The sequence below is a fragment of the Paenibacillus sp. AK002 genome, from assembly GCF_053903045.1.
Genome location: NZ_CP096377.1, coordinates 3934795 through 4396167, shown reverse-complemented (window position 1 = coordinate 4396167; position 461373 = coordinate 3934795). Strand labels below are relative to the sequence as shown.

Below are 461373 nucleotides of genomic sequence, written 5' to 3'. Positions count from 1 at the left end.
GGGCGAATACAGTAGTGTGAACATGAAGGAAGGTGACAATGTTGAAGCGAAGGACACCATGGATGAGCTTAACGATGCTGGTTGTCATCTTGCTGCTGGTTCTGGCAGGTTGCCAAGGCCGTTCGGAGACGGGGAATGCGGGCAATGATGGCCAAGGAACTTCGCCATCGGAGCTAGGACAGGACCAGAACCCGCCTTCTCAAGAGAATGACAACGAAACCGAGCCTCCATCAGGCAGTGCCGACAATGAAAGCGAGAGCGGCAGCCTGCCTCCGAACGAAACCGAAGATGAGATCGCTGAACTTATGAACGACCTGACCGTCGAGGAGAAGATCGGCCAGCTGGTACTGGTCGGACTCGAAGGAACGGCCATCGATGAAACTTCGCGTAAATTGGTTAAGGATCACCATGTTGGCGGGTTTATCCTCTTCAAGGACAATATAGAGAGCGTAGAGCAGTCGGTAAAGCTCCTCAATGATCTGAAGGAAGCCAATGCTGCCAATCCGGTGCCCCTGTGGCTGAGTATAGACGAGGAGGGCGGACGGGTTACGCGTTTTCCCGAGGAATATGTTAAGCTGCCGTCAAGCGGCAAAGTTGGGAGCAAGGGGGATTTAGCGCTCACGAAGCGCGTTGGCGGCCTTATTGCGCAGAAGGTTGCGGGACTCGGGCTCAATATGGTATTCGCCCCGGTGCTGGACATTCATAGCAACCCGAACAATCCGGTCATCGGCGATCGATCCTTTGGCACTACGGCGGAGACCGTTACCCAGCATGGGATTGCCTCCATGAAGGGGATACAGGAGAAGGGAGTCGTTCCCGTCGTGAAGCATTTTCCAGGGCATGGCGACACTTCGGTCGATTCCCACCTCGGTCTGCCCGTGGTGGAGCATGACTTGAAACGTCTGCATGAAATGGAGCTGGTTCCGTTTCAACAAGCGATTAATGAAGGCGCCGATGTGGTCATGGTTGCGCATCTGCTCATGAAGAGCATCGATCCGGATACCCCCTCCTCGTACTCGAAGCCCGTGATCAACGATTTGTTACGGGAAGAGTTGGGATTTAAGGGAGTTGTCATAACGGACGACATGACAATGGGTGCTATATCCGGCAGCACGGACGTAGGTGAGGCCTCCGTGAAGTCCGTTGTCGCAGGAAGCAACATGGTACTGATCGGTCATGAATATGCGCTGGAGGAAGCCGTCATCCAGGCATTGACCAAGGCTGTCCGGAGCGGCGTGATCCCGGAAGAGATGCTGAACGAACGGGTAAGGGCGACGCTTGAGCTAAAGCACAAATATGAGCTAAGCGATGATCCCGTGAAGGCTCCCGATATAAAGCCGTTAAATCAGCATACGAAAGCAGTACTAGATCAAATGAAGTAAACGTAACATATGTAATAGGAATATATAAAAACCCGATCTCAGACCTGAGATCGGGTACAACGGACTAGAATATATTAGAAGTTGATATAGTCTATAAAATATGCTAGAATGAAGGATAAATAACTATTGGTTTAATGTCATAATGATCTAATGCTAGATTAGCATGAAAATATGGGATTGTCAACAGGGGGGCATAGAATGGAGAACCGTCAGAGTGCGGATTTTGCATTGGAACGCGAGGTTACGGATACAGAGAAATCGGCTAATTCTCCAACAGAGGATTTTTCGGTTCACGACGATCTCTCGCTTCCGCCAGGCATCAAGATTAGCGATCCAGTTCGCATGTACCTGAAAGAAATCGGTCGTGTTCCCCTCCTCTCAGCCGATGAAGAAGTGGAACTGTCCAAACGTATAGAGGAGGGAGATGAGGAAGCGAAACGCCGTTTGGCCGAAGCGAATCTTCGTCTCGTTGTTAGTATAGCAAGACGCTATGCCGGTCGGGGAATGCAGTTCCTTGATCTGATCCAGGAAGGCAACATGGGCTTGATCAAAGCGGTGGAGAAATTCGACTACTCCAAGGGCTTTAAGTTCAGCACCTATGCCACTTGGTGGATTCGTCAGGCGATTACCCGCTCGATCGCCGACCAGGCCAGAACCATCCGGATTCCGGTGCATATGGTCGAAACGATCAATAAACTTGTGCGTGTCTCCAGACAGCTCCTCCAGGAGCTGGGGCGCGAACCGACGCCGGAAGAAATCGGCAAGGAGATGGACATCTCGCCGGAGAAAGTGCGCGAGATCCAGAAGGTATCCCAGGAACCCGTGTCCCTGGAAACGCCTGTCGGAGAGGAAAGCGACTCCAACCTGGGCGATTTCATCGAGGATCAGGATGCGTTGGCACCCGCAGATGCGGCGGCTTTCGAGCTGCTGAAGGAACAGCTGGAGGAAGTGCTCGATACGCTTACCGAGCGTGAAGAGAACGTGCTTCGGCTTCGCTTTGGACTCGAGGACGGACGGACCCGTACGCTGGAAGAAGTAGGGCAGGTGTTCGGCGTAACGCGTGAACGCATCCGCCAGATCGAAGCGAAGGCGCTCCGTAAATTGCGTCATCCGAGCCGCAGCAAGCGTCTCAAGGATTTCCTCGAATAAATCTTGGTAACGGATCATCTGATGATGAATGAATCCCTGGTTACGGTCTACAGGCCGTAATCCAGGGATTTTTTGCTATATGGCCAGGATTTCGCCCCAGATTGACACCACCCGAGTAGTTGGATCATAATGATGTAACATCCCCACATTTAGTAAGGATTGTTGTGCCTAATGTGAAGAATAGGGAGTGACATGTCTACGATGACTTTACATACATCTGCTATTGACCGATTGTGCAAGCGCAATGTGGAGCTGTCTGCCTTTTCGACGTACGGGATCGGCGGCTCAGCCAATTATCTGGCCATGCCTGAAACGGCAGCCGACCTGGCGGATCTTCTGCAGGATTGCAAGAAACGCGGACTGCCTTGGTACATTTTCGGAATGGGCTCCAACATCCTGTTCCCGGATGAACCCAAACGCGATCTGGTGTTTATCTCGCTCAAAAACCTGGTGGAGCTGCAGGTTTCGGGAGACAAATGGTACGTTTCATCCGGAACGCCGATGTCCCTGCTTTCCTTGATGGGGTTAGTGGGCGGAACCGATTTGCTCGACTTTACTTTTTTGCTGCCGGGCTGTGTAGGCGCCGGCATCTATATGAACGCCAAATATAATGCGCGCCAAATCTGCGATATCCTGGATACGGTATATTATATCGATACGATGGATCCGGGCCTGAAGGTGCAGTCCATTGCGGCGGGAGACTGTTTATTTGCATACAAGCAATCCATCTTCCAGCAGCATCCGTGGATCATCGTAGGCGCCGATCTCAACATACCGGTCAGCTCGGAGGAGCAGATCCATTCGACTTCGGCGCTGCTCACGGAGTGGAAGAGCCGCGGCAGCCATCCTTCCTCGCTTCCGTCCTTTTTCTCGTTCTTTCTGGGCGAGGTCCATGCTTTGGCTGGAAGGGGAATCGAGACGCCGCAGTCGATGCTCGACATCATCAAGTACCGGACGAGTAAGCGTCATTTCGACTATCCGTCCTGCGGTTCCGTATTCAAGAACAATTACGATTACGGGGTAGCCGTAGGCTCGCTCGTGGACCAGCTGAATATGAAGGGGACCGAATACGGAGGCGCCATCATATCTCCGCACCACGGCAACATGATTCTGAACCAGAAGCATGCAAAGGCAACGGACATTCTGTACTTGATGAATCTGATTTCGGAGTCGATCAACAACCATTTCGGGTTCGTTCCGGAACCGGAGATTGTATTGGTATAAACGCTGTCCGAAAATAATCTCTGTAAAGGAATTGGAATAAGTAGAATTTAACGCTATAATCAGATAGGTGATCATCTGTTTATTGGTATAAACGATGAAATTCATGTTGCGAGAGGGGCATTAAATATGGCTAAAACTTTAATTTTTGGACACAAAAATCCGGATACGGACACCATCTGCTCTGCTATTGCATATGCTGACTTGAAGAACCAGCTTGGTCTTTCGGCCGAGCCCGTGCGTCTTGGCGACGTGAACGGCGAAACGCAGTACGCGCTCGATTTCTTCAAAGTAGAGGCGCCTCGCCTCGTTGAGACGGTTGCAAACGAAGCGCAGGACGTCATTCTCGTGGACCATAACGAGCGTCAGCAAAGCGCCAGCGACATTGATCAGGTTCGCGTAATCGAGGTTATCGATCATCACCGCATCGCTAATTTTGAGACAAGCCATCCGCTGTACTACCGTGCGGAGCCTGTCGGCTGCACGGCTACCATCCTGAACAAGATTTATAAGGAGAAGGGCGTAGCCGTTCGCAAAGAAATTGCCGGCTTGATGCTGTCCGCGATCATCTCGGACTCCCTCTTGTTCAAATCTCCAACCTGCACGGACGAGGATGTGGCTGCTGCTCGCGAGCTGGCTGAAATCGCCGGCGTGGATGCCGACAGCTATGGTTTGGACATGCTCAAGGCAGGTGCCGATCTGAGCGACAAAACCATTGCTCAATTGATCTCCCTCGATGCCAAGGAATTCCAAATGGGCGGTGCCAAAGTCGAAATCGCCCAGGTCAACGCGGTGGATACGAATGATGTATTGTCCCGCCAAGCAGAACTCGAGGATGCGATTCAATCGATTATAACGGACAAAAACCTGGACTTGTTTGTCTTCGTGGTGACGGACATCCTGAACAACGATTCCATCGCGCTGGCGCTCGGTAAAGAGTCCAAAGCCGTGGAGAGAGCGTACAATGTATCTCTGTCGGAGAACAAGGCGCTTCTTAAAGGCGTGGTTTCCCGTAAATCGCAAATCGTTCCGGTTCTGACCGAAGCATTCAACCAATAATAGCTGGTTATAGGAACAAGCCAGACCATCGACTGAGGAATCAGCGTGGTCGGCTTGTTTTTGTTTTGCTGTTTTCTCGGATTCTGGATCATGCAGTCCCGCTCCAATCTATATGAAGCGCTTACGAAAATTGAAATATTGTAATGAATTTACATCGAAATGACATCCTTTTTACGGCGGCGATTCGTATAATGAAGGAAAGAATTAGGAACCACAAGTACATACGTGTTTCAAATCCCAAGAATTGGGTTAATGACCATTAATGTTTGTTGAGTCGGATTCCGTGGTAGAAAGTGATACAAATCTAATCTATCAGTAGAAGTATGGAGAGGGAGCGATGAGAAGATGAAGAAGTCGGCTTGGAAATTGGGAGCAATGATGCTGCTTGTCCTGATCATGATGACAACCGTCGGTGTAGCCTCAGGCAACAATTATGAGCCGGTTCCGAAAGCTTCAAATCAGGAAGCTGCCTACATAAACGGACTGGAAATCAAAGACGGCAAGGTCTTTCTTCTAGTAGATCCAATCGAGTGGTATGAGGGAGAGGAAGCGAATCAGGTGTTCCGCGAACGGGAGCAGGACCCTGAGATGACCGAGGCCCCGGACGGCTATTATATCGTGAACGATACGGAAGAGCATAAGGAACTTCCAGTAGCGGACGATGCAGAAGTGCTGCTCCAGCTGTACGACCATACCGGACGATATGAGGATGCCCAGATTTCCTGGAATCAGCCGGTGAGCCTGAGCAAATTCGCGGACATTTACAATAAGGATGATATCGTGGACATGAAATGGTTTCCGTTTCATATCACCGTTGAAGACGGCGTCGTCGTGAAGATCATCCAACAGTATGTACCTTAATTTATCATGAAAATAGAGAAGCGAACTGATGAAGAGCCGCTCCATTTCGGTTAATCCTACCGATGGGCGGCTCTTATGTTTGTTTCTAAGCCTAACGGCAAGCGTTAACCGGCATCTTTGCTGTAGTGCTGGTGTTTCATCGGTTTGATTTTACCGTTGACCACGTCGCTGACGAAGGGTGCTATCTTGGATTTCCGCTCCTCGTATTCTTCCTTCGTCACCTTGCCCTCGGACAACTTCCGATCCAGGCGCTTCGTGAGTGCCTGGACTTGCTGATCAATGACGGACTGGACGGGCACGCCTTGCTCCTTCGCGATCTGGGCCAGCGATTTTCCGGATTGCAGCGATGCCTTAAGTTGGTCCGGCGTTGTCTTCAGCAGCTTGGCCAGCTCGTCGCTATCCGAGATCAGCCGGCCGTGCCGCTGATGCATCCGCTGCTTGTGCCATCCGCCCTTGGCGTCAAGCAGCTTATCCGCCGCCGCGGAGTAATCGATGGATTTGCCCAGCTGCTTTGGATGCGAAGCGATTTTCTCCTTCAGCAGCTCCATGATCTTGGCTTTCATGGCTTCTCTCGATACGCCTTGCTCTTTGGCTATTTCCGCGAGGGTCGAGGTTTTGAGTTTATCCCGGAGAACCTGAGGCTCCAGCTTCAGAAACTCGGAGATGGCCTTGAACATATGGCCGGGTTTATGTTGCCCGCGTTCGTCCTTGGACGAAGGAACAGCCGGTGATTCCGATTGCTGTCCGATCGGTTCCGCCGAAACCGAGACGGGAAGATAAGCGAGGCCCATGACTACAGCGATGGCTAGCAGCACCAGCCGCTTCACTGACTTCAAGTGGGTTGTCATTGTTGTTTACCGCCTTTCATGTTGTTGGTCTTACAGTCCATCATTCTTTCCCGCTAAACTGAAATCATCCTTAAAATAACCTTAAAATAGGATGAAAATACATAAATTTCATGATGAGTGGTGAAAAGTGGCCATTCTATGAAACTATCGACTCTTCTCTGCTAATATGCTATCATGGAGTCTTGATAACGTATTAAAGTGAAAAAGCAGTTATGCATAGGACGAGGATTGATATAGATCCCAGAATATGACTGCGCTTAACGTCTACGAGGGGGATTTTTTGGTGAAAAAGATAGCATCCGTGTTAGCAGGCTTCATGCTTTTATTAACTGTCGTCGGCTGTTCGAGCTCGGCAAGCGGGGGGAATGAGCTGGTGGTCGGAATTGACGACAAGTTCGCGCCCATGGGATTCCGCGACGAGAGCAATGAGATTGTCGGCTTTGATATCGATTATGCCCGCGCAGCCGCCGAGAAAATGGGCAAGGAAGTCAAGTTCCAGCCCATTGATTGGAAAGCGAAGGAATCCGAGCTTAGCAGCGGACGCATTGACTTGATCTGGAACGGTTATACCATCACCGATGAGCGCAAGGAGAAAGTGCTGTTCACCAAGCCTTATCTGGAGAACAGTCAGGTCGTCGCGGTGCTGAACGATTCGGATATCGCAACGATCGGCGATTTGGCCGGCAAACAGGTCGGATTGCAGTCGCTATCCTCGGCAGCCGACGCGCTGAGCGCCAATGCCATTCACGAGCAAGTGAAGAACATTTCCGAATTTCCCGACAATGTGCTGGCATTGAGCGATTTGAAGAATGGACGCGTAGACGCCGTGATCATTGACGAAGTGGTCATGAAATACTACATGTCCAAGGAAGAGGGAACGTACAAGATTTTGGAGGAGTCCCTGGCACCGGAGCAGTACGGGATCGGAGTGAAGAAAGGCAATGAGGAACTGCTGGAAAGCCTGCAGAAAGCATTGGACGACATGAATGCCGACGGCACGGCCGCCAAGATTTCCGAGAAGTGGTTCGGGGAAGACAAAGTGTTGAAGTAAGCATTCCCATGAGGTTGGTCATCCAACCTCCCATAGGTATTCCAAGAAACCGGACTTTGACCAAAGGCTCCGGTTTTCTGTTCCAATCGATCGGTACAATGAAATCATCGGAGAACTTCGGCATTCCGGAAGTTTTTCCATTAGGAGTTAAGCAGATATGAGTATGGATTACATCGTTCAAATCGGCAAACCGATGCTGGAGGGCGCGCAGACCACGATCCTGTTGTTCTTGATTTCCATTCTGGCCTCCATTCCTCTTGGGTTTGTGTTCACGTTAATGGTTCGAAGCGCAATCAAGCCGCTGGCTTGGTTGGCTAATGCCTATATATATGTTTTTCGCGGTACCCCGCTGCTGCTGCAGCTGCTGTTCTTTTGCTTTGGTCTGCCGGTGCTGCCGGTGATCGGAGAATATCTCGTTTTGGATCGTTTTGTAGCCGCATGTTTGGCATTCGTGCTGAACTATGCTGCTTATTTTGCGGAAATCTTCCGCGGAGGACTCTTGGCGATTGACAAGGGGCAATATGAAGCGTCCAAGGTGCTGGGCTTGAACCGCTGGCAGACAACCACGAAAGTAATTCTGCCTCAGATGTTCCGCGTAGCCCTGCCGGCGGTATCCAACGAATCCATTACGCTGGTGAAGGATACGGCGCTGCTGTATGCCGTCGCGGTGCCGGAGCTGCTGCACTTCGCGTATACGGCGGTCAATCGGGATTTCACGATTATGCCGTTTGTTATTGCGGGCGTGATATACCTGCTGATGACGCTTGTGTTAACGCTGCTGTTTAAATTTCTGGAACGCCGATTCAAATATGAATAGAAGGACTGTCGCGCAATGGCAATTATCGAAGTAACCCATATGAAAAAATCCTTCGGCTCGCTGGACGTGCTGAAGGACGTCAGCTTTGAGATCCAGAAGAATGAAGTGATTGCCGTCATCGGGCCTTCCGGTTCGGGAAAGAGCACCATGCTCCGCAGCCTGGTGCATCTGGAGGAAATCAACGGCGGATCGATCAAGGTGCAGGATCAGTATTTGGTGAAGGACGGCGTATATTCCAGTCCGCACCAGATCAAAGCGATCACGTCCCGGATGGGCATGGTATTTCAGCACTTCAATCTGTTTCCGCATTTGACGGTACAGGAGAATCTGGGCCTTGCGCCCAAACATGTCAAGAAACAAAGCAAAGAAGAAGTAAGAACGAACGGCGCCGCGCTTTTGCAAAAGGTCGGTTTGTCCGATAAAGCGGATGTACACCCCGGAAATTTGTCGGGCGGTCAGAAGCAGCGCGTGGCCATTGCTCGAGCGCTTATGATGAATCCGGACATCATGCTGTTTGATGAACCGACATCGGCGCTGGATCCCGAGCTGACCGGCGAGGTGCTGGCCGTCATCAAGCAGCTGGCCGAGGAGCACATGACGATGGTGATCGTGACGCATGAGATGAGTTTTGCCAAGGAAGTGGCGGACCGGATCATCTTCATGGATCACGGACAAGTAGTCGAAGCCGGAACGCCGGATCAAATATTTAACCAGCCGAAGATGGAGCGGACCCGCGAGTTTTTAAATCGGGCATCGCGTTAAAGAGGACTGGCTCAAAGCTGGATCGAAAGATCGGCTTGGGCTGGTCTTTTTTTTGGCGAAAAATAAGGCTATATTGTGAAAGCGTTTAAATTATTGGTTGACGGAATCGGAATTGATCGATATCATTGTTTTAAAGATTTATAAACTGTTTCATATAAATATCTATAAAATAATAGCGAGGAGCGGAAAAAGTCATGAGTCAGGTTATTACCATTCATTCAGACGTATCCAAAGGCAAAATCAATCGCAATATTTATGGACATTTCTCCGAGCATCTGGGCCGCTGCATTTATGAAGGAATCTGGGTGGGCGAGGATTCGCCGATACCTAATACGGAAGGGATCCGCAATGACGTGCTGGATGCGTTGAGACAGCTGAATATACCTGTTCTGCGCTGGCCGGGCGGTTGTTTTGCCGACGAATACCATTGGAAAGATGGCGTCGGGCCGCGGGAGAATCGGAAACAGATGGTCAATACGCACTGGGGCGGCGTTGTGGAGAACAACCATTTCGGTACGCACGAATTCCTGCGTCTCTGCGAGCTTTTGGGCTGCGAACCCTACATATCGGGCAATGTCGGCAGCGGCACCGTTCAGGAGATGTCGGAATGGGTTGAATACATGACCTTTGACGGCGTGTCGCCGATGGCCGCATGGCGTCAGGAGAATGGCCGCGAAAAGCCGTGGAACGTGAAATATTTTGGTGTCGGGAACGAGAACTGGGGCTGCGGTGGAAATATGCGGCCGGAATATTATGCGGACTTGTATAGACGCTATCAGACTTACGTCCGCAACTATGGCGAGAACAAGATCTACAAAATTGCTTGCGGACCGAATGTGGACGATTACCGCTGGATGGAAACCGTCATGAGGGAAGCGCATCCGTACATGGATGCCATAAGCCTTCATTATTACACGATTCCGGGCGAATTCTGGACAGGCAAAGGACCTGCCACCGGATTCAGCGAGCAGGAATGGTTCACCACCATGAAGAAAGCGCTCCATATGGATGAATTGATCACGAGACACTCGGCGATTATGGATCAGTATGATCCTAATAAGCGCATCGGGCTCATCGTGGATGAGTGGGGCACCTGGTTTGATGTCGAGCCCGGCACGAACCCTGGCTTCCTGTACCAACAGAATACGATCCGTGATGCCCTGGTGGCGGGTTTGACGCTGAATATTTTCCATGAGCATAACGATCGGGTGGTGATGGCCAACATCGCGCAGATCGTCAACGTCCTGCAGTCCGTCATCTTGACGGAAGGCGAGAAGATGATCCTTACCCCGACCTATCATGTGTTTGATATGTATAAAGTGCATCAGGATGCCGAACGTTTGGCTACCCATCACAGCGGGGTCGATTATGAGATGAATGGCGAGAAGATCCCGCAAGTATCCGTGACGGCCTCGAGGGATGAAGCCGGAAAAATCCATGTAAGCCTGTGTAATGTTAGTCACGCGGAGCAGAGCGACGTGAAGATCCAGCTGCGGGGATTAAGCGGTGCGGTGAAGCAAATCGTTGGCCGGCAGCTTGCCGCCGATTCGCTGGACGCTCATAACACCTTTGAATCGCCGGAGGTTCTCAAGCCGGCTGCATTCACTGCATTTGAACAGGAAGGTGACGTACTGCGTGCGAAGCTGGCACCGATGTCCGTTACCGTTCTTGAGATCACGGCGGAATAAACGAAGGTCATGGCGGATAATCGGTGTAAAGGTTGTCATGACGATTACCGGGTCAGCGATGAGCAGATCACGCGCGTGCTGTCCTCCCCGATGTTCTCATCGGACCGGTGCGTGCCGGATGACGAGTATGATGCCCGTCTTCGTGCGTGCTTCACATGCCCTAAGCTGCAAGGGGACACCACGTGTACGCAGTGCGGATGCATCGTACAGATTGCCGCGAAGCTGAAAGACAAGCGCTGCCCGTATCCGGGGCAAGACCGTTGGTCGATCACCGTTAGTGCTTCATAGAAAATACCGTATAGTCATCGGCCTGTTCTCATGGATGGATCATGGGAGCAGGCTTTTTTAGAACGGGAATGGTTCATTATCTTTACAGAAACTTACAACCTATTAAGACAACTCAAGCCGGCTTCAGCGGCAGAAGCGGGAGGCAGCTTCTATTCATGAGATCACTAGAAAAGAGCTGTACGAGTCTCATTCCTTTCGGAACGAATCTGCGCACAGCTCTTTTTCATGGGATTGCCGCCACGACGACCCGAAGGAAGCTCTTGTTCGCGTTAGGCTTTGTTCTTCTTGCTGAACAGCGAATCAACCGAGAGCAGGCTGCTGCCGCTAAGAACAAGATGTACGGCCATGGCCAGCAGCGCGATATCCAGTTCATAACCACCCAGGAAACCCATGCCCAGCTTCGCCTGAAAAATCGCCACGACAAGCACGACCCCAAGAACCAGAGAAGCGATTCTTGTTCCCAAACCGATAATCAGCGCAATCCCTCCCACGATTTCGATGATGGCTACAACGGTAGCCATAAAGGCAGGGATTCCCAGACTTGCGAAGAATCCTTCGATATTCCCGATGCCGCTCTGGAATTTATCCAAACCGTGAGCCATAAAGATGACCCCCAGAATCACCCGAATAATGAAAGTGCCTGCCGAAGAATAATTACCCATGAGATAGACCACTCCTTGTCTTTTTGGTTTAAAATGTTATCAACTAACTTAAATATAGCTGAGAACTATAGGTTGTATCATACTCAATTTAACTATTGAATGTCAAGTAACTAACTAAAAATACTTGGATTTTACAATATCCGATCATGATGCCATATGAATTGATGAAGTTCAGCCAATACAGAAAAACAGCCATCCTCAAAGGGATGGCTATTTTTGTGGTACTCGTTATTGGAGGTTCTTTAATATGCTTATCATGGCTTAGTGCCTGGGCCGGTATTCCGTCGGCGACTGCCCGGTCCAGCGGCGGAATTGCCTGGAAAAATGGCTGGCTGAGCGAAAACCGAGTTTGTCGGCGATTGCGTTCATCGGCAGATGGGTCGTGACCAGCAGCTCTTTGGCCAGACTGAGCTTCTGGCGGCTGATATATTGTCTAGGCGAGATCCCGTACACTTGGCGGAACAACTTGGAGCATTGGCTTCGGCTTAAATTAAGCTCTTGGGACACAGCCATGACCGATATCTCTTCGGTCAATCCCGACGACAGCTTCGCTTCGATGGCATGAGCCGCATCCGCTGCAAGCAGGGAGGACGGTTTAGGGGGGCCTGTTGCCGCAAATAAAGCGCGGGGCGGCTTCAGCGCATCCTGCATCTTCAAGAGAGAGAGCACATCATGGATGATGAGCAGGGTGTAGGACTGGAGCAGAAGCCTGTCCTCAAAAGTGAGATTGTAATCGCTTGGCTGGTTCTCCGGACGGACCGAATGGGCTGCCGGCTGGCTGCGCCGGACGATTCCCTCCAGCTCTTGAACGTGGGCAGCCAGTTTGCTGCGCTCGCTTTCGTGCTGGCGAATATGTCGGAAAGGGGCAGCGGATAACGAGCTTCGAATTTCTGCATCATCCAGATCGAAATGAACATTGAAGTACCCATACTGCTTGTTGGATGCATTCGAGGTTTGATGGGGCACCCCGGATTTGATCAGAAGCCATTCCCCTTCGCGGAGCTGAATGGAATCCCGATGAATTTCCTGCAGGACTTCGCCTTCCAGACAGTATAGCAGCTCGAACAGGTGATGGTGATGCCTCGGATAACTCCAGCCTGGCGGCTGGGAATCAAAATGGCATCCGGTTACCTGCAGCGTTTGAATCATATTGGGAAAGCGAAAAGCGATATCCATGACAGCTGGCTCCTTTTGGGCATACAAAACGCCGATAATGATGCCTTATATTGTATCATAACGATGATTCGGCACAAAAGGTATAAAGAATGCCCGATTTGGAGATTGAGCAGCATGGGATTTTGATAGATGATGGCAATAGAAAGCAAATGAAACGTGTTAGGAGGAAACAAGCTATGAAAGCTCAATTGAAAGCGGTTAACCAACAATTCCTGCTGGGGGATGAGCCGATTCAGATTTTGTCTGGTGCCATCCATTATTTTCGGGTGGTTCCGGAATATTGGGAAGATCGCCTGATGAAGCTGAGAAGCTGCGGATTGAACACGGTGGAAACCTATATTCCGTGGAATTTGCATGAACCGAAGGAAGGACAATTTGTGTTTGATGGCATTGCCGACCTGGAAAGGTTCGTCCGTATCGCCGGCGATCTCGGGCTGCATGTCATCCTTCGGCCGAGCCCTTACATATGCGCAGAATGGGAATTTGGAGGACTTCCATCCTGGCTGCTGCAAAATCCGGATATTCAGCTTCGATGCATGGACCCGGTTTATCTGGAGAAGGTCGACCAATATTATGATGAGCTGATTCCGCGATTGGTTCCGTTACTGACCTCCAAGGGTGGTCCCGTGATTGCGATGCAAATCGAGAACGAGTACGGGAGTTACGGAAATGATACGGCATATCTGGAGTATCTAAAGGATGGCTTGATCAAGCGGGGCGTGGACGTGCTGCTGTTCACTTCGGATGGCCCCACGGACGGAATGCTGCAGGGCGGAGCCGTTCCCGGCGTGCTTGCCACGGTCAATTTCGGATCAAGAACGAAGGAGGCTTTTGATAAACTGCGGGAGTACCGTCCGGAAGATCCTCTGATGTGCATGGAATACTGGAACGGTTGGTTTGATCATTGGCTGAAGCCACACCATACCCGGGACGCGGAGGATGCTGCTGCCGTGTTCAAGGAAATGCTGGACTTGAATGCATCCGTGAACTTCTATATGTTTCATGGCGGAACGAATTTCGGATTCTATAACGGGGCGAATTTTCACGAAAAGTATGAGCCGACGCTAACCAGCTACGATTATGATGCGCCTCTCTCGGAGTGCGGGGACGTGACGGCCAAATTCGAAGCCATTCGAAGCGCGATCGCACAGCATCAGGGAAAAGAGCTCTCCGATTTGCCAAGCCTCCCGCAGCCTGTCAAGAAAATAAGCTATGGCTCGGTGAGCATGACGCACTATGCCGACCTGCTGGAGCATCTGCCTGCGCTTTCCGAGGAGCAGAAACGCACGGCACCCGTACCGATGGAACGGCTGGGCCAAAGCTATGGCTTCACGGTTTACGCAACGCATATATCCGGGCCGCGCCAAGGGGAGTCCCTGCATCTGCAAGAGGTGCATGACCGGGCACAGGTATTCCTGGACGGAAAGTATCAAGGGACGGTGGAACGTTGGGATGCCAAAGCCCTGCCAATCGATGTTCCGGCAGCCGGCGCCAAGCTGGAGATCGTTGTCGAGAATATGGGACGCATCAATTACGGGCCGAAGCTGAAGGATTATAAAGGTATCACGGAGGGAGTCCGAATGAACAACCAGTTCCTGTATGACTGGTGCATCTATCCCTTACCGCTTGATCATCCGAATGCGGCACCGTTTCAACCGCTGGAGGGACCTTTGGAACAGCAGGATCGACCTACCTTCTATCGCGGCGAATTCTTGGTGGATGACATTGGCGATACGTTTATCCGCTTAGACGGATGGGGAAAAGGGGTCGTCTGGGTCAATGGCTTCAATCTGGGGCGCTACTGGGAGCAAGGGCCGCAAGCAGCGCTGTATCTGCCTGGACCGCTGCTGAAGCAGGGACGGAATGAAATATTGGTATTTGAGCTGCATCATACCGAAACGGCAAGCATCGAGCTTGTCGACACACCCGACTTGGGTTAATTCGGCCGGAACAGACCGACGATGGATAAACAAAAAGGGAGCCTTCTTGTAAACTGAGAGGGCTCCCTTTCATGTTGGAATGAGTATCAGATTAATTGCTTGCGGACTTTTAAATATCGGTACAAGACGATACCGAATAGCGAGCACAGAACGGCACATAATCCAATGAAGCCATAGCCGGCCTGGAGCCCGCGCAGCAGGCCGAGCTCTGTACCGCTGCCGTACATTTGCTTGAATCCGTTCGTGATCGCGCCGATCGCGTAATTGCCGATGACGCTGCCGATCCCCATCATGGTGACGGTGAACGTAATCGCGGTGTCGCTCTCATTCGGATATCTTTTGGCAATGAGAGCCATAACCGTCGGATAGATCGGGGCAATCCCGATGCCTGCCGCCGCAAACAGGAAGGCGTAGGATTCTCCGCCGAAAATCGCGACAAACGTACATACTCCGGTCAATCCGGATAGAATGATGATGGACAGCGTGAAGCCGATCCGGTCCGTGATCGGGCCAAGCAGCAGGCGTGCCGCCGAGAAGCAGAGGAAGAACGCGGATAGCATGCCGGCTGCCGCTGCAGGTTCCCATTTGTACGATTTTTCAAGAAAGTTGACGAGCCATCCGCCAACCGCCATCTCCGATACGACGCCGAAGGATAGGATCATAACGACCAGCCACAGCGCGGGATCTTTGACCAGCAGCTTCAGCGGAGTCCGTTCCGTTTCGGATAGATTGTCCCCGGGAAACTTACTCATGAGTGCCGGGATCATGGGAAGTATGGATAACATCAGCATGGCCAGGTACATGCCCCGCCAATCCAACGTGTAATTAAACACGGTAACGGTCATGAGACCGGATGCAATCATCGGGGCCACCGTTGAGCTGATACCGTAAAAGAAATGGGACAGGTTCATCATCGTGCCCGTATTGCGCAAAAAGATCCGGGCTGACAATATTGCGAGGCCGATCTCCAGCATACCGTTCCCAATGTACATTAAGAAGTAGGATGCGGTGAACAGCGGGTAGCTGTGGGACAGGAAAATCAACACGCCCGAGATGGCCATCGATCCGAAGGCAGCCATGCTGACCCACTTGATTCCGATCTTCCGGGTCAACAGCGCGGTGAAGGAGCACGCGATCAGATACCCGAGTGCGTTCAGGGAGAGCAAGGTGCCGATCTGCATTTCATCCAATCGAAAATCGAACTGGATCCGCGGAATGGCGGGCCCCTTAATATTCTCCGATATCCCAAATATGATAAAGCCGAGAAAGATCGTTGCCAAATGCAGGGTGTAGTCTTTGCTCAATTTAGGTTTTGTTTTTGGTTGAAGGTCAGTATTCACGGTTAATCCCCAATCGTCATTGTTGAATTTTACATTGCGCTTGTATCGGATATCATCATATCCAGAGCGATCCGCTGCAAGCCGGCTAGATAGTCGTGTTCCCAATCGCGAAGCAGCATTTCGGGAAGATGCCGCTCCGGCACGTAGGCGGAAGCACGCTCTTTAATGGAGAGCAGGGCGGAGGGCGAGAGGTTATGCTCGCACCACAGAATGGCATCGGGATTGAGAATCGCGGCGAAGGCGGCACTTAGCCGGCTTAACGCATCGATTTGCTCCTGATCCGGCTCGATGAGACTGCTCAACACGGAACGATTACGTTCCAATATGTCTTGAAAATTGCTGCCCTCGCTCATCGGGACGAAGCCGATCTCGCCCGTGAAGAACGAGCGGCCGCGAACAACGTTTCCATTAATGAGCAGTCCGGCCCCCGGCCCGTTGTGACCGAGGTACACGTATATGAGGGAGGCCTCCGCCGAGCCGCTGAGATTGTGGTAACCGAGCACGGCTGCATTCATGTCATTCTCTATGATGACAGGAATGGAGAACAGATCCTCCAGGTAAGATTGGAGATTGTAATCCTGGAATGTTCCATACGACGGCACATGAAAAATAATACCGTCCCGCACCGCCGCCGGCATGCCAACGGCGATGGAGCGAATCTCTGGATAACGGCGGGTCCAGTTTGCCATTTGGGAAGCCAAGGCTTCCGGTCCATGATGAAGGATGCCGTCTTCAGCCTTCCGCTCGAGCAAGTCGCCGTTCCAATTAAAAACAGTGTATACGCTCTGCTCTTTCTCATAATAAACGGCGAGACCGAGCATGTAATCCGGATTAAAAGCATAGCGGTTCGCACGTCGGCCGCCGCTGGATTCATCCAGTCCGAGCAGGTTGACTTCACCTTCCTGCACCATGAGCTCCACAACTTTGCTCACCGTCGGAAAGCTGATGCCGAGTCTTTCGCTGAGCTCGGCTTTGGTTCCGCTCCCCAGCTCCAGAAGCGACGAACGGAGCGCGCGCCGGACGGCGAATTTCATGGATTGCGGCGTAGGCAAAGCTTCTTTGCGCGTATGAATCACCTCTTCCACTCTTTTTAAACGTATTTAATAAGTCTATGGGGATGATTATTGCACATCCGATAAGACGGTGCAAGAACAATATGTAGGTTTCAAAAAGAATAGGATGAATGATGGGAAAGCGGTTGACAACTGCCATGCTCCATGAGAAAATGTACGCGCGTACATAAATTTCAGGAGGTTTGATGATTATCGCTAGTCGTAAAGAGGTAGCACAGCTGGCCGGCGTTTCGGAAGCAACGGTATCCCGCGTCCTGAACGGGGTCGGGCCGATCAAGGAGGAGACCAAGCAGCGCGTGCTGGAAGCGGCGGATCGGCTTGGATATACCCCAAGCGCGCTAGCCCGAAGTTTTGCGCGGCGCAGGAGCGGTAATCTTGGTGTGGTTATGCCTTACCTGCCGAAAGCTCGCATATTCTCCGCCTATTATTTTTCGGAGATCCTAAGCGGTATCGGCAGTAAGGCGCTGGAGAGCAAGCATGACCTGTTGATGCTGTTCCGTGAACCCGGCGGTTCGATGGATTACTTGAACCTGTTTCGTACCCAGAAGGTGGATGCCTGCATCATTCTCGGCGCCCGGGACGATGAAGGCGAGCGCGCAGCCATCCAACAGCTGAGTGAAGCGGACCGCCCTTATTGCCTTATTAATCAATACTTTGACGGCGAGGCGTTTCATGTCATGGATGCGGATCATGTTGAAGGCAGCTATCAAGCCGTTCATCACTTGATCGGGCAGGGGTTCCGGCAGATTGCTTTTCTTAATGGCCCGCCCCAGTATTCCAACAGTCGCGACCGGCTGAAGGGGTACACCCGGGCACTGAACGAAGCGGGAATCAAGCCGGATGAATCCTTGCTGTTCGAGGGCAACTTCAGCCGCAAGAGCGGGTATGCCGCAGCCGAGCTAATCGCCGGGAAGCTGGACCGGATCGAAGCGGTGTTTGCGGCCAATGACCGCATGGCGATCGGATTGCAGCAGGGCCTGCGCGCGTTAGGTATTGCAGAAGATCGAATGCCTGCCTTTGTCGGTTATGACGACTCGGAGGCTGCAGAGCTCTGCACCCCGTCGCTTACCAGCGTAAGAGTTCCTTTCTATGAACTGGGGTGTCTTGCCGCGGAGCATGTGCTCCGCCTGCTGGACGACTCCGATTCGCCGGACGGCAGCGGATCGAACGCCGCGCTGCATCGGCAGCTGCCTACTCGCCTAGTGGTCCGCGCATCTTCGCTTCATCGAAATCAATGAACCCTTATTCAAGGAGGAATGAAAGATGAAACAATTACGTGTCGGCATGATCGGATATAAATTCATGGGCAAAGCCCACAGCAACTCATATCGAAGCCTTCCGATGTTTTTTCCGAAGGCGCTGAAGCCTGAAATGGTGGCAATCTGCGGCCGCAATGCGTCGGCCGTGCAGGAAGCGGCGGATCAGCTGGGCTGGCGTGAAAGCGTTACCGATTGGAAACAGCTCGTGAATCGGGAGGATATCGATCTGATCGATATCAATGCTCCAAGCGACGCCCATAAGGAAATTGCCATGGCCGCGGCGAAGGCCGGCAAGCATATTTTTTGTGAGAAGCCGCTTGCGCTGACCTTGGCCGACGCCAGAGAGATGCTGCAGGCTGCGGAAGATGCGGGAGTTACCCATATGGTCGGATTTAACTACAGATTTTCTCCGGCCGTAAGACTGGCCAAGAAATTGATTGACAGCGGCAGATTGGGCCAGATCTATCACTTCCGTGCCTGGTTTCTGCAGGACTGGATCATGGACCCGCAGTTCCCGCTGGTATGGCGGTTACAGAAGGAAGTGGCCGGCTCCGGCTCGCACGGGGATCTGGGCGCTCACCTGATCGACCTCGCGCATTATCTGGTCGGGGATATGCAGGAAGTAATCGGGATGAGCGAGACCTTCATCAAGGAGCGTCCCATTGCCAGCGAGATGACCGGATTAAGCGCAAAAGGAAGCGAAGGCGGCCCCATGGGCCAAGTTACGGTAGACGACGCTACGTTATTCATGACCCGCTTCCAGAATGGGGCGCTGGGCAGCTTCGAGGCCACGCGGTTTGCCGCGGGACATCGCAGCACCAATTCCTTCGAGATCAACGGCAGCTTGGGCAGCGTGAAATTTGATTTTGAACGAATGAACGAACTGGAGGTTTACTTCACGACCGACGATGAGGACGTTCAGGGCTTCCGCCGGGTACTGGCTACCGATCCCGTACACGATTATATGGAAGCATGGTGGCCGCCGGGGCATACGATCGGTTTCGAACACACCTTTACGCATGAAATCCTGGAGCTGTCGAACGCGATTTCGGAAGGACGGCAGCCCGTGCCTAATTTCGCGGACGGCGTAAAATGCCAAGCCGTCCTGGAAGCCGTGGATAAATCGATTGAAGAACGCCGCTGGGTGCAGCTGTCTGAAATGTAATCATAGTCATTCGGCCAGGGCTTGGCCGGACACATAAAAAAGGAGTGCTACGCATGAAAAAGGCTTTAATCGTATGGGGCGGCTGGGACGGACACGAGCCGGAGCAGGTTGCCGGCATTTTCGCGGAATTGCTTCGGGGCGAGCAGTATGAAGTGGAAGTATCCGACACGCTGGATGCATTTAACGATGCGGAGAAGCTGCAGGCTTTGGATCTGATCGTGCCGGTATGGACGATGGGCGAAATATCGAAGAAGCAAGTGGAGAACGTATCGCTTGCGGTGCAGAAGGGAACCGGCTTGGCCGGCTGTCATGGCGGGATGTGCGATTCTTTCCGCAATAATGTGGATTGGCAGTTCATGACGGGTGGAAACTGGGTTGCGCATCCGGGGAACGACGGAGTGGAGTACCGGGTCGAGATCAAATCCAGCTCTAGTCCGCTTGTGGAAGGGCTGCAGGATTTCACCGTGGCATCCGAGCAGTATTATCTGCATGTGGATCCGGCCGTCGAAGTGCTGGCCACCACCCGTTTTCCGGTTGCGGCAGGACCGCATCTGCTGAACAAAGCGGTTGACATGCCGGTGGCGTGGACGAAGCGCTGGGGATACGGACGGGTCTATTACAATTCGCTGGGTCATCATGCAGATATCGTCGACATGCCGCAGGTGAAGGAAATGATGCGGAGAGGACTGCTGTGGGCCGCCGAGGGCAAGTCATTGTATGCCGGCTCGGACATGAGTTTCTTTACCGAAGGTCAGGGCTACACAGGCATGGGAGACAGCCAATAAAGGCAGAAGGAGACTGGGATCATGAAGAAGGTAAAGGTAGGCATTATCGGCTGCGGTAAAATCAGCGGCATTTATATGGAAAACTGCCACAAGTTCGACATCCTGGAGCTGACGGCCTGTGCGGATATCGATCGAGCCCGTGCCGAGGAACAGGCCGTCAAATATAATATCCCGAATGTTTATACCACCGAGGAGCTGCTCGCGGACCCGGAAATTGAGCTGGTCATTAATCTGACGATTCCTGCCCTTCATGCGCAAATTATGCTGGATGCATTGGAAGCCGGCAAGCATGTGTACGTCGAGAAGCCGCTGGGCGTAACCCGGGAAGAGGGCAGAGCGGTGTTGGACATGGCAGCAGCCAAAGGGCTGCTGGTAGGATGCGCGCCCGAGACATTCCTTGGAGCCGGTATCCAAACGGCCCTGAAGCTGATTGAGGATGGACGTATCGGCAAGCCGATCGCAGCAACCGCATTCATGATGAGCCGCGGACATGAGCATTGGCATCCGGATCCGGAATTTTATTATGCCGCCGGCGGCGGGCCAATGTTTGACATGGGGCCTTACTACCTGACGGCACTGGTCCAATTGCTGGGACCGATCCGTGGCATTAGCGGAATGACCGGCGCTGCGCTCGCGGAGCGGACCATTACCAGCGAGAAGAAGCAAGGGCAGAAGATTAAGGTAGACATTCCTACGCATGTAGCCGGACTTATCGATTTTCAGAATGGAGCCATCGGCACGCTGATTACGAGTTTCGATGTTTTTGGAGGCAGCACGCTTCCTAATATTGAAATTTACGGCACCAAGGGTACGCTTCTCGTTCCGGATCCCAACACCTTCGGCGGGCCGGTAAAATACCGATTGACCGGCGAAACCGAGTGGACGGAAGAACCGCTGCTGCCTGGATACAACGAGAATACCAGAGGCATCGGTCCCGCCGATATGGCTTATGCCATTCGGAGCGGAAGAGCTCATCGGGCGAGCGGCGAGCTTGCCTATCATGTGCTTGAAGCCATGTGGGGGTTCCATGATGCTTCCGATGACGGCAAACGGTATGAGATGTCCAGCACCTGCGGCATTCCGGCACCGCTTCCGCTTGATTTGCCGAAGTATACCCTGGATCAATAATATTGCGTTACATGTTCATAGCGGCTTACCCCAAAGGTCAACTGGACCCGGGGTAAGCCGCTTTACACTGTGTCGGGAACTCTATATCGCACCTGGCTAACCTGTCTATTCCGAACTGGAATGGAGCGACAAGAGGTTATTCTTTTACGACAAGCCCGAATATTTTGGTTAGCGGGATGGCTTGATGCGGCGAAATAATGCAACCTTGAAGATCTTCCAGGGTCGCGCCGATATGATGGAAGTCCGTTCGGCTTAGATCGATTCCCGCAAGCTTCGTGCCGGAGAACTGCGATTGATCGATCTGGCAGTCCAACAACTCTACCTTGCTTAACTCGGAATGATAAAAATCCGATTTGACGAGCGATGTCGATTGGAAGGATACCTGTTTCATGTTGGCAAACCGGAACGTGGCATAGTCGCCCGTACAATGATCGAATACGACATTACGGATGGTGGCGGCCGTCAGGTCGAGCCCCAATATTTTGCAATGATTAAATTGTACCCGATACATGATGGCCTCGCTGAGATCAACATTGGACAAGTCGCAGTGGTTGAACACGAGGTCTGTCAGCTCGGCATGATGGAGCGTGACGTGTTGGAACGTTACGTTATCAAAGATCATTTGGTCGAACTGAACCTTGTTGGCCGTAACATAGACAAGCGTCTCGTCCTGACAAGCGGATTGAACGAACGAGGATTCGTCGTCAATGCCGGCATCGGACAGGATCACAGGCTCAAGCTGCTTGGGGAGCTTCGGTTTCACGATTTTGATCGGTGCCGCTGAACCGGCCGTATTGGGTGGTGCCATGATTTTTTCCTCCAAACATAGGAATAAGGATTGAAATATAACTTAACAGAACAAACCGCATAGGTTTGAATAGAAGTATAACATGTACTTATCCCATTGTCCGGTCCCTCGAATTGATGGCGGCGTCCAGGGTTCCGCCGTGCCGATTCGGGGACCATGCCAGCAGACTGACGCGGCTGTTGCCTGATAGATCAGCAAGAAAAGGCGTCGTCTGTTCTCCGGCAGCCCATGGCCCATAACATTCCTCCTGCCGCCCGAAGGCTGTTCCCGAGCTGTACAGGATGAACCATTTCCCTGAAGCAGGTTGAACGAGAACCAAATCTTCTAGCCCGTCTCCATCGACATCCCCTAACACCACGGACAGTGGCGAACCCAAGGGATCCTTGGCGGAATACCAAACGCCGGCATGCCGAAGCCGTGTACCGCTGCTTAGCCAGACCTGACATGCTCCGGAGGCGGAGTTCCACACCACCAGATCATCCAGGCCATCGCCATTTACATCTCCGATGCACGGTATCATATCATTGCTCTGTACGGAAACCTCATGTTGAATAAGGGGAGGAGAAAAGCCCTCCCCGGAACTGTAGGCGATGGCGGCTTTACCGGTGGCGTCATCCCATAGAAATAAATCATCTCTGCCGTCCCCGTCAAAATCTCCCGTTAAGGATTTCCAATTCAGGGCTCCGGGAGCGGACAGCCAAATCCCGTCAGGTGCCATACGGCTGCTGCCGGCGCCCAAGGCAACATGGCATATCCCAAGCTCTGCATGCCATACAGCCGTATCGATGAAGCCGTCCCCGTCGAAATCGCCTGTCATCGCGGTACCGCTAAGGGTTGGCGGCCAATCGGCCAATAACGGACGTATCGAATGTATGCCGTTATGGATTCGGAGGGGAGATCGGATCGCAAGATCCATGGCGTACCAAATGTTGCTGGCCTCGTCCCGAATGATCCAGCGGTTTGGGAGCTTGTTTCTTTTGGCGTGCAGAAACTTGGGACGCTTCATGCTCAACCTGTCCGACAGCCGGGTCTCCCTGAAATCCGGTATGAAGGGGAGAATGGAGGTTAAGGATACAAACGATTTACGCTCCCTCTCGAAGAACCGAAGGATCCGTCTGAGCGGCGAATCTTCGTCATAATGCACGGTACCGTCATCAAGGAATCGGATATAAGGAAATTCAAGATAAGGGTGGTAAAAGAACGAGGCCAGTTCGCGTTCACCCGTGAAATCTTTTAAAGTCCGTTCCATGCGAGCAACTTCGGCTTCGATGTTATCGCCTGAAACATAATAAAGCGGCGTGGGTACATAGATCGTTCCGTTCGTCGACGGATCGTCCGGGTTGTGCCGGAGCACGGCTGTCTTCGCATTCGGTTCGTCCGGCGGAGATTCGTACAGGACCCCGTTGCAGATCTCGATGATCTGCCGCTGAACAGGCGATGCGGCATAATGCGGCGTCTCGAACCAGGCGGCGGTAAAGCCCGCCGTTTGGAACGCTTGATGCCCCAGCTGAACCCGCCGATAGGCATAGGATTGCTGCAGCTGCAGGAGCGAAGTCACAGCCTCAGGGGGATCTTCCGGCGGACAATCGGCGGTGCATTCCGAATATGCGAATTCGAATCCGTCGCCGCTTGCCGATCCCCCGTACTGATGCGTATAGCCGTGAATGCCAAGCGAGGCGTCGAGCGCTGCCATCGTGCGGAGCAGCCGAACAAACCGAAGGGAAGCATCATCCTGCAGGTCCGTTATCGAACGGTCCGTATGTTGCGCCGGATCAACATATCGGGGAATAACGGCCAGATGAAAGGGGATTTGCAGCTGGTGCAGGAATCTTGCGATGACAAGCAGCTTCGCTTGTTGTTCTTCCGTCCCGTACCATCCGCCAGGTCCGATATCTTCAAGCCGTATCATTGCTTTATTCATGAACAAGCCCTCCTTTCACGGGCAGCCTTAGGGTCATCGCGAAATCCTGATAATTTTATTTATGCTAGTGGTGGGCTTAGCGTCATAAGGGATGAAGCAAACAATGATAAAAAGAGGATCTTCGAGCCTCTCCGCGAATACCAAGAGATCAAGAGAGGAACAGGAGGAAGTGTAAGACCATGCAGATTCGAATTGCAAATGAGCATGATGCCGAAGGCATTGCTAGCGTACATGTAAACAGCTGGAGAACGACGTACAGGGGGATCGTCGATGATGACTTTCTGCAGAAGCTTTCCATTGCGGACCGCGTAGAAGGCTGGCGCAGGAAGCTTGCCAATATGCCCGAAGACGAACAGCTACTGGTTATTTCAGACGAACATGGCGAGGTTTACGGGTTTATGTCGTACGGGACGGAGCGAGAGCAGAAGATCTCCCATGAAGGAGAACTCTACGCAATCTATCTCTTGGAAGAAATTCAAGGGCAGGGATGGGGAAAACGGCTATTTGCCAGGTTGAAGGAATTTCTGCAAACGAGAGGATATCGTTCGTTGTCGGTTTGGGTGCTGGTAGGCAATAAAGCCGAGCAATTTTATCGATATATGGGAGCTCAAGAGCTGAAGCAAAAAGAGATTGTCATTGGGGGAAAAAGACACACCGAATTGGCATTGCTTTGGAGCTCCCTTGACCAAATACGATCATCCTCCTAAAGGTCTTCGCTTGGTTTTACATTAATGAGAGAATCCACTATGATGGAGATATACCCCGGCGGGTAAATCGTTTTTGCATTTTGCCGCACTATAGGAGGTTCGCATTTGAGTATTATTCCGATAGGCCCGTTGATGATTCGAGCCGATATTGTCATATTTCTGATCTGCGCGGCGGCCGGTTTCGTCGCACTTCGCCTTCGTTTGCGTCACACGAAGCAGCGGGAATGGATCCTGGACACCTATTTATCCGTCATCATCATAGGATTTCTCTCATGGAAATTCGGGATGCTGGTATTTGATCCGATCCGCACCCTCCAGCATCCGACCTCGCTGATCTACATGACGGGGGGAGTCAGAGGCTTATGGCTCGGGGTTATTCTTGCTATCGTCTATGCTGTACTTCGTTGGAACAGGAAAAGGGAAGAACCGGGACTGCTGCTGAAATCGGCGCTGTTATCGGCCTTTGCAAGCGGAACGGCAGGGTACCTGTTTCATTGGCTATGGGCGGACGGCGCGCGAGCAACGACTTCTTTATTCTATGTTCTGCTGTTCGGCGTCTTACTGACGGTCACCTGGCTTCGCTTCAAGGCGCCGCTGTCTCAATTCCTTACGCTGGGATTAGGAAAAAACAGGGCAGTCCTTGTTGTGATGGCGGCTCTCTTCGCCTGGGTCATCTATGATTTCGCTTCGGACACGGCCAGCGAGCAGGAAGCAGCCGCACCGTCCCACCAAGAGGGGAGCCAGGAAATCGCAGTGGAAGGTTTGAAACCTGGGCTTCGCGCGCCGGATTTCACGCTGACCGATTCAGAAGGCAGGGAGATCAAGCTATCCGATTACCGCGGGCAAACCGTACTCCTTAATTTTTGGGCTTCCTGGTGTCCGCCTTGCAAGGTCGAAATGCCTTATATGCAGGATTTTTACGAGAAACATCAGGATGACGACGTTATCATACTGGCCGTCAATATGACCCATCTGGAAAAAAGCAAGAGCGAAGTACAGTCTTTTGTTGAGAAGAACGGCATCACCTTTCCCATCCTGTACGACCAGCATGGTGAGAACACCGGGCGGTACGAGGTGGTGGCTTATCCGACCACCTACGTCATTTCGCCTGGCGGCATCGTATCCGAAAGGTTTCAAGGCGCGATCGACGAAGATATCATGGCCAGAGCTTACCGCAAGGCTAGCGATTAAGTAAGGTTAATGGCGGAATTTTGGTTGCGTGGACTTCTATCTCTGCCGCCTTCTCCCCAGGAGGAATATAATACACAAACGCTTGGGAGGGGGAGAAGGATTGCAGCCAATACCAATTTCGGCAGAAGGATGCAAAGGTTACGTCGGCAAAACCGTTTGCGCTGTCATGCATGATGGAAGAGAAGTCGTGGGGACGATTCGCGGTGTACATGATCGGGGTCTTGAACTCGAATTTGCGAACCCATCCGCATATATATTGTCCGCCAAAGGGAAAAAGGGCAGAAAATCTTCGAAGTCGACCAAAGGCGGTGCACAAACGTCCGCTTTTGGACCGTACGGCTACGGCGGTTTTGGACCATATGGAGGCTACGGTTTCGCAGGCAATGTGCTTGCTTGGGAAGCCATTGCCTTGTTGTTCCTCATTCCGTTTTTATTTATCTAAACCCACATCAGGATATGGATCAATGGATCAAGGCCAGCAGTTATCGATGAGACAGTCGGGGAAGGTTCCCCATACTGTCTCTTTTTCTATGTCCAATTTATAAATTTCGCGTGGATTGGGTACGGTTGAAAGGTTCGGCGGATGCATCGGATTGACTGATCAGCCATATCACAGGCGTGAAGGCAACGAGAAAACAGCTGCCGGCCAGAATCGGGAGCAAGGACCATTCCGCCAAGGAGTAACCGAGAAGCGTCTGCCATCCAATGGCGATCAGTCCGAATAAATAGGCGAGACCGCTGATATGGATGATTATCGGTTTGACGGCAGCATTGACGGATTTTCTCATGGACAGCCAGGCCACCAAAGGAATGGCTTGCAGTGCATGAAACCCAAGTCCGTGCAGCCAAATGATATTGCCGTCGATCCCGGTGAAACGACCCGCGTTGATGGAAATCCAGATGCCTGCCGCAAAAGATACCAGCACCGAGATCATGGCATAACGGATGCCGAGACCAAGCTCCGGATGGGCCTCTATTACACGCTTGCGGAAATATTGAGCCCCCAGGATCAGGTAGAACACGATGAGCAGAAGCGCAACGGCAGGAAAAATCGTGGAGATGACATGATCGAAGGATGAACCGTTCTGAACGAACCTCGGATCAACGCCGCGGAAATGTTGTACGGTCTCGGCGAAGTAGGAGAACAACACAAGGGGAATATAACAGCAGCGGTAGATCGATTGGCTTCGCGGCCGCATGCCGGAAACCGGTAGAATGCTTGCGGTGGATAGGATGAATATTCCCAGGGCCGCGTTGAAGGAAAAGGCTTTGGAGACATCTCCGTCCGGCGAGACGGGTCCGCCATGGAGCAATACCCATACCCCGCAAATTCCGGCCAGCAAAAAGCCGAGCAGACCCGTCAGCATGAGCCATGTCTCCTGTTTATACAGCCGGTATGCCCCGCTGGCCGCTTCGCGTGCAAGTTGGTTCATAATGAATACCCTCTTTCGGAAAGATGAATTGTTTCTAATGTACAAGAGAACGGGAGCTGCTTTAACGGGCTGGGGATGTAATGGGCACCGTACCCCGGAATGATTTCATGGCTGGGCTTAAGCCGGGGATGAGATGTCTGTTCATCCGCATGGGGGATGAGGAGGCCAGTGCTTTTTTACTAGATCGGGACCTGATGAAAATGAATCCTTCGCTTGATTGTCCCTTTCCTGTATACCTACTAAAATTGAAAAATGTGGTTATTCGCTTGGTAGATCGGTTAAATAGTTTATGGAATTGAAATTTGTTGCTAGACTGCCTGAAGAAGCAGGGCGGCGAGACAGAAGGGGCGTCCGTATTTATGTCCAATCGAATATTAGTTACACCCGAGCGGCTGGAGCAGGTATCCTCGCAATTTGCCCAATCAGGGCAACTTAGCGGCGATATGGTGCAGCGGCTCCAGCGAAGCATTCACGAAATGGAAGGTCAGTGGGAAGGGATGACCCGCGAGCGGTTTTACGGGGATTATCAGCATGCCAGGACGACCATGCTCAAGTTCGTGGAGTGCTTGCAAACGATATCCGCCGAGCTGAAGCAAATATCCGTCAAATTCCGTTCCACGGATGAAATGGTGAACGGTGCTGCAGCTGGAGGAGCCTTAGCAGGCGCGGGCATTATGGCCGGGGCGGCAACCGGGGCGGGAGTCGCTGCGGCGGCAGGCGCTCCATCCAAGACTTCCGGCGTGGCCGCTAAATCCTCAAGCAACCCGCTGGACGCAGCGCTCAAAGGAGTAGAAGTGGAAGGCAGCGTAATCAAGCACGAAGAGAATGGACTTTATGCCAAAGCAATAACAGGCAGCGCAGGAGCAAGCTTATCCGAAGGAGCGCATGCCAGCGGGGCTGTTGTTGAAGCAGGCTATGCGAATGATCATGTCGAAGGATCGGTTAGCCTGGTGAAGGCCGAAGTCGAGGCGGCAGTCAAGGACGGTACGCTTAGCGTCGGAGCTGAGGCTACATTAAACAAATATGAGGGCGGCGTGAATATTCCGCTTCCTTGGACGGATAAAGAGCTGCACATCGGAGGTTCCGCTTCACTGGGCGTGCTCGGCGCATCCGCGGAGGTGGGCAAGAGCGGTTTGAAGTTCCACATCCCGTTGGGACCGGGAGCAAGCCTCGTCGGAGTCGGCGGAGCGATCACGGTAAAATAGAAGGGGGCGCACGGCCGATGAGCGACAGACAAAAACGGTTCAAATACATAATGGTGATTATTGCTATCGTCGGCGTTCTGGGCACGGTGATTCCCAATCTGCTGGACACGAGTTACGCGGCAGCGGAAAAAGCCGTCATCTGCCTATCCTTTCTCATTGGAGTACCGCTCGTAGTGTCGATTGTCTATTGGATCGGTAAAAAAATAATGAAGGGTTGATCAACATGGAACAGCATGAGCAAACGGAACAGAAGCTGCTGCCAATCGGATCTGTAGTCAAGTTCAAGGATTGGGACCAGACGCTGATGATCTATGGCCGAATGCAGAACGACTCCAAGACGCTAAAGCGTTGGGATTATGTTGCCTGCTTCTATCCTCACGGAAATCTGACCGCCGATTCCAACATCTTTTTCAACCACAAAGACATCTCGGAAATCGTATTCACGGGCTACGTCAACGAGGAGGAAATTGCATTCCGTGATGCATTGCTGGAAGGAATTGCAAAAGCAGATCAAATGGCAGCCGCGGGTTCCGGCTCTGACCATTCATAAATCATATATAGCAGCTCGGTTCGTAAAGCAGCTCTGACAAGAGCTGCTTTTTTGTTTGTACAGGATTTGCATTTAAAACCAAACAAACAAATACAATATCTTTGTTTATTTTTGAAAATATACTATTCAAAAATAAACGGGCGTGTTAATATGGGAAACAAATGAAAGCAAATTCATATGGTCAATCGGAGGGGAAGCTTCATGGTTCAGAGCTTATGGGAACAATCAAAGGCACAGCAGGCACAAAATACATTGGATGAGCTTGTCTATCGCTCGAATTTGATTGGTGCCGACCGGCGCGTATGCAACTGGGGCGGCGGCAACACATCCAGTAAAACAACGATTCAGGATTTTCGCGGCAACGACGTCGAGGTAATGTACGTGAAAGGCAGCGGATCCGATCTGGCCACCATGAAAGCGGGCAATTTCACAGGCTTGCGCATGGAGGATATCCGGCCGCTGTTCGAACGAGATTCGATGTCGGATGAGGAAATGGTGGCATACCTGGGTCATTGCATGGTAGATGCGAAGCACCCGCGAGCATCCATTGAAACGCTGCTGCACGCGTTCTTGCCGTTTCGGCATGTGGATCATACGCATCCGGATGCCATTATCAGCTTGTGCTGCGCCCATAACGGCAAAGAATTAGCCCGGGAAATTTTCGGCGATCGATTTGTGTGGGTTCCATATGTCCGCCCTGGCTTTACGCTGTCGAAGATGATCGCGGAAGGGGTGCTGGCTAATCCGAACGCCGAGCTTGTGCTCATGGAGAAGCACGGCCTTGTAACCTGGGGCGACACCTCGGAAGCTTGTTACGCACAGACGATTCGCATCATAAGTGAAGCGGAGGCGTTCATTGAAGCCCGAGTGAACAACGACAGACTGTTCGGCGGCCGGAAGCATGCGCCGCTGGCCGCGGAAATCCGCCGGAGCATCGCTGCGGAAGTGATGCCTGCCGTACGCGGAGCCGTTAGCGACGCGAAGAAAATGATCCTGTCCTTCGATGATCAAGATGATGTGCTGGACTTCGTCGGCGGCATCGATTCGCCGAAGCTGTCCCAAGTAGGCGCCGCTTGTCCGGATCATCTGGTTCATACCAAGGTTGTTCCCCTCTTCATCGATTGGACGCCGAACGCTGAAGATATCGAAGGCCTTAAGGCGAAGCTCATCGAGGGTATTGCGGCATACAAAGCGCAGTATCAAGCCTATTTTGAACGCAACCATCATGAAGGCGACGTCATGTTCGAAGCGGCTCCGCGCGTCATCCTGATTCCTGGAATCGGAATGATCAACACCGGCAAGAGCTGGGCGATGTCGCAAGTCAGCGGCGCCTTGTATCATCGGGCAATCGCGGTCATGCGCGGCGCAACGGCGCTCGGCGACTTCGTATCCCTGAGCGAGAACGAATCCTACAACGTGGAGTATTGGCCGCTGGAGCTGTATAAATTGAGCCTGGCACCGGCCGAAGCGGAGTTTTCGCGGCAGATTGCTTTTATCACCGGGGGAGCCGGGGGGATCGGCAGTGCCGCGGCGCGCAGGCTGGTAGCCGAAGGAGCCCATGTCGTGCTGGCGGACTTAAATCTCGAAGGCGCGCAGCAGGTTGCCGAGGAAATCAATGCAAAGTACGGGGAGAATCGGGCATTTGCTGTTAAAATGGACGTAACCGACGAAGAGGCCGTGCAGCGCGCCTATCGCGAAACCTCCGTAACTTATGGCGGTGTCGATATTATCGTGAACAATGCGGGCCTTGCAACGTCCAGCCCGTTTGACGAGACGTCTCTAAAGGAATGGAACCTGAACATGAACGTGCTGGGCACAGGTTATTTCCTCGTGGCCAGAGAAGCCTTCTCCTTGATGAAGGTACAGGGGATTGGCGGGAGCATGGTGTTTATCGGATCGAAGAACTCCGTTTATGCCGGTAAAAATGTGACCGCATACAGCTCCGCGAAAGCGCTCGAGGCGCATTTGGCCCGCTGCATCGCTGCTGAGGGCGGGGAATACGGCATCCGAGTGAATACGATCCTGCCTGACGCGATATTGCAAGGCTCTGCGATCTGGAACTCGAACTGGAGAAACGAGCGGGCTGCAGCCTACGGGATCGAACCGGATCAGCTGGAAGAGCACTATCGGAAACGCACGACACTGCTCGTGAACATCTACCCGCAGGACATTGCCGAAGGCATTGCTTACTTTGCTTCGTCCAAATCATCGAAGACGACCGGCTGCATGCTCACGATTGACGGTGGAGTGCCGGCAGCGTTTACTCGTTAGTCGAATGAATGAGTAATAGACCTAATGCAAGGAATCAAGATTTCTTATTAAGATGGGGCGCTGGGTTGATGCAACCCGGCTGTCCTCATTCATATGGGAGGATATGCGATGAGGCAGGATGTTGCAAGGAACTTTGAGGAAGCTAAACAGCTTTATGGGCAGCATGGCATCGATGTGGACCAAATCTTGACGGAACTTGAGCGCATCAAAATCTCCATCCATTGCTGGCAGGGAGATGATGTTCGCGGATTCCTGTTCCGTGATCAGGACCTGTCCGGCGGCATTTCCGTGACCGGGGAATATCCCGGGGCAGCCGAAACGCCGGACCAGCTGAGGGCCGACCTGGAAAAAGCGTTGTCGCTCATTCCCGGATCCCACAAAGTGAATCTCCACGCGATTTATGCGGATACCGACGAGTCCGTTGATTTGGATCAGCTGGAGCCGAGGCACTTCCAGTCCTGGGTGGATTGGGCCAAGGAGCAGGGGATCGGACTCGATTTTAATCCTACCTGCTTCTCCCATGACAAGTCGAAGGACGGGTTTACGCTGAGTCATGCCGACCCGGCGATCCGTCAATTTTGGGTTGATCATTGCAAGGCTTCGCGAAGAATCGGGGCATATTTCGGAGAACAGCTGGGTCAGACCTGCGTGACGAATATTTGGGTCCCTGATGGTTACAAGGATATGCCGGTAGACCGAATGGCACCGAGGCAGCGGCTGAAGGATTCGCTGGACGAGATTTTTGCCGAGGAGATCAATCCGCAATGGAATTTGGATGCCGTCGAGAGCAAGCTGTTCGGGCTCGGCTCCGAAGCCTACGTTGTGGGCTCGCACGAGTTCTACATGGGGTATGGCATTCGGAACAACAAGCTGATCTGCCTGGATGCGGGTCATTTTCATCCAACCGAGAGCATTGCCGGCAAACTGTCGTCGCTCGCCCTTTTCACCGATGGACTTCTCCTTCACGTCAGCCGGCCGATGCGCTGGGACAGCGACCATGTCGTCATCATGGACGATGAGCTGACCGAGATCGGACGCGAACTGGTTCGCAACAATTTGCTGGATGTCACCCATATCGGACTGGACTTCTTCGATGCCAGCATTAACCGCATCGCCGCGTGGGTTATCGGAACCCGCAATACGATCAAGGCGCTGCTGCGTGCCAAGCTTGAACCGGTCGATCGGTTGAAGCAGGCTGAGCTTGAAGGCGATTACACGACCCGCCTGGCGTTGACCGAAGAGTTTAAATCCTATCCGTTTGGAGCGGTGTGGGATTACTACTGCGAACGTTTGGGGGTGCCGGTCAGAGAAGAGTGGCTGTCCGAAGTGAAACAGTACGAACAGGACGTATTGCTGAAGCGTTCGCAGGCATGAGAAGAGATGGAATAGTCATCGGGTTCATGCCCGAACCGTTGATTATGATCTGACAAGGAGGCTGGGGAGCGTTGAGCGTTCTTGCATTTGATTTGGGAGCAAGCAGCGGCCGGGCGATGCTGGGCCAGCTGAACAGCCGCACCATCGGCGTGACGGAAATTCACCGATTCCCGAACGATCCCGTTCGAATCGGCGACCGCTTTCAATGGGATATCTTACGGATCTACCATGAGATGAAACAGGGATTGCTCAAGCTGAAGGGGAAACATCGCCTGCCGTCGAGCATCGGCATTGATACCTGGGCGGTGGATTTCGGTCTCCTGGATCGGAGCGGGGAGCTGCTCATGAATCCGTATCATTATCGGGACACGCACACGGATGGCGTGATGGAACAGGTCTTCCGGGAGCTGACGCCTGGAGAAATTTTTGATCGGACGGGAATTCAATTTCTCTCGTTCAATACGATGTACCAGCTTGCTTCGCTCCAACGGAAGAAACCCTATCTGCTTCAAGAGGCTGAGCGATTCTTAATGATCCCCGATTTGCTGCGCTATTTCTTGACGGGCGAAATGGCGAACGAATTCACGAATGCGACCACGACGCAGCTGTATAACCCGCACTCGGCCAGCTGGGATGATCATATATTAAAATCATTGAAGATCCCTCATGGGTTATTTCATCCAGTGGTTCAACCCGGTACCCATATCGGAGGGTTAAGGCCTGCCGTAACCGAGGAGCTGGGGGTTCCATCCATCCCGCTTTATGCGGTTGCGGAGCATGATACGGCTTCCGCCGTAGTTGCGGTTCCTGCTTTGGAGCGGTCGTTCGCCTATTTGAGCTGCGGCACCTGGTCGTTGATGGGGACCGAGGTCGACCAGCCGGTCATTCATGAACGGGCCCGTCAGCTGAACTTCACGAATGAAGGAGGCGCATACGGCACGTACCGGCTGCTCAAGAACATCATGGGGCTGTGGATCCTGCAGGAATGTCAGCGGACCTGGGGACGGGAAGGGATGTCGTATTCGTATCCCGAATTGGTTCATATGGCGGAATCGGCGCCGGCATTTGCTTGCTTCATCGATCCGGACGATTCCATGTTTCTCCCTGCGGGAGACATGCCGAAACGGGTAAGGGAATATGCGGCCCGAACGAACCAGGGCGTTCCGCAGAACGAGGGCGCGCTTGTGCGCTGCATTATGGAAAGCTTGGCCATGCAATACCGATATGTGCTGGAGCTGACCGAGGAATTGTCCGGACGGAAATTTCAGGGCTTGCATATGGTAGGCGGTGGCATTCATAATGAAACATTATGCCAGTGGACGGCGAACGCCATTGGGAAACCCGTCTGGGCGGGTCCTGCGGAAGGCAGTGCCATCGGCAATATGGCCGTACAGTTCATTGCGCAGGGCGAGCTGTCCGATATATGGGAAGCGCGCGCAGTCATTAGGGAATCCTTCCCGGTCAAGACCTACGAGCCGCAGGATGCTCCCTTATGGGAGGAAGCTTACGGGGTGTTCGGTCTTCGGACCGGGAAGAGATAGAATATACGAACAGTAAGGATGGGCGGTATGATGCTGGTTGCAGAACGATATGAGAAAATAGTACAGTTGGTCAACGAAAGAGGGAGCATCCGCGTCTCCGAGCTGAGTCAGCTCTGCGGCGTAACGGAGGAAACGATTCGCCGCGACCTTGACAGGCTGGAGCAAGCAGGGCGCCTGCGCCGTTCCCACGGTGGAGCGGTTAGCGTGAAGGATCAACCGGAAATTCAGCGGTCTCAGCCGGAAATACCGTATGCTGAACGGGAAATCATGCATGCGCTGGAGAAGCAGCGAATCGCGGAGGAAGCGGTCAAGCGAATCCATCCGAACGACCGCATCCTGCTGGATGCAAGCTCAACCGCATGGTACATGGCCAAGATCATACCGGACATTCCGATTACCGTGCTGACGAATTCGATTAAGGTGGCCGCTGAGCTGAGCACCAAGGAGCGCGTTCAGGTCATCTCAACGGGCGGTATTTTGGCTCATCGCTCCTTGTCCTTCGTCGGTCCGCTGGCGGAGCGTTCGCTGGAAGCTTACTACGTGGATAAAGCCTTCCTCTCCTGCAAGGGCGTCCACATGGACAGGGGCTTGAGCGAATCCAATGAGCTGCAGGCGAGAATCAAGCAAAAAATGATCGGGATGACGGATGAGACCATTCTGCTTGCCGATGCCAGCAAATTCGGCACGCAGGCTTTTGCGCAGGTCGCCGACCTCGCCGAAGTGAACCTGATCATCACCGACCGGAGATTGACGGAAGAGGAAGCGGCGCCTTATCGGGCGCTGGGTCTTCGAATCGAATCCGTATAGAGCAAGCTGCTAGATCATATCAACATGGAATCCCCCCGTTCCGGGGGGTTCTTGCTAGAGGCCGACTCATCGGCCTATCCTGACGATTAGCGGGGTGAAAAGGTTTGAAGATTTCATTGTTTGTCACTTGTCTCAGCGATGCCTTGTTCCCGCGGGTAGCTGAATCGATGGCAAGACTGCTGGCAAGGTACGGCGTGCAGCTGGAATTCCCGGAAATCCAGACCTGCTGCGGCCAACCTGCCTACAACAGCGGTTATTGGGAAGAGGCGCGCATTAGCGCCAGGACGATTTTGGACGCTTTTGACGACAGCGACTTTGTAGTGTCCCCTTCGGGGTCCTGCACGTATATGATTCATCATTACCCGGATCTGTTCAAGGACGATCCCGTTTACCTGGATAAAGCGAAAGCGCTTCAATCCAAATGCTATGAGTTTACGCAATTCCTCGTCGACGTGCTGGGCGTGGCCGATGTTGGCGCCGTCTATCCGCACAAGGTAACTTATCATCCTTCCTGCCACGGCAGCCGCCTGCTCGGGGTGAAGGACGAACCGATGAAACTGCTGAGTCACGTCAAAGGGCTGGAGCTCGTCCCCTTGCCGTTTGCCGAGGATTGCTGCGGGTTCGGGGGAACGTTTGCCGTGAAAATGGCGGATATTTCGGGCGCGATGGTAACGGAGAAAAGCGATCATGTGCTGGAAACCGAGGCGTCCGTGCTGGTCGGACTTGACATGGCCTGCCTTATGAACATTGCCGGCAATCTGCGTCACCGGGGCGAGAAGGTTCAGGTCAAGCATTTGGCCGAGCTTTTGTACGAGGGGGTGAGCGTGCATGAGCACAGCTGAGACGAAAGCGAAGACGGTGAAGGAGCGCGCAGGTTACGCTCTGAACAACGATTTTCTGCGCAATGCGGTGAAGTTTACGACAGAACGGCTGCGGCTTGGCAAAAAGCTGGCGTCGGAGGAGCATGGCAACTGGGATGCGTGGAGGGAACGGGGGCGCCAAATCCGGCTCCATACCATTGCGCATTTGGATTATTATTTGAATGAGTTTGCCGAGCAGGCCAGGGCGAACGGAGCACATGTCCATTTTGCGGAGACGGCAGAAGAAGCGGTTGCGATCTCCCTGCAGATAGCGGAGCATAAGTCGGCCAAATCCGTCGTCAAATCGAAATCGATGGTGTCCGAGGAGCTGCACCTGAACAAGGCACTGGATTCCATCGGGGTGGAGGCCGTGGAAACGGATCTCGGCGAGTACATCATTCAGCTTGCGGATGAAACGCCTTCCCATATTATTATTCCCGCCATCCATAAGAACCGTTATCAGATCGCAGAGCTGCTGTCCGCGGAGGCGGGCGAAGCGCTGCCGCCGGATACTGCGATTATGGCGGGTTTCGTCCGCATGAAGCTGCGCGAGAAATTTCTCGAAGCGGACATTGGCATGACGGGCTGTAATTTTGCTATCGCGGAGACGGGGTCGATGGTCCTGTTCGAGAATGAAGGCAATGCCCGGATGGTGACGACCGTGCCGAAGACGCAGATCACCCTAATGGGCATGGAGCGGATTATTCCCTCATGGTCTGACCTCGAGGTAATGGCAACCTTGCTGCCGCGGTCCGCGACCGGCCAGAAACTGACGGTATACATGTCCGGCATCAGCGGGCCGAAGAGAGAGCTGGATGCCGATGGACCAGACGAAATGCATATTATCATAATTGATAACGGGCGCTCTCTCCAGCTCGGCGATCCGGAATTCCAGGAGCTGCTCAATTGCATACGATGTGGCGCCTGCCTGAATGCTTGTCCGGTATATCGCCATATTGGCGGGCACGCCTATGGAGGCACGTATAGCGGCCCAATCGGTGCCGTATTAACGCCGGCCTTGAACAAGAACGTCGCGGAATGGGACGATATCGCCAACGCATCCAGCCTGTGCGGCGCCTGTTATGAAGCATGCCCGGTCAAGATCCCGCTGCATGACATGCTGGTATCCTTGCGCCGTCGGAAGATTGAAGCCGGACGCGGCGATAAGCTGGAAGCGATGGGGATGAAAGGCTTCTCGGCGGTCATGGGTAATGCCAAGCGTTACCGCAGCGTGGTATCCCTCGGAAAATGGGGCCAGAAGCTGGTCGTGCGGGGCGGCGAGATCCGAACGAGAATCGGTCCTTTGAAGGGATGGAATTCGTACAGGGTGACCCCAAGCCTCCCCAAACATTCCTTCCGTGATCGATGGCCCGAAATGGAGCAGGATATTCGCAGAACCTCGGGGACCATGGATCCTGTAATCGCCGATCGGTTGAGCGAGCGGCTTCGCCAGCAGAAATCCGGAAAGGGGGAGAACGCGCATGACTAACGAAACCGATCGCGGCTGGTTAACCCGTTTAGAAGAACAATCCCGCAGGAAGCAGGAGTTGTTCATGGATGGGATCGCCGCGAAGCTGGGTAGAGATCGTATTCGCTCCGCTCCGGAGCACCTTTTCCGCGGTGCCCCGGATTTCTGGAAAGAATTTAATTGGCCGCTCGAGGAGAAAATTACGCAGTTTACCGCGAACTTTGAAGCAGCCGGAGGCCATGTGGTCAGACTGAGCCATCGCGATGAGGTCACCCGGTTTATCAGGGATAAAGCGATGGAGATGAGCGCAGCTACGATTCTTCGTCAGCAGGAGGACGCGCTGGATCGACTGGGTCTGGAAGAGAGTCTGCCGGATGCGCTGGTTCTCTCCTGGAACGAAGCGGCTGACACCGACTGGAAGGCAGTCGCTGCCAGAGCCGACTTCGGCGTTGTCATGGCCGATTACGCTGCGGCTTACACCGGTTCGATTACGGTGAAGTCTGCCCCGCATAAGGGCCGTTCGGTCAGCCTGCTGCCGACCGTGCTGATGGCTATTATTCCAATTGACAGAATGGTTACCCGATTAGGCGAGATTCTCGTTCAGTTCGATCAGGCCGGACGTGAGCAGCTGCCAGCAGGAATCCACTTCATATCGGGTCCGAGCCGTTCCGCCGATATCGAGAACGATCTGACGATTGGCGTTCACGGACCCGGCATCGTATACGCCTTGCTGGTAGATTCCTACGAAGCATAATATTTATTCTTAAACGCAAGATGAGCCCCAAGCCGCGAGCATCCAACGGACTGCTCCCGGCTTGGGGCTCATTTAGATTATAGAAATACATACGTTTTCAGAGAAACTGAAAACTCGATTCACACCTATTCCTTCTTCCGTTTCCGTCTTCGGTGAAAGTAGATGGATAGCTGCTTTTCTTGCGTATACACTATTTGCCTTTGCGCGTCAGCTCGGCCAGCCGATCCCACTGCTCATGAGTCACTTCGGCCAGGTCGTTGAACTGTCCTGCCCCCTGCAGCCATTCGCCGCCGTCGATGGTGATCACGTCGCCATTAATATAGCCGGCATAATCGGAAATCAGATAGGCGGCGAGATTAGCCAATTCTTCTGGATCGCCAACGCGCTTGAGAGGGATGCGGTCGATCATTTTCCGTTCCAGTTCCGGCGTAGGGGATAATCTTGACCAGGCGCCTTCGGTTGGGAACGGACCCGGGGCGATGGCTACCTGGCGTATGCCGTACGGGGCCCATTCCACGGCCAAGGAACGCGTCAGCGCAAGAACGCCTGCTTTGGCAGCCGCGGACGGGACAACGTACCCTGAGCCTGTTGAAGCGTACGTGGTGACAATGTTGAGCATCGTCCCGCCTTTGCCTTGTTCAATCCAGCGTTTGCCGACCTCCAGGGTGGCATAGAAGGTGCCGTGCAGCACGATATTGAGCACGGCATCCACAGCCCGAGGAGAAAGGCGCTCCGTGGGGCTGATAAAGTTCCCGGCCGCATTGTTGACAAGCACATCAATGCCTCCGTAATGCTGCTCTGCCGCTTCAACAAGAGCCGAGATTTGCGCAGGGTCGCGAACATCGCAGCTTTTGTACCATACCTCGCAGCCCTTCTGCTTTAATTCCTTAGCGGTCTGCTGCAGCACTTCTTCCCGGCGTCCGCATATGGCGAGCTTGGCGCCCAGCAGCGCGAATTTCTCACCCATGGCACGCCCCAGGCCCGTGGCTCCTCCCGTAATCAAAACGACTTTATCGCGAAGCAAAACGTCGGTGAACGGTCCCATCGAAAGTTCCCCTTTCAGGCAGTTATGGATCATCGGATCGGATCCTTTGTCCGCGTCCTTTATAGAACAGGCTGCATACATCGTCATGCTCCTTTTATGCAACCGCTTACTTTAAGCGTAACATGGTTAGCGAATCCAGTCACCACTTTGTTTGGTGTTTATATGGTGCGTACGGGTTGGCGGAAGCTGGCAATCCAATGACTATGAATGGAATTAAATCCCGATCGAAGAGGGGTTAAAACATAAGTGTTTAAATAGGCGTCTATTTTTCGTTTTAATAGGTTTCTGGAAAAGAATGTCCCCAGGGATGATCGAACACGTTTCAAGGTGTTAGAAAGCCCTTTCTGTGGGTCTGAAAGCTATATTGACCTGAGGTTTAGGGCGGTTTATATTATCTAGGAACGCGTTCAAATAACGCCATCAATGAGGAGTCGATCGGATGCAATTTGTTTGGTATTTGGCATTAATCATCATCTGTACCAAAATCGCAGGTCACATGTCTGCAAGAATCGGACAGCCGGCTGTGCTAGGAAAACTTATGGTCGGCATTGTGTTGGGGCCAGCTGTGCTTGGATGGATTGATCATAATGAATTTGTACATTACATCTCCGAAATCGGTGTTCTGTTGTTAATGTTCATTGCCGGATTGGAAACGGATCTGGAACAGTTGAAGAATAACTGGAAGTCGGCAGTGGCTGTTGCGGTCGGGGGAATCATTCTTCCTTTTATCGGGGGGTATGGCGTAGCGGAGTTGTTTGGTTTTTCCGTTAACTATGCTTTGTTTATGGGCATATTGTTCAGCGCAACTTCCGTAAGCATCTCCGTTCAGGTGTTAAAAGATATGGATCGCCTGGGTTCAAGAGAAGGCACGACGATTCTTGGAGCAGCGGTAGTCGATGATATTTTAGTTGTCATTCTGCTCGCTTTCATGATGAGTTTCCTGGGCAGCGGCCAGGAGGTATCCTTGGGCCTTCTTATAGGAAAGAAAGTTCTATTTTTTATCGGTGTCGTTATGGCGGGCTGGTTTATCGTACCTCGCGTGATGAACAAGCTCTCCGGTCTGAAGGTAACTGAGCCTGTGATATCCATGGCTCTTGTAGTGTGTTTTGGATTTTCTTATTTCGCCGATTGGTTGGGAATGGCCGGTATAATCGGCGCGTTTGCCGCTGGGATCGCAATCTCGCAAACAGGCTTAAAGCACACGGTTGAACAGAAGGTTGAGCCCATTGCGTACTCGATTTTTGTTCCCGTTTTTTTTGCGAGCATCGGGCTTCATGTATCCTTTCAAGGAGTACCTCAACAAATCGGCTTCATCGTTGTATTGACCATAGCCGCTGTTCTGACCAAGCTGCTGGGTGGCGCTATTGGAGCAAGAATCACGGGTTTTAGCAACTTATCCTCATTCGCGGTCGGAGCTGGCATGGTGTCCAGGGGGGAGGTTGCATTAATCATAGCGTCCACAGGCTTGCAAGCAGGACTTCTGTTGCCCGAATATTTCACATCCGTGGTCATGGTGGTTATTTTGACGACATTAATCGCACCGCCATTATTGAAGATCCTTTTCCAAGGGCATGCAGTGAACTCCTCCAAAGAAATCGGACTGTAGCTGGAGACTGATGCCCGTTAGGCACGTCATCATGGCCTCAATTAGATAGGAATGAAAAGCGAGCTATCCGTCGATAGTTCGCTTTTCTATTGAAGAAACATGCGGATATCAGAGTAGAATGCAGCGAGGTGTTTATCATTAAGGAATCCGGCTTTTTCAGTTTCAGAAGGCCCTTGCTTGGTTAGGTTAATTAGAAATGCTGGTTAAAACGATACATAGTCGTAAATTCTACATCTTATACATCACGCTGCCACCTGACCCTGGGTATATGATTACATCACGAGATGAGGAACCAGACATGATTCTACAATCACTGACGGATCGGCTGATATTAAAAAAGATTACGGGCAGTACTTCCGCGGATATCACGAACCTGGAAACAGATTCAAGAGAAATCCGGCCGGGCGGCGTGTTCGTCTGCGTACCGGGATTTCACGTGGACGGCCATGATTATGCCGAACAGGCGATACGGAATGGGGCTGTTGCCATCGTGGCCGAGCGGGAGCTTTCGGGACTGCCAGGAAACGTTACGCATATAACGGTGCCGGATACAAGAAGAATCCTGCCGATTCTCGCAAACGCTTTTTTTGGCGATCCTACGAGGCAATTGAAATTGATTGGAATTACCGGGACGAACGGCAAAACAACGACGACTCATATGGTAGATCAAATACTTAACGACGCCCGCCGCAAAACAGGGATCATCGGCACCTTGTATATGAAAATCGGAAATCATGTGGAGAAGACGCTGAATACGACGCCGGATACGATCCAGCTCATGCGTTATTTTCATACGATCATCTCGCATGGGGGTGAATACGGTGTTCTGGAGGTATCTTCGCACGGATTGGATATGGGAAGGGTGCGCGGATGCGATTTTCAGACGGTCGTCTTCACGAATTTATCGCATGATCATCTGGACTTCCATCAGACTATGGAGAGCTATCGCAATACGAAGGAGCTGCTGTTCGCCCAACTAGGTAACAGTAACCGTGACATGCAGAAGAAGGCCGTCTTGAACGCAGACGATGCCGCATCCTCTTATTACGCAAAACGGACATCCGCACAAATCATAACCTATGGCATTCAGAATCAGGCGGACGTCCGGGCAACGCAAATTCATCACTCAAGGGAAGGCTGCGTCTTTCATGCAGAAACGCCTTGGGGAAGCAGCGACGTTAATCTGAAGAAGGTGCATGGAGCACATAATATATACAACGCGCTGGCCGCCATGACGACCTGTCTGCTGGAAGGGATACCGCTGGAAGAAATCCGCGGAAGTTTGGAGCAATTTGCAGGGGTTCATGGCCGGTTTCAAGAAATACAAACAGGACGCCGTTTTGGCGTGGTCGTCGATTACGCGCATAATCCGGACGGTCTTAAGGCAACCTTGCAATCCGCCAAGGCCATTACTTCAGGCAAAATGATATGCGTGATGGGCTGCCGGGGCGAGCGGGACCGGTCGAAAAGGCCGATCATGGCCGATATTGCAGCCTCGTATTCGGATTATGTATTGTTCACGGCCGACAATCCGTTCTCGGAGGATCCGGAGCAGATCATGGCCGAGATGCTGGGCGGCTTAACTTCCCGCGAATCGGGGAACTGGGAGGTTGTCTTAGACCGTAAAGAAGCGATTCAACGCGCAGTGGAAATGGCCGGTGACGAGGACAGGATCATTATAACCGGACGAGGGCACGAAACCCGTTATGTTGCGGGCAGCCGGATCGAATCCTTTAGCGATGAGGATATCGTGATGAGTTCTTTGCAGGGCATAGGGCAGGACATCCAGATGATGCACCGGAGCCCTGAATAAACCCGGGAGGTGCAGGATTTGAAACAAAAGATGTTCGGCGTGATGTTTACAGCGGCGCTGCTGTTTCTTGCTGCATGCACAAGCCAGTCGTCCCCTTCGGCTGAAGAAGGAGCGCAGGAGGAGCGGGGGGAGGCAGCTCCTGATTCTTCCTATCAGGTGCTTGCGGAGCAATTGAGAACGCCTTGGTCCATCGATTTTGACGGCGAGACGATTTATATCAGCGAGCGGGAAGGGAATATCGTTCAGATCAAGGACGGCACATTGAACAGACAATCGGTACATACCGAGAAGCCGGTTTCCCATCAAGGAGAAGGGGGGTTTTTGGGCTTCGCGTTGGCGCCTGATTTTCGGGATTCCGGAAAAGCCTTCGCCTATCACACCTATGATCAGGGTGGAACACTCTTGAACCGGCTGGTTCTGCTGGAGTTGAAGGGAAACCAATGGACGGAGTCCCAAGTCTTCCTTGAGTCCATTCCAGGCTCCAACGTGCATAATGGCGGCAGAATCGCGATCGGTCCCGATGCGATGCTCTATGTTACGACGGGAGATTCGGGCGAGGGCGAGCTTGCGCAAAATCAGGAGAACCTGGCAGGCAAAATATTGCGATTAACGTTGAACGGGAAAGTCCCGGCGGACAATCCGACGGCAGGTTCTTACGTCTATACGTTAGGGCATCGGAATTCACAGGGCTTGGCCTGGAATTCAGATGGGGACTTTTACAGCTCGGAGCACGGGCCTTCCGGCACGCCGGGCGGACACGATGAAATTAATGAAATCACGGCCGGCAGCAACTACGGCTGGCCCGAAATTTATGGCGATGATGCGTTGGAAGGCATGGAACTCCCGCTGTACCATAGCGGCGAAACGGCAATTGCTCCTTCCGGCATCGCTTTTGACGAACAGGATCGCTTGTACGTGGCGACCCTTCGGGGACAGAAGCTGTACCGGTTCCAGCGGGAGAAAGCCACGCTCGAGACCGTACTGGAAGGCGAGGGCCGATTAAGAGACGTTAAGGTCCATAACGGCAGAACCTATGTCATTACCAACAATACCGATGGCCGGGGCGTGCCGTCCGATCAGGATGATCGACTGCTTGTACTGGAATAATTCCGAGAAACATACATGTCTCGTGATGCAAGAGAATAGGATAGGACAAGTGCTATAAGAAAAAAGTCTATCGACGTACTTTCTCAGAAGACAGACCGCATATAGCGGAAGTTATTCTTGCGAGATAAGGCGGGTAAGCCTCTGAAGTTTATACCTTCTTATCTCTTAACAAAAAAAGGGCCCCTTCCCGTATGGAAGGAGCCTGAAGTGGCAATAACAGATATTATGTTTGTTTGGCTTCGGCTTGTTTACGGATCCGGTACACGCATTTCTTATCGCCTTTGGCAAGACACTCGGTACGTTCCACATCCGCTCCCAGCAAGGATTGAAACAGATCAAGCTCGCAGCGGCATGCATGCTGGTATCGGTTGGCTACCTGGGAAATCGGGCAGTTCAGTTCTTCAAGGACGTATTCTTCATCCGTGACTTTTTGGTAATCCACCATATATCCGTTGTCATTCTGAATCTGGGCAAGGGCTGCGACCCGATCTTCGAGAGTTTCGGCTTTTACCGTCGGCGTGTACTTGTTCAGCAACGTGTCTTTGCGCTTGTCGAACAGTAAAGATATCATTTCGTCCCCGGCCTCGTCCTGGAGCTCGTTAAGCAGATCGAGGGCAAGCGAATGATAGTTCTTAGGGAAAAAATCCTCTGCAGATTCAGTAAGACTGTATAGGGAGACGGGTCTTCCCATCGGCTGTTTCACGGTTCGATACGTGATGTACCCTTCATTCTTCAAGCTCTCCAGATGACGTCGGACGGCCATGCCCGTAATGCCCAGTGCCTCGGTAATGGATTTCGTGCTGAGTTCACCATTTATTTTCAACATTTGCATGATATACTCGCGGGTGCTGTATGCAACTTCTTGATCCACTATAATCACCGCCTTGTTTCTCGATGAATGCTTTCTTTTGCAACAAAAAAGGTTAAAAAGCAATATGTCTCATCTTATGTCTTTACCTTCTATAAGTCAACCGGAATGGCCGTTTTCAAGGCTGTTCTCTCGCGGTTTGTTGACAACTGGCATGATTAACCACATAATTAAGATATATTTTAGTATAAAAAGTATAGAAACCAAGCAATGAATGAGTAATCGGCTTTTTGTTATGATAGCGCATCGTAGAATTTAGAAGATTCTTATTACACTTGGGAAGGTGGAATCACGGATGTATGTTATTGGCTCAGCTTGTATCGAAGAGAAGGCGGGCGAATGCGTTGACGTTTGCCCAGTGGATTGCATCGAAGAAGGGGACGACCAGTTCTACATCGACACCGATATATGCATTTCCTGCGGTGCCTGCGAAGCGGCGTGTCCGGTTGCGGCCATTTACTATTTTGAGGACCTGCCTGAGGACGAAAAGCATTATTTCGATAAAGCGGTGGAATATTACAAAAACAAGTAGGGCGCTGGGGTTTGAGGCTATCGGGCGCTCCGGTTTGAGGCTATCGAGTGCTCCGGTTTGAGTCTATCCGCTCTGTTGTCCGCCCGTTTCCGGAATGGAAATAGGCAGGGGAGAAACGGACTCCCAAAGGATCGGCTATCGGGCGCTCCGGTTTGAGTCTATCCGCTCTGTTGTCCGTCCGTTTCCCGAATGGAATTAGACAGGGTAGAAACGGACTCCCAAAGGATCGGCTATCCTCAAACCTCCGCTGGTGGGAAAGATTAAAAGACTAAAGATAAATGATAAGAAATTCAAGTGATTAAGAGATTAAGATTAAAGATAAAAGATTTAAAAGATTATAAGATTAAGAATTGAAGTATGAGGATTACGAGCGATTAAATCTATATGTTATGTGTATCAAAACAAATCGGTTAAGATCAATAGCGTGCAAAATAGAGCGACTTGAACTGCGCTCATGCATCGATCTATACATAAGCCATCCGGGATTTCGAGGCCCCCTCGAATTAATTTCTCGGGTGGTTTAATTCGTCTTAGGCGGATCATTCAGTGAAGCACTTAACGACCTGGGACAGCACCAATAATATCATATATTTACTCCACTTATAGCCATTCGGGATGAAGAATGTTCCAATCATTCTTTTCTCGGGTGGCTTTATTATTGGGGTGAAACGACGTTGTTACCTACATTTTAGGAGGTTATACGTCATGTTCATGTCATGTTGTGCGTGATAGGCGGTCAACTGTATGTATGCAGGAGATTGAATTTCTTTCGTAAAAAAGTGAAATGCTTACATTTCCAGAATCAAAAAATTATTTATTTAAATGTGTCATATATATTGACACTTTTACAAAACACGTTTTATTATTAATATCACTGGAGAATAAAAATATTAAAACTGATAATAATCACTGTTTTTTGATGATTTCGGATCTTTTTATTTGGAAAATTGATCTAATTAATCTACTGGTGAAATTAAATAGGAGATGTCTTCATGAAAAAGCATGATCAAGACTTTATGAAGCGGCAGAACAGACTCACAGTATTTCAAATCATCAAGAATGAACAGCCGATTTCAAGAGCCGTCATTGCCAAACAGACGGGCATGAGTCCGACAACGGTCAGCCGGATCGTATCGGAGCTGACGGAGGAAGGATACGTTCACGAAACGGAAGAGCAGGCCTCGGCCGGCCGCGGAAGAAAGTCTTCCTTAATAAGGCTGCTGGATACGGCGGTCATCTCGATCGGCGTCGAGCTGGATCGGCATCAGGCGAATATCGGATTCATTGATGTTCAGGGTAACGTATTGTGCAGCGGAAGCTTTTCAAGATCATCCGATGAAACGGCAGATGTCACGGTGACCCGGATTGCGGAAACCATAGAAGAGATGATCGCCGAATGCGATATCGACCGAAGACGGGTGGTCGGCATTGGCGTTGGACTGCCGGGCATCATTGATGTCGACGCCGGCATCGTCAATTTTTCGGTACAGCTGGGATGGAAGAATGTGAGCCTCGCCGAGAGGCTCAAGGAACTAACCGGGCTTCAAGCTGTCGTGGACAATGAACTGAAGGTGAAGGCGTTGGCGGAGCAGCTCAAGGGTTCGGCCTACGGCTCCAACCGTACGGTGCTCCTGGGCTTCGGTAATGGCGTCGGATCGGCGCTCATTCTGGAGGGGGAGATTTACCGCGGGGTGACGAACAGCGCCGGGGAAATCGGTCACACGACCGTGGACCCTGAAGGCATGATGTGCGACTGCGGGAAAGCCGGATGCCTCCAAACGTATATCAATATACCGTCCTTGTTGTCGGAAGCCAGCAAAATCAAACCCGTTCGCACGATCGAGGAGCTGTTCGCGGAGAGGCGGGCCGGAACGCGCTGGGCAAGCTATTTGATCGATCGGGCCCTTGCCTATATGGCGATTACGATCAACAACGTCGTCAGCATGTACAATCCGGACAGCGTCATTTTGAGCGGCGAGTTTCTGGACAAGTTTCCCGAAGTGTACGAGGAGATCACCAACCTGTGTTACTCGCAGTATATCTGGGAACCGCTTCAAGAATCCTTTGCGATAGTTCGCTCGGAGCTTCACGAGCATGGGGTCATCATCGGGTCGGGACTTGTCGCACAGGATCGTTACTTTCAATTGAATTAATTCATCTGGAGATCGGGGGAGCATGAACATGGGATTTGTGCCATTGGTAGAGGAATATCGCGGGAACGTATTGGAGAACGTGCACTACGGCGCGATCAGCGTCGTAGATGAGAAAGGAATGGTTGTATACGCAGCGGGCGATCCGCATCACATGACCTTTTTAAGATCGGCAGCCAAGCCGTTCCAGGCAATTCCGGTAATGAAACGCCGGATTGACGAAGTGTACGGACTAACGGGGGAAGAAACGGCCTTGTTTGCCGCCTCCCATCGGGGCGAGCGATTCCACATTGATGCATTGGAATCCATTCTGAAGAAAACCGGGATTCGGGAAGAGAACCTTCACTGCTGCGCGACTTATCCATTGAACGAGGATGCTAAGGCGCAGCGCCATCGCGATCATGAGGAGAAGCGCAGAATTTTCCATAACTGCTCCGGCAAGCACAGCGGCTTGATTGCCCTATGCAAGCATATGGGCTGGGACGAAAGCACGTATTACAAACCGGAGCATCCGGTTCAGCAAGAGATCCTCGAGACGCTGGCTTATTTTGCCGAGGTTCCGGTTTCCTCGATCCCGCAAGGCATTGACGGCTGCGGACTTCCCATCTTCGCGCTTCCTCTGGATCGCATCGGGTATTCCTTCCTCAAGCTGGCATGCCCGGATTTGATCGAGGATCCAGAGACTGCAGAAGCAGCTGCCAGAATGGCGAAGTTGATGAATGAGTATCCGGATATCATTGCAGACACCAAATTTGTGTGTTCAGCTTTGCTCCGGGACCACAACCTGACAGCCAAGGGCGGCGCGAAGGGCGTGTACGGCATCGGTCTTCGGAAAGAACGCTTGGCGATTTCGCTTAAAGTATCCGACGGCTCCGAGCAGGTATGGCCATGCATCATCGCTTCCATCCTGGAGCGTCTCGGCTACAGCGATCAGTCTACGATTGACCGGTTGTATGAGCTGGTTCCGAATGCAATTTTCAACGATGGGGGCACGCTTGTCGGTGAACGGCGCGCCGTGTATGAATGGAATGCTTAAACGGTGAGGAACTCAAGGCGGCAGGCAGGCTGTTACATGCCGAAGCGGCGAGTGAATCTATAGATATTCACTACATCAAAGGGGGAGTAAAACAATGAGATTCAAAGGTAGAACATGGTCACTGCTCATGCTGCTGCTCGCATTTACGATTGTTGCGGCAGGCTGCGGAGGAAACAGCGGAAGCGGCAAAGGGGCAAGTGAAGGCGGCGGCGAGAGCAAGCCGGTGACAAAAGATAACAAAGATGTTGTCATTGCGATTAACGCCAACTTCATAACGCTTGACCCTCACAATGCCGGAGACACGCACTCCATCTCCGGTGCTCGCACGATGTATGAAGGATTGATGGGCTTCAACGAGAAAATGGAACTCGTTCCTGTGCTGGCTGAAGATTACAAGATCAGCGAAGACGGTCTGACCTACACGTTCAATCTGCGCCAGAACGTGAAGTTCCATGATGGAACGGATTTCAACGCAGAAGCTGTAAAAGCCAACCTGGATCGCATCATGGATGAAAAGAACAACCTGAGAATGCGCAAGAGCTTCTCTACAGTAGCCGATGTTCAAACTCCGGATGAACACACCGTTGTCATCACCCTTAGCCAGCCTTACAACGCTTTCTTGAACAAAACGGCCATGGCGCTGATGATCAGCCCGAAAGCACTTAAGGAAAGTGCCGACATCACGAAGAACCCTGTAGGTACGGCGGCTTACAAGTTCAAGGAATGGATTCAAGGCGACCGACTTGTCGTTGTGAAGAATGAAGATTACTGGCAAGAAGGACTTCCGAAGGTGGACAGCATTACGTTCAAACCGGTACCGGAGAACGGTTCCCGGATCGCGATGCTGAAAACGGGCGAAGCGGACTTCATCTATCCTATGCCGACAGAGCAAGTGTCCGAAGTAGAAGGCGATTCCAATATCGTCATCGATAAGACTGATTCTACGATCGTGCGTTATATCACGCTGAATACGATGAAGAAGCCTTACGACGATCTGAAGGTGCGTCAAGCGATCAACTATGCCATCGATAAAGATGCTTACATTAAAGTCGTTAAATCCGGACTGGGTTCGAAGCTGACTTCTTCCATGTCCTCGATGACCCAGCATTACTCCGAGCAATCCGGTTATGATTATGATCCGGAGAAAGCCAAGGCTCTTTTGGCTGAAGCAGGATATCCAGATGGATTCGAAGCTGAGATTTGGGGAGAGAATGATTCCGAAACGGTAAAAGGCATGCAGTTTATTCAGCAGCAGCTTGCCCTCGTCGGAATCAAAGCTGAACCGAAGTCGATGGAGGGTGCAACCCTGTCCGATCAGATTAACTCGGCTACGCCGGAAAACGCAAAAATTCAAATGTGGTACGTAAGCTGGTCTCCTTCGTCTGGCGATGCCGACGGTGCGACAAAAGGTCTGTTCAGCAGCGAGTTCTTCCCGCCAGCGGGTTCCAACACCGCTTACTACAAGAACGATAACGTTGACCAATGGATCAAAGATGCTAACGCATCCGTCAAAGCTGAAGATGCCAAAGAAATCTATGCCAACATCCAAAAACAAATCTGGGAAGATGCTCCTTGGGCATTCCTCGGAGTCGATCAGGTCATCACGGGCAAACGTGCTTACCTTGAAGGCGTGAAGGCCCTTCCGGACGGATCGATCAGCGTGATCAACGCGGAAGTCAAATAATCAGGCAGCGAAGAGCTTGCTAAACGTATACCTTGTGGTGGGCCGCCTCTTGAATCAATAAGGAAGCGGCCCATCGTATTTTAAAAGCTGGCATGTTGAAAGGAGGCACATCCTTTGGGAAGATATGCAATTCAGAGGCTGCTGGGTGTAATCCCGCTGTTGTTCGTTGTATCCATCCTTGTATTTATGTTCATTCACCTGATTCCTGGAGATCCGGCACGGCTTGTTGCAGGTAAGGATGCCACCCTTGAGGAGATCAACGGGATTCGAGAGCAGCTAGGCTTAAACTTGCCGCTATGGCAGCAGTATGTGAACTACATGAGTGATCTGTTGAAGGGTGATTTGGGTGTATCCGTTACTTCCGGTTTGCCGGTGACGGACATGTTGGAAAGCCGCTTTTTCCCGACGATTGTCCTGACCTTTACCAGCCTCGGCTGGGCATTGGTCATTGGTCTGATCATTGGTATCATATCAGCAGTCAATCGCGGCAAATGGCCGGACTATATCGGGATGCTGACGGCTATATCGGGTATTTCCCTGCCAGGTTTCTGGCTTGGTCTAGTACTGATTCAAATTTTCTCCGTTGAGCTGGGCTGGTTCCCTACAGGGGGCGTCGACAGCTGGCAATCCTATATTTTGCCTTCCTTTACGCTGGGAGCGGGGATTATGTCCATGTTGGCAAGATACTCCCGTACTTCGATGCTCGAAACGATGCGCGAGGATTATGTCCGGACCGGACGCGCGAAGGGCTTGCGGGAATTCGTCGTTGTCGGCAGGCATGCGCTGCGCAACTCCCTGATCCAGGTCGTGACCGTAGCGGGCCTTCAGTTCGGATTTTTGCTGGGCGGCTCGGTTATGGTCGAGACGGTATTCAGTATTCCCGGCATGGGGCGTCTCTTGGTAGATTCCATCGCGTTTCGGGATTACACCGTGATTCAAGCGCTTCTATTGCTGTTCGCAGCCGAATTTATCCTGATTAACCTGATTGTCGATTTATTGTACGGTGTACTGAATCCAAAAATCCGGTATGCATCGAAATAGGAGGGGGAGCTCATGAGCGACAATTCAACAGTGACGGTCCATTCCTCCGCACCGGAGGATATGCTTGCAAAGAGTCAGGCAACTGGCAAATTCAAAGCGTTTACGTCTAAATTCTTGAAACAAAAGCTTGCCGTTATATCAAGCGGTTTTATTTTGTTACTACTTGTGCTGGCGGTGATCGGTCCGCATATCGTTCCGTATCCTCCCAATGAGCCAAACTATGATGCGATGATGCAAGGCCCGTCTGCTGCTCATTGGGCAGGCACGGACGAGTACGGCCGCGACATTCTCAGCCGCTTGATCGACGGTACACGGTTGACCATGTCGGTCAGCTTAAGCGCCGTATTTATATCCGCCGTGCTGGGCACGATTCTCGGATTGATCAGCGGGTACTATGGCGGGTGGCTGGATCGCCTCATCATGCGGGGCAGTGACGTCATGTTCTCGTTCCCTGACCTGCTGCTGGCCATCGGTATCGTGGCGATACTGGGACCGGGCTTATCCAATGTAGTCATTGCGGTGGCGGTCTTCGGGACCCCGTCGTTTGCCAGAATCATTCGAAGCGTGACGCTCTCCGCAAAGGAATCTTTATATGTAGAGGCAGCACGGTCCATGGGTGCCAAGCATAACCGGATTATCTGGAAACATATTTTTCCCGAGACGGTTCCCAGCATTATCGTCAACGTATCGATGAGAATCGGCGGCGCCATTCTGGCGGCTTCTTCGTTAAGCTTTCTCGGCCTCGGGGCCAAGCCGACGGAACCGGACTGGGGCGCCATGCTCAGCATGGGTCGGGATTACTTGAGTATTGCACCCCATATCGTGTATTATCCGGGGCTTCTCATATTCCTGACCGTGCTCGCATTCAACCTGATCGGTGACGGACTGAATGATGCCCTTGATCCGAAGACGAAAAACTAATAGGGGGGATAGATCGTGACGCAAACATTGCTTGAAGTTAAAGGTCTCAAAACCGAATTCAAACGCGATGGCTCATCGGTGCTTGCCGTAGCAGGAGTGGATTTTCATATCAATAAAGGCGAAGTGCTCGGGCTCGTGGGTGAATCCGGATGCGGCAAAAGCGTGACCTCCCTGTCCATCATGAGGCTTCTTAAAGACACGCCCGGCCGAATATCCGGGGGCTCGGTAAGCTTTGAGGGCAAGGATCTCGTGCAAATGTCGGAAAAAGAAATGCGCCGCTATCGCGGAAATGAGCTGGCCATGATCTTCCAGGAGCCGATGACGTCGCTGAATCCCGTCCTTCGGATCGGAAAGCAGCTGGAGGAAGCGATTATGCTGCACTTGGGATACGGCCGCAAGAAAGCGCGGCAGCATGCCATCGATTCGCTCAAACTCGTCGGCATTCCGCGGGCGGACGAGGTCGTGGACGACTATCCGCACCAATTGTCCGGCGGCATGCGCCAGCGGGTCATGATTGCGATGGCCATGTCGTGCAATCCGAAGCTGCTGATCGCGGACGAGCCGACAACCGCCCTGGACGTTACGATTCAGGCTCAAATCCTGGATCTGATGAATCGACTCAAGACGGAACAGGAAATGGGCATGCTGCTCATTACCCATGACCTCGGCGTTGTGGCTGAAATGTGTGACCGGGTGGTTGTCATGTACGCTGGCCGAGTCGTCGAAGAGGCGACGGTCGAGGAATTGTTTGAGAACCCGCAGCATCCCTACACCAAAGGACTCATTCATTCGGTACCCAAGCTTAGACAAAAGGTGCGCCGCTTGGAATCCATTCCGGGGAATGTGCCGGATCTGCGGAACATGCCGCAAGGCTGCAAATTTGCTCCGCGGTGTCCGTTTGTCATGGAGCAGTGCCTCTCCCGGGAGCCAGAGCTTCTCCCCGTTGTAAATGAAGAACATCGCAAAAGCCGCTGCTGGCTGACACAGGAAGGTCACTCGAAGGGAGGAGAAACCGCATGAAAGAAACACCTTTATTAGAAGTAAAAAACTTGCAGAAATCATTCACGGTGAAAAAAGGGTTCTTCGGTACGTCCAAGCAGCTCCGTGCCGTGGATGGCATCTCCTTCGCAATCCATAAGGGCGAGACCTTCAGCCTGGTTGGCGAGAGCGGCTGCGGCAAATCGACGACCGGCCGGCTGGTGACCCGCCTGCTGATGCCGAATAGCGGCGAAGTGATTTTTAACGGAACCGACATTAGCGGATACAACGAAAATCAGATGCGTCCGCTGCGCAAAGACATGCAGATGGTCTTTCAGGATCCGTACGCTTCCCTTAACCCAAGAATGAAAGTCAAAGAGCTCGTAGCGGAACCCTTGCTGATTCATACCAAGCTGAGTTCCAAAGAGCGCGATAAACTGGCTTGCGAGCTGTTGGAAACGGTCGGTTTGAACAGCTTCCATGCCGAACGCTTCGCCCATGAGTTCAGCGGCGGGCAGCGCCAGCGCATCGGCATTGCCCGAGCATTGTCCGTGCGCCCCAATCTGATTGTAGCCGACGAGCCTGTATCGGCACTGGACGTATCCATTCAATCCCAGGTATTGAACCTGCTGCAGGATCTTCAGGAAGAATACGGCCTGACCTATCTGTTCATCTCCCATGATCTCAGCGTGGTTGAGCATATCAGCGACCGGATCGGCGTCATGTATCTGGGCGCGCTCGTGGAGACGGCCGATAAGGATACGCTGTATGATCGCCCGCTTCATCCTTACACTCAAGCGCTGCTGTCGTCGGTGCCGGTTCCGGATCCGAAGATGAAGAAGGAACGGATCATTCTGAAGGGGGATCTGCCGAGCCCGGTCAATCCGCCGACAGGCTGCCGATTCCATACCCGCTGTCCTTCCTGCATGGAAGTATGCAAACAGATTACGCCTGTATACCGTGAGATTGAGCCGGGACATCAGGTGGCTTGCCATTTATATGACGAAGAAATCATGAAAAAGGCGTAACAGGCATCGATTTTCTCATAAAAAGGAGGTAAGGGCTAGATATGAACATCACCATCGATGAAGTTCAGTTGGCAGATACTTCGATTTATGCGGTTTATGAGGGGGAAGAGTCTCATTACCGCGTAACGGAATCCCGGAAGCAAAGCATGACGCTGACTTGGTTCTATGGACGTTCCGAGCACGAGTCGGACGATCTCGTTGCCGGAATGGGGCCACGTTCTAACCTGACTTCGGAGCAGGTGAGAAGAACGGGCGCTTCAGCCGCGAGAGCGCTGCTCAAGGAGAATAAATCAAGCGCAGTGCTGATCCGCCCGGCATCCCGCGATGTCGGAGCAGCTTCGCGGATTTCGGCGGAGGAAGAACTCCAAGCGTGGTTGGAAGGCTGGCTGTACGGATTATATCAATTCAATAAGCATCGCGGGGTTACGGCCAATCTGCAAGCCCTGTCCCTTCATCTTCGACAAGAGGACTGGGAGGGGCTTTCCCGTGAAGATATGGAAGCCATCATCCGGACGGCGGAAATCCGGATCGAAGGAACGCAGCTCACCCGAGACTTGGTGAATGAATCACCTGAGACGTTAAATCCGGAGGCGTTTGTTGCGGTCGTTGAGGATCGTTTCAAAAAAGCGCCCGTAGACCTTCACGTATACCGCGGACAAGAGCTTCATGACCGGCAGATGAACGGACTGATCGCCGTGGGTGCCGGCAGCAAATACGAGCCAGCGATGATCGAGATTTCCTACAATGGAGCGGAATCCGGGAAGGAAAGCCCTCATATCGTGCTTATCGGCAAAGGCGTTACCTTTGATATGGGCGGCATGAACGTTAAGATCGGCCGAGACATCAGCGATGCCCGCATGGATATGGGCGGCGCAGCCGCCGTCGTGGGCGCCATGGATATTCTGGTGTCGCGGAAAGCTCCGGTACGGGTTACGGCATTGATCGCCGTAGCGGATAATTTATCGGGGCCGGATGCGATGCTTCCCTCTTCCGTCGTTCACTATCCGAACGGCCTGAGCGTTCAGGTAGCGAATACGGACGGAGAAGGAAGATTGATCATTGCGGACGCGCTGTTGCACGCAGCCCATCTTAACGCAGATAAGGTGATCGATATCGCTACTCTTACCGGCAATGTCGGTGCGGCATTAGGCTTGGAGATTGCCGGCATTTGGGGTGATCAAGAGATAACGGCCGATTTGGTCGAGATCGGGGAGCGCAACGGAGAGCGCCTATGGCCCATGCCGCTAATGGACGAGTATGAATCCGAGCTCAGAAGCGATTATGCCGACCTGAGGAATGTAGGCACGTCGACTTTGGCAGGCGCGATAACGGCTGCGTTGTTCATCCGTCATTTTGTTGCGGAGACCATGAAATGGGTGCATATCGATATGGCAGGCACGGTCCAGTATAAACGGGAATTCCCTCACTCCGCGGCAGGGGCTACCGGCTATGGAGCCAGGCTGCTGGCGGACTATGTGGAGAAGCAGTTTCGCCCTGCATAAGCGAACCAACGACAGTAAGGAGTGAAGAACATGCTGCTTGAAATTATCGCAACATGCGTGGACGATGCCATCACAGCCGAGAAGAATGGCGCGGACCGTCTGGAATTGATCACGGCGATCACCGAAGGCGGGCTCACGCCGGGCATCGGTCTCGTGGAAGAGGTCGTGAAAGCCGTTCAGATTCCGGTCCATGTGATGGTAAGGCCCCATAGCAGATCCTTTGTGTATAACTCGCTGGATATAGCAACCATGGTTGCGGAGGTGAAGGCGATCCGCAGGGCGGGTGCGGCTGGCGTGGTCCTTGGCATGCTGACTCCGGAAGGAAAGATCGACGAGGCCGCCTTGGCCCAAATGCTGGAATGGACGGGCGATATGCAAGTGACATTCCACCGGGCTTTTGATGAATTGGAGGATCAATTCGAAGGGCTGCGTACGTTGCAGAAATACTCGGCCGTCACCCGCGTCTTGACGTCGGGAGGACCGCAGCCGGCACCGCAAGCAATCCCAAGGATCCGCGAGCTTGTGGAACAAGCCGCAGGCAGCGGGCTAAAGATATTGGCCGGGAACGGCCTGAAGTGGGAAATCATACGCGATTTCATCGACCAGACCGGCGTGAGCGAGGTTCATTTCGGCTCAGCTGTCCGGTATGGCCGATCAGGGCTGAAGCCCATTGATCCGGTCGAGCTGCGATCATTGGCTGATAGCTTACATCAATAGAAGTAGCAAACCTATCGGAAACAGGTGAACAAAAATTGCAAACCGAATGGAATAAACAGCAAGAATTTGTGGTTGGCGTTGACCTTGGGGGTACGAAGATCGCGGCAGCGCTCTTTGATTCCGAAGGACAGCTGCTGAACCGGGAGCAAATGGAGACAGCCGGAGCGCGTACGGCCGAGGAAGTGGTCGCTAGAATTACGAACATGATTCGCAGCGTGTCGGGCGGCCACCCGCTTCGAGGCGTAGGCATGGCTTCGCCGGGAACGGTTAACAGCCGGGAGGGCATTGTCATTCACGGCACGAATTTGCCGGAATGGACCAACGTCCCTCTCAAAGCCTGGATGGAACGTGATCTGAATACGGAAGTACAGGTGCTGAATGATGCCAATGCAGCCGCATGGGGCGAATATGTAAGAGGTGCCGGCCGAGGGTCGACGAATATGGTTTACGTGACGCTCAGCACAGGCATCGGATCAGGCATCGTGCTGGATGGCAAGCTGTTTCTGGGCAGCAATTCCTTTGCGGGGGAGCTTGGGCATCATATCATTGATCCCAGCGGTCCGCAGTGCAATTGCGGCAGCCATGGCTGCTGGGAGGTGTTTGCTTCAGGAACGGCCATCGGCCTGGCAGCATCCCAGCGGATGCTTACCCAACCCAGCGTTATTTCCGAACTGGCCGCAGCCGATGGTGGCGTGAACGCCAGGCATGTATTCGAGGCTAAACGTCTTCATGACCCCGTCGCAATAGAGGTCATCGATCGCGCCGTCTATTACATGGCGCTTGGACTGGTTAACGTCATTCACAGCTTCAACCCCGATCGCATCGTGGTTGGCGGGGGTGTGAGCAGAGCAGGGGAGCTCCTATTCCCGCAGCTGCGGGAAATGACGGATAAGCTGGTCATGCCGTCCTATCTAGGAACGTACGAGATCGTTCCTGCGGGACTGCGGGACGATGTTGGCCTGGTGGGAGCCGCAGCCTTGTTCCAATAATATATTCATAAAGAAAAGGCAACAAAAGCCGCCCTTCAAGGGCGGCTTTCTGATTATTTCATGAAGAGAGCGGGAAACGGAGCGATCCTATTTGCGTAAGAGAAGTCCGTAACTTGTGACAGGTGATAGGCGTAAACCGTAAGCCGTCATCCGTTTTCACTGGAGTCGAGTTTTTGGTTTCCTATTAGGTTTGTTTGTATCCGACAAACAATAAGCGGTTGCCCGCACTTTCCCGCCCGCCGACGGTAACCGCCGGCTCCAAACCCGCACGCGAGGCGGCCTGCAGGCTTGGAGCCGGCGGCTTCCGCTATTCCATATATTTTGATGCGTCGAACGTAATCATGCTCGTATGGTTAGCATGTTCGATCAGTGAGGAGAGCCTGGTCACTTCGCGTTCCTTCTTGCGCGCCTGCGCCTGATAAGCTTCCGGATCGTATAAGGCCACGTTAAACAGCGTTACGGCGCCATCTCCGCTTCCCCGGCTGCTCTGGCGCTCCAGCTTCTTGCGGGAGCCGAGATGGGCAAGCTGTCCGATATCGCTGCGCATTTGTTTGGCGAGCTCGATCGCCTCCATGATGGTCATGTCGGAGCCGTTCCAACTAATGGTCTGCGTCGTGTTGGAGATTGCCATCAGCAGATCCAGCTTTCTGTAATCCCCTGCGGCGGCTTCGATCTCTTCCGTAATGGCATCCACGCTGCGTGCAGGATACTCCGCCGTTTCCCCTTTTTCAATGATCGTGCTGCTGTTGTTCAAACGTTCCGACATCAATTGATTCATAAGACGGTTGATTGCTGCCCGGACTGCCAAAGCTTCAGCCATCGTGATTTGACTCATAAGCGAAGGATCACCTCTTTGATTTCTTGTCTGAATATGTAAACGTTCCGAACTGCCAAAAAGTTGCACGCCCTTTAATAAAACGTCGCCGGAGGTTCGATGGAGAGTTACATAATTGTCATGAGTATGTGAGATGCTGTACTGAAAATACATGAAAATTTTCAGCCCATACGACATTGATTAACATATAGTGATAGATTTCTAGGATATTATTGACAGCATCCTTGCTTGTATACTATATTAAGAGAAGGTTACAAAATGTTAATGAATTTTGCCGAATTTCGTTTGTGAAAACGGGGGAACCGTCTTGGGTGAATTATTCTTGTACCATAGAGAGTATAGGGAACCTTCAACCGAACCCTTAGCTAACTCCGTAGGCATCGAAGGAGAGAACATATTTTGAAGAAGTTTGTCATCACATTGCTTGGGTCTGCAATTATTTTTTCTTCAGGTGCCGTATCAGCCTATGCTGATCAACAACCGAATTTTCAGCATCAAGTGAAGCAATTGGTAGGAACGCCTTATAAATGGGGCGGAACAACGACAAGCGGATTTGATTGCTCCGGATTTATTCTGTATATGTTTAGAAATTTCGACGTAGATCTTCCACGCACATCCCAGAGTCAGGCTAAAGCCGGGGTTCATGTGGATCGCGAGGACCTGAGAGTCGGAGATTTGGTATTCTTCAATACAAGCGGCAGCGGCATTTCCCATGCGGGCGTTTACATTGGAGATGGACAATTTGCGCATGCTTCCAGCAGCAAGGGCGTAAGAATCAGCAAGCTTAGCGACTCGTATTACGAACCGCGTTATGTTACGGCGCGCCGCGTATTGAGTCAAGAGAATTATGCCAAACTGGTAGGAAGCGCAAGCTAATTGGAACAGGTAGTTTAGAGTTCGATACATAACCGGAAAGCCTGACAAGAGATGATCTTGTCAGGCTTTCTTTTTTTAGAGAAAATTATAATTTGGGATTCTGCGAAAAGATTCACTAGATTATTCCTTTACGACAGAGGCATTCACGGCGGCTTCCATGCCATTATTATAGGAACGGAACAAGCCCAGACGCCAGAAGGCGGCACCTTTCAGATCATAGCGTTTGGCCAAGCCGAGCTTATCGTCGACGGATGTGGCGGTTTCGCTGCTTAAGCTGATGCCGAGCAGGAGCTTCTGCTTAGGAACGCCTGCCTGAAGTGCCTGCTGAATGGCTTGGTCCACCAAACTGTTGGGCTCAGGAACCTGGGCTTTGGTGCCGACCGGATTGTACTGATACGCCATGACGATAAGATCATCGGCAAGGGAGGCCAGCGTCTTGTAATCATAGCCTTTATAGGCGCTGTTCAGTGGCGGGACCGCTAAGGACAGAGCAATGTCGCCGGGCAATGCCGCTTTCAATTGCTTGACGTAATCATTCAGCAGCTTCTGCTGCTTCGCGGCATCCAGTTTAAAACCAAGCCCTTCGAAATCAAGCACCACGCCGCCGAATCCGTTATCCGCCACCGCGGTCGTGATGCCTTCAATGGACTTTTGGCGAAGGCTGCTGTCGCTGAGGACTTTGGTTAATTCGCCGTTTCCGTCCAAAGCGTAAACCATAAGGTACGGTTTAATCTCCCGATCCGCTGCATCCGCAACAATCGATTGCGGAGTCACGTCGCCGGCCGCCGCAGGCAGACGATACTCGTCGCCTTGAAGCGTAAACTGACCTTCCCGATCAATGCGGCTCCAGCCGAAGGCGACTGAATTCATGGATGGTACGAGATCCCGCTCTTGGAAAGATTGCAAAGCGTAAAAGGCTCTTAGATGCATTTCGCGCTGCGGCGACACGAGGGAAACCGTGCGAGTCGCCTGATTCCAGCCGACATTAACGCCGAATTGGCTGCTGAACGAGCTCAGCGGAATCAGAACGCGGCCTTCCCGTTGGACAGGGGGAGCGGCTAGCTTTACTTTTTTACCGTTGACGGTTGCGCTCGAGCTCCCGACTTGAAGCAGCACTTCCGTCGGTTGACCCTTCACCTTGCCAATGGCCTTCACCGTTTGCGTCTTGCTGTTCCAAGTGATTTGAATGCCCAGCGCTTCACCGACCGTCCGGAACGGCACGTAGGTGACCCCTTTGTCTATCCTGGGAGCCGCGTCGAATGTAAGCGCAACATCATCCAGCGTTACCGAAATGGCAGGCGCAGCGTGTACCTGGCCGATATGGGGCGCGGTTCCGAGCAGAGATAAGGCAAGAACGGCAGCGACGGCTGTTTTTCCTATTCGTCTATGCAGCATGCTAATGTTTCCCTCCAACCCAATAAAATAATAGAATGATATTCATAGAATATGGAATTTGCTCTAGCATACGCTAGTATAGCAAAATTTTCATAGAGTTCCAATTGCATGATGTCATAGAATCGATAAGAGTAAGCTTGTTGATTTTTTAAACTTTCCAGTATAATAATTGAAGGAATTCATACATAACCTGATGATTACATGCATAGGGGGATAAAGGCGTGTTTAAATTCTGGAAAAACAAAAAGGGCGGGAACAGCGGAGAGAATTCGTCGCTCCCGGCAGCGGAAGAGAGAATGGAAGCCGTGCCGGACCAGATCATCGAGCTTACGGGCCGCGAGGTTCAGCGCAGCGTGGCCCCTGTTCTGGGCATAACGGTGCTTGACTTGGCCGAGCGGAATGAGGTGGATTGGAACTCTTTTTGCAAAAGAGGGACGTGTGCGCGCTGCCGCTGCATGGTGGTGGAGGGAATCGAGTATCTGTCCGAACCCAATCTGGCCGAAGAACGGCGCCTGGATCCGGAAGAAATCGAAGAGGGGTACCGTCTCGGATGCCAGAGCAGGATCGAAGCGGTCGGCCCCGTCAAAATCAAGCATGCTCCATACTTTTGACGATATAGAAGGACATATAACAGTAATATAAATAAAGCAGGCAGCCGTACCATTGCGGCTGCCTGCTTTATTGAAAGGAAAACAAACTAAAATTCCTTCACTCCACGGCCATTTTGCTCTGTTCCCGGAACGAGCTTGGCGTTTGACCGGTAATTTTCTTGAATAACATCGAGAAATACTTGTCGTTGCCGTAGCCGACTTGGGAAGCAACCTCATGCACCGGCATTTCGGAATCCGCCAGCAGGCGCTTGGCCTCTTCAATCCGGCGGGATATCAAGTAATTGAAGGGGGAATCGCCGACTTCTTTTTTGAACAGATGGGATAAATAATGCTGGCTGACATACATCGTATCGGCGATGTCCTTGAGGCTGATGCTCTGGGTGTAGTTGGCGTCGATAAAGTGCTTGGTCCGCAGCGCGATTTCATTCTTGCCCTTCAGGGATTGGAATTGGTGTTTAACGTCCACGATGCGATAAATCACGGTAATCAATGACATCAGCAGGTTCGTGCTCAGCGTTTCATATCCCAGTACCTGCGAATCGCATTCGCGGAGGATCTCGGAAAGATAGCTCTCCACTTTATAAGCGTATTTCTCGCAGGATATGACCGGCTCGACATAGGCCGGCAGCAGCATCCCCTGAGGCACCCCTTCAATGTGAAGCGAATCCACGCCGCAATAGATGACCTTGAATGGCCCGTCCGTGATGGATTTCTCCTCATGGGGAATGCCAGGGTTATAGATGGCGACATCGCCTTTGTTAAGCTCATATACTTTACCTGCTATGGTGAATTCTCCGCGTCCTTCAACCACATAGATGATCTCGCAGAAATCGTGGATTTGCGGCGGGCCATAAAAGAAGTCCTCGTCGACGACCTGGCCGGCAAAGAGCAGCTGCGGATTTTTGATGAAGCGGAAGTGATCGCTTTTACTATGCGAGATTTCGATTTTTGGCACGGTCTCGTCCCTCCTGAAAGCAGCATCCTTTTCCTATTATAATGCATATTGCTCCTCGATGCCGAAATCGTTTGCAGCCCGCTTACGCATAGGTACACTGTCTTGCTGAAATTGGGGACCGATATAACAAAATAGTGGGTTATCCTTGAGCCCGAATCAACTTACAATGATGTCATAATCCTTATAGGGAGGCGTGACATACATGACAATTGAAAACGATTACAGATGGCGGGACGGATTTCCGAAAATCGGCATTCGCCCTACGATAGATGGCAGAAGGAGAGGAGTAAGGGAATCCCTTGAGGAACAAACCATGAATCTGGCCAAGGCCGTCGCCGAGATGCTGACGAAAGAGCTTAAATATCCGAATGGCGAACCGGTTGAATGCGTGATTGCGGATACTTGCATCGGCGGCGTTGCCGAAGCGACCGCAGCGGCCAAGAAGTTCAAGAATGCCGAGGTCGGCCTGACGATAACCGTTACGCCTTGCTGGTGTTACGGAACGGAAACGATGGATGCGGATCCTTCGCGTCCGAAGGCGGTATGGGGCTTCAACGGAACAGGGCGTCCGGGCGCGGTGTATTTGGCAGCCGTCTTGTCGGCCCATGCGCAGAAGGGACTTCCCGCATTCGGCATCTATGGCGAAGACGTTCAGGATGAAGGGGATACCCGCATTCCGGATGACGTTCAAGAGAAGCTCCTGCGTTTTGCGCGGAGCGGGCTGGCTGCGGCCTATATGCGCGGACAATCGTATTTGTCCATGGGCTCCGTGTCGATGGGCATCGCCGGTTCGATCGTGGACGACAGCTTCTTCCAGGAATATCTGGGCATGCGGAATGAATATGTGGATATGAGCGAGTTTACGCGCCGTTTGGAGGAAGGGATCTATGATCCTGAAGAGTATGAAAAGGCGCTTGCTTGGGTGAAGGAGAATTGTACGGAAGGACCGGATAACAATCCGGATCATCTGCAGAACAGCCGGGAGCGCAAGGATCTCGAATGGGAAACCGTCGTCAAAATGACGCTGATCACCCGTGATTTGATGATCGGCAATCCGCGATTGAAGGAGCTTGGTTTCGAAGAGGAAGCCCAAGGCCACAGCGCGATCGCTTCCGGCTTCCAGGGGCAGCGCCAATGGACGGATCACTCCCCGAACGGAGATTTTCTGGAGACCATCCTCAACTCCTCCTTCGATTGGAACGGCAGACGTTCGCCGTATATCGTGGCAACGGAGAATGACAGCCTGAACGGAGTCGGCATGCTGTTCGGATACCTGTTAACCAATACGGCACAGATTTTCGCGGATGTGCGGACGTACTGGAGTCCGGCTTCGGTAGAACGGGTTACCGGCTATAAGCTTGAGGGCAAAGCGGAAAACGGCATCCTGCATTTGATCAATTCCGGTTCGGCCGCACTGGACGGAACGGGCGAGCAGGAGCTTGACGGCAAGCCGGCCATGAAACCGTTCTGGGATATCACGGATGAAGAGGTTGACCGCACGCTCAAGGCCACGCAGTGGAGACCGGCTAACCTGGAGTATTTCCGTGGCGGCGGTTACTCGACCGACTACCTGACGCGCGGCGGCATGCCGATGACGATGTTCCGCCTTAACCTGGTGAAAGGGCTTGGTCCCGTCCTGCAAATCGCCGAAGGCTATTCCGTGGATCTGCCGTCGGAGGTGCACGATACGCTCGATAAGCGTACAGACCCGACATGGCCAACGACCTGGTTCGTACCGAACCTCACGGGAGAGGGAGCCTTCTCCAGCGTTTATGAGGTCATGAACCAGTGGGGAGCCAATCACGGCGTGATCAGTTACGGACATATCGGAGCAGATCTTATCACCCTGGCTTCGGTGCTGCGAATTCCGGTCAACATGCATAATGTGCCCGCTAATGAGGTGTTCCGTCCGCGTGCATGGGGCATGTTTGGAACGTCCGATCCGGAAAGCGCCGATTTCCGCGCTTGCCAGAACTTCGGTCCTCTATATAAATAAGGTCATTCGAGAGGAGAGCGAATCATGCTGAATGTAGAAACGAGAAACGAGCTCTGCAAGTATGCCAAAAAAATCGTCGACAACGGACTCGTTGTAGGGCCTGGAGGGAACATCAGCGCCAGGGCAGGGGACAAAATGTATTTGTCCCCGAGCGGTTTTGCGCTGGAGGAGATCGAGCCGGAGCAATGGATCGAAGTGGATATCCCGACGGGCGATATTACCGATATTGGTCTGCGGCCTTCCTCCGAAGTGCTGATGCACCTGTACGGATACCGCAGCAACCCTGACATCGGGGCCATGGTGCATACGCATCCGTCCCATTGCATTGCCTTTACGCTGGTGGAACAGGAGCTGCCGGTGATGTTCCCCGATCAGGCGGCATTGGTCGGCCGTACGGCTTATATCCCGTACATCATACCAACGACGGATTTGTTAGCAGATGCCGTAGCGGAGAAAGTGACCACGGCCAGCTCCATACTGCTGGGTAATCATGGACTGGTCACAACCGGCCGGAATCTGCGCGAAGCGTATTACCGGACCCAAGTGGTTGAAGAGAGCGCCAAAATTTATCTGAGCGCCAAGGCGGCCGGCACGCCGGTGCCGCTGACAGATCAGGAAGTAGACGATATTGCTGCTCTGGAGAGCGAGGATTATCGGATTCAGCTTCTGCAGAAAATGAAATAAATGTCGAGTTAAGGCTCGGATCTCGGATAGTTGGAATTTGAATCGGTATCGTACTAAAGGTGAGAAAGGATGCGGCGTATGAGCAATTCATCTGCGGTGCTTGCGTTTGACTTGGGGGCCAGCAGCGGCCGGGCGCTGCTGGGCGAAATCACCGCTTCTGATCATGACTCCCCCGGCATACTGAAGATCACGGAGATTCATCGTTTTGCCAATACTCCTGTTCAGATGGGAGATCATCTGCACTGGAACTTCCCGATGCTGCTCCAGGAGGTCAAGCACGGCATCCGTAAAGCGTTTCAGGACGGTTATCGACCGGTCAGCTATGGCATCGATTCGTGGGGCGTCGATTATGGACTGATTGACCGCAACGGGGAGCTCATCGGAGTGCCTTATCATTACCGGGACCTCCGGACGGAAGGGATGGTGGAGGAAACCTGCAAGCAGGTTGGCAGAGAGCGGCTGTTTCAAGAAAGCGGCCTGCAATTCATGCCGTTTAACACCATCTTCCAGTTGAATGCGATGCTTAAGGCGAAGTCGCCGATGCTGGATATCGCGGACAAGTTCCTGCTCACGCCGGATCTTCTGAACTATTTTCTTACAGGGGTTCAAGCATGCGAGTTCACCATGGCAACCACGACCCAGCTGTATCATGTTACGAAAGGCAAGTGGAATGAGCGGTTAATGGATGAGCTGGGACTTCTCTCGTCCTTGTTCCTTGAACCCGTACAGCCGGGAAGCGTGATTGGCAGGCTGCAGGATGCCGTAGCGCAAGAGCTTGGCGTTCCGGCGATCGAAGCGATTGCCGTGGCGTCGCACGATACGGAATCCGCCGTGGTGGCCGTTCCGGCGAATGCCGCCCGGTTTGCTTATCTCGTATGCGGGACCTGGTCGCTTCTCGGAACCGAGCTGCCGGAGCCGCTCGTTCACCCGGACGTGCTGGAAGAAGACTTCTCCAATGAGGGCGGGGCTTATCAGTCCTTTCAATTGCTGAAGAATATCATGGGCCTCTGGATTCTTCAGGAGTGCAAGCGGCAGTGGGAAAATCAGGGACTGAAGTATTCTTATGCAGAGCTGGTTGAGCTCGCGGAGGACGCGGAGCCTTTCCGCAGCCTCATCCATCCCGATGATCTGCGCTTCATGAATCCGGCCGATATGACGGCTGAAATTCGGGATTATTGCCGGGAGACCGGGCAGCCCGTTCCGCAAAGCGCCGGTGATTATGTCCAGTGCATACTGCAAAGCCTGGCCCTAAGATACCGGGAAGTGCTTGAACGGATGGAAGTCCTGACAGGGCAGTCGTACGATGGGCTTCATATGGTTGGCGGCGGCATTCAGAACGAGCTGTTATGCCGGTATACGGCGAATGCCATGGGCCGTACGGTGTGGGCCGGTCCGGTCGAAGCCAGCGCCATCGGGAACATGCTGGTTCAATTTGTGGCCAATGGCACGCTGCGCAGCAGGGAAGAGGGAGTCGAGCTCGTGAAGCGGTCTTTTCCGCTGGCCTGGTATCAACCCGAATCCCGTGAGGATTGGGAGGCAGCGTTCCTGCGTTACAAGTCCTTGATCGGGCAGCAGCAGGCACAGCCGTGATCATAAAAGCGTTCAGGGACTGACAGCTCCCTGGCTCAGATTCTCATCTTGCTTCAAAATCTGATAAAGAAGGATGTCGTTCCATGCTAAAAGGCATATCTCATTTGCTCTCGCCTGAGCTGCTGAAAATACTTATGGAGATGGGGCACGCGGATGAAATCGTTCTCGGCGACGCCAATTTCCCTTCAGCCAGTCACGCCCGGCGGTTGGTCCGGGCAGACGGACACGGAATCCCTGCGTTATTAAACGCCATATTGCCGTTATTTCCGCTGGATACGTACGTTGAATCCCCGGTAGCCCTGATGGCCGTCACTCCCGGAGATAGCGTGGAAACGCCGATCTGGGAGGATTACCGCCAGATTGTGAAGGAGTTTCACGCCGTTCCCGTTGAATTCGATGAGATGGAGCGTTTCTCGTTCTATGAACGCGCCAAGAATGCGTATGCCATCGTGTCGACGGGCGAACAAGCGCTGTATGCCAATGTTATCCTTAAAAAAGGCGTAGTCGTTTAGGCTGCCTGGTGCAATAGTTAGAGAAGAGATCGCTGCGGCGGTCTTTTTTTTCGGTTTCCAATGGTCTAAGTGGTTTTCATCATCTGTGTAAAAAATGAACACAACACCGCCGGATTGATCTACAATGAGCATTAGGCCAGATTGAACAAGCGGGAAAGTAAGACGCCCAGATGATTCTGGCAAATACATACCATCATAAAAATGAAGGTGAGATATTGTGAGAGGAACATACGCATCGTTATCGGTCGTATCAACGGCAACCAATTATATTATGGAGCAAGACAATGTAATGACGCGTACCTATCGTACCTATATCAAACCGAGAGAGTCCGGGCAGCTTGAGCTGAGATTCTGGCACAGCAACTCGGTAGATTCCACGTGGGATGTGGGCTCGTTGGCCAAAGGGAGTATGCCAGGGGGAGCGTGGCGGATTGAAGCGGCTTATGCTGCCGATGGCGGCACCGGCCGGAATGGGCAGGTTGTGCCTGGGACAAGCGTGCAGGTTATGTTTGACGGGAATCCGGGTAAAGCGGTAGCTCCCGGCGAGACGTTTTGGAGCGATCCGTTGCAGATCGAACTGCCCAAGGGACATGATTTGGCGTTCACTTGGACCATAACGACGCTTTCATCAGGTAAAACGGTGCCATACAATACGGAGGGGCTGCTTGTAACGGCTTATGAAGCTGAAGGGAATAAGGCGGATGACGAGTTTGGAGCAGCGTTCGTGCCGGCAGCGAGCCGCTTGGTCATGCCTGCTTTCGCCGGGTATGCCAGAACGGTCAAGCAGCGGATGATCTTCCAAGGTGACTCTATTACACAAGGCGTAAGAACTGCGAAAGACGGTTACCAATACTGGGTGTCCCGCATTGCGGATGGCCTCGGGCAGGACTACAGCGTATGGAATATCGGTTCCGGCTGGGCAAGGGCATATGATGCATCGGCAGACGGTCCGTGGCTCGCGAAGGCAGCCGAAGGAGATATTGTTGCCATAGCGCTTGGGGTAAACGATATCGATATCGGAGCGAGAAGCTCCCGGGAACTGCTGGATGATTTATCATCGATTGTAAGGCGTTTGAAACAGAGGGAGGACGGAACAAAAGCTCGGATCATTCTCTTTACAGTACCCCCGTTCAATTTTATGGAAGACAGGGAAGCAGTATGGCGTACCGTCAACGAATCGATTCGCACCCGTCCTCCGGAAGGCGTGGACGCCGTGTTCGATATCGCAGATATTCTGTCCCGTCCTGCTCCCGAGGAACATCGGATCGAGCCGAAATATATGAGTTCTTCGGATGATCCGCATCCGAACGGCCTAGCAGGAGCGGTGATTGCTGAAGCTTTCTTGAAGTGGTTTGAGGCGCAGCCGAAAAACTAAATCCGCATAGGCGGTTGAAAACGGAGATTTACTCAGAAGGAAATGGACGGGTCGGTTTCATGCCAATGGTTGGTGGAGAAAACAGCGCCAGTCAGACCGTAATCGGTCTGACTGGTCGTGGCTTCTTCAAACTGCAATAAGACGATAACTGGCTGATTGGCGTCGTTCGTCACTGTATCGGTTATACCACCACAGCTGTTCCGCTGACGGCCACCATCAGCATTCCCTCACGAATGACCTCATAGTCGATGTCCACCGCTACGATAGCGTTGGCCCCCATTCGCTCAGCCTTGTCTTTCATCTCGGCAAACGCTACATCCCTTGCTTCCTGCAGCTTGTTCTCGTAGGCACCCGAGCGCCCACCAACAAAATCGGTAATGGAGGCCATAAAGTCCCTCACTACATTAGCGCCCATAATAACTTCGCCGTTCACAATGCCGATATACCTTTTAACCGGGTAACCTTCAATGGTAGATGTTGTTGTCATAATCATATGATATTCCTTCTTTCAAATAATTTTTATATAGCGTTTACGAATAAAGACACCTTTCACCTGATGCTGATTTGGATTGCAGTACTAAGAAGCATACGATCGATTACCAGCGTGGGTGCTTTCTTTTAGTACGCCGACAGAAGAGGATTGGTTTCATGAATGGGCGGAAGAAGACAATTATACGATGGAAAATGCTCATTGAAGCTGCAAAGCAGGTGGCCAATAGGCGGTTGTTTCCTAATGTATAGTAGTCACGCAAACAAATCTTGCATTGAAACCTGTAAGCCTGGATAAAGTTTGGATTCCGCAAAAGAGCCATGGGCTTGCGAGAAGTAGTTCACATCCGCGATCTCGCCGTCGGACAAGGAAAAGAGGATGACTTGAGCTTTCATCCGATCGATGATCCAAATTTAAAAGTAGGATGATTTTTTCGAACAGTTTGCTTCTGCTGCAGGATCTAAGGCTGCATTGAAACTCACGGATTTGTGGCGGACGGTATTTCTCGCGCCTTGCAAAGTCTTACCTGCGCTTTCGGTACACTTTAGGAGATAGGCCATACACCTTCGAGAACTGTCGGGTAAAATAATTGCTGTCATTGAATCCGCTCTGATAAGAAATGTCCGAAATCGGAAGGGGTGTCGTCTTTAACAGCCTGCATGCATGCTCCAAGCGGAGCTGCAGAAGATAGGCGAAAGGCGTTGTTTGGTAATAGGATTGGAATATCCGATTCAAATGCCTGACGGATATATTGGATTTGGCCGCAATTTCTTCACGGGAAATAGGCTGCAAATAGTTATCCTCCATAAAGGAAATGGCTTTCGCCAAATGCATCAGATTAATTTGGGCTCCGTGACGCTCTTGCTTTTCATATTGCCGTGACAGCTGGACGACGAGCTCCATAAATCGCGAACGCAGGATGGTCTGGTAGCCCTGCAGCTTGTTCGCGTATTCCTCAATCATGAAGTCAACAACGGACGATATGTAATCCAGACTTGAGATCGGCAGGCTCATCTTGCTCAAGGCATGGTTGATATTGCGGTAATACGGTTCTAGAACGAAAAGCGCCTGATACCCGTTCGATCTTTTGAACTCAGGACCTGCCGATTCCAGCATCTCGGGCTTATACATGATGTTGCAAATACGAAACTCATGCGGGTCTTTATATCCATGGGAGGTTGTGCCGTTAATGACAAAGACGTCCCCCTTCTTGATAAACGATTCCTCTGTGTTGACGATATGGGTGGCATGACCATGCAAAACGATAACGAGTTCGGAGAAATCAACATGGTGATGTACGTACATGTCCTCTTCGTGTCCGCCATATTGGATAAAGAACTTAAAATGCTCATCCGTCGTAAACCAATCCAAGTGTACGCTTCTCATTCGACTACCCTCCCAAATATATTATGCAGTGTCTTGATGTCCTTATCATGCTATATTCAGGCTCTAAGATCAAGGAATAAGGACAAAACTAGAAGATATAATAGGATCTGAAAGTGAGTCGCTCTAAACCATTCATACAAAAAAGCCTTGAAAAAATGTTCTGCTGGCGACTGACAAGAAGATATTGAACAGGGGGTAATGGCATGAAACACTGGAAGGGATTATCGCCGCTCTTGGCTATGATGATGCTGGTTACGTTTATTCTGGCTGCGTGCAGCAGCGGTGACAACGGCAATTCCGCAGGCAGCGAAGGGGGAGATTTGAAACCGGTTACAATTACATATTTCAGCGCCGATTCGAACGCGAACTGGGCAAGTATGCAGGATGCTGTCGGCAAAAAGCTGACCGAGACGACCGGCGTTACGATCCAAGCCGAATTTGCGGTTGACGGTTCCAATCAGAAGCTGCCGCTGATGGTAGCGAGCGGTGAATATCCGGATCTCGTTTACGCTAAAGGCGATGCGAATCTGTTCGTTGATTCGGGCGCTTTTATCGACCTTACCGATTTGATCGAAGAACATGCACCGAACCTGAAAAAGCTCTATGGGGATTACATGAACCGTCTGAAGTGGAGCAACGAGGATGAGTCGATCTATGTTCTTCCGACGCTGAATGCGGTGGATCATCAGCAATTGGATGCTGGCGGAAACTTTCATATCCAGCATGAAGTGCTGAAAGAGCTCGGTTATCCGGAAATCAAGACCGTCAAGGATTTTGAGAAGGCGCTGAAGGATTATTATGAGAAACACCCGGCGATCGACGGTCAGCCAACGATTCCGTTGACGCTCAATGCGGATGGATGGCGATTCATGATCTCCGTAACGGATGCGGCCGTGATTGCTACCGGTTTGTCAGGGGATGGGGAGTATTATGTTGATCCGGAAACGTATGAAGCGAAATTGCACTACAGACGTCCGGAGGACAAGGAATACTTCCGCTGGTTGAATCATCTCAACGCCACGGGCATATTGGACAATGAAACGTTCGTTCAGAAGACGGACCAGTACGAAGCAAAGATCGCCTCAGGCCGCGTTCTTGGCGTCATTGACGCCGATTGGGGGTTTGGAAACCCGACGAATGCGCTGAGAACGGCCGGCAAAGAGAACCGTACCTATGCGAGATTCCCGATCCAATTGGATGAGACGACCAAGGACGCTTCGTTCCAGAATGCAGGGTATGCAGCAGGCTGGGGAGTAGGCATCACGACATCCGCGAAGGATCCGGTAAGGATCATCAAGTTCTTGGATTATCTGGCTTCCGAAGAAGGGCAAATTTTGATGAACTGGGGCATTGAAGGCGAGCATTACAATGTCAAAGACGACAAACGCGTCATTCTGGAGGACGTGCAGGACCGCAAAGTTAACGACAACGCCAGCTTCACCAAAGAGAGCGGAATTGGATTATATAACAGCTTGTTTCCTCGTTATGGCGACGGCGCGAAGGATTCGACCGGAAATTATTATACGACCAACTTCCCGGAACAAATCAAGGCCAATTATACGCCATCAGCCAAAGAAACGCTGCAAGCGTATGGTGCGGAAATGTGGAAGGATCTCTGGCCAAAGTCGGAGGAATTTCCAACGAAGCCGTGGGGTGCGGCATATCTTATTTCCCCGCCGATCGACTCCAATATTGCAATCACCTACAAGCGGGTTGAAGAGATTGTTCGCAAACGCATTCCGGAGATCATCCTTGCGGAGCCGTCCCAATTCGATGCCCTTTACGATCAGTTCATTCAAGATCTGAACGCTGCCGGGGCGGAAAAGATGGAGCAGGAATATTCGGAGCTGGTTCGTGATCGGGTTGAGCTGTGGAATAACTGAACCGTTTGATTTGAGGGGCAGGCCCAAAAGCTGCCTCTCTTTTATGCCAATCTGGTTTCACCATTGTTTCTTAGACATAAATAAGAAGTGCAGAGGAGTGTTTTGTTTCATGAAGTTTAGCAACCCCATCCTACCGGGCTTTTATCCGGATCCAAGCATTTGCCGAGTTGGCGAAGATTATTATTTGGTGACGAGCACATTTGAGTATTTCCCGGGCGTTCCCATCTTTCATAGCAAGGACTTGGTAAATTGGAAGCAAATTGGCCATTGCCTTACATCGGAAAAACAACTGTCCCTTAAGAACGCCGGGAGCTCAGGGGGAATTTATGCCCCGACCCTTCGCTATCATGAGGGCTGGTATTATATGACGACAACCAACGTCAGCGGAATCGGCAACTTTTACGTCAAAAGCACGGATCCTGCAGGTCCTTGGTCTGATCCGATCCCTGTCGCCCAGCAAGGCATAGATCCTTCGCTGCTATTTGACGACGATGGTCGCGTCTATTTTCAGACGGCTTGCTACGGCGACGAGGGAGAGGGCATTTATCAATGCGAAATCGATATTGCAAGCGGCAAGAAGCTGACGGAAAGCCGTTTAATCTGGAGAGGAACCGGGGGAGCCAGTCCGGAAGCCCCGCATTTATACAAATTGGACGGTCTGTATTATTTAATGATTGCCGAGGGCGGAACCGAGTACGGACATATGGTCACGGTCTCGCGAGGCCGACATCCTTACGGGCCGTTTGAGCCTTGTCCCCACAATCCGATTCTGTCCCATCGAAGCAGGAGAAGCCCCATTCACGCGACAGGGCACGCGGATCTGGTGCAGGCTCAGGATGGCACGTGGTGGGCCGTTTTCTTGGGGATCAGGCCGGTTTCATACCCGATGCGCCATCATCTCGGCAGAGAAACTTATCTGGCTCCGGTAACATGGACGGCGGACGGTTGGCCGAGCATCGGTTTCGAGGGAAGGGTCGAGCAGGTAATGGACAGTCCTCAGCTGCCGGAATGCAGGTGGCCCGAAAAGCCGTCCAGAGACGACTTCGATCACGCCTCCCTCGGTTTGGACTGGGTCTTTTTGCGCAACCCCTTACCAGGGAGCTGGTCGCTGCAGGAACATCCGGGATATCTCGTGCTGCGGGGCAACCCATCATCTTTGAACGACGCGGCATCCCCTGCTTTCGTCGGGCGACGATTATGCCACTTTTCTTGCAATATATCCGCTGCTCTGGACTTTGAGCCCGCAAACGAGGGGGAAGAAGCCGGATTAACCGTTTTTATGAATGAAAGGTATCATTATGATCTGGCCGTAAAGCTTATAAACGGGGAAAAAACGATCGTATTCAGACGTACCGTGGGGTCGCTTAGCGTAGAACAAACCAGCCGATGTCCGGAGGGGCCTGTCGTGTTACGAATCGAAGCAATGCCGGAGCATTTCCGATTCTCCATGGGGCAAAGCACCTCGGAGGTCCTGAGTATGGGATCAGGTGAAACCCATCTGCTTGCGACGGAAGTAGCCGGCGGATTTACAGGATTAATGATTGCTATGTATGCATTCGGCGACAACGGAACAACCCCTGCGCTGTTCGACTGGTTTGATTATGAAGTCATCGATAGCCGGGCCGAATAGTCGAAATCGAAATGATGAAAGAGATGGGACCGTTTATTTCGGTAACATGTTAAGAAGCAGAAAAAGACATCTCCCTTGCGGCAGATGTCTTTTTCGTGAACCTTGTTACCCGCCGCAGCGGGTTCTTTGCTCACCGTTCAAGCCACCACCTGAACGGTGAGATACAGCACCTCCAGCAGGATCGGCGTTCCGGCCAGAAGCACATCGCCGGGAGAATACAAGGTTAGTGCCTCCGAAGTGATGGTGTAGATACGGCCTTCCTGAATCATACCGTTGATATACACGGTCGAGGAGCTGTTCGGACCTACCATAATGCTCTGAAATGCCTGGTTACCGTCGTCATCCGTAAATTGTCCGGCAGATATGACGAAGGGATCATCCAGATTAACCTCGGACATCAATACGTAAAAATAGCGAAGCGTGGTCGGCAGCACGTTAATCTCCGGCACGATTACGCTTCCGGGGATTCCTTGAGGGCCTTGCGGCCCCGTAGGTCCCTGGATTCCAGCGGGCCCCTCCATACCTGGGTTGCCAGGAGCGCCCTGAGGGCCTTGGGGCCCCATCGGTCCGGGAATGCCCGCCGCCCCCTCCGAGCCAGGGTTGCCAGGAACACCCTGAGGGCCTTGAGGTCCCACCGGTCCGGGAATGCCCGCCGGCCCCTCCAAGCCTTGGGTGCCAGGAGTGCCCCGAGGGCCTTGGGGTCCCACCGGTCCGGGAATGCCCGCCGGCCCCTCCAAGCCAGGGTTGCCAGGAACACCCTGAGGGCCTTGGGGTCCCACCGGTCCGGGAATGCCCGCCGCCCCCTCCGAGCCAGGGCTTCCGTGAATGCCCTGGGGTCCTTGAAGCCCGGCTGGCCCCGCCAAGCCCGGGTTCCCAGGAACGCCTTGAGGGAATTGAGGTAATAGTGTCGATAAGAAGTCTTTCGGACCGCGTCCCACTTGACGTTTATGCTGGACAGCTGAGGGGGTGGTCCGATGAGTGGATCTGGGGATGCATCTCCATTTTCGTTTGCCTGCTGACACAACTCGTTTGTATTTTCGCTTCTTGCAGGTCCTGCGTTTTCGATATTCTGCAGCTTTTAGAATTCGATTTCGTTTTCGCTTGATCACGGGAGTTTTCAGTCTTATCCCCCCTCCCTCCGGATGAATGTCTGTACTTAGTTTATGTTATGGGGGAAGGACTCGAGTGGACATTTATCCTTTCTTCGGTGATATATTGGCCTGAGCATGGATTCATTCACTGTTTGTTTTTTTCAATATTGGGAGAATGTCAGAACCAAATCTCAAAATCTATCATTTAATGATAATGTGGCACAGCCATATTTTTTCTATCTAAGACAAGAAAGGAGTGAAGATGATGCCAGTTATCAAACCTATCATTACCGCGGTCGCATCGGTTCCCGTTGCTACGGGGGGCACGATCACCACGACGGTAACGCCAACCGTAACCCGTTATTTTGCGCTGGTCGACGAAGCGATGATCGGTGCAGACTCGATTACCATGCCGGCCACGAGTTTCATCGATGATGCCGAAGCACCCGTGACGGCATTTCCCGCATTGACAGGCGCTGAATATTTTAATGTGTATATTAACGGGATGCTGCAGCAGCAGGCCTTATCGACTTTAACGACCGCCAGCTTGGTGCTCGATACGACGGATGTGCCAGCGGGGATACCGGTTTTATTGGAAATTGCCAGCTTCACGAATACGGCCTCCGCCATCACGACACAACCTACCATTTCGGCGCCGGTCATTACGATCATCAGTTAAATAGGTATGCAAAGGGCTGCTCTGATTATCTACATGGGGCAGCCCTTTGGATTATGTAATTTCTTTAATAAGGGATAAAATCCTATTATTAACTATAAGATATTATCCTTGTAAGAAATGATAATTATAGTATATTGAAATTATCTTACTAGCCAGCTAGTTAGCATAAACCACGTACACCCCTCAGAAATTGAACCCGCTTACAAATGACTCGGCTTAAGAAATTGGAAGATCCCTGCAGCCAGCGTTCAACACATTCCGAAGCTTTTTGCATAGCAACACCTTTCATATAAATGAATGAACTTCATGACTTGAAAGGAGGTGAGCATTTATGTGCATTCTTCGTCATACTTCCTGTAACACTACGGAGCAATGCGGACGCGACAAATTCGGCGTTCGTCTTGAAGTATGGGACTGCGGCAACGGTTCCGAAGAGAGATATACTTGCGGCTGTTAATTTTTTTTGTAAACGCATGAACTCATCCTATAAACAGCGGAACTTCTTGTTCCGCTGTTTATATTTCACGAAGAGCATGCGGCTTCCTATTATGGTTGAAGAGTGAGGGGTCGAATATGGTTTTGGGTCCATTACATTATGATCGGGTGAACAGCGAAGAAGAACGGTCAGGTGCAGTCCAAGCAAGATATCAAAGTCATCGAATGGGGGCTTGGTCCCCCTGGTTGTCGGGAAGGAGAATGAACCGTGTCCATGAGCGCGCTTTGCCTTTTGTTTCTGACCTTGGTGTTTGTGTTTTCGGGAGTGTCGAAACTGTTATCGTTAGCGGATTTCAGGACGACGATCGAACGGTTGCAGATGCCTGCAGGCCGCATACGGATTGTACCTGTTCTCATCTGCGCCGCTGAGATTGCAGCCGGGGCGGGTTTATTGTTTTCCTGGAGCAGAGCCGCTGCGCAGATCGTGATTTTTATTTTGCTGGCAGGGTTCGGCTACGCCGTTTATCAAGCCAGGGTTGTGCGGAATCAGGAGATCAAATGCAGCTGCTTTGGCTCATGGTCTAGTGAGGCCCTCGGCATGAATACGGTCGTTAAGATTGCATGCTTAGGTTTTTTGAATGCGCTAATTTGGCTTTTGTCCGAACCCGTGAATCTCTTCCTCATGCCGGCTCAAGAGGCGGTTCTTACCTTGCTGTCCGCCGGCGGCATTGCCGTTATTTCGTTGGTGGCAGTGAATGCGTATACTCTTGATTCATTACAGGCGAAGGAGGGAACATATCCATGAATTTGATTACGACCGTGCTCGTAATTCAGTATGGCTTGATATTCAGCTTGGCTTTTTTCATGTTCAGACTGTACCGTCAGGTTCGGGAGTTGAAGTTGAAGCCGCAGACAGTCGTGACCGGGCATAAGGAGCCTGCGGTTCCGAAGGAAGGGCTCGAGCTTGGCACGCAGATTCCTCGGACAGCCTATACGAGCATGGCCGGCGATACCGTGAATTTGTACGACGGCAAGCCCAAAATTCTATTGTTCACGATGAACCATTGCAATGCCTGCAAAGAAACGTACGGGGCCATCAAAGCGTTTATGGCTTCGCATCCGGATCTTTCGGTCACGCTATTCCTGTATGCCCAGGATGCGGATGAGGCCTCAGAAATGGCGGTTTCCAATGAGTTAACCGATATGCAGGTCGTGTGGGCAGACCGGGCTATGATCGATTCGTTTAAAGTGAACCGGTTTCCGTTGGCGTTCTACCTATCCGAGGAGCAGCTCGTCATCAACAAAAGCGTCACGAATTATTTGCATCATTTAGAACAAATGATCAACCAGCTGCCTCATGCTAAACCTTCAGCCCTAAACAAATCGGCTTAGCGACGAAGGAGGCTCTAGGTTATACAACATGAAATATGCGAACCTGATGTTCGAGGTTATGAAGCAGGTGTACCGCGTCTCTCCGCGGATGTTCACCAGATCGACCATGATTTATTTAATGCAGGCCTTTTTGCCCGTTGCCCAGATTTATATTACGGCTCAAGTCATAGACGCCGTTACCGGCGTGTTGATTCGGGATCAAGCTCCATACCAAGCATTGTATTGGCTGTTACTCCAGATGGCGGTCATTCTGATTGGCCTCGTGCTGGCATCTCTTCAAAAGTATACCGAGCGAAAGATGAATGCTTATGTATCCTACTGGTTTAATCTCCAAGTGTCGGAGAAGTTAAGCAAGCTTCCGTTCGTATTCTTTGAATCTCCGGAAAGCTACGACAAGCTGCAGCGTGCTCTTCGCAATCTGAATATCTGCGGAATTAACATGGTGTTTTACATGTTCTCGATAATTCAGAACCTCATCACTCTGACGGGTTTGCTCGTGCTCTTGTTCAGCTTTCATTACATATTGCCAATCGTTATGCTGCTTCTGATCGTCCCGCTGTTGATCATCCAGAAGAAAGAGGGGACTTCCCGCTTCGTGGTCATTCATCAGCAGACGGCTTCGTCCCGAATGGCGGCGTATATGATCCAACTGCTGCAGACGAAGGAAGCGGCCAAGGAAATCCGGCTGTTTCATGCCAAAGATTATTTATTGAACAAATGGCGGGGCATCTATTTCAAAAATACGTATGAAATGCTGGGCGTCGAGCGGAAAAACATGAAGAATCGCCTGATCGTGGAAGGGGCGGTGACGATTTGTTCTTTTAGCATTTTAGCCGTGTTCGTCTGGCTCGGCTCACGCCTCAAACTAACCATCGGCAGCTATGTCGCCCTCTATCAAGCGGTCCAGGACACGCGATACTCCATCCAGAACATCAGTCAGAACATCGGGCAAATCTATCATGACGGTCTGTTTATCAACGAATTGTTCGAATTTCTGGATACGCCGGTTCCGCAGCCGGAAAAAGCTCTGCCGATGACCACGCCTTTGCGGGAAGGAATCGAAGTCGATCGCGTTACCTTTTGCTATCCGAATCAAGATAAGCCCGTGCTTGACGATTTGACGATTCGCGTCAAGCCCGGAGAAAAGGTTGCCATTGTCGGTGAGAACGGTGCGGGGAAGAGCACGCTCGTAAAAATCATGCTAGGCTTGTATGAACCGACGCATGGCGTTGTGCGCTATGGCGGCATCCCGATCCAGGATTATGATGCCGTCAGCTTCCGCAGCAAAGTAACGGCGGTGTTCCAGGATTTTTACCGATATGAATGGACCCTTGAGGCTAACATTTCGCTGCGTGAGCATGATCCGGATGACCGGCAAGCCCATCGCCGATTGAATCATGCCATGGAGAAGGCCTCGATGACATCGCTGGCGGATTCGCTGCCGGACGGAGTAGCAACCCAGTTGGGAACGCGCTTCTCCGGCGGACGCGAACTGTCTCAGGGCCAATGGCAGAAGGTCGCGATCGCCCGGGCGTTCTATCGGGATTTCGAAGTGATCTATCTGGACGAGCCGACAGCGGCCGTAGACCCGCTTACGGAATCCACGATATTCGAGAGCCTAATGTCCATGACCGAAGGCAAAACCGCCATCTTCATATCGCACCGATTGGGAAGCTGCAGACATGCGGACCGCATTCTCGTCCTCAAGGAAGGGAGAATCGTTGAAGAGGGAAGACATGAGGAATTAATCGGGCAGGGAGCCCATTATGCCGAGATGTTCAATAAGCAGGCCCAGTGGTATCGTTAACAGTGGTACCGCTTTGAAACGAATGCAAAAGTTAAGCGGAGCGGATCAAGAAGTCTTTCTTGGTCCGCTTCCTGCGTTTAGTTTACGTTAGGAGGGGCAAGCCGCCATGGGAGACGAGAGAGCCGTTAAGATGCCGACCGATTGCCTGCCAGGAGGAGTTTCGTGTCTGAATCCCGAATTGAATAGGGACTTGAAACGTCTGGAGGCTAAAATATGAAACGTTAAACCCCACACCTGCCGCAAGATCAGAAAAATAAGGGGGACCATATATGAGCTTGGATAAAAAAATATGGATTGTGGAAGCAACCATAGCCGATATGCAGCATGCCATGGAAGAAGGCTGGGTGTCTTCGGTCGAACTGGTGCAATTGTATCTGGAACGGATCGGGTTATACGATGGATGGCTTCGCTCGATTCTAGAGGTGAACCCGGATGCGCTGCAGATGGCCCAAGAGCTGGATCAGGAGCGCAGAAACTTGGGAGCGCGGGGACGGCTGCACGGGATTCCGATACTGCTCAAAGACAACATCGACACCGGGGATCGGCTGCATACGAGCGCCGGCTCCATTACGCTGGCCGATTCGTACGCCGCCAAAGATTCCTTTGTAGCCGCAAAGCTCCGGGAGGCGGGGGCCGTTATTCTGGGCAAGAGCAATATGACCGAGTGGGCGAATTTCATGTCCTCGACCATGTGGGCAGGATACTCGTCAAGACGCGGGCTTACTTTAAATCCCTACGGTCCCGGCGAAATGTTCGTCGGAGGTTCGAGCTCCGGTTCCGGAGCCGCAGTGGCGGCGAATTTGGCTGCGGCAGCCATCGGCACGGAAACTTCGGGATCGATTATCAGCCCTTCCAGCCAGAACAGTCTGGTTGGCTTGAAGCCGACGATCGGATTGGTAAGCCGGACGGGGATCATTCCCATCACGCATACGCAGGATACGGCAGGTCCAATGACCCGATCGGTGGAAGATGCGGCGATTCTGCTTGGCGCGATCGCGGGTGCGGATGACCTGGACGAGGTGACCAAGACAGCTGCTGAAGCAAGGGTAGAGGATTACACGAAGTTTCTGGACGCCGGTTATCTGAAGCGGGCACGAATCGGGATTCCCCGATACTACTATAAGCACCTGGATCGGGATAGACTAGATATCGTAGAATCTGCCATTGATGTTCTTCGCGAACAAGGCGCGACCATCATCGATCCGGTGGAACTGCCATGCCAGGGCACCCGATGGGATGCCAACGTCCTTCGCTATGAATTCAAGAAATACGTCAATGATTATTTGGCGAATGTAGATCCGTCGCTGCCGGTTCATTCATTAGCTGAGGTTATCGCTTATAATGAGGCACACGCCGACATCGCCCTGAAATATGGACAGGATACGCTGATTTGGGCCGAGGAAACAAGCGGTTCGTTAACCGAAAAAGAGTATTTGGAGAGCAAGCGGAAGAACAAGGAAAGGGCGGGTGCCATGGGGATTGACCATGTACTGCGGGAGCATCAGCTGGACGCGCTGCTGTTTCTGGGTAATGAATATGGACCCGATCTGGCTGCCCGTGCAGGGTATCCTTCGGTTACCGTTCCCGGCGGTTATGCCGAGAATGGGATCATAGCTCCGGGAGGATACAACACCAAAGGTCCTCAGGGCGTTACATTCATCGGGACGGCTTACAGCGAGCCGGTGCTGATTCAGTTAGCCTACGGCTTCGAGCAGGCCACCAAGCATCGCGTACCGCCGAAGCTTTCATCCCAGTCATCATAGTAAAGAGAGGTGAAGTTCCATCATGCCGCGCAATTTGGAGTATGTCCCATACGGCTACGAGCCCCCGAAGCCGACAACGAAAGGCACCTTGATATTCTACGATCTTTTTGAGCAGGATCAGGTGGCCCTCGAGCAGGCGACTGCCATCTTTGAGGAACGCTCCTTCGCAAAGTTGGTGTTGTATCCGCTGCACGAAGAGACGGTGAAGCGGATGTTCAAGGAGCCGGTGAGCGCTTATTACAAGCGGGAGAAACAGCTTCAGGAATGGATTCAGGAGCACGTTAGATCTTCGGTCGTGATTGAATCGTTCGAGTCGAAGCGAAAAAAATACACGCCGATCGATACGGCGCTTCGACATCTGGTCGAGAAGTACGGAAGCCCCCATTTTCTTCTCCTGACTCCGGAGGTAGCCAACGTGTTTGCTTCGTTTTCTTCCTTCGAGGAATGGATCGTGAAGCTGAGGCTGATCTTGTTGTCCGAGCCGCCGTATCTGCATCCGAGGCTGGAGAAATTCCGCCATCGATGGGATGTAGCCGGGGCGAAGCGGGAAGAACATTAGGGTACAATCAAGCCCGGCTGCAGCTCGTTTGCAGCCGGGCCTTTTCTATGGTTAAGGCAAGGTGGGAAATGAGGTGAAAATGCCAAACAGCCCTAAAAACGGTGACGCTGGTCCGTGACCCATCCATGCAATATGAAAAGGACTGTACCCCGTGGGAACAGTCCTATGTTAATCCGTGCGGAGACCGTTAAACCTCATCGGTTCAGGTCCCTACGCGGGTAAGTTTACTTATGATCTTGCGCACGCTTTCTCCAGACAGGAAGTAGGTCCGTTCCAATTCCTCAATGGACCGTCCTTTGCAGTAAGCGCGATACATTTCTTTATTGCGACTTTCGATGCGTTGTTTGGAACCGCTTAACTCTCCCCAGCCGGCTCTTTGCTCGCTCTGTTTCGGTATGTAGAGTAATTCTCCGTCTATATACTGTTGAATTTGCTGCAGCAGCTCGGGGGGAAGCACTTCTCTTCCGTTCTTGTAATGGCCCATCGATGCCCTCCTCTTTCTGTATACATATTTAAGCTATCGCTGAGTTTCAAAACAATTGCATTGATCATGCTTGCCCTCCTCCTTTCGTGAAATTGGTTTTTTTAGATTTTGGATTTATTGGAGTTGAAAATAGATATAGGGAGCCCGCGGCGGGCTCCCATTTAACGGATATTCGCTTTACGCGAATACCACCTCACGGATCTGAATCATTGCAATCAGCCTCCTTTCAGCTCATTTCGTCGGCCCGACTTCTATATTAAGCCATATGTAGGTGGAAATTTGCAAGAGATAAAACAATATTAATTGTTTTTTACCACAATTCATGGGATGAATGATCTGCACCGGCCAGGAATTCCATTCGGAATTTGGATGGTGCGTGACAGGATTATATAATATAGTTACTTCAGAATGCAAAATAAAGAAGGAGCTTGCTTGTATGTCCACTCACGACCCGCATATCCAGGAGTTAATCACGTTGAAGACGATTGCCGAAACGCTGAACGAATCCAATGAGTTAGCCCCCATGCTGGACGTTGTTATCGGCAAACTGCTGGAGCTGACCGGACTTACGACCGGTTGGCTGTTCTTGGTGGAAGAGAAGAGAACGCATGAATTCGTAGCGGGCCGGAATCTGCCGCCTGCTCTGAGACGGGAAGATAACGAACCTATGAGGTGCGGCAGCTGCTGGTGCCTGGAGCGCTACGATGACGGCCGTCTGAAAAATGCCGTGAACATTTTGAATTGCAAACGTCTGGATAACGCCGTTCGTTATCAGTGGGGCGATACGGAGGGAATTACCCATCATGCTACCGTTCCGCTGCGTTCCGGCAGCCGCAGGTTCGGCGTGCTGAATGTGGCCGCACCCGGGAAGCTTCATTTTTCCAAGGAGGAGCTGGCGCTGCTGGAATCGGTAGCCTACCAAATCGGCAGCGCCATTGAGCGCATGCGTCTGTATGCGGCTGAGCAGCGTCGGGCTGATTTGTTCTCCCGGCTAGGAGAATATAGCAGCGCGCTAGGCGTTTATGCATCCCAAGCGGTGAGCCGGGCCGAATTAACGGAGCAGGTGATGAGTTTGCTCGGCCGTTATTTTGATTGGCCGGTTGCGGCGCTGCTTGAACCGGTGGGCCAGGAAATCACGCTGCGTGCGCTTTACAGCGGTGGACAGACCACGCTGCCCCATGCCAAATTTCCGCTAGCCGACATAGCTTGGACCGGTCCTGATGCAGTGAAGCGCTCAGCAGAGCCGGTCGGCGATCCGGATGGGCAGCAACTTGCGGATCAACTGATTGAGAAAGGATGGATAGCTCCCATTCGTCGAGCCGTTGCAGTGCCGCTTACGGTTGCTTCGGACTCCTTAACCGGGTTGCTTTTGGTGGGCTATGATCAGTATGGAGATCAGCATCGGGCGGACATGGAGGTCATCGAGGCCATAGCGGAGCATATCGGCATGACGCTTCAGCGCATCCGTCTGGAGGAGAACCGGCGGGAGCTCGCAAGGATGGATGAACGAAATCGCCTGGCCCGGGACCTGCACGACTCGGTAAGCCAAACCCTGTTCTCGCTGGTGATGATGTCCAAAGGTGTAGGGGGAATGATTGCTGCTGAACCGCATGAGCAGAAAAGCTTGCTCCAGGACACGATCCACGATATCCAGTCATTATCGCAAAGCGCACTGAAGGAAATGCGGGAACTGATCATGCAGCTTCGCCCGCCCGGACTTGAGGAGGGACTGATGACAGGTCTTAAGCAATACGGCGAACGATTGAAGCTTCACGTGCGTACACATATCAGCGGGGTGCGGGAGCTTCCGCGGATTGCGGAAGAGGCACTATGGAGGATCGGGCAAGAGGCGCTGAACAATGTGAGCAAGCATGCGGATACGAAGGAAGTAACGATCGCGTTATCCTTGCAGAACGACGAAGCGGAGCTTCGGATCGAGGATCAAGGGCGCGGGATAACCAAGCAGCGATGGAACGAGCTGACGCGGCATTCCATCGGACTGTCCAGCATGCGAGAGCGGGCCGAATCGCTCGGAGGCCGGTTCCGTTTATACAGCGTGCACCGGGAGGGAACCATCATTGAGGTTACGATACCCTTGAAGGCAGTCACAACAGAGAGAAAGGGGGGATAACCGATGATCCGATTGTTAATAGCTGACGATCACGCCATGGTACGGCGGGGCCTTCAGGTTTTTCTGGCGACGCAGCCGGATATCGACATGGTGGGAGAAGCCGCGAATGGCGAAGAGACGCTGGAACAGGCCAAACTTCTGCTGCCTGATGTCGTGTTGATGGATTTGAATATGCCTGTCTTGAATGGCATCGATACCACGGCACGTTTGAAAAAAGAACTGCCTTATATCAAAGTGATCGTATTGACCTCGTTTGTTGATTACGATCATGTTCTGCCTGCGATTCGAGCGGGTGCTCGCGGCTATCTCCTGAAGGATATTGAGCCGGAGGAATTGGTAGCCGGAATCCGACGCGTGTTCCAAGGTCAGGTCGAATTGCATCCGGATGCTGCCGGCCTGCTCATGACGCATGTTACTTCCCCGGCGGGAGAGGATGAGGCCAATGGATCCAGCCATCAGGAAGCTGCGCAGCTCAATAAGCTTACCCGCCGAGAGCAGGAAGTATTACAGCTGATTGCATCGGGGATGAATAACAGGGAAATCAGCGAAGCGCTTTATATTACCGAGAAGACGGTCAAAACCCATGTCAGCCACCTGCTCGATAAGCTGGGGGTTGCCGACCGGACACAGGCAGCGATCTATGCGCTTAAGCATGGAATCGTATAGGGTTTGGGATATGCTGCTTATGCTATATAACCGTACATAATGATCATTTCTAAGACTATAGTCGTAGAAGCTCTCAGCCGAAGGCATGAGAGCTTTTGCTCGTAAAATCACTCGATATGTTGACGATTCCATGGCGTGCCTCCTCTACAATGTACTTAACAAAACATTCGAATACGAATAAGGGAGGCATTAACATGAAGATCGTAATGATTGCAGGCAGCAATCGCAAAGAAGCGACAAGTACCATTTTGGCCAAAGCCTTGGAAGCGCAAATGAACCGGTTGTTCGTGGAAGTGAAGCTGTTTAATTTGTATGAAACGCCGCTCCCGTTCTATTCCCCGGACGAAATATTCAACCGGCATGAGGGCGTGCGTGAGCTGCAGCGTTTATTAATGGAGGCGGACGGCGTCATTTTGACTACCCCGGAGTATCACGGCGGGATGAGCGGAGTGTTGAAGAATGCTCTGGATCATTTGGGGCAGATGCATTTCTCGGGTAAACCCGTCTTATCGGTAAGCTCGGCAGGCGGGGCGGTCGGCGTAAGTTCACTGCAGCAAATGCAGGCCACCATACGCAATTTGCATGGTATTAATAGTCCGGAATGGATTTCCATCGGCGGATCTCAACGGGCCATTTACGAGTCGGAAGCGGCTGAGGGCACGATCGTGCTGGATTATCGGGCGAAAGAGGCGCTTTCCATCTTTATGGAGCTGGTTAAGAAGATCAGCAATCAAGTGAAGGCTGAAATCTCATGATCACCCATTTCGCCGGATTAACATTAAAGACCGTCTCCATCGAGGGAGTGAAGCAATTCTATCACGGATTGCTTCAATTCCCGGTCGTCAGAGAAAGCGAGGCCGAAATTGCATTTCAGCCTACACCCGATTTCACGTTGGTATTTGAAGAGGTGTTTGAACCCATAGCCCCTGCCCATATCGCGTTTGAAGTGGCTTTCTCCCAATTTGATTCCACCGTCCGGAGCCTCGCGGAGCAGGTGCCGTTGTTGAAATGGCCGGACGGCAAGGTGGTCGAATCCTTCGATTCCGGCGTGAACGTATACTTCAGGGATGGAGATGGAAATTTGCTGGAGTTTATCGCCCACAAGGATCTAAAGGAAGGGGTTCTGACCCCGAGCGGTAAATATGGCGTCCTCTATTTGCGGGAAGTGGGACTGCCTGTCGAGGATCCGGTAGCTGCCCGACTGTGGATGCAGCGGACGCTCGGATTCACCATCGCCAAGGAATCGGAACAATTTGCTTTTGTCATCGGCGGAACGGCCCATGCCGTTGTGGTATCCACGAGACGCAAATGGATCCCGATCTCCATGTACGCGCTGGCACCGACGCTGGAATTAACGTATGGCGTCACCGACGAGCGATTTATAGACCGGGTCCGCTCGGCCCTGGATCGGCGGATGATCCTATCGGATAACGATGAGGGACTGCGTTTTAGAATGTACGGCTACAGCATCAGGTTGAAGATAACCAGCTTTCCCAAGGACATTGCAGCCAAACTGAATCTGCCGAGTGCCGCCGAAGGGGAGGAGGTGAACCCGGTCATTGACGACCAATATTTGATAGACGGTCTCACGGCTTTGAGCCGCGGCGGCGAAGTCGGTTGGTTTGAAGGGCATGTCGGCGGGGCGTATTTGGCAGCGTATTACATGCAGAAGGAGCATGATCTGCCCCAAGATGTGCTCCATGGATTGGCTGCCAATTGCCGTCATCTGCGCGCTCAGCATGAAGATTGGTTTGAACCGTATCCATCCGAGCCCGCACAGCCTGAATTGATGGATCAATTGCTGGAAGGGCTTTTGCCCAACCTGACAAGCTTGAGCACTTCGGGCCACGGCGTAACCCTGGGCGTACTCGGACTGAAAGCACTGCGGGACCGTCCGGACTTACTGACTCCGTCCATCGTGAGAGGTTTGCTTAAACTCATGAACGATGCAGCGAGTGAACATAAGCTTGCAAGGTATTACGGCATTGAGGATTATACGAAGCTGGATCTATCGGAAATCTCGCTCTCGGAAATACCGCCTTACCGGGATGCGTCCGATTTGGCATGCCGTGCACTTGCCGAGCTGGATCTCGTGCTGCCGGATCAGCACGTGGAAGGCCGATATTATTTTTTTGCCGGTGAACTTGAGCATGGCGTTACCCACGCCCACGCGCTGATTGAGCTGGAACGGCTCGGTTATGCCCAACTGGCCAAGCTGGGCCAAGGCAATCACCGGCTCCAAACGAAACTTAACCGTCTCAGACCTCAAACGCTTATGGCTCAGGGGATCGAGGCGCCTGACGAGGCTTCCATCACGGAATCGGCCTATTGGGGCCGGCTGTATGAAGATCCGCATGCCATCAAGGTACCTTACGCCGCCATGGCGCTGCTGCGGCATGTGCCTGTAGAAAGAAGGGCAGACCTGGAAAGAGATGTCTGTAAGCTGCTTTCCCTGATGAAGTAGGACTAAGGTATTTTGACAATGGTAAAATATGGTGATAGGCTAAAATAAGTTACCCAATAACTGAATCATGTGTGCTGGAAAGGCATAGAACTGGAGGATATCATGAACGTTGCAATCGTTGTGGGAAGCATTAGAAAAGAGTCGTACAATCGAAAACTGGCGGAATATTTGAAGCAGCGCTATTCGGATCAGATCGCCTTTGATATCGTGGATCTTCGCGATCTTCCGTTCTACGATCAAGACACGGAGTTGGACCCTCCTGCGGCCGTCAAGGAATTCAAGGAGCGGATTGCCGCTTCCGATGCCGTATTGTGGATCACGCCGGAATATAATTATTCTATACCGGGCGTGCTCAAGAATGCGCTGGATTGGTTATCGCGCGTCGATAAGGTCATGAACGGGAAGCCTTCATGGATCATGGGGGCATCGATGGGACAGCTCGGAACGGTTCGCGCCCAAGAGCATCTTCGGGACATTCTCTTCTCCGTTGGCATCACCTCGCCGCTGCTTCCTAACAATGAAGTTTATATCGGCGCCGTGCACGAGAAGATGGATGAGTCCGGCAAGCTGATCCATGAACCGACGATCGGTTTCATCGATATCGTGGTGAACAATTTCATGACGTGGATGAATGCCCGCAAATAAAACATGAAGTTCTGGAGCCCTTTGGCAGTTGCCTGCCGAAGGGCTTTTCCTGTATTATTCACCTCGTAACACGATAAACCAGAGCAAAGGGGATTTGCTTTTGAACGGGGGAGGCTTTGATTGTATACGATTCTTATTGTGGACGACGAACCGATCGTAAGGGAAGGGATCCGAAACCGGATTCAGTGGTCGGAGCATGGCTATGAATGCATCTGGGATTGCGAGAATGGCAGAGATGCGTTGGAGGCCGTAACCCGTCATCAGCCCGATGTCGTGTTAACGGACATCAACATGCCGTACATGGATGGCTTGGAATTGTCCCGTCATATTACGGAACGTTTTCCTAAGACGAAGATCATCATCCTGACCGGGTTCGACGATTTCGAATACGCCCAGCAGGCGGTGAAGCTGCAGGTGACGGATTTTATTTTGAAACCGGTTACGGCGGCGGAATTAAGGGACATGCTCGACAAGCTCAAGCTGGAAATGGATGAGGAGCGCGGTCATACCGAACACTTGAAGAGGCTCAAGAAGCAGTTGAACGAGAGCTTGGTCCTGCTTAGGGAACGTTTTCTGGAACGATTGGCGTCATCGCCGATGAAGCGCTCCGAAATGGAGAGCAGGCTGTCTTACTTCGATATTCCACTGCGCGGGCCGCTGTATATTGCCATGGCGGCGGATATGGATGAGCTTCGCTCGGATGAACAGCACGCCGATAATGAATTGCATGCTTTTGCTTTATACAACATCATGCAGGAGATCCTGGCGGGTGAGCCTGGAGCAGCCGTTTTTCGGTATAAAGAGAATAAGGTTATGACCATTCTGTCGGGCTCCGACGAGGAAATGCTGCACGCTCGGGCGCAGGAACTGGCGGAGGACATTCGCGGCTCCACCAAGCAGTTCATGAAATTCACGGTCACGGTTGGCATCGGAACGATCTGTCGCGAGCTGCAGAACATACGTTATTCCTGCAAGGCCTCGGAGGCCGCCCTGGAGTACCGGCTTCTGATCGGCCGCGATCAGGTGGTCCATATCACCGATCTTGAAAAACGCGGGAGCGGTCCTCTCTTGGATGGTATCGAAACGGAGACGGCGCTGGTTTCGGCAATCCGGGCGGGCACAGGCTCGGAGGTGAAGGCGTGCATCCGGCGGCTGATCAGCGAACTTGGAAGCGCTTCAATTTCAATCGAGCTCTGTTACGTGCGGGTCCTTCGGGTCATGCTTGCCGTGCTTCAAACTTTGATGGAAATCGGCAGCAATGGGAATGAGCTGATCGGCAAGGAGAAGAGGCTGCTCTCCGATCTGTATTCTTTTCGGTCCTTGGATGAGATTGAGCGCTGGTTAAACGAGGTATGCGAGCAGGCGTTAAGGGACGTAGCCAAGACCAGAAAGGATATTACACGCTCCCAAATGCTGGAGGCGGTCGATTTCATCCAGCGGCATTATGAGGATGCGGAGTTATCGATTAAGACCGTGTGCAGCCGGATCTTCATGAGCACGAGTTATTTCAGCGCCTTGTTCAAGTCGCATACCGGGAAGACCTTCGTCGAATACGTTACGGAAGTCCGCATGGAGAAAGCGAAGGAACTTCTGAAGCATTCCTTGTTAAAAACCTATGAAATTGCGGCGAAAACCGGCTATCAGGATCCTCAATATTTTAGCGTGCTGTTTAAGAAACATACCGGAGATACCCCGACGGAGTACCGGAACAAAATGGCGTCTGGCGGGGTACAGCCATGAAGGCTCCGCAGCGAATCAAAAGCATTCAGTCCCGCATTGCCAGTTCCTTCGTGATGCTCGTACTGTTCACGGCACTGCTGCTTATCTTCATCTCCTATCGGCTGTCCGAATCGGCTGTTCGGGAAACGGCGGAAAGTTATACCTCCGAGCTGATCAATCAAGTCAATGCGAATATCCAAACCTACATTACAGGCATGAAGGACATCTCGCTGGCCGCGATGAACAATCCGAACGTAAGAGAATACCTGGCCTCGGCCGAAGAGCTGGAGCCTGCGCAGCTGGCGGTATTAAAGGCGAAGATATCGGATTATTTTCACTCGATTCGCGTTTCGCGCAAAGACATTGCTTCGATCAACATCTTCGGGGCGGGAGGGACCTTCATTTCCGATCGGTCCAATGCGGAGTTAAATCCTTATATTGAAATATCCGATCAGCCCTGGTATCGGCAGGCGAAGGAAAACCAAGGACAGACGGTGATCTCTTCCTCGCATGTACAGCCCGTCATTAAGGGAGAGTACCGCTGGGTTGTATCGTTGAGCCGCGAGCTCAGCGGCATGGATTCGACCCAAGGGCTTGGCGTCCTGCTGATCGATCTTAACTTCAAAGTGATTAATGATATGCTCAGCAAGCTCGATCTGGGGAACCGTGGTTATGTATTCGTTATTGACCGCGAAGGTCGGATTGTTTATCACCCCCAGCAGCAGCTGCTTTACAGCAATCTGAAAACGGAGAGATTGGACCAGGTGCTGCAGGACAAACATGGAAGCTTTGTCGTGAAGGAGGACGGTGCGAGCCGGATTTACAGCATTAAGAACACGGATTTTGGCTGGAAAATCGTGGGCGTTTTTTACGAGAATGAGCTTGTGGACAATAAGAAGCAGATGCAGCTGTCTTTTGCTATAGCGGGATTGTTATGCCTCGTCGTCGGCGTGCTGTTCTCCGTCGTCCTCTCACGCAATCTGACGCGTCCCATCAAGAAGCTGCAAGAGAAGATGATGGAGGTGGAGAAGGGGAATTTCGACATCCGGGTCCCGGTGGGGCACTCCAGGGAAATCTCCGGACTTGCCCGCAGCTTCAACGTGATGGTGCTGAAGATTAAGGAATTGATGTATCAAATCGTGGTAGAGCAGGAGATTAAGAGAAAAAGCGAGCTGAATGCCCTGCAAGCCCAAATCAACCCCCATTTTCTGTACAATACGCTGGATTCCATCATATGGATGGCTGAGAGCAAGAAGCATGACGAGGTGATTTTGATGACATCGGCTTTAGCCAGGCTGTTTCGGGCTTCGCTCAGCAAGGGGAGGGAATTGATACCGATTGCGACCGAGGTGGAGCATATTACGAATTATTTGAAAATACAACAGATGCGTTATCAGGACAAAATCACTTTTGCCCTGGATATCGATCGCGGGCTTTACCCGTATCTGACGCTGAAGGTGCTGCTGCAGCCGCTGGTGGAGAATGCCATTTATCATGGCATCAAAAACAAGGAAGGACCGGGAACGATCACGATTACAGGGGGGCGTCGAGATCACCGCATCGAATTTCAAGTCACGGACGACGGCATCGGGATGGATCAGTCCACGGTGGAGACGCTGCTCACGTCCAAAGAGGGCATCCCATCGAGAAACAGCGTTGGCATTGCGAACGTTCATCAGCGGATACAGTTATATTTTGGAACGGAATATGGTCTTAGCTATGCGAGCGTGCCCGGATCGGGTACAAGCGTAACGTTGGCCATTCCGGCCGTTCATGCAGATGAATGGCAGCGTGTGGAGGGGGATGTGCCTTGAAGTCGTACCTGCGAATGCGTTATATGGTACTGCTGCTGATTCCGTTGCTTATTCTGGGTTATGCCGTTTATCAGTGGTCCAAGGATGACCCCGGCCCCAAGAAGATTATCGTCGGCGTTAAAGCGCTGGACGAGAATGAATTCTGGCGGGTGCTGATTGAAGGGGTGCACACGGCTTCACGGGAATTCGGCGTGGACGTCTCGGTGGTAGGACCGTCTCAGGAAATCGAGGTTGACTTGCAAATTCAATTGTTGGAGGAGGCCGTCGAGCGGAAGCCGGATGCGATCGTTTTGGCCGCCGGTGATTATAACCGATTGGTTCCCGTTGCAGAGTCGATTCGTAAGGCTGGCATCCCGCTCATTATGATTGATTCCGCCGTGAATGGTGACTATGCACAGAGCTTGATCGCGACCGACAACGTGAATGCGGGACAGAAGGCCGGCAAGGAGCTGTCGTCGCGCCTGCCGGAACAGGCCAAGGTTGCTATCATCAGTTTCGTGCAGGGCACCTCGACGCAGATCGAGAGGGAGCAAGGGGTTCGAAGCATTCTGGAGCAGCGCGGCGGCACGGAAATCGTAGGCACCTACTACAGTGAAGGCAAGGAGGAGAGGGCCTACGAAATCACGAAAAAGCTCCTGCTTGAGAGGCCTGACCTGAATGGAATCGTCGGACTGAATGAGCCTTCTACGGTGGGGGCCGGCAGAGCGATTCGGGAACTGGGGCTGGTTGGCAAAGTCAAGCTGGTCGGATTCGACAGCTCGGTGAAGGAAGTCAAGCTGCTCGAAGAGGGAGTCCTGCAATCCACGATCGTTCAGAAGCCCTTCAACATCGGTTATTTGGGCATCAAAACAGCCGTATCCGTTATCGAGGGCGACAAGATGCCCCGGCATATATACACCGATTCCGTTATCATCAATAAGGACAATATGTTTACCGAGGAGAACCAGAAGCTGCTCTTTCCCTTTGTGGAGGAGTAGCTTCTTCTCTTTTGGATTTTTGCGGCGGATCATAGATTATTCAACATCGATCAGAGAATATTCCATTCCTTCACGCGGAAGCAGTTTGTACAATGATTCATAAAAGGTGCCAGCTAGAGAGGTGAGGGACGTTGAGCGAATGGCTGATACAGATGGAAGGAATCATGAAGGAATTTCCGGGTGTGCTTGCATTAAATAACTGCCGATTCGACCTGCGGGCCGGTGAAGTCCATGCCCTTATGGGTGAAAACGGCGCGGGCAAGTCAACCCTGATGAAAATCCTGACCGGCGTTTATCAGAAGGATGCAGGAACGATCGAATTCAAAGGGCGGCCCGTTGAGTTATCGAACCCGAAAGTTGCTCAGGACGTTGGAATCAGCATGATTCATCAGGAGCTGAATCTGGCCCCTGACCTGACGGTCGCCCAGAATATCTTCATCGGGCGGGAGCCGCGGCGAAAGCTCCGATTGTTTCTGGACGACCGGGCTCTGCACCGGCAGGTGAAGGAGCTGTTCGAACGGATGGGCCTCGACATGGACCCCTCCATCAAGGTTTCGGAATTAACGGTTGCCAAGCAGCAGATGGTGGAGATTGCCAAGGCATTATCCTACAACGCCGATGTGCTGGTCATGGATGAGCCGACAGCGGCTTTGAGCGAAACGGAGATTGAGGATTTGTTCCGCATCATACGACAGCTTCGCGAGAACGGAGTTGGAATCGTTTACATTTCCCACCGGATGGACGAGATCAAGCAAATCACGGATCGCATTACAGTGATGCGCGACGGGCAGTACATCGATACGGTATCCACGGCTGAAGTCACGACCCAGGACATTATCTCGAAGATGGTCGGTCGGCAGATTTACGAGACCTCGAAGCCGGAGAGGATGGCTGGTGAGCGCGAGACGGTATTGGAGGTTATCGGACTGAATCAAGGCAGAACCTTGAAGGACATTAACCTGACTCTGAAAAAGGGAGAAATTCTTGGCATTGCAGGCCTCGTCGGCGCGGGACGGACCGAGCTTGCCCGGGCCATCTTCGGCGCCGACCGCATCCAATCCGGCGAGATCCGCGTGCACGGCCGCAAGGTTACGATCAAGGGCCCGCACGATGCGGTGCGGCAAGGGATCGGCTATCTATCCGAGGATCGCAAGCGCTATGGATGCGTCGTCGATCTCGACGTGAAGAGCAATGTGGCGATCGCCTCATACGGCAGCTTCCTCCGTCCCGGCGGCTGGATGAATACGGCGAGGATTCGCGAGCAGGCGGAGGATATGGTGTCGCGATTGAAGGTCAAAACGCCGCATGTCGATCAGGAGGTCAAGTTCCTCTCCGGGGGCAATCAGCAGAAGGTCGTCATTGGCAAATGGCTGACGAGGGATTGCGACATCCTGATCTTCGACGAGCCGACGCGAGGAATCGACGTTGGGGCCAAGAGCGAAATCTACCGATTGCTGAACGATCTTGCAGTACAGGGCAAGTCGATCATCATGATCTCGTCGGAGCTGCCGGAAATTCTTCGGATGAGCCACCGGATTCTCGTCATGTGCGAAGGCCGGATTACGGGCGAGCTGGATCATGAAGAGGCGACCCAAGAAAGCATTATGCATCTGGCTACAGCGAGGATGTAAGACACCGTCGCGTCATCTATACACGTCAGGAGGAACAAGCAGATGAACATTCAAATCAAATCGGGCGCGCTCCAGCAAGTGCTGGCTCTAGCCAGCTTGGTCGTTCTCGTCCTATTCTTTACGTTCTCGTCCAGCAATTTCTTTCAGTTCTCCAACATCGTGGGCATTCTTCTGTCCACAGCGGTAATCGGCGTGCTGGCTTTGGGATCCACCTTTGTCATTATTACCGGCGGCATCGACCTGTCCGTCGGGACGGTCATGACGCTGAGCGGCGTTATGACAGGGGTCTGCATCACCTTCTGGGGATTGCCGGTCCCCGTCGGCATTCTTGGCGGCATCTTGACCGGCGCCCTGTGCGGGCTTCTGTCCGGGACGGCGGTGGCGAAAATGAAGATTCCGCCTTTTATCGCAACGCTGGCAATGATGATGATCGCCAAAGGTCTCGCGCTCATCATCTCCGGGGCCAAACCGGTCTATTTCAACGACGCCGAAAGCTTTGCCGAGGTGTCCCAGGGCAGCGTGCTGGGCTGGCTGGTGCCGGGGCTCGATATTCCCAATGCGGTCGTCATTTTCTTCATTGCGGCGATCCTCGGCTATCTCGTCTTATCGAAGACCATCCTCGGGCGGTATAACTTTGCGTTGGGCAGCAACGAAGAGGCGACCCGATTGTCCGGCGTCAATGTGGGCTTCTGGAAAATCGTGATCTACACCTTAACCGGCGCATTTACCGGTTTGGCGGGCGTCATGATGGCATCGAGGCTGAACTCGGCCAATCCGGCGCTGGGTGCCGGGTATGAACTGGAAGCCATCGCGGCGGTCGTAATCGGGGGAACTTCGCTCAGCGGAGGGAAGGGTACCATTATCGGAACGGTGATCGGGGCGTTGATCATGAGCGTGCTGACGAACGGATTGCGCATTCTGTCCGTGCCCCAGGAATGGCAAACCGTTGTTGTAGGGTTCGTTATTATACTCGCGGTGTATGCGGATATTTTGCGCAGACGCAAAGCGTAAGTTCTCTTTAGGGCCTGCTGCCAGTGCTCGGTTGGCCGTAGGTTGGCTTGATCTCGATAGAAGCTTCCGTAACGGAAGATCTATAGCTGTACCAATATGTCTAAACAAGGGGAGATTGCATTATGAAAAAGCTTTCCGTATTAGCTCTGGTTCTTTTGCTGACTGCAAGCATGCTGGCGGCTTGCGGTTCATCGGGCAATAACGCTGCCGGAGGTACCGACAGTCCAGGCGAGGGCGGATCCGGTTCAGGAGCCGGTTCTGCAGCCGAAGGAGAGATCTACATCCCGATCATTTCCAAGGGCTTTCAGCACCAGTTCTGGCAGGCGGTGAAAGCCGGTGCCGAGCAAGCAGGGGATGAGCTTGGCGTGCGGATTACCTTTGAAGGCCCGGAAACGGAATCCCAGGTGGATAAGCAGATCGAAATGCTGCAGGCCGCGCTCGACAAGAAGCCAAGCGCGATCGGCTTTGCCGCATTGGATAGCCAGGCCTCCATACCTTATCTGAAAAAAGCCCAGGAAAACAACATCCCGGTCATCGCCTTCGATTCGGGCGTGGAAAGCGACATTCCGGTAACGACGGCTTCAACGGACAATATGGCTGCATCCGCGCTCGCGGCTGACAAAATGGCGGAGCTCATCGGGAATGAAGGCAAAATCGCCATGGTGGTCCATGACCAGACCAGCGTAACCGGGGTCAGCCGCCGCGACGGCTTCAAGAAGCAGATCGAAGAGAAGTATCCGAATATCGAGATCGTGGACATTCAATATGGCGGCGGGGATCACCTGAAGTCGACGGACCTGGCCAAAGCGATGATGCAGGCGCATCCGGATTTAAAAGGGATATTCGGCGCGAATGAAGGCTCCGCCGTCGGCGTCATCAATGCGGTGACGGAGATGAAGAAGGAAGGCCAGATCATCGTGGTCGGATTCGATTCCGGAAAAGCGCAGATCGACGCGATCAAGAACGGAACGATGGCGGGAGCCATCACGCAAAATCCGGTCGGCATCGGATACGAGACGGTAAAAGCTGCCGTGGCGGCCGTCAAAGGAGAGAAGGTCGAGCCGCAGATCGATACGGGATTCTACTGGTACGACAAAAACAATATCGATAGCGACGAAATCAAAGCCGTAATCTATGAATAAATGTAATGAAGGGGAGCCCTGTGCGGGGCTCCCCTTAACGCGGCATCCGCTTACGCAGATGCCACCTCCATATTCTGAATCAATTCGTTCAGCCTCCTTTCCGATCATTTGGTCCAGCCGGACATCTATATTAAACCACGGCCGGCGGCAGGACTGAAGTGAATAAACAAGCTTAATTGTTTTTTACCAGGAAGTCCGGTCGTGAAGATGCAGGGTTTAGGTTAATGGATCTTCCCCACATCCCAAATCCGTTTCCAAATCTCTTGGACGGTCTCTTCGGGAGTTAAATCGGAAGTATCCAGCCAGAGGCCGATTCTTGGCGTTTCGTCGGTTAACCGCCGGTTCAGCTCATGTATGCTCCAGACCCCGTAGCCTTTTTTGCCTCGATTCTGCTCCCGGGCAAGGATGGTATCCTCGGAAGGATTGAGCACAACAACGTACACGGGAACGTCTGTTAACATAGCGGTCATTTCTTGCAGCGCCGGGCCGAGAATGACGTCCTGCAGTACGACATGAAAACCGGCCTCGGCATAAGCTTTGGCAGCGGAGGCGGATAATCTGTAGCGCAAGGCAAGCTGCCGTTTCGCTTCGTCGGAAGCATCCGGAAGCATTTCTTCCCTGCCCCTGACCATCATTTTCCGAAACGAGTCACCCCGCAAATGGACTCCGCGATCAAATTTCTCGGCCAGCAGCTGGGCTACGGTCGACTTACCTGAAGCCATGACGCCGGTGACAACGATAACGGCAGGTTGACGTGAATAGGACATCATGTTACCTCCGGTTCTGTGGATTTCAAACGAAAGGGAGCCCTGGTTACGGGGCTCCCCTAAACGTGACACCCGCTTACGCAGATGCCACCTCCATATTCTGAATCAATTCGTTCAGCCTCCTTTCCGATCATTTTATCCGGCCTGACAACTATATTAAACCACAGCCGAAGACTTGACTAAAGTGAACAAACAGGCTTAATTGTTTTTTACCAGCATCGAGACGAAAGATTCGCAAATAAATGAAAACCTGGGAACCCTTGTCCCTCCGTATTACTTACTTCCACGTAAGTATCTCACTTATAAGTACGTACTTCCGTAAAGTAAACTGTCTACTCTACAATGATCTGTAGTTATTAACCAATACGCTCATAAGGAGAGATTGACAATATGGAACTTCAATTGGCATTGGATTTGGTGAATATTCCGGAAGCAAAAGAAGTCGTGGCAGAGGTAGCGGAGTTTATCGATATCGTGGAGATCGGCACGCCCGTTGTTATTAACGAAGGGCTTCATGCCGTCAAAGCGATTAAAGAGGCGTTCCCGCATCTGCGCGTGCTGGCCGACCTTAAAATTATGGATGCCGGCGGTTATGAAGTGATGAAAGCATCCGAAGCCGGTGCGGATATCATTACGGTGCTTGGCGTATCCGACGATTCGACGATCAAAGGCGCGGTAGCGGAAGCCCTCAAGCAAGGCAAGCAAGTGATGGTGGATATGATCAATGTAAAGGATATTGAAGGCAGGGCGCGGGAGATCGATGCTTTCGGCGTGGATTACATCTGCGTTCATTCCGGCTACGACCACCAGGCGGAAGGCAAAAACTCATTCGAGGAATTGGCAGCGATCAAACGTGTCGTGAAACAAGCCAAAACTGCCGTTGCGGGCGGAATCAAAATGGAGACGCTCCCTGAGGTGATTCAGGCAAATCCCGATCTCGTCATCGTCGGCGGCGGAATTACAAGCCAAACCGACAAGAAGGCCACAGCGGCTCAAATGAACGAGCTTGTGAAGCAGGCATAAGTCGCCATGAGTCATAACATCTTTCAACATGCATCCGTCATTGCCAAGGAGTTATCGGAATCCGTACAGCAGGTGGATGCTGGCCAGATCGAGGAATTGATTGAACGGATCGTGCAATCCGATGCCGTCTTCTTGGCAGGGGGAGGCAGATCCGGCCTGATGATCCGGGCTTTCGCCATGCGGTTAATGCAGATGGGATTTAAGGTTCATATCGTCGGAGATACGGTAACGCCGGCCATCGGAGCGAATGACCTGCTTCTTATCGGTTCAGGCTCCGGCGAAACGCAAGGATTGGTATCCATGGCTCGGAAAGCCAAAGAGATCGGGTCCGCGGTTGCGGTCGTAACCGTGAGACCGGAGTCGAGTATCGGCAAGCTTTCGGATGCGATGGTCCAGCTTCCGGGAACAACGAAGGAGCAGAATCAGGATACCCTAGTCACCGTTCAACCGATGGCTTCATTATTTGAGCAAAGCATGCTGATCATGCTCGATGCGGTTATCCTGAGATTGATGGAAAAAAGCAAGCTTCGCTCAGACCAAATGTTTAGCCTGCATGCCAATTTGGAATAAGAAGAAACGGTGATGATAAGTTTGCCGCTTTGATGATATCCCCGCAACCGTTGTATACTATAGGGAAGAAGGGGTGATGCATTATGGCAAACGAGGTCAAGCAGCGAATTAATCTGAAGGAAATAAACTGCCATAAGGAGTTAACCCTGGCGGTCATCGGCGGCAAATGGAAACTGATCATCCTCTGGCATCTCGGTTTGGAGGGCGTGAAACGCTTCGGTGAACTGAACCGAATGATTCCCCACATCACGCAAAAAATGCTGACCAATCAGCTTCGTGAATTGGAGGAGGACCAGCTGGTCCACCGCGTGGTTTACCCTGAGGTTCCCCCTCGGGTGGAATATTCGCTTACGCCCTACGGGGAAAGTTTGATGCCGATTTTGAAATTGATGTACGATTGGGGAAAGGATTACGGCGAACAAGTCATCTGGAAAGACGGCGAGTTGCCTGAGAATAAAGACGATGTACAGGCATCGGAACAAGCAGTCGCCCAAAAGCTGTAATTTTTCTCGAACCTGCATGCGAATGCAAGTAGGAAAAACCCTCCTTAAAATTTAAGGGGGGTTTTCGAGCGTAATGATGCTGCATTCTGAAGACTTAAAAAAAGGCGAACCAACAGGTTCGCCTCGGCTCGCTTGAGCTTCCTTAATCGATGTAATTATTGCTGGCTTTCAAGGTGTTCAGCGAGTTGATCAAAAGTACCGCCAAATCCTTGTTTCACCATTGGAGCCATTTCATCAAACGCTGCCAGTTCTTCCGCAGTCGCGTTTACGGGGCCTCCCTGCATGGTAAGCGTAGTTTTTCCGTCGATTTCTTCAAATGTGATGATATTCATAATTTCAAGCGGCCAGTTTGCGTTAAAAGGTGCGCGTATCGTGTTCCCTTCCTCATCTGAGAATGATTGAACGAATACCAGCTTCCCAGGTACGATAACTTCCTGATATACAAATTTACCCCACATGGCTTGACTGCCGTCCGGAGACTTCTGACAGCCTAGAAACATGCCTCCGGAACGTACATCCATTTTGATAACGTCCAAAGAAAACCCTTGAGGCCCCCACCATTTGCCGAAGTGTTCAGGGTCGGTCCAAACTTTAAAAACCAGTTCCCGGGGGGCATTGAAAACACGTGACAGAAGTAAGCCTGGTTTGCTTTGCTCGGTCATTTGAATTCCTCCTAAGAAGAAGGGTAGCGGCAGCTACCTTTTCTTTTGTATTTTTTCCAAATAATCCTCAAGTTGATCTAAGCGCTTTTCCCAAATGCTGCGGAACGAGTCCAACCATTCGTCCATTTCTTGAAGCGGTTCAGGGCGTAGTTTATAAATTCGTCGATTAGCCTCCGCTTGGACTTTTACCAGTCCAGCTTCATGCAATATTTTTAAATGTTTGGAAGTCTGAGGTTGCCGGATTTGAAGACGTTCAGCAATCTGATTGACGGTTAAAGGACCTTCTCGTAACAGTTCGACCATCTGTAATCGGTTAGGTTCGGCTAGCGCGTGCAACGTTGTCTGTTTCATGGGACCTTACCCCCGATCTGGTTATTACAACGAACTTGATGCTTGAACTAATAATTCGGATAGCTGTTCATAGTCAGGAGTATCGTCTTTTCGAATTTTGAGCCATTTCCGTTCGGGTGGACCATCGAATGTTGGAGGGACTTCTAGGTTGGTTGTGTTCATGATCATAAAGGCGATTGCATCTTTGGATGGCGAAATCACGGCTGCATAGTGTCCGTTTTTGAGAAAATGCGGTTTTTTGTACTGAATTCGTTCTTCTACCTCCGGAATGGCTTCATGGACCATGAGTCGAAGCTTTTTGCCGACTTCTGCTTGCCAAGGCAAACTCAGGTTTTCAATGAACGAAATGACTTCTTGGCTCATAACTTATCCTCCTTATTTGTAAAGATTAACCAATGCCTAAATATAATATACCATCATGAGAATATTCCTGTAAAGGAATATTATGAAATTGATTGCCGGAGATTTTTTTGCTTGAAGAAATGTTTTTAAGCGTGAAGGATTGACAATTGAATGGAGGAGATATATCATCATACCGTATAAATCGTAATTATTACGATTAAGGAATGGAGGAAGTTCATTAGATGAATAACAACAGTAGAATTCCGGTTACTGTCCTTAGCGGCTACCTCGGCTCAGGCAAAACGACGGTGCTGAATCATGTGCTTCATAATCGCGAAGGATTGAAGGTAGCGGTCATCGTGAACGACATGAGCGAAGTGAACATCGATGCGGATTTGGTGAGAGGGGAAGGAAGCCTGTCCCGAACGGATGAGAAGCTGGTCGAAATGTCCAATGGCTGCATCTGCTGCACGCTCCGGGAAGATTTGGTGCAGGAAGTTCAGAAGCTGGCTCAAGAGAAGCGTTTTGATTACATACTGATCGAATCGACGGGAATCAGCGAGCCCGTGCCCGTTGCGCAGACCTTTGTTTACCCGGATGAGGTGTCCGGCGTACAGCTGTCCGATCTCGCCCGGCTGGATTGCATGGTAACGGTGGTGGACGCGAACCGATTCTGGAAGGATTTCTCTTCGGGGCAAAGCCTGCTTGATCGGAAGGAAGCGATGGGCGAAGAGGATACGCGGGAAGTGGTGGATTTGTTAATCGACCAGATAGAGACTTGCGATGTGCTGCTGCTGAACAAATGCGATCTGGTAAGCGAGGACGAATTGGCCAAGGTAGAGGGCATACTGCGAAAACTTCAGCCAAGCGCCAAACTCATCCGCACCGTGAAGGGACAAGTGGCACCTGCGGAAATTCTGAATACCGGCTTATTCGATTTTGATAAAGCCAGTCAGTCCCCCGGCTGGATTCAGGAGCTTCAGAAGGAGGAGCATGTGCCGGAAACGGATGAATACGGCATCAGCTCTTTTGTCTATCGGAGAAGAAGACCGTTCCATCCGGAGCGGCTGGCGGCATTCATGAGTTATTGGCCGGAAGAAGTCGTACGTGCGAAAGGGATCGCTTGGCTGGCCGTGCGCGAGGATGTTGCGGCAAGTGTAAGCCAGGCCGGGCCTTCGATTCAGTTCGGGCCTGCAGGATACTGGGTCGCGGCTTTAACCGAGCAGGAGCAGCAGGAGCTGTTACGAAGTGAGCCGGATGTGCGAACGAAATGGGATAACGTCTGGGGAGATCGGATGACCGAGCTCGTCATGATCGGGATTGGGATGGAACAGGAACAAATCGAGCGGGAGCTGGACGAGTGTTTGTTGACCGACCGGGAAATGCAGCTGGACTGGTCAACGTTTCACAATCCGCTGCCATGGATGGCCATCGAAGAGCTATCGCTGTAATGCTGCTAATCTGTATGGAGTGTGGGTAATAGTATTAAAGAAGCCAACTCGTCTAGACGAGCTGGCTTCTTCATACGGATGGTAGTCTGTTTCATTATTTGTTGATCAGTTGGCCTGCATAGGCTTGCACGTTTAGCGGAGCTGTCAGGTAATTTGGGGCTTTAGCCACAAACGCCTGAAAATGGCTGCTCGCATTGTGGAGCCCCACAGCTTCCTGGTCTTTCCACTGTTCAACCATGAGATACGTGTTATCCTGCTCCGTATCTTTGAGCAGCTTATAAGATTCATTCCCTTGTTCCGCACGGGATGCTTCAATAAGCTCTTTTACGGATTTCAGAAATTCTGCCTCGCGTTCGCCGTTTACTTTCATTTCTGCATGAATAATAATCATCGCTATGCCTCACTTCCACTCTGCAATACGATCAATAGGGAGACGAGTCGTCAAACGCGCTTCTTTGGCAGCTTTACCTACCGAGATGAGCATGACCGGCACATAACGTTCCTTCTCCATACCAAATGCTTCTGCAATTCGGGATTTGTCGTATCCGCCGATAGGGTTCGTGTCATATCCACGGGCACGGGCAGCAAGCATAAGCTGCATGGAAACCAAGCCGCTATCGATAAGGATCATTTCGCGGAAAGCCTGTGCCGGAATACGTCCGAACAGATCGGTATAGTTCGCCATCAGCTGATCTTTTATCTCTTGCGGCAGATAACCGCGTTCCACAGCAGTGCCCATAATTTCATTCGCATTGTCGAATGCATTCATATCTCCAAATACCGCAATGACTGCCGAAGAAGTTGAAACTTGTGTTTTGTTCCCTGGTGCAAGCTCTTCAAGCGTCGCTTTTCCTTCCGGGCTATCAACGACAAGAAATCTCCAAGGCTGAAGATTAACGGATGACGGGGCCAAAGTCGCTTCTTCCAAAATTTCAGTCATCTCTTCACGGCTGATTTTGACCGATGGGTCGTATACCCGCACAGAGCGGCGGGAAGTAATAATTTCTTTATAATCATTGTTTAGGGTCGTTACAGACATGATATTCTCTCCTTTAATCTCTATAAGTTAATCGGTCTTACTTGGATGTTTCATCCGTTGAATCTGGCTGTTCAGCTTCTGCAAAGCATGAACAAGCGCAAGTCGTTCTGATTCCGTGAGGTCTGCCTGCAGTTCCTCCATAAATCGATCTTTCTCCGCCTTAAACGCTGCTACTTTACTTTTGCCCACATCAGTTAGCTGAACCAACGTAATCCGGTTGTCATTCTCGCATCTCGTCCGCAGAAGCAATCCTTCCGCTTCCAGCTGTTGAACATGACGGGTCACCGCAGCCGGATCGATAGACACTGCCTTCTGGAGATCCGACTGGCTAATTTCGCCGCCGGTCAGTTTGCAGAGGAGTTCCAGCCGATTGGGACTAACACCGGCACATCGTTCAAACCGAGTCGCAATGTGCTTATTCAGATGCATGAGCAAGTACAGCAGGTCTTGTGTATGGCATGTAGAGATGATAAAGACCTCCTTCAATTCATTGACTCGTCAATGGTTGATGGGTCAATCATATATGTTTATTTTCTGAAAATCAAGTCTTTTGTATAAAAAAGCGAATCGATTCCAGAGGTCCTTAAATAATCTGAATCCTGGGAGAGCCCAAGAATTCTGAATCGCATTTGATGTATAATAGGTAGTAGATTCCCAATTCATAGAATGGATGAAAGATTCGTTTTCATTGAGAATGTAATGCTGACGCATGAACAACATAAATCAGGAGGACACGATTATGGCAAAAGCAAAAGTTCCAAAGCGACCCACTAGGGATGAGTTTGTACTGGAAGAGCTCGGAAATCAGCTAACGGAAGCTTATCAGGAGGAATCGGTCATCGTACTGACGGTCTGGGGATGGGAAGAGGCGGTCCGCGGACAAATCGATCTGATGGACTCCCGCACAGGGAAGGTGCATATGAAACAGAACGGCGTCATTACGAAGGTTCCTTTTATGGATATTATGGAAGTGAATTATCCCAGGGACTAATCATAAGCGAACCGAAAAAAAGGAGATCCCTGGGGATCTCCTTTTCTTTTTTCATATCGCTGCATACATTCAACTGTCACTGCACCACGCCGCTGAGCAAGTCCTCCCACTCCTGGACAATGCGCGTTTTATCCAGGCGATGGCCGATTAACGTAAGATAGCCGCGCTGCAGCTTCAGCGTGCTGGGCTCGATGGCAAGCTGTGAACCTGCCCACTGAACCAGGGAGGGACCCGTGGAGAGCTGAATATATCCTTTGGCCCGTAGCAGGCCGGAGCCGCGTGTGGCGAGAAAGGTTTCGATGAGGCTGATCTCAAGCGGGAAAGGGGCTGGAGCCGATAGAGTCAAGGTATCCAGGCCGGTATAGGAATGGCTGCCATGCCCGGCCTCCTCTCCGTGACCATGACGATGCTCATGATGAATGAAAGCTCCTTCATGGTCGCGGCGCCCCAGCTTGCTCCGATCTTCTTCGCTGGTCGAAGCGCTGCCTTGCAGGCGATCCGCAGGACTCCTTTGCCGGTTCGAAGAATGAGATGAATGACTATGATTCTCCGTTGGCTCTAGCTGAAGGGCCGCAAACATTTCATGCTCATCCAAACGGCTGTAGTCGGTTACGGACAGGCTTGCCGTCGTATTTATTTTTCTAATGGAGGTAATGACTTTATTGATCTGTTTCTCTTCGCATTCTCCCGCCTTGTTCAGGATGATCCGGTCCGCGAAGCTGATTTGTCCCCGAAGGGTGCGGACCAGTTCGCGACTGGATGCAAAGAAGCTGTTGTACTCGAGAAATTTGCTGCAGTCGGCCAAGGCGATTTTACCCCGGATCGATATTCGATCCACCAGTGACGGATCCTGCAAATCCTCAAGAATCTGTTCAGGATTCGCCACTCCGGTCGTCTCGATGAAGACGAGATCAGGCTTCCGATCTAACAGGCTTTTCAGGGCTTGCCCCAGCTCGTCTCGTTTGGTGCAGCAGATGCAGCCGTCAAGCAGCTTCTCGATCGGAAGATCAGGCATTTCACCGGATAGGATATCGCCATCCACGTCCTGTTCGCCCATCTCATTCATCAGGACGGCGGTCCTCCATTGCCGTTTGGCGGCATACGCCAGCAGCCTGAGCAGCAGCGTGGTTTTGCCGCTCCCCAAAAAACCGCTAATCAGCACGACGGGTATCTTGTTCATTGTTGATCTCCTCCTTGGTCTCGATATCATTCGAATACAGTTCATCAAACTCTGCGACAGAGTCCGGATTCGTAAAAATGTAAGGGGATGACGGCTGTTCGATCGGCTGAATCCGTTCCGCTTGAATCTGCAGCGATTCCTTACCGTCCACGGTGGTGACCTGGATCGTGCCATCGATCTGAACCCACGCGTCATTCGCGAACGACGAAGCATTCGCGGCGCGCACCATGACCCCGAACGGGACGGCGTCTGCCGTGCAGCACATTACGAGGAAGCGGCTGACGGCGAAGGTGTCTTCGTTCATATGTCCATCGCGGAAAACAAATCCTTGGACGGTGATGGCCTTCCCTTGAAAATGCTGTTTGTAAATATCCATGGCCCCTACGGTCTCCGAGAAAATGTCCGGCTCCACTCGGATGACGGGTAAGGTATATAAGCGCTTGGCCAGCTCCGCGAACTCCACGCTGTAGATGTCTTTGGGAACAAAACGCTCGTTCAGCGCGATGTCCTCCGCTGCCGTCTGGTCATCATTCGTTCCATGCTTCTCCATGCCCGAAACGGCGGGAGCATTCCGCTCCTCGGTTTTACGGCGAACATCGGGGTTCGGATAGGTGTAGATCATGCCTTTTTTGGCCGCCATATCGCTGCCGAGGGCTTGGTCCGGCAGGAGCAGGCCGAACAGCAGCGGCACCGTGAATAACCCGTAAACCGATATGTTTTTGATCAGTCCGCTGGGCAGGGGGTGCTCGCAATCGCACACCTCGCCGGAAGCTCCCGCAAGGGCGTGCCACAGCATGCCGAAAGCTATGAACAACAGCGGCACGGGACAGAGCAGAAGCAGGGTCTGCATATGGGGAGCCAAGTAATAGTCCAGCGAATTTGATGCGTTTAGATGCATGATATAGGCGGCAAGAGCTGCGATTAGCAGCGACCGCAGTATATAGTGGCTTCGCAGGCTCAAACTGGGCTTCACGTCCCGAACACCTCCAATCTCAAGTGGATATCCGAAGGCATAACAGCCTGAAGGTAGCGTTATTCCATCCGTTTTTGTGTATTGCCACTCCAGTTTGTTTACTACGCCTAACCGCCGAATAGCGCGTCGACGGCTACAGAGCCGATAAAGACAAGGGTAATCACCAGCAGGCTTAAGCCGATCACGAATTTGGTCTTGAAGGTAGCCGACAGCATGAGCAGGCTTTTGAAATCCAGCATCGGTCCGAGGACCAGGAAGGAAACCAGCGGGCCGACGGTAAAGGTGTGCGTGAATGCCGATGCCACGAAGGCGTCCGATGTTGAGCAAAGGGACAGGATGAAGGCAAAGCCCATCATGAACAGATAGGAGGCGGCAGGACCGTTCCCCAGAGCCAGCAGCTCCTCCCTCGGAATGAAGGATTGGATGCAGGCCGTGAGGAAAGCGCCCAGGACTAAATATTTGCACATCTCGATCAGCTCGTCTCCGGCGTGGACAAACATGCTTCTCCAGGTTTTGGGATGCTCATGCAACAAACGTTCCCCCTTGCTGGAGCCCTGTTCGGCGAACTCTTGAAAGGAACGCTTCAGGGGGCTGCTTCTTGAAAAAACATAGACGAGCAAACCCGTCGTCACCGCGACTGCAAAAGCCAGTCCCATTCGTCCGATCGTCACTTCGGGATGCGAACGGAAGGCCATGATCGTTGATGCGAATACAATGGGATTCAGAATAGGACCGCTGAGGATAAAGGTGACGGCGATATAGGCGGGCATACCTTTCAGCATCAACCTGCGAACGACCGGGATCATCCCGCATTCGCAGATGGGAAACAGGATGCCGAGCATGGAAGCGCCCAGGACGCCGACCACCGGATTCTTCGGCGTGAGACGCCGCACCCATTGCTCTTGTACGAACAGCTGCAGAAGGGACGACAGCAGCACTCCAAGCAGAATAAAAGGAAGTGCCTCAAGGAAGATGCCCGTAAAGACGGTTTTAACCTGCTGTAGGTCTTGGCTGGATATGGGGTTTAAGTCCCTCTGCAGCCATATCGTCAAGACCGGAATCACGAATACAAGCGGCAGTATAAAGGGCAGCATTTTGAAGATCGCCGGATATCTCATCAAGGCCTCCTGGAGCGAATTGTTCTTAGGACATTCTATGCTTGTACCATCGGCAACATACGTGATTTCAGACAATAAATCAAAAACTTTACGATTAAAGGGCGGCCGCATAGCCGGTGGCGCGAAGTCCAAAGTCGTGATATATTAAAAAAAGTTATCCGTGTGTTACTGGCGTAGCTTGGGTTACCAAGAGGGAGCACATGGGATCATATGCCGTACGCCTGGGCAAGAGGTAAGGAGACGTTCGAGTCGCCTTGCCTCTTTATGTTTTTTAATACAATGGCGAAGGAGCGGATTAGCATGAGTAAGGAACCCGTAATTTTGGATGGAAAAAAAGTATCCGATGATATCAAGGCAAAGCTGGCGGTGAAGGTACAGGAATTGAAACAGCAAGGGGTAACCCCTTGTCTGGCAACGATTCTGGTTGGCGATGATCCTGCCTCGGCAACCTATGTGCGGATGAAGGGAAATGCGTGCGAGCGGCTTGGCATCATATCCAAGAAAGTAGTGCTGGAGACATCGACAACGACGGAGGAGCTGATCGCCGCGATTCAAGCACTGAACGAGGATCCGAACGTCCACGGTATTCTGCTTCAGCACCCGGTACCGCATCATATCGATGAGCGGGAGGCTTTTGATGCCATCGACATGAAAAAAGACGTGGATGGAGTAACCACGCTCGGGTTCTCGCAAAATGCGTTTGGTTTCGCCGATTACCCTTCATGTACGCCGGCGGCGATTATCGCGATTATGGACTATTACAGCCTGCCGATCGAAGGGAAGCATGCGGTGGTGGTCGGACGCAGTCCGATTTTGGGCAAGCCGGTATCGATGATGCTGCTCAATCGCAACGCCACGGTTACGATCTGCCATTCGAGAACGAAGAACCTTGGGGAGATTGTGTCCCAAGCGGACATTGTGGTTGCGGCCGTAGGCAAGCCTAATTTCATTCAAGGGGACTGGATCAAGCCGGGTGCCGTCGTGTTGGACGCCGGTTACAATAAAGGAAATATCGGGGACTGCGATTACGAAGCCTGCGCCAAGGCGGCATCCGCAATCACGCCGGTACCGGCGGGCGTTGGCCCCGTGACGATAGCGACATTGTTGAAGCATACCGTCGAATCGGCCGAGCGAACCGTCCAAGCCTAGGGGAATGCACTTGACCATTTATATGTGAATTAAGGGTGCGCCCGTGAATTATCCCCTTCAAATCGCTGCGTGACCATGCAAAAGTCTGTGACGTGGAAGAGATAGGCCTCTGCCTATAGGCTTGGAACCCGCATTTCACGGACCCCTGGACGTCATGGTATAGTTAGGAATAAGCGAAATACGAAGGGGAGAGATTCATGTTTATACGAATCATGGCCTGTTGTGCGGGACAACAGGGAACTGCAGAGAATGATCCGTTCGACGCAGCGCTGCTAACGGTTCCGGAGATCTTGGCATGAAGAACACGATCGCCGATATTGCCCACAAAGCCGGAGTTGCCAAAAGCACGGTCTCCCGTTTCTTGAACGGAGGATCCGTCAGTCATGCGACACGCCGCAAGATTGAACAGGTTATTCAGGAAACCGGCTATATCCCGAATTCTTTTGCGCAAAGCCTCAAAGCGAAAAAAACGAGCATGATCGGCACCATTATGCCGCGTCTGGACTCCTTCTCCGCATCGCAGACTGTCGCCGGCATGGACGAAGAATTAAGAAAACACGGATATCAGCTTCTGATCATCAACGCAAGCCAGGATTTATCCAGGGAGATCGAAGCGCTGTATGATCTCGCCAGACAAAAAATATCAGGCATTATTCTGTTCGCCACGCAGGTGACGGAAACCCATCTTGCCGCGATTCAAGAGATCGGCATTCCGGTCATTCTGCTCGGACAACAGCATAACCATGTCCACAGCATGATCTATAACGATTATGCCGCAGGCTATGACATGGGCCGGTACGTGCTGTCGATGGGACATCGTCAAATTGCCTATATCGGGGTGACGGAAAAGGACGTAGCCGTCGGAGTCAAGCGGAAGGAAGGGTTCCTCAAAGCGGTAAGCGAGTATGATGAGGCGGAAGCGGTTCTCTACGAGAGTGGATTCAAGATGTCGGATGGTGTTAAGACGGCATGCTCCCTTTTTGAGTTGAACCAAACATTGCCAACGGCCGTGGTCTGCGCCACGGACAACATAGCGCTGGGCGTGATGAAAGCGGCGCACATGAAAGGCATCTCTATTCCCGACGAACTTTCCGTTACCGGATTTGGCGGTTACGACGTAACCGAGGTGATTCATCCCGGGTTAACAACGGTGAAATATGGATATTTCCAAGCGGGCCACCTCGCGGCACAGCATATTATGAAGCTGGTCAACGACGAGCCAGTGGATTTCCTGACGGTCATGAATTGCGAGATGATTCATCGGGAAAGCGTTGACAATCTGAATTAGGTATTTTATACTTCAAATAACGGAACCGGTTCCAATCCGAGTGCTTGCTTGGTATTGGAACTGAGTTCATTATTTTTACCTATGATTGGAACCGGTTCCACCGCAGTTGAATTTATTCGCGTGCACGCGCAGCATGATCTGTTTGATTTTTCGGCAAGACCATTTATAAGGAGAAGAGATATGGACAGAGAACTGAAATACCGACGCCTGGATCAGGCTTCTCCCGAAGAGCTTTCCTCCTTAAGGAAGAAAGTGCGATTAAGCGAATGGAGGCAGAAATTTCACGTACAGCCCATCATGGGCCTGATGAATGATCCCAATGGATTTTCTTATTACAACGGAGAGTATCACTTGTTTTACCAATGGTTTCCTCTGGGCACGTTTCACGGCTTGAAATACTGGTACCATACTTCCTCGAAAGACCTGGTGTTTTGGCAGAACCAAGGCATCGCTATTGAACCCGGTCACCCGCATGATGCTTATGGCGCTTATTCGGGCAGCGGTATCGTGAAAGACGGCAAACTATGCCTAATGTATACCGGGAATGCCCGGGATGAGAAATGGAACAGGCAATCGTATCAATGCATGGCTGTGATGGACCGCGACGGATCCATCACGAAGCTCGATAAGCCGCTGATTGACCATGTGCCGGACGGATATACCGAACACTTCCGGGATCCGAAAGTATGGCAAGACAAAGACAAGTACCGGTTCGTCATCGGTGCCCAAAGGGTTAATCAGACAGGTGCGGCTGTCGTCTATGAATCCTCGGATCTGTTGGTTTGGGAATTCAAGGGGGAGATACAAACCCGTCTTGAGCATTTCGGCTATATGTGGGAATGCCCCGACTATTTTGAATTGGAAGGCCAGGGCGTGCTACTGTTTTCCCCGCAAGGGCTGCTTCCGGAGGACGATCATTTTCGAAACATTTACCAATCCGGCTATATTTCAGGCAAGCCGCTCAATAGGGATACGCTGGAGTTTGATCACGGTCCTTTTTGCGAGCTGGACAGAGGGTTTGATTTCTACGCGCCGCAGACCATGCTGGATGAGAAAGACCGGCGCATCATGGTGGGCTGGATGGGTTTGCCGGATATCGGGTATCCCACCGATTCGCATGGCTGGGCCCATTGTTTGACGCTTCCGCGTATGCTTACGTTCCGTGAAGGCAGGCTGATTCAACAGCCGGTTCCCGAGCTTCAGGCGCTCCGCGATCATGCCGCTCAGGCAGAGGATACGCTTCACAGCGAAGTGAAGACTTACGAGGGGGTTCAAGGAACCGCATTCGAAATGGTATGCGAGTTCCAAGCCATCGAGGCGGACGTCGTTGGCATTGAATTTCGGGCTGGCGAAGGGGAACGAACCGTTATTCGATATGAATCCGGCAAACGGAAGGTTACGCTGGATCGCTCTTCTTCGGGTGCAACGATTGTCAGTGATTACGGAGCGGAACGATCCTGTATGCTGCCAACCGAAAGAAATTCGATCAAATTTCATCTGTTCGTGGACATTTCTTCGGTCGAGCTGTTCATCAACGATGGCGAAGAGGTGTTTACAAGCAGAATTTTTCCGAAGTGGAACAGCCGAAACATTCGATTTTTCGTACAGAACGGCAGTGCCGGCTTGAAGGTCGAGAAATGGGATCTGACCGAAGCCGTAAAAGATAAAGAAGGGGCTGAATGAACATGGCAGCGGATAATCGGGAAATCGCAAGGCAGGTAGTGGAAGCCATTGGCGGCAGGGAGAACATCGCTTCCTTTGCCCATTGTGCCACCAGACTGAGAATCATGGTTCATGATCAGAAGAAGATTGACCAGAAGAAGGTCGAGCAGATCGACAAGGTCAAAGGAGCCTTTTTCAACTCCGGGCAATACCAGATCATTTTCGGAACAGGAACCGTCAATCAGATTTTTGAAGCGGTCGAATCCCTTGGAATGGAGAGCACAAGCAAGGAAGAACTGAAATCTCAGGCGAAAAAGTCGGGGAATCCGTTTCAGCGGGCGATTCGTACATTCGGTGACGTGTTTGTGCCGATTATCCCGGTATTGGTCGCCACTGGCTTGTTCATGGGATTACGGGGGCTGCTGACCCAGGATACCGTGCTTGCCTGGTTCGGTGCGACGCCGGATGATATCTCGGCTAATTTCCTGCTCTTCACCCAGGTACTGACGGATACGGCTTTCGCTTTCTTGCCGGCCTTGGTGGCTTGGTCCGCATTCAGGGTGTTCGGAGGCAGCCCCGTGCTGGGTATCGTCCTGGGATTGATGTTGGTTAACCCGGCTCTTCCTAACGCGTACAGCGTGGCGAACGGTTCGGCTGAGGCACTCATGATCTTTGATTTCATTCCGGTTGTCGGGTATCAGGGCTCGGTCCTGCCGGCATTCTTCATTGGACTGCTGGGCGCGAAATTCGAGAGATTTTTGCGAAAACGCATTCCTGACGCCATCGATCTGATCGTTACGCCGTTTCTAACCTTGCTCGTTATGATAACCCTCGGCCTGTTTGCGATCGGCCCCGTGTTCCACTCCCTGGAAGAGGTGGTTCTGAACGCGACGACGTTCCTACTGGAGCTGCCGTTCGGTATCGCAGGTTTGGTCATCGGTTTCTTTAACCAGATCATTGTGGTCACCGGCGTGCATCATATTTTCAACTTCCTGGAGATCCAACTGCTTGAGAAGACAGGGAGCAATCCGTTCAATGCGATCGTGACCAGCGCCATGGCAGCGCAGGGTGCAGCTTGTCTGGCTGTCGGACTCAAGACGAGAAATAAAAAGCTCAAGGCATTATCCCTGCCATCGGCATTCTCCGCCTTGCTGGGAATCTCCGAGCCGGCGATCTTCGGGGTCAACCTCCGTTACGTCAGACCGTTTGTTATCGCCTTGATCGGCGGCGGCGTGGGCGGTTTCATGGCTTCCATCTTTCAGCTTGAGGCCACAGGCATGGCCATTACCGTCATCCCGGGCACGCTGTTATACTTGAACAGCCAGCTTCCTCTTTACATTTTGTGCAACCTGACGGCGATGGCGATTACGTTCGTGCTGACTTGGATGTTCGGATTCAATGATAAGATGCTTGAAGAGGTCCGCTCGGAAGCGAAATAAAGCCATATGAGAAAGGTCTGCCCTGAACAGGCGGGCCTTTTTTGGTCCGGATGCTGGTAAATCGTCATGGCTGACCGGCTTTCTTGTTCATTAAAATGGATATCTTGAAAAGAGTGCTCCCCTGCCCGTTTTTGGCGTTAACTGGACGTGGTCCCAGTAGGCTTGGTAAAATTATCGCTTGCTCTGAAATGCTTTTCATCATTTACAATACACTTATAAGCTTGAATATACGAAAAAGAGAGGCGAGCGTTATTGATGAAGAAGATCCTATTTTTTGATATTGACGGTACGCTGCTGGATCATGAGAAGCAGGTTCCGGCGACAACGAAGGAGTCCATAGCTGAATTAAAGAAGGCCGGCCATATCGTAGCCATTGCTACGGGACGCGCCCCCTATCATTTTGAAGAGCTGCGGGAAGAGCTCGGCATCGATTCTTATGTTTGCTTGAACGGTCAATATGTGGTTTATGAAGGGAAACCGATCTACGGTCATCCTCTGGCGGAGGATGCCTTACAGGAGCTGACGGAACAAGCCGTTCTGCTGGATCATCCGATTATCTATGCCGGCAGCGAAGCGATGAAGATGAACGTAACCGAGCATGTCCATATCGATTCCAGCTGGGGGGAGCTGAAATTGACCATCCCGGAATACGATCCGGAATATTACTTGGGCCGTGATATATATCAAGCCATTGTATTCTGTACCGAGGATGAGGAGGCCGATTACGTAAAAAGATTCGAAGGGCGGTTCGATTTCGTGCGCTGGAGCCCCTATGGAATTGACGTGTTACCGGCAGGGGGCTCCAAAGCCGAAGGAATCAAACAATTGATTCAGCTGCTGCGCATCGATCTCGAGGATACCATCGCGTTTGGCGATTATCTGAATGATCTGGAGATGCTGTCGTACGTGGGACACGGCGTGGCAATGGGCAATGCGCCGGAGATCGTGAAGCAGGCGGCCAGGCATGTCACCCGCGATGTCGGCCAAGACGGAATACAATACGGACTTCGAATGCTCGGTTTGCTGGGCAAGGAGCCACAGGAGATTAAGTAACGGGTTTAACGATAAAAAGCCAGGGCAGCGTGTCAGTCTAAACGCTTTTGCGGTGCGTGAGGACTGGCATGTATTTCCGTTCCGTATGCTAACGCCCCATCGCAGGTTTGACGACGGAAACAGGGACTTGCTATTATTAATAACTGACAGTGACCCGCTATATGGTACAACGAACCTTCTGGCGGAAATATACCGGAACAGGTGGAGGCCCTATGTCAGCCGATCAAACGCGACAACTCATCACAAGTTGGCTATCCTTGACGCAGATTCATGCATTGATTTCCAACGAGCTGGAACAAAAGCTCCAGCAGAAGCACGATTTATCGCTGAATGAATTTTACGTGCTGTTATTTCTGTCCGAGGCTCCCGAGCAAAAGTTAAGGCTTCAGCAGCTGCAAACGATGGTGGGGCTAAGCCAGAGTGCGATGTCGAGACTGGTCAGCCGCTTTGAAGCCAAAGGCTGCGGCGCCATGCAAAGGGCGATATGCGAGGATGACAGAAGAGGAATCTACACGTCACTGACTCCGATTGGCGAAGAGAAACTGCAAAAAGCCAAGAACACGGTCCAAGACGTGCTGGAGCAGCAATTCGCAATGCCTAAAATGAAGCATGGTCTGGAAGATGCATTGAAGCATATCCGAGGGTAACTAGATCGTTCAACAGCCATTCTTGACGAATGGTCTTTGTTTTGCTAATTTAGATGCATGTGCATGCATTTTTTTATAGAGAGATCAATATCATGAGGATAGAGGGAGCGTGTCTCTGAATGGAACATTTATTCAGTCCATACAAATTGAAATCGTTAGATCTGAAAAATCGGGTCGTTATGCCCCCGATGTGCCAATACTCTGTAACGAACAAAGACGGCATTGCCACCGATTGGCATTATTTGCATTATACAAGCCGGGCAATCGGCGGAGCCGGACTCGTTATCGTGGAGATGACGGATGTGGAACCGGACGGCCGTATTTCCGATTATGATCTTGGGTTATGGTCGGATGAGCAGATTCCCGCATTGGCCCGCATAGTTGAAGCGCTACACCAGCATGGCGCGAAGGCGGCGATTCAGATTGCGCATGCCGGGCGCAAAGCGGAGGATGCGGAAACGCCTGTTGCCCCATCAGCTATTCCTTTCGATGAGAACTCGAAAACGCCAAGGGCACTCACAACCGAAGAAGTTAAGCAGATGGTGGAAAAATTCCGCGTGGCTGTGCGCCGTGCGGTGAAGGCCGGTTTTGACGCAATTGAATTGCATGGTGCCCACGGCTATCTGATTCATCAATTCCATTCTCCACTGACCAACCGGAGAACGGATGAGTACGGCCAGGAGCTAACCAAGTTCGGCCAAGAAGTGATTCAAGCCGCAAAAAGCGAAATGCCTGAGGACATGCCATTAATCATGCGAATCTCGGCTAGAGAATATGTAACGAATGGTTATGGCATCGAAGAGAGCATCGCATTCTCCAAGATATATCAGGCTGCAGGCGTTGACATGTTCCATGTCAGCGCTGGCGGCGAGGGACCCATCGCGGCGGAAGGAAGACCGGGCACCCACGTTGCCTACCAAGTACCGCTAGCCAGACAGATCAAAGAAGCGCTGCAGGCACCCGTCATTGCCGTGGGCCGTTTGGATGAACCCGCCTTGGCGAATGCGGTAATAGGCAACGAAGACGCTGATCTCGTTGCTGTTGGAAGAGGAATGCTACGCAATCCGTACTGGACATTAGAAGCAGCAACGGTGCTTCAGAAGGAGATCGCGATTCCAGCACAATACCAGAACGGTTTTCCCAGAAAATCGAGATAGGCAGGCGGCTGAACATATAGCTGCCAACGAACTAGTTGGCTTATCATTCCCTGCAAGTGAACATTATCAGGAACCCGGTAATGGGTGAGCGTAATTAGAGAAGGTTATCCTACGGACCGTCACGGCCGTTGGATAACCTTTTTTGCGTACAAGGAAATGCTCGAATTATGGTAGCCATCAAGCTTGGCAGCCGTTAACATAAGGCTATATAAAATATTTTTAAAAATTTATTAATTGTTTATTTACATTAGTGTGCGGCGTACAGTATAATAATTTCCAGGAGATGATGATATGCCAGAGGATCAGGATATTTTAAACAGTATGGTGCAGGAGCTTCGGCGGGGTACGATCATCCTTGGTGTTCTCAGTCAGTTGTCCGAACCGCAGTATGGATATTCATTGGTGACCATATTGCAGGAGAGGGGGATCAACGTGGAAGCGGGTACGCTCTATCCGTTGCTGCGTCGGCTGGAGAAACAAGGCTTGCTTAACAGCGAGTGGGATACGAATGAAGCCCGGCCCAGAAAATATTACATCATAAGTCAGACAGGCAAGGATATATATCGGCAGCTCTACCATGAATGGAAGGATATGATGACAAGTCTGGAGGGACTTGTGAAAGACAAGGGGGACTAAGGTGATGGATCTTATTAACAGGTATATTTATGCGGTGACCCAGAAGCTGCCGGAATCGCAGCGGGCGGATATTGAGAAGGAGCTTCAAGGACTCGTCGAAGACATGCTGGAAGACCGGGGAGTCGGCGTAGAGGCCGCAAGTCTGGAAGAGGTGGAGCAGGTGCTGCTTGAGCTCGGGCCGCCCGGGGAAATGGCAGCCAGATACAGAGGAAGGGAAAGGTATCTCATAGGTCCGGGTTTGATTAACAGCTATTGGTCCGTCCTGAAGATCGTACTGTATTCGATAGCCGTTGCTCTTGGCATCGTCTACATCATTGATTTCTTTACAAGCACGGAACACACTGCCGAGAAGCTGCTGGAATTTCTTGTTTCGCTGCTTAGCGTGGGAATCCACGGATTTGCATGGGTTACCGTTATTTTTGCCTTTATCGAATACCGCGGGGCTCGCCAAGTCCCCAATGATCCATGGAAACCCTCGGAATTGCCTGCAATTCCGGAACCAGCCGCTCGGATTAAACCGATCGAGCCGGTGCTCGGCATCCTGTTTTCCGTGCTGTTCTTCGTCCTGTTCACGTTTTCCATTAACCTGATCGGTGTTCACCGATTCGATGAAAACTCGATCGCCATTCCGGTGTTTGAACAGGCTGCCTTTGCCAAATATTTACCGCTGATATGGCTTCTTACCGCCTTCAGCATATTCAATGAAGCCAGGAAATTAATCACAAGAAAGTGGACGCCGCAGATTGCCGTCATGCACGTCATATTTAACGTTGCTTCCGTTATCGTTACGGTGATCCTGTTCTCCGATATGACGATTTGGAATCCGACATTCATGGATCAGCTCGTTCAAGCGGGTTTCGTAACACCGGGGGATGAAGCGTATGAGACCGTAAAATCAATTTGGGATCGATCCAGGGATGGCCTCATTTACATCATTGTGATCATTACCCTTATTGATACCGTATCTGTCGTAATGAAATGGTTTCGGGGAAAGGAAGGCAATACGGCGTTAACCAAATAAAGACAAAAGTGATGAAGCAAAGGGTGTCCCAACGGATCTTGGATCTGGCGGGATGCTCTTTTTTGTTGTCAGGAAACAAACCGTGTATTTATATGGTTGGTTGGACCATGAACGACACGACGCGAAATGGATAAGCATAGGATAAGGAGCGAGGCAAATATTTTTTTGACAAAAATGTGAATGATATGTGTCAAAATTATGTACAATGGTGTTATAATAAGGTAAGAGCTGAATGAAAACCCTTACAGATTGAACGGAGCTGATTAATCATGAAATATGCGATCCATTACTCTACCAGAATGAAAGACGTTATTTTGTTTTCCTTTGTCCTTAGCATTATCCTGTTTCAGGTAGCCACCTTGACCGAATATTCCTATCCTTTCTTCTTCTATATGCAGATGGCCGTGAATGTCGTTGTCGTTGCGGCACTGGCTATTGAAGGTTATGCGAGATTGGTGAAGCGGGAAGTGAATATTCAGGAGAATTCGGAGACGATTTCGATCAACGGCATCGAGATTCACGCAGAACAGATCCGCGAAATCAAGGTTTCCGGTTGCCATAAAGCCGCTTTCCAAATTAGCCTCAAGGATAAGAGCGTAAATCCGATGTACTGCTGCTTTAAATTTGAAGAGAAGAATTGTGAAGGCATTCGGAGTCTCACGCGTTGGGCCGAGCAAAATCAGGTTTCCGTGCGCAAGGTCGGACCGCAAACCCGTTCCGGCTTGGTACTCACATCTAACCATTAATAGGCTGTATGTATATTAAGAATAGAAGCATCTGAACCTTGACGAATGGGTTCGGGTGCTTCTTTGTTTTAGTTGTAGAGGAAGAGTGTTTTTCCGGGCATCTGTACCTACAGGAGCTGAAAGTTTAACCAATGTTAAGCTCCTGTTTCAATGCAGGTTCATTTCGTCAGATATACTATGAACAACATTGGATTTGAAATATGAAGGAGGTTTGAATATGGTAGATGTTTCTGGATTCCTGTTGAATGGGGAACATCGCAAGCTGTATGAGCTGTTCGGAGAGGATTTGCGTTTACTTGTAACGATCGAACAATTTGAAGCGATGGCAGTGGAATATACGGCAGGCGTAAAAACGTTCCATATCACGTTGGACGACACGCTCAACCAAATCCGATTGATAAACTGGATGGATGATAGCGGGCAAAAAGGCATTCAAGCGATGATCGATGAAACGGGTACCATTGTAGGTCTTATGTTATCGCCTATTGAGAGGTTTTCTGAATCGGATGCCAAGCAAACCGTCACGGTTTTCCGAGTTCCGTTTAAGGGAAAATGGTATGTGTTCTGGGGCGGCGAGAATGTTATGGATAATTACCATTACCCAGAGGAAAGCCAGCGGTACGCAATAGACGTCATCAAGACGGAGAACGCCATGTCCTATGAAGGAGATCCAGCCATGAATGAGAGTTACTTCGCGTTTGGAGAGGAGATTCTTGCTGGTGCCCGCGGGAAGGTGGTGGGTATCGAGAATAACATCAGGGACAATGAGCCTGTGGGTGAGACCAACGAAACAAAGCCCGTCGGTAACTATGTCATCATCGATCATGGACATTCAGAATATAGCCTATATGCACATTTAAAGCAGGGATCGGTATGCGTGAAGGAAGGCTCTGAGGTCGAAGCAGGTGATCTGATAGGTCTATGCGGAAATTCCGGCAACTCAACCGAAGCTCATTTGCATTTTCAAGTGTCGGATCATCCGGATTTGTTTTGGGTTAATACGAAGTCACTTAATATTAACTGGCTTGGCGATATCAAGGTAAGACGAGGCCAAGTTGTATATGGCGGGGTTTGAACGCTGGATAAAACAAAAAAGCATGGGCCAGAATTCTCAGGTCCATGCTTTTGTTCGATTCATTAATAAGCAAGCGCTCTTGTTAAATTTGTATTTAGCTGCTGCAGCCGCCTCCGCAGCTGCTGCAGGACGAACCGCTGCTGCAAGAGGACCCGCTGCTGCAGGAGGAGCCGCCGCCTGATGAACCATCGTTTGACGATCCGTCATGGGAATCCGAGCCGCCTGAGCCGCAAGCCGAAGCATAGGTACAGGAGGAGCTGCTGTTGTTTTTATGAAGCTCGCGCTCATCCGGGATCATATGATCAGTGAATTGATCCGGTGCGTTCCAGGCAAAATAGACGGCCGCTGCCAGGAGCATATCGCTATTCTGAAAGTTGACCCTCTTCTCTTGACGCCGCGGCTCGGTTTGAGCGGTTCTGACCCGATCCTGCAGATCCCGGATCATTGCATCAATGGCCATGCGTGCTGAAGGAATCTTCTCATAGGTCCAGGCATTAAAACGCTTCTGGCCATGATTCACGGCAAAATGGGGGGAGGTGCAAATGTCCAGCTCTTCACGCGGCAGCGGGACGCGGAAGAAAGCCCCCCATAGCTTGGCACTGTATTCATGCCAGCCGAATAATTGCACATATACGGTATCGAACCAGGCCCGTTCATTCGGAATCGGCACATGCTCGGTACCGGTATTGGGAGCATGGTGAAGCATCCGGCCAAGAAAGCGGTCCGAGAATTGTTGATATTCGTATGTATACATCAGCATTTCATGCCAGACCTCATCGACGTCCTTGCTGAACATCGGTACGCGGTCCAACACGGCGCACATGATAAAGAAACGTTTAAGCTCCTGCCATCTCCATTCATATTCCTGTTCGGACATGTCAGGATGCTCACTCATCACGCGCTGTTTCAGCATGCTCTGATAAGTATCGGGCAGCGCGGCCTCCAGTCTGCCGACAAGCTCGCTTGCCGGGCTTCCGGCCTTGACGATCGGCGGCAGCTCCGGTATTTTCCCTCGTCGAGGCTTATTTCCATCAGGGACCAGCTGGCTATTTTGTTTGCGTAACGAGCGTTTAACGAAAAAAGAAATAATCCATACATCCACCACGATGAATACAATGAGCAGTATCCAGGTTGTTGAGTTCATACATGCTCCTCCTGTCTATTTTGGTATGCGGAGGCGGACTATCATTTCTCTCCATGTGTAAATTATTGCAAATGTATCGCAGGTTGGCAATCGAAATTCTGGATTCGGCTATAGCGGCCATAACTTGAATATTAGGTGTTCTTTATGATACATTCCGTGTGTGCCGGAGAGTTTGTTGATCATGAAGGTCTACGATCATATGGGCGGCAATTATGTTTACTTATAGGAGCATACATATGTTAACAGGTTGGAAACTATCTGTATTAGGTATTATTATTGTGGGCATTACAGGCATTATAGCGTCCGTTACCGGTCTGATCGAGCCTGGCCGTGCCGCCGCACTCTTCGTGGTATTCGTGCTTTTTATCGGGGCGCTGGAGCTGCTGGAACGAATGAAGAGCCGCAGGAAGAAGAAGGGAGACCTGCGATCTTCCAAGTGAGAATATGAAGACAGCAAGGAGGGAGCTTGTGAATTGGGTAGCCGTACAGCCGTACTACAAAATCAACCGAATCGTGGACGGCATTGAACAACGAACGGAAGAGCAAGGGCGGGAGATGTTCCTGTACGAGGATCGAATCGTAACCCAATACCGGGAGTTTCCGATCCGGCAGGTGTTTGACCTGTCCTATCGGCCGATGGGAGACGGCGGAGGTTTCTTGTACCTGCATACCCAGCAAGGGGTGTATTCGTACACGGTGAAGGAGGATCCGGGGTCCTTCATTTCGGCGTTTAAAAATCTCTGAACGAACATAATCCCAAACAAACCTGGTCTCAGGTCCAGTTCATATCCTCGTCTACAGCACGTTTGCGAAGGCCGCGTTGTCGTATAAGCTGATATATATTCCAGGGACGGATTAGGGGGCCAGGGCGTGGATACGCTATTGAATTTTATTGAACAAATCGGGCATTACGCATTATTCCTTGTATTATGCCTGGGATTGGTCGGGCTTCCCGTGCCGAATGAAGTCGTGGCCATGACTGGCGGAGCGTTGGCGGCATCCGGGATATTATCGCCGGCCCCGTCTTTTATCATGACCTTTCTCGGCGTGTGCTCGGGATCGACGGTCGGTTTCATGCTTAGCCGCTTTACCGCCAGCAAGCTGTTAAACCGCGTAGGGGAAAAGTCGAAGATTCGCCAGTTTCTCGATGTATCCGAACGCTTGACCCGCCAATATGGCAATTACGCCATATGCATCAGCGCCTTTTTGCCCATCCTGCGCAATGTTACTCCGTATGCGGTCGGGATGAAGGGAATGCCGTATCGCCGGTTTGCGATCTACTCGTATACCGCGTCCTTGGTGTGGACCACCGGTTATTTTTCTTTGGGCATGTTCGTCGGCGATCAGGTCGTCGATCATATTGGCGTGCTGATTAACCGGTATGGATATTATGCAGCTGGAATCGTTGCGGCGCTGGCCGTCATCCTGATCATTTCGTGGTGGATGCGAAGAAATAAACGAAGCAAGGAGAATAATGAGATCCAATTTCATGGATAGTCCTACGGATTGGGTTCTGCGATAGCTTAAGGCTGATCCGGCAAGGTCTCGGGTGAATGGCGAATGATTTTCACGTATTCCCGAGGAGAGAACAAGAGGGATCCTCCTTGGGAATGCTGCATGTGATATACGCCGTTTGACGGGTTTTCCTGAAGGTAGGCGGACTGCGTGCGTAGATTCGTCACGATGGCCGCCGTCAATATCACGAGAAAGACGAAGGCGCAAACTGCCGCTTTTTTGATCATCATGGGAACCACTCCTTTACATACAGTAATTTCCCGAGAGCCTCCACTTCATTCCCCGACATACCCTTTGACAAAGCTTTGATCTCAAGATATACTGATTTTCAGTGTGATTCGAAAAAATACCATATGGTTTTACCTGGAGGAGCCTGCCAACAGCGGGCTCTTTTTGTGTTTTTTTGGACTTATGCCTAAATTATGGGGAAATACTACTAATGAAGGAAAAATCGGACTATAGGAGGAGTAGACTTTGTCTTTGCTGCACATCGCCGTTTTGGCACCTTTTATCGTAGCGCTTGTGGTTATGCTGACCTACAAGCTCATCGGCCGCGTCCACACCGGATGGGTGGTTTTGCCGGTCCCGGTTGTCCTGTTCGCCTATTTTTTGGGACTTATCCCAACCATTCAGGGAGGTGAACAGCTCCAAGCCGTCCTGGAATGGATCCCAAGCGCGGGAATAAACTTTACCGTTTATTTGGATGGATTAAGCTTGATTTTTGCACTATTAATATCCGGCATTGGTTCCCTCGTTGTCCTGTACTCTATCTTTTATATGGATAAAAACAAGGAAGCGGTCCACAGATTCTATGTGTACCTGCTTCTGTTCATGGGCGCCATGCTGGGTGTCGTGCTCTCCGATAATCTGATGGTGCTGTACGGCTTCTGGGAACTGACCAGTATCTCGTCCTTCCTGCTGATTGCATTCTGGCATCATCGGGACCGCTCCAGATACGGAGCCTTGAAATCCATGCTCATCACCGTATTCGGCGGACTTGCCATGTTCGCGGGGTTTATCCTGCTTTATGCCATGACAGGCACCTTTAGCGTACGGGAGATCGTCGCCGATGTAGGGAGCATTGCCGGAGATGCGATGTTTATTCCGGCCATGATTCTGATCCTGCTCGGGGCCTTCACCAAGTCCGCGCAGTTTCCGTTCCATATCTGGCTGCCGGATGCGATGGAAGCACCGACCCCGGTAAGTGCTTATCTGCACTCCGCGACCATGGTGAAGGCCGGGATCTATTTGGTGGCCAGGTTTAGTCCGGTGTTTGCCGGGCAGGCGTCCTGGTTCTGGATCGTAGCGATAACGGGCTTGACCACGCTGATTTATGCTTCGATCCGCGCGATCAAGCAGACGGATCTAAAAGCGCTGCTGGCATTCTCCACCATCAGCCAATTGGGGCTGATCATGAGCTTGCTCGGCCTGGGCTCTGCCGCCGCTTATTATGGAGACGGCGTGGACACGCTGCTCTACGCGAAAGCGACGACGGCGGCCATCTTTCATCTGATGAATCATGCCATATTCAAGGGCGCCTTGTTTATGGTCGTCGGCATCGTGGACCATGAGACGGGCACCCGGGATCTGCGGAAGCTCGGCGGGCTGATGTCGCTCATGCCGATTACGTTTACCGTGGCGGTCATAGGGGCTTTTTCCATGGCCGGGTTGCCTCCGTTCAACGGATTCTTGAGTAAAGAGATGTTCTTTACGGCGGTCCTTCAGGCCTCAGACATGAATTTCTGGAATGCAGAGACCTGGGGCATACTGATCCCGGTCGTCGCCTGGATTGCCAGCGTGTTTACGTTCCTGTACAGCATGATCCTGGTCTTCAAAACCTTCACCGGACGCTTCCAGCCTGAAAAGCTGGAGAAGAAGCCGCACGAAGCTCCGCTGGGAATGCTGATTCCCCCGGTCATTCTGGCATCGCTCGCCATCGTGTTCGGCTTGTTTCCGAACCTGTTGTCCCAAACGCTCATCGAACCGGCGATGGCCGCGATTCATCCAGGGCTGCTTGGGGCGGAGGATCGTTTTCACGTACACATCGAAATGTGGCACGGCTGGACGACGGAGATTTTCATGACCATCGGCATCATTGTTCTCGGTACCGTGCTGTATAAGCTTCACGGCAGAGCTCGAATATTGAATACATCGCTGACGAAGCGATGGACATGGAACAAGCTGTATGACGGGGGATTGCGAGTCCTCGAAAGAGGCGGCGAAACGCTGACCTCAACCTACATGACAGGCTCTCTCCGTCATTACGTGATGTATATTTTCGTTTTTTTTATAGCCGTTCTTGGCGGGGGGCTTCTGCTGGTCGACAATATCGGGTTTGATAGGACCGCTTACGCGCCGATGTCCTTCTATGAGGCCGTTGCCATACTCGGCCTGGTCATTCCGGTCATCGCGCTGCCGTTCGTCCGGACGCGACTGATGGCGATCATATTGACCGGTGCTGCCGGTTACATGGTGACTCTGTTCTTCGTCCTGTTCCGGGCGCCGGATTTGGCGCTGACCCAGATGGTCGTCGAGACGGTATCCGTGATGCTGTTCCTGCTCTGTTTCTATCATCTGCCGAAGCTGAAGCGGGAGAAGGTGCCGATGAGCTTGAAATGGAGAAATCTGCTTATTTCGGCAGGCGTCGGTGCTGTCGTGACCTTGATCGCCCTGGCGGCGAGCAGCGGCAGGACTTTCGACTCCATCGCGGATTACTTCATTCAAGAAAGCTATCGCTCCGCCGGCGGCAAAAATATCGTCAACGTCATTCTGGTGGATTTCCGCGGCTTTGATACCCTGCTTGAAATCACGGTTCTGGGCATTGCATCCCTTGGAATTTATGCCTTGATCAAAATCGATTTGGGAGAAGGGATTCTGGGAGAGCGGGATCGTTATGAAGGGGCATATCTGCCCAACAGCAATGATGTCATTCTTCGAACCGTATCCAAGGTGGTTATCTTTATCGTGGTAACCTTCTCCTGGTTCCTGTTCAACTCGGGGCACCATGAGCCGGGCGGCGGATTTATCGGAGGTCTGATGACCTCTGCGGCACTGGTTCTGTTATCCATGGCTTTCGGCATGGATATGACCCGCAAGATCGTGCCCTTCGAGTTCCGAAAGGTTACGGCGGCGGGGCTTGCCATCGCCCTGCTTACGGGGATCGGCTCCTTTGCCTTTAACGCACCGTTCTTAAGTCATTCCTTCGGTTATTTCAACCTGCCGCTTCTCGGGAAAACGGAGCTGGCTACTGCGGTTCTCTTCGACCTCGGCGTTTATTTGGCCGTAGTCGGCGTGACGATGACCATCATCAATTCGATCGGGAGGGATAACTGACCATGGAACTATATATGTCGCTTGCCATTGGAATTATTTTCGCGGTTGGGATCTACCAGATCTTATCCAAAAGCCTGCTGCGGATCATTCTCGGCACGTCGCTGTTAACCCACGGCGTCCATCTGCTGCTGCTCACCATGTCAAGGCTGAAGACCGGGGCTGCCCCGCTGCTTGGCGAGGAGGCTTCCTCTTACGTTGATCCGGTTCCGCAAGCATTGATACTGACGTCCATCGTCATCAGCTTTGGCGTCACGTCGTTCTTTTTCGTACTGGCTTATAAAGCATATCAACGCTTGGGCACGGACAACATGGAGGAGTTAAGGGGGACGGACGATGAATAACGTGATTGTGCTTCCGCTCCTGATTCCTTTGGTTACGGCCGTCATTCTTATTTTCTGTTCCAAATACGTCCGCGCGCAGCGGTGGATCAGTGCGGTTAGTATTCTAATCAACCTGCTTGGCGCCCTGTTCATCGTCAACCAAGTGAATAACGAAGGCATCCAGACGCTTCATATGGGCGGATGGCAGCCGCCGTACGGGATCGTGTTCGTGGCGGATATGCTGGCGGCACTGCTGGTGTTTACGACGCTGATCGTTGCCGCAGCCTGCCTGTTCTATGCTTTTCGGAGCATCGGGGAAGAGAGAGAGAAGCATTACTTCTATCCCTTTTTTCAATTTTTGCTGGCCGGCGTGATCGGATCGTTTCTGACGGGGGATCTGTTCAACCTGTTTGTCTGCTTTGAGGTCATGCTGATCGCTTCCTATGCGCTGATCGTTCTGGGCGGAACCAAGCGGCAGCTGAGGGAAACCTTGAAGTACATGCTGATTAACATTATTTCATCCACCTTGTTTGTTGCAGCCGTAGCTTATTTATACGGCACGGTCGGCACGCTGAACATGGCGCATCTGTCCCTGCGCGTGGGTGAAGTGCAGCAGGACGGAATATTGTCGGTCATTGGCCTTTTGTTCCTGATCGTATTCGCACTGAAGGCGGGCTTGTTCCTGTTCTTCTGGCTGCCCGGTTCCTACAGCGCACCTCCGGCGGCCGTAACGGCTCTGTTCGGCGCCCTGCTGACGAAGGTCGGGTTATATGCGATTATCCGAACCTTTACGCTGATCTTCCATCACGATACCGGCAACATTCACGCCGTCATCGGCTGGATGGCTGCGGCCACGCTCGTTCTGGGCAGCATGGGCGCGGTTGCGTATAAGGATCTCGGACGCATCCTGAATTACAACATCATCATTAGCGTGGGCTTCATCGCCTTTGGTGTAGCAGTGGCCTCCTCCGATTCCTTAAACGGAGCCGTGTTCTATTTGATGCATGATATGATCGCTAAGGCGCTGCTCTTTATTCTGGGCGGCATCATCATGGCGAGCGCGGGCGCGAGCAAGCTGAGCGATATGGGCGGCCTGATGAAGCGGCATCCCCTGGTGGGGTGGATGTTCTTCATCGTGGCGCTGGCGCTGGTCGGCATCCCGCCGCTTAGCGGATTCCTTGGCAAGGTCCTTATCGTTCGCGGCGGACTGAGCGAGGGGCATTATGCGCTGACGGGATTGGCGCTGGCATCAAGCCTGGCGGTGCTCTACTCCCTGATCAAAGTGTTTATGGGAGCATTCTGGGGCGAATCGCCAGGGCCTAACGAATCGCGGCCGGTCAGAATCCATCGGACCGCTTATGCGGGAGCGATCGGGCTTGCGATCATAGTGATTGTCCTGGGAGTCGGTTCAGAATGGGTATATACCTATACCTCCCAAGCAGGCGCCGTATTATCCGATCCGTCACTATACATTCAAGCCGTATTAAAGGAGTAGTGGATATGGGCCATCAAATCCTGTTGAATATCATCATTGCCATTGTCTGGATGTTCCTGAACAGCAACTGGTCTCCCCAGCAATTCATTGTTGGGTACCTGATCGGCATCTTGCTCATTTATATGCTGCGGCGCTTCTGGCCGAACGACTTCTATTTGCGCAAGCTGTGGTCCATCCTGATGCTGCTGCTCCTGTTTCTAAGCGAACTGTTTAAATCGAGCGTCACGGTCATCGGTCAGATCATAAGACCGAAGCTGAACGTTCGTCCCGGCATCTTCGCTTACTCCACGGAGCTGAAAACCGATTGGGAGATCACGGTGCTATCGTGCCTGATCTGCTTGACGCCAGGAACGCTTACCCTGGAAGTGTCGCGCGATGGTCAGACGCTTTACATTCATGCGATGGATATCGAGGACGTCGAAGAGCTGTCGAATCAGATTCGCGGTACCTTCGAACGGGCGATCAAGGAGGTGACCCGCACATGATCCAGAGCATGCTGATTGCTTCGCTGGTGATTTTGTCGCTTGCCATCCTGGGCTGCTTGTATCGCTTGATCAAGGGACCCTCCATGAACGACCGGATCATGTCGCTCGATACGATCGGAATCATCCTGTTGTCCATGATCGCCGTGTTATGCATGCTCTTCCGGACAACGGTCTATTTCGACATCATATTGCTGATCGGAATTCTAACGTTTATCGGAACGACCGCACTCGCCAGATATATCGAAAGGGGTGACGTCATTGAACGCACAAACGATGAGTCAGATCGGTGAGTTTCTGATTGCGCTGATGGTGCTGCTCGGAGCTTTACTCGGCGCATTGAGCGCATTCGGCCTGATTCGCCTGCCGGATGTGTACATGAGATCCCACGCAGCCACGAAGAGCGCTACCCTTGGCGTCCTCTTTATTCTTGCGGGCGCATTTCTATATTTCACCTTTTACTTGGAACATGTCAGCGCGAAGCTGCTGCTGGGGATCGTGTTCGTATTCATTACGGGTCCGGTTGCAGGCCACTTGAACGGGAGGGCGGCTTACCGGTCCGGCGTCTCCATGTGGGAGAAAAGCGTTCATGATGACCTGAAGCCTGCTCTCAAGCGCGAACGTGAACGCATGCGCGATTCCCGGAAGGCCGAACATTCCGAGAAAGGATGACCGCGAACCGTAAACAAGGTCCCGATGAATAATCGAGAAGATGAGATGGGCTTTCCAAGCATATGGGAAGCCCATTTCTGGTTTCATGCTTGGCTCACGGACATCATTTTTGTGGTAAAATTGACCAAAACGGGTTCGCGGAGTGGTTGGATATCACGCTAGGAAAGCTGATCCTGAACAAGGAGAATGTGTACAGATGGTATTGGATACAGATCAAACGAAATTAAGAGAGCTGTCTTCCTTTCTTGCCCGAATGAACGGGGATCGTCATCATCATGTCGGATATTGCGGCGAACAGGAAGGGGAGATTTATAGCACGCTGCTGGAAGATTTTTCGGAAAATGGCCGGCTGAACAGCCAGCGATTTACCGTGATCTATGATCAAGATCAGATGGTAGGCGCATTGGGATTCGATGTGGACGAAGAAGAGGGAACTGCTGAGATATGGGGACCTTTTATCGATGCACAAGGCGAGCTTTGGCATCGATTGGCGAAGGAGCTATGGGTTGAAGGAACAACGAAGCTGAATGGCGATGTAACACGCTATTTCGGATTTTATAATGCAGCTCATCTGTCCGCTGCGAGGTTTATGGAGGACAAAGGGGGAAGAAAGACAGGTGTGCATCATGTACTGAGAATCCAAAAATCCACCTTGTTAACGAATGCCGCGTCTGAATTGCAGGATATCACGCCCGAGTATTGGGATGAGTTCGCGGATCTGCATGGCAAGGCCTTCCCGAATACCTATCTCGGCTCGGAGTCTATTTTGCAGAAGCTGGATGAGGATCACCGGCTCTTCATACTTACGGAAGAAGGCCGTTTCGCCGGGTATGTGTATGTGGAGGGAAACCCTGAATTTCAGGAAGGAAATATAGAGTACATCGCGGTATCCGAACATTTTCGGCGCAAAGGCTATGGCCGGATCCTGCTTGATCAAGCGCTCCATTATTTGTTCCAGGTCCTGCAGCTGGAAGAAATCTCGCTATGCGTGGACCAGGACAATGCAGGGGCGCTCCAGCTGTATCAACGTTCGGGCTTTGAGACGGTACATAAACTGGCGTCATACGTATTGGAGTGAACATGATGATTTCCAACATAGCACGCCCATAAATAACAAGACCCGCCCATCCCAGCAATCGGGACCGGCGGGTCTTCTTGTTAAACATCTAACGCTTCTTCTTTTTACTGCTGATGACGACGCTTCCGGGCTGATCATCGTGATGGTAACGGTTTTCCATCTTTTTGCCGGCCAGCCACAACAGCCAGAGGACGACGGCCGCGATAAGAATGCGCCAAGGCTGCTGGATAAAGGCCTGCCAGTCATGTCCAATGAATGCCACCATGAAGATCATCACGGATTTGCCTGCCATAACGGCGATCGTGAACGTTGTAGCCGATACCGTGCTAATGCCGGATGCGATATTGATCAGCGAGGAAGGCGTAAAGGGAAAGCAGTACAGGATGAAGATCGGCGTAAAGCCCTTATCTTCAATCCAATGGAAGAAACGCTGGGATCCCGGCATTCTTTTTTGTATAAGCAATCCCAGTTTGCCTCCCAGCTTGCGAACGATCCAAAACACCGTGACGGATCCAAGGCAAACGCCGATCCAGGACAGCAGGAATCCCCACCATAAACCATAAGCTGCGGAGTTTCCCATCACCAGGACGATGAGGGGCAGAAAGGGGAGAAACGCCTCTATAAATGGAAGCAAAATACCCGGAATGGGACCCAGCCGCGAGTACTGCTGCAGCCATCCCTGCACTTGATCCATGTCAATTTCTTTCATATGGGTCCACACGTTCTGAAGCCATTCCAACATGATGAGTAAATCCTCTCCCTGCCTGGGGTAAAATTATGTATTTTCTCGTCGATCGCGGATGGAATATATTATAGCATAACCGGAATCAATATTATAAATTGCAAGTATTGGCCCTACCTGGTTCCAGTCGATTCGGTCATGCCCCGCAGCGATGGGTCAGGAATAGATCGAAAGGTTGATGGGGCGGGACTGTACTCCTTAGTCCGGGGAACCCGACCATGGTCTGAAAGATCCATGTGACATGGTGTGTCAACATTGACACGCCATTCCTTTTTTTAATACAATGGTTCTTCGACAGGCTTTATCGTGTGAAAAATGATACAAAAGGAGAATGGCATGGTCAAAAATCACAAAAAACTGACAGTCGGCGAAATTTTGAAACGGTTCATCTTTATCACCGTCGGTGCAATTCTGATGGCCGTGGCGCTTGAGATCTTCCTGGTGCCCAATGAAATCATCGATGGTGGAATTACCGGTATTTCCATCGTATTATCATCGATTACGCCCATCAAATTGGGGGTATTCCTGTTTATCATCAACTTACCGTTTCTGTTTATCGGCTACAAGCAGATTGGCAAAACGTTTGCGTTTTCCACGCTGTACGGGATCGTGGTGCTGTCGGTAGCGACAACCTTCCTGCATCATGTAGATCCGTTTACGAACGAGAAGATTTTGGCGGTATTATTCGGCGGATTGGTCCTGGGCCTCGGGGTCGGTCTCGTCATCCGTTACGGCGGTGCGCTTGACGGGACGGAGATCGTAGCCATCCTGCTGTCCAAGAAGCTGCGAATGCCGGTCGGTCAGATCATCATGATCATCAACGTCTTTATCTTCATTACCGCAGGGTTTGTATTCGGTGCAGATTCGGCGATGTATTCGATCTTCTCATACTACATAGCGGCAAAAGTAATGGATATTGTGGTAGAGGGCTTGGACGAGTCCAAATCCGTTACGATTATATCCAACGAATATGAGGAAATTTCGAGTGCCATCATGCAGCGTCTGGGACGCAGCACGACCATGATCTATGCCAAGGGCGGATATTCGAAAGAGGACACGCAGATGATTTATTGCGTCATCACCAGGCTGGAGATTGCGAAGCTGAAGACCGTGGTGCAGGAGATTGACAAGAACGCATTTATATCGATCCAAAATGTAGCGGACGTGCTGGGCGGAAGCATGGCAAAGTCCGATATTCATTAGGGACACGATTACGCTATCGTTTTGATATGCTTATTAACAAGCGGCGGCCCTCTGCAGATTTGGTTCTGCAGAGGGCCGCTGTTTTCGTGTTCGGCAATCCGGCGGATCACTTCCGTACTTCAAAAAACTCGCATTCGTCCCGCTTGTGATAGCCGAGCGAACTGACGCTGGATTGCGTAATGACGGTATCGTCGGTGAAACGGATGACAAGACTCCCCGAATCAATCAAATGATTATCCTTGAAGATGCGTATACGGATCTGCTGCTCCATGACTTCCTGAAAGTCCTGGTCGGTCAATAACGGTCTGACGATCGGCATGGATGACCAACTCCTAACGTAAAAAGGTGGTTTGATTGCGATAACGTCTTATGCTAAAGGGGGATTGGTATGGCATTTGCGGCAGACAGGGAAGTAGGTATCATTCCCGCCGATCAGGATCTGTTCGCCGGCATAGACGGGCTTGCCGTCGATGACGCGAAGGTTCATGATCGCTTTGCGCTCGCAGAACCAGCAGATCGTCTTCATTTCCTCGATTTTATCGGCGTAAATCAGCATCCAGCGGCTGCCTTCAAACAGCTCGTTGCGGAAGTCGTTCTTTAGTCCGAAGCCCATGACAGGCACGTTAAGCTCATCGACGATCCGAACGAGCTGGAGGATGCTGTCCTTGGACAGGAACTGGCATTCGTCAACAAGAACGCAGTAGGGCTTCGGCTGATGATCCTTCACGATCCCGTAGATATCGGTCGTATCGGATATAGGTATCGCTTCACGGCGCAGGCCGATTCGCGACGATACATAACCGACGGCATCCCGGTCATCGATAGCGGACGTAAAGAGAAGGACCGGTTTGTTCTGTTCTTCGTAGTTATGGGCGACTTTCAAAATCTCGATGGATTTGCCACTGTTCATGGAGCCATACTTGAAAAATAATTGAGCCATGCTTTCGTTCCCTTCCTATAGGTGCAATGTTGCTTTTATAAGCGTAATGGTGCCAATTTCGTTATTCTTACTATATAAGATATGACATGCAGAGTATATTGTCGCATTATTGGGCAGTATTTGTCCATTGCTGAAGGTGAATATATTCTGACAAACCTGTTAGCAGGGAACGAAAAAAAGGTTTGACAACCATTACCAGCAGTTGTAATATAACGGCATACCAAATGAATACCAAGATTATCGACCAGATAACTGGAGATATCACGCGAAGGAACAAGTACGACGGTTGAGCGTACTTTGACCAGCGTGATATCTCTTTTTTTTTCATCATTAACCAAGTAAACAGGTGTGAATAATTATAATACGGGATGGTGAGGCAAATGTCAGCAGAAACATTGATTATTCAACAGGTTAACAAAATTTTTCAAGCACCGACAGGGAGTGTTACGGCGCTGAAAGGCATTGACTTGCGGGTTCGTAAGGGGGAATTCATCACATTGATCGGACCGAGCGGCTGCGGGAAGAGCACCTTGCTCAAAATCGTTGCGGGCCTGGATACATCGTACGAGGGAAGCGTCCTGCTGAATGACAAGCCGATATCGGGCCCAAGCATCGAGAAGGGGTTCATTTTTCAAGAGCCGCGCTTGTTTCCATGGCTGACGGTGGAGAAAAATATCGCAGGCAATTTATCGCTGAAGCAGAAGGACGTCCGCAAAAAGGTGGATGAATTCATTGAGCTCGTTCGGCTGAAAGGCTTTGAGAAGGCATATCCCAGGGAGCTGTCGGGAGGGATGGCCCAGCGGGTAGCCATCGCCAGGGCGCTGCTGCGGAATCCGGACGTGCTGCTGCTGGATGAACCTTTTGGCGCGCTGGATGCGTTCACTCGCTCCCATATGCAGGAGGTGCTGCTGGACATCTGGCAAAATAACCGCACGACCATGCTCTTTGTTACCCATGATCTGGATGAGGCTGTGTTTCTTGGCGAGCGGGTCGTCATTATGAACCCGAGACCGGGCCATATTCGTTCCATCCTGCCGATCGATCTGCCGTTTCCGCGGAAACGGACCGGATCCTCCTTCCAGGAGCTGCGAACCAAAGTGCTGCGAGAGTTCGAGAAAGTGGAAGAACCGGAGTTCGATACCGGTGCAGGAATTTAATCGGTCCAGGGTTATCGAGCGTCAAACCAAATGAACGATAGAGAACAGAGGAGAGAATCTGATCATGCATACAAAGAAAAAGAACGTCGCCATTATGCTATTGCTTATCCTTTCCGTCTTCGCATCCGGCTGCGCCGGAGCAAACAGCCAGCCCGCGGCTGGAGCCGTTAAGAAGGGAGCAGACGGCAAATACACAGATTTGACCGTACGGCTCGGGGTCCAGGGAAGCGGCGGTTTGTTTGGCAAGGCGCGCGAGGAGAGATGGTTCGAGGAGGAGTTCGGCAAGCTAGGCGTCAAGGTGGAGTGGGCAGAGTTTCAGAGCGGTCCTCCCATGACCGAAGCGATGGCTTCGAATCGTCTGGACTTTGCGGGGCTTGGCAATATGCCGATTATCGCCGCCCAGGCGGCCGATATTCCGTTTAAGGTCATCTCCCAGAGCTTGCACGGCCAGAAGAATGTGGCCATCATCGTGCCGCCGGACAGCCCTGCGCAGACCCTCAGTGATCTGAAGGGAAAGAAGGTAGCGGTAACCAAAGGGAGCAATGCCTTTAACTTTTTGTACCGGGGATTGGCGGATCAAGGACTCAAGGTATCCGACATCGAAATCATTCAGCTTCAGCCCGACGAAGCCCAGCCTGCATTCGAATCGGGCGGCGTCGATGCTTGGGCAACCTGGGACCCGTACATTACCTTGAACACGCTGACAGGCAAAGGCAACGTATTGGCGGACGGCGAGCAGCTTGGCGTCCTGTCGCCTTCGTTCAATATCGTGCGGAAGGATTTTGCCGATCAATATCCGGATCTGGTCACGCTCTATCTGACCGTGCTGAACAAAACTCTCGCCTGGGAGAAAGAAAACGAAGCGGAGGCGATTAAACGTTATGCCGATGAGCGCGGCATCCCGCAGGAAGTCATTCAAGGCACGTTTGACCGTTCAAGGTCGATCAACATTCCCGTAACGGATGACATCATCGCGGAGCAGCAGAAAACCGCCGACTTCCAATTCGAGCAAAAAACGATCCGCAAAAAAATCCAGGTCAAAGACGTGTTTGATAATCAGTATATTGAGGCTGCAACCCAATAAGCGGCACATCATCTGAAATTGAAAGGAGGTAGCGCTTATGCTCCCGGAAGGGATCAGCAAAGGGGCGGTTGTCGTGACCGCCGACCCCGTCGAAACCCGTCTCCGTCATAAGCGGATTGACCGCAGGTTCCTGTTTAAACTTACCCATGCATGGATCGGCTGGCTTGTTCCGCTCTTTATCATCATCGTGTGGCAGGCGGCTGGGGCCATGGGTTGGCTCAATCCGATCCTGCTTCCGACTCCACTCGATATCTGGAAGGAATTCGTTCATTTAACAAGCTCAGGCGAGCTGATTCGGCATCTGGGCATTTCATCCTGGAGAGCGCTGCTCGGGTTTCTGCTCGGCGGCAGCCTCGGTTTGGCCGCGGGGATATGGGTTGGTTTCTCGTACAAGGCCGAGCGGCTTGTCGATCCTCCCTTGCAAATGCTGCGGACGCTTCCCCATCTGGCCATTGCGCCGCTGTTCATCCTATGGTTCGGTTTCGGGGAAACCTCGAAAATCCTGCTTATTGCCAAGGGCTCGTTCTTTCCGCTCTACGTGAACACATTCCTCGGCATTCGCTCCGTTGACAACAGGCTGTTTGACGTAGCCCGCGTCCTGCAATTCAGCCGTTGGGATATGATCCGCAGGCTGATCGTTCCCGCTTCGCTGCCCCATATTTTCCTCGGCATCCGCCTCTCGATCGGGGTGGCATGGCTTGGCCTGGTTGTGGCGGAGCTGATGGGTTCCAGTTCCGGCATCGGTTATATCATCAATGACGCGCGTTCCTTCTCCTGGACCACGGTGGTCTTCGTCGGAATTTTGGTGTTTGCGCTCGTCGGGAAGCTGTCGGATTCCCTCGTCAAAGGGCTCGAAGGCAGACTTTTGCGTTGGCAGGACAGCTATAAGGGAGGCGACCCATCATGAGAAGTCATGCAGCCACCTCAGAAACAGGGGGGCGGGACTGGCTGAAGGCCATTCCAAAGCCCCTCCATGCCTGGCTTGTGCCCGCAGCGGTCTTGGCTTTATGGCAGGCAGCCGGCGGATTTGGCTGGATTTCGGCGTCCCTGCTGCCTACGCCGCTTACGATAGCCAAGCAATTCGCGAGTTTGGGGGCCAGCGGCGAGCTGTGGGAGCATTTTCGGATCAGTCTCCTTCGAGCGCTATCGGGCTTTTTGCTGGGCGGCTTGACGGGGCTGGCTCTGGGATTGTCCACGGGGCTTGGCAAAATGGCAGAGCGTACGCTGGACCCTTCATTTCAAATGCTGCGTACCGTGCCGCTTTTATCGCTGATTCCGCTGTTTATTCTATGGTTCGGCATCGGGGAATTCTCGAAGATTCTCATGATTTCCCTCGGAGCCTTTTTCCCGATCTATGTGAATACCTTCCTTGGCATTCGCAGCGTGGATGCAAAGCTTTATGAAGTATCGAGGATCTTTCAATATTCCAAACTGCAGCTGCTGATCCGGTTGATCGTACCGGCTGCACTGCCGAACATCCTGCTTGGCATCCGCCTGTCGCTCGGCGTTTCCTGGCTTGTACTGGTCGTAGCGGAGATGATGGGGACCAGCGCGGGCATCGGATACATGATTCAAGACGCCCGAGCCTATTCCCAAACGGACATTGTGTTTGTAGGCATTATTATTTTTGCGGTCGTGGGCAAGCTGTCCGATTCCGTTGTACGCCGGCTGGAATCCAGGCTGCTGGGCTGGAGAGAGACATATAAGGGCTGATCAAGGATGGTTGGCTGACTATTTTATATGAACAGGAGTGGTACGAAGATGGGGACAACCAACCGCAGAGCTCATCAGATGCACTTGGGAGCGTTTATCTATTATGCTGGACATCATCACGCCGGGTGGCGTCATCCAACCTCGGACGTGGAGGGCATGTTTGGCATTGAGCTGTATAAGCAGCTGGCAGCCACGGCAGAGCGGGGAAAGTTCGACATGATGTTTTTTGCCGATTTGCTGTACGTGACCCAGGTCGAAAATTCCGCTTCCGGCATGCTGGACCCGTTAACGCTGTTATCCGCACTCTCCGCCGTGACGGACAAATTGGGGCTGACCGCCACGGTCTCCACAACGTACAATGAACCGTATAACGTGGCTCGGAAATTTGCTTCTCTCGATTGGATCAGCGGGGGAAGAGCGGGCTGGAACATCGTGACGTCCCAGCTGGACATCGAAGCCCACAATTACGGCAAGCCGAAGCACCCGGAGCATGGCTTGCGTTACGAAATGGCACGCGAGTTTGTTGAAGCGGTTACCCGGTTATGGGACAGCTGGGAAGACGATGCCCTTGTGCTGGATCGGGAGTCCGGGAATTTTGCCGATGGAGCGAAGGTGCGTCCCGTGGACTTTAACGGGCAATGGTATTCCACGAAAGGCCCGCTGAACGTTCCGAGGCCGCCGCAAGGCTACCCCGTCCTGATACAGGCCGGTTCTTCCGGTCCGGGACAGGACTTTGCCGCCCAATATGGCGAGGTCATCTTTACGGCACAGCAGTCCAAGAAGGCAGCGCAGGCTTTTTACGCCAGCGTGCACTCGAAGCTGTCCCATTATGGAAGAGCAAGCGGAAGCCTGAAAATCATGCCGGGCCTGTCGCCTGTCATCGGCTCAACCGAGGAGGAGGCACGGCGCAAAGCGCACGAGCTGCTGGAATTGATTCCGCCAGCTTCGGCGATCGCCGTTCTGTCCGGGTTCCTGAATTACGACCTGAGCGGTTATCCGCTGGACCAGCCGCTGCCAAGAAACATCCCGGACCCCGTGGCCGCCTCCAACGGCATGAAAAGCCGGGTCCAATTATATATGGACATGGCTTATCAGGATAATCTGTCGATCTTAGAGTTAGGGAGGAAGATACTGACCTCGAGAGGTCATATGCCATTTGTCGGGACACCCGAGCAGCTGGCCGACATGATGCAGGATTGGTTCGAAGGTTATGCCTGCGACGGATTTAATATCATGCCTCCGGTGCTGCCGGGAGATCTGGACGAGTTCGTGGATGCGGTTATCCCGGTGCTGCAAGAACGGGGCCTGTTCCGTTCCGAATACAGCGGCAATACACTGAGGGAGCATCTGGGCCTAACGCGTCCTGAACCGGGACATTTTCGCCGGGAGGCTCAACAGGCCGCCGCGGATGCCATATAAGCGTGAAAAGCCGGAAAACGTTCCAAGCGACCGAGGGTGCAGGTCAGCTTGGGACGTTTTTTTGTCGCTTCAAATGCAAAAAAAGCTATAATATTTCTCGGGTGATATTGTCAGAAATGACGATCTTCTCAAGTCATATAAGTAGTCAACGATACGAAAGAGGGTTCGAGCAATTGGAAACGACTGCAGACTTAGCGATTCAATGGGATGAGATGGAAGATGACGAGCTGGTGAAATACTCGCAGGCAGGGGAACGGGAAGCATTCGGGGAGCTTGTTCGGCGCCATCGCTCCAAGGTGTATGGCTATGCCAGAGCGATAACGCGGGAGTCTTACTTAGCAGAAGACGTGGTGCAGGATGCCCTGATCCGAGCATTCATGCATCTTGGCAAATTGGTGGATGCCCGGCGGTTCCTTCCATGGATGCACCGCATCGTCCGGAATCAGGCCTATACCCGCCTTAAAGGGAGCTCCGCGTGCAAAGAGCAGACATTCACCGAGCTAGAAGGCATGGGAAGAGTCAACGGTTCAGGGAGTCTGGAGCAATGGAACGATCTGGACAGCATTCTGGGCAGGCTCAACCATTCCGCAAGCGAAGCGGCCTCGGGTTATAACGTACCGGAGGAGCGCATCGTGCAGCAGGAAACGCTGCGTGCTTTAACCGGCATCATTCAATGCCTGAAGCCGCGCGAAAGGCTTATTTTCGAATCCCATTTTTTCGATCAGCTGTCCCCGCAGGAAATTGCCGACTTGTTTCAGCTCTCTTCGGCCAATGTGTATCAGATTATTTCGAGATCACGGAAAAAAGTGATCCAAGAAAAAATCCGCGTTACCGTTGACTCTTATATTAAGACGAGAAGGGACTTGGGAATTATGAAGAAGAACATATTGCCTTACGAAGGACCGATGAAGGAAACCAAAACCTGGACATCCGCAGCGGACGCCACGTACAAAATGCTTCAGTTTACAGACCGCAAGCTATCGCTGCCAATGGTCATGGGGCTGACTGGGCATGCATTCCGGATCAATATCATACCGAATGATGTCCATATCGCGGGCCCGACCGCCTATTTTTTCGGCGAATCTTTATCCCGCGGCCTTCATAATATCGGCTTCCATTCCAAATTCGTCGACGGCATGTCGGACGGCATCGGGACAAACGCCAATCTGCTGGATCCTGCCCTTATGGAAAAGGGAGCGATGAATAAACGCAGCATTCATCAAGAGCTGCCAAGAGCCCTTGATTTGATCCATGCCTCAGTGGATCGCGGATATCCCGTCCTGGCCTGGGATATTTTCTTTCCGGAGTTCGGAACGCTGTACGGGTACGATGACGAGACGAGAACCTTATATGCGGAGGAGTGCGGAAGAGTTGATACGCTGCCATACGAAAATCTAGGCAAGAGCGTCTTGGAAGAAATATTCGTCCTGGCGATTGAGGGTTCCGTGGATTTGACGCTTCGGCAGCAGCTGCGACTGGCACTGGAAACCGCCACCGCGTTATATGAAGGAAAGGAAAATGCGGTGCCGACGGCTGTGAAGGGAATTGCGGCCTACGATGCTTGGATAGAATCGCTGCATGGTCGTGAAATAGAGCCGAATGGTCATGCTTACAATATCGAAGTGCTGCGGGACGCACGGTACTATGCCGCCGAGTTCTTCAAGGAACTGGTGACCGCCTGGCCGAAAGCCATGGAGGACGGGCCGGATCTGACGACATCATTCGAAGATGCCGCTGCGCTGTATACGGAGATTTGCAAGAAGTTCACCGTTTTGCATGGGATGTTTCCATTTCCGAAGGGGGGCGAGCCTAATTCGGCAGAACAAGCAGCAACGGCGATATCGCTGGTAGAGGAGATCAAGGCCTTGGAGATCGAAGCTGCTGCAAAATTGAGCCAGATTTTTGCTGGATTGTCCTCCTGATTCCAGGTTGATTTAGCGGCTTAATCCTTGCCGCAATGATTGGAATGAATAAGCATAAGATAAAGACGCCTGCAACGTTTGTAGTTGCGGCGTCTTTTTGACGTTATTGCACTAAAGTTGCAGTCGCACCTCAATATCAACTACTATTTAAAGAGGGACAGAACTTCTAGAATGTTGCAACGCGTTTTGTTTTTATTTACTACTCGAGTCGTCACGGCTCTGAATCACACAATCGAAAGGAAGTATCCCATGAATTCTTTGCAAATCGAACAGCTCAAAATCATTCGGAACGAAATTACCCGATTCATGATGAAATACAAATTCGCCTTAGATGAGATCGAAACCAAAATGGAGATATTAAAAGAGGAGTTTCAGGCTCTTCATGACTATAGCCCGATCGAGCATACGAAATCCCGCCTGAAATCGCCGGAGAGCATCATGAAGAAGCTGCTTCGCAAGGGCGGAAACATATCGCTTAGTTCCATAGAAGATAACATTAAGGACATTGCGGGTTTACGAATCACCTGTTCATTCATTACCGACATTTACAAAATCAGCGACATGCTGCAGAATCAAAGCGATTTAACGGTCCTGAACGTCAAGGACTACATCAAGAATCCGAAGCCGAATGGATACCAAAGCTTGCATCTGTTAGTGGAAGTGCCCGTCTTTTTCTCTGACCGGGTGGAGAAGGTATGCGTTGAAGTCCAGATTCGAACGATTGCCATGGATTTCTGGGCGAGTCTGGAGCATAAAATCTTTTACAAATATAATAAGTCGGTTCCCCAGCACCTGCTCGAAGAGCTTAAAAAGGCGGCGGATACCGCCAACGCGCTGGACCGTCAGATGGAGCAATTGCACCGCGAAGTGCAGGCCATAAAGGATTCGGAAAGCGACGATTCGCTGCTGGAGGAATTAAAAAGCATCCAGATCAACAACCGCAAGTATGAGCTCCCGGCGGGCTTGCTCGAAGTATTGACCGAGGATAGTTAAGACGTACCCAGGCGGCGCAAAAAGGAATCCCTGACCTGTTTCATCGCCCATGCACCGGGTATATATATCCTAAGTGGGAAGTGGAAACACATCAACACCAGACGGATAACAAGACGTTAAGTCGGAATTACCGAAAGGATTTGATACCCATGTACAAGGAAACAAGGAATAAGGACGGCACAGCCTGAATTATTCCGGCGTACACCTTAAGCTAATAAAGCAATGGAATGATAGCGTCAGAAGGATATAACCGCTTCCCACGAAAAAAACTCTGCGAGTGATCTCGCGGAGTTTTTTGCTGTCGACAACCATCCCAACACCTGGATAATGAGTGCAGCACGCACAATGTATGGATTGTTCAGGGGCGATGTCCGGGAAACCGGTGGCTGTGTGAACGGTTCTGTTCACAATATTGAGGGAATGGCACCCAACGAATGAACGGTCACTATGATATACTTAGGAATTGGATACAATGGTAACGTAACATTATATATTTTTGATATAAACCTACATAATAGAGGTGTATGTACAGTGACAACTACCGTAGTCATCGGCGGCGGCATTACCGGACTTTCGACCTTATATTATCTGCAAAAAGAGATGAAACAACATCGACGGGACATGGACTTGGTGCTGATTGAGGCAAGCGAGGCGCTGGGAGGCAAAATCCGAACCGTCCAGAACGGTGAATTTATTATGGAAACCGGAGCGGATTCGATCGTATCCCGGAAAACGAATGTGGCGCCGCTTCTGGAGGAGCTTCAGTTAACGGACCAGGTTGTGTACAATGCCACGGGGACTTCTTTCATATATACAACCGACGGCCTAAAAAAAATCCCCGAGGAGAGCGTATTTGGCATACCGCTTAGCTTGAAATCCTTGGCCGAAAGCGAGCTGGTATCCGCGGAGGGGAAGGTGGAGGCGCTCAAGGACTATTATACGCCGAATGAGACGTTCACCAAGCATGATTCCCTGGGAGAATTCCTTGAGTCCTTTCTAGGGAAGGAAATCGTTCAGAACCAGATCGCACCGGTCATATCGGGCGTCTATTCCGGGGAGCTCCATGACCTGACCATCGCGTCCACATTCCCCTATTTGCTGGAGTACAAAAATACCTACGGCAGCATCATGGGTGGTTTGGCCGAGAACAAACAGAAATTCCTTGGCACCGGCAATAAGAAATTCCTTTCCTTCAAAAACGGTGTCTCGGTGTTGATTGACGCACTGGAACGGAGCGTGACAGAAGCAGGCGCGAAGATTTGCAAAGGCGTTGCCGCAGAGAAGCTGGAGAGAACGCCTAACGGCTATCGATTGATGCTGGCGAACGGCGACCAGCTGGAAGCGGATTTTGTTGTTTTAAGCACACTGGGATCAAGCGCGAAGGAGCTGCTGGAAGATCCGCGGCTTCACGAGGATTTTGACCAATTGTATACCAAGTCCCTCATCAGCGTGTATCTGGCCTATGATATTCGAGATGAAGAGCTCCCATACGACGGTACGGGGTTCATTACGGCCAAGGGGACGAAGCTGAAGTGTGACGCATGCACATGGACAAGCCGGAAATGGGAGCATACCTCCGAGAATAATCGCTTATTGATGCGATTGTTCTACAAAAGCTCCAGTCCGCATTATGACCAATTGATTCGATTGTCGGACGAAGAATTGAAGCATGTCGGGATGGAGGATATCCGTCAGAGCTTAGGTTTAGAGGCTGAGCCCGTGTCCTGCGAAGTTACCAAATGGCATGAGAATATGCCGAACTATCATCTGAAGCACAGGCAGGTCGTGGAGTCGCTGGAGCTCGCAATGGAAGACCTTTATCCTAACGTGATGCTTGCCGGCTGCTCATACTATGGCGTGGGGATCCCGGACTGCATCGCGAACGGGGAGAAGACGGCAGGCATGATTATGGAAAGGATGCTCAAATGACCATCTATATCGCTTTGCTTCGAGGAATCAATGTCGGCGGACACAATAAAATCAAAATGGCCGATTTAAGAAAGATGCTTGAAGGCATGGGCTTAGCCCGCGTGAAAACATATATTCAGAGCGGAAACGTGCTCTTCGAATCTGCGGATTCCAAGGAAACGCTGCAGGTCCAAATGGAGCAAGGAATACAAGAAGCGTTCGGCTTCCCGATAACCGTGATACTCAGAACCTCGCAGGAAATCGAGGGCATCGTCCGGCATTGTCCTTTTTCGGAAGAAACGATACGTGCTGCGGAGGCAGCATCGGAGTTTGAGAGTCTTTATGTTGCCATGCTGCCGGAAGCGCCAGCTCCCGATGACGTTGAGAAATTGAGGCTCTACGTGAACGATAAAGAAACTTTTGAAGCGATCGGAGAAGAAATCTATTTACTGTTTAAGGAAAGCGTTCGGAATTCCAAGCTGGCGGCACAAATGGCAAAGTTCGGCGTACCGATGACGATGCGGAATTGGAAAACCATGAACAAGCTGGTAGAGCTGTCCCGAACGATGCAAAATGAACAGCCGCGATAATGGTTCAAGGTGACGGAGTAGACATAGGCGGCATCCATTTCGAAGGAAATTTGGGACGGCATGTTTCACTTCCCGTGGATCGGGTAAATATAGAACAAGTGGGAAGTGGTATTGTCAATCGACGGACGGAAGAACATCATGTCATTCCGAAAGGCAGTTGATTCGCCATGAACACTCGCAAAAGGAGAAGGAGAGCGAAGTTTCTTCGATTCTTTTCAGGTAAGGCACCCTAGCAATTGGAAAATTGCTGCATAATGAATAATAAAATCGCTTCCCACTGATAAGGATCCTGCGATATCATTCGCGGGGTCTTTTTTTGTGCGGATAAAGCAATAGTTACAGTATGTAAGATACGGCGGATCGGGAATCAGTTGCTCAAAGATGAATTGAAAATAAGCCGTTCGTAGTGCTGAAGTATCGAACAATAGAGGTTGTTGGATCCCGAAATATGTACCTTGAGAAACGGGTAAGCCATATGCCATGGACAGAAAGACGCGGCGTTAAGTTGTCCTATTGTACTAGATGTTCAGCGAATATCGGGACCTTTATATCATTTATCAAATTTTACATAAAGTGGTTTAAAAAACGATCGGAATATGCAATTATTGATCTTGGGAGGTGAAGAGGAAAAGGACCCCTCAAGGGGAAAAGCCTAGTTGGAAATCGCGAGGGATTTTATGTTGAAAACGCTTTAATTATAATTTGGGGATCCCATGGAGACCTGGAGAATTGGGAAACTGAATTGATTGCTCAAAAAATCATTTCTAGGAGGTTTTCCATGTCTAAGATCGCCCTTAAACGATTTATTTCCTGTTTCTTGATTCTTTGTATCGTTATGTCTGCCTCGTTTACTGCTCTCGCGGGACAAGCTTCCGCCCAGACATCCACCGCGCTTAACCCAGTGCCCGAGCTGCTGATCACCGAGCTTGTGCCTGATTCCACGAACGTAGGAACCGCCGACGGTTACGAATTTATCGAGGTTTACAACAATACCGATCAAGCCATCGATTTCAGCAATTATAAGATACGCTACCGTTACTTGGAGAGCGACACCCTGTGGGCTCATGTACCCGACGAGGTGACTATTCCATCCGGGAGCACGCTGGTGTTCTGGATCATAAACGGTCAGAACAGCAAATCCACGATTGCTGATTTTAATCATAATTACGGCACCAACCTGAACGAAAGCACCGATGTCGTCAAAATATTCTCAGGCGGCATGTCCAATTCGCGCATGCGGGAGCTCGTGGTCGTAACGAACACCGGACGCCCGATCGTGTCCGCGTTTTACAACGACGGTGACGTTCATAACGGTCCCGATCAGGGCATCTTCTATAAATATCCCGAAGACGGCAGCCTAAAGATGCAGCGGATCTCCCAGCTGGAACATAAGGCTACGCCGGGTTCGCTCGCGCACTCGGAAGTTCCCGCGATGCCGGTACATATCGACGTGACCAAGGAGCCGTCCGTTGTCAATCGGACGACAACCACGAACGTGGAGCCGGGAGACAATCTGGAAATCGCCGCGGAAGCGCACGATGACCGTATGGTGACATCGCTCGCGTTATCTTATCGTGTCGACGGACAGAACGATTACAAGGTCGTACAGCTTCGGGAAGGACAGCAAGGCTACCATCATACGATACCTTATCTGGAGCTGCTGGGACATGCCAAGCTGGAGTATTTCTTCACGGTGTCCAACACGTTTAAGAAAGTGGAGAGCCCTAAATATGAGGTTGATCTCACGGGCAGCGGCGCAAGCGCGAGCCTGAACGTTAAAGATCAACAAACGGTTACGGGCATCACGTATATTCGGGGTGCAGCTGATGGGGCTGGGCCTTCCGATTTGGAGCTTCAAGTGGACGGAACGCCGGTTCAAGGCACTCCCGCCATGGAGCATTCTGCCTATTTTATATTTGAAGGCGACGGCATTGACGATGGAATCAACACGGTAACCATCGGCAAGGAGGTTCTTTTCGAGACGGAGGCGAACATTGACGGTTATCAAACCATCGTGGTCCCGATCGAACCGCAGTGGCTGAAAAGCGGATCGAACGAAATTACCCTTCGGGCCGGCGATAACGAGAAGACCTATTTCGAGGACGACAAGCCGACGGGCAATATGGATGATTTCAATGCACGCAACGTGCGGCTGCTCCTGGGTGACGGAACGGAAATCCGGGATCCGCAATACAGCGATCCCGCACGGATCCATGACCTTGGCGACGATGGACGTTTCCTGCCTTTCGTAGCTTTTCAATTCGACATTCCTGCCGAAAAAGTAAATGCATTGTCCTACGCATGGGATACCTCGGCCGTCTCGGACGGAACGTATTCCATTCAATTGAAGGTCAAAGGTCAGTCTGAAGCAGCTGCCGATGTTCAGGTAGATAACCACGGACCGGAAATTAGCGCAACCGTTGAAGAGGCCAAGAGTTACAAGGGCGGCATCCCGATCGATGTGACCGCCACGGATCGCGTATCGGGCGTGGACCGGGTCGAGGTTACGCTCGATGGACGCGCCATCCAGTTGCCGTACAATACTTCCTCGGCCGAGCTTGAACCAGGCGATCATAAGCTGGAAATTCGCGCAGTGGACAAGATCGGCAACCTCTCCGAACGAACCGTGACGTTTCACACGGCTCAGGAGCATCCGAATAAACCTGTATTGGTGTCGCCGGCAGATAAGGAGAGCGGCACCGGGCTGTCGCCGGAGCTGAAGGTTCAAGTCAGCGATCCATCGGATGACGAGCTCGAGGTCTCCTTCCATCAGGCTTATTCGTATCATGCTTTAAGCGGGGATCGGGTGAAATTGTCCAAGAACGCTTCGGACGAAGAACCTCCTAAGGACAGATTCCCTGCGGGCGAAACTGTGCTGACCGAAGAGGAATTGAAGCGGGTATCCGAATCCAACGATGAATATGTCACCGTAGATTCAACGTCTCAATTCCCTTACATCCGGTTCGAGGCAGAGCTGGAGCATGCCGTCGAGCCTGGCGACAGCGTCGAAGTCACTTGGGAAGGACACACGGTGTCCGGCCGCAAGGTCACGATGTATGCGTGGAACCACAAGCTGAGCAAATGGACGGAAATAACCAAGCATATTGCCCAGTCTGAAGATGATTTTACGCTTCGAGGCGAACTGACGGCAGCGGACTATGTACAGAACAATAAAGTCGATGTGATTGTACAGGATGAAATTCCTTCCCGAGGGGATTATGATTACACCTTTGTATGGGTATCCGATACGCAGTTCTTGACGGAGCTCTATCCTCATATTCAGCAAAAGCAGTTCGACTGGATCGTTGATTCCATCGATGAGATGAACATCAAATATTTGTTCCATACCGGTGATATCGTGAATGATCCAACAGCCGAATACCAATGGAAACGTGCCGATGCGTACATGAACATGCTGGAGGATGCCAAGCTGCCGCACGGCGTGCTTGCCGGGAATCATGACGTGGGCAGCTACGATTGGGATTACACGACCTACGGTCAATATTTCGGGGAAGACCGTTATAAGGATCAGCCCTATTACGGAGGCTCCTACAAGAACAACCGGGGACATTACGATCTGGTCTCCGTCGAAGGCAACGACTTCATCATGATGTATATGGGATGGGGCGTCGAAGACGAGGATATCAAGTGGATGAACGAGGTTCTGGCTGAATATCCGGATCGTATCGCATTCCTGAATTTCCATGATTACATGCTCGCGAACGGAACGCGTTCCGGCGTAGGCAACAAGTTGTACAAGGAAGTAGTCGTCCCTAATCCGAACGTGGTTGCCGTACTGAGCGGCCATTACACGGGAGCCAGCCTGCTTAAGAACGAATTGGACGATGATGGTGACGGCAATGCGGACCGAACCGTGTATCAGATGCTGGCAGACTATCAAGGACATGCGGACGGCGGCAGCGGATATTTGAGACTGCTGCATTTTGATAAGGAAAGCAATCAGATTTACGTGAATACGTACTCTCCTTATTTGGATAAGTACAATTATTATACGAATCCGGGCGTGGATGAATTTGCGATGAACCTGGATCTTGAGCCGAAACTGAAGCGGGTAGCCACCGATTCGATCCAGGTGAATCATCTGAGAGGAGAGGCCATCGGTACGCCGCAAAAGGCAGCGAGCGGCACGGAGGTTACTCAGCCGTGGGCAGGACTGTCATCCAACGGAACCTATTCCTGGTACGCCGTCGCCCAAGATGAATTCGGGGGAAGAACGGTATCGGACGTATGGACATTCGCAACGGATGAAGGGGATCTCGCGGCCCCAACCAATCTGAAAGCACTTCAGGTCACGACGTCCTCGGTTCAAATCGGCTGGGACCCTGTGAACCGTCCGGACCAGCAAGTCGTGATCTATCATGTGTATCAGGACGGACAGCAAGTGGCCACCGTTACGGACAGCGTATACGAAGCGACAGGGCTTACGCCGGATACGCCGTACGAATTCAAAGTAACCGCCTCGGATCAGCATGGAGCGGAATCGCCACCAAGCGAGATCTTAACGGTGATCACGAGTGCTGTAGACGTTCCGGGTGCGCCGGTATGGACGCCCGGGGAGTTGGAATTTTCGGAGATCTCATCGAGCCATGTAACCATGAGCTGGCCGGAGGCGGCTGCAAGCGATGGCGTGGACGGATATCGCGTATATTTGAAAGGCCGGGAGGAACCGGTGGTTACCGTAACCGGCGATGTGTATTCGCATACCGCAGCTGGGCTTACGCCGGATACGCGTTATCATTTTACCGTCAAAGCTTATAACGCTGCTGGCGAGAGCGTGGGACTCCATAACTCGGTCACGACTTCGGCTGCAGGAGTGGACAAGAGCGAGTTAATCGGGTTAATCGCCTCGGCGCAGCAAAGGCTCGACGAAACACGGGAAGGCTCATCGCCAGGGCAGTATCCGGCAGTCGCAAGGTCAGCACTCCGTGACGCGATTGCAAACGCCAGCGCCATAGCGCAGCAGGATCATGCAACTGCGAAGGATGTCAGGGACGCAATGACCGCACTGCAAGCCGCGATCCGCGCCTATAACGCTTCGGTGATCCCTTCATCCGAGAATCCTCCGTCATCGGGATCGGGATCGGAATCCCCTGGCGGTGGAGTCCCATTGTCCGGAAACAATCAATTAAAAGCGCTGGAAGTCATCATTGGCGGCGTAGCGGCTGCATTAACCCCTGCGTTCAACGAGAGCACGACGGAGTACCGGCTTGAAACGGATGCGGAATCCGTGCAGCTTCGCATTGGGACGGCGCATGGCAAGGCCGCTGTCCTTCTGGAAGGAGAGCCTCTGAAGAATGATCAGGTCATCAAGCTGAAGGAAGGGGATAACGTCCTGAAGCTGGTGGTTCGGGCCGAGAATGGTGCGACCAAAACCTATCAGTTAACCATACACCGTAAGGCGAAAGCAGGGACAGAAGAACCGAAGCCGGAACCCCAGCCGGTGCTGTTAACCGACATCGGCGGACATTGGGCTTCATCTGCAATTGAGCAGGCGGTTTCGCTCGGCATCGTTGGCGGCTATCCGGATCAGACCTTCAAACCGGACCGTCAGGTCACGCGTGCCGAATTTATGGTGATGATGGCCAAAGCACTGAAAGGTCAAGCGGGGTCTGAGAAACTGAGCTTCAAAGACAGCTCCTCCATCGGATCCTGGGCGCTTGAAGCGATTCAATGGGCCGTATCCGAAGGCATCGTGAAAGGATATCAAGACGGGACATTCAAACCGAATGAATCCGTTAACCGTGCGGAAATGGCGGTAATGATCGCACGCTATCTAGGCCTTACCCAGCCAGGTGCCGGAACGGACTTCCGCGATCAGCAGAATATTCCGGCTTGGGCAGAGAAGGAAATCGCAGCCGCGGCCGAGGCCGGCATCGTGAACGGACGTTCGGGTAACCGGTTTGCACCTCAGGAATCTGCGACCCGTGCGGAAGCGGTCATGATGATACTTCGGATGCTGGAGCATGCAGAGTAAAGTAACCATACGAATGTAGAACATAGAAAAAGGCGGACATGGAGCAATTGCTCCAGTGTCCGCCTTTTTTACAGTTGTAGGCTTAAAGGGTTGCCCCCGGTCATATGACGCCAAAAGGCACGCTGGGAGCCCATTTTACCCAAACGAACCTTAGACCCACCGTCCACCGCGGAATACGGGTTCAATCGTACCGTCCGCCAGCACGCCGTCAATGTCCAGTTCAGCGGAACCAATCATGAAATCGACATGCGTCAGACTGACATTGGCTCCGCGAGCCAGCAGTTCTTCCTTGCTCATCTTGGTGCCGCCTTCGATATTCACGGGATAGGCGCTTCCCAGCGCAAAGTGGCAGGAGGCGTTCTCATCGATGCCGGTGTTATAGAAGACGCGGTTTAGCTGCGAGATCGGCGAATCATGCGGCACGAGTGCCATCTCTCCAAGATACGAGGCGCCCTCGTCCGTTTCCAGCAGCGTCGTGAGATGCTCCCGTCCGGATTCGGCTTCATATGCGACAACCTTGCCGTCCTTGAACGTGAGCTTCATGCCTTCCACCAGGCGGCCGTTCAGATTCAGCGGAAGGGTACTGGATACGGTCCCGTTCACGCCCGTACGATGAGGCATCGTATAGATTTCTTCGGTGGGCATATTCGCTACGAAATACACCCCGGCCTCATTCTCGTCACCGCCGCCGAGCCAGAGGTAACCTTCCGGCATGTCGACGCGCAGATCCGTTCCCGGCGCACGATAGTGGAAACTCTTGTAGCGTTTGGCATTCATGTGGTTCTGGCGCAGCTTCAGTCCGGCGATATGAACCCGCCACGCGGCTACCGGATCTTCGCTGCCTACCCGATTCATCAGGAATACGGCATCCCACATCGCTTGGATGCGCTCTTCTTCGGGGAGGTCCGGGAATACTTTATTGGCCCAGGCTCGGGTAGGCGCCTTAATCAGCGACCAGCTGATCTTATTGTTGCGGACGTATACCTGATATTTTTCGTTAGCCACGGCAGCAGCCTTAACGGCTGTAGATACTTTTACCGAATCAATGCCGCGGAACAGCTCGGGATCCGGAACCTTAATGCGCAGAATGGCTCCTCCGCCTTCAGCGAGCTGCTGCATGGCGTCGGCCTGCCACTGCGGATAATATTGAAAGGAGTCTTCCGGTGCCTTCTCATAGCGAATTCGGGTGATTTTTTCGTCCTCCCAGTCGACTTGCACATATTTGGCGCCTGCATCATAAGCTTTGGCCACGATGTGGCGTGTCAACTCTACGGTCTCGATTGGAGCATTGACGATCAGCACTTGGCCCGGTTGTACGTTTACGCCAACCTTCACGACCAGCTCCGCGTATTTCTCCAGATTTTTCTCGAAATTGTCCATATGTAGATATCCTCCATTTCAGATGTACACTTCATTCTATCACGTTGCGGAGGGTTGCTGCTGACTCTTCTTTTTGCCAAGGGTCAAAGAGATTTGCCTTTCCAGCAGGTGTTTCAATTCATGGAGCGCTGCAATCTGACTGTCCACGCTGCTTAATTTGTCCTCATAAAAGGAGAGCATTTCTTCGCAATATTCATAATCGTCCGGCGAAGCGACTTCACCGCGAAACAATACGCGAATTTGATCCGTGGTCAAGCCCAGCTTTAAGTACAATTGGATCATTTTGACCCGTTCGATGGCGGACGCGTTAAAATGGCGGTAATCATTATCGAGTCTGTCGGCTTCCAGCAGGCCTTTTTGTTCATAATGCCGGATCGAGCGTGCGCTGACCTGGCTGCGCTGCGATAATTCACTGATCTTCATATCACATGACCTCCTTGGCATGAGCTAAGATAAACCGATTATACGCTACCCCGCATGCGAACATAAAGCCGTTAGGCTGCTTGAATAAGAGCGTTTGATAAAAAATAACGGAATCGGGGACAAAAGTGTGACAGTCACCTGTCATACTTTTCGAATTACAATGACTGCAGTACTAAGGAAACCTACTTAGAAGGAGTGTATGAGAACTTGAAGACACAAACAGCCAACAACAACAAACTGCCCATCGTGCTTGCCGGCCTGCTGCTCGGCATCTTGATGGCCTCCATGGACAATACGATCGTAGCAACCGCCATGGGAAACATCGTCGGGGAGCTCGGAGGACTTGATCATTTCGTATGGGTGACCTCCGCGTATATGGTTGCCGAGCTTGCGGGGATGCCGATTTTCGGCAAACTGTCCGATATGTATGGACGCAAAAAATTCTTTGTGTTCGGGATGATTGTATTCATGCTGGGCTCCGTGCTGTGCGGTACGGCAACCTCCATCACGGAACTGGCGCTGTATCGGGCCTTGCAAGGCGTAGGGGGCGGAGCCCTCATCCCGATTGCTTTCGCGATCATGTTCGACACCGTGCCGCTCGAGAAGCGCGGAAAGCTCACCGGTTTGTTCGGAGCCGTCTTTGGATTATCCAGCATTTTCGGGCCGCTCGCAGGCGCTTATATTACGGATCATATTACCTGGCAATGGATATTCTATATTAATTTGCCGATTGGCATCGTGGCCTTCCTGATGGTGACGGTATTCTATAAGGAATCGCATGAACGTTCCAAACAGCCGATTGATTGGAAGGGGGCAACCACGCTCCTTGCGGGCGTGATCTGTTTCATGTTCGCGCTTGAGCTTGGAGGGAAGCAATGGGCATGGGATTCCTGGGTCATCCTGGCTTTGTTTGGCGCTGCCGCCGTCATGCTTGTGCTCTTCGTGCTTACCGAGAGAAGGGCGGAGGAACCGATCATCTCGTTTCATTTATTCAAGAATAAACTCTATACCTCAAGCGTGATGTGCGGCTTGTTTAGCGGAGGATCCTTCATCGTGGCTTCCGTTTACATTCCGATCTTCATACAAGGCGTGCTCGGCGGAAGCGCCACGAACTCGGGGCTTGTCCTGCTGCCGATGATGGTGGGCTCGGTCGTCACGGCGACGGTCAGCGGTTTTCTGATGAGTAAAATCTCGTATCGCAGCATCATGATCCCGACGCTGATCCTGTTTACGGGAGGGATGGTACTCGCTTCGACGTTGACTGCGGAATCCAGCAGGTTCACCGTTACCCTGTACATGGTTCTGATCGGGCTTGGCATCGGCGGATCGTTCTCCGTGCTGGGAACGGCGGTCATGCATGGCTTATCCTATAAACAGCGCGGGATGGCGAGCTCGACCTTCAATTTCACGCGGTCGCTTGGAATGACCATTGGCATTACGGTGTTCGGGTTGATACAGAGCCGATCCTTCACCGGTTCCTTAACATCGGGATCGGGCGTGATGAACACCGGTGGGCTTCCTGAAGGATTCGATCTTAAGGATCCTCACATCTTATTGGCACCGGAGACGAGATCATGGATTCCGTCCGACCTGCTTAAGCCGATCTCGGACACGCTCGCTTCCTCCATCGCGGCTACGTTTGCCTGGGCTATCGTTCCTGCAGCGTTAGCGCTTCTGGCAGCAGCCTTAATGGGACGTAAGAAGCTGGATGAAACGGCAGAACTGAAACGGGAGGAGACAGCCGATTCAACAGAAGAGGCAGGGACGAAAGAAAATGAACAGCTGGTCATGGTGCCGTAGCGCGTACGTCATGGACGGGAATATAGAAAGGAGCTGCCTGCCAGGCATAACACCTGGAGGCAGCTCCTTTGCCGTTAACTCTTAATCGCGCCTGCGGCGATATCGGAAATGAATTGCTTGCTGATGAACAAGAACATGACGATCAGCGGGATGACGGCGAGCAGCGTGCCGGCAATGACCATTGAATAGTCGGTGGTATATATTCCGTTTAATGATGATAACGCAACCTGCAAGGTGAACTTGTTCTCATCATTTAGAATGATGAGCGGCCACAAATAGTCGTTCCATACCCCGATGAACGTGAAGGCGGCCAAGAACGATAAAGCGGGCCGCAGAATCGGCAGCGATATGTTCCAATAGAGGCGGAAGAAACCGCAGCCGTCGATTTTACCGGCATCGAGAAGCTCCGAAGGCACCGATTCCTGTGCATACTGCCTGATCCAGAAGATACCGAAAGCGTTGACCATTCCCGGAATGATCAGGGCCTTGTAGGTGCCCACCCATCCGAATTCTGCCATAATGACAAACGAAGGCACCAAGGATAATTGTGCGGGCGCCATCATGGTGGCAAGCAGCAGCACAAACAGCCATTTTTTGCCCGGGAACTGGAATTTGGCGAACGTGAATCCGGCCAGGGAATCGAAGAATAAGACCAGCAGCGTACAAGCGGAAGCGACGAACAGGGTATTCCAGAAGGCGCCGAAGAAGTCGATGCTGCTCAGCACCCTCGACACGTTATCAAGCAAGTGCGGACCGAACCATAGTTTCGGAGGAAAGCTATAGATATCCGAAGTGGTGCGCGTCGCCATCACAAGCAGCCAGTAGAAGGGAAAAATGGATAAGATCAGTCCGGCGATCAACCCGATGTGCAGCAGAATGGATTTCCATTTGAACATACGATTCACCCCCATTTTCAGTCATTGGAAGGACTGCCCTGCACCATTTTCCAGTTCACGATGGAAAAGAGGGCGATGAGCAGGAACATGCCCCAGCCGACGGCAGCGCCATATCCGAAATAGTTGTTCACGAAGGCTTCGCGGTACAGGTAGAGGACGATAGTCATCCCTCCGCCGCTTACGCCGCCGTCATTGCCGACCAGCACTTGCGGCTCGGTGAAAATCTGCATGCCGCCGATGGTTGACGTAATGACCGTAAAGAGAATGATGGGCCTTAGATTGGGAATGGTGATTCTGAAAAAGGATTGAATGCCGGTGGCTCCGTCGATCTTGGCTGCCTCGTACAGTACCGTCGGGATGCTCTGCAGCCCGGCAAGATAGATGATGGCGTTATATCCCGCCCATCTCCATATAACCATGACCGAAATGGCTAACTGAATGCCCCACGTCGTATTCAACCATTCGACGGAGTTGAGGCCGAGCAAGGACAACATATAGTTGAGGAGACCGTAGTTGTTCGAGAAGACCGTACCGAACACGATGGCAACCGCAACAAGCGAGGTGACGTTTGGCAGGAAATAACCGATGCGAAAGAAGGTGCGGAAACGGACGAACGATGCATTTAGCAGGAAAGCCACGACCAGCGCGATGAACAGCATCGGTATCGTGGAGTAAATCCAGATCAGCAGCGTATTGCCAACGGCTCTCCAAAATTCCGGATCGGTCAGCATGAATTGATAGTTATTGAGACCGTTATAGGTCATCTCCCCGATGCCGTCCCATTTTTGAAAGGACAGGAACATGGAAAAGGCGATCGGGAACAGCCCGAAGATGGCAAATAGAATGTAAAAAGGGGATATCGCCAAATATTCTTTGCGGTGCTTCCATATCTGTGCAGACAGTCGGTCTTGGGATTTCGGATGCTTGGGAACAGGCTTCTGTTCCACGGGCGTGCGATTCAGCATTGGATTATCCATCGTACTGTACCTCCTGTAACGGTTGGTATTTAAGTACTCCTAACAATCGGAAAGCCATACCTCACAAAACAAGAACCTTGGTCAGCGCAGCAGTTCTTTTTTGACCCTGGCCAGCGCGTCGGCCCAGGCTTTATCGGAATTTTTGCCCTGAAGGGCAACCGAGGACAGCTCTCGATTGACAATGCCGTTGACATTCGCGAACTTCCCGCCGAAATAAGCCGGCTTAACGTTTCGTGCAGATTCCGAGAACACCTCGCCGGTCGCCTGATTTCCGAAAAATTCTTCAGGTTCCTTCATGACGGGTGCATCCAGCGCGTCCTTGGCGGAAGGGAAGAGGTTGATCTTCTTAAAGGACTGAACCTGATTTTCCGGGTTCTGAATGTATTTCATGACATCAAATGCTTCCTGCGGATATTTACTTGTCTTCATAATGGCAAGGAAGGAACCGCCGTTGTTGCCGTCACCGCCAGGTGCACGGGCCACCCTCCATTTGCCGGTGGTGTCCGGCGCCGCCTGCATGAGTATTTCCTTCATCCAGACCGCACCGACAAAGGAAGCAACCCGCCCGTTGTTCATGGCGGCATTCCACTCTGAGGAAGAAGTGTTGACATTGGCGCTCAGCTTCATTAGGGAGGCCTTTACCGCCGTATCCCAGGCCGTTTTCATCGAAGATTCCGCAGACTCGCCGATGAACGTTCCATCCTCGGCAAAATAGATGCGATCGGATTGGGCATTGATTTGGGTATAAATGTTCGTGATGTTATCAAGCATTTTCACTTTTTGATCAAAATGCTCCTGCAGCTTCTGTCCGGCCTCGAAATATTGATCCCAGGTGCCGAGCTGCTCGTGGACATCTTCCGGTTCGGTCGGAAGTCCGGCTTCCTCGAACAAATCCGCTCTGTAGTATAAAGCCGTTGGCCCCGTATCGATCGGCAGGGCGATCATGGCGCCTTCCGGAGTAACGCCGAGCTTCCATTTCCAATCCAGGAAATCCGGTTCGATTTCTTTGGCGCCAAGCTCATACAGATCGTAGAAGCGATCCGAACTCGTAAACAGCTCCGCCACCCAGTCGTTAAAAGCGACGATGTCCGGCCCTCCGGAGCCGGCGGCCAGCGTTGTTTTTAATTTCGATTTGAAGTCGCCTCCGATTTTTTGCGCATCGATGCGGATACCCGGAAACTCCTTTTCAACAGACTTAATCAGCTCATCGTCCAGGCTTCGGTTCCAATACCAAAGTGTAAGCGTTTTCGTTTTTTCGGTTGAAGCATTTCCCGTACAACCGCTGATGATCAAGACAAGAATCAGTAACCCTAAGCTAACCATCCTGCGTGTATTCACTATCGTCAGCCTCCTAACGTGGTGAAGTCGGTGATGCTTAAATCTTATTCAGTTACCAAGCTTGCGTGAGTAAAAATATATGATTACCTTAATACAATAGACTAAAAATTAAAACATCCAAAATAAGGATTTGGCACGTTCCGGCGTATAATTGCCTCCTTCCAATGCACGTTATGTACTGCCGATGTAGTTGAAACACGCATCGCGTGCCCGAACGCTTCCGGACGGCAATGCATGGAACGGCATAACCTCCTTCCTTTGACTTTCTTTTAGAATAGCTTCAAACTATTTTCATTATAAGTTAATATTGTATGGAAAATGAAGTGCTGGATTGGTAAATCCAAAGACCTGATTTTGGGGCACGGCATGAATCGCTGAACTGGTTCATCCCTGGCTAAAAAGAGACATAGGATGAATATACGAAAAGCAACACCGCCATAACCATAGCAAACCGAAATAAACAAAGTTTGGAGGCCGGCTGATGGCGCAATTTGCATTAATCTCCGACATACACGGAAACATCCCTGCACTGGAGGCGGTTCTTAGGGATATCCAACGCCGCGGAATCGAAACCATCTATTGCCTGGGCGACTTGATCGGCAAGGGCCCGCACGGCGATGTGGCGGTGGATATGGTACGAACCCATTGCCAGCAGGTCATTAAGGGGAATTGGGACGACTTTATTGGCAATGAGACCGATGATCCGTCGCTGCTATGGCATCAGCATAGACTCGGAAGCGAGAGGCTCCAATATCTTGCCGGCCTCCCTTATGTCATAGAATTCATGATGAGCGGTAAATGGGTCCGGCTGTTTCATGCTTCGCCGCGAAGCGTGTACGAACGGATCCAGCCCTGGGACGACCAGGAGAAGCTGGCTACCTTGTTTCACAGTTCCCCGCTGTGCGGCAGCCCGAGAATCGCGGACGTCGCCGGTTACGGCGATATCCATAATGCCTATCACCAGCATCTGGACGGGAGAACGCTGTTTAATACCGGCAGCGTCGGCAATCCGCTTGAAATGCCCGAGGCGTCTTACGTCATTCTGGAGGGAGTTTATGGAAGCGAAGATCCCGCGCCGTTAAACATTCAATGCATCCGTGTGCCGTATCCGATCGAACAAGCCGTGCAGGATGTGTTAAAGTCCGGCATGCCCCACCCTGAATCGTATATTCTCGAGATTCGAACAGGGCGGTATCAAGCGCGAAAAGACTAACGGCATCGGAGACAAAAGGGATAAGGGAACGCCGCAGGCGATCTTTAAGTCCGCATTGCGCGTGTTCGTCTACTCCTGGGTGATAGCAAATTTCGAAGAACCGGCTAAGCCGGCTCTTTTTTATTTTAACGGCAGCATAGCATAACAATATGTTCCATTTTAGGATGAGGATGATGGATTGAATAGGAATGGGTGTTCTTAAATAGGTCTTTAGAAGGGTAGGGAGCAGGGCGAAGATTCGATATGATTAAACGTAATGGATATTATTGCTGTTTTTGAACGCAGCGATTTGATTTAGGAGGGTATGAGTTTGGTTGAGATTACAGAGACATGGATCGATTCGCAGGCACCGAATAGCGCGGCCATTAAGAACGGGCAAGGTCTAGTAAAAAAAGGACGTTTCCTCAAGCTGCATCATTCCGAGGATCAAGCCGTGTTGTTCGGCACCTGTGCCGGCAGCGGAAGTTCCGATTACCAGCCGTCCGCCGATTTTGCGGTGCCGGAGAAGCCGGTCATGCGGTGCACCTGCCCGAGCCGGCAGTTTCCGTGCAAGCATGTGCTTGGACTGCTCTATGCGTATGCAGGCGGAGCATCGTTCACCCCCGCCGAGGTGCCGGAGGATTTGGCCGCCAAGCGGGAGAAGGCGGAGAAGCGGGAAGAGCGCAAGATCAAAGAAGCAGCCGAAGGAGCAGCACCAAAACCGAAGAAGGTTAACAAATCGGCGTTAAAAAAGAAACTCCATGCACAGTTGGAAGGCTTGGATGTTCTGGAAAAGCTTATACACTCATTGATCCGGAACGGACTCGGGACATTGGACAAAAAAGAACATAAGCGGATCCAGGAGCATGTGAAGCAGATGGGCAATTATTACTTATCGGGTGCTCAGACGGAGCTCCGCCGCCTGGCGCTGGTTCTGTCATCCGAAGACCAGGAGAAAGCTTATACATATGCGGTGGGGCAGCTTGCCGTCATGAACGCAATGATCAAGAAGGGCAGACAGTACCTGACCACAAAACTTGAGGATCCGGATATGAGGCTGGACCACGAGTCGACGATAGAGGAATGGCTGGGGCATGCATGGCAGCTGACCGAGCTGCAGAGCTATGGGTTAGTGAGCGAAGGAGCAGAGCTGGTGCAGCTTTCATTTCTGAGTTATGCCGACGATGCGCGGCTGGAGCATGTGGATACCGGATACTGGATCCAGAAGGACAGCGGCGAAATTCACCGGACGATCCAGTACCGTCCTTATAAAGCCGCCAAGCTGATGCGGGAAGAAGACAGCTTCTTTGATAAAGCCCATGTCCCTGTACTGTATCGCTACCCGGGAGATATGAACCGGCGTGTTCGCTTTGAAGAAATGACCTCAAGTCCGGTAACGGAAGAGGATCTGGAGTGGATTCGCAACCATGCGGCGGGTTCTTATGCTGAAGCCGTTAAAAAGGTGAAGAACCAGCTCAAGAATCCGCTTAGCGACAGCAACCCCGTCATGCTGCTGCTTGTATCCGGGATCGGCCGGAACGCGGAAGGGCAATATGCCATTACGGATGAATCCGGACAGTCGATCGGGCTGGCCGATGTGTATATGGAACCAACCGTGCCGATGCTGCGGTATTTGCCGGAGGAGAAGCTGAGCGGCGTATCCATGCTGGTTATGTTTGAGCACAACCTTGCGACGGGCCGTCTCTGGGCCCAGCCGTTAAGCATCATTACGACGAACGAAATCATCCGGCTATTGTACTAAGCAGGGTTAACGAAGGAGGAAAGCGAACATGAGTACGGCATTACTGCAGGAGCTTAACCAAGAGGTTAGGCGTTTATATATCGCCGGCAGCGAGCTCGCGGCAGGCGATTTCCGCCTGAAGCGGCTGCTGCCGCAGTTTCAACAGCTGGGAGAACGCGCTCCCGTGTTCAAACGATTGGGCGAGGGGATCCTTGCCTTGATCGAACCGGATTCCGGGAAGGAGAACCAGTCCGCACAGCTGCTTCAGGATATAAACCAGCTGCTGAGCTCCGTGCTGCATACGCAAGGAACGACAGCACCCGAAGGAGAACTGTTTCCGGTAGACCATCATCCGGTTTCGCTGTCATCCCATCTATCATACCGCAAGCTCTCAGCAGTACAGACCGCCCTGACCACGACGGGCAGCGGCCGTTACGAGATCATAGAAGAAGCGTGGAAGGAAGAGGTGTTCCGGGATTTCCGTCTGGTATACCTTGCAATCGAAGCGTTGAATGACCCTTACGTCGAGATTGGCGAGCTCGCGGCCAATGAGATACTGCCGGCGTACGGCCCGGAAATCGTTCCGTTTCTGATGGAAAGCTTTAATCCGGCGGGCGGAAAGCCGGAATCACGCAAGCTGAAGGTGATGGCGGCAACAGGCGGGAAGGAAGCGCTGGAGCTGATCCGCCAAGCGGCCGAGATCGGCAGCGACGAGGTGCGGTGCATGGCGATTAAACTGCTTGCGCGGCACGAAGAGTTTGAAGCGGATCTGATGGAATGGAGCAGGAGCAAGAAGAAGGTCATCCGCGAAGCGGCGTACGGCGCGCTGGCCGAGAACGGTTCCGATCAAGCCGTGGGGCGGTTGTATGAAGCCGCCCAAGGAAAAGACAAAGAGCTGGTGAATCCTGCCTTAGGCAGATGCCGTTCCGCCCTGTTGACGGATTGGCTTGTACGAGACTTGTCGGCGGAGCTTCAATCGGTTTCCGAATCCCTGGGCGACAAGCAAAAGCTGGAGGAGAGCTGGATCAAGGTGAAGCGCTGTTTGTGGGCCCTGCACGACAAACAAAATCCGGAGCTCGAGGAGCTGTACCGGAACGTGCTTCAGCAGTATGCCTTATACATCAAGTCTTTGGGCTGGACCTATCTGATGAATGAAGCGGTCATCTACATGAATCGCGTGGATTCCGGGGAAGCCAGGGAACTGCTGCGCCAAAATGCGGAGCATGATATAGAGCAATATAGACACAACGGCTCTTATGTCCGCGAGGTATTCCAAAAAGCAACGCGCGTGCTCCCGCCTGAACGCGTATATGAACAATACAAGGACGTTCTGTTACAAGGCTTCGCCTCGTCCCCGCTCAGCAACGCGGCCAAAGAGCGGAAAAAGCTATTGGATACCCTATCTGATCTGGTAATCCGCAGGCAGTATAAGCCTTATGAGGAAGTAATGCCGTTTGCGGGCAAGGAGAGCTACACGTATTACGTGGAGATGCTCCCGCAAGAGCAGCTGCTGGCGTGCTGGGATGACAGATGGCTGGAGCTGTTGATCGAGCAGGATGAGCTGGCGCTGGTCAGCGCGTTCGCCCGCCGGGGACATCGGGGCGCCGAATCGTATTTGCTGGCAAAGCTGCAGAATTCGCCGGAATTCCGCAACCGGTTTGCCAATCTGATTATTATGGGTCTTGTTCGTACCGGCATAAAGGATGAAGAGCTGTATGAAGCTGTTGTGGCCGCTCTTGAGGATAAGCGCAATCAGGACTGCTACATGATCGAGCCTTTTATATTCTCGCAGCTGTGCCGGTTGCCTGCAGATTATCATGACCGCGTCCATGCGGTGCTGGGCAACTACAAGGACAACGCCGAGGATCAGCTTCGATATATCCTTCGCCAGATGAAAGAACAATAAATATTAAGGAGTGGAACCCATGGGAGCAGGTCAAGAGCAATTGGAAGATATCATGCGTCAGCCCGCGGAAATACTGTTTCGTCATGAGCTGGAAGCGCTGCGCAAGGAGGATACCGGGAAAATTCCTGCCGGATGGCAGATGTCCCCTCAATCCGTACTTAAATTCATCGTTGGCGGCAAGGCCGGCAAGACGGAAATCACGCCTAAATATATCGGAAACCAACGTCTGATCGAGATGGCGGTCGCTACCCTGGTAACCGACCGCGCCCTGTTATTGATCGGGGAACCGGGCACGGCCAAATCCTGGCTGTCCGAAAATCTGGCGGCAGCAATCTATGGAAATTCCGGATTGGTCGTACAGGGCACGGCTGGAACGAGCGAAGAACACGTTCGGTATTCCTGGAACTACGCCATGCTGCTTGCCCAAGGCCCTACCCCCGAAGCGCTGGTGCAGAGCCCGATCATGAGGGCGATGGAAGCGGGCGGGATCGCCCGGTTCGAAGAGATTTCCCGCTGCGCCTCGGAGGTACAGGATGCCCTCATCTCCATTTTGTCCGAAAAGACGATATCGGTGCCTGAACTCGGAAAAGAAATGAATGCCCGAAAAGGCTTCTCGATTATCGCTACAGCGAATACAAGAGACCGCGGGGTCAATGAGATGTCGACCGCGCTGAAGCGCCGTTTCAACATCATCGTGCTTCCGGCTCCTGCGGATCTGGAAACCGAAATCGAAATCGTGAAGAAACGGGTGTCGGAGATTGCTTCCTCTTACGATCTTCAGGCTGCTGCTCCTGCAGATGAAGCACTGCTTAAGGTAGTTACCATCTTTCGGGAGCTGCGCAGCGGCATGACCCTGGATAAAAAGGAAAAGGTGAAGTCTCCTGCCGGGGTAATCTCGACCGCTGAAGCGATTTCGCTCCTGACCAACAGCATGGCGCTGGCAGCCAGCTTTGGCAGCGGGGAGCTCACCGACGAGGATTTGGCAGCAGGACTCCAAGGCGCGATCGTGAAGGATGATGATAAGGACCGGCTCGTGTGGAAGGAATATCTCGACAACGTGATGAAAAAGCGCGGTGCCGAGTGGCGGGGCTTATATCAAGCATGTAAGGAGATAAACAAGTGAATGCCGCCGGCATCCATGTGTTTGGCGTTCGGCACTTGTCACCCGCCGGTGCGAAGCATCTATTAGACTTTCTGGATGAGATTGATCCCACCGCCGTCCTCATTGAAGGACCGTCTGATGCAAGCGGGGAAATCCGGCATCTGGCCCATGCTACGACAAAACCGCCGGTTGCCATATTGGCATTTACCGAAGAAGTGCCGGTACAAACCGTACTTTGGCCTTATGCGGTATATTCTCCGGAATATCAGGCGATGAAATGGGCGCAGAAGCATGGAGCCTATGCCGCATTTATCGATCTGCCGTCGTCCTCTGCCGTATGCCTTCAGGAGCTCCGCCGCAGCCCGGTAGGCGGTTCTGGCGGGGAGGAGTCCGAAGACGAGAAGCCGGAAAGCGTTTCAGGTGCAGCAGAGCCGTCGGATGATAGCCTGCCGGCCGGAACATCCGTATATGAGCGGATTGCCGAGCTTGCTGGCGAATACGATTACGATATGTACTGGGAGCGGAGTTATGAACATAATTTAAACGCGGGGTCTTACCGGCAATCCATAACGGCTTTTTCCGGGCAGATGCGAGAGCTTTCGGAGGAGAGAGAACGGCTTGCGGATGCAGTGGAGTACGCCTACAATGCCGTCCGGGAGTCTTACATGCGCCGTCAGATTGTTGAAGCGATTGCGGCGGGGCATGAGCCCGAACGCATTGTCGTCGTCTGCGGGGCATACCATGCCCCTGCCCTTAGCGATTTGTCAAACCCGATGAGCGACGAGGAATTAACTCAGCTGCCTTCCCGGGCAACCAAACTGACCCTGATGCCATACTCTTACTATAAACTGTCGTCTATTTCCGGCTATGGCGCCGGTAATGCGGCTCCCCATTATTTTGAAATGATGTGGGAACGGATGCTGAAGGGCGCGTTAACGGAATTGCCGCACCAGTATTTATCCTTGGTGGCAGGCTCGATGAGAAAGAAAGGGACCCACCGGTCAACGGCAGAAGTGATCGAAGCCGTCCGGCTGGCGGAGTCGCTCGCCGCGCTCCATGGGGGCGGTATTCCCACCTTGCGGGATTTGCGGGATGCGGCCCAGACGCTGTTTGGGCGCGGTGAGCTTGCCGTCGTGGCAGAGGAGCTTGCCCGAACGGATATCGGCACGGCGATCGGCGAGCTGGCCGAAGGCGTCAGCCAGACGCCGATCCAGGACGACCTGAACCGCCAGCTCAAAAGGTTGAAGCTGGAGAAATATAAATCGGTTGTGGCCAACGATGTAATTCTGGATTTGCGCGAAAACCGGAGGGTTGCTTCGAAAGAGTCCGCCTATCTGGATTTGAACCGTTCCTTCTTGTTTCACCGCTTGAAGCTGCTGGGGATTGACTTCGTCAGCGCGAGACCGAGCGGGCAGGAGCAGGCGGCGTGGGCGGAGCACTGGGTTGTGAAATGGACGCCCGAGGTTGAAATCCAGGTCGTGGAGTCCACGCTGCTGGGAGAGACGGTAGAAGTAGCTGCCGCTTATATGCTCCAACAGAAGCTGGCGGACTGCAGCTCGATTGCCGAAGCCTCTTCGCTTATCCGAATCGCCTATGAGTGCGGGATGATTCACCAGATGGAAGCAGGCAGGCAGACCCTGCAGAAGCTGGCTGTGGACAGCCGTGATGTCGTACAGATCGCGGCCGCTTCCCGGTCGTTATCCGTGATGATCCGTTATGGCGGGGTCCGGCGAATGGATACGGAGCCGTTAGTGCCGCTGCTTCAGCAGCTGTTTATGCGCGCTTGCTTGTTCCTGCTTGATGGCAGCCAGTGCAGCGATGAGGTGTCCGGCTCGATGATCACCGCTATGAATGAGCTGAACAGCGTTGCGATGGAGCATGCCGAGCAGGTAGACGAGGAGCTTTGGCTGCAAGAGCTTCGGCATTTGTCGGAAAGGGATGACCTCAATGCACGGCTGTCGGGGTATGCATGCGCGGTCTTAATGGAGCGGAACGCGATTTCCCCGCAGCAGTGCGCCGAAGAAGTTTCGCGCAGACTCTCCCCCGGCATTCCGGCCGATTTGGGGGCGGGATGGTTCGAGGGTTTATCGATGCGGAACCGTTATGCCCTGCTATCACGGTTAAGTTTGTGGGAGCAGCTGAATGAATACATCCTGTCCCTGGACGATGAGGAGTTCGCGCGCGCCCTTGTCTTTCTGCGCAGGGCGTTCAGCAGCTTCTCGCCAAAGGAAAAGACGATGATAGCCGAGCTGCTTGGCGAACTTTGGGGCGTGAACGCAGAGCAGGCTGCCGAGATTTTGACCGGTGACTTGAAGGAGGAAGAAGCAAAAATGCTGGACGAATTGAATGATTTTGATTTTGAGGATTTTTAGGCTATGAGCAGTATGCAAGAATCCAACCAAGTATCGCGATGGCGGCTCATTCTGGGCCAGTCGGCAGAGCCTCAGCTAGCGGGCTTCAGCCCCGGCGGGAGCATTCAGCTGTCGGAGGAAGAACGCATCATGGACCGCGCGCTTGCTGCAATATACGATAATACGGACGGCGGGACGGATGCAGGCGGCGCGCCCTCGGGACAGCGGGGAGCCGGACAGGGAAAGTCGGCCCCTCGGCTCGCGCAGTGGCTGGGTGACGTCCGCTCCTTTTTTCCGGAAGACGTGGTGTCCATCATCCAGAATGATGCCATGGAACGAAAAGGGTGGAAGCAGCTGCTTTTTGAGCCCGAGGTACTGGCTACGGTCAAGCCGGATATACAGCTGGTCGGCACGCTGCTGTCCCTGAAGGGGAAAATCCCCGAGAAAACGAAGGACACGGCACGCCAGTTGGTGAAGGCGGTTGTGGATGAGCTGGTTCAGCGCCTTCACGAGGATATCCGCCGGGCGGTGACCGGGGCATTGAACCGCAGGCAGCATACGCCGCTCCCTTCGCTCAGCGGGATCGACTGGAAGCGGACGATACAGCGCAATCTGAAAAACTATGATGCGGACCGCAAACAGATCGTGCCGGAGCGTTTTTACTATTTTGACAGAGCCAAACGGAGCAAAGAATGGACCGTCATCGTGGATATCGACCAAAGCGGTTCCATGGCGGAATCCGTGATCTGGGCTTCGGTTATAGGATCCATATTTGCCAGCATCCCTTCGCTGGACACCCGCGTGGTGGTGTTCGATACGGAAGTCGTTGATCTGACCGAACAGTGTGCCCATGACCCGGTGGATATGCTGTTCGGGATCCAGCTCGGCGGCGGGACGGATATTCATAAATCGGTCGCTTATTGCGAGCAGTTTATCGAGGAACCGAAAAAGACGCTGTTCATCATCATTTCAGACCTGTATGAAGGCGGCAATCAGGCCGGACTGATCCGGCGCATGCGAGAATTGCGGGAAGCGGGGGTCAAGACGATGTGTCTTCTCGCTTTATCCGACGAGGGTAAACCCTTCTATGACGAGCAGGTAGCCAAACAGCTGTCCCGGGACGGCACCCCTTGCTTCGCATGCACTCCTGCGCTTCTTCCGCAGCTGGTGGAGGGCGCCCTCAAAGGGCAGGATCTAGCGGAACTCGCGAAGCGGTTAGGCACCAAAGGGATATAAACGCTGATCCAAGGCGGCGTGGTTTAAACCACATTAAGACCATAATTCGGTTTGCTTGTTAGATGACCGACTAAAAAGACCTCACCGTGATCCCGTAAACAACGGATCATACGTGAGGTCTTCTGCATGTTATTATGATTGGTTTTCGGTGTTTTGTCCCGCATTAGGCTGCTGCTGTTCAAACACCTCGGCTGCTTCTTCGGCAGAGAACTCGGTGTCAAATTCACCTGGAACCGGCATTTTGTTCAATTTCGTAGTCTGGACTTCCGCTTTTGTCGGTTCGTTGCTGTTGCGGTTTTGTTCGCTCATTGTGGCACCTCCTTATGCTAGTACGACTTCTGTATTTTGCCAAGGATGCCTAAATTTTATGCAAAAAGGGCAGCAATAGATTCGGCGGCATGTTCGGCACGGAGCTGCCCGTTTCTCATGTTCATCGATGATTATAGAATTTCGTATTCAACGAATGCCTGTTTCTCTGCTATCATAGGGATAACCCATTCGGGATAGACGGATATCAGGCAGTACATACAGAACGGAGGATGTACGATGAGCAAGTCCTATACGCTCTACCCCCTTGGGGATTCGGCCGTCCTCATTCAATTTGCGGACTTCGTGAGCGAGAAGGTGCATCGTCAGGTCACAGACATGACGAGGCGATTGGAACGGGAGCCATTTATGGGCTGGATCGAATGTATCCCGTCGTTTACGAGCATCGCGGTTTACTACGATTTTCATAAGATCGAAAAGCCTGACGGATTCGATACGGTATATGCATATGTATGCTCGATGCTGGAACAGCGGATGGAGGCGAACACGGCGGACGAGAACCTGAGGCCTTACGAGGTTGCAGATATTCCGGTTTGTTACGGAGGCGAATATGGGCCGGATTTGGAAGAGGTGGCCCGGAAGAATCATCTGTCGCCCATGGATGTCGTCAAGATTCATTCCGGGCAGGATTACTTGATCTACGCCATCGGTTTCGCCCCCGGGTTTCCGTATGTCGGAGGAATCCCGGAGCAAATCGCAACGGAGAGGAGAAAGACGCCCAGGCTGCGAATACCGGCCGGTTCCGTTGGAATCGCCGGGACGCAAACCGGCATCTATCCCATTGAAACGCCGGGCGGCTGGCAGATTATCGGCCGGACGCCGCTCGCATTGTTCCGTCCCGGTGCCGAGCCGCCAACGCTGTTGAAGAGCGGGCAATATATCCGGTTCCGGCCGATTCAAGCCGAGGAATACGAACGGTTAAGGGAAGTGAGCCTATGAGCATGACCGTCATCAAGCCGGGTCTGCTGGCGACTCTTCAGGATACAGGGAGACGGGGTTACGGCAGATACGGTATCATCGCGGCTGGAGCCATGGACGGCTATGCCTATCGGCTTGCCAACCGACTTGTCGGCAATGAGGGTGAACACGCCGTTCTGGAGATCACATGGTCAGGATTGGCCGTTGAATTTCACGACGATCGTTGGATTGCCATTACAGGCGGGGATTTATCGCCGCTAATCGATGGCGTAAAGGTGCCCATGTGGCGCCCGGTGCTGGTCAAATCGGGCCGTGTGCTGAGCTTTCAACAGCCGGCAGCGGGGTGCCGCGCTTATATGTCCGTATCCGGCGGATTTGATGTCCCGCCGGTCATGGGCAGCCTCAGCACGTATTTAAGGGCAGGAATCGGCGGATATGAGGGAAGAGCGCTCAAGCAAGGGGATACGCTGCATGCCCATGCTTCCCAGCTTCCGGTGGATTCGTCTGAACGAAACCTTCATGTTGACGATTACGGCGGCTTTCTCACCGCGAAATGGTCCGTTTCTGCTTCAGGGTATGACTTCACCGGGCAAGATGCGGTGGTACGCGTGCTGAACGGGCGTCAATTCGATGCTTTTGACGACGACAGCAAGCAAGCGTTGTTCCGGGAACGGTTCACCGTCACTCCGCAATCGGATCGGATGGGCTACCGATTGACCGGTCCGCCGCTGACGTTAAGGCAAGCAAAGGAATACATATCCGAGCCGGTTGCTCTGGGAACGGTACAGGTTCCCTCCGATGGCCAGCCGATTATTCTGATGGCGGATCGGCAGACGCTTGGCGGCTATCCCAAAATCGCGCAAGTGGCTTCGGTCGATATTCCGCTGATTGCCCAGCTGCCGCCAGGCGGCAGCATCCGATTTGCGGAAATTTCCTTGGCGGAAGCGGAACGGCTATACGCGGCCCGCGCTCGGGAGCTTCGAATGATGGAAGCGATGATCAGGCAGAAATTAAAGGAGTGGTGATTTCGTCATGGTTCGAGTGGACCTGAACTGCGATATGGGAGAGAGCTACGGAGCTTACAAGCTGGGCAACGATAAGGAGCTGCTTCGAAGCATCACCTCGGCTAACATCGCTTGCGGGTTCCATGCAGGCGATCCGGCCGTCATGCGGGCAACGGTGCGTCTGGCGGTCGAGAGCGGCGCCGCCATCGGCGCGCATCCGGGCTTGCCCGATTTGGCCGGTTTCGGAAGAAGAAGGATGGACATTACGCCCGTTGAGGCTTATGACATGGTCACCTATCAGGTGGGGGCCTTGATGGCTTTTGCGGTACAGGAAGGGGCCGGGCTTCAGCATGTAAAGCCGCACGGAGCCCTTTATAATATGGCTGCAGCCTCCAGGTCTCTGGCAGACGCGATTGCCTCCGCCATCAAACAAATCGATCCGACCCTCATTCTGTTTGGATTGGCAGGCAGCGAGCTGATCGCGGCAGGGAAAGCAGCAGGGCTTCGAACGGCCAGTGAAGTGTTTGCGGATCGCACGTACCAGGACGACGGCTCCCTCACGCCGAGGAATCGGCCGGATGCCGTCATCACCGATCCCGAAGCTTCCGTCGCGCAGGTGGTGAGGATGGTCAAGGAAAACATGGTGGTATCCTTGACCGGCAAGCTGATCCCGATAACAGCGGACACCGTTTGCATACATGGAGACGGTGCGCACGCATCGTTATTCGCCACCACCTTGCGATCCCGGCTTGAAGGCGAGGGCGTCAAGGTACAAGCCATCCAATCGTAATGATCAGTAAAATATTTACGTATGACCCAGGCAGCTTACATAACGATTACAGGAGATATGCCATATGCTAAAAATATTAATTTCAGGCTTTGAGCCCTTTGGCGGGAGTTCCGTCAATCCTACGGAGAGACTGGTTGAAGAGATCCGGCAAGAGGTCTTTCCTGGCGCCGAGATCCGGACGCTGCTTCTTCCCGTGCATTACGACGAATGCGCGGACATTCTGCTGCAGGAGATGAAGGCATGCGAACCCGATGCGGTCATCGCTTGCGGTGTGGCGGGGGGCCGGACCGCCATTACGCCGGAACGGATCGCCATTAACATCAAGGACATACCGTCGGAATCGACGATGACGGATAACCGGGGTGCACGGCCCCAAGACGAGCCTATAGACGTTGACGGACCGGACGGATTATTCTCAACCCTTCCGATCCGTTTGATGGTCGACCGGCTGAAGGAAGCAGGGATACCGGCATCGGTATCCAATACAGCCGGAACGTATATTTGCAACGATACGATGTATGCGATTCTGAATGAAATCCGGCGCGAGCAACGGTCTGCTATTGCCGGCTTCGTGCATTTTCCGGCTTCGACGGAGATGGCCGTGGAGAAGCCGTCCCTGCCGACCCTATCGCATGAAACGATGCTGAACGGCCTGCGAATCATCGTTCAAGCAACGATCGATGAATTGAATGGACGTGCTTAAGCCTTTTTGAAAGCTCGTTCACCAAATGTTACTACGAACCAGGCCATATTCAAATAAACCATAAATCCCGCACCCCGTCTTCCATGGAAACATGGCATGAAGGGATGCGGGATTTTTTTAAGACAACGGTACGTATAGATTCGTAGAAAGGACCATGCGGATATCGTCGTTAGTCGACTTCATCTTCGATCACCGGCACGCAAGGAGAGAGGAACGCGTCGCGCTGCTCCTGTAATTGTCCGCGTGCCAGCACTTGAACCCGGAACTCGTTATCGTAGCCTTCCAAGTTCTCATCGTCCCGGGTGTACAGCAAACCGTATGAACCGGGAGCGATTTCGCCAATCAATTGGTACAACGCTACAATCTCGGCAGCTTCGGCTCCCTTGCGGTTGGTAAACCCGCCGACATGAAGATAATATGAGCCGTTGGCCGCATTTAAGGATAACAAGCCGCTGCCCCATGCGAATTCGGTAATTTTAAGCTGTATTTTCTGAATGATCATATCGAGCTGCCCGGCATCCGCTTCCGCAGGACTCTCTTGAATGGTAGCCCAGCCGTGAAATTCATACATGAATGCTCACTCCTTGTCGTTATAATGGATCGGTATCGATGTGGACTTCTATTCCATATCTTTGGCTGTATTCATGCAGTTTGTCAATAACCGATTGGGCAGGCTCCCCTTCAAAATGATAATAGACCTTTCTGCCGGTTTGCTCGGCAGCTTCGAAGGTCGCTTTCATTTGATCGCGTACCTTTTTGTTCACCTGCTGAAGGGCAGGCTTGGTCTGGGCGACGTATTCATCGCTAATCGCGTCGAATTCACGGCCGATGGGATCGGAATCAAACTTCATCCTTGATTCTCCGCCAAGGCGCTCCGCCAGCGCATCGGCGGCTGCGTCCGGCTTGTTGACCTTCTGCAGCTCACCGGAATATCTCGGTGCCTCTTGGGGGGTGTCGTTTGATTCGTCCGTCTTTTCGTTATCGGGTTTGTCACTCGGCTTATCCTCATCGGGCTTTTCGTTATCCGGTTTATCTTGATTCGGTTTGTCTTCGTCCGGCTTATTATTCTCATGGTCATCGTCAGGCTTCCGCGGATTCTCTCCCGGTTGTTCATGGGGCCGATCCGGCTCATCGCGCGTCTTCGAGCCGAATTTTTCGGTGAGCGAATCCAACCATCTTCTTGCCCGCGGGCCCAGTTTATTGGACAGCCACGAGAGGCCTTTGCCGACCGGGATCCGGCTGAGGATCACGGCTAACACGGCAGCGGCCGCATTCTGAGGAGAAAGCAGCTTCTTCGGATCGCGGATGTATCCCGCGATTTCGTGTCCCCCGGCGGCAATGCCGGCACCTGTCATGGCGATGCCGAGTGCCGGCCAGAAGCTGACAAACAGCAGGGACAGGGCAAAGGCGCCTAGTATGATTCCCGCTTGTTCCCAGCCGCTAAGCCGATCCCACCAATTCTGGAGGGAGTCGAACAGGCACGCAAAGCAGGAGGAGTCCGCAGCCGTCATGAAATCACCAACGCCGGATAGGATCCCGGCAGCTAGCATGAGGAGTCCGATGACTCCCAGAACGGCAGAATACTTTCTTACATTGTCCTGAACCTGATCACGTTGGCCCGCGGCTTCAAGATTGCCGTACAGCAGAGAGTATCCGAGCTCGCGCCGCTGGCGGTAGAAACCGAGCAAGTAGCCCAGGCGTTTCCGGTCCGTAAACAAAGCCCGCGTCATCTGCCAAAGCTCCGTTAACGGATTGATGAGGGGTTCCCCCTTAAGCACAGGCAGACGGTCGCGTATTCGATGCAGGTCCCAGTAGTCGATGAACAAGCCGAGAACAAGCAGAGTCAGGAAGAATCCTTCGGTTCGGTAGCCCTCCCCGGTCCACTCATGAAGGGTAAGTATCCAATCCGGCAGCCGATTCTGACCATTCCAGGCCGCATGATTCAGGATAGCCCAGAGCAGCAGGATCGCCGGAAAAGCATAGGCCCATCGGGTGAGGCGTTTGGAGAACCGAAAAGCGATGCCGATGCCGAGCGCGATCATGGCACTATGTACGGGATGCGTAACATTCATCATGGTAGGAATAAAGCTTTCCTCGAAGTAGCCGGGAAACCAATCGAAGAACTCCCAATGCAGCGTTTTGCCGCCAAGAAAAGAAACTCCGTAATTGCTTTGGACCAGGCGCCTAGACAGCTCCTCCATAAATTGAAAGCCAATGCCGGGAGCAGCGCCCAATAACACGTAATCGCCTAGGCTCAATGAAGTGGCTCTTCTTGAAAAAAACAAATATACTGCCAGCGGCAGCAGCTTGTAAATTTCTTCTATGATGGGGGTCATGACGGCAAATGACCATGTGTCGGTCGTACGTCCCCCGAATATCATATGCAGTCCCTGCATGGTTCCGTTGGTCAAGGGAATGACCAAGAGAACGCCCGAGAGAACAAACAAGCTGACCTGCTTCCAGGCGACCGTTTTGCTTCGGCATAACAGCCAAAATTGAAGCAGCACGTAGAAGGACCACAAATACTGAACAAGCATGGTACGCGATTCTTCGATCAGAACCAGACTTACAATGAGCACCGCCAAGGAAATCCAGGAAAACAAGTGATATACCTTGGAAAGGATAGGATATTTTCCGATCCATTCCCTCAAGACCCCGTATATCCGCTCCATGGTGTCCCTGACTCTCGTCCGAATAACCGCTATTGACGATGTAATGGAATTCACCCCCCGCTGAATCAACCACGAACTTCCCATGCTCCCTATAGACAGTTTGCTATATATTTACACAATTGGTCCTCATAGTGAAACATTTCTTTGATCAGCATATGCGGTTTGAGACGGAGGTAGTGCTGCTCATAAAATAAAACTCCTCTGGCGGCCGGCGGAAGATCCGGTTAGCCAGAGGAGAGGGGTCATTATTTATATTTTACGACGATGGCATTGCTGATCTGACGGCCCGGCGTCGTTAAGTAAGAGCCGTTATAATACAATCCGCTGGAAGCCCCGCCATCTAGATTCATCGCTTGGTAGGCACCTGCCTGCTTCATGATTTCCGCCAGTTGGGGAATGGTAGCGCCGCCTGTCGTCAACAAAATCAGCTTGTGGTCCTTCGTGATGCCAAGCGCGCTTCGCGCCCCGCCGCCCGTCAGTATCTTCGGATCCTTGAATCCTTCCTTCTTGACGTCCAGCGTCACCTTGCCATTGGTCAATAGACGCGGACCCGCTTGAAGTGCTCCTTCCATACGGCCTGTTTCATATACGGATTTGAAGTCGAGTCCCGGCATCATCGTCGCCAGATTGTTGCTGTCATAGGTGAAAATCGTTCGGTTATCTCCCGAGGCCTTGTGAAAGATATTGCCTTTGCTGACCAAATAACCGTACGGAGCTTTGTACGCTCCCGAGGTATAGGCGTCAAAGAACGTCCCGTTGATGGCAACCACGGCGTTGCTGCGCTTTGCTATGCTCCGCAAGTCTTCGACTTTGCCTGCTTTATTGCCTGCCAAAACAACGTCCAGCTCCACCTTCGGATGGAGCAGCGAAACGGTGACGACCTGTGCGCTGAAGGAACGTGCTCCCACTTTAAATGTTTTTTTGGCCGACGTCACGGCCTTGGATGAACGGGTCATCATGTTCCCCGAAAGGACGGGGAGGGTGTTTGATACGCCGCCGTCCGTAATGTTCAAGGTGGATCTGTTATTGCTCCAGGACAGCTTAAGGCCAAGATGTTGGCTGACAAATTGCAGCGGAACATATGTGGAGCCGTTCTCGGAGAACGGCGCTGCTTTTGCCTGCACTTTTTTGCCGTTAACATAAGCATTCCGACTACCCAGGTATAGCGTGAGCGCTGTATCATCTCGTGTGATGTTGAGTTTCTTCTCAGCAGCTGTATAAGCTACCTTTACACCATCATAGGTCTTGAGTACCCCGACCGAGATGAAGGACTGGCTGTTCTTGTCCACGTAGGCCAAATCTTTGGGGGCGGATGCGGCATAAAGCGGCGTTATGACCGTCAGCATGGCCAGTACAACGATTGCAATGATTCTTTTCATGTTTCCTCTCAAGCTCCTTTGTGTCTTTATCTGTATTGGGCGTAGTATTAGTGCCTATATTTTATCGGCTTACATGGACTATTTGTTTAGGACAAAAGTCTATGTTTCCGGCAAGGCATTGTAAAAATATTCCGATCACCCATTGACAAAGGAGTTCGTTTCTTATATGGTTAATTACATGAGTAACTAACCAATTATGCAATGAGGTTATAAACGAAAGTTGGTGAGGTAAATGGCATTTCAGATTGATGACAGCAGACCGATATTCATGCAAATTGCCGACAAAATTGAAGACGACATCATCGAAGCACGACTGCCTGAGGAAACGCAGGTTCCATCAACGAATCAGTTTGCAGCCTTTTACCAGATCAATCCGGCTACAGCTGCCAAAGGGGTTAATCTGCTGGTCGATCAAGGAATTTTGTACAAGAAACGGGGGATTGGCATGTTTGTAGCTTCTGGAGCTCGTGAACTGCTGATGGAGAAGCGCAAGACGGAGTTTTATGAACAGTACGTGGTCGCCATGGTTAAGGAAGCGGCCAAACTTGGGATTACCAAAGATCAATTGTCGGAAATGATTCGCAGAGGGGAGCAAGACTGATGAGCCAAACCGTGATCGAGGTTAAGAATTTGAGCAAGGCATACAAGGATGCGACGGCTGTCGATAATGTAAGCTTTACTATCGAGGCGAACAAGATCTATGGATTGCTGGGCCGGAACGGGGCGGGCAAAACGACCATCATGCAGATGATAACGGCGCAGCTGTTTCCGAGCCATGGGGAGATTCGCGTATTCGGAGAGCATCCATACGAAAATCATAAGGTGATCCGGCAGGTATGCTTCATTAAGGAAGGCCAGAAATATCCGGATATTTTTACGGTCAAGGACGTTATGGGAATTGCAGCTAACGTTTATCCGAATTGGGATGCGGCATATGCGAACAAACTGATCGAGGTATTCCGGCTGCCTATGAAACGACTCGTAAAGAGATTGTCCCGCGGCATGCTCTCATCGGTAGGCATCATCGTCGGACTTGCCAGCCGCGCGCCCGTAACGATCTTTGATGAACCTTATCTTGGGCTGGACGCCGTGGCCAGAGAGCTGTTCTATGATCATCTGATCGAGGATTACACGAATCATCCGCGCACGATTATTCTGTCCACGCATTTGATCGATGAAGTCAGCAGATTGCTGGAGCATATTATCGTCATTGATTCCGGCCGAATCTTGCTTGACGCTGCTACGGATGACTTGCGCGGACGTGCGTTTAAGATCGTCGGTCCTTCCGGAACGGTTGAATCGTTTATCCAAGGGCATGAAGTGATACATCGGGAATCGTTCGCTTCCATGTTGTCCGTCACGTTGATGGGAAGCGCGACATCGAAGCTGCAAAAAGAGGCGGAGGAATTGGGCTTGGAAACAACCCCGGTGTCCCTTCAACAATTGATCGTATATTTAACTAAGCACGAAAAGGTGGGGATCCAACCATGAACGGAATTCCTGGCGTAATCCATATTTATTCGAGACAGAAACTATCCTGGTTTTATTTGCCCTGGGCCATCACGGCATTCAGCTTTCTGGTCAACTACATTATTAGCGTATTGGTTAATGGTGAAGCGATCTATGCCGGGGGTTTGGCAACGATCTTTATCTATGTGTTTATCGCGGCTCTGGTATCGGTGCTGCAGCTGTTTCCCTTCTCCCTCGGATTCAGCATTCGAAGAACGGACTTCTATCTGGGTTCTGTTCTGATGGTGGTAGCGTACAGCGTCCTAACGTCGGTTATATTATTGGCATTAGCCGAAATAGAAAGCTTAACGAGTTCTTGGGGAGACCGGTTATCGTTTTTCAAACTGCCGTATTTGAATGACGGCACGTTATTCGAACAATTCATCATTTATTTCATATTGCTTCTTACATTTGCCTTTATCGGGATAGGAATCGGCGTGTTCTATCTTCGTCATCGCGGCATTAAGACCTTTGTCATGATGGCGGCCTATTTCATTCTATTGTCGGGGGCCAGCGTTCTGGTCACCCATTATGGCTGGTGGAGGCAAGTGATTGACTGGGTTGTCAAACATACTGCCTTTGAATTGTCCCTGTGGCTCTTTCCCATCTCGGTTATCCTCGCACTCGTCAGTTACCGCTCGATTCGTAAAAGCTCGGTGTAAAGCAAAAGACGTCCGATTACTCGGACGTCTTTTTGTTGTCCTTCCGTTTGTTTAACGCCTTCGATCCGGCAAGGGTCGTGCCCGGCGGGTACGAGAGCCGCGGGTGTTTGGAAGTGCCTATAAGCTGCGATGTGTATATGCCGGAGTGACCGGAAAAGAGGTAACTGATGACGCAGGCCATAAACATATACACCGCGCCTTCCCCGCCGAACAGCTCGATTCCCATGATAAAGCAAGCAATCGGGGTGTTTGTCGCTCCGCAGAATACCGCGATGAAGCCTAAAGCAGCCAGGAAAGGGGCATGCAATCCGATCCACCCCGACAATGCGCTGCCCAGTGTTGCCCCGATGGCAAACAACGGGGTGACTTCGCCTCCCTGGAACCCGGCTCCAAGCGTCAGCGAGGTAAAGAGAATTTTGCCCAGAAAAGCAAAAGGCGAAACTTCGCCAGCGAAGGCCGCTTCAATCAGCGGAATGCCCAGCCCCAGATAATCGCGGGTTCCGAGCAGGTAGACCAGCCCAATGATGATGACGCCTCCTGCCGCGCTTTTGAACATCGGATTGTGAAAAACATAACCGTACCATCGCTTGAGCGAATGGGTTAGCTCACTGAACAGCCGGCTTGTCAGACCGAATAACAATGAGGCCAAGACGACCTTGATGATCACCATAAAACCCATTGCCGGAATATCTCCGATCGGATAATGCAAATGGCTGACGCCCCATATAGAGGTAGCGGTCAGGTTTCCGACCATACTTGCAGCGAATGCTGGCAGGAGAGCCTGATGCGAGACCAGCCCGATGGCAAGCACTTCAAGACCGAACAGCGTGCCGGCCAGCGGCGTGCCGAAGATCGATCCGAAACCGCCGCTGATTCCGCAGATCAGCAGTATTTTTCGATCCGCCGGCGTTACGCGGATAAGCTTGCCGAACCACTCCGACAGGCTTCCCCCCATTTGAACGGCAGTGCCTTCCCGGCCTGCTGACCCCCCGAATAGATGGGTAATTAACGTGCCAATCAGCACTAACGGCGCCATTCTCAATGGAATGGTTTCGGTTCCGTCATGAATTTGTTCCAGAATGAGATTATTTCCCTTGGCACTGCTCTTGCCGAACTTGTAATAAAGGAAGCTGACTGCAGCGCCTCCCAAGGGAAGGAGGTATAACAGCCATGGATTTCCCATGCGTAGGGAGGTCACGTAGTCCAGACTGTAGAGAAAGAAGGCAGAGGCACTGCCCGTCATCAACCCCACGAAGCCTCCCAGAACGACCCATTTGACGAAGTAACCGGACAACAAGGCCAATGACCATTTCTCGGCGCCTTCAAACCACTTTTTCATCATGCAAGCTCACCCGTTTCTATAGATTCGCCGCTAATCCCTCCATACACAAACAGACTCCTACCAGGAAAGCGACCTCTGGTAGGAGTCATTAGCTATGGAAGCGGTTATGGCGAACTCCATCGCCTCATTCAATTAGAATTTATTGTAATGGACTGTCTGCTTACATGTCAACAGACATCGAAATTGAGGTCTAATGGAACAGTTAAGCCAGATGACTGCGAAATGAGGCTGGAAAAAAGTGCTTGACTTGGACATGGACTTTTTTTCAAAAAGAAATTCGAATTGTCCATGGACGAAGAAAGGGGTCTATTTTATAGTTACCAATGATAATGATAATCAATATCACAAAATTGAGGGGAAAATGATGTCATCAAACACGTCCAATCCAAGTTTTACGGATGAAAAGACCCGCGCCAATATCAAAGGACGCCCATGGGCTGCGACCCTGATTCTTACCGGGGGCGTGGCAGCATTGGTGCTTGGCATAGCTTTATCCATATCGCTCGGCGCTGCCGACATTGATCTGCGAAATGTATGGGAAGCGGTGTTCTTCTTTAATCCCGATGTGACGGAGCATCAGATTATTCAGGAGCTTCGGCTGCCGAGGGTCCTCGGCGGAGCGATGGTGGGAGCCTGCTTTGCCGTATCGGGTGCGATTATGCAGGGGATGACCCGAAATCCGCTCGCTGATTCGGGTCTGCTCGGATTAAATGCGGGAGCGGGATTTGTTATTGCGATCTGCTTTGCATTTTTTCCGGGATTGCCGTATATGTACCTGATTCTGTTCTCGTTCCTGGGGGCTGGCCTGGGTGCCGTGCTCGTGTACGGAGTCAGTTCCATGGCAAAAGGCGGTCTTACACCGGTTCGCCTCGTTCTGGCGGGTGCGGCGCTGAGCGCTCTGCTAAGTGCGCTGAGCGAAGGCATCGCATTGTATTTTCAGGTCGGACAGGACATGGCGTTCTGGTATGCCGGCGGTACGGCCGGGATTAAGTGGGTTCATTTGAAAATTATGCTGCCTTGGATAGCTGCTGCTATATTGGGCGCTATAGCATTGTCGCGTTCCATTACCATGCTCAGCCTCGGCGACGATATCGCCAAGGGACTCGGTCAGCGAACGGGACTTGTCAAGCTGGGCGGAACGGTAATCGTGCTGGTGCTGGCGGGGGCTGCCGTCTCGGTTGTCGGTGCGGTAGGCTTCGTCGGTCTGATGATTCCGCACCTTACCCGGAAGCTTGTCGGCGTCGACTACCGGCTCATCATTCCCTGCTCGGCCGTACTGGGAAGCTTGCTGGTCGTCATAGCCGACCTGGCGGCAAGAATGGTGAATCCCCCATACGAGACGCCTGTGGGCTCGATCATCGCACTGATCGGTGTGCCCTTCTTCCTTTACTTGGCACGCAAAGAAAGGAGGGAGCTGTAGATGGATGCCGTTACCAATACCATGCACGAGCGTAAAGGCAGGAAGCGCAAGATCATGACGCTGTCTATCCTGGGCGCACTAATCATACTGGTGTTCCTCATTAGCATGAACACGGGGGTCATTCGCTTATCGCCGCTTGAAGTCATAAAAACCTTGTTTGGCGGCGGGACGGACAAACAGGAGCTGGTGCTGTTCGAATTCCGCTTGCCGCGGATCGTAATTTCGCTTCTGATTGGTGCCGGGTTGGCGATATCCGGCTGCGTTATGCAGGGCATTTCCCGTAATGAGCTGGCGGACCCCGGCATTTTGGGGATCAATGCGGGAGCCGGATTAATGGTTATGCTGTTCATTTCATTTTTTCCGAGCACGGCGGCGGCTCCGGTCTTTCTGCTGCCGGTACTCGCCCTGATTGGAGCGGGCGGCACCGCAGCATTGATATGCGTACTGGCTTACAAGAAGAATCAGGGCTTTAAGCCGACGGGCCTTCTGTTGACGGGAATCGCCGTAGCGGCCGGCATCAGTGCGGCTATGATCGTGCTGACGCTGCGTTTAAGCCCGGAAAAATATCAGTTTGTTGCCACCTGGCTAGCCGGCAGCATCTGGGGCTCGAGCTGGAAGTTCGTCCTGGCATTGCTCCCATGGATGCTTGTGCTGCTGCCCTTCGTGATGTACAAAGCGCAGGTGATGAACGTTCTCAATCTTGGAGAGCCGACGGCGACCGGACTGGGAGCCTCTGTTACAAGGGAGCAATTGAAGCTGCTGGCAGCGGCGGTCGGATTGGCTGCCTCCTGCGTCGCGGTGAGCGGCGGCATCGGATTCGTCGGCCTTATAGCGCCGCATCTGGCCAGGCGCTTGGTCGGTGCGAAGCATCAAATGCTGCTTCCGGTAACGGCGCTGGTCGGTGCCTTGCTGGTCATCACTGCCGACACTTTGGGCCGCTGGATCATTCAACCGTCCGAGATTCCGACCGGGATCGTGGTTGCCGTGATTGGCGCTCCGTACTTCCTGTACCTGCTATCCAGGACAAGAGCTTAGCTGCCCAAGATCGCAGGGATCTAGCGCAAACTTGCGACGGGTAAGGGCTTGCACATTTATTACCGCCATTACGGATTTAAGGAGGTCCTTATGCTACGCCGATTTTTTTCCTATTACAAGCCTTATAAAGGGCTATTCATATTGGATTTTTGCTGCGCTATCTTTGCGGCTTTACTGGAATTGATATTCCCGGTAGCCGTCAACCGCGTGATCGACGACTTGCTGCCAAGCGGGAACTGGAAGTGGATTTTATACGCTTGTCTTGGGCTTCTCGGCATTTATGTCGTCAGTTCTTTCCTGCATTACGTAGTCACGTATTGGGGTCATAAACTCGGCATCAACATTGAAACGGATATGCGCAAAAAGCTGTTCGATCGGGTTCAGAAGCAATCCTTCCGTTTTTTTGACAACAACAAGACGGGACATCTTGTTTCGAGAATGACCAACGACCTGATGGATATCGGCGAGATTGCCCACCATGGTCCGGAAGACCTGTTCATCGCCGTCATGACGCTTGCCGGAGCGCTGGGCATCATGCTCGGGATCAACTGGCAGCTTGCCGTGATGACGTTTGTGATCGTTCCTTTGATGATCTATTTATCGCTGTATTTCAGCGGGAAAATGTCGGCGGCGTTCAAGCGCATGTTCTCCGATATTGCCGATTACAATGCACGCGTGGAGAACAACGTCAGCGGGATCCGCGTGGTTCAAGCCTTCTCGAACGAGGAGCATGAAATCGCGCGTTTCGCCGAGAACAACAACCGCTTTCGCGTGACAAAGCTGATTGCTTACCGCATCATGGCCTGGAACTCGTCGATCAGCTTTATCCTGATGAAATTCATCTCCCTGTTCGTGCTGGTATGCGGCACCTGGTTCGTGATTGAGGGCCGAATGACCAACGGGGAATTTATCGCTTTTGTCATGCTCTCTAACGTGTTCCTCGGTCCGATTAAACAAATCAATGCGGTCATTGAGATGTATCCGAAGGGAATCGCCGGCTTTAAACGGTATTTGGAGCTTTTGGAAAGCGAACCCGACGTCGCGGATATGCCGGGTGCCAAGCCGGTCGGCCATGTACGGGGTGACATTGCCTTTCACGGCGTAACCTTCGGGTACGAGAACAAAGACCACGTCCTGGAGGATGTCCATTTGTCCATTCGCGCAGGCGAAACCGTCGCGCTTGTGGGGCCGTCCGGAGCGGGCAAGACCACGCTGTGCTCATTGCTGCCCCGTTTCTATGACATGGAAGCCGGACGGATTACGATCGACGGGATCGATATTCGCGACATGTCGCTGCAATCCCTTCGTTCCCATATTGGCATCGTCCAGCAGGACGTGTTCCTGTTTGATGGCAGCATCCGCGAAAATATCGCTTATGGCAGGCTGGATGCTGACGACGGCGACATCATGAAAGCGGTGGGCCGTGCCCAGCTTGAAGAGCTGGTTGCTTCGCTTCCGGATGGGCTGGACACCTTGATTGGCGAGCGGGGCGTGAAGCTGTCCGGTGGACAGAAACAGCGACTGTCGATAGCCCGGATGTTCCTTAAGAACCCGCCGATCCTCATTCTCGACGAGGCGACGTCCGCGCTCGATGCGGAAACCGAAGCGGCGATCCAACAGGCGCTTGCCGAGCTCTCGGAAGGACGAACGACGCTGGTGATTGCCCACCGGCTCGCAACCATCAAGAATGCGGATCGCATCGTGGTCGTTGCGGACAAAGGCATCGCCGAACAAGGAGTCCATGAGGATCTGCTCGCGGCTCGCGGCATATACAGCCGTTTGCATCGAGCTCAATTCGGGGCTTGATTCAACCAACAACATACTTAGGAGGATGTAAAATATGTTCAAGTCAAAATTACGCGTCATGCTCGCCATGCTTGTCTTATGCTCGATCTTCATCTCGGCATGCGGCGCAAATGGAAATACGGCGAATCAAGCCGGTTCCGCAGGCGAAACAGCAACAGGGACGGATACTGCAAAGACTGAAGCCTCAGCCCCAACAACCAAAAAGGTGCCGACAGTTAACGGAGACATCGAAATTCCGACGGATCCTCAGCGAATTGTAGTGGATGCCTACTTGCCAACGCTGCTGCTGCTCGGAGAAAAGCCGGTAGGCGCTACAGCGACGGATCTGGAGAACGTCCATATCCAGGACCTGATCGATGGCATAGAGAACACCGGGGAAAGCTCTGCGGAGAAGATAGTGGAACTTAACCCCGACCTGATTATCAGCGCGAACTCGGACCCGGAGCTATACGAGAAACTGTCCAAAATCGCACCGACCGTCATTCTTCCTTATGAAACCTATCGAGGCGTGCACGAAGAAGTAGAGGGACTCGGCGCAATCCTTGGCAAGGAAGAAGAAGCAAAAGAATGGCTTGCCGGTTTTGATGAAAAAATCGAAGCGCTGCGCACAAAAGTGAACGGCGTGTTGGAAGAAGGGGAGACGTTCTCGATCTTCGGCGCATTCGGCAAAACCTTCTACCTGTACGGTGACGGCATTTATCGCGGGGGCTTGGCCATCTATAAGGAACTCCAGTTAACGCCTCCGGCAACGATCCAAAAGGAATTGATTGATGCCAACGTGACTTACAAGGAGGTTTCCTTGGAAGTGCTCAAAGATTATGCAGGCGATTATATTTTCTTTGATGAGTCTAACGGGGCCGAGATGGATAAGAAGGATAAGGTGTGGACTTCGATTGAAGCGGTGAAGCAGGATCGCGTGTTTTATCTGGATGCCAAGCGATTCTGGCCGTTTGATCCCATTGCGGTCCTGGCTCAGGCCGAGGAAGTGACGGACATGATCGTCAGCCAAAAAGAAAAGGAGAATGCGAAATAAACCGCGGTATCGGTGCTCCCCGGAAGAAAGGCGGGCAGGATGGAGGTGACGTCGATCCTCTCTTCATGAAGCAGCGAAATGGCAGCCCCTGATGATGAGGGTGCTGCCATTTGCATTTTCCGTGGAAATGACGAAACGCAAGCCATGCAGAAACCCATCATGCCTTGGCGTGGTGAATAAGACGGTACCTCAGATGCGTTACACCGGGAGATTCGATGACGGTTGTCCGAGCGAATTCGATATCGGAGGGGAGATGTTCGAACAATTTCTGTCCGTTGCTTAGAAGGATCGGCACCAGCGTGATCAGGAGCTCATCCAGCAGGCCTGCTCCCATATATTGTTGTATGACGTTGGCGCCTCCGGCGATTTTGACGTCTTTGCTCCCCGCCGCAGCTTTTGCTTGCTCCAATGCTCGTTCGATCCCTTCCGTGACAAAGGTATAAGTCGTACCGCCATCCTTCGTTTCTGTCTGCCGTTCTTCATGAGTCAGTATAAATACCGGCATATGAAAAGGGGGCGTATCTCCCCAAAAAGGTTGTCCATGATCAAACATCGTGCGGCCAAGAATGACAGCGCCGGTCCTGCGACCCGCGTTATGATTAAATTTCTTATCATTTGCTAAATTCATGGTGACGCAAAAAAACAGAGATGCAGGATGTAACAAGGGCAAGGTCCGCGCATGCGGTCCTTGCCCTTGGTTTATTACTGTCATGGAGAAAAGAAGATTCACTTGAAGCTGGCTCAACCACAAGATAACGCTATAATCGCGGCATGCGGTCTGGTTTTATCGAGCATCCGTCGGTTCGTCCACGGCTTTCAGCTTATCGTTCAATATGCTGTCCTCCAGCACGCTGAATTTGTCCCCGTATATTTTCGTGATATGTTTTTCGCCCCATGCACAGAGCATATCCAGAATTCCGCTTAAACTTCTGCCGTACTCGCTGAGCTCATATTCCACTTTAGGCGGCACTTGATTATGAATAATGCGATTGATCACGCCATCTTCCTCCAGCTCCCGCAGCTGCTGCGTCAGCATTTTTTGGGTGATGTGCGGCATGAGGCGCTTCAGCTCGTTGGTTCGTTTACGGCCATGGGTCAGATGGCAGAGGATCACGCATTTCCACTTGCCCCCGATCACTTCCAATGTTGCTTCGACGGCTATATTGTATTTCTTCGTTTGCATATGGAGCCTCCTATTCTTGATAGGCACCGAAAAGTGCCTAGGGTACTGCCAGGTACCTACATTACAAAAAAGTACGTTCTTCACACAATGGATGATATGAATCATAATAGCATTTGCCAGCTGGATTACACCATACGTCATATTTTTACAATATACAAGCAAGCGAATAGGATAGGGGGAAAATAGGAACATCATGATTATAGATAAAAAAAGAAGTTTGCTTGCGCTTATAGCGCTTGCCGTCAGTGCCTTCGCCATCGGAACAACGGAATTCATCAGCGTAGGGCTGCTGCCGTTGATTGCGGAGGATATGAATATCTCCGTGACGACAGCCGGATTAACCGTGTCGATGTATGCGCTGGGCGTAACCTTCGGTGCGCCGATCCTCACGTCGCTCACATCCAGGATGTCCAGGAAGACGTTGCTGCTCTGGATTATGATCATTTTTATTATCGGTAACAGCTTGGCTGCAGGCGCAGCTTCCATTGGCGTTCTGCTTGCAGCACGCGTCCTGTCGGCCTTCTCACATGGCGTGTTCATGTCGATCGGCTCGATTATTGCCGCAAGCGTGGTGCCTGAGAACCGCAGGGCATCAGCGATCTCCATTATGTTCACGGGCCTTACCGTAGCCACGGTCACCGGCGTTCCGCTCGGAACGTTTATCGGTCAGCAGCTGGGCTGGAGGCTTGCTTTTGTCGCCATTGTGGCGGTCGGCATCGTTGCGCTGATTGCGAATAGTATCCTGGTCCCTTCGGACCTGCCTAAGGGAGAGCGCACTTCATTCCGCGATCAGGCTAAATTGATGACGAACGGAAGACTGCTGCTCATGCTTCTGATTACGGCTCTCGGTTATGGCGGGACCTTTGTTGTCTTCACTTATTTATCCCCATTGCTTCAGGATATAACAGGCTTCAACGAAAATACGGTGGCCGTCATTCTGCTTGTCTATGGGATCGCCATTGCAGTCGGTAACGTGATCGGTGGAAAGGCGGCCAATCGCAACCCGCTTAAAGCCTTGTTCTATATGTTTATAGCCCAAGCGCTGGTGCTGTTCACGCTTACGTTTACCGCACCGTTTCAAGCGGCGGGACTCATCACGATTATTCTTATGGGATTCCTGGCGTTCATGAACGTGCCGGGGTTGCAGGTTTACGTCGTGATGCTGGCCGAGCGCTTTGCGCCAGGAGCCGTGAATATGGCGTCCGCGCTGAACATTGCCGCATTTAATGCCGGCATTGCCATCGGCGCTTTTCTAGGCGGCTTGATCACGAATTCCATGGGCTTGATTCATACGGCATGGATCGGAGCCCTGATGGTGGCCGGTGCGGTCGTGCTCACGGGCTGGAGCTTGAAGCTGGAACGAAAGGATTCGGGAAATCCGGATACATCGGATAAGCCGGGTATGCCAGCGGCATGAAACAACATTTTAGGATGAAGGGAGGTGATGGCCGAGCCGATCATGGGAAATACTGCACAATAGGTTCATCCACTTTTTCACAAACCAAAAAATTTCGGAGGTTTATCAACATGACTGCAAAACACTTACAAGATACAACCATTTTATATAATGGCGTCAACATGCCTTGGTTTGGACTAGGCGTATTTAAAGTTGAAGAAGGACCGGAGCTGGTGAATGCCGTTCGTACGGCCATCCAGCACGGCTATCGGAGCGTGGACACCGCCGCCATATACGGCAATGAAGAAGGTGTCGGGCAGGGCATCCGCGAGGGATTGGCAGCTGCCGGATTAAAGAGAGAGGATCTGTTCGTCACCTCCAAGGTGTGGAATGCCGATCTGGGTTATGAATCGACTTTGAAGGCTTATGAGGAAAGCTTGCGAAAGCTGGGATTGGAGTATTTGGACTTGTACCTTATACACTGGCCTGTTGAAGGGAAATATATAGAGGCGTGGAAGGCGCTCGAAGCGTTGTACAAGCAAGGACGCGTGAAAGCTATCGGCGTGAGCAATTTCCAAATCCATCATCTGGAGAGGTTAATGAAGGAAACCGAAATCAAACCCATGGTGAACCAGGTGGAATATCATCCCCGATTAACGCAAAAAGAATTGCAGGCGTACTGCCAGGCGAACGGTATTCAGCTAGAAGCGTGGTCTCCCTTAATGCAGGGTCAGCTGCTGGATCAGGAGGACCTTCAGATCATCGCGAAGAAGCATCATAAATCCATCGCGCAGATCATTCTTCGTTGGGATTTGCAGAACGGCGTGGTGACGATTCCGAAATCGACCAAAGAGCATCGGATCACCGAGAACTCCGATATATTTGATTTTGAATTGTCCTTGGAGGATATGCAGCGCATCGACAGCTTGAATCAGAATCACCGAGTGGGACCTGACCCGGACAATTTTGATTTCTAAAAAATCGGCGTTTATAGCAAGAATATAGGTGTAATGAATAGTGCGACTCTCCTGAGCTTTCTCCACCGCGGTGGGGATCGGGAGGGTCCATTCCTACATAAACGAAAAGGAGCGAGGATCATGAACTTGGATTTGCAGGGTAAAGTCGCATTGGTCACAGGCTCGACATCGGGCATCGGCAAAGCGATCGCCATGTCGCTGGCTGCCGAAGGGGCGTCCGTCATTATTAATGGAAGACATGAGGATAAGGTGAAACAGACGATCCATGACATTCGCGCCGTCCATCCGGATGCCGAGCTGCGTTATGCCGTAGCGGATCTTGGAACCGAAGAGGGATGCCATCAGGTCAGGGAAGCCGCCCCGGTCGTTGATATTCTAATCAATAATTTAGGAATCTTCGAGCCTGCCGAATTTTTCGATATATCGGATGCGGAATGGTTCAGGTTCTTCGAGACGAATATCATGAGCGGCGTCCGTTTAACCAGACACTATTTGCAGAACATGATCAGCCGCAATGAAGGCCGAATTATTTTTATCGCGAGCGAAGCCGCCGTCATGCCGTCCCAGGAGATGGCGCATTACAGCGCAACCAAGACGATGCAGCTGTCGCTTTCCCGGAGCTTGGCCGAATTGACGACAGGAACCCGCGTCACGGTGAATACCGTCATGCCCGGCTCCACCCTTACGGAAGGCGTCGAAACGATGCTGGATACGCTGTATCCCGATGAGAATCTACCCATCGAAGAAGCCGAGCAGCGGTTTATGAAGGAAAATCGCCCAACTTCCATTATTCAGCGGCTGATCCGTCCGGAGGAAATTGCCGATTTCGTTGCCTACCTTAGCAGTCCTAAATCCTCCGCGATCAACGGTTCGGCGCTCCGGATTGACGGCGGCTTGGTTCGAAGCGTATTCTGAGCAAGCCACCGGCCTAACGCATTTGATGGCATTCTATCGGGATGAACGGTATTTCAGCCTGAAGGAATTGGGTTTAAACCCGGTATAGCGAACAAAGCAGCGAATGAAATACGGAAACGAGCCGAATCCCGATTCCTCGGCTATCCGTCCGATCGGCTCGTTGGTATAGATCAGCAATCGCTTGGCTTGCTCGATCCGATGCCGCGTCAGAAACTCCAGGGGCGTGCAGCCGAACGTTTTTTTCATGCAAATGGCAATATAATTCTGGTGAAAGTGCATGGCATCGGACAATTGCTGGTAGCTGACCGGCTCTTTGTAATGTGCTCTTAAATAGTTGGCCGTTCGTTCGGCAATGGCATAATGAGGATGATGCTGCTGGATTCCTTCTTCTTCGGCTTGGAACAGCAGGAGCAGCTCATGCATCAACTGCTGCTGCTTCCAGCGTGCCGCGGAAGATAGCGACTGCTGAAGCACCTGCAGCTGTTCAATCAAACGTCCGGCCTGCTCTTTCGAGGACAGTTCTCCATGCTTGGGGATATAGAAAGAGAAATTATCGAACGGCACATGAGGGTGATCCGATTGCGATAAGGCAAAAGGGATCCGTTCCTCCGCTTCAATCCACGGTCCGACCGTCTGAAAATGCAGCCAATAAAAATGGGTTTCCTCTTCACAGGGCAGGTATGTACGGTGTGCAGCATCGGGTCTTAGAATCAGATAATACCCTGCCTTTACACTGTAAGAAGCTCCGTTCTCTTCCAGGAACAACTCCCCTCTGGTTACGAGAATCAGATCAAAGACACCAAGGTTATACCGATCCGGATGTCGGTCTCCCTCCTGATAGGTATCTTCACCGCAAATCATATAATGCGGCAATGGCGGAGCGGTAAAATGGAAGATCATCCGCGTCCGGTCCTCCTTCTCCAACTAGCTTTTCTCCATCATAATCGTTTTGTTCCTCCGTATTCAATCCATCATGATGTTGTAATCGGATAAAAAGATGTTGTTTCTGTGTATAGGGTATCGCTCGGTTGAGATGTTATATTTTTACCTAAGCAATCACCTATAAGACAGAACAAGGAGCGTGGGTATTGTATGCTGCATCAGACGGCATTCAACAGTTTGCCGCTTAGAGCGATCAAGCCGGCCGGCTGGCTTAAGAATCAGCTGGAGATTCAAGCAAGCGGGTTTACCGGACATCTGGAGGAACAGTGGAAGGACGTCGGAGCAGACAACGGATGGCTTGGCGGCCAAGGAGAAAGCTGGGAGCGGGGACCGTATTATGTCGACGGCTTGCTTCCATTAGCTTATTTGCTGGAGGACGAGTCTTTGATCACTAAAGCGAATCGCTGGGTCGAGTGGTCGCTTGCCAGCCAGCAGGAGAACGGCATGTTCGGTCCGGCGCGCATTACCTCCGTGAATCAGGATATCGATAAGGATCAGGATTGGTGGCATTATATGATCATGCTGAAAGTGATGATGCAGCATGAGGAAGCAACGGGCGACGAACGCATCATCCCGTTTCTGACCAAGTTCTTTACTTACGTCCATTCGGTCATTGAGGAGCAGCCGCTGCGAGGCTGGGCCAAAACCAGGGGAGCCGAGATGCTGCTGTGCATCGTGTGGCTGCATAAACGAACGGCGCAGCCTTTCCTGCTGCAGCTTGCCGATACCATCGCCGAACAAACCACGGACTGGAGCGGTATTTTTCATGATTTTCCGTTCTGGCGCAAGGTTGAAGAGTGGGATTGGACAACCCATGTCGTGAACGTGGCAATGGGCATCAAAACGCCGGGCGTGCTGTATGAATTAAACGGAAATCCGGTGGAGCGGGAAAGCGTGCACCGGGGCATCGATTCCTTGATGACGTACCACGGTCAAGCGCACGGCATGTTCTCGGGCGACGAATGGCTGTCCGGCACCCATCCGAGCCAGGGGGTTGAATTGTGTGCCGTCGTCGAATATATGTTTTCGATGGAGCAGCTGACGCGCATTTTCGGGGAGGGACGCTTCGGGGATATTTTGGAGAAGGTCGCGTTTAATGCGCTGCCCGCCGCCATCTCTGCGGATTGGACCTCGCATCAGTATGATCAGCAGGTAAACCAAATGATTTGCAACGTCGCTCCGCGGGCATGGAGCAACAGTCCCGATGCCAACGTATTCGGACTGGAGCCGAATTTCGGATGCTGCACGGCCAATATGCATCAGGGCTGGCCCAAGCTGGCCTCGCATCTGTGGATGAAGGACCAGGAGGACGGGCTAGTTGCCGTTTCGTATGCTCCGTGCACGGTTAGAACCACGGTTGGCCGTCAGGGCGTGTCTGCTGAGGTTGAGGTCACCGGCGAATATCCGTTCAAAGATCGCGTTCAAATCCATCTCTCGCTTGAACGGGCGGAATCATTCCCGATATCGCTGCGTATTCCGGCCTGGTGCGACCATCCCGTCATTACCTTGAACGGGCGCGAACTGCCGATTCAGGCAGAGTCCGGTTATGCCAAAATCGTGCAGACCTGGCAGAGCGGCGATCTACTGGAACTGTACCTGCCGATGGTAGTCAAGACCGAGTCGCGCAGCATGTACGCGACCAGCATTACAAGAGGACCGCTGGTGTACGTGCTGCCCGTGAAGGAGAACTGGCAGATGATCCGGCAGCGCGAGATGTTCCACGACTGGGAGCTCTATCCTGCTTCCCCATGGAAATACGGACTGGTGGCCGATACATCGTTTGAGGTGCTGGAACGGGAGGTGGCCCGTCAGCCGTTCCTGGCTGCCGATGCCCCTGTCCGGGTGAAGGTGAAGGGCCAGCTGATCCGGGATTGGAGAATGGAAGGCAACAACGCCGGAAACCCTCCGCTGCATCCGAACACGGACGGCCAGCCCATTACGGAATTGGAGCTGGTTCCGTACGGAAGCGCGAAGCTTCGGATCGGAGAATTTCCTCTGATCGGGGATCGGATCAGAATCGCTAAGAACTGAGCAGGAATATTACCACGTCCGAAAACCGCGTATACCGCGGTTTTTTTATTGTTCGGATTTATGTTCAAATCACCAAAATGAATGGGCAGAAATATCGAGATTACCTCTGAAAGATGTCGTAATCTTTGCTCCGTGGTGCATGAACAATGCGAGCAAGCGGCTAGCAGCGCAGGTATGTATTCATGAATGCGGGATATGAATCCGCTGCGGGACGGCCCTAATATTTCCTTTACCGTCAGGTCAGTGCGAAAGAACCGAATCAAGGCAGACGACAATTGTGGGCTATACTTATGCGGGCTCTTTTCTACATCGCTGTTTTCATTTTGTCACATAATCGGCCTCATTCCAGTCTTGTTTAATGACAACGCATGAAGGAGGTTTCTTCGATTGATTGCAAAATATGATGTGGCCATTGTTGGTGGAGGTATTGCCGGACTGACCGCAGCTCTTTATTTAGCAAGAGACCTGACAAACTCAAATATCTAGAGGAGGTAGTGAGATGAGAATCATCGAATTGGAACTGAGAACCGCCAGGTTAGCTGAACTGAAGGAGTTTTACACAGAAAGACTTGGATTTGCTCTAGCAGAAATCACGGAACATTCCATCACGATCGTTGTCGGTGAAACGAGGTTGACTTTCGTTCGCGAGGAGGACGAAGGGGTAATGCCGTCCTACCATTTGGCAATGAACATCCCCGAGAACCAAATTCGCGAATCGAAAAGCTGGCTCTTGGCCAAAGGCTGTCAGGTGCTTTCCGCTGCACCGCTTCCGTTCGCTGGAATCGAGGCAAACGAAGATATCGCCTATTTCGAAGGAACGGATGCACATGCCTTCTATTTCGAGGATCCTTCGAGGAATCTGGTGGAGTTCATCGCTCGGCATCGAATGGATAATGCCTTATCAGAGCCTTTCGATCATGAATCCATTCTGAATGTCAGCGAGATCGGCTTTCCGCTCCGCGGAAGCGTATCCGAGGCCGTTCAGCGCCTAGATTCTCGATTTGACGTCACGCGTTATATCGGGGACGGAAAGACGTTTCAGATGCTCGGTGACGAGTACGGAATGTTCATCCTGGGGGATATGGCCATCGGATGGTATCCTTCGATGAAGATTCCGGAAGTTCATCCTATCGGAATGACGATTCTCGATTCCAAAGAAGGGGAGTTTCAATTGGATCCGTACCCTTACACCATTCGAGCGGTTTCCGAAAGGTTAGTCTAAGGGAGGAATTAACGATGGAAGTACAAAAAATAACCGCAACCCGCTCTTCGCTGCCGGCAGCCGCTCAATATGCGCGGCTAGGTTTTAGTATATTGAACGTGCTTTTTGCGATCTGCATCGCGTTACAGGTGTTCTTGGCTGGATTCGCGCTGTTCGTGGATTCGTCTCAATGGGGGATGCATGGTAATTTCGCCATGTACTTCGCGCCTATCCCCGTATTGTTGTTTATATTGTCTTTTCCGGCCAGACTGCCCAAGGGCATTAAAGTTAAGAGTTTGGTGCTCATCGGCCTAATCCTTCTGATCTTCGCGACGGCTGTCTTTTCGGAAGAAATCGGTTTTGCGGCAGCGGCACATCCCGTCATCTCGCTGGGCTTATTCTTGAACGCGTTGTTGATTATGAGGGAGATGACGAAAGGATAGATGAGAGAGAAGGAAAGAAAGCATCTGTAAATAAATTCATTAGATTAAGCAAATTTATAGGGGACCCTTTAGAGTTAGCCTATAAATTTGCCATAAACAATGATAAAGCAAAAGCTGGAAAACGCGAAGTCACGTATATATACCTGTTTCCCCAATCGACTTTATGAATAGAGTGAAAACAAATTTATATATAATTGTATAAAAGTAAAACTATGGTATTCTGAGAGTATAAGGATGAGGTTGTTCCTCGAACGGGACCATTGTTGAGTCAAAACTTGATATCAAAAATTTAGGAGGATGAAAAATGAAGGTCAAACGAATTGTTACTAATGTTGCGACGCAGGACATTTCCAAAGCTTCGTATTTTTACGGGGAAGTACTTGGACTTGATCAACTAATGGATATGGGATTTATTGCAACATACGGTTCGCATGAGAAAATGGGCACTCAGGTTAGTTTCCTATCAGAGGGAGGCTCCGGTGCACCTGTGCCAGATCTGTCAATTGAGGTTGATGATCTTGATGAGGCGTTAACCCGGATAAAAGAAGCAGGAATTCCGATTGAGTATGGACCAACCGAGGAGCCGTGGGGGGTACGGCGTTTTTTTGTTAGGGACCCATTCGGGAAACTTATTAATATTCTTATCCATCTTTAAATCATCAATGGAGCAAATTGTTGCATGGGCAGCGATAGCCCGGCAATGGAACTCGTCCAACCAATGGGGCAGACGTATGGAGAACTTCATCGTTACGGGCTCCTTTATGAAGTATATTCATGCCGGCAACGGACAACGCTTAAGGTTAAGTAAATCTTATGTGGGAGGTCATAATTTCTTGAAATTTGAACTAGGACGTTGCTTACTGAATGAACGATTGGTGGAATCCGGGAAGTCAGCGGAATGGTTGGCAAAAGACTTGCTTATTAAACCGGAACGAGTTTGCGACTTTATGGAGAACAAAAGAGTGATGCCACTCAAAATTGCCATATCGATCGCCGATTCCATCGGTTGTGACGTTCGTGCTTTATATGAATTAATTCCGCACGATAATGAAGCAAAGGGAGCTTCGCGGAATAATGGGTAGGCTGCACTAAGACTATAAATGTGATCCATTGATCCAAGTTAACGGGAATCGATAGCTCTATCCAAATTAGAAGGCAGCTGATCATTTGTGATCGGCTGCCTTTTTTTTAAACTCTCCGCAATTCATGAACCGATTAGATAAGCATTTAGTTATATTTCACTGTACATAGTTCATTAGCTAACACGGGCAGGATTACTCAATTAAATCATAGAATACCTAATATGGGATTTGATCATAGGAGGGCGGATATGAATTTCACATTTATTCGGCACGGTCATGGAGAACATCTCAACGATTATCCAAATCGGTTGAATACGCTGCATCCTAGTCTTACAGAGTACGGCAAATTTCAAGTAACGCAGCTACGAAATGAAATTACAATGGATCCCGATGATTTAGTTCTTGTAAGTCCCACTAAACGTACAATTGAGACGGCAACGATTATAAAAAATGGCATGGACTTCATTATTTCTCCATTGGTTGGTCCGAGAATGTTTCCTCAGAACTCCGAACTTCCTTTTTTAGCTTGCGATCACATCCTTTCTAAAACGGAAATTACCGATCTGTATGGAGATACTGAAATTCTTGATTTCAATTTGGATTGCTGGAAAGAAGGGATCAATAGGATCGAACAAGATATTTTTGAAGGATACGCTGCGCGGTTATTAGAGTGGATCGGGGAAAGCTATAAAAAAATATTCATTATTTCACATGATGGTACGATAACGAATTTTCGGATATTGCTTGGAGAAAAAGGATTGACCAGAAACGATTTTCTCGGTGAGGCTGGGGTATATCGAATGAGCTTGTAACCTGTTGGTACTTTTGTCAAAGGAGATCTTCATGAAGAAAAAAATAATAGTGGTCCTATTGCTTGGTTTTGTTGTTCTGGTAAGCGGAAATGCTCAACGGGATTCAATCGTTACGCCCCTTTACGAGGGCCGAAGCCTCGTTATTGGTGTAATTGGAGATACACCGCAAGTAGGGGAGAAGGAGCATGTGGATTTTCGGGACGTTACGTTTGAGCAGCTAGAGGATCCGTACTTTTCCTCAGACCTTGACGCCATTTTCATAACGAAAGAACATTTGGCTAAAGCATCCGAGCCTAAGTATACGGAAATTTACCAAAAGGCGGACATACCCTTTTTCTTTATCGAGTCCAAGAAGTCCCACGTCCCCTTCACCGTTAAAGAATTGTCCTATAATGAGGTTCCGGATCTTTCACCGGATACGTACGTAACAGGTTTCTACGGCAAGAAGGCTCAATACTGGGATTATGGCTTACATAACGATGCAATGAATGAGACCAATATTAAGGCAGCGTATTCCAATATGTTTACGATCATCGAGTCGCTGCACAGCGAAGATTATCGCCCTGGAGGGTAAGCCTGGGGGTTACATTGGTCATGCAAATGATCTTCAATCTGTGTTAAACCATAGAGACATCCTTTGAAAGGCTGTGATGAACATCGGAAACCCATTGCGGGAAATCAACTGGGTGGAGAAAAGCAATACCCTTGAAGTTTTGCTCGAGCATGAAGGTTCATTTCATACAGTCTCCTTGGATTCGGGGCTGGAAGCAGAGGTAATCAAAATTGCCGCGCCAACGGCAGACTACGTAATGAAAGTATGGAACAAAGCGTCCAAGCCGAATGTACATGCTCAATATCAGATTTTGAATGCTTTGTTCACGCATGGAAGTTCGGTTTCTGAGCCCGTGGGCTGGGGCACGGACCGAAATGGCGATTCAACATTGCTGACCAGTTATGACGGAACGCCCGTTCAAGCGGTCGATCAGCGTAAACTAACGAAGCTGGTGAAGATTTTAGCGGATATACACAAGCTCCCGCTTGAAGATTTTATTGGTGACCGATTACCCCGATATGAGTTCATTGATTATTTTTTTCCTCGCATCGAGAACCACCCCGATATCCGAATTCTTCTGGAAGAACTACTTCAGCGTGCGGATATGAAACAATCTTGTTTGATCCATGGCGATTACCACCTGGGCAATATTCTTGAGACTAAAGACAAGCTGACGGTAATTGATTGGACGAACGCCCAATGGGGGGATCCCAGATATGATGTTGCTTGGTCGATTATTGTAATGTGGGTATTTGCAAGCGAAAAGCAATCCTCCATCTATCGTGCCGCATGTTGTGCCGAGTATCGTTACGATGAACATGACCTTGAGTTGTTTGAAGCCATAGCCTGTTTGAGAGGAATCATGCTTTTTAAGGCGAATGATTTACATATCGGTCATCGTACCAGCTCAAGGTTTAGGTCCATATTGTCGAAAAACGAATATTTAAACGATCAACTGCTCTAAAACCGACCTAGATGAATATCACGCAGAAATGTGTGGTAGTATCAGGTTATATTTAAAAGTTTTGCTAGAGAGCATTAGAAGAGGTTACGAAGGAATAGCGTACGGGGACATTCCCGTATGTCGATTTCACCGCACTTATGGATAAAGGAGAGTTGTTGCCCATTGGAAACAATCGCTTGCGTCACGGGAGCCGATCGGGGGTTGGGATTGAGCTTGGCGAAATGGCTTCTTGAAAACGGTTACACCGTGTTTGCTGGACGCTATATGGAGGATTGGGACGCCTTGGATCGATTGCTGGAGGATTATCCGGACCAGTTGGAGCTGATTCCGCTTGATATCGGCGACGATGCCAGCGTACAGCAGGCAGCCAAGCTGATCCGGGATAAGGCGCCGCATCTGGATCTGCTCATAAACAATGCCGGCATCACGAAACGGTCCGATCTGGCGAACATTCAGGGCGAACTGGATTTTGCCGATATGGCCCAAATCTACAATGTCAATACCCTTGGACCTCTTCGGGTAAGCCATGCTCTTATCGATCTGCTGCTTCAAGGAGACAACAAGCTCGTGGTATCTCATCCGAAGCCGGCAGCGTTAGCAGAAATAAACGCAAGGAGATGTACGGCTACTGCATGTCGAAATCCGCGCTCAATATGCAATCCTCGATACTGCATCAGCATCTGTTAACCGATGGAGGGCAGGTCATGGTGTTCTATCCCGGATGGCTGCAATCCTACATGAGCGGCGAACTGAATCAAGAAGCGGCCGTGCCGCCGGACGTGTCTGCCGATCGCATCATGAACCTTGTGATGGACCATAAGGCATACGTTGGCGAACAGCCGATTTTTCTGGATTATGAAGGACAAGTGTGGCCCTGGTAAAAGGGTGGGAGAGGAGACTGCAAATCAATGAAGGCCATTGCGCTGGGACAATACGAGGGAGCGAAATATCATCCGTTTACGCAGATTGACCGCGAGCTGCAAGCCATTTTCGAACCTGCGATGGACGTGGAATGCACGGATGATTACGCCGTACTGCAAAAGGATAAGCTGGAAGGATATGATCTGCTCATATCGTACGCAGAGTTTTCGGATGAGGAGATACCTGAAGAGCAGGTACAAGCGCTCATATCCTATGTGCGCAACGGCGGGGGGCTGTTAGTTATCCACAACGGCATCTCGCTGCAGCGGAGCACGGAGCTGGAAAAGTTAATCGGCGGGCGATTTACGGGACATCCGGCATATACGTCGCTGCCCGTTCGATATCAATCGGGGAGCCATCCGATCGTGGAGAGCTTAACCGATTTTGCGATCGATGAAGAACCCTATCGGTTCGAATTGAGTCCGCATGAAACAACGGTCGTCTTTGCGGAATACGAGCATGACGGCCAGCGTTGGCCTGCGGCGTGGGCACATCCATACGGCTCCGGCCGGGTGGTATATCTGATGCCAGGTCATCATTTGCCGTCTTTTCGGATAGAATCCGTTCGTCATCTGATTCGGGAGAGCGGGCTGTGGGCTGCCCGGAAGTGCGTAGACTAGAAAATCGGCACGCATCATAGGCATTCCATCACCGCCATCGAAGGCGGTGATTTTTAATTTGCGCGGAATAGTTCCTGCTGCAAAACGCATTCGTTCCGTCCGGATCTGTATTTCCGGAAAATTCTAAAAAGAGGGTTGACAGCAGCATGTCCCTTCTTGTACTCTGTGAATGTAATCGTTTACGTAATCGATTACATACTGGATCAGGATGATATTTTGAGGTGAACGATGATTGGCAAAAGCAACGATTAAACAAGTAGCAGCGGCAGCAGAAGTATCTACGGCAACCGTTTCAAGAGTGCTTAACAACAGCGATTACGTAAGTGATGAAATTAAAGAGCGGGTGATGGCGGCCGTGAACCGGTTGAATTATCGCCCGAGCGCCATTGCCCGAAGCCTGAAACAGGACCGCACGTACATGATCGGCGTGATCGTGCCCGATATATCAAATCCCTATTTCATGGGAATATCCCGAGGCATTGAGGATATTGTAGGCAAAGAAGGCTTTCAGTTAATATTTTGCAGCTCGGACGAGAACCCGGAGAAGGAGAGACGATTGCTAAAGCTTCTGCAGGAAAAGCGCGTGGATGCCGTCGTATTGGCAACGTCGGGCGGGAACGATCCGGCGATCAAGCAGATTGCGGATTCCAACATGCCGATCGTGCTCGTGGACAGGAAGCTGGACTCGCCGGAAACAGGATCGATGCTCGATCTGGTAGCCGAAGACAATACCGAGGGGGCCTCGCGTCTAACCCGGAAGCTGCTGGAGGAAGGACATACAGCTATCGGCGTAGTTAACGGGCCAACGAGATCAAGCACGGGGAGGGAACGTCTTGAAGGCGTCCGGAACGCAATGAAGGCATTTGGGCTGAACGAGGGCCCCATGGTGTATAACGGAGATTTTTCCACGGAGGACGGAATCCGAGCAGTTCAGCAATTTCTGATCGCGGAACGCAGGCCAACCGCCATCATTTCCCTGAATAACCGCATGAGCCTGGGCGTCCTGCTCGAGATTGTGCGCAGCGGCCTGAAGATTCCTGCCGACATGGCAGTAGCTTCTTTTGGCGAGGTGGAAGCCGGGCCTTTACTCAAGGAATCGGGGCTCTACTACATGGAGCAGCATCCCTACGATATGGGAATCAAGGCCGGAGAAATCCTTCTAAGCCGAATACGGGAAGAAGCCCGGCAGGATCCACCGGCTTATGAAATATACAGCAATGAAGTCAAACAGCTGAACTGATCGATCGAATGGACCAAGCTCCGGAACTTTTTGACGGACTGGAGCCGGATCCAACGGTTACAGGGCATGCGCAGCTCATGGCCCTTTATACATAGGAGGCAGACGACATGAAACAGTTATATGCCATCGGGGTTGATTTCGGTACGGAATCGGGCAGGGCCCTGCTCGTCGATATCTCGACAGGTCAAGAAATTGCAACGTATGTGACGCCGTATACGCACGGGGTTATGGACGAGGTGCTGGTTCACTCTGGCTTGAAGCTGGAACGGGATTGGGCGCTGCAGCATCCGGGGGACTACATGGAGGTTCTTGCGCAATCCATCCCCCGCGTGTTGTCGGAGGCTGAGGTTTCGCCTGAACAAATAATCGGCATTGGCATCGATTTTACGGCATGCACGATGATGCCGCTGGATGCAGGCGGCACCCCGCTCTGTTTGACGGAAGAATGGAGGGACCATCCGCACAGCTGGGTAAAGCTGTGGAAGCATCACGCAGCGCAGGATGAAGCGAATCGGATCAACGAAGCCGCGGCTTCGCGGGGGGAGAAATTTCTTGCGCGTTATGGAGGAAAGCTGTCCTCCGAGTGGATGCTTGCGAAGTCTTTGCAGATTCTGAATGAAGCTCCCGAGCTGTATGAACAGGCGGTATTGTTCATGGAAGCTGCCGATTGGGTGGTCATGCAATTGACAGGCCAGCTCGCGCGGAGCAGCTGCACCGCTGGTTACAAAGCCAATTGGCATAAACGGGAAGGTTATCCGTCCAAGGCGTTCCTGCATTCGCTTGATCCAAGGTTCGGAAATCTCGTCGAGACCAAGCTGAGAGGTCCCATCAAGCCCCTGGGTTCGAAAGCAGGCGGATTAACCGAAAGTATGGCGGCGATGACGGGGCTTCTGCCGGGAACCGCGGTAGCCGTAGCCAATATCGATGCCCATGCCATGGTACCGGCCGTCAGCGTCGTAACCCCGGGGAAGCTGGTGCTCGCCATGGGAACCTCCACTTGTCACTTGATATTAAGCGACAAGGAAGTGACGGGCGAAGGCATCTGCGGCGTCGTCGAGGATGGGATCATTCCGGGCTATTACGGGTATGAGGCAGGACAATCGGCCGTAGGCGATATATTCGCCTGGTATGTGGATGAAGCTGTTCCGGAATACGTTCGCCGCAAGGCTGCCGATGAGCGGCTTGGCATTCATGAGTGGCTGGAGAAGGAAGCGGCCCAATATGCTCCTGGCCAGAGCGGATTGCTCGCACTGGACTGGTGGAACGGAAACCGTTCCGTGCTGATGGATGCCGATCTCAGCGGCGTCATGCTTGGCTTGACCTTGCAGACCAAGCCGGCGGAAATATATCGTGCGCTGCTGGAAGCCACCGCCTTTGGAACGCGGGCGATTATCGACGCGTTTACCGATAGCGGCGTAGAAGTCCAAGAGCTTTATGCTTGCGGCGGATTGCCGCAGCGAAACCGGCTGTTGATGCAGATTTATGCCGATGTAACCGGCAAAGAAATCAAGGTTGCGGACACCGTCCAGACGGCCGCTTTCGGCGCTGCCATGTTCGGTGCGGTGGCGGCAGGCAAAGAGCAGGGAGGATATGACAACATTGTGGAGGCTTCAAAAGCGATGGCCCGCGTCCGGGAAGAAACATTCAAGCCCATCGAAGCGCATGTACGGGTGTATGACCAGTTATACAAAGAGTATAAAGAGCTTCATGATTATTTGGGTAGAGGCGAGAATGGAGTCATGAAGCGTTTGAAGTCATTAAGAAGCAGCTTATGACCTTAATGAACGATCGGCTTCCCCTCTGGTGTGTCCTTTCTTAAACAAAAAGGGTTGCGGTACGGATACGATATCACGAATTGAAGGAGCGATGACTTATGACGAACTTTAACGGACTCAATATGCACCTCGGAAATTTATCCCGGCTGTCCAATGCGCAGACGAGATCCATCAGCGCGGAGAACTTTACCGGCGAGAAAGGAAAAGGGGGCATGGCGACGGACGGCACGGGTGCAGCGGCTTCCAGGGATTTGGGCGCGGGCTGGAAAGTGTCTCCTTCCGTAGAGATTATGCCGGGAGAAACCTTTACCATGGGTGACATTCAAGGCCCAGGTGCCATTCAGCATATTTGGCTGACCTGTCATCCGTCGCTGTGGCGCAATCTGATTATCCGCATGTATTGGGACGAAGAGCAGGACCCTTCGGTTGAGGTTCCAGTGGGTGATTTGTTCTGTAACGGGTGGGGTGAACGAAGCGATGTCAATTCGATTCCGGTTGCCGTCAATCCGGCCGGCGGCATGAACAGTTACTGGCAGATGCCTTTTCGCAAGCAAGCCCGATTGACGATGGAGAATCGCGCGCCGGAAAAGGCGGTCCTTTACTACCAAATCGACTATATCCTGACGGACATCCCCGAAGACGAGGCTTATTTTCATGCACAGTGGCGGAGAACGAATCCCGTTCCTTATAAGGACGTTTACACGATCCTGGATGGCGTGAAGGGACAGGGGCACTATGTAGGGACTTACCTTGCCTGGCAGGTGAACAACAGCGGCTGGTGGGGCGAAGGGGAGATCAAGTTTTATATGGACGGGGACCAGGATTACCCGACCATCTGCGGTACGGGAACGGAGGATTATTTCGGCGGAGCGTGGAACTGGGAACAGCCGATCGGTACGTATCGAACCTACTCGACGCCTTATCTGGGGATGCACCAAGTGCTGAAGCCGGACGGATTATATCGCAGCCAGCAGCGCTTCGGCATGTATCGATGGCATGTCATGGATCCGATCCGCTTCCAAAGCGATCTTCGCGTCACGATCCAGGATCTCGGCTGGAGGTCCGGAGGCAGATACCTGCCGCAGCAGAGCGATATTGCATCGACGGCGTACTGGTATCAGGCCGAGCCGCATGCGCCTTTCCCAGAGCTCCCCGATAATGACGATCGGGAAGTTATATAGAGACGGTGTTATTGCTCAACGAATCATGATCGTAACTAGTGCGTCGAACCCGATCGCCAAAATGCAGGTCACATTCGCTCCCTATCGCTCGCATGCATCATATATCGAATTACCGCCGTCTGATGAACAATCGTATACATTAAGGGATTATAAGTTTTATGATAAGGATGGCGTGCTCCTCGAAGAATGACATGCTCTAACTAACGTAGTTCTTAGTTTATAGCTTCTCGGCTCAAACAACCTAAAGTCCCCAACCTTCACGCTTGCGTGATCGGGTTGGGGACTTTGTTGTGTGCCCAGGATTTTATAGGCCGCAATGAGTGCGGGAATATTATTTGAAGTAATTATTATTACTCTTAGAAGTAAATAATCGTTGACATATAGAGTAATTTAAAATACTTTATAAAGTAACAGAGTGAGGGGATTAAGATAAATGGGCACTCTGATCATTTGTGTGAAGGGAGAGAAACGGGTGTCAAAGATCCATAGTCTTCAACCGGATATTCACACGCTTCACGGATTTTTTAGCAAGGAGCTGGAACCGGCCTTATATATTCAGTCCGGGGATACCGTGGTGTATCGAACCTTGGATGCGGGATGGGGACTTGCAAAGCGCTCTGCTCCGGGAGCGCCGAGAACAAAGTTTACGGAGCGTGCGCCGGAGCGGGTGGAGAAGCAGTTCGGGCATGCCTTATTGGGTCCCGTGCATATCCAAGGGGCTACACCGGGGCTTACCTTGGAGATTCAGATCAACGAGGTCGTTCCCGGGCCGTGGGGTTGGACCTCTGCCGGAGGGTTTCCAAGCTATTGGAACGAGAAGCTGGACATGACCGATACCCAGGAAATGACATTGGACTTTGAATTGGATGCCAAAACAATGACTGGCAGGAGTCAATTCGAAAATTTCAAGTATAGCGTCGGACTGAAGCCATTCATGGGGATTATGGGCATGCCGCCGGAGGAAGAAGGTCAGCATACGACTTTTGTGCCGCGCCCTCATGGAGGAAATCTCGATTGCAAAGAATTAACCGCCGGGAGCACCTTGTATCTGCCGATTCCGGTAGATGGCGGGCTGTTCTCAACAGGGGATGGACATGCGGCGCAAGGCGACGGCGAAGTTAGCGGTCCCGCTTTGGAATGCCCCATGGAGAAGGTGAGCCTAACCTTTCATGTCCGTGACGACATGCCCATCAAGATGCCCAGAGCAAAGACGAGTACCGGTTGGCTTACGATGGGATTTCACGAGGACCTGGACGAAGCGATGTGGATGGCCTTGAGCGGAATGCTGGATCTCATGACAGAGCTTTACTCCATTTCGAGAACGGAGGCGTACGCATACGCCACCTTGACGGTGGATCTGAGAGTAACCCAGATCGTGAATATCCTGAAGGGCGTGCATGCATTTTTGCCTTTTGGCTCGCTGAGGTGAAAGAATGCATCAAGTGTTGGCCCAGCGACTGAAATGGGAGATATCCCGATGATTAAACTTCATAAATAAATGTCAATTTTATAGGAGGGCTCATGCATGCAGTTATACGAAACGATGGTCAATAACCATGGGGTACATATTCACGTGACGGAGGTACATCGGGAACTTAGGAATGAACAAAGCTCACTGGTTATCATCCCGGGCCTTTCCGAGTCGGCCGAGGATTATATCGACATTATGGAAAAGATGGTAACGCTGTCGCCCAGGCATATCGTTGTCATTACGCTCCGAGGCCGTGGCCAAAGTGATTCTCCTGCTTCGGGATACACGCTTGAGGATCATATCAGCGATCTGGATGCGGCCATTCGCCATCTTGAACTGGAACAGTTCGTACTCATGGGGTACTCACGAGGGGTAGCCTATCAATTAGGTTATGCCATTCGGAACCCGAAACGCATTGAAGGTCTGATCATCGGAGACTATCCGGCGATACATACCCAGCTGCCAGCGGGATGGGTGGATTTCTTTGCAACGCTTCCACCTTGGAGAGGGAAGAAGCTATTTGACCGGATGAAACCATCGGCCCTGCATGCCCTGCAGAAGGATTCCGCGAAGGTAGAATTTTGGAACGACCTGTCACGATTCACATGCCCTGTTCTCATTATACGTGGCGTAAAACCGCATCCCGGGTTATCATTAGAAGCAGTGGAACAATATAAGCTATCGCTGCCTCAGGCACGAATCGTGGAATTCGAGCAGCATGATCATAATATTTTCGAACCGGATGCGGACGAGTTTGTTCGTACCGCAGACTCTTTTCTGAAAGAGATTAAGAAGAAATCAATAAACTATCACAAAAAGGGTGTACGGACTTGGACAATCTGAAGCTGAATGTATCACTTTTACGACAAAGGGTTCCGAACCTGACCAGCGCGGCCAAATCCGTCGGATTGCGGCCCGCCACGGTTTCCAATCTATGTACGGGAAAAATACCCGTAGGCCGGGCGGAAGTTCGCACCATAGCCGCTCTGGCAGCCTTGGCGAAATGCAGCCTTGACGAACTGATCCTGCGCGGGGAAAGCGTGGAGATGATCGAAACGGGCATTAAGCCTCTTGATCTATTCGCTCCTCTGGCAAGAGGCGGTACCGTCGGGCTGGTAGCTCGTCCCGGTATGGGGCAGCTGGTGCTGCTCGGGGAGTTGTTTCATCACTTCAAGCAGGAAGGGTATATGACGATTCTGCTGAAGCCGGAAGGGGACTATCCGGAGCTGCAGGATATGCTGAATGACGTAGAGCGGGTTGCTTCTTCAATAGAAGAAATTTATTCTATCGTTGCGCATGCGAATACCGATAAAGAAATTGTGTTTGCCGCGGACCGGGAGCATGTCTTAACCGGCAAAATCTATGATCTTCAGGAACGTTTTCAACAGGAAGGCATGCAGCAGATCACGACTTTTCTTGTGGACCTTAAAGGCGCGGTCGTTGATGAAGACATGCCTTACGGACCGCTGGAGACGCTGTGGTATTTCGATGCCGATCTGGCGGCAAGACATCTGTTTCCTGCCGTGAACCCGTTATATTCCACCTCTTCCGTATTAGAAGGCGTTCATCTGGATCAGGCTCACTTAGCAATCCAACAGCGGGCTCAGAAGCTGCTTCGCCGCTATCGGGAGCTGCGTTCGCTGGTTCAAGTAAGAGGATTGGAGGCCATTCCGTCATCCGAAATGGAGGTTTATGAGCGTGGAGAACGGCTCGAAGCTTATCTAACGCAGCCTTTTTACGTTGCCGAAGCTTATACCGGGCTGCCAGGCGAGCGGGTCCCCTTGCAAGATACGCTGCATGACGTGCAAGCCATATTGAACGGCAGCATGGATCATCGTTCGGTGGAGAGCTTATCGTGGATCGGGACAATAAAATAAGAACTTAGTTAATCAAAGCTGGATTCTCATAGTTTGTTCATCGGGAATATCGGCTTTTTTACATGATTTTGCATAATTTAATCCGTACGTCCCATAGCTGATACGCAAAGGTCAGTATATAATATGTGCTAGTTTGTACCGTACAGTTGGCAAAGAAGTTGTATTGAACTACTGAAACTCGGCTGATTCCGTACGGACACGAGACTATACATAAGGGAGAAATGGACATGAAAAGAAAAGGTTGGCTTATCGCATTTGCAGCGGCATTATTGTTAACGCTTATCGTAGTACCGGTTCAGCAGTCCTTTAGCGCAGAGGGCAATCCGACGGCAACGGCCATTACGCAGAGTGCCCTGAACAATCAGTTCCACTTGGATCACGTCGTGAAGATTTACGTGCCTTCCACCGTGAAGGGGGATATTCCCATCACGGATGCGGCTCATCAGAAGTTTGTCGATCAAGCGTTGACGAAGCTGTCCGGCTGGTTTGGCGGGGCAACGGCAATACCGGGCGAAGGGGCTTGGGTGGATAACAACAAAACCTTGATCAAGGAAAAAGTAACCATCGTGTATGCTTTTGCCGAGAAACTCGACAAGGATTCGCTCAATCAAGTGGTGGACTATGCGAAGAAGCTCAAGGAGGATCTTGCGCAATCTGCCATTTCGCTTGAGGTTGACGGTAAACTGTATTTCATTGAATAACGGATTCTCGGATCCATGATGTGTTCATAGGGGAGGTCTCCCAGCTGTCTGTTGCATGGCAGAAGAGGGAGACCTCCTCTTTATTTTGTGTGGACTTGTTAGTAGAGAAACCTCCACAGATAAAAAGTGGCGTAGGATTCCCAGTCCGCCCATCCTGCGGACAGCGCCAGAATCTCCTTCTTCGTCGGTTTCGCCTCCAGACCCAGCAGATGTTTGATGGCATTATGCAGTCCCACGTCATCGATGGGAAAAGCCGCCGGCATTCGCAAACAGCGCATCAGCACATAATTGGCCGTCCACGGGCCGATGCCGCGGATGCCGACCAGTTGTTTCTCCGCTTTCTTTAAGCTGCCAGCTTCCAGCAGCAGTTCTTTCGTTAATTTTCCTTCCGTCATAAGCCGGGCTACTCCGAGGAGATACTCGCATTTTTTCACGGTCATCCGAAGTCCGCCCAGATCTTCAACACGCAGCTGCGCAATGTCCTCAGGCCATGGAAACATCCAGTAAACTTCGCCTTCACACTCGATGCGTCTGCCGAAGGCCTCGACGAAACGCCTTTTTAACGTATAAGCATAAGCCAGGTTAATCTGCTGCCCCAGAATGCCCCAGCATAAAGCCTCGAACAGATCCGGAATGCCCATGTTGCGAAGCCCGTAAAAGGACTGGACGGCTTGACTGAGCATGGGATCTGTCTCGGCCATCGAATAGAACGGCACGAGATCGGTGTTTAGATCAAACCAGTCCCGGACATAAATGGCTACGTCCGCCCGCTTGCTTGGTTCGGTTGGGGTGGTATTCCCCAAAAATCGAACAAGGATCGCTTGCTCTTGCTTCTCGGCACTGACTTCGATCACGGCAACGTCATCTTCAAGCGGGATCGCCCGATAGATGCTGTCGTTTCGGATCGTAAAGAGACATTCATTCGGCGATCTTTGCAAATAATTGAGGTTCTCCGTAAAGCTGAATTCCTTCGGCACGAATAGCTTTAGCGTATGGATATGATCCTCCCAGCTGTCCTTGGGAAGCTGTTGTTGTTGGTCCATGGTATACGGCTTGTCGCCGGGATTGTGGTCGGATTCATGCATGGTCATCGTTTCCTTTCGTTCCTGATCTACTCTATACTAGTTGTACCATAAACGCGGACCACATAATTTTGTTATCTTGCTCTTCTATTCCAAAAAGCGTACAACCGGATCTTCCTGTGGTTATAATGTTAGCGGAGGTGAGGAAACGTGGCAAACCGGATACAACCGACCGAAGCCCAGTGGAAAGCCATTATCGACAATGACAAGGACAGCGACGGCAAGTTTTTCTACGCGGTGCAGACGACGAAAATCTTCTGCAGGCCATCCTGCAAATCCAGGCCCCCGAAATTTGAAAACGTGCGCGTGTTTCAATCGGCGGATGAAGCGAGGGCCGAGCGCTTCCGGCCATGCAAAAGGTGCAAGCCGACCGGCGAGCGCCTGCCGGACCACGAATGGATCGAACTCGTTACCGAGTATATCGATGCACATTATACGGGTCATTTGACACTGGATGTCTTGGCGGATGTGAGCCACGGCAGTCCGTACCATCTGCACCGGATTTTTAAGCGGGTCAAAGGGCAGACTCCGATGGAATACATTCAGGATTACCGGATCGGCAAGGCCAAAGAGCTTCTTGCGAATACCAGCCTGGCTATTTCGGATGTCGGCCATCAAGTGGGCATAGAGAACACGGCTTATTTTATCACGCTGTTTAAGAAGAAGACGGGGATGACCCCCCTAAGTTATCGAGGGCAATATATGAACAATACGAGTGCGGAGGTGCACGATCATGAAATCTAATCATTTGTATATTAGCTGGACACGATTGCGGCATGAAGACTGGAACGTATATATCGCGGCCACGCCGCAAGGTTTATGCTACATCGGATCACCGGATAAACCGTTCAAGGAGCTGGAGGAATGGGTGCAGGCGAAATTTCCTCGCTGTGAACTCGTCCAAAATGATGCAGGCATGCAGCAATATGCCGCCGAGCTCGCGGAATATTTTCAGGGGAAACGGGAACGGTTTGAGTTCGCTATGGATTACAAGGGTACCGATTTCCAGATGGCGGTATGGAATGCACTATGCCAGATCCCGTATGGGCAAACCTTCACGTATTCGGACATTGCGCATCAGATCAGCAAGCCGGCGGCTGTGCGTGCCGTTGGTGCGGCTATCGGGGCGAACCCGCTGCTTATCACCGTACCTTGTCATCGGGTGATCGGCAAAAGCGGCGCATTGACGGGGTATCGCGGGGGACTTGAAATGAAGACAAGATTGCTGCAATTGGAGCGAATGAACGTCTCCGTGAGGGAGACGAAGGAGTATGCCTAATCCTTTGGAGCAGCGTATAAAGAATCTGGATTGGCCTGCCGTACAGGCAGCTTTGGATGAACAGGGATATGCGGTCATTCCCAAGCTGCTCTTGCCCGAGGAATGCACAGAGATCATAGGCACGTATACGGAAGAGCAGCGTTTTCGCAGCACGATCCAAATGGCCAGGCACCGGTTTGGACTGGGGGAGTACAAATATTATCGTGCGCCGCTTCCCGAAACGCTGCAGCAGCTCCGGGAAGGCTTGTACCCCGAACTTGCGCTGACGGCGAACCGCTGGTTGAACCGACTAGGGCATGAAGAGAAGTATCCGGCAAGTCTGGATGAGTTTCTGGGGATGTGCCATGCCCAAGGTCAGGAGCGGTCAACGCCGCTGATTTTGAAATATGAAGAAGGCGGATATAATTGCCTGCATCAGGACTTGTACGGTGATGAGTTCTTTCCGTTCCAAGCGGTCTTTGTGCTGAATGAGAAGGAAGTCGATTACACGGGCGGGGAGTTTCTGCTGGTGGAGCAGCGGCCGCGGGCACAGAGCCGGGGACATGCGATCGCCTTGGATCAGGGAGCAGGACTGATCTTTCCGACCAACCATCGTCCGGTGCAGGGAACACGGGGATATTACCGGACTACGCTCCGGCATGGCGTCAGCACGGTCACGTCGGGGAGAAGATACAGCCTGGGGATTATTTTTCATGACGCTAAGTAAAGGAGCTGGGTGCGCATTGCCTCATTCACTCTTTCGTTACGAGAGGAGGGAAGTCGTATAATAGAAGAAAGTATAGGAATGAGGTGTTCCAGGTGAAACATGAAGTGCTTTATAAAACGCCGAAGTCCCTGCTCAATAAAGGAACCGGCTTCCTGAATGGATACAGCCATACCTTGAATCCGTATACAGGCTGTACCTTCGCTTGCTCCTACTGCTACGTCCGGCAAATGCCGGTTTCGATATTCCGAAATCAGGAATGGGGGAGTTGGGTTGACGTTAAGCTCGAATCTGCCGCCATTCTGCGTAAAGAACTGAAGCGTGCCAAGTCCAAGGGGCCCGTCACGATCTTCATGTCATCCAGTACCGATCCCTATCAGCCGATTGAGGCCAAGGAAGAAGTGACCCGTGCCTTGCTGGAGGCCATGGTTAGCGAGCCGCCGGATTTCCTGCTGGTGCAGACGCGCAGTCCGTTGGTCCGACGGGATATCGATTTGCTGCAGCAGTTAGGAGCACGCGTGCGGGTAAGCATGACGATCGAAACCGACCGTGAGGATATTCGCAAGCATTTTACGCCTTCCGCTCCGCCGATCCAGGCCAGAATGAAAACCCTTGAGCTGCTGAGAGACGCAGGAATACCAACGCAAGCAGCGATTGCTCCCGTCCTTCCAAGCACGGAGGCATTTCCTCAGATCCTCAGACCGCTCGTCAATCGCGTGTGCATCGACGATTATTTCATGGGGGACGGCAGCGGAGGCAAACGTACGAAACGGCTGCCCGTTCAGGCGTTGTACGAGAAGCTTGGTCTGGAAGAATGGTATGATCCCGCCGCCTATCAGGTGGTCTACGATCGATTCAGCAGGGCGTTTCCGGAAGAGCAGCTATTTGTCAGTCAGAAGGGTTTTGAACCTTAAACGTTAGATACTCGTCTAGCAGTTGAGCGCTTGCTGTTTGGATGTTAAATGAAAGAGTTTAATGGCGAGGACCGGGAGGTAGCTTCCGGTCTTTTTATCATGCCCAGCAGTAGATGATTATGGTATGATAGGCGAAAATAACCAGTCAAACGTAGAGGAGCGAATGAACAATGAAGTTGGATTTGACGAATCAGATTGCATTAGTCACCGGTGCTGCGGGCCAATTGGGCCGGGTCATGGTCCGAACTTTGGCGGAATGCGGCGCCGATGTGGTTATCCATTATCGGGGAAGCCTAGCCAAGGCGGAAGAGCTTCAGCGCGAGGTGGAGTCGATGGGCAGACGCGCGTACACGGTGCAAGCCGACGTGACGGATCAAGCATCCGTGAATGCCATGCGGGATTCGGTGCTTGAACACTTTGGCATGCTGCCTCATATCATCGTTGCGAATGCCGTGGAATCCTATCAATGGACGTCTGTCTTGGAGCAGGCTCCGGAAGATTACGAGAGCCAGTTTCAATCCTGCGTCATGCAAAGCGTCTACCTGGCAAAAGCCTTCGTGCCGGCCATGATCGAGCGAAAGAGCGGCCGCTTCATCGGGATCAACACCGAGTGTTCGATCCAGAACTTCCCGAGCCAATCCGCCTACGTAGCAGGCAAGCGCGGCATGGACGGCGTATACCGCGTACTCGCCAAAGAAATCGGCGAGCATGGGATCACCGTCAATCAAGTCGCACCCGGCTGGACGATCAGCGACCGCGATCGGGAGAATGGTACCGAGCATAGCGCCTCCTACGAAGCCTCCGTGCCCCTGAAACGCCGCGGAACGGACCAGGAGATTGCCAATGCCGTGGCATTCCTGGCTTCGGATTTGTCGTCATTTATCACAGGAGCTTATATTCCGGTATGTGGCGGCAATGTGATGGTGGGGATTTAGCGGTCCGAGACATGGATTGTAAGTGGGAAACGTCCACGAACTTCGGATTCGCATTGCGATTAAGGGAAGGCGAAGTTCGTGGAGGTGTTATGCGGACAGTCCCTCGTAAACAGGAATACATAGATCTCACGAATTCAGTAAGATATAAGGAGACGAGACGATGACGGCAAAACCACAACTGGTATTGGATTTAGCTGGCGTATTGGTGAGTAATTTTTCATCTGCTTTTTGGCTTACATTAGCGGAGGGCTCCGAAATCTCGTTTCAAGATATCAGGGTACAATTTGATGAGGTTCGAAAAGACTTATGGACAGGAAAGATGAAGGAAGATGAGTTTTGGGGATGGATGAGCCTGCGAATGAAGCAGATCAACAAAGAGGAAGCCAGGGAGTTAATAACTCAATCGTTGCAACCGCTTCCTGGATTAAATCACTTGGCGCAATGGAGCGAAATCGCGGATATCCATGTACTAAGCAATCATTGCAAGGAATGGCTGGAGCCGATATTAGAAAAAGTAGAACCTTATGCTAGGAGCATTACCATTTCGAATCAAGTAGGTTTAAGGAAACCTGACCTACAAATTTATAAACATGTTGTGAAACAATTCGAACGTTCCGAACTGATGGTTGTTTATGTTGATGATCAGGAAAAGAACCTGAAACCGGCTATCGACCTTGGATGGAAAACCTTGCTGGCCGATCAAGAGCATAAATGGATACAACAAGTGGGACCTATGTTGGTGACCAACGTCTTGTAAGACGGGCGAGAACCACAGGGAAAAATGATATTGGAAATGTAGTCAATGAAAAGTGAGGAATTCTAAATGTTTGGACGAGGGAAACAACAACGTCTTACGATTTTTTGATGAGTAGCACTCTTCATGAAAGCAATCCAGAAATTTGAACGAAGCATCAAGCATGCAGGGAGGACGCCATGTAAATGATCATATTAATCAGCGGAAACAGCTGCACGGGAAAGACATATATGGCTCAACAATTACTTGAAAAGTATCACATGCCTTATCTGTCTATCGATCATTTGAAAATGGGCTTGTACAGAGCCGACATGAACTGCGGTTTCACTCCGATGGATTCAACCGAGCATATCGGTGAACAATTATGGCCGATAATCCAAGGGATCATCATGACAAACATCGAAAACAAGCAAAATTTAATCATCGAAGGCTGTTACATACTGCCTCATCATCTGCAAGATTTTGAGCCGCCCTATTCGCAACACATCATTTCCGTGTTCTTAGGATTCTCCACCACGTACATCAGGCAGAATTTCCAAACCAATATCGTTCAACACCGCAATGCTATCGAAGCGAGAATGTATCCTGAAGAGAGAACTGTTGCCGAGTATATTCATGAGCATGATGTGTTCCGTGAAAAGTGCGTGGCATCGAATGTCCCTTATTTTGAAATTCGAGAGAACTATGAAGAGGAAATCGCTAATGTATATGCCTACATAGATCGTGAGAAGAAGATACTCGATTATGAACAGCGATAATTAAAATTTGGAACAAACCATAACATAGGTTGACGAAGAAAGGACAGTCGCCATGGATTTACATCTATATCATTATTATGATGCGGCAACAGGGCCCTTTCAAAATCTATCCGCGTTGTCCATCGAAAAGGCGATGCAGGTACAGAGGAGGCTCAAACAAAATAAAAATGGGTTTGCGAGTCAACGTGCGGATGATTATATGACCATCCGTCGCGATCTGGAAGCACGCGCGAGAGCTCTATTCACGGCCAAAGGCGGTAAACCAACAAAAGAATATCCGCATTATATGACGCTTGGGCCTTGCGAATGGATTAAGGAATGGTATCCGAATGGAAAAGAAATCAGGATTCTGCTGGATGAAATGGATCCCGAAACGTTGAGTTTTACTTATGGCGACTTATTTCCTACCATGCGGTATCTAGACGACAAGCCTTATAGAGGAACGGTATATGTAAAAAACGAGATCCTTCAACTTGTAGACGAGTTTGGCTGGCCGCAAGATTGGAACAAAGATGGTCGTCATGGACCCGAGCGGTATATTGAAGTGCAGGTTTGGGACGATCGGGCACTCGGTCCTTTTATGAAATCCTAGATTGGATGAAATGATAAAAGAGGCGATGGAATCGTGCTAATTTCACAAATGCAACCGGAAGCATTAACGAGAGAACAGATCACAAGGTTGGTGTTCGGCACAGTAGAGGAAGTGGATGACGGTAGGCAGACCGGAGACTGTATCTTTGTGTTTGGTGGAAGAAACTTAGACCGGGTGTGGAAAGCGGTCGAGTTATACAACATCGGTCGTGCTCCTTACATATTATTCACGGGTGGTGACCGATTCGGCGAGTGGGAGCAAACCGAGGCGGCCATGATGCGTGATGAAGCGATGCGAATGGGGATTCCGGCGGAAGCCATCCTCATGGAAACGATGTCCAACCATACAAAGGAAAACATCATGGCTTCCCTCATCGTCCTCGACCGAGCATTGGGCTTGGAACGAATCCAGCGCATCTTGCTGGTCAGCGCATCTGGTCATATGCGCAGATGCCAATTGATGCTTAAGACCTTTATGCCGCCGTGGTATGAGTATGTGTGGTGCCCGGACGATCGTTCACATGGGAGGCGGGACAATTGGTGGATCGATCCAGAGGAAGAGAAGCGGGTGCTAGGTGAACTGAAGAAAGTGATCGGCGGGGTTAAGGACCGATATTTTGTTGATGCGGATATTGATATTTGAGAAAATGAATTTTAAGGAGTAGTTTAACGTGATGGCAGAGAAGCCAAATGGTCGCGCGATACGCTTTCCAGTCTCCAACGGAGCAGGCGGAATCATGGTGGAGAAGCGAAGCGGTCCCCTTTGTCCCCGGATTTCCACCATACAATAGGATCATAAGAAATCTGGGGGCAACAGGGATCGGAAGCATGATCCGCATGCGTAGTGCTGCATTGCTTAGAAAAGAAATATAGTGACCGTTTACCCCGCAATATCTGAGGGGGAACGGTCATTTTTTGCTGCAGACAGTGGAACAGCAATACGCCCCGGCCTAAGCCAGGGCGCATCTTCTATTCTGATTATGGGATTTTAATCCGCCATGAAATACAAACCGCGTTTCACGGCTCCCATATCACCGTTGGATACGGGAGTTGGTCATAGGCACTTGCCCAGTAGTAGGAGTCCGCCATGATTCGCCTCGGCTGGAAGGCGATCTCGCCGCGGGATACGGAGACAAGCTCGGACTGCGTTTGGAATATGCCTTCCGCACTCGTTGCGGCCGTAACGTATTTGCCTGCCATATGGGTGAATCGTCCGCTGATCTTGGCCGCAACAGGCATTCTTGTCTCCATATCGACCATCTTAAAAGTGACTTTGGCGATGCCGGCGGTGTAAGTGATGTTCATCTGGTCGATCACCATCGATTTCATCGCAGACGGCATCGTCGTTGCGGATGCAGCCAAACTGGGAGCTCCTTCATTGCCGCTGATATCGACCGCAGTGATTTTGTAATAATAGGTGGTGTCCGGCAGCAGCCCTGTATCTTTATAAGAAAGTCCTTTCGAGGTTCCGGCGTAAGTAGCGGGTCCGATCTCAAATCCGGCTTCGGTCCCACGATAGATCCGGTATGCATTTACGGCACTGTTATCCATTGCCATATCGTAGGTTACATTGATCCGTTGATAATCAAATGCGATAGCTGCCGCTCCGCTGACCGCGCTTGGCGGTTCATGGTCGGCAGGAGGCTGCCAGGCATAGCCGCCGGGTCCCCATTCGCTTGGAAAATCCAAGATCGAGGAGTAGTGGTGGAGGGCAATGCCTCCAAACGCCGGGTCATGCTGAACAGCGTCGTACACCTTGTTTAACTCCGACTCCATATAAATTCGTCCTTCTTCATGGAAGCTGATGGTTTCGGGGTCCCCGCCATCCGCGATGTCCTTTGTCTCGACACCGATCACAACCGACTTCGGCTTGCCGATCAGATTGGCGTAGGTCAGCTCATTCAGCGCTTGCGCGATAATGCCTGCACTGCCATCCGCCTGATCGCGGTAATTCATGATCGAGATGTAATCGGCGGTATCCTGAATGTGTTCAGACAGCCATTTGGTTTGCCCGTTCCACGGGATATTGCTCGCATCGGCCGAAGTGTCATACCATCTCGGGATCGCTGCGCCAACCGACAAGGTGAGTCCCGATGCTTGTTTGCGTTCCATGAGCAGCTGCAGCATATCCAGATACTGAATCTGGACGGATGGCTTTGCGGTTTTGAAGTCCGGCAGGATATACGGCTCGGTATCCACGTTCACGCCGTCGAAGCGAGCGGATTCGCCGGAAGCCAGGTTGTAATTCAGGATTTGCTCAAACTCCCGCACGGCGTGAGTTTGATATCGGCTGTAGGCTCCGAAGTAAGGCGGGACGGTGCCCCCGGCGATTAAGGCTTGAACATAAAAACCCTCGGCGTGAGCCCACTCGACGAACTGTTGGACTTCGCTTCGGTAATCCTCCAGCATTTTTGCTCCGTTATATTGCCCCACAGCCAAATAGAGCGTCGTGATGGGACGTTGATGGAAAGTCGTAACATCCTTCGCCATGGAAGAGAGGACGGCTCGGGAATTCGGATTCAGGACCAGGGGATAGGAGGCATTTTCCCAGATCCAGATCGCACGATCCTGATCCGGCAGCGGTTCCAGGCCATAAGTGCTGCTGGTCACCGTCTCAGGATTCGTCGCCGAGGGATTGTAAACATCATCCATTCCATTAGCGAGAGGTGGGTTGATATGATCATCCGCCATATAAACGGTATTCGTAACCGTTGCGAAATCCTGATCTTGCTGAGCCGACGTCTGTCCCCCGGTTCTTGCATAGACCGTTAGACTATAACCTGTATTGCCGCGTGTATCGGTTGCCCTTGCCTCGAGACTGTGAACCTGGCGAGGGAATTGACGTAAATCCAATGTATATGAATATCCGTTCTTGGCAGGGGGAACCTGCAGCCAGTCGCCACCGTCGATGCGGAACTCAACCAGCGCAATCGAATTTTTGCCTTCTGCGGATACGTTGATTTTCATTTTGTTGCGCTGCAGCGTAGACTCGGCAGGGCTGGTAATCTCCACTTCCGGTGTATGAGCTGCAGGATTATCGGTGATCAAGTGAATCCAAGGAGACCAGATGCCATAACGCGTTATCGCGTCATTGCCTTTCAGGACCATTTCGACGGGGCCGTCAAGTCGGCTTGTGTCGAGTTTATAGGACCAGTTTCCGCTGTCATCGCCGTTTGGATCCTCCATCTGAACATCCGTTACGAACTCGCCGTTCACGATGAGTTGAAGCTCATATACCCCGGAATAGGTTCCGAATAACTCCGTTACTCCCGGCTGCAGTGCTTGCCCGTCCTGATGGGAGTCAATCGTAATGAACGCTGCCGCTTTAGCCTGCGGTAATGGAACACAGAGTGTAGTATACAGAACGGCCGCCAGAAACAAAAGCCCGCACCTTCGTAAATGTGAAAACCTCATCTTAGTCACATCCTTGTCAGTTTGATGTAAACCAAATGGACTCAACGGCAGCCATCATGATCTGAAGAGCCTAAAAATACTATGTTTCGCAAAATTAAAGCGCTTACTTTTTTAATATTACGAAAATAATCGATTAGAACCGATCCTGGCATGTGTCAGGTTATTTTTGTTGTGCTCGAATGAGTGTTCATTCAATCGACACGAGCAGTTTTAAACGGGCCTCCGCCCTGAGACCGAGTAAAACTCTATACCTTAGGCGGTGTGAACCTGCGCAGATCTCCATTAAGATGTGAGTAACGATTTTTTCCTGACTAATGATTGAACGTAATATTCATCAAAAAATGGGGTGTTGGATCTGCTGCAAAAATCACTTAAAACCTTCATGCAAAGCACATGGATGATATGGGAACGTTTCTTCAGCTTTATTTCCAAATTCCGCAGCTCGCATATCTCGCGCTTTGGCATATGCACGGTCATGATCAAGAAGCATCGAGGGGAGCGCATCGTCTGCGAGGATTCCACGGTCATTCAGGAGGGGGATCTGGTAGGCGAGCTTCATTTGGATAATGAGACGATTCTGAAGCTCATTCGAGCAGAAGGGCCGGACCGCGCGGCCCTGAAGATTGCGAGGCTTGGAAGAAAATCCATGCAGCAGATTAGCCGCGCCTATGAAAGCCAATCCGAGTTCAACGAGGTTAACGCATTGGTCGGGATTACGCTGCTTCACCGGGGATTAACGCATGGGCTTGGTTTTGAGCATCAAGCAATGAAACCGGATTTGTTCCAGAAGCTGACCACGTCCTATCTGCGCATACTGTTGTCCGTGATGCACCCGGAGGGTAAGAGCCGCATCGATCGAAGAACCGAATTGCTCGTACCGATGAAGTTGATTCATACCCGATCCTCTTTAAGGAAACGATTTTCGATGGGAGATCGGAGACAGCCACATGAAGAGGGGAACGCGGTCTTGGTATCGGCTGCGGTCGAAGGTTGAGTATAAGGGCGATGTATCCATATAGTAGACCGGTATGCTGTTTAAACGGGAGAACATGAAGAAACGGGGAGAACGTACATGGAAGAATGGTATAAACTTGACCACGCGGGAAAGCTGTTCCCCGCGGTTGCGGGGAGGGAGAATTCATCTACCTACCGGCTGTCGATGATGCTGACAAGCCGGGTGAAACCAACGGTTTTGCAAGAAGCGCTCGATAGCGTAATTAAGAGATTCCCTCTATTGAATGTCGAGCTAAGAAATGGACTGTTCTGGAAATTTCTGCGGGAGAAGGAGACACGCTTGATGGTGGAGCCGGAATCCGCCTACCCCTGTGCCCCCGTCACTCTTTCGCATGAGAACGGAAGCTTGGTGAGGGTTCTGTATTACGGCAGCAAGATCAGCGTGGAGATTTTTCATGCTTTAACGGACGGGGGAGGGGCATTGGAGTTCCTCAAAACCTTGGTATTTCAGTATTTATCTCTTCTCGGCGAGGACGTGGAGGACAAGGAAGGCCTGATTCTGCCGCCTGCTTCATTTGCCCGTTATGCTGAAGCTCAAGATAGCTTTCAAGCGCATTATATTTCGGCCACACCCGATGCCAGGATGCCGGATGCACTTCAGATTCCGGGCACCCGTTTCTCGCCTTATGGACACAACGTCATACACGGGATGGTTCACGCATCGCGGCTGAATGCGGCAGCCAAGCAGAAGGGAGTAACCCTTACTGCTTACCTGACGGCAATTTTGATTATGGCGGTTTACGATACCACACTGCCTTTCAATAACGATAACCGGCCGATCGTGATCAGCATGCCGGTGAACCTGCGAAAAATCTTTCCTTCCAGCAGCCTCCGCAACTTTTTTGCGGTCATCAACATTGGCGTGCAACTAAAGGAAGGCATGACATTCGAGCAGGTGCTCGAAATCGTTCATGCACAGATGAAAGAGAAAACGACCAAGTCTTATTTAAGCCAAGCGATGGCCGGCAGCATGAAGTACGAAAAAAACCTGTTTTCCCGCTTCACGCCGCTGAAATTAAAGGATCTGGCAATCCGTTACGGCTTCGACCATTTCGGGGAAGAAGCCAAAACGCTTACGCTTACCAACCTAGGCCGAGTCGACATTCCAGCGAGCATGGCATCCCATATCGAGGCGATGGAAACCACGATGTATCCTACAGCCAAAAGTCCCATGAACTGTGCCGTCAGCTCGATCAACGATCAGCTCACCATCACGTTTGCCCGAAATATCGTCGAAAGCGATGTGATCATGCGCTTTTTTCGCCAGCTTGCCAGCCTGAGCGAATTGGACATTACGATTGTCAGCAATGATTGGGGGATGGGCGCATGAGATGCGAAAGCTGTGGCGTATCCGTAGATCCGGCGCATCAAGCGTGTCCCTTATGCCGAAGGAGTGTGCAAGGTAAAGATGATAAGCACCTCGTAAGTAATTCATGGTATCCCGTCTACGAGGCTGCCGAGGAGCAGCATGCGAGCAGCAGTCTTGTATCCAAGTGGCTTACCTTTCTTGCCGTATCCGTCATGGGGATATCCGTCCTGATTAACCTACTTGGGAATCGCGAGGTATGGTGGAGTTTAACCCTCATGCCCTGCGTGCTGTATGCGTGGTTGTCCATCAGGCACACCCTGATGTCCGGGTCGCATCTCGGCGGCAAAATTATTGTTCAGCTGCTTGGGCTGTCCGGTATGCTGCTGTGGATCAACTTGGCGTCGGGGACGTCTTACTGGTCGACCGGTTATGTCATTCCGTTCCTGATGATGGCGGCAACATTGCTCATTACCGTCATATGCTGTTCGCGAAAAATGGGCTGGCGGGAGTTCGCAGGTTACTTATTAACACTGATCCTTCTTGGTATCGTTCCCTTATTGCTGTATGCCGTTGGCATGTCGCACGTACTATGGACAGCCGTAGCTGCGGCGGTGTACGCCTTGCTGACATTCGGCGGGATGTGCCTGATTGCAGACAAGGGATTCCGCAAGGAAATGAAGCGCAGACTACATTTTTGACAGGAGGTAATCACGATGTGTTCGATCACGGTTCGAAGCATGGCCGATTACGAACGCGATGTTCGCGGCGAAGTGTCCGAGGTGTTTGTTAACGGGTATTATAAGGAGTTGTCTTATTTCACCCGAGACCGGAACATGCTGGAGAACGCCTTACGGACGCTGTTCAGCCCGGAGGTATTTTATGTGGCGGAGGTTCAGGGAATCATAATCGGAATCTTGGCTTGTTCCCATAATGGGCAGCGGGCCATGCCGGTCGCGTTAGCCCCGCTTCAGGATGCTTTTGGAGACAAGACGGGAGAGCTTGCATATAACGTCATGAAGAACGAATTCAACCCGGCATTGCCCTATGATGACGAGACCGGATATATCGAATGCGTGGCCACAACCGAAAAAGCACGCGACCGGATTTATATGGAGTGGAGAAAGCCTGTTTAGTTTCAAGTTACATGTAGATGGAGCACCATCCTCAAGCTAAATGAGCGTCTTATGGGAATAGCCTTCGATTGCAAATGGAATTGCAGTCGAAGGTTTCTTGTTTTTTGGGCTTTAGACATGATACTTTAATATGGATCGCCAGGTTTAATGCTAGAAGCGAGATGAGTACTTGACTAATGATGGATTACGGGGTGATGCCGTGTTTGAACTGCTTATTACGATGACCGAGCGGATCGGAATTATTGTGACGATTGCATTTATCGTAACCCGGCTAAGGTTCTTCCGGACGATGATAAGCCAGGACAAGCTGTCACCTGTTCAGCAGATGCAAGCCATGCTAGTTTTTGGGGTTTTGGGTATTATCGGGACATACACCGGAATTACGGTCAGCACCGACTCCCTGGAAGTCGATAAATGGATGGTGCAGGTTTCCGCAGACGAAGCGATTGCGAACTCAAGGGTTGTCGGCGTCGTCATGGCGGGGCTGTTCGGAGGCTACAGGATCGGATTGGGTGCGGGATTGATCGCAGGGCTCCACCGTTTTACGTTAGGGGGATTTACGAGTTTGGCGTGTGGGCTCGCAACCATATTAGCAGGCCTTCTGGCCAGCTTGTTTCATAGAAAAAATGAGCGCGTTCGCTTTTCCGCTGCGCTGATCATGGGCGCATTGGCTGAAACCCTTCAAATGCTGATCATACTGCTCTTGTCCAGACCATTCGAACAGGCAATATCTTTGGTCGGATATATTGGAGTTCCGATGATTGTGGCTAATGGGATCGGTTGTGCTTTGTTTCTGCTCATCATCCGATCCGTATTAAACGAAGAGGAGAAGGCAGCGGCCCAACAGGCCCAAGCTTCTCTTCGTATAGCTCGCAGGACCATTGGATACATGCGCCAGGGTATGAATGCGAAATCTGCTGAAGGGGTGTGCCAAATATTATTCGAGGAAGTCAATGCCACGGCGGTTACCATTACGAATGATCGAATGATTCTGGCCCATGTCGGAACGGGGGATGATCATCATGCGCCAGGCCGTCCGCTTCAAACCGAAGTGACGCGGCGGGTAATTGAACAAGGGGAGCAATTGATCGTGGATCGGAAGCGCATTCAGTGCCAGGAGCCGGATTGTCCGCTGGGAGCGGCCGTCATCGGACCTTTGAAACAAGGGGGGCAGACTGTAGGGACCCTTAAATTTTATTTTAAGAATTCGAGAGATATTACCCACGTGACAACAGAGCTGATGTCAGGTCTAACGATGTTGTTAAGCTACCAGCTGGAGGCGGCCCAGTTGGCGGAAACCAAGGAGCTTGCCAAGGAAGCAGAAATCAAAACGCTTCAAGCTCAAATTCACCCGCATTTTTTGTTTAATGCATTAAACACCATCCTATCCTTGACACGGATTGATGCGGTGAAGGCAAGAAATCTGTTGCGAAGTCTCTCGGATTATATTCGGCAGAATTTGTCGGCGGCTACAGCCGAGAAATCAACGCTTCAGGATGAGCTTCAACATATACGCTCTTATATGAGCATTGAACAAACCCGATTCGAGGATAAACTGCACATTCGATATGAGGTAGAGGAATCTGCGCTGAAAGCGCTAGTGCCGCCGCTGACCTTACAGCCGTTAGTGGAGAACAGCATACGACACGGTTTCAGGAACAAAACGGACAATTGCGTCATTCATATTCTCGTACAGGGTCATCCTGACTGGGGGGTGTCCGTGACCATCCGAGATAACGGCGAGGGCATAACTCCAGAACGGCTTCGGCACTTGGGCCGTCAAATGCTCGATTCGTCTTCGGGCACTGGAATGGCTGTATATAATGTGAACAGAAGATTAACCTTGATGTATGGACAGGAAGCATCATTAAACATCAATAGTAATCAAGCGGAAGGAACCGAAATCAAATTTCAGATTCCAGCTGCTGTAAAAAGGTAATACTCCATTCATGAAGGCAGGGATTTTCAAACCATGAGCGAACGAATTCGAACACTCATCGTAGACGATGAACGATATAGCCGCGAGGAGCTTAAATATTTGTTAAAGCAGCATCCTGCATTAGAGATCGTTGGCGAAGCGGACTCGGGTGAACAGGCGGTGTTAAAAACCTTACAGTTGAAACCGGAAGCCGTTTTTCTTGATGTCGAAATGCCCTTGATGAACGGCCTTGAAGCTGCGAGCGCGTTAATCGGGTTAAAGCTCTCTCCGAAAATCGTGTTTGCTACGGCATACCCTCAATTCGGAGTAGAGGCTTTCCGGTTTGAAGCACTGGACTACTTGTTAAAGCCCATAGACGAAGAACGACTGGCGGAGACGGTGAGGCGTCTTGAGCAGTCATTACGGAAGGATGAAATTACATTGCCGGTTCCGGCCAAATCTTGCGGAAAGCTCTCGCTGGAAGCGGATGGGGAAATTGCATTCATCGCCCCCGATGATATTATCTATATTTCGCGCGAGGATGCATACTCCAAGATTGTCACGGCCAATAAGGAATACCATGTAAAGACTCCACTGAAGGAGCTGGAGGCAAAGCTTCGGCAGTATCCGTTCTTTCGAATTCATAAAAGCTATGTCGTGCACCTTGATTACGTCAAAAGCCTGGTTCCATGGTTTAATGGCGCATTTCAGCTTGAATTGAAGGGATGCAGCGACAAACTCGCCGTAAGCCGAAATTATGCAAAGGCATTTCGAGAAGCTCTGGAGCTATAGTGCGGGACAAGTCATGAGGATGTTTTTTCCCGATTATGGCAAGATGAGTGGCACGCGGCATACAGAATAACCTTATTTTTTAACATCTTAATGCGCCAAATCGACGTGTCAGCTCAAAAACCCCCAGGGGCCTGCATCATTTACTATAATGAATGTAAGCGATTTCAGTTAAGGGGGCGAAGGCATGTACACCTTCATCATATCGATCATTATGCTGGTAGTTGGATATTTCACCTATGGAAAATACATCGAAAAAATGTTCGGAGTTAAAGAAGAACGGGCCACTCCCGCTTATGTCAATCAGGATGGCGTCGATTACCTTCCCATGAGCTCGAACAAAAACTCGCTTATTCAGCTCCTCAATATAGCTGGAGTAGGGCCCATCTTTGGTCCTATAATGGGAGCACTCTACGGTCCGGTTGCTTTTATTTGGATCGTGCTGGGGTGTATTTTTGCCGGTGCGGTGCATGATTATTTAACCGGAATGATCTCGATTCGCAACCGCGGCGCCCATCTGCCAGAGCTTGCGGGCAAGTTTTTGGGAAAAGTGATGAAGCACGTTGTAAACGCTTTCGCGATACTGCTGCTGATTTTGGTGGGCACGGTCTTTGTTACCTCACCAGCCAGCTTGCTCCACAATCTAATGAACGGAAAAGTCAGCTTGGTAATGATCACCTTGGTCATTTTCGCCTACTACATTCTGGCTACGCTGCTTCCGATTGATAAAATCATCGGCCGCTTTTACCCGATATTCGGAGCCCTGTTACTCATAGCATCTCTTGGTGTCGGCGGGATGTTAATCATTCAGCAGGTACCGATACCGGAATTAACCTTAGCGAACCTCCATCCGGACCAAATGCCAATCTTCCCGCTGCTGTTTCTGACGATTACTTGTGGTGCCTTGTCCGGATTCCATGCAACCCAGACACCGATTATTTCCCGTACGACGCAGACCGAGAAGCAGGGACGGAAAATCTTCTATGGAATGATGATTGCTGAGGGAATTATCGCCATGGTATGGGCCGCAGCGGCCATGAGTTTGTTCCAGGGCTCCAATGGTTTGAACGAGCTTCTTGCTACTGGCGGAACGGGTCTTGTAGTAAGCGAGGTCGCTAAGGTGACGTTAGGCGCCGTTGTGGGCACGCTGGCTGTTTTGGGAGTTATCGTGCTGCCGATTACCTCGGGAGATACGGCATTCCGAAGTGCACGGATGATTATTGCCGATTATATCAAGCTACCCCAATTTAGCATGAAACGGCGCCTCATCATTGCAGTTCCTTTATTTTTAATTTCGATTGCTTTGACGCAAATTGACTTTAATATCCTTTGGAGATATTTTTCTTGGGCGAATCAAGCCACTGCCGTCATTGCTTTGTTTGTAAGTGCAATGTATCTGTTTATCGCCCGTAAAAATTACTGGGTTGCTCTGATCCCCGGTGCGTTCATGCTTTACACTACAACGGTGTACATTCTAAACGCCGAGATCGGGTTCAGGCAGTCCATGAATGTCTCGTATATCCTGGGTGCCGTTATCAGTGCCGTATTGGTCATTGTATTTTTTAAAGCGGCGCAAAAAGCACGCGCAGCCGAAATGCCGTTGGAGGTTGACGTATCGGAGTATCATAAGGTTGCGTGATCCATACGGGAAAACGTTCAAAAGGCACGCAGGGATTCAGCCGTCCATGGAGATCATCCATGGACGGCTTCTTTTTTTCTGGATAAGATAGCCACGGGCAAACATGTCCAAGCCATCGGAGATTCGTGCAAATAATCGACAGGCTGTCGCTCATAAGATGAAGTGTTAAGGATTCATTTAACGGGATGGTGGGGAGGTGGCATGGCATGTTGACGATGCTGCTCTTTATGTTTGCGGTAGGTGCCGCAGTGGCCAGCGTGGATACCACCTGCGGACTGAACGTGCTAGGCAGCCTGGACAGCACGAAGGTCAGTAAATTCAAATATGCATTGGTCTATATCGTGACCTGTACCCTTGGCGGTACCGTAACGGGGCTTGCGGTCGGGGGCATCAATTATGTGCTGAAATTAACCCCCGCGGGCTTATATCAAAACTACGTCATCGTTGTGCTGTTGGTCGTGTTTCTGGTCTTGGAGTTGATTCAAAAAACGGGGATCCTGCCCTCCGGCAATTTCATCGTTCCCTCGGAATGGATCAAGGCTGCAGGGTATCGATCCGCGGCGTTATGGGGCCTGATTCTGGGCTTGGGTTTCATCACGCTGCAAGTGGGCGTCCTCTTTCATGCCTACTTCGTGGTTTCCTTGTTTGCGGCTCCCTGGTGGTTGAGCCTGCTGGCAGGTGCGACGTTTGGAATGGTTCGAGGCACCGTGTTCAGCCTTCCGCTGATCCGGTCCATCGTCTACCGCATGCTTAAAAGAAGAGTATACAGCTTCACGCTGCTGACCGCGGTGCGGCTGGCGGTTTCCATGCTGCTGATCATGGGAGCCATCATCTGCATCATCATCTGATGAAGCTAAAAAGGAGCATACAGGTCCATGTACGATGTTCTCGCGATATCCGTTACGCTTCCCATGCTATTGTCGGTGGCAAGTTATGTCTGGGCCCGTTCCTTCGGTGATCCGGATCCATTTCCCGGGGGCGCCCGGCTGCATTTGCTGCTCATTCTTCTGCAAATTTTGACGGTGACCTTGGTATACAGCTTTCCGTCGTTGATCAGCTTCCTAGGCATTTCCTTGCTCTATTTCATTCAAGGACTGGGCGTGGCTTATTTTATTCGTAAAAAAGGAAAGGTGGACTGCGGCTGCTTCGGGCCTCAGATCAGCTCCAGGCTGGGGCTACCGTTGATAGGGTTTAATCTGGCGATGGGCTTCGCGGGATTGGTTTGCAGCTATACCGCAAGGCTTGCGTTTCATCAGTCGTTCACAGTAACGGGTCTTCTTATGGAAGGCATGATATTACTGCTTGCGCTGTTTGTTGTTGTAGGGGTTCCGGATGCCTTACACGCGATCCGAATATACTGCGAAATTGCCGCACCGCATATTTCAAAGATAAAAAGAAGGTAGAGGAGGGAGCGATGAACACGTTCTTCTGGATCTCATATGCCATACTGTGGATTTTGGTCGTGCCTTTGGTGATTCTGAACTTGGTCCTGTTCCGGCAGCTCGGAATCATGGTGATGGGTACCGCAAGAGGAGTGAATCAGTCCGGTATCCCGGTCGGCAGCAAAATGCCTGGAGCCACAACGACAACCTTGCAAGGAGCGGCGTGGTCCACCCGCGAGCTGATTGGCACGCCATCCCTCATGCTGTTCGGATCCCCGACGTGCAGGGAATGCGCCGAGATCCTGCCGGATTTTCAGCGGATCGCCATGATGAATAACGTGAAACCGATCCTGCTGTTATTTTCGTCCGCGGATTTGGCTTCGGATTATGTCCGCAAAATAGCATATGATGATGAGGTGCTAATCGTAAGCTCGGAGTTCGCAAATCACTTGGATGTACAGGTCACGCCTTACGCCTACGCGGTGGATGCAAACGGCATCATCAGGCATAAGGGTCTGGTCAACAGCCGGGAGCAGCTTGAAGCGTATGCGAAAGCATCAAGAGTTTCCTAAGACGAGGTGAGAGCATGTGGAGGAAGCCGGAAAGCAAGGACGAAGAGACGCAGGTGCTGATCAGCCGGTTTACCCGGAAAATGAACCGCAAGACGCTCCTGAATAAATTCGCGCAAAGGACGGCCGAGGCGCTGGCCAAAGTGTTGGTCCGTCCCAACGATGACGATATCCTCAAACACGCGTTTGCCGCGGGGCCCTGCAGACCTCCGCACGGACAATATTGCACGGGCTGCGGCGCAGATGCCTCCTGCCCGTCCGATTATATCATTTGCACGCCCAAGACGGTAATCAATGATTGCAAGGGCTTATGTCCGTATCCTTCCGGGTGGTGGTATACAAGCGATCCGGTGGGACATCGGGCCAAGTGTCAGGATTGCATCTCGCAATACGTACATCCTTATGTCGGACGGGACTGGTGTTACCAGGGGGCCAGAGTCTATGGGCGGTATGTAATCTGTGCATGCCGATCAACGGAAATGTATTGATCGAAGAATGAGGCATGCATAGAATAATTGTTATGAAATGGGTGGGGATAATAGTTCAGGCAGCAGATTCAGCAGCTTTACCAGCGTATGTGCATCCCCGTAATTCCAACAATCGGCTTCCAGCACGTGAACAAGGCCGTTTTGGACAGCTTGCAGGTTGTGCCAAATCGAGGATTCCATCAAGTTTTCCGCTGCTTGCTTGGATATGGGGTTGCCGGGAAGAAGCATAAAGATACGATCGCCGGCATATGCGGGCAGAGCCTCAGCCGATATTTCCTTATAACCCATCCCGTCGCTCAGAACCGTACGGACAGGTTCCGTCGGCTGAAAACCATGGGTGTGGTACAGCCCCGTCGATAAGCCGGACATTCCCATAACGAAGAGACGGGACCCATGGTCAAAAACGAGGACGGTTGCCGTTTCGCCAGGCTTAATCGCTCGCTGAAGCTCCCTCCACATCTCTTCCGACTTGGCCCGGTACCATGCCAACCATTGCTCTGCCTCGCAGGTCCTTCCAAGCCAATCGCCAAGCGTGCGCAAGCGGTGGGCGAGAGGAGCGAATGAATTGAATGTGACGGCAGGCGCGATTCTTGAAAACCACCGATACTCTTTTTCATCGGCATGCGCCAATAAAATCAAATCCGGTTTCCATTCCAAGGTTTTAATGGAATTCTTCTGATGGCTGATTTCAGAAACATACTGCCTATCGGCCTTTGAGTTATGGGCTTTAAAGGTGGGTTTGCCCATCGGCTGCATCCCGATCGCAAGCAGATCGCCGAAAGTCTCGCCGTAATACAGAATCCGTCGGGGTACCAAGGGGTATCGACTTCATGTCCGGTCCAGTCTTTTACGCGCTTGCTGACGTCCATGTGGTCGGCGTATTGCTTCGGCGACATCCCCGTGATCTGGCGGAAACGGCGACTGAAGTAGTACTCATCCGTGTATCCCACAGCAAAGGTGTCAAACATAAGCGTTGGTGCAATCTTGGACAGCTGTTCGTAAGCCGTTTCGTCCGGATTCGCCACTATAATCAGATCCGGATTGAGGGCGAGCACCTTCTCCAAGCTGGTAGGAAAACCAATATCTTCGACATGTTGTATTTGATCTTCGAAGACCGACCCTTTCATCCGGTTCGTATCGGTACCGACAGCTTTAACGTCCAATGCCAGCAAATCACTGAAGGTTTCCCCGGAAAATATGATGCGATTCGGCGATGCGGGGATCTCAACTGTGTGCCCTTTATAATCCGTATAGGAACGTTTGGCAGCTTCCGAGCCTGCATCGGATGGAGGTGATTCGTTAGAGCCGGTGGAAGGTTGAGTGGCCGTGGCAGCCGTTTGCTGCGTTACGAAATCGGTAGCACCGGTTCCATTGCAAGCCATCAGCGTGAGGCTCATCAACGTTAGGATGCTGATGGTTACGGGTAATTTTTTTGAAGGTTTCATGATTTCTCCTCCACAATGGTATTCAATGATTCGATAATGATAATCATTCTCGATAAGAGCATCATAACGGATGCTGATTCCGGACTCAATGGACAAAAGAAAAGGTGCCCTTTCATTTTGTACAAGCCGTTTAACCCGGATAACGAATGTGACAAAATTCATTTCCATGGCTTCGAGTATCGTTCATACTTGGGTTCCGAAGACTTTGCACGTCGGGAGGGAGCACCTTGTCCAGAATAAGACGCGGAGATATGATTTTATTCGCCATCATCCTGATCCTTGGATCCTTCACGGGGCTGCAATGGTGGAAGCATTGCCACGTGGAATATCAGCAGGGTCAGCTGCAGGCGCTGATCACGGTGAATGGCAAAGAATACGAAACCGTCCCGCTGAACGGGGACGAACGCATCATCGACATTAAGACCAAGTTTGGACACAATACATTGAAAGTTTATGACTACGGGATCCAGATGATATATTCGGATGCTCCGAAGCGAATCGCGCTGGACATGGGTTTTATCTCGGAACCTTATCAACAGATTATTTGCGTGCCGACCAGGGTCGTGGTAGAGGTGCTGGTACCTGAGCATGAACGGAACGAGTCCGAACTGGATGCCGTGGTGGGCTAGGCTCAGGGAGAGTAGTAAGCATCATAGGCTTAAATGAAAGAACCGGGTTTTGAACCGGTTCTTTTTGTTGTTTAGGACAGCTGGTAGAATGCAAGGATAGCGTAACTTTGTCGCAGAAAAGACAGTTATAATTAATGATGGGATCAAGTTGCGTAACCATGTGCTTCCAGAGCATAGGATCCGTAAATCTTAGGTCGACGGGATGCCCGGTCGCAGAGTAAAGGTGGGGAGTAAACATGGATATGGTCGCACTGATACTAGTTGTGGGCTTTTTGTTCGTTGTGGTATATTTGAGGGCAATTTGGAACGTGTTGCTGGACATTCGAAACGAGTTAAGAAGAGATGGCGACAGAGGGGCGTGATACTTTTGTTGAGCGAGAAAAATGACTACTCCCATGTATACTGGATCGGAGGCTCCCCCTGCTCGGGCAAGTCGACGATTGCCGAAAAATTGGCGAAGGATTACAGCTGCACCTATTATCAATGCGATCTATTCAACGAGAAGCATGTGACCAAATGCCATCCGTCGGAGCACCCCACCATGTCCCGATTGAAGGATATGTCCTGGAATGCATTGTGGTCGCGTCCGGTGGAGCAGCAGGTTGAGGAAGAATTGGAGTTTTACCGCGAGGAATTTGGCATGATTATGGATGATGTTTCGGCCCTGCCGAACACGAGCCCCACCATCGTTGAAGGTGCGGCTCTATTACCGGAGAAAGTCGAGCACCTGGTACCCAGCCCCCATCATGCGATATGGATCGTCCCGGTTCCGGCATTCCAGAAGGAGCATTATGCCAAACGGGAATGGATCCACGAAATTTTGGAATCATGCGATGATCCCGGCGCCGCGTTTCGAAACTGGATGGACCGGGATATCGGTTTTGCGAGATACGTGGCCAAGGATGCCATGGACCGCGGATTCAAGGTGATATTCGTGGATGGGAGCCGAAGTGTTCAGGAGAACTACGAAGAGGTCAGGCGTCATTTTATGCTATGAAAACAACAGGGAATCCAATGAAGAAAATTAAAATCGCATTGTTGGTTTTGCTGGTGCTTGTGCTCCTGTCTCCCTTTGTGTATGTTCAAGCCAACAAAATGATCTATGCCAAGAAGGTGAAGACCTACCTGCTTGAAGAAGAACATTATACGCAGGATGAAATCCAGTCGGTCCAAGGCATCTGGGGCGTTAAGCTGCCTCCTTTTTATGCCGTCGTGGTATTCAAAGACGAGCCTGAAGTAGAGTATATTTATTTTGCCCATGATACGATTATGCAGTTTGAATACCGATTGACTCCTGAGGGGGAAGCCCGCGGAATTACACGATCCATGCTAAAGCATGATATCCCAAGGGACTGATATGGTGTTGCAATTTTTAGTTTAAAGCTGTTCAGGGGGGAGCTTCGCATGTCCATAACGCTACAAACTTCACGTCTGCAGTTGAAAACCGTGGATCGGGAACGGGCAGCGGATGTGTTGGATTTTATCGTCAGGAACGATCAGTTTTGGAAGATTTGGGAGCCTGCCAGGGAAGCGGAGTTTTATACCCTGGAGAAACAGGCTGAGATTCTGGCAGCGGAAAGTCGAAGCATCGCTGACGGTTCCTTGCTTAAAGTGTGGCTGCATCAAAACGATGAAATGATCGGCTCGATTGCGATCAGCAATATCGTGCGGGGTGTTTTTCAATCGGCTCATGTCGGGTATAAGCTGGCGCAATCTCATACGGGAAAAGGGTATATGACCGAAGCCCTGAGCGCCGTGGTGAGCTATTGCTTTGATACGCTGGAGCTGCACCGTTTGGAAGCCAACATCATGCCGAGAAACAAAGCTTCGATGAACGTAGTGAAACGACTGGGCTTCTATGAGGAAGGGCTGGCGATCAAATACCTGAAGATAAACGGTGTATGGGAAGACCACCTTCACATGGTGCTCCGTAACGAACGTATGGAGTAAATCTTATGGAAGAGAGTCTCTGCACTTATTCATCTCGTTTCATCATGACAATATCAAGACTGGGACTTGAGATTCCATGTAGGAAGGGTCTGAGTTTTGTGTTTTGATGAGTAAGGGATAAAGTGGAGAGATTCGTACAGAACACGGCTGCGGAGTTGAGCATATTATTGGTTCCGGAAGGGATCCATGTACAAGGAGGTTAGGCGTGTTACTGAAATACATACGACAAACGGGTTCGTGGATCTGCATCCTATGGATCGTGTTGGCATTATGCTCTTGTCAGAACGGAGGGGAGCGGGTAGAGCACATTGAAGCTTTTATCGTTGAAGATATGATGATAACTGCAGATGGACTCAACATGCCTTCAGGTTATAAAAAAGTGAATTCGATAACCAATCATGAAGATAATCAAGGAGCCACGCTGTCGCGTATACGAGCGATTGAAGACTATTACGATAGCGAAGGGAAGTTTATAAAAACCAGGGTGTATGATCAGAGTCATAAACGATGGAAGAATATACCCAACGAGGATTCCAGCAGCCAAGAAAAGGAGCTTGAAACACCTCTAACCATCCACGTACCCGACGATCATTCTTGGACACCCGTTCAGCTAACGGATCAACAAAAGGATGAAATAAAAGCCCATGTTATCAAACACACCCAAAAATGGTGAGTCTATTTGTAATTGACGATAGGAGGAGGACTCCTCATGTTTCATGTAGAGATTAGGCGGCCGAATCGTAATGATATGAAAGCGATGGAGCATTTTTTCCGGTTCGTGATTACCGATACGTTTGCCAAAGAAGGCTTGGCAGATTTATCGGAGGACATCGAGCAGGAGATTGACAGCAAAATTAGGTGCTTGAACGCGGATATTGCATCGAACGGAGAGCAGAGGTATTTTCTGATCGGACTTATAGACAACGGCGTTGTAAGCAGCATCGAGTTTGGCCCGTCCAATGCATTGATACGGAAAGGTTCCAATGGAGACCTGCATGACGTAGTTGAAATCGGAACCGTATTTGTGCATCCTGATTACCAGCAACAGGGAATCGGCAGTCTGATGCTTCATATCATGTTTCTTACGCTGCTCAATAAGGGGATAACGGAATTTTGTTTGGATAGCGGATATACGCGTGCTCAGAAAATATGGAAGAAGAAACTAGGTGAACCCGATTACGTCCTTCAAGATCATTGGGGGCGCGGAGTCGACCATATGATATGGAGAAGAAGGATGACGGACGTTCCCATTGTGTTTAGTATCGCCGATAGATCCAAGGAATTAGCAGAATCGAGTGGCGTGCAGGAGACATGAAGAAGATCATTTAGGTTGAATAATAATACAAATATATGTATATTAATTCCTATTATACGGTAGGAGTGGTATACGTGCTAAAGAGAATCGAAGAACTTGCCTTAAACGCTTGGCCGGCGCTTCAAACCTTGACACACCATGGGTGGCTGTTACGTTTTGCAGACGGTTATACGAAGAGATCCAACTCGATTAATGCCTTATACACGGATCCATCGACAGACCTTGACGCCCAAATTCATGAATGCGAGCGATTATATGTTAAGGCAGGGCTAGACGTCGTATTTAAAATCACCCCGTTCAATCCGCAGGAGCTGGACCGTATGTTGGATTCCAGAGGTTATTCCATACTCGATCCAACCAGTCTGAGGGTGTTAGATCATCTGGATCATCTGGAGCTTCCAACGCATAAGGAGGTTAAGATCGAAGAACGGCTGACGGATGAATGGCTGAGCGTGCTGACCGAGATAACTGGAATATCCGAGAAATATAAGGCTGTAAAAAGAAAGCTGTTTAACTATTCCGTGATTCAATACGGATTCTTCATCCTATATGATCGTGGTCAACCTGTGGCATGCGGGATCGGGGCAATAGAGCAAGGCGTCGTCGGCATATTTGATCTCGCTACAGCTCCGGCATGCCGAAATCGCGGGTTCGGAAAGCAGTTACTGTTGCATATTCTTCATTGGGCCAAGAAGAATGGAGCCGCAAGCAGTTATTTACAAGTGGTCCAGAACAATGTTGCTGCAAACCGATTGTACGATCGTCTTCACTACAGGGAGATCTATTCCTATTGGTATCGACATAAGCGTATCGAAGGATAAAGGCAACCACCCCTAGCGTTTGTAACAGTGAATCTACGCTTAACGGATCAGGGGTTACCCAATCGAATGAACAGTTGTATAATCATGGAAGATGCCAGCCACAGAGGACCCGGCCTTAGATGAAGCTGTCTAAGTTGGGTCTTTTACCGTAGAAGAGATGATCAGGGCATTTCGGGAAGCGGGACTGGATGTGGAGCATGATATGCAAGGCTTGATCTGAAGAGGCATGTATATTGCCCGAATAGCTTAGTAAGGAGGACATCAAGATATGTATGCGCATAGGCCGCTGAGGGACGAGGATTTGCAAGCGATTTGCAGTTTTCCTCAAACGCCGGAAGAACTGTTTTACATGAGCCCAAGATCGGAATTCCCTTTGACGCCGGATCAAATCCTGAGTTTGCTTGAGAACCGCTTTGATCCCACGGTTATCGTTGAAGAATCCACCGGGCAGGTCGTCGCCTACGCGAATTTTTATGAAGATGCGGATGGATCGTTGTGGCTTGGCAATGTCATTGTTGCTCCGTCGCACCGTGGACTCGGTGCAGCGCAGAAGCTGTTGCGTACCATGATGGACATCGCCAAAGAAAAATACGATATGGAACGTTTTTATCTAAACTGTCATAATACCAATTCCAGAGGGCTTGTTTTTTATCATAAGTTGGGGTTCGAGCCGTTCGATGTCCGCATCACAGCGTTAGATGACGATCGGAAAATGATTACTATTCAGATGAGGCTGGATTTGGTCTGAGCAAGTCGTGTTGTTCAGTCGGATTCTGAGGTGAAAGGGGAGCTTTGGGATGAACACCATACAAGCGGTGCTGTTTGATTTCGATGGTACTTTAGCAGATACGCTGCCGCTTTCGTTTAAAGCGTTCCGGGCGGTTTTCTTGAAATATGATGGCCAGCGGTTGACCGATGCCGAGATCGTTCAGACGTTTGGGCCAACGGAGGAAGAGATCATTGCCAATCATCTTTCAAATCCGGCCCATATTGATGAAGCCGTAGAATATTATTACGAAGTGTTTGAGCAGGATTTTCAAGAGCATGTGCAGGTATCGGAAGCCGTACAGGATCTAATTGTGAAGCTGTCGGATTTACGTATATCCATGGTTATTATCACGGGCAAGAGCAGAAGATGCCTGGATATATGTTTAAGAAATCTGAAGCTGGACGGGTATTTTGTAGCTACCATTACGGGAGATGAGGTCGAACGTTCCAAACCGGACCCGGAAGGGATATTCAAAGCCGTTCAGCTGTTGGGTCTGAGGACATCGGACGTGGTTTTTGTCGGGGACAGCGATGCCGACATTGCGGCTGGCAAATCAGCTCAGGTATTAACCATCGGGGCGCATTGGTTTGATACCGTTCAGAATGCACAATTTGCGGTGGAACCCGACTACATTTTTACACGGACCGATGAGTTGATAACATGGATCATGGCGAGGAATCATTGAGCGAATGAAGGCAGGGGTTATATTGAACAGCAAGACAACTATCGAATTCCAGGGTAAGCCCTTTACGATTGAATGTGAGGACATCTTCCTTCGGGAATATTTGTTGGAGGATCTGGATGCGATCTGCAAGATCACGCACGAACCGGAGATCAGACATTTCCTGCCTGGCTGGGATGTATCAAGGGAACAGCGGCGAGAGTGGTTAACCGATTATGAAATGCCGGAGAATCGGCGGTTCCTGCAAGCCGTTCAAGACGGCGGGGATGTGGGGCAGCTGCGTCTGCGGTTAGCCATCGTCTTGAAAGAAACAGGGGAATGCAGCGGCTGGTGCAATACCGGTCCTAAGGAGGAGCTGCCCCCGCCTAACCGAGAGATCATGTACGGAATCTCCAATCGGTATTACAATAAAGGATATGCCACCCAAGCCGTGCGGGCGTTAATCCGTTATTTGTTCCGGAATACAAGGGAGCGAGAACTCAACGCAATCGCCGTTGTTCATAATCATGCTTCCAATAAAGTAATCCAAAAGTGCGGGTTTGCCTATATCGGCGAGATCGAACTTGAGCAGGAGCAGTATCATCACTATAAATTATGCGATGAAAATTAGGGAGGCCCAATGAAACAGCTTGCCCTTGGAGCGGGAATCTTCATTGTGACGGAATTGCTTTTGATCACGCTCTTAGGCGTGGACGAATGGGCAATGATGGTGTTCTCAGCAGGTGTAATCATTACGATATTATTGTTAATCTTCATGCGTCTGACGGAGTTGGTGAAGAGTAACAGAGACCGTCTAGATCATCAACAAAGGCAGAGGATCCAGGAATTGAACCGACAATCCAGATTAACTTCGACACCCGACAATGGTTCGATGAATCCGGATGAATAAAATGTTATGCTGGGTAGCGAAAGGTAATGGTTGAAGTTAAGCAGCAAGAGAGGAGGCCCAGCCTTGCGATATAACGTTATTTTATTTGATGCGGACGATACGCTATACGACTATGCCCAATCGGAGGCGTTTGCGTTAGCCGGCGTATTCGGCGAGATCCATCAGGAGTGCACGAATGCGATCGTAGACAGTTACAGGCGCATAAACCAGCAGTTGTGGAACGATTTCGAGCAGGGGATCGTGACGCAGGGCGAATTGCGTACGGCCCGGTTCGAAAGACTCCTGGCAGAACATAGTATCGATTGCGCTTTGGACGCTGAAGCTTTTAGCAATATCTACATAAAGTATTTAGGACAGGGCTCCTTTCTGATGGAAGGGGCAGAGAAGCTGTGCAGTCAACTGTCCGAGCGCGGTCAACGCATGGCCATCATCACGAACGGAATCAAGGAAGTGCAGTTTAATCGTATCAGCCGCTCGGCGCTGTGCGATTCCTTTGAATGTATCGTAGTTTCGGAGGATGCAGGATCCCAAAAACCGCACGAAGGAATATTCGATTACGCCTTCGATAAGTTAAACCACCCCGACAAAAGCGAGGTGCTCATTGTTGGCGATTCGTTAACCTCCGATATACAAGGAGGCATCCGTTACGGGATTGATACCTGCTGGTATAACCCGCAGCGAAAGGCCAATCCGACGTCCATTCACCCCAAGTATGAAATACATACTTTGGAGGAGCTCCACGACATCATTTCTTCCGAATGACCGTGCTTTGGCCAGATCGATGAAGTGGGGAGTACGCGGTGCGGTTTCGTCGAGGTATTCAATCCCGATGTCCTCCGCGGACATCAATCCGGAGTGCTGGGTACGGTGCTCGATCTCATTTGGGGTTAACTAACAGAACATTCAGCAAAGGAGCATGAACATGATACAGGCATTTATTTTTGACATGGACGGGGTCATAATTGACAGCGAACCGCTGCACTTTGAAGTGGATATCCAGGTGATGAACTACTACGGATCATCGATAACCCATGAACAGTTGGAGAAGTATGTAGGCATGACCAATCCGGAGATGTGGGCAGCCATTAAACATGAGCATCAGCTTGCGCAATCCGTATCGGAGATTATCGAATACCAATTGTCCAATAAAATCGAGATGCTCACCTCACGGGAAATGGAGCCGATTGACGGCATCCGGGAGCTTCTGGCTGAACTTAAAGCACGACGTATCCCTGCCGCGATTGCATCATCCTCGCCTCCCGTATTTATTACGGCCGTCCTGCGCAAGTTTGATCTCCTGGATCAATTCGAATGCGTTGTAAGCGGTGAAGAAGTGGAAAAAGGAAAACCGGCGCCGGATGTGTACCTTAAGGCTGCCGAATTGTTAGGCGTGGAGCCCGAGCACTGCATGGTGCTGGAGGATGCACGGCATGGGGTTGCTGCAGCGAAGGCGGCCGGCATGACATGCATCGGCTTCGTGAACCCGAATTCGGGAAATCAGGATTTGTCGCAAGCCGATCATGTCGTGGATTCCATCGGGGACGTTCTGAGGATTTGCCAATTTGAATAGGATTTGGTCTTGGATCCTGGCAGTTTGGCCGCATATTGCGGCTGAGCTGTTTTTTTGTTTTTGATTCAAACGGTTATAAACCCAACTTATTGATCATAAAACTCGTTTATACTATATCTACTCTATTATATCTACTATTAGGATCTAGACCTAAGTCTAGGTTCATTATCGTCTGAAGACGGAAGGCATCCTCCTCCATTCGTGATATCCTTGCATTAACATGATACGGGAGAGGAATGTGAACCGATGATTTCAAATTCGAATGTAACCAACGATATCGCACGATACACGGCCTGCCCAAGGGTCAGCCAAGCAGAGGAGATTAGGCCTGATGGATTTTTTACGTAATTTAGGCGATATCGGATTATTCATTCATGCCATGATCGACGCGATCATTTTTCCGATTCCGGCACTGTTCTCGCAGTTGTCCTTAAGTGCCTTGAGTCCGGACCGTGCGATCTGGCTCGCCACGATCGGGTTTGTCGGGTGCTTGATCGGAACGCCCATCGGATATGGAATCGGCAAAGCTTCAGGTCATTTGGTGTTGACCAAGATCATGAAGAAAAAATGGTATGATTCCGCCACCGCTTTGTTCACCAAGCATGGCGAAGCCGCTATCCTGGTCGGTGCGTTTACGCCGATTCCCTTTAAAATTTTCACCATTCTATCCGGCTGCATGAACTATCCTTTATGGAAGCTTATCAGCTATGCAGCGCTCGGACGCGCCGTGAAGTTCTACACGGTGGGTGTGCTGTTCTACGTATATGGCCGTGCTGCCGAGAATATGGTGGACAGCGTGCTTACGATTATTTTGTTATCCGTAGGTGCTCTGATCGGGGGCATATGGCTGACGGTGCGGCTTATCAAGAAGCGCAGGAAAAAACGTTCGGAGGTCCCCGTCATCCAGGGGCCAAAAGATTCAATTGACGTAACGGCAGGTGAAGAATGAATGATAAAGCGACTGCAAAGTTTTGATCACCGGGTATTCGTCTGGTGCAACCAGACGATCAGCAACCGAGCCTTTGACCGGTTGTTCGGCGGCATCACCCATCTCGGCGGAGCCACCTTCACCATTCTGAGCGCATTGCTTATCGCCTGGGCAGCATTCGAAGCTTGGGATATAACGGCATATCAGAGTGCCATTGCGTTAACCGTTAGCCATCTGATCGTGGTCCTCATCAAGAGAATCGTCAGAAGAGATCGTCCCTTCCGGGTTTTGGAACAGGTAAAGATCGGAAATTTTCCGCTGAAGGATTACTCCTTCCCTTCCGGTCATACGACGGCGATTTTTGCAGTCATTACCCCGCTGCTGTTTCTGGTTTCGCCGCTGCCGACGATACTGCTGATCATTCTGGCTGCGCTGGTCGGTCTGTCCCGTATCTATTGGGGATATCATTACCCGACCGATTGTCTGGCGGGAAGCCTGATCGGATTCGGGTCGGGATGGCTGGTCGTTTACCTGATGCATGTCTTGGGAAACACATAACGTTAGATAAGGAGTAATATCAATGAGATCCATAAATGAGCAAAAAATCATCATATTAACCGGAAGTCTGGGAGAGGGTCATAACCAGGCATCAAAGGCCATTGTGGAATCAGCAAAAAGAAAATACCCTCATCTGCGCGTTAAAGTCATTGATTACATGGAGCTAACCCATCCGCGGCTGCATGTGGCCGGACAGTTTTTCTTTGTGCAGTGGATGAAGCATTTTCCATCCGTTTACGGTTATTTGTTCCAAAAAACGCGCGAGGAAAACACGCTCATTCAGATGCTGAAACGCTTCAGTACCTTCAGTCTTCAAAAACTGAGCGCGATGCTGGAAACCGAAAAGCCGGCTATCGTAGTCAGTACGTTTCCGCCGGCAGCGGCAGGCATGTCCCTGTTGAAAGCGATGGGTTACACGGACGTGCCCACGGCCACCGTCATGACGGATCATACGGATCACAGTTATTGGATCCATTCGCATACGGATTATTACATGGTCGGTTCCGATGTGGTTCAGGTTGCATTGGAGCGCAAAGGCGTGCCGAGCGAAAAAATCTCCGTGACCGGAATTCCCGTCAACCCGCTCTACAGTCAACCGGTGGATGAGGAACGGCTGCGCGATTATTATGGCTTGAAACCATCCGAGCAGGTCGTGCTGATCATGGGCGGCGGAGAAGGGATGATCGATAAAGAAATTATTGAGCTCTTGAAATCCAGGGCATACCCGCAGGATGTTCGGTTTATGGTCGTGTGCGGACGCAATATGAAGTTATATCAATCACTGCTGGAAGAGTTTGCGGAGCATCCGCAAATCACCGTCATGGGTTATGTGGATCGTATGCATGAATTGATGGCGATGGCCGACTTGATGGTGACGAAGCCGGGAGGTCTCACGATTTCCGAAGCATTAACGATGGAACGTCCCATGCTGTTGGTTAAACCCTTGCCGGGCCAAGAGCAGGATAATGCGGACTACCTGGTTGGCATTGGCGTGGCACGTCAAGCTATGGCGGGAGAACTGCAGCATCAATTCATGGCGCTAATGACGGATCCGTCCCTGCTGCAAGAGATGAAGCGAAAAGCGGCCATTAACACGCACAAAGATTCGGCTCTATCGGTTCTGACTCGATTGATTGAGATTCAACGGCGTTACCGCCCTTCGCGAGAATGGGCCGAAGAAAAGAACCCGGTGCCCTACGAGGTGCTGAACAGGGAAGTTTATGAGAATGAAGCCCTGCACCACTACCATGACAGTTATCGGTAAGACGAAGGAGTTTTCCCCATGAATTTGTTTGAATTGGTTGAGCGGTTGTTTGAACAATATGGTTATCTGGTGTTATTGATTGGGCTCCCTCTTGATTTTATTGCTCTTCCAATTCCTCCAGGAAACACTACCCTGACTTATACCGGGTTCCTGACCTATAAGGGGGTCATCGACATGGTTCCGGCCATGGGATCTGCTTTTATAGGAGCGGCAATGGGACTGACCATTACCTATATCCTCGGCCACCGGTTAGGGATGCCGCTGATTGAACGCTATGGAAAATGGCTGTTCATCAAGCCGTCCCTTGTGGAGAAAACACAGGCGTATTACAGCAAATATGGGAACAAGCTGCTCATTGTCTGTTTTTTCATTCCCGGAGTCAGGCAGTTTATCGGGTATTTCATCGGCATGATTCGGGTTCCCTATCGGACGGTTTGGATCTATGGATACACGGGAGTGGCTGCATGGGTATTGGCCTTCTTCAGCATAGGTTTTATATTCGGGGAGCAGTGGCAGTACATTCTGAATGTGGTGGAGCATTATTTAAAAGTCATCTTTCTCTGTCTGGCAGGTTCGTTTCTCGTTCTGCTGGTATGGAGCCGCGTGAAACGCGAGAGGGCTAAGAAACTGACCAACGTGACAAGGAATGAATAGTTTGGATACATGACCCAGCGAAGGATCATTGGTTTGCTCGGGTTTATATAAGATAGGGACGAGCTGTGACGTGATTTGTGATACGATCTACAATAAGTCAACAGCAGCACATACATAATGTATACGAATGATGAGAGGAGGGAGGGGCTGACATGAGCAAAATCATACCGTTGTTTAGGGTGTTCGACGAAACGAAGGCAAGGGAATTCTACATGCAGTATCTTGGTTTCACCTTGGACTGGGAGCACCGGTTTGACGATTCGGCGCCGCTTTACATGCAAATCTCCAAAGGTTCGTTATTGATCCATTTAACGGAGCATTACGGCGACTGCTCCCCTGGAGCAGCCATTCGCGTGGAGATCGCAGGAATTGAAGCTTTTCACGAACAGCTGTCAGGCCAGAACTATCCGTATCAGAGACCCGGAATCGAGATCGCCCCATGGAACAGCAAAGAGGTACGTGTAACGGATCCGTTCGGCAATCGAATCACTTTCTACGAGGAGATGGAACCCGAGTGATGAAGCTAAACGAGATACGCTGGGAACAAGCAAGGCAGTATATGCTGCAGCGGGCCAGAAACCTAGAACGGGCCTTGTTTCGTTATGAATTCGAGAACGGGTCGTTTACGGATGTGCTGATTGAGCTCTCCAGCTACCAGAACGAGGATGGCGGATTCGGTCATGGTCTTGAGCCCGACCTTCGCTGCAAGGAGTCATCCGCCCTGGCGACGACCAGAGCGCTGGAGATTCTTCGGTTACATCCGAATCATCCCGAGCGGAACGAACGGGTTATTTCCGCGTTACAGTATCTCGAGCATACGTATGTGCCTGAACGCTCAGGCTGGGACATTATCCCCAAAGAAGCGGAGCAGTCACCTAGAGCGATTTGGTGGCAATACGGCGCTTTTAAGGACCATTGGGGCAATCCCAATGCAGACATCATCGCTTATTTTATCGATGAACGGGAGCTGTATCCTCTGGAATCGCTGGATTTCTTGGTTCGTTATGCTCTGGACTACCTGAATCGAACCAGCGATTTAAAAGAAATGCATGAGCTGTTTTGTTACTTGCGCTTGAATGAGCGATTGCCAAAGGAACAGGCATCCGAGATCAGGGAGGCTTTGGAGGCTTTCATGGACAACTGCATTAGCCTGGACCCCGGCAGCCGGGAGGGATACGGGGCAACACCGCTGAGCATAATGGACACGCCGAACTCTCCTTATTTTCCAAAATATCGAGCGCTTCTTCCGGCGGAGCTGGACTTGCTTATAGAGATCCAGGGCGAAGATGGTGCCTGGGAGCCGAATTGGAGCTGGTTCCAATTCGAAGAGGTATGGCCGTCGGCCAAGGAAGAATGGAAGGGCGTTATGACGCTGAATGCGCTTCGGACGCTGCGTAATTTTGACCGGATTGAGGGGATATGATGGCAAGTTCCTGAGGATGAAACAGATATGGCTCGGTTCGCCGTAAAGCGAACCGAGCCATTGTTGTTTGGAGAAGGGAAGATATGCCCGGGAATCAAGATGGATCCCTGTAAGGGGAAGCAAATGAGTAAAGCCTGCTTAAGCCTTCTTCGATCTCTTCCGTCGAAAGGTTTCCATATCCCAGTACGATCCCTGTTGAACTCGGAGGACGCGATGGCGAGATTCTGTAATTAGAGGCAGGCTCGACGCGAAACCCGTATGAGACCGTATCGTTCCATGGGAGGAGAGCGTAAGCTTGAGGACCGAATATCACATGAAGATGCATCCCCGCATCATCGCCGACAATGGAAATATCCTGCCCGAACAAGTGATGGAGCCGCTCCGTTAATACATTGCGGCGTTTCTTGTACACTTTTTTCATCTTATGGATATGCCGTTCCAGATGGCCGTCCAGAATGAATTGGCTTAGCGCTTGTTGAATGACGGCTGGGGTATGTATATTCAGTTTATCTTTCATCTCGGTTATGGAATCGGTTAGATCCGGCGGCGCGATCATGAATCCGATCCGGAGGCTCGGCGTTAAGGTTTTGCTGAATGTTCCCACGTAAATGACTCTCGAAGGCGAGAGCGTCTGCAGAGGAGGCACCGGGATTCCTCGAAGCCGGAATTCGCTGTCATAATCATCTTCGATCACGAAGGAGTCGGCTTCCTCCAGCATCCGGATGACCTGATGTCTGCGCTGGATGGATAATACGCTGCCGGAAGGAAACTGATGTGACGGCGTTAATAATACCAGATGACCTGGAGCGAAACTCGTCACGGCGTCGATGCGCATGCCGCTGTGATCCACCTCAACCGGCACAAGCCGATAGTTCATCATCTGAAAAATATCGCGGGTAATATCGATCGTGGGGTCTTCGATATAGATGGAATGAAACCTGGAAGCTAACGATTTGGCAAGGAGGAGCAGCCCTTCGGAAGCGCCGGACACGATCACGATTTGATCGGATGAGCATTGAATGCCCTTGGACCGGAATACATAGTCGCAAATGGCAGAGCGCAGCATCTTATCACCTTTGATGTGACCGTAATCATGGTTTGCATTAACGGAGTCCTCAGCTGCTTGTTTCAAGTACTTGGCCCAGATGTGCCTTGGAAACATCTTCTGATCGGGAATGCCGGCGGCAAAATCGATCATGTGCGAATGTTCAGTCGATGTATCTTTATGGATCGGCTGCTCGCCGACAGATGGCTCGTTTCGTGGACGGGGAGAGGGGATAATCCCGCCCGCTACATAGGTGCCTGATCCTACGCGCCCTTCCAAATATCCCTCGGCCGTCAGCTGCTCATATACCTCGATGACTACATTGCGCGCAATGCCCCACTCTTTGGCCAGAACCCGGGTCGGAAGCAGCCGTGTTCCCGCTGCCAGCTGTCCCGATTCGATCAGCCTTCGCAGCTGCTGGCATACTTGATGGATTGCGGATCGTTTCGATTCACGGTCGATATAAATGCCGTACACCGTATCCCTCCTTTAATTGGTTCCTCCAAATTCATCATCATTGGATCTCATCACAAACCATTTTCCTAATTATAATGAAGGCGAACCAATTCGAAAAGGGAGGAACTATCATGGATAGAACGTTAGGCAGATCGCAAATCCCTGTAAGCCCGCTTGGCTTAGGCTGCTGGGCAATGGGCGGGAATTTTACATTGGACGGCTTGTCCGACGGATGGGGTGAGGTGGATGAACGTGAATCCGTTGCAGGGATTCATGCCGCCCTGGACAGGGGCGTTAACTTTTTTGATACGGCAGATGTATATGGTACCGGGCATAGCGAACGGGTGCTTGGCCGCGCATTAAAAGGAAAGCGGCACGAAGCCGTGATAGCCACCAAATTCGGATATACCTATGATGAAAGAACGAAGGAAGTTTTTACGCGTTATAATGTTACGCCGGATTATATCCGCTATGCTTGTGAGCGGTCTCTTCAGCGACTCGATACGGATTATATCGATCTCTACCAGATTCATGTAGGCGGATTACGCCCGGATGAGGTGGAAACGGTGATTGATGCCTTAAACGCTCTTCGTCAAGAAGGGCTGATCCGTACATATGGCTGGAGTACCTGGGATACGGCCAATGCCGAGTTATTTGCGGAGCGATCCGAAGCGGCAGCCATTCAGCACGTGCTGAATGTTCTCAGTGACGATAAGGAGATGCTTGCCCTTTGCGAACGTCATGGTTTGGCGAGCATCAATAATACGCCTTTGGCAATGGGGCTGTTAAGCGGGAAATTTAATAAGGACACCCGATTCAGTGATCAAGATGTGCGGGGAAGCGGTCACGATTGGGTCGCCTATTTCAAGGAGGGGAAAGCCGTACCGTCGTTCCTCGCTAAACTTGAAGCGGTGCGGGAGATTTTAACGAGTGAAGACCGTACTTTAGTGCAAGGAGCGTTAGCATGGATTTGGGGAAGAAGCCGCGCGGCGATTCCGATACCGGGTTTTAAAACGAAAAGGCAAGCGGAAGAATTAATAGGAGCCGTTGCTTCTGGACCTTTAACGGCTGGACAGATGAACGAAATCGAAGGAATACTGGGCTCCTTGTAGTCACATTCCAGTTATGTAGCAGGAGAGAAGCCCTTGGCAGATGCCGAGGGCCTTTTCGACGGGAAATAAGCAGCATCCATCAGGAGTGCAGACACTATTATTTTTCGGCGGAGATGCTAAAATCATGACATGGAATGATCTCAAACGTAATGGAAGGGAGAGAGGGAACATGGATTTGAGGTATCCGATAGGACAGTTTGACTGGGGAGGCAGCACGTCGCCAGAGCACAGGAAGGTCTGGATCCAAGAGATTAAGGGAATGCCGGAGAAGCTGAGGGCAGCGGTCCAGGGGTTAAGCCACGAACAACTGGATACGGCTTATCGCGAGGGCGGCTGGACGATCCGCCAGGTTGTTCACCATCTTGCTGACAGTCATATGAACAGCTATATCCGGTTTAAACTTGCGTTGACGGAAGAGAACCCGACGATTAAACCTTATGACGAACAGAAATGGGCTGCCCTGCACGATTCATTGACACAAGACACCGACGCTTCGCTTGCATTGATCGACGGATTACATGCCAGATGGGTCGCATTATTGGAGAATATGAAGGATGGGGACTATCTGAGAACGTTCTACCATCCCGAGAACCAGCGAACAACGAGTTTGGAATACGCCGCAGGCATGTATGCATGGCATGGGAATCACCACATTGCCCACATCACTTCTGCTAGAGAACGATTTGGGTTTTAGTCGAAATCACATCGAACTCCGTCAAACGATGGGGTTCTTTGTGTGCGGTCATGTCGTGATTTCTAACTTGATTGTCGCAATTTTACACTGTGAATCAGGCGGTACGTGTGATAGATTAATGGCATGATGTCTTAATATTAGATACTGAGGTGACTAGAATGATCAGAATCGGAAAAATTAGTTATTGGCATGTGCACGCATGGGATTATACGAAACAAGCGCAGGAGCATCCCGATGCTCAGATCGTAGCGGTATGGGATGAGAATCCGGAGCGGGGAAGAGAAGCCGCCGAGAAGCAAGGGGTACGTTTTCATGAATCGCTGGATGACATGCTGCAAAGCGACGATATTGATGCCGTGATCGTGGATGCTCCGACATCCATGCACAGAGAAGTCATGTTGAAGGCCGCAGCGGCAGGCAAACATATTTTCACGGAAAAAGTAATTGCTGCAACCCTTCAAGAGGTCAATGATATCATGAAAGCCGTGAAGGAGAATCAGGTCAAATTCACGGTATCGCTGCCGCGGCTGAATGACGGTTATACGCTGGCGATCCGTGAGGTATTGGAGCAGGGATTGCTGGGAACCGTGACGCTCGTTCGCGTTCGCTTGTCCCACAATGGCGCAACCGCCGGTTGGCTGCCTGAGCATTTCTACAGCCTGGAGGAGTGCCGCGGGGGTGCCCTGATCGATCTGGGCTGCCATCCGATGTATTTGACGCGCCTGTTCCTTGGCGAGGAAGCCATTGACGTCCAAGCGAATTTCGGATACATAACGGGCAAAGAGGTGGAAGACAACGCCGTTGCCACGCTCTCTACGGCAGCGGGTGCCGTCGGCGTCGTGGAAGCCGGATTTGTTAACAACTTCTCTCCGTTCACGATCGAGATTCATGGCACGGATGGAACCATCCTGTACGGTACGCCGGATAGCAAGCTTCTGATTCGTTCAACGAAAAAAGAAGAGTACAAGGATGCTTGGGTTGAGCTGCCGGTGCCGGCGAACCGCGCAAGTGCTTTTGAACAATGGATTTCTCATATTCAAGAAGATACCGTTGCCGAAGAAAATATCGCATATGCGGTTGAATTGACCAAATTGATGGAGGCAGCCAATCGTTCGGCCAAGGAGCATCGTGCTGTAAGATTGGATGAACTTCAAGCATAAGATACAGGGATGATGCACCGGGATGAATAACCATTTTCCATACGAAATGATGAAAGAGCGGCAGGATGCCTTGGAGCGGCTTGATCTTAGGGTCTATTGGGGACGTTACGAGATCCGGGTCCTTCGGTTTCATCTCACCACCTTCCCGCCCGGGAAGATTGTCTCCTTCCATAAGCATGCGGAGTATGAATTTCATTTCATACCCCGCGGCAAGGGGACCGTTATTATGGAGGATGAGCCGTATGCACTGCGGGAAGGGATGTTCTATTTAACGGGTCCGAACGTGCTTCATTATCAGGAAGCGGATACAGCGGAACCGATGGACGAATTATGCCTGCACGTCGACATCATTGCCCGCGATGAGATTTCCGAGCATGAGAGCCCGGCACTGCCTGTTTCGGATCCTTGGGAAATGGCGGAAGCCGATGACTGCATGGAGAAGCTGAGAGAATTGCCGAGGAAGCCGACGATGGACATCCATCGCGCGATGCCTTATTTTCTTGAGGCTTATCAGGCTTCGCAGGAGAAATATTCGGGTCTGTACACAACGATTAAGCAATGCCTTATTCAGATCTTGCTGCGCGCTGTGCGCGCATATGAATCCGAGCCATCGGAAGCGGAGCTGCCTTCGCGCGATATGAAGGCTTACCGTTATCAATTGGCGCTGGAATATATCCATGCGAATTCTTCGGGAGAGGTTGTGCTGGATGACGTCGCAGAGAAGCTGCATATCAGCTCAAGGCAGCTGCAGCGAATATTCAAGGAGCAAGCGGAAGGTCAGTCCTTCAGCGAGATCCTGGAGCATGTCCGCCTGGAAGCCGTGTGCAGGAAGCTGATCGATACCAATTGGTCGATTGACAAAATCGCCATTCATGAAGGCTTCTCCAGCGGCAGTTATCTGCATACCGTTTTCCGAAAGAGATACGGATATACGCCAACAACATACCGAGCCATGAATGTGAAATTGTAGGGGGAGTATCAGCCATGGGCAAAACCATTCGAATTGGAATTATTGGAAGCGGCGGCATTGCGGGGGAGCATGCAAAGTACTATAAACAAATTGACGATGTGCAAATTGTTGCCGTAGCTGATATTTTACCCGGCAGAGCCGATCAGTTTATTGAGCGCTGGGGATTGCAGGGAGCCATCGGATTCGATGACCACCGCAGATTGTTGGATCTTGACCTGGACGGCGTAAGCATCTGTACGCCGAACGTCGCTCATTACCGAACGACGATCGATGCGCTGTCGGCGGGCAAACACGTGATGCTCGAAAAACCGATGTCGGTCACTTTGGATGAAGCGATCGAGATGGTGCAAATTTCGAAGAAGACCGGGAATATGCTGAATGTAGGCTTTCAGCCGCGATATGACCCGAACATGGGCATCATTAAGAATTTGATCCAGAACGGCGAGCTTGGAAAAGTGTACTATGTGGAAACCGGGGGCGGCCGCCGACGGGGAATGCCAGGCGGCACGTTTGTTCGCCAGGAGATTGCAGGGGCAGGCGCTATGGCGGACATCGGATGCTATTCCCTGGACATGGCGCTGAACGCTCTCGGATATCCCAAGCCATTAACGGTATCCGCTTATACGTCGAATTATTTCGGGACGAATCCCAAATACCATGCGGAAGCCGGAGCGTTCAACGTAGAGGATTTCGGGGTAGCCATCATTCGGTTCGAAGGCGACCTTGTGCTTAACTTTAAAACATCCTGGGCAATGCATATGGATACGCTCGGGGCAACGATGTTCCTCGGGACGGATGCGGGCATGAAGATTACGCCTGCAGGCTCAGGACCTTGGAGCGGTGTATGGGACGGGAAGGTAGGATCGATTTCCTTGTTCCACGATATCCAAGGCCATCATACCGAAAGCGCAATTCCGCTGATCAGCCACGAGCTGAATGTATTCCAGGAGAAAATCAAGGATTTCGTTAGCGCTGTGCGCGAAGGCAAGCCCGCTCCGATTCCGGGTGAGCAGGTGCTTCGCAATCAAGCGATACTGGACGGCATTCTGCGATCCTCCCAAAGCAAAAAAGAAGTGGAAATCCATATTCCGGATATGGATTAAGATGATGAAAGCCGTGCAAACAGCGCGGCTTTTTAGTTGCAATTTTAATTATTTAATTCGTGAATATAGTATTGCAAATGCTTCCATTTTTTAGATGGATATGATAGTATGAATGCGAACAATTGTTCTTCGAGAGAGATGAATTGGTATCCATACATAACATATCCGGTATGAAGGATGGTGCAGACCTGATGGCTGATCGATATGCTGAAATCGATGAAGTAATCGCTTATATTCACAAGAATATTTACGAGCCTCTCCCGTTATCAACGCTTGCGGATTACATAGGGTACAGTCCATATCACTTCTCGCGTATATTCAAGGATCGAATCGGGCTGCCTCCGTTATATTATGTTTCATCGCTTCGTCTGGAGAAGGCAAAGGACTTGCTGTTACATACGCATCTAAGCATACGGGATATCGCCATGGAGATCGGCCAGCAGAGTCTGGGGACGTTTACGACGCGCTTCACGGAGAGGGTGGGGGTGACCCCTTCGCAATTCCGGAACTCGAAGGAGGAGGCCGACGAGCATCTGTTAGCCCTGCAGAAGCTGAACAGCTGGCGCGAGTCCATGCCGGTAGATAATCCCGATTTGATGGTTGAAGGCACCATCGAGGCCGCGGCTCCCTTTCAGGGCGTAATCTTGATCGGGCTGTTTGCCAAGCCGATCCCCGAAGGGTTTCCCCTATACGGTACTTTGCTTTCATCCGTCGGCTCCTTTCGTTTCACCGACGTCAGACCCGGCACTTATTATTTGATGGCTACTTCGGTCCCATGGGGCATGCAGGCGGTCGATTTCCTGCTTCCTCAGTCCACTACGCTGCGTACCCGTTCCAAGGAGCCCGTTATCGTAAAGCCGTACGCCAGGACGCCGCATCTTCATGTTACGCTCCATGTTCCCCGACTGGATGATCCGCCCATTCTGATTTCCCTGCCGATATTAATGAATCATTTCCTTAAGAGGGTTGCTCCCATGCTGAGATGAGTCATGATGGAGAGAAGCGGTTTGGTTCGTATATTGGATACGCTTTTGGCATTAAGGGCTTCCAAACACTACGGCAGCTCTTCATTGCATTTCGTTGACATTTGAGTTCTGATTCATGATACTTGAAAGAGGGCGAACGGCTTCGATTGTAAGTTTGTATGAACGAAAGATTTGAGGTGGCATCTGTGATTGTTGTAAGCTCATGTTTAGCCGGTATGAAAGTTCGCTATAACGCGACTGACAGCATGGATACGAATATTCAGCTGCTTGTTGAAGCGAAGAAAGCCGTAACCGTGTGTCCCGAACTGCTGGGTGGATTCACTATCCCTCGAGAACCTGCGGAGATCGTTGGAGGGAACGGGGATGATGTACTGGCGGGAAATGCCAGAGTGGTGGAGCTATCTGGCAGAGACGTGACCGAGATGTATATCCAAGGTGCATACGAGGCTCTTCGAATGGCACAAGAGCTTGGAGCCTTGCTGATCGTCCTGAAAGAGGGAAGTCCTTCCTGCGGAAGTGCCATGATTTATAACGGAGAATTTGACAATGTGAAACAGGCCGGTTATGGCGTGACTACGGCTCTTCTGCGCCGGGAAGGCTATACGGTTATATCTGAGCACGAGCTAAGCGTTTATGCGGCACAGCCGGAATACGCAACTCTCTTTGCCGAGAGATAATTTTGTTCATCGGTTTTGAGGGTTTTCGTCCTGCTCAATAATTATGATAGAATTATCATATCGACGCTTATGGCGTAGTGATTCTTTATATTGGAGGGAAATATGGAACTCATAAATCAAACTGAAGTACAGCAAATGATCGATAAATTGAAGGATCAGGATTTATATATCCATCTTGAGATGACGACCGGCGCCTATGCTGCCCACTATGACAGCTCCAAACACCCGGCGGCTAATTTTATTACGAACGCAACCATTCGTTACAGTCATGGTTCCATATCCGGCAACGGACCTTACCGGGTCGGATTGAAGATGGGCCAAGGCTGGGTATATACGGAAGGACTCACCCACTTCGAACAGACGGACACCGAGCGGCTCATCATGGCGGGTCATGACAGTCAGGGGAAACTGGTTGTCGCTTTGCAGCTGAGCCGGGAGCCTTTTTAATAGAGAGAGGAGACGAGGATCGATGGAGCAAAACATACTGGTCGTATTGCCGCATCCGGATGACGAGGCTTTTGGTTTGTCCGGCACGCTGGCTAAATATATCATTGAAGGCGCACATGTAACCTACGCCTGTTTAACGCTGGGAGAGATGGGGCGAAATATGGGAATTCCTCCCTTCGCGAATCGCATTACGCTTCCAACGATACGCAAAGCGGAGCTGGAAGAATCCTGCAAAGCCATTGGCATACAGGATCTGAGACTGCTTGGTTTCCATGATAAAACGATTGAGTTCGAGGATCAGGACAAACTGGACGGCGTGATTGCTTCTCTGCTTCAGGAGATCAAGCCATCGCTGGTGTTCACGTTCTACCCTGGATACAGCGTACACCCCGATCATGATGCAACAGGCGCGGCCGTCATTCGAACGATTGGTCGTATGCCTGCCGAAGAAAGACCCGTGGTCCAATGTCTGGCTTTCTCCAACAACTGTGAACAGGAACTGGGTAAACCGGATGTCTACCAAGACGTATCCATGTTTATGGTGCAAAAGCTGAACTCCATCCAAGCTCATCGTTCTCAATTCCAAGCAGCCGAGCTGCTAGGCAAGAAACAGATGAAGGCCAAGGAAGTGGAGCAGCGCTTCGGAACGGAGCGTTTCTGGACCTATACCTTTGCATAAAGTTCCATCAATCGGTTGGATCCATAAAAAGAGCCGCAGATGCTAAGTCTGCTGCTCTTTTTTTTCTAGGTTTAGTCGAATGAGTTAGGCCGGCTTAGGTTTCTCTTCATTTGCATATAGGAAGCAGAATGAACCAAGGACCAATGCTAAGGACTGCTGATGGATAAAGGATAGAGTGTGCCCTTCATGCAGAAGGAGGTTCTCCCGGTCTCTTCCGATACAACGAGAATCAAGGCATCACTGATCTCGGATAGGCCTATGGCTGCACGGTGGCGGGTTCCGAGCTTGCGATCCCCGTAGGTTTTGGCGGTTAAAGGCAGCACGTTCGCAGCCGAAATAATCATATCTTTGCGCACGAGCACAGCTCCATCGTGGAGCGGACTGCCCGGAACGAATATGGATTCAAGCAGGGGGCTCGTGATTTCTGCCGACAAGGGAATGCCGGGCGTTATTAAGGAATCCAGGCCGTCCTCCCGTTGAATAACAATTAACGCACCCAGATTTTTTTGGCTGAGATGGTATATGGATTTCGCGATTTCTTGATATTTGCTGGTGAAGGGGAAGAGAAAACAATTGAGATAATACGTTGATGAAATCGATTCGGCTTCCATGAACTTGGTCCGTATCGAATCCAGCTCGCCCAGCAGGCAGGAGCCTTCTTGATCCAAATTGACGATAACCTGCTGCAGATGGCCCGTGATATCCGAAAGCTGTTCCTTTAATTTACGTTTGAGTGGCGTAAAATTGCAGTCTTGATTGTGCATCCGATGTCTTCCTCCTTATCATTGGTATCATTACCATTCGGAGATGGCGATATTCCCAACATTCGGCTTGCTTCTATCCAGCAAACATCGGAATAACCGATTTATCAGGAAAACTGATAAATGCTATAAGAACATTGTAATTGACCGGTCCCCTAAGCTGTGATAGGTTCAGAGGAGCAATAAAATTAATTGTATCGCAATAGTAGGAATTAATAATGTGCGCTTTTGAGAGGTGGATATTGTTGGAACTTCAAGTAACGAACAGTCCTTTTAATCAGGAACAAGTGGAATTGCTGAATCGCTTACTGCCTACACTGACGGAATCCCAGCGGACGTGGCTGAGCGGCTTTATCGCTGCTTTGCAGGGAACGGCAGCCGCCGCGGCAGTTGCTGCTTCACCGCAAGCGAGTGCGGCGGCCATATCGGCACCGGTCGTGTCAGCTCCTAAAGAAGTCACCGTCCTATATGGGTCTCAGACGGGCAACGGTCATGGATTATCGAAAAAGTTATCGAAGAAGCTTGAAGAAGTCGGATTGCAGGTCACCATGTCCTCGATGAGCGATTTCAAGCCGAACAACCTGAAGAAATTACAGAATCTCCTCATTATTGTAAGTACGCACGGAGAGGGCGAACCGCCGGATAACGCGATTCCATTCTATGAGTTCCTGCATAGCAAGCGGGCACCTCAGGTGGAGAATCTTCAATATTCCGTACTGGCGCTGGGGGATACCTCGTATGAATTTTTCTGCCAAACGGGTAAAGATTTCGACAAGCGCCTCGAGGAACTGGGCGGCAAACGGCTGACGCCAAGAGTAGACTGCGACGTGGATTTTGATGAATTGGCCGCGGAATGGATGAATCAGGTCCTCCTATCGTTGAATGAGGCCGGAGCGGGATCGTCCGTTGTTGAACATGTAAGCGCGGTAGCCCTGACCGACAGTACGGAATCGGAATATTCAAGAAGTAATCCGTATCAAGCCGAGATCCTCGAAAATCTAAATTTGAACGGAAGAGGGTCTGACCGGGAAACCCGTCATATCGAAATATCGCTTGAAGGATCGAATCTGCAGTATGAGCCTGGCGACAGTTTAGGCATTTATCCGGAAAATCATCCGCAGCTGGTAGATGATCTCATCGCTGTCATGGGATGGAATGCAGACGAAGCGGTCGTTGTAAACAAAAGTGGCGAAGCGCGGACGCTGCGGGATGCCTTGCTCCGTCATTATGAAATCACGGTTCTCACGAAACCTCTTATTGAACAGGCGGCTAAGCTGCCCGGGAGCGAAGGACTTCAGAAACTGCTGGAGCCTGGACATGAGCAGGAACTTCGTGCCTATATCGAGGAACGGGATTTGCTGGATCTGGTACAGGATTATGGGCTGCAGCAAGTGGCGGCAAGCGATTTTGTATCCATTCTGCGCAAGATTCCGGCTCGTCTGTACTCGATCGCAAGCAGCTCCAAAGCGTTTCCGGATGAAGTCCATGTCACCGTTCGGACGGTCCGCTATGAAGCACACGGCCGCAACCGCTACGGGGTGTGCTCGGTACAATTGGCAGAACGACTGGAAGCTGGCGATTCATTGCCGGTATACATTCAGCATAACCCGAACTTTAAGCTCCCCGAGAATCCGGACACCCCGATTATTATGATTGGACCCGGCACGGGCGTGGCCCCTTTTCGGGCTTTCCTTGGGGAACGGGAAGAGACGGGCGCAGAAGGGAAATCGTGGCTGTTCTACGGCGATCAGCATTTCACGACGGACTTCCTCTACCAGATCGAGTGGCAGCGCTGGTTGAAGGATGGGGTGTTGACTCGCATGGATGTTGCCTTCTCACGGGATACAGACAAGAAAGTGTACGTACAGCACCGGATGCTGGAGAACAGCAAGGAGCTGTACCAGTGGCTACAAGAAGGGGCTTGCGTATATGTCTGCGGCGATGAGAAGAAGATGGCTCATGACGTACATTCCGCGCTCGGGTCCATTCTTGAACAAGAAGGCGGGATGAGTCCGGAAGAAGCTGCGGAATATCTGACGCTCATGCAGCAACAGAAACGTTATCAGCGGGATGTGTATTGAGGTCATCCCTGTGGTTTTCGAGAGGAGAAAAGGAACATGTCTGATAATAACCTGGTATCACCGAATAGTGCGCCGCATAGTGACGTCGAGGATATCAAGCGTCGAAGCAATTATCTGCGGGGCAGTCTTGTAGAAACATTAGAGGATCGCATTACGGCATCGATTCCCGAAGACGATAACCGCCTGATGAAATTCCACGGCAGCTATATGCAGGACGACCGGGACTTGCGAAACGAACGGCATAAGCAAAAGCTGGAGCCCGCTTATCAGTTCATGCTGCGCGTGCGCGCAGCGGGTGGTGTCGTGACGCCGGAGCAATGGCTGATGATGGACCGCGTAGCCCAGAAGTATGCAAACGGCACGATTCGATTGACAACGCGTCAATCCTTCCAGCTTCACGGTGTATTGAAGTGGAATATGAAGAGCACCATTAAAGAAGTCAATGAAGCCATGCTTAGCACGTTGGCCGCTTGCGGTGACGTTAACCGTAATGTCATGTGCAATCCGAACCCCGATCAATCCGAGATTCATTCGGAGGTATACGAGTGGGCACGTATGCTAAGCAGTCATCTCGATCCGCGTTCGCGTGCGTATCATGAGATTTGGCTGGACGGCGAGAAGATCGTAGACAGCCTGCAGAATGGGGAGGAACAGGAGCCGATCTATGGCCCGGTGTATCTGCCGCGGAAATTCAAGATTGGGATGGCCGTGCCGCCTTCCAACGATGTCGATGTTTATTCCCAGGACCTCGGCTTCATAGCGATCGTTGAGGACGGCAAATTAAAAGGCTTTAACGTCTCGGTAGGCGGCGGCATGGGAATGTCGCACGGTGATCCGCTAACTTATCCTCAAGTGGGGAAAGTCATTGGATTCTGCAAACCCGAGCAGATCGTGGACTTGGCCGAGAAAACGGTGACGATTCAGCGTGATTACGGAGACCGCGCAGTGCGCAAGCATGCTCGATTCAAATATACGATTGATGACCGAGGAATCGATTGGTTCCTTAGCGAACTGACCAGCCGTCTGGGATGGAAGCTGGAGGAGGCAAAGCCGTTCCATTTCGAACATAACGGCGATCGTTACGGCTGGGTAAAAGGCAGCAACGGCAAATGGCATTTCACGCTGTTCATCCAGAACGGTCGCGTGAAAGACGAGGCCGATTACCTGCTGATGACGGGTCTTCGCGAAATCGCCCAAATCCATAATGGCGATTTTCGATTGACGGCCAATCAGAATCTGATCATTGCCAATATCAGCAGCCACAAAAAGAAGAAGATTGAAGAACTCATCAAGCGTTACGGGCTGACGGACGGCCATCATTATACTGCGCTGCGCAGAAATTCCATGGCATGCGTAGCCTTGCCGACTTGTGGATTGGCCATGGCCGAATCCGAGCGATATTTGCCGACGCTATTGGATAAAATCGATCCGATCCTGGAAGAGAACGGACTGAGCGAAGAGGACATCGTCATCCGAATGACAGGATGCCCGAACGGCTGTGCCAGACCGATGCTGGCCGAAATCGCGTTTATCGGTAAGGCACCGGGCAAATACAATATGTACCTGGGCGGCGGATTCTCCGGACACCGGCTGAACAAGCTTTATAAAGAGAACATCGGGGAGGCTGAGATTCTGGACTCCCTTCGCCAGATCATGAAGCAGTATGCACAAGAACGCGAGATCGGCGAGCGCTTGGGCGATTATGTCATTCGCGCCGGTTACGTGAAGGAAGTATTGGACGGTCAACAATTTCACGCGTAATTCTACTCAGTTAGTAACAAACCGGAGCTCTCTTAATGAAAAGCTCCGGTTTGTTACGTTTATTTCACCTCTTTGTCCGTCTCGCCCATATTTCAAACCAAAGAGCCGCCTCTTGAAATGAGAGGCGGCTCTTTTTGTGCTCATTGCTCCAATACGCCGGCGGTGCTCGTTTTCTTTTTAAATAATGGGATCAGTAACGCCGATCCTGTGAGGAGCAAGAGAGCACTGACCGCATAGACGAAGAACAGGGACAGCTGGTCTTTGAGCAATCCCCCCAGCGACATGCCCACCACCATCATGCCCATAAAGATCGGGGTAAGGGCGCCGCCCACCCGACCAATATATGGCCCCTCCGCATTGTTTAGGATCAGGGTGTTGATTCCAATGTGGATGGCGGGGTAAAAGAATCCGTTGAGCACCAGAAGCAGCAACGTAAACATGATGTTTGTTGACCAGCCGATACCGAGATTACCAACAGCACTAACGGTCAGACCGAGAACCAGTAAGGTTTGAGGGGTTATTTTCTTGGCAAATGCCATGACGAAGCCTCCTCCGATCAGCATCGCCGCCCCATTGACCGTTAACAGCCATTGCAAGAATGACTTATCCTGCCCGAGGTTCTCAATCGTCACAAATATCGCGAGCGGCTGAATAAGTCCCGATGCCAAGCCAGCGGCGGCGAAGGTCGCACCTAGTGTTCGGAGCGTTTGATTACTCCATACATAACGAAGGCCTTCAATAAGTTCTTGCTGGAGATTCTGGCGCTTGGATTGTGTCTCTTCCAGCATATCGCGAGGCAGTAAAGTCAGAATCAAGCCAGAACCCAGAAATAGGGCGCCTGTGGCGATCAGCGATATTTCAATGCCGTATTTCTGGTATACAAATGCGCCTGCGATCGGACCGATGACCGTAAAGAAAGCAACCATGGATTGAAACATGGCCATTACGGACTGCAGCTGTTCAGCGGGCACATGCTGTTTGAACAGCTTCATCGCCGAGGGCTGGGAAAATTGTGACACGGTGGCAGAGAAAAACGTGAGTACCAGCAATGCCTGATACGACCCGTTATGAACGGCGATCAGCACGAGAAATGCCGATAACGCCGACAAAATATCCGAACGGACCATGGTACGTTTAGGACGCCAGCGGTCCGCGAAAGTACCGCCGATGAAGGCAAACAGGAAAATAGGGGCAAATTCGGCTACGGATATGAGAGATACGTACACAGGATTATTGCCTGTCATGTCCGTAACGTATAACAGAATGGCGAAGTTGCGGACCCAAATGCCGAGGTTCAAGAGTACGCGTGAGAACACAACGGTTCGGACATACGGGTTGTTAAGCATCATGAAAGACTCTCCTTTCGTGACCTGCATTGTGCAGGCCGGACATCGTAAAAACAAGCGAATGCGCATTTCGTTGGTTATTACATAGACATAATAATATTTCGTCTATAAATAATCAACATATATTTTGTGTTGTCTATAAATCGCTCGCCAAAAAGGCACTTCCCGCATTGGATCATGCGCTTGAAGTGCCTTCGAACCTGATGATTATTACGGGTATGTGTCTATTTTCCGGATCTACGCTCTTAACCTTGTTCAAGGGACTTAATAGAGATATAATGGACAGGGGTATTTATTGAATACCGGCTTCAGATTCAATGATGAAAGAGAGTCGAAACGTATGGGCCGTAAATGGAATAATATTAAGGAAAAGAAAGCATCCAAGGATGCTAATACAAGTCGCGTATACGCGAAATTCGGTGTGGAAATTTATGTTGCCGCCAAAAAAGGCGAGCCGGATCCTGAATCCAACCGTGCGCTGAAGGTTGTTCTAGAGCGTGCCAAAACATATAATGTGCCGAAAGCGATTATTGACCGCGCCCTGGATAAAGCCAAGGGCAGCGGGGACGAGAACTATGAAGAGCTTCGTTATGAAGGCTTCGGTCCGAACGGATCGATGATCATCGTCGATGCATTGACAAACAACGTCAATCGGACGGCGCCTGCCGTGCGCTCTGCCTTTAACAAGAACGGGGGCAATATGGGCGTCAGCGGTTCGGTGTCCTATATGTTTGATCCAACCGCCGTCATCGGAGTGGAAGGAAAGACGGCAGAGGAAGTCATGGATCTGCTGCTCGAAGCCGACCTGGATGTCCGCGATATCTTGGAAGAGGAAGAAGCCGTGATTGTCTACGCTGAACCGGATCAGTTCCATGCGGTTCAGGAAGCATTCAAAGCTGCTGGCATAACGGACTTTACCGTTGCCGAGCTGACGATGCTGGCACAGAATTTTGTGTCCCTGCCGGAAGAAGGACAGGCGCAGTTCGAGAAGCTGATCGATGCACTGGAAGACCTTGAGGATGTTCAGCAAGTTTACCACAACGTCGAGTTTGAGGAATAGTCGATAGGGATCGATATCCTATTAAAAAACCATCGTATTCAGGAGTCCTGTGTACGATGGTTTTTTGCTGCATAGCTTATTTAGTTTGGATCAACCCTTATTGGCCGGATTGAACAATGATGACTTCGGCTGAGGTGATGGCTGGAATCGACTTGGTCATGATAGGCGAGTGGTAGGCCACGACCTTCGTACCCGGTTTCAGTTCCGATTCCGTGCTGAGCCCTGCAATCACTTGCGTGTCTTCGGTAACGTTAAGAATGACGTCATTCTCCGTTGATTGGTCGGACCCTACATTGATATACAGCTGGTCTTTGGTCGTGCGGTCGGATGCTGCAACGGTGCCTTCGATTTTGGGAGCGGTCGTTTCCGAAACCACGATCTTATCAGCGTGAGTCCGGGCAGGATAAATCAGGGTCATCACTTGGCTGTAATAGGCCTCGATGCGGAGATCTGCTTTCAATGCTTCAGCCGTCAGCGGTTTACCCTTCGCATCGACGATTTCCGTGTTCTCATCTATGGTAAGGATCACGTAATTGACGCCGCCCGACTCCAGTGCCTGACCCATGAGGGTGATTTTGTTATCTGCCGTGTCGGTAATGATTCCGTTCGTGCCGGCAGGTTCTTCTTGTACAGGCTCTTCTGCTTGAGCTTGAACCCGAATGTAGTCCGTTGACGATTGAGGCGGCATGCTTAACGCCACATAAGGTCCGTAGAAAGCGCGAATGCTCATGCCGGCTTCCAGGTCACCCGCATTGAGCGTGCTTCCGTCTGCATTGATGATTTTCGCTTTTGGATCCAGATGAAGCAGAATCGTCTCTTCACCGTCGTTATACAGATTGGTACCCTCCACCAGAATGCCTTGCTTGGTCACCTCAGCGATGGTTCCATCAATTCCTGCAAAGTCTTTATCCTGAACGATGATCGTAAGCGCTGAGCCTTGAGCAGGCAGACTCTTGGTGATATTCGGGCCGTAGAAGGCTTTAATTGCTTTGTTCTTGTCCACAATCGTTTGGAGTTGGACTTTGTTTCCTTTGGCATCGATGATTTTAGTATCCTTGGATATGGAGAGCCTGATTTCTTGTTGATCGGTGGCACCGAGACCGCGGCCGGTGACCGTAATCCATTTGCCCGTTTTATCGTTTACGTATTCCGTTATGTAACCCATGCTTCCAGGAACGCTTTTCTTTGCCTGGTTCACGATGCTGCCTTGCCCCGTATGGACTGAAGCAGGAGGGACGTCCTGTGCATTAGCGGCTGCCGGCAGTGCTGCCATCGCCAGAAGTGTAGCGGTAGTTAGTACCTTGTAAATTTTGTTCATGATAGGTATCCTCCAAGTGTAGATTATCCTAAAGGCTAGGATACAGCCAAGCCATGCGAGAATTGGTAAAATGTACTTGCTGCACCTCTATAGACGGGAGATCTGTAGAAATGTTGCAGCACGGGCGAAAAAACGTGCTGAAGGATTCCGTTGTTTATCTAGTAAACGGGGGCTGCGGCGTGAATCGTTCAAGAATCGAGGGATGGATCCATGAATCTTCATGCACTCCGCATATTTAATGATGTGTCCAAAACGGGAAGCATCACGAAATCGGCCGGCAATCTAATGTTAAGCCAACCGGCCGTTACCGCCCAAATCCGCAATCTGGAGCGGGAACTCGGCTTGAAATTGATTGAGGCGAATGGGCGCAATATTCAATTGACGGAAGCCGGTGAAGCGTTGGCCGCGCATTCCCGGCGGTTATTCGCGATGGAAGCCGAGATGGAAGACATGATGCAGGCCATAAAATCTGGCCGGGAGGGAAATTTGCGGATATGTGCGACGGAGCTGCCGGAGACCGCCTTGCTTCCCGGTTGGCTGGTTGGATATAAACAACAGAATCCACGCGTGAATGTGGAGCTGCTGAAAGGGAATTCCAACACAGCCCTGCAACGATTACGGGATCATTCGGTTCATATCTCGATCGTTTGCGGCAGTTGGTCCATAGAAGACGAGGTCATTGAGTCCTTTACGATTATGGAGGACGAATTGATTTTTGCCGTACCCGCAATTCATCGCCTAGCCGGCAGAGAAGTTACTCGATTCGAGCTTATGGAGGAGTCTTTTGTGCTGAGAGAGGAAGGGAGTTACACACGAAAACAGTTCATGTCTCTGATTGAGGCCTCAGGCATCCGGGGACCTCGTTCCTCCATCACGATCGAGGGATTGAAGGAAACCATTGAGGCGGTTAAAGCGGGTTACGGGGCTGCCCTGGTCCCGGCTCTATCCATCAAGACAGAGCTGGCTTCCGGCGAACTTAGCAAGGTAAAGGTAACAGGCGTAACGATCCCGCATCCCATACGGGTGTGTACCAAAAAGCTAGAAGCGATGCCCGCACACATCCGTTCTTTTATTTCCTATATCCAGGCGGATATCCGTGAAAGACACTACGATATCCGTGGATGATGAACGGCTCGCGCCTGATTCATCCATTTTTTTTATGAAACGAAGGGTAATCGGTATTATTCCTTTTTTATCATATGAGGTACACTCGGTTAAGCGGATGCTAGATCAGATGAGAAGGAGCGAGGTACATGCGGTCATACCTTTTTGAACATTTGGAATTTGTGCGTGCACAAACTTTGAATATTGTAAGGGATATCCCGGACGATATGGCGGAATGGATTCCGAGCGGAATGAATAATCACGTGAAGTGGAATGCAGGACATATTTATTTGACGCTGGAACGGTTTGCGTTCGGCGTGAATGGCGAGACTATGCACCTCCCCGAGCATTATACCGAGCTGTTCCGGACGGGCTCCAGACCAAGGGAGATCAACGCTTCATGGCCTTCCATGAGCGAACTTATCGAACGGCTTGAAGGTCAAGTCCAGCGGATCGAACAGAGGTACACAACACATCTGCAAGATACCGTCTTGTCTCCCTACACGACATCCAAAGGTTTAAAGTTATCCAGGATAGAAGAATTCTTAAGCTTCTGCTTATATCACGAAGGCATGCATTTTGATAAAATCAAATCGATATTAAGCCAAAATATCCAGTAATTTTACAATTAGTGAAGGAATTTCATACATAAAGTCGAATAAAGTATAAACAGCCTGCAGCAAGAAAGAAGGTGACCCGGCGTTATCAGGAAAGACAAAGAAAAGGATAAACGGCGAATCGCATTTGTCCCTGTATTGAAGTGTGAGCAAAGAGGACACGGAAATACAACTTGAAGAGGAGTCGGGCAAATGTATATCGTTACCGAAAGATTAGTGATTCGCGAGTTTGTACCAGGAGATTGGCAGGATGTTCTTCAATATACATCCGATCCCTTGGTGATGTTTTACATGACGGAGCCGGTGCATACGGAAGAGACGGTAAAGGAATTTCTGGAGCAGAACAAGGGCGGGCAACCGCATCATTATGCCGTCATGCTGCAGAAGGAACAACGCGTGATCGGACACATGGTGTTTCATCCTTGCTTCGGCGAACATACTTACGAGATCGGCTGGGTCTTTCATTCGGCCTACCACGGTATGGGGTATGCTACGGAAGCAGCCAGAGCCTTGCTTCAGCATGGCTTCGAAGCATTGGGAGTACACCGGATCATCGCGACATGCCAGCCAGAGAACACCCCTTCGTATAAGGTGATGGAGAAGCTTGGCATGAGGAGAGAAGGCTGCTTTAGGCAGTGTATCCCTCGAGGCGAGGTTTGGTGGGATGAGTATTACTATGCTATGCTAGAGTCTGAATGGCGTACAATTTCATAGAACTGTTGTTATAATATGCTGTGCCCAATGTATCTCTTTATAACAATGAGATGCATTGGGCATTTGGTTTTAAATCTGTGAATAAGGGAAGTTGATAAGCAATGACTGAACAGGATGCACTTAATCGAAAGTTACTGACGGAGGGCGATTATGTAACGGATGAACCGATCGACCTGACCAATTGCGAAAAAGAACCTATTCACATTCCAGGATATATTCAGCCCCATGGCGTACTGCTTGCCATTAATCCTATCGACGATTTCAGGATCGCGCAGTGCAGCCGAAATACGGAGCAGCTGCTCGGGATCAGCGTCGAGTCCCTGTTGGGACAGAGCCTTGAGGAGCTTATCGGAAAAACGCAATTTGAGCTTATGATTCGCCGAGATCTTCAAGCAATAGCGACACCGGACTTACAATATATCAATCTTACGATTTCGGTTGCCAATGAGCCGATTGAATTTATCGGAATTCTTCACGAAAGCGAAGGGCTTATTCTGCTGGAACTGGAGCCGGTTTCGGAAGATACCGTGCCCTTTACGGATGATTTTGAATGGATCCAGACGTTTTTCAGTCGGATGAAACGAACCGAGAATCGGGTTGAAGCAAGTCAAGTGGCTTGCGAGCTCGTGAAGGACATTCTGGGTTACGACCGTGTGATGCTGTATGAATTCGATGATCAATGGAACGGAAAAGTGATTGCCGAAGCCAAAGAGCAAGGGCTGGAATCCTTCCTGGGCCATCATTATCCGGCATCGGATATTCCTCGGCAAGCTCGTGAACTGTATTTGAGAAATTGGCTGCGTACGATTGTTGACGTGGGTTATACGCCGGTCGAGATTATCCCCACCGTGCAGCCTTTGACCGGAAAGCCGCTGAACCTCAGTTTATCCGTACTGCGCAGCGTGTCGCCGCTTCATATTGAGTACCTTCATAATATGGGGGTCGGCGCGACCACCACGATCTCCCTTATCCATGACAACCAGTTATGGGGATTAATCACCTGCCATCACTACAGCCGAAAATACGTATCTCACCGCACCCGCAACTTGTGCAATTTTCTGGGATCCTTTTTCTCCAACGAACTGTATCAACGTCAGCAGCTCGACGATTACCAAACCGAGCTCAGGCTTCGAATTTTATCCGCCCGTTTTACCGAAATCTTCATCGGCAACACCGATGTCTATCAGGTGCTTGAGCAGCTTGAGACCGAAGAGCAGGGCCTGCTGGATTTAATGAGCGCTACCGGTGCCGCCGTCTATTACCAGGACAATTTGATGCTGTACGGCACGACGCCCACCTCGAAGCAAGTCATGGAGCTGGCCGGCTGGTTATCCGCCCAAGCAGAGGATTATACGTACCACAGCTCGAAACTCAGCGCAGAGTATGAGCCTGCCAAAGCATTCAAGGATGTGGCTTCCGGCGTATTGTATCTCGCCCTGTCGCCAGGTCAACAAAACTATGTCATGTGGTTTCGGCCGGAGGTTGTTGAAATCGTGGATTGGGCTGGCGATCCGGCCAAAGCCGTTATACAAGAAGAGGATAAGATACGTTTATCCCCTCGAAAATCGTTCGAAAAATGGAGGCAGGTGGTGGAGGGCACTTCATACTCATGGAAGGCTCAGGAATTAAGCGTTCTCCCCCAATTGAAATCGATTGTCCGCAAGCAAACCGATTTTCAATTAAGGCAAGCCAAAGAACAGGCCATTCAGAATGCACGCATATTCAGGGAGAACGAGGAGCGGTATTTGCAGCTTATGGGCCACTCCCCCGTAGCCTTCTTGTCACTGACAACGACGGGAACCATCGTGTATTGCAATTCGCGGGCCGAGACGCTGTTCGGCGCAACGAGGCCCGAGGAACTGCTCCAGGTTGAAATATACACTTTAGCTAGCGATGATTCCCGCATGGGTCTTAAAGAGCAGATCAAACGGATGGATCAGAATCAAGCCCAACTCGTTTCCGGCAGCGGCTGGTTCGAAACGCTGGATGGAAAGGGAATCGAACTTGAATATATGCTGGCAGCCATCCATCAGGGACGCAAATCATCCATTATGGTCATTTTGAGAGAGGGCACACCGGATGGAGGCCCCGATCGCGTATATTCCGATGTATTGAACCAGCTTCAGAGCTACGTGACAACTGATCCGTTGACCGAACTGCCCAATCCGGCAACATTCGAAAAAGAACTGGCGACGGATTGGAAGGAATGCATTCAGAATCAGGTTTCTCTGGCCTTGTTGATGGTCGATATCGATGATTTCCGGGTGTATAACACGCTTCATGGTTTATACGGCGGGGATTTATGTTTGCAATGGATTGCCGACGCACTGAAAATCATAGGTGAATACTATGGAGCCGCCGTTTCGCGTTACGGCGGCGGAACCTTTATATTGAAGATCAAAGATACCGATCCCGACCGAACCTATGAATTGGCTGAGAAGATACGTCAAGGCGTCCTGGCGCTCAGCATCCCCAAAGACCGCACGGAGGAAGACGGGTTTATGACGGTAAGCGTAGGAGCGGCTTGCCTAACGCCTACCTCCATGCTGAGTCTTACCCATTTGACCGACGAAACGGAGAAAGCCATGCATATTGCCAAGAGCAAGGGGAAGAACAGAGTCACGCTATATGGATATGAAACGGATTGATGTCCGTTGGAACCAAGAGGAAGTTGGAATAATCAAAAGCCTGCAGCTCCATAATGGAGCCGCAGGCTTCTTTGCTGTATTATATTCCTGTACATATGATGCTAAAATGAAGGCTGGAGTTGAACGAGTGGAAGTTGGAGGTGTTACATGACCCGATTGATGCAGCCGCGGAAAGCAGGAAGTAGAAGAAAGCGCGTATTGTTGAGAGTTGTGCTGGGACTGATAGCCATCATGCTGGTTTATTCCGTTAATGTGGGATACACGATTTGGAAATATGCAGGGCGAACGGTGAATATTCCCTCCGATGCAGCGATCGTGCTGGGTGCCGCAGTATGGGAGGGGAAACCTTCGCCTGTGTTTCAGGGGCGCATCGATCATGCGTTATGGCTGTATGATCAACAATACGTAGATAAGCTCATTTTTACAGGAGGACGCGGATCGGAAGATGAAGTGGCCGAATCGGAAGCTGCCAAACAATATGCCATCAAACACGGCGTTCCCAAGAGGGACATCTTGGTAGAGACGACTTCGGCGATCACCGAGCAAAATCTGTATTATGCCGACAAGATAGGTGATGCGGCAGGGCTCTCCTCGTATCTCATCGTGAGCGATCCGCTGCACATGAAGCGGGCGATGGTGATGGCTGAAGATATGGGTCTCGAAGCCAATCCTTCACCCGCGTCACGGAGCGCTTACCAAAGCGTAAGAAGCAAGCTCCCCTTTTTATGCAGAGAAGTCTTTTATTATATCGGTTATCATCTGACTAGACCCTTTCGATAAAAGATCCGATCATGCGCAGTTTGCGTGTTAGTCCAGACTTCCGAGATCGTTGGCAAGCATCTGATGGCTTTCCTTATCCGTTACCTTGTCGAGATAACTTGCCGCTTTTTGCTTGGATGCCAATGCATGCTCCTTGTTCCCCAGAACCAGATAGGCCCGCGCTTCCGCTTCGTATCCGTAACCGATGTAGAAGGGTTCGAGGTTAGCCGATGACCCGATCGTGATGCAGCGCTTGGCGTAATGCAGTGCTTGATCGCCCTGACCCGTTACCGCGTATACTCGGGAGAGCTGCCAATACCCGATGGACAGGTTGCGCTCTGTATGATCCGCCACCCGGCTCCAATGCCAAAAGGAAGCATGACACATGTGAATCATGTTCTCTTCGTCTTCCCGCGTCCGCAGCTTCTTCTCCAAGATATCCCAGACCTGATTGAAGCAGTTTATTGCAAATTGTTTATGTAAGTTTGAATCTTGAATGTCCATGCCTATGTCCTCCGATATATGTACGCATTATAAAGCAGGTAAATGGATCGTAAAGGTTGTCCCATGATCAGGAGTGCTCTCCACGTTCATCGTACCGCCGTGATTATGAATAATATTCTTGGTAATCATGAGACCGAGTCCCGTGCCGGTGTCTTTCGTTGTAAAAAAGGGCTGTCCCAGTGATTGGATCTGATCCTGTGTCATCCCAACTCCTTCATCCTGCACGATAATTTGCACCTCGGGCCCGCTGTGCACAATGTCCAAGGTGATGCTTCCGCCGTGATTCATCGCTTCCATCGCGTTTTTCAGCAGATTGATGAACACTTGCTTGAGCTGGTTGACTTCGCCCTGTACATAGATCGGAACCAGTGGATAATGGGGAATGATCTCTATATTCTTGAGAGCGGCTTGCACCTTCATCAGCGTAATGATCTGATCCAGTATGGCCGACACGTCGATGGGTCCGCTCACGTGGGCGCCCTGCGGTTTGGAGAGCACCAAGAGCTCATTGACGATGAGCTCGATGCGTTTGAGCTCCGATTCGATGATTTCAAAATAAAGCTCGTTGCTGCGTTCCGCGGATCGCAATAGCTTCACGAATCCATTAATCGATGTCAATGGATTTCGAATTTCATGAGCGATGCCGGCGGCCAATTGGCCGGCGGTCGTCAGCTTCTCGGATTGCATCACGCGGTCCTCTTCCATCCGCTGCTCCGTGATGTCCTTGAAGATGCCGACGGCCGCATTCTCGCCTTCATATTGTATGATTAACGTGAATCCCGTGACCATCTTCTCCTGCCCGTCCAGACAGCGTATCAGGTAATCGACGCTTCCGATTTCACCGCTCTCGGCATACGTTGCCCTGCGTTTCATCAATGCGTGATGATATGATGCGTCGACGATCACGTCGGTTGAAATGCCCAGCACGTCACGGGAGTGCATCGCATTGACGAGTCGGATTCCGGCAGAATTAACATAGTGAACAATGCCTTTTTTAGTTATGAGTACGGAGAGAGGGAGCTCTTCCAGCAGCTGCAGAAACGAATTTTCCTTCTCGTTCAGCTTCTGTTCCTTCTGCTCCAGCTGTTTCATGAGCTGTCTCAGCAGCGTTCGATCCTCGAATTGTACCAAGTATCCCTTGGGCTCCTGCTCCGGATCGTGATCAACGCTGCAGCGTGCACTAAGGTATAACTCGCGATCAGACGGATGACGGTAAGCATATTCAACCGGGGGGACGAATGGCTGATGGCCCTGGGCAGCCCTAGCGTTCTGAATCACTCGATTCAATAACCCACGGAGGCTGTTTTCTTCTTGCGGCGCCCCGGCAGTTAACTCCTGCGGCGAGTAACCCAACAGATCACATAGTGCCGAATTGACCTTAAGAATCGTTCCATCTAGCGATACCAAAGCCATACCGATTACAGATTGTTCAAAGGCAAAATCATGATTAGGGGTTGAATAGGGCAGCACTGCAAGTCTCCTTTCAAATTTCTGGGAGGAATTGAATGTACCCATATTATAAGTGGGGCGATTTCATTCATCAATCCTTTAAATTGATAGATCTAAGCAGAATTTCTTTTTTGTGTAAAATGTCAGTATCACCCATCCCATTCTCTGCTGATTGAAAGCATGAGCCCCCTATAGCATCGAATCATCCATTCAAGAATGGCAAGGAAGCGATGCGTTCCGCCACTCTTGAGGAGAAACCTGTTGCGTCCATGATTTAAAGTTTCTCAGCCTTTGAATGCTTGATCCAAAGATAGCTTGAGCTCATCCGTAATGGGGCCCATCGGCAGGCGCAGGGTGTCGGATGAGATAAGGCCTTGCTTGGCAAGCAGCCATTTTAGCGGAGCGGGATTGGATTCTGCGAACAACTGATGAATAACGGGAAGCAGCACTTCAAACTCCTTTTCGGAACGAGAATAATCCCCCTGGACAGCTAATTGATAGACACGAATAAAAGCCTCGGTATTCACATTGGCCGACGCCAAAATGCCCCCCGATGCACCATGACAAAGCATCTCATGAAAGCGGACATCGTCTCCGCATAGAACAGGCTTCGTATCGTATGGAGACAAGCTTCTCATAAGCTCTGTACTCGCAGTGCTGTCCTTCATTCCGATGACACCGGGGATCTCCATGATTCTTCGAATGGCATCGACCGGTAAGGAAATTCCGGTGCGCGAAGGAACTTCGTACAAAATAACCGGTATCCCCACCTCCGCGACGTTGCGGAAATGTTGTATAATGCCCTCAATCGAAGGGCGGCTGTAATACGGCGTGACCACCAATACCGCGTCTGCCCCGATATGTCCTGCCCATTCCGTCCGCTTCATGCTGGAGAACGTATCGTTGGTACCCGTACCAATAATGACCGGCAATTGCCGCCCATCCAGACCTTTTCGCGTTTCCTCCATCACCTGAACGACCTCTTCCCAAGTTACCGTCGGCGCCTCTCCGGTCGTGCCGTTGATGATCAATCCTTGAATGTCATGGGATAACAAATTCTCCAAATAACGATGATAAGACGGAACATCCAATGCGTATTCATATGAAAAGGGAGTGACCACCGGAACATAAATACCTCTCAAATCTTGCGGACTCAACATGATCTTTCCTCCATTTCATGAATTGTGGCTTTACTTTACCATGGGAATCGGGATCGGTGTTATCTATAATAATAGATAGTTATTATCAATATTATTGATGAGGAGAGAGCGATGGAACTGATCTATCTGCAAACCTTCAGGGAGGTTGCTGTTCGAAAGAGCTTTACTAAAGCTGCTGACGAATTGGGTTATGCACAATCCAGCGTTACCACCCAGATTCAGAAGCTGGAGAAGGAATACGGCGTCAAGCTGTTTGAACGGTATGGCAGAGGCCTGCGCCTGACGAAGTCAGGGGAGGAGCTGTTCAAGTATGCTATCCAAATGCTGGATCTGTTCCACCAGTCTAAGGAAAAGCTGACGAAACAAGGCGGGGGCGTCTTATCGATTGGAACGATCGATTCGCTTGCCGCATATTTTCTTCCATCCGTCCTTCATCGGCTAAGACAGGAGCATGAAGATCTTGCCATCCGCTTGCAAACGGATCGTGAAGATAGCATCGTCAGTAAGGTAAGAGAGGGTGAGTACGATCTCGGGCTTATTCTGGAGAACAAACCGGAAGACACTTCATTGAATTGGATCTCGATCCGGGAAGAGCCCCTCCATCTGATTGCCCATCCGGATCATCCGCTTCGCAGGTTGCCCGTCATCGAGCTGGAGCATCTGGCTAATTACGAATGGATTATGACCGAGGATACTTGCAATTACCGGATCATGTTGGAAAAAGTGCTGCGCGCCAGTGGAGCTCCCGTCCGTATTGGTTTGGAATTGGGCAACCCCGAGGCGATCAAAAGATATATCATGTCCGGTACCGGCATCTCACTATTGCCGAGAATGGTAGCAGAGGAGGAAATCAAGAGGGGAGAGCTGGCGATTCTTCCCTTTCAACACCCTGACATTCGACTGGACATCCAGATTGTCATTCATCCTAAGAAATGGCTGTCACACTCGCTTCAGGATATGATCGAAATGTTGAAATCTAAATCTTAAAGACGCAGGCTGATATTGCATTTAACGAAAAGATTCAGTATCATTTATGTAACAATGTATAGGTTTATGTGTGACTGGCGTAGCATGGGGAACCATGAGGGAGCACATGGATGACAACGGCCGTACGCCTGGGCAGAGGTAAGGGAGTTTATTTCCCTTACCTCTTTATTATTTTCTTGGGCTTCTATCGTCTCTGAAACTATGAAAAGGGGATAAAACAACGATGTTCAAAACGAAAAAAATATTGCTGCTGGGATCCGGAGAACTAGGGAAAGAAGTCGTAATTGAAGCACAACGATTGGGTGTCCAAACCGTAGCCGTCGATCGTTATGCCGATGCTCCTGCCATGCACGTTGCCGATCACAGCCATGTGATCGATATGCTGGACGGAGAGAAGCTGCGCGCTATTATTGAGTTGGAAAAGCCGGACCTGATCGTTCCGGAGATTGAAGCGCTGGCTACTTCGGAGCTGGTGAAGCTGGAGGATGAGGGGTATCGGGTGATTCCTACCGCCAGAGCCGCAAAGCTTACGATGGACCGTGAAGGGATCCGCCGGTTGGCATCAGAGGAGTTGGGACTGCCGACTGCGGACTATCGATTTGCCGATACCTATGAGGAATTCAAGCAGGCTGTCCTGGACATGGGTTTTCCGTGCGTGATCAAACCGCTGATGAGCTCCTCCGGCAAAGGTCAGAGCGTGTGCCGTTCTGAAGGGGATATCGAGTCCTGCTGGAACATCGCCATGGAAGGCGGCCGCGTGCAGAACGGAAGAGTGATCATTGAGGAATTCATTTCATTCCAGTCGGAAATCACGCTTCTGACCGTCCGCTCCGTAAATGGAACAAGCTTCTGTGCGCCGATCGGGCATATTCAGGAAAGCGGAGATTATATCGAATCGTGGCAGCCGCACGACATGTCTGAAGCGCAAATCGTGGAGGCTAAATTTATTGCGCGGAAGATTACCGACGAGCTTGGCGGATACGGCTTGTTCGGCGTTGAATTATTTTTGGCCGAGGATAAGGTGTACTTCAGCGAGGTATCCCCGCGTCCGCATGATACTGGGCTGGTTACGCTGGTCACGCAAAATCTATCCGAATTTGCGCTTCATGTCCGTGCCATTCTCGGGTTTCCGATACCAGAGATCGAATTGATCACGCCGGGAGCCAGCCGCCCGCTGAAAGCCGGCCGAGAGCTGGAAGACTACACGATTACAGGCGCCGAGCAAGCGCTGGCCGTTCCGAATACGCAGCTTCGCATGTTCGGCAAACCGGTAACCAAGGCCGGAAGACGAGTAGCAGTCGCGCTGTCAAGCGCCGGCGATGTCGAAGAAGCGCGGTCACGCGCGAAGCTGGCATTGGATAAGCTTGCCGTCGAAGAGGCATAAACATCGGAATTCCATAGGGATATCACATGTCATCATGTTGAAAAGGCCAACCGAAATGACCGGTTGGCCTTTTCGGTTATAGAAAAATCAAGGATCCAAATCGGGTACAAACTCTTCTGATCTCGAGTACTTGCTTTTAGTTTTGATTTCGGGAATAAATAGGGAGAAATTTATGTTCTTTCATGATAAGATACACAAGAATACAAACGACCCTCACCCATTATAATGTTTCCATTCGATGCGATAAGCGCTGCTTGGAGCATAATATTTCAAATAAACCTCTAGAGGAACGTTTATTGACGGCATAGGAGAATCTACATGAGAGACATGACGCAAGGAAGTCCGATCAAGCTGATTATCATGTTTACCATCCCGCTTTTGATCGGTAATATTTTTCAACAATTTTACAACATGGCAGACACCCTTATCGTGGGACGTACCATTGGCGTGAACGCACTTGCAGCCGTTGGCTCGACAGGCAGCATTTTGTTTTTTGTCATCGGCTTTGCCCAAGGCTTGACGGCTGGTTTGTCTATCATAACCGCACAGCGTTTTGGAGCTAAGGATATCGCAGGCGTCCGCAAAAGCGTGGGAACGAGCGTATGGATCAGTCTGGTGTTCACGGTATTCCTCACCATCGTGAGCGTTATATTTACGAGGCCCGTCCTCGTCATGATGAACACCCCTGCCGAGATTTTGGATGATGCGTATTCGTATTTGATCGTCATTAACTGGGGCGTCGGCGCTGCCGTTCTGTTCAATTTGCTGGCTAACCTGCTCCGTGCTCTCGGCGACAGCCGGACCCCGCTTCTCTTCCTGGTCGTTGCAAGCATTCTGAACATCGTGCTCGACCTCTTATTCATTCTTGCATTTAAGATGGGAGTAGCCGGAGCCGGACTTGCCACGGTTATATCGCAGCTGTTCTCTTGCCTGCTCTGTCTGATCTACATTCATAAGAAGGTCCCGCTCCTTCAATTCAAGAATGCCGACTGGTCCATCGATTGGAAATTTATACGCCAGCATATGTGGGTAGGTTTTCCGATGGGCTTCCAAGCCTCCATTATTGCAATCGGAGCCATCATTCTTCAGATCACGCTAAACGGTCTCGGGGCAACAGCCGTTGCGGCTTATACCGCGGCTCAGAAGATTGATATGCTCGCGACGCAGCCGATGAGTTCCTTCGGGATTACAATGGCGACTTTTGCTGCTCAGAACTTCGGAGCGAATCGCATAGATCGGATCAAGCTGGGGGTTAAGCAGTGTATTTGGCTCTCAGGATCATTCAGCATCGCCGTGGGCCTGCTGGTTATATTCGCGGGTCCTGCCGCCGTCAGCCTTTTTGTGGGTCAAGGCCAAGAGGAATTGCTGTCGCTCAGCAGGCTGTATTTCTTATCGAACGGCAGCACCTATCTGCTTCTGTCGCTGCTCTTCATCTACCGCTTCACGCTTCAGGGGCTTGGTCAGAGCTTAATTCCCACTGTGGCGGGCATCATGGAGCTGATCATGCGGGTACTGGCTGCTATCTTCCTGACCGCGCAGATCGGCTTCCTCGGTGCAAGCCTGGCAAATCCGCTGGCTTGGCTGGGCGCCGTCATCCCGCTCGGCATCGCTTACTATCTGAGCATCAAGAGGTTGAGCACGCCGGTAAAACCCGTCTCCGTACCCGTTCAGGCGTAAGGAATGCTGCACAATCGAATTCGGAACGAATCATGACTCCAGGAACAGGGAAACACTGTTTCGCTGGAGTCGTGCATTCGTTCTTTTTTTGTTACAAAAAACATAATGTGGAAGATTCCCAATTTGGGTGCGGCGAGGTAAGATCACTATAGATTCAGTTTGCAACCGAACAGGACAGAAACGGGAGGGGTCGCATTGTATAAAGTGCTGTTAGTGGATGATGAAGCCGATGTGAGAGAAGGCCTCGTTCAGGAAATCCAATGGGAAGCCTGCGGATTCGAGATCAAGGGGACGGCGGAGAACGGAAGAGAGGCCGTGGAGGCTGCGGAGCGGTTGGAGCCGGATGTCGTTATTACCGATATCAGTATGCCCTTTCAGGATGGACTGCAGCTGGCCTCATGGCTAAGGGAGCATCAGCCGCTGTGCAAAATCGTGATTTTGACCGGCTATGACGAATTTGATTACGCCCGCCAAGCGATTACGCTCAGCGTGGATGAGTATTTGCTCAAGCCGTTCTCTGCCGAAAGCTTCATGGAGTTATTAGGCAAGATCAAGGACAAAATCGATATGGAGGTGGCGGAGCGTGAGGACGTGCGCCAATTAAAGGAGCATTACCGGACAAGCCTGCCTTTGCTACGGGAATCGTTCCTGGTTTCGCTGTTAACCCGAAAACTGCCCCGCTCCATCATTGAGGAGAAAACTCGGAATTACGGCCTTCCGCTGAACGGCGCCTGTTATCTCGCCGCGGTGTTGGCTTTATATCCGGCGGCTGAGCATAAGGAGAGTGCTCCATCAAGCTCCCTGCGGCATTCCGGCGATATGGACTTGATGCTGCACGCTATGCTGAACATTGCGAAAGAGCTGATGGATCCCCTTTCTTTTGGAAGCGCATTCATATACCAGGATAGCATCGTGTTCTTGATTACGAATGACGGCTGCGAGGACGAGTCGTGGTTTGGCGACCTGCAGGTGGCACTGGACCGTTTGCTCAAAAGCATTCTTCACTATCTGAAGCTGCCGGTTACGATCGGCGTGGGTTCCAGGGTCCGGACTCTGTCCGATCTTAAGCACTCCTACCAGGATGCGCTGCTGGCGCTGGACTACCGGCTGATTCTCGGTGCAGAGAAAGTCATCTTCATCGATGACGTGGAGAGTCCGAGGCAGGAAGGGATCCGTCTGGACGAATTGCAGGAGCAAGCGCTGATCCGCAATCTTAAGCTCGGAACCGCGGAGGAATTAAGTGAATCGATTACGCACATATTCGATGAGCTGATCGGAGCATCCTGCACGATTCAAGAGGTTCAGATCTATCTCCTGGAAGTCGTAACGGCCATACTTCGAACGGCTAAAGAATCCGGGATCGAGCTTGAGGAGATGTTTGGAGCGGGGTATCAGCTGCATGCCGAGATCTTCAAGTTTTCCGGACTACAGGAGGCTAAAGCTTGGCTTCAGGATGTCAGTTTGGCCATCCGCAAGCAAATCTCCAACTCCAGGCAGCATGCCTATAAAGACATCGTGGAGAAAGCGCTGGAGTACACGCGGGAGCATTACGACGACCCGGATATATCGCTGCAGAAGCTGTGCATGCACCTGCATATCAGCACAGGCTATTTTAGCGGCGTATTCAAAAAAGAGCTCAAAATGACCTATGTGCAGTACTTAATGCAGCTGCGGATGGAAACGGCCAAGGAGCTTTTACGTTCCACCGACCTGAAGGCTTTCGAAATTGCGGAGCGCGTCGGGTTTGCCGATCCGAATTATTTCAGCTTCTGCTTCAAGAAGCAGGTCGGCGTTTCGCCTAAGGAATATCGGGCACAAGCGAGGGGGTAGGGCATCGGTGAAAATCACGTATACGAAGCGATACTCGATTCTACCGTTCGTACAACGATGGGTTAAGCGATTCCGAACGCACAGCATTCAATCCATCATCATGTGGTCCTTCTCGGCGTTCATTCTGCTCATTGTGATCGTGGTAGCCGTACTGCTCTTCAATAAATTCTCGCGATCGGCAGAGCAAAGCGTATTCCTGAATGCCCAGCAAATCGTGGACCAGGTTAGCTATAATCTCGAGGATTACGTGGACGGGATGGCGCAGCTGTATCGGGCGATCGAGGAAAATATGCTGGCAGACGGGCAGTGGGACGATGAGCAGGTGACAAAACAGCTCGATACGATCATGCGAAGCCGAGATGACATCGTCTCTATCGCTTTGTTTAATGATCAGGGCGACCTGCTGCGGAACCATCCGGCCATTCCGGTCAAGTCCAGCGCCAAGGTGACGGAACAGAGCTGGTTTCACTCGGCCATGAGAGTCTCCGACCATCTGAGCTTCTCGCTGCCCCATGTTCAGAATTTATATGACCACACGTTTGAATGGGTTGTCACGATGAGCAAAGGCATTACGGTCGTTCATGACGGGGAGCCGATGTACGTCATTCTGCTGGTGGATATCAACTTCAAGAAGATCGACGAGCTGAGCAGCCGCATCAGTCTAGGGAAGCGCGGGTATGCGTACATCATCGACGAAGGAGCGGGAAATATCGTGTACCATCCGCAGCAGCAATTAATCTACATGGGGCTTCGGAATGAGAGCGTTGAGCGTGCGCTGACCTCCTCGGAGAGCTACATCGATGAATCGGATGGGGTCAAGCGGCTCAATACGGTCAAATCGGTCGTCAACATTGGCTGGAAAATCGTTGGCGTATCCTATTTGGATGAGATCATGACCACAAGAGAAGAGGTCAACCGTTATTTGGTCCGGGTGGTTGCCATTGTCTTGGTGCTGGCCATTGCGGTATCCCTGATTCTTTCGGCCATGCTCACCCGGCCCATTCGCCGCATGGGCAGAACGATGAAAGCCGTGGAACGTGGCGATTTCGACGTGGAGCTCCCGTTGCAGGGGCCGCTTGAAGTAGTGCAGCTGTCCAGCCGTTTCAACCTGATGCTGAATAAGATCAGGCAGCTCATGAAACAGATTGTGAAGGAGCAGGAATCGAAGCGTAAATATGAGCTGGAAGCCTTGCAGGCCCAGATCAACCCTCATTTTTTGTACAACACCCTGAATTCGGTTGTTCGCATGGCAGGAATGAGCAAGAAGGAGGAGGTCATTACGATGATTACTTCCTTGTCGAAGCTGTTTCGTTTGAGCTTGAGCAAAGGGAAGACATCGATAAGCGTCCGGGAAGAGCTGGAGCACGCACGGCATTATTTGACCATACAACAGATGAGATATAAACAGAAATTCGATTTTGTAATCGAAGCGGACGAAGCCGCGCTATCCTGTTACACCCTCAAGCTGGTGCTTCAGCCTTTAATCGAGAATGCCATCGTGCACGGCATCGAGTATATGGTGGATCAGGGGCATATTCGCATAGGGGCAGCCGTAAAAGGCGAATTGTTGGAAATGACGGTTACGGATAACGGGGTTGGGATGACACCCCAGATGGTTGAAGGGATCTTGGACGCTAAAGAGACGCCTCATAACCCGGCTCCATTTATCAATACGGCCGGTTCAGGCGTGGCCGTTCGAAATGTTCATGACCGAATTCGTCTGTATTACGGCAAACGGTACGGGCTGGAATTCGAGAGCGAGCAGGAGGCGGGCACTACCGTTCGCATACGGATTCCGGTCATTCACGATATGGACGAGGAGGAACGCGAGCATGATTAAAACTTTTCGGCCGCTGCGGTTACCGATTGGACCTAGGGGCTGTTTCGCTGCACTTGTCGCAGTCCTGATCCTTTTAACATCGTGTTCATCCGATACGGACCCGGATGAGGAGCCCGAGCTTCAACATATTGCCCTTGTGGCCCCCGTACACGCCGAAGAGCAGGGGGATGCGATCCGTTTAGGCGCCGAGGCGGCCGCCAAGGAATACGGATTGGCGCTCGATTATGTTTTCCTGGAGCCTAGCGACGATGAGGATGAGCAGTTGCAGGCCGCTTTGAAGATGTTGGAGAAGGGTGTCTCCGCGATCTTGATCGACCCGGCATCGGAGGCAGTGCTGCAGGAATTAGGCGATAAGGCAGCTGCAGCGGGTACCCCCGTGATTGCATTGAATGATGAACGAATGACCACAGGCATCTTATCCGCGATCGCGATCAATAATGAAGCTGCCGGACGCAAGGCGGGCGAGCAGCTGGCCGACTTGCTTGAAGGTCGAGGTACAGTAGCCATCCTGCGTTCCGACAGGGAGGACCCCGACTTGATCGCCCGCGAAGAAGGAGCCAAACAGGCATGGTCAGATATCGGCGGAATTGAAATAGCGGGCGGCGCGGCTTGCGGCAAACGCGAGGATGCATGCTGGCAGGCCGCCAAACAGCTGCTGGATCAGGGCGCCGTCGACGGAATTCTGGCACTCGATATTCAGGCTTCCTTGGGAGCGGCTAAAGAAGTCGCAAGGCGGAAGGTCGAAGGGGAGATCAAGATTGTCACCTTCGGCAGCGATCTGGAACAGCTTCAGCTTCTTCAGGATGGCGTCCTTCATAAACTCGTGGTACAGAACGGCTTCAGCACGGGCTACTTGGGCGTAGAGCAGGCTGTGAAGGTAATGGACGGTTCGAGATATGATAAGCCGATCGTGCTTGAGACCAAGGTGATTGATGCCGACAATATGTTCTGGATGGATAATCAGAAGGTGCTGTTTCCATTTGTGAAGTAAGGAAGTCACGAAACAAAGGTAAAGTAATGAGAATTTTGCTAGAAATCAGGAGAATTTTGAATTCGAATATCAGAGTCATTCCGGCATAATGGCGGTAGTCAGTGAGATACGGCTTCCGAGTTCCGTAGCCAGCACTGAAATATCGAATGAATCAGGGAGGTCAACCCAAGTGAAGAAAAAATGGCTGTTTGTCCTAATGGCAGGCATGATGCTCGCCACTGCGGCATGCAACAACGGCGGGAGCAGTTCAACCGGCAGCGATAGCACGGGCGGCGACGTGGCAGGCGGCAGCACGCCTCAAGTCGGGGTGGCGATTTACAAGTTCGACGATACCTTTATGACAGGCGTTCGGAATGCGATGTCCGATGCAGCGAATGGCGTAGCCAAACTGGATATCGTGGATAGTCAAAATGCGCAGCCGACCCAGAATGAGAAAATCGATCTGTTTATCTCGAAAAAATACAGTTCCATGATTATCAACCCCGTAGATCGCACGGCAGCGGGCGTCATTATCGACAAGGCGAAAACCGCCAATACGCCGGTGGTTTTCCTGAACCGGGAGCCGATCGCGGAAGACATGAACAAATGGGATAAGGTTTATTACGTAGGGGCGAAGGCGGAGGAATCCGGCACGATCTCCGGCCAGCTGATCGTAGATTATTGGAAAGCGAATCCGAAGGCAGACAAGAACGGGGACGGCAAGCTGCAGTATGTGCTGCTGCAGGGGGAGCCGGGCCATCAGGATGCTGAGCTGCGGACCAAATTCTCCGTTCAGGCGATTCAAGACGCCGGCATTGAAGTGGAAGCGCTTGCGGTGGATACCGCCATGTGGGACCGCGTGAAAGGACAAGAGAAGATGCAAACCTTCCTCGCGTCCCATGGCGACAAGATTGAAGCGGTGCTGGCCAACAATGACGATATGGCGCTCGGAGCGATTGAGGCATTGAAAGCGGCAGGGTATTTTAGCGGCGACAAGTACATGCCGGTCGTGGGCGTCGATGCGACGGCTCCCGCCGTCCAGGCGCTGGAAGATGGCACTCTTCTCGGAACCGTGCTTAACGACGCCAAGAGCCAGGGCAAAGCTTCCGTTGCCATTGCGGCCGCGCTCTCCAAAGGGGAAACGCCGAACAAGGAGAATACCGGATTTGATATTACCGACGGTAAATACGTGTGGATCGCCTACAAAAAAATAACGAAGGACAATATCGCCGACGCGAAATAATGGCAGGGTTATAAGAAGGGGCAGCGGCTCATCGTAGCGTTGTCCCTTTATATTGGACTCTTTTGGCCCGGAAAAGCGAAGGAGGTATTCAAAGTGGCGGAATCATATGTGCTGGAGATGCGGAATGTATCGAAGGCGTTTCCAGGCGTTCAGGCATTAAGCGACGTAACGTTCAAGGTAAGACCCGGAACCGTGCATGCGCTCATGGGCGAGAATGGGGCCGGCAAATCAACGCTGATGAAATGTTTATTCGGCATCTACAAGCCTGATGAAGGCGACATTTACTTAAACGGCGACAAGGTCGCCATCAACAGCTCCAAGGATGCATTAAATCACGGAATATCCATGATTCATCAGGAGCTTCATCCCGTGCCGCACCGCAATGTGATGGAGAATATATGGCTGGGGAGATTTCCGATGACGGGCTTCTGGCCCTTGAAATTCGTGAACGAGAAACAGATGGCAGCGGACACGCTTCGGCTGTTCCGCGAGCTTGATATCGATATTGATCCTAGGGCAAGAACAGGAGCGCTTTCGGTGTCCAAGATCCAATCGCTTGAGATTGTCAAAGCGGTGTCCTATCACTCCAAAGTGATCGTAATGGACGAACCGACCTCATCCCTGACCGGGAACGAGGTGGAGCATCTGTTCAGCATTATGAACAGGCTGCGGTCGCAGGGTGTGTCCATCGTCTACATCTCGCACAAAATGGAAGAAATTCTGCGCATATCCGATGATGTCACGATCATGAGGGACGGCAAGTACGTGGGAACCTGGCAGGCAGGAGAATTGACGACCGATTTGATCATTACCCGTATGGTGGGACGGGATTTGACGGAGCGCTATCCTGAACGGACGAACATGCCGGGCGAAACCCGGATGCAGGTCCGGCAATTAAGCTCCTCTAATCCGAAATCGTTTCAGAATGTATCCTTCGAGCTGAGAAAGGGCGAGATTCTGGGCATTGGCGGCCTTGTCGGCGCTCAGCGTACGGAATTGGTTGAGGCTCTCTTCGGGCTTCGTCCGGTGGCCTCCGGAACCATATCGATTAACGGGAAACCAGTGAAGATCAAGTCGCCTTCCGATGCGAAGAAAAACAACATGGCACTGCTGACGGAGGAGCGTAGAGTCACCGGCATATTCCCGGTACTCTCGGTCTACGAGAATACGGTCATTGCCAATCTTCAAAGGTATCAGAATTGGGCGTTCCTGCTGAATGAACGCAGAGGCATCGAGGATGCGCGAACGAACGTGGAGAAGCTGAGAACCAAGACGCCGTCGGTCAATACCCAGATTCGAAATCTGTCGGGCGGGAACCAGCAGAAGGTGCTGCTGGCGAGATGGCTGCTTACGGAGCCCGAGATCCTGCTGCTGGATGAGCCGACCCGCGGGATCGATGTTGGCGCCAAGTTCGAGATTTATTCCATCATTACGCAGCTGGCGACGCAAGGGAAGAGCATCATTATGATTTCCTCCGAAATGCCCGAGCTGCTCGGAATGTCCGACCGGATCATGGTGATGAGCGAAGGGCGGATGACAGGAATTCTGGAAGGGCAGGAAGCAAGCGAAGAGGAAATCATGCGGCTGGCCGCACAGCAGCGGTCGGCCGATCCGGGAGGGGAAGTCGATGAATTCGCAAGCCATCGTTAAGGTTAAGGATTATTTGGCGCAGCGCGCCATATTCGTAGTATTGATACTGCTCGTCATCGGGATTGCCGTCGCAGATCCCAACTTTCTGGCCTTTTCCACATTGCGGGATATTCTGCAGCAATCCTCGACCAGATTGATCATCGCGCTGGGAGCGGCATTCATTCTGATCACCGGCGGGGTAGACCTTTCCGCAGGTCGCGTCGTAGGCTTAACCGCGGTCGTATCGGCTTCGATGCTGCAAACGGAGGTTTATGCGAACCGATTCTTCCCGGATTTGCCCCAGGTATCGGTTCTATTGCCGATCCTGATCGGCATCATAGCGGGGCTTATCGTCGGTCTAATCAATGGTTTCATCGTAGCCAAGCTGCATGTGCCGCCGTTCATTGCGACGCTCGGTACGATGGTCGGGATATACGGCGTCAATTCCATCTATTTTGATATGGAGCCGAACCAGTCCCAGCCGATCGGCGGCTTACGATCGGATTTTACCGTGTGGGGCAGCGGCTACATCGACTTCGGCGGCGGTTACTCACTCCCATACATCGTCATCATCGCTATCTTTGTTGCGTTCATCTGCTGGGTCATCTTCAACAAGACCCGGCTCGGCAAAAACATGTATGCCATTGGCGGCAACGTGCAAGCCGCGCATGTATCGGGGATCAATGTCGCTCGCAATCTCATCGCGATCTACGCCATTTCCGGTGCACTGTACGGCATCGCCGGCGTGCTGGAGGCTGCAAGAACCGGTGGTGCGACCAACAACTATGGCAACATGTATGAACTGGATGCGATAGCGGCATGCGTGGTCGGGGGCGTATCCACGGCTGGCGGCATCGGCACGGTGCCTGGCGTGATGGCCGGGGTTCTGATCTTCGGCGTTATCAATTACGGTTTAACCTTTATCGGCGTCAGCCCTTATTGGCAATTGATCATCAAAGGGCTTATTATCGTAGCAGCGGTAGCATTTGACATTCGCAAATACATGGCAAAAAAATAAGAGGGAATGTGGCCGCAGGAGTATATCCTGCGGCTTTTGCCATAGATTATAGAATTTATTAGTTTTCAGCGGAGCTGAACAATTCAATAATCGGAAGAAAAACTTCCTCTAACGCGGTCTGTCTTCTGAGAAGTACGTCGATCGGCGTTTTTCTTATAATCATCAACTACAGGAGGTGCTGTCATGGCCGAGAATAGAAACACATTGAATGTGGCGGTGCTGGGCTGCGGCCCCATATCGCAGTACGGACACTTCGAAGCTTGCCGGAGGGCGCGCAATGCACGCCTTTATGCGATATGCGACGTCGCGGAGGATTTGCTGAACCGCATGGCCGAAATCCATCAGCCGGTACGAACCTACAAGGATTATGACAAGATGCTGGCAGATCCCGAGGTGGAAGCTGTCATCATTGGCATCGCGGATCAATTTCACGTGAAAGCCGCACTTAAAGCCATCGAAGCAGGAAAACATGTTCTCGTGGAGAAGCCGCTTGGCGTCACCGTAGAAGAGTGTGAGGAATTACAGCGGAGAGCAAGGGATTCCGGTTGTGTTGTCCAAATCGGAAACATGAAACGCTTTGATCCCGGCATCGCTTATGCCAAACGGTTTATTGAGCAAGAGATGGGGGAGATGCTGGCTCTGAAAGCATGGTACTGCGATTCCACCTACCGGTATACGGTCACCGAAAACGTGCAGCCGCTGGTGCGGCTTAGTCCGAATGCCCTGAGGCCGGAAGGTAATCCGAAGCTCGATAAGCTGCGTTATTACATGCTGACGCATGGCAGCCATCTGGTGGATACGGCCCGCTTTTTAGGGGGGGACCTGGTGAGCGTGACGGCATGGAATACGCAGAAGTTCGGCGCATATAACTGGTTCGTCACCGTTCAGTTTGCATCGGGCGCTGTAGGGCATCTGGATCTTACGGTCGCCGTCCGGATGGACTGGCATGAAGGCTTTCAAATTTACGGTGAACACGGAAGCGTTGTTGGCAAGACCTACAATCCGTGGCTCTTCAAGTCAAGCGACGTCGAGGTGTTCTCCTCGCGCGACGGTTGTTATCACAGGCCGCTAGGCGAAGATGCGCATTTCTTCAAGCTGCAGGTGGAAGGCTTCGCGGATACGATTCTGGAGCAGGCACCCATGCGAGGAGCCGATCTGGATGACGGAGTAGCAGCCATGCGCGCGATGGCGGCGATTGCCAGATCCGTTGAGAGCGGCAGGACGGTAAAGCTGGCTGAAGTATCGGGAGGCGTATGAGTGATGAGATTGGGCATATTCTCCAAGACGTTTGAGAGGCCGACACTGGAAGAAAACTTGGACGCTGTTATCGCTGCCGGATTGGAGGTCATCCAGTTCAATCTTTCCTGCGCCGCTCTTCCGTCGCTGCCGGAAGCCGTCGACCTGGGGACCGCGGCACATATTCAAGCAGCGTGCGAGAATCGGCATCTTCAGATGGCCGCCGTATCCGGTACCTTCAATATGATCCACCCCGATCGGGGGAAACGGCAGGATGACATTCGCCGGTTTCGCCATTTGGCAGCGATGTGCCAATCAATGGGGACGACCGTCATTACCCTGTGCACAGGCACGAGAGATCCAATCGACATGTGGAGAAGGCACATGGACAACGATTCGCCGGAAGCATGGGATGATCTGCTAAGCACCATGCAGGTATTGGTGAATATAGCAGAAGAATTCGGGCTTGAGCTGGCCGTTGAACCGGAGCCGGCCAATGTGATCAGCGATGCCGTCAAAGCCAGACAGCTGCTGGACACGATGCGTACTCCACGGTTGAAGGTGGTACTGGACGCAGCGAATTTGTTCAATCCGAACGACGGAAAGGCTTTGACAGAGGTGGTAGATCAAGCGCTGTCACTGCTCGGTGAACATGTTATTATCGCTCATGCCAAGGATTATTCGACAGTAGATGGATTCCGGTACAGGGCTGCCGGAACCGGAGAACTGGACTATGAAGCATACATTCAGCTTCTGCGCGCTTATCGTTTTGACGGACCGCTGATTCTTCACGGCTTGCATGAAAGCCAGGTGACGCAAAGCGTCTCTTATCTGAAGTCTCTTATAAATGCCACGTGATGAGACGACAGGCTACCATGAAGCCCAAGAAACGCATGGGCTTCATGGACCATCTTGTTGATCCTCATGGAATCTTCACAAGTTTCAGTTACAATGGGGACTTATGTTACAGTTGACTTGAACTGATGAAGGATTCTATAAGGAGATACCAGAATGAAAACCATATTAATCGTGGATGATGAACCGAATATTCGAGAAGTTCTTGTATCTTATTTGAACAAAGAACGTTACTTGACGCTGGAAGCGGCGAACGGTGCGGAGGCATTCGATTGCCTGCGAGGACAAGCCGTGGACCTTGTCCTATTGGACCTCATGCTGCCGGATATGGACGGTGAACGGATATGCAAGGAAATTCGAACGTTTAGCTCGGTCCCCATCGTGATGTTAACGGCTAAGGTGGCTCAGAGCAGCCGGATCGGCGGATTTGCGATCGGAGCCGATGATTACATCGTGAAGCCGTTCGACCCACGGGAAGTCGTGGCAAGGGTCAAGGCTGTCTTGAGGCGGGGGGATGACAGCAAGCTGCTCGCGGACGTCATTGTGTATGATGAAGGCGCATTGGTCATCCATTCGATGAAGCATGAGGTCACCAGCCATGGACAAATCGTGAATTTGACGCCGAGCGAATATAAACTGCTGCTGCTGTTGGCCAAATACCCGCAGCGGAACTTCTCCCGCGAAGAACTGGTCGACCGGGTGTTAGGTTATGATTTTATCGGTGATATCCGCATTATTGACCAGCATATCAAGAATCTGCGGCACAAGATCGAATCCGACCCGAGGCAGCCGAAGTATATCCTTACCGTTTACGGATTCGGCTACCGCTTCGGAGGTGACGGGGCTTGAAGCATCGGCTTGACCTGAGGCTCGCCGCCATCATTATCAGCATCACGGCAGGGATCCTGATCGTGTTTACCGTGATCAACATCGTGACGAACCATTACCATATCGCGATGTACCAGCAGCAGTCCAGCGGGCACAGCGGAATGGATGAGCTGAACTATCATTTGGAGCAGGCGCAGATGCAATCGATTATCTTAACCTGCCTGTTATCGATTGCCATAGCCTCCATAATAGGAATCTATGTAGCAAGAAGGATTTCGGCTCCCCTCGTCCAGATGAAGCGGGCGGCAGAAATGATGACGCAGGGAAAATGGGATATCCGCGTGGCAGCCGGGGGGTACGATGAAATTGCTGGGCTTGGTGCTTCGCTGAATGAGCTGGCCGTGCAGCTGCAGAAACAGGAGTTGCTTCGCAGGAACATGACGCAGGATATCGCGCATGAGCTCCGAACGCCGCTAACCACGTTAAAGAGTCACACCCGTGCACTCGAGGACGGGGTATGGGAGCCGACTGCAGAACGTTTCCGCACCTGCTTGGATGAAATCGACCGTTTGATTCAGCTCGTCACGGAGCTGGAGGAGCTGCACGATATGGAATCCCCGGAGTTTCAGCTGTCCCGGTCCGAGCAGGATCTGAGCCATATTATGGAGAGAGCCGTCACGTTGGCGAAGGCGATGTATCATGAAAAAGAAGTGAGTCTGCATTATGCCAGCAGTTCGTCGATCACAGCCGAGGTGGATCCAGACCGGATGCTCCAGATTCTGATCAATGTGTTAAGCAATGCCTTGCACTACACCCCGTCCGGCGGTACGGTGCAAGCCCATCTCGTGGACGAAGGGGCCGATGCCCTGATTCGGATTCGGGATTCGGGACAGGGCATCTCCCAATCCGATCTGCCGTATATATTCGAAAGGCTGTATCGGGGGGATAAGTCGAGGAATCGGTTAAGCGGCGGAAGCGGAATGGGGCTGGCCATCGTCAAGCAGCTGGTTTCCGCTCATGGCGGCCACGTGTGGGCCGAAAGCGGAGATGAGCATGTTGGCGGCAGCTGCTTCTATATTCGGATTCCGAAAAAGATTAAATAAACACGACAAAAAAACCGGATCAGAAGATCCGGTTTTTCCATCCCATTAGCTTGGCTGCGCTCTCAACATAATAGTAATCGCCATAAATGAGCGAGACGTTTATATTTTGTCCGGCAGGCAGATGCCCGGTGGCCTCTTTCAGTATGCCTTCATAATCCGGGTCATCCCATTCGGCGTAACGGTTCGTCAAGGAGTCGATGATACGCAAGGCACTGCTGCGGTACAGAGCGCTTTCGGCTTGCGGGACGAGGTCCGCGATTTCAAGCAGCCCGGATGCGGCGCAGGATGCCGCGGATGTATCCCTTGGCTCCGGTGCCATTGGGGATGTATCCGTTCCATCATGATCGGGGTATTCCAAATCCTTGCGCTCCGCCCGAAAATCCCAAAGCGGAATGGAATCTTCCTGAAGGGAAGCCACGAAGTAATGAGCGACTCGCTTGGCAGCGTCGAGATACCGAATATCGCCGGTATACCGATAGGTGTTCGCCATCCCGTGCAAAGCCCAGGCTGCTCCCCGACTCCAGGCCGATTCCGGTCCAAAGCCTTGTCCGCCGAGCGATTCCATATATTCGCCCGTCAACGGGTCAAACCGGCAGATGTGCCGAACCGAGCCGTCGGGTCTTATGAAATGCTCGACAACCGTATTGGCCTGCTCTCTGGCAATATGAGCGAATCTCGGATCACCGCTCTCCTCGGAAGCCCAGAACAAGAGGGAGAGATTCATGGTGGAATCGATGATGGACCAGCCTTCGTTTCCGTGGTTCCACGAGGTAGGCTTCACCTGATTCCAAGCGCGAATGAATCTGCCGACGGGGTTATACCTTCCTGCGAGCAGGGTAGCCGCCAACAATCCTCTCCGCCTGGCATCCGGATCGCCGGTCAGTTTATATTTGATGACGGCCGTCGGCAGAAACTGAAAGCCTACATCGTGATGAAAGTTACTGTCCCCGATCAGCGCCTGTTCAAGCCGAACATCCCATTCCCAAGCCAACTCCTTATACTGCGGCTGCTTGGTCATATCATACATCATCCATAGCATCCCCGGCCAAAAACCGGAGGTCCACCAATCGATCCGGGTGGAATCATAGATCCCGTTCTTTGTCGTATGGGGAACTTTGCCTTGTAGCTGACCCGTCATACGCATTACTTTCTTTTCTAGTTTCCCCCATAACGACGCATAGGTCGTTTCCTCTTCCTTAACTTGACCGTTCATCGCAAAGCCTCCCATAACTGATGGCATCGAGCGGCCCGAGTTGGCTGCTGTTTGGAACCATTGTTCCACAGAACGCCTCGGAATTCTATACCAACCGCTTAAGAACTATTGAAATAACAAGCCGATCTTAAAAAAACACAAGCCGCCGATGCACCTAAAAAAAACACAAAGGAACCGATCTTCCTCCATTGCTGTCCGGTCATAAAAACTTATAGGATAAGGATATTCATCACATCCATTTCCTAAGGAGGCGATCAGCCGATGCCGCAAATTACGATTAAAATGTACGAAGGACGCACGGATGAGCAGAAGAACGAAATCGTTGATGTTTTTACAAAGGAGCTGTCGCGGATCATTGACCGGGAGCCTGAATTTATCAGCATCCGGTTTGACGAAATTCCGATAGATGACAACGCACCGGCCCATTTGAGAAACAAGAGGTGATGACAGATGGCCGAGCCAAACAAAGCAGCGGTAAGCCCGATTCTGGAGGGAAAGCTTGATAAACGGAGAAAGCTGCTCGGATTCATGTGGAAATACAGGGCGCTGTACTTCATATCGCTGCCGGGACTGCTGTTCTTCGGATTGTTCAAATATGTTCCGTTAATGGGCTCCGTGATCGCATTCCAGAACTACAATTTGTTTAAGGGCGTAACGGGAAGTCCCTGGGTGGGCCTTGAGCACTTTGGGCGAATGTTCCAGCACTATGATTTTCTGAAAATTCTGCGCAATACGCTTCTGCTGGGTACATATGACATTCTGTTTGCTTTTACGGCCCCCATCGTCCTGGCTTTATTGCTGAATGAGGTTCGCCAGGTCGTCTACAAAAAAATTGTCCAGACGATATTCTATGCGCCGCATTTTCTGTCATGGGTTATTGTAAGCGGTATCTTTGTGGGCATCCTGTCCCCGTCATCGGGGATCGTGAACGTGGTGCTCGGGTGGTTCGGCTTCGAACCGATCTATTTCCTCGGCGAAGATTCCTACATTCGAACGGTATTGGTGGGCTCCGGATTATGGAGAGATGTCGGCTGGGGAACCATCATCTATCTGGCGGCGCTCGCGGGCATCAATCCGGATCTTTACGAAGCCTCCGAAATCGACGGAGCGGGGAGATGGCGCCAGACCCTCAGCATTACGCTGCCAGCACTGCTTCCCGTGATAACAATCCTGTTCCTGCTCAAGATCGGGGATTTCATGGATTACGGGTTTGAACGCGTATTCGTGTTTCAGAACCCGCTTAACATCCAGTCCAGCGAAATTTTGGACACGTACATTTACAAAGCCGGCTTGCAGCAGCTTCAGTACAGTTATGCCACCGCCATCGGGGTGTTCAAGTCCGTTGTCGGCTTGTTCCTGATCACCATTGCAAACACCATCAGCAAGAAAGCGACCGGCGAGTCGCTGTATTAGAGGGGAGTGACCACCAACGTGAAATACGACAGTGCAGGCAGAAAAATGTTTCTTGTATTGAACTATATCATCCTTACCTTTCTTGCACTCACCATGCTGCTCCCTTTTCTCAATGTCATTGCCCAGTCGTTCAGCAGCCCTGGCGCTATCGATCGCGGAGAAGTGATGTTCTGGCCGGTGGAATTTACCTTTGCATACTACAAGCATGTATTCAACGATGTTTCCATCTGGAGGGCATTCGGGATCAGCGTCTATATTACGATATTCGGAACCTTCATCAATCTGGCAGCAACCGCTTCGCTGGCGTACCCGCTCTCCAGGCCCGAATACGTCGGCAGAAAAACCATCATGATAATCATCCTGTTGACCATGATTTTTACGGCACCGCTCATCCCCCAATTCATACTGATGCGCGAGCTGAATCTCGTCAACACGCTGTGGTCCTTGATGCTGCCATCGGCGATCAGCGCATTCAACCTGTTTGTGCTTCGCACGTTCTTCACCCAAATTCCGGGCGAACTGATCGATTCGTCCCGAATCGACGGATGCAGCGAGGTCCGTACCCTGTGGAGCATCGTGCTTCCGTTATCCAAGCCGGCGCTGGCGACGGTAGGGATATTCTATTCCGTTACGAATTGGAACAAATATATGGATGCCCTTTACTATATCAATGACCGCAGTAAGTATCCGCTCCAGGTCAAATTGAGGGAGCTTCTGGTGAACGAGGGCCTGACCGATACGGGCAACATGGCGTTCGAAGCAAGCTCCCAGTCCGTGCAGGGCATTCAGATGGCGGTTATTCTGGTAGCCACGCTGCCCATCATTCTCTTGTATCCGTTTCTGCAGCGCTTCTTCATTCACGGGATGATGATCGGGTCGATCAAAGAATAACCCTAAAAAAACGACAAACCGAGCCAAAGACATTCCTTGTTCCCGCCCAGACGGCTCTCTATACTGATATTAAGTTTGAAAGCGCTATTATAAGCGACTATATTAGCTTGAAAAGAGGGGTATTCATGAGAAAAAGCTGGACACGTGCGCTTACGTCAGGTCTTGTACTGGCCATGCTCGTCGGCTGTGCGGGCAATAATGGCGGAGGCGGAGGAGCCAACGCCGGGGGCGACGGCCAAGGCGGGAATGAAGCGGGAGCCACGAAATTTTCCATTTCGATGCGGACGCTTAACGTTTCCTACGTTGAGAAGAATCCGGATATCAACCAGGATAAGTACGTGCTGGAGCTAGAGAAAATGACGAATACGGACCTCGAAATCCGTCTCATTCCGCATAACGAATATCAGGATAAAATGGTGCAGATGTTCGCAACGAACGACATACCGGATGTGGTGCAGGGAACTGGCGGAATCAGCGGTCCCGAGCTGGCGGGTGCCGTGGAGAACGGAGTCTTTCTTCCGCTCAACGACCTGCTGCAGGAGCATGGGCAGGACCTGCTCAAGTTTATCCCCGAGGAAGCCTGGAAGCGGATGACGGATTCCAAGACGGGCAATATTTACGGGATTCCCGAAATCTTGTCCAATCCGTCCAGACGGGCGACATGGATTCGGACCGACCTGCTGGAAAAGGTAGGGAAGGAGATCCCGACGACGGTGGAAGAAACGATGGATGTTCTGCGCGCGTTCAAGGAAGCCGGGGTGGAGCAGCCTTATGCGGGACGTCAGAATTTCAAATATGCCGATACCTTCTTCGGGGCGTATGACGTGCTGGGTTATCTGAACCAATTCAAGGTGTTCCCGGACGGGCAAGTAAAGCCAACCTTCTTTGACGAAGAAAATATGAAGCAGGCAATTCAGATCTATAAGACGATGCATGAGGAAGGATTGATCAGCAAGGAATTCGCGACCATTGAAAGCGCGGATTTCAAATCCATCGTCACGAGCGGCAAAGCCGGCATGTGGTCTATGAATGCCAACGAACTTCCGATCTGGGGAACCCAGCTGAAGGAGAATGTGCCGGACGCGAAAGTGGCGCTGATTCCTTCGCCTGTAGGACCTGACGGTAAAGGGGGATATGCCCATTATAATCCGGTCACGCGTTCATTCTTCATCAACGCGAAGGCGAAGGATAAAGCGGAGGATATCGTGAAGTTCTTCAACTGGATGGTCAGTGAGGACGCGGAATTGTTCTTCAGCTTCGGCATCGAGGGCGAGGATTATCAGGTAACCGACGGAAAGCCGGTCTTCGAGGTACCGACGGACGCAGCAGGCGCGGATAAGATGCGTTATTTGAACTACTGGCTGTGGCTGGTGCAGGACACAACGTACAACAAACGCGTATCCGAATTGTCCGATTCCGGCAAAGAGCTGATTGATGCTTTTGATAACATGTTATCGAATGAGGGCCGCCGCGGAATCGAATTCGACCCGAGACTGGAGGCGATGGTGAAATATCCGGAGCTGAATCCGAAGTCGGATGAACTGCCTCCGCTGATTCTGGAGCATGTGCTTCGCATGGTATACGGCAGGGAGCCGATCGATAACTACGGCAAGGTGCTCGAGGAGTATCTGTCCAAGGGCGGTAAAGAGATTATTGAGGAAACAACGAAACGATATAACGAAAAAGAAAACGCTTTCGAATAAGCGGGGCATGTTTTAGTATAGTGTTGAAGAATGACTCCTCTGCTTGTCTAAGCAGAGGAGTATCTTGCTAAAGCTAAACTACTCTCGCTGTTTTGAAAGGGGAATGGGTGATGTACCGCATTCTGGTCGTTGATGATGAACCTATGATAAGAATGGGCTTGGCGAAACTGATCACGCAGACAGATCCGGCCATGATTCAAGCGGAAACGGCCGGAAACGGCATGGAAGCGTTGGAAGCGATCCAGACGGCACGACCGGACTTCATATTTACGGATATCAAGATGCCCAGGATGGACGGCCTGGAGTTAAGCAAGCAGTTATATGAAGCATACGGCGATATCACGGTCGTTGTCATCTCCGGATACGGCGATTTCGAATACGCCCAGAAATGTATGTCGTATGGGGTTAAGGAATACCTGCTCAAGCCCGTGACCAAATCGGTGGTACATAACACCATGAACAAATTGATGGCGGATCGAAAGTCCATGCAGGAGAAGCAGCGGTTCTATTTTCCGCTTTCCAAGCTGGAGGATTGGCTGGAGCAGCTGGAGCTGGCCGTATGGCATTTGCAAATGAACGATATCCAGATGAAGCTGCAGGAAATCGAGGATTATTGCAATGAGCGCCGGTTCGAATCGATCCAGCTTCAGGAGCTGCTGGATGAGCTGTACGCGAAGTTGATCAAGCAGTTAAACGGCAGGGACGTATATTCGTTCGAACGCATGACGGGAATATCGGGGCCTGCGCCCGGAGGGAACCATCATTATTTCGAGAGATTTCGTCTGGCCGTGAATCAGACGGTGAAGCTCATACGCGAGAAGCGAAAAGGGAATGCGAAGGAGCCTGTAGAGGAAGCGAAAGCCTATATCGAGCGCAACTTGTCCCGCGATCTCTCGCTGGATGAGGTGGCCGACATGCTTGGACTCAACCCGTCCTATTTCAGCCAGCTGTTCAAGCAGATGACGGACGAGACCTTTGTCCATTACCGGATCAAGAAACGAATGGAGAAGGCGAAGAAGCTCCTTGCCATTCCGCATTATAAAATTACGGACATTTCGTTCGAAGTGGGGTATGCGGATCATCCCCATTTTACCAAAACCTTTAAGAAGGTCACCGGTTACACCCCTTCCGAATACCGGGAGATGCTGGGGATCGAATGATGCGGAAGAGCCTGTCCCGTCAAATCTTCCTGTACTTCTTCATCGTCGTGATGTTCTCGCTTACCACGGTCGGCGTCTTCTTCTACATGAAATCATCCGAAGCGATTGACGAGCAGGTCGAGAAGTATATGACCACCGTCATCACGAACGCCGCAAGGCAAACGGATAATCAGCTGAAAATGTTCGAGCGGATCAGCAATACGATTTTGCTGCAGGATTCGGTGAAACGATTCTTGGATATGGATCCCAGCGACAGCTATGAGCATTACCGGTTCACCCATCTCATCCGAAAGGATGTTTTTCAGAAAATCTTCATTCAATACCCTACGCAGACCCATTTGATGTACATCCTGGGGTTCCATGGCCGGTCGATTTTCGATCAGAACCAGAATTTCTCCGCCATGTCGATCGATCCTTCGGACCGTCTTCGTGAATTGACGGAGAAGACGCCGGGGAACGGGGAGATCGTCATCTTGAAGACCAGCCTGCTGGAACAGGATCGCGACAACGTCATTACGGTTGCCCGCAAAATCCGGGGAATGAATTCCTACGACGTTAAAGGCGTGCTTGCGGTAGAGTTCAATGAAGATCAGCTGTCGGGTTTATGGAATGGCGTCGACCTTGGGGAGCAGGGCTTCTTTTTCATCCTGGACCGCGAAGGCGAGGTCGTTTATGCCCCAGAGCACGTGGATATGGAGGGAATCACGACCACGGACCTGCCGAAGCGCATTATCGCCAAGGGCGATCATCGCTTCATCGAACCGGTATTAGGCGAGAAAGCGATGATCATCTCGCGCCAGTCCGAATATTCGGGCTGGAGCCTCGTCATTATGATGCCGCTGGATGAGCTTCGGGCGCCGATTTCGGGCATTCGCTCCACCACCATTATCGTAGGCTTTGTCACCTTGTTCATTGCGCTCGTTCTGGCATACAGATTCGGGAAATCGATCGTGAATCCGATCCGCAATTTGAAGAACGGGATGAGGCAGACGGAGAAAGGGAACTGGACGCACATCACCGACGTGAAACCGCGCGAGGATGAAATCGGGGGATTGATCCACAGCTACAATCTCATGGTCAGCCGGTTGTCCGACATGATCGAGCAGGTATACGACACGGAGCTCCACAATCAGAAGACGCAGCTGGAGCTGCAGGACATACAGCTGGAGCGCCAGCGGGCCGAGTTTCAGGCGCTTCAATTGCAGATCAATCCGCATTTTTTGTACAACACGCTGGAAACGATCAACTGTTACGCGATCGTTCAGGATTCGGACGAAATTTCGGACATGGTGGAGGCCATGGCTTTCATGCTTCGATATTCCATTCAGACCAATCTGGAGGAAATCACGATTGCCAACGAGCTGAACCATGTGCGGCATTACATGATGATCTTGAAGCATCGGATCGGGCGCGATTTTGAGATCGAGGTGGCAACGCCGCCCGAGCTCCTGTTGGAGAAAATGGTCAGGCTCTCCCTGCAGCCGATTGTGGAGAATATTTTCCAGCATGCCTTTCCGGAAGGAATCGAGGCGTGGCATTACATTCGGATTGATACGAGAGTCGACGGAGACAATTTGCTGGTCATGGTCGAGGACAACGGGGCAGGCATTGCGGACCATAAGCTTCATAAACTGCGCAAAAGGCTCGAGGAAAACCGCTTGGTCGATGATGAAGAGGGGAAACGCGCCCGGCGCAGAGGCGGCATCGGCATCGTGAACGTCCATCGGCGAATTCAGATGGTTTACGGCGAAACGTACGGGATAACGGTTCATAGTTCGCCGAGTCAAGGCACAAGCATCGTCATGACGATGCCGCGAATGGAAAGAATGCGTGAGCAAGAAAACAGGCTGAAACAGCTGCAAACCTAATCAGGAGGGATCAACATGCAAATAAATCTATCGGGTAACGTCGCTTTAGTCACAGGATCTAGCGGAGGAATCGGTCGGGCGGTTGCCATCATGCTGGCCAGAAGCGGAGCCAAGGTAGCGCTGAATTATTTGAACAGCAAGGAGGCTGCCGAAGAGGCCGTTGCCGAGATCAGAGATTTTGGGGGCGAAGCCCACGCTTTTCGCGCAGACGTTGCGCAAGCCGAACAGGCGGAGGCGCTTGTGGCGGAAGTGGAAAAGGCATTTGGCGGGCCGGTAACGATTCTGGTTAACAATGCGGGGCATTTGGTCCAGCGGCTGGCAAATGCGGAAATGACCGAGGAGCTCTACGCCAAGATCATGGACGTCAATATGAAAAGCACGGTATTCGTGAGCAAAGCGGTCATTTCGGGGATGAAAGCGGCCGGTCAAGGGCGCATCGTGAACATGACCTCCGTTGCGGCGCACAACGGCGGCGGACCGGGCGCTAGCATATATGCGGCGAGCAAGGCTGCCGTCCTGAGCTTTACCAAAGGCTTGGCGAAGGAGCTTGCTTCAAGCGGAATCCATGTGAATGCCGTGTCCCCCGGCTTTATCGGGCAAACGGCGTTTCACGCGACCTTTACCCCGGATGATGCGCGCAAAGCCACCATTCAGGGCATTCCGCTAGGGCGAGAGGGCACGCCGGACGATGTCGCCGGCTCCGTGCTGTTCCTAGTCTCGGAGCTGTCTTCTTATATAACGGGTGAGACGATCGAAATCAACGGCGGCATGTTCATGCGATGAGGGATTGGATGAAGGTGAAGTCGAAGCTGAACTCGTACGCGTGGAGCGTGCAAACGATCGATATCCTGAAGGCCGAGCTGGACCAAGTGATCGACCGGAAGCTGGATGTTCCCCTCGAGCCCGGCGGCTGGTGGCACCAATTCGTTTGTCCCGAACATCACACGGAGCTGGTGTTTGATCCTCTGGAAGCCGACGGCAGCACGTTTCGCTGTCCGCATGGGTGCGAATGGGAAGGAGAACCGTATCGGGGAGCATGGCTGGTATTCAAGCATCAGGCCATGGCACGATATGCTCTGCAATCCGCAGCAGTCTATGCCGGCACGGGGGAGGAGATTTACGCCGATCTTGGAAAAAGGCTGATCGTTCGGTATGCGGAGCAATTTCCGCTGTATCCTGTCCACCCGGATGCGCAGCCATGGATGCTGAAAGGGAGAGCATTCCATCAGGCTTTAACCGAAGCCATCTGGGCAACGACGCTTCTTCGTGGATATCTGCTTCTGCGGGATGAGGGCGTATGGTTTGATGAGGTGGCCCTTCGGAAGATTGACCGGTTCCTGCACATGCTGGAGAGCAGCATGACGGAATATCATCATATTTTGTCCCGGGAACGCGGAAATCCTGAGAACAATTATACCGCTTGGCTGATCGCCGCTTTGTTCTGCATCTATGCGGTGCAAGGCGAAACGAAAAAGCTGAAGCAGCTGGTTGAGCAGGAAGGCGGGCTCCGCCATCATCTCACCCTTGCCGTCAAGCCCGATCAGCTTGAATTTGAAGGCAGCATTTACTATCACGTATTCGTGCTCCGTGCTTACCTGATTGCTGCGGAAATGGGGAGCAGGGTTGGTGAAGAGCTTTTTTCCCTGAGAGGGGAGCAAGGCCAATGCATGCAGGGAATGTTATCGGTCCTGGTCCGATTGTCAGACCCAAACGGCTTCCTGCCTGCACTTCACGATGGTCCTTATCGCAGGGCTCCATACGCGCGAGAAATTGCGGAAGTTGCGGAGATCGGCTTATCCATATATGGGGATAAGAGCTATCGACGATTGCTTGGCCATGCCTATCGGGAACTGAACGGAGCAGCCGGCAGAATCGGCATGCTGGAGGCACTGCTGTACGGTACGGGATCATGGGATGGCCGAAACGGAAGGGCAGCTCCCGGCAAGGGGAACTCCCACATGTTGAAATCGGGAGAGATATGGGAAACGGGTGATGTTATCGAAGTACAGGTCACGCGTGAGGTCCCAAGACCGGGAGACGCTATGCAAGCAGATCGTGATCCGACAGCTCATGAAGCGGGGGGGATCGCAGGCGTTACCTTGAACCATGCGGACGGCGATGCTCCTTATTCCTTTGTTCTTCCTCAAAGCGGGTTCGCCCTGTTAAGGACGAACCATCCCCAAGGCCTTCAAGCTTTGATTGATTTTGGCCCTCATGGCGGATCGCATGGTCACTTTGATAAATTGAATTTGATGATTCATGCCGGGGATCAACCTCTTTCGCCAGATCGAGGAACGGTACCTTATGGATCGGTTCTAAAGAAGGAATGGTACCCTCAGACTGCCTGCCACAACACCGTATCCGTAGGCGGCCGCTCGCAGAATCCGGCCGAAGGCAAATGCATGCGGTATGAATCCGCTCCAAACCGTTCCTATATTTGGGTTCGGACCGATGAGGCCTACGATCATGGCATTCTGGACCGGCATTTGATCATGGCGGAAGATTGGCTGCTGGATTGGTTCGAAGTTGAATTGGAAGAACCGGCCGCCGTGGATTGGTGGTTTCATTACGTCGGCACGGGGCAGCTTCACGAAAGTTCGGATGAGGTTCAGATCAGCGGGTCGGCGGAACCTGGAAACGAGGACGGACACGCATACGTAAAAGAGCGCTCCTCTAATGTATGGTCCAGAGACGGTATGCAGGTGGACCTTCATATCGCTAACGAGTCAGGAGCGGTTGCGGTAGCATCCTTTGCCACCTTTGAAGGAATGGTATGTTCACGAGTGGAATCACCTGGGCTTGCTGACGATCCCAGCCGTCCCATGGAAGGAATCCAGCTTCACCGAATGGATTCGAAAGCCCGCTTCATCGTCGTCTATCGTGCCGGCAATGAGCCGATATCCTTGGGATGGACGCATGCTGCGGACGGGGATTGGCTCCATTTGTCCGATGGAAGAACGGCAAGAAGCTATACAATGACCAACAACGGGTTGAAGGAGAGGGAGCTCGATGAAAACCTTGTTTGAACCGAAAAGCGGATTATTGTCCGTGCCGTATCAACCGGACGAAGGGAGTAAGCTGCTCGAGAATCCTCCCCGTTTCACCTGGATGCCGGGACAGCTTGAGGACGACCGTTATATGCTGCAGATCTCGACTTCACCCTCGTATGAAACGGGGGCCACGACGACGATATCGCCGATTTCCTATAACTTATACACTCCGGATCGACCGCTGGAGCCCGGTACTTATTATTGGCGTTATGCCTTGCTGACCGGGGAGCAAGAGGAGACTACCGCGGACTTGGAGCATACCCGTTCATCTTGGAGCCAATCCCGAATGTTTCATGTCCCGGAGGGGCTGCCCGAAACTCCCCTGCCTGGCAGAGCGGAAAGGTACGAACGCACGTATACCGGTCATCCGCGGTTATGGTTGGACGAAAAGGGGATTGAGGCGTTCCGGGAAGGTCTCCGCAAGGATGAAGATTACTGCGGCTGGCAGGCCTTTTACGAGAAATCGGTCCTCCCATGGGTGAATAAGCCGTTAATCCTGGAACCGGAGCGTTATCCGGGCAACAAGCGCGTCGCGAAGCTGTGGAGACAAATGTACATGGATTGCCAAGAAACGCTCTATGCCATCCGGCATTTAAGCGTGGCAGGGGTTATATTGCGGGATGATGCTTTGATAGCCAAAGCGAAAACGTGGCTGCTCCACGCGGCCCGTTGGGATACGGAGGGAACAACGTCCCGAGATTACAACGATGAAGCCGCTTTCCGCATGGTCGGGGCGCTTGCCTGGGGGTACGATTGGCTTCACGATTACCTCGGCACTGAGGAGATTGATCTCGTCAGGGGCGCTTTGCTGCGCCGTACCGAGCAGGTGGCCTTCCATGTGATGGAGCGCTCGAAGATCCATCATGTCCCTTACGACAGCCATGCGGTTCGTTCGTTATCCTCGGTTCTGGTCCCGGCCTGCATCGCCATGCTTCATGAAGAAGCGAGCGCGCGGGTATGGCTGGATTACACGCTGGAATACTACGCCTGCCTCTACTCCCCATGGGGCGGAGAGGACGGGGGCTGGGCAGAAGGGCCGCTCTATTGGACAACCGGCATGGCATTCGTGATCGATGCGCTCAATCTCATCCGCAATTACGTAGCGATCGATTTTTATAAACGTCCTTTTTTCGGGCGCACCGGCGATTTTCCGCTATACTGCAGCAGTCCGGATACGATTCGGGCCAGCTTCGGCGACCAGTCCTACCTCGGAGAACCTGTCAGCCTGAAGACGGCTTTCAATATTCGCCAGTTTGCAGGCATTACGGGAAACGGGCTGTATCAATGGTATTTCGAACAAGTGGCCAAATCGGATACGGATGCCGACTCCAAATTTTATAATTACGGCTGGTGGGATTTCCGGTTTGACGATATGCTGTATCGGCATGACTATCCTCAGGTGGAAGCCGTTCCTCCATCGGATACCGTACCCTTTGCCTTATCGGACGCTTCAGAACCCAATGAAGGGGCTATTCAATCCGTCAAATGGTTCCGCGATATTGACTGGGTGGCGATGCATCACCGGATGGATGATCCGGATGAGCACATCATGCTGCTGGCGAAGAGCAGCCGATACGGCTCGATGAGCCACAGCCACGGTGACCAGAACGGGTTCCTGCTGCACGCATACGGCGAGCCTCTGGCAATCGAGAGCGGGTACTATATCGCCTTCGGCAGCACGATGCATATGAACTGGCGGAGGCAGACGCGTTCCACGAATAATATTCTTATTGATGGCCATGGTCAGTATGCGGGAAAAGACAAGGTTCTCTGCATCGAGGCCAGCGGCAGGGTGGAGCACGTCGACGCTGCATCAGGCTTCGGGTACACCCGCATGAACGCAACGCAGGCCTATCGGGAGAACGTGCCCTACCTGGAGCGTTATGTGCGCGAAATCTATTTCTTCGACGAATCTTATGTTGTGATCGTGGATACGGTGGAGCTTGCCAAGCCAGCCAGCATCGAGTGGCTGTTCCATACCTTGAACCCGATGAAGCTGTCGGGGCAGACGTTTCGGGTAATGGGCAGCAAAGCGGAGATGGAAGGGCGATTCGTGTACTGCTCCTCAGGCGATCTATCGCTGAATCAGCATAATCAATTCACCGGCGTCGATCCGGAAGAGATCGAAGGGCTGGATAACCAGTGGCATCTGCATGCGGAGACGAAGTCAGCTTCAAGCCATCGCATCGCGACTCTCCTGGTGCCGATGAAGGTGGATGAGAGCAAATACGTCTCGTATTTTCTGGACGATCAGGACCATGGGGTTCATATCTATTTCACGAACGAAGACGGGAACACCAGGAAAGTGGAGGTGCCCAAGGCGTATTAAGCGGGGTAGCGCCGATGCGATAACGAATGCCAAAAGACTCAACATACAGCAGCCTTTGCTGGAGTTGAGTCTTTTATTATTTAGGATGCATGGTGCCAATTTATCATCGAGCAGGGGAGCAGCTTGAAATACAGCCAAGGAATCAGGATCAACTCGCAGCTTTATATCATTCTTGCCTGGGAAGGCGTCATGCCCTTGTACTGTTTATACAGCTTGGTAAAATAATTCGGGTTGCTGCAGCCGACGATGCCGGCAATTTCCGTGATGGTCAACCTCCGTTCGCGAAGCAGCCGCTCCGCTTCATTCATCCGGGTCAGGTTGACGTAATCCACGAAGGTGCGGCCCGTTAAACGCTTGAACATTTTGCAAAAATGAAACGGATTCAAACCGACTTCCGCAGCGGCGGCCTCCACAGGCAATTTCTCGCCGATGTTGTTCTCGATATGCTGTATCAGCTTTTTATAACGCTCCCGATTGGCAAAATAAGGCTCGTTCGTTTTCTCCGCGAGCTGTGCGGGCATGAATGTGCGCGCCAACAGAACGAACAGGGTGTACAGCTTCGACTTGGCAATAAGCTCATAAGCCGGACGGCGGACGGCAAGCTCTTCAATGACTTCATCCAGCAGCGGATAGCATTCTGAGCCAGCCGGGTCACTCTCCGCTGGCTTGACGGGGAAACGCAGCCGGCCTTCCATATATGGAGCGACATAACGCGCGTGTACCGGATCATGAAGCGAATCGTTAAACAGGGATGCATTCACAACGACGCAATCAAACCGTACATCGCCATCCTCGAGGGCATAACCCACATGCAGGCTGCCGCCCGGGATGATGATGAACTCTCCAGCCTTAACGACATAAGGGGTAGTATCAATATGGAAGACGGCGTGACCTTGGCGCATGCATAGGATCTCAAAGTGCTCATGCCAGTGGAGATAGAGGATGCAATCCTTCGTTTTGGCACCGGGACAGCGGTTATGAAATACCTGTACGGGATACGCCTTATCGCCAAGCCTGGTATTCTCATGAAGCTCTCTAGGATAGGACATACGAAATCACCTCGAACCGCAAGATAAGAGTGGTATTGCACAAGGTTGTATAGAGATATAGTTGTGTATCGCCATTATAATGAAGTTGCTTCATCTACATTAAGCCAATATTGGAATGATTACAACCACAAGGCGATGAATTGAAAGCGGTTAACCAAACGATGACGTATTCAGGGGGAGTAATGGAAATATGACCACGGCGTTTAAAGTTGTTATCGCGGGATGCGGGAGCATGGCGAATACTTGGGCGGATTATGCAAAAGGGCGGGAGGACGTTGAAATCGTGGGTCTCGTGGACATTCAGGAGACTTTCGCGAAGGCATTTGCCGATCGGCACGGTCTTTCATGTCAGACGTATAACAATATTAACGATGCACTTGCTTCAAGCGGTGCGAATATCGTATTCGATGTGACCATTCCCGCCAGCCACTATGGGATTAGCACGGCGGCGCTGAAGCACGGGTGTCATGTATTCAGCGAAAAACCGTTAGCGGAATCGATGACGGAATGTCTGGATATCGTGAAGTTGGCGGAGTCTGCAGGCAAAACCCATGCCGTCATGCAAAACCGCCGATTTGATCCGCGAATACGGGCTTTCAAGTCTTTGATCGATAGCGGAGCGATCGGAAAGCCCGGTTTCATAGGGGCCGATTTCTTTCTTGGCGCGCATTTCGGCGGATTTCGGGACCTGATGGACAGTCCCCTGCTGCTTGATATGGCCATTCACACCTTCGATCAGGCCCGCATGATCAGCGGAGCCGATCCGGTATCCGTATATTGTCAGGAGTTCAACCCGCCCGGTTCCTGGTACGCCGGCAATGCGATGGCGATATGCATCTATGAAATGTCGGACGGCTCCGTGTTCAATTACCGCGGGTCCTGGTGTGCCGAAGGCGCTCAAACCTCCTGGGAAGCCGCCTGGCGCGTCACGGGTGAGAGGGGAACGGCAATCTGGGACGGACATGACGAGATCTATGCGGAGGTCGTGGCGGAAGGGGATCAATCGGGAAGCTTCATTCGGAAGTATGAGCGGATCGAAGGCATGCTGCCTGCCATGGCGAAGACCGGACATCATGGCTGCCTGGAAAATATGTTTCACGCACTGGAAGCCGGCATCAAGCCGGAAACGGACTGCAGCGACAACGTATACAGCATGGCGATGGTGCTGGCTGCATTGGAAAGCGCCAAGACCGGACGGAAAATCATGATCTCGGAGTTCATGAACGGAATGGGCGTTTAACCTTGGCTGAGCAGTACTCGAAACGTAATCCTGCCTCTGAGCTCGAATAGCTTTGCAGTTCGGGCGGGTCGTGGACATAAGCATAGAAGAAGTCGCGATAATCGCGGCTTTTTTTATTGTAACAATGGATGTCCTCATTTCATAGCTTTATCAGCGTCCGTCTTTCGAAGACAGCCCTCTTCCAGGGAGGGACACGGACATGCTACAATATAGCACAAGCATAAGTAAAACGCTTAACCTGGAAGAGAAAGGAATGACTTCTTTGCAGCAAAACTGGTACCGCAAGCTGCTTCTCTCCTATTTTCCCATATTCCTCGTCACGATTACGATCCTGGTGTTTCTTTCATTCATCATGTTTAATGAGGCCTCGCGCGAAGAGGCAGCCAAGGCGAACGGAATTTCCACGCGTTTTATTATGGAAGATCTGGATCGTTCCATCAACGCCATCGAGATGAACGTGCTAAACGAAGTGGAGACGAGTGCCCTATACTCAAGCTATCTGTTCAGCAATCCGTCATCCGACCAAAATTTGATGTACTCGCTTGTCAAACGTCTCCGCGGGTTGCAATCGGGCAGCGACCTGATCGAATCGGTCTATTTATACCGTCATTCGGATCAGTCGGTGCTGACCACCAGCGGCCAAAGCCCGCTCTCGACTTTTCCGGACCGTTCTTATATCGAGTTTGCCGTGAAAGAGCACGAATACCGGGGGTGGTCCGCCGTTCGATCCATGACGGGACTCGGGGAGAACGAGCCGAAGCAGGTCATCTCCATGTATAAAAATTTGCCGCTTCCCTTCGGGAGCCAAGGGCTGCTCGTCATTAACGTAAGCATGTACCGGGTGGAGCAGATGATCAATCCGATGATAAATGACAGCGTTTCCTTTTTGAATATTTTGGACTCCAGCGGAGATCTCATATTTGAAGCATCCCAAATCGGAGAGGATAAGCGGGCCAAAGAAGGCAAGGTTCTGACGAGGCTGCAATCGGATCAGCTGGGATGGACTTTTGAAAGCGGTCTCCGGGTCGGGCAGCTCTATGCCTGGGTGTCGGTCGTTTCCTACATCTGGATCGTGATCGGCTTCGTAACCGTTGTGCTTGCCGTTATTTATATCGTTTATGTTACCAAGCGGAATTATCAGCCGATCAAAGCCATGATGAACCGCATCGAGTCCATTCAGCTCAACATGCCCCAGGCCGCCAAGGATGAGCTTTCCATGATCGATAGTGCGCTTGAAAGCCTGATCAGCCGGTCCATGGACTATGACAAAAAGCGGCACGAGAATCTCCAGCTTCAGCGCAGCCAGCTGTTCATGGACCTGATCAGCGGGCAGAAGCCCGAAAAGGAACTGCTATCCCGGATGGCAGAGCTGACGCCGATGAAACTGCCGGAACAGCCGGCGGGTTACGTCATCCTGCTCGGTGAAATCAATGATTACAGCGGTTTTCAGGACGTTCATACCGTCCGCGACCAGAACGTGCTGAAGTTTGCCTTGATGAACGTGTTTCAGGAGCTTGCACGCAATGCCGGCTTCAACAGCTGGATTGAATGGATCGCCGGCAGCCGCGTAGGCATTCTGATCGCGCTTCCGGGGATGAACGAGGAGACGCGTTCTTCCCTGATACGCGCAGCGGAGGAGTGTCGGGGCTGGGTCGAGGAAAAGCTTCGTTTGTCGGTGAGGTTCGGGCTGGGCAGCACGGTTGCCGGGCTGCATGAAATAGGCGCTTCGCACCAATCAGCCTCCGAGGCGCTCGGGCACAGGCTGGCGATGGGCGATCATGCCGTGCTGGTCGGCGACGAGCTGCCCCGGGGAGATTTAAGCCGCCTGCTTCCTTACCTGAATGAAATTTCGGAGCTGGTCAAGGACTTCCGATTAAATAATGAAGGCTGGAGAACCCGGCTGAAGGACATGTTCGCTTCATTCAAGGCAGAGCGTCTGAAGGACGATACGATCCGTTCACTGGTCAACAGCATGCTTCAGCTGCTGTCCCGGGAGGTCGGTGTATTATCCGATGAGCTGAGGAACCAGCTGTCGGAGGGCAGGGAGCATGTACTGGCTGGAGCCGCATCCTTAGAGGAGCTGCAGAGCAGGATCACCGATCAGTTAACGGAAATTTACCGCACCTATGTAGCGCTTAGCGAAACCAAGAGCTACCGTGCCATGATCAGCGAAATGAAACACTATATTGAAGAGCATTTCGACGATCCGAATTTGTCCCTGAAGCATCTGAGCGACCGTTTTCAGATATCCGGTAAATATGCAAGTTATCTGTTTAAAATGGAATACGATATGAAATTCGTGGATTTCCTGGTACAGCTGCGCATGAAGCGGGCGGAGGAGCTTCTGGCGCAGACCGACCTCTCGATACAGGAAATTGCGGAGAAGATTGGATACGCCAACTCCATTACCTTCGGGCGGGTGTTCAAACGAACGTCGGGTGTGACGCCGGGCGACTACCGCAAGCTGCAAATGAAGCCTGCACCGGGGACGGAGCTCGGATCCTAGACAGGCTTCGATAACGAAAACGGTTTATGAATATAGTTTATCCAGAAACGGGTGCAGAAATTTCCGGCCGGAAGCAGCACCCGTTTCGCATTTTCTGGTGAATGTCGGTATGCGTTCCGAATGCAACGGGTTATGTGGAAGGGTTCAGCAAACGGAACAAACACCGGATATATCAAGCACTACAGTCATATTAGAAAACGGTTTAGATAACGAAAATAGTCATTTTCCTACGTTAAAACCTTGTAACGAAGCGGGTTGTCACGTTTGGAATTTGGTTTATTGTCATCCGCTTGCCTCTGAGGCATACTGAGAACACCCGAAAGGTTAAGCGCTTACATAACAGGGTCCGAAGCAATTCGGATGAATCCGCAGCTTTCTATCATGAATAAGATCGGCGCAAATCGGCAGGGACATAATCCAAATAGAAAAGGGGATGTAATGATGGCAGCAAGCAAGAAAACATGGGGCAAGCTCGCAAAGCTCACGCTGGTCATGCTGATGGTCGGAACGGTCGTATTATCCGGGTGCTCCTCAGGCTCTGGCAGCAGCACCAATGCTTCGGACGGGGATTCCGGCTCCAATGACGGCAAGCAGGTTACGCTGAAGGTCGAAATTTTTGACCGCGGCAATACACCGAAACCTTATACCATCACCGACAGTTATCTTACCCGATATATCCAGGACAACTTTGGAACCCCGAACAACATTAAGATGGAATTCGTACCGGTCCCCCGTTCCGAGGAGATCAAGAAGCTGAACGTTCTCATGGCCAGCGGCGGCAATGTGCCGGATATCGTATTTACGTATGACACGCCGACCTTCAACCGCTACGCGGAGCAAGGCGGGCTGACGGAACTGACGGATTTGATCAACGAGCACGGTCCGAATCTGAAGGAATTCCTCGATGAGGACGCGATGAGTTACGGCCAGTACATGGGCAAGCAGTTCGCTGTTCCCGGCAAACGGGCCTTCCTTGGCAAGTATTCTTCCTTTATCCGCGCCGATTGGCTGGAAAAGCTCGGCATGAAGGTGCCTCAAACGACCGATGAGCTGTACGCGGTTTTGAAAGCTTTTAAAGAAAAGGATCCGGGCGAAACCGGCGGGAAGGTGATTCCCTTCGGCATGACGATCGAACCGGCTCAATATGATCCGCTGATCTGGTCCTTTATTCAGCCGACTACGGAAGAGCAGAAGTATACGCTGCTGCAAAAGCTCGGAGCCAACGACTATCCGACGCTGCTTCCGGGCTTTAAGGATGCGCTGCAATTTTTCAACAAGCTTTACAATGAAGGGCTGATCAGCCGCGACTTCAGTTTGGACGAAGACAAGAAGCAGTTGACACAGGACGTGACCAACGGTCTTACGGGCTTCCTGACGGAGGATTATCCGAACATGTACTACGCGGACGGCACCTATGATACGCTGCTCAAAAACCAGCCGGACGCCAAGCTTACGCCGATTGATCCATTCACCAACTCCGAAGGCAAGCATGCGAAGCCGGAATACGCGCCAAACGGCATGTACATCATGATTCCGAAAACAAGCCAACATGCTGAAGAAGCGATCAAATACCTGAATTGGATGGCCGACCCGGACAATCTGCTGGCGCTGCAAAACGGCGTGGAAGGCGAGAACTACGAAATGGTGGACGGCATTCCCGTCATGAAGACCGACGCCCCTCAAGAGGTGATTGACCGGCTTTACAACAGCGGCGACATTGCCATTATCGCCAACGGTAATTTTGTAGGCGACGAAACGCAGAACCGGGAGAAACTGACAACCAACTTCCCGGAAAAGTTTCAGGATCTGCACCGCAAGGCCGTGGAAATCTCGGCAACGGATACGTTTAAGCCGGTCAACTTCGACCGTCCGATCGAGGCCGAGGCGAAATACGGCACGAACCTGCAGGCCAAATACGAAGAGATGATCGTGAAGACGGCCATGGCGAAACCGGAAGACTTCGAGAAAACATTTGAAGCGACCATGAAGGATTACATGGTCAGCGGCGGCCAAGCCATTCTTGATGAGCGGACCAAAGTTTATCAGGAAATGCAATCCAAGTAAAGCAGCGGGAAAAGGGAAAGAACGGCTTCATCAAGAGGCCGTTCCTTCGCTCCCGGCGTCATGAGCAAGGAGAGGATGATACAGATGAGAGGAACCGTTTACCTGCGCCGGTACTGGCAATTATACGCACTGCTTGTTCTGCCTTTGGTCTATTTCATTATTTTCAAATACGGCCCGATGTGGGGCGTGCAGATCGCCTTTAAGGACTTCAACTTCTTCCAAGGGATCACCGGGAGTGAATGGATTGGACTGGATGCCTTTCGCGAGGTTTTCCAGACCCAGGATTTTTATAAAACCCTCCGCAATACGCTGATGCTCAACCTGCTGGACCTTGTGGTTTCATTTCCCGCGCCTTTGATTCTCGCCATCATGCTTCATGAACTTAGAATCCAGTGGTTTAAACGTTTATCCCAAACGATATTGTACATTCCCCATTTCATTTCATGGGTTATCATAGGCGGCATCGTATACCAGGTGTTCGGCACGCAATCCGGCATGATCAACAACATGCTGATGGCGCTCGGTTTTGAATCGGTACCTTTTTTAACCGAAAAAAACACGTGGCTCATTACGTACCTGGCAACGGGGGTGTGGCAGAGCGCCGGTTGGGGAACCATCCTCTATCTGGCTGCCTTGACCGGCATCAACAAGGAGCTGTTTGAAGCGGCGGAGGTGGACGGAGCGGGCAGATTCAAGCGCATCTGGTTTATCACGCTGCCGGGCCTGAAAACGACGATTGTGACGCTCCTCATCATCAACCTCGGCAATATGATCTCGATCGGCTTTGACCGTCCGTTTGTCATCGGCAATAAAGCGGTCATGGATTATTCCGACGTGCTGAGTACCTATGTGTACCGGACGGGTCTTGAATCCGGGCAGTACACCCTGGCAACGGTTGTCGGTCTGTTCCAAGCTGTTGTCGGGCTGGTCTTTATCCTCGGCGCGAACTATGCATCCAAAAAACTGACGGACGAGTCCATCATTTAACGTTTGTTGCAGAAAGGAGTTTCACTCATGAGCGAGCGTGTGTCGAACCGCGTTTTTGATTCCGTGAACATGATCCTGCTGGCGGTTTTCGTACTTCTTTGTCTGGCGCCTTTTTTCCATATTATCGCGATTTCCTTCAGCTCCAACCGGGCGGTAACCTCAGGCGAGGTGACGTTGTTTCCGGTGGAGTTCAGCCTTCAGGCATATCAATCCGTATTCTCTGATTCCAGCATGCTCCGTTCTCTCGGCTTTACGATTATGCTGACGCTGCTGACGACGGTGCTGTGCATGGTCATGACGATGATTGCCGCTTACCCGCTGACGAAAAAGAAGCTGAAAGGACGCAAAGTGATTATGTTTATCATCATTGTGACCATGTTCTTCAGCGGGGGCATTATCCCGGAGTACATTCTCGTGAAGGATCTGAACCTGCTGAATACGATCTGGGCGCTTGTTCTTCCGGGGCTGATCAGTCCGTTTTATCTGATTATCCTGATCTCCTTCTTCAACGGAATTCCGGAAAGTCTGGAGGAAGCGGCCGAGATCGACGGTACAAGCCAAATCGGAACGATGCTTCGAATCATTCTGCCGCTGTCTTTGCCGGTCATCGCGACGCTGAGCCTGTTCTACGCGGTCGGTCGCTGGAACGGATTCCAAGACACGCTGCTCTATATTACGAAGGAAGAGCTGTATCCGCTGCAGCTGAAGCTGTATCAGCTGGTTCAGAACAATATGATTACGGATTTGACCCGCAACGAGGGACCGGCAGCCGGTGTCAGAGCAACCACGGAAAGCCTGAAAGCGGCAAGCGTCGTATTTGCCACGGTGCCGATTCTTGTTGTGTACCCATGGCTGCAGCGTTACTTCGTCAGCGGCGTGATGCTGGGTGCCGTGAAGGGTTAAGGATGATGGATATTAGGAGGATCGTTGATGGTGAACAGGGTTTTTGAAGTCAATGACAGCTGGGTGCGGGAGGGGATGGACCGCCAAATCTTAGAGGAAACGCATCGCTGGCACGGCGGGGTTCGCACCATGGAGAACGGTTTGCCATCGCCCAACCATAACACAGGGACACCGACCGCCATGGCGATATGGGCAGCAGCACTCTGCAATCCGGCATCCGCATATTACCGCGATAAGCAGCTGGCACACAGGTTTGCGCTTTCGGCCCGTTATATGCTTGCGGCTCAGCACGGCGACGGTACGATTTCGCCAGGCTGGACGAATTTCCATTCCCCTCCGGATACCGCCTTCGTGGTGGTCGGATATGCGCAAGCCGCACAGCTGATTCTGGCTGACGGTTGGGCGGAGCTGAAGGGAGCGGCTGCGGATATGCTGCTGTTTCTGGAACGCAGCTTGCCTGCGCTGATTACCGGAGGCTGCCATACACCGAACCACCGATGGGTGATCTGCGCGGCACTGGGCTTCTTGAATGAGCTGTTTGATTCGCCGGGTGCGTTGAAAAGGGCGGAGGAGTGGCTCGCCGAAGGTATGGACGCCACCTTGGACGGAGAATGGACCGAGCGCAGCAACGGGATCTACAATGTCGTCAGCGACGTCATGCTGATTCACGCGGCCAGGCTGTTGAAGCGTCCGGAGCTGCTGGTACCGGTACGGGCCAATCTGAAGATGATGACGTATTTGGTCCACCCCGACGGGGAGATTGTCACGGAATATTCCGGACGGCAGGATTTCGGACACAGTTTTGATATGTCGGGGTACTTCCTGCCGTGTCTGATGATGGCGGCCCTGGACCGTGATCCGGTATTTCAAGGGATGGCGGAACAGTCGCTGTCTCTGCTGCAACATCCCGGCGGAGCACCGACCAACGCAGCCGTTCGGCTGCTATTGGATCCGGGTCTCATGCGCGAGGGCGCAGAGACAACGCCCATGCCGGAGCATTACCGCGTCGTGCTGAACGGCGAATTTCCAAGGGAACGCTACTTGTCCGGATTTGCCGATGCCGGCCACCACGGCGTTATCCGATACAGCCGGATGCACACGGATTTCGGCGCTCCGGTTGCGCGAATCCGTGAGGGCCGAACCAGCGTGACCGTGAGCACGGAGATGTCCTCCTTCTTTTCCCTGCGTCATGGAGCGGCACGCCTTCTGGGCGTGCAGTTCGCTTCCTATTTCGACCCCGGCTTTGTCAAGATGAGCCGGCTGACGACGCTGGAGCAGGGATACCGGCTATCCGTCGAACAGGAAAAGGGCTATAACGGACCCGTGCCGGAAGCCGATCTGCCTGAAAGCGCGAGGGAAGGCGTCAGCCCTTGGTATTTGCTGCCGCATCACTGCCGTCCGCAGACGCATGTTCAGCGGCACAAGGTGGAGGTGGAAGTGGTGGAAGCGAGCGACGGCTGGAAGCTGATCGTTTCCTCAACGGAGCCGGAGGAAGTCGTGTCCCAAATCTCGCTGATTTTTCCGGCGGCCGGCAACCTTAGCGGCGGAGAGCTTGCTCCAGCCGGCGCGGATGCCCAGTTCTGGATGGAAGGGAGCATTCGTTACGAGATGGACGGCGATTGGCTGGAAATCAGCGGCGGCGGATTGCAGCACACGGCGGCTGGCGTTCGGGAGGCAGCTTATCCGCTCGGATTTCGAACGCTGCTGCTGAATGTGGTGACCCCCTTCGTGAAGGAAATTCATATCAAGCTTTCACAAGCGGCAGGGCTTGACCGAACGGAAAGGGGAGAACCATCATGACAAGCTATATCGAAGCCCGGGAAAGCATCCGGTATTGGATGGGCGACGATGATGCCGGAATACTGAAGACGATCGCAGGACGCTATATCGGGGCGAACCCGGAAATTCCGTTCGCGCTGCGGCCGTTCGCCGAAACGGGCATTCTTCAGACCGAGGAAGGATATTATGACTTCAACTTCGGCGACCGGTTCCGGGAAGCGAAGCAAGGGGAGGCCGCCTACGCCCTTGGTCTGGTGTGGAGCGACGATGAACGTTCGCTGGATGCCGCGATCATGCCGTTCAGCCCGGTGCGCTTCTATCTGAACGAGCGGCTGATGTACCGTTCGGGTGCCGAGGACGAGATGAAGCCAGATGCAAAAATCGTCATTCCGCTGGTGCTGAGCCCGGGCTGGAACACATTGTTGATCGAGGTCCGGAGGACCGAAGCCGGATTCGGCTGCCGCTTCGGCGCCATGGAGGGCAAGGTCCGCATTCTGCAGGTGCTGTCTCCTTTTGCAGACCGGAAGGACACCGCCGGTTGGGCATATGCCGGACCGCTGGCTGCCGGCACGCTCGGCGAAAGCGGCGTCTTTCCGGACGCTCACGGGATCGAAGAAGAGACCGGCACGGATTGGCTTCCGCGTACAGCCTGGAGTGAGGGGGAAGCGGATAAACCGAACTTCGAGAGGATATTCGGCCTGCCGGAGGCACCGGCTGCCGGGTATGCATGGAGCCGGCTTAAGGTGCCTACCGGCGTTGACCATGTCGAGTTCAAGGGCAGCGCTCTGGGCAGGACGGAGATCTGGATCGGCGGTGATTCCGTCATGGACATTGAGAGGGGCGTCTTCGGTTTCAAGCTGCCCGCTTCGGTCTGCCGAGGGGATCTGTTGGTACGAAGCTGCGGCGGGCCGTCAGGATGGGGGGTTGAGCTTCATGCCTATACTTCGCAGGGAGAGCTGGAGTTTGTGCTTCCCGTCCCGGTACAAGGCGCCCCGTCTCCGTGGATGTATGCCGGGCCGCTGGCCGCAGGGGAGGAGCAAACGCCGGAGGAGGTTTGCTCGGTCAAGAGACTGTTTTCGCGCGCGGACGGCCGCGGATTGACCGGCTGGTCCCTGGATGCGCCGGGCTACCGGGTCAGGCCGTTCTATGAGAACGCCATGCTGAGCAACAAATGGACCTCCGGGTCCGCCACCAATTTCGGTCGCTGGGACTATCCGATCGGTGTCACGATGTATGGACTTCTTCAAGCATCGCGAGCGCTGGGGCGGCCCGATATCGCGGAATATGCCCGGGCGCATATCGATATCTGCACCCAATGGTACGAATACGCCGTCTGGGACCGGGATACCTACGGATTTCCGTCCGTGAACCATCAGCTGGTCCTGATTAAGATGCTGGATAACTGTGGTTCTTTCGGCTCGGCGATGCTGGAAGGCTATAAGGAAAGCGGCAAACCGGAGGTTGTTAAGGTCGCGGAGGTCATTGCGGATTTTATCGTGAACCGCCTGGAACGCCGGGAGGACGGCGCTTTCTATCGTCTGTGCGTCTCGGAGTATTCCGCGGATACGATGTGGGCGGATGATCTGTACATGAGCACGCCGTTCTTGTCACGGTACGCCGGGATGACAGGCGACTCCTCCTATCTGGACGAAGCGGCCAGACAGTTTTCAAGGTACCGGGAGTATCTGTTCATGCCCGAGGAAGGCGTGATGAGCCACGTATTCGATTTCAAATACGGGAAAGCGACCGGAATTCCTTGGGGGCGCGGTAACGGATGGAGCCTGTTCTCCTTATCGGAGCTGCTGGAACGCTTGCCGGAGAAGCATAAGGACCGGCCTGCGCTGCTTGAGTTTTTCCGTGAACTGTGCGCCGGAATTGCTTCCTATCAGGGGGAGTCGGGACTCTGGAGGCAGGTTATTACCGATTCGGAAGCGTATGAGGAAGCTTCCTGCTCGGCCATGTTTGCCTATGCCTTTGCCAGAGGCGTGCGGTTCGGCTGGCTGGAGGAGCCTGCACCTTTTACCGTTGCAGCCATTCGAGCATGGCAGGGTTTGACCGAGCAGGCCATCGACCGTCACGGCAGCGTGCACGGAGTGTGCAGCGGATCCCGTTATTCGTTTACCGGGGATTATTATAAGCATGATCTGCTCACGGTGATCAATGACAACCACGGGATCGGGATCATGATGCTGGCGTGCGCGGAGATCATGAAATTGAAAGGCATGCTGGGCGGCAAGTAAGGCATACACTTTCATTAAAGCGCTTAACCGTTAGCTGGTTAGGCGTTTCGGTACGCTGGGTTAAGCGCTTAATTCAGAAATGGCTTTCTTCACAGGATATATTGACGATGAAAAGGAGATGAACCGGTTGACAACGACTCGATTAACGATGGCACAGGCACTGCTGAGGTTTTTGGACGCACAGTATGTTTCCGTCGATGGGGTGGAGACGAAGTTCGTGCGCGGGGTGATGGGAATCTTCGGCCACGGCAACGTGACCGGCCTTGGCGAGGCCTTGGAACGAAGCGCAGGGGATCTGGTATATATGCAGGGCAAAAACGAACAGGGCATGGTGCACGCCGCGACGGCGTACGCCAAGCAAAAGAACCGTCGGCAAATCTGGGCCTGCACTTCCTCCATCGGACCCGGCGCGCTGAATATGGTCACCGCAGCGGCTACCGCAACCGTGAACCGTATTCCGGTACTGCTGCTGCCTGGGGACAATTTCGCCTGCCGCCAGCCTGATCCGGTGCTTCAGCAGATCGAAGCCTCGTCGGACTACACCGTGTCGGCCGCCGATGCATTCAAGCCGGTGAGCCGGTACTGGGACCGGATCTCCCGGCCGGAGCAGCTGATCGCGGCGGCCCGGCAGGCGATCCGCGTTTTGACGGATCCGGCGGAGACGGGAGCGGTCACCCTCGCGCTGCCGCAGGACGTGCAGGCCGAGGCTTACGATTACCCCGATTCGCTGTTCGAGAAAACCGTGCACGCTATCGACCGCCGACCGCCTGCGGCACAAGGACTGATGCGGGCGGCGGCACGGTTTGCAGCAAGCAAGCGGCCGCTCATCATCGCAGGAGGCGGCGTGCACTACAGCGAGGCTGCCGGGGATTTGGAAGCCTTTGCGGAAGCCTTCGGCATCCCGGTCGCAGAAACGCAGGCCGGTAAAAGCGCGCTTCCCTGGGATCACCCCCTAAACCTGGGGGCGATGGGCGTAACCGGCTCGCTGGCGGCGAACCGCGCAGCGGCAAAGGCCGATCTGATTATCGGCATCGGCACCCGCTATTCGGACTTTACGACGTCCTCCAAATGGGCGTTTCAACGGGAGGACGTATCGTTCCTGAACCTGAACGTCAACAGCGCGGACGGAGCCAAGCTCGGCGGCGAAGCGCTGATCGCCGATGCGAAGGAAGGGCTGCAGGCACTGAAGGGGGTCCTGTCTCAAAAAGGCTATCAAGCCGGGTACGAAAAAGGCGAGCTTGCCGGGCTGAAAGCCGAGTGGGACAGCGAGGTAGACCGTCTGTACGCTGAGGAGCATCCCGACGGCTTGTCGCAGACGAGGGCGCTCGGCGTCATTAACGAGGTCATCTCCCCGTCATCGGTCATCGTCTGTGCGGCAGGCAGTCTTCCAGGAGATCTGCACCGGTTATGGAGACCGGCCGAACCGAAGACGTACCACATGGAATATGGTTTCTCCTGCATGGGGTATGAGGTGAGCGGCGCTTTGGGCGTGGCCCTGGCGGAACCGGACCGCGAGGTTTATGCACTGGTGGGCGACGGCAGTTATCTGATGATGCACTCGGAGTTGGTCACCAGCTTGCAGGAAGGCCGCAAGATAACGATACTGCTGTTCGACAACCACGGCTTCCAATGCATTCACAATTTGCAGCGGAGCAACGGCAGCGACGGCTTCGGCAACGAATTCCGCCGCCGCGAGGAAGGCACGGGACGACTCACCGGCGATTATCTTCCGATTGATTTTGCCGCCCACGCACGCGCGCTTGGCGCCAAAGCCTACAAGGGCCGTACGCCGGCGGAGCTGCGTGAAGCGCTGCTTCACGCACGGAAGGAAACGGTGACAACGCTGATCGAAATTCCGGTCGTTCCGGGAACGAACACCGACGGTTATGAGTCCTGGTGGCGCGTAGAGGTGCCGGAGGTGTCGGCCTCAAGCAAGGTAACCGATGCGCAGCGCCAGATGGCGGCTCGAAGCAAGGAAGCTAGGCCCTACTAAGCGGCTGCACTGGAAGGCCTTTAACTTATAGCCTAGAGATGTGGTTGACGACCGTCATCCAACGCGAAATATCACGCGCCGGAGAAAGCAAGCGCGGAACGGACAAGAAAGGCTGTCAAGGTAGCCTGAACGACGGATGGCTATGAAGGTGTTCAAGGCAAGGAAGCGCCTGCTAAGGGCAATTGAGCAAGGAAGCAGGCCCCCACCATACAAAGCAAAGGAGTGCTGAATATGAGCAACAGGCTGTTTAAGCTTGGGATCCATCCCATCAACTGGGTCGGCGAGGATGTAAAAGAGCATGGCGACGGCACGGCGTTTGAGACGATTGTGGATGATATTGCGGCCTTGGGCCTGACAGGCACGGAGATGGGCCGTAAATTCCCGAAGGATCCTGCGGTTCTGAAGCGGGAGTTGGATGCCCGCGGGATCCAGCTGGTTTCCCAGTGGAAGTCGGTGCTGTTCTCCGATCCCGATTACCGGAAGCAGGAGCTGGAGGACTACCGCCGGCATGCGGAGTTTCTGGCCGGGTTCGGCAGCAAGGTCATCAGCACGGCGGAGGTAGGCGGCTCGCTGCATTTCGATCCCCGCCGGACGCCGAATGAGAGCATCGTGCTGCGGTTGGATGAGGCCGGATGGAAAAGCCTCGCGGAAGGGCTGAACCAGGCAGGAGAAATTGCGGCGAGTTACGGCATGAGGCTGGCTTATCATCTTCATGGCGGTACGGTTGTGGAGCAGCCTTACGAGATCGACCGGCTGATGGCCATGACCGACGCTTCGCTGGTTTCTCTCCTGTACGATACCGGTCATGCCTATTACGGGGGGAGCGACCCGCTGGAGCTGCTCCGCAAGCATTATGACCGGATCGCATATATCCATCTGAAAGATATCCGGCTTGATGTGCTGGAACAGGCGAGACTGGACAACTGCGATTTCGTAAGCTGCATTCGCAGGGGCGTGTTTACGGTTCCCGGCGATGGATGCATCGATTTCGCGCCGATAATCGGAGAGCTCGTTGAACGCGGCTATGACGGCTGGGCGATGCTGGAGGGTGAGCAGGATCCGGCGCTGCATCCGGCCAAGGAGTACGCCCAACGGGCGATTGAATACCTGGACCGCCTGGACGGACTGACGAAAATGCAGAGCTGAAGTCCACGGCTCGAGGGTCGAGCTTGGCTCAAGGCGACGCGACTCTCATTTGAGGGTGGAATCATAACATACTCATCAGGTATCCGTAACTCACTCAAGAGCGGATAGAGCCGAGAGTGTTTACCAGTGGGAAGTTAATGATAACTGAAAGTCTTACGAGCTGTAAGTGATAACGGTCCATAGAAGAGCGGAGCCATGGAGTCAGAGTCATATGGTTGCTCGGACAGGGCCGATCCGAACGAGGAGGTTTATCCATGAGTGAAATCACGTTCAATAACGAAAAAACGATGGATTTCGTGGCCGTAGGCAGACTGTGCATCGACCTGAACGCCAATGAGATTAACCGGCCGATGGAAGAGACGAGCACGTTTACCAAATATGTGGGCGGATCCCCCGCCAATATCTGTATCGGGATGGCCCGCCTGGGCCTGAATACAGGCTTCATCGGCAAGGTGGCGGACGATCAGATGGGGCGTTTTATTACCAAATATTTGGAGGATAACGGGATTGCGACGAACGGCGTGTCCACCGACCACACGGGTGCCGTAACGGGTCTGGCTTTTACCGAGATCAGGAGCCCGACCGACTGCAGCATTCTGATGTATCGGGACAACGCAGCGGACTTGCTGCTGGAGACGGGGGAAGTGAGCGAGGAGCTAATCGCATCCGCCAAAATGGTACTCATCTCCGGGACCGCGCTCGCGGCCAGCCCCTCCCGGGAAGCCGTGTTTCTGGCTCTGGACTATGCCAAGCGCCACGGGGCCGTGATCGCGTTTGACCTCGATTACCGTCCATACACATGGAAATCCCCGCAGGAGACGGCAACCTATTACAATTTAGCGGCGGAAAAATGCGACATTGTCCTCGGCACGCGCGAGGAGTTCGATATGATGGAGCAGTTCGGCGGCAACCCGGAACGAAGCGACCGCATCACGGCTGCCAAGTGGTTTGATTACAGGGCCAAAATCGTCATTATCAAGCACGGGAAGGAGGGGTCCATCGCTTATACCCCCGGCGGTGCCAGCCATACGGCCCAAAGCTTTCCGGCGAAGGTCATCAAGACGTTCGGAGCGGGGGATTCGTATGCCGCCGGCTTCCTCTACGGCCTGATGCAGGGCTGGGCCATCGAGCGCTGCATGGAGTTCGGCAGTGCGGCAGCGAGCATCGTCATCTCCAGCCACAGCTGCTCTGATGCGATGCCGACAAGCGCAGCGGTTCTCGATTATATCGAGCGCTGCAAGCGAGGCGAAATTACCGCCAATTCTTGAAGCAGCATTCATTATTTATTCTGATTGATTCAATCGAAAGGGGCCAACACGCATGACGCAAATCCTGAACAATTATATCGGCGGAGAATTCGTGCCATCCCGATCGGAACGCAGCGATCCGGTCTATAACCCGGCGACGGAAGAAATCCTTGCTTACGTTCCGCTTTCCACCAAGGAGGATGTGGACCAAGCGGTGCAGGCCGCCGCCAAAGCCGGACGCGACTGGGCCAAGACCGCCGTGCCGCGACGCGCGCGGATTCTGTTCAAGTATCAGCAGCTGCTCGTGGAGCACTGGGAGGAGCTGGCTCGCCTGATTACGGCGGAGAACGGCAAAAGCTATGCCGAAGCCTACGGCGAAGTCCAGCGCGGCATCGAATGCGTCGAGTTTGCTGCCGGCGCGCCGACGCTGATGATGGGCAAGCAGCTTCCGGACATCGCCACCCATTTGGAATCCGGCATGTACCGGTATCCGATCGGCGTTGTGGCCGGCATCACGCCGTTCAATTTTCCGATGATGGTGCCATGCTGGATGTTTCCGCTCGCCATCGCTTGCGGCAACGCATTCGTGCTGAAGCCTTCGGAACGTACGCCGCTCCTGGCCCAGCGCCTGACAGAGCTGTTCGCGGAAGCCGGCCTGCCGGACGGCGTCCTGAACCTCGTTCACGGCGCCCATGATGTAGTCAACGCTTTGCTGGAGCATCCCGGCATCGCCGCCGTGTCCTTCGTCGGCTCCCAACCGGTGGCGGAGCATGTGTACAAAACCGCCTCTGCCCATGGCAAGCGCGTGCAGGCCTTAGCCGGAGCAAAAAACCACAGCATCGTGATGCCGACAGCCGATTTGGACGCCGCCGTGACCCAAATCGTCAGCGCTGCCTTCGGCTCTGCCGGTGAGCGCTGCATGGCCTGCTCCGTGGTGGTGGCCGTGGGGGACGTAGCGGAGCCGCTGATCGGGAAGCTGAAGCAGGCGGCCGATGAAATCTCCATCGGCAACGGAGCGGACGAAGGCGTCTTCCTGGGGCCGGTAATCCGGCAAGCTCACAAGGAGCGTACGCTCTTTTATATTGAAGCGGGCGAGCAGGAAGGAGCGAAGCTGATTCGTGACGGTCGCGAGGACGAGGCGGTGAACGGAACCGGATATTTTGTCGGACCGACGATTTTTGATGAAGTGACAAGCGAGATGAAGATTTGGAAGGACGAAATTTTCGCCCCGGTGTTGTCCATCATGCGGGCAGAGACGCTGGAGGAGGCCATTGACATATCGAACCGCTCCGATTTCGCCAACGGGGCCTGTCTGTTCACGCAGAATGGCAGCGATGTGCGCCAGTTCCGCGAACATATCGATGCCGGCATGCTGGGCGTGAACCTCGGCGTTCCAGCGCCGATGGCTTTCTTTCCGTTCTCCGGCTGGAAAAACTCCTTCTATGGAGACCTGCATGCCAACGGCACGGATGGCGTGGAATTCTATACCCGCAAAAAAATGGTGACGGCGCGCTGGTAGCCCAGAAGCAGAGGAGACGTTTATATGAAAACCATTCACATCGGAATCATCGGTGCCGGACGAATCGGCAAAATCCATGCGGATAACCTGCTGCGCTTGCCCGGGGCGAAGATTTCGGCCATCGGCGACCTGTTTGCCGGCGACGAGCTGCGGGCCTGGGCGGCGTCGCGCGCCATCCCCGTCGTCACAAACAACAGCATCGAGATCTTGGAACGCCCGGATATCGATGCCGTGTTGATCTGCTCTTCAACGGATACGCATGTCCCGCTCATTAAACAGGCAGCCGCAAACGGTAAGCATATTTTCTGCGAGAAGCCGGTCAGTCTGAGTGTGGACCAGACCCGCGAAGCGCTGGCGGCCGTGAAAGCGGCAGGCGTTAGCCTGCAGATCGGCTTCAACCGCCGGTTCGACCACAACTTCAGACGCGTTCGGGACATTGTATCCGAGGGAAGAATCGGGGAACCGCATCTGATCAAGATCACCTCGCGCGATCCGAACCCCCCGCATCCGGATTATATTAAAGGTTCCGGCGGCCTGTTTATGGATATGGCGATTCATGATTTTGACATCGCCCGTTACCTGTCGGGCAGCGAGGTGGTCGAGGTGTTCGCCCAGGGCGCAGTGCTGGTGGACCCCGCCATCGGCGAGCAGGGCGACATTGACACTGCCGTCACGACGCTTCGGTTTGAAAACGGCGCGCTCGGCGTCATCGACAACAGCCGGAAAGCCGTCTACGGGTATGATCAGCGGGTGGAGGTATTCGGCTCGGGCGGCAGCGTCACTGCCGACAACGATTATCCAAGTACCGCCGTGGTCAGCGGTCCGGAAGGCGTTACCCGTGACAAGCCGTTGTATTTCTTCCTGGAACGGTACACGGAAGCGTACATGAACGAGGCGAAGCAGTTTATCGAAAGCCTTCAGAACGGCACGCCAGTGCCCGTTACTGGTCACGACGGCCTGCAGGCTGAGCTGATCGCGCTGGCGGCTAAACGCTCGCTGGAACAGGGCTGTTCGGTGAAGCTGGCCGAGCTGACCGCCGGTACTTCAGTGGGTTAATACCTTCATGATTTGCTGATCTGATCCACGACAAAGGAGGAGAAAGACCATGCCGAACTTAATAGTGCCCTCAACAACACCGGACCGGGACGGATGCGTGCTGTCGATTACGCCGCAGACGGCAGGATGGGAGTATGTAGGCTTCCAGGTTTTCCGTTTGAGTGAAGGCCAGACGCTGAGCCGGGCCACGGGAGATCAGGAGGCGGCCCTTGTCCTACTGTCGGGGCGGGCCGACGTAAAGGCCGGGGGAGATAGCTGGGACAACATTGGCAAACGCATGAGCGTGTTTGAGAAGACGCCCCCCTATACCGTTTATGTGCCTTCGCAACAGCAGTATGAGGTCAAGGCTCTTACTGAAATGGAGCTGGCGGTGTGCCTTGCCCCGGGCCAAGGGAATCATCGGGCACGTCTGATTGAGCCGCAGGATGTGGGCGTCGAGAACCGGGGCAGCGGAAGCATGTCGCGTCTGGTGCACAATATTTTGCCGGAGCAAAATCCGGCCGACAGTTTGCTGGTAGTCGAGGTGTTTACGGATGGAGGCAACTGGTCCAGTTACCCGCCTCACAAGCATGACCGCGACGAGCTGCCGGAGGAGTCGCTGCTGGAGGAAACCTACTATTTCCGGATTGAGCCGGAGCAGGGGTTTGCCGTGCAGCGGGTCTACACGGATGACCGGTCGCTGGACGAAACGATGGCGGTCAAAGACGGCGAGGCCGTGATGGTGCCCGAAGGCTACCATCCGGTCTCCGCCCCTCCGGGTTATGACGTGTATTACCTGAACGTCATGGCAGGTCCGAAGCGAATATGGAAATTTCGCAACGACCCGGATCATGACTGGCTGATGAGATAAAGTCGGGTAAGATCCAAGCAAGGGTTCTTGGATCACGAACCTTAGTTGAATGTCTGCAGGCGGCATTAACGATAAATCGGCCTTGCGCTAAAAGAGAGGAAGGCGCATAATAAATTGAAATTCCAAAATTAAACAAATGGAGCACAAGGGATGATAAGAGCGACTATTTATGACGTTGCGCGCGAAGCCGGCGTCTCCATTGCCACCGTTTCTCATGTCATCAACGGCAAGGGCAAGATCAGCCGCGAACGGCGTGAGGAAATTCTGGATATCATGAAGCGCCTGAACTATCGGCCGAACGCGATTGCTTCCGCCCTCGCCGGCAAAAGAACCTTCACTCTTGGATTGCTCGTTCCCGATATCTCCAACCCGTTTTTTGCGGAGATTGCTCGCTCCGTCGAGGATCAAGGACATCAGCTCGGTTACAGCGTGATCATCTGCAGCACGGACAACCAAGAAGAGAAAGTAAAGCGCTACGTTAATCTGTTGAGGCAGAAGCAGGTGGATGGCGTGATTATCGGGACGGGTATATCCCATGGCGAGCTGCTTAAGCCGCTTCAAGAGCATTCGCTCGAGATAGCGCTTATTGCCCGGGACAATCCTGCGCTTGATGCCAGCAGCGTCCGGGTTCATGACCTGGAGGGAGGACGGCTGGCTGCCGAGCATCTGTTACATTTAGGTCATCGCAGACTCGCAGTGCTTGCTGAGAATGAGCGGGTGACAAGCAGCAGCGAGCGGGTAAGGGGGTTTGTTGAAGCCGCCGCCTCGTACGGTTTGGAGCTGTCCCCCGACTGTATTGCGGCCTGTGACCATAAGATCGAGGATGGTTACCGACGAGCCAAAGCCATGCTGGAGCTAGCGGTACGACCCACGGCACTGTTCTGCTGCAACGACCTGCTGGCGATCGGTGCCCTTCGGGCGGCCCGCGAGCTCGGTCTGCGCGTACCGGAGGATTGTTCGGTCGTCAGCTTTGACGATACGATTCTGGCCAGCGTAACCGATCCGCCGCTGACCGTTATTGCCCAGCCGATCGAGCAAATGGGACGCATGGCGGTTGATCTTGTGGTAAGGGGGCTGTCCGGCAAGGGAGATCCTGCCCGGCGAATCGTGCTCCCTCCGGAGCTGATCGTCCGCCAATCGACGGCCCTGCCGTCGGCATAAAATGTTTCGATCCTGCCGGTACTCATAGCCTCCCGTCCGTTTGCTACAGCAATGGGGGCGTTTGATCACGGTTTATTGAGGAGGATCGGCAAATTGGTTCTGGTGCAAAATGGATCGGCATTCAAGAATAGGCCGTCTCCGAGGGGAGTTCCAAACCTCCTTTTGAAGACGGCCTTTGGCTTTTCTATTGAATTGCGCAAGTTAACGACTATGTTGCTTGAGTTCGCAGTCATTATACTAAGTTCAGCATTTTTTACCGAAAATTTCATGTTCCAGCAATGGGCGGCCGATGGCTAACATATCCGCTCTCCGATGTCAGGCATGGTCCGTCCGCTTGATCTGCGTCCTAACGCTTCTCGGCCTCCAGTTGATCATAAGAATCAGCTGATCCCTCATATAAGGGACGGAATAATGGAAATTGTTCTCGATCCAGTGGAATACCAGGCCGATTAGGGCGTTCATATTATAAATGATGAGAAGTTCATGGTTGAGCTCCTCGCTCGGATAATCCAAATCCTCTAAGGCGATTTGCTTTAAGGCGGTGAACATTTTATCCCGGACCAGCGGCAGCACATCGCTTTTGAACAGGGACGTATAAACGCCGGCATTTTGATGGATATGATCGAATATTTTGACCGCGTTCGCGGGCAGCTCATCGATATGAAAAACGTCGACATCACCGTATGGAGCTCTAAATGAAGCGATCAGCTCCTCCATGAGGGGGGTCAGGATATCATCCAGAAGAGCCTCTTTGTTGTCATAGTGGGTATAGAAGGTACCTCGATTGTAATTGGCCGATTCGACGATTTCCGTGATGGAAATGCTGGAGAAGCTTTTTTGCGAGAGCAGCGACAGCAGCGATTGCTTTAAAGCCTCTTTGCTGCGGACGATGCGCCGGTCGGTTCTTTTTTTGTTCGTTTGCATAGGCAAGGGTCCTTTCGGTGAAAATATAACGAATTTAATTATTTCAAATATAAACAGATCCACACATTTTGTCCGTTAACGCACACTTTTGCGTTTTTTAATGATTGTGACGTATATCATACTTTGATTATACTAGATTTGACATATGTCTGGTATTGAACAGCTGTTGATATATCGTGCCTGATTCTGAAATATGATCAATGACGAATAATGGGGGTATGAAGCATGAGATTATCTGGTAAAGTTGCGATTGTAACCGGGGCTGCTTCCGGAATGGGAAAAGCGACGGCAGAATTGTTTGCTGCCGAAGGCGCAAAAGTGGTGGTGTCCGACCTTCGGCTTGAGGCGGCGCAAGCCGTCGTGGACGGAATCGAAGCGAATGGCGGCACGGCCTTGGCTGTGGCCGCGAATGTTGCCAAGGAAGAAGAAGTGCAGCAGCTGGTTGACGCCACCGTTAAAGAATACGGAACGCTTGATATCTTGATCAACAATGCCGGCATCATGGACAATTTCGTACCGGCAGCGGACGTGACGGATGAGCTGTGGGAGCGCGTATTTGCCATCAACGCAACGGGGCCGATGAGAACCATTCGTAAAGCATTGCCGATCTTCTTGGAGAAGAAAAGCGGAGTCATTGTGAACATAGCTTCTGCCGGTGGACTGATGGGGTCCAGAGCAGGCGCTTCGTATACGGCGGCCAAACATGCCGTGGTCGGCTTGACCAAAAATGTCGGCTTCCAGTATGCGACGCAGGGCATCCGCTGTAATGCCGTTGCTCCGGGCGGCGTCAGTACCAATATCGGCACCACCATTAACGCGCCGAATTCGTTCGGCATGGAACGAGCCATGGCCGGCATGAACCTGAACCCACGCGCGGGCGAACCGGAAGAGGTCGCGAAGGTCGTGTTGTTCCTCGCTTCGGATGAAGCCAGCTTTGTCAACGGCACCGTCGTTACAGCCGATGCCGGCTGGACTGCTTATTAATACGAAACGGCAGGCTTAATAGGCTTCCTAAAGGACACTCTTTAGGGGGCCTTTTTATGATCCGGGCAAAAGGCTGAAACTTTACCGCGTCATTAATAAACCATCGGTATTCTACACAACCTAAACCCGTCTATTGAAAGGCAGTGAATGTTACATAGAATGAATCCTCTCGGAAAGGAGCGAATGCAGGTGGAAATTTTTTTAATGGTCCTTATTTTTCTGGTTTTGATCGCGATATCCAATATGATCCATCGATTTCTGCCGTTCATTCCGGTCCCGCTGATCCAGATCGCCCTCGGAATCGGGGTGGCCTATGTCCAAGGTTTTCATCATGTGCCGCTGAATCCCGAATTGTTCATGGTTTTGTTCATCGCACCGCTCTTGTTCAATGATGGAAAGCTGACCCCGCGCGACGAATTATGGAAGCTGAGATCATACATCCTGCTGCTGGCGCTGGGTCTCGTATTTGCTACGGTCTTGATCGCGGGGCCTTTCATTCACTGGCTCATTCCGGCAATCCCGTTATCGGCGGCCTTCGCCCTGGCAGCGATACTGTCGCCTACGGACGCGGTAGCGGTAGGCTCCTTGTCGGGAAAAGTGAAGCTGCCGGGTAAAATCATGCATTTGCTTGAAGGCGAAGCGCTTATGAATGATGCATCCGGTTTGGTTGCATTCAACTTTGCGATTGCAGCAACAGTGACGGGTTATTTCTCCCTGACGAAGGCCATCGGCAGTTTTTTGGTTATCGCGGTCGGAGGAATCGTCATCGGTGCATTGCTGGGTTTTCTTGTGATCTGGTTCAGAATGCTGCTGCGCCGGCTCGGTATGGAGGACGTCACTCTTCATATGCTGATCATCATCCTGACGCCGTTCATCATTTACCTCATAGCCGAGGAGTTTCATGTATCCGGGATTCTGGCCGTCGTTGCCGCGGGCGTCACCCACGCAGTAGAGAGGGATCGCATGCGCTCGGCGTCCATCAAGCTCAGAGTGGTATCGGACAGCACCTGGTCCGTCATTCTCTTTACGCTAAACGGATTAGTGTTCATTCTGCTGGGGCATGAAATCCCGGGCGTCGTGAATCAAATATGGAGCGACCCTGCCTATAATAACGGACAAGTCGTCGGTTACATATTACTGATAACGGCTGTGCTGATATTGCTGCGATTCGCATGGGTATGGGTATCAACGAACCGTCAGTTCAAATCTTCCCTGCTGACGGCCCTCTCGGGCGTTAGGGGAGCATTGACGCTGGCAGCGGCCTTCTCCATTCCGCTGACTCTGGCGGACAACCGTCCTTTTCCGGAGCGAAGCTTGATGCTGTTTATCTGTGCGGGCGTCATTCTCTTAACTCTGGTGATCGCGAGTGTCCTGCTCCCGCTGTTAACCCGGGAGAAACATGCCGATTCGGCGACGATGATCGATCATGGAAAAGAAGCACGGATTCAAATGCTGCAGGCGGGTCTTCGCACCGTACGGGAAGAAATGACCGACGAGAACAAGGAAGAGGCGGTCCAGCTCATCTATGCGTATACCAAGCGGCTTCAGCAATCTCATATCACGGATAAGAGCGACATGAAGCAGTTCTGGGAAGCCACGATCGCAGTTAGAAAAATCGGCCTGGCGGCGGAGCGAAGCGTTGCCGAAGCATGGCTTAAGGAACATAAAGCCTCAACGCGAGCAGCCGAGCTGTTCCTATCCTCGCTTGACAGAGTCGAGATGCTGCTTGCCAGCCGATACAAAATCAAGCTGTTGATGAGAACATTATGGCAGAATTTGAAGCGATTGCTGACAAACAACGAGCCCAAAGAAGTGCCGATGTCTCCGGATCATCCGGATTGGAATCAGTATAAGGCGTTGAAGCTCGAGGCCATTCGCGCGGCGATCGGCGAGATTCAAGCGGTGAAGCCGGCGGAGAAGAAGGAAATCTTGCAAGCGGTGATCGCGGATTATCGTGCAATGGAGCATTTTCTCCAGAACGATCGCGTTTGGAGCCGAAGAAAACAGAAGCTGAGCAGTGAACGCATGGAACTGGAGCTTAAAGCGATTCAATCCGAGCGTAACGAGATTCAGAGCATGTTCGAGCAAGGCGATATCGACCGGACGCAGGCAAGCCAGCTTAGAATGGACGTGAATTACCGGGAGGCGAATTTGTTTGAGTCGCAAGCGCTGGTCGAGGACGAGGGCCATTAAGCAGCGGCCCTTATGTTCTTGAAGGAGTGTCAGGTTTACGTTACAATAATGAAAAGCTGGATGGAACATCTGCTACTGCCGGTGAGTACCCATTCAAGGCTTTTTATTCATAAAAGGGGGTAGGAATCATGAGCGTAAATAAAGAAGCGGCCTCCAAAAAATCGACAATGGCCTGCCCGTCCACCTATAAAACCTTCAGTATTGCCGTGCAAGCGCTTGTGACCCTTGAGCGTCACTCCGGGAAGTGTTCTAGCGGCGATATCGCATCGTATCTCCACTCGGAGTCGACGTTGATTCGGCGCGTGCTGAAAACACTTGCTCAAGCCGATCTGATTGAATCGCGCGAAGGAAGGGACGGGGGATACCGTCTGAGGAAGAACGCCCGCGATATTTCGCTGGCTGAAGTATACTCGATACTTCAGGTTCACAGCTCGATTAGCGAAAGCATGCTGGACGCCGCAGCGGGGCATTGTTTTGCCGAGGAAATCAAGGAGTCCTTTGCCGGAATCTTGTCCGAGATTGAGGAGAGCACCTTGAAAATACTGGAGTCGCGCACGATTGCGGACATCGCTCAATGAACCCTTCTAAATTGGGTTGACAAAGAAATTAGGTGTGCTTTATACTGTGCATTAAACAACACAGTTAAGCCGCGATATAAACTGTGCAAAATATTGCACAATATAAATTTGGAGGGATAACCATGTCTACAACAATGACAACAAAACCCGATTTTCAAACGGTGATTCAGGAACGCCACTCGGTTCGTCAATACGACCCATCGGTGAAGATTCCAAGAGAAGAGATGGAAGCGATCTTGAAGGATGCTACACTGGCGCCTTCTTCAAGCAACCTGCAGCCATGGCGTTTTCTTGTGATCGATGATGCGGACCTCTTGAAGAAGCTGCATCCGATTGCCAACAATCAGGAGCATGTTCTTCAAGCCTCGGCCGTCATTGCCGTATTGGGCGATCTGAAATGGTATGAGAAGGGCGAGAAGATTTATTCCATGTCTGAAGAAGCCGGTTATATGACCGAAGAGGTGAAGCAGCGCTTCATTCATACGGCCGAAAATATGTATGCGAACCTGGATCCGTCCATAAAGGAAAGCATCGTGGACGTGGATGCCGGACTGATCTCCATGCAGCTGATGCTGAGCGCTCGCGCCAGAGGATACGATACCGTTCCGATGGGCGGATATAACAAGGTTCGGTTTGTGGAGGAGTTCCATATTCCTTCCCATTACCGGAGCGTGATGCTGATCGCCATCGGGAAAGCAGCCGCCCCAGGCCGGCCGACGGTAAGATTGCCGCTGGAAGACGTTGCTTTCTGGAATGAAATCTAAACAGGCACCAAAAAGAACGGAGGTCATCAACGGACCTCCGTTCTTTTTGGTTGTAATCGTTGAAACTCTTCTCGCCAAGAAATTTGCCCGGTCATACTGAGCTTGGAATTACACATCGATATTTTCATTGGCAGGTCTTACAGCTCCATGCAGGAATAAATCAACGATGTCCACTGCCATATCACGGGAGCTGGCATAACCGCTTCGAGTGTCTTCACGATTGCCCAGCATCAGCATGGCCGAGAAAGCCTGTGCCATCAGCAAGGCGTTCCCTTCCCGAAGCTCGCCGGATTGCATGGCTTGATGAATCTGTTCGGCAAGGACTTCATGAATCCGCTGTTCCGCCTCACGGATAGCGGCCATTTGCTCCTTAGACAAGAAAGGCTCCGCTTCCCGCATCATGGTCTCCATTTCGGCATGAGGCTTGGCAATCTTCGCTTCGGCTACCCGGATCAATCCTGACTCTAGGGTATCGGCTTCCTGCAAAAAGCGATGTGTAGAAGCATAAGCTTTATCTAGAATCGTGGTTACCGCTATTTTAAACAGCTCGGGTTTACTTGTGAAATGATAATAGATGGAAGCCTTGGTCACTTGGCAAGCCTTCGCGATCTGCTGCAACGATACGGACTCGTAGCCATTCTCCATGAACAACTTGGAGGCGGTCCAGAGAATCGTTTCCTGGATGGGAATCTGATCGGCAGCTGCTTTGGGACGTCCGGGATTTCGGGGGTTACGTATTTTTGTCATGATGACCTCCTGTGTATAGTGTAAGACATGAGGGGCGCATTTTCAAAATAAATATTGAAAATTAACCTACCGGTATATATAATTAATTTGCAATGTTGAAATATCAAGGTTTACGAAGGAAGAATCATGATGGAGTATAAAGACTACGTAGGAATGGAGAGGATCTGCATATGCACGGATCAGGACCGAATTACGGAAAATGGGTAGCGGGAAAGCGAAGCAAATGGGTCACGCTCTGTGTATGGATACTCATCGCGCTGGCGTTGAATTTGCTATGGCCGGCTGTGGGAGATAAAGAGGATAACAATGCCGCCAATCTGAAGGAGGATGTTCCGTCCGTCGTAGCGGAAGCGATGGCCGACAAGGAATTTCCGAGCAATGGCGGCGTGCCGGCACTCGTCGTATGGCATAAAGAAAACGGCTTAAACGAAGAGGATCTGACCAAGCTGCAGGAATTGACGGCAAGCCTTGAGTCCGATCCGCTCCCGTATCAGACGTTCGTAGTTCCTTTCCATCAGCTGCCTCCGCAAGCCTTAAGCGCCCAGTTATCTGAGGATCAGAGCACGCTGGTGATGCCTGTATTTTTTGAAGAAAATCAGGAGACGGACCAGCTTAAGGAAGGAACGGCCGAGCTGGAGAAGCGGTCGGAACAATTGCTGGGCAGCAATCCGTTTCAGGCTGCCGTCCAGAGCGGAGATGGAATCAGCGCACGCGTGACGGGACCGGTGGGAATTTCTATTGATGCGACCGGTTTGTTCGAGGATGCCGACGTATCGCTCATGATTGCAACCGTGCTTCTTGTTCTGATATTGCTGCTGCTAATATACCGTTCGCCGATTCTTGCCCTCATTCCTTTGGTTGCGGTCGGCTTTGCGTATATGGTAACAAGCCCGATTCTCGGCTTCATGGCGGATCAAGGCTGGATCACGGTGGATTCCCAGTCCATCGCCATTATGACCGTGCTGCTCTTTGGAGCGGGTACGGATTATTGCTTGTTCCTGATCTCGCGATTCCGCCAGCTGTTATGGCACGAGCCCGATAAACGCAAGGCTTTGTTTCAGGCGATTACCAGCTCATCAGGCGCTATTGCGATGAGCGGCTTCACGGTTGTATTGTCTCTATTCGCGCTGCTGCTGGCTCAGTACGGGGCATATCAACGTTTTGCCGTGCCTTTCAGTTTGTCGATCCTGATCATGTTTATAGCTAGTCTGACACTGGTGCCCGCATTGTTGGCTATTTTCGGCAGAGGTTCGTTCTATCCTTTCATTCCGAGAACGCCGGAGATGCAAGCGGAACGCGCCCGGAAAAAAGGAAAGCCGGCTCCTGCCCCTCACAAGGAGAAGGAGAGCCGGATCGGCCGCTTGGTGACAACGAAGCCTTGGACCGTCGTCCTGGCAGCATTGGTATTATTGGGTGGACTTGCGACGTTCTCGTCCCAAATCAAGTTCACTTATGATCTCTTATCCTCTTTCCCTGAGAATGTGCCTTCGCGTGAAGGCTTCGCCGTCATCGGCGAGCAGTTCTCGGAAGGAGAGCTTGCGCCGGTTCGCGTGATGGTGGACAGCGGGGGGCAAGCTTTGGACCTCGAGGAGCGGCTGAAAGCTCTGGATTACGTGGATCGCGTATCCGAGCCGCAGAATGGGGCCGAAAATAACGATATCATCGGTTATGAACTCGAGCTGTCCATGAATCCTTACTCCATGGAAGCGATGCAGCATATTCCGGATCTTCGGGAGATCGCGGAGTCTTCACTGGAGCAGGCAGGTGTCGGCAATCCGGCCGAAGCCGTGTGGATCTCCGGTCAAACGGCTACCCAGTACGACACCGAGATCGCGGGCGAGCATGATGCCAAATTGATCATCCCCGTCGTTATCGGATTGATTACGCTGCTCTTATTGGTGTATTTGAGATCCGTTGTAGCTACCGTTTATCTGATTGCAACCGTCATTTTGTCCTACTTCTCGGCCCTCGGGCTTGGCTGGATCATCATTCATTACGGCCTGGGAGCCGAAGCCATCCAGGGAGCGATTCCGTTGTATTCATTTGTGTTCCTGGTTGCGTTAGGCGAGGACTACAACATCTTCATGATCTCGAGCATATGGCAAAAGCGGAAGCAAATGCCGCTGAAGCAAGCGATCAAAGAAGGCGTCGGAGAGACCAGCTCGGTGATCACCTCAGCCGGTTTGATCCTGGCAGGAACCTTTGCCGTACTGGCCACGCTTCCGATTCAAGTGTTGGTACAGTTTGGGATCATCACGGCCATCGGGGTTATGCTGGATACGTTCATCGTGAGACCTTTCCTGGTACCCGCAATCACAACGCTGTTGGGCAAGTGGGCGTTCTGGCCGGGCAAAGTTCATATGGCGACTGAGGAAAAGCCCGCCTTGAACGTTGAGAACAAAGCATAAACATTAATAAGTAAGCAGCTTGTGACACCCGCCTCATCTTTAGGTTATGTATAAGATGAGGTGGGTGTTGCATTTTGACCAGTGCGGATGGCGTCTGATAAGATAAGGTAGGAAACGCGGATAAAACTCCAGAGGGATGTGTCCCATGACAACGATACAACAAGCCATTGAACTTCGCGCCGAAGGCAAACCGGAGGAAGCGAAAGCAATTCTCCTTGAGCTGCTGCCCCAATCCCCGGATGACCCGGACATCCATTATCAGCTGGCCTGGGTGCATGATATGATGGGTCTTGAGAGCGAAGCGGTTCCATATTACGAGAAAGCCATATCCTCAGGACTGAAGGATCCCGAACGGTGCGGCGCCTTGCTTGGACTTGGAAGCACATACCGCACATTGGGGATGTACGGCAAATCCAAGGAGATATTTGAGCAGGGACTGCGGGAATACCCCCGGGCGCGGGAGTTCAAGGTGTTCTACGCGATGACCTTGTACAATATGCGACAGTATGACAATGCGATGGAACTGCTGTTAAGAGAAATAAGCGAAACCAGTAATGACGAGGGAACCAGGAGCTACCAGAGAGCCATTGCTTTTTATTCTGATAAGCTTGATCAGGTTTGGAAATAAACGTTGTCGGCATAACTTTATTATTCTTGTAAGACGAACGTTTCGTTCGAGTCTCCTGAAAAAACAATGTTATGCATCCAGGAAAAAGAACGGACTATCATGAAATTGATCTTATCATCACTTGCTTAACTGGATTTTAGCTTGCTTTCATCTCTCACTAAGGTTCGGACCTTATACTAAGTATGTCACTACAAGTGATGAAAGGAGCAACGCAGATGAACAAGAAAAACAAAATGAGTATGTGGTCGATCGGATTGGGAAGTGCTTTTCTGATGATGATGTTAGCCAACCATGATAACGTTCATGATGGTCAAGCCCAAACCGGTATCGCTTCGAATGGAGTCAGATCCAACGTAGCCATTCAATCTGTCAACAAGAACGCAGCCGTAACAACCATGCCTGAGAATCAGGAAATAACCCCTGAAATGATCAATCAATTCTTGAAAATAGTTGCAGAGACATAAGAAATTTGATTCCTATACGTAACCTGTTAGAAGACCAGCTCCCATGCCGAGGGGCTGGTCTTCTTGGCGTGATCCAGGCGTTAGGACTTAGGTATTTCTAGGTGCTGGCTCGTCCCGTAACTATTCCTTGTAATTTTTTTAAATAACGGGAACCCACGTTCTTGTCATATCTTACCAAGGAGCTTATTATTATCAATAGGGTTAACCGAAGCGGAGGGATTATAAACGAAATGCAAAGCGATTACACGTTAAGAAGCAAGCGAAGGACCACGGGGATTGGCATGTATCGGAAGATGCTCGTCAGGTATGTACTCCCGCATAAGAAGCTTCTGGCAGCCCTGACGGTGCTGCTGTTATTTTCCATTGGGCTCCAATTGATAAATCCGCAGATCATCCGGTATTTCATCGATACGGCTCAAGGAGAGGGAAGCCTGACCACCCTTTATTATGCGGCAGGATTTTTTATTCTCTTTTCATTGCTTCAACAAGGCGTTTCCATAGCGGCTGCTTATTATAGCGAGAACCTGGGCTGGACGACCACCAACAAGCTTCGTGCCGAGTTGGCGGAGCACTGCCTGTCGCTGGACATGAGCTTTCACAAAACCCAAACCTCCGGATCTCTAATTGAACGGGTGGATGGCGATGTGAATGCGCTCGCCAATTTTTTCTCCAGTTTCATTATCCATCTGTTCGGCAATCTGATCCTCATGCTCGGGATTCTGGCTTTGCTGTATCGGGAGAACTTTTGGATCGGATTTGTCATGACGGTGTTTGTGGTCGGCAGCATTTACGTCATTCAACATATCCGTCGATTTGCGATACCGGTCTGGAAGCGGTGGCGCGAGCTGAATGCGGATTTCTACGGATTCATCGGCGAGCACCTTGAAGGAACCGAAGATACGCGTGCCAACGGGGCGGCCGGATATGTCATGAACCGATTTTATGAGATGGCCAGGCGGATGCTGCCGGTTCGCGTTCGTGCGTTCATCGGATTTTTCTTGATGTGGAGCACCACGATTTTGGTGTTTGCGCTTGGCAATGCAGCCGCTTTTATCGTGTGCGCCATACTGTGGAAGAACGGACAGGGCGGCTTGACGATCGGCTCCATCTATCTCGTGTTTTATTATACGGAGCTGCTGGCCAAGCCTATTGAGAAGATTCGTACCCAATTGGAGGATTTGCAAAAAGCGGATGCCAGCTTGATGCGGGTCCGCGACCTGCTGGCAACCGAGCCCCGGATCAAAGACGGCCCTGGCGCGCCGCTTCCTTCAGGTCCATTGTCGGTGGAATTCCGGAACCTTAACTTCGCTTACGAAGAGGGCGGGCAGGCTACGCTTGAAAATCTGCAGCTGCGCCTTGAGCCGGGCCAGACTCTTGGGCTGCTCGGCCGTACGGGCAGCGGCAAAACGACGATCGCCCGCCTGCTGCTTCGCTTTTATGATCCACAGGAGGGAAGCATCGAGCTGGCGGGAACCGATATTCGGGGCTGCAAGCTCCATGAACTAAGGCGGAAGGTCGCCATGGTCACGCAGAATATTGAGATTCTTGAGGGAACCGTCCGTGATAATCTGACCTTGTTTGATGAAGGCATAGCCGATGCCCGCATTATATCCGTGTTAGAAGAGCTTGGACTAGGGGATTGGTATGGCTCGCTTCCCGAAGGGCTGGATACCAATCTGGCTTCTGGGGGCGGAAGCCTGTCAGCGGGCGAGGCCCAGCTGCTGGCGTTTGCACGCGTATTTTTGACAGATCCCGGTCTTGTCATTCTTGATGAGGCATCGTCTCGTCTAGATCCGTTAACGGAATACCGGATTGAAGCAGCCATTTCGCGTCTGCTGCAGGAGAAGACCTGCATTATTATTGCCCATCGTCTGGCTACGGTTCAGCGCGCCGACCGGATTCTTATACTGGAGAACGGAAGAATGCTCGAAAGCGGCCGCAGGGAAGAGCTGGCCTCAGATCCGCAATCGCGGTTCAGCCGCATGCTTGCCGTTGGAATGGAGGAGGTGCTGGCATGAAAACTAGGCATTTTTTCTGGCGGTTGATTATGTACCGGCCGGGGTTGTATCTCATCAACCTGTTCGCGTGGTCCCTTATCCATATGGCACCGCTGGTTCCCGGACTCTTAACCAAGGCCTTCTTTGACCATTTGGAAGGCACTTATTCTTTTCCTTACGGCGTGTGGGCGATTGCGGTGCTGCTTATCGGCGCTGCCTTGGCACGGATTGCGCTGATCTTCGGCGGCTTCATGACCGACGTGCATTTCCGCTTCCGCATCAGCACCTTGCTCCGCCGCAATATGCTGTCGCATGTCATGAAGGAGCCCGGAGCGCGAGCCATCCCGTGCTCGCCCGGAGAAGCCATCAGCAATTTCCGGGATGACGTGGATCAGGCTGAAGAAGCGACGAGCTGGTCAGTAGATACATTAGGGCTTGTCGGTTTCGTTTTTGTCGCCAGCTGGATTCTCATATCCATCGATCTGCAGCTAACGATTCTCGTGTTCGTACCTTTGATTCTGGTGGTGACCGCAGCCCAAATCGCAACCGCGCGCATCCAGAAGTACAGGGCGGCAAGCCGGGAATCGACCGCCAAGGTAACCGGGGCGATTAGCGAAATGTTTGCCAACGTGCAGGCCATCCAGGTCGCAGGGGCGGAGAAACGCGTGGTGGAGCGGTTCGTAAGTCTGAGCGAGAAACGGCGCCAATCCATGGTGAAGGATAAACTTCTGACGGAAACGTTGTCCTCCGTATTCACGAACTCCGTTAATCTCGGTACCGGGCTGATCCTCGTGCTCGCAAGCCTTAAGATGCGAAACGGCGATTTTACCGTCGGGGATTTGTCCCTCTTTGTATATTATTTAACATTTGTTACCCAGCTCATATCGAACGTAGGCAATTTCATGACGTATTACAAGCAGATGGGCGTCAGCTTTCAGCGCATCAAATCCATGCTGCAAGGAGCACCGGCTTCGCTGCTTACCGCAGCCCATTACATTGGTATCGGCAAGGTTAAGAGCAAGCGAGCCCATGAAGAGAAATCGGGTTATCATGCCGCAGGAAATGGGCAAGCGCATGGGGCTTCCAATCGCGCTGCCGGCGCTCCGGTCGAAGACGGGATGGAAACGGCATATATCGAGGCACCTCCGCTCTCGCTGCTGGAAGCGCAAGGGTTGTCGTACCAGTATCCCGAAACCGGAAGGGGCATTTCGAATATCAGTCTGACGCTCTCGCGCGGCACCTTTACCGTCGTTACGGGGATGATAGGCAGCGGAAAAACGACGCTGGTTCGCACATTGCTGGGCTTGCTGCCAGCCGAAAAAGGTGAAATCCGATGGAACGGCGAAAGGGTAACGGAGCCGGCTGATTTCTTCATCCCGCCGCAAAGTGCTTATACTGCACAGATCCCAAGGCTGTACAGCGACAAACTGCGCAACAATATTCTGTTGGGTATATCCGAGCAGCCGGGCAGTCTGGAACGCGCGCTTCATGCGGCCGTAATGGAAGAAGATATCAAGCATCTGCAAAATGGGCTGGAGACGATGGTGGGTCCGCGCGGAGTCAAGCTGTCCGGCGGTCAAGCACAGCGGACAGCCGCGGCAAGAATGTTGGTTCGGGATGCGGAACTCTACGTATTCGACGATTTATCCAGCGCATTAGACGTTGAGACGGAGCGCAAGTTATGGGAGAGGCTGTTCAGCGAGCGCGGAGGTGCGACTTGTCTTGTGGTATCGCATCGGAAAGCCGCACTTAACCATGCTGACCATATCATCGTGTTGAACGGCGGTGAGATTGAGGCCGAGGGCACGGCGGAGCAGCTGCTGGCTTCCAGCGAAAGCTTCCGACAGCTATGGTACGGCGGAGAAACTGGATAATTGGGCGGGAACCAATTTTCAACGCGAAGAAGACTTGAATAAATCAACGTCACCTTAGACAGAGGAGTGAGGACCCATGCCAAACGCAGAAATTCAGCTTGTTGTCCGCACGGCAGAACATCAGCCCGTCTTGAAAGAATTCGAGCTTCCGGATGACCAAGTCCAATTCACCTCTCATCCGAAAGAAGTTTTAAACCTAGGCGAAGGTCAGTTCCCCATCGTCATTTTAGCTGATGGTCATCCTGTCGGTTTCTTTGTCCTGCACGCTACGGAGCGCGTCAAAGAGTATACAAATCATTCTCATGCGATGCTGCTGACCGCTTTATCCATTGATCGTCGACAGCAGCGTAAAGGTTACGCCAAACGAGGAATGCTTGCGCTGCCAGCATTTATTAGGAGAGAATTTCCTTCATGCAATGAGGTGGTGCTGGTCGTGAATCATAAGAATGTTCCGGCTCAGCAGCTGTATGCTAGTGTTGGTTTCAAAGATACAGGCAGAAGAAGGATGGGGCCGATCGGAGAGCAATGGGTGATGAATCTAACCATCTGATATAGCAGCAGCTTTTTTTGCTGAAAAAGTGAAAAACATGCTGCAATCTTCGATCAACGTTGGAATCGGTGCTTATGTTCATTCTAGAATCGGATCATCATAAAGGAGCAATGCCGCAAAGATCCTATGTCTTTGCGGCATTGCTTATTTAACCTGATTCATGCTTCGCCAGGTTGCTTCCAATTGCGAAGCGATATATTCGAGAATCGGTTTGCTGTAGAAATATCCGCTGTGCGACAACGGATTCCAGCTTGTCAACCAGTTTCCCACGTTAACGGATATGTCTTGGCGTACCGTGCGGTCATACTCTTCGTTAATGCTTTTGAGGGGGGAAGCAAGGATATCGTCTTTATCATAGAAATTGACCCATTCACCCAGTAGATGTTGATAATAGAGCTGCAACTGTGCTGAAGGAACCTCGATCGGCTTGTCAAAGTCACGATAACGGATGCTCCACAGCGGCAAGGTGGTTCCCAGCGTATAGAACAAGGTCAGAAGCTCTCCGCGCTCCAGCGGTGCTTCGGGATTAACGACCAGACGATGCCCGCGGGAGGAAAATTGCAGATCGTAGAAAAAATTGCTGGCGATCACGGACCCCAAGCTATGGGAGATCACGCATAACGGAGCATGGGGGCCGGCTGACAGGGCAAGGCGGTGCAGCGCCTCGCTGATCGTACGATGAATGGCCTCGTAGTTCTGATCTTCGGATTCCACGGGCTGATAAGCCACGGCATCCGCCAGATGGTTGATTACGTACTGCCGGAGGTGCTGATAACGTAAACGGTAAGGTTTAATGCTGCTGCCGATTAATTCATCCTCGCGTGCCGCAAAAACATCGGCCCAATGCACGGCCTCCATGGCCAACTGCTCATGCGGGATGCCGGAGGTCCGGGAGAAGGTGTCCCTCAAGTTTTTCATGAATTTATCCGCATAACTTTTCTTTTGTGTTCCCAATCCGTGTACAATGATCACTGCAATTTTTTGCGTCATCCAACTGCAGCCCCCTTCATCGGAAATGGAATGAATGGATATCTTTTACTCTTTATAAGCGATTAGCACTTGAATTGTAAATAGGTTATTACAGCACGAGAGAATCCGGCGATTATTCGTAGCTCTATTGAGTCATTCCGCTCATGAACGATTTTGGTTACAATGTAGGGATAACCAATGGTAACATGGTAGGAAGAAAGGCGGGTTCACTTCATTACTTTTATATTGAAATAGGAGGCAGGGTATGTCTTATAAACAAATGAAATGGTTGATACTCATCATTCCAACCTTGACGATTGGCATATGGGAATATGTTCGCCATGAGTTCCTGCTGCCTTATATATCGATGGATCTTGGCAATCTGCTGGCGCCTGTCATCGTGTTTTTGGTTTCCATACTGTTTCTTACCCAGTTATTTTCGTTGATTGAACGGAATCAAGAGGAGTTGAACCGATCGAGGGCATTGCAAGCAGCCATGCATGAACGGGAGAAGATCGGCCGGGAGCTCCATGACGGAATCGCCCAATCCTTGTTCCTGCTGAACGCCCAGATCGACCGAATCGAGAAGTCAGGTCGTACGGGAGACATTCCGTATCAGGAAATCAAGGAAAGCGTTCATCGTACCAACACCTACGTAAGAGAGGCTATTGCGAATCTCCGCTACCCGGCAGATCCGCAAGCTATTCCGTGGATGCACAGCATGAGCAGCCTGATCGAGGAAATCAAGCAGGAGACAGACCTGCATTTCGACATCAAGTGGGGAATTCCGGACGCCATGCTGTCAGCCAAAGAAAAAGTGGAGCTGCTGGCTTCGATCAGGGAATCCTTATTGAATATCCATAAGCACGCGGAGGCAAAACACGTCAAGATTACGGCAAATACAACGGATTCGGGCTGGCATTGCACTGTCACCGACGATGGAAAAGGCTTTGATCTGGACAAGCCGCTCGGCAGCAACCGGTATGGAATCAAAATCATGAAGGATCGGGCCGAGGCCATGGGCTGGAAGTTCAAGATGGAAAGGCAGCACAACCAGACGATTATCAACATTCGGAAGGAGAGCATGGCATGAACAATCAACCTTTTCGCGTGTTAATCATCGATGACAGCGATCTGGCAAGAGAAGGAATTCGCACCATTTTGAGCAGCGATCCGACCTTTGAGGTCGTGGCCGAAGGGCAAAGCGGTGAGGATGCGCTGGAACTGACCGAAATATGGATGCCCGATATCATCCTGATGGATATTCAGATGCCCGGCATGGGCGGCTTGGAAGCGACCAAGCGGGTGAAGGACAAATTCCCTTACGTTAAAATCGTTATGGTCACGGTGTCCGACGACATCGCCCATTTGTTTGATGCCCTGAAGCGCGGGGCCCAGGGGTATTTGTTAAAGAACTTGAATCCCGAATCGTGGCACGAGTACCTGAAAGCCATTGCGGTGGACGAAGCACCGGTGAGCAGGGAACTCGCGTTCCGAATCCTGAAGGAATTTTCGCAATACGACAAGCCGGACCCGAGCAAAAGTCCCTTAACGGCGCGGGAAAAGGAAATTCTGGGACTCGTCGCCGAGGGATTGTCTAACCGCGATATTTCGAGCGACCTTTGCATTTCCGAGAATACGGTCAAGAACCATTTGAAGAACATTTTGCAAAAGCTGCATTTGGAAAATCGGGTACAGCTGACCCGCTATGCCTTCGAACAAGGCTGGATGGGGAAGAGACAGCGATAACCATGGTACCGATCGTCCGAAGGATGTTAACGAAGAATGAATTTAGGCAAAACAGGCATCCGTGCGCCAGAGGCGCTCATTTCTGCTTCACCAGAAATATCCCGAGCGCAATAATGGCGATCCCCGCCCAGTTTTTCCAGGTGGGTACCTCCTTCAGGAACAAGTAAGCCACACCCAACGATATCAGGATCTCCAGACATTTGGAGAAGATCAACGTGTACCCCAGCTGATCGGTGGCTTTGTAACCAAAGCGGATCCCGTACCCGATGCACATATTGGCAATGACAAAGAGCGGAAGCATCCATAACTGAAACTGCAGGGTAGGCCAGAACAGATGCTGAATATGCTTGGTTTGGTACGAGAAGACCAGATTGATGATCGACAGTCCGCCGAAGAGCAAACCGACACTGTAGATATAAAACATAAAACCCTCCTGTAACGATGGTCTTTGTAGTACGCCATTAATGTTTCCCTGCAACAACTTTCTTATCCATGGACAATTTGCAAGGATTTTATCAACACTTTTCTGATTGCTCAAGATCAGCAGGATGCTTCTTATAGGTGTGCGGCAAAAAAAAGGATGACTCCCTTTCGCTGGGAGCCATCCTTTTCAGTATTAATGCGGGATGTTCATTTCTTGCAGGTGAATCTTCATCCACAACCAAACCATTCATCGGCTTCATTAGTGAACTTGGTGAAGCCTGCTGTACGCACCGCCGGAGTGAATCAATTCCTGATGCGTACCCTGCTCGGCAATGCCTTCCGAATTGACGACGATAATTCGGTCCGCGCTCTGAATGGTGGTCAGTCGGTGAGCGATCACTAGCGTTGTTCTGCCGACGGACAGCTCGGCCAAGGACTTCTGGATTTGCGCTTCCGTCTCCGTGTCCAGTGCCGAGGTGGCTTCGTCCAGAATCAAGATCGGCGGATTCTTCAAGAACATTCTCGCAATGGACAGACGCTGCTTCTGGCCGCCGGACAGCTTAACCCCGCGTTCTCCGATGACCGTCTCCATGCCGTCCGGCAGGCTTCGGATCAGTTCATCCAGCGAAGCGCGCCGTGCGGCTTCCCAGATTTGATGGTCGGTTGCATTCAAGTCGCCGTAGGCGATATTGTCCCGGATCGTGCCGGAGAACAGGAACACATCCTGCTGCACGATACCGATATGCTTGCGCAGGTTTTGCAATTTGATATTCCGGATGTCGATCCCGTCCACCGTGATCGCACCCTGATCCACGTCATAGAAACGGGGGAGAAGGCTGCAGATCGTGGTCTTTCCAGCACCGGACGGCCCGACGAACGCAACCGTTTCTCCGGCACGGATCGCAAGGGAAATGTTATTCAGTATCGTTCGGGAAGGCTCGTACCCGAAGGTTACGCCTTCGAAGCGGATATCTCCCCGTACCGATGAAAGGGATACGGCATCAGGCACATCGGCGATCTCCGGCTCGGTATCCATGATTTCCAGGTAGCGTTTAAAGCCGGCAATGCCTTTGGGATAACTCTCAATGACCGCGTTGATCTTCTCGATCGGACGGAAGAAGATGTTGGAGAGCAGCAGGAATGCCATGAATTCGCCCATCTCGATTTTGCCTTGAATGAAGAACCATGCGCCGCAGATCATCACGAAGACCGTGATCAAACGCATCAGCATATAGCTGACGGACGTGCTTTTTGCCATCGTTTTATAAGCCAGCAGCTTGGTGGCGCGGAACTGCTTGTTCTCTTCCTGAAACAGCTTATTCTCATGCTCTTCGTTCGCAAACGATTGAACCACGCGGATGCCGCCGACATTGTCTTCGATGCGGGCATTGAAATTCCCCACGTTTCGGAACAATTGACGATAAGTCGTGGTCATTCTGCCGCCGAACTTGATGATCAGCCATGCCATCAGCGGCACGATGATAAAGGTCAGCAGCGCAAGCTCCAGGTTGATGTAGGCCATCAAGGAGAAGGAACCGAGCAGCGTCATGACGGCGATGAACACGTCTTCCGGGCCATGGTGGGCCACTTCGCCGACGTCGTTAAGATCGTTCGTGATACGGCCCATCAGGTGGCCGGTTTTGTTGTTATCAAAAAAGCGGAAGGATAACTTCTGTATGTGGGAGAACATTTTCTCCCGCATGTCCGTCTCGATGTTGATGCCGAGCATATGTCCCCAATACGTCACGATATACTGCAGCGCGGTATTTAGCGCATAGATGGACAGCAGGACGATGCAGGCAATCAGGATAAGCGGCCAATCCTGGCTCGGCAGCAGCTCGTCGATGAATTTGCTGACGGCAAGCGGGAAAGCAAGCTCCAGCAGTCCCGCAATGACGGCGCACGTAAAATCCAGAACAAACAGTCCCTTATAGGGCCGATAGTATGAAAAAAACTTTCTAATCAAAAATCATCACGCTCCAAGTCCTACCTCTGTCATGGTTATTGGTTTATGAATGGCCTGGGCCATTATTGCTGGCCGTCCTGAGACTGCCTCGTATCATACAATTCAAAAGCCTGAATGTACTCCTGAATGATCTGGTCCACCGCTTTCAGCTCTCCGCTGACCACGTCCCGAATGGCTTGCAGGTCCGGATCATTGACCTGTTTCTTCAGGGTCTCCCGCTTCACAACCAGGTTGTCCAGGAAAGAGAGCGCACGCCCCCGGCGGAACGTTTGCGCCATCTTCCCGCCTTCCCTGCCGCCATGACCTTCCTCGCGCCGTCTTCCGTGCCGTCCGCCGTGCCGGTGACTGCCCCGGTCGCTGTCCCGGTCGCTGTCCCGGTCGCGATGCTCCGACCGACTCTGGCCCGGCGTATTTGGTTCCTCTTGTCGCATGTAACCAACCTCCTTCAACATCAAATGTATACGTTTGTATACCATTACTCGTGATTGTATACGTTTGTATACAGTTCGTCAATCCATTTTAGTGAAAAGATTGGAAAATGAAGGAGATCGTAAGAAGATATGCTATGATGAGAGTTAGCCGCCCGGTTGATCAGGATGGTTTGATTACGCACGCCGGGATCGGGATGAACATGGGAAGGGAGCTGTACATAATGAGTGATCATAATCATGAGTACTGGATGCATCAGGCGATTGCAGAAGCCCATCGAAACGTTCAGCACGTGGAAGGAGGTCCTTTTGGGGCGATTGTGGTTAAGGATGGTCAAGTGATCGGCAGGGGCCGGAATTTGGTTACTGCGCTGAACGACCCTACCGCTCATGCCGAGGTGCAAGCCATACGGGAAGCCTGCCTGCATTTAGAGGATTTTCAATTGAAAGGTTGCACGATCTATACCAGCTGCGAACCCTGTCCGATGTGTCTGGGGGCTATCTACTGGTCAAGGCCCGATGCCGTTTATTATGCAAGCACGAAGCAGGATGCGGCCGAGATCGGGTTTGATGATCATTTCATATACGATGAAATCGCCATGCCGATGGATCAGCGTTCCATCCCCATGAAGCAGGTTCGGACAGCGGATTATTTGCTGCCATTCCAAGCGTGGAGCTCTGCGGAGCGCAAAATTGAATATTAATCGTAAAAACCGGGCTCCCTGCTAGGGAAGCCCGGTTTATTGTTATTTATCGATAGGGATACCGAAATAAGTATGAAGCGCTTCGGCATATTCCTGTGGATTTCCCGGTTTAAAGGTGTGGACGCCGCCGGACTTGTAGATTCTGAACTCGTCGTCATCCACGGTGTTTCTGCCTTCAGCGGTACGTATGGATACCCGGGCCGTTTTATTAAACGGCGAATCGGGGGCATGCTCGCACCAGAAGGAGGTGGTGATGAAATCTTTCGGTAAGTTAGGTTCTTCCGTAAAAGAGAAGACCGGATCCCAGGCATCTTTTTTCCACTCCTCGAGCATCCAGCCATAAGCCTCGGTCTGAACCAGCCGATAGGTTTCGTTCCCCTGGGTTTGCTCCAGGCCATCTACCAGCTCCAAAGGGTGGCGAGGTCCGGCGCCACCCACTCCGACGTCGGCAATATATCGCTGCTCTTCGATATCCACCTGCAGGATATGGTGCCGCCGCTTAGCAGGCGTATCGGTCTCATCCCGCCAGAAGCGACCGAAGTAATGAGTGACCTGAAAGCCCAGTTCCTGCAGCAGCCAGCCAAACAACGCATTGAGCTCGAAGCAGTAGCCGCCGCGATGGCGGGTGACGATTTTATCGTAGAGATGGGGAACATCCAGGGAAAGCGGAATTCGGTCAAGGATATCGAGATTTTCATAGGGGACGGTATGCACATGCTGCTCCTGCAGTCTGGCGAGCATATAAGCGCTGTTCACAATCGGGCCCGTATATCCAATACGGTCAAGATACCGGTTAACATCCAGGCCATGTGTCGGGTTACTCATTCGATCACCGCATCTTTCGTAAATTGTCAGCTTGGTAGAAGTAAGCCGTATATAATTATATACTTTATATCATAAAATAGAGCTTTCTAATAGAGAAGGAAAAGGAGGCGAAGCGGTATATGACCATGGATGTCCAGGCACTCCGGGCAGCTGCAGGAACGATCACCTTCATACCTGAGCATTATGAACTTGTTATGGAGGATAACACCCCTAAGGGGTTCGATGAAAAAGAGAGAACGTTTATTTGGGAGGACCCTCATTCCGAGAACAGCCGAATTGAGGTTTCATTAAGCCTGGAGACCGGTCAGCTGATGAGGCTTCAAATCGATCAAGAACGTGATGACACAATATGGGGAAGCGCGATAGAGGCAGGACGCACCACAGAGCAGGCAGCGGACATAGCTAAAACCTTCATGATCCGGCATCATCCGAATTATGCAGCGCTTACCTGGATTCGATCAGAGATCAAACGAAACTATGTTGAGATTGAGTTTAGGGCAGAAACCGGCGGATTGCCGCTGCCGCGCTCCGGTTGTGAGATCCGCCTTGACGCCGATTTCAATATCGTGCTTTACAAGGCGGAAGAATTCCCGGGAATGGAGCTGCCGGTTTGGCCGGACAGGCTCGTTAGTGCGGAGGCTGCGAAGCAAAGGATCCTTCAAGATATGGAGATGCAGCCCATCATAACCACACTGTATCCCTCTATATATGACATGGAGGGGGAAGAAGATCAGCATCGGCTGGTTTATGAACCGATTCAGGGGCGTCGTAAGATCGATGCCGTTACGGGTGAACCCTTACATAACCTGCAGCATGATTTGCTGCCGCCGACTGTTCCAATCACGCCTGCGGATCCCGGTAATTTAGATAACGTCTATCCCGTTAAGCCTGTTCTCCCATCAAGGACCGGAACCGAACATTCAAGCTCAGATGAAGATTCAGATTTAATTCCGTTCTGGGAGGCCCAGCTGGGCATTGATACGGAGCGGTATGTTCTGGATAAGCCTAGGGGGGACGATCAAAACCTGATTTTATTGTACTTTGACAAAAGCGATATGAACCAGGATGAAGCGGATCAATCGGCGACCGATCCGTTATCGGTGGACCGATATTTTGAACGGCGGTGGGGAAAAACGCTTCGCAATCTTCAGGCAGCTTACATGATACATATAGATAAGGCCACTGGCAGCTTAGAGGCGTACCATTATAAACCGGAAAGCTCCGGTGGAGAGGCGGTGCTTACTCGAGAGCAATGCTGGGAACGAGCAGAGCTATTCTTGCGAAGATTTTTTCCGTCATACGCCAAGTATTTGCGGTTGGAAGTGAAATGGGATTTGGAGGCCGGGATAACGGACAGTGAGCAAGAGGGGGATGAGGGCGAAGCTGAGCCGCGGGATCGGGAATTCTTCCACTTGCCGCTATATATCGATCAATACCGGGTACGTCTGGAGCGTGTAAATATTTGCGTAAGCACGATTACGGGAGAAGTGCTTTTGTACCGCAGTGTGTCTTATGAGAAAATCCGTGAGCTGGAGGCTTGCGGGTTTAAGGCTGCGGTTTCTGCGTCATCGGCGCTCGCACGATATGCGGAACAGCTGGATGTGTCGCTCAGGTGGTATATGGATGGTGACGACGGCACGGCCCACTACCGGTTAATCTATGATCCCGTGTATAAGAGACGAGCAAAAACAGGAGTAAGCGTATCAGAGTATCTTTTGGAATTTATTGATGCCGTTAGCGGAGAATTGATATGGTCCAAATTATGAGCCATTGAGCGATGCTGAATCGTTGGCATGGGTAGTACCAGGAATGACAGTAGGTTTATTGAGATAGATGCACAGGGCCAGCGCAAGTCCCTAGGGTGTCAGAGCATCATATGAGGGCAAGTGGGCTGCTGCTGTGTCTGAGATCCAACGGATGTATTAAGCTAATATTATGCAACATAAAAAGGGTGTCCCTACAGCCGCTACTACGGTGAGGGACACCTTTTCTTAAGAGATTAGAGAGCATGAATTTCAGAGACGTACCACATCTTTAGCTTGCAAGAAAACAGCCGCTGTATGCGGTCTGCCTACTGGGAAAGCATGTCGATAGCTGTTAAGCGATTATAACGGATCAACTCCTGCGCTACCCGCAGGTGCAGTTTAATACCGGCTTGCGCGCGGCCGTCGTTTCGTCGAGTCGCTTCACAACCGTGGTGTAAGGGGCGTTAATGACAACGTCCGGCGTAGATTCGGCTTCTTTTGCGATCTGGATCATCGTGTCGATGAAACCGTCCAGCGTTTCTTTGCTCTCCGTTTCGGTCGGCTCGATCATAATGCATTCCTCCACGTTAAGCGGAAAATAGATGGTTGGCGGATGATATCCGAAATCGAGCAGCCGCTTGGCAACGTCCAGGGTTCGCACACCGTACTCCTTCAGCTTTCTGCCGGACAGCACGAATTCGTGCTTGCATAAGCCCGGGTAGGCTACTTCGTAATAAGGAGCCAGACGATGCATCATGTAGTTGGCATTCAGCACGGCGAGCTCGGACACGCGGCGAAGTCCTTCCGGTCCATAGGTGCGAATATACGCATAGGCACGAACCAAGATGCCGAAGTTGCCATAGAACGCCTTCACGCGGCCGATCGACTGGGGACGGTCGTAATCCCAATAGAAGGTGCCGTCATCGCGCTTGGACACGATCGGTTTCGGCAGGAACGGGATCAGCAGGCTTTTCACGCCGACAGGGCCTGCGCCGGGACCGCCTCCGCCATGGGGTGTGCTCATCGTTTTGTGCAGGTTGAGATGGACCACGTCAAAGCCCATGTCGCCTGGTCGGGTAATTCCCATGATGGCGTTGGAATTGGCTCCGTCGTAGTACAGCAGACCGCCGGCGTCGTGCACGATTTCCGCAATTTCCACGATCTGCTCCTCAAACAGGCCAAGCGTGCTCGGGTTCGTCAGCATCAGGGCCGCCGTATCCTCACCAACGACGGCGCGGAGGGCATCCAGATCCACCATGCCCCGCTCATTGGATTTAATCGTGATCGTGTCGTAACCGGCTACCGTTGCGCTGGCCGGGTTCGTGCCGTGAGAGGAGTCGGGTACGATGACCTTGGTGCGTTTCTCGCCGCGGCTCTCATGGTAGGCGCGAATCAGCATCAGCCCCGTCCATTCGCCATGGGCACCCGCAGCCGGCTGCAGCGTTACTTGATCCATGCCGGTCAATGCCGCCAGGTCGTTCTGCAGAGTAAACAGCAGCTCCAGTGCGCCCTGAATGCTTTCCTCAGGCTGGTACGGATGAATCTTGGCAAAACCGGCAAAACGGGCAACGTCCTCGTTGATCTTCGGGTTGTATTTCATCGTGCATGACCCGAGCGGATAGAAACCGTTATCGATGCCGAAATTCCGTCGCGACAGCTCGGTATAATGACGGATGACATCCACTTCGTATACCTCCGGCAGTTCGGCCGGTTTGCTGCGCAGCAGGCTCTCCGGTATGAATGAAGCGGCGTCGGTTTCCGGTACGTCGCATTCGGGCAGGGAATAGGCGACGCGGCCGGGCTTGCTGAGTTCAAATATCAAGGCTTTTTCCGGTTTCATACAATCGCCTCCAATTCACCAATAAACTGGTCGATTTCTTCCTTCGTCCGCCGTTCGGTCACGGCGATCAGCATGCATCCATGAAGCTCAGGGTACGTAGAGCCAAGATCATAACCGCCGATATAACCGGCCTCCAGCAGCTTCGAGTTGATCTCCTTCACGTTGGTTCCATCCGGCAGCTTCACTACGAATTCATTGAAGAACGGAGAGCTGAATGGGAGGGACAAGGAGCCCTTGGCGACAAGGTCGGCAGCGTAATGGGATTTGCGCACGTTCAGAAGCGCTGCCTCCTGCATGCCGGCTTTACCCATCGTAGACATATAAACGGAGGCACACAGCGCGAGCAGCGCCTGGTTCGAGCAGATGTTCGACGTTGCTTTTTCCCGGCGAATATGCTGTTCCCTTGCCTGCAGCGTCAGCACAAAGCCGCGTTTGCCGTCCTTATCGACGGTTTGACCCACGATCCGGCCGGGAATGCGGCGCATCAGCGGCTCGGATACCGCAAAGAATCCGCAGGTCGGCCCGCCGAGGGAGGCGGGAATGCCGAGCGGCTGGGCATCACCGACAACGATGTCGGCCCCAAGCACGCCAGGGGATTCGAGCAGCCCAAGCGACAGCGGGTTTACGCTCAGCACGAGCAATGCTTTTTGATCATGAACCAAGGGCTCGATCGATCTCACGTCCTCAATGCAGCCGAAGAAGTTCGGCGATTGCAGAAGCACGGCTGCCGTGTCATCCGTAACGGCAGCGGCGAGCGCATCCGGGTCGGTAACGCCGTTAACGATGCCGACTTCAACGACTTCCAGATCGAGGCCGTGGGCCGAAGTCAGAACGATCTCGCGGGCTTCCGGGTGAACGGCTCGGGAAATAACGATTTTCTTTCGTTTAGTTGCCCCGCTGGCAAGCGCCGCTGCTTCAGCCAGTGCCGTGGAACCGTCATACATGCTGGCATTGGCTACTTTCATGCCGGTCAATTCGCAGATATAAGATTGAAATTCAAAGATCGCTTGCAGCTCGCCTTGGCTGATCTCCGGTTGGTAGGGCGTGTAAGCCGTATAAAATTCGGAACGGGAAATCACATGATTGAGGACGACGGGAATGTGGTGGTCATACAATCCGGCTCCGAGAAAGCTGGTATACCGGTCGAAATCGGCATTGCGGTCCGCCAAGCGGCGCGTATGCTTCAGCAGCTCCGGCTCACCCAGCCGTTTCGACATCGGGAGGACGCCGTTGTATCGGACGGATTTAGGGATATCGGCAAACAGGTCTTCGATGGTCTCTGCTCCGACGGCGGCAAGCATGTCGGCCTGATCTTGATCTGTCATTGGCAAGTAACGATGCTTCATGATAAGGCAGCTCCTCTTTTATAGAATGGTGTCTTAACCACTTTGGCTTTTAATTTCTTACCGCGAATCTCGACCCATACCTCGGAATCCAAGCTTGCATAAGGGGTTTCGATCAAAGCCAATCCAAGATTTCGCTTGAGCGAGGGAGATTGAGTACCGCTGGTCACTTCACCGATCGGTTCACCATTGCCGTTGAATACAGGGTAATGGGACCGCGGGATACCGCGATCAATCAGCTCAATGCCAACCAGCTTACGCCGCACACCGTCTTGTTTCTGCTGCTGAAGCGCTTCCCGTCCGATGAAATCGCCGCTGTCCAGCTTCACGAAATAACCGAGGCTGGCTTCAAGAGGTGAGATCGTGCTCGAAAGCTCCTGCCCGTACAATGGCAGTTTCGCCTCGAAGCGGAGCGTATCGCGTGCACCAAGTCCGGCCGGAATGAGTCCATGGTCTTCCCCTGTGGTTAACAGGCCTCTCCAGATATCCGGCGCATCCCCGGCGGAGCAATAGATTTCAAAGCCGTCTTCACCGGTATAACCGGTCCGTGAAAGCAAGGCGGCATGGCCGCATACTTGCGCGTTCTGGATAAAATGGAAGGAGGGGAGATCGCCGAGCGTCTCCGAGGTTGCCTTCGACAAGATGTTCTCGGCGGCAGGTCCTTGGAGTGCAATCAGTGCCGTCTCCGCGGATACGTTCCGGATGGCGACATCACCTGTGACGTGTTCATGAAGCCACTGAAGATCCTTATCGATGTTGGATGCGTTCACAACCAGCATGAATCGATCCGACGACAGTTTATACACAAGCAGGTCATCGACCGTACCGCCGTTGTCATCACACATTAGCGTATACTGGGCCTGACCGACCGAAATTCGGGTGACGTCATTCGTGGTCATGTTCTGGATGAAAGCTTGGGCGTCTTGTCCGCTGATCATAAATTCACCCATGTGGGAGACGTCGAACAGGCCGGCGTGCTTGCGCACGGCTTCATGTTCTTGCACGATGCCGGAAAATTGCACGGGCAATTCCCAGCCGCCGAAATCGATGCAGCGAGTAGAAGGAAAATCGGAATAAAGCGGGTAAAGCGGTGTACGTTGTAATGAACTCATCTCTTCACCTCTTTAATTGGCATGGTCAATCGGGAAACACCAAAAAAGGACAGACAGAAGGATAACAAGCCGTGCCCAAAAAGCCCGCTCGTTGCGTAATCCTTCTGCTCTGTCCTTTGTACCTGAGAGTTACCCCACATGTCATGTTAGTATTGTGTCAAGCGTGTGTGAGTTTCCCCGTGGGTGATTCCTTATTCAGAATTCTCTCCAGAGGTGCGTCCGGTAAAGGTCCTTTTGCCTGAGAGATTCACCGTGATCCGGCTTACTCCTTCGGCGCTACCTGTCAGTCTGTCGGTAATCTCTCCCAATACCATCATCCGCGTGAAACATATTGAGTTGTCATCTTCCTACGTTCTTGTGATTATTATAAACGTGTCTCTCCATAAAGTGTCAACCTTTATTTCATCAAAAATAGGATCATGTTTAAAATTTTTGTTAGAAATCTTGACATCGACTCGTCCCTGTTTTATTCTGTGGGAGAATAAGCCAACCGAATATGCGAATGACGATGGATGGGAGAGACCGCTAACGAGTTGGAGATAACCCGTGCGGCACCGAAGGAGCAAACCGTTATGCCTGCCGGGCTGACGAGTAATCTCTCAGGTAAACGAACCGCCATCCGACGCAGCTCTGGAGAGTGCGCAAGCCACCCAAGGGGAAAGATCGAACCGTTAAGAGGCGGCCGATCACAAACTCTCAGGTACCGAGGACAGAGAGAAGGCGAAAGCCTTTTTTCGCGTCCTTTTTTTCATTCACCTTAATTTCATTTTTTAAGAAAAGAGGAGTATTCGAAAATGAGCGAAATCAGAGAGAATTTGGTGTACAGCGACGATCATGAATGGGCATTGAGGGTTGATGGAAATGTGGTGCGCGTCGGTATTTCCGATCATGCGCAGTGCCAGCTGGGCGATATCGTATTCGTAGAGCTTCCCGAGACGGGCGCTGCGGTTTCCGTAGGCGATAGCATTGGCACCATTGAGTCGGTCAAAACCGTTTCGGAGCTGTATTCCCCTGTTTCCGGAACCATTACGAAAGTGAATACCTCCTTGGAAGACCAGCCTGAGCTTGTGAACGGAGAGCCGTACGAAGGCGGATGGATTATGGAGGTAGAGGTGGAAGGTGATCTGGCCGAAGCACTAGGCAAACTGCTGACCGCGGATGCTTATCGTGCCAAAGTGGATTAGGAATCGTAACATAACAATAGCATCACATAGCATAACGGCTGCGACACGTAACGAGAATTACGGGTCGCAGCCGTTTCCATTTGTCCATTCATTCGAGGAACCATGCCACGCTTTATCCTGAGCTTGATGCCATGCGGCGCGACATGAAACGTGTCCGGAGCTCGGGCAGATTCACGATCAGAATCCCGCCGATAATGAACAAACTGCCTAGGACCGAATAAAGTGAAATCGTTTCGCCGTACAGAAATGCACCGAGTCCCAGTGCGATGATCGGCGACACGAAGAGCCAGGTGGACGGGAAAAAGGCATTCGTCGCTTTTAGCAGCCAGGCATACAGGCTATGGCCCAGCATCGAGCCGACGATTGTCAAATATAAGACGGATCCTATGGCAGGCATCGTTGTCAGCCCAGTCCATTGCCCGCGTTCACTGAACAAGGATAGAAGCAATAAAGCCAAGCCCCCATGCATCATCTGCACCGCATTGATCGTAATCGGCGAGATATCCGGCATGTCAAAGGACAGTTTGCGGGTAGCAAGCGAGCCCACGCTATAACCGATTTCGCCTATAAGGATGACCATGCAGCTCAGAATCCAGATGAGGTCGCTCCCAATCGCCAGCTTGGGCATGATGAGCACGCACACGCCCGCAAATCCGACCGCGCAGCCCCAGTAATCGCTGCGCCGGGCTTTTTTCCGCATGACAACGGATTGAATCATCAGGATCATCATGGGGCCCGTAGCCGACAGTATGGCGGCAATGCCAGAAGCTACATGCTGCTCGGCCCAATACAGCGTCGCAAACGTCAGAAACGTGCTGGTCATCCCGATCAGAAGGAATTCCTTACGCAGGAGCAGGCTCGGTTTTGCCTTGCGCTGCAATATCATCCATAGGAAGATGAAGGCGCCCGCCAGAAGAAATCGAAGCCCCGCCGAGAGGAATGGCGGCAGCCCAGCCTCCACGCCGATTTTAATCGCGAGAAACGTGGTACTGAAAATGGCGCACATTAATAAGTAGTTAAAAATAATCATGCTGCATCCTCCTTTTTCTATACTATAATAGGTAGTTAATAGAACAGATTCGGGTCTGCTAGAACAGATTCGCCTGCAAATAGATCAGGGGGAAAGAACGGATGAAGCTTTCGATGATGGATGAAAAGGCAGGAAAAGGAACATTGCAGCAGCTGGTTTACGATACCGTTACGAAGGGCATTGCAACAGGGGAGTGGAAGGAGTCTGACAAGCTGCCGTCGGTTAGGGTTATGGCGGAGCGTTTGAAGGTTCATCGATTAACGGTATTGAAGGCTTATCAGCAGCTCCTAGAGGATGGCATCGTGGAAGTTAAATATAAATCAGGGTATTATGTGGCAGGTAAGGCAGAAGACGTTTCGGCGGAATCCCTTGCATTCAGCCCGCCTTGGGAATATCAGGCCAGATCGCTGTACGTCAATCGCAGCCGCTTGTCCGACATCCACAGGCATCAGGTCGATTACCAGATGTCGGAAGCGCTGATCGATCCTGCGCTGCTGCCGAATGCATTCTTGTCCAATCACGTCAAACAAGTGTTTGACATGTATCCGAAGGTATTGAGCACTTATTCTTCGGTGTCCGGAGATTTGGAGCTGCGCGAGGAAATGGCCCGGTATTTCATGGAGAAGCAGGGCATAGCGGTTCATCCGGAAGAACTGCTGATTACGACGGGATCCCAGCAAGCGATTGATCTGATTTCGCGTTCGCTCGTCAAAAGCGGAGATGCTGTATTGATCGAACGGCCGACATACAGCCCGGCGATTGATGTTTTTGTTCAGCAAAATGTCAATCTGCTCCCCATCGAGATTACGCCGCAAGGATACGACCTGGAACATATCGAATATATGATGCGGACGGAGAAGCCGAAGCTGTTCTACATGAACCCGACGTTTCAAAACCCGACAGGATATACGGTACCGATAACGCAGCGCAAGGCGCTGGTTGAACTAGCCGAACGATATGAATGCATTCTGGTGGAGGATGAGGTTTATCACGACATTTATTTTGGAGATCCGCCGCCGCTGCCCTTTTTTTATTACGATACCGAGGGCTACGTCATTCATATTCGAAGCTTCAGCAAATATGTTGCCCCTGGCCTGCGGATATCGGTCCTGGCCGCTCGTCCGGAGCTGATGAAGGTAATCGTACCGGTCAAGGCTCTTTCGGACAACGGTACGCCCTTGTTGACGCAAAAGATCTTTCAGCATTATTTCTTCTCCAGCAGGCTGCAGGAGCATGTGGCCAAGCTTCGGATTGCGCTGGAGCTTCGAAAAACGAGGATGGAGAACCTGCTGGCGGCTACGGATTGGAGCTGGAGCAGCCCGGGAGGCGGCTTGAATCTATGGATACGGCTGCCGGAAACGATCAACGTGGATGCGTTATTGCAGCAATGCTTGGCGGAATCGGTAGCGTTTGTTCCTGGGCGGATATGCGATCCGCTGGATCGGATGGAATCGTGGATCAGGCTCAGCTACTCTTATATCAGCGAAGTTCAGCTGGATGAGGGAATACGTCGCCTCGTTGAGATATCGGACCGTGTGAAGCAGGATTAGCGCAACATATTGGCATGATTTCAAGGATGAATCGGACATCAAAGAGAGTTTTTATGGGGCTTGCTGATGAAGAGCAGTCAGTTTCCCTAAAAAGGTTGGCAGTCATGTCACAAAAACAGCCCCATTCTCGTGTTATGTGCAAATCGCATAAACCAAAGGAGATGGGTTGTTTTGATAAAGGATTTCACATGCGTTGTCGTAGGTGGAGGCTTTGCCGGCATACATGCCCTCAAAGCCATTCATAAAGGCTGCCAGAAAGGGCTGAACGGAAGAAAGCTGCGATTGTTCCTTATCGATCAAGGGTCCGCCCATGTGCGGAAAGTGCTTTTATTCCGCCCTGCCGTAAGCGGGGATAGCATAACCGTCCCGTGGGAACAGGTCATGCCGGAAGGCACCCGCTTCATACAGGGCAGCGTGACTAACATTGACAAGGAGAGCAAGCTGCTGAACTTGGAAGACGGCAGAGGGCAGGGGCATAGGATGGAGTATGATGTCCTTGTGATGGCGATTGGAAGCGTCGTGCGCCAGGCAGCACCGGAACAAGGCGGCATATCGCTGACAGGCATGGAAGCGGCGGAACGTATCCGGGAACGCTGGCAGTCTAATCTTAGGCTGGCGGCAGCAGAAACGGATGCGCAAGAGAAGCAGCGGTTGATGAGCATTGCCGTTGCCGGTGCAGGCATTACCGGAATCGAGACGTCGGCCGAGCTGATTCACGCGATGCGGGCTGAGGCGGGTAAGCTCCGTTTAGACCCGGCACATATTCGGGTGCATCTGTTCAATGCTCAGGATCGCTTGTTCCTCGAAGGGCCTGCCAAAGTAGGGAAACGGCTTGAACGATATCTAACCGAGCTTGGCATAGTCCTTCATCAGGGGAGAAGAGCGCTAAAGGAGGAACAGGGGCAGCTTCATTTTCTTGAAGGAGCTCCTATCCCTGTCGGCCTTACGGTGTGGACGCTTGGTCTGGCTCCGAATCCCGCCCTGCTTAGCCTGGGGCTGCCCGTGACGGCGGACGGGCAGATCGTTGTGGATGAAAGCTACCGTGTCAAGGATGCGCCGGGAGTATACGGCATTGGCGATTGCGCGCATGTGGTCGATTCCGTAAGCGGTGCCGCAGACCGGATGACATGCAAGGAAGCGATTCCGCAAGCGGCGCGGCTTGGCGGCATCGTGCAGGCGGATGTAACCGGAACCCCAGCCGCCAAGCACAGGAGCGTAAATGAAGGGTATACGGTTGGATTGGGACCCGGACACGGCCTGGTGTGGTCACGTGCCTGGGGAATGGATCTGATGATCACAGGAAAGCTGGCTTACAAGGTCAAAACGTTCATGTGGAATTATTCCAGCATGGTTCGTTAGATAAGGGACAATCCAGCTTGAAAGGATGAAAAGACGGTATGTTAGAGCTGTATGAACAGTATAAGGGTCTTCTGTTTCATCTGGCGTATCAAATGACCGGAACGGTTACGGATGCAGAGGATGCGGTACAGGATGTGTTCGTGAAGGTCCAAAGCCTTCCCATCAAACAAATGCGGGAGCCCAAAGCCTATTTGTGCAAAATGGTGACGAATCGCTGTCTCGACGAGATCAAGTCAGCCAGAAATCGGAGAGAGCAGTATTTCGGTCCTTGGCTTCCCGAGCCGATTCCGGAATCCTACAGCGAGACCTATGAGACCGTCGAGAACCAAGAGCTGCTCTCTTATGCCATGCTGGTTCTGCTCGAACGGCTGTCTCCCTCGGAGCGGGCCGTATTCGTCCTGCGGGAAGCGCTGGGATTCGATTACCCGGAAATCGCCGGGCTGATCGATAAAACCGAGGCCAACTGCCGCAAGCTCATGAGCAGGGCAAGAGGAAAAATGGGGATCACGGAGGAGGACCTGATTGGCGTAGGGTCCGTCGAGGAGGAATGGGTAAACCGATTCTTCACGGCCCTGTCCGAGGGAAACGCCGAACATGTCCTGTCCCTGCTGGCGGACGATGCCGTCCTTCTGTCCGACGGCGGCGGTAAAGTGATCGCCGCGACAAGGCCGGTCGAAACCCGGGAGCGGGTTGCCCGTTTTCTTAGCGGCATTCTGCGCCAAGCACAGCTGGAGGATGGTGTTGCGCCGGAGATCGAGGTCAGGGAATTGAACCATCAAACCGGGGTTGTTTTCCGGCAAGCCGGGAACGTAACGGGCGTCGTTTTCTTCAATATCCGGAATGGATTGCTGCAGGATATCTATATCGTGAGAAATCCGGATAAACTGACAGGGATTTAAGCCATTACAGTTTTACATTGCGGCCGACCTCTGAAGAGGGAGGCTGCTTTTTTTATTGGCAAGGGAAAGACGTTGAATGTCCCGGCGCTAAGCCTGCAGCTCGATTGCATGAGCTTTTTATGAAGGTCGCATGAAACTGGATTCGTATTCCATATTGCAGGGTAATTAGATGACGGGTTCGCAAGCGGATCTGTTACCAAGGGAAACACTCGTCAGAGACTCATCTACTACATACCAGGAGGTTCCGATCATGGACAATTCAAATTCCAATTCGAATGTCAACAACAGCAACAACAAGACGAGCAAGGACCAACAGCTGGAACAATTTACGGTAGACAATGATGGTAAGAGCTTGACCACGAACCAGGGACTTACGGTCTCTGAGGATGAGCATTCGCTTAAGGCTGGCGAACGCGGTCCGACGTTAATGGAGGACTTCCATTTCAGAGAGAAAATGACGCATTTCGACCATGAGCGAATTCCTGAGCGCATTGTGCATGCCCGCGGTTTTGGAGCCCATGGTTATTTTCAGTTATATGAATCGATGAAAGATTATACCAAAGCCAAATTCCTGCAGGATCCTTCCGTCGTGACGCCCGTATTTGTCCGGTTCTCGACGGTGGCGGGCTCCAGGGGCTCAGCCGACACCGTGCGGGACGTGCGGGGTTTCGCAACTAAATTTTATACGGAAGAGGGCAACTATGATCTCGTTGGCAACAACATGCCTGTATTCTTCGTACAGGATGCGATGAAGTTTCCCGATTTCGTTCACGCGGTAAAGCCTGAGCCTCATAACGAGATACCGCAGGCGCAGTCCGCTCACGATACGTTCTGGGATTTTGTAGCTAACAACACGGAAAGCGCGCACATGGTGATGTGGGCGATGTCCGACCGTTCGCTTCCGCGAAGCTTCCGAATGATGGAGGGCTTCGGCGTGCATACCTTCCGTTTTGTGAACGAGGAAGGAAAGGCGCATTTTGTGAAATTCCACTGGAAGCCCGTGCTGGGCACTCATTCTCTCGTGTGGGACGAAACGCAGAAGCTGGCAGGAAAGGATCCCGACTTTAACCGCCGCGATCTATGGGATGCCATCGACACGGGGAACTATCCGGAATTCGAATTTGGCGTTCAAATGATCGGGGAGGATGAGGAATTCAATTTTGATTTTGATATCCTCGATCCGACGAAGATATGGCCGGAAGAGATCATTCCGGTCAGAATCATCGGAAAAATGACGCTTAATCGCAATACGGATAATTTCTTTGCGGAGACGGAACAGATTGCATTCCATCCGGGCCATGTCGTGCCCGGCATCGATTTTACCAATGATCCGCTGCTGCAGGGACGTCTGTTCTCCTATACCGATACGCAGCTGTCCCGTCTGGGCGGGCCGAATTTCCATGAAATTCCGATTAATCGTCCGATTGCGCCGGTTCATAACAACCAACGGGACGGAATGCACCGCATGACCATCAATAAGGGGCCGGTCAGCTATCATAAGAACGGCATTGCGGGCAACACGCCCAAGCCCGTTCCAGCCGAGAGAGGCGGCTACGAGCATTATACCGAGAAGGTGGAGGGTCGCAAAGTTCAAGCGCGAAGCGACAGCTTCAAGGATCACTTCAGCCAGGCGGCTTTGTTCTGGAACAGCATGTCCGAGGTGGAGAAGCAGCATATCGTATCCGCATTCCAGTTCGAGCTTGGCAAAGTGCAGCGGAAGGAAATCCGCCAGCAGATCGTCGACCTGTTTGCAAATGTGGACAGCGAACTCGCGACAAGAATTTCGGAAGGGTTAGGAACCATTCCTCCCCAAACCAGCGGCTCCGCTTCCAAAGACTCCTCTCCGGCTCTCAGCATGATGAACACCGTGAAGCTCCCGTTAACGCGAAAGGTGGCTGTGCTTGCAGGCAATGGATTTACGGACGAGCTTCCGTTCGTGCTTGCGCAGCTTCAGCAAGCCGGCATCATCACCGAAGTGGTTAGCCCGAAGCTTGGCGTCATTACAGGCAAATCCGGCGGAGAACTGGAAGTGAAACATTCACTCCTGGGGGCGGATTCGGTGTTATTCGACGCGGTGCTTGTCGCGGGCGGGGCGCTAAGCGTGTCAGAGCTCCTGACGGAGCAGAAGGTGCTGGACTTCATCAAGGAAGCTTATCAGCATTTCAAACCGATCGCGGCCATCGCCGAAGGCATGAATCTGCTTCCGGCGGCGAGCGGTGAAGGGATCGTGGTCGCTCAAGAGAATGAGGATTCGAAGCTGTTCGGACAAGCCTTCATTGATGCGATTGCGGCCCATCGCCATTGGTCCCGAACCATCTAAGAGGAATTGCCCTTGAATATATAGATCAGCTGCGCTATAATTCCCCTTAATCAGTGGCTTAAAGTGAAGGGGATTATGACATGAACAGCATCAAATCGAATCAACTTCATCATCACAAGCAGCGTTAGCACGCCTGTAATTCTACAGGGCGGGCTAACGCTGTTCGCGTTGGCCTCCCTGCCGCATACCAAGCGCGCGGGACCATGAGGTCCGGCGCGTTTTTTATTTTCTCGGGACGAAAGGATGAGCAGCGATGCAGAACGTAAAAGGGACATATGATTATTTTGGACAGGAACAGGCTGTAAGGAGAACGGTGCAATCGACGCTTCGCGAAGTGTTTGAATGTTACGATTACGCGGAGATGGAGTCAACCATCCTGAATGAATTGGAACTGCTGTCTTCCAAGTACGCTGGAGGAGAAGAAATACTCAAGGAGATGTATCAGCTGACGGATCAGGGAGCCCGACAGCTGGGGCTGCGCTACGACCTGACGATACCGTTCGCCAAGGTGATCGCGCTGAACCCTGGCATCAGTCAGCCATTCAAGCGATATGAATTGGGGAAGGTATTTCGGGACGGCCCGGTCAAAAGGGGCAGATTGCGGGAGTTTCTGCAGTGCGACGTCGATGTGGTGGGGGTTGCGGGTCCGGAAGCAGAAGTGGAGCTGATGCAGCTCGCAGCCGAGGTGTTCCGAAGACTTGAAATTCCGATCGTCCTCAGGTGGAACAATCGTGGCTTTCTGGGTGAACTCCTGGGAGCTATGGGTGTACCGGCCAACCTAAGTTCGTCCGTCATGCTGACACTGGATAAGCTGGACAAGATCGGGAGGGAAGGGGTTCGGAAAGAGCTCGCGGATAAGGTGATTGATCCGGAGATTAGTCGCCGTATCCTGAGCTTCGTAGATCTCAAGGAACCGACGTTTGAGCAAATTACCAGAACATACAACCTGGAGCCGGGGCGGGGCGCGCGCGAAGTTCAAATCCTGCAAAGCCTGCTGCAGCGTGTCGGTTTGCAGGACGTCTGCGTATTTGATCCGTTTCTTTCCCGGGGCTTGTCGTTTTACACGGGAACCGTTTACGAAATTTACGACGCGTCCCATGCTTTTCGTTCAAGTCTGGGCGGAGGCGGCAGATATGACGCGATCATCGGGCAGCTTGTTGGACGGGAAGATATGGCATATCCGACGGTAGGGCTTTCGTTCGGCATGGAATCCATCATGGAGATGCTTCGGGACCGGGTGGTTGAAACGAACAGGCCACACGTTGTGGTCATCCCGATAGGAGATGCTGTCCCGGAAGGATTGATGGCTGCTGCGGCACTTCGGAATCGCGGGATTCGTACCCGATTGGCTACCTTGCGGCGCAAATTGAAAAAGACCTTAGCCTCCGTTTCGGCCGAAGGCATCCCTTATGCCATTCTGATCGGCGAAGATGAAGCGGCGGCTGGCGTGCTTCGGTTGAAGAACATGTCCGACGGCATGGAGCTTACATTAAAATTAAAGGAAGCGGAGGAGTTCATAAGCCGGAACTTGATGGCTTGATATGAAACGAAGGGCTTCTGTTATGTAATAAGGATGTGCGGTTTAAGGCTAACGGTTTAGGGCGAATAGAGCCGTTCTTTTTTGAATATAATGGATTTCTACCGAAAAGGTACTCGCGCTCGAAACGATCTCCAAGTAGAATAAACGTATTGGATTTTACCAAGGGGGGAGCGGATCGCAATGCTGTACGAACAATTTTTCATGCTGCACCGGAAGCTTGCTGTTAACGCTCCAGTCCATACCGCAACGGAAGTGACGCTTGAGCAGATTGCCGACACGCTTTATTGCACGACGCGCAACGCGAAGCTCGTTTTGCGCAAGCTCGAAGAGAAGGGCTGGATTCTATGGAAAGCCGGACGCGGGCGAGGAAACCGGTCCAAGCTGACCTTTCAAGCGGATCAAGCAGAGCTGCTTCAGGAAGCGGCACAGCAGCTCGCGGAAAAAGGGGAATACAAGCAAGCCTTTGAGCTGCTTCGTACCTACGGACAAGGCATTCGGACCAACGACTCCTACGTGGAGTGGATGAACGGGCATTTTGGCTTTTGCAAGGAGATGAAGGAAGGGGAGGAAGAAGCCAGGGATTCGCTGCGGCTGCCGGTATATCGGCTGATCGAAACCTTGGACCCCGCCGAGTGCTATTACAGTTTTCAAGCTCATATGATCCAGCAAATATTCGATCGATTGGTGGTATACGATAAAGCAAAGGATCAATACATGCCTGTGATTGCGCATCATTGGGAGAGCAGCGAGGATGGAACGAGCTGGACGTTTCATCTTCGTAAAGGGATTCTGTTCCATGACGGCAAGGAATTAACGGCCGAGGACGTAAAATTCACGGTGGAGCGCTTGGGTCAAGATCGACGGAATGCTTGGATCGTGCGTGAACTGCACAGCGTAGAGGCGGTGTCGCCCCGCGAGGTCCGATTTATCCTGAATAAGCCGAATCGGATTTTTATCCGGTTTCTCAGTTCCATATGCATGTCCATCCTGCCTAAACATCTGCTGATTCACGATGAAGAACAGTTCTGGAGGCTTCCTGTCGGAACGGGGCCTTTTCAGGTGGAGGAATGGACCGAGGAAAGGCTGACCATTCACGCGAATGCCCACTATTATCAAGGGCGGCCGCATTTGGACAGCATCCAAATCATTATGATGCCGGAAGATGCCGAGCACTGCAACGTCAGTTGGGAGCGGCTGCTGCAGGATTCGGAGCAATTCGGTCATGGCGGCGACAATCATGCTGTGGATATCATAGAATCCTCCGAAGGCTGCACGACGTTGATTACATGGAATATGAAAAAACAGGGGCCGTTTCAATCCGTCGAATTTCGCCGCGCATTCAATCTGATCCTGAACCGTTCGGAGATGATCCGGAAGCTGGGCGACAATCGTCTTTATCCGGCCAGAGGGTTCATTATGGATGAACAAGCGCCTTACCGCAAAGACCGTTATGATCCCGAGTTCGCCAAGTCGCTGCTGAGACAGTCGGGTTACGACGGTTCCCCCGTCATCATGGCAACGCTGGCCAATCATATCAAGGATGCCGAATGGATCCAGAATCAGTGTGCTTCCGTTGGGATTTCATTGATGATCCGGGAGATACGTATGGATACCATGCTGCACCCCGACGTGGTGAACAGTATGGACTGCATTTTGCACGGCTTAGTTCTTCCGGGCGAAGAAGTATGCATCATCGAGAATTACGAGCAGGAGGGCAGCATTGTCAAAGAGTTCCTGGATCCGTCCCTGCAGGATTGGGTAAAAGAATGCATCGATGACGCGCTTGCCAGCGAACGGTGCGAGGAGCGGTTGAGCATCTTATCGAACATTGAGGAGAGGCTGCGGGAGGAAGCGCATGTATCATTCCTGATTCATACGAAATTCTTCGCAAGTTTACATCCTTCATACAAGGGAGTTGTCATTAATAATCTAGGATGGCTGGATTTTAAGCAGATCTGGCGGGCGTGATTCCCGTAAAAAAAGAGCAAGCGCGTACAACGGCGCTTGCTCTTTTGGCTTATAAGGATTTTGAATGGGTTTTTCGTGATCTCCGCTTTCGAAAGAACCCGTAAAGCTTATCGATAAGTCGAAGATTCCTCGCATTTAACTCCGATTCACCAACACCGATCTCATCATGAATAATGAATCTTCCTTGACGATCCAGTTCGTCCCAATGTGCTTGCCGATATTCATTTAGCTTCTCCAACGTATATATATCGTTATTCATGGCAACCTCCCTATCAGACATTCAGGATCTCGTGGTAACTTACGTAGAATGTCTTGATAGTCTCATTATGGAGGTCAACCGAGCTTGTAAAAAGTGTAAACCTCGGCAGTTGAATTTCCCCTTTTCATGAACGGAAAGACTGCCGTAGGAACCAGATCACACTTTATTTTCTTTATGAGAGATGGCGCTGTTCTCAATCTGGATGGTTGAATGCTCTATGTGGAATCGACTTTCCAGAAGATCAATCGCTTGTTGAAGGATTTCATAACCAGTCACGTCATCCTTTACGACAAGATGGCAGCTCAAGGAGTCGAAATTGGACGTAATCGTCCAAATATGGAGATCATGGATGCCCGTGACTCCTGGAATGGACAGCAGGGATTTCGTTACCTCATCAGGGTTAATCGCTGCAGGTGCACCCTCCATCAGGATATGAACGGTATTCTGTATAATTCTCCAGGCGCTTTTCAGGATCAAGATCGAAACCAGAATGGAAATCATAGGATCTGCAATATACCATCCAAATGCAATCATGAGAATCCCGGCGACAATAGCACCTACGGAGCCAAGCGCATCGCCGATGACATGAAGGTAGGCGCTTCGCAGGTTCACGTTGTTCTTCACATCGCCCATCCGCATCAAGAACCAGGCACTCAGAAGATTAGCCAGCAAGCCGATGGATGCAATGAGCATCATGCTGCCGCTGGCAACGGCCGGCGGGTCATCAAAGCGTTGAATCGCCTCCCAGACGATAAAGCCGGCGATGACAAACAGGGCGACGCCATTTAATAGTGCTGCCAGTATTTCGAAACGGTAAAAGCCGTAGGTCTTGTTCGGCGATGAGGGCTTTGCGGCAAACCATAAAGCGACCAGACTAAGTAGCAAAGCGCTGGCATCGCTTAGCATATGGCCGGAATCGGATAACAGGGCCAGACTGTTGGTAAGCAAGCCTCCCACAAATTCTAGAATCATAATGCCGAGCGTGATGATCAAGGCGATGGCAAGACCTTTCTTATTCCCTGAGCGGGCGTGATCATGGTGACTGTGGTCATGACCGTGCTGGTGGTTGTGATGGTGCATAATCGAAAACTCCCTTCAGATAACCATAAGAATGTTGAACGAATGATTCAAAAAGCTGAGTGAATTTTTATATGAACACATGCTCATATACAATGTTATTTCAGACTTCCCCTGTTGTCAAGTTTTTCCGAAAAGTTAGGTCATTAAAATTATTTTTCACTTGCTCATTTATCTAGTATGCTTAATGGGTGGTTCATTCAATGTAAAGAGTTTAGGCTCAAAATCGATGGAACAAGGGGAGTTATTGCGTAATGGGAGATCAACGAAAATCGCTTGGCGAGGCTTACGGCGAAACAGCATACCCATTGATTGGCCATAGCCGCAGGAATGTTGAAATGCTGCTCGAGGCATTTCGCAGCGCGGATGGGTCGCAGATGGGAGATACATACGGCAAGGGCGCCATCATCGAAGAGTTTCAGACGCGAATGGCAGAGGTTCTGGGTAAGGAATCGGCGGTATTCTTTCCCAGCGGAACGATGGCGCAGCAGATTGCTTTGCGGATCTGGTGCGATGAAGCGGATCTGAAGCGAGTGGCGTATCACCCGCTTTGCCATTTGGAGATTCACGAGGAGGACGGGCTTAAAGAGCTGCATCATATCGAGCCGATTCTGCTTGGCGATCAGGAGCGTTTGATTACGCTTGAGGACGTGCAGCGTTTGGATCGTGACATTGCATGTCTGCTTCTGGAATTGCCGCAGCGTGAAATCGGAGGGCAGCTGCCTGATTACGCGGAGCTGGAGGCCATTTCGGCCTATTGCCGTTCTCAAGGCATCAAGCTGCATCTGGACGGGGCAAGATTGTTCGAGATTACACCGTATTATCAGAAAACGGCTGCAGAAATCTGTGCTCTTTTTGACAGCGTGTATGTATCTTTCTATAAAGGCATCGGCGGGATTGCCGGCGCCATTCTGGCTGGCGGGACCGATTTCACGGCAAAGTCCAAAGTGTGGAAGAGAAGGCATGGCGGCGATCTGGTCAGTCTTTACCCGTATATTATCAGCTCGGATTATTATTATGCGGAAAGAATAGGCAGCATGGGCCGGTATTACGAAGAAGCCAAAGCGCTCGCAGCGATGTTCGGCCAGTGCCGAGGCGTGAAGACGAAGCCTGCCGTGCCCGTATCGAATATGTTCCATGTGTACTTTGAAATGGATAAGGAACAGCTGGAACCGATCCTGATTGATGTGTACCGTGCGACGGGCGTCGGATTGGTCGCTTATCTGAACGAGGCAGGGGAAGATCAGTGTTATTCGGAGGTCAACATCGGGGAGAGGTACGGCAAGACGCCAAAAGAGAGCATTCACGAAGCCTTCCGAATGTTGAACGAAAAATTGCAGGAAGCTGCAGGTATATAACAACAAAAAGGACCTGATTCAGGTCCTTTTTACGTGTCGCATTTCAGCTTATCAGCCCCATATAGACCAGTTCCGATGGATTGGCCGGATGCTGAGCGAGGCCGATGGTATCACCGGTTCTCGGAATTTGCAGTTTCGATACGAGCGTTTCCAGCGTTTTGGTATATTGGTTTCCTCCGTTCTCGGTGACATCCAGTTCAAGGATGACGACCGGATCGAAATTGATCAGCTTTCCGGTATCCCGTACGGATCGTACGTGGGCGGTCGCCGTTAACGAAAGGGCGCCGGTCGCTGCCATCTGTGCCTGTTTCGCTTGCTCCAGACTTTGATTGATGGCGCGTCGATGTTCTTTCGGCACGAAACCCTTCATCATCATACCCGTCAAACCTTTGTTCATCATTTGATCTGCTTTCTCCAGCGCATCCTGCGGACTTTTCTTTTTGCCAAACCATCCCATAATCGAGCACCTCGCTTAGAAGAATTATTTATAATTCAATGTTAGCCTCGGGGAGCTGTGGCGACAATGGTTTGGCAAGGAAACAAAACTTCGGGCAATATGATGGAATGAACCTGATCGTTTCGGAGAAACTTTTGCGGTATTCACAGGGTTCATTCAGGTTGATTCGGTTGCAAAGCAAATGAAATGTAAGTCATGACGAAAGTTTTGCGAATGAAGGTGGTCGTTTCGACCTTCTAACGCATGAATTATTTGTTTCGAAGCAGGTAGACCAGCTTTTTATAATAAACGGTGGACTCCTTGTATTTCCTTGATTCCTCCGATACGGCCGCCAATGCTTCATATAAGGATTCTAGTCGCATGGTGAGCTGAGCGGATTCGTAATACGGCAGGCATTTCAGGGCATATTCCAGAAATTCTTCATGGTGTCCATGAGCCAAGGCGAGCTGGCATTGATAAAAAAATGCGGACATCTCTTGATCCGTTGTCAGCTCCAACGATTTGAGCTCTTGTATGTACTGGGTTAACAGCCCCCATTGCTTTTGAGCCGCAGCCGACTCGCAGCGGTAAATCAATAGGATCGGACGGAATTGCTCCCGTACCTCCGCCGATTCCCGTTCGAGAAGTTCCGCAAAGCGCCGGATTTCTTCCTCCGCTTTTCCATGCTCTCCCTGCATCGTCAGCATGATGATCCGGTTGTTCATAATGGTGGATAACATATTCCCCTGGTTTACCGCATACACCAGATTGGCTTCCGCCATCGAGAGGGTGACCAGCGCTTCCTGATACAATCCCATCGAGTAACAATAACCGCTGTAAGCGATGTACAGATCGGTCAAGCGGTGAAATAGCCGTTCTTCATAAACGCGTCGCATCGTTCCTTCAAACACCTGCTTGGCCTGGTCGTATAACTTCAAAAAAATGCTGGCCTCCATCTTGAAGTTTTGCGTTGTCAGCCATAAATCGGTCCCTTCCCGCACATATTCGCTTAACCGGTTCGCGTGGCTTAAAGCCTCATGATAACGGTTCTTGGACCGGTAGAATTGGATTTTGTAGAAAAGCATCGCTTTCTTCGCAGGGAGCGGGAGCTCGGCATCATCGGGACGCCCATACTTCTCGAGGTAAAAATTCAGGTAGTTCTGGTGCAGGTAATCATGGGATACCGCATCATTGACTTGTTGGTAATAGACGGCTTTCATCAAAGCTACGGTGAGCTCCACCGTTAAACAGTCATGACGATCCGGAAGATCGTGGATACGCTCTTCTGATAGAAGCGAAGCCGCTTGGGAAAGCTCTTCAAAAATGCGATCTGCGGTCTCCAGCGTATCTTGATCGGTGTTTCCGGCCTCTACCAAGTAGGAAGGAGACACTTGAAGGCGCTGCGCCAGATGCCCGGCAAGATCTTCGGGCAATGGATATCGTTCGGCAAGAATGTTCGCAAAGTGGGCGGTGGTCACATATCCTTCAACCAGCTCTTTGCGGGATATTCCTTTTTTCTTGCACAAGTAGTCAATGCGTTCTTTTAACACGGTACAGGCTCCTTAATCACGAAATTGTTGGGAAGAGTATACCATGCTCGGAGTCCGCCGGCCGGAATGAACGTTTAAATGAGGAGAAAGGTCCTAGTATTAAGATTCTGAAATAAAACGTGCTTTGGCCCCAGCCTGGGGATTAACAGAATTTATGGCCTGTAACGTTCAATCGGTGCTTGACCGGAAGAGTGTATGCGGGTGCGTAAAAGCGGGTTAAAGTCGAATGGTTGTAAGTGACACTATTTGAGTATTGGTGCTGATTAAGCGCCATGAGAACCGATAGCGCAGCAATGTTCCAAACAGGTCGCACGTTCGAGACTAACCCTTTGGTCAAGCACCGACGGCTAGGCTGAGCCGCAAATCCTCCGGCTAAACCCTTGTTATTCGCAAGCCGATGTTTTATATTGACATAAGAGTAGGTCAAAAATAAAAGAGGTGAACGGACGAGATGACTCCACGCACGAAGGAACAAAACGAAGAGATCCGGCTGCGGCGTCTGGCGCAAATCCGTAAAGCCGCTGCCGATGTGTTTTTGAATAAAGGGCCTTTACTGGAAATCCGCGATGTGGCTGCGCAGGCGGAACTCGGCTATGGAACGGTATACCATTATTACAGCAATAAGGGTGATTTGCTCCACGATCTGTTGTGGGACGCATTGGAGCGGGCCGGGGAATGGCTGGAGGTCCCGCTGAACGCCCCTTCGCAGGTCTCGCCGAATGCCCAACGGGAGGCCCCTCCGAAGGTCTCGCGCGCCTCGGTTTCTGGGGAGGCGCCGGCGGGCGGGCCTTTCGGCTTGGCTGCGGCGGCGGACATCGGGAATTCGGCTGCCGCGGATTCCCGCAGAGCAAGCCTCGAAACGGCCGCTGGCGCAGAGCTTGGCCCCGTCGCCGCCGCCGGCGTCCGGCTGCTGCAGCTTTGGGCGGAGGACCACGCCCTATTCCTGCTGCATAAGCTGGCCGGTGAGGGCTTTGCCGCGCTGCCTGAAGCGCGCTCGGCCCCGCTCTCGGCCGCCTTTCGCCGGGAGGTGCTCGCGCCGCTTGCCGCGCTGCTGGAAAGCGGGCGTGCGGCGGACGAGGCTGCCGCTGCCGGCGGAAACGCGGCGGAGCTGCCCTATCGGCTGCAGCATGCGGAAATGCTGCTGGCTGCCTTGGTCGGCTGCGCCTCGCTTTCGCTTCGCCGCGGAAAGCTGCACGAGGAGGCCAGGGATATCGTGCGGTTCTTAAAACTATAGAGCTGATAAGGAGCGAATGAACATAGATGATTATTTTAAAATCACCCAGGGAAATCGAAGAGATGAAGCCGGCGAGCCAAATCGTTGCGGACTGCTACCGCGAGGTGGCCAAACTGATCGAACCTGGGATTACCACGCGGGAAATCAATGACTTTGTTGCCAGACACATCACCAAGCTGGGCGGCAAGCAGTTTACGAAAGGGTACAACGGTTTCCCCGCCGAAACCTGCACTTCGGTCAACGATGTGGTGGCCCACGGCATTCCTTCGAACCGGGCGCTGATGGATGGCGACCTGCTGAAGCTCGACATCGTCGTGGAATACGGCGGATGGTTCGGCGATTCATGCTGGTGCTATCCGGTGGGCAATATCCGGCCGGAGGCGCAAAAGATCATGAAGGTGGCGAAGGAATGCCTGGATCTGGGGATCGCCCGGGCACTCCCCGGGGGCCGGCTCGGCGATATAACGTCGGCGATTCAACAGCATGCGGAAGCGAACGGGTTCTCGGTCGTACGCGATCTGCTGGCGCACGGGATCGGACGGAGTCTGCACGAGGAGCCGAACTACGAGCATGTCGGCGTAGCCGGCAAAGGCATTCGGTTAAAGGAAGGCATGGTGTTTACGATTGAACCGATGATCAACGAAGGTACGTTCCGCATCACGATCGACGACGATCAGTGGACGGCGAGAACGGCCGACGGCAAGCTGTCGGCGCAATATGAGCATACGATCGCTATCACGCCGGACGGACCGCTGATTTTAACGGCCCAGTAAGTTTTTTTTACATCTGTTTGTCTACTTGGTTGCTGGGTGGGTGAGGGATCGGGAGAACTCGTCATATCGTTATTCGAACCTGACACAAGGGAAATCGAATTTGTTACAATAGAGGGAAGCGAATGAACTTTGTATCATCCAATCGGGCGAGGTGAAAATGATGACGACTCACGTTAGGAGCACGACCGTTCAAGTGGTTAAATCAGGCTCCGGGCAAAGCTGCACGGAAATATCGGGCAGAGAAATTGTTCGGAGCCTACTTCCAAACATGAATTAGCCGCTCTAATATTTCATGTGCTGGCTTTGCTCACTATTTACACGATTCCATGTAGATAGGGGCAAGGAGTATGAAATACGAAAAAGCACAACATATTTTGCCGGAACACGTAATCAAAACCATTCAGCAGTATATTGATGGAAGTTATATTTATATCCCCAGAAAGTCTGAGAACCGCAAGGCCTGGGGAGAACAAACCGGAGCCAAGCGAGATCTGGACGAGCGGAATCGGAACATTTACAAGTGTCATATGAAGGGTGATTCCATTCGTACCTTGTCTGAACGTTATTATTTAACGGAGCAATCGATACGAAGAATTATTCGGGCTGAACGAAGAATACGTTAGAATGCAGCGATATTTGAAGGATCGGTGGCGATCTTCAGGTATCGCTTTTTTATGGGTGTTTGATCCTGTTTAAGGCAGAAACAAACATAAACTTGAGAACTACGCATGAAGGAAGTAAGTTTAGAAGAGATATTCTAGACGAAGGAAGTGCTATAACGGTGATGACGCAAAACATTTATGATGATGAAGGATTCTTTCAGGGTTACAGCCAATTAAGTCGTTCCGTTCATGGCTTGGACGGCGCTCCGGAGTGGGAAACGCTGCGGTCGATGCTGCCGGATCTGACCGGTGCCAGCGTTCTTGATTTAGGCTGCGGGTTCGGCTGGTTCAGCCGATGGGCGAGGGAGCAAGGCGGCGCCGAGAAAGTGATCGGGGTTGACGTGTCCGAGAATATGCTGGCACGGGGAAAGGCCGAAACGCAGGATCCTAACATTAGCTATATCAAAGCGGATCTGGAGACGTTGGAGCTAGATTCTGAAAAGTATGATCTGGTGTATAGCTCGCTCGCTTTTCATTATATTGAAAACTTGCAGCGCCTCTTAAAGGAAGTGCACCGTTCACTTAAGCCCGGCGGAAGCCTGGTATGCTCCGTCGAGCATCCGATATACACGGCTTCAAGCCGTCCCGAATGGATTCAGCATCCTAGCGGTCATCAAACTTGGCCGGTTGATCATTACCAGCAAGAAGGACCGCGTACAACGAATTGGCTTGCCGAAGGCGTAATTAAGCAGCACCGGACGATGGGCACCTATCTCAATATGTTGATCGGGCTTGGCTTTACCATAACTCATGTTGAGGACTGGGGTCCTTCTGAGGCACAATTGGCGGCACATCCCGAATGGGAGGAAGAAGGTCACCGTCCGATGTTTATGCTGATGTCGGCTAGAAAGTAGCAGAGACCGAGTTTTTTGCTTAGCAACAGGGTTATTTGAGGTAAAAATCGGGCAGCGGCCGGGACATTCGTCTTGGCCGTTTTGATTTCATGCATCAATTGCTTCGGAATGATTTACCAAGTTAAGGAAAAGCATTAAAATAGAGGTTAACGGTAGTCACCATACCAATACATAACAGCGAGGTAACCTTATGGACATTACATTGAAAGTTTTGGATAACGCAGACCTTAAACGTATTTGGAAAGAAACATTTGAACAGCAAAAGATACAACGCTCGGATGAGTATTATGATCGTTGTGAATTTGAAAACCAAATCGGCATACGCATCACGTTGTTGGCTTTTGTACAGGGTGAGCTGGCCGGCGTATCGCATTTGAAATATGAGTCGGCTTATCCGCTTTTTCGTGATCAGAACATTCCGGAAATCAATGATCTGAACGTGTTTCCCGAGTATCGGAGAAACGGGATCGCCAATCGCATCCTAGAAGAATTCGAGATCATCGTGAGCAAGAAACTGCCGCGTATCGGCATCGGGGTGGGATTATACAGGGACTACGGTGCGGCTCAAAGAATCTATGTACGGCGCGGTTATATTCCGGACGGCAACGGGATCATGTACAACAACGAACCTGTGGTGCCGGGCGACATGGTATGCGCGGACGATGATCTGAATTTATATTTGATTAAAGAGCTGATTTCATAAAGGGGCCTGCCGTATAGCGGCTACAGTTGAATGCGTGCCAGGGGAGTGGATATGAACTTCATCATTCGATTAAATATAGCGGGTGCTTTGTATGCGCTGTTCCCTTTTGCCGGGATTGAACTCATGGTCAACGTGTACCGGATTGGCAGATTGACAGGGTGGGACCTGGATCACGTGAATGCGCTGACCTTAGTCTGTTGCGCTGCTGGATTCATTCTGTCGGGTTGGGGGGTTCCGAGGCTGGTCCGATATTGGTTGAACGGTCGCAAAGCAAGTTTTTTTGCACTAATTTTATGGATTCCCTATTTCATGATGCTGATTTACATTACGGCTGCATGGTTCCCGATCACGAATCCGGCCGACAAACCCAGCCCTGTAACAGGACTCATTGCTTTAGCGGGATTGGCGCTTTACCCATTCTACTTAGCGGTTCTCCATCTGTTTGGCATTGCGTCATTTTCTGGAGATCCGGGAGAAGATCCGGTCACATGAGCTTGGTAAGAAGCATCAGCTGGATAATGACGAGAGGATCATGGAGCGACTTGATCTCATGATCCGGGAATACGGGAAATGAAGGATAAGCAGTTGATTCGATATGAAGAGGGCTAGAACAGGAGATAAGGAGATAGAACCATGAGTACAGGGTTTTCCCATTGCTTGCAAATCTTTCCGGCATCTGATATCAAGAGGACAAGTCAATTTTATGAGGAAATCGGGTTCCGTGCCGTGAACTATCTTGATGCAGACGAACCGCATGTGTGCCTATACAGGGATTCCATTGAAATCGTATTAACGATGACAGATGTGGAGGTCGTGCCGAATCGAATCCGTTACGGTTACGGGTACGATGCCTATTTTGTTGCATATGGACTACAAGAGATCGAGCAGGAGCTCATGGAATTGAACGTGAAGATTGTCAGACCGTTAACCATGACGGATTATAACAATCATGAGCTTGTGTTTGAGGATGTGGACGGGCGCTGGATCGCCGTTGGCAACAAACAATAATCACTGAAGGATGTAAGTGAGGGACTGCATATGGTTGAAATTATGGTCGTCAGACATGGACAGTCGGAAGCGGATATTCTGAATCGGTGTGAAGGATGGGCGGATTATGCTTTAACAAACCTCGGTCAACAGCAAGCACGACTGCTGGCGGATTGGATTCATCATGCATATGCGTTGGATGTGATTTTTTCCAGCACGCTTCAGCGGGCCAAGCAGACCGCTATCATGATCGCCGAAACGACAAAAGTACCCGTTACCTATGATCCTGATTTGATGGAGCAAAATAATGGAGTTATCGCGGGTATGTTGAGGGAAGAGGCTTTGATAAAATACCCTCTGCCCCTGGGCGGAAGGAAACGGCATGATGCCATTAAAGGTGGGGAATCTGAAGTGCAGCTCAGAGCAAGGGCCGAGCAATTCATGTCCAAGCTGTTTACTACCCTCGATAACGAACCTGATTTGAAAAGCGTCTGCATTGTTTCTCACGGCGGGATGATCTCGATGTTATTTCGGAGCTTCTTGAATCTTCCTTATCATACCGACATTCATATCCCGACAGGAGATACGGGTCTTCATCAGTGGAAATATGACCCGGCAAGCGGGAGAAAGGTTATTGCGGCTACGAATTTGCAGGAGCATCTGAACGTCGAACAATGAGCTCGGTTGATTACAATGTCTATATTGTATATACCAAAATGGTGATGAATCGGAACCTTAGAAAGATTAATAGATTTATGAAATCTAGGAATCTATATGAATTCTGCCGTGTGACCTGTTAGTCCCGTTACAGCTTTGATGCTGTTTCGGGATTTTTTATAGGTTTTTAACAAAGTTCTACATCATCTTAAATATTCTTCACAGTTCAGAGAAACTTTTTTACCAAAATTTACGTCTAATAGTATGACCTCATTAAAATATCAAAAAGGATTAGAAGGAGTTATGGAATGAAACTGAAGAAACGATCATTGCTAACCGTATTGGCTGTTGCCCAATTGGCCGCAGCTTATCCGGCGAGCGCGGATGCCAATGCCGCAGACCAAACGCAACCGTCAGTCACCCAAGAAGTGTATGAGCAAAATTCAGCGGCAACGAAATCACTAAAATCCGGGGGTACAAACGCTGCAGGCGCTGCTCAAGAGACATCCGATACGACAGTGACAGAAGGAACTCAAGCGCCGGATGAAGCAGGAACCACTGAAACAGGTACAACCGAAACAGGAACGACCGAAGTGCCGGTGGAGGAAACCGGTGAAGTCCAAGAGCCGGCAACGACTACGGAAGGGCAGGACAACCAGAATAACACGCCATCCGCGACGGGCAAGGAACTTATTCTTTATTTTAATAGCACGAAGATGGTCCAGGACGGCGTTACCTACAATGCACCGCAGCCGATGCAAGTTAAGAAGGGAGTATCCTATGTTCCCATTCGTGCCCTTGTGGATCGTGTAGGCTTCAAGGTCACTTACGATAAGAAGACCAAAGAAACGATTATTACCAAAGGAAGCAATGAGCTCCGCTTCAAAACGGACAGCAGCAAGTATACCGTCAACGGCGTTACCAAAACTATGAAAGGCACCTCTTACCAAACCAAGAGCACCTTCATGGTTCCGCTGACAGCCATCACGCAAGCGCTGGACATTCAATATAAAGTGGACAATGTTGGCAAGCGTGTCATCATGAGTCTGGAAAGCAAGCCGGTTGCGAAGTTTACGGTAGGACCTAAAGAGATCTTTGCAGGGCAGACTACAGTTACCTATACACCTCAGGTTGAGAATGTACAAGGTGAAATCATCGACGAACGTTGGGAAGGCAAGCAAGATATATTTGATGCGCCAGGTCAATACATAGTCACTTACTCGGTTCAGGATTCGACGGGAGCTTGGAGTGAACCATACAGCCAAACGATTACGGTCGTTCAGCCGAACCTTCCGCCTGTAGCCATGTTCGAGACCGACAAGATGGAATATAAAATGGGCGAGCTGATCACCTATACGGATCAAAGCTACGACGACCAGGACAAGAACGAGGACCTGACGTACAAGTGGGAGAACAAAGAGTATGCCTTCTTCTCGCCTGGCGTGTATACCATCAAGTTGACCGTCACCGATAAGAAGGGACTTAGCTCCTCCTACGAGACGACCATCAATGTAACGAACGAGACGTTGTATGAGCAAGACGATTTCAATATGCTCTTCATTCCGGAAGGAGAGAAATTCTCGTTCCTCGGTAACGTCACTTCGCGTCCGAAGATCAATTATGATTTTTACGACGAGCCAAGCACGCTGATCCGCAGTAACAGCCCAGAAACCGTAAACAGCGAGGGCATCGTGTATCAAGAGACAGCGGTAGGCGACATGCGCTTCATGATTCACCACGTGAACAATCTGAACAAAAACGTGAAGATGTACGTGATTGCAACTAACAAGAACAGTACCCCGGTAACGCTCAGACAAGATTACTTGGGATTTGCAGGTCCATCGCCGATCGCGACGGCAGCAGGCAAAAAGTCCGTGCTGAACTATTTCCAATCCATGCAGGACAATTCGAAGCGAACTTCCGTAACGCTTGCACCTGGCGAACAGAAGCTGGTCATGACGGAGCTGAGCGAGATTCGAATGAAGCAGGGGCATGTCATTTCCCTGTACTCGGACATGTATAGCGACCTGCCGATCCAGTTCGACGTCGTAATGATTGACGAAAAATCCGATCCATTGAAGGTGCTGAGCACGCTGCCGATCCTGGATCGCGATGGCGTTCATAACCGCGGAACCTATCCGGATTCAACGCGGATCATTCGTTATTCCGAGCTGGTGGGGGCAGAATCCCAGCGACTCGTTCTTGGAGACAACCAGGATGATCCTAACCTGCAAGGCATGGATCCTATGGTTGGAGATATTACGCACAATACCGGCAACTTCGGCGTCCTGTATAAAATCACGCTGGATCGCGTAGCGCCGAATACCCTGATCTCGTTTAACCCGCGGGGCGGCAAGTACTCGGGTTATGCCATGATGAATGGAACGATCGTACCGATTTATTCCCTAGGCCAGGTATCCCCTGGAGAGCAAGCGGTTCTCTACCGTACGGGCGATTATGAGCAAAAGGTTGAAATCATGCTGACGGCCGCGCCGGGAAGCAATTTGCCGGTAAACCTGCTGTTTACCCAATTGCCGGAAGTGATTCATTAAGATAGTAAGGATATAGGCTTTGCTGCTTGAGCATCTGCTTGAGGAGTAAAGCCTTTTCTTTTGAGCGTATCCCGTCGACGAGATGCGTTGAGTTGAGTTCAAAAGTACGTAAGCTGGCGGGAGCATGGATTGTCATTCTCTATTTTTTAAGAGCGTGATGATTTATAATAGGGACACAACACAATATGAGTGTTCAACACGGCCTTTTTCTGTGATAGCGTGAAAGTCGTACGGGATTATAAATGTAATCGAGGAGTTTGCAGACTGATATAAAAACTTTGGAGTGATGGCTTGTGATTAAAGCGGTGGATGTACCCTCCTGAAATAGAACGATTTTATTTTAGGAGGGCAAAAAATGAATTTCCATACCATTGATATTGAGCGGTGGAACAGATTGCCGTATTTCGAGCATTACACAAACGTAAATCAATGCACCTACAGCATGACTGTAGACACGGATATCACGCTGTTGCTTCAAGCGCTGAAGATTCGGGGGTATAAGCTTTACCCGGCTTTTATTTACATGGTGACCCGGATTGTCAATGAACGCGTAGAATTCAAAACCTCGTATAGCCCAGAGGGGCAGCTGGGGTACTGGGATTCCATGACGCCGAGTTATACCTTTTTTCACAAGGATGATCATACCTTCTCGAGCTTATGGACTGAATTTGCGAACGATTTTGATCGATTCCATGATCTATATGAGCAGGACATGGAACGTTATCGGGATGTCAAAGGGATCTTCGTTAAGGAGAATCCACCACCCAATACGTTTCCCATATCCATGATCCCCTGGGCAAGGTTTAGCGGGTTCAACCTGAATATTGCCACTAATAAAGAATATTTGCTGCCGATCATCACGGGCGGCAAATACGCCGAGCAGGGAGGGCGCATGCTGCTTCCGGTTTCATTGCAGGTGCACCATGCGGTGTGTGATGGTTACCATGCCAGCATGTTCTTTCAAGCTTTGCAAAAAATGGCGGATTCCTGTGAGGACTGGCTAAAATAATAGGATGTTCGATGAATGATCCAACTCGAAGTATATTAACGGGAAATGGTGCATTCATGGCATCATGAAAAAGGAGAGACGGCTGCTGTGCAGTCGTCTTTTTTAATCTAATCTAATTACACCTTTAAACGCGGCTGCTCATACGCTCCGAAAAATCCTCATAGAATCTTCACAAGTTTTGGTTAATAACATACAACCTTGGTACAAGGTAATCCTATAATCGCTAACACCGAAAGGAGAATGTTGTATGCCACACGAATCATTTCAAAAATGCATCGAGGAATGCTTGCGCTGTATGGTAGCTTGTAACCATTGTTACACCGCATGTTTGGAGGAGCAGGACGTTGCGATGTTGAAGGAATGCATACGATTGGATCGACAGTGCGCGGATATTTGTAATTTTGCGGCTCAGGCCATGTCCACGAACAGCATGTATGCCAGAGAGATATGCAGGATCTGTGCCGATGTTTGTGAAGCTTGCGGTAACGAGTGCAAGAAGCATGACGCTAAGCACTGTCAGGAATGTGCGGAAGCCTGCTTCAGATGTGCAAAGGCATGCCGGGAGATGGCGGCTTAAGCAGGGGTATCGATCGAGCAGATGGACGATGCGGAGGCTCGCTATAGCTGGAATGGGCTAGTTGAGGGGTGCATGTAGACTGAGTGGGCTCCGCTCATGCTGAAAATTGCCCCAAATGGAGCTCATGAGGACAGAAGATCCGCTATTTCGCAGAAATGGGCCTATAATGGCGATCAAGCGGACAGAGGATCCGTTATTGCACCATAATCACGGATGAATCCCCGCTAAATACTGCAATAGCGGATCTCATGTCCGCATAATGCCGCGAGATAGGTAAAAACAAAGGAATAGCGGAACCAGTGTCCTCTAAAAGCCTAAATCCATGGCGTTAAACAAAACTGGATCTATGGCGGTAGTATCCTAATGAGTGAGTCGGTAATACGACGTTAATCTAGGCTGTTATATTGGTGATCGCCGAATAAGGAGATTGTGAGGACAGCGGATTCGCTATTTGCTGGAATCGGCATGATATTGGACTCATGCCGATTCCTGCCAAACTGAATAACAGCATAACAAAAAGCTTACGCCGTTACTTAACGGGTAAGCTTTTTGAATTTCAAACGAGCCTTGGATTACTTGACCATCGAATGAATACGAGTTTACTGTGCCGCTTTAGTGATAAGTTATCTGTTATAGCGAGTATGGCCTTTTTCCGCCGTCCAAAAATATCTCTCGTACCTGCAAATGAGTGCGTTCTATGAAGCTTTAACCGATGTCAGGAGCATTAACTCCGATTGCTCCTGATCGAGCTGATGGCAGCGGGAAGTTATGACAAAAGCTCCGATAGCGAACGCAACTGCGGCCCACGGCAGGTAGGCCAGGCCAATGCTGTCCACGACCAGGCTGCCCAGAAGGGAGCCGAGCGCAATTCCCATGTTGGATGCAACCGGCATGAGCGTGGATGCGAAGTCCTTGGAGCCGGGCGAAGATTCATCTGCCAGGTCAATCAGGTATAACTGAACGGCGGTACTGAGCGCAAAGGAGAAGCAGGCGACCAGCATCAAGGATGCCAATGCCATCCACGGGAGTGATAGGGTGAGAGCCAGAGCCGTCATAATCATCGCTTGGATGGTGAAAATCACTTTCAATTTTACACGGGAATTGCCTTGCGCTACCTTGGCGCCAAGCCAGTTGCTTAGAATCGTGAAAGCGCCGTAAGCCAGCAGGACGGTGCTGATCCATTGCTGAGGTATCCCCAGCACGTTCTCTAACAGCGGCGTGATGTACGTGTATACGATAAATACGGAGCCTACGCCGAAGACCGGAATGAAGAATGCAAGACGAATCCGTTGGTTTTTGAATAAGGCAAATTGCTGCTTCATGGAGCTTACGCTAATCGTATTGCTCTTGGGCATAACGACTAACATTAACGCAAGCGGGATGATCCCCACAAGTGAGGTAACGATAAAAGCGGTTTGCCATCCAGCCAATTGGCCGATCTGCGTTCCGACGGGAACGCCCAGGACATTCGCTATGGAAAAACCTCCAATGATCCAGGCAACCGCGCCAGCCCTGCGGGAAGCGCTCATATGCTCGCTGGTTGCGGCAATGGCCAGCGACAAGGTCAATCCGCACAGAATGGCGGTGATGATGCGAATGAACAGCATGACAGGATACGTGGTGGCGAAGATGGTCAAGTAATTAAACACCAACACCGCAATGTACGCTGACAGGATGGTAACATGCCGCGGAATGCGTCCGAGCAGCGTCACTGCAAAAGGCGTTCCGAGCGCGTAAGCGATAGCAAAGCAGGATACGAGGACACCTGCAGCCGCAAGCGAAATGCTGAGAGTTGCGCTAATGTCCTTCAATAATCCAACAATGACGTATTCGGTGGTACCCAGCACAAAGGCTGCAAACGTAAATGCGATAATAAAAATGGTTTCTCTCAATCTGGTCATGGTTGTCTCTTCTCCTGGTTTCTCTTTTTATATGGTTCGATCTTACGTTATGAAAGGCTTTTCAAGTCAAGCCCCTAGATCGGAATTCCAAGAGAAGCTTAGCCGGCATCATGCTATAATGAAGGAAAAAATAAAGTGGAGTGGGTGGATACCATGACGAATCAAACTTCAAAGCGATCATGGCGTGCAGACAAATTATCACAGATCGGTTCTTCGATATTTGCCGAGGTCAGCGAATGGAAACAAGAAGCTGCCCAGGCGGGAAGACATATCATCGATTTGAGTATCGGCAGTCCTGACCGTGGTCCTTCTGACGATATACGCGAGATCCTGAGCCAAGAAGCGCTAAAAGAAGATAACTATACATATCCGGGCACCAGAGGAACCATGGAATTCCGAGAGCAGTCGGCAGCGTGGATGAAGCACCGCTTCGGCGTGAACGTCGATCCCGATACGGAAATACTGGCCTTAATGGGCTCTCAGGACGGATTATCGCATCTGGCCCAAGCCATATGCAATCCGGGGGATTTGGCTATTGTGCCGAATCCGGGATATCCGATTTATGCCGGAGCCCTTGCGATCGCAGGGGTAACGCCTTGGTATTTGCCACTGAAAGAAGAGCGGGGGTTCGTGCCCGATCTGGACAGCATACCGGAGGAGATTTGGGTGAAAGCGACCTTCATCCTGCTGAATTTTCCGGGGAATCCGATTGCGGTTCAGGCCGATCTTGCTTTTTTTGAAAAGCTGGTCGGTTTGGCGAAAAAATGGGACGTGCTCATCGTCCATGACCTGGCCTATTCCGAAATGGGCTTTGACGGTTATCGTCCGATAAGCGTACTGCAGGCTCCAGGCGCCATCGACATTGCGGTGGAGTTTCATTCCTTCTCCAAAAGCTTTAATATGGCAGGCTGTCGCATCGGTTTTCTTGCCGGTCATGAGGAAGCTGTCGGCGCGCTAAGGGAATATAAAAGCAACATCGATTTCGGCGTGTTCAAGCCGGTTCAGACGGCGGCGGTCCATGCCTTGCGTCAAGCCATGGCTGCTTCCCACGAAGAACGAGGTGTTGCTTCGCTGTATGAACAGCGCCGTGATGTCCTCGCAGCTTCCCTGGCCGAAGCGGGATGGGACGTCCCTAAACCGCAGGCCACGATGTTTCTATGGGCTCGGCTGCCTGAAGCTTTTCGCGAGGAAGCATGGAGTTCGCGGCGGTTCGCCCGCGAATTGCTGTTGAATACAGGCGTAGCGGTTATTCCAGGAGATGCTTTTGGCTCTGAAGGTGAAGGCTACGTGCGAATCGCGCTGGTCCAGGAAGAGGAAGCACTGCGCGAGGCGGCGGTGCGCATAGGGAAATTTATTGGAGGTGTTTCGCCGTAAATGAAATGGCTTGGAGTCGGCTTCGCCATGTTTCTGGCGTTGGCGCTGTTCCCTCAGAGTGCAGGCGAACTCGTTCATCATCATGCATCGTACATAGAGGAAGTTGAGGGTGCTGACAACAACACTCCATTTACGGTGCAATATATAGACTTGGATAAGTACCAAAGCGTCAATGCCTATGAAAACACGTTTACCACCATGCCGGAGCAGGGCAGCAAATTAACCGTTAAGGTTCATAACAAGAACAGCACTGGCCACGTGATGCTGAAGGTCTACCGGGGAACGGAGGAATTCGGATACGCGGATGTCAAAGCCGGCACGGAGGGAACCCGGACATTCGCCATGCATCATGGGCGTGGAGTAACGGGGGATTGGAAGGTTTACATTACGTCGCGAGACGGTCAATTTATGAACCTGCAGATTCAAGCAGGACAGCATGATTGATAGACGCTAAGACTACATTTTTCCGTTCAAGTTGTTTGCTAATTCAAGCATAATTAAGGGTGAGCGCATTGCGGAATTTTATGCCTGTACAAGCACCGGCCATAGAGATTCAATCTCCTGCTTCAGATTATGCCTATACGGAATATAGGCCGTGCCAGCCATTGATGCCATATGTAGCCTGTTATTGGAGCTTGGAATACCGAGTTACGTCCATTCAAGCTCCGCTCCATCGCATCCTTCCTGACGGTTGCGTGGATATCATATTTAATTTGAAGGCACGGACCGCCTCGGCCTCCGGCTTCGTTACGGGTCTGATGTCCTGTTATGAAGCGGCGATACTCACGCAGGAGCAGTCTCTGTTCGGTATTCGCTTTTTTGCGGAAACCGTTCGCCCGTTCATCCAATTTCCCGCTTCCGAATTTAGGGAGGGGCCCGTTCTCCTGGAAGAAGCGTGGGGGGCACAGGTGAATCAATTGAACGAGGAAATGGTTACAGCTCTTGACTCCGCCCGACGCATCGAGCTGATTGAGACGTTTTTATTCAACGTGTTAAGTCGGAGCAACGTTTGTTCCGAGCCGCTGGTGGAGCAAGGCATGCAGCATGTATACGCCTCCAAGGGGAGAATAACGGTTCATGCCTTGGCCGAAAAACTGAATTACAGCGAGAGAAACATAAGAAGAACGTTTCAGAAGGAATTGGGCATGAAGCCGAAGGAAATGTCGGACATCATTCGATTTCAGAATTTGCTGCAGGAGATGCGCCGTTCCAAACCTCACCGGTTTCCAGATATCGCTGCCCAATACGGATTTTATGATCAGCCTCATTTTATCAACAGCTTCAAGCGATTATACGGCATGTCGCCGAAACAGGCGTTTCAACCATAAATTTGGTATGCATGGCGGCGGCAAGGTTTGTCCGTTTTTTACAATCTTTCTTTCGGGTGTTGAACGACAATGGGGTAGAGGTAACGACGATGATCTACAGGAGGTAACGTAAAATGAGAGCAAGCATATCCGTACTTACAATCGGCGTTGATGACCTGGAACGATCCCTGAAGTTTTACCGTGACGGGCTCGGGCTTCCGACCGAAGGAATCATTGGCACTGAATTCGAGCATGGGGCTGTAGCATTTTTTGACCTGCAAGCAGGCGTGAAACTGGCGATATGGAATCGCAAGGATCTGTCGGTTGAAGCGAATGTTCCCTTATCGTCCCCAAGCTCTTCGGAATTCACGATCGGCCACAACGTCGGCAGCAAAGAAGAAGTGGATGAGGTGATGGAGCAAGCCAGTAGAGCGGGCGCGACCGTAACCGTACCGGCACAAGACACCTTCTGGGGAGGCTATTCCGGTCATTTTCTCGATCCGGACGGGCATTTGTGGGAGATTTGCTGGAATCCTGCATGGGAGGTTGATCTTTCGTAACGGATGTGATAAATTAATCAACGATTGTTGTGCAACTGAATATTTTATTTGAATGTATAACCTCATTAATATGGTCTGAGGGTCTCTACCAGGAACCGTAAAATCCTGATTACAGAAAATGATTGTCATTTTTTGTAATCGGGATTTATTTTTTTTGGTTGACTATAGGCAATTTAACTTCGTAGAAAGGGGATTTCATTCCAGATGAATCTGAAAGTATTAATTCTAGCGATTTCGACGATATCCGTCGGGCTGGTTGAACTTATTGTTGGCGGGATACTGCCGCTCATTGCGGACGACTTGCATATTTCACTCGGTACAGCGGGTCAGCTGATTACCGTGTTCGCCCTGGTCTATGCGATAGCGGGACCGGTGCTTCTTGCGCTGACGGCAAGAGTGGAGCGCAAACGGCTCTACATGATTTCCTTGTTTATTTTCTTTATTGGTAACTTGCTGGCTTATGTAAGCCCGAACTTTACGCTGCTCATGGCAGCCAGAATCTTAACCGCGATGAGTACGGCGCTGATTATCGTGTTATCTTTGACGATTACCGCCAAGGTGGTTGAGCCTGCACATCGCGCTAAAGCCTTGGGCGTTATCTATATGGGGATTAGTTCGTCATTGGTGCTAGGCGTGCCGCTCGGCATCCTGATCAGCGAGGCTTTCGGATGGCGGGTTTTGTTCCTGGGTATCGGCTTCCTGTCGATCGGTTCCATGATTCTGATCTACATGTTCCTGGACCGAATCAAGCCTGAAAATGTTACGCCGTTATCCGTTCAGATCAAGGCGCTGGGCAAGATGAAAATCGCCGGTGCGCATCTGGCCACCTTGTTCATGCTTGCAGGGCACTACACCATATATGCGTACTTTACGCCGTTTCTTGAATCGGAGCTTGGTCTGAGTCCTTATTGGATCAGCATCTGTTACTTCCTGTTCGGACTATCCGCCGTCGGTGGCGGGGCGTTCGGCGGCGCGCTTGCGGATCGGCTCGGATCGCATAAGAGCATCGTGATCATCATTACGTCATTCATGCTGGTATTGTTCGTGCTTCCGTTATCCACATTTTCGATTGGCGTGTTTTTAGTCGTGATGATGGTATGGGGAGCATTAAGCTGGAGCCTGGCTCCTCCACTGCAGAATTATCTGATTCAAGTGGATCCGGGTTCTTCCGATATCCAGCAAAGTTTTAACAATTCCGCTCTGCAAATCGGCATCGCATTGGGCTCTGCCATTGGCGGCCTCGTGTTAGAGCAGGGAGGCACCGTAGCCAGCACGGCCTGGGTCGGCGGGGGGATCGTCATCGTGTCCCTGGTTTGTGCCGTTTATTCCTTGACGAGACCTGCGCTAACGTTGAAGACTAGCAAATAAATAGCCGTACGTTTTTCGCGAATTATAGAAAAGACAGCCGCATCCATGCAGCTGTCTTTTCTTTTTCAATCATTTTGTACATCGTGCGAACTGCTTCCTGTGCGCACGATGCGTGGTTCGAGGCATGCTTGTATGGTGGGAGGGGTTTACATCTTGGCGACGGAAGAACGATAGATGATCTTGCCCTTCACGACAATTCTGCCGAATTTGGTATCAGGGGTGCTGATTTTGCTTAAGATGGACTGGATCGACGTTTGAGCCAGCTGCTTCATATTGACCTCAACCGTCGTCAGGTGCGGGACGGTCAGTGTAGCGTAGATATCGTTATCAAAACCAACGACGGAGCAGTCATCGGGAATTCGGTAACCCATGCCTTGCAACTTCTGCACAACCAAATAGGCGACCTGATCACAATTACATACGAAAGCTGTTGGCAATTCATCCGGAATCTCGATGTCGATATAATTGCCGTGCTCATTCCGGTCGTTGATCACCCAGTCCTGCCGAAGTGCGATATGATGCTCCAGCAGCGATTTATAGTAACCCAGGAACCGATCCTGAATGCTGCTTGTGGCATGCAAGCTGCCCACATAGGCAATGTTGCGATGTCCTTGCCGGATCAGGTAATTGGTAAGTTCATAGGCACCGTAAAAATTATCGGAAACCACCGCGTCGATATCCGAATGGTCATCGTAGAAGTCCAGAAACAAAATCGGCGGTTCGATGGCGTGCATGATCTCGATGTAAGGCTTGCTGATCTGTCCCAGCAAAATGAATCCGTCCACTTTGCGATCATAATAGATGCGCGGCAGCTGCAAGGCCTGTTCATCCGAGCTGCTTAAAATATGAAGTATGCCGTAATACCCGTAGTCTTCCAATCCCTTGGAGGTTTCTTGATAGACGCGCAGATAGAACGATTGGTCGGGTCCGGTAAAACGTTCGGGAATGATGACGCCGATGTTGTAAGTCAGCCCTTCGCGCATGGACCTGGCAACGGTGTTCACCCGATAGCCCATTTCGCTGGCGACGGCTTTGATTCTTGACTTTAACTCGTCGCTTACGCCTTCCTTGTCGTTCAGGGCTTTCGAGACGGTCACCGTGCTGACGCCAACTTGCTCCGCGATGTCCTTCATCGTTATGTTTTTGTTCATCGCGCTTGTCTCCTTTTATCTACAGTCGAAGTAGAGCATCTGTCCGAGTATGTATGCAATCATTCCATGATTCAAGTACAGTATACCTGCTCGTCTGAGACAAATAAAGGCAAAGGCGCATTTCTGATTGTTATTCTGTTAGAGCTTGCTGCTTATCTGTTCGATTCGATTTAAGATTTCCAAGCAAAATCGACTGTTATGATACGGACATTTCCATGGTCCGGCCATCTCATGCTGATCCGGTTCTCCGTTCCCATTAACGGACCAAAACCATTCGCTGCCGGGGCGGGAATCGATAATATATTTTTCCGTATAATTCCACATTCTGAAGACCTGTTCTAGAAATTGAATATCTCCCGTACGCTGATAGGCATTGAAAAAACCGACCATAGCCTCAGCCTGGACCCACCAAATTCTGGAGGTGTCCAGATGTGAGCCTTCTTGCTCATTCATAAGCGAACCATCCTGCTGCACGGCCCGTTCAGAAACGGCATAAGCCAAGTCCAGAACCATGCGCTTATAATCCGGATTCGTGCTTCCGATAACATCAAGCGCCTCGTCAATCAACCAGCTCGCCTCGATATCATGGCCAAATGAAGTGACATCCACGAGCGGGTTCCAATCCTTGTCAAAAAACACCCCTAAACGTCTCCGATCAGCATCGAAAATATGATGGTACAGAATGGACAGCAGGTTATGAAGCGATTCTCGGACCACCGCCTCGGGCCAAGCCCGATAAAGCGTGGAGTAAGCTTCCAGGACGTGAATATGCGTATTCATCGTGATATGCGCGACCACGCCGTTGCCGCTAAGCATTTCGTTGGGCTGCTCGTTCCACTCCCGGTCGAACTCTTCCTTGTAGGCCTGCCGTTTCGCATCATACCCCTTACTCTCGATCAGACGGTACAGCTCTTTGGCCAGATCCAATGCCTCTTGGTTCCCGGAAGCGCGGTGGTATTCGCTTAATGCATATACCCCGAACGCTTGATTGTAGATATGTTTCCTGGTATCTGTCGGGACTCCCTTGTAATCCACCATCCAATACAGTCCGCCATATTGGCGGTCAATGAGGTGGCGCGCGAGAAATTGAAAGGCATGCCTGGCATTCTCTACGTAGATTTCGTGCCCCGTCGTCCGATAGGCTGCGCTAAAGCTCCATAAAATTCTTGAACAGGCAATCCCGCCTTTGGCTGCTTGTTCATCGATCTTTAAATCGGCGTTCACTTGGCCGTAAAAACCGCCGTTGGTTTCGTCCTTCAATCCTCCCCAAAAAGGCAGGATATGCTCAAGCCATTCTTTTCGGATTTCAGAACCCAGGGTATGTAAAGTCAATGTCATATAAAGCCTCCGTTTTAAGTTATCGTTAACCTTAGGAAATATTTTAAGAAAGAGTATTGTTCGATGTCAACGAAATCTTTTGTACGCAACATTATAATAAACATGTATACACCATTGACAGGTGAAGGTGAGGCATATAAAATTCGAATTATTACTTTAACGATTACCTAAATATTATCAGAATATAAGAACAATCTAAACACTTCGGTTATGATCCATCACCAAGTACCGAGGCTAGAAATCAAATACTATGAATCCAGAAGGAGGAAGATGATGTTGATATGGATGCAGGGATGGAAGTCTATTCTAGTCGCGATCCTGGCGTTTGTGTCATTAGGCGGTGAACTTCCTAGTTCAGAAGCAGCCACAGGATTTTATGTAAACGGTACCAAGCTGTATGATTCAACGGGCAAAGCCTTTGTGATGAGGGGTGTAAATCATCCCCACACCTGGTACAAGAATGATCTGAACGCCGCTATTCCGGCTATCGCGCAAACGGGAGCCAATACCGTACGAGTCGTCTTGTCGAACGGGTCGCAATGGATCAAGGATGACCTGAACGCCGTCAACAGTATCATCTCGCTGGTGTCGCAGCATCAAATGATAGCCGTTCTGGAGGTTCATGACGCGACAGGCAAAGATGATGATGCTTCCCTTGAAGCGGCTGTCGACTATTGGATCGGCATCAAAGAGGCCTTGATCGGAAAAGAAGACCGCGTCATCGTCAATATTGCCAATGAATGGTATGGAAATTGGAACAGCAGCGGATGGGCCGAGGGTTATAAGCAGGCCATTCCCAAATTAAGAAATGCGGGCATTAAGAATACGTTGATCGTTGATGCAGCGGGATGGGGTCAATACCCGCAATCCATCGTGGATGAGGGGGCAGCGGTATTTGCTTCCGATCAACTGAAGAATACGGTATTCTCCATCCATATGTATGAGTATGCCGGTAAGGATGCCGCTACGGTGAAAACGAATATGGACGATGTTTTAAACAAAGGATTGCCTTTAATCATTGGGGAGTTCGGCGGCTATCATCAAGGTGCCGATGTCGATGAGATTGCTATTATGAAGTACGGGCAGCAGAAGGAAGTGGGTTGGCTGGCTTGGTCCTGGTACGGAAACAGCCCGGAGCTGAACGATCTGGATCTGGCTGCAGGGCCAAGCGGAAACCTGACCGGCTGGGGGAACACAGTGGTTCATGGAACCGACGGAATTCAACAAACCTCCAAGAAAGCGGGCATTTATTAATGTCGGATTAGGGTGGATGAGATTGCTTGTTTACAGCAAGCACAAACATAGGGATGCATGCAGGCTGTCGAGGAACCGTCTCGACGGCTTTTTTCTATAGGATTTTCTGAATCGACATACAGCCTATTCTTGCATCCTCTTCGAGACCTATCGACAAAGAAGAGGAACAACCTTTATGCGATATCAATATGCTTGGCTTTGGAGAAACCTGCATCTAGTGCGGGGTTTTGTTTTGATGGTTTAAATATATGTTTATTTCCTACTTGACAGGTGGTATTAATTGGTTTAATCTAGCCACAAGCAAATTCATTCAGTCCTCATTAAATGATCATTCATTATCTTAGTATTGAACGATATATCAGCCGATTGGTCCACCAAAGGCTCCTGTTTACTCGATTTCGTTATTTTAACGGAAGGGGGAATAGGAGCCTTTCTGTATTTTCCGGACATCGTTACGGATTATGAGTTGGAGTCTGAGGCTATCGTTCCACGGGAAGGAGCGGCATGGAAGAAACGGATTGGGCCTTAATGGAAGAGGCGGATTGGCATTTTCGCAAAATGGTGCGGAGATTTGTCAAGGAGCGTGACAAAATCTCGATAGAAGGCGTATCGCTGCCAGGTTTGTTGATCCTGAACACCATATTACGGGATGGGGAGCAGAAGCTTGGGGAGCTTGCGGAACAGCTCGATTTTACGTCCGGGGCGGTAACGGCCTTGTGCGATAAACTTGAGGCTTGCGGGTTCGCGGTGAGAAGACGTAGCAAGAGCGATCGGAGATCGATTGTGCTGGACATCACGGATGCTGGAAGAGAAATGCTGAAGCGTAACCAATACATAGGCGGGCGTTCGATCGAACGAATATTCGGAGTATTCTCGCACGAGGAGCTGCGGGATCTGATCCATTATTGTGAACGGTTGAACGATCATCTGGAGGGCTTCTCTGATTTCGTGCTACGGCCGCCCCGTCCATCTTTCGATACGCCGGCAGCAAATGATCAAAGCAATCCAGGCTCACTGAAACGCTCGAACAAATTCATTTCTTACTAAAATTCATATCAGAAAGGAAGTTGAACGATGGGACATCCAACGATTTATCCAACGGGTACAACCGTATTTCAACCGGGGAAGGCGTGGAGTGGCTACACAATTTATCAAGCTGCGGATACCGGCGCCCTTCTGATTGACATGAACGGCAGGGAGGTTCACTTATGGAAAGGGCTCCGGGGATTTCCGAACAAGCTCTTTCCCGGAGGTTATGTGCTTGGGAGCACCTCAGAGCGCGATCCGAAATACGGGTTTCAGGATGAAACCAATCTGGTCCAGGTCGACTGGGAAGGCAATATCGTCTGGAAATTCGATCGTTATGAATACATAGAGGACCCGGGTCATCCGGCACAATGGATGGCTCGCCAGCATCATGATTACCAGCGGGAGGGCAATCCCGTCGGTTATTATGTACCCGGGCAGGATCCGAAGGTAGATTCCGGCAATACGCTTATTCTAGCTCACAAAAATGTGAAGCGTCCCGAAATTTCCGACATCGAACTGTTGGACGATACGATCATCGAAGTGGATTGGGAAGGCAATGTCATTTGGGAATGGGCCGTCAGCGATCACTTTGATGAACTCGGGTTTGATGAGGACGCGAAGCTAGCGTTATCCCGTGATCCGAATACCCGCGGCTTCGGAGCCCATGCCGGCGATTGGATGCATATTAACTCGGTATCTGTGCTGGGTCCTAACCGGTTTTATGATGCGGGGGACGAACGCTTCCATCCCGATAATATAATCTGGGATGCACGGGAAACGAACATTATTGCCATCATCGATAAAAGAACCGGGAACATTGTCTGGAAGCTTGGCCCCGACTATTCCACGGAGGAAACGAAGCATATTGGCTGGATTATCGGCCAGCATCATGCTCACCTCATACCGAAGGGACTTCCGGGCGAAGGCAATATTCTGATCTTCGACAACGGCGGCTGGGGCGGATACGGAAAGCCGAATCCGGAAGCGGCAGATGGCTTGAAAATAGTGCGGCGCGACCATTCGCGAATTCTGGAAATCAATCCCGCAACCTTAGAGATTGAATGGCAGTATACGCCGACGGAGGCCGGCTTTCAGGCTCCGCTGGACTCATACCGCTTCTACAGTCCGTATATCAGCTCAGCACAGCGTCTGCCCAACGGCAACACCTTGATTACCGAAGGAGCCGACGGCCGAATATTCGAGGTGACAAGAGAATTTGAACTGGCATGGGAATATATATCGCCTTATAAAAATATCCGCAACTCCAATATGGTCTACCGCGCATACCGGGTTCCTTATGAATGGGTGCCACAGCTTGAATTGCCCATAGAGACCGAGATTGCTCCGCTTGATGTGGCAGATTACCGTCTGCCAGGTGCCGCACCGAGAGGTGCCGTTACGACCGTGGAAGTAGAAGGCACGATCTCCTATGGGGAGGGTGCGTTATGCGTGGCCAGGACCGATGAAATAACGCAGAAAGAAAGGGATCGCGATGCGTAGACCTTATTTGAAACGATGGCATGCTTGGTTTCTGATATCGATGCTCGCAATGAGTTTGCTCAGCGGATGCGGTAAGGCCAGCGGCGACAGTCAAGAGAGTAAATTTCATTTGAAAATCGCTGATATTTCCACGAATGCGGTGTTTCGTATAGCTAAGAGCAAGGGGATCTTCGACAAACACGGGATTGATGCCGAGCTGGTGAACTTCGCAACGCCGGCCGAAGGCGTGAACTCCTTGTTTATTAAGCAGGTGGATGTTGCCTTCGGTGCAGACTTCCCACTCTTGAATGCTGTTAGCAAAGGCGATTACTCTATATTCGCCTCAACCGGAACAGCCACGGATTTGAGCGCAAGCGAATGGAAACTGTTCGTCCGCAAAGAGATTGCCAGCGCTGCCGATCTCAAGGGCAAGAAATTGAGTTTCTCCAGAGGCACATTCATTCCCTATCTGTGGGATGTTTATCTCGCCGATAACGGAGTTGCATTGTCGGATGTGGAGCTGATCGGGCAAGGAGGCTTCGACGAGGCCTACGTGGCGCTGAAAAAAGGCGAAATTGACGCCGCTTGGGTATATGGCGCGGTGCTGAACGAAAAGTTCGGTGCCCTTGCCGAAGCCAGAGAGCTATCGGATATGTCGAGGACGCCGGTAAGGCTTGGCACCGGTTTGATCGCTTCAAATGAATTAATCAACAGCAACAAGGAAGGATTCGTAGCGCTTCTGAAAGCGCTGGATGAAGCGTCGGCTTATGCCCAAGCCCATCCGGAGGAAACAGCGGATTTGATGTACGAAGAAGTCAAGCAGCCGAAGGAAGCAACCTTAAAGGATCTGCCGAAGAATCCATGGAGCATTGGATTTACGGACAAAGCCTATGCGGGATTGCGGGGGCAAAAGGAATACATGGTCGCTAACGGTATCATCGAGAAGGATTTCGAGCTGAATGATAAATTGAATCTGGATTTGGTCAGAACAGCCTTCCCGGATCGAGTCATTGATTTGAAGTAAGGAGATGATGAAAATGAGAGCAGCGTCAAGGCAGAATGAAATCCATATTGAACAGTTGAATAAAAGTTACACGCAGGCATCAGCATCGGCAGGCGGTTTACATTATATCATCCAGGACGTCAACCTGGCGGTTAAAGGCGGGGAGTTCTTCGTCCTGCTGGGACCGAGCGGGTGCGGAAAGTCGACGCTGCTCAGTCTGATCGCCGGCTTCATCTCCAAGACATCAGGTCAAGTAAGGGTAGGGGAAAAGGAAGTGGAGCGCCCCGGCCAGGATCGTGCCGTCGTATTTCAGCAAGCCGACTCATCCTTGTTTCCGTGGCTGACGGTTAGGGAGAATGTGGAGTTCGGCCTCCGCATGAAACGGATGCCAGCTGAGATGAGAAGGGAGATATCCGGCGAGTTTATTGAGCTCGTGGGCCTTGCGGGACATGAAAGCAAATATCCGCGCGAGCTGTCAGGCGGCATGAAACAACGGGTACAGCTGGCACGGGTGTTGTCCAATGATCCCTCGATCCTGCTCATGGATGAACCGTTCGGCGCATTGGACGCGATGACAAGACGCACGATGCAAAGGGAATTGGTCCGCATATGGCAGGATACGGACAAAACCGTCATCTTCGTGACGCACGATATTCAGGAGGCACTTCTGCTGGGAGGACGCATCGGCATTATGTCTGCTGGACCTTCCTCGAAAATAACGGATATCTATGAGGTGCCGCTTGCATACCCGAGAGATTTGTCGGACCCGGCCTTCCATGCCCTGTACAACCAAATCCAATCGCATTTTGACGAGTAGTGAGGAGGCGTTCGCGTGAGCAATTATCTTAAAAAATGGTCCCTTCATATCCTGTTATGGATGGTTGGACTTGGCGTCTGGCATCTGCTGTCCCTTGCGTATGGCCCGGAAATTCTGCCGGGTCCCGTCTATACGGCAAAGGGCGGATACGAATTGTTGACGGACGGCACCTTGATTCAATATATCGGAATCAGTTCGTACCGCGTGCTGCTTGGCTGGACGTTTGGCAGTCTGCTGGCGATCCCGGTCGGAATCATGATTGGGAAGGTCGGACCGATCCGGGCTTTCGCCGAGCCCTTCCTCAATTTCATTCGGTTCATTCCTCCGATTGCGTTCATAACCTTGTTTCTGGTCTGGTTCGGCATCGGGGAGACTTCGAAGATCATGCTTATTCTGTATGCAACCTTCTTCATCGTGGTCTTGAATACGCTGACGGGCGTTTTATCCGTTGAGGAGGATAAGATCCGCTCCGCCCGCAGCATGGGGGCGTCCGAATGGCAGATTGTGCTGCATGTCGTCATTCCTGCAACCGTCCCTTTCATGTTCACCGGCATTCGGCTTGCCATGGGAACCTCGTTCATGGCGATTATCGGGGCCGAGATGATTGCATCCAATGAAGGCGTTGGTTATCTTATATGGAATTCACGATTGTTCTTCCGTACAGATTGGATATTTGTCGGCTTGATCTGCCTGGGGTTAATGGGGTTCCTGACAGACCGGGCCGTGGGGCTGCTCGGCCGCAAGCTGCTGTCCCGGTATGGGGTGGTCAGCGCAATTTCGCTGCGTCGGTAAAACGTTAATAATACAACAGTATCAAAACAGCAACGGCACCCTTCATGAAAAGGGTGCCGTTGCTGTTTACCATCGACATCATGATCCGGAATAATGGATCACCATGCTTAACCGGTTCAGGGAATCCCCGGAATTGTGATAAACATGTGGTTTGTCTGCCTTGAAGCGGATGGATTCACCTGGCTTTACCGTATATTCCTCCTGATCGACACGAATGGTGACCTCACCATCGAAAACGGTAATAAACTCTTCCGTACCCTCGATATGGGCCTCTGCACTTAAATAACCGCCATGTTCCATTTCTAATGAATACATCTCGAAGCGCCGCCCGTCTTCATACGGGAAATACGGATAAATTCGAATCCGGCCGTTATCCTCAACCAGTGCCTGCACCTCTTCCCGTGATACCACGACAGTACCGGAATGCGGCTCATTGATCAACGACGAAAAAGAAAGCTTTAATCCGTTGGCAATCTTCCATACGGTGGTTATGGAGGGGCTCGATTCCCCGCGTTCAATCTGACCCAGCATCGTCTTGCTGATGCCGGTCATTTCCGCGACTTTATCCAAACTCAGCTTTCTCTGCTCCCTGAGCAGCTTTAAATTGTTCGCCAGTATCAGATTGATGGGTTTCAAATGATGGTTCTCCTCTAAACTGTAAATATTGTGCGTTATAACATACATGATATATAATAATAACGCACGGTCGCTATAACGACCGATTGAAATCACTATAACATACAAACAAGAAAGGAGTTAAGAGCTTGTTTATCCTTCCGCTGTTGACCTATGCCATTGTAGCTTCATTTACGCCCGGTCCCAACAACATTATTTCGATGACCAATGCACGAAGTTACGGTTTTCGAGCAACGATGCGCTTTATCGGCGGGGTTGCAGCCGGATGTTTGATCATCATGCTGCTGTCCAGCTACTTCAACTTGGCAATGTATCAATACATCCCGAAGATTCGATTGGTTATGAATATGATCGGTTTCCTGTATATGATTTATCTTGCCGTAAAAATCATGCGAAGCAGGCCGCAGGGGGATGCAGATGATAAGCCAGGTGGATTTAACAGCTTTACGTTCGGATTCATATTTCAATTCATGAATCCGAAGGTCATTTTATACGGGATTACGGCCGTATCGACCTTCGTGATGCCAATTGCAGCAACCCATGTGCAGCTGTTATTATTTTCGATACTGCTCACCATCGTTGGCATTTGCGCCAATATGACCTGGGCGCTATGCGGTTCGCTGTTCCAGAACCTGTTGTCCCGATATGAACGTACGTTCAATATATGTATGGGACTGCTTCTGATATACAGCGCATTCTCAATTTATGCAGCGAATGGATAGGAACCGGGCCTCGTCGTGCACGGACGCCATGCCAAAAGAACAAGGCTTTCCGAAACGTTCGTCCGGAAAGCCTTGTTTGGGTTATTCGAAGATTTTGGAAATCTGTTCTTTCAGTTTGTTAGCGGAAGCATGGAATTGGGTCAATTCCTCGTCGTTAAACTCGAGGCTAAGAATTTCCCGAACGCCGGTGCGGTCAACCACGCAAGGCACCCCAAGATATACGTCGGACACGCCATGGTAGTCTGTAAGCAGCGTAGACACATTGAGAACGGAACCCTCGTTTTGCAAAATGGAGACGATGATCCGGTCAAGCGCCAATGCGATAGCATAGGAAGTGGAGCCTTTGGCGTTGATGATTTCATATGCGGCGTTCTTGGTACGATCAAAGATATCATCTCTTTCATCTTCCGTCAGATCGATCCCGATACCGGCAATGTTGGCGATGCTCCAGAGCGGCAGCTCGGAATCGCCGTGTTCGCCGACGATATGGGCGTGAATGCTGCGCGGATTAATGCCTTTGTTTTGCCCGATCAAATAACGGAAGCGGGCGCTGTCGAGCAAAGTACCTGAGCCGATTACCCGATTAACCGGGAAGCCGCTCTTTTTCAATGTGACGTAAGACAGAATATCTACCGGATTCGTAGCGACGAGAATGATGCCGTGATCATTGTATTTCACGATATTTTGAATAATATCGTCAAATATGGCCGTATTCCGCTTCAATAAATCGATTCGCGTCTCGCCCGGTCTTTGGTTGGAGCCTGCGGCAATGACAATGATGTCTGCATCCTTGCAATCGCTGTAATCTCCAGCCCAAAGTTTCACCCCGCCGGCAAAAGGGAGGCCGTGGTTCATATCCAAGGCTTCGCCAAGAGCCTTGTCATGGTTGGCATCGATCAATACCAGTTCAGATACTCTTTCACGCAAGAATAAGGTGTACGCAGTCGTTGCTCCTACAGCTCCTGTACCGATGATCACGACGCGGGACGGGCGCTGAGCTTCATTTTTTGTCATCAATGTTTCTCTCCCTTGCACTCAGTTAATGAAGTCCTACAGATGGAAAGCTTCTAATTACTTACCCTAATGAACAGCTGTATACACAGCAACTCCATTAGGCGCTTTCGATAGTAATGATAACATATTCAGGAAGATTTAAGCAGTGGGAGTGTGATTTAAGTTACGTTCATGCTCACTATAGAAGGATTTGATTGCACATTACCTTTCATATGTCCTAGATGTCGATGTCGAACCGTCGTCGGTGCGATTCCATTTCATGCGAATGAAGTAAACCGCTCCTTTAGCTCCTGAAGCAAGACCTTCCGGTATTCGTTCCCGTCATGGTAGAGTTCACCGATCCTTGTGTAGACCTGATCCCATTGTTCCTGATATGAACCGGCTTGTTGATCATCGTAATTTCTTCTTTTGAACTCGTCCATGACGTTTTGGATGTATGCCGGTCGTGCGCCCCATTGTCCAAGAACCGCGCCGGTAGCCGCATTAAGGAAGAGGGCGATCGGTTGAGCACGGCCACCATCCGTAAGAAAGAGATCCATCGTTTCCTGATGCTCTTCCATGATAAGCACTTCGGTCGGTATGCGGCTGTATTCCATTACCCGGAACAAGACGGGAACATTCCAGATCACATCCGGACACCAATCCGTACAGAGGATAAGGCAGTGGAGTTGGCCGCGCTCGTTACGTCCAGCGAAGAACCGTTGAACTTCTTCATCGTCCCATTGAAAGCGGTCATATACTTGCCTAAACTGTTCCTTCGTATTGGGGATGCTGCTCAGTTTCATTTCCCGGCTCTTCATGCTCTCCGTAAATTGACGGGGGGATAGGCCTTGCCCTATTTTGTGCCGAAGATGGATAGGCGTTGTCATTGGCTCATTCGTCCTTTCGTACTGAACGGGTAGTTTTGGTGTACATTCAGCCTATAGCTAGCTTAGAATATATTTGACCACACAGAAATGGTCACTTTGGAGCTGTTTATGCAAGTCAGTTGAATGGAATGTGGGTCTTGAATTTATATTAAAAAAGCCTGAGGTGGTCCATTTTTGTTTGATATCCTTTTACCTGAGCAGAGCGAGTTTCCGTTATACCAGCAGTTATACCTTCAACTTCGTGAGGGTATCCGAAACGGCGCAATTCCCGACGGACAACGATTGCCATCGGTACGATCCCTCCAGCTTCAGCTCAATATAAGCAAGACGCCGATCGAGACGGCTTATCAGATGCTGACAGCAGAAGGGTATGTGATCAGCAAACCAAGGTCGGGGCTTTACGTCCTGAATCCCTACAAGGAATTCCCATACTCCCAACAGCATCAACAGCCGCCCTCCATGACCACGATGTCAGTCATCCATTACCACGCGCATACCAATCCCAATGTCATCGATTTTAATCCAACCCGATTAGATCAAGCTGCCTTTCCGGTACGAATTTGGAATAAAATGCTCAAGGAAGCGCTGGACCACCATTTATGCGAGATCGGAATGTATGGGGATCCACAAGGCGAATACGCCCTTCGGCGCGTGGTTTCCGAATATCTGCGGAATTCCAGAGGGGTCAATTCAACGCCGGATCAAATTGTCATTGGTGCCGGAACGGCATATAGCATAGGCCTACTCTCCAGGATGCTGAAAGGGATGAAGCATGTTGCCGTCGAGGAACCGGGTTACAGCCTGGTACGGGATCAATTCCAGCTGAATAGCTGCGAGATTCTTCCGATATCGCTTGGCGATAAGGGGATCTCGCTTGACCGATTGGAGCAAAGCCATGCAGAGCTCGTGTACGTAACGCCTTCTCACCAATTCCCGACGGGAAGCATTATGCCGTATCCGGAGCGGGAACGATTGCTGGAGTGGGCGAATGCGAAAAATGCATACATCATCGAGGATGATTACGACGGCGAGTTTCGCTACCAAGGCAAGCCGATTGCTTCGCTGCAAGGATTGGATGATAACGGACGGGTGATTTACGCCGGCACCTTCTCGAAAGTGCTCACCCCCGCACTGCGAATGAACTATCTGGTTCTTCCACAGGCACTGCAGCATCAATTGACCCAAATGCAGCAGGAGGTGTTTTTTGCCCCATCGCGTGTGGAGCAGTGGGCGATGACCGCTTTTTTCGAACAAGGGCATTGGTTTCGCCATATTCGCAAAGTTCGGAACCTGTACAAGAAAAGACATCATCGGTTGATCGAGCTGATCGAGACTCATCTTGGCAAGTTTGTTGAAATAACGGGTCAGAATGCCGGGCTTCACCTTCAACTGCTCGTCAAAAAAGAAGCTACCTCGGAGGAATTGATTCAGGAGGCTGCGAAAGCCGGCGTGAAAGTATATGACTTGCGGAAGACGTGGATAAAGCAGCGTCAAGACGCTGGACAGTACCCGAGGATATACTTGGGATTTGCCAGCTTGAATGCGTCCGAAATGGAAACGGGCATTCGGCTGCTGCAAAAAGCCTGGAACATGAACTAACCACTCGGGAACCCTCCTGTCTTTTATAACACCAACAAACTGACCATTCCATGCAGGTCAATTTGTTAGTTATGATAAGCAAAAAAACAGGAGAAGGAGAGCAGGTTATCCATGATCACGCATAGCGAGGTAAAAGCGTATTTGAACCGATTAGGCATATCCGAAATCAAGGCTCCGACAAAGGAATATTTATTCGAGCTGCATAAAGCGCACGTGGCAAGAATTCCTTGGCAGACCCTGGATATTTTTGCCGGAAAACCGACTCCCATGGATATCCAAAATTCGGTACAACTGCTGATCCATCAACGAAGCGGTTATTGTTTTCATTTGAATGGAGCTTTTACCGCTCTTCTTCGAGCCTTGGGGTATGCGGTTAGTTGGCATAAGGCCGGCGTACAGCCCTTAGGACAAGAGCCCCGGATTAACGGCTTCCATCTCGGGTTAACGGTCAGCCTCATGAACGTAGAGATTGGGGAAGAAGAGTCTTGGGTTGTCGACGTTGGTCTCGGGGATATGCCATGGGAGCCGATCCCATTGAAATTCGGGAAATACGTACAGGGGCCTTTCACGTACGTGCTTGAGCCGTCTTCCGTAACGGATCAGGGCTGGCGGTTGATTCATGATCCCCAATATTCCTATGTAGGGGTAGATTACGCGCCTGAGGTTGTAAACAGCTTGGAATTATTTAAAACAAATCATGAATTTTACAGCCGATCGCCGGAATCCCCTTGGATGGATCTATTGGTTGTGAGGCAGCGGCACGATGTGGGCATGAACGAGCTCAAAGGCTGCATTTGGAAAAAATGGAACGGCAGCATTCTGGACACCGCAGAGGTCTCGTCGAAATCGGAGTGGCTCGAGATCCTGGCGGACGTATTTAACGAGCCGCTCGTCAACTATTCCATTCTAGAACGGGATCTGATTTGGGCAAAGGTGTGCAAGCAGCATCAGAAATGGTTGAGGCTTTTGGAAGATCAACGATCTTAGAGGGGGCAATCCGGCATCTCGTGTGACTCCTAAGCTGATGTCCTTCGTCGTAGAACGTTCTAAACCAATCTGTCTCTTGAATGCCTGCAACCCCAGGTGATAAAATGGTACTTAAATTTCATGTCGCTAAGCACATGAACATGTTCCATAACCTACCTGTAAGGAGTTAAATGCATGGCAACCATCGATGATTTTACCAAGCTGGATATTCGCGTCGGGACGGTCGTGGAAGCAGAGCCTTTCCCGGAAGCGCGCGTTCCCGCCATAAAAATGAAGATTGATTTCGGCCCGCTGGGGATCAAGCGTACAAGTGCACAGATTACGAATCGCTATGACGCGGATAGCGTTGTAGGAAACCAAGTAGTGGCCGTCGTCAATTTCCCGCCTAGACGCATTGCCGGCTATCAATCTGAGGTGCTTGTGCTCGGCGGCGTACCGGAGCAGGGGGACGTGGTGCTTCTGAAGCCGGATTTCGATCTGCCGAATGGAACGCCCATCGCTTAAGCTTATTCCATTTACCGATCCAAGCTTCGGTTTTATGGCGAAGTTCTGCTCATAAATGCGTTCCGGGACGGTCGCCTAACCGTCTTCCTTTGAATATATCTGAAGTATCAGATGATTCAAGAGAGGATGTTGGCTTTGCAAACTGTTTCCCATGGTATCGTCCAAGAGTGGATTGCCTACACATCGAACCGCGGCGGATCGTTCGACATATGGCTGTACCGCCCTCGGGACGGTTTTGATTTTCAACTTACTCAAGGGCTCGGCGCGGAATTTTCGGTTCCCTATTGGTCGCCCGACCGGAGGAGAATCGCATTCATCGGTATCGGCAATGTGGTCCATGTGCTGGATACCTTATCGTTCACAGTAGCAAGAATTGATCAAATCGAACCGTACACGCTGCTGGACTGGTCTCCCGATAGCCGGTCTTTGGCGTATGTCAAGAATGATCGGATCGTCATTTATGATACGGCCTCACATCGAAGCTATTCCATCCCGGAGACTGGAGCAAAGGATGCCCAGTGGTTCCCTTCGGGCATGGAGCTTCTATTTGCGTCTCCTGATTCTGGCGGGGTTATGCAGCTCTACCGCATTCGGACCGATGGCACGGAACGGAGACAAATCACACATCTAACGGACGGACCGCTCCACGACGTTCGGATTTCCCCGGATGGAACCTTCGCGCTGTATACATCCCCTGGAGCAAGCATCTCCATGATTTCGACGGTGGATTTGGCAAACGGCACCATCTATGCATTGGAAGGCGGCCCACTCGCGAAAAACTATTTTCCCGTGTGGTCTCCTGATTCTAAAAGCATCGCTTACAGCGCAACAACCTACATCGAGCCAAATTACTATTCGCTCATCCAGATTGACAGCCGTACCGGTCAGGATCAAAGGACGGTTGCAGTTTCCAACTGTTTCGCCACGCCCGTCGATTGGTCGCCGGACGGTGCCAAAATCGCCTATTTGTCCGGGTGCACCGTTGAAGAATTCGCTAGTCAGCTTTGGATCGTCGATATCAGGGAACAGATGCCGATGAACGTCGTTAGCGGAGGCCGGATTACTGCCTTGCAATGGTCCCCAGGCGGCAGAAAAGTTCCGAAAAGCATGTTCACAAGCCTTGTATACCGGGTGTCCTTCCCGTATCCCGCAAATTGGCGGCCGGTCAGTGAAGAGAGATACGAGGGCTTCGACGGTTTCTTCCAGGTATCCGCGATTTCGTCCGGCGACCGGATTGCCGATGTATGCAGCTCCGAAGCTTTTCATCCATTAATGCCTTACGGTTCTTCTCCAAGGATTGTCCCTGCTATGATACAAAATCAAGAAGCGTGCTTCATTTATCCTTCAGCTGACCAGCCAACGGAGATGAATAACCAAGCAGCCCTTATTGTGAGATATCCAAGCCCTGTCCAAATCGGGGAAATGTTCTACCCATATTTCATCTTGTGGGCAGACGTTAACCATATCCGTCAAATCGGCGCGAGGCTGTCGTTCATCTAGCGTTTGAGCAATAAGTTGCAGGAAAGTGCCCGCCGGCCGTTGAATATATCCGAATGCTGCAATAATGATCAGGCCTTTTCAGGAACACTTATAGCCGCAGGAGGAGAACAACATGAAGTCGATCACCGTTCAAAGTCTTACGGAGTTAGTTCATTTGGAAGTGCTTGCTGGCGCCAATCGCATGGATCGAATGATTACCCGTCCGCAAACGCACAGACCGGGTCTGGAGTTTGTCGGGTATTTCGATTTTTTCCCGATGGAGCGAGTGCAGGTGCTCGGCCGTAAGGAGATTAACTATTTATTGACGCTTAGCATAGAAGAACGCAAGCTGCATATCGGGAATATCGTCAAATATCACCCGCCGTGCTTTATTGTCACCTCAGGACAGCAGGAGATCCCTTATCTGACTCTATTCTGCAATCAGGAAGGCATACCGTTGTTGAGGACAACCGAGACGACAACGGAGTTTATTGCCAAGTTGAACAGTTATTTGGTGAAGACGCTGGCTCCGGAGATGTCGATCCATGCGGTGTGCGTGAATGTATCCGGCATTGGGATCCTGCTCCGGGGGAAATCCGGTATTGGCAAAAGCGAAACGGCCCACACCCTTATCCGCCGGGGCCACCGGTTTGTGGCGGACGATATCGTGGTGCTCAAAAAGCTGGGCCCTTCGACTCTTCTTGGAACGCATAATGAGACAACCCGGGAGTTTCTGGCGCTGCGAAGCATCGGGTTGATCAATGTGGTGCGTCAATACGGGCGCACGGCTTTTCAAGATGAGACACGAATCGTGCTCGACATTGAATTGGTGCCTTGGCGTGAAAATTCCCTAAACAACGAGCTGGAGGCCGTGCCTCAATTTACGGAATATCTAGGCATCCAAATTCCTCATATCGAGGTTCAGCTACAGCCGGGGCGCGACGTAGCCAGTCTGATCGAGGCGGCGGCCAACAATTGGTATCTTAAACAACTCGGCTACAGTGCGGCCGAAGACTTTATGAAACGAATCGAAAACGAGATGCAATCGTGAGGCTTAAACGACTTTCCGCCATCTGATAATAAAAAACTTACGGAAACGATGTTGGTGATAGATGAAAATCCAAGTAGGAGAACAACAAATCGAATGTCATGTAGAATACGGTCCACGCAAAAAGCTATCGATCCATGTCCACCCATCGGGTTTGGTAACGGTGAAGGCACCGAATCGTACAAGCGATGAGATGGTGATCAACGCCGTAAGGCGGCATGGGAGTAAAATCGTGAAGCAATTGCAAGAGATCGAGGCAGCCCGAACGGCTCCGAAGGTCAAGGCATACGAGGATGAGGGCAAATTCCTTCATCTTGGGCAGTATTATTCGCTTCATGAGTTAATCGAGACGGACGGGCGAGCGGAAGAGGAGCTTCAACGGGATCTGAAGAAATTTTACTTCGCAAGCTGCAAGAAGGTGATCTCGGAACGCATCCGAATTTATCAGAAGCAGCTGAAAGTCACGCCGAGATCCTTCATGATCGAGGAGTCCAAAACGAAATGGGGCAGCTGCAGCTCGGCGAAGCATCTCACTTTCAACTATCGCCTCGCGATGGCGCCCATCGAGGTCATTGATTATGTGGTCATTCATGAACTCTGTCATCTCTTGCATATGAATCATGACCGATCCTTCTGGCGATGCGTCGGCAGCGTGATGAAGGACTACAAAGATAAGGAAGCCTTCCTTGCGAAATATGGACATGCCATGACTTTGTAATGCATGGATTATGAGTCATAGAGAGAGTAAAGACACTGCCTGATTTGGGCAGTGTCCTTTTTTTTGAGTGGATGCTGATCGGCTGATCTGATTCCATGATCCACTGGCAGCGTAGGCGCCAGGGCAGCTGCTCACTATGATTAACGGATTCCTGGTATTCGGCACGACTGCCGTCTTGTCGACCGGTTATGATGGCTGCTGCTTGCGTTGATCATGACATCTATTTACATTAGAGTAATGACACAGAAAAAATGAATCTTACGGAGGCAATGATGAAAACAATTGGACTCATCGGAGGCATGAGCTGGGAGAGCACCGTGATGTACTATCAGATTATAAATGAGGTCGTAAAGGAACAACGAGGTGGACTGCATTCCGCAAAAATTTTGTTATACAGCGTGGACTTCCAAGAAATCGAAGAATGCCAGGCCGTTGGGAATTGGAACAAGAGCGCAGAAATTTTAGGAGATGTTGCCGTAAACCTTGAAAGGGGTGGTGCGGATTTTATCGTAATCTGCACCAATACGATGCATAAGGTTGCTCCAATCATTCAGCAAAGAATCCGTATTCCCATTATTCATATTGCAGATGCCACTTCGAAGAAGCTCATAGAAAGCGGCATAGATCACGTAGCTTTGCTTGGAACCAAATACACGCTGACTGAGGATTTCTACAAGGAAAAACTGATTGCAGCCGGCATTCATGTCCTGATTCCTGATGAAGATGACATACTACTTATCAACCATATCATTTATGACGAATTGTGCTTGGGTATTATTTCTCAACAATCCAAGAACGAATATTTGCGTGTGATCAACCAATTACAGAAGCAAGGTGCCCAGGGAGTCATACTTGGCTGTACAGAGATTGGTCTTCTTATTAAACAGGAAGATACGAATATCCCTGTTTTTGATACGACTCAGATTCATGGAACAACAGCAGCTCTATTTGCACTTGAAAAATAATCCTTGATGTTTATTGTCGTGGGAGTTGCTGTTCGTTTCGTTCGATGTATAATGTTCATATGGGTTCATATAAATCCATTTGAGTTCATTATATGTCTTGAACAAGGAGAGAAGGATCATGCCAAGAATCAAAATTGAATTGCTGAATCGTGAACAGAATGTGAGGGTGGAAGGTGACCGTCATTCGCAATCCTCCCATGACCGCGTGATGGAGCGGGAAGACGAGGATTTCACTTATCTGGCTTGTCAACAGCTGGAGTACGCCGCCGGCGACAAATTTAGAATTACGACGGAGCACCCGAATCGGTATTTGGTGGTTCAGTTGGATGAGGCACTTTTTCCGTCCCTGGTATATGTCAAGGGCACCAGCTGGGAATACGAAATTCCATTGTCGTTCAAGCAAGCCTATCCAGAGAAGGCATTTACGGGGACAAAACATTATGTTTCGGTACGCTATGCGGCGGAAAGCGAAATTACCCAATATCGAAATCTGGCATTGAATACCCATGACCAGAAGCATGATTCCAACGCTTACCCGCATGCTCACGCCAACGTGGAAACCAGAAATGATCCTACCTTCTTTGCACGCAATGCGATCGACGGCATTTATGCCAACTGCAATCACGGCTCCTATCCGTATCAATCCTGGGGAATTAACCAGCAGGCGGATGCGGAGCTGACGCTGGATTTCGGGCGAACGGTTGAGCTTGACCGGATCGGTCTTGTTTTACGCGGCGATTTCCCTCATGACAGCTGGTGGAAGGAAGTCACGATTGCATTCTCCGACGGTTCAACGGAGCAGCTCTATCCCGTGAAAAGCCGAAGCATCCAGTATTTTGATATCCAACCCCGCAAAGTGGAATGGTTAGTCCTCAAACGATTGATCAAAGGCGATGAGGCGCTTTTTCCGGCATTAACACAGCTTGAGGCCTATGGCAAAAACGTAGACGTAACGGAGAAGTAAAGCAGAGTAAGGATTGGTGGATTCATAACCGTCGTAATTCATCCGGGGACGGTACGGATAATCCCAGAGCAATTGACAACCCTCAGCAACAAGGTATGATCAAATAGATATTAGTATTATGCCGAGGAGGGAATATGATGAATTCGACTCAACGCCAGGGAAGGCCGAATGTGCTGCTCATTACGGTCGATCAGATGCGCTTTGATTGCCTTAGCATAGCAGGTCACCCTGTGGTGGAAACGCCCAATCTGGACGAGCTTGCAAGGAGCGGCGTAAGGTTCAGCCGTGCGTATTCTGCCACACCCACCTGCGTACCTGCAAGAGCGGCGATCTTCACCGGCCAATCGCAGCGCGTTCACGGCCGCGTCGGCTATCAAGACTGCGTCCCGTGGAATTACAAGGAGACGCTGCCTGGGGAATTGGCTAAAGCCGGTTATCACACGCAGTGTATCGGTAAGATGCATGTTTACCCTGCACGCAATTTGCTGGGGTTCCACAACGTAATGCTTCACGATGGTTACCTGCATCACAACCGCAATAACCACGGCATTCCGATGCAGGAGCATTACGATCAAGTTGACGATTACTTGCAGTGGCTCCGCGAGAGGGTGCCGGGCGCCGATATGACCGATCTTGGTTTGGACTGCAATTCATCAACCGTCGCTCGTCCTTGGCATTTGGCGGAAATGCAGCATCCAACCAACTGGGTGGTAACGCAGTCGATTGATTTTTTGCGGCGACGGGACCCCGGGAAGCCGTTCTTCCTGTGGATGTCATTCGTCAGGCCGCATCCTCCGTTCGACCCTCCGCAGGCCTACTTGGATCTGTATGAGGATGTCGATATTCCGGAGCCGCCGGTTGGCGATTGGGCGGAGACGGAGGACCCGGATCTTGCAGGATACTCCCCTATAACGGGGCGGGGGCTGGTCCCGAAACGCCGTCTGCGTAAAGCGATGGCTGCCTATTACGCCCTGATCACGCATATCGATCACCAAATCGGACGTTTTTTGCAATCATTAAACGAATATGGGGAGCTAGGCAACACGGTGGTCCTGTTTACTTCCGATCATGGCGAGCTGCTGGGGGACCATCATTTATTCCGAAAGTCTCTTCCGTACGAAGGCAGCACCCGCGTGCCGTTTATCGTCAACGATCCCGGCAACCGTTTAGGCCTGAAGAGCGGCACGGTTTCAGATCATGTCGTGGAAATGAGGGACATCATGCCCTCGCTGCTGGAAGCGGCCGGCGTGCCTATACCGGAAACGGTCGAAGGCGAGAGCATCTGGAGACTAGCGTCAGCAGGAAGGGATGGAGGAAGCAAGCAGGATTGGCGTCCCCATCTTCATGGAGAGCACGCTCAAGGGCTTCAGTCCAATCATTGGGTTACCAACGGAAAGGAGAAATACATCTGGTTCTCCCAAACGGGCAAGGAGCAGTTCTTCGATCTGGTTGAAGATCCCAATGAGCTGCACAACGCGATCGGGGACGAAGATCGGCAGGAACGAATCCGGTATTGGCGTTCGGCCCTCATCCAAGAGCTTGAGGGACGCGAAGAGGGTTATACGGATGGCCAGCAGCTGATCACCGGCCGAAAGCCGGTAGCCGTATTATCCCATATTTTGAAATAGCACGAGACCAGAATTACATTCAGAACCGATTAGGAGATAACATGCTAACGACACAACAGCTAAACGACATTGAGCGATTGCAAGCCGAGTGCGAACTTCATGACCATGTCCAATTAAAGCTGAATTGGGAAATGCTCAGAGAACGCAACATGGGGAATCTGGATTTTTTTCATTATGAGGAAAAGGAACTTGTAGCGTTTCTAGGGCTATATCCTTTTGGCTCGACCGTCGAAGTATGCGGCATGGTAAAGCCTGCCGAACGACGAAAGGGGCATTTCCAGCGATTGTTTCATCTCGGAATGGAACAGGTAAAACTCGCCGGATACAAGAAAATCTTGTTGAACGCGCCAGCGGGATCCGATGCGGCTAAGGCTTTTTTGCATCAACTAGGTGCGGAGCATTCTTTTTCGGAGCATCAAATGACGTGGCAGGAAATGCCGCTTGAGGATTCGGACGGTATTCTTCTGAGGCAGGCAACATGGGAAGATTATGAAACAAGCGTGCGCTTATCCGTGGAAGCATTCGGATTGGACGAAGAGGATGCCAGAGCGATGGAGAGCCATCATTTTGCTGATAATACGGGTATGTTCATGATTGACGTAAACGAAGAAACGGTCGGGAAGCTTCGAATCAGCCGCGAAGAGGGGCAGGCGTGGATCTATGGTTTCTCCATATTGCCAGAGTATCAAGGCCGGGGAATAGGCAGAAAAGCGTTGCGACGAATCGTGAAGGAACAGAGCTCTGCCGGATACTCGGTACACTTGGAAGTCGAAACGAAAAACGACAATGCGCTGAGGTTATACGAGTCGGTTGGATTTCAAGCAGTGCACGCACAAGATTATTATCAATATGAATGCAGATGATAACAAAATAGATGTGCAAGAAAAGTCGCCGTCATGGCGGCTTTTTGATTTTCACGGCATCATTCAAATCTTATCGATGATCTATTGAGGTCTATTTTTTCTGCCGATAAAGAATGGAGCATGCATATTTGATCATTCAGGAGGAATTATCATGAAAAAAACAGTCATCCTGCTAACCAGCGCGGCCCTGATGTTTGCGACCGCCGCAGGCACGATCTCAGCCAAACCAAGCAACACGCCCCCCGGCAAGACAAGTAACGCGGCATCGCCAAAAGGACCAAAAGAAAAAGAAACTCGTAATGACAAGTTGCAAACCGAGGAAGTCGAGTCCTCTGATAAGTCCAGCCAAGTAGAAGACCAAGCTCAGGAATCCACAACGCCGGAAACAGAGCAAACAAACGATCCTTCCTCCGATAAAGTCGATTCCAAGAACAATGGTCACAAAGGATACAAAGGTTTACTAAATGCCATTCAAAACGTTGAGGATAAACCGGCAGGCGCCGTTCTAGCCAATATATTGCTTACCGAATATGCGGCCGAGTTAACGGACGAGCAACAAAAACAGCTTGAGGCCATTATTGAAAAGGACAAGGCGTTAGAAGCGGCGGCGGATATGCTCGAAACAAACGGCAGCGTGACTGAAGCCGTATATTTGCAAGAAGAAGCCATCAAAGCCAATTTTAAAAACCTGGATCTTTACAAAACCATGGGAAAGCTCAGTGAAAAGGCGGGTAAAAAGAATGGAGTTAAGCTGTATGTGAACGGCGAAGCTTCGGACACCGAACCGTTTGTTAAAAAAGGCAATACATATGTTCCTTTTCGCGCCATAGCCGAGGCTTTGGAGGCCGAGGTTATATGGAATCCTGAAAAGCGCTCCATCACCGTCTCGAAGGACGGAGTGAGCATCCAACTCCTGGTCGGCAGTAAAACAGCGACCGTCAATGGCAAGAAAATTTCGCTGAATGCCCCAGCTACTGTTACCAAGGGCAATACGTATGTGCCCGTACGCTTTATAAGCGAGGCCTTGAATGCAACCGTCAAGTGGGAATCGGAAAGTCAGACCGTTGTTGTCTATGAAGAGAAAGCAGAATAGGTGAATTTCTAAGCCGCTAATCCGGAATGAGATCAGCGGCTTTTTTCTATTCATAAAGTCTTTGATAAAGAAGGCCATTTCGTCTGTCGTAATGCTGAATGAGAATTAGCGCCATGCATGAAAGGCTAAATATGTATACCATATGTTAAATTTTTTCAGTGTCTTCTCCATTGTAAACGCTTTAATATCGATTTATGACCGACTGACAGGAGGGGAAGTTATGAAGTTTGCAGGACGTTTCTGCATGGTGTTATGGATTGTCGTCATCATGGTGTCGGCAGCCGGATGCATGGCGGGGAGGAACGGGGCCGACAGCAGAATGTCTCACCAACCGGAACGCCCGTTTGACAATGTGCGGATTACCGCATATATGGCTAAAAATCCGGTTGCGGACATCCTTCGCGCCCATCTTCCCGAATTTGAGAAGCAGACGGGTATCAAGGTGGATTTTCAAGCGTTGACCAATGAGCAGCTCAGCCAAAAGATGTTCGTACAGATGACGGTAGGTAGCGAAAGTCCCGATGTGTTCATGATCCGGCCGTTGGAAGAGCTAAGTCTGTATGAGAATAACGGCTGGTTAACGCCCTTGGAATCGTATGCCGTATCGGACCCGCGTTACGACTTCGCCGATTTCTCTTCAACGGCGCTGGAATCGGTAACGGTGAACGGGAAGCTGCTTGCCGTCCCGCTATCGACGGAGCAGCAGATTCTATACTATCGCAAGGACCTGCTTGAGAAAAAGGGGATCGAAGTCCCGCAGACCTTAGAAGAGCTGGAAGCAGCGGTTAAACAGGTGCATGATCCCGAGCATGGCATGTACGGATTTGTCGCTAGAGGGCAGCGAAGCGCTCTCGTAACCCAGCTATCGTCATTTGTATACTCCGAGGGCGGTAATTTTCTAAGCGCAGATAAAGCGGCATTGAACACAAAGGAAACGCTCAAGGGGATTCAGCGATACGTTAGGCTGCTCGGAAACTATGGACCGCCCGATGCGCTCAGTTACAGCTGGCCGCAATCCGCAGATCTCTTTGCGCAAGGAAAGGCGGTATTTTTCACCGATGCCAGCGCGATCTACTCCCTGCTAGCGCAATCGGGATTAGCTAAGGAGAAGATCGGGTATGCGCTCTTTCCGGCAGGTGATGCCGGTCGCAAGCCGTACAGCACCACTGCATGGGCCATTGGCATCAATGCGAATTCTGCCCGCAAGGATGCAGCCTGGGCTTTCATCGAGTGGGCTTCGGGCAAGGACATGGTGCTGCAAGCCCAGAAGATCGGTAATCCGGGAGCACGGAGCTCGCTGTGGCATGACAAGGAAGGAATCTCCGGCTTTCCGGATGAGCTGATTCCGGTGATCAATGAATCCATTCCGATCGGAATGAGCTACGACCGTCCAAAAGTCATTCACGTGAAGGAAGCACGGGACATTATCGGCGGTATCGTGGTGAAGGGACTTATCGGTGAAGATGTCGGAGCTGCCGCGGAGTCGGCAAACGTCCAATTGCAAGAACTGATCGACAGCGAGAAGTAGAGCGAATCGCTCTGACACGGGGGTATGCATTTGATGAAGCGGTTAAGAACAAGTACGTTTGCGAAGCTTACGACATTGCTGGCGGTCCTGGTTATTCCCATTATTTTGCTGTATGCCTACTCCCATCAGGTCAGCATCAACGTCGTCCGTTCGGCTGTGGAGGAGGGCCAGCGGAACCGACTGACGTTTTTCATGAGTCAGATGGACACCATGATCGACCAGCTGACGAAATATTCGGTGATCGCGAGCAATGATGACGGGATTAAGAGTTATCTGGCGGAGCGCTCAGATAGCACTCCCATGGAACGAATCGACAGCCAGCAGCGGATCACGGATATGTTGAACATGCAGATTGCAACTAGCAGCTGGGACAGCCAAATCCTAATGTACCTGACGCAGTATCGTGAATTGCTGACAACCGACTTGTCGGCAAGGTATGATGCCGAATATTTGGCTCATGCCCATAAGCGGAACTGGACTTATCATCGGGATTCGCAAGGACAAGCTTTTTTTAGCTGGATGAGAACGTCCGCTTCTACGCAGGATCTGATCGTGGAGGTCCGTTTCACCGACCAGAATCTGGTCAATATGCTGAATCGGTTGAAACAGGACGGGGACAGCGAGCCATTCCTGTATGCACCTGACGGAACCGTTATTGCCAACAGCACATCGGTCGAAGAAACGATACAAATGGCCGCCGGCACCTTGAACGAATTGCAGCTTGGGGAAGAGGGCAGCCGAATCGTGCAATCGGGGCGGGGCAAATATGTAATGAATTACGTCTTGTCCAGCAGTTTGGGCTGGTATCTGGTGGATTTCGTCCGGCTGGACAGCGTATATTCCCCGATCACCTTAAGCAGCGCCCTCTTTTATATTTCCGTATCGCTCCTGCTTGTTCTTGTCTTACTGCTGACCTTGTTGTTGTACCGTAATGTGCAGCGTCCGATTTCCCGCCTGCTTCATGCGGTGAGAAGGATCAGGGACGGTCAATACATGACGCGCCTGAAGGATGTGCCGAAGAACGAATTCATGTATCTGTTTCACTCCTTCAACAACATGGCAGAGCAAATCGAGGAGCTCATCGAACGGGTGTACAAAGAGTCTTTGCGATCCAAGGAAGCCACGCTTAAGCAGCTCCAATCGCAAATTAACCCTCACTTCCTGTATAACTGCCTGTTCTACATCAAAAACATGGCCAATCTTGGCGATAAGGAAGCTGTCGTGGCCATGGCCCTGAACTTGGGGGAGTATTACCGGTACACGACGCGACTGGAAAAACCGACCGCGCCCCTTGAAGAGGAAGTGAAGCTGGTTGACAATTATTTAACGATTCAGATGCTGCGGCTTCAGCGACTAACCTTCGAGATCGAAGTTCCTGACAACATGATGCAGCTCGAGATTCCGCGTCTTCTGCTTCAGCCTATCGTGGAGAATGCCGTCATCCATGGTGTTGAGGATCAGTTGGATTTCGCGATGATTCATATTTCCGGTGAAATCGAAGGGAGTCGATGCAGGATCAGAATTGACAACAACGGCCAGGGCATGGACGTAGGCATCATCGACAAGTTGAATCGACAGGTCGAAGAGCCTTTGAACGAAAGCGGAGGATTCGGTCTATGGAATATTCATCAGAGACTGGTCACCCGGTACGGCAAACATGCGGGCTTGACCTTTTCAGAATCGCCGTCAGGAGGACTTCGCGTGGAAATATGCTGGGAAATACCGAGTAGGGAAGGGAGGGATAACGTTGTATACATTGCTGATCGTTGATGACGAAGCAAGCGTGGTAGAGGGGCTTGCGCATACGATACCTTGGCAGAAAATCGGGATCGAGGAGGTGCGCAAGGCATACTCCGCTTTCGAAGCGCTGGAAATACTGCAGACGCAGCCGGTCGACATCATGATTTCCGACATCACGATGCCGCGGATGAACGGTCTCGAGCTTGTCGAGATCACGAAATCGAAATGGAAGAATGTCAAAACGATCCTGCTGTCCGGGTATGCCGATTTTGCATACGCGAAGGAAGCCATTACGCTTGGCACTTATGAGTACCTGCTAAAACCCGTCAGCGACGAAGTCGTTCTGGAGAAAGTAGGCGGAGCAGTGGAATCGCTGCGGCAGGAGCGTGAATCCAGCGAAACCTATCATCGCGCGGTTCAGGCTTTTCGGGTTAATCTTCCACATATTCGAGGCGAATTCCTGAATCAGCTGCTTCAAGGCATGAAATCACCAGAGAACGTTTGGGCCGAAAAACTGGAGCTGCTTGAAATGAAATCCGCCATCGGAAACCAAGCGGCTTTGATGCTTGTACGTATGGAGGACCGTCTGACGGAAATGAGCCCCTATGACTCCTCCATCATGGAGTACGCGATCGGAAACATGGCGGACGAGATCTTCGGGGAACGGTTTCGATTGTGGCGATGCAGGGACATACATGGATATCTCGTCTTTTTTGTTTTTGAAAGCGATGATTCGGCGGCTAGGATGCACCCTTATGAGCATACGGAGGAGAATGAGCTCAAGCATTTCGCTGCACAGCTGCAGATGAACGTCAGCCGTTACCTGAAAGGAACAATCTCCGTCCTGATAGGAAAGCGAGGTTCCTTCCCGGAAGATGTCCGAAAGCTGTATCAAGACAGTCTTTTCGCTTTGCGCCGCCATATCGGCAGCCACAGTGATATGTTCGTTTTCGCAGAAGATGAGGAGGAGCTGCATCCGGTCCGTTCCTTGCAAAAATGTTATGAGCCTCCGCTGCTCCATCATCTGTTGGAATCCGGCAGTTGGAAGCAAATCCAAGAGAAACTTGAGCAGATCCTGAAGGAATTGTCGCTCGCGCACAGCCAATCGCAAGAGCATGTAATCGAAGCCTTTTTCTTTATATATTCCTCGCTAAGCGCATATGCGCACAAGAACGGACGCAGTCTTGCCGATATCGTCGGAGCGTCCCTTGCGGATGTAACGGGACTCTCGCAATGCACGACTGCGGCCACGCTCGGCAAATGGGTGGGCCAAGTTCTGCCTCTTCTGGAGTCAAGCGCCGAACAGGCAACGCGCAGCGACCGGAGCGCTGCCGTATCCCGGATGAAACGGTTCATACGGGATCATCTGTCTCAGGATATTTCCCTGCAAGCCATCGCGGACCATATGTATATGCATCCGGTTCACGTGTCCCGCCTCTTTAAATTGGAGACCGGATTCAACGTGAGTGATTATGTGCTCCGGTTGAAAATGGAGCAAGCGGCCGAGCTGCTGGCCGACCACTCCTTGAAGAACTTCGAGATTGCCCTGAAGCTGGGATACCACAACCCGAACTATTTTATTCGGGTGTTCAAAAAGTATTATTCCGTGACGCCGCAAGAATACCGAAAGAGCTTGGAAACCGGAATGCCGTAATAAAGCCTGTAATACCGTCCGTTTTCAGCCATGCATTTGGGCTGGAATCGGGCTTTTTTTGTTTGATTCGGCGCTGCTTTCGATTGCGGCATCATGTTAAGTAAGGAGAGCGGATGTTAAGCCTATATCATTTAACCCAGTTTATGAAGCCCTTACAATGAATGGTGTAAGGACATTCCACTATATGCTGAGGGGTGAAGATGATGAAGATGAAGAAAAACTCCATACGATGGGTAACGGCAGCTTTAGTCATGATATTGATGGCAGGATGCAGCGAAGGGGGAACGGCTGGCAGCGGATCAGGGAATGCCGAGCCTGGCAAGGAAACCCTGACATTCTGGATGAAGAAGCAGATGTTCGAAGAGCAAAACCAGATGATCCAAGAGAGGGCAAAACAGTTCGGGGAAGAGCATGGCGTGAATGTCAACGTGGAGTTTATTGCGTACGAGGACTTTTATCCGAAATGGTCGGCAGCCATCGAATCGGGTACTACACCGGACGTCTCCTTCTTCGGCTACCAGGAAGTCGGTCAATTCTATGCCAAGGACGTTCTTGAGGATGTTACCGATGTTGTGGGCAGCGTGGAGAACACAAACGGGGAAATACAGGACAGCCTGAAAACCTCCGTGACGTTCGAGGACAAGTTATACGGAGTGCCGTTCTGGACCGAGTCCACGGCTTTATACTATCGCAAGGACATGCTTCAGGCAGCCGGTTACAGCGAGCCGCCTGGAACCTGGGAGGAATTCCGCGAAATGGCGAAGGCACTCACGGATTCTTCCAAAGGGATATACGGCGCAGGACTCGGGTACGGGAAAGGCAATTCCGATGCCGAATGGCTGACCCGGGCGATCATCTGGTCCTATGGCGGTTCCCTCGATACCGAGGACGGCAAGAATGTAGCGGTGAATACGCCCGAAACTCTTCAGGCGGTTCAGTTGATCAGGGACATTTTCATCGAAGATAAGGTAACGCCTCCAAGCTCCATCGGATGGGATGACAGCGGCAACAACAAATCGTATTTAAGCGGCCAATCGGCCATGATCTTCAACGTCGGCAGCTTGGCTGCGACGATCAAGAACGATAATCCCGAATTGTACGAGAATACGGGGATCGCCATGCTGCCCGCAGGACCGAAGGGAGCGGTAGTGCCTGGCATTAGCAACAATCTAGGCATATTCAAGGCTTCTGCGAACAAGGAGCTTGCCAAATCCTTCATCGAATATATGACGGACAAAGCGTGGTACGGCCAGTGGGTGCAGAATGGAGCTCCATTGACCGGTCCGATTTATACGGACCTGGCAAACGAATCCGTATGGCAGGAGGAGAAGAACAAAGGATTCGTCGACTCCATCGCACATTTCGCTTTCCTTGGATACCCTGCGGAGTATAGCCCGAAGGCTGGAGAGATTTATAACCTTCGATATGTCAACGACGTCTTCCAAAAGATGCTTCTGGATTCCGGCTTCACGGCTCAACAAGCTGTGGACGAATTACAGAGCAAGATCGAGGCGGTATACGCGAAGTAGGGTTATGACTTAACCGCGCGCAACAGGCTCCGCAGTCCGAATACAAGCATCGATGCAAGGTCCGTGGCTGCGGATGAGCCTGAGGCGCCAGAAAGAAGGTGCTCTCAATGAAAAGCTTGGAAGTCCAAACAACACCGGAGAAAACCCGGGCACCTAGAATGGAACGAGGGGATACGAGCAGCAGGCTGGCTTATCTTCTCATGAGTCCGGTGCTAATATATTTGCTGGCTGTCATGGCGCTCCCTTTTTGCTGGGCGGTCTATCTTAGCTTGACGAATAAAGTGGTCGGCGTTCCCGAAACGTTCATCGGCCTGCGAAACTATACGGAGCTGTTTACCGATTCCGTGTTTTGGAAGGCGGTATGGAATACGGTTGTCTTTACGATGGTGGCCGTCATTTTGAAAGCGGTGTTCGGGATGATTATGGCGCTCGTGCTCAACGAGAATATCGTTGCTCGAAACTTTTTCAGGGTGATGCTGTTTCTTCCATGGACCATTCCGACGATCGTCTCCGTATTTACCTGGCAGTGGATTTATTCCGACGTCGGCGGCGTGCTGAATGCCATGCTCCTCAAAACAGGGCTCATCGACAGTCCCGTCGGCTGGTTGGCCACACCGGACCTGGCCATGTTCTCGGTCATTCTCGTCAACGTGTGGCGGGGCATTCCGTTCATGGGCATTGCCATATTGGCCGGCCTGCAGACGGTGTCCAAAGAGATGTATGAAGCCGCTATGCTGGATGGAGCGGGAGCGATTAAGCGCTTTTTCTACATGACGCTCCCCTCGGTAAAAGAAGTGACCATTCTGTCTTCCGTCATCACCACCATCTGGACGCTGAACGACTTCGAGATTATCTGGCTGCTGACACGCGGCGGCCCGGACAACGGCACGCAGGTGCTATCCACGCTTAGCTATACCGTCGGCTTTCTGAACATGAGTCTCGGCAAAGCAATTGCGATTTCCCTCATTACGCTGCCGCCGCTGATCATGCTGATCCATTATGTGACCAAGCGTTCGCTGGCGTCCGACAAGTAAGGAGTGATCTTAAATGAAGAATTCGCTCGGCAAGCAAATTACGGTATACTCGACGCTCGCGCTGCTGCTAATATTCGCGCTCTTCCCTTTATATTGGATGGTGATCACCTCCTTCAAATCCAACGGAGAGATCTATTCCATGACGCCTACGTTTTGGCCGAAGGAATTTCTCGGAACCGCCTACGATAAGCTGATCAACGAAAAGGGCTTTATGACGAATATCAAAAACAGCATGTTCGTCTCATTGATCGTATCCTTGTTCTCGATCACGGTCAGCATGCTGGCTGCGTATGCGATCTCCAAGCTCAGGTTTCGAGGAAGAAGCTTCATCTCCAAAAGCATTCTCTATGCGTACCTGATGCCGAGAGCCGTTCTGTTTATCCCGCTGTACATGCTGGTGACGGCCATCGGCATCAACAATTCCATTTACGGCCTCATGCTGATTTATCCGACGATCACGATTCCGTATGCTACGTGGATGCTCATTTCCTATTTTAAATCCATCCCGGACGAAATCGAGGAAGCGGCCATGATCGATGGATGTTCGCGAATCCGTACGATGACCAAGATCATTTTTCCGTTATCGGCTCCAGGCATTGCGGCTACCTTCATTTTTTCGTTCACGTTGTGCTGGAGCGAATATTTGTATGCTTTGGTTGTTGTCACAAAAAGCGCTGACAAGACGATCACGCTGGGACTTTCGGATATGATCGTCGGCGACGTCTTCGCATGGGGACCCCTGATGGGTGGCTCGATTATTGCATCGATTCCGGTCATCGTGATGTATCTGTTTACATCAAAATATATGGTAAGCGGAATGACGGTAGGAGGAGTTAAATAATGAAGGCGAAGAAAGTGTTAGTAACGGCTACGAATTACTCCAAACTGTGCGCGGATGCGAAGCGGCTGCTCGAAAGCCATGGATGCGAGATCATCGAGAATCGTTTCGGACGTCCGCTAACGTTCGAGGAACTGAAGGAAGTGGTGGGATCGGTCGACGGCGTCATTGCCGGCGTGGACACTTGGAATGAGGAGATATTCAAGCTTGCGCCGCAGCTTCAAGGCATCGCCCGTTTCGGCGTTGGCGTGGACAATATCGATTTGGAGGCTGCAAGGAAATACGGAATACAAGTAACCAATGTACCTCGAGGCAATGCCAACGCGGTAGCCGAGCTGGCGATCGGATTGATGATCTCGGTCCGTCGGCACATTCCCGCGCTGGATCGATCGACGAAGAACGGCAGCTGGGAACGCTTTGTCGGCTCCGAGCTTGCTGGTGGAACAATCGGCCTTCTAGGGTTCGGGAATATCGCCCAGCTCACCGCGAAGAAGTTGAAGGGCTTTGATGTCGAAATTATCGCTTATGATAAATATCCAGATACGGCTAAAGCGTCGGAATACGGCGTTACAATGACAACTTTCGAGCAGGTGCTGGCGCATAGCGATATCGTCAGCATGCATTTACCCAGCTTGAAAGAGACGCACCATATTATGAATGACAAGGCTTTTGCCAGGATGAAACCATCCGCCATTTTCATTAACACCGCGAGAGGAGCCGTCGTGGATGAACAGGCGCTTTCCCGGGCACTGTTGTCCGGAGTCATCGCCGGGGCGGCCATCGATGTCTACGAGTCCGAGCCCGTATCCGCTGACCATCCGATTCTTCAGATCGGGAACCTGATAACGACGCCGCACACCGCAGCCGAGACTTTCGAGACGTACACGCGGGTCAGCATGATTACCGCTCAGGCATTGCTGGATATATTCGAAGGAAGGGAACCGCCAAATATACTGACTGCAAAAGGATAATGTACAACCAATGATACGAACCATTCAGGAGGGGACGCAAATGTATCAGATCATTACCGACGGCAATTGGCCGGTTATGCTAACGCCGTTCACGGAGCAGAACGAAGTGGATTACGAGGCCTTGGAGCGGCTTATCGACTGGTATATCGACCGGGGAGCCGACGGCCTGTTTGCCGTATGTCAATCCAGCGAAATGTATACTTTGACTCTGGAGGAGCGCGTATTGATCGCAGCCTTCGTCAAAGCGAAGGCTGCCGGCCGGGTACCGGTCATTGCATCGGGTCATGTATCAGATGCGTTTGAGGATCAAGCAACGGAGCTGAACGCCATGGCGGAAACCGGCGTCGACGCCGTCGTGTTAATCACGAACAGGCTCGCAGCTGCCGAGGAATCCGATGATGTGTGGCTGGCGAATCTCGATAAGCTGCTCGGGCGATTACCAGAATACGTCCCCCTCGGATTGTATGAGTGTCCAGCCCCGTATCGGCGGCTTCTGACGCCCGAGATGCTGAAGAAATGCTCCGATACCGGACGCTTCCGGTTTATCAAGGACGTGAGCTGCGACCTTCAGCTGATCGGGGATAAACTCAAGGCGGTCCGGGGCGGAAGTCTGAAAATCTTCAACGCCAATACGGCGACGCTTCTGGACAGCTACCGGCTCGGCGCTTTCGGCTTCAGCGGCGTGATGGCCAACTTCCACCCCGAGCTGTATACATGGCTGTTCCGGAATTGGGAAAGCCAACCGGAAGCGGCAGGGGAACTGTCTGATTTTCTCAGTGTGTCGTCATTTCTTGAGAAGCAGCTCTACCCGGTGAATGCCAAGTATTACCTCATGCTGGAGGGCATACTGACAAACTATCGCTGCCGTTCGAGAAATCATGAGGAGTTCAGTGCCACCCAACGGCTGGAGATCGAGCAATTATACCGGGTGTCCAAACAATATGCCCGGAAGTATCCCATTTTGGCTTAAAGCGATATCGGAAAAATACGTTGAAGTGTAAAGTCGCCTATCATGGCGGCTTTTTTTTGTAGTATTGTTAATTCAAGATTGTCTGCCCGGATACAGCCTTCACAGGATTTCATTTTGCCAAACGAGCTGAAGAGTGATTATACTATAAGAATGGATTGATGCAGCAAACCAGTTATGGTAAATAAAGGTGGTCTCATATGGCTAAGTCCGACCGGTATACGTATCAAAATAAAATGAAGCACATGGTCACCGACCTGCGCCAACAAATTAAACGCGGCACTTACGCTCAAGGCGAATATCTACCATCGGAGATGACCCTGATCGAGCTGTATGGACTGAGCAAAAATTCCGTCCGGCAGGCGCTGGATCAGCTGGTTCAGGAAGAATTGATCGTGAAAGTGCCCCGCGTAGGCACCCAAGTAGTTGCAGCTTCCCGGCAAACCCGTAAGATTCGTTTCGGTTTGTACCCTTCCCTATATGCAGAGGCCGAAATGGAATATGTGCTCGCCTTATATCATGAGCGGCATCCGGAGATAGCTGTGGAGATTGTGGACCTTCCCTACGAACATCCGGAAAGCATCGCCAATCTGATGAGGCTTGGCATTGTGGATGTGCTGTCCGTCAACATCCAGGATATGATGCATTTTCAGGAGAACGGCAGTACCGGTCTGTTTCATCGTCAAGAGCCGCGCGCGTCTACATATACTTTTTTGCACGGCCCGTTCATGGATGCCGAAGGCCGGCTGGCGGCGCAGCCGTTCATTCATTCTCCCGTGCTCTTGGCCTACAATAAAGTGCATCTGCGGGAAAAGCGCCAGTTCGAGCCGGACAGCAGTTGGGGCTGGGACGATCTCCAGCGAATGCTGCGTGAGCTGAGAAGCCCCGGGCGCTACAGCTTGGCCCTGCAATTGTACTCGTTGAACCGCTGGCCGATATTCCTCATGCAGCGAAGGGGCAATGCGGAGATCGATGCTTCGTGGAGCCGTGCGGTCGAGGGGCTGTCTTGGCTTCGCGGACTGATTCACGAGGACGGCATGTTCCCGCTGGCCTTGGCCCAAGGCGCTTTTGAAGCAGAGAAGCTGTTCCGCGAGCAAAAGGTCTCTGTCATTCTGACGACCTATTATCTGCTCAACCAGCTGAAGGAAGCCACCTTTGAGTATGACGTGGCGCCTCTGCCGCATTTTGATCATGGGACAACCCTTCTATTGGGCACCGGAATCGGGGTCAGCGCGTGCTCCAAGGAGCGGGAGCTGGCTCAGAGCTTTGCCGATTTCCTAGTCTCTGACGAAGTGCAGGAATACATTCGCAGGCATACTTACAGCATTCCGGCGAACCGTTACATCACCGAGAACGTAGATCCGGAGATGGAGGGACGGCCGTCCCGCCTCAATCTGCACCGAGAAATTGCCCCGCTGTATAAGACCTGCAGAGATGTAGGACTTAGCCTGGACGAGATGCTGCTGTTCCGGGAACGGCTGAAGCAATATTTCTCCTACCTTGTAGACGAAGGGGAACTGATATCCGTGCTGCTGAGCAGGAAAACGGCAGGGACCTAGAGTGGGGACGAAAGCGGCGACCAATGAGGTCGCCGCTTTTTTTTGAGTTATCGTTTTCTCTATGAATAACCAGATAAGAACCAGTTGACAGACATGGGGGTGTATGCTAAATTCTTTGCAAACATATGAACTACATAAATACCAGAGAAGCATGAACAACACTTCATAACGGAGGAGGGATGCCGCGATCCTTGCTAGGTAAACGCTCGAGTTGCCCTTATAGATCGGTCCATTTGATTGATTTCGGCAGTACATTCCATACCAGAAATGAGGATGAATTAATGAACGTTACCCACAGCAAACCTCTAGCGAAGAAGGGACTCCGTCATCTATGTCTCGCCATTTGCGTCACATTGCTGACTACGGTTTTCTTCTCGACAAGCGCCTCGGCGCAAATCGGCAAAACCTACAGCGACCCTATCGATTTGGGCTCCCCGATGCAGAGCGTTGCCATATATGACGGGGCCTTTGGCATACAGGACGGACGGGAGGTTATTTATACGACGGTGTCCGGCAAGCCGGCTATTTTTCATGTCATTGATCTCAAAACTAAAGAGGTGCTAAGCACGCATCCGCTAACGGGTTCCGAAAGCTCGTGGACGCATTTGACGACCCCGGACGGCACGGTGTATATCGGAGGCAACGGCACGCTGTACGCCTACTCTCCGGTCACGAAACAGCTGAAAAATCTGGGCGGCATCGGTGAGCAGGTTGTGTACGGCCTGTCCCACGATGAACAGGGTCGTGTCTACTTCGGTTCTTACCCGAATGCGAAAGCGGGCCGCTACGATCCAGCTACAGGGGAAATGAAGGACTACGGCATCGTAGGCACGGGCCAAAGCTACAGCCGTTCCACGGCATATCATGGCGGATATCTGTACGTCGGCATCGGGATTGAAGGCAGCATTGTAAAAGTGGACGTAGCGACTGGGGAGAAGGAAACCATCCAGCTTCCGTCCTATAACGGAGCGGTAGACATCGGCATGGTGAACCAGCTGGACGTTGCGGGCAAATATTTGGTTGCCGGCATCGGCAAAGGCAACAGCGGGCTTCTGTTCTATGACCTTGAGCTGCAGCAATGGAGCGATACCTACCATCTGAACAATAAAGGCATCCGCCTCTCTTACGGGCCGGAGGGCAGCAATAAAATCTATTTCGTCCAGAATAACCATCTGATGGAAGTGGATTTGAATACCCTTGCTGCTGTTGACACCGGCGTCGTGTACGGAACGTTCCTGCGCAATACGGCCTGGGTGGAGGTGCCGAACGATCCGGATCTTCCGGGTGTTTCGCTTGCAACCGTTCAATTCGGAGGCAGCGTCGCTTACATGAATCTGACGACCAAGCAGGTCAAAGCCGTACCTTATCCGGTGAAAGGCAATCCGATTCCTGTTCAAACCATGGAGAACGGTCCGGATGGACGGCTGTTTATCAGCGGTTACCCTGGCGGCACGGGGTCCGCGTATTCCATCCACACCGGAACCTTCGAGACCTTCCCGATGGGTCAGTCAGAGGGCATGGTCGCCATGAACGGCAAGATGTATATGGGCGTATATCCGGGTGCGGATATTTTCGAATACAATGCGGAGAATCCGACCCAGCGCAAGAGCCTGTTCAAAATTACCGGTCAGGACCGTCCGTTCATCATGAGAGCAGCGGAAGGTAAACTGTTCATCGGCACCATTCCGGACTACGGCAAGCTGGGCGGCTCCCTGACGATCTATGATCCGGCGAACGGCAGCCAGTACACCGAATACAAGAACGTCATCAACAATCAATCGATTGTCGGCATTGCGGTAAAAGACGGCAAGGTATATGGCTCAACCACCGTTGCTGGCGGGCTGGGCATCACTCCTTCCGAACCGGCTGCCAAAATGTTTGTCTGGGATATCGCGACGGGCAAGGTGGAGAAGGAATGGGTTCCTTCTATTGAAGGTGCTTCTCCTACGCCGCATATTATTAGCGGAACCAGCTTCGGTCCGGACGGACTGCTGTGGGCGGCTTACGACGGAACGCTCTTTGCCGTAGATCCGGATACCCAGGAAATCGTAAAAAGCAAAACGATTTACGAAGGCGTGGAGAAATACGGCAACTGGCGTCCGGTGTATATTCGCTGGAGCGAGGACGGCCTCATGTATCTGACGCTTGCCGGTCACGTCACCGTGGTTGACCCGGAAACGATGGAGCATCAGACGCTGGCGGAATCCCAGCATGTGAATCTTGGACACGACGGGGATATTTATTACACGAACGATACGCGATTGATGAAGATTGAAGTGTCGGATGCTGCAGCATCGGATACGATTGGGTCTCTGATGGACGATATTCAGTCCTGGAAGCAACAAGGCGATATCAGCCATCCGCTGAGCCAACAGATCGGCAATGCGCTCAAACAGGCGGAGCTGAAGCAGAAGCAAGGGAAGCAGGAACAGGCGGTGAAACACCTGAATGATGCGCTCAAGCACCTGAATAAATCTAAAATCGGCGGGATTACCGAAGAGAAGCATTCGGAAGTGGAGCAGCGCATTCAAGCGTTCATTGATGGATGGTCCTGATTGAATCAAGGATATGGTGGTAGGTTGTACCTCCCCTAACCATAAGGGATTATTCATAACAAAAAGTCGCCAATCTGGCGACTTTTTTGTTCCTGCGATGCAAGTGCTTTCCTCTGGGCGAAAAGAAGAGAGAACCTATCAACACAGCCGTCCAAGGTGATGGCTTATTGTTAACCGAAGCCAATGAAAGGAGATTTGTGTGTTAATATAATAACGTGTTTAGCTGAGGAGCATTCGGTCGGTGAACGTTCGATACCAGAACCTTAATAACCAGCTTAACGGCGAGAAGGAGAAGGGTACATATGGATAAGCAGACGTATGCACGGTATCTGCTCAACCTGATGGATGAAGAAGCAGATTCCGATGAGGCCGTGATTGAAGAAGCAGCGTTATATGGATATTTTCAAATGTATATGCCTAGCGGAAATGGGGTGGAGGCCACCTTTGAGCCGCTTGAGGATGGACATGCTTACTTGCGGCGGATTTCCCGGATTTACGAGATGCTGGACCCGGCGGATTTTACCAGAGGAACGGTGCCTGCCTATTTTAACGGCAAAGGGGAGGAGGCATCCGAGGATGCATTGAGAGGGTATGGCGAGCAGTTTATTCGGGAGTTAAAGCAGCTGCTGGATACTTTTGCGAAATGGGAACGTGCAGCGGAAGCGGTCGCCTACCTGGATGGAATCGAAAAAATCGAGCTTCTTCCTCCAGGGAAAATCGACACCGTTCGCGAATCCTATGATCCCGATGTCTATGAGGCGCTGTCCGAAGTGATTATAGAGCACAAAAATGATGAGGAGCCTATAGAGATTCTGGATGAGGCTTATTATTCGATTGCCTGCGATTACTGGACTCCTACTATTTGCAATGGCACCGTTACGGGCTAAAAGGCGACCCGTTCGCGCCGTATTTCGAGCTGCACAGGTTAGGGTATTCGGCTGTTTTCTCAGGCGAGAAGCTGTATATCGGCACATAGCATAGAAGGAGGAGAGGATTCTTGATGACAGCGGCCGAGATGCTTTCGATGATCAGCGCAGGCAGCTTTTTTGAAAATGTCTTCGGAATTTTCCAACATGATCCTAATAATGAAAATGCAATGTATATTAGAAGGGCTAGCAGACACTTGAAATAGGAAGTTGATGCCCCGAGTAAGAGGCTGGGTATAACTTTGGCAATCATGTTGCAGAGTCGGTTACCAGCCTTTTCTTATTTGAACGAAGGATTGGATAGAGGATCACGAAGCGTTGTCAATTGCCGTCGTTGTTACACCTGAATTTATGGATAGAGGAATGGATGATTACTGGTAGACAAACTAATAACGGTATAATATAGTACTTATTATAAGAGTTATAAAAACTATTTGAGGTTTTGGTTATGAACTCCATTACAAACAACACCATGTTGGTTAAACAAATGAATCAGGAGAAAGTTCGCCAGGCGCTCATAGCGATGAGAACGGCTACGAAGGCCATGGTTGCGCAGGCTACCACCTTAAGCATCGCCACTTGTAATCATATTCTTAACGAGTTGCTGGATGCTGGCGAAGTGTTGGAAGTGGCTATGGATGACTCGAAGGGCGGGCGTCCAGCCAAAATGTACCAGTATAACATGCATCATTCATATATTATTGCTGCCGTTATCAAAACCGAAGCGGGATCCCGCTCTCTTACATATGCAATCGCCAATTTGGCCGGGGAGATTGTAGACCAAGGGTATGAAGAACACAATCGAATAGATCCCGCCTTCATCGATCGGGTAATCGAGAGGCTTATCTTGCAATATCCGCAAATCCGGGCGGTTGGGATCGGCGTCCCCGGTGCAGTCGACCAGGGGGTTATCAATGTCAGTGATATACCGGAACTGACTAACGTTCCTTTGGAAGCGTTCATTCGCGAGAAGCATAAGGTTGAGGTCATTCTTGAAAACGACATGAACTTGACCGTATATGGCTTCTACCATAAACAAGGATATGATGAGAAACAGACGGTTGCCGTCGTAACTTTCATCGATGGCAGCTTACCCGGTGCGGGCATGATGGTGGATGGGCGTATTCATCGAGGTTTTACACGATTTGCGGGCGAAATTGCTTTTTTGCCATTAGGCATATCCCAAGAGGCTCAATTCCAACAGCTGCACGATCGGAAAACTTTTCATGTACTGGCTGCGCGTTCAGTGGCAAGCCTGATCGCCATATTAAATCCAGAAACGATTGCTTTGACTGGGAGCCTGATGCAGCCTGCTGATGTGAATATCATCCGGCAGGAGTGTCTGAAGTATATTCCGGACATGCACATGCCTCAAATGATATTGCTAGAACATCCGGATCAGGACTATATGTACGGGTTAATTGCCCGAACCTTGGAAAGCCTTGCTTATTCGCTTGAGCTTGTGGAGAAGGGGAAGTGATATATATCTAAAAACTACTTCCTTCTGGGGGTGCTTTTTATTGGCAGAGAGAGCTAAGCCGCTTTAGACAGGACGGACGGATTACAGAACTAGTTTGTCGGACAGAGTCTTGACTTCAAGATGAGAGAGGATTGGATTATCAGGATGAAAACAGAAAAACAAAAGATGCTGGATGGAGAACTATATATCGCTTCCGACCCTGAACTAATGCGAGACCGGGCATATGCAAGGCGAATGACACGGCAGTTTAACCAGACTACGGAGATGGAAGATCAACAGCGAATTCAAATATTGAAAGCCTTGCTGGGGTCAACAAGCGATAACATAGGAATGGAGCCCAACATTCGTTTTGATTATGGCTACAACATACACGTAGGCGAGAACTTCTTCGCGAATTTTGATTGTACCATCCTGGATGTGTGTGAAGTGCGAATCGGCGATAACTGCATGTTCGGCCCAGGCGTTCATGTGTATACGGCAACGCATCCGGTGGACCCGTTCGAGAGAATTAAAGGGCCGGAATATGGAAAGCCGGTAACCATCGGAAACAACGTATGGGTCGGAGGACGTTCAACCATCAATCCAGGCGGTCACGGTAGGCAACAATGTCGTGATTGCTTCGGGGGCGGTGGTTACCAAGGACATACCGGATAACGTGGTCGTCGGGGGCAATCCAGCCAGGGTGATTAAGGAAATCGAAATCCGAATGACGGAAGCGTGAACCGGATATGTCCAAGAAGGGGATGTAGAATGGAATCTAATCAGAGAATCCGTTTGGCAATTGAAGAATCGATCCAATTCCTTGAATCTACTTCGCAATGGGAGACGGCTCACGGCGAGAACAGCCGCCATAAATGGGATGGAGCTTGGTGGCATATGGCCGCTCTATACGAAATGGGAGAGGTGAAACTGATCCCGGAATCGGTTATCGCCAAGGCTAAACATCTACTCGAAACCAAGGTTTGGCGGACCTTCGTCATTACAGCCGATGACCAGCCAACCAAAGATAGTGACCGGTTGAAGATGGATTGCTGTCATTGTGAACTTGCCGTATTCTATATGATTATGAAAGCGTACGGCTGTGATGTGGACACGGAGCTGCCCTGGATTCGCGAATGGCTCTTAAAGCATCAGCTGCCCGACGGCGGATTGAACTGCGAGCCGGAAGCTTACATTCATTCAAGAAAAAGCTCTATCATTTCAACGCTTCCCCCGCTGGAAGCGATCTTATGGCATACAGACCGTGAATTCACCGAACAGGAAGCCGCTTTTTTGGATGAAGGCGCCCGGTATTTGATCGAGCATCGTCTAGTGTGTTCGAAACAGCATGGCGGCGTTCTGGACATGGATTGGCTGAAGCCTTGCTTTCCGCGTTTTTTTGAATATGATATCCTACGCGGGATGTCCTTCTTGGCAGAATGGTCCCGGCGCAGAAACAAAGCGCTGCCGGTCGACCTGCTTGTGGAAGGTGTGGAACGATTGAAGATTTACATCGAAGCGGATGGCTTGCGGATCGGCAGACAGGTCCATGGTCCACATGGCCCTTGGGGTGGGCAAACCTTCCCCTTGTTAGAAGCATTAGCCGGACTGGGTGAGGTCTCGCCTTATTTAACCGGACAATTGGATCGAGTTATCGAACGGTTGGGACCGGAATATGCCTACGCATAACACAGGCTTGAGTATTGCCTCATTAGTCGAATAGCATTGCACAGGAGCACACAGCCTTTTTTCACTACGGGAGGAACTCAAAATGGTGCCAAATAAGTCGCGGAAATCGCGGCTTTTTTTGTTATAAGCGCTGTTCTAATGTCGCTGATTTCTTCGACTAGGGTCTAGGTCGAATTCAGCCTCAGGAAGGATTTGGAGTAAACGAGCCTAAGGTACAATGAGATGTATGAAATCCTACATCGAATCTTCCGCAATTTACTTCAAACTTTTAGCAGAAAGGTGTCCCAAGACCATGAGAAAATTGAAGAAAACATTGAAAATTATCGGTGTAACACTAATAGTGCTACTCATAACAGCCCTATTTTTTCCTACATGGACATCGTCCATCAAAGGCGAAAATAGTATAAGCATATTAGAACAAGTAGAGATCAATGGAAGCAAGCAAGAAATGATGATACGCGGCAATGACAAGGATAATCCTGTGATTTTATTTGTACACGGTGGACCTGGAGCCCCGGAGATACCATATGTCGATACATACCAGGACCTGTTGGAAGCCCGATTCACGGTTGTTCATTACGACCAAAGGGCAAGCGGAAAATCCTATCATTTTTTTGAGGATTACGCTGATCTTTCATCGGAACTGTTGGTAAATGACTTATTGGCTATAACGGATTATGTTTCGGAACGCCTTGGCAAAGAAAAGGTAATCCTCATGGGACATTCTTATGGCACGTACATTGCTACTCAGGCGGCCCAAAAGGCACCCGAAAAATACGAGGCTTACGTGGGGATTGGTCAGATGGGGGATACCGTAACAAGCGAGATGGACAGCTTGACCTACTTAATCAGCCAAGCTCAACAGGCCGGCAACGCGGAAGACGTCTTATATCTGCAAGGACTAACCGATAAAATAAAAAAGGGCGAAATGTTCACTCCACGAAATTATGTCATTCAATACGGAGGAGCTTCAAGACTTATTGACAGTCCCGACGGCGATAGCCTTGGGATGCTGTTAAGCAGCGAGTATAACTTAATGGACGTCATTCGATATAACGTCGGGATATCTTTTTCTCAAAGGGTTTTGTTGCAGGAAGTTATAGAACATCCGCTGCCAACACTTGTAACGAAACTTGAAATACCGTGCTACTTTATCATGGGCGATTATGACTATATGACGTCCTCCCATGCAGCAAAAGAATTTTTCGATAAGCTTGAGGCCGATCAGAAGGAGTTTATCGCGTTTGATCAATCTGCCCATTATCCGCAATTTGAAGAGAAGGAAAAGTTTTTTGAATGGGTATCCGAGACATTTCTTTAATATGCATTCCAGAAGTACTGGTATTGGGCAATTCACCTATATAGGCAATGGCAATATAATGTAGTATTTCTTTTATGTAAAGGAGAGCTACCATGTACAAACTCACTTTAACAACGGCTAAGAAGTTGTTGGAAACTGCTGAACACCAAGCACGACAAATGGGTCTTAATTCTGATGTAGCGATCGTCGATGAAGGGGGGAACCTCATTGCTTTCCATCGGATGGATAACGCGAGAATAGCAGGCATCGATATCGCCATTGGCAAAGCGTGGACCAGCGTAGCGATGCAAATGCCGACGGCGAATTTAGCGCAATCTGCGCTTCCGGGCGGAGCTACATTTGGCATTAATACAACGAATCAGGGTAGAGTCGTTATCCTTGGCGGGGGGATTCCGCTCGTTCACGAAGGCAGGGTTGTCGGCGGCATTGGTGTAAGCGGAGGAACTAGCGCACAAGACATCGATGTAGCCAATGCCGCTGTGCAGGCGTTCGAAAATATGAGATATCAAGAAAATCAATATTTAAGTGCACGGATTGGCACAATCCAGCAGTCATTTACTTATTAACGGGTTCTATGCATCGACGGTAAGGGCTGGCTGCTTCAGGCAAGAAGGAGTCTATCTTCATCCAAGCTATGAGTAGTGACTTACATCACAATTACCGGGGCGGGAAATGTCGAAGAGCTAACATATGTCTACTAAAAAAACCATGATGATCGTGGTTTTTTTAGTTTTTATAATAACATAAATAACTTATAAATACTTATTGTTTGTTAATAATTACTTATATATACTTATAAATATGATGTGAATGCTTAAACAGAGGAGGGATGAGATGTGTTCCAAGAGGAACGACTCGTAAAAATCCTGGATTATTTAAAACAACATAAAACGATGAGTGTTGGCGAGATCTGCTCGTTTTTTCAAGTGTCGAGGGATACCGCACGCAGGGATATTGTCAGATTAGTTCAAGAAGGAGTGGTTGTTCGAACACATGGAGGAGTATCCTTGCCTGATCTGCAAAAGGAACTGACTTCTTATCAGGAACGACTTATTGATGAGCCCGCGGGCAAGAACGTGATTGGCGAGCATGCCGCTAAACTGATTCGGGACCACGAAACGGTGTTTTTGGACGTATCTACGACCGTACAATTTGTTGCGGAGCATATTCAAGCCAAACAGATAACAGCGGTTACGCACTCCATAGATAATGTAGGGATACTTTCCAAACGAGAAGATCTGAGCATCTACGTGCTCGGCGGTTATCTGCATACCCAAAATCGATTATTATACGGTCCTTCCGTCATCGATAAAATAAGTGAAATCCGTGCCGACAAAGCGTTCATCGGTGCAACGGCAATCCGGCCAGACGGACTCTATTATCCATATGAAGAAGATGTCCGGGTGAAGAGGGAAATGGCCCGGCGCTCGGATCAGGTCATACTTGTTGCGGATCATACCAAATTCACGGTGAAATCAAGGTTCAAGCTGGACTTTGATCATGTGGATATTATTGTAACCGATCAATCGATTCCCGTTGACATACAAGAAATATTAGACCAGAAAAATATTACGCTAATAGAATGCCAGACTCATAACCCACAGGACGGAGTTGAGCAATAATGAACAACAAAATCATTCAACATGTCAAAGTCCACCTGCCTCATCAAATACTTCCTTCTGCAACGGTTTGGATTTCGAACGGAAAGTTGAAGAGAATAGAACCAACGCAAGAAATTGAAACCATCGAAGGCGATGATGAACGGATTGATGGAAACGGGATGTGGCTTATACCGGGGATGATTGATGTTCATATCCATGGGGCCAATGGGTATGACATGATGGACGGAACCGAGGACAGCATACAAGAAGTGTCACGCGCTTGTGCGGCAACCGGCTGCACCTCGTTTCTGGCAACTTCCGTGAGTTCAACGATAGAGGATCTGTTGAACATGATTCGCAGCGTAAAAGGTGTCATCGGGCGAGAACAAGGGGCTAAGATTGCCGGCATTCATCTGGAAGGCCCTTATTTGAATCCCAAGCGTAAAGGGATGCAAAACGAGAAATATCTTCGCCACCCGAATCTGGAAGAAATGAAGTTGATTTTTAAGGAAGCGGGTTCGCTCATTAAAATGGTAACGATCGCCCCGGAATTGCCTGGAGGCTTGGAGCTTATATCCTTCCTGAAAGAGCACGGCGTCGTGATCGCCGTAGCTCATTCCGATGCCACTTACGAGGAAGCAAAGCTGGCTTTTACAGCCGGAGCGAGTCATGTAACCCATTGCTTTAACGGCATGAGACCGATTCACCATCGAGATCCCGGACTGATTGTAGCCGCGTTCGAAGAACCGCATGTAAGCCTGCAAGCGATTGTCGATCAAGTCCATCTTCATCCGGCCATTGTCAGATTAATGCATCGTCTCAAAGGGCCGGAAGGCATGGTGCTTATTACGGATGCGCTTCAGGCGATGGGATTAGGTGATGGGAATTATATGTTTGGTGGTCATCAGGTCACCGTTTCCGAGGGGATCGCCAGGCTCGCGGATGGCACTTTAGCATCGAGTACCGTGACTATGAATGAAGCGTTGCGTCTGACCGAAGCCAACGGCATTTCGATGGAGAATGCCGTGCGCATGGCTTCAACAACGCCGGCCCATATTCTAGGTTTATCTTACAAAGGAAAAATCGAGGTCGGATACGATGCGGATCTCGTTCTGATGGATGAACGGTATCAAGTGCAGTGGACGATGATTGAGGGAAACATTGTACCGATGAAGGACACGTAACTTCTTATTCATATACGTAGTATCATACGTCAGGAGGGGGCGCCCCAGGTCAATGGTCCTTTTGGGTCCCCCTTTTTTTACATCCAAACTTCAACCGCCTTTTGTGCGTTTTGAATAGATACAAACATTCAGTCTATAGTCGATTCGATCTTAAGAGCTCGCCCTTCGGGTATATGCGCGGGCTGATCATGAACGATGGTTCCATCTTCTAGATGAAGCCATGTTTCAAAGCTCCGCTGGCCTTCCGTTAATTGGATCACCCTTGCTCCGGGTTGAAATGGTCGATCCAGATAAGCATTGCGGGACGTACGACCATAACAAAGACGGATTCCATGCAGCGTCCCCCAGAAATCGTTCCCATGGTCATGGCCAACAAAAGTTCCCATGATATCGCCCATTTCCAGCATGGCCGCAAAAAATCCGGTGTTGATGAGCGGTGCGCAGCAATAGGCGTCTAACTTCTGTCCGTAACAGACCGAGAAATCCCAGATGTCCTTATACTCCGGCAGAGGAATATGAAAGAAGCCGAGTGAAGGGAGGGGCTCACCTCCGTTTCGAGCGGTCAGACGATGAGACGCTTCCGTATACCATGCGATCTGACTTCGGCGTATCCAGTCATAGAATCCAACCCGCAGATGCTCAAGCGGTGAGTAGCTCCCCGAATCCAGAAAAAACAAGGCGGCAGCTGGCTGGTGAAGCCCGTCCAGAATTTCAAGCACATAATTGCCTACCCCATGGACATTCGGCGGATCGGGCTGTGCATAACAGTACCGATGTGATAGCTGGAGATAGTGCAGCTGCTCACGTGTCATTTCAGCAGCTTCGGAATCATGATTGCCGAACACGGCCGCCCATGGAATTTGCATTTCTTCGGGGACCGATACCGCATCTTTAAAAGCTTGAACGGGATTCGGACTTTTATTGCTTGCAATGACATCCCCGGTATAAATCACCAAATCCGGCTGCTCCTTCTCCAGTATTCTCTTCATCATGGCCTTCATCTGTAGTTCTTCCTCATCCGGTTCACAAAACTCCGTATCGGTAAACTGTACGATCTTAAACGTGCCATTCGACTTAAAATGCAATGACTTTCTCATTTCGGCCAACACCCCTTATTCATTCAACCATCCGCCCGGATCTTCATATGAACCATGACAGCGATTACGCCCCTAGCATAATGAGTCTGGTTGAAGCTGTCAATCGCCATTTGAAAGAAAATGGGTTTCTAGTAAAAGAAGCATTATTTGAAACAACTGAAATTGTAATACTTGAGGTTTGTTTCGTAATTGCAATAAAAAAATCCCATCGTCTGAATCTGGATGGGATTTTATTATAGAAGGTTTGAATGGACTAATAGAGGGTTATGCCTTGCCTTCTGCCTTACGGATGCTCCGTGAGACTGGATAAAGGGACGGTCATTTCCTGCTCCGAGTTGCCGATCGGATAGACCCGGGCGGTTTCATCCTCATTCACGTGCTGGATATAGATGGGAGTATCCTGATAAGTTACATGTTTCATAATGGCCGATTCCGAAATTTCAATCGCTCTTTGTTTGTTCATGACAATTCTCCTTATTCCGAAAGGTCATCTAATGGATCAGCCTGCCGGTTAGCGGCTTTTTTGATTTCCCGGTCCAATTTCGGCGTTCCTTGAATTTCTTCGGCAGCCTCCATTTGATGATTGAGCTGCTGCTCGACTTGTCCGATCCCATGTGCTTCCTGCTGTTGTTTGCTCTTTGCCAAAATGATCCCTCCATGTGATGATATATCCATTGTAAAAAGCTTCATTACTACAATGCACCAATATGTATGAACCTATGCAAATTTATATAATTTCGGGAACTTTCATCGACTGTACGGAGTCTGTTTTGGTGAGGGGGGAGAACTGCTTTGAAGGAAATGCAGATGCAGCATTCCGCGGAGCTGAAAACTTCGGACATTCGGATGCTTATGGAATCCTACGGGGAGGACGTCTGGAACTATGCTTACGTCATAACTAGAAACACGCACACGGCGGATGATGTCGCGCAGGATGTGTTTATTAAAGCCTATCAACATTTTGCTTCCTTTCGGGGGGAGGCTTCCGTCAAGACCTGGCTTTTGAAAATCACGCGCAACACCGCGCTTTCCTATCTGAAGCGAGCGTTCCTGCGCAGAGTGGTGCTGATGGGCGAGCAATCTCCCGGCACCGGGCAGAAGGGGACCATGCGGACCCCGATTTCGCCATCAGCCGAAGCGGAATATTTGGAACGGGCAGAGGCCGATGAATTGTGGAAGCAGGTACTGAAACTGCCAGCTAAATTTCGAGATCCGCTTGTGCTTAGTCTGCATCATCAGCTATCCATAGATGAAATATCCGCCATTACAGGCCTTTCGCCAGGCACGGTAAAGTCCAGAATATACAGGGCCAAACAGAAGGTGGCCGCCGCATGGAAAGGAGCGATCGGGGATGAATGATTGGAGACCGGATTGGAATCGAAGGCTGGCTGATCCGCCATATAAGAACCAGCGTTTCCGGACGGATATGATGGAGGCTGTGGAGGAACGTCTTCAGGCTGTTGAAAAGAAACGATTCCGCAGGGATTGGAACCGAGCTATCGGTGCCTTTGTTCCCGTATTGCTGCTCTTGTTCGGGGTTGGAATCTGGTTCGGTTACCAGGCTGTACCTAACGCTAATACGGTAAGCCCAGGTCCGGTTGTACCAAAGGGCGGGACGTTCCAATCCAGCTTCGTATCCGGGTCAGGAGGCGATTTCGATTGGTGGAACCTTGCGGATCGTGAAGTCTCGCAGGAGAGCGACCGTACGATCTTGAAGCTGGCAACAGCGCTTTTAAAGCGGGAGATAGGCATCTGGGGCGGCCCGACGCCGGACATCTGGGAGCATCCCGAGGTGAAATGGCCGCTCGAACGCTATGATGTATCCAGTCCCTGGGTATATGAAATATACGTAAACGAGATTACGACAGATGCTGAACAAACGGTATACAAGCTCCGTCTGCTGCTCCGGGATTCGATTCCGATGGTGTATGAGGAAACGATAGATGTCACGATTCGTAATGATACTCACCAAATCTCGCAAATCCAACTAATAAGCACTGACGAAACGGGAACGCCACGGGACGATTTCGAGGCTGGAGACGAACAAGGAACAACCGTTACTTTAAAGGAAGATGCAGCCTTGGATCTGAAGATTACGGGTACTCTGTTCAAGGAGGCAGGAACCATTCGTTCGGTCAATGTGCAATATGGCGACACGGAACGAACCTTTGCAGATTGGAGCAGCGTGAGTAACGAATCCTATTATCCGGAAACCGCGATACTGTCCGCAAACAGCAGCGGGAAGGAGAAGGATATATTGGCAATCGTTTTGACAACCGATTACGGAACAGGGATGCGCGAATCCGCATTGAAACTTCTTACCGACGATCTCATCGAAGTGAAGGCAGCCGACCCGGTGCTTGCGGCACAATCCAGACTAAGCTACCATATGACGGCGGAAGACGGGAAAAGGATATTTCAACTTACGTTGAGCGGCGTAACCCGCAGCTTTGAATACAATGAGGAGGACGCCGGGTTTTGGCTGGACCAGCCCGCGCTTGGCAGCATTGTCAGGTATTCCGTGGAAGAAAACACCCTCTATGCTTCGGTGCCGATCCAGGTATCGCCGGGCAACTTCCCGGCAGAGGTCCGGCTGCGCTACGAATACGACGGGACCGCCTTTCTTGTGGCGGAGGCAACAGTAGAGGAGATGTAAGAATGACGCAAAAAGCGGGAACCATCATGATTGTCAGGCTGACAGGGAAAAGAGGAAACTAAAAAGCCGCTTTAAGCGGCTTTTTTAGTTTTCATTATTCGGGTTCAAGGTTTTATTAGCTGGCGTGTCCCTTTACGACAGTCTGCCAATGTTTGTTTGACCCGGATGGGATTCGGCAAAAGGCTAACTCATTCAGTTCCGAAAAAACTCAACCTGATCGATATCTGCCCACTGGGAAGAGGAGGAGTTCGACACGTAAAACCCGATCGTTGCCTTGCCCGCCGTCACTTGAATATTCGAGATCGTGACAGGCGTCCACGCCGTCGTTACCGGGCAGCCCGTTTGGCGCATCCCGCCGCCATAGTCCTTCACTTCCATGACGCAGCTGTTCTGGCCTCCGCTGCTTCGCATGCGGGCCCGCATCGTATACGTACCGTTATCGAGACCGGTAATGGTCTGGCCGACATACGCGGTTGCAGGCCCGCTGATGCCCGCAAGTCCAACAAAGTATGAGCCTTCCGCGGCGGGAAGCCCGACGCCGTCATTGGCTCCGTGAATCAGAATGCGGTTCGGGTAATCGTCGCCGTACGTGGTCCAGCCAGCTACGTTCGCCGTTTCAAAGCCGGGGTTGTTAACGAGATTTGTCTGCGAAGGAGTAACGGTATAGCCAAAGCGCAGATAGATTCCGCTAACCGGATCAGTCGCGCTCGTCACGGCTGCGACGCGGGTCGAATCGACGGTCATCAGGGAATTCCAATTGGAAGACTTCGTATCGGATACCGGAAAAACGTTGGTTTTGTACTGCCATGTCGCGCCGTTGTCGGAACTGATCATGGTAAACATCGAAGTGTAGGGATCTCCTGTATTGGCGCTGCTCTCATCGGTTTGGAATGCGGTCATCAGACGGCCGTCGGGAAGTGTTACGACAAAGGGAGCGCCGGCTTTTTTGCCGTTGCCGACCGGCACGTACAGCGTTTGGCGTGGAACCGACCAGTTCAAGCCGTCCGGGGATATTTTATATTTAATGACAAAAGGGTGGCCTGCAACGTCCGACGCTTCGAATACGGTCATATAGCGGCCGTCTTGCATCCGCGTGATGACCGGCATGCCATCGCGAGAACCGGCGGCAACGCCGTCGCTGACCGTAATCCGGCTGCCCCAGCCGCTTCCGTTCCACGTTTTCATGTACAAATTTTGCCGCCCGGTCGTACCTACCGTCGCCGGACTGTCATCTGCATAAAGAACGGCGATCGTGCCGTTAATCATTTCCAAATGCGGCTCCCATAGACCTTTAAAACTGGAGGCGGTTGAACTTCCGATCAAGCCTCCCGGCAAATCGCTCCAAGTATACCCGCCGTCGACGCTCCGCCGGACGTTTAGCTGGATATCATAGGTCGAGCCGCTCTGCACGACATGACGGTAGGCTAACCAAATTTCACCGCTCGGCAGCCTCAACATTTGTCCGTTACCCACATTGCCGGCGCTGCTTGAAACGGCCGTAACCGGATTGCTCCAAGTGTAGCCGCCGTCCTGCGTACGGGAAACCACGATACGGGTGTTCCCTCCGCCGGCGTTGGTGTCAAACGATACGAGCCATTCGCTCGGCGTTAGTTTGAGCAGCCGAGGATACCATACGCCTCCTGAAGGCGGCGTATAGACAGCAATCTTCTGCGAAGCCCATGCCATACCGGATGAGGCCGCATGAGCCGGCGACAACGGAAACGACGTTAAAGCAAGCGCAAGCATCACGATAAAGGCAAGCGGTTTCTTCCAAAAGCGTTTGTTCCGTTCCATAAGCAACAATCCTTCCAATCCAGATTAGAAAGCGCTTTCTAAAATGGATTGTATCGCAGTTAGTATAAATTAAGATATACTAAATATATATTATTTTTCAGTTTGGACAGTCGTAAAAAGCGAGGTATGACATGGAGCATCCATTATATAAACAAATACAGAACGATATACGGCGCAGTATTCAGAGCGGCGAGCTTCCGGCAGGTGCCTTGGTACCGTCGGAGAAGGAGCTGGCGCAGCGGTACGGCGTAAGCCAGATCACATCCAAAAACGCGCTCAACGGTTTGGTGGAGGAAGGTTTACTGGTTCGTTACCGGGGAAAAGGCACCTTTGTCCGGGAGCAGGGTTCTTCGGAAGTGCAGCAGCCCGGGAAGGACATGAAAAAGACGATCGCGATCATATTGCCAACGATGAAAACCAAGATCGACCAACAGCTGCTGGACGGCCTGGAGCGCTACTGCGCGGAAAGAGAATATGATCTGTTGATCCGTATCTCACGCGAATCGCAGGAGGTAGAATCCCGGGCGATCGAGCAGTTCCGGGAACGGGGAGTCGACGGCTTCTTGATATTTCCGGTCGAGCAGGAGAGCTACAATAACGCAATTTTACGCTTGTCGCTTGACCGGGTACCCCTGGTGTTGGTCGACCGTTTTTTGAAGGAAATCCGGACCTACAGCGTCAGCTCCGATAATTACGAGGGCGTACGCGAAGCTATATCCGGTTTGCTTGCGGAGGGGCACAGGCGCATTGCCTTCCTGTCGCCGGAGATTACGAATTCGGTTACGGACGAAAGAGCCAAAGGCTTCGAAGCCGCATTTCTGGAGCAGGGCTTGCCGATAGACAAAAGGTTATGGTGCTTGCTGGATTTGGTTACGATTCAGGAGGGACACGGACCGCAGGAGGTCCTTCGTTTTCTGCAGGGCTGCAGTGATGTAACCGCGGTCTTTTGCGTGAATGCGGAGCTGGCCCGCTATGCCCATTACGCCATGCGGGAAATTTGGCCGGCGACGGAGAGAAAACCGCAGCTCGCCGCCTTTGACGATCCGGATATTGAAGACATTCCTTATATCCGGCAGCAACCGGACGAAGTATCCCGGCGTGCCGTCGATCTGCTGTCGGAACAGCTGGCCGGCAAGCACGAGCCACGAAGGGAGGTCGTCCCGGTCCAATGGGTTTGGCCGGAATGATCTGTTCCTCAAGAATCCTTGCTAGAACTATAAGCGAAATATTCTCATGAAAACGGTCTGAACTTCGTTCAGGCCGTTTTTTCTTTTCCATATTTTTAAGGCAAAGCGCTGCTCTGTTCAGTTTTTTTATTTACAATTCGAAAGTTATATTATAATAATATACTAAATATACTATTTACAATATAAAGGTTGTGATGCGCGTTGAAATCGTTGCCGCTATACAAAAAAATCCAGGAAGACATCAAGCGGCTGATCGCCATCGGCAAGCTGCGGGAAGGAGACCGGGTCCCTTCCGAGAAGGAATTGTCCGAACGTTATCGCGTCAGTCAAATTACAAGCAAGAACGCGCTGGTCGGACTCATGGAGGAAGGCTTGCTCGTCCGGATCCAGGGCAAGGGTACCTTCGTGATGAGCAGGCCGGAGAACGCTTCGGCACTCGATCAGTTGGGCGAATGGTCGGAAGGTCCGGGCAGAAGCGGGCGGATCGGCCTCGTACTGCCCACGATGAAAACGAAAGTGGACCAGCGATTCTTGGACAACATCGAGAAATATGCGACCGCCGCCGGCTTTGAACTGATGCTGAGAATTACGCGAGAATCCCAGCTCGAGGAGTCCAAGGTCATCTCGTCCTTCCTGAACCAGGGAGTGGACGGCATCATCATTTTTCCGGTTGAAAACGAGACATACAATGATTCGATTTTAAGACTGTCGCTGGACCGTTTCCCTTTTGTCCTGATCGACCGGTTTTTGAAGGAAATCAAGACGTACAGCGTAAGCTCGGACAACGTAAACGGTACCAAGGAAGCCGTAGAGTATTTAATTAACAATGGCCATTCGTCCATCGCGTTCATCTCACCGGAGATTACGAATACCGTGACGGACGAGAGAGCCCATGGGTTCGAGCAGGCTTTTCTGGAACGCGGGATGTCGATCGACAAAAGCTTATGGTGCCTAATCCCGTTAGAGGAGATCGCCTCGGGCAACTCCGTCGATAAAATCAGGGAGTTTTTAGACGGCAATCCCGAAATTACCGGCATCGTTACGGCCAATACGGAGCTTTGCCGAAGTGTTTATAAAGCGGCGGTTGCATCCCGAAAGCACGTACCGGAGGATCTCGAGCTGATTACGTTCGATCCGCCTGATTTGCCGCACGTGCCGTTTATCCGCCAAAACGAGGAGGAAATGTGCCGCCTGACCGTGGAACTGCTGATCGAGCAAATTGAAGGCGCCTTTGAGGCGAGAAGGGTTATGGTGCCGGTCATGCTGGTAAAAGAATGAAAGGTTCATCCGCGAAGCCGATGAAAAACCATTTATTTTATAACAAATATAGTATATAAAATTATAATAATATAAGTTATTATGATTCCGTAAAGCGCTTACAACAAATTCATTTTTTAAAAGAAGAGGGGGATCGCATGAAAACGAAGAGCAAATTTGCAGGTATGGTGATGCTGCTGCTGGTGTTCGCGTTATCCGCTTGCAGCGGGGGCAGCAATGGAACAAACGGAGGGGCTTCTTCAAGCAACCCGGACGCGACAAAGCCAAGTCAGGAAGCCTCCACTGGTACGGACCAGAAGGAACCCGTCACGATTGAGTTTATGGGACACGGCAATCCGAACGAAAAAAAGATTTTCGAAAAGCTGATCGCTTCCTTCGAGGAGAAATATCCGCACGTTACCGTTAAATACACTTCGGTGCCGCCGGGTGAATACTCGCAAAAGATGACGACGCTGATCAGTTCAGGCAAAGTGCCGGACGTATTCTATGTCGGCGGTCCGGAATTTTACCGTTTTGCCGAAGCCGGCACCCTTCTCAACATCCAGTCTTACCTGGATCAAACGTCGCTCTTTAATTCCGATAACGTATGGAAGCAGGCAATGGATCGCTATCGCTACGATGGAAGCAAGGTAGGAGCTGGTGACTTGTATGGGTTGCCAAAGGATGTAGGTCCGTGGGCTTTTGTCTACAATAAAGATTTGTTTGACAAAGCGAATGTGCCGTATCCTTCGGCCAAAGCCGGGGAATGGACTTGGAATGATATGCTGGAAGCAGCCAAAAAGCTGACGGTCGACAGTAACGGCGACGGAAAGCCAGATCAGTACGGAGTAGGCGCATACAGCCTGGAGTCTGCGGTATGGGCGAACGGTGGAGAATTTATCGACTACGAAACCGGAACGGTAAAAGTGAACGAGCCTGCATTTTACGAGGCGATGCAATTTGTGGCCGACCTGAACCAGAAGCATAAGGTCAGCCCGAATCAGGAAGCCGAGCAAGCGATGAATGCATATACCCGCTTTATTAACGGTCAGCTTGGCATGTTCGCGATGGGCCCATGGGATCAACCTGCATTCTGGGAGCTTCCTTTTGGCTGGGATATTGCGGCGTGGCCGGCAAGCCCGCACACGGGACAGACGGCAACCTGGCTTGGCTCGATGGGATTTGCCGTATCCGCGAAATCCAAGCACCCGCAGGAAGCCTTCGACTTGGCGGCATTCCTGTCTTTGGATGAGCAAGGGCAGCGAGAAAACTACCAGCTTGGCCAAGCGGTTCCCAACTTGATCAACATGGCAGAAGGCGAATTTAAGGAAATGGACAAAGGACCGCAGACGCGCCAAGTCTTTCTGGACATTATCCAAGATTACGGTCGTCCTAACGTCATAGCCTTCTCAAAGGACACGCAATGGTACGATACGTTTAATCAGAACGCATACAAAGTTTGGAACGGTGAGATGTCAGCGAAAGACTTTACGGCGCAGATCCAGCCGAAGATGCAGGAACTGTACGACAAAGGCAATAAATAATGAAGCAGGCGGGGCGCCAGCCATAAATATTGGCGCCTCCGGCCATACCGAAACGTCCTGTCAATCGAATACTGGCGAAGGTGGAATGGAATATGGGTACCAAGCTTGGCGGGTATCGCAGAAGAGAACTGGCATGGTTGTATTTGTTCGTCGCTCCGCCGGTTCTCGGGTTTCTTTTGTTCGGCCTTGTGCCGATCTTGTTCTCGATATATATCAGCTTTCACAAATGGGATATGTTGTCCGACCCGCAGTGGATGGGACTCTCTAATTATAAAGAGCTCCTTAGCGATGAAAAAGTGTTTAAATCGATGTACAACACGGTGTTTCTAATGATCGGCATTCCGATCGGCATGGTGCTGTCGCTCTTGCTGGCGATTTTGATGAACCGCAAATTCGCGGGCATCTCGTTCATGCGGACGATCTATTACCTTCCGGTCATCTCGCCGATTATCGCGGTATCACTGTTGTGGCAGTGGATATTGAATCAGGATTACGGGCTGCTGAACAACTTCCTATGGGAGGTGTTTGGGATAACCGGGCCTAACTGGCTGGGCAAGCCGGAGTGGGTGAAGCCTTCCCTCATCCTGATCGGGCTGTGGGGCGGAATCGGCGGAAATATGGTGCTGTATCTCGCGGGACTGCAATCAATCTCCTCATCGTATTATGAGGCTGCGGAAATCGATGGCGCCGGGGCATGGCACAAGCTGACGCGAATTACGATTCCACTGCTCACGCCGATCCATTTTTTCGTCATCGTTATGGGCCTCATAGGCGCATTCCAGTCGTTTAGCCAAATTTACGTGCTGGCGGTAGACGGCGGACCGGAATACAGTGGCGCCACGGTGGTCTATTATATTTTCCAGCATGCGTTCCAGTACTTTAACATGGGTTATGCCAGCGCGGTTGCCTGGGTTCTGGGCATTATTATCTTTATCGTCACGCTGGTTCAATTCAAGCTATCCAATCGATGGGTTTACCAAGACTAGGGGGGAAATCTGTGAATCGAAAAAAAATGACGGACCTCTGGTCATTGCTGTTGCTGCTTTGCGGTTCGATCTTTATGATCGCACCGTTCATATGGACGATCTCGACTTCGTTAAAGGATAAGCGAAACGTATTCGAAATTCCTCCTGTGTGGATCCCGGATCCGATTTCGTTCAGCAACTATACAAAGGTGTGGCAGGAATCGCCCTTACTTCACGGATTCATGAACAGCTTGATCATCGTGGTGATTGTTCTGACCATCGGCATGCTGGTATCCGCGATGTCGGCTTATGCATTCGGTAAATTCCAGTTTCCATACAAGGGCGTCCTGTTCATGGGATTGCTCGGAACGATGATGATTCCATATTCGGTCGTGATGATTCCGCAGTATGTTGGTTTTTCCAGGCTCGATTGGGTGGACACCCTGCTGCCGCTCATCGTCCCGGGTCTGTTCGGCAACATCGTCGTCATTTTTTTCATACGGCAATATCTGCAAAGCGCGATGCCGACCGAATTGATCGAAGCGGCGAAGATCGACGGCTGCAGCTTTCCGGGCATCTTCTTCAAGATCGCGCTGCCGATCATGAAGCCGGCGCTCGCCGCCCAAGCCGCCCTCGGCTTTATGGGCATCTGGAACGATTTTCTCGGCCCGCTGATTTACCTGCATACGCCCGAGAAGCAAACGATTCAAGTACTGATTGCTTCCATGCAGGCGATGTACATCGGCCAGTCGGATTATCCGATGATCATGGCCGCAGCCATCATTGCCATGGTGCCGGTGATTATCGTGTTCTTTTTCTGCCAAAGGTACTTTATCGAATCGATGGCAATCAGCGGAATCAAGGGGTGAGGCGCATGCCGATAAGAATGCAGCGCCTGTCAAAAATCGCATGTTGTATCGGAACGTTAGGTTTAGCGGCCGGATTGGCATTGTCGGGATGCGATACAATCACGAAACCGGAGGCGGTCGATATGGAAATATACAATGAAATGTATGCCAATCCCTTTCCGTCGTTGGAGGAAGAATGGGAGGATTACGGCAACGGGGATCCGTATGTGCTGCGGCATGACGGCCGCTATTATCTGTATGTGAGCACGAAGGATCATCGGACGGGAATCAAGGCTTGGGTGTCGGATAATCTGGTCGATTGGAGCTATGCGGGTCTTGTAACGGAAGATCCCGTATCGACCGGGGCCTATGCCCCCGAAGTGATCTACTCGAACGGGTGGTTCTATCTATACACTTCTCCTGCGGGAAGGGGACATTACGTGTTCCGAAGCGAATCGCCGACAGGCCCGTTCGAAAGAATCTCCGAGAACGTCGGGATGAGCATCGACGGCTCGGTGTTTATCGACGATGACGGCACCTGGCTGTTTACCCATGCTGGGACGTCGGGCATTGTCGGCGTTCCGATGGAAGGACCCGCCGAATTCAGCGTCGGTCAGACGATTCCCGGGCCCTATCTGGGGCATTGGACGGAAGGATCCATGATCATCAAGCGGAACGGTACCTATTACATGACATATACCGGCAATCATGTATTCAGCAAAGGCTACCGCATTCATTATGCCGTGTCGCATGATTCGCCGCTAGGCCCATACAGCATTCCGGCCAACAATCCGCTCGTCATCAGCACCAAGCCGGACTTTTACGGGCTCGGCCACAGTTCGACGGTGATGGGACCCGATCTGGATTCCTATTATCTTGTCTATCATAACTTGACGGGAAGATCCCAGGAAGGCCCGCCAGTCCGTCGCATGAACATCGACCGTCTGGTATTCAACGGAGACAAGATGGAGATTCTGGGTCCTACGAATTACGATCAGCCTATCCCGAGAGGGCCCGTCTTTGCCGATAGGCTGGACGCAGATGCCATTGATGAGAACCGGTGGGAAGCGGCGAAATCGGAAGAAGGCGGTCGAATCATCAGCAAGGCGAGCACGGATCGCATCTATACGGCGGAATATAACCTGGTGCCGTCGAAGACGCGGGTCGCCGCATTGTTTGCCTATGAGGAGGCCAACCGTTTTGGGTTCGCCGAAATCGATCCTGAACTAAACCGGCTATCCTTGGGCAGGATGGACGATGGCAACCGTAAAGTGCTCGGCACCGCGGAGCTTCCGGAAGATTCGGATTGGTCGAAACTGCACACGATTCGTATCGAACGAGGGAACGAGCGGCTTCGCATTTACCTGGACGGTATTCTGAAGCTGGATGAATCGGCGGAACCGTTCGGACCTGGCCATATCGGGTATCAGTACGATGAAGGCGCTCCGGGATTGTCGTATACCGCATTCTCGAATCAAGCCGACGGCAGCAGTGACTTCGAAACGGCCAAGCCGCTTCCCGGAAGCATGGAAGCCGTGCATTATCTTAGCGGCGAAGGCAGAGGATATGCGGTCCGCCAACCGACGGAAGCCGCCGTTTGGCGTCAATCGGACGGAACCGAGATCCGGCAGGCGGAGGATGGGAGCTATTCGGCTGCGCTTACGGAAAAAGGCGACTGGCTGCGTTATGCAGTCAACGTTTCGGAATCCGGCACCTATGCGCTGGACTTGTCGGTCAAGGCTGACGCTGGGCCGGCAACCTTTAAGCTGCTCGTGGACGATCAAAAAGCCGGAAGCTTTAAAGTTGACAGCAGTCATGACGCCAGCAGCGAGCCTTGGATTAAAATTCGGGTTGGATCTCTAAAGCTAGAAAAAGGATTACATAGCCTTGCGATTCAACTGGACAACGGGCAGCTGGAGTGGAAAACGATGGATTTCGAGCTGGTCGACGAACAAACGTTCAAAGTAGAACGTCTGCTGGAACAAGCAAGCTCAGAGGATGTTCACGGACCATGGATCGAAACCGCCGGCAGTTATGCCGGAGCAGCCGATGCCGATGCCAAGATGTACGGAGGCAGCCGCCTTTGGTCCAACTACCGCATCAGGACGACCGTAACGCTGGGCGATGATCCGTCCGGTCAAGCGGGCGTACTCTTCCGGGTGACAAACGAGTCGGATTTCAGGGATCAAGTGAGCGATTCGCTGATGGGATATTTTCTCGCGGTTACCGCCACGAAACTTGAACTGTACAAACATAATTACGATTCCGAGCTGCTTCAAAGCATCAAAATGGAGCTGGAACGGAACAAGCCCGTCAGCTTGCGCATAGAAGCAGTTCACGGCACGATCCGCGTCTTCGTAGAGGATGGAGAAGAGCCTGTCCTGACGTATGACGATCCCCAGGCCTTCATGCAGGGGAGGGTCGGCATTCGATCGGTTCATGCCGAACAGATCGGGCTTGGCGATTTAACGGTAGAATCCATAGGAACCAAATAGAAACGATAAACTAACAGAAGATGGAGAGTGGAACATAATGTCTAGCTCGCACAAATATATAAAGGACTATCCCAGACCTCAATTGGTACGCGAGGAATGGGTAAATCTGAACGGGGAATGGGATTTTCGCTTCGACGATGCTCTGGAAGGAGAAAGCGCCAAATGGTACGAACGCCTTCAGGCTGACCGTAAAATCACGGTGCCTTTTGCATATGAAACGAAAGCAAGCGGCATCGAGGATGAAACATTTCATCCTTGCGTATGGTATGAACGAAGTGTAGCCGTACCTGCGGAGGTAGAAGGCAAACGGATCATTTTGCATTTTCAAGCGGTCGATTACGCGGCGACCCTGTGGGTCAACGGCAGCAAAATCGGCATGCATGAAGGCGGATACGCGGCCTTTTCCTTCGACATTACGGAAGCAGTCGAGTATGGACGCGAGAACAGGATTACCGTACAAGTCGTGGACGGCAACAGCTGCACGCAGCCGCGCGGCAAGCAGCGATGGATGAAGGACAACTTCGGGTGCTGGTACGTGCAGACGACTGGAATATGGCAAACCGTATGGATGGAATACGTGAATCCGATTCACATCAGCCGGGTGAAGATAACGCCGGAACTGGAACGCGGGTCGGCGAATTTCGGTTATGAACTGGGCAATGCCGCGCACGGCTACGACGGGTTAACCCTCCAGACCATCATCCGGTTTGACGGGAAGCTGATCCGTTCGAGTGAAACGAGCGTGGAACGCGGAACGGTAACGGTCGATGTGAGCGTCGTAAACGAAGCTGTGGGCGAATGGAAAGTCAAGCCGTGGCATCCGAACCATCCGAATTTATACGACGTCGAGATGATCCTGAAGCAAAACGGAAAGCCGATCGACATCGCTTATTCTTATTTCGGCATGCGGAGCATTCGGATCGCGGGGGATCAAATCATCTTGAACCATACGCCGATTTATCAGCGTCTGCTGTTGGATCAAGGATACTGGAACGATACGCATCTGACGCCTCCGTCGGAGGAAGCGCTGCTGGAAGACATCGACAAAACGATTGCACTCGGCTTTAACGGCGTGCGCAAGCATCAGAAGCTGGAGGATCCCCGTTATTTATATTGGTGTGACCGCAAAGGATTGTTGGTGTGGTCGGAAATGCCGTCGACTTACGAATTCGGAGACGATGCGGTCGAGCGGTTCACGCAAGAGTGGATGGACGTCGTCCGGCAGCATTACAACCACCCCTCTATCATCACCTGGGTACCGTTCAACGAGTCTTGGGGAATTTCCGATATATCGACCAATCGCAAGCAGCAGCAATTTACGGAATCAATCTATCATCTGACCAAGGCTTTCGACCAGATGCGGCCAGTGATCGTGAACGACGGCTGGGAGCATACCGTTTCGGATATCATTACGCTCCATGATTATGAAGAAATCGGTGCTATGCTGGAAGAGCGGTATCGGGACAAGGATGCGCTGTTAGGCAACCAAATCGCGCATAATACACATCGTTATCCATTCGCGCAGGGTTACGGCTATCGAGGCCAGCCCGTCATCATCAGCGAATACGGCGGCATCGCTTTTACAAGCGAAGAGGGCTGGGGCTACGGCAATCAGGTTCGCAGCGAGGATGAATTCATGAAACGGTACGAAGGAATCACACAAGCGATCAAGAATTTGCCTTATGTGTGCGGATTCTGTTATACGCAAATTACGGACGTGCAGCAGGAAGTGAACGGCTTGCTGACGGAAGACCGCAAACCGAAAGTAAGCGTAGAAGCGATCCGAAGCATCAATCTGGCATGATTCTCAGTCTGAGACGTATTCGGTTACCCGCGCAACATTGTAAAAACTCACCCAAGGGTGAGTTTTTTTGTTACGTGTACAAAGAAAATACAGACCCATCTTTTGGATGCTAACCGTAAGTTCGATCGATCGTGCAAACATAATCCGCCATACAAGAGAATGTTGGAACGGGACATTTTTTGCGGTTTTCCTGCAAAACAAGAAATGACCCAAAAGATACTGTTCTAACCTTGTGGCTCTGTCAGGTATAGGGGACCTCGCGCTGGATTAAGTCCCATGCGCGGATCGGACATATTTTTCCTAACGCGTTCATGCAATAATTGTCCCTGTTCTGCTGCCCTCAGCTTCATTATGGTAGACATACACCACAAGCAAAGGAGGGAATGCGGATGAAATGGTGGTCAACGAACCGTCTTCGATTGATTCAAAATAATCTTCGCGAGACGGACGCCGATATGGATGTGGATCTTTTGATTCGCGAGCTCAAGTCGTTCCAAGCGAATGTGCTCATGATGAATGCCGGGGGCATATTTGCGTTCTATCCATCATCGCTTATGCATCAATATGTAACGCCTTATTTAACCAAAGACCTTCTGGGGGAAGCGGTAGAAAAAGCCCATGCCAATGGAATGCGATTTATTGCACGGTTCGATTTCAGTAAAGCGCATGAATCGTTGTGGATGCGGTATCCCGAATGGTTTTACCGGGACCGGGAGGGGAGGGAGGTCAATTATCACGGCATCGTTCATACGTGCCTGAATGGAGCCTATCAGCAGGTGAAGTCGCTGGAGAGCATTCAAGAAGTACTGGAGCGTTATCCGGTGGATGGGATTTTCTTCAATATGTTCGGCTACCAGCATTGGGATTACAGCGGAAATTTCTATGGACCTTGCTATTGCCCAAACTGCCGCTTGCGGTTTCGCGAAGTGACCGGTGAAGATTTGCTGGCGTATACCGGGCCCGAACATCCCATGCACGAGCTGTACCGGTCCTTCCAGGAACGGACGTCAAGGGAAGTGTTGGAGCGCATTCACGGATTCGTGAAATCGCTGCGACCCGATGTAGCCATTAGCACGTATCACCCACACCGGGTCGATATCGTCCGCAAGGAATCGAATACGTCGCTGACAAGGTGCAGCCCGCCTTGGCTGTATTCAGCCTCGGAGAATGTCGCGTCCATACAAGACAGCTGGAATGACAAGCTGATCAGCAACTGCAGCATTAACGCTATAGACCTGACCTACCGATTCACAGGAGTATCCGAGAATGAAAATGCGATCCGTTTATATCAAAGCATCGGAAGCGGATCGGGGCTGGATTTCTGCATCATCGGGGCATTTGAAGGATATCCGGACCGGGCAAGCTTCGAAACGGTAAAGGAGATTTTCCGATACCATGCGGAGCACGAAGAGCTCTTCGGACAGCTCGGTTCCATGGCCGAAGTGGTGCTCGTCAAGCCAGCGGCCCCCGAAGCGGCAGCGGAGTATCACGGTATGTTCAAAATGTTAAAGGAAGAGCACGTCCTCTTTGACGTGGTGATGGAAGAACAGCTGGTGGCTATGGAGTCCAAACTATTGCTTATGCGAGCGGTTATTCTTCCCGGCGTTCAGGGATTGTCGGTGAAGGCGGCGCGAACGCTGCATCAGGCGGCGGATGCCGGCGCGGTGCTGGTCGCAACGGGAACCGCGCTAGAGCGACAGCCGGAGCTGCTTAAGGAGTGGTTTGGGGCCTCGTTCACCGGCGTGAAACAATCGAAACCTGGCGCTTATCTGGACGTTTCGGACAAGTCGCATTTCCCCGGCGTTGCCCATGGCCGGGACTGGATCGTCGCCGGCAGAAGCTTTGCCCGCGTTGCCTTTGACCCGGATACAACCGAGTGCCGATTGCCATTCATCGAGCCTTCCACGTTCGGGCCGCCGGAGCGTGCCTACGGTCACCGCATCGGAACAGATTACGGTTTGGCGCTGAACAGGCGGGTCGGCAAGCAGGGAACTATCCGAACCGGCGTGTATATGCCTTGGAATCCCGGCGAGCTCTACTATCGCCACGGGTTCGAGGACTACAGGCAGGTAATGGCAGACGTGCTACATGACATCGTGCCGAATCGGGTTGCTGCTACGAACGCGCCCCCATGTCTAGAGTTGTTCGTTCACCGTTTGAAGGAGGGCGGATGCCTGGTCCAGCTGCTGAATCTATCCGGATATAACGGGACGACTTTTATGAATCCGCTTCCATTATATGATGTTCAGGTGGAACTGACCGTTGACCGCGTGGACGAAACCGCTGCAGCGAGTGCTTCGGATTCTTGGCCGCAAAAGTGGCGGCTGCCGAGAAACGCGGAAGCGAGGGGTAGGCTGCTCCGTGCCGATTCCGATGCGCTGGTGGAAACCTCGCAAGATCGCGTGACGGTGACGCTGCCGCAAATCGGCCGCTATGAAGCGGTTTGGCTTCAGGCCGTGCCTGTCGGCGATCGAAAGGAGTTGATCTCCAGCGATGTCAAAGCCTAAATCTGCTATACCTGCCCAAGGGGCTAACGGTGTCATCAAGCCGGGCCTAACGCTTCGCCCGGGCAGTCTCGCGTCCCGGATCGTCAAGCACCGGGTCATTTATTTACTGCTGCTGCCCGGGCTCCTCTTCTTCTTGCTGTTCAAAATCGCTCCGATGTGGGGGATGCTCCTGGCCTTTAAAGATTATAATCCGTTTCTTGGCTTTGCCGGAAGCGAATGGGCTGGATTTAAGCACTTTGCCGATCTGTTCTCTAGCTCCAACTTCTACATTATGTTGCGGAACACGTTTGCAATCAATATGATCGCGCTGATCTTCCATTTTCCGCTCCCGATCCTGCTAGCCCTGATGCTGAATGAAATCAGGCATGAGAGCTTCAAGCGCTTAAACCAGTCCATAGTTTACCTGCCGCATTTCCTGTCGTGGGTCGTCGTGGCCAGCATGACGTTCTTTCTGTTGTCGACGGACGTGGGGATCGTCAATAAACTCATCGCCGAAAGCGGCAGGGATACCGTTTCCTTTCTGTCCAATCCCAATTACTTCTGGGGACTGCTGACGGCGCAAAGCATGTGGAAGGAGGCCGGATGGGGAACGATTATCTTCCTGGCGGCCATGGCGGGCGTGGATCCCCAGCGCTACGAAGCCGCTGTCGTGGATGGGGCGGGCAGGTTCCGCCAGATCTGGCATATCACACTTCCGGCCATCCGGCCAACGATCATCATTTTGCTTATACTTCGGCTGGGCAGCATGGCCGACACTGGATTCGAGCAAATTTTACTGATGATGAATCCGCTGGTGCGCTCGGTGGCGGAGGTGTTCGATACGTACTCCTACACGCACGGCATTCTTCAAGGGAAGATCAGCATTGGGGTGACGGTCGGCATGTTCAAGGGACTGGTGGGGCTCGTCTTGATCGTGGCCGCCGACAAAATCGTAAAACGGCTTGGCCATGAAGGCATTTATTAAGCCTCCAACGGCGTCTGCCGCCTACTCATTATGCTAAACGAAAGGAGGAATTCCACGTGAGCTTCGTTATCCGAAAAAAAGGGCTAAGCTTGTTCGATTGGGTCAACTACAGTCTAATCACCATGTTCTCGGTCGCATGCTTGTTTCCGTTTCTTTACGTGTTCAGCGTTTCCTTTACGGATCCCGAGGTCTATGTTCCGCTTAAATTTTATTTGTTTCCCGAGCAGTGGTCCTTGGAGTCCTACAAATACATTCTATCTACCAACAGCTTTATGAATGCGTTTAAGAGCACCGTTTTCATTACGGTCGTCGGTACCGCGCTCAACATCGTCGTTTCCTTTACGATGGCCTATGCGCTGACGAAACGGTCCATGCCCGGCAACCGCTGGGTAATGGGGCTCGTCATCTTCACGCTGGTGTTCAGCCCGGGCATCGTGCCCAACTACTTGCTGGTCAAGGAACTAGGTCTGTTGAATTCCTACTGGTCCATGATCTGGCCGGGCCTGACCAACGCCTGGAGCTTGATCGTCATCAAAAGCTTTCTGGATTCGCTTCCATCCGAATTGGAGGATTCCGCGAAAATGGACGGCTGCTCGGATATGGGCGTGTTTTTGAGGATGATAATTCCGTTGTCGATGCCGGCGATCGCCACCTTCACCCTGTTCTTTGCGGTCGGGCATTGGAACGCCTATTTTAACGCCTTGATTTACTTATCGGATTCCAGCAAGTGGACGCTTCAGCTGTTGATTAAAACGCTGGTCATCGATTCCAATTCGGTGGCGGTGGCCCAAGCCGGGGCAAGCGACGAAAATGTGGTGCCGCAGGAGACCATACGGATGGCCTCAATTGTACTCGCGATGGTACCGATCTTGGTTGTTTATCCGTTTCTGCAAAAGCATTTTGCCAAAGGAGTCATGCTGGGATCGATTAAAGGCTGATGAAGGAAACGGCGCATCGATGCCCTCTGCATCGGATATGCGGCCGATAGGATTTAAAGCGTTATCCTGCCGCAATAGGCGGGAAGGAGATAGGACTCTGCTTCAAGAACAATAGATGGATGATGAGCATCCATAAGGAGGGGTTTACATGAAAAATACATCAAGTAAGGGAAGCTCGCAGAAATACTGGACATTCTGGCTCGCAGCCCTCATGACCGTAGTCATGCTGGCCGGATGCGGCGGCGAGAAGCCGCAGACCGCCGGGGGACCGGAAGCGGAAGACACGGACGGCAAGCCGATGACAATCAAAATGTTTGCCGGGCTCTATAACGAGATCCCCGACATGAACAATGACTATTGGAAGGAATGGGAGCGGCGCACCAACGTCAAGCTGGACGTGGAATGGGTGCCGTCGGGTGATTTGGACACGAAGCTGGATTTGCTTCTGGCTTCCGGTGATTTGCCCGAGGTCGTGGCATATCAAAACCCGATCCGCCCCACGCTGATTACGGCGATTCAGAACGGCGCGTTTTGGGATTTGACCCCGTTACTTGGGGATCTCAGCGAGTATCCGAACCTGAAAAGCAATCTCGCCCCGGATGCACTGAAATATTTGTCGGTGGAGGGGAGCATCTATGCGGTGCCGCGGTCCCGGTCCAGGATCGACGGCGGGTTGAAAATACGAGAGGACTGGTTGAAGCAGCTGGACATTCCGATTCCTACCGATTTCGACGAGTATAAAGAAGCGTTGAAGAAGATCGTCGATGCCGATATGGATGGCAACGGGAAGAAGGATACGGTAGGTCTCCTATATATCAATAACCCACCCGCATCATTCCAGGCCGGTTTCGGCGTATACAATCCGACCTATACCGATGACGGCGGGCTGATGAGTCCGTCCCTTACGCCTCAGTACGTCGAGATGGTGGAATGGCTGCGTGGTCTGTACGCAGATGGCCTAATGTCCAAGGAATACGCGGTCATGAAGGAAAGCCAGGCTGAAGAGCTCTTCAAGACGAACCGAGCCGCTTCCTATGGCCGTCCGATCTGGTGGGATCATGAATGGGAGCAGGCCATGAAAAAATCCGGTCAACCCGGCGCGAAAATCCTGAACGTGACCTTGAAGGGACCGGGCGGGGATTATGCGGTCGGTTTGGAAACCGGCGTTGCCGGCGGCTTCTATATTTCCAAGAAGGTGCCTGAAGAGAAGGTGAAGCAGCTGCTGAAATATTTTGACCAGACGGCTTCCCAGGAAATGACTGATTTTGCTTACTACGGCATCGAGGGTGTCCATTATACCGAGAAAGACGGGCAGAAGGTGCTGACGGAGCAGGGGGTCAAGGAAGTCAATACGACGAGCAAGGGTGCGGGCGTACTGGCTTATGCCAAGTGGGGCAAGGTGATTAGCGCTTCCGGCGATAAAGCCTTTAACGATGCCAAAATCAAAGAGGTGGAAAATTACGACGAGATCGGAAAAATCGACCACTATCGCGTCATCACGTCCGAGGGCTGGCGCAGCACATGGCCTAAATACAGCGACGAATATGCTTCCATGGTGACAAAGGCGATTGTCGGGCATATTCCAATGGAGGAGTTCCGCGCATACGTCGATAGGCTGAACAGCCAGCCGGACATTCAGGAAGCGTACCAACAAATGGCGGAGGCTTACAAGCAGTTCAACGGGGAGTAAGGAGAGTCTGCTCGGGCGGTCTCGCAGTCTGGAGCGAATATGCCGGAGAACGGGGAGAGAAAGCATCTTTGAAGTCTCTGTTCCACCGGATGTCTCCGTCTTGCGAATCGCCCTCTGTTGCCAGTTTGAAAAGAGACGGAGGTAAGGCAATGACGAAGGTTAAAGAGGAACGCTTCTGGTGGCACAAGCCGCTGCGCGTCATCCAGCCCAACATGCAGGTCCGGGATACCACCTGCATCGACCCGCCCCGGTTAGCCGCACAGCTGAAGGAGATGGGGGCTAACGCGATGGTTTTCAATACGGGAGGTATATATGCCTGGTATGATACGCAGGTTCCGTACCATACCGTGAACGGATATCTCCCGGAGGGGCGCGATCTCCTCGGAGAGCTTGTCACGGCCTGTCACCTTGAAGATCTTCGCTTTATAGCCCGGTTCGATTTCAGCAAAGCGGATGACAGCGTGTACCTCCGGCGGCCGGAATGGTTTGTTCGCAAAGAGAGCGGCCGTCCGGAAATCATCGGGGCCGAACGGCCCGGACCGTGGCCGCTCTTGATGTCGACCTGCATCAATGGCGGCTACCGCAATGCGGATGTCGCGGTTCCGGTGCTCCGGGAGGCACTGTCGCGGTATCCGATCGACGGTATTTTTTTCAATAACCCCGGTTATGTGTTCTGCCGCTGTGAGCGGTGCCGTCGCAAATACGCGGAACGGTACGGCAAAGACCTCCCGGACTCCCCGCAGGAGATGGAGCCGGGTTTTGCTGCAACATGCTTCGATGACAATATGGAAGCGATGTATGGCCTGATCAAGCGGGAGAGGCCGGAGGTGCCCATGATTCTATACTACAACCTCCACCGCGACAATCTGTCGAAGCGCGTTCAGATCACTGATATGCTGTGTACGGAGCCGCAGGATGTGCTATCGCTCGGCCACGCACGGATCCCTGAATTCTGGAAGCCGGCTCTCAGCATCAAGGTGGGGAGGTCGGTTCCGGGCAGGCCGGCTCCGTTTGGCATCGTGCATTCCTGCCCGGGCATGGACTGGCGCCATACCGGGCTTCCGGTAGCGGAATACCGCTTCTGGCTGGCCCAAATTCCGGCCAACGGCGGTCAGATCTGGCATTCCGTCACGGGCATACCCGATACGATCGAAGACAAGCGGATTTTGAAGATCGTAGCCGAGCTGAATCATCATGCCGCCAAGCTGGATGCTTATATGGACGGGGCCGTATCGGCTGCGGAAACCGCCCTGCTCTGGAACGAGCGCGGCGAGGCGCAGAGCTGGGCCGAAACGATGATAAACCGGCAAATCCCGTTTGACGTGCTGCTTCCCCAGAGCAGGAAGGATTGGGAGCTGGGCCGCTACCGCGTTGTACTGATTCCCGAGGGAACGGGATTTACCCCGTCCTTGATCAACGACTTGCGTTCGTACGTACATGGTGGGGGACAACTGCTAACGGAAGGGGCGCTTCCTTCCGCTGCAGCCGATGCCGGCGTAAAGCCGTTACATGACCTGCTCGGCATTTCGGATGAAGTCTTCAAAAGCGAATACCTGATTGCCTCCTATTTGCGGTTTCAGGAGCTGCCTTGCGAGATCAATCCGCTTCAACAGGGAATGGATACGACTTCGTTGATCGCACACCGCGGTTATGTGACCTATGCTCATCCGCGGAATGACGGGGTACGGGTGCTGGCGACGCTGGTGCCGCCGTTTTCTCCGCAGGAAAGCGTGGGAGCGCCGCCGGAACGGGCATCGTTGCCAGTATCCCGTACCGAACTGCCGCTTGCGCTGGAGCATTCGTGGGGTGCCGGCCGCGCCATGTATTTCACGTTCTCGCTGGGTACGCTGCTTCGTGAATTCAAGCTGCCCGAGCACGAGATGCTGCTGGCTAACGCAATCGACCATTTGCTCGACGGGAAGCCGCAGCTGTCGGTAACGCCGTATCCCGGACTGCAGGCGACCCTCTTCCGAAGCGGCAGTGATCTGCTGCTCCACTTCGTGAACGGAGCCGGCCGCCGGCCGCTTGCAGCTGCGCTGCCTCTGCACGACATCGAGGTCCGGCTGAGACCGGGGACTAGTTGGCCTACGGGTAACGGCTTTAAACTAGAAACGCTGATCAGCGGAGGCTGTATAGAAGGATCCTCAGCGAACGACGTATTGAACTTCACCTTGCCGCGGCTGGAGGTTTGGGAGTGCATCCGGATCCCGCTGAATCCCACCGTTACCGCTGTTGGGGAAGGATAGAGGAATCGGGAGGACGAAGTATAACAGGGTGTAGGATCATCCGTAGAGAGTTGCGGATGGCACAGAGATCCGCAGGGCAGTTCCTGCCGCGGGAACCGGAGGTGAAATCGTGAAGTCTCTTTGGCAGCATATTCAGGCATCGTTCCTCCGCTGGTTCTCCGCGAACCGCTATCTGAAGCGTCTGATTTGGCTCGGATGTCTGTCGGCCGTAATTCCGGTGATCCTAGCCGGAAGCGCGTACTATCATTTCTCCATGAAAAAGCTGACGGTCCAATTCCAGGAAAATAATATGGCGTCCTTGATGCAGCTGAAGGATCGCGTCGAAAATATCATAACGAGCATCGAGCATGAATCGCTTCAGCTTGCCAGCGGTCCGCTGATTCGCAGCGCGCTGGAAAATCCCGAATATGAGACGGACTACATGCAGCAATTGGATATGCTCAAGCTGTTTCAGCTGCACAAAAATACCAATAACCTGATCGAAGACATCCTGTTTTATGATGTTCGGCACAGGCTGCTCCTGTCGCATTCCTATGGCCTGGTCCACCTGGACGGCTATAAAGGAAAAGAAGATATTGAGCAAGCCCTGGCGAGGGAAGGCGGAGCGAGGTGGATGCACCTCCCGATATCGTCGGAGAACGGATACATCTCTTACGTCCGCCATCTTCCCGTTATGGTGCAGGGCCAACCGAGAGGCACCATCCTAATACAGGTAAAAGAGGAATCGCTTCGCAGCCTTTTGAACAATTATTCCCTTTCCCTGGAGGAGCAGTCGCTGGCCATTCTGGACTCCGATCACCGGGTCCTGCTGCATACGGATGGACGCAGCGAGATCGGCAAAACCGCGGATGAAGACGCCATTTTGAAATCTCTGGTAGAGAGCGGGGAAACGTCCAGCCATGACGTGATGACCGGGGAGGACGGCAAGGAACTGATCGCTTTTTACAAGACGTCCATGGGCCGTCTATACGTGTCCCGGATGCCGGAGCGGGAGATGATCGAGCAATTGAGGTGGATTCGCGTCCTGCTCGTCATGTCGGTGTCCGTCTTCATGCTGATCGCGGTATTGCTCACCTGGTTTTCGTCCAAAATCGCGTACAATCCGATCCAGCAGCTACTTCGTTACGGGGAGCATTTGAGAAGAAACGGCAGGAGCGGGGTGGATAGCTCCGTCAAAGAGAATGAAATCGAGTACATCCGCTCCTCCCTTAGCTACTTGAACGAGCAGGCAGAATCCCTGAACAGCTATATTCGAAAAATTCAACCGGATTTACGGGAACGGTTTCTGCAGCGTTTGCTGCTGTCCGGAAGCTCTTGGCGGTACGGCATACTGGAGGAGGGGTGCGCGAAGCACAAGATCCCGATGAACAGACCATATGCTACGATGGTGGTGAAAGTCGAGAATCCGGTGAAAAAACGATTCTTGCCTAACGAAGGTCCGGTTATCGTGTTTGCGGTCAAAAACGTCATGTCCGAGCTTCTGGCAAACAACCGGCAGCTGGAGGGCTACGTGGTGGACCGGGAGGATCGTGAAGCTGCGGCGATCCTGAGGCCGGGAGAGTCCGGGGCTTCCTCCCAGGAGTTCCGAAGCCTCCTCGCATGTTATGCGGAATCCGTCAGCCAGTCCCTGGTGCGCTATCTTTCTTTCTCCGCGTCCATCGGCATCGGCAATACTGGTGCATTGAGCCGGGCGGCAGAATCCTATAAGGAGGCGCAGCTTGCTCTGCAATATCGCTTGTTCCATGATGCGGATACCGTACTGTTCTATGAAGACATGATCCGCATCGAGCGTAATCCCGTGTTCATGTATCCGAAGGACATCGAATCGGAGATGATCGAATATTTGTGGAACGGAGATCTGCCGAAGGCCGAGGCGTCGCTTCATGAATTTTCCCGGCGGATTCGGGTGTCGGAATCGTACAACGTGACCTCCCAGAGCTATTACGTGCTGCTCTCGGCCATTGTCCAGTCGATGGAGGAGAAAGGTCCCGGCGTGCTGGAGCTGCTGGGGGGTAATCTGTTCGATCAGCTGAAGGAGAACCAGACCTCCCGAGAAATGCATGACTGGTTCATCGGCGTCCTGTTCCCGCTGTACCAGGAAATCAGCCATGACCTGCGCACCCGATCCACCCGCCTGATCGTTCAGCGGGTATGCGGCCATATCAGCCGTCATCCCGATGGTGCTCATTCACTGGCGGAATGCGCCGAGCTGGTGGGTGTGAGCCCGTCGTACCTCAGCCGGCTGTTCAAGAAGGAGATGGGCGTATCCTATGTCGAATATGTCATGAACTTCAAAGTGCAGAAGGCGAAACAGCTGCTAAAAGACACGGATTACACGGTCATGGAGATTGCTGAAATCGTCGGTTATTCCGAACGGAACCTGAACAGGGCCTTTCAGCGTTTCGTGCAGATGTCTCCACGGCAGTATCGGCTATCGGTAAGATAGGAAAACCAATGAAACAGGATTAGGCTTATACAGAAAAAGGAGAGGATCACATAATGACAATCGCACCGAAACAAACGACCGTAGGATTTATCGGCTTGGGCGTAATGGGCCACAGTATGGCGGGGAATATTCGGAGCGCCGGCTACTCGCTTCACGTTTACACGCGAACCGCCTCCAAGGCGGAGCGGCTGGTGTCGGACGGCGCCGTTTGGCACGATACTCCGGCAAAGTTGGCGCAGGCCTGCGACGTAATCATTACGATGGTGGGTTACCCGAAGGATGTCGAGGAACTCTATTTAAAGCCGGAAGGACTGGTGGCGCATGCTAGGGAAGGGACATATCTGATCGATATGACGACGTCCAGTCCGCAGCTTGCCCGCCGCATTTATGAAGTCGCCTGTTCGAATGGGCTCCATGCTATGGATGCTCCGGTCTCTGGCGGTGACGTGGGTGCTCGTGAAGCGAGGCTGTCCATTATGATTGGCGGGGAAGAGGGAGACGTCAAGGCGGTGCAGCCGCTGCTGTCGACGATGGGAAGCAATATCGTCCACCAAGGGCAAGCCGGCGCCGGGCAGCATACGAAGATGTGCAACCAGATCGCCATTGCCTCTAACATGATGGGAGTCTGCGAGGCGATGGCCTATGCGGAGAGCGCCGGATTGGATCCCGAAACCGTGCTCAAGAGCATCGAGAGCGGAGCGGCGGGCAGCTGGTCTCTTAGCAATCTGGCTCCGCGCATGATTGCTGGGAATCTGGAGCCGGGTTTCTATATCAAGCATTTCATCAAGGATATGGGAATCGCACTGGAATCCGCTAAGGCGATGAACTTGGTTACACCGGGCTTGTCCCTAGCTGAATCGCTGTACAGCCAGCTGGCCGAGAAGGGATTTGAGGATAAAGGCACGCAGGCTTTGATTAGATATTATATGGGTGAATGAGATTCGGATTCATTTGCCTCAATAACATAAACAGTCTCGATTTCTTCCGGTAGGACGGATTGAGGCTGTTATTTATTTTGACTTAGGGAAACTTATCAGGATAAGTCATGGAATCCTCAAGCAGGCGGAAAACGATTCAAGATTCTAGCGCTAGCCTGTAGATGATGCTACGATATGATGTATATTGAATGTTAATTGGAACTGGAGGTCATTCTTACATATGAAAGACATGAATGAATACGATACCTTTATTCAAATAGCCGAAGACTGCCCTGTCAGCGAGGCTGTCATTCCGAAAGCAAAAGGCGAGTCTAAGACCATACCGGTGATTCAGTATGAGATGCTATCGAACCACCCATACCAATACACGCAAGAGGATGTGTTGTTCGAAGTGTTTGCTGAGCGCAATCATATCTCGGAAACGGAAAGGGAAGCCGCTCGCGAGAAGTTTTTTTCGAAAGGGCAGCCATGTCTCCGAACCTCGTCCTTAGGAAAGCGCTATGGCTGGGGGATTCATCATGACGCTGAAGGGAAAGTCGCGATCTATGCTGTAGAGTCAGACGAATACCTCAGATTCATGAACGATAACAGCATAACTCAATGTAAAGCGATGCGCTCAAAGAAAGCCTAGGGGATGCACCGGAAGGATAAACTTTAACGGTAACTGAACTCAATTAGGAAAGCTTCTCTATCATATACGTGCATACCAAGTCGCCTGATAGGCGGCTTTTTTTGTTTGCCAAAAAGAAACGAGTTTCATTCCAAAGATTTAATTTTCAATTAACAAAAACCTGCATTCTATTCAATTATTCTTTTTTAAAATCAATCACGTAGGGTTATTAAACCGGTTTAATGATCAAGCGCAATCCATCAGAATCTGCTAGAGAAAGGAACAACGATAGATGGCTACCATTGATGACGTCGCCAGAATGGCTGGAGTTTCCAAGGGGACCGTGTCCAGTGTGTTCAGCAAAAAAAGGCCGATCAGCCAACAAGTGACGGAACGGGTACTGGAGGTAGCCCAAGAGCTGGGATATTTTCCGAATCACCTGGCCCGGAGCCTGGCGATCAAGCGAACGATGAGCATCGGCCTCAAGATACCTCTCCCGCCTGATGGGACGATGACGGCATTCGATACTCAGCTGATAAACGGTGTCATTAAGGAATGCTCCAAGCAAGGGTACCGCCTAGTTCTGGACACCTTGCCCGAGCAGGAGGATCCCACATTATATTCGCAGGATCCTGTCGATGGCGTCATTCTGCTCAACCCCCGGAAAAATGATTTGCGAATTCAACGGTACCTGATGATGGGCACTCCTTTAGTGCTGGTGGGGCGGTCGGACCCTTATGACGATACGATCAGTTACGTGGATAACAACAATACCAACGTGGCTCAACAGGTTGGAGATTATTTGCTCCGGGGCGGACATCAAACCGTGCTCTTCCTGAATGCATCCTCCGATATGACCGTGTCCTATGATCGAAAACATGGCTTGGCGGAGGCATATAGCCAACACGGCCTGCCGATGCCCGAAGAGTATGTGGTGTACTATGACCACAAGCTGCATGCCAACGGCACGGAATACGGATATATGTCCATCATGAACACCTATGGAAACATGAACTATACGGCAGTCATTACGGATACGGATCGAGTGGCGCTTGGCGTGCTGAGGGCTGCCAGGGAGCTGGATATCGAGGTGCCCGAACAGCTATCGGTCATCGCTCTCAGCAATGATGCTATTCTGGCTCAGGATATGAATCCAAAGCTGACATCCGTGGAATTGTCGGCAGAGACGCTCGGAGCGGAAGCGGCCAAGCTGTTGTTCGAGAAAATAAGCGATAAACGTATCCACAGGCAAATCATCATACCCGCACAGCTGGTTGTAAGGGAATCCTGTAAATTTCTATCTTAACGACAATGAAGGAGTGGTTAGCTTGGTAAAAAGAAACAAGATCATGAGTGCAATCATGGCTGTATCTCTGTTCGGCGGGCTGCTTGCGGGGTGTTCCCCGAACGCAGGCAGCAGTACACAGGAAGGCGGCAATGCCGCGTCCCAGGCTGCATCGAATGCCGAAGAACGCACGCTCAAAATCATGACGGGTGTCATCGGCGGCAAAACGCCTGAAGAGAACACGCAGTTCGAGCAGGAAATCGAGCGTCTAACCGGTATCAAGGTAACGATGAACAAGCCGGCGGCTGACTATGACCAGAAGCTGCTGGCAGCCATCGCTTCCGGGGAAAAGTTCGATCTGCTGCAGATCAGCAAAGAAAAAATGTCCACTTTTATAGATCAAGGAATCCTTACGCCGTTGACCAATCAAGTGAACGGCTCCAAGGTGCTTTCGGATCCCAATGTCATTCCCGCCAAGGAGTGGGAACAAGTCAAGACGAAGGATGGCGAGATCTACGGCGTGTTCACCAAGTACCAAGGCGGAACGATGCCGATCGTTCGCAAGGACTGGCTGGACAAATTAAATCTGCCCGAGCCTGAAACCCTGGACGATTATTACAACGTCCTCAAAGCTTTCACCGAACAAGATCCGGACGGCAACGGCAAGAAAGACACGTACGGACTCAGCACGGCCGGCATGTACGAACTGCAGGGCTTCTTCAGCGCCGCAGGCCTGAAACAACGATACGTGGAAACCGCTGACGGCAAGCTGGACGTTCCGTATTCCACGGATGCGGCCATCCCGGTTTATGAATGGCTGAACAAGCTGTTTGAGGAAGGCATTCTGGATCCGAACTTCACCACGAATGACACCGGTAAAATGCGCGACCTATTCCTTGCGGACCGCGTTGGCATGATTACGTATTGGGACGCTTGGGTAGGCATGCTGAACAACACGCGTCATGAACAAGACCCGAATACGGAATTCGAAGCGAAGGGCTTGCCTGGTGCTGCCGATGCAAACGGCAACCACATGCTGCGCAGGGGCGATCCGGACGTATGGGTTATTCCCGTGAATGCGGAGCATCCGAAAACAGCCTTCGAATTCATTGAATGGTGGCATTCGGAGGAAGGGATTACCCTGGGCAGTCTAGGGATCAAGGATGTGGATTACACGGTTGACAACGGCAAGTATACGCTGACGCAAACCGGCAAAGAGCATGCTTCCGACCATGGCGTTCCTTTCTGGTACAACCGTAACGTCGAAGCGCCTTTCGGTAAACTCCCGGGCGTGCAGGAAGCGCAGGATCTCGTCGATCAATACGCTGCTTTGGAATTAACGCCTTCCCATTGGGCGGATGCCGAGAAGATCATCAATGAACATTCCTTCAAAGCGATCATGGGCGAGGTGCCGGCAGCCGACGCCGTAAAGAAAATGCGGGAAGCACTGAAAGCCGGCGGGTATATCGATTAAAGCTTTAAGAGCGGGGGCGGTGATTACGCCGCTCCGTCTTTATTTTTCGATCATGGTGGTGATATTCCGTGAAAGCCATATTCAAATACAAAACCCTATATTTTATGATGCTTCCCATCTTGGCCTATTTCCTCATCTTTTCCTTTTATCCGCTGGCTCGGGGACTAGCCATCAGCTTTCAAGATTACCGGCTGATCGGAGACCGGCCCTTTATCGGTTTCGATAACTATCTGAGGGTACTGAAGGATCCGGTATTTTGGGAAGTTTTTCAGAATACGATTGTGATCGGAGCCGGAGGCTTTATCATCAACTTCTTTTTGCCGCTGATTCTTGCGCTCTCCTTAAATGAAGTGGCTTCCGCCTGGTTCAAAAAAATGACCCAGATGATCGTCTATTTACCTCATTTATTCTCTTGGGTGGTCGTAGGGGGGATGTGGATTCTGCTGTTGTCTCCGGATACAGGCATCGTGAACCAGATCATTCAGCTATTCGGCGGCCAGTCGGTCGGGTTCCTCTCTTCGGATCGTTATGCCCGCATCGTCATGATCCTTACTTCAGGTTGGAAGGAGATGGGGTATACCTGCATTATGTATTTGGCCGCCATCGTAAACATTAATCCCTCGCTGTATGAGGCTGCTAGCATGGACGGCGCCAGTCGATGGCAGAAGGTCCGTTACGTTACCGTTCCGATGCTTCGTTCCATCATGAAAGTGGTCATCATGTTAAATGTATTGGGTATCCTGCGTTTATTCGATCAAATATTCGTGATGAGTAATGGCGCCATTGCCAAGAAAGTTGACGTCATTATGATGTACACCTATCAAAAAGGGATATTGGAATTTAGCGTTGGACCTGCAACGGCGGCCGGCTTCCTGGTGATTTTGGCAACATTCACGCTGACGTATGTAACAAGAGCGGTGATCCGCTACGATGAAGGGTGAGTCGGTATATGAAATCGATGAATAAAATAAGCCTGCCTGGCCGTTTGTTTGATACGATCAATGTTCTGTTCCTCCTTTTGCTCGTTTTAACTATGGTTATTCCGTTTATAAATACACTCGCGCTTGCATTCTCATCCAATTTTGCTTCCATGCAGCCGGGGATCATACTCTGGCCCAAGGAATTCAGCCTCGAGGGATTCTCCACCGTATGGAACCGCATGAAGCTTTATTTGCCTTTTACGAACAATGTCATTGTGACCGTTGTCGGTACCTTAGGTCATGTCTTCCTAAGTTCCATGGCGGGCTATGTCCTGATACAGAAAGGTCTTCCCGGAAAAAAGTGGATGTTATCCGCGATCCTGCTGACGATGATGATTCCAAGCGAGGCGATCATGATCCCGCTGTATATCGTGAATCAGGATTTAGGACTGCTTAACACGCTGTCCTCATTGATACTTTCGGGTTTCGTCTCCGGCTTCAGCGTCGTGCTCATGCGAAATTTCTTTTTGAGCGTTCCCTACGAGATGTCGGAATCGGCCCGGATCGATGGTGCGGGGGATCTTCGGATCTTCTTTACGATGTATTTGCCGCTTGCGAGCGCAGGACTGGCAACGGTCACGCTGTTTGAGTTTGTCAGTCGCTGGAACCAATTCACGCCGGCTGTGCTCTATATTAACGACTCGTCCAAATATACGCTGCAAATCGCGCTGAAATCGCTCATCGTCGATACCGATTCGACCTCGAGCAATTTCATGATCACGACCAATGTCCGAATGGCGGGGATTGTCATTGCCTTGCTCCCGCTCATCATCATCTACCCATATGTGCAAAAATATTTTGTCAAAGGAATGTTTGTCGGCGCAAATAAAGAATAGGCAGAGAAGAGGAGGAAGCAATATGGCACAACTCGAGCGGAAGATCAGCACATCGGTTTTCAAACGATACATTGAGCATTCGGAACAAAGCTCGTACATTGAAATTCCGTTCCAAATGCCACCGGATGTCGAAGAAATCCACGTAAGCTTTCTGGTGGATTCCCATGGCGGCGCCCCCGCCGAAGCGGTTATTGATCTAGGAATACGGGACGCGGAGATAGTAAGAGGCTGGAGCGGAGGGGCTCGTCAGGAATTCAATATCGGTCCGAATACAGCCACTCCGGGTTATCTGCCCGGACGGTTGGTCACAGGTGAATGGGCTATTCTCCATAATGCCTACAAGGTGCCCGCTCAGGGTTGTTTGGTCACGATCGAAATCGAATTTACCTACAAGACATGGCGCTGGCTGAAGGGAGACCTTCACACGCATAGCGTTCATAGCGACGGCTCTTATACGCTGGAAGAAAATGCGGCCATCATGGAAAGCCTGGGCTGCGATTTTATGGCTATGACCGATCATAATACGAGCAGCCAGAACCTTGCTTATCCGAGAGGGACCTCTGTGCTTATGATACCGGGTACGGAGTTTACGACGAATTATGGTCATAGTAATTTCCTTGGCGTGACGAGCCCCATGGATGATTTTCGCGTATCGGGCATATCCGATGTTCGCGAGAAGTTTCGAGTCGCCCGCGAGCGGGGGGCCAAGATTGTGCTGAACCATACGCACTGTGATCACTGCCCGTGGGAGTGGGATTTCGATGTGGATTACGACGGGGTAGAAATTTGGAACGGGCCATGGAGAGAGCACAACAGACGCGCGCTTTCTTGGTGGCAGGAACAGCTTGTCGCAGGGAGACGCCTGGTAGCCGTAGGCGGAAGCGATGTGCATCGCCCGGATTCCTATGTGAAGCATGCGATGCCATGCGTATGGGTCTGGACCCATGAAAAAACGGTGGAAGGCGTTCTAAACGGTATTAAGGATGGCCGCGTCGTGATTACCAATTCGCCTGACGGCCCTTTTGCCAACCTTCAGTGCGGTGACTACGGCATTGGTGATGAAGTGCCATATGAGCAAGCCGTTCACGAGGTGGTCGTTCAACTGGATGATTTAATGGCGGGCGATCTGATTCGCCTTTACAGCGAGCGGGGTCTTGAGGAAGAAACCGCTGTGGACTCGGAAGGTGGAGTTATACTAAATTTTGACGCTAAGCATAGAAGCTTCTTACGGGCAGAGGTTTGGCGGCAGTTCGGACAGGCGGCTGGCATGTCGATGGCGGCCGTGACAAACCCCATCTATTTTGCTTCGAATGGAGGTACGGTGAAAATAACGGATTAAAAAATACTGGAATGTTCGTTCCAGATAGTTTATACTCGTGTTGAGAAGGAGGATGTATGAATGGGACGGACCAAAGAATTTGACCGTGAGCAGGTGCTTCGCAAAGCGATGATCGTTTTTTGGGAGAAAGGGTACGAGGGGGCAAGCATACCGGATTTATTGCAATCCATGGAATTAAGCAGATCCAGCATGTACGAAACGTTTCAGGATAAACAGACGCTTTATTATGAGGCCATCCAGCAATACAAAAAAATGTCGCAAAAAAAACGCGATCTGATGAACCAAGCCCCTTCTGCGATCACCGGGATCCGCCAATATTTTGAGCTGCATATCACGAACGCGTTTGCGACGCACGGTGAAGCTTATCCGAACGGATGTCTGATTACGAACGCTTCCGTGGGTCTGGATGCCATGGATGAGCCCTTGCAGAATACGATTCGCCAGAGCTTTACGGAGCTCGAGCAGCTGTTCTACGAGAAATTAAAAAAGGGACAGGAAACGGGTGAAATTTCCCCCGAGAAAGACATAAAAATGTTATCGTTCCTGCTGCTTAATCTCAATCACAGCATCAATGTGATGGCCAGGATACAAAGCGACAGCGATAAGGTCCGCGGCATGATGAACGCCGTTATCGAGTCGCTGTAAAGCTTTTTTTTCATCATTCCGGAACGATCATTCCAATTGATTCCTCCTTGCTTAAGCATGGAGGGGGAACGTATTCTCATTTTGGAATGAACGTTCCAATATAGTTACACTATCATTTTTATAATAAAAGGAGTGCTTATTATGAATGCAAATGGACATGCAAAGGGAAAGTTGGAGATCACCGCATCGCCCTGGATTATGTTGATTCTTGCTGTTGCGTGCGGCTTGATTGTTGCCAATCTTTACTATACGCAGCCTTTAGTTGAGTCCATCAGCTCATCTATTGGATTATCTTCAGGAGCAGCGGGGGTCATCGTCACGCTGACCCAAATCGGCTACGGGATCGGCTTGCTGTCCATCGTTCCTTTGGGAGATTTGCTCGAAAATCGCAAATTGGTGGTTACGCTGCTGATTCTGACGGCCGTGGTTTTAATCTTTGCTGCCGCAGCCCGAAACGCCGCTTTGTTTCTTGCCGCCTCCTTGTTTATCGGCGTGGGGTCCGTTGCGGCCCAGATCTTGGTCCCATATGCAGCGCATCTCTCCCCGGAGGAGACGAGAGGACGTAATGTCGGTAATGTCATGAGCGGGCTGCTGTTAGGAATCATGCTGGCCCGTCCGGTTTCGAGTTTGGTGGAAAATTATTTCGGCTGGCACGCTATCTTTCTGATTTCATCCGCCATTCTCTTCGTATTGGCTCTGGTTTTGATCAAAGTATTGCCGGCAAGAAAGCCGCAGACGTCCGATCAATATCCGGCTATCATCTCATCCATGCTGCGGCTGCTGAAAACGACGCCGATTCTACGTCGCAGGGCGCTGTATCACGCTTTTCTGTTCGGGACGTTCAGTCTGTTCTGGACAACGGTTCCGCTTGTATTAACAAGTCCGCTGTATCATTTTTCCTCTGCAGGCGTTGCGTTGTTTGCTTTGGCGGGGGTATCAGGCGCGGCCGCCGCGCCTCTTGCCGGCCGTTTTGCGGATAAGGGCCTGATCCGGCCTGCAACCGGAATATCCATCGTGCTGGTGATACTATCCGGACTTTTGCCGATCGTGTTTGCCGGCGATTCTCTGCTCTCTATCGTAATCCTGGTGCTCGCCGCCATCCTGCTGGATATGGGCGTGTCCGCCAATTTGGTGTTGGGACAACGCGCGATCTTCACTTTGGGAGCCGAGGTACGGAGCCGGCTGAACGGCTTGTATATGGCGATCTTTTTTGCCGGCGGGGCCATAGGCTCCGCAGCAGGGGGATGGGCATACGCTATGGGCGGCTGGAAAGCGGCAATGTGGCTAGGCGTTCTTTTTCCGGCCTTGGCATTGATCTACTTTCTGACGGAACGCAAGGTGGAGCGCGGCAGCAAATAAGAAAAGGCGATACATGTTTTCATCAAGCGTTTTATAGGATAACTTAGAAATATTCTGTAGGATATATGGATCGCGGATAACGCATAATGAGCAATTAAGAAGAAATGTCGCCTGGCGTTAAACGTTATAATGAGTGTAATTCGCGGTAGCGAGATCATACGAAAGGGTGGGACGATGTCAGAAACCGAAGATGCTCAGAAAATCCATTGGAAAAGGAACATCATTCTCTTTTTAAGCAGCCAAACACTTTCGCTGTTCGGGTCTGCCTTGGTTCAATATGCCATTATGTGGCACATTACGCTGACGACGCAGTCGGGCATCATGATGACGCTGTATATTATTTGCGGATTCATTCCGACGTTCCTGCTGTCGCCTTTTGCCGGGGTATGGGCGGACCGCTTCAACCGTAAAACGCTCATTATGATCGCGGATTCTATGATCGCGGTGGTTACGCTGATGTTGGCCATTACGTTTATGCTTGGCTATCAGGCGGTTTGGCTGCTGTTTATCATTTCCGCCGTACGCGCGCTCGGGGCCGGGATTCAGACTCCAGCGGTCGGAGCCATATTGCCTCAAATCGTGCCGCAAG

General features: G+C 51.5%; 416 protein-coding genes, 2 pseudogenes and 8 riboswitches (1 of these 426 only partly in view). Of the genes and pseudogenes, 336 read left to right on the top strand and 82 right to left on the bottom strand.

The window, feature by feature from the left end; genetic code table 11:
- The first annotated feature begins 62 nt into the window (after window positions 1-62).
- From nagZ to M1D70_RS19355, 5 genes and pseudogenes are all read left to right on the top strand, one after another.
- Window positions 63-1382 carry a beta-N-acetylhexosaminidase gene (gene nagZ / locus M1D70_RS19375; protein WP_456287702.1) on the top strand — a complete coding sequence of 440 codons (1320 nt, stop codon included), beginning with the start codon at window positions 63-65 and terminating at the stop codon, window positions 1380-1382.
- 276 nt (window positions 1383-1658) lie between these two features.
- Window positions 1659-2531, top strand: a pseudogene (rpoD, locus tag M1D70_RS19370) (RNA polymerase sigma factor RpoD); the annotation flags it as partial.
- A 201-nt stretch (window positions 2532-2732) separates the two neighbouring features.
- Entirely contained in the window at window positions 2733-3755 is a 1023-nt protein-coding gene (locus tag M1D70_RS19365; protein ID WP_009593113.1) for a UDP-N-acetylmuramate dehydrogenase, read from the top strand.
- Window positions 3756-3881: 126 nt separating this feature from the next.
- The gene (locus M1D70_RS19360; protein WP_009593146.1) at window positions 3882-4811 is read left to right on the top strand and encodes a manganese-dependent inorganic pyrophosphatase; all 930 of its coding nucleotides are present in this window, start codon (window positions 3882-3884) and stop codon (window positions 4809-4811) included.
- A gap of 345 nt (window positions 4812-5156) precedes the next feature.
- On the top strand, window positions 5157-5672 hold the full coding sequence (locus tag M1D70_RS19355; protein ID WP_009593127.1) for a hypothetical protein: 516 nt from the start codon (window positions 5157-5159) through the stop codon (window positions 5670-5672).
- 104 nt (window positions 5673-5776) lie between these two features.
- Here the strand turns inward: M1D70_RS19355 and M1D70_RS19350 are convergent, their stop codons facing one another.
- A complete protein-coding gene (locus tag M1D70_RS19350; protein WP_456287701.1) occupies window positions 5777-6520 on the bottom strand; it encodes a hypothetical protein in 744 nt (247 codons plus the stop codon).
- 283 nt (window positions 6521-6803) lie between these two features.
- Between M1D70_RS19350 and M1D70_RS19345 the strand changes: the two genes are divergently transcribed.
- The 5 genes from M1D70_RS19345 (at window position 6804) to M1D70_RS19325 (ending at window position 11126) form a co-directional block, all read left to right on the top strand.
- The gene (locus M1D70_RS19345) at window positions 6804-7571 is read left to right on the top strand and encodes an amino acid ABC transporter substrate-binding protein (protein WP_036672668.1); all 768 of its coding nucleotides are present in this window, start codon (window positions 6804-6806) and stop codon (window positions 7569-7571) included.
- 157 nt (window positions 7572-7728) lie between these two features.
- Complete coding sequence (locus M1D70_RS19340) at window positions 7729-8388, top strand: amino acid ABC transporter permease (protein ID WP_009593110.1); 660 nt, start codon at window positions 7729-7731, stop codon at window positions 8386-8388.
- Between the two features lie 15 nt (window positions 8389-8403).
- A complete protein-coding gene (locus M1D70_RS19335; protein ID WP_456287700.1) occupies window positions 8404-9150 on the top strand; it encodes an amino acid ABC transporter ATP-binding protein in 747 nt (248 codons plus the stop codon).
- Between the two features lie 194 nt (window positions 9151-9344).
- A complete protein-coding gene (locus M1D70_RS19330; RefSeq protein ID WP_456287699.1) occupies window positions 9345-10838 on the top strand; it encodes an alpha-N-arabinofuranosidase in 1494 nt (497 codons plus the stop codon).
- A 9-nt stretch (window positions 10839-10847) separates the two neighbouring features.
- Window positions 10848-11126 carry a DUF6171 family protein gene (locus tag M1D70_RS19325; RefSeq protein ID WP_009593129.1) on the top strand — a complete coding sequence of 93 codons (279 nt, stop codon included), beginning with the start codon at window positions 10848-10850 and terminating at the stop codon, window positions 11124-11126.
- 269 nt (window positions 11127-11395) lie between these two features.
- Here M1D70_RS19325 and M1D70_RS19320 read toward each other — a convergent pair whose 3' ends face one another.
- Window positions 11396-11788: a DoxX family protein gene (locus tag M1D70_RS19320; protein ID WP_009593117.1), complete on the bottom strand. Its 393-nt coding sequence runs from the start codon at window positions 11786-11788 to the stop codon at window positions 11396-11398.
- A 261-nt stretch (window positions 11789-12049) separates the two neighbouring features.
- The gene (locus tag M1D70_RS19315) at window positions 12050-12964 is read right to left on the bottom strand and encodes an AraC family transcriptional regulator (protein ID WP_456287698.1); all 915 of its coding nucleotides are present in this window, start codon (window positions 12962-12964) and stop codon (window positions 12050-12052) included.
- 176 nt (window positions 12965-13140) lie between these two features.
- Here M1D70_RS19315 and M1D70_RS19310 point away from each other — a divergent pair, with 176 nt between their 5' ends.
- The gene (locus M1D70_RS19310) at window positions 13141-14904 is read left to right on the top strand and encodes a beta-galactosidase (protein WP_456287697.1); all 1764 of its coding nucleotides are present in this window, start codon (window positions 13141-13143) and stop codon (window positions 14902-14904) included.
- A gap of 86 nt (window positions 14905-14990) precedes the next feature.
- Here M1D70_RS19310 and M1D70_RS19305 read toward each other — a convergent pair whose 3' ends face one another.
- Window positions 14991-16244, bottom strand: coding sequence for an MFS transporter (locus M1D70_RS19305; RefSeq protein WP_456287696.1), 1254 nt, complete (start codon window positions 16242-16244; stop codon window positions 14991-14993).
- 29 nt (window positions 16245-16273) lie between these two features.
- A complete protein-coding gene (locus tag M1D70_RS19300) occupies window positions 16274-17320 on the bottom strand; it encodes an ROK family transcriptional regulator (RefSeq protein ID WP_009593124.1) in 1047 nt (348 codons plus the stop codon).
- 182 nt (window positions 17321-17502) lie between these two features.
- Here M1D70_RS19300 and M1D70_RS19295 point away from each other — a divergent pair, with 182 nt between their 5' ends.
- The 4 genes from M1D70_RS19295 to M1D70_RS19280 are packed head-to-tail and all read left to right on the top strand — an operon-like array spanning window position 17503 to window position 21654.
- Window positions 17503-18555: a LacI family DNA-binding transcriptional regulator gene (locus M1D70_RS19295; RefSeq protein ID WP_009593142.1), complete on the top strand. Its 1053-nt coding sequence runs from the start codon at window positions 17503-17505 to the stop codon at window positions 18553-18555.
- Between the two features lie 25 nt (window positions 18556-18580).
- Window positions 18581-19741, top strand: a complete 1161-nt coding sequence (locus M1D70_RS19290) for a Gfo/Idh/MocA family protein (RefSeq protein ID WP_456287695.1) — start codon at window positions 18581-18583, stop codon at window positions 19739-19741.
- A gap of 53 nt (window positions 19742-19794) precedes the next feature.
- Window positions 19795-20526 (top strand): ThuA domain-containing protein, encoded by a 732-nt coding sequence (locus M1D70_RS19285; protein ID WP_009593144.1) that lies wholly within the window; start codon window positions 19795-19797, stop codon window positions 20524-20526.
- A 21-nt stretch (window positions 20527-20547) separates the two neighbouring features.
- Window positions 20548-21654, top strand: coding sequence for a Gfo/Idh/MocA family protein (locus M1D70_RS19280; protein WP_009593140.1), 1107 nt, complete (start codon window positions 20548-20550; stop codon window positions 21652-21654).
- A gap of 136 nt (window positions 21655-21790) precedes the next feature.
- Here M1D70_RS19280 and M1D70_RS19275 read toward each other — a convergent pair whose 3' ends face one another.
- Together M1D70_RS19275 and M1D70_RS19270 are read right to left on the bottom strand one after the other, a co-directional pair.
- Window positions 21791-22462 (bottom strand): pentapeptide repeat-containing protein, encoded by a 672-nt coding sequence (locus tag M1D70_RS19275; protein ID WP_009593135.1) that lies wholly within the window; start codon window positions 22460-22462, stop codon window positions 21791-21793.
- 88 nt (window positions 22463-22550) lie between these two features.
- Window positions 22551-24383, bottom strand: a complete 1833-nt coding sequence (locus M1D70_RS19270) for a DUF2334 domain-containing protein (RefSeq protein WP_456287694.1) — start codon at window positions 24381-24383, stop codon at window positions 22551-22553.
- Window positions 24384-24562: 179 nt separating this feature from the next.
- Here M1D70_RS19270 and M1D70_RS19265 point away from each other — a divergent pair, with 179 nt between their 5' ends.
- The 3 genes from M1D70_RS19265 to M1D70_RS19255 all read left to right on the top strand — a co-directional run bounded on the left by M1D70_RS19265 (window position 24563) and on the right by M1D70_RS19255 (window position 26723).
- Window positions 24563-25090 carry a GNAT family N-acetyltransferase gene (locus tag M1D70_RS19265; protein ID WP_009593119.1) on the top strand — a complete coding sequence of 176 codons (528 nt, stop codon included), beginning with the start codon at window positions 24563-24565 and terminating at the stop codon, window positions 25088-25090.
- 105 nt (window positions 25091-25195) lie between these two features.
- Window positions 25196-26281 carry a redoxin domain-containing protein gene (locus M1D70_RS19260; RefSeq protein ID WP_456287693.1) on the top strand — a complete coding sequence of 362 codons (1086 nt, stop codon included), beginning with the start codon at window positions 25196-25198 and terminating at the stop codon, window positions 26279-26281.
- Between the two features lie 100 nt (window positions 26282-26381).
- Window positions 26382-26723, top strand: a complete 342-nt coding sequence (locus M1D70_RS19255; protein ID WP_009593131.1) for a hypothetical protein — start codon at window positions 26382-26384, stop codon at window positions 26721-26723.
- A 97-nt stretch (window positions 26724-26820) separates the two neighbouring features.
- Here the strand turns inward: M1D70_RS19255 and M1D70_RS19250 are convergent, their stop codons facing one another.
- Window positions 26821-27714 carry a hypothetical protein gene (locus M1D70_RS19250; protein ID WP_009593148.1) on the bottom strand — a complete coding sequence of 298 codons (894 nt, stop codon included), beginning with the start codon at window positions 27712-27714 and terminating at the stop codon, window positions 26821-26823.
- Window positions 27715-28073: 359 nt separating this feature from the next.
- Between M1D70_RS19250 and M1D70_RS19245 the strand changes: the two genes are divergently transcribed.
- From M1D70_RS19245 to M1D70_RS19200, 10 genes are all read left to right on the top strand, one after another.
- Window positions 28074-28919: a WXG100 family type VII secretion target gene (locus tag M1D70_RS19245; protein ID WP_456287692.1), complete on the top strand. Its 846-nt coding sequence runs from the start codon at window positions 28074-28076 to the stop codon at window positions 28917-28919.
- Window positions 28920-28936: 17 nt separating this feature from the next.
- On the top strand, window positions 28937-29137 hold the full coding sequence (locus tag M1D70_RS19240; RefSeq protein WP_009593141.1) for a hypothetical protein: 201 nt from the start codon (window positions 28937-28939) through the stop codon (window positions 29135-29137).
- 5 nt (window positions 29138-29142) lie between these two features.
- The gene (locus M1D70_RS19235) at window positions 29143-29469 is read left to right on the top strand and encodes a DUF4176 domain-containing protein (protein WP_009593138.1); all 327 of its coding nucleotides are present in this window, start codon (window positions 29143-29145) and stop codon (window positions 29467-29469) included.
- Between the two features lie 201 nt (window positions 29470-29670).
- On the top strand, window positions 29671-31740 hold the full coding sequence (locus tag M1D70_RS19230) for a bifunctional rhamnulose-1-phosphate aldolase/short-chain dehydrogenase (RefSeq protein WP_009593137.1): 2070 nt from the start codon (window positions 29671-29673) through the stop codon (window positions 31738-31740).
- Window positions 31741-31848: 108 nt separating this feature from the next.
- A complete protein-coding gene (gene rhaA, locus M1D70_RS19225) occupies window positions 31849-33114 on the top strand; it encodes an L-rhamnose isomerase (RefSeq protein WP_009593108.1) in 1266 nt (421 codons plus the stop codon).
- A 71-nt stretch (window positions 33115-33185) separates the two neighbouring features.
- Complete coding sequence (locus M1D70_RS19220) at window positions 33186-34655, top strand: rhamnulokinase (protein ID WP_009593130.1); 1470 nt, start codon at window positions 33186-33188, stop codon at window positions 34653-34655.
- A gap of 30 nt (window positions 34656-34685) precedes the next feature.
- Window positions 34686-35462 (top strand): DeoR/GlpR family DNA-binding transcription regulator, encoded by a 777-nt coding sequence (locus M1D70_RS19215; protein ID WP_096774604.1) that lies wholly within the window; start codon window positions 34686-34688, stop codon window positions 35460-35462.
- Between the two features lie 104 nt (window positions 35463-35566).
- Window positions 35567-36304, top strand: coding sequence for a (Fe-S)-binding protein (locus M1D70_RS19210; RefSeq protein WP_009592078.1), 738 nt, complete (start codon window positions 35567-35569; stop codon window positions 36302-36304).
- Entirely contained in the window at window positions 36291-37811 is a 1521-nt protein-coding gene (locus M1D70_RS19205; protein ID WP_456287691.1) for a LutB/LldF family L-lactate oxidation iron-sulfur protein, read from the top strand. Before M1D70_RS19210 ends, M1D70_RS19205 begins: the two co-directional genes overlap by 14 nt.
- Window positions 37804-38544, top strand: coding sequence for a LutC/YkgG family protein (locus M1D70_RS19200; RefSeq protein WP_456287690.1), 741 nt, complete (start codon window positions 37804-37806; stop codon window positions 38542-38544). The genes M1D70_RS19205 and M1D70_RS19200 overlap by 8 nt, the downstream gene beginning before the upstream one ends.
- 190 nt (window positions 38545-38734) lie before the next feature.
- Here M1D70_RS19200 and M1D70_RS19195 read toward each other — a convergent pair whose 3' ends face one another.
- Window positions 38735-39589 carry an SDR family oxidoreductase gene (locus tag M1D70_RS19195; protein ID WP_456287689.1) on the bottom strand — a complete coding sequence of 285 codons (855 nt, stop codon included), beginning with the start codon at window positions 39587-39589 and terminating at the stop codon, window positions 38735-38737.
- Window positions 39590-40028: 439 nt separating this feature from the next.
- On the opposite strand from M1D70_RS19195, the gene M1D70_RS19190 reads away from it, so the two are divergent.
- The 3 genes from M1D70_RS19190 to M1D70_RS19180 all read left to right on the top strand — a co-directional run bounded on the left by M1D70_RS19190 (window position 40029) and on the right by M1D70_RS19180 (window position 44115).
- Complete coding sequence (locus tag M1D70_RS19190; protein ID WP_456287688.1) at window positions 40029-41195, top strand: cation:proton antiporter; 1167 nt, start codon at window positions 40029-40031, stop codon at window positions 41193-41195.
- 298 nt (window positions 41196-41493) lie between these two features.
- Window positions 41494-43008, top strand: a complete 1515-nt coding sequence (locus M1D70_RS19185) for a UDP-N-acetylmuramoyl-L-alanyl-D-glutamate--2,6-diaminopimelate ligase (RefSeq protein ID WP_456287687.1) — start codon at window positions 41494-41496, stop codon at window positions 43006-43008.
- A 9-nt stretch (window positions 43009-43017) separates the two neighbouring features.
- Entirely contained in the window at window positions 43018-44115 is a 1098-nt protein-coding gene (locus M1D70_RS19180) for a PQQ-dependent sugar dehydrogenase (protein WP_456287686.1), read from the top strand.
- 223 nt (window positions 44116-44338) lie between these two features.
- On the opposite strand, the gene M1D70_RS19175 is transcribed toward M1D70_RS19180, so the two are convergent.
- Window positions 44339-44986: a helix-turn-helix transcriptional regulator gene (locus M1D70_RS19175; RefSeq protein WP_456287685.1), complete on the bottom strand. Its 648-nt coding sequence runs from the start codon at window positions 44984-44986 to the stop codon at window positions 44339-44341.
- Between the two features lie 292 nt (window positions 44987-45278).
- Between M1D70_RS19175 and M1D70_RS19170 the strand changes: the two genes are divergently transcribed.
- The 11 genes from M1D70_RS19170 to M1D70_RS19120 all read left to right on the top strand — a co-directional run bounded on the left by M1D70_RS19170 (window position 45279) and on the right by M1D70_RS19120 (window position 57561).
- Window positions 45279-45515: an indolepyruvate ferredoxin oxidoreductase subunit alpha gene (locus M1D70_RS19170; protein WP_009592106.1), complete on the top strand. Its 237-nt coding sequence runs from the start codon at window positions 45279-45281 to the stop codon at window positions 45513-45515.
- A 992-nt stretch (window positions 45516-46507) separates the two neighbouring features.
- The gene (locus tag M1D70_RS19165) at window positions 46508-47668 is read left to right on the top strand and encodes an ROK family protein (protein ID WP_456287684.1); all 1161 of its coding nucleotides are present in this window, start codon (window positions 46508-46510) and stop codon (window positions 47666-47668) included.
- Window positions 47669-47696: 28 nt separating this feature from the next.
- A complete protein-coding gene (locus tag M1D70_RS19160; RefSeq protein ID WP_456290466.1) occupies window positions 47697-48701 on the top strand; it encodes an asparaginase in 1005 nt (334 codons plus the stop codon).
- A gap of 94 nt (window positions 48702-48795) precedes the next feature.
- On the top strand, window positions 48796-50385 hold the full coding sequence (locus tag M1D70_RS19155) for a glutathione ABC transporter substrate-binding protein (RefSeq protein ID WP_119847653.1): 1590 nt from the start codon (window positions 48796-48798) through the stop codon (window positions 50383-50385).
- 114 nt (window positions 50386-50499) lie between these two features.
- On the top strand, window positions 50500-51426 hold the full coding sequence (locus M1D70_RS19150; protein ID WP_009592113.1) for an ABC transporter permease subunit: 927 nt from the start codon (window positions 50500-50502) through the stop codon (window positions 51424-51426).
- A gap of 12 nt (window positions 51427-51438) precedes the next feature.
- A complete protein-coding gene (locus M1D70_RS19145) occupies window positions 51439-52347 on the top strand; it encodes an ABC transporter permease (RefSeq protein ID WP_009592082.1) in 909 nt (302 codons plus the stop codon).
- A 15-nt stretch (window positions 52348-52362) separates the two neighbouring features.
- Complete coding sequence (locus tag M1D70_RS19140; RefSeq protein WP_009592109.1) at window positions 52363-53367, top strand: ABC transporter ATP-binding protein; 1005 nt, start codon at window positions 52363-52365, stop codon at window positions 53365-53367.
- Window positions 53364-54353 carry an ABC transporter ATP-binding protein gene (locus M1D70_RS19135; RefSeq protein WP_009592081.1) on the top strand — a complete coding sequence of 330 codons (990 nt, stop codon included), beginning with the start codon at window positions 53364-53366 and terminating at the stop codon, window positions 54351-54353. The genes M1D70_RS19140 and M1D70_RS19135 overlap by 4 nt, the downstream gene beginning before the upstream one ends.
- Before the next feature lie 41 nt (window positions 54354-54394).
- Window positions 54395-55855 (top strand): leucyl aminopeptidase family protein, encoded by a 1461-nt coding sequence (locus M1D70_RS19130; protein ID WP_456287683.1) that lies wholly within the window; start codon window positions 54395-54397, stop codon window positions 55853-55855.
- A gap of 30 nt (window positions 55856-55885) precedes the next feature.
- Complete coding sequence (locus tag M1D70_RS19125; RefSeq protein WP_456287682.1) at window positions 55886-56572, top strand: copper homeostasis protein CutC; 687 nt, start codon at window positions 55886-55888, stop codon at window positions 56570-56572.
- A 35-nt stretch (window positions 56573-56607) separates the two neighbouring features.
- Window positions 56608-57561, top strand: coding sequence for an ROK family protein (locus tag M1D70_RS19120; protein WP_456287681.1), 954 nt, complete (start codon window positions 56608-56610; stop codon window positions 57559-57561).
- Between the two features lie 307 nt (window positions 57562-57868).
- Here M1D70_RS19120 and M1D70_RS19115 read toward each other — a convergent pair whose 3' ends face one another.
- Window positions 57869-58396, bottom strand: coding sequence for a hypothetical protein (locus M1D70_RS19115; RefSeq protein ID WP_456287680.1), 528 nt, complete (start codon window positions 58394-58396; stop codon window positions 57869-57871).
- 262 nt (window positions 58397-58658) lie between these two features.
- Window positions 58659-58792, top strand: a riboswitch (cyclic di-AMP (ydaO/yuaA leader).
- A gap of 3 nt (window positions 58793-58795) precedes the next feature.
- Between M1D70_RS19115 and M1D70_RS19110 the strand changes: the two genes are divergently transcribed.
- On the top strand, window positions 58796-59272 hold the full coding sequence (locus tag M1D70_RS19110) for a C40 family peptidase (protein WP_009592104.1): 477 nt from the start codon (window positions 58796-58798) through the stop codon (window positions 59270-59272).
- A gap of 120 nt (window positions 59273-59392) precedes the next feature.
- Here the strand turns inward: M1D70_RS19110 and M1D70_RS19105 are convergent, their stop codons facing one another.
- Window positions 59393-60667 (bottom strand): stalk domain-containing protein, encoded by a 1275-nt coding sequence (locus tag M1D70_RS19105; protein ID WP_009592076.1) that lies wholly within the window; start codon window positions 60665-60667, stop codon window positions 59393-59395.
- A 221-nt stretch (window positions 60668-60888) separates the two neighbouring features.
- On the opposite strand from M1D70_RS19105, the gene M1D70_RS19100 reads away from it, so the two are divergent.
- A complete protein-coding gene (locus M1D70_RS19100) occupies window positions 60889-61278 on the top strand; it encodes a 2Fe-2S iron-sulfur cluster-binding protein (protein WP_456287679.1) in 390 nt (129 codons plus the stop codon).
- Between the two features lie 97 nt (window positions 61279-61375).
- Here M1D70_RS19100 and M1D70_RS19095 read toward each other — a convergent pair whose 3' ends face one another.
- A complete protein-coding gene (locus M1D70_RS19095; protein ID WP_009592112.1) occupies window positions 61376-62233 on the bottom strand; it encodes an AraC family transcriptional regulator in 858 nt (285 codons plus the stop codon).
- A gap of 202 nt (window positions 62234-62435) precedes the next feature.
- On the opposite strand from M1D70_RS19095, the gene M1D70_RS19090 reads away from it, so the two are divergent.
- The 5 genes from M1D70_RS19090 to M1D70_RS19070 all read left to right on the top strand — a co-directional run bounded on the left by M1D70_RS19090 (window position 62436) and on the right by M1D70_RS19070 (window position 68390).
- A complete protein-coding gene (locus M1D70_RS19090) occupies window positions 62436-64229 on the top strand; it encodes an L-fucose isomerase (protein ID WP_009592101.1) in 1794 nt (597 codons plus the stop codon).
- A gap of 24 nt (window positions 64230-64253) precedes the next feature.
- Window positions 64254-64913 (top strand): class II aldolase/adducin family protein, encoded by a 660-nt coding sequence (locus M1D70_RS19085; RefSeq protein ID WP_009592074.1) that lies wholly within the window; start codon window positions 64254-64256, stop codon window positions 64911-64913.
- A 78-nt stretch (window positions 64914-64991) separates the two neighbouring features.
- Window positions 64992-66503, top strand: coding sequence for a rhamnulokinase (locus M1D70_RS19080; protein ID WP_456287678.1), 1512 nt, complete (start codon window positions 64992-64994; stop codon window positions 66501-66503).
- Between the two features lie 83 nt (window positions 66504-66586).
- Window positions 66587-67015 (top strand): L-fucose mutarotase, encoded by a 429-nt coding sequence (fucU, locus tag M1D70_RS19075; protein ID WP_456287677.1) that lies wholly within the window; start codon window positions 66587-66589, stop codon window positions 67013-67015.
- A gap of 217 nt (window positions 67016-67232) precedes the next feature.
- Window positions 67233-68390, top strand: coding sequence for an SGNH/GDSL hydrolase family protein (locus M1D70_RS19070; protein WP_456287676.1), 1158 nt, complete (start codon window positions 67233-67235; stop codon window positions 68388-68390).
- Between the two features lie 181 nt (window positions 68391-68571).
- On the opposite strand, the gene M1D70_RS19065 is transcribed toward M1D70_RS19070, so the two are convergent.
- Complete coding sequence (locus M1D70_RS19065; protein ID WP_053492862.1) at window positions 68572-68883, bottom strand: YbjQ family protein; 312 nt, start codon at window positions 68881-68883, stop codon at window positions 68572-68574.
- 519 nt (window positions 68884-69402) lie between these two features.
- Window positions 69403-70266, bottom strand: coding sequence for a helix-turn-helix domain-containing protein (locus M1D70_RS19060; RefSeq protein ID WP_456287675.1), 864 nt, complete (start codon window positions 70264-70266; stop codon window positions 69403-69405).
- 203 nt (window positions 70267-70469) lie between these two features.
- Between M1D70_RS19060 and M1D70_RS19055 the strand changes: the two genes are divergently transcribed.
- Together M1D70_RS19055 and M1D70_RS19050 are read left to right on the top strand one after the other, a co-directional pair.
- Window positions 70470-72149, top strand: coding sequence for an ABC transporter substrate-binding protein (locus tag M1D70_RS19055; RefSeq protein WP_456287674.1), 1680 nt, complete (start codon window positions 70470-70472; stop codon window positions 72147-72149).
- A 109-nt stretch (window positions 72150-72258) separates the two neighbouring features.
- A complete protein-coding gene (locus M1D70_RS19050) occupies window positions 72259-73779 on the top strand; it encodes a glycoside hydrolase family 43 protein (RefSeq protein WP_456287673.1) in 1521 nt (506 codons plus the stop codon).
- A 137-nt stretch (window positions 73780-73916) separates the two neighbouring features.
- Here the strand turns inward: M1D70_RS19050 and M1D70_RS19045 are convergent, their stop codons facing one another.
- Window positions 73917-74642 carry a DUF4183 domain-containing protein gene (locus M1D70_RS19045; protein ID WP_456287672.1) on the bottom strand — a complete coding sequence of 242 codons (726 nt, stop codon included), beginning with the start codon at window positions 74640-74642 and terminating at the stop codon, window positions 73917-73919.
- Between the two features lie 493 nt (window positions 74643-75135).
- Here M1D70_RS19045 and M1D70_RS19040 point away from each other — a divergent pair, with 493 nt between their 5' ends.
- The 6 genes from M1D70_RS19040 (at window position 75136) to M1D70_RS19015 (ending at window position 81505) form a co-directional block, all read left to right on the top strand.
- Window positions 75136-75549 (top strand): DUF4183 domain-containing protein, encoded by a 414-nt coding sequence (locus M1D70_RS19040; protein ID WP_036673604.1) that lies wholly within the window; start codon window positions 75136-75138, stop codon window positions 75547-75549.
- Between the two features lie 709 nt (window positions 75550-76258).
- Entirely contained in the window at window positions 76259-76789 is a 531-nt protein-coding gene (locus M1D70_RS19035; RefSeq protein WP_456290465.1) for a MauE/DoxX family redox-associated membrane protein, read from the top strand.
- Window positions 76786-77376 carry a hypothetical protein gene (locus M1D70_RS19030; protein ID WP_009594682.1) on the top strand — a complete coding sequence of 197 codons (591 nt, stop codon included), beginning with the start codon at window positions 76786-76788 and terminating at the stop codon, window positions 77374-77376. The genes M1D70_RS19035 and M1D70_RS19030 overlap by 4 nt, the downstream gene beginning before the upstream one ends.
- Window positions 77377-77404: 28 nt before the next feature.
- A complete protein-coding gene (locus tag M1D70_RS19025; RefSeq protein ID WP_456287671.1) occupies window positions 77405-79183 on the top strand; it encodes an ABC transporter ATP-binding protein in 1779 nt (592 codons plus the stop codon).
- Between the two features lie 269 nt (window positions 79184-79452).
- Complete coding sequence (locus M1D70_RS19020; protein WP_456287670.1) at window positions 79453-80946, top strand: amidase family protein; 1494 nt, start codon at window positions 79453-79455, stop codon at window positions 80944-80946.
- 22 nt (window positions 80947-80968) lie between these two features.
- Window positions 80969-81505 carry a hypothetical protein gene (locus tag M1D70_RS19015; protein WP_009594684.1) on the top strand — a complete coding sequence of 179 codons (537 nt, stop codon included), beginning with the start codon at window positions 80969-80971 and terminating at the stop codon, window positions 81503-81505.
- 202 nt (window positions 81506-81707) lie between these two features.
- Here M1D70_RS19015 and M1D70_RS19010 read toward each other — a convergent pair whose 3' ends face one another.
- The gene (locus M1D70_RS19010) at window positions 81708-81989 is read right to left on the bottom strand and encodes a CD3324 family protein (RefSeq protein WP_006211013.1); all 282 of its coding nucleotides are present in this window, start codon (window positions 81987-81989) and stop codon (window positions 81708-81710) included.
- A gap of 436 nt (window positions 81990-82425) precedes the next feature.
- Here M1D70_RS19010 and M1D70_RS19005 point away from each other — a divergent pair, with 436 nt between their 5' ends.
- The 11 genes from M1D70_RS19005 to M1D70_RS18955 all read left to right on the top strand — a co-directional run bounded on the left by M1D70_RS19005 (window position 82426) and on the right by M1D70_RS18955 (window position 96189).
- On the top strand, window positions 82426-84120 hold the full coding sequence (locus M1D70_RS19005) for a GAF domain-containing sensor histidine kinase (RefSeq protein ID WP_456287669.1): 1695 nt from the start codon (window positions 82426-82428) through the stop codon (window positions 84118-84120).
- Window positions 84121-84123: 3 nt separating this feature from the next.
- Entirely contained in the window at window positions 84124-84786 is a 663-nt protein-coding gene (locus M1D70_RS19000) for a response regulator (RefSeq protein ID WP_009594685.1), read from the top strand.
- Between the two features lie 194 nt (window positions 84787-84980).
- Complete coding sequence (locus M1D70_RS18995) at window positions 84981-85541, top strand: NADPH-dependent FMN reductase (RefSeq protein ID WP_456287668.1); 561 nt, start codon at window positions 84981-84983, stop codon at window positions 85539-85541.
- Window positions 85538-87250 (top strand): VOC family protein, encoded by a 1713-nt coding sequence (locus tag M1D70_RS18990; RefSeq protein WP_456287667.1) that lies wholly within the window; start codon window positions 85538-85540, stop codon window positions 87248-87250. Before M1D70_RS18995 ends, M1D70_RS18990 begins: the two co-directional genes overlap by 4 nt.
- Window positions 87251-87352: 102 nt before the next feature.
- Window positions 87353-87895, top strand: coding sequence for an NADPH-dependent FMN reductase (locus M1D70_RS18985; protein WP_009592221.1), 543 nt, complete (start codon window positions 87353-87355; stop codon window positions 87893-87895).
- A gap of 120 nt (window positions 87896-88015) precedes the next feature.
- Complete coding sequence (locus M1D70_RS18980; protein ID WP_456287666.1) at window positions 88016-89635, top strand: response regulator; 1620 nt, start codon at window positions 88016-88018, stop codon at window positions 89633-89635.
- Window positions 89632-91428: a cache domain-containing sensor histidine kinase gene (locus tag M1D70_RS18975; RefSeq protein WP_456287665.1), complete on the top strand. Its 1797-nt coding sequence runs from the start codon at window positions 89632-89634 to the stop codon at window positions 91426-91428. Before M1D70_RS18980 ends, M1D70_RS18975 begins: the two co-directional genes overlap by 4 nt.
- Window positions 91425-92405, top strand: coding sequence for a substrate-binding domain-containing protein (locus M1D70_RS18970; RefSeq protein WP_009592215.1), 981 nt, complete (start codon window positions 91425-91427; stop codon window positions 92403-92405). Before M1D70_RS18975 ends, M1D70_RS18970 begins: the two co-directional genes overlap by 4 nt.
- Before the next feature lie 131 nt (window positions 92406-92536).
- Entirely contained in the window at window positions 92537-94036 is a 1500-nt protein-coding gene (locus M1D70_RS18965; protein WP_456287664.1) for a sugar ABC transporter ATP-binding protein, read from the top strand.
- A 42-nt stretch (window positions 94037-94078) separates the two neighbouring features.
- Entirely contained in the window at window positions 94079-95047 is a 969-nt protein-coding gene (locus tag M1D70_RS18960) for an ABC transporter permease (protein ID WP_009592220.1), read from the top strand.
- A 122-nt stretch (window positions 95048-95169) separates the two neighbouring features.
- On the top strand, window positions 95170-96189 hold the full coding sequence (locus M1D70_RS18955; RefSeq protein ID WP_456287663.1) for a substrate-binding domain-containing protein: 1020 nt from the start codon (window positions 95170-95172) through the stop codon (window positions 96187-96189).
- A gap of 221 nt (window positions 96190-96410) precedes the next feature.
- Here M1D70_RS18955 and M1D70_RS18950 read toward each other — a convergent pair whose 3' ends face one another.
- Window positions 96411-96956: an AAA family ATPase gene (locus M1D70_RS18950; protein WP_456287662.1), complete on the bottom strand. Its 546-nt coding sequence runs from the start codon at window positions 96954-96956 to the stop codon at window positions 96411-96413.
- A gap of 390 nt (window positions 96957-97346) precedes the next feature.
- On the opposite strand from M1D70_RS18950, the gene hxlA reads away from it, so the two are divergent.
- The 3 genes from hxlA to M1D70_RS18935 all read left to right on the top strand — a co-directional run bounded on the left by hxlA (window position 97347) and on the right by M1D70_RS18935 (window position 99052).
- Window positions 97347-97979, top strand: coding sequence for a 3-hexulose-6-phosphate synthase (gene hxlA, locus M1D70_RS18945; RefSeq protein ID WP_015736082.1), 633 nt, complete (start codon window positions 97347-97349; stop codon window positions 97977-97979).
- 6 nt (window positions 97980-97985) lie between these two features.
- A complete protein-coding gene (hxlB, locus tag M1D70_RS18940; RefSeq protein WP_456287661.1) occupies window positions 97986-98549 on the top strand; it encodes a 6-phospho-3-hexuloisomerase in 564 nt (187 codons plus the stop codon).
- 83 nt (window positions 98550-98632) lie between these two features.
- Window positions 98633-99052, top strand: coding sequence for a winged helix-turn-helix transcriptional regulator (locus M1D70_RS18935; protein WP_009592381.1), 420 nt, complete (start codon window positions 98633-98635; stop codon window positions 99050-99052).
- 155 nt (window positions 99053-99207) lie between these two features.
- Here M1D70_RS18935 and M1D70_RS18930 read toward each other — a convergent pair whose 3' ends face one another.
- From M1D70_RS18930 to M1D70_RS18920, 3 genes are read right to left on the bottom strand one after another with little or no spacing between them, the layout of a single operon-like run.
- Window positions 99208-99714, bottom strand: coding sequence for an SRPBCC family protein (locus M1D70_RS18930; protein ID WP_456287660.1), 507 nt, complete (start codon window positions 99712-99714; stop codon window positions 99208-99210).
- A gap of 33 nt (window positions 99715-99747) precedes the next feature.
- Complete coding sequence (locus tag M1D70_RS18925; RefSeq protein ID WP_009592376.1) at window positions 99748-100065, bottom strand: ArsR/SmtB family transcription factor; 318 nt, start codon at window positions 100063-100065, stop codon at window positions 99748-99750.
- A gap of 24 nt (window positions 100066-100089) precedes the next feature.
- Complete coding sequence (locus tag M1D70_RS18920; RefSeq protein WP_009592372.1) at window positions 100090-100428, bottom strand: DUF1801 domain-containing protein; 339 nt, start codon at window positions 100426-100428, stop codon at window positions 100090-100092.
- A gap of 221 nt (window positions 100429-100649) precedes the next feature.
- Between M1D70_RS18920 and M1D70_RS18915 the strand changes: the two genes are divergently transcribed.
- A complete protein-coding gene (locus tag M1D70_RS18915; protein ID WP_009592371.1) occupies window positions 100650-101858 on the top strand; it encodes a GTP-binding protein in 1209 nt (402 codons plus the stop codon).
- A gap of 94 nt (window positions 101859-101952) precedes the next feature.
- On the opposite strand, the gene M1D70_RS18910 is transcribed toward M1D70_RS18915, so the two are convergent.
- The 3 genes from M1D70_RS18910 to M1D70_RS18900 are packed head-to-tail and all read right to left on the bottom strand — an operon-like array spanning window position 101953 to window position 103383.
- Window positions 101953-102249: a putative quinol monooxygenase gene (locus tag M1D70_RS18910; RefSeq protein ID WP_009592380.1), complete on the bottom strand. Its 297-nt coding sequence runs from the start codon at window positions 102247-102249 to the stop codon at window positions 101953-101955.
- A gap of 9 nt (window positions 102250-102258) precedes the next feature.
- A complete protein-coding gene (locus M1D70_RS18905) occupies window positions 102259-102897 on the bottom strand; it encodes a nitroreductase family protein (RefSeq protein ID WP_009592362.1) in 639 nt (212 codons plus the stop codon).
- 27 nt (window positions 102898-102924) lie between these two features.
- Complete coding sequence (locus M1D70_RS18900) at window positions 102925-103383, bottom strand: MarR family winged helix-turn-helix transcriptional regulator (RefSeq protein ID WP_009592363.1); 459 nt, start codon at window positions 103381-103383, stop codon at window positions 102925-102927.
- Between the two features lie 253 nt (window positions 103384-103636).
- On the opposite strand from M1D70_RS18900, the gene M1D70_RS18895 reads away from it, so the two are divergent.
- Window positions 103637-103888 (top strand): YolD-like family protein, encoded by a 252-nt coding sequence (locus M1D70_RS18895; protein WP_009592366.1) that lies wholly within the window; start codon window positions 103637-103639, stop codon window positions 103886-103888.
- A gap of 76 nt (window positions 103889-103964) precedes the next feature.
- Here the strand turns inward: M1D70_RS18895 and M1D70_RS18890 are convergent, their stop codons facing one another.
- The 3 genes from M1D70_RS18890 to M1D70_RS18880 form a co-directional block, all read right to left on the bottom strand.
- The gene (locus tag M1D70_RS18890; protein ID WP_009592370.1) at window positions 103965-105068 is read right to left on the bottom strand and encodes a CobW family GTP-binding protein; all 1104 of its coding nucleotides are present in this window, start codon (window positions 105066-105068) and stop codon (window positions 103965-103967) included.
- A complete protein-coding gene (locus M1D70_RS18885; RefSeq protein WP_009592359.1) occupies window positions 105040-106041 on the bottom strand; it encodes a TIGR03943 family putative permease subunit in 1002 nt (333 codons plus the stop codon). The genes M1D70_RS18890 and M1D70_RS18885 overlap by 29 nt, the downstream gene beginning before the upstream one ends.
- Window positions 106042-106148: 107 nt before the next feature.
- The gene (locus M1D70_RS18880; protein WP_456287659.1) at window positions 106149-107159 is read right to left on the bottom strand and encodes a permease; all 1011 of its coding nucleotides are present in this window, start codon (window positions 107157-107159) and stop codon (window positions 106149-106151) included.
- Window positions 107160-107313: 154 nt separating this feature from the next.
- Window positions 107314-107393, top strand: a riboswitch (ZMP/ZTP riboswitch).
- 66 nt (window positions 107394-107459) lie between these two features.
- On the opposite strand from M1D70_RS18880, the gene M1D70_RS18875 reads away from it, so the two are divergent.
- From M1D70_RS18875 to M1D70_RS18825, 11 genes are all read left to right on the top strand, one after another.
- Window positions 107460-108308 carry a bifunctional 5,10-methylenetetrahydrofolate dehydrogenase/5,10-methenyltetrahydrofolate cyclohydrolase gene (locus tag M1D70_RS18875; RefSeq protein WP_036672298.1) on the top strand — a complete coding sequence of 283 codons (849 nt, stop codon included), beginning with the start codon at window positions 107460-107462 and terminating at the stop codon, window positions 108306-108308.
- A 295-nt stretch (window positions 108309-108603) separates the two neighbouring features.
- Window positions 108604-109596 (top strand): LacI family DNA-binding transcriptional regulator, encoded by a 993-nt coding sequence (locus tag M1D70_RS18870; RefSeq protein ID WP_145037833.1) that lies wholly within the window; start codon window positions 108604-108606, stop codon window positions 109594-109596.
- A 180-nt stretch (window positions 109597-109776) separates the two neighbouring features.
- Complete coding sequence (locus tag M1D70_RS18865) at window positions 109777-111279, top strand: glycoside hydrolase family 32 protein (RefSeq protein WP_456287658.1); 1503 nt, start codon at window positions 109777-109779, stop codon at window positions 111277-111279.
- Window positions 111276-112697: a sucrose-specific PTS transporter subunit IIBC gene (locus M1D70_RS18860; RefSeq protein WP_009592374.1), complete on the top strand. Its 1422-nt coding sequence runs from the start codon at window positions 111276-111278 to the stop codon at window positions 112695-112697. The genes M1D70_RS18865 and M1D70_RS18860 overlap by 4 nt, the downstream gene beginning before the upstream one ends.
- 252 nt (window positions 112698-112949) lie before the next feature.
- A complete protein-coding gene (locus M1D70_RS18855) occupies window positions 112950-113750 on the top strand; it encodes a Cof-type HAD-IIB family hydrolase (protein WP_456287657.1) in 801 nt (266 codons plus the stop codon).
- A 212-nt stretch (window positions 113751-113962) separates the two neighbouring features.
- Complete coding sequence (locus M1D70_RS18850; protein WP_009592361.1) at window positions 113963-114397, top strand: MarR family winged helix-turn-helix transcriptional regulator; 435 nt, start codon at window positions 113963-113965, stop codon at window positions 114395-114397.
- Between the two features lie 119 nt (window positions 114398-114516).
- Entirely contained in the window at window positions 114517-115554 is a 1038-nt protein-coding gene (locus M1D70_RS18845; RefSeq protein ID WP_456287656.1) for an NADH:flavin oxidoreductase/NADH oxidase, read from the top strand.
- Between the two features lie 291 nt (window positions 115555-115845).
- Complete coding sequence (locus M1D70_RS18840) at window positions 115846-116190, top strand: PadR family transcriptional regulator (RefSeq protein ID WP_009592377.1); 345 nt, start codon at window positions 115846-115848, stop codon at window positions 116188-116190.
- Between the two features lie 4 nt (window positions 116191-116194).
- Window positions 116195-117211 carry a hypothetical protein gene (locus M1D70_RS18835; protein ID WP_456287655.1) on the top strand — a complete coding sequence of 339 codons (1017 nt, stop codon included), beginning with the start codon at window positions 116195-116197 and terminating at the stop codon, window positions 117209-117211.
- Window positions 117212-117480: 269 nt separating this feature from the next.
- A complete protein-coding gene (locus M1D70_RS18830; RefSeq protein ID WP_456287654.1) occupies window positions 117481-117957 on the top strand; it encodes a hypothetical protein in 477 nt (158 codons plus the stop codon).
- A 217-nt stretch (window positions 117958-118174) separates the two neighbouring features.
- Window positions 118175-119032: a M23 family metallopeptidase gene (locus M1D70_RS18825; RefSeq protein ID WP_456287653.1), complete on the top strand. Its 858-nt coding sequence runs from the start codon at window positions 118175-118177 to the stop codon at window positions 119030-119032.
- Window positions 119033-119126: 94 nt separating this feature from the next.
- Here M1D70_RS18825 and M1D70_RS18820 read toward each other — a convergent pair whose 3' ends face one another.
- Window positions 119127-120176, bottom strand: a complete 1050-nt coding sequence (locus tag M1D70_RS18820) for a hypothetical protein (RefSeq protein WP_456287652.1) — start codon at window positions 120174-120176, stop codon at window positions 119127-119129.
- A gap of 236 nt (window positions 120177-120412) precedes the next feature.
- Between M1D70_RS18820 and M1D70_RS18815 the strand changes: the two genes are divergently transcribed.
- From M1D70_RS18815 to M1D70_RS18805, 3 genes are all read left to right on the top strand, one after another.
- Window positions 120413-120616 (top strand): hypothetical protein, encoded by a 204-nt coding sequence (locus M1D70_RS18815; RefSeq protein WP_456287651.1) that lies wholly within the window; start codon window positions 120413-120415, stop codon window positions 120614-120616.
- A 28-nt stretch (window positions 120617-120644) separates the two neighbouring features.
- A complete protein-coding gene (locus M1D70_RS18810; RefSeq protein WP_009592441.1) occupies window positions 120645-120920 on the top strand; it encodes a hypothetical protein in 276 nt (91 codons plus the stop codon).
- 126 nt (window positions 120921-121046) lie between these two features.
- On the top strand, window positions 121047-121673 hold the full coding sequence (locus M1D70_RS18805; protein WP_096774310.1) for a DedA family protein: 627 nt from the start codon (window positions 121047-121049) through the stop codon (window positions 121671-121673).
- A 26-nt stretch (window positions 121674-121699) separates the two neighbouring features.
- Here the strand turns inward: M1D70_RS18805 and M1D70_RS18800 are convergent, their stop codons facing one another.
- Complete coding sequence (locus M1D70_RS18800) at window positions 121700-121921, bottom strand: hypothetical protein (RefSeq protein WP_009592432.1); 222 nt, start codon at window positions 121919-121921, stop codon at window positions 121700-121702.
- Between the two features lie 244 nt (window positions 121922-122165).
- On the opposite strand from M1D70_RS18800, the gene M1D70_RS18795 reads away from it, so the two are divergent.
- From M1D70_RS18795 to M1D70_RS18765, 7 genes are all read left to right on the top strand, one after another.
- Window positions 122166-125024, top strand: a complete 2859-nt coding sequence (locus M1D70_RS18795; protein ID WP_456287650.1) for a Na+/H+ antiporter subunit A — start codon at window positions 122166-122168, stop codon at window positions 125022-125024.
- A 2-nt stretch (window positions 125025-125026) separates the two neighbouring features.
- On the top strand, window positions 125027-125365 hold the full coding sequence (locus M1D70_RS18790; protein ID WP_009592433.1) for a Na(+)/H(+) antiporter subunit C: 339 nt from the start codon (window positions 125027-125029) through the stop codon (window positions 125363-125365).
- A complete protein-coding gene (locus tag M1D70_RS18785) occupies window positions 125358-126839 on the top strand; it encodes a Na+/H+ antiporter subunit D (protein WP_456287649.1) in 1482 nt (493 codons plus the stop codon). The genes M1D70_RS18790 and M1D70_RS18785 overlap by 8 nt, the downstream gene beginning before the upstream one ends.
- A 5-nt stretch (window positions 126840-126844) precedes the next feature.
- Window positions 126845-127324, top strand: a complete 480-nt coding sequence (locus M1D70_RS18780) for a Na+/H+ antiporter subunit E (protein WP_456287648.1) — start codon at window positions 126845-126847, stop codon at window positions 127322-127324.
- A complete protein-coding gene (locus M1D70_RS18775) occupies window positions 127321-127614 on the top strand; it encodes a Na(+)/H(+) antiporter subunit F1 (RefSeq protein ID WP_009592424.1) in 294 nt (97 codons plus the stop codon). The genes M1D70_RS18780 and M1D70_RS18775 overlap by 4 nt, the downstream gene beginning before the upstream one ends.
- A complete protein-coding gene (gene mnhG, locus M1D70_RS18770) occupies window positions 127598-127993 on the top strand; it encodes a monovalent cation/H(+) antiporter subunit G (RefSeq protein WP_015736053.1) in 396 nt (131 codons plus the stop codon). The genes M1D70_RS18775 and mnhG overlap by 17 nt, the downstream gene beginning before the upstream one ends.
- A 196-nt stretch (window positions 127994-128189) precedes the next feature.
- Complete coding sequence (locus tag M1D70_RS18765) at window positions 128190-129071, top strand: GNAT family N-acetyltransferase (RefSeq protein ID WP_456287647.1); 882 nt, start codon at window positions 128190-128192, stop codon at window positions 129069-129071.
- Between the two features lie 88 nt (window positions 129072-129159).
- Here M1D70_RS18765 and M1D70_RS18760 read toward each other — a convergent pair whose 3' ends face one another.
- Window positions 129160-129813 carry a TVP38/TMEM64 family protein gene (locus M1D70_RS18760; protein WP_009592429.1) on the bottom strand — a complete coding sequence of 218 codons (654 nt, stop codon included), beginning with the start codon at window positions 129811-129813 and terminating at the stop codon, window positions 129160-129162.
- A gap of 336 nt (window positions 129814-130149) precedes the next feature.
- Between M1D70_RS18760 and M1D70_RS18755 the strand changes: the two genes are divergently transcribed.
- The gene (locus tag M1D70_RS18755; protein ID WP_009592439.1) at window positions 130150-131016 is read left to right on the top strand and encodes a YitT family protein; all 867 of its coding nucleotides are present in this window, start codon (window positions 130150-130152) and stop codon (window positions 131014-131016) included.
- Window positions 131017-131122: 106 nt separating this feature from the next.
- Here M1D70_RS18755 and M1D70_RS18750 read toward each other — a convergent pair whose 3' ends face one another.
- Together M1D70_RS18750 and M1D70_RS18745 are read right to left on the bottom strand one after the other, a co-directional pair.
- Window positions 131123-131335 carry a hypothetical protein gene (locus tag M1D70_RS18750; RefSeq protein WP_009592426.1) on the bottom strand — a complete coding sequence of 71 codons (213 nt, stop codon included), beginning with the start codon at window positions 131333-131335 and terminating at the stop codon, window positions 131123-131125.
- A 48-nt stretch (window positions 131336-131383) separates the two neighbouring features.
- Complete coding sequence (locus tag M1D70_RS18745) at window positions 131384-131956, bottom strand: thymidine kinase (protein WP_009592423.1); 573 nt, start codon at window positions 131954-131956, stop codon at window positions 131384-131386.
- A gap of 380 nt (window positions 131957-132336) precedes the next feature.
- Between M1D70_RS18745 and M1D70_RS18740 the strand changes: the two genes are divergently transcribed.
- From M1D70_RS18740 to M1D70_RS18695, 10 genes are all read left to right on the top strand, one after another.
- Window positions 132337-133113 carry an ABC transporter ATP-binding protein gene (locus M1D70_RS18740; RefSeq protein ID WP_456287646.1) on the top strand — a complete coding sequence of 259 codons (777 nt, stop codon included), beginning with the start codon at window positions 132337-132339 and terminating at the stop codon, window positions 133111-133113.
- A gap of 64 nt (window positions 133114-133177) precedes the next feature.
- Window positions 133178-134197 (top strand): aliphatic sulfonate ABC transporter substrate-binding protein, encoded by a 1020-nt coding sequence (locus M1D70_RS18735; RefSeq protein ID WP_456287645.1) that lies wholly within the window; start codon window positions 133178-133180, stop codon window positions 134195-134197.
- Window positions 134198-134234: 37 nt separating this feature from the next.
- The gene (locus tag M1D70_RS18730) at window positions 134235-135104 is read left to right on the top strand and encodes an ABC transporter permease (RefSeq protein ID WP_456287644.1); all 870 of its coding nucleotides are present in this window, start codon (window positions 134235-134237) and stop codon (window positions 135102-135104) included.
- Complete coding sequence (locus M1D70_RS18725; RefSeq protein WP_456287643.1) at window positions 135101-135910, top strand: ABC transporter permease; 810 nt, start codon at window positions 135101-135103, stop codon at window positions 135908-135910. Before M1D70_RS18730 ends, M1D70_RS18725 begins: the two co-directional genes overlap by 4 nt.
- Window positions 135911-135958: 48 nt before the next feature.
- Window positions 135959-137329 carry an LLM class flavin-dependent oxidoreductase gene (locus tag M1D70_RS18720; RefSeq protein WP_456287642.1) on the top strand — a complete coding sequence of 457 codons (1371 nt, stop codon included), beginning with the start codon at window positions 135959-135961 and terminating at the stop codon, window positions 137327-137329.
- Window positions 137330-137502: 173 nt separating this feature from the next.
- Window positions 137503-139251 carry an RNA polymerase sigma factor gene (locus tag M1D70_RS18715; RefSeq protein WP_456287641.1) on the top strand — a complete coding sequence of 583 codons (1749 nt, stop codon included), beginning with the start codon at window positions 137503-137505 and terminating at the stop codon, window positions 139249-139251.
- Between the two features lie 249 nt (window positions 139252-139500).
- The gene (locus M1D70_RS18710; RefSeq protein WP_456287640.1) at window positions 139501-140244 is read left to right on the top strand and encodes a GTP pyrophosphokinase; all 744 of its coding nucleotides are present in this window, start codon (window positions 139501-139503) and stop codon (window positions 140242-140244) included.
- A gap of 531 nt (window positions 140245-140775) precedes the next feature.
- Window positions 140776-142173: a protoporphyrinogen oxidase gene (locus M1D70_RS18705; RefSeq protein WP_456287639.1), complete on the top strand. Its 1398-nt coding sequence runs from the start codon at window positions 140776-140778 to the stop codon at window positions 142171-142173.
- A complete protein-coding gene (locus M1D70_RS18700) occupies window positions 142170-142742 on the top strand; it encodes a DUF1697 domain-containing protein (RefSeq protein WP_009591059.1) in 573 nt (190 codons plus the stop codon). Before M1D70_RS18705 ends, M1D70_RS18700 begins: the two co-directional genes overlap by 4 nt.
- A gap of 778 nt (window positions 142743-143520) precedes the next feature.
- A complete protein-coding gene (locus tag M1D70_RS18695; protein ID WP_456287638.1) occupies window positions 143521-148737 on the top strand; it encodes an S-layer homology domain-containing protein in 5217 nt (1738 codons plus the stop codon).
- A gap of 150 nt (window positions 148738-148887) precedes the next feature.
- Here the strand turns inward: M1D70_RS18695 and M1D70_RS18690 are convergent, their stop codons facing one another.
- Together M1D70_RS18690 and M1D70_RS18685 are read right to left on the bottom strand one after the other, a co-directional pair.
- Window positions 148888-150117 (bottom strand): aminopeptidase, encoded by a 1230-nt coding sequence (locus M1D70_RS18690; RefSeq protein ID WP_456287637.1) that lies wholly within the window; start codon window positions 150115-150117, stop codon window positions 148888-148890.
- A gap of 39 nt (window positions 150118-150156) precedes the next feature.
- Window positions 150157-150540: a MerR family transcriptional regulator gene (locus tag M1D70_RS18685; RefSeq protein WP_456287636.1), complete on the bottom strand. Its 384-nt coding sequence runs from the start codon at window positions 150538-150540 to the stop codon at window positions 150157-150159.
- A gap of 207 nt (window positions 150541-150747) precedes the next feature.
- Between M1D70_RS18685 and M1D70_RS18680 the strand changes: the two genes are divergently transcribed.
- Complete coding sequence (locus M1D70_RS18680; protein WP_456287635.1) at window positions 150748-152340, top strand: MDR family MFS transporter; 1593 nt, start codon at window positions 150748-150750, stop codon at window positions 152338-152340.
- Between the two features lie 74 nt (window positions 152341-152414).
- Here M1D70_RS18680 and M1D70_RS18675 read toward each other — a convergent pair whose 3' ends face one another.
- From M1D70_RS18675 to M1D70_RS18665, 3 genes are all read right to left on the bottom strand, one after another.
- On the bottom strand, window positions 152415-153236 hold the full coding sequence (locus M1D70_RS18675) for a carbohydrate ABC transporter permease (RefSeq protein ID WP_009591051.1): 822 nt from the start codon (window positions 153234-153236) through the stop codon (window positions 152415-152417).
- Between the two features lie 17 nt (window positions 153237-153253).
- Window positions 153254-154213, bottom strand: a complete 960-nt coding sequence (locus M1D70_RS18670) for a carbohydrate ABC transporter permease (RefSeq protein WP_251496995.1) — start codon at window positions 154211-154213, stop codon at window positions 153254-153256.
- Window positions 154214-154294: 81 nt separating this feature from the next.
- The gene (locus tag M1D70_RS18665) at window positions 154295-155551 is read right to left on the bottom strand and encodes an extracellular solute-binding protein (RefSeq protein ID WP_456287634.1); all 1257 of its coding nucleotides are present in this window, start codon (window positions 155549-155551) and stop codon (window positions 154295-154297) included.
- Window positions 155552-156032: 481 nt separating this feature from the next.
- On the opposite strand from M1D70_RS18665, the gene M1D70_RS18660 reads away from it, so the two are divergent.
- From M1D70_RS18660 to M1D70_RS18635, 6 genes are all read left to right on the top strand, one after another.
- A complete protein-coding gene (locus M1D70_RS18660) occupies window positions 156033-156764 on the top strand; it encodes a metallophosphoesterase family protein (protein WP_009591076.1) in 732 nt (243 codons plus the stop codon).
- A 310-nt stretch (window positions 156765-157074) separates the two neighbouring features.
- Complete coding sequence (locus M1D70_RS18655; RefSeq protein WP_456287633.1) at window positions 157075-158505, top strand: SWIM zinc finger family protein; 1431 nt, start codon at window positions 157075-157077, stop codon at window positions 158503-158505.
- 28 nt (window positions 158506-158533) lie between these two features.
- A complete protein-coding gene (locus tag M1D70_RS18650; protein WP_456287632.1) occupies window positions 158534-160390 on the top strand; it encodes a HEAT repeat domain-containing protein in 1857 nt (618 codons plus the stop codon).
- A 19-nt stretch (window positions 160391-160409) separates the two neighbouring features.
- Complete coding sequence (locus tag M1D70_RS18645) at window positions 160410-161513, top strand: ATP-binding protein (protein WP_009591055.1); 1104 nt, start codon at window positions 160410-160412, stop codon at window positions 161511-161513.
- A complete protein-coding gene (locus tag M1D70_RS18640; RefSeq protein WP_456287631.1) occupies window positions 161510-163864 on the top strand; it encodes a DUF5682 family protein in 2355 nt (784 codons plus the stop codon). The genes M1D70_RS18645 and M1D70_RS18640 overlap by 4 nt, the downstream gene beginning before the upstream one ends.
- A 3-nt stretch (window positions 163865-163867) precedes the next feature.
- Window positions 163868-165079, top strand: a complete 1212-nt coding sequence (locus M1D70_RS18635) for a VWA domain-containing protein (RefSeq protein WP_009591075.1) — start codon at window positions 163868-163870, stop codon at window positions 165077-165079.
- Window positions 165080-165211: 132 nt separating this feature from the next.
- Here the strand turns inward: M1D70_RS18635 and M1D70_RS18630 are convergent, their stop codons facing one another.
- Complete coding sequence (locus M1D70_RS18630; protein ID WP_009591058.1) at window positions 165212-165388, bottom strand: hypothetical protein; 177 nt, start codon at window positions 165386-165388, stop codon at window positions 165212-165214.
- Window positions 165389-165625: 237 nt separating this feature from the next.
- On the opposite strand from M1D70_RS18630, the gene pxpB reads away from it, so the two are divergent.
- From pxpB to M1D70_RS18610, 4 genes are all read left to right on the top strand, one after another.
- Entirely contained in the window at window positions 165626-166345 is a 720-nt protein-coding gene (gene pxpB, locus M1D70_RS18625; RefSeq protein ID WP_456287630.1) for a 5-oxoprolinase subunit PxpB, read from the top strand.
- The gene (locus M1D70_RS18620) at window positions 166342-167349 is read left to right on the top strand and encodes a 5-oxoprolinase subunit C family protein (RefSeq protein WP_456287629.1); all 1008 of its coding nucleotides are present in this window, start codon (window positions 166342-166344) and stop codon (window positions 167347-167349) included. The genes pxpB and M1D70_RS18620 overlap by 4 nt, the downstream gene beginning before the upstream one ends.
- A gap of 7 nt (window positions 167350-167356) precedes the next feature.
- Entirely contained in the window at window positions 167357-168118 is a 762-nt protein-coding gene (locus M1D70_RS18615; protein WP_456287628.1) for a LamB/YcsF family protein, read from the top strand.
- A 64-nt stretch (window positions 168119-168182) separates the two neighbouring features.
- The gene (locus M1D70_RS18610; RefSeq protein WP_456287627.1) at window positions 168183-168821 is read left to right on the top strand and encodes a pyroglutamyl-peptidase I; all 639 of its coding nucleotides are present in this window, start codon (window positions 168183-168185) and stop codon (window positions 168819-168821) included.
- Between the two features lie 169 nt (window positions 168822-168990).
- Here M1D70_RS18610 and M1D70_RS18605 read toward each other — a convergent pair whose 3' ends face one another.
- The 3 genes from M1D70_RS18605 to M1D70_RS18595 form a co-directional block, all read right to left on the bottom strand.
- Window positions 168991-169392, bottom strand: coding sequence for an immunity 7 family protein (locus M1D70_RS18605; RefSeq protein ID WP_009591043.1), 402 nt, complete (start codon window positions 169390-169392; stop codon window positions 168991-168993).
- A gap of 19 nt (window positions 169393-169411) precedes the next feature.
- Window positions 169412-171577: a restriction endonuclease fold toxin gene (locus tag M1D70_RS18600; RefSeq protein WP_456287626.1), complete on the bottom strand. Its 2166-nt coding sequence runs from the start codon at window positions 171575-171577 to the stop codon at window positions 169412-169414.
- Between the two features lie 161 nt (window positions 171578-171738).
- Window positions 171739-172872, bottom strand: a complete 1134-nt coding sequence (locus tag M1D70_RS18595; RefSeq protein ID WP_009591068.1) for a phosphodiester glycosidase family protein — start codon at window positions 172870-172872, stop codon at window positions 171739-171741.
- Between the two features lie 232 nt (window positions 172873-173104).
- Between M1D70_RS18595 and M1D70_RS18590 the strand changes: the two genes are divergently transcribed.
- The 3 genes from M1D70_RS18590 to M1D70_RS18580 are packed head-to-tail and all read left to right on the top strand — an operon-like array spanning window position 173105 to window position 175043.
- The gene (locus tag M1D70_RS18590; RefSeq protein ID WP_009591066.1) at window positions 173105-173473 is read left to right on the top strand and encodes a GntR family transcriptional regulator; all 369 of its coding nucleotides are present in this window, start codon (window positions 173105-173107) and stop codon (window positions 173471-173473) included.
- Entirely contained in the window at window positions 173473-174363 is an 891-nt protein-coding gene (locus M1D70_RS18585; protein ID WP_456287625.1) for an ABC transporter ATP-binding protein, read from the top strand. Before M1D70_RS18590 ends, M1D70_RS18585 begins: the two co-directional genes overlap by 1 nt.
- Complete coding sequence (locus tag M1D70_RS18580; RefSeq protein ID WP_009591048.1) at window positions 174360-175043, top strand: hypothetical protein; 684 nt, start codon at window positions 174360-174362, stop codon at window positions 175041-175043. Before M1D70_RS18585 ends, M1D70_RS18580 begins: the two co-directional genes overlap by 4 nt.
- 16 nt (window positions 175044-175059) lie before the next feature.
- On the opposite strand, the gene M1D70_RS18575 is transcribed toward M1D70_RS18580, so the two are convergent.
- On the bottom strand, window positions 175060-176385 hold the full coding sequence (locus M1D70_RS18575; protein ID WP_456287624.1) for a voltage-gated chloride channel family protein: 1326 nt from the start codon (window positions 176383-176385) through the stop codon (window positions 175060-175062).
- A gap of 72 nt (window positions 176386-176457) precedes the next feature.
- A riboswitch (Fluoride riboswitch) is annotated at window positions 176458-176518 on the bottom strand.
- Window positions 176519-176749: 231 nt separating this feature from the next.
- Here M1D70_RS18575 and M1D70_RS18570 point away from each other — a divergent pair.
- The 4 genes from M1D70_RS18570 (at window position 176750) to M1D70_RS18555 (ending at window position 181679) form a co-directional block, all read left to right on the top strand.
- Window positions 176750-177805 (top strand): FecCD family ABC transporter permease, encoded by a 1056-nt coding sequence (locus tag M1D70_RS18570; RefSeq protein WP_456290464.1) that lies wholly within the window; start codon window positions 176750-176752, stop codon window positions 177803-177805.
- Window positions 177806-178840: a FecCD family ABC transporter permease gene (locus M1D70_RS18565; RefSeq protein WP_456287623.1), complete on the top strand. Its 1035-nt coding sequence runs from the start codon at window positions 177806-177808 to the stop codon at window positions 178838-178840.
- 90 nt (window positions 178841-178930) lie between these two features.
- Window positions 178931-180646 (top strand): ABC transporter ATP-binding protein, encoded by a 1716-nt coding sequence (locus M1D70_RS18560; RefSeq protein WP_456287622.1) that lies wholly within the window; start codon window positions 178931-178933, stop codon window positions 180644-180646.
- A gap of 34 nt (window positions 180647-180680) precedes the next feature.
- Window positions 180681-181679: an ABC transporter substrate-binding protein gene (locus tag M1D70_RS18555; RefSeq protein ID WP_456287621.1), complete on the top strand. Its 999-nt coding sequence runs from the start codon at window positions 180681-180683 to the stop codon at window positions 181677-181679.
- A gap of 157 nt (window positions 181680-181836) precedes the next feature.
- Here M1D70_RS18555 and M1D70_RS18550 read toward each other — a convergent pair whose 3' ends face one another.
- Window positions 181837-182307 (bottom strand): dihydrofolate reductase family protein, encoded by a 471-nt coding sequence (locus M1D70_RS18550; RefSeq protein WP_456287620.1) that lies wholly within the window; start codon window positions 182305-182307, stop codon window positions 181837-181839.
- Window positions 182308-182463: 156 nt separating this feature from the next.
- Entirely contained in the window at window positions 182464-182862 is a 399-nt protein-coding gene (locus M1D70_RS18545; protein WP_456287619.1) for a winged helix-turn-helix transcriptional regulator, read from the bottom strand.
- 193 nt (window positions 182863-183055) lie between these two features.
- On the opposite strand from M1D70_RS18545, the gene M1D70_RS18540 reads away from it, so the two are divergent.
- The 3 genes from M1D70_RS18540 (at window position 183056) to M1D70_RS18530 (ending at window position 186150) form a co-directional block, all read left to right on the top strand.
- The gene (locus M1D70_RS18540; RefSeq protein ID WP_456287618.1) at window positions 183056-184279 is read left to right on the top strand and encodes an MFS transporter; all 1224 of its coding nucleotides are present in this window, start codon (window positions 183056-183058) and stop codon (window positions 184277-184279) included.
- 110 nt (window positions 184280-184389) lie between these two features.
- A complete protein-coding gene (locus M1D70_RS18535) occupies window positions 184390-185235 on the top strand; it encodes an aldo/keto reductase (RefSeq protein ID WP_456287617.1) in 846 nt (281 codons plus the stop codon).
- A gap of 120 nt (window positions 185236-185355) precedes the next feature.
- Window positions 185356-186150, top strand: coding sequence for an SDR family NAD(P)-dependent oxidoreductase (locus M1D70_RS18530; RefSeq protein WP_009595590.1), 795 nt, complete (start codon window positions 185356-185358; stop codon window positions 186148-186150).
- Between the two features lie 33 nt (window positions 186151-186183).
- Here the strand turns inward: M1D70_RS18530 and M1D70_RS18525 are convergent, their stop codons facing one another.
- Window positions 186184-187074, bottom strand: coding sequence for a helix-turn-helix transcriptional regulator (locus tag M1D70_RS18525; protein WP_456287616.1), 891 nt, complete (start codon window positions 187072-187074; stop codon window positions 186184-186186).
- Window positions 187075-187242: 168 nt separating this feature from the next.
- On the opposite strand from M1D70_RS18525, the gene M1D70_RS18520 reads away from it, so the two are divergent.
- The 19 genes from M1D70_RS18520 (at window position 187243) to M1D70_RS18430 (ending at window position 203964) form a co-directional block, all read left to right on the top strand.
- A complete protein-coding gene (locus tag M1D70_RS18520; RefSeq protein ID WP_456287615.1) occupies window positions 187243-189123 on the top strand; it encodes a beta-L-arabinofuranosidase domain-containing protein in 1881 nt (626 codons plus the stop codon).
- A gap of 387 nt (window positions 189124-189510) precedes the next feature.
- Complete coding sequence (locus M1D70_RS18515; protein ID WP_139084129.1) at window positions 189511-189609, top strand: NAD(P)-binding protein; 99 nt, start codon at window positions 189511-189513, stop codon at window positions 189607-189609.
- A 13-nt stretch (window positions 189610-189622) separates the two neighbouring features.
- Window positions 189623-190345 carry a VOC family protein gene (locus M1D70_RS18510; RefSeq protein ID WP_456287614.1) on the top strand — a complete coding sequence of 241 codons (723 nt, stop codon included), beginning with the start codon at window positions 189623-189625 and terminating at the stop codon, window positions 190343-190345.
- A 14-nt stretch (window positions 190346-190359) separates the two neighbouring features.
- Complete coding sequence (locus M1D70_RS18505; protein WP_009595573.1) at window positions 190360-190767, top strand: DUF6220 domain-containing protein; 408 nt, start codon at window positions 190360-190362, stop codon at window positions 190765-190767.
- Between the two features lie 304 nt (window positions 190768-191071).
- On the top strand, window positions 191072-191422 hold the full coding sequence (locus tag M1D70_RS18500) for a VOC family protein (protein ID WP_015736006.1): 351 nt from the start codon (window positions 191072-191074) through the stop codon (window positions 191420-191422).
- A 7-nt stretch (window positions 191423-191429) separates the two neighbouring features.
- A complete protein-coding gene (locus tag M1D70_RS18495; protein WP_456287613.1) occupies window positions 191430-191849 on the top strand; it encodes a hypothetical protein in 420 nt (139 codons plus the stop codon).
- A gap of 248 nt (window positions 191850-192097) precedes the next feature.
- Window positions 192098-192661 carry a histidine phosphatase family protein gene (locus tag M1D70_RS18490; RefSeq protein WP_456287612.1) on the top strand — a complete coding sequence of 188 codons (564 nt, stop codon included), beginning with the start codon at window positions 192098-192100 and terminating at the stop codon, window positions 192659-192661.
- Window positions 192662-192692: 31 nt separating this feature from the next.
- Window positions 192693-193235: a hypothetical protein gene (locus tag M1D70_RS18485; RefSeq protein WP_456287611.1), complete on the top strand. Its 543-nt coding sequence runs from the start codon at window positions 192693-192695 to the stop codon at window positions 193233-193235.
- 94 nt (window positions 193236-193329) lie between these two features.
- Window positions 193330-194178 (top strand): phosphotransferase family protein, encoded by an 849-nt coding sequence (locus M1D70_RS18480; protein WP_456287610.1) that lies wholly within the window; start codon window positions 193330-193332, stop codon window positions 194176-194178.
- 162 nt (window positions 194179-194340) lie between these two features.
- Window positions 194341-194865: an SDR family NAD(P)-dependent oxidoreductase gene (locus M1D70_RS18475; RefSeq protein ID WP_456287609.1), complete on the top strand. Its 525-nt coding sequence runs from the start codon at window positions 194341-194343 to the stop codon at window positions 194863-194865.
- Complete coding sequence (locus M1D70_RS18470) at window positions 194832-195059, top strand: hypothetical protein (protein WP_456287608.1); 228 nt, start codon at window positions 194832-194834, stop codon at window positions 195057-195059. Before M1D70_RS18475 ends, M1D70_RS18470 begins: the two co-directional genes overlap by 34 nt.
- 27 nt (window positions 195060-195086) lie before the next feature.
- Window positions 195087-195719, top strand: coding sequence for a ThuA domain-containing protein (locus tag M1D70_RS18465; RefSeq protein ID WP_456287607.1), 633 nt, complete (start codon window positions 195087-195089; stop codon window positions 195717-195719).
- A gap of 232 nt (window positions 195720-195951) precedes the next feature.
- Window positions 195952-196959 (top strand): LacI family DNA-binding transcriptional regulator, encoded by a 1008-nt coding sequence (locus M1D70_RS18460; RefSeq protein WP_009595642.1) that lies wholly within the window; start codon window positions 195952-195954, stop codon window positions 196957-196959.
- 107 nt (window positions 196960-197066) lie between these two features.
- Window positions 197067-198734, top strand: a complete 1668-nt coding sequence (locus M1D70_RS18455; protein WP_009595620.1) for a ribulokinase — start codon at window positions 197067-197069, stop codon at window positions 198732-198734.
- 98 nt (window positions 198735-198832) lie between these two features.
- Entirely contained in the window at window positions 198833-199915 is a 1083-nt protein-coding gene (locus tag M1D70_RS18450) for a glycoside hydrolase family 172 protein (RefSeq protein ID WP_456287606.1), read from the top strand.
- Between the two features lie 433 nt (window positions 199916-200348).
- On the top strand, window positions 200349-201344 hold the full coding sequence (locus M1D70_RS18445) for an acetamidase/formamidase family protein (RefSeq protein ID WP_456287605.1): 996 nt from the start codon (window positions 200349-200351) through the stop codon (window positions 201342-201344).
- A 96-nt stretch (window positions 201345-201440) separates the two neighbouring features.
- Window positions 201441-202229, top strand: a complete 789-nt coding sequence (locus M1D70_RS18440; RefSeq protein WP_456287604.1) for an alpha/beta fold hydrolase — start codon at window positions 201441-201443, stop codon at window positions 202227-202229.
- Complete coding sequence (locus M1D70_RS18435; RefSeq protein WP_456287603.1) at window positions 202217-203263, top strand: ATP synthase beta subunit C-terminal domain-containing protein; 1047 nt, start codon at window positions 202217-202219, stop codon at window positions 203261-203263. The genes M1D70_RS18440 and M1D70_RS18435 overlap by 13 nt, the downstream gene beginning before the upstream one ends.
- A 227-nt stretch (window positions 203264-203490) precedes the next feature.
- A complete protein-coding gene (locus tag M1D70_RS18430; RefSeq protein WP_456287602.1) occupies window positions 203491-203964 on the top strand; it encodes a DUF3574 domain-containing protein in 474 nt (157 codons plus the stop codon).
- Between the two features lie 98 nt (window positions 203965-204062).
- Here the strand turns inward: M1D70_RS18430 and M1D70_RS18425 are convergent, their stop codons facing one another.
- The gene (locus tag M1D70_RS18425) at window positions 204063-205049 is read right to left on the bottom strand and encodes a DNA-3-methyladenine glycosylase family protein (RefSeq protein ID WP_456290463.1); all 987 of its coding nucleotides are present in this window, start codon (window positions 205047-205049) and stop codon (window positions 204063-204065) included.
- Between the two features lie 147 nt (window positions 205050-205196).
- Here M1D70_RS18425 and M1D70_RS18420 point away from each other — a divergent pair, with 147 nt between their 5' ends.
- The 9 genes from M1D70_RS18420 (at window position 205197) to M1D70_RS18380 (ending at window position 211623) form a co-directional block, all read left to right on the top strand.
- On the top strand, window positions 205197-205790 hold the full coding sequence (locus M1D70_RS18420) for a bifunctional transcriptional activator/DNA repair enzyme AdaA (RefSeq protein WP_456287601.1): 594 nt from the start codon (window positions 205197-205199) through the stop codon (window positions 205788-205790).
- Window positions 205780-206325 (top strand): methylated-DNA--[protein]-cysteine S-methyltransferase, encoded by a 546-nt coding sequence (locus tag M1D70_RS18415; protein ID WP_456287600.1) that lies wholly within the window; start codon window positions 205780-205782, stop codon window positions 206323-206325. Before M1D70_RS18420 ends, M1D70_RS18415 begins: the two co-directional genes overlap by 11 nt.
- Entirely contained in the window at window positions 206318-207031 is a 714-nt protein-coding gene (locus tag M1D70_RS18410; RefSeq protein WP_036674070.1) for a 2OG-Fe(II) oxygenase, read from the top strand. The genes M1D70_RS18415 and M1D70_RS18410 overlap by 8 nt, the downstream gene beginning before the upstream one ends.
- 92 nt (window positions 207032-207123) lie before the next feature.
- Complete coding sequence (locus M1D70_RS18405; protein ID WP_456287599.1) at window positions 207124-207942, top strand: radical SAM protein; 819 nt, start codon at window positions 207124-207126, stop codon at window positions 207940-207942.
- Between the two features lie 170 nt (window positions 207943-208112).
- Window positions 208113-208877: an SDR family NAD(P)-dependent oxidoreductase gene (locus M1D70_RS18400; RefSeq protein ID WP_009595609.1), complete on the top strand. Its 765-nt coding sequence runs from the start codon at window positions 208113-208115 to the stop codon at window positions 208875-208877.
- 160 nt (window positions 208878-209037) lie between these two features.
- Entirely contained in the window at window positions 209038-209634 is a 597-nt protein-coding gene (locus M1D70_RS18395; protein ID WP_456287598.1) for an HAD-IA family hydrolase, read from the top strand.
- 182 nt (window positions 209635-209816) lie between these two features.
- On the top strand, window positions 209817-210389 hold the full coding sequence (locus tag M1D70_RS18390; RefSeq protein WP_456287597.1) for a 2-phosphoglycerate kinase: 573 nt from the start codon (window positions 209817-209819) through the stop codon (window positions 210387-210389).
- 52 nt (window positions 210390-210441) lie between these two features.
- Window positions 210442-210981 (top strand): hypothetical protein, encoded by a 540-nt coding sequence (locus M1D70_RS18385; RefSeq protein WP_009595602.1) that lies wholly within the window; start codon window positions 210442-210444, stop codon window positions 210979-210981.
- A gap of 33 nt (window positions 210982-211014) precedes the next feature.
- Window positions 211015-211623 (top strand): YdcF family protein, encoded by a 609-nt coding sequence (locus M1D70_RS18380; protein WP_456287596.1) that lies wholly within the window; start codon window positions 211015-211017, stop codon window positions 211621-211623.
- Between the two features lie 374 nt (window positions 211624-211997).
- On the opposite strand, the gene M1D70_RS18375 is transcribed toward M1D70_RS18380, so the two are convergent.
- Window positions 211998-214394 carry an Ig-like domain-containing protein gene (locus tag M1D70_RS18375; RefSeq protein ID WP_456287595.1) on the bottom strand — a complete coding sequence of 799 codons (2397 nt, stop codon included), beginning with the start codon at window positions 214392-214394 and terminating at the stop codon, window positions 211998-212000.
- Window positions 214395-214776: 382 nt separating this feature from the next.
- Here M1D70_RS18375 and M1D70_RS18370 point away from each other — a divergent pair, with 382 nt between their 5' ends.
- The 11 genes from M1D70_RS18370 to M1D70_RS18320 all read left to right on the top strand — a co-directional run bounded on the left by M1D70_RS18370 (window position 214777) and on the right by M1D70_RS18320 (window position 224635).
- The gene (locus M1D70_RS18370; protein ID WP_456287594.1) at window positions 214777-215388 is read left to right on the top strand and encodes a YkoP family protein; all 612 of its coding nucleotides are present in this window, start codon (window positions 214777-214779) and stop codon (window positions 215386-215388) included.
- A 78-nt stretch (window positions 215389-215466) separates the two neighbouring features.
- On the top strand, window positions 215467-216738 hold the full coding sequence (locus M1D70_RS18365) for an alcohol acetyltransferase (RefSeq protein ID WP_456287593.1): 1272 nt from the start codon (window positions 215467-215469) through the stop codon (window positions 216736-216738).
- Between the two features lie 65 nt (window positions 216739-216803).
- A complete protein-coding gene (locus M1D70_RS18360; protein ID WP_433940326.1) occupies window positions 216804-217415 on the top strand; it encodes a DUF6320 domain-containing protein in 612 nt (203 codons plus the stop codon).
- 15 nt (window positions 217416-217430) lie between these two features.
- On the top strand, window positions 217431-217850 hold the full coding sequence (locus M1D70_RS18355; RefSeq protein ID WP_456287592.1) for a hypothetical protein: 420 nt from the start codon (window positions 217431-217433) through the stop codon (window positions 217848-217850).
- Window positions 217851-218049: 199 nt separating this feature from the next.
- Window positions 218050-219789 (top strand): LytS/YhcK type 5TM receptor domain-containing protein, encoded by a 1740-nt coding sequence (locus tag M1D70_RS18350; protein WP_456287591.1) that lies wholly within the window; start codon window positions 218050-218052, stop codon window positions 219787-219789.
- 33 nt (window positions 219790-219822) lie between these two features.
- Window positions 219823-220560 (top strand): LytR/AlgR family response regulator transcription factor, encoded by a 738-nt coding sequence (locus M1D70_RS18345; protein ID WP_456287590.1) that lies wholly within the window; start codon window positions 219823-219825, stop codon window positions 220558-220560.
- Between the two features lie 184 nt (window positions 220561-220744).
- Window positions 220745-222196, top strand: coding sequence for a carbon starvation CstA family protein (locus M1D70_RS18340; RefSeq protein ID WP_456287589.1), 1452 nt, complete (start codon window positions 220745-220747; stop codon window positions 222194-222196).
- A 206-nt stretch (window positions 222197-222402) separates the two neighbouring features.
- On the top strand, window positions 222403-223044 hold the full coding sequence (locus M1D70_RS18335; RefSeq protein WP_456287588.1) for a hypothetical protein: 642 nt from the start codon (window positions 222403-222405) through the stop codon (window positions 223042-223044).
- 27 nt (window positions 223045-223071) lie between these two features.
- On the top strand, window positions 223072-223599 hold the full coding sequence (locus M1D70_RS18330) for a MauE/DoxX family redox-associated membrane protein (protein WP_456287587.1): 528 nt from the start codon (window positions 223072-223074) through the stop codon (window positions 223597-223599).
- 11 nt (window positions 223600-223610) lie between these two features.
- A complete protein-coding gene (locus M1D70_RS18325; RefSeq protein ID WP_456287586.1) occupies window positions 223611-224150 on the top strand; it encodes a TlpA family protein disulfide reductase in 540 nt (179 codons plus the stop codon).
- A gap of 14 nt (window positions 224151-224164) precedes the next feature.
- Window positions 224165-224635, top strand: a complete 471-nt coding sequence (locus M1D70_RS18320; RefSeq protein ID WP_456287585.1) for a hypothetical protein — start codon at window positions 224165-224167, stop codon at window positions 224633-224635.
- Between the two features lie 30 nt (window positions 224636-224665).
- Here the strand turns inward: M1D70_RS18320 and M1D70_RS18315 are convergent, their stop codons facing one another.
- Complete coding sequence (locus M1D70_RS18315) at window positions 224666-225382, bottom strand: ABC transporter substrate-binding protein (RefSeq protein WP_456287584.1); 717 nt, start codon at window positions 225380-225382, stop codon at window positions 224666-224668.
- On the bottom strand, window positions 225271-226080 hold the full coding sequence (locus M1D70_RS18310; protein WP_456287583.1) for an AraC family transcriptional regulator: 810 nt from the start codon (window positions 226078-226080) through the stop codon (window positions 225271-225273). Before M1D70_RS18310 ends, M1D70_RS18315 begins: the two co-directional genes overlap by 112 nt.
- Window positions 226081-226307: 227 nt before the next feature.
- Here M1D70_RS18310 and M1D70_RS18305 point away from each other — a divergent pair, with 227 nt between their 5' ends.
- The 19 genes from M1D70_RS18305 to M1D70_RS18215 all read left to right on the top strand — a co-directional run bounded on the left by M1D70_RS18305 (window position 226308) and on the right by M1D70_RS18215 (window position 239532).
- Entirely contained in the window at window positions 226308-226709 is a 402-nt protein-coding gene (locus M1D70_RS18305; protein WP_456287582.1) for a NusG domain II-containing protein, read from the top strand.
- A gap of 370 nt (window positions 226710-227079) precedes the next feature.
- Window positions 227080-227706, top strand: coding sequence for a hypothetical protein (locus tag M1D70_RS18300; protein ID WP_254664134.1), 627 nt, complete (start codon window positions 227080-227082; stop codon window positions 227704-227706).
- Between the two features lie 17 nt (window positions 227707-227723).
- The gene (locus M1D70_RS18295; RefSeq protein WP_456287581.1) at window positions 227724-228065 is read left to right on the top strand and encodes a DUF3139 domain-containing protein; all 342 of its coding nucleotides are present in this window, start codon (window positions 227724-227726) and stop codon (window positions 228063-228065) included.
- Window positions 228066-228113: 48 nt separating this feature from the next.
- The gene (locus M1D70_RS18290) at window positions 228114-228659 is read left to right on the top strand and encodes a GNAT family N-acetyltransferase (RefSeq protein WP_009595634.1); all 546 of its coding nucleotides are present in this window, start codon (window positions 228114-228116) and stop codon (window positions 228657-228659) included.
- A gap of 205 nt (window positions 228660-228864) precedes the next feature.
- Window positions 228865-229332 carry a hypothetical protein gene (locus tag M1D70_RS18285; protein ID WP_456287580.1) on the top strand — a complete coding sequence of 156 codons (468 nt, stop codon included), beginning with the start codon at window positions 228865-228867 and terminating at the stop codon, window positions 229330-229332.
- Between the two features lie 36 nt (window positions 229333-229368).
- The gene (locus tag M1D70_RS18280; protein ID WP_456287579.1) at window positions 229369-229974 is read left to right on the top strand and encodes an N-acetyltransferase family protein; all 606 of its coding nucleotides are present in this window, start codon (window positions 229369-229371) and stop codon (window positions 229972-229974) included.
- Window positions 229975-230048: 74 nt separating this feature from the next.
- Window positions 230049-230795, top strand: a complete 747-nt coding sequence (locus tag M1D70_RS18275; protein ID WP_456287578.1) for a GNAT family N-acetyltransferase — start codon at window positions 230049-230051, stop codon at window positions 230793-230795.
- Window positions 230796-231063: 268 nt separating this feature from the next.
- A complete protein-coding gene (locus tag M1D70_RS18270) occupies window positions 231064-231543 on the top strand; it encodes a GNAT family N-acetyltransferase (protein ID WP_456287577.1) in 480 nt (159 codons plus the stop codon).
- 49 nt (window positions 231544-231592) lie between these two features.
- Window positions 231593-232249, top strand: coding sequence for an HAD family hydrolase (locus M1D70_RS18265; RefSeq protein WP_009595623.1), 657 nt, complete (start codon window positions 231593-231595; stop codon window positions 232247-232249).
- Between the two features lie 4 nt (window positions 232250-232253).
- Window positions 232254-232856: a GNAT family N-acetyltransferase gene (locus M1D70_RS18260; RefSeq protein WP_456287576.1), complete on the top strand. Its 603-nt coding sequence runs from the start codon at window positions 232254-232256 to the stop codon at window positions 232854-232856.
- Window positions 232857-232865: 9 nt separating this feature from the next.
- Window positions 232866-233135, top strand: a complete 270-nt coding sequence (locus M1D70_RS18255; RefSeq protein WP_009595628.1) for a hypothetical protein — start codon at window positions 232866-232868, stop codon at window positions 233133-233135.
- Between the two features lie 63 nt (window positions 233136-233198).
- Entirely contained in the window at window positions 233199-233897 is a 699-nt protein-coding gene (locus tag M1D70_RS18250) for a YjjG family noncanonical pyrimidine nucleotidase (protein ID WP_456287575.1), read from the top strand.
- A 160-nt stretch (window positions 233898-234057) separates the two neighbouring features.
- Window positions 234058-234705 (top strand): HAD family hydrolase, encoded by a 648-nt coding sequence (locus M1D70_RS18245; RefSeq protein WP_009595588.1) that lies wholly within the window; start codon window positions 234058-234060, stop codon window positions 234703-234705.
- A 331-nt stretch (window positions 234706-235036) separates the two neighbouring features.
- Window positions 235037-235654: a YqaA family protein gene (locus M1D70_RS18240; protein WP_456287574.1), complete on the top strand. Its 618-nt coding sequence runs from the start codon at window positions 235037-235039 to the stop codon at window positions 235652-235654.
- Entirely contained in the window at window positions 235655-236191 is a 537-nt protein-coding gene (locus M1D70_RS18235; RefSeq protein WP_009595570.1) for a phosphatase PAP2 family protein, read from the top strand. It abuts the gene before it with no gap.
- A gap of 22 nt (window positions 236192-236213) precedes the next feature.
- Window positions 236214-237455: an MGDG synthase family glycosyltransferase gene (locus M1D70_RS18230; RefSeq protein WP_456287573.1), complete on the top strand. Its 1242-nt coding sequence runs from the start codon at window positions 236214-236216 to the stop codon at window positions 237453-237455.
- A gap of 18 nt (window positions 237456-237473) precedes the next feature.
- On the top strand, window positions 237474-238109 hold the full coding sequence (locus tag M1D70_RS18225; protein WP_009595599.1) for a DedA family protein: 636 nt from the start codon (window positions 237474-237476) through the stop codon (window positions 238107-238109).
- A 152-nt stretch (window positions 238110-238261) separates the two neighbouring features.
- Window positions 238262-238627: a glyoxalase superfamily protein gene (locus M1D70_RS18220; RefSeq protein WP_009595619.1), complete on the top strand. Its 366-nt coding sequence runs from the start codon at window positions 238262-238264 to the stop codon at window positions 238625-238627.
- Window positions 238627-239532, top strand: a complete 906-nt coding sequence (locus tag M1D70_RS18215) for a hypothetical protein (RefSeq protein ID WP_456290462.1) — start codon at window positions 238627-238629, stop codon at window positions 239530-239532. Before M1D70_RS18220 ends, M1D70_RS18215 begins: the two co-directional genes overlap by 1 nt.
- A 94-nt stretch (window positions 239533-239626) precedes the next feature.
- Here M1D70_RS18215 and pdxR (M1D70_RS18210) read toward each other — a convergent pair whose 3' ends face one another.
- Complete coding sequence (pdxR, locus tag M1D70_RS18210) at window positions 239627-241054, bottom strand: MocR-like pyridoxine biosynthesis transcription factor PdxR (RefSeq protein ID WP_456287572.1); 1428 nt, start codon at window positions 241052-241054, stop codon at window positions 239627-239629.
- A 110-nt stretch (window positions 241055-241164) separates the two neighbouring features.
- On the opposite strand from pdxR (M1D70_RS18210), the gene M1D70_RS18205 reads away from it, so the two are divergent.
- From M1D70_RS18205 to bshB2, 9 genes are all read left to right on the top strand, one after another.
- Window positions 241165-242145, top strand: coding sequence for an aldo/keto reductase (locus tag M1D70_RS18205; protein WP_456287571.1), 981 nt, complete (start codon window positions 241165-241167; stop codon window positions 242143-242145).
- 169 nt (window positions 242146-242314) lie between these two features.
- Window positions 242315-242839 carry a YfiT family bacillithiol transferase gene (locus M1D70_RS18200; RefSeq protein WP_036674077.1) on the top strand — a complete coding sequence of 175 codons (525 nt, stop codon included), beginning with the start codon at window positions 242315-242317 and terminating at the stop codon, window positions 242837-242839.
- A gap of 158 nt (window positions 242840-242997) precedes the next feature.
- Entirely contained in the window at window positions 242998-243999 is a 1002-nt protein-coding gene (locus M1D70_RS18195; protein WP_090908562.1) for a Gfo/Idh/MocA family protein, read from the top strand.
- Between the two features lie 22 nt (window positions 244000-244021).
- Window positions 244022-244969, top strand: a complete 948-nt coding sequence (locus M1D70_RS18190; protein ID WP_456287570.1) for an AraC family transcriptional regulator — start codon at window positions 244022-244024, stop codon at window positions 244967-244969.
- Window positions 244970-244983: 14 nt separating this feature from the next.
- On the top strand, window positions 244984-246072 hold the full coding sequence (locus M1D70_RS18185; RefSeq protein ID WP_009595639.1) for a Gfo/Idh/MocA family protein: 1089 nt from the start codon (window positions 244984-244986) through the stop codon (window positions 246070-246072).
- 191 nt (window positions 246073-246263) lie between these two features.
- Entirely contained in the window at window positions 246264-247058 is a 795-nt protein-coding gene (locus M1D70_RS18180) for a helix-turn-helix transcriptional regulator (protein WP_009595615.1), read from the top strand.
- A 185-nt stretch (window positions 247059-247243) separates the two neighbouring features.
- Complete coding sequence (locus tag M1D70_RS18175; protein ID WP_456290461.1) at window positions 247244-247735, top strand: DUF523 domain-containing protein; 492 nt, start codon at window positions 247244-247246, stop codon at window positions 247733-247735.
- A gap of 102 nt (window positions 247736-247837) precedes the next feature.
- Window positions 247838-248182: a YojF family protein gene (locus tag M1D70_RS18170; RefSeq protein WP_015735930.1), complete on the top strand. Its 345-nt coding sequence runs from the start codon at window positions 247838-247840 to the stop codon at window positions 248180-248182.
- Between the two features lie 22 nt (window positions 248183-248204).
- Complete coding sequence (gene bshB2, locus M1D70_RS18165; protein WP_009596037.1) at window positions 248205-248861, top strand: bacillithiol biosynthesis deacetylase BshB2; 657 nt, start codon at window positions 248205-248207, stop codon at window positions 248859-248861.
- A 146-nt stretch (window positions 248862-249007) separates the two neighbouring features.
- Here the strand turns inward: bshB2 and cdaS are convergent, their stop codons facing one another.
- Window positions 249008-249625 carry a sporulation-specific diadenylate cyclase CdaS gene (cdaS, locus tag M1D70_RS18160; RefSeq protein ID WP_009596047.1) on the bottom strand — a complete coding sequence of 206 codons (618 nt, stop codon included), beginning with the start codon at window positions 249623-249625 and terminating at the stop codon, window positions 249008-249010.
- Between the two features lie 242 nt (window positions 249626-249867).
- Between cdaS and M1D70_RS18155 the strand changes: the two genes are divergently transcribed.
- On the top strand, window positions 249868-251703 hold the full coding sequence (locus tag M1D70_RS18155; protein WP_456287569.1) for an assimilatory sulfite reductase (NADPH) flavoprotein subunit: 1836 nt from the start codon (window positions 249868-249870) through the stop codon (window positions 251701-251703).
- A 36-nt stretch (window positions 251704-251739) separates the two neighbouring features.
- On the top strand, window positions 251740-253464 hold the full coding sequence (gene cysI / locus M1D70_RS18150; RefSeq protein ID WP_456287568.1) for an assimilatory sulfite reductase (NADPH) hemoprotein subunit: 1725 nt from the start codon (window positions 251740-251742) through the stop codon (window positions 253462-253464).
- A 140-nt stretch (window positions 253465-253604) separates the two neighbouring features.
- Here the strand turns inward: cysI and M1D70_RS18145 are convergent, their stop codons facing one another.
- A complete protein-coding gene (locus tag M1D70_RS18145) occupies window positions 253605-254810 on the bottom strand; it encodes an MFS transporter (protein WP_456290460.1) in 1206 nt (401 codons plus the stop codon).
- Between the two features lie 340 nt (window positions 254811-255150).
- On the opposite strand from M1D70_RS18145, the gene M1D70_RS18140 reads away from it, so the two are divergent.
- Window positions 255151-255870 (top strand): YebC/PmpR family DNA-binding transcriptional regulator, encoded by a 720-nt coding sequence (locus M1D70_RS18140; protein WP_009596040.1) that lies wholly within the window; start codon window positions 255151-255153, stop codon window positions 255868-255870.
- A 97-nt stretch (window positions 255871-255967) separates the two neighbouring features.
- On the opposite strand, the gene M1D70_RS18135 is transcribed toward M1D70_RS18140, so the two are convergent.
- Window positions 255968-257188: a peptidase gene (locus M1D70_RS18135; RefSeq protein ID WP_456287567.1), complete on the bottom strand. Its 1221-nt coding sequence runs from the start codon at window positions 257186-257188 to the stop codon at window positions 255968-255970.
- Window positions 257189-257398: 210 nt separating this feature from the next.
- On the opposite strand from M1D70_RS18135, the gene M1D70_RS18130 reads away from it, so the two are divergent.
- From M1D70_RS18130 to M1D70_RS18110, 5 genes are all read left to right on the top strand, one after another.
- Entirely contained in the window at window positions 257399-258313 is a 915-nt protein-coding gene (locus tag M1D70_RS18130) for a LysR family transcriptional regulator (RefSeq protein WP_456287566.1), read from the top strand.
- Window positions 258314-258489: 176 nt separating this feature from the next.
- Window positions 258490-258912 (top strand): DinB family protein, encoded by a 423-nt coding sequence (locus M1D70_RS18125; RefSeq protein ID WP_456287565.1) that lies wholly within the window; start codon window positions 258490-258492, stop codon window positions 258910-258912.
- 189 nt (window positions 258913-259101) lie between these two features.
- Window positions 259102-259623, top strand: a complete 522-nt coding sequence (locus tag M1D70_RS18120; protein ID WP_456287564.1) for a GNAT family N-acetyltransferase — start codon at window positions 259102-259104, stop codon at window positions 259621-259623.
- A 101-nt stretch (window positions 259624-259724) separates the two neighbouring features.
- A complete protein-coding gene (locus M1D70_RS18115) occupies window positions 259725-262271 on the top strand; it encodes a diguanylate cyclase domain-containing protein (RefSeq protein WP_456287563.1) in 2547 nt (848 codons plus the stop codon).
- A gap of 147 nt (window positions 262272-262418) precedes the next feature.
- Window positions 262419-263051: a YdcF family protein gene (locus tag M1D70_RS18110; protein ID WP_456287562.1), complete on the top strand. Its 633-nt coding sequence runs from the start codon at window positions 262419-262421 to the stop codon at window positions 263049-263051.
- Between the two features lie 27 nt (window positions 263052-263078).
- Here M1D70_RS18110 and M1D70_RS18105 read toward each other — a convergent pair whose 3' ends face one another.
- From M1D70_RS18105 to dapA, 3 genes are all read right to left on the bottom strand, one after another.
- On the bottom strand, window positions 263079-263534 hold the full coding sequence (locus tag M1D70_RS18105; RefSeq protein ID WP_456287561.1) for a hypothetical protein: 456 nt from the start codon (window positions 263532-263534) through the stop codon (window positions 263079-263081).
- Between the two features lie 27 nt (window positions 263535-263561).
- Window positions 263562-265004 (bottom strand): ATP-binding protein, encoded by a 1443-nt coding sequence (locus tag M1D70_RS18100; protein WP_456287560.1) that lies wholly within the window; start codon window positions 265002-265004, stop codon window positions 263562-263564.
- 263 nt (window positions 265005-265267) lie between these two features.
- The gene (gene dapA, locus M1D70_RS18095; RefSeq protein WP_456287559.1) at window positions 265268-266143 is read right to left on the bottom strand and encodes a 4-hydroxy-tetrahydrodipicolinate synthase; all 876 of its coding nucleotides are present in this window, start codon (window positions 266141-266143) and stop codon (window positions 265268-265270) included.
- 111 nt (window positions 266144-266254) lie between these two features.
- Between dapA and M1D70_RS18090 the strand changes: the two genes are divergently transcribed.
- From M1D70_RS18090 to M1D70_RS18030, 13 genes are all read left to right on the top strand, one after another.
- On the top strand, window positions 266255-267130 hold the full coding sequence (locus M1D70_RS18090) for a LysR family transcriptional regulator (RefSeq protein WP_456287558.1): 876 nt from the start codon (window positions 266255-266257) through the stop codon (window positions 267128-267130).
- A 60-nt stretch (window positions 267131-267190) separates the two neighbouring features.
- A riboswitch (ZMP/ZTP riboswitch) is annotated at window positions 267191-267271 on the top strand.
- Window positions 267272-267353: 82 nt separating this feature from the next.
- The gene (gene purT, locus M1D70_RS18085) at window positions 267354-268514 is read left to right on the top strand and encodes a phosphoribosylglycinamide formyltransferase 2 (protein WP_456287557.1); all 1161 of its coding nucleotides are present in this window, start codon (window positions 267354-267356) and stop codon (window positions 268512-268514) included.
- Window positions 268515-268832: 318 nt separating this feature from the next.
- On the top strand, window positions 268833-270191 hold the full coding sequence (locus tag M1D70_RS18080; RefSeq protein ID WP_456287556.1) for an MATE family efflux transporter: 1359 nt from the start codon (window positions 268833-268835) through the stop codon (window positions 270189-270191).
- Window positions 270192-270386: 195 nt separating this feature from the next.
- On the top strand, window positions 270387-272021 hold the full coding sequence (locus tag M1D70_RS18075; protein ID WP_456287555.1) for a response regulator: 1635 nt from the start codon (window positions 270387-270389) through the stop codon (window positions 272019-272021).
- A 7-nt stretch (window positions 272022-272028) separates the two neighbouring features.
- Entirely contained in the window at window positions 272029-273861 is a 1833-nt protein-coding gene (locus M1D70_RS18070) for a cache domain-containing sensor histidine kinase (RefSeq protein ID WP_009596038.1), read from the top strand.
- Window positions 273854-274852 (top strand): substrate-binding domain-containing protein, encoded by a 999-nt coding sequence (locus M1D70_RS18065; RefSeq protein ID WP_456287554.1) that lies wholly within the window; start codon window positions 273854-273856, stop codon window positions 274850-274852. The genes M1D70_RS18070 and M1D70_RS18065 overlap by 8 nt, the downstream gene beginning before the upstream one ends.
- 196 nt (window positions 274853-275048) lie before the next feature.
- Window positions 275049-276074 carry a galactose ABC transporter substrate-binding protein gene (locus tag M1D70_RS18060; protein WP_456290459.1) on the top strand — a complete coding sequence of 342 codons (1026 nt, stop codon included), beginning with the start codon at window positions 275049-275051 and terminating at the stop codon, window positions 276072-276074.
- 117 nt (window positions 276075-276191) lie between these two features.
- Complete coding sequence (locus tag M1D70_RS18055; RefSeq protein ID WP_456290458.1) at window positions 276192-277724, top strand: sugar ABC transporter ATP-binding protein; 1533 nt, start codon at window positions 276192-276194, stop codon at window positions 277722-277724.
- Window positions 277702-278721, top strand: coding sequence for a galactose/methyl galactoside ABC transporter permease MglC (gene mglC, locus M1D70_RS18050; protein WP_009590733.1), 1020 nt, complete (start codon window positions 277702-277704; stop codon window positions 278719-278721). Before M1D70_RS18055 ends, mglC begins: the two co-directional genes overlap by 23 nt.
- A gap of 183 nt (window positions 278722-278904) precedes the next feature.
- Window positions 278905-279978 carry a Gfo/Idh/MocA family oxidoreductase gene (locus tag M1D70_RS18045; protein ID WP_456287553.1) on the top strand — a complete coding sequence of 358 codons (1074 nt, stop codon included), beginning with the start codon at window positions 278905-278907 and terminating at the stop codon, window positions 279976-279978.
- Between the two features lie 3 nt (window positions 279979-279981).
- A complete protein-coding gene (locus tag M1D70_RS18040; RefSeq protein ID WP_456287552.1) occupies window positions 279982-280815 on the top strand; it encodes a sugar phosphate isomerase/epimerase family protein in 834 nt (277 codons plus the stop codon).
- Window positions 280816-280968: 153 nt separating this feature from the next.
- Window positions 280969-281661, top strand: coding sequence for a response regulator transcription factor (locus tag M1D70_RS18035; RefSeq protein ID WP_009590956.1), 693 nt, complete (start codon window positions 280969-280971; stop codon window positions 281659-281661).
- Window positions 281658-282743, top strand: coding sequence for a sensor histidine kinase (locus tag M1D70_RS18030; RefSeq protein ID WP_009590934.1), 1086 nt, complete (start codon window positions 281658-281660; stop codon window positions 282741-282743). The genes M1D70_RS18035 and M1D70_RS18030 overlap by 4 nt, the downstream gene beginning before the upstream one ends.
- A 19-nt stretch (window positions 282744-282762) precedes the next feature.
- Here the strand turns inward: M1D70_RS18030 and M1D70_RS18025 are convergent, their stop codons facing one another.
- Complete coding sequence (locus M1D70_RS18025) at window positions 282763-283956, bottom strand: glycoside hydrolase family 88 protein (protein ID WP_456287551.1); 1194 nt, start codon at window positions 283954-283956, stop codon at window positions 282763-282765.
- Between the two features lie 261 nt (window positions 283957-284217).
- Between M1D70_RS18025 and M1D70_RS18020 the strand changes: the two genes are divergently transcribed.
- The 9 genes from M1D70_RS18020 to M1D70_RS17980 all read left to right on the top strand — a co-directional run bounded on the left by M1D70_RS18020 (window position 284218) and on the right by M1D70_RS17980 (window position 296370).
- Entirely contained in the window at window positions 284218-284400 is a 183-nt protein-coding gene (locus M1D70_RS18020) for a tautomerase family protein (RefSeq protein WP_009590941.1), read from the top strand.
- 6 nt (window positions 284401-284406) lie between these two features.
- The gene (locus M1D70_RS18015) at window positions 284407-285369 is read left to right on the top strand and encodes an ABC transporter permease (protein WP_009590947.1); all 963 of its coding nucleotides are present in this window, start codon (window positions 284407-284409) and stop codon (window positions 285367-285369) included.
- Window positions 285370-285387: 18 nt separating this feature from the next.
- A complete protein-coding gene (locus tag M1D70_RS18010) occupies window positions 285388-286260 on the top strand; it encodes a carbohydrate ABC transporter permease (RefSeq protein WP_036660892.1) in 873 nt (290 codons plus the stop codon).
- Window positions 286261-286385: 125 nt separating this feature from the next.
- Window positions 286386-287963 carry an extracellular solute-binding protein gene (locus M1D70_RS18005; protein ID WP_456287550.1) on the top strand — a complete coding sequence of 526 codons (1578 nt, stop codon included), beginning with the start codon at window positions 286386-286388 and terminating at the stop codon, window positions 287961-287963.
- Between the two features lie 110 nt (window positions 287964-288073).
- Entirely contained in the window at window positions 288074-289123 is a 1050-nt protein-coding gene (locus M1D70_RS18000; protein WP_456287549.1) for a response regulator transcription factor, read from the top strand.
- A complete protein-coding gene (locus M1D70_RS17995; RefSeq protein ID WP_456287548.1) occupies window positions 289120-290991 on the top strand; it encodes a cache domain-containing sensor histidine kinase in 1872 nt (623 codons plus the stop codon). Before M1D70_RS18000 ends, M1D70_RS17995 begins: the two co-directional genes overlap by 4 nt.
- A gap of 15 nt (window positions 290992-291006) precedes the next feature.
- A complete protein-coding gene (locus M1D70_RS17990) occupies window positions 291007-291774 on the top strand; it encodes an SDR family NAD(P)-dependent oxidoreductase (RefSeq protein WP_009590936.1) in 768 nt (255 codons plus the stop codon).
- Window positions 291771-294017: a heparinase II/III domain-containing protein gene (locus M1D70_RS17985; RefSeq protein ID WP_456287547.1), complete on the top strand. Its 2247-nt coding sequence runs from the start codon at window positions 291771-291773 to the stop codon at window positions 294015-294017. Before M1D70_RS17990 ends, M1D70_RS17985 begins: the two co-directional genes overlap by 4 nt.
- Window positions 294001-296370 carry a DUF4962 domain-containing protein gene (locus M1D70_RS17980; RefSeq protein WP_456287546.1) on the top strand — a complete coding sequence of 790 codons (2370 nt, stop codon included), beginning with the start codon at window positions 294001-294003 and terminating at the stop codon, window positions 296368-296370. Before M1D70_RS17985 ends, M1D70_RS17980 begins: the two co-directional genes overlap by 17 nt.
- A gap of 161 nt (window positions 296371-296531) precedes the next feature.
- On the opposite strand, the gene M1D70_RS17975 is transcribed toward M1D70_RS17980, so the two are convergent.
- The gene (locus M1D70_RS17975; protein WP_456287545.1) at window positions 296532-297419 is read right to left on the bottom strand and encodes an AraC family transcriptional regulator; all 888 of its coding nucleotides are present in this window, start codon (window positions 297417-297419) and stop codon (window positions 296532-296534) included.
- A 190-nt stretch (window positions 297420-297609) separates the two neighbouring features.
- Between M1D70_RS17975 and M1D70_RS17970 the strand changes: the two genes are divergently transcribed.
- The 14 genes from M1D70_RS17970 (at window position 297610) to M1D70_RS17905 (ending at window position 318110) form a co-directional block, all read left to right on the top strand.
- Window positions 297610-298659, top strand: coding sequence for a Gfo/Idh/MocA family protein (locus M1D70_RS17970; RefSeq protein WP_009590940.1), 1050 nt, complete (start codon window positions 297610-297612; stop codon window positions 298657-298659).
- Between the two features lie 199 nt (window positions 298660-298858).
- Window positions 298859-301165 carry a helix-turn-helix domain-containing protein gene (locus tag M1D70_RS17965; protein WP_456287544.1) on the top strand — a complete coding sequence of 769 codons (2307 nt, stop codon included), beginning with the start codon at window positions 298859-298861 and terminating at the stop codon, window positions 301163-301165.
- Window positions 301166-301603: 438 nt separating this feature from the next.
- Window positions 301604-303229, top strand: coding sequence for an extracellular solute-binding protein (locus tag M1D70_RS17960; RefSeq protein WP_083829914.1), 1626 nt, complete (start codon window positions 301604-301606; stop codon window positions 303227-303229).
- Window positions 303230-303313: 84 nt separating this feature from the next.
- Window positions 303314-304216, top strand: coding sequence for an ABC transporter permease (locus tag M1D70_RS17955; RefSeq protein WP_009590954.1), 903 nt, complete (start codon window positions 303314-303316; stop codon window positions 304214-304216).
- 27 nt (window positions 304217-304243) lie between these two features.
- Window positions 304244-305119, top strand: a complete 876-nt coding sequence (locus tag M1D70_RS17950) for a carbohydrate ABC transporter permease (RefSeq protein WP_009590939.1) — start codon at window positions 304244-304246, stop codon at window positions 305117-305119.
- A gap of 27 nt (window positions 305120-305146) precedes the next feature.
- The gene (locus M1D70_RS17945) at window positions 305147-306919 is read left to right on the top strand and encodes a hypothetical protein (protein WP_456287543.1); all 1773 of its coding nucleotides are present in this window, start codon (window positions 305147-305149) and stop codon (window positions 306917-306919) included.
- Entirely contained in the window at window positions 306916-309138 is a 2223-nt protein-coding gene (locus M1D70_RS17940; RefSeq protein WP_456287542.1) for a glycoside hydrolase family 88/105 protein, read from the top strand. The genes M1D70_RS17945 and M1D70_RS17940 overlap by 4 nt, the downstream gene beginning before the upstream one ends.
- 127 nt (window positions 309139-309265) lie before the next feature.
- Window positions 309266-311131 (top strand): 3D-(3,5/4)-trihydroxycyclohexane-1,2-dione acylhydrolase (decyclizing), encoded by a 1866-nt coding sequence (iolD, locus tag M1D70_RS17935; RefSeq protein ID WP_456287541.1) that lies wholly within the window; start codon window positions 309266-309268, stop codon window positions 311129-311131.
- A gap of 231 nt (window positions 311132-311362) precedes the next feature.
- Window positions 311363-312277 (top strand): myo-inosose-2 dehydratase, encoded by a 915-nt coding sequence (gene iolE, locus M1D70_RS17930; RefSeq protein WP_456287540.1) that lies wholly within the window; start codon window positions 311363-311365, stop codon window positions 312275-312277.
- 254 nt (window positions 312278-312531) lie between these two features.
- Entirely contained in the window at window positions 312532-313545 is a 1014-nt protein-coding gene (gene iolC / locus M1D70_RS17925) for a 5-dehydro-2-deoxygluconokinase (protein WP_456287539.1), read from the top strand.
- Between the two features lie 52 nt (window positions 313546-313597).
- On the top strand, window positions 313598-315043 hold the full coding sequence (locus tag M1D70_RS17920) for a CoA-acylating methylmalonate-semialdehyde dehydrogenase (RefSeq protein ID WP_009590942.1): 1446 nt from the start codon (window positions 313598-313600) through the stop codon (window positions 315041-315043).
- Between the two features lie 24 nt (window positions 315044-315067).
- Complete coding sequence (gene iolG, locus M1D70_RS17915) at window positions 315068-316099, top strand: inositol 2-dehydrogenase (protein ID WP_456287538.1); 1032 nt, start codon at window positions 315068-315070, stop codon at window positions 316097-316099.
- A 49-nt stretch (window positions 316100-316148) separates the two neighbouring features.
- Complete coding sequence (gene iolB / locus M1D70_RS17910) at window positions 316149-316949, top strand: 5-deoxy-glucuronate isomerase (RefSeq protein ID WP_456287537.1); 801 nt, start codon at window positions 316149-316151, stop codon at window positions 316947-316949.
- A gap of 150 nt (window positions 316950-317099) precedes the next feature.
- The gene (locus tag M1D70_RS17905; RefSeq protein ID WP_456287536.1) at window positions 317100-318110 is read left to right on the top strand and encodes a LacI family DNA-binding transcriptional regulator; all 1011 of its coding nucleotides are present in this window, start codon (window positions 317100-317102) and stop codon (window positions 318108-318110) included.
- Window positions 318111-318425: 315 nt separating this feature from the next.
- Here the strand turns inward: M1D70_RS17905 and M1D70_RS17900 are convergent, their stop codons facing one another.
- Window positions 318426-319034, bottom strand: coding sequence for a TetR/AcrR family transcriptional regulator (locus M1D70_RS17900; protein ID WP_456287535.1), 609 nt, complete (start codon window positions 319032-319034; stop codon window positions 318426-318428).
- Between the two features lie 225 nt (window positions 319035-319259).
- Here M1D70_RS17900 and M1D70_RS17895 point away from each other — a divergent pair, with 225 nt between their 5' ends.
- The 4 genes from M1D70_RS17895 to M1D70_RS17880 all read left to right on the top strand — a co-directional run bounded on the left by M1D70_RS17895 (window position 319260) and on the right by M1D70_RS17880 (window position 323553).
- The gene (locus M1D70_RS17895) at window positions 319260-320018 is read left to right on the top strand and encodes an SDR family oxidoreductase (RefSeq protein ID WP_433940256.1); all 759 of its coding nucleotides are present in this window, start codon (window positions 319260-319262) and stop codon (window positions 320016-320018) included.
- A 189-nt stretch (window positions 320019-320207) separates the two neighbouring features.
- Complete coding sequence (locus M1D70_RS17890) at window positions 320208-322211, top strand: Na+/H+ antiporter (protein WP_456287534.1); 2004 nt, start codon at window positions 320208-320210, stop codon at window positions 322209-322211.
- Window positions 322212-322339: 128 nt separating this feature from the next.
- Complete coding sequence (locus M1D70_RS17885) at window positions 322340-322789, top strand: RrF2 family transcriptional regulator (protein WP_009593339.1); 450 nt, start codon at window positions 322340-322342, stop codon at window positions 322787-322789.
- A gap of 122 nt (window positions 322790-322911) precedes the next feature.
- The gene (locus M1D70_RS17880) at window positions 322912-323553 is read left to right on the top strand and encodes a nitroreductase family protein (RefSeq protein WP_009593349.1); all 642 of its coding nucleotides are present in this window, start codon (window positions 322912-322914) and stop codon (window positions 323551-323553) included.
- Window positions 323554-323661: 108 nt separating this feature from the next.
- Here M1D70_RS17880 and M1D70_RS17875 read toward each other — a convergent pair whose 3' ends face one another.
- Complete coding sequence (locus M1D70_RS17875; RefSeq protein WP_009593352.1) at window positions 323662-324300, bottom strand: TetR/AcrR family transcriptional regulator; 639 nt, start codon at window positions 324298-324300, stop codon at window positions 323662-323664.
- 170 nt (window positions 324301-324470) lie between these two features.
- Here M1D70_RS17875 and M1D70_RS17870 point away from each other — a divergent pair, with 170 nt between their 5' ends.
- The 6 genes from M1D70_RS17870 (at window position 324471) to M1D70_RS17845 (ending at window position 332221) form a co-directional block, all read left to right on the top strand.
- A complete protein-coding gene (locus tag M1D70_RS17870) occupies window positions 324471-326708 on the top strand; it encodes an MMPL family transporter (protein WP_009593356.1) in 2238 nt (745 codons plus the stop codon).
- Window positions 326709-326853: 145 nt separating this feature from the next.
- On the top strand, window positions 326854-327336 hold the full coding sequence (locus M1D70_RS17865; protein ID WP_009593340.1) for a tetratricopeptide repeat protein: 483 nt from the start codon (window positions 326854-326856) through the stop codon (window positions 327334-327336).
- Between the two features lie 215 nt (window positions 327337-327551).
- Window positions 327552-327800, top strand: coding sequence for a hypothetical protein (locus tag M1D70_RS17860; RefSeq protein WP_009593357.1), 249 nt, complete (start codon window positions 327552-327554; stop codon window positions 327798-327800).
- Between the two features lie 230 nt (window positions 327801-328030).
- Window positions 328031-329818, top strand: a complete 1788-nt coding sequence (locus M1D70_RS17855) for an ABC transporter ATP-binding protein (RefSeq protein WP_456287533.1) — start codon at window positions 328031-328033, stop codon at window positions 329816-329818.
- On the top strand, window positions 329815-331671 hold the full coding sequence (locus M1D70_RS17850; RefSeq protein ID WP_456287532.1) for an ABC transporter ATP-binding protein: 1857 nt from the start codon (window positions 329815-329817) through the stop codon (window positions 331669-331671). The genes M1D70_RS17855 and M1D70_RS17850 overlap by 4 nt, the downstream gene beginning before the upstream one ends.
- Window positions 331672-331747: 76 nt before the next feature.
- Window positions 331748-332221, top strand: a complete 474-nt coding sequence (locus tag M1D70_RS17845; RefSeq protein WP_009593343.1) for a GNAT family N-acetyltransferase — start codon at window positions 331748-331750, stop codon at window positions 332219-332221.
- A 144-nt stretch (window positions 332222-332365) separates the two neighbouring features.
- On the opposite strand, the gene M1D70_RS17840 is transcribed toward M1D70_RS17845, so the two are convergent.
- A complete protein-coding gene (locus M1D70_RS17840) occupies window positions 332366-333211 on the bottom strand; it encodes a chemotaxis protein (RefSeq protein WP_456287531.1) in 846 nt (281 codons plus the stop codon).
- A 244-nt stretch (window positions 333212-333455) separates the two neighbouring features.
- On the opposite strand from M1D70_RS17840, the gene M1D70_RS17835 reads away from it, so the two are divergent.
- Both M1D70_RS17835 and M1D70_RS17830 read left to right on the top strand, forming a co-directional pair.
- On the top strand, window positions 333456-334283 hold the full coding sequence (locus tag M1D70_RS17835; protein ID WP_009593346.1) for a sensor histidine kinase: 828 nt from the start codon (window positions 333456-333458) through the stop codon (window positions 334281-334283).
- Complete coding sequence (locus M1D70_RS17830) at window positions 334280-334939, top strand: response regulator (RefSeq protein WP_009593355.1); 660 nt, start codon at window positions 334280-334282, stop codon at window positions 334937-334939. Before M1D70_RS17835 ends, M1D70_RS17830 begins: the two co-directional genes overlap by 4 nt.
- 76 nt (window positions 334940-335015) lie before the next feature.
- On the opposite strand, the gene M1D70_RS17825 is transcribed toward M1D70_RS17830, so the two are convergent.
- From M1D70_RS17825 to M1D70_RS17815, 3 genes are all read right to left on the bottom strand, one after another.
- Window positions 335016-335363: a hypothetical protein gene (locus M1D70_RS17825; protein WP_009593341.1), complete on the bottom strand. Its 348-nt coding sequence runs from the start codon at window positions 335361-335363 to the stop codon at window positions 335016-335018.
- Between the two features lie 258 nt (window positions 335364-335621).
- Window positions 335622-337328 (bottom strand): ABC transporter ATP-binding protein, encoded by a 1707-nt coding sequence (locus tag M1D70_RS17820; RefSeq protein ID WP_456287530.1) that lies wholly within the window; start codon window positions 337326-337328, stop codon window positions 335622-335624.
- 62 nt (window positions 337329-337390) lie between these two features.
- Complete coding sequence (locus tag M1D70_RS17815; protein ID WP_009593751.1) at window positions 337391-337759, bottom strand: hypothetical protein; 369 nt, start codon at window positions 337757-337759, stop codon at window positions 337391-337393.
- 221 nt (window positions 337760-337980) lie between these two features.
- Here M1D70_RS17815 and M1D70_RS17810 point away from each other — a divergent pair, with 221 nt between their 5' ends.
- The gene (locus tag M1D70_RS17810; protein WP_015735860.1) at window positions 337981-338460 is read left to right on the top strand and encodes a nucleoside deaminase; all 480 of its coding nucleotides are present in this window, start codon (window positions 337981-337983) and stop codon (window positions 338458-338460) included.
- A 42-nt stretch (window positions 338461-338502) separates the two neighbouring features.
- Here the strand turns inward: M1D70_RS17810 and M1D70_RS17805 are convergent, their stop codons facing one another.
- A complete protein-coding gene (locus M1D70_RS17805; RefSeq protein WP_456287529.1) occupies window positions 338503-339285 on the bottom strand; it encodes an arylamine N-acetyltransferase family protein in 783 nt (260 codons plus the stop codon).
- Window positions 339286-339404: 119 nt separating this feature from the next.
- Between M1D70_RS17805 and M1D70_RS17800 the strand changes: the two genes are divergently transcribed.
- Window positions 339405-341051: a DUF4901 domain-containing protein gene (locus M1D70_RS17800; RefSeq protein ID WP_456287528.1), complete on the top strand. Its 1647-nt coding sequence runs from the start codon at window positions 339405-339407 to the stop codon at window positions 341049-341051.
- A 361-nt stretch (window positions 341052-341412) separates the two neighbouring features.
- Here the strand turns inward: M1D70_RS17800 and gcvPB are convergent, their stop codons facing one another.
- The 3 genes from gcvPB to gcvT are packed head-to-tail and all read right to left on the bottom strand — an operon-like array spanning window position 341413 to window position 345325.
- The gene (gene gcvPB, locus M1D70_RS17795) at window positions 341413-342870 is read right to left on the bottom strand and encodes an aminomethyl-transferring glycine dehydrogenase subunit GcvPB (RefSeq protein ID WP_456287527.1); all 1458 of its coding nucleotides are present in this window, start codon (window positions 342868-342870) and stop codon (window positions 341413-341415) included.
- On the bottom strand, window positions 342867-344216 hold the full coding sequence (gene gcvPA / locus M1D70_RS17790; protein ID WP_456287526.1) for an aminomethyl-transferring glycine dehydrogenase subunit GcvPA: 1350 nt from the start codon (window positions 344214-344216) through the stop codon (window positions 342867-342869). The genes gcvPB and gcvPA overlap by 4 nt, the downstream gene beginning before the upstream one ends.
- The gene (gene gcvT / locus M1D70_RS17785; RefSeq protein WP_456287525.1) at window positions 344213-345325 is read right to left on the bottom strand and encodes a glycine cleavage system aminomethyltransferase GcvT; all 1113 of its coding nucleotides are present in this window, start codon (window positions 345323-345325) and stop codon (window positions 344213-344215) included. Before gcvT ends, gcvPA begins: the two co-directional genes overlap by 4 nt.
- Before the next feature lie 107 nt (window positions 345326-345432).
- A riboswitch (glycine riboswitch) is annotated at window positions 345433-345538 on the bottom strand.
- 3 nt (window positions 345539-345541) lie between these two features.
- A riboswitch (glycine riboswitch) is annotated at window positions 345542-345642 on the bottom strand.
- 185 nt (window positions 345643-345827) lie between these two features.
- Window positions 345828-345950: riboswitch (glycine riboswitch) on the top strand.
- Between the two features lie 169 nt (window positions 345951-346119).
- Between gcvT and gcvH the strand changes: the two genes are divergently transcribed.
- The gene (gcvH, locus tag M1D70_RS17780; RefSeq protein ID WP_456287524.1) at window positions 346120-346509 is read left to right on the top strand and encodes a glycine cleavage system protein GcvH; all 390 of its coding nucleotides are present in this window, start codon (window positions 346120-346122) and stop codon (window positions 346507-346509) included.
- Between the two features lie 112 nt (window positions 346510-346621).
- Here the strand turns inward: gcvH and M1D70_RS17775 are convergent, their stop codons facing one another.
- Complete coding sequence (locus M1D70_RS17775) at window positions 346622-347539, bottom strand: DMT family transporter (RefSeq protein WP_096774153.1); 918 nt, start codon at window positions 347537-347539, stop codon at window positions 346622-346624.
- Between the two features lie 101 nt (window positions 347540-347640).
- Here M1D70_RS17775 and M1D70_RS17770 point away from each other — a divergent pair, with 101 nt between their 5' ends.
- The 6 genes from M1D70_RS17770 (at window position 347641) to M1D70_RS17745 (ending at window position 357175) form a co-directional block, all read left to right on the top strand.
- Window positions 347641-349089, top strand: a complete 1449-nt coding sequence (locus M1D70_RS17770) for an aminotransferase-like domain-containing protein (protein WP_456287523.1) — start codon at window positions 347641-347643, stop codon at window positions 349087-349089.
- Between the two features lie 171 nt (window positions 349090-349260).
- Entirely contained in the window at window positions 349261-350448 is a 1188-nt protein-coding gene (locus M1D70_RS17765) for an NAD(P)/FAD-dependent oxidoreductase (RefSeq protein WP_456287522.1), read from the top strand.
- 38 nt (window positions 350449-350486) lie between these two features.
- Window positions 350487-351347, top strand: coding sequence for an RNA polymerase sigma-70 factor (locus tag M1D70_RS17760; RefSeq protein WP_456287521.1), 861 nt, complete (start codon window positions 350487-350489; stop codon window positions 351345-351347).
- Window positions 351348-351597: 250 nt separating this feature from the next.
- Entirely contained in the window at window positions 351598-353667 is a 2070-nt protein-coding gene (locus M1D70_RS17755) for a catalase (protein WP_456287520.1), read from the top strand.
- Window positions 353668-353920: 253 nt separating this feature from the next.
- Entirely contained in the window at window positions 353921-355207 is a 1287-nt protein-coding gene (locus tag M1D70_RS17750) for a histidine--tRNA ligase (RefSeq protein ID WP_456287519.1), read from the top strand.
- 180 nt (window positions 355208-355387) lie between these two features.
- Window positions 355388-357175, top strand: a complete 1788-nt coding sequence (locus tag M1D70_RS17745; RefSeq protein WP_456287518.1) for an ABC transporter substrate-binding protein — start codon at window positions 355388-355390, stop codon at window positions 357173-357175.
- A gap of 415 nt (window positions 357176-357590) precedes the next feature.
- Here the strand turns inward: M1D70_RS17745 and M1D70_RS17740 are convergent, their stop codons facing one another.
- Window positions 357591-358514: a cation diffusion facilitator family transporter gene (locus tag M1D70_RS17740; protein ID WP_456287517.1), complete on the bottom strand. Its 924-nt coding sequence runs from the start codon at window positions 358512-358514 to the stop codon at window positions 357591-357593.
- A 251-nt stretch (window positions 358515-358765) separates the two neighbouring features.
- On the opposite strand from M1D70_RS17740, the gene M1D70_RS17735 reads away from it, so the two are divergent.
- Entirely contained in the window at window positions 358766-359869 is a 1104-nt protein-coding gene (locus M1D70_RS17735) for a threonine aldolase family protein (protein WP_456287516.1), read from the top strand.
- A gap of 43 nt (window positions 359870-359912) precedes the next feature.
- Here M1D70_RS17735 and M1D70_RS17730 read toward each other — a convergent pair whose 3' ends face one another.
- Window positions 359913-360326 carry a hypothetical protein gene (locus tag M1D70_RS17730; protein WP_009593739.1) on the bottom strand — a complete coding sequence of 138 codons (414 nt, stop codon included), beginning with the start codon at window positions 360324-360326 and terminating at the stop codon, window positions 359913-359915.
- A gap of 248 nt (window positions 360327-360574) precedes the next feature.
- The gene (locus tag M1D70_RS17725; protein WP_456287515.1) at window positions 360575-361855 is read right to left on the bottom strand and encodes an XRE family transcriptional regulator; all 1281 of its coding nucleotides are present in this window, start codon (window positions 361853-361855) and stop codon (window positions 360575-360577) included.
- 451 nt (window positions 361856-362306) lie between these two features.
- Here M1D70_RS17725 and M1D70_RS17720 point away from each other — a divergent pair, with 451 nt between their 5' ends.
- The 11 genes from M1D70_RS17720 (at window position 362307) to M1D70_RS17670 (ending at window position 371863) form a co-directional block, all read left to right on the top strand.
- Entirely contained in the window at window positions 362307-363089 is a 783-nt protein-coding gene (locus tag M1D70_RS17720) for a TetR/AcrR family transcriptional regulator (protein ID WP_456287514.1), read from the top strand.
- Between the two features lie 26 nt (window positions 363090-363115).
- Window positions 363116-363862: a type I methionyl aminopeptidase gene (map, locus tag M1D70_RS17715; RefSeq protein WP_456287513.1), complete on the top strand. Its 747-nt coding sequence runs from the start codon at window positions 363116-363118 to the stop codon at window positions 363860-363862.
- Window positions 363863-364209: 347 nt separating this feature from the next.
- Window positions 364210-364485 carry a CD3324 family protein gene (locus M1D70_RS17710; protein ID WP_009593754.1) on the top strand — a complete coding sequence of 92 codons (276 nt, stop codon included), beginning with the start codon at window positions 364210-364212 and terminating at the stop codon, window positions 364483-364485.
- A gap of 161 nt (window positions 364486-364646) precedes the next feature.
- Window positions 364647-365378: a class I SAM-dependent methyltransferase gene (locus M1D70_RS17705; protein ID WP_456290457.1), complete on the top strand. Its 732-nt coding sequence runs from the start codon at window positions 364647-364649 to the stop codon at window positions 365376-365378.
- A 190-nt stretch (window positions 365379-365568) separates the two neighbouring features.
- Window positions 365569-366081: a GNAT family N-acetyltransferase gene (locus M1D70_RS17700; RefSeq protein ID WP_009593731.1), complete on the top strand. Its 513-nt coding sequence runs from the start codon at window positions 365569-365571 to the stop codon at window positions 366079-366081.
- A gap of 51 nt (window positions 366082-366132) precedes the next feature.
- Window positions 366133-366573, top strand: a complete 441-nt coding sequence (locus M1D70_RS17695; protein WP_456287512.1) for a hypothetical protein — start codon at window positions 366133-366135, stop codon at window positions 366571-366573.
- A gap of 141 nt (window positions 366574-366714) precedes the next feature.
- Window positions 366715-367089 carry a VOC family protein gene (locus M1D70_RS17690; RefSeq protein WP_009593716.1) on the top strand — a complete coding sequence of 125 codons (375 nt, stop codon included), beginning with the start codon at window positions 366715-366717 and terminating at the stop codon, window positions 367087-367089.
- A 30-nt stretch (window positions 367090-367119) separates the two neighbouring features.
- On the top strand, window positions 367120-367746 hold the full coding sequence (locus M1D70_RS17685; RefSeq protein ID WP_456287511.1) for a histidine phosphatase family protein: 627 nt from the start codon (window positions 367120-367122) through the stop codon (window positions 367744-367746).
- A 287-nt stretch (window positions 367747-368033) separates the two neighbouring features.
- Window positions 368034-370277, top strand: a complete 2244-nt coding sequence (locus M1D70_RS17680) for a stalk domain-containing protein (protein ID WP_456287510.1) — start codon at window positions 368034-368036, stop codon at window positions 370275-370277.
- A gap of 355 nt (window positions 370278-370632) precedes the next feature.
- Window positions 370633-371286, top strand: a complete 654-nt coding sequence (gene catA / locus M1D70_RS17675; protein WP_456287509.1) for a type A chloramphenicol O-acetyltransferase — start codon at window positions 370633-370635, stop codon at window positions 371284-371286.
- A gap of 247 nt (window positions 371287-371533) precedes the next feature.
- Window positions 371534-371863: a four-helix bundle copper-binding protein gene (locus M1D70_RS17670; RefSeq protein WP_456287508.1), complete on the top strand. Its 330-nt coding sequence runs from the start codon at window positions 371534-371536 to the stop codon at window positions 371861-371863.
- A gap of 695 nt (window positions 371864-372558) precedes the next feature.
- Here M1D70_RS17670 and M1D70_RS17665 read toward each other — a convergent pair.
- Window positions 372559-373764, bottom strand: a complete 1206-nt coding sequence (locus M1D70_RS17665; RefSeq protein WP_456287507.1) for an MFS transporter — start codon at window positions 373762-373764, stop codon at window positions 372559-372561.
- 153 nt (window positions 373765-373917) lie between these two features.
- On the opposite strand from M1D70_RS17665, the gene M1D70_RS17660 reads away from it, so the two are divergent.
- The 5 genes from M1D70_RS17660 to M1D70_RS17640 all read left to right on the top strand — a co-directional run bounded on the left by M1D70_RS17660 (window position 373918) and on the right by M1D70_RS17640 (window position 378373).
- Window positions 373918-375138, top strand: coding sequence for an aminotransferase class I/II-fold pyridoxal phosphate-dependent enzyme (locus M1D70_RS17660; RefSeq protein ID WP_175320791.1), 1221 nt, complete (start codon window positions 373918-373920; stop codon window positions 375136-375138).
- Window positions 375139-375582, top strand: coding sequence for a hypothetical protein (locus tag M1D70_RS17655; protein ID WP_456287506.1), 444 nt, complete (start codon window positions 375139-375141; stop codon window positions 375580-375582).
- Window positions 375583-375662: 80 nt separating this feature from the next.
- The gene (locus M1D70_RS17650; RefSeq protein ID WP_456287505.1) at window positions 375663-376466 is read left to right on the top strand and encodes a DUF6597 domain-containing transcriptional factor; all 804 of its coding nucleotides are present in this window, start codon (window positions 375663-375665) and stop codon (window positions 376464-376466) included.
- A 113-nt stretch (window positions 376467-376579) separates the two neighbouring features.
- The gene (locus M1D70_RS17645) at window positions 376580-377005 is read left to right on the top strand and encodes a VOC family protein (protein ID WP_009593736.1); all 426 of its coding nucleotides are present in this window, start codon (window positions 376580-376582) and stop codon (window positions 377003-377005) included.
- 32 nt (window positions 377006-377037) lie between these two features.
- Window positions 377038-377137: riboswitch (purine riboswitch) on the top strand.
- A gap of 72 nt (window positions 377138-377209) precedes the next feature.
- Entirely contained in the window at window positions 377210-378373 is a 1164-nt protein-coding gene (locus M1D70_RS17640) for an MFS transporter (RefSeq protein WP_456287504.1), read from the top strand.
- Between the two features lie 146 nt (window positions 378374-378519).
- Here M1D70_RS17640 and M1D70_RS17635 read toward each other — a convergent pair whose 3' ends face one another.
- Together M1D70_RS17635 and M1D70_RS17630 are read right to left on the bottom strand one after the other, a co-directional pair.
- The gene (locus M1D70_RS17635) at window positions 378520-379524 is read right to left on the bottom strand and encodes a substrate-binding domain-containing protein (protein ID WP_456287503.1); all 1005 of its coding nucleotides are present in this window, start codon (window positions 379522-379524) and stop codon (window positions 378520-378522) included.
- A 138-nt stretch (window positions 379525-379662) separates the two neighbouring features.
- Entirely contained in the window at window positions 379663-380862 is a 1200-nt protein-coding gene (locus tag M1D70_RS17630) for an AGE family epimerase/isomerase (protein WP_009593760.1), read from the bottom strand.
- Between the two features lie 273 nt (window positions 380863-381135).
- On the opposite strand from M1D70_RS17630, the gene M1D70_RS17625 reads away from it, so the two are divergent.
- From M1D70_RS17625 to M1D70_RS17600, 6 genes are all read left to right on the top strand, one after another.
- Window positions 381136-382116 carry a glycoside hydrolase family 5 protein gene (locus M1D70_RS17625; protein WP_009593769.1) on the top strand — a complete coding sequence of 327 codons (981 nt, stop codon included), beginning with the start codon at window positions 381136-381138 and terminating at the stop codon, window positions 382114-382116.
- Between the two features lie 504 nt (window positions 382117-382620).
- Window positions 382621-383163 (top strand): MarR family winged helix-turn-helix transcriptional regulator, encoded by a 543-nt coding sequence (locus M1D70_RS17620; RefSeq protein ID WP_009593715.1) that lies wholly within the window; start codon window positions 382621-382623, stop codon window positions 383161-383163.
- Window positions 383164-383190: 27 nt separating this feature from the next.
- Window positions 383191-384645, top strand: a complete 1455-nt coding sequence (locus tag M1D70_RS17615; RefSeq protein WP_456287502.1) for an aryl-sulfate sulfotransferase — start codon at window positions 383191-383193, stop codon at window positions 384643-384645.
- Window positions 384646-384685: 40 nt separating this feature from the next.
- The gene (locus tag M1D70_RS17610; RefSeq protein ID WP_009593740.1) at window positions 384686-385648 is read left to right on the top strand and encodes an ABC transporter substrate-binding protein; all 963 of its coding nucleotides are present in this window, start codon (window positions 384686-384688) and stop codon (window positions 385646-385648) included.
- 13 nt (window positions 385649-385661) lie between these two features.
- A complete protein-coding gene (locus M1D70_RS17605; RefSeq protein WP_456287501.1) occupies window positions 385662-386444 on the top strand; it encodes an ABC transporter ATP-binding protein in 783 nt (260 codons plus the stop codon).
- A gap of 15 nt (window positions 386445-386459) precedes the next feature.
- On the top strand, window positions 386460-387236 hold the full coding sequence (locus M1D70_RS17600) for an ABC transporter permease (RefSeq protein ID WP_456287500.1): 777 nt from the start codon (window positions 386460-386462) through the stop codon (window positions 387234-387236).
- Between the two features lie 78 nt (window positions 387237-387314).
- On the opposite strand, the gene M1D70_RS17595 is transcribed toward M1D70_RS17600, so the two are convergent.
- Entirely contained in the window at window positions 387315-387872 is a 558-nt protein-coding gene (locus M1D70_RS17595; RefSeq protein WP_433940204.1) for a helix-turn-helix domain-containing protein, read from the bottom strand.
- A 128-nt stretch (window positions 387873-388000) separates the two neighbouring features.
- On the opposite strand from M1D70_RS17595, the gene M1D70_RS17590 reads away from it, so the two are divergent.
- Entirely contained in the window at window positions 388001-388594 is a 594-nt protein-coding gene (locus tag M1D70_RS17590; protein WP_456287499.1) for a LysE family transporter, read from the top strand.
- Between the two features lie 81 nt (window positions 388595-388675).
- Here the strand turns inward: M1D70_RS17590 and M1D70_RS17585 are convergent, their stop codons facing one another.
- Window positions 388676-389608, bottom strand: a complete 933-nt coding sequence (locus M1D70_RS17585; protein WP_456287498.1) for an L-lactate dehydrogenase — start codon at window positions 389606-389608, stop codon at window positions 388676-388678.
- A gap of 257 nt (window positions 389609-389865) precedes the next feature.
- Window positions 389866-390393: a thioredoxin family protein gene (locus tag M1D70_RS17580; RefSeq protein ID WP_456287497.1), complete on the bottom strand. Its 528-nt coding sequence runs from the start codon at window positions 390391-390393 to the stop codon at window positions 389866-389868.
- 258 nt (window positions 390394-390651) lie between these two features.
- On the opposite strand from M1D70_RS17580, the gene pdxR (M1D70_RS17575) reads away from it, so the two are divergent.
- The 29 genes and pseudogenes from pdxR (M1D70_RS17575) (at window position 390652) to nagA (ending at window position 424880) form a co-directional block, all read left to right on the top strand.
- Window positions 390652-392076, top strand: a complete 1425-nt coding sequence (pdxR, locus tag M1D70_RS17575) for a MocR-like pyridoxine biosynthesis transcription factor PdxR (protein ID WP_456287496.1) — start codon at window positions 390652-390654, stop codon at window positions 392074-392076.
- A gap of 111 nt (window positions 392077-392187) precedes the next feature.
- Window positions 392188-393063 (top strand): arylamine N-acetyltransferase family protein, encoded by an 876-nt coding sequence (locus tag M1D70_RS17570; protein WP_456287495.1) that lies wholly within the window; start codon window positions 392188-392190, stop codon window positions 393061-393063.
- A 174-nt stretch (window positions 393064-393237) separates the two neighbouring features.
- The gene (gene csaA, locus M1D70_RS17565; RefSeq protein WP_009593710.1) at window positions 393238-393567 is read left to right on the top strand and encodes a chaperone CsaA; all 330 of its coding nucleotides are present in this window, start codon (window positions 393238-393240) and stop codon (window positions 393565-393567) included.
- A 126-nt stretch (window positions 393568-393693) separates the two neighbouring features.
- Entirely contained in the window at window positions 393694-395067 is a 1374-nt protein-coding gene (locus M1D70_RS17560; protein ID WP_456287494.1) for a hypothetical protein, read from the top strand.
- A 112-nt stretch (window positions 395068-395179) separates the two neighbouring features.
- On the top strand, window positions 395180-396097 hold the full coding sequence (gene hprK, locus M1D70_RS17555) for an HPr(Ser) kinase/phosphatase (RefSeq protein WP_456287493.1): 918 nt from the start codon (window positions 395180-395182) through the stop codon (window positions 396095-396097).
- A gap of 61 nt (window positions 396098-396158) precedes the next feature.
- Window positions 396159-396812 carry a M48 family metallopeptidase gene (locus M1D70_RS17550; RefSeq protein ID WP_456287492.1) on the top strand — a complete coding sequence of 218 codons (654 nt, stop codon included), beginning with the start codon at window positions 396159-396161 and terminating at the stop codon, window positions 396810-396812.
- Window positions 396813-397084: 272 nt separating this feature from the next.
- Window positions 397085-397777 carry an aspartate/glutamate racemase family protein gene (locus tag M1D70_RS17545; RefSeq protein ID WP_456290456.1) on the top strand — a complete coding sequence of 231 codons (693 nt, stop codon included), beginning with the start codon at window positions 397085-397087 and terminating at the stop codon, window positions 397775-397777.
- A gap of 118 nt (window positions 397778-397895) precedes the next feature.
- Window positions 397896-398741, top strand: coding sequence for a hypothetical protein (locus M1D70_RS17540; RefSeq protein ID WP_456287491.1), 846 nt, complete (start codon window positions 397896-397898; stop codon window positions 398739-398741).
- A 137-nt stretch (window positions 398742-398878) separates the two neighbouring features.
- On the top strand, window positions 398879-400369 hold the full coding sequence (locus M1D70_RS17535; protein ID WP_456287490.1) for an arylsulfatase: 1491 nt from the start codon (window positions 398879-398881) through the stop codon (window positions 400367-400369).
- Between the two features lie 41 nt (window positions 400370-400410).
- A complete protein-coding gene (locus tag M1D70_RS17530) occupies window positions 400411-401232 on the top strand; it encodes a GNAT family N-acetyltransferase (RefSeq protein WP_456287489.1) in 822 nt (273 codons plus the stop codon).
- Between the two features lie 151 nt (window positions 401233-401383).
- Window positions 401384-402325 carry a copper amine oxidase N-terminal domain-containing protein gene (locus tag M1D70_RS17525; RefSeq protein ID WP_456287488.1) on the top strand — a complete coding sequence of 314 codons (942 nt, stop codon included), beginning with the start codon at window positions 401384-401386 and terminating at the stop codon, window positions 402323-402325.
- Between the two features lie 220 nt (window positions 402326-402545).
- Window positions 402546-403853: an ABC transporter substrate-binding protein gene (locus M1D70_RS17520; protein WP_456287487.1), complete on the top strand. Its 1308-nt coding sequence runs from the start codon at window positions 402546-402548 to the stop codon at window positions 403851-403853.
- A gap of 33 nt (window positions 403854-403886) precedes the next feature.
- The gene (locus tag M1D70_RS17515) at window positions 403887-405623 is read left to right on the top strand and encodes a sensor histidine kinase (protein WP_456287486.1); all 1737 of its coding nucleotides are present in this window, start codon (window positions 403887-403889) and stop codon (window positions 405621-405623) included.
- On the top strand, window positions 405601-407247 hold the full coding sequence (locus tag M1D70_RS17510; RefSeq protein WP_456287485.1) for a response regulator transcription factor: 1647 nt from the start codon (window positions 405601-405603) through the stop codon (window positions 407245-407247). The genes M1D70_RS17515 and M1D70_RS17510 overlap by 23 nt, the downstream gene beginning before the upstream one ends.
- Window positions 407248-407450: 203 nt before the next feature.
- Entirely contained in the window at window positions 407451-408776 is a 1326-nt protein-coding gene (locus M1D70_RS17505; RefSeq protein ID WP_456287484.1) for an ABC transporter substrate-binding protein, read from the top strand.
- Between the two features lie 107 nt (window positions 408777-408883).
- On the top strand, window positions 408884-409810 hold the full coding sequence (locus tag M1D70_RS17500; protein ID WP_433940189.1) for an ABC transporter permease subunit: 927 nt from the start codon (window positions 408884-408886) through the stop codon (window positions 409808-409810).
- 13 nt (window positions 409811-409823) lie between these two features.
- Window positions 409824-410651: a carbohydrate ABC transporter permease gene (locus tag M1D70_RS17495; RefSeq protein WP_009589490.1), complete on the top strand. Its 828-nt coding sequence runs from the start codon at window positions 409824-409826 to the stop codon at window positions 410649-410651.
- On the top strand, window positions 410651-411619 hold the full coding sequence (locus tag M1D70_RS17490; RefSeq protein WP_456287483.1) for a phosphoglycerate dehydrogenase: 969 nt from the start codon (window positions 410651-410653) through the stop codon (window positions 411617-411619). The genes M1D70_RS17495 and M1D70_RS17490 overlap by 1 nt, the downstream gene beginning before the upstream one ends.
- A 40-nt stretch (window positions 411620-411659) precedes the next feature.
- Window positions 411660-412589 (top strand): dihydrodipicolinate synthase family protein, encoded by a 930-nt coding sequence (locus M1D70_RS17485; protein ID WP_456287482.1) that lies wholly within the window; start codon window positions 411660-411662, stop codon window positions 412587-412589.
- Window positions 412590-412786: 197 nt separating this feature from the next.
- The gene (locus M1D70_RS17480; protein ID WP_456287481.1) at window positions 412787-414145 is read left to right on the top strand and encodes an extracellular solute-binding protein; all 1359 of its coding nucleotides are present in this window, start codon (window positions 412787-412789) and stop codon (window positions 414143-414145) included.
- A gap of 281 nt (window positions 414146-414426) precedes the next feature.
- A complete protein-coding gene (locus tag M1D70_RS17475) occupies window positions 414427-416700 on the top strand; it encodes an FIMAH domain-containing protein (RefSeq protein ID WP_456287480.1) in 2274 nt (757 codons plus the stop codon).
- 302 nt (window positions 416701-417002) lie between these two features.
- The gene (locus M1D70_RS17470) at window positions 417003-417587 is read left to right on the top strand and encodes a hypothetical protein (protein ID WP_456287479.1); all 585 of its coding nucleotides are present in this window, start codon (window positions 417003-417005) and stop codon (window positions 417585-417587) included.
- Window positions 417588-418074: 487 nt separating this feature from the next.
- Entirely contained in the window at window positions 418075-419106 is a 1032-nt protein-coding gene (locus M1D70_RS17465) for an ROK family protein (RefSeq protein ID WP_456287478.1), read from the top strand.
- A gap of 144 nt (window positions 419107-419250) precedes the next feature.
- A pseudogene (locus tag M1D70_RS17460) lies at window positions 419251-419827 on the top strand (sugar O-acetyltransferase).
- A gap of 29 nt (window positions 419828-419856) precedes the next feature.
- A complete protein-coding gene (locus M1D70_RS17455) occupies window positions 419857-420774 on the top strand; it encodes a hypothetical protein (protein ID WP_456287477.1) in 918 nt (305 codons plus the stop codon).
- A gap of 292 nt (window positions 420775-421066) precedes the next feature.
- On the top strand, window positions 421067-422095 hold the full coding sequence (locus tag M1D70_RS17450; RefSeq protein ID WP_456287476.1) for an alpha/beta fold hydrolase: 1029 nt from the start codon (window positions 421067-421069) through the stop codon (window positions 422093-422095).
- A gap of 92 nt (window positions 422096-422187) precedes the next feature.
- Entirely contained in the window at window positions 422188-422661 is a 474-nt protein-coding gene (locus M1D70_RS17445) for a GlcG/HbpS family heme-binding protein (RefSeq protein ID WP_009592506.1), read from the top strand.
- Window positions 422662-422931: 270 nt separating this feature from the next.
- On the top strand, window positions 422932-423717 hold the full coding sequence (locus tag M1D70_RS17440; protein ID WP_456287475.1) for a DeoR/GlpR family DNA-binding transcription regulator: 786 nt from the start codon (window positions 422932-422934) through the stop codon (window positions 423715-423717).
- Complete coding sequence (nagA, locus tag M1D70_RS17435) at window positions 423717-424880, top strand: N-acetylglucosamine-6-phosphate deacetylase (RefSeq protein ID WP_456287474.1); 1164 nt, start codon at window positions 423717-423719, stop codon at window positions 424878-424880. Before M1D70_RS17440 ends, nagA begins: the two co-directional genes overlap by 1 nt.
- Before the next feature lie 128 nt (window positions 424881-425008).
- On the opposite strand, the gene M1D70_RS17430 is transcribed toward nagA, so the two are convergent.
- The 3 genes from M1D70_RS17430 to M1D70_RS17420 all read right to left on the bottom strand — a co-directional run bounded on the left by M1D70_RS17430 (window position 425009) and on the right by M1D70_RS17420 (window position 426622).
- Window positions 425009-425977, bottom strand: coding sequence for a metallophosphoesterase family protein (locus M1D70_RS17430; protein WP_456287473.1), 969 nt, complete (start codon window positions 425975-425977; stop codon window positions 425009-425011).
- A gap of 283 nt (window positions 425978-426260) precedes the next feature.
- Window positions 426261-426440, bottom strand: a complete 180-nt coding sequence (locus M1D70_RS17425) for an H-type small acid-soluble spore protein (protein WP_009592545.1) — start codon at window positions 426438-426440, stop codon at window positions 426261-426263.
- A gap of 11 nt (window positions 426441-426451) precedes the next feature.
- Window positions 426452-426622, bottom strand: a complete 171-nt coding sequence (locus tag M1D70_RS17420; protein ID WP_162939122.1) for a hypothetical protein — start codon at window positions 426620-426622, stop codon at window positions 426452-426454.
- 147 nt (window positions 426623-426769) lie between these two features.
- On the opposite strand from M1D70_RS17420, the gene M1D70_RS17415 reads away from it, so the two are divergent.
- Together M1D70_RS17415 and M1D70_RS17410 are read left to right on the top strand one after the other, a co-directional pair.
- A complete protein-coding gene (locus M1D70_RS17415; protein ID WP_456287472.1) occupies window positions 426770-427336 on the top strand; it encodes an RNA polymerase sigma factor in 567 nt (188 codons plus the stop codon).
- Window positions 427329-428633, top strand: coding sequence for a hypothetical protein (locus tag M1D70_RS17410; protein WP_456287471.1), 1305 nt, complete (start codon window positions 427329-427331; stop codon window positions 428631-428633). Before M1D70_RS17415 ends, M1D70_RS17410 begins: the two co-directional genes overlap by 8 nt.
- 192 nt (window positions 428634-428825) lie before the next feature.
- Here M1D70_RS17410 and M1D70_RS17405 read toward each other — a convergent pair whose 3' ends face one another.
- Window positions 428826-430427 carry a sialidase family protein gene (locus M1D70_RS17405; protein WP_456287470.1) on the bottom strand — a complete coding sequence of 534 codons (1602 nt, stop codon included), beginning with the start codon at window positions 430425-430427 and terminating at the stop codon, window positions 428826-428828.
- 131 nt (window positions 430428-430558) lie between these two features.
- Between M1D70_RS17405 and M1D70_RS17400 the strand changes: the two genes are divergently transcribed.
- From M1D70_RS17400 to M1D70_RS17290, 23 genes are all read left to right on the top strand, one after another.
- Window positions 430559-431614 (top strand): GntR family transcriptional regulator, encoded by a 1056-nt coding sequence (locus M1D70_RS17400; protein WP_009592548.1) that lies wholly within the window; start codon window positions 430559-430561, stop codon window positions 431612-431614.
- 201 nt (window positions 431615-431815) lie between these two features.
- The gene (locus M1D70_RS17395; RefSeq protein WP_456287469.1) at window positions 431816-432892 is read left to right on the top strand and encodes a GntR family transcriptional regulator; all 1077 of its coding nucleotides are present in this window, start codon (window positions 431816-431818) and stop codon (window positions 432890-432892) included.
- Between the two features lie 137 nt (window positions 432893-433029).
- A complete protein-coding gene (locus M1D70_RS17390; protein WP_456287468.1) occupies window positions 433030-434415 on the top strand; it encodes an ABC transporter substrate-binding protein in 1386 nt (461 codons plus the stop codon).
- 92 nt (window positions 434416-434507) lie between these two features.
- Window positions 434508-435401, top strand: coding sequence for an ABC transporter permease subunit (locus M1D70_RS17385; RefSeq protein ID WP_433940171.1), 894 nt, complete (start codon window positions 434508-434510; stop codon window positions 435399-435401).
- A gap of 26 nt (window positions 435402-435427) precedes the next feature.
- On the top strand, window positions 435428-436249 hold the full coding sequence (locus tag M1D70_RS17380; RefSeq protein WP_441295374.1) for an ABC transporter permease subunit: 822 nt from the start codon (window positions 435428-435430) through the stop codon (window positions 436247-436249).
- Window positions 436250-436254: 5 nt separating this feature from the next.
- Window positions 436255-438723, top strand: coding sequence for a family 43 glycosylhydrolase (locus tag M1D70_RS17375; protein WP_456287467.1), 2469 nt, complete (start codon window positions 436255-436257; stop codon window positions 438721-438723).
- 37 nt (window positions 438724-438760) lie between these two features.
- Window positions 438761-440527 carry a glycoside hydrolase family 2 protein gene (locus tag M1D70_RS17370; protein ID WP_456287466.1) on the top strand — a complete coding sequence of 589 codons (1767 nt, stop codon included), beginning with the start codon at window positions 438761-438763 and terminating at the stop codon, window positions 440525-440527.
- Window positions 440528-440916: 389 nt separating this feature from the next.
- Window positions 440917-443034, top strand: a complete 2118-nt coding sequence (locus M1D70_RS17365; RefSeq protein ID WP_456287465.1) for a family 10 glycosylhydrolase — start codon at window positions 440917-440919, stop codon at window positions 443032-443034.
- On the top strand, window positions 443021-443998 hold the full coding sequence (locus M1D70_RS17360; RefSeq protein WP_456287464.1) for an ABC transporter permease: 978 nt from the start codon (window positions 443021-443023) through the stop codon (window positions 443996-443998). The genes M1D70_RS17365 and M1D70_RS17360 overlap by 14 nt, the downstream gene beginning before the upstream one ends.
- Before the next feature lie 56 nt (window positions 443999-444054).
- Entirely contained in the window at window positions 444055-444936 is an 882-nt protein-coding gene (locus tag M1D70_RS17355; protein WP_456287463.1) for a carbohydrate ABC transporter permease, read from the top strand.
- 148 nt (window positions 444937-445084) lie between these two features.
- Entirely contained in the window at window positions 445085-446626 is a 1542-nt protein-coding gene (locus M1D70_RS17350; RefSeq protein ID WP_456287462.1) for an extracellular solute-binding protein, read from the top strand.
- Window positions 446627-446775: 149 nt separating this feature from the next.
- A complete protein-coding gene (locus tag M1D70_RS17345; RefSeq protein ID WP_456287461.1) occupies window positions 446776-448872 on the top strand; it encodes a hypothetical protein in 2097 nt (698 codons plus the stop codon).
- Window positions 448873-448981: 109 nt separating this feature from the next.
- Window positions 448982-451318: a helix-turn-helix domain-containing protein gene (locus tag M1D70_RS17340; RefSeq protein ID WP_456287460.1), complete on the top strand. Its 2337-nt coding sequence runs from the start codon at window positions 448982-448984 to the stop codon at window positions 451316-451318.
- Between the two features lie 53 nt (window positions 451319-451371).
- On the top strand, window positions 451372-452256 hold the full coding sequence (locus M1D70_RS17335; RefSeq protein ID WP_456287459.1) for an NAD(P)-dependent oxidoreductase: 885 nt from the start codon (window positions 451372-451374) through the stop codon (window positions 452254-452256).
- Window positions 452257-452476: 220 nt separating this feature from the next.
- Complete coding sequence (locus M1D70_RS17330; protein ID WP_456287458.1) at window positions 452477-452887, top strand: DUF6157 family protein; 411 nt, start codon at window positions 452477-452479, stop codon at window positions 452885-452887.
- A 271-nt stretch (window positions 452888-453158) separates the two neighbouring features.
- Window positions 453159-454172, top strand: coding sequence for a LacI family DNA-binding transcriptional regulator (locus M1D70_RS17325; RefSeq protein WP_456287457.1), 1014 nt, complete (start codon window positions 453159-453161; stop codon window positions 454170-454172).
- 43 nt (window positions 454173-454215) lie between these two features.
- The gene (locus tag M1D70_RS17320) at window positions 454216-455625 is read left to right on the top strand and encodes an extracellular solute-binding protein (protein WP_456287456.1); all 1410 of its coding nucleotides are present in this window, start codon (window positions 454216-454218) and stop codon (window positions 455623-455625) included.
- A gap of 68 nt (window positions 455626-455693) precedes the next feature.
- The gene (locus M1D70_RS17315) at window positions 455694-456566 is read left to right on the top strand and encodes an ABC transporter permease subunit (RefSeq protein WP_456287454.1); all 873 of its coding nucleotides are present in this window, start codon (window positions 455694-455696) and stop codon (window positions 456564-456566) included.
- Between the two features lie 17 nt (window positions 456567-456583).
- Window positions 456584-457441: a carbohydrate ABC transporter permease gene (locus tag M1D70_RS17310; RefSeq protein ID WP_456287453.1), complete on the top strand. Its 858-nt coding sequence runs from the start codon at window positions 456584-456586 to the stop codon at window positions 457439-457441.
- A 22-nt stretch (window positions 457442-457463) separates the two neighbouring features.
- Window positions 457464-458780, top strand: coding sequence for a CehA/McbA family metallohydrolase (locus tag M1D70_RS17305; RefSeq protein ID WP_456287452.1), 1317 nt, complete (start codon window positions 457464-457466; stop codon window positions 458778-458780).
- Window positions 458781-458840: 60 nt separating this feature from the next.
- Complete coding sequence (locus M1D70_RS17300) at window positions 458841-459425, top strand: TetR/AcrR family transcriptional regulator (protein WP_009592537.1); 585 nt, start codon at window positions 458841-458843, stop codon at window positions 459423-459425.
- Window positions 459426-459566: 141 nt separating this feature from the next.
- A complete protein-coding gene (locus M1D70_RS17295; RefSeq protein WP_456287451.1) occupies window positions 459567-460784 on the top strand; it encodes an MFS transporter in 1218 nt (405 codons plus the stop codon).
- Window positions 460785-460958: 174 nt separating this feature from the next.
- Window positions 460959-461373: the beginning of an MFS transporter gene (locus M1D70_RS17290; RefSeq protein WP_456287450.1), read on the top strand. The gene runs 842 nt beyond the window's last position; 415 of the gene's 1257 nt are visible here — the first part of the coding sequence; it begins with the start codon at window positions 460959-460961; its stop codon lies beyond the right edge, outside the window.

Excerpts from the sequence above, each read along its gene's own strand:
- nagZ (WP_456287702.1), top strand. The coding sequence starts at position 63 with ATGAGCTTAACGATGCTGGTTGTCATCTTGCTGCTGGTTCTGGCAGGT.
- M1D70_RS19365 (WP_009593113.1), top strand. The coding sequence starts at position 2,733 with ATGACTTTACATACATCTGCTATTGACCGATTGTGCAAGCGCAATGTG.
- M1D70_RS19360 (WP_009593146.1), top strand. The coding sequence starts at position 3,882 with ATGGCTAAAACTTTAATTTTTGGACACAAAAATCCGGATACGGACACC.
- M1D70_RS19355 (WP_009593127.1), top strand. The coding sequence starts at position 5,157 with ATGAAGAAGTCGGCTTGGAAATTGGGAGCAATGATGCTGCTTGTCCTG.
- M1D70_RS19350 (WP_456287701.1), bottom strand. The coding sequence starts at position 6,520 with ATGACAACCCACTTGAAGTCAGTGAAGCGGCTGGTGCTGCTAGCCATC.
- M1D70_RS19340 (WP_009593110.1), top strand. The coding sequence starts at position 7,729 with ATGAGTATGGATTACATCGTTCAAATCGGCAAACCGATGCTGGAGGGC.
- M1D70_RS19335 (WP_456287700.1), top strand. The coding sequence starts at position 8,404 with ATGGCAATTATCGAAGTAACCCATATGAAAAAATCCTTCGGCTCGCTG.
- M1D70_RS19330 (WP_456287699.1), top strand. The coding sequence starts at position 9,345 with ATGAGTCAGGTTATTACCATTCATTCAGACGTATCCAAAGGCAAAATC.
- M1D70_RS19325 (WP_009593129.1), top strand. The coding sequence starts at position 10,848 with ATGGCGGATAATCGGTGTAAAGGTTGTCATGACGATTACCGGGTCAGC.
- M1D70_RS19320 (WP_009593117.1), bottom strand. The coding sequence starts at position 11,788 with ATGGGTAATTATTCTTCGGCAGGCACTTTCATTATTCGGGTGATTCTG.
- M1D70_RS19315 (WP_456287698.1), bottom strand. The coding sequence starts at position 12,964 with ATGGATATCGCTTTTCGCTTTCCCAATATGATTCAAACGCTGCAGGTA.
- M1D70_RS19310 (WP_456287697.1), top strand. The coding sequence starts at position 13,141 with ATGAAAGCTCAATTGAAAGCGGTTAACCAACAATTCCTGCTGGGGGAT.
- M1D70_RS19295 (WP_009593142.1), top strand. The coding sequence starts at position 17,503 with ATGATTATCGCTAGTCGTAAAGAGGTAGCACAGCTGGCCGGCGTTTCG.
- M1D70_RS19290 (WP_456287695.1), top strand. The coding sequence starts at position 18,581 with ATGAAACAATTACGTGTCGGCATGATCGGATATAAATTCATGGGCAAA.
- M1D70_RS19285 (WP_009593144.1), top strand. The coding sequence starts at position 19,795 with ATGAAAAAGGCTTTAATCGTATGGGGCGGCTGGGACGGACACGAGCCG.
- M1D70_RS19280 (WP_009593140.1), top strand. The coding sequence starts at position 20,548 with ATGAAGAAGGTAAAGGTAGGCATTATCGGCTGCGGTAAAATCAGCGGC.
- M1D70_RS19275 (WP_009593135.1), bottom strand. The coding sequence starts at position 22,462 with ATGGCACCACCCAATACGGCCGGTTCAGCGGCACCGATCAAAATCGTG.
- M1D70_RS19270 (WP_456287694.1), bottom strand. The coding sequence starts at position 24,383 with ATGAATAAAGCAATGATACGGCTTGAAGATATCGGACCTGGCGGATGG.
- M1D70_RS19265 (WP_009593119.1), top strand. The coding sequence starts at position 24,563 with ATGCAGATTCGAATTGCAAATGAGCATGATGCCGAAGGCATTGCTAGC.
- M1D70_RS19250 (WP_009593148.1), bottom strand. The coding sequence starts at position 27,714 with ATGAACCAACTTGCACGCGAAGCGGCCAGCGGGGCATACCGGCTGTAT.
- M1D70_RS19245 (WP_456287692.1), top strand. The coding sequence starts at position 28,074 with ATGTCCAATCGAATATTAGTTACACCCGAGCGGCTGGAGCAGGTATCC.
- M1D70_RS19240 (WP_009593141.1), top strand. The coding sequence starts at position 28,937 with ATGAGCGACAGACAAAAACGGTTCAAATACATAATGGTGATTATTGCT.
- M1D70_RS19235 (WP_009593138.1), top strand. The coding sequence starts at position 29,143 with ATGGAACAGCATGAGCAAACGGAACAGAAGCTGCTGCCAATCGGATCT.
- M1D70_RS19230 (WP_009593137.1), top strand. The coding sequence starts at position 29,671 with ATGGTTCAGAGCTTATGGGAACAATCAAAGGCACAGCAGGCACAAAAT.
- rhaA (WP_009593108.1), top strand. The coding sequence starts at position 31,849 with ATGAGGCAGGATGTTGCAAGGAACTTTGAGGAAGCTAAACAGCTTTAT.
- M1D70_RS19215 (WP_096774604.1), top strand. The coding sequence starts at position 34,686 with ATGCTGGTTGCAGAACGATATGAGAAAATAGTACAGTTGGTCAACGAA.
- M1D70_RS19205 (WP_456287691.1), top strand. The coding sequence starts at position 36,291 with ATGAGCACAGCTGAGACGAAAGCGAAGACGGTGAAGGAGCGCGCAGGT.
- M1D70_RS19200 (WP_456287690.1), top strand. The coding sequence starts at position 37,804 with ATGACTAACGAAACCGATCGCGGCTGGTTAACCCGTTTAGAAGAACAA.
- M1D70_RS19195 (WP_456287689.1), bottom strand. The coding sequence starts at position 39,589 with ATGGGACCGTTCACCGACGTTTTGCTTCGCGATAAAGTCGTTTTGATT.
- M1D70_RS19190 (WP_456287688.1), top strand. The coding sequence starts at position 40,029 with ATGCAATTTGTTTGGTATTTGGCATTAATCATCATCTGTACCAAAATC.
- M1D70_RS19185 (WP_456287687.1), top strand. The coding sequence starts at position 41,494 with ATGATTCTACAATCACTGACGGATCGGCTGATATTAAAAAAGATTACG.
- M1D70_RS19170 (WP_009592106.1), top strand. The coding sequence starts at position 45,279 with ATGTATGTTATTGGCTCAGCTTGTATCGAAGAGAAGGCGGGCGAATGC.
- M1D70_RS19165 (WP_456287684.1), top strand. The coding sequence starts at position 46,508 with ATGAAAAAGCATGATCAAGACTTTATGAAGCGGCAGAACAGACTCACA.
- M1D70_RS19160 (WP_456290466.1), top strand. The coding sequence starts at position 47,697 with ATGGGATTTGTGCCATTGGTAGAGGAATATCGCGGGAACGTATTGGAG.
- M1D70_RS19155 (WP_119847653.1), top strand. The coding sequence starts at position 48,796 with ATGAGATTCAAAGGTAGAACATGGTCACTGCTCATGCTGCTGCTCGCA.
- M1D70_RS19145 (WP_009592082.1), top strand. The coding sequence starts at position 51,439 with ATGAGCGACAATTCAACAGTGACGGTCCATTCCTCCGCACCGGAGGAT.
- M1D70_RS19135 (WP_009592081.1), top strand. The coding sequence starts at position 53,364 with ATGAAAGAAACACCTTTATTAGAAGTAAAAAACTTGCAGAAATCATTC.
- M1D70_RS19130 (WP_456287683.1), top strand. The coding sequence starts at position 54,395 with ATGAACATCACCATCGATGAAGTTCAGTTGGCAGATACTTCGATTTAT.
- M1D70_RS19125 (WP_456287682.1), top strand. The coding sequence starts at position 55,886 with ATGCTGCTTGAAATTATCGCAACATGCGTGGACGATGCCATCACAGCC.
- M1D70_RS19115 (WP_456287680.1), bottom strand. The coding sequence starts at position 58,396 with ATGAGTCAAATCACGATGGCTGAAGCTTTGGCAGTCCGGGCAGCAATC.
- M1D70_RS19105 (WP_009592076.1), bottom strand. The coding sequence starts at position 60,667 with ATGCTGCATAGACGAATAGGAAAAACAGCCGTCGCTGCCGTTCTTGCC.
- M1D70_RS19090 (WP_009592101.1), top strand. The coding sequence starts at position 62,436 with ATGACAATTGAAAACGATTACAGATGGCGGGACGGATTTCCGAAAATC.
- M1D70_RS19085 (WP_009592074.1), top strand. The coding sequence starts at position 64,254 with ATGCTGAATGTAGAAACGAGAAACGAGCTCTGCAAGTATGCCAAAAAA.
- M1D70_RS19080 (WP_456287678.1), top strand. The coding sequence starts at position 64,992 with ATGAGCAATTCATCTGCGGTGCTTGCGTTTGACTTGGGGGCCAGCAGC.
- fucU (WP_456287677.1), top strand. The coding sequence starts at position 66,587 with ATGCTAAAAGGCATATCTCATTTGCTCTCGCCTGAGCTGCTGAAAATA.
- M1D70_RS19065 (WP_053492862.1), bottom strand. The coding sequence starts at position 68,883 with ATGATTATGACAACAACATCTACCATTGAAGGTTACCCGGTTAAAAGG.
- M1D70_RS19060 (WP_456287675.1), bottom strand. The coding sequence starts at position 70,266 with ATGAGAAGCGTACACTTGGATTGGTTTACGACGGATGAGCATTTTAAG.
- M1D70_RS19055 (WP_456287674.1), top strand. The coding sequence starts at position 70,470 with ATGAAACACTGGAAGGGATTATCGCCGCTCTTGGCTATGATGATGCTG.
- M1D70_RS19050 (WP_456287673.1), top strand. The coding sequence starts at position 72,259 with ATGAAGTTTAGCAACCCCATCCTACCGGGCTTTTATCCGGATCCAAGC.
- M1D70_RS19040 (WP_036673604.1), top strand. The coding sequence starts at position 75,136 with ATGCCAGTTATCAAACCTATCATTACCGCGGTCGCATCGGTTCCCGTT.
- M1D70_RS19035 (WP_456290465.1), top strand. The coding sequence starts at position 76,259 with ATGAGCGCGCTTTGCCTTTTGTTTCTGACCTTGGTGTTTGTGTTTTCG.
- M1D70_RS19030 (WP_009594682.1), top strand. The coding sequence starts at position 76,786 with ATGAATTTGATTACGACCGTGCTCGTAATTCAGTATGGCTTGATATTC.
- M1D70_RS19025 (WP_456287671.1), top strand. The coding sequence starts at position 77,405 with ATGAAATATGCGAACCTGATGTTCGAGGTTATGAAGCAGGTGTACCGC.
- M1D70_RS19020 (WP_456287670.1), top strand. The coding sequence starts at position 79,453 with ATGAGCTTGGATAAAAAAATATGGATTGTGGAAGCAACCATAGCCGAT.
- M1D70_RS19015 (WP_009594684.1), top strand. The coding sequence starts at position 80,969 with ATGCCGCGCAATTTGGAGTATGTCCCATACGGCTACGAGCCCCCGAAG.
- M1D70_RS19010 (WP_006211013.1), bottom strand. The coding sequence starts at position 81,989 with ATGGGCCATTACAAGAACGGAAGAGAAGTGCTTCCCCCCGAGCTGCTG.
- M1D70_RS19005 (WP_456287669.1), top strand. The coding sequence starts at position 82,426 with ATGTCCACTCACGACCCGCATATCCAGGAGTTAATCACGTTGAAGACG.
- M1D70_RS19000 (WP_009594685.1), top strand. The coding sequence starts at position 84,124 with ATGATCCGATTGTTAATAGCTGACGATCACGCCATGGTACGGCGGGGC.
- M1D70_RS18995 (WP_456287668.1), top strand. The coding sequence starts at position 84,981 with ATGAAGATCGTAATGATTGCAGGCAGCAATCGCAAAGAAGCGACAAGT.
- M1D70_RS18990 (WP_456287667.1), top strand. The coding sequence starts at position 85,538 with ATGATCACCCATTTCGCCGGATTAACATTAAAGACCGTCTCCATCGAG.
- M1D70_RS18985 (WP_009592221.1), top strand. The coding sequence starts at position 87,353 with ATGAACGTTGCAATCGTTGTGGGAAGCATTAGAAAAGAGTCGTACAAT.
- M1D70_RS18975 (WP_456287665.1), top strand. The coding sequence starts at position 89,632 with ATGAAGGCTCCGCAGCGAATCAAAAGCATTCAGTCCCGCATTGCCAGT.
- M1D70_RS18960 (WP_009592220.1), top strand. The coding sequence starts at position 94,079 with ATGAACATTCAAATCAAATCGGGCGCGCTCCAGCAAGTGCTGGCTCTA.
- M1D70_RS18955 (WP_456287663.1), top strand. The coding sequence starts at position 95,170 with ATGAAAAAGCTTTCCGTATTAGCTCTGGTTCTTTTGCTGACTGCAAGC.
- M1D70_RS18950 (WP_456287662.1), bottom strand. The coding sequence starts at position 96,956 with ATGTCCTATTCACGTCAACCTGCCGTTATCGTTGTCACCGGCGTCATG.
- hxlA (WP_015736082.1), top strand. The coding sequence starts at position 97,347 with ATGGAACTTCAATTGGCATTGGATTTGGTGAATATTCCGGAAGCAAAA.
- hxlB (WP_456287661.1), top strand. The coding sequence starts at position 97,986 with ATGAGTCATAACATCTTTCAACATGCATCCGTCATTGCCAAGGAGTTA.
- M1D70_RS18935 (WP_009592381.1), top strand. The coding sequence starts at position 98,633 with ATGGCAAACGAGGTCAAGCAGCGAATTAATCTGAAGGAAATAAACTGC.
- M1D70_RS18930 (WP_456287660.1), bottom strand. The coding sequence starts at position 99,714 with ATGACCGAGCAAAGCAAACCAGGCTTACTTCTGTCACGTGTTTTCAAT.
- M1D70_RS18925 (WP_009592376.1), bottom strand. The coding sequence starts at position 100,065 with ATGAAACAGACAACGTTGCACGCGCTAGCCGAACCTAACCGATTACAG.
- M1D70_RS18920 (WP_009592372.1), bottom strand. The coding sequence starts at position 100,428 with ATGAGCCAAGAAGTCATTTCGTTCATTGAAAACCTGAGTTTGCCTTGG.
- M1D70_RS18915 (WP_009592371.1), top strand. The coding sequence starts at position 100,650 with ATGAATAACAACAGTAGAATTCCGGTTACTGTCCTTAGCGGCTACCTC.
- M1D70_RS18910 (WP_009592380.1), bottom strand. The coding sequence starts at position 102,249 with ATGATTATTATTCATGCAGAAATGAAAGTAAACGGCGAACGCGAGGCA.
- M1D70_RS18905 (WP_009592362.1), bottom strand. The coding sequence starts at position 102,897 with ATGTCTGTAACGACCCTAAACAATGATTATAAAGAAATTATTACTTCC.
- M1D70_RS18895 (WP_009592366.1), top strand. The coding sequence starts at position 103,637 with ATGGCAAAAGCAAAAGTTCCAAAGCGACCCACTAGGGATGAGTTTGTA.
- M1D70_RS18890 (WP_009592370.1), bottom strand. The coding sequence starts at position 105,068 with ATGAACAAGATACCCGTCGTGCTGATTAGCGGTTTTTTGGGGAGCGGC.
- M1D70_RS18880 (WP_456287659.1), bottom strand. The coding sequence starts at position 107,159 with ATGAGATATCCGGCGATCTTCAAAATGCTGCCCTTTATACTGCCGCTT.
- M1D70_RS18875 (WP_036672298.1), top strand. The coding sequence starts at position 107,460 with ATGAGTAAGGAACCCGTAATTTTGGATGGAAAAAAAGTATCCGATGAT.
- M1D70_RS18870 (WP_145037833.1), top strand. The coding sequence starts at position 108,604 with ATGAAGAACACGATCGCCGATATTGCCCACAAAGCCGGAGTTGCCAAA.
- M1D70_RS18865 (WP_456287658.1), top strand. The coding sequence starts at position 109,777 with ATGGACAGAGAACTGAAATACCGACGCCTGGATCAGGCTTCTCCCGAA.
- M1D70_RS18860 (WP_009592374.1), top strand. The coding sequence starts at position 111,276 with ATGAACATGGCAGCGGATAATCGGGAAATCGCAAGGCAGGTAGTGGAA.
- M1D70_RS18850 (WP_009592361.1), top strand. The coding sequence starts at position 113,963 with ATGTCAGCCGATCAAACGCGACAACTCATCACAAGTTGGCTATCCTTG.
- M1D70_RS18845 (WP_456287656.1), top strand. The coding sequence starts at position 114,517 with ATGGAACATTTATTCAGTCCATACAAATTGAAATCGTTAGATCTGAAA.
- M1D70_RS18840 (WP_009592377.1), top strand. The coding sequence starts at position 115,846 with ATGCCAGAGGATCAGGATATTTTAAACAGTATGGTGCAGGAGCTTCGG.
- M1D70_RS18835 (WP_456287655.1), top strand. The coding sequence starts at position 116,195 with ATGGATCTTATTAACAGGTATATTTATGCGGTGACCCAGAAGCTGCCG.
- M1D70_RS18830 (WP_456287654.1), top strand. The coding sequence starts at position 117,481 with ATGAAATATGCGATCCATTACTCTACCAGAATGAAAGACGTTATTTTG.
- M1D70_RS18825 (WP_456287653.1), top strand. The coding sequence starts at position 118,175 with ATGGTAGATGTTTCTGGATTCCTGTTGAATGGGGAACATCGCAAGCTG.
- M1D70_RS18820 (WP_456287652.1), bottom strand. The coding sequence starts at position 120,176 with ATGAACTCAACAACCTGGATACTGCTCATTGTATTCATCGTGGTGGAT.
- M1D70_RS18815 (WP_456287651.1), top strand. The coding sequence starts at position 120,413 with ATGTTAACAGGTTGGAAACTATCTGTATTAGGTATTATTATTGTGGGC.
- M1D70_RS18800 (WP_009592432.1), bottom strand. The coding sequence starts at position 121,921 with ATGATGATCAAAAAAGCGGCAGTTTGCGCCTTCGTCTTTCTCGTGATA.
- M1D70_RS18790 (WP_009592433.1), top strand. The coding sequence starts at position 125,027 with ATGGAACTATATATGTCGCTTGCCATTGGAATTATTTTCGCGGTTGGG.
- M1D70_RS18785 (WP_456287649.1), top strand. The coding sequence starts at position 125,358 with ATGAATAACGTGATTGTGCTTCCGCTCCTGATTCCTTTGGTTACGGCC.
- M1D70_RS18780 (WP_456287648.1), top strand. The coding sequence starts at position 126,845 with ATGGGCCATCAAATCCTGTTGAATATCATCATTGCCATTGTCTGGATG.
- M1D70_RS18775 (WP_009592424.1), top strand. The coding sequence starts at position 127,321 with ATGATCCAGAGCATGCTGATTGCTTCGCTGGTGATTTTGTCGCTTGCC.
- mnhG (WP_015736053.1), top strand. The coding sequence starts at position 127,598 with ATGAGTCAGATCGGTGAGTTTCTGATTGCGCTGATGGTGCTGCTCGGA.
- M1D70_RS18765 (WP_456287647.1), top strand. The coding sequence starts at position 128,190 with ATGGTATTGGATACAGATCAAACGAAATTAAGAGAGCTGTCTTCCTTT.
- M1D70_RS18760 (WP_009592429.1), bottom strand. The coding sequence starts at position 129,813 with ATGTTGGAATGGCTTCAGAACGTGTGGACCCATATGAAAGAAATTGAC.
- M1D70_RS18755 (WP_009592439.1), top strand. The coding sequence starts at position 130,150 with ATGGTCAAAAATCACAAAAAACTGACAGTCGGCGAAATTTTGAAACGG.
- M1D70_RS18750 (WP_009592426.1), bottom strand. The coding sequence starts at position 131,335 with ATGCCGATCGTCAGACCGTTATTGACCGACCAGGACTTTCAGGAAGTC.
- M1D70_RS18745 (WP_009592423.1), bottom strand. The coding sequence starts at position 131,956 with ATGGCTCAATTATTTTTCAAGTATGGCTCCATGAACAGTGGCAAATCC.
- M1D70_RS18740 (WP_456287646.1), top strand. The coding sequence starts at position 132,337 with ATGTCAGCAGAAACATTGATTATTCAACAGGTTAACAAAATTTTTCAA.
- M1D70_RS18735 (WP_456287645.1), top strand. The coding sequence starts at position 133,178 with ATGCATACAAAGAAAAAGAACGTCGCCATTATGCTATTGCTTATCCTT.
- M1D70_RS18730 (WP_456287644.1), top strand. The coding sequence starts at position 134,235 with ATGCTCCCGGAAGGGATCAGCAAAGGGGCGGTTGTCGTGACCGCCGAC.
- M1D70_RS18725 (WP_456287643.1), top strand. The coding sequence starts at position 135,101 with ATGAGAAGTCATGCAGCCACCTCAGAAACAGGGGGGCGGGACTGGCTG.
- M1D70_RS18720 (WP_456287642.1), top strand. The coding sequence starts at position 135,959 with ATGGGGACAACCAACCGCAGAGCTCATCAGATGCACTTGGGAGCGTTT.
- M1D70_RS18710 (WP_456287640.1), top strand. The coding sequence starts at position 139,501 with ATGAATTCTTTGCAAATCGAACAGCTCAAAATCATTCGGAACGAAATT.
- M1D70_RS18700 (WP_009591059.1), top strand. The coding sequence starts at position 142,170 with ATGACCATCTATATCGCTTTGCTTCGAGGAATCAATGTCGGCGGACAC.
- M1D70_RS18695 (WP_456287638.1), top strand. The coding sequence starts at position 143,521 with ATGTCTAAGATCGCCCTTAAACGATTTATTTCCTGTTTCTTGATTCTT.
- M1D70_RS18690 (WP_456287637.1), bottom strand. The coding sequence starts at position 150,117 with ATGGACAATTTCGAGAAAAATCTGGAGAAATACGCGGAGCTGGTCGTG.
- M1D70_RS18685 (WP_456287636.1), bottom strand. The coding sequence starts at position 150,540 with ATGAAGATCAGTGAATTATCGCAGCGCAGCCAGGTCAGCGCACGCTCG.
- M1D70_RS18675 (WP_009591051.1), bottom strand. The coding sequence starts at position 153,236 with ATGTTCAAATGGAAATCCATTCTGCTGCACATCGGGTTGATCGCCGGA.
- M1D70_RS18670 (WP_251496995.1), bottom strand. The coding sequence starts at position 154,213 with ATGGATAATCCAATGCTGAATCGCACGCCCGTGGAACAGAAGCCTGTT.
- M1D70_RS18660 (WP_009591076.1), top strand. The coding sequence starts at position 156,033 with ATGGCGCAATTTGCATTAATCTCCGACATACACGGAAACATCCCTGCA.
- M1D70_RS18650 (WP_456287632.1), top strand. The coding sequence starts at position 158,534 with ATGAGTACGGCATTACTGCAGGAGCTTAACCAAGAGGTTAGGCGTTTA.
- M1D70_RS18645 (WP_009591055.1), top strand. The coding sequence starts at position 160,410 with ATGGGAGCAGGTCAAGAGCAATTGGAAGATATCATGCGTCAGCCCGCG.
- M1D70_RS18635 (WP_009591075.1), top strand. The coding sequence starts at position 163,868 with ATGAGCAGTATGCAAGAATCCAACCAAGTATCGCGATGGCGGCTCATT.
- M1D70_RS18630 (WP_009591058.1), bottom strand. The coding sequence starts at position 165,388 with ATGAGCGAACAAAACCGCAACAGCAACGAACCGACAAAAGCGGAAGTC.
- pxpB (WP_456287630.1), top strand. The coding sequence starts at position 165,626 with ATGAGCAAGTCCTATACGCTCTACCCCCTTGGGGATTCGGCCGTCCTC.
- M1D70_RS18620 (WP_456287629.1), top strand. The coding sequence starts at position 166,342 with ATGAGCATGACCGTCATCAAGCCGGGTCTGCTGGCGACTCTTCAGGAT.
- M1D70_RS18615 (WP_456287628.1), top strand. The coding sequence starts at position 167,357 with ATGGTTCGAGTGGACCTGAACTGCGATATGGGAGAGAGCTACGGAGCT.
- M1D70_RS18610 (WP_456287627.1), top strand. The coding sequence starts at position 168,183 with ATGCTAAAAATATTAATTTCAGGCTTTGAGCCCTTTGGCGGGAGTTCC.
- M1D70_RS18605 (WP_009591043.1), bottom strand. The coding sequence starts at position 169,392 with ATGTATGAATTTCACGGCTGGGCTACCATTCAAGAGAGTCCTGCGGAA.
- M1D70_RS18600 (WP_456287626.1), bottom strand. The coding sequence starts at position 171,577 with ATGGGAAGTTCGTGGTTGATTCAGCGGGGGGTGAATTCCATTACATCG.
- M1D70_RS18595 (WP_009591068.1), bottom strand. The coding sequence starts at position 172,872 with ATGAAAAGAATCATTGCAATCGTTGTACTGGCCATGCTGACGGTCATA.
- M1D70_RS18590 (WP_009591066.1), top strand. The coding sequence starts at position 173,105 with ATGGCATTTCAGATTGATGACAGCAGACCGATATTCATGCAAATTGCC.
- M1D70_RS18585 (WP_456287625.1), top strand. The coding sequence starts at position 173,473 with ATGAGCCAAACCGTGATCGAGGTTAAGAATTTGAGCAAGGCATACAAG.
- M1D70_RS18580 (WP_009591048.1), top strand. The coding sequence starts at position 174,360 with ATGAACGGAATTCCTGGCGTAATCCATATTTATTCGAGACAGAAACTA.
- M1D70_RS18575 (WP_456287624.1), bottom strand. The coding sequence starts at position 176,385 with ATGATGAAAAAGTGGTTTGAAGGCGCCGAGAAATGGTCATTGGCCTTG.
- M1D70_RS18570 (WP_456290464.1), top strand. The coding sequence starts at position 176,750 with ATGTCATCAAACACGTCCAATCCAAGTTTTACGGATGAAAAGACCCGC.
- M1D70_RS18565 (WP_456287623.1), top strand. The coding sequence starts at position 177,806 with ATGGATGCCGTTACCAATACCATGCACGAGCGTAAAGGCAGGAAGCGC.
- M1D70_RS18560 (WP_456287622.1), top strand. The coding sequence starts at position 178,931 with ATGCTACGCCGATTTTTTTCCTATTACAAGCCTTATAAAGGGCTATTC.
- M1D70_RS18555 (WP_456287621.1), top strand. The coding sequence starts at position 180,681 with ATGTTCAAGTCAAAATTACGCGTCATGCTCGCCATGCTTGTCTTATGC.
- M1D70_RS18550 (WP_456287620.1), bottom strand. The coding sequence starts at position 182,307 with ATGAATTTAGCAAATGATAAGAAATTTAATCATAACGCGGGTCGCAGG.
- M1D70_RS18545 (WP_456287619.1), bottom strand. The coding sequence starts at position 182,862 with ATGCAAACGAAGAAATACAATATAGCCGTCGAAGCAACATTGGAAGTG.
- M1D70_RS18540 (WP_456287618.1), top strand. The coding sequence starts at position 183,056 with ATGATTATAGATAAAAAAAGAAGTTTGCTTGCGCTTATAGCGCTTGCC.
- M1D70_RS18535 (WP_456287617.1), top strand. The coding sequence starts at position 184,390 with ATGACTGCAAAACACTTACAAGATACAACCATTTTATATAATGGCGTC.
- M1D70_RS18530 (WP_009595590.1), top strand. The coding sequence starts at position 185,356 with ATGAACTTGGATTTGCAGGGTAAAGTCGCATTGGTCACAGGCTCGACA.
- M1D70_RS18520 (WP_456287615.1), top strand. The coding sequence starts at position 187,243 with ATGCTGCATCAGACGGCATTCAACAGTTTGCCGCTTAGAGCGATCAAG.
- M1D70_RS18510 (WP_456287614.1), top strand. The coding sequence starts at position 189,623 with ATGAGAATCATCGAATTGGAACTGAGAACCGCCAGGTTAGCTGAACTG.
- M1D70_RS18505 (WP_009595573.1), top strand. The coding sequence starts at position 190,360 with ATGGAAGTACAAAAAATAACCGCAACCCGCTCTTCGCTGCCGGCAGCC.
- M1D70_RS18500 (WP_015736006.1), top strand. The coding sequence starts at position 191,072 with ATGAAGGTCAAACGAATTGTTACTAATGTTGCGACGCAGGACATTTCC.
- M1D70_RS18495 (WP_456287613.1), top strand. The coding sequence starts at position 191,430 with ATGGAGCAAATTGTTGCATGGGCAGCGATAGCCCGGCAATGGAACTCG.
- M1D70_RS18490 (WP_456287612.1), top strand. The coding sequence starts at position 192,098 with ATGAATTTCACATTTATTCGGCACGGTCATGGAGAACATCTCAACGAT.
- M1D70_RS18485 (WP_456287611.1), top strand. The coding sequence starts at position 192,693 with ATGAAGAAAAAAATAATAGTGGTCCTATTGCTTGGTTTTGTTGTTCTG.
- M1D70_RS18470 (WP_456287608.1), top strand. The coding sequence starts at position 194,832 with ATGCAATCCTCGATACTGCATCAGCATCTGTTAACCGATGGAGGGCAG.
- M1D70_RS18465 (WP_456287607.1), top strand. The coding sequence starts at position 195,087 with ATGAAGGCCATTGCGCTGGGACAATACGAGGGAGCGAAATATCATCCG.
- M1D70_RS18455 (WP_009595620.1), top strand. The coding sequence starts at position 197,067 with ATGAAACAGTTATATGCCATCGGGGTTGATTTCGGTACGGAATCGGGC.
- M1D70_RS18450 (WP_456287606.1), top strand. The coding sequence starts at position 198,833 with ATGACGAACTTTAACGGACTCAATATGCACCTCGGAAATTTATCCCGG.
- M1D70_RS18445 (WP_456287605.1), top strand. The coding sequence starts at position 200,349 with ATGGGCACTCTGATCATTTGTGTGAAGGGAGAGAAACGGGTGTCAAAG.
- M1D70_RS18440 (WP_456287604.1), top strand. The coding sequence starts at position 201,441 with ATGCAGTTATACGAAACGATGGTCAATAACCATGGGGTACATATTCAC.
- M1D70_RS18430 (WP_456287602.1), top strand. The coding sequence starts at position 203,491 with ATGAAAAGAAAAGGTTGGCTTATCGCATTTGCAGCGGCATTATTGTTA.
- M1D70_RS18425 (WP_456290463.1), bottom strand. The coding sequence starts at position 205,049 with ATGCATGAATCCGACCACAATCCCGGCGACAAGCCGTATACCATGGAC.
- M1D70_RS18415 (WP_456287600.1), top strand. The coding sequence starts at position 205,780 with ATGAAATCTAATCATTTGTATATTAGCTGGACACGATTGCGGCATGAA.
- M1D70_RS18410 (WP_036674070.1), top strand. The coding sequence starts at position 206,318 with ATGCCTAATCCTTTGGAGCAGCGTATAAAGAATCTGGATTGGCCTGCC.
- M1D70_RS18400 (WP_009595609.1), top strand. The coding sequence starts at position 208,113 with ATGAAGTTGGATTTGACGAATCAGATTGCATTAGTCACCGGTGCTGCG.
- M1D70_RS18395 (WP_456287598.1), top strand. The coding sequence starts at position 209,038 with ATGACGGCAAAACCACAACTGGTATTGGATTTAGCTGGCGTATTGGTG.
- M1D70_RS18390 (WP_456287597.1), top strand. The coding sequence starts at position 209,817 with ATGATCATATTAATCAGCGGAAACAGCTGCACGGGAAAGACATATATG.
- M1D70_RS18385 (WP_009595602.1), top strand. The coding sequence starts at position 210,442 with ATGGATTTACATCTATATCATTATTATGATGCGGCAACAGGGCCCTTT.
- M1D70_RS18375 (WP_456287595.1), bottom strand. The coding sequence starts at position 214,394 with ATGAGGTTTTCACATTTACGAAGGTGCGGGCTTTTGTTTCTGGCGGCC.
- M1D70_RS18370 (WP_456287594.1), top strand. The coding sequence starts at position 214,777 with ATGCAAAGCACATGGATGATATGGGAACGTTTCTTCAGCTTTATTTCC.
- M1D70_RS18365 (WP_456287593.1), top strand. The coding sequence starts at position 215,467 with ATGGAAGAATGGTATAAACTTGACCACGCGGGAAAGCTGTTCCCCGCG.
- M1D70_RS18355 (WP_456287592.1), top strand. The coding sequence starts at position 217,431 with ATGTGTTCGATCACGGTTCGAAGCATGGCCGATTACGAACGCGATGTT.
- M1D70_RS18345 (WP_456287590.1), top strand. The coding sequence starts at position 219,823 with ATGAGCGAACGAATTCGAACACTCATCGTAGACGATGAACGATATAGC.
- M1D70_RS18340 (WP_456287589.1), top strand. The coding sequence starts at position 220,745 with ATGTACACCTTCATCATATCGATCATTATGCTGGTAGTTGGATATTTC.
- M1D70_RS18335 (WP_456287588.1), top strand. The coding sequence starts at position 222,403 with ATGTTGACGATGCTGCTCTTTATGTTTGCGGTAGGTGCCGCAGTGGCC.
- M1D70_RS18330 (WP_456287587.1), top strand. The coding sequence starts at position 223,072 with ATGTACGATGTTCTCGCGATATCCGTTACGCTTCCCATGCTATTGTCG.
- M1D70_RS18325 (WP_456287586.1), top strand. The coding sequence starts at position 223,611 with ATGAACACGTTCTTCTGGATCTCATATGCCATACTGTGGATTTTGGTC.
- M1D70_RS18320 (WP_456287585.1), top strand. The coding sequence starts at position 224,165 with ATGTGGAGGAAGCCGGAAAGCAAGGACGAAGAGACGCAGGTGCTGATC.
- M1D70_RS18315 (WP_456287584.1), bottom strand. The coding sequence starts at position 225,382 with ATGGGCAAACCCACCTTTAAAGCCCATAACTCAAAGGCCGATAGGCAG.
- M1D70_RS18310 (WP_456287583.1), bottom strand. The coding sequence starts at position 226,080 with ATGAAACCTTCAAAAAAATTACCCGTAACCATCAGCATCCTAACGTTG.
- M1D70_RS18295 (WP_456287581.1), top strand. The coding sequence starts at position 227,724 with ATGAAGAAAATTAAAATCGCATTGTTGGTTTTGCTGGTGCTTGTGCTC.
- M1D70_RS18290 (WP_009595634.1), top strand. The coding sequence starts at position 228,114 with ATGTCCATAACGCTACAAACTTCACGTCTGCAGTTGAAAACCGTGGAT.
- M1D70_RS18280 (WP_456287579.1), top strand. The coding sequence starts at position 229,369 with ATGTTTCATGTAGAGATTAGGCGGCCGAATCGTAATGATATGAAAGCG.
- M1D70_RS18270 (WP_456287577.1), top strand. The coding sequence starts at position 231,064 with ATGTATGCGCATAGGCCGCTGAGGGACGAGGATTTGCAAGCGATTTGC.
- M1D70_RS18265 (WP_009595623.1), top strand. The coding sequence starts at position 231,593 with ATGAACACCATACAAGCGGTGCTGTTTGATTTCGATGGTACTTTAGCA.
- M1D70_RS18260 (WP_456287576.1), top strand. The coding sequence starts at position 232,254 with ATGAAGGCAGGGGTTATATTGAACAGCAAGACAACTATCGAATTCCAG.
- M1D70_RS18255 (WP_009595628.1), top strand. The coding sequence starts at position 232,866 with ATGAAACAGCTTGCCCTTGGAGCGGGAATCTTCATTGTGACGGAATTG.
- M1D70_RS18245 (WP_009595588.1), top strand. The coding sequence starts at position 234,058 with ATGATACAGGCATTTATTTTTGACATGGACGGGGTCATAATTGACAGC.
- M1D70_RS18240 (WP_456287574.1), top strand. The coding sequence starts at position 235,037 with ATGGATTTTTTACGTAATTTAGGCGATATCGGATTATTCATTCATGCC.
- M1D70_RS18235 (WP_009595570.1), top strand. The coding sequence starts at position 235,655 with ATGATAAAGCGACTGCAAAGTTTTGATCACCGGGTATTCGTCTGGTGC.
- M1D70_RS18230 (WP_456287573.1), top strand. The coding sequence starts at position 236,214 with ATGAGATCCATAAATGAGCAAAAAATCATCATATTAACCGGAAGTCTG.
- M1D70_RS18225 (WP_009595599.1), top strand. The coding sequence starts at position 237,474 with ATGAATTTGTTTGAATTGGTTGAGCGGTTGTTTGAACAATATGGTTAT.
- M1D70_RS18220 (WP_009595619.1), top strand. The coding sequence starts at position 238,262 with ATGAGCAAAATCATACCGTTGTTTAGGGTGTTCGACGAAACGAAGGCA.
- M1D70_RS18215 (WP_456290462.1), top strand. The coding sequence starts at position 238,627 with ATGAAGCTAAACGAGATACGCTGGGAACAAGCAAGGCAGTATATGCTG.
- M1D70_RS18205 (WP_456287571.1), top strand. The coding sequence starts at position 241,165 with ATGGATAGAACGTTAGGCAGATCGCAAATCCCTGTAAGCCCGCTTGGC.
- M1D70_RS18200 (WP_036674077.1), top strand. The coding sequence starts at position 242,315 with ATGGATTTGAGGTATCCGATAGGACAGTTTGACTGGGGAGGCAGCACG.
- M1D70_RS18195 (WP_090908562.1), top strand. The coding sequence starts at position 242,998 with ATGATCAGAATCGGAAAAATTAGTTATTGGCATGTGCACGCATGGGAT.
- M1D70_RS18190 (WP_456287570.1), top strand. The coding sequence starts at position 244,022 with ATGAATAACCATTTTCCATACGAAATGATGAAAGAGCGGCAGGATGCC.
- M1D70_RS18185 (WP_009595639.1), top strand. The coding sequence starts at position 244,984 with ATGGGCAAAACCATTCGAATTGGAATTATTGGAAGCGGCGGCATTGCG.
- M1D70_RS18180 (WP_009595615.1), top strand. The coding sequence starts at position 246,264 with ATGGCTGATCGATATGCTGAAATCGATGAAGTAATCGCTTATATTCAC.
- M1D70_RS18170 (WP_015735930.1), top strand. The coding sequence starts at position 247,838 with ATGGAACTCATAAATCAAACTGAAGTACAGCAAATGATCGATAAATTG.
- bshB2 (WP_009596037.1), top strand. The coding sequence starts at position 248,205 with ATGGAGCAAAACATACTGGTCGTATTGCCGCATCCGGATGACGAGGCT.
- cdaS (WP_009596047.1), bottom strand. The coding sequence starts at position 249,625 with ATGCACAATCAAGACTGCAATTTTACGCCACTCAAACGTAAATTAAAG.
- cysI (WP_456287568.1), top strand. The coding sequence starts at position 251,740 with ATGTCTGATAATAACCTGGTATCACCGAATAGTGCGCCGCATAGTGAC.
- M1D70_RS18145 (WP_456290460.1), bottom strand. The coding sequence starts at position 254,810 with ATGCTTAACAACCCGTATGTCCGAACCGTTGTGTTCTCACGCGTACTC.
- M1D70_RS18140 (WP_009596040.1), top strand. The coding sequence starts at position 255,151 with ATGGGCCGTAAATGGAATAATATTAAGGAAAAGAAAGCATCCAAGGAT.
- M1D70_RS18135 (WP_456287567.1), bottom strand. The coding sequence starts at position 257,188 with ATGAACAAAATTTACAAGGTACTAACTACCGCTACACTTCTGGCGATG.
- M1D70_RS18130 (WP_456287566.1), top strand. The coding sequence starts at position 257,399 with ATGAATCTTCATGCACTCCGCATATTTAATGATGTGTCCAAAACGGGA.
- M1D70_RS18120 (WP_456287564.1), top strand. The coding sequence starts at position 259,102 with ATGTATATCGTTACCGAAAGATTAGTGATTCGCGAGTTTGTACCAGGA.
- M1D70_RS18115 (WP_456287563.1), top strand. The coding sequence starts at position 259,725 with ATGACTGAACAGGATGCACTTAATCGAAAGTTACTGACGGAGGGCGAT.
- M1D70_RS18110 (WP_456287562.1), top strand. The coding sequence starts at position 262,419 with ATGACCCGATTGATGCAGCCGCGGAAAGCAGGAAGTAGAAGAAAGCGC.
- M1D70_RS18105 (WP_456287561.1), bottom strand. The coding sequence starts at position 263,534 with ATGGACATTCAAGATTCAAACTTACATAAACAATTTGCAATAAACTGC.
- dapA (WP_456287559.1), bottom strand. The coding sequence starts at position 266,143 with ATGTTGAGTCCGCAAGATTTGAGAGGTATTTATGTTCCGGTGGTCACT.
- M1D70_RS18090 (WP_456287558.1), top strand. The coding sequence starts at position 266,255 with ATGGAACTGATCTATCTGCAAACCTTCAGGGAGGTTGCTGTTCGAAAG.
- purT (WP_456287557.1), top strand. The coding sequence starts at position 267,354 with ATGTTCAAAACGAAAAAAATATTGCTGCTGGGATCCGGAGAACTAGGG.
- M1D70_RS18080 (WP_456287556.1), top strand. The coding sequence starts at position 268,833 with ATGAGAGACATGACGCAAGGAAGTCCGATCAAGCTGATTATCATGTTT.
- M1D70_RS18065 (WP_456287554.1), top strand. The coding sequence starts at position 273,854 with ATGATTAAAACTTTTCGGCCGCTGCGGTTACCGATTGGACCTAGGGGC.
- M1D70_RS18060 (WP_456290459.1), top strand. The coding sequence starts at position 275,049 with ATGGCAGGCATGATGCTCGCCACTGCGGCATGCAACAACGGCGGGAGC.
- M1D70_RS18055 (WP_456290458.1), top strand. The coding sequence starts at position 276,192 with ATGCGGAATGTATCGAAGGCGTTTCCAGGCGTTCAGGCATTAAGCGAC.
- mglC (WP_009590733.1), top strand. The coding sequence starts at position 277,702 with ATGAATTCGCAAGCCATCGTTAAGGTTAAGGATTATTTGGCGCAGCGC.
- M1D70_RS18045 (WP_456287553.1), top strand. The coding sequence starts at position 278,905 with ATGGCCGAGAATAGAAACACATTGAATGTGGCGGTGCTGGGCTGCGGC.
- M1D70_RS18040 (WP_456287552.1), top strand. The coding sequence starts at position 279,982 with ATGAGATTGGGCATATTCTCCAAGACGTTTGAGAGGCCGACACTGGAA.
- M1D70_RS18035 (WP_009590956.1), top strand. The coding sequence starts at position 280,969 with ATGAAAACCATATTAATCGTGGATGATGAACCGAATATTCGAGAAGTT.
- M1D70_RS18025 (WP_456287551.1), bottom strand. The coding sequence starts at position 283,956 with ATGAACGGTCAAGTTAAGGAAGAGGAAACGACCTATGCGTCGTTATGG.
- M1D70_RS18020 (WP_009590941.1), top strand. The coding sequence starts at position 284,218 with ATGCCGCAAATTACGATTAAAATGTACGAAGGACGCACGGATGAGCAG.
- M1D70_RS18015 (WP_009590947.1), top strand. The coding sequence starts at position 284,407 with ATGGCCGAGCCAAACAAAGCAGCGGTAAGCCCGATTCTGGAGGGAAAG.
- M1D70_RS18005 (WP_456287550.1), top strand. The coding sequence starts at position 286,386 with ATGAGAAAAAGCTGGACACGTGCGCTTACGTCAGGTCTTGTACTGGCC.
- M1D70_RS18000 (WP_456287549.1), top strand. The coding sequence starts at position 288,074 with ATGTACCGCATTCTGGTCGTTGATGATGAACCTATGATAAGAATGGGC.
- M1D70_RS17995 (WP_456287548.1), top strand. The coding sequence starts at position 289,120 with ATGATGCGGAAGAGCCTGTCCCGTCAAATCTTCCTGTACTTCTTCATC.
- M1D70_RS17990 (WP_009590936.1), top strand. The coding sequence starts at position 291,007 with ATGCAAATAAATCTATCGGGTAACGTCGCTTTAGTCACAGGATCTAGC.
- M1D70_RS17985 (WP_456287547.1), top strand. The coding sequence starts at position 291,771 with ATGAGGGATTGGATGAAGGTGAAGTCGAAGCTGAACTCGTACGCGTGG.
- M1D70_RS17980 (WP_456287546.1), top strand. The coding sequence starts at position 294,001 with ATGAAAACCTTGTTTGAACCGAAAAGCGGATTATTGTCCGTGCCGTAT.
- M1D70_RS17975 (WP_456287545.1), bottom strand. The coding sequence starts at position 297,419 with ATGTCCTATCCTAGAGAGCTTCATGAGAATACCAGGCTTGGCGATAAG.
- M1D70_RS17970 (WP_009590940.1), top strand. The coding sequence starts at position 297,610 with ATGACCACGGCGTTTAAAGTTGTTATCGCGGGATGCGGGAGCATGGCG.
- M1D70_RS17965 (WP_456287544.1), top strand. The coding sequence starts at position 298,859 with ATGCTACAATATAGCACAAGCATAAGTAAAACGCTTAACCTGGAAGAG.
- M1D70_RS17960 (WP_083829914.1), top strand. The coding sequence starts at position 301,604 with ATGATGGCAGCAAGCAAGAAAACATGGGGCAAGCTCGCAAAGCTCACG.
- M1D70_RS17955 (WP_009590954.1), top strand. The coding sequence starts at position 303,314 with ATGAGAGGAACCGTTTACCTGCGCCGGTACTGGCAATTATACGCACTG.
- M1D70_RS17950 (WP_009590939.1), top strand. The coding sequence starts at position 304,244 with ATGAGCGAGCGTGTGTCGAACCGCGTTTTTGATTCCGTGAACATGATC.
- M1D70_RS17945 (WP_456287543.1), top strand. The coding sequence starts at position 305,147 with ATGGTGAACAGGGTTTTTGAAGTCAATGACAGCTGGGTGCGGGAGGGG.
- M1D70_RS17940 (WP_456287542.1), top strand. The coding sequence starts at position 306,916 with ATGACAAGCTATATCGAAGCCCGGGAAAGCATCCGGTATTGGATGGGC.
- iolE (WP_456287540.1), top strand. The coding sequence starts at position 311,363 with ATGAGCAACAGGCTGTTTAAGCTTGGGATCCATCCCATCAACTGGGTC.
- iolC (WP_456287539.1), top strand. The coding sequence starts at position 312,532 with ATGAGTGAAATCACGTTCAATAACGAAAAAACGATGGATTTCGTGGCC.
- M1D70_RS17920 (WP_009590942.1), top strand. The coding sequence starts at position 313,598 with ATGACGCAAATCCTGAACAATTATATCGGCGGAGAATTCGTGCCATCC.
- iolG (WP_456287538.1), top strand. The coding sequence starts at position 315,068 with ATGAAAACCATTCACATCGGAATCATCGGTGCCGGACGAATCGGCAAA.
- iolB (WP_456287537.1), top strand. The coding sequence starts at position 316,149 with ATGCCGAACTTAATAGTGCCCTCAACAACACCGGACCGGGACGGATGC.
- M1D70_RS17905 (WP_456287536.1), top strand. The coding sequence starts at position 317,100 with ATGATAAGAGCGACTATTTATGACGTTGCGCGCGAAGCCGGCGTCTCC.
- M1D70_RS17900 (WP_456287535.1), bottom strand. The coding sequence starts at position 319,034 with ATGCAAACGAACAAAAAAAGAACCGACCGGCGCATCGTCCGCAGCAAA.
- M1D70_RS17895 (WP_433940256.1), top strand. The coding sequence starts at position 319,260 with ATGAGATTATCTGGTAAAGTTGCGATTGTAACCGGGGCTGCTTCCGGA.
- M1D70_RS17885 (WP_009593339.1), top strand. The coding sequence starts at position 322,340 with ATGAGCGTAAATAAAGAAGCGGCCTCCAAAAAATCGACAATGGCCTGC.
- M1D70_RS17880 (WP_009593349.1), top strand. The coding sequence starts at position 322,912 with ATGTCTACAACAATGACAACAAAACCCGATTTTCAAACGGTGATTCAG.
- M1D70_RS17875 (WP_009593352.1), bottom strand. The coding sequence starts at position 324,300 with ATGACAAAAATACGTAACCCCCGAAATCCCGGACGTCCCAAAGCAGCT.
- M1D70_RS17870 (WP_009593356.1), top strand. The coding sequence starts at position 324,471 with ATGCACGGATCAGGACCGAATTACGGAAAATGGGTAGCGGGAAAGCGA.
- M1D70_RS17865 (WP_009593340.1), top strand. The coding sequence starts at position 326,854 with ATGACAACGATACAACAAGCCATTGAACTTCGCGCCGAAGGCAAACCG.
- M1D70_RS17860 (WP_009593357.1), top strand. The coding sequence starts at position 327,552 with ATGAACAAGAAAAACAAAATGAGTATGTGGTCGATCGGATTGGGAAGT.
- M1D70_RS17855 (WP_456287533.1), top strand. The coding sequence starts at position 328,031 with ATGCAAAGCGATTACACGTTAAGAAGCAAGCGAAGGACCACGGGGATT.
- M1D70_RS17850 (WP_456287532.1), top strand. The coding sequence starts at position 329,815 with ATGAAAACTAGGCATTTTTTCTGGCGGTTGATTATGTACCGGCCGGGG.
- M1D70_RS17845 (WP_009593343.1), top strand. The coding sequence starts at position 331,748 with ATGCCAAACGCAGAAATTCAGCTTGTTGTCCGCACGGCAGAACATCAG.
- M1D70_RS17840 (WP_456287531.1), bottom strand. The coding sequence starts at position 333,211 with ATGACGCAAAAAATTGCAGTGATCATTGTACACGGATTGGGAACACAA.
- M1D70_RS17835 (WP_009593346.1), top strand. The coding sequence starts at position 333,456 with ATGTCTTATAAACAAATGAAATGGTTGATACTCATCATTCCAACCTTG.
- M1D70_RS17830 (WP_009593355.1), top strand. The coding sequence starts at position 334,280 with ATGAACAATCAACCTTTTCGCGTGTTAATCATCGATGACAGCGATCTG.
- M1D70_RS17825 (WP_009593341.1), bottom strand. The coding sequence starts at position 335,363 with ATGTTTTATATCTACAGTGTCGGTTTGCTCTTCGGCGGACTGTCGATC.
- M1D70_RS17815 (WP_009593751.1), bottom strand. The coding sequence starts at position 337,759 with ATGCGACAAGAGGAACCAAATACGCCGGGCCAGAGTCGGTCGGAGCAT.
- M1D70_RS17810 (WP_015735860.1), top strand. The coding sequence starts at position 337,981 with ATGAGTGATCATAATCATGAGTACTGGATGCATCAGGCGATTGCAGAA.
- M1D70_RS17805 (WP_456287529.1), bottom strand. The coding sequence starts at position 339,285 with ATGAGTAACCCGACACATGGCCTGGATGTTAACCGGTATCTTGACCGT.
- M1D70_RS17800 (WP_456287528.1), top strand. The coding sequence starts at position 339,405 with ATGACCATGGATGTCCAGGCACTCCGGGCAGCTGCAGGAACGATCACC.
- gcvPB (WP_456287527.1), bottom strand. The coding sequence starts at position 342,870 with ATGAAACCGGAAAAAGCCTTGATATTTGAACTCAGCAAGCCCGGCCGC.
- gcvPA (WP_456287526.1), bottom strand. The coding sequence starts at position 344,216 with ATGAAGCATCGTTACTTGCCAATGACAGATCAAGATCAGGCCGACATG.
- gcvT (WP_456287525.1), bottom strand. The coding sequence starts at position 345,325 with ATGAGTTCATTACAACGTACACCGCTTTACCCGCTTTATTCCGATTTT.
- gcvH (WP_456287524.1), top strand. The coding sequence starts at position 346,120 with ATGAGCGAAATCAGAGAGAATTTGGTGTACAGCGACGATCATGAATGG.
- M1D70_RS17775 (WP_096774153.1), bottom strand. The coding sequence starts at position 347,539 with ATGATTATTTTTAACTACTTATTAATGTGCGCCATTTTCAGTACCACG.
- M1D70_RS17770 (WP_456287523.1), top strand. The coding sequence starts at position 347,641 with ATGAAGCTTTCGATGATGGATGAAAAGGCAGGAAAAGGAACATTGCAG.
- M1D70_RS17760 (WP_456287521.1), top strand. The coding sequence starts at position 350,487 with ATGTTAGAGCTGTATGAACAGTATAAGGGTCTTCTGTTTCATCTGGCG.
- M1D70_RS17755 (WP_456287520.1), top strand. The coding sequence starts at position 351,598 with ATGGACAATTCAAATTCCAATTCGAATGTCAACAACAGCAACAACAAG.
- M1D70_RS17750 (WP_456287519.1), top strand. The coding sequence starts at position 353,921 with ATGCAGAACGTAAAAGGGACATATGATTATTTTGGACAGGAACAGGCT.
- M1D70_RS17745 (WP_456287518.1), top strand. The coding sequence starts at position 355,388 with ATGCTGTACGAACAATTTTTCATGCTGCACCGGAAGCTTGCTGTTAAC.
- M1D70_RS17740 (WP_456287517.1), bottom strand. The coding sequence starts at position 358,514 with ATGCACCATCACAACCACCAGCACGGTCATGACCACAGTCACCATGAT.
- M1D70_RS17735 (WP_456287516.1), top strand. The coding sequence starts at position 358,766 with ATGGGAGATCAACGAAAATCGCTTGGCGAGGCTTACGGCGAAACAGCA.
- M1D70_RS17730 (WP_009593739.1), bottom strand. The coding sequence starts at position 360,326 with ATGGGATGGTTTGGCAAAAAGAAAAGTCCGCAGGATGCGCTGGAGAAA.
- M1D70_RS17720 (WP_456287514.1), top strand. The coding sequence starts at position 362,307 with ATGACTCCACGCACGAAGGAACAAAACGAAGAGATCCGGCTGCGGCGT.
- map (WP_456287513.1), top strand. The coding sequence starts at position 363,116 with ATGATTATTTTAAAATCACCCAGGGAAATCGAAGAGATGAAGCCGGCG.
- M1D70_RS17710 (WP_009593754.1), top strand. The coding sequence starts at position 364,210 with ATGAAATACGAAAAAGCACAACATATTTTGCCGGAACACGTAATCAAA.
- M1D70_RS17705 (WP_456290457.1), top strand. The coding sequence starts at position 364,647 with ATGACGCAAAACATTTATGATGATGAAGGATTCTTTCAGGGTTACAGC.
- M1D70_RS17700 (WP_009593731.1), top strand. The coding sequence starts at position 365,569 with ATGGACATTACATTGAAAGTTTTGGATAACGCAGACCTTAAACGTATT.
- M1D70_RS17695 (WP_456287512.1), top strand. The coding sequence starts at position 366,133 with ATGAACTTCATCATTCGATTAAATATAGCGGGTGCTTTGTATGCGCTG.
- M1D70_RS17690 (WP_009593716.1), top strand. The coding sequence starts at position 366,715 with ATGAGTACAGGGTTTTCCCATTGCTTGCAAATCTTTCCGGCATCTGAT.
- M1D70_RS17685 (WP_456287511.1), top strand. The coding sequence starts at position 367,120 with ATGGTTGAAATTATGGTCGTCAGACATGGACAGTCGGAAGCGGATATT.
- M1D70_RS17680 (WP_456287510.1), top strand. The coding sequence starts at position 368,034 with ATGAAACTGAAGAAACGATCATTGCTAACCGTATTGGCTGTTGCCCAA.
- catA (WP_456287509.1), top strand. The coding sequence starts at position 370,633 with ATGAATTTCCATACCATTGATATTGAGCGGTGGAACAGATTGCCGTAT.
- M1D70_RS17670 (WP_456287508.1), top strand. The coding sequence starts at position 371,534 with ATGCCACACGAATCATTTCAAAAATGCATCGAGGAATGCTTGCGCTGT.
- M1D70_RS17665 (WP_456287507.1), bottom strand. The coding sequence starts at position 373,764 with ATGACCAGATTGAGAGAAACCATTTTTATTATCGCATTTACGTTTGCA.
- M1D70_RS17660 (WP_175320791.1), top strand. The coding sequence starts at position 373,918 with ATGACGAATCAAACTTCAAAGCGATCATGGCGTGCAGACAAATTATCA.
- M1D70_RS17655 (WP_456287506.1), top strand. The coding sequence starts at position 375,139 with ATGAAATGGCTTGGAGTCGGCTTCGCCATGTTTCTGGCGTTGGCGCTG.
- M1D70_RS17650 (WP_456287505.1), top strand. The coding sequence starts at position 375,663 with ATGCCTGTACAAGCACCGGCCATAGAGATTCAATCTCCTGCTTCAGAT.
- M1D70_RS17645 (WP_009593736.1), top strand. The coding sequence starts at position 376,580 with ATGAGAGCAAGCATATCCGTACTTACAATCGGCGTTGATGACCTGGAA.
- M1D70_RS17640 (WP_456287504.1), top strand. The coding sequence starts at position 377,210 with ATGAATCTGAAAGTATTAATTCTAGCGATTTCGACGATATCCGTCGGG.
- M1D70_RS17635 (WP_456287503.1), bottom strand. The coding sequence starts at position 379,524 with ATGAACAAAAACATAACGATGAAGGACATCGCGGAGCAAGTTGGCGTC.
- M1D70_RS17630 (WP_009593760.1), bottom strand. The coding sequence starts at position 380,862 with ATGACATTGACTTTACATACCCTGGGTTCTGAAATCCGAAAAGAATGG.
- M1D70_RS17625 (WP_009593769.1), top strand. The coding sequence starts at position 381,136 with ATGTTGATATGGATGCAGGGATGGAAGTCTATTCTAGTCGCGATCCTG.
- M1D70_RS17620 (WP_009593715.1), top strand. The coding sequence starts at position 382,621 with ATGGAAGAAACGGATTGGGCCTTAATGGAAGAGGCGGATTGGCATTTT.
- M1D70_RS17615 (WP_456287502.1), top strand. The coding sequence starts at position 383,191 with ATGGGACATCCAACGATTTATCCAACGGGTACAACCGTATTTCAACCG.
- M1D70_RS17610 (WP_009593740.1), top strand. The coding sequence starts at position 384,686 with ATGCTCGCAATGAGTTTGCTCAGCGGATGCGGTAAGGCCAGCGGCGAC.
- M1D70_RS17605 (WP_456287501.1), top strand. The coding sequence starts at position 385,662 with ATGAGAGCAGCGTCAAGGCAGAATGAAATCCATATTGAACAGTTGAAT.
- M1D70_RS17585 (WP_456287498.1), bottom strand. The coding sequence starts at position 389,608 with ATGACAAAAAATGAAGCTCAGCGCCCGTCCCGCGTCGTGATCATCGGT.
- M1D70_RS17580 (WP_456287497.1), bottom strand. The coding sequence starts at position 390,393 with ATGAAACTGAGCAGCATCCCCAATACGAAGGAACAGTTTAGGCAAGTA.
- M1D70_RS17570 (WP_456287495.1), top strand. The coding sequence starts at position 392,188 with ATGATCACGCATAGCGAGGTAAAAGCGTATTTGAACCGATTAGGCATA.
- csaA (WP_009593710.1), top strand. The coding sequence starts at position 393,238 with ATGGCAACCATCGATGATTTTACCAAGCTGGATATTCGCGTCGGGACG.
- M1D70_RS17560 (WP_456287494.1), top strand. The coding sequence starts at position 393,694 with ATGTTGGCTTTGCAAACTGTTTCCCATGGTATCGTCCAAGAGTGGATT.
- hprK (WP_456287493.1), top strand. The coding sequence starts at position 395,180 with ATGAAGTCGATCACCGTTCAAAGTCTTACGGAGTTAGTTCATTTGGAA.
- M1D70_RS17550 (WP_456287492.1), top strand. The coding sequence starts at position 396,159 with ATGAAAATCCAAGTAGGAGAACAACAAATCGAATGTCATGTAGAATAC.
- M1D70_RS17545 (WP_456290456.1), top strand. The coding sequence starts at position 397,085 with ATGAAAACAATTGGACTCATCGGAGGCATGAGCTGGGAGAGCACCGTG.
- M1D70_RS17540 (WP_456287491.1), top strand. The coding sequence starts at position 397,896 with ATGCCAAGAATCAAAATTGAATTGCTGAATCGTGAACAGAATGTGAGG.
- M1D70_RS17535 (WP_456287490.1), top strand. The coding sequence starts at position 398,879 with ATGAATTCGACTCAACGCCAGGGAAGGCCGAATGTGCTGCTCATTACG.
- M1D70_RS17530 (WP_456287489.1), top strand. The coding sequence starts at position 400,411 with ATGCTAACGACACAACAGCTAAACGACATTGAGCGATTGCAAGCCGAG.
- M1D70_RS17525 (WP_456287488.1), top strand. The coding sequence starts at position 401,384 with ATGAAAAAAACAGTCATCCTGCTAACCAGCGCGGCCCTGATGTTTGCG.
- M1D70_RS17520 (WP_456287487.1), top strand. The coding sequence starts at position 402,546 with ATGAAGTTTGCAGGACGTTTCTGCATGGTGTTATGGATTGTCGTCATC.
- M1D70_RS17515 (WP_456287486.1), top strand. The coding sequence starts at position 403,887 with ATGAAGCGGTTAAGAACAAGTACGTTTGCGAAGCTTACGACATTGCTG.
- M1D70_RS17505 (WP_456287484.1), top strand. The coding sequence starts at position 407,451 with ATGAAGATGAAGAAAAACTCCATACGATGGGTAACGGCAGCTTTAGTC.
- M1D70_RS17500 (WP_433940189.1), top strand. The coding sequence starts at position 408,884 with ATGAAAAGCTTGGAAGTCCAAACAACACCGGAGAAAACCCGGGCACCT.
- M1D70_RS17495 (WP_009589490.1), top strand. The coding sequence starts at position 409,824 with ATGAAGAATTCGCTCGGCAAGCAAATTACGGTATACTCGACGCTCGCG.
- M1D70_RS17490 (WP_456287483.1), top strand. The coding sequence starts at position 410,651 with ATGAAGGCGAAGAAAGTGTTAGTAACGGCTACGAATTACTCCAAACTG.
- M1D70_RS17485 (WP_456287482.1), top strand. The coding sequence starts at position 411,660 with ATGTATCAGATCATTACCGACGGCAATTGGCCGGTTATGCTAACGCCG.
- M1D70_RS17480 (WP_456287481.1), top strand. The coding sequence starts at position 412,787 with ATGGCTAAGTCCGACCGGTATACGTATCAAAATAAAATGAAGCACATG.
- M1D70_RS17475 (WP_456287480.1), top strand. The coding sequence starts at position 414,427 with ATGAACGTTACCCACAGCAAACCTCTAGCGAAGAAGGGACTCCGTCAT.
- M1D70_RS17470 (WP_456287479.1), top strand. The coding sequence starts at position 417,003 with ATGGATAAGCAGACGTATGCACGGTATCTGCTCAACCTGATGGATGAA.
- M1D70_RS17465 (WP_456287478.1), top strand. The coding sequence starts at position 418,075 with ATGAACTCCATTACAAACAACACCATGTTGGTTAAACAAATGAATCAG.
- M1D70_RS17455 (WP_456287477.1), top strand. The coding sequence starts at position 419,857 with ATGGAATCTAATCAGAGAATCCGTTTGGCAATTGAAGAATCGATCCAA.
- M1D70_RS17450 (WP_456287476.1), top strand. The coding sequence starts at position 421,067 with ATGAGAAAATTGAAGAAAACATTGAAAATTATCGGTGTAACACTAATA.
- M1D70_RS17445 (WP_009592506.1), top strand. The coding sequence starts at position 422,188 with ATGTACAAACTCACTTTAACAACGGCTAAGAAGTTGTTGGAAACTGCT.
- nagA (WP_456287474.1), top strand. The coding sequence starts at position 423,717 with ATGAACAACAAAATCATTCAACATGTCAAAGTCCACCTGCCTCATCAA.
- M1D70_RS17430 (WP_456287473.1), bottom strand. The coding sequence starts at position 425,977 with ATGAGAAAGTCATTGCATTTTAAGTCGAATGGCACGTTTAAGATCGTA.
- M1D70_RS17425 (WP_009592545.1), bottom strand. The coding sequence starts at position 426,440 with ATGAACAAACAAAGAGCGATTGAAATTTCGGAATCGGCCATTATGAAA.
- M1D70_RS17410 (WP_456287471.1), top strand. The coding sequence starts at position 427,329 with ATGAATGATTGGAGACCGGATTGGAATCGAAGGCTGGCTGATCCGCCA.
- M1D70_RS17405 (WP_456287470.1), bottom strand. The coding sequence starts at position 430,427 with ATGGAACGGAACAAACGCTTTTGGAAGAAACCGCTTGCCTTTATCGTG.
- M1D70_RS17400 (WP_009592548.1), top strand. The coding sequence starts at position 430,559 with ATGGAGCATCCATTATATAAACAAATACAGAACGATATACGGCGCAGT.
- M1D70_RS17390 (WP_456287468.1), top strand. The coding sequence starts at position 433,030 with ATGAAAACGAAGAGCAAATTTGCAGGTATGGTGATGCTGCTGCTGGTG.
- M1D70_RS17385 (WP_433940171.1), top strand. The coding sequence starts at position 434,508 with ATGGGTACCAAGCTTGGCGGGTATCGCAGAAGAGAACTGGCATGGTTG.
- M1D70_RS17380 (WP_441295374.1), top strand. The coding sequence starts at position 435,428 with ATGACGGACCTCTGGTCATTGCTGTTGCTGCTTTGCGGTTCGATCTTT.
- M1D70_RS17375 (WP_456287467.1), top strand. The coding sequence starts at position 436,255 with ATGCCGATAAGAATGCAGCGCCTGTCAAAAATCGCATGTTGTATCGGA.
- M1D70_RS17370 (WP_456287466.1), top strand. The coding sequence starts at position 438,761 with ATGTCTAGCTCGCACAAATATATAAAGGACTATCCCAGACCTCAATTG.
- M1D70_RS17365 (WP_456287465.1), top strand. The coding sequence starts at position 440,917 with ATGAAATGGTGGTCAACGAACCGTCTTCGATTGATTCAAAATAATCTT.
- M1D70_RS17360 (WP_456287464.1), top strand. The coding sequence starts at position 443,021 with ATGTCAAAGCCTAAATCTGCTATACCTGCCCAAGGGGCTAACGGTGTC.
- M1D70_RS17350 (WP_456287462.1), top strand. The coding sequence starts at position 445,085 with ATGAAAAATACATCAAGTAAGGGAAGCTCGCAGAAATACTGGACATTC.
- M1D70_RS17345 (WP_456287461.1), top strand. The coding sequence starts at position 446,776 with ATGACGAAGGTTAAAGAGGAACGCTTCTGGTGGCACAAGCCGCTGCGC.
- M1D70_RS17335 (WP_456287459.1), top strand. The coding sequence starts at position 451,372 with ATGACAATCGCACCGAAACAAACGACCGTAGGATTTATCGGCTTGGGC.
- M1D70_RS17330 (WP_456287458.1), top strand. The coding sequence starts at position 452,477 with ATGAAAGACATGAATGAATACGATACCTTTATTCAAATAGCCGAAGAC.
- M1D70_RS17325 (WP_456287457.1), top strand. The coding sequence starts at position 453,159 with ATGGCTACCATTGATGACGTCGCCAGAATGGCTGGAGTTTCCAAGGGG.
- M1D70_RS17320 (WP_456287456.1), top strand. The coding sequence starts at position 454,216 with ATGAGTGCAATCATGGCTGTATCTCTGTTCGGCGGGCTGCTTGCGGGG.
- M1D70_RS17310 (WP_456287453.1), top strand. The coding sequence starts at position 456,584 with ATGAATAAAATAAGCCTGCCTGGCCGTTTGTTTGATACGATCAATGTT.
- M1D70_RS17305 (WP_456287452.1), top strand. The coding sequence starts at position 457,464 with ATGGCACAACTCGAGCGGAAGATCAGCACATCGGTTTTCAAACGATAC.
- M1D70_RS17300 (WP_009592537.1), top strand. The coding sequence starts at position 458,841 with ATGGGACGGACCAAAGAATTTGACCGTGAGCAGGTGCTTCGCAAAGCG.
- M1D70_RS17295 (WP_456287451.1), top strand. The coding sequence starts at position 459,567 with ATGAATGCAAATGGACATGCAAAGGGAAAGTTGGAGATCACCGCATCG.